This is a genomic window from Bradyrhizobium sp. USDA 223, assembly GCF_044909005.1.
Taxonomy (GTDB): domain Bacteria; phylum Pseudomonadota; class Alphaproteobacteria; order Rhizobiales; family Xanthobacteraceae; genus Bradyrhizobium; species Bradyrhizobium yuanmingense.
In genome coordinates, this window is record NZ_JBIYDR010000001.1 from 2,889,616 (window position 1) to 3,342,806 (window position 453,191).

At 64.5% G+C, this 453,191-nt stretch carries 427 protein-coding genes, 2 tRNA genes and 10 pseudogenes (1 of these 439 running past the window's edge); 193 read left to right on the forward strand and 246 right to left on the reverse strand.

The annotated features are described in order from the left end of the window. Positions 1-83 precede the first annotated feature (83 nt). From ABIA40_RS13325 to ABIA40_RS13335, 3 genes are all read left to right on the forward strand, one after another. Positions 84-671, forward strand: coding sequence for a TetR/AcrR family transcriptional regulator (locus tag ABIA40_RS13325; RefSeq protein ID WP_404541446.1), 588 nt, complete (start codon positions 84-86; stop codon positions 669-671). Between the two features lie 14 nt (positions 672-685). Beyond that, positions 686-1,471: a 2-keto-4-pentenoate hydratase gene (locus ABIA40_RS13330; protein ID WP_404541448.1), complete on the forward strand. Its 786-nt coding sequence runs from the start codon at positions 686-688 to the stop codon at positions 1,469-1,471. 85 nt (positions 1,472-1,556) lie between these two features. Continuing rightward, positions 1,557-3,638 (forward strand): methyl-accepting chemotaxis protein, encoded by a 2,082-nt coding sequence (locus ABIA40_RS13335; protein ID WP_404541450.1) that lies wholly within the window; start codon positions 1,557-1,559, stop codon positions 3,636-3,638. Here the strand turns inward: ABIA40_RS13335 and ABIA40_RS13340 are convergent. Together ABIA40_RS13340 and ABIA40_RS13345 are read right to left on the reverse strand one after the other, a co-directional pair. Then, on the reverse strand, positions 3,635-4,225 hold the full coding sequence (locus ABIA40_RS13340) for an NADPH-dependent FMN reductase (protein WP_271546851.1): 591 nt from the start codon (positions 4,223-4,225) through the stop codon (positions 3,635-3,637). The two genes, ABIA40_RS13335 and ABIA40_RS13340, sit on opposite strands and share 4 nt — an antisense overlap. Before the next feature lie 50 nt (positions 4,226-4,275). Further along, positions 4,276-5,223 carry a helix-turn-helix domain-containing protein gene (locus ABIA40_RS13345; protein WP_404541452.1) on the reverse strand — a complete coding sequence of 316 codons (948 nt, stop codon included), beginning with the start codon at positions 5,221-5,223 and terminating at the stop codon, positions 4,276-4,278. A gap of 279 nt (positions 5,224-5,502) precedes the next feature. Here ABIA40_RS13345 and ABIA40_RS13350 point away from each other — a divergent pair, with 279 nt between their 5' ends. From ABIA40_RS13350 to ABIA40_RS13360, 3 genes are read left to right on the forward strand one after another with little or no spacing between them, the layout of a single operon-like run. Continuing rightward, positions 5,503-6,612, forward strand: a complete 1,110-nt coding sequence (locus ABIA40_RS13350) for a DUF2336 domain-containing protein (RefSeq protein ID WP_404541454.1) — start codon at positions 5,503-5,505, stop codon at positions 6,610-6,612. Further along, complete coding sequence (locus ABIA40_RS13355) at positions 6,609-6,941, forward strand: PilZ domain-containing protein (protein WP_271546855.1); 333 nt, start codon at positions 6,609-6,611, stop codon at positions 6,939-6,941. The genes ABIA40_RS13350 and ABIA40_RS13355 overlap by 4 nt, the downstream gene beginning before the upstream one ends. Before the next feature lie 50 nt (positions 6,942-6,991). Then, positions 6,992-8,110 carry an HD-GYP domain-containing protein gene (locus ABIA40_RS13360; RefSeq protein WP_271547268.1) on the forward strand — a complete coding sequence of 373 codons (1,119 nt, stop codon included), beginning with the start codon at positions 6,992-6,994 and terminating at the stop codon, positions 8,108-8,110. A gap of 26 nt (positions 8,111-8,136) precedes the next feature. Here ABIA40_RS13360 and ABIA40_RS13365 read toward each other — a convergent pair whose 3' ends face one another. Both ABIA40_RS13365 and ABIA40_RS13370 read right to left on the reverse strand, forming a co-directional pair. Continuing rightward, the gene (locus ABIA40_RS13365; protein WP_036000317.1) at positions 8,137-8,340 is read right to left on the reverse strand and encodes a hypothetical protein; all 204 of its coding nucleotides are present in this window, start codon (positions 8,338-8,340) and stop codon (positions 8,137-8,139) included. 133 nt (positions 8,341-8,473) lie between these two features. Next, the gene (locus ABIA40_RS13370; protein WP_225114113.1) at positions 8,474-9,151 is read right to left on the reverse strand and encodes a nitroreductase; all 678 of its coding nucleotides are present in this window, start codon (positions 9,149-9,151) and stop codon (positions 8,474-8,476) included. A 116-nt stretch (positions 9,152-9,267) separates the two neighbouring features. On the opposite strand from ABIA40_RS13370, the gene ABIA40_RS13375 reads away from it, so the two are divergent. After that, a complete protein-coding gene (locus ABIA40_RS13375; protein WP_157284660.1) occupies positions 9,268-10,230 on the forward strand; it encodes an alpha/beta hydrolase in 963 nt (320 codons plus the stop codon). Positions 10,231-10,236: 6 nt separating this feature from the next. Here ABIA40_RS13375 and ABIA40_RS13380 read toward each other — a convergent pair whose 3' ends face one another. Further along, on the reverse strand, positions 10,237-10,698 hold the full coding sequence (locus ABIA40_RS13380; RefSeq protein WP_036000328.1) for a cupin domain-containing protein: 462 nt from the start codon (positions 10,696-10,698) through the stop codon (positions 10,237-10,239). Positions 10,699-10,901: 203 nt separating this feature from the next. Between ABIA40_RS13380 and ABIA40_RS13385 the strand changes: the two genes are divergently transcribed. Both ABIA40_RS13385 and ABIA40_RS13390 read left to right on the forward strand, forming a co-directional pair. Beyond that, positions 10,902-11,150, forward strand: a complete 249-nt coding sequence (locus tag ABIA40_RS13385; RefSeq protein WP_271546860.1) for a hypothetical protein — start codon at positions 10,902-10,904, stop codon at positions 11,148-11,150. Positions 11,151-11,445: 295 nt separating this feature from the next. Further along, a complete protein-coding gene (locus ABIA40_RS13390; RefSeq protein ID WP_404541457.1) occupies positions 11,446-12,498 on the forward strand; it encodes a type II asparaginase in 1,053 nt (350 codons plus the stop codon). A 3-nt stretch (positions 12,499-12,501) separates the two neighbouring features. On the opposite strand, the gene ABIA40_RS13395 is transcribed toward ABIA40_RS13390, so the two are convergent. Continuing rightward, complete coding sequence (locus ABIA40_RS13395; protein ID WP_404541459.1) at positions 12,502-13,377, reverse strand: MBL fold metallo-hydrolase; 876 nt, start codon at positions 13,375-13,377, stop codon at positions 12,502-12,504. Positions 13,378-13,518: 141 nt separating this feature from the next. Here ABIA40_RS13395 and ABIA40_RS13400 point away from each other — a divergent pair, with 141 nt between their 5' ends. Beyond that, positions 13,519-14,502 carry a glycerophosphodiester phosphodiesterase family protein gene (locus ABIA40_RS13400; RefSeq protein WP_404541461.1) on the forward strand — a complete coding sequence of 328 codons (984 nt, stop codon included), beginning with the start codon at positions 13,519-13,521 and terminating at the stop codon, positions 14,500-14,502. On the opposite strand, the gene ABIA40_RS13405 is transcribed toward ABIA40_RS13400, so the two are convergent. Both ABIA40_RS13405 and ABIA40_RS13410 read right to left on the reverse strand, forming a co-directional pair. Further along, positions 14,499-16,121 carry an ABC-F family ATP-binding cassette domain-containing protein gene (locus ABIA40_RS13405; RefSeq protein ID WP_404541462.1) on the reverse strand — a complete coding sequence of 541 codons (1,623 nt, stop codon included), beginning with the start codon at positions 16,119-16,121 and terminating at the stop codon, positions 14,499-14,501. The genes ABIA40_RS13400 and ABIA40_RS13405 overlap by 4 nt on opposite strands. A gap of 277 nt (positions 16,122-16,398) precedes the next feature. Next, positions 16,399-17,679 carry an amidohydrolase/deacetylase family metallohydrolase gene (locus tag ABIA40_RS13410; protein ID WP_271546870.1) on the reverse strand — a complete coding sequence of 427 codons (1,281 nt, stop codon included), beginning with the start codon at positions 17,677-17,679 and terminating at the stop codon, positions 16,399-16,401. Positions 17,680-18,009: 330 nt separating this feature from the next. On the opposite strand from ABIA40_RS13410, the gene ABIA40_RS13415 reads away from it, so the two are divergent. The 5 genes from ABIA40_RS13415 (at position 18,010) to ABIA40_RS13435 (ending at position 22,799) form a co-directional block, all read left to right on the forward strand. After that, the gene (locus ABIA40_RS13415; RefSeq protein ID WP_157284654.1) at positions 18,010-19,137 is read left to right on the forward strand and encodes a TRAP transporter substrate-binding protein; all 1,128 of its coding nucleotides are present in this window, start codon (positions 18,010-18,012) and stop codon (positions 19,135-19,137) included. A 114-nt stretch (positions 19,138-19,251) separates the two neighbouring features. Further along, positions 19,252-19,854 carry a TRAP transporter small permease subunit gene (locus ABIA40_RS13420; protein WP_025035930.1) on the forward strand — a complete coding sequence of 201 codons (603 nt, stop codon included), beginning with the start codon at positions 19,252-19,254 and terminating at the stop codon, positions 19,852-19,854. Continuing rightward, positions 19,851-21,200, forward strand: coding sequence for a TRAP transporter large permease subunit (locus tag ABIA40_RS13425; protein ID WP_271546874.1), 1,350 nt, complete (start codon positions 19,851-19,853; stop codon positions 21,198-21,200). Before ABIA40_RS13420 ends, ABIA40_RS13425 begins: the two co-directional genes overlap by 4 nt. Positions 21,201-21,231: 31 nt before the next feature. Continuing rightward, positions 21,232-22,632, forward strand: a complete 1,401-nt coding sequence (locus tag ABIA40_RS13430) for an amidase (protein WP_271546876.1) — start codon at positions 21,232-21,234, stop codon at positions 22,630-22,632. Beyond that, entirely contained in the window at positions 22,629-22,799 is a 171-nt protein-coding gene (locus tag ABIA40_RS13435) for a hypothetical protein (RefSeq protein ID WP_271546878.1), read from the forward strand. The genes ABIA40_RS13430 and ABIA40_RS13435 overlap by 4 nt, the downstream gene beginning before the upstream one ends. A 74-nt stretch (positions 22,800-22,873) precedes the next feature. Here the strand turns inward: ABIA40_RS13435 and ABIA40_RS13440 are convergent, their stop codons facing one another. Beyond that, a complete protein-coding gene (locus ABIA40_RS13440) occupies positions 22,874-23,332 on the reverse strand; it encodes an Rrf2 family transcriptional regulator (protein ID WP_157284650.1) in 459 nt (152 codons plus the stop codon). 183 nt (positions 23,333-23,515) lie between these two features. Here ABIA40_RS13440 and ABIA40_RS13445 point away from each other — a divergent pair, with 183 nt between their 5' ends. Continuing rightward, entirely contained in the window at positions 23,516-24,199 is a 684-nt protein-coding gene (locus ABIA40_RS13445) for a class I SAM-dependent methyltransferase (protein ID WP_404541466.1), read from the forward strand. A gap of 456 nt (positions 24,200-24,655) precedes the next feature. Here the strand turns inward: ABIA40_RS13445 and ABIA40_RS13450 are convergent, their stop codons facing one another. Beyond that, entirely contained in the window at positions 24,656-24,910 is a 255-nt protein-coding gene (locus ABIA40_RS13450) for a hypothetical protein (protein WP_157284648.1), read from the reverse strand. 170 nt (positions 24,911-25,080) lie between these two features. On the opposite strand from ABIA40_RS13450, the gene ABIA40_RS13455 reads away from it, so the two are divergent. The 8 genes from ABIA40_RS13455 (at position 25,081) to ABIA40_RS13490 (ending at position 33,916) form a co-directional block, all read left to right on the forward strand. Next, positions 25,081-25,812 (forward strand): DUF3750 domain-containing protein, encoded by a 732-nt coding sequence (locus ABIA40_RS13455; protein ID WP_404546230.1) that lies wholly within the window; start codon positions 25,081-25,083, stop codon positions 25,810-25,812. Positions 25,813-26,950: 1,138 nt separating this feature from the next. Continuing rightward, positions 26,951-27,823 carry a tetratricopeptide repeat protein gene (locus tag ABIA40_RS13460; protein WP_404541468.1) on the forward strand — a complete coding sequence of 291 codons (873 nt, stop codon included), beginning with the start codon at positions 26,951-26,953 and terminating at the stop codon, positions 27,821-27,823. Positions 27,824-28,387: 564 nt separating this feature from the next. Continuing rightward, the gene (locus ABIA40_RS13465; protein WP_404541470.1) at positions 28,388-29,221 is read left to right on the forward strand and encodes a hypothetical protein; all 834 of its coding nucleotides are present in this window, start codon (positions 28,388-28,390) and stop codon (positions 29,219-29,221) included. A 768-nt stretch (positions 29,222-29,989) separates the two neighbouring features. Further along, positions 29,990-30,775, forward strand: a complete 786-nt coding sequence (locus ABIA40_RS13470; protein ID WP_404541472.1) for a methyltransferase domain-containing protein — start codon at positions 29,990-29,992, stop codon at positions 30,773-30,775. Positions 30,776-31,701: 926 nt separating this feature from the next. Next, the gene (locus tag ABIA40_RS13475; protein WP_404541474.1) at positions 31,702-31,884 is read left to right on the forward strand and encodes a hypothetical protein; all 183 of its coding nucleotides are present in this window, start codon (positions 31,702-31,704) and stop codon (positions 31,882-31,884) included. Positions 31,885-32,119: 235 nt separating this feature from the next. After that, on the forward strand, positions 32,120-32,770 hold the full coding sequence (locus ABIA40_RS13480) for an arylesterase (RefSeq protein ID WP_404541476.1): 651 nt from the start codon (positions 32,120-32,122) through the stop codon (positions 32,768-32,770). 208 nt (positions 32,771-32,978) lie between these two features. Beyond that, on the forward strand, positions 32,979-33,158 hold the full coding sequence (locus tag ABIA40_RS13485; protein ID WP_404541478.1) for a hypothetical protein: 180 nt from the start codon (positions 32,979-32,981) through the stop codon (positions 33,156-33,158). A 260-nt stretch (positions 33,159-33,418) separates the two neighbouring features. Next, on the forward strand, positions 33,419-33,916 hold the full coding sequence (locus tag ABIA40_RS13490) for a hypothetical protein (RefSeq protein ID WP_404541480.1): 498 nt from the start codon (positions 33,419-33,421) through the stop codon (positions 33,914-33,916). A 261-nt stretch (positions 33,917-34,177) separates the two neighbouring features. Here ABIA40_RS13490 and ABIA40_RS13495 read toward each other — a convergent pair whose 3' ends face one another. After that, positions 34,178-34,768 carry a hypothetical protein gene (locus ABIA40_RS13495; protein WP_404541482.1) on the reverse strand — a complete coding sequence of 197 codons (591 nt, stop codon included), beginning with the start codon at positions 34,766-34,768 and terminating at the stop codon, positions 34,178-34,180. A gap of 66 nt (positions 34,769-34,834) precedes the next feature. Then, positions 34,835-35,152: a DUF1648 domain-containing protein gene (locus tag ABIA40_RS13500; protein WP_404541484.1), complete on the reverse strand. Its 318-nt coding sequence runs from the start codon at positions 35,150-35,152 to the stop codon at positions 34,835-34,837. Between the two features lie 369 nt (positions 35,153-35,521). Here ABIA40_RS13500 and ABIA40_RS13505 point away from each other — a divergent pair, with 369 nt between their 5' ends. Then, positions 35,522-36,454, forward strand: a complete 933-nt coding sequence (locus ABIA40_RS13505; RefSeq protein WP_157284644.1) for a dienelactone hydrolase family protein — start codon at positions 35,522-35,524, stop codon at positions 36,452-36,454. A 60-nt stretch (positions 36,455-36,514) separates the two neighbouring features. On the opposite strand, the pseudogene ABIA40_RS13510 reads toward ABIA40_RS13505, so the two are convergent. After that, positions 36,515-37,218, reverse strand: a pseudogene (locus tag ABIA40_RS13510) (GrlR family regulatory protein). 303 nt (positions 37,219-37,521) lie between these two features. Between ABIA40_RS13510 and ABIA40_RS13515 the strand changes: the two are divergent. Further along, positions 37,522-37,974 carry a hypothetical protein gene (locus ABIA40_RS13515; RefSeq protein WP_404541486.1) on the forward strand — a complete coding sequence of 151 codons (453 nt, stop codon included), beginning with the start codon at positions 37,522-37,524 and terminating at the stop codon, positions 37,972-37,974. 1 nt (position 37,975) lies between these two features. On the opposite strand, the gene ABIA40_RS13520 is transcribed toward ABIA40_RS13515, so the two are convergent. The 3 genes from ABIA40_RS13520 to ABIA40_RS13530 form a co-directional block, all read right to left on the reverse strand. Next, positions 37,976-38,797 carry a tetratricopeptide repeat protein gene (locus ABIA40_RS13520; RefSeq protein WP_404541488.1) on the reverse strand — a complete coding sequence of 274 codons (822 nt, stop codon included), beginning with the start codon at positions 38,795-38,797 and terminating at the stop codon, positions 37,976-37,978. A 69-nt stretch (positions 38,798-38,866) separates the two neighbouring features. Next, positions 38,867-39,568, reverse strand: a complete 702-nt coding sequence (locus tag ABIA40_RS13525) for a GrlR family regulatory protein (protein ID WP_271546897.1) — start codon at positions 39,566-39,568, stop codon at positions 38,867-38,869. A gap of 195 nt (positions 39,569-39,763) precedes the next feature. Next, the gene (locus ABIA40_RS13530) at positions 39,764-40,798 is read right to left on the reverse strand and encodes a glutamine synthetase beta-grasp domain-containing protein (RefSeq protein ID WP_157284640.1); all 1,035 of its coding nucleotides are present in this window, start codon (positions 40,796-40,798) and stop codon (positions 39,764-39,766) included. Positions 40,799-41,338: 540 nt separating this feature from the next. Between ABIA40_RS13530 and ABIA40_RS13535 the strand changes: the two genes are divergently transcribed. Continuing rightward, positions 41,339-41,542 carry a DUF2735 domain-containing protein gene (locus ABIA40_RS13535; protein WP_036022780.1) on the forward strand — a complete coding sequence of 68 codons (204 nt, stop codon included), beginning with the start codon at positions 41,339-41,341 and terminating at the stop codon, positions 41,540-41,542. Between the two features lie 112 nt (positions 41,543-41,654). Here the strand turns inward: ABIA40_RS13535 and ABIA40_RS13540 are convergent, their stop codons facing one another. Beyond that, positions 41,655-41,981, reverse strand: a complete 327-nt coding sequence (locus ABIA40_RS13540; RefSeq protein ID WP_275509634.1) for an MliC family protein — start codon at positions 41,979-41,981, stop codon at positions 41,655-41,657. A gap of 71 nt (positions 41,982-42,052) precedes the next feature. Here ABIA40_RS13540 and ABIA40_RS13545 point away from each other — a divergent pair, with 71 nt between their 5' ends. The 4 genes from ABIA40_RS13545 (at position 42,053) to ABIA40_RS13560 (ending at position 44,698) form a co-directional block, all read left to right on the forward strand. Beyond that, positions 42,053-42,811 carry a tyrosine-protein phosphatase gene (locus tag ABIA40_RS13545; RefSeq protein WP_404541492.1) on the forward strand — a complete coding sequence of 253 codons (759 nt, stop codon included), beginning with the start codon at positions 42,053-42,055 and terminating at the stop codon, positions 42,809-42,811. A gap of 24 nt (positions 42,812-42,835) precedes the next feature. After that, positions 42,836-43,516, forward strand: a complete 681-nt coding sequence (locus tag ABIA40_RS13550; RefSeq protein WP_275509632.1) for an SDR family oxidoreductase — start codon at positions 42,836-42,838, stop codon at positions 43,514-43,516. A gap of 100 nt (positions 43,517-43,616) precedes the next feature. Continuing rightward, positions 43,617-44,303, forward strand: a complete 687-nt coding sequence (locus ABIA40_RS13555) for a DUF2161 domain-containing phosphodiesterase (RefSeq protein WP_128261948.1) — start codon at positions 43,617-43,619, stop codon at positions 44,301-44,303. Positions 44,304-44,398: 95 nt separating this feature from the next. Further along, positions 44,399-44,698 (forward strand): hypothetical protein, encoded by a 300-nt coding sequence (locus ABIA40_RS13560; RefSeq protein ID WP_128261949.1) that lies wholly within the window; start codon positions 44,399-44,401, stop codon positions 44,696-44,698. A 79-nt stretch (positions 44,699-44,777) separates the two neighbouring features. On the opposite strand, the gene ABIA40_RS13565 is transcribed toward ABIA40_RS13560, so the two are convergent. The 7 genes from ABIA40_RS13565 to ABIA40_RS13595 all read right to left on the reverse strand — a co-directional run bounded on the left by ABIA40_RS13565 (position 44,778) and on the right by ABIA40_RS13595 (position 51,326). Further along, positions 44,778-45,383: a GNAT family N-acetyltransferase gene (locus ABIA40_RS13565; protein ID WP_404541495.1), complete on the reverse strand. Its 606-nt coding sequence runs from the start codon at positions 45,381-45,383 to the stop codon at positions 44,778-44,780. Positions 45,384-45,535: 152 nt separating this feature from the next. Beyond that, positions 45,536-45,934 (reverse strand): PaaI family thioesterase, encoded by a 399-nt coding sequence (locus ABIA40_RS13570; RefSeq protein WP_036000401.1) that lies wholly within the window; start codon positions 45,932-45,934, stop codon positions 45,536-45,538. 100 nt (positions 45,935-46,034) lie between these two features. Next, the gene (kynU, locus tag ABIA40_RS13575; protein WP_271546911.1) at positions 46,035-47,237 is read right to left on the reverse strand and encodes a kynureninase; all 1,203 of its coding nucleotides are present in this window, start codon (positions 47,235-47,237) and stop codon (positions 46,035-46,037) included. Between the two features lie 8 nt (positions 47,238-47,245). Continuing rightward, positions 47,246-48,085 (reverse strand): tryptophan 2,3-dioxygenase, encoded by an 840-nt coding sequence (kynA, locus tag ABIA40_RS13580; protein WP_036033884.1) that lies wholly within the window; start codon positions 48,083-48,085, stop codon positions 47,246-47,248. 31 nt (positions 48,086-48,116) lie between these two features. Next, positions 48,117-48,929: an alpha/beta hydrolase gene (locus ABIA40_RS13585; protein ID WP_271546915.1), complete on the reverse strand. Its 813-nt coding sequence runs from the start codon at positions 48,927-48,929 to the stop codon at positions 48,117-48,119. 339 nt (positions 48,930-49,268) lie between these two features. Beyond that, on the reverse strand, positions 49,269-50,546 hold the full coding sequence (locus ABIA40_RS13590; protein WP_271546917.1) for an ArgE/DapE family deacylase: 1,278 nt from the start codon (positions 50,544-50,546) through the stop codon (positions 49,269-49,271). A 54-nt stretch (positions 50,547-50,600) separates the two neighbouring features. Then, positions 50,601-51,326, reverse strand: a complete 726-nt coding sequence (locus tag ABIA40_RS13595; RefSeq protein WP_271546919.1) for a pyridoxamine 5'-phosphate oxidase family protein — start codon at positions 51,324-51,326, stop codon at positions 50,601-50,603. 74 nt (positions 51,327-51,400) lie between these two features. Here ABIA40_RS13595 and ABIA40_RS13600 point away from each other — a divergent pair, with 74 nt between their 5' ends. After that, positions 51,401-52,867 carry a PLP-dependent aminotransferase family protein gene (locus ABIA40_RS13600; RefSeq protein WP_271546921.1) on the forward strand — a complete coding sequence of 489 codons (1,467 nt, stop codon included), beginning with the start codon at positions 51,401-51,403 and terminating at the stop codon, positions 52,865-52,867. 66 nt (positions 52,868-52,933) lie between these two features. After that, positions 52,934-53,179, forward strand: coding sequence for a DUF6719 family protein (locus tag ABIA40_RS13605; RefSeq protein ID WP_157284631.1), 246 nt, complete (start codon positions 52,934-52,936; stop codon positions 53,177-53,179). A 12-nt stretch (positions 53,180-53,191) separates the two neighbouring features. Here the strand turns inward: ABIA40_RS13605 and ABIA40_RS13610 are convergent, their stop codons facing one another. Both ABIA40_RS13610 and ABIA40_RS13615 read right to left on the reverse strand, forming a co-directional pair. Beyond that, entirely contained in the window at positions 53,192-53,554 is a 363-nt protein-coding gene (locus ABIA40_RS13610; protein WP_157284630.1) for a hypothetical protein, read from the reverse strand. 33 nt (positions 53,555-53,587) lie between these two features. Then, a complete protein-coding gene (locus ABIA40_RS13615) occupies positions 53,588-53,752 on the reverse strand; it encodes a hypothetical protein (RefSeq protein ID WP_271546926.1) in 165 nt (54 codons plus the stop codon). Positions 53,753-54,163: 411 nt separating this feature from the next. Here ABIA40_RS13615 and ABIA40_RS13620 point away from each other — a divergent pair, with 411 nt between their 5' ends. Beyond that, complete coding sequence (locus ABIA40_RS13620; RefSeq protein WP_271546928.1) at positions 54,164-54,376, forward strand: hypothetical protein; 213 nt, start codon at positions 54,164-54,166, stop codon at positions 54,374-54,376. 12 nt (positions 54,377-54,388) lie between these two features. Here ABIA40_RS13620 and ABIA40_RS13625 read toward each other — a convergent pair whose 3' ends face one another. Beyond that, positions 54,389-54,859, reverse strand: coding sequence for a CreA family protein (locus ABIA40_RS13625; RefSeq protein ID WP_404541501.1), 471 nt, complete (start codon positions 54,857-54,859; stop codon positions 54,389-54,391). 287 nt (positions 54,860-55,146) lie between these two features. On the opposite strand from ABIA40_RS13625, the gene ABIA40_RS13630 reads away from it, so the two are divergent. From ABIA40_RS13630 to ABIA40_RS13650, 5 genes are all read left to right on the forward strand, one after another. Continuing rightward, the gene (locus ABIA40_RS13630) at positions 55,147-56,670 is read left to right on the forward strand and encodes a L,D-transpeptidase family protein (RefSeq protein ID WP_404541503.1); all 1,524 of its coding nucleotides are present in this window, start codon (positions 55,147-55,149) and stop codon (positions 56,668-56,670) included. An 89-nt stretch (positions 56,671-56,759) separates the two neighbouring features. Beyond that, a complete protein-coding gene (locus tag ABIA40_RS13635; protein ID WP_157284626.1) occupies positions 56,760-57,329 on the forward strand; it encodes a glutathione peroxidase in 570 nt (189 codons plus the stop codon). 166 nt (positions 57,330-57,495) lie between these two features. Next, a complete protein-coding gene (locus tag ABIA40_RS13640) occupies positions 57,496-58,518 on the forward strand; it encodes a polysaccharide deacetylase family protein (RefSeq protein WP_404541507.1) in 1,023 nt (340 codons plus the stop codon). 9 nt (positions 58,519-58,527) lie between these two features. Further along, positions 58,528-59,079, forward strand: a complete 552-nt coding sequence (locus ABIA40_RS13645; RefSeq protein WP_404541509.1) for a dihydrofolate reductase — start codon at positions 58,528-58,530, stop codon at positions 59,077-59,079. A gap of 294 nt (positions 59,080-59,373) precedes the next feature. Continuing rightward, positions 59,374-60,489 carry a helix-turn-helix domain-containing protein gene (locus ABIA40_RS13650; RefSeq protein WP_404541511.1) on the forward strand — a complete coding sequence of 372 codons (1,116 nt, stop codon included), beginning with the start codon at positions 59,374-59,376 and terminating at the stop codon, positions 60,487-60,489. 3 nt (positions 60,490-60,492) lie between these two features. Here the strand turns inward: ABIA40_RS13650 and ABIA40_RS13655 are convergent, their stop codons facing one another. Both ABIA40_RS13655 and ABIA40_RS13660 read right to left on the reverse strand, forming a co-directional pair. Beyond that, entirely contained in the window at positions 60,493-60,945 is a 453-nt protein-coding gene (locus tag ABIA40_RS13655) for a DoxX family membrane protein (RefSeq protein WP_275516762.1), read from the reverse strand. A gap of 270 nt (positions 60,946-61,215) precedes the next feature. After that, positions 61,216-63,525 carry an NADP-dependent malic enzyme gene (locus tag ABIA40_RS13660; RefSeq protein ID WP_404541514.1) on the reverse strand — a complete coding sequence of 770 codons (2,310 nt, stop codon included), beginning with the start codon at positions 63,523-63,525 and terminating at the stop codon, positions 61,216-61,218. A gap of 245 nt (positions 63,526-63,770) precedes the next feature. Between ABIA40_RS13660 and ABIA40_RS13665 the strand changes: the two genes are divergently transcribed. Both ABIA40_RS13665 and ABIA40_RS13670 read left to right on the forward strand, forming a co-directional pair. Next, positions 63,771-64,478 (forward strand): hypothetical protein, encoded by a 708-nt coding sequence (locus ABIA40_RS13665; protein ID WP_404541517.1) that lies wholly within the window; start codon positions 63,771-63,773, stop codon positions 64,476-64,478. Next, complete coding sequence (locus tag ABIA40_RS13670; protein WP_404541519.1) at positions 64,417-65,739, forward strand: hypothetical protein; 1,323 nt, start codon at positions 64,417-64,419, stop codon at positions 65,737-65,739. Before ABIA40_RS13665 ends, ABIA40_RS13670 begins: the two co-directional genes overlap by 62 nt. Before the next feature lie 44 nt (positions 65,740-65,783). Here ABIA40_RS13670 and ABIA40_RS13675 read toward each other — a convergent pair whose 3' ends face one another. Next, positions 65,784-65,939 (reverse strand): hypothetical protein, encoded by a 156-nt coding sequence (locus ABIA40_RS13675; protein ID WP_275499355.1) that lies wholly within the window; start codon positions 65,937-65,939, stop codon positions 65,784-65,786. A 166-nt stretch (positions 65,940-66,105) separates the two neighbouring features. Then, a complete protein-coding gene (gene aspS / locus ABIA40_RS13680) occupies positions 66,106-67,878 on the reverse strand; it encodes an aspartate--tRNA ligase (protein ID WP_404541522.1) in 1,773 nt (590 codons plus the stop codon). Positions 67,879-68,075: 197 nt separating this feature from the next. Here aspS and ABIA40_RS13685 point away from each other — a divergent pair, with 197 nt between their 5' ends. The 5 genes and pseudogenes from ABIA40_RS13685 to ABIA40_RS13705 all read left to right on the forward strand — a co-directional run bounded on the left by ABIA40_RS13685 (position 68,076) and on the right by ABIA40_RS13705 (position 73,766). Further along, on the forward strand, positions 68,076-69,548 hold the full coding sequence (locus ABIA40_RS13685; protein ID WP_404541524.1) for a YdiU family protein: 1,473 nt from the start codon (positions 68,076-68,078) through the stop codon (positions 69,546-69,548). Positions 69,549-69,754: 206 nt separating this feature from the next. Then, positions 69,755-70,606 carry a phosphodiesterase gene (locus ABIA40_RS13690; protein WP_271546948.1) on the forward strand — a complete coding sequence of 284 codons (852 nt, stop codon included), beginning with the start codon at positions 69,755-69,757 and terminating at the stop codon, positions 70,604-70,606. 1 nt (position 70,607) lies between these two features. Continuing rightward, positions 70,608-71,557, forward strand: a pseudogene (locus tag ABIA40_RS13695) (carbohydrate ABC transporter permease). Beyond that, positions 71,554-72,423: a carbohydrate ABC transporter permease gene (locus tag ABIA40_RS13700; protein ID WP_271546952.1), complete on the forward strand. Its 870-nt coding sequence runs from the start codon at positions 71,554-71,556 to the stop codon at positions 72,421-72,423. Before ABIA40_RS13695 ends, ABIA40_RS13700 begins: the two are co-directional and overlap by 4 nt. Before the next feature lie 11 nt (positions 72,424-72,434). After that, on the forward strand, positions 72,435-73,766 hold the full coding sequence (locus ABIA40_RS13705) for an ABC transporter substrate-binding protein (protein WP_271546954.1): 1,332 nt from the start codon (positions 72,435-72,437) through the stop codon (positions 73,764-73,766). Between the two features lie 155 nt (positions 73,767-73,921). Here ABIA40_RS13705 and ABIA40_RS13710 read toward each other — a convergent pair whose 3' ends face one another. After that, positions 73,922-74,911: a zinc-dependent alcohol dehydrogenase family protein gene (locus ABIA40_RS13710; protein WP_404541526.1), complete on the reverse strand. Its 990-nt coding sequence runs from the start codon at positions 74,909-74,911 to the stop codon at positions 73,922-73,924. Between the two features lie 103 nt (positions 74,912-75,014). On the opposite strand from ABIA40_RS13710, the gene ABIA40_RS13715 reads away from it, so the two are divergent. Then, positions 75,015-75,914, forward strand: coding sequence for a LysR family transcriptional regulator (locus tag ABIA40_RS13715; protein ID WP_271546958.1), 900 nt, complete (start codon positions 75,015-75,017; stop codon positions 75,912-75,914). 351 nt (positions 75,915-76,265) lie between these two features. Next, positions 76,266-77,414, forward strand: a complete 1,149-nt coding sequence (gene rnd / locus ABIA40_RS13720; RefSeq protein WP_036000537.1) for a ribonuclease D — start codon at positions 76,266-76,268, stop codon at positions 77,412-77,414. Between the two features lie 167 nt (positions 77,415-77,581). Here the strand turns inward: rnd and ABIA40_RS13725 are convergent, their stop codons facing one another. The 5 genes from ABIA40_RS13725 to ABIA40_RS13745 form a co-directional block, all read right to left on the reverse strand. Next, positions 77,582-78,964, reverse strand: a complete 1,383-nt coding sequence (locus ABIA40_RS13725) for an aspartate aminotransferase family protein (protein ID WP_225171261.1) — start codon at positions 78,962-78,964, stop codon at positions 77,582-77,584. A 194-nt stretch (positions 78,965-79,158) separates the two neighbouring features. After that, positions 79,159-79,329, reverse strand: a complete 171-nt coding sequence (locus ABIA40_RS13730; RefSeq protein ID WP_271546961.1) for a hypothetical protein — start codon at positions 79,327-79,329, stop codon at positions 79,159-79,161. A 30-nt stretch (positions 79,330-79,359) separates the two neighbouring features. Next, positions 79,360-79,923: an isochorismatase family protein gene (locus ABIA40_RS13735; protein WP_271546963.1), complete on the reverse strand. Its 564-nt coding sequence runs from the start codon at positions 79,921-79,923 to the stop codon at positions 79,360-79,362. Positions 79,924-79,948: 25 nt separating this feature from the next. Then, complete coding sequence (locus ABIA40_RS13740) at positions 79,949-80,569, reverse strand: GNAT family N-acetyltransferase (protein WP_036000546.1); 621 nt, start codon at positions 80,567-80,569, stop codon at positions 79,949-79,951. Beyond that, complete coding sequence (locus ABIA40_RS13745; protein ID WP_198399794.1) at positions 80,556-81,173, reverse strand: hypothetical protein; 618 nt, start codon at positions 81,171-81,173, stop codon at positions 80,556-80,558. The genes ABIA40_RS13740 and ABIA40_RS13745 overlap by 14 nt, the downstream gene beginning before the upstream one ends. A 68-nt stretch (positions 81,174-81,241) precedes the next feature. On the opposite strand from ABIA40_RS13745, the gene ABIA40_RS13750 reads away from it, so the two are divergent. Further along, positions 81,242-82,282 (forward strand): LysR family transcriptional regulator, encoded by a 1,041-nt coding sequence (locus ABIA40_RS13750; protein ID WP_036000552.1) that lies wholly within the window; start codon positions 81,242-81,244, stop codon positions 82,280-82,282. Between the two features lie 17 nt (positions 82,283-82,299). Here the strand turns inward: ABIA40_RS13750 and ABIA40_RS13755 are convergent, their stop codons facing one another. Beyond that, positions 82,300-83,466 (reverse strand): autotransporter outer membrane beta-barrel domain-containing protein, encoded by a 1,167-nt coding sequence (locus ABIA40_RS13755; protein ID WP_271546966.1) that lies wholly within the window; start codon positions 83,464-83,466, stop codon positions 82,300-82,302. On the opposite strand from ABIA40_RS13755, the gene ABIA40_RS13760 reads away from it, so the two are divergent. Further along, positions 83,465-83,722 (forward strand): hypothetical protein, encoded by a 258-nt coding sequence (locus ABIA40_RS13760; protein ID WP_271546968.1) that lies wholly within the window; start codon positions 83,465-83,467, stop codon positions 83,720-83,722. The genes ABIA40_RS13755 and ABIA40_RS13760 overlap by 2 nt on opposite strands. A gap of 123 nt (positions 83,723-83,845) precedes the next feature. Then, entirely contained in the window at positions 83,846-84,052 is a 207-nt protein-coding gene (locus tag ABIA40_RS13765; protein WP_027576280.1) for a cold-shock protein, read from the forward strand. A gap of 78 nt (positions 84,053-84,130) precedes the next feature. On the opposite strand, the gene ABIA40_RS13770 is transcribed toward ABIA40_RS13765, so the two are convergent. The 3 genes from ABIA40_RS13770 to purM are packed head-to-tail and all read right to left on the reverse strand — an operon-like array spanning position 84,131 to position 86,153. Beyond that, positions 84,131-84,409 carry a YrhB domain-containing protein gene (locus ABIA40_RS13770; protein WP_271546970.1) on the reverse strand — a complete coding sequence of 93 codons (279 nt, stop codon included), beginning with the start codon at positions 84,407-84,409 and terminating at the stop codon, positions 84,131-84,133. Continuing rightward, positions 84,409-85,065 carry a phosphoribosylglycinamide formyltransferase gene (purN, locus tag ABIA40_RS13775; protein ID WP_271546972.1) on the reverse strand — a complete coding sequence of 219 codons (657 nt, stop codon included), beginning with the start codon at positions 85,063-85,065 and terminating at the stop codon, positions 84,409-84,411. The genes ABIA40_RS13770 and purN overlap by 1 nt, the downstream gene beginning before the upstream one ends. A gap of 14 nt (positions 85,066-85,079) precedes the next feature. Continuing rightward, positions 85,080-86,153, reverse strand: coding sequence for a phosphoribosylformylglycinamidine cyclo-ligase (gene purM, locus ABIA40_RS13780; RefSeq protein ID WP_271546974.1), 1,074 nt, complete (start codon positions 86,151-86,153; stop codon positions 85,080-85,082). 155 nt (positions 86,154-86,308) lie between these two features. Between purM and ABIA40_RS13785 the strand changes: the two genes are divergently transcribed. The 4 genes from ABIA40_RS13785 to ppx all read left to right on the forward strand — a co-directional run bounded on the left by ABIA40_RS13785 (position 86,309) and on the right by ppx (position 91,475). Beyond that, positions 86,309-86,851 carry a CDP-alcohol phosphatidyltransferase family protein gene (locus ABIA40_RS13785; RefSeq protein WP_025035876.1) on the forward strand — a complete coding sequence of 181 codons (543 nt, stop codon included), beginning with the start codon at positions 86,309-86,311 and terminating at the stop codon, positions 86,849-86,851. A gap of 92 nt (positions 86,852-86,943) precedes the next feature. Next, entirely contained in the window at positions 86,944-87,621 is a 678-nt protein-coding gene (locus ABIA40_RS13790) for a DnaA ATPase domain-containing protein (protein WP_271547270.1), read from the forward strand. A 146-nt stretch (positions 87,622-87,767) separates the two neighbouring features. After that, a complete protein-coding gene (locus tag ABIA40_RS13795) occupies positions 87,768-89,957 on the forward strand; it encodes an RNA degradosome polyphosphate kinase (protein WP_198399804.1) in 2,190 nt (729 codons plus the stop codon). Between the two features lie 15 nt (positions 89,958-89,972). Then, positions 89,973-91,475, forward strand: coding sequence for an exopolyphosphatase (gene ppx / locus ABIA40_RS13800; protein WP_271546978.1), 1,503 nt, complete (start codon positions 89,973-89,975; stop codon positions 91,473-91,475). A 4-nt stretch (positions 91,476-91,479) separates the two neighbouring features. Here the strand turns inward: ppx and ABIA40_RS13805 are convergent, their stop codons facing one another. From ABIA40_RS13805 to ndk, 4 genes are all read right to left on the reverse strand, one after another. Beyond that, entirely contained in the window at positions 91,480-92,604 is a 1,125-nt protein-coding gene (locus tag ABIA40_RS13805; protein WP_271546980.1) for a PepSY domain-containing protein, read from the reverse strand. A 117-nt stretch (positions 92,605-92,721) separates the two neighbouring features. Next, positions 92,722-95,058, reverse strand: a complete 2,337-nt coding sequence (locus tag ABIA40_RS13810) for a TonB-dependent siderophore receptor (protein WP_271546982.1) — start codon at positions 95,056-95,058, stop codon at positions 92,722-92,724. A gap of 337 nt (positions 95,059-95,395) precedes the next feature. After that, a complete protein-coding gene (locus tag ABIA40_RS13815) occupies positions 95,396-96,256 on the reverse strand; it encodes a TerC family protein (RefSeq protein ID WP_271546984.1) in 861 nt (286 codons plus the stop codon). A gap of 42 nt (positions 96,257-96,298) precedes the next feature. Next, positions 96,299-96,721 (reverse strand): nucleoside-diphosphate kinase, encoded by a 423-nt coding sequence (ndk, locus tag ABIA40_RS13820; RefSeq protein WP_036000620.1) that lies wholly within the window; start codon positions 96,719-96,721, stop codon positions 96,299-96,301. Positions 96,722-97,026: 305 nt separating this feature from the next. Here ndk and ABIA40_RS13825 point away from each other — a divergent pair, with 305 nt between their 5' ends. The 3 genes from ABIA40_RS13825 to ABIA40_RS13835 all read left to right on the forward strand — a co-directional run bounded on the left by ABIA40_RS13825 (position 97,027) and on the right by ABIA40_RS13835 (position 99,601). Next, positions 97,027-97,308, forward strand: a complete 282-nt coding sequence (locus ABIA40_RS13825) for a sulfur globule protein precursor (protein WP_074447892.1) — start codon at positions 97,027-97,029, stop codon at positions 97,306-97,308. Between the two features lie 213 nt (positions 97,309-97,521). Next, entirely contained in the window at positions 97,522-97,695 is a 174-nt protein-coding gene (locus ABIA40_RS13830) for a hypothetical protein (RefSeq protein ID WP_167361656.1), read from the forward strand. 46 nt (positions 97,696-97,741) lie between these two features. Then, the gene (locus ABIA40_RS13835; protein WP_271546990.1) at positions 97,742-99,601 is read left to right on the forward strand and encodes an ABC-F family ATP-binding cassette domain-containing protein; all 1,860 of its coding nucleotides are present in this window, start codon (positions 97,742-97,744) and stop codon (positions 99,599-99,601) included. A 133-nt stretch (positions 99,602-99,734) separates the two neighbouring features. Here the strand turns inward: ABIA40_RS13835 and ABIA40_RS13840 are convergent, their stop codons facing one another. Further along, on the reverse strand, positions 99,735-100,700 hold the full coding sequence (locus ABIA40_RS13840; RefSeq protein WP_404541535.1) for a tripartite tricarboxylate transporter substrate-binding protein: 966 nt from the start codon (positions 100,698-100,700) through the stop codon (positions 99,735-99,737). Positions 100,701-100,935: 235 nt separating this feature from the next. Here ABIA40_RS13840 and ABIA40_RS13845 point away from each other — a divergent pair, with 235 nt between their 5' ends. Then, positions 100,936-101,904 (forward strand): hypothetical protein, encoded by a 969-nt coding sequence (locus ABIA40_RS13845; protein WP_157284603.1) that lies wholly within the window; start codon positions 100,936-100,938, stop codon positions 101,902-101,904. 265 nt (positions 101,905-102,169) lie between these two features. Here the strand turns inward: ABIA40_RS13845 and ABIA40_RS13850 are convergent, their stop codons facing one another. Next, entirely contained in the window at positions 102,170-102,640 is a 471-nt protein-coding gene (locus ABIA40_RS13850) for a MarR family winged helix-turn-helix transcriptional regulator (RefSeq protein WP_404541537.1), read from the reverse strand. Between the two features lie 97 nt (positions 102,641-102,737). Between ABIA40_RS13850 and ABIA40_RS13855 the strand changes: the two genes are divergently transcribed. Then, on the forward strand, positions 102,738-103,106 hold the full coding sequence (locus ABIA40_RS13855) for an antibiotic biosynthesis monooxygenase family protein (RefSeq protein ID WP_404541539.1): 369 nt from the start codon (positions 102,738-102,740) through the stop codon (positions 103,104-103,106). A 23-nt stretch (positions 103,107-103,129) separates the two neighbouring features. Continuing rightward, positions 103,130-103,603 carry a hypothetical protein gene (locus tag ABIA40_RS13860; RefSeq protein WP_404541541.1) on the forward strand — a complete coding sequence of 158 codons (474 nt, stop codon included), beginning with the start codon at positions 103,130-103,132 and terminating at the stop codon, positions 103,601-103,603. 93 nt (positions 103,604-103,696) lie between these two features. Here ABIA40_RS13860 and ABIA40_RS13865 read toward each other — a convergent pair whose 3' ends face one another. From ABIA40_RS13865 to ABIA40_RS13875, 3 genes are all read right to left on the reverse strand, one after another. Then, the gene (locus ABIA40_RS13865; RefSeq protein WP_157284675.1) at positions 103,697-104,176 is read right to left on the reverse strand and encodes a hypothetical protein; all 480 of its coding nucleotides are present in this window, start codon (positions 104,174-104,176) and stop codon (positions 103,697-103,699) included. Between the two features lie 158 nt (positions 104,177-104,334). After that, positions 104,335-104,787 (reverse strand): DNA polymerase III subunit chi, encoded by a 453-nt coding sequence (locus ABIA40_RS13870; protein ID WP_404541544.1) that lies wholly within the window; start codon positions 104,785-104,787, stop codon positions 104,335-104,337. Between the two features lie 6 nt (positions 104,788-104,793). After that, entirely contained in the window at positions 104,794-106,293 is a 1,500-nt protein-coding gene (locus ABIA40_RS13875) for a leucyl aminopeptidase (RefSeq protein WP_404541546.1), read from the reverse strand. 336 nt (positions 106,294-106,629) lie between these two features. Between ABIA40_RS13875 and lptF the strand changes: the two genes are divergently transcribed. The 9 genes from lptF (at position 106,630) to ABIA40_RS13920 (ending at position 116,571) form a co-directional block, all read left to right on the forward strand. Continuing rightward, positions 106,630-107,796 (forward strand): LPS export ABC transporter permease LptF, encoded by a 1,167-nt coding sequence (lptF, locus tag ABIA40_RS13880; RefSeq protein WP_157284597.1) that lies wholly within the window; start codon positions 106,630-106,632, stop codon positions 107,794-107,796. Then, entirely contained in the window at positions 107,793-108,890 is a 1,098-nt protein-coding gene (gene lptG / locus ABIA40_RS13885; RefSeq protein ID WP_036033998.1) for an LPS export ABC transporter permease LptG, read from the forward strand. Before lptF ends, lptG begins: the two co-directional genes overlap by 4 nt. Beyond that, positions 108,890-111,379, forward strand: a complete 2,490-nt coding sequence (locus ABIA40_RS13890) for an LPS-assembly protein LptD (protein ID WP_404541549.1) — start codon at positions 108,890-108,892, stop codon at positions 111,377-111,379. The genes lptG and ABIA40_RS13890 overlap by 1 nt, the downstream gene beginning before the upstream one ends. A gap of 62 nt (positions 111,380-111,441) precedes the next feature. Continuing rightward, positions 111,442-112,377: a SurA N-terminal domain-containing protein gene (locus ABIA40_RS13895; protein ID WP_157284596.1), complete on the forward strand. Its 936-nt coding sequence runs from the start codon at positions 111,442-111,444 to the stop codon at positions 112,375-112,377. Then, complete coding sequence (pdxA, locus tag ABIA40_RS13900; protein WP_404541551.1) at positions 112,377-113,444, forward strand: 4-hydroxythreonine-4-phosphate dehydrogenase PdxA; 1,068 nt, start codon at positions 112,377-112,379, stop codon at positions 113,442-113,444. Before ABIA40_RS13895 ends, pdxA begins: the two co-directional genes overlap by 1 nt. Then, complete coding sequence (gene rsmA / locus ABIA40_RS13905) at positions 113,444-114,301, forward strand: 16S rRNA (adenine(1518)-N(6)/adenine(1519)-N(6))-dimethyltransferase RsmA (protein WP_404541554.1); 858 nt, start codon at positions 113,444-113,446, stop codon at positions 114,299-114,301. Before pdxA ends, rsmA begins: the two co-directional genes overlap by 1 nt. A gap of 22 nt (positions 114,302-114,323) precedes the next feature. Further along, the gene (locus tag ABIA40_RS13910; protein WP_404541556.1) at positions 114,324-115,382 is read left to right on the forward strand and encodes an alcohol dehydrogenase; all 1,059 of its coding nucleotides are present in this window, start codon (positions 114,324-114,326) and stop codon (positions 115,380-115,382) included. Positions 115,383-115,456: 74 nt separating this feature from the next. Further along, a complete protein-coding gene (locus ABIA40_RS13915; RefSeq protein WP_404541558.1) occupies positions 115,457-115,693 on the forward strand; it encodes a hypothetical protein in 237 nt (78 codons plus the stop codon). A 158-nt stretch (positions 115,694-115,851) separates the two neighbouring features. Continuing rightward, positions 115,852-116,571: a Crp/Fnr family transcriptional regulator gene (locus ABIA40_RS13920; RefSeq protein ID WP_404541561.1), complete on the forward strand. Its 720-nt coding sequence runs from the start codon at positions 115,852-115,854 to the stop codon at positions 116,569-116,571. Positions 116,572-116,582: 11 nt separating this feature from the next. Here the strand turns inward: ABIA40_RS13920 and ABIA40_RS13925 are convergent, their stop codons facing one another. Next, positions 116,583-117,320, reverse strand: a complete 738-nt coding sequence (locus tag ABIA40_RS13925) for a Crp/Fnr family transcriptional regulator (RefSeq protein WP_157284591.1) — start codon at positions 117,318-117,320, stop codon at positions 116,583-116,585. Between the two features lie 154 nt (positions 117,321-117,474). Here ABIA40_RS13925 and ABIA40_RS13930 point away from each other — a divergent pair, with 154 nt between their 5' ends. Both ABIA40_RS13930 and ABIA40_RS13935 read left to right on the forward strand, forming a co-directional pair. Further along, the gene (locus ABIA40_RS13930; protein ID WP_036000675.1) at positions 117,475-117,714 is read left to right on the forward strand and encodes a hypothetical protein; all 240 of its coding nucleotides are present in this window, start codon (positions 117,475-117,477) and stop codon (positions 117,712-117,714) included. A gap of 17 nt (positions 117,715-117,731) precedes the next feature. After that, on the forward strand, positions 117,732-118,433 hold the full coding sequence (locus ABIA40_RS13935) for a Crp/Fnr family transcriptional regulator (protein WP_404541565.1): 702 nt from the start codon (positions 117,732-117,734) through the stop codon (positions 118,431-118,433). On the opposite strand, the gene ABIA40_RS13940 is transcribed toward ABIA40_RS13935, so the two are convergent. The 3 genes from ABIA40_RS13940 to ABIA40_RS13950 form a co-directional block, all read right to left on the reverse strand. Beyond that, positions 118,421-119,032 (reverse strand): cupin, encoded by a 612-nt coding sequence (locus ABIA40_RS13940; protein WP_404541567.1) that lies wholly within the window; start codon positions 119,030-119,032, stop codon positions 118,421-118,423. The two genes, ABIA40_RS13935 and ABIA40_RS13940, sit on opposite strands and share 13 nt — an antisense overlap. Positions 119,033-119,145: 113 nt before the next feature. Beyond that, positions 119,146-119,631, reverse strand: coding sequence for an SRPBCC family protein (locus ABIA40_RS13945; protein WP_157284589.1), 486 nt, complete (start codon positions 119,629-119,631; stop codon positions 119,146-119,148). Further along, positions 119,628-119,945 (reverse strand): helix-turn-helix transcriptional regulator, encoded by a 318-nt coding sequence (locus ABIA40_RS13950; protein WP_157284588.1) that lies wholly within the window; start codon positions 119,943-119,945, stop codon positions 119,628-119,630. The genes ABIA40_RS13945 and ABIA40_RS13950 overlap by 4 nt, the downstream gene beginning before the upstream one ends. A gap of 267 nt (positions 119,946-120,212) precedes the next feature. On the opposite strand from ABIA40_RS13950, the gene ABIA40_RS13955 reads away from it, so the two are divergent. Further along, positions 120,213-121,427: a hypothetical protein gene (locus ABIA40_RS13955; protein WP_404541569.1), complete on the forward strand. Its 1,215-nt coding sequence runs from the start codon at positions 120,213-120,215 to the stop codon at positions 121,425-121,427. Here ABIA40_RS13955 and gmk read toward each other — a convergent pair. The 9 genes from gmk to ABIA40_RS14000 form a co-directional block, all read right to left on the reverse strand. Continuing rightward, positions 121,360-122,019 carry a guanylate kinase gene (gmk, locus tag ABIA40_RS13960; protein ID WP_057028965.1) on the reverse strand — a complete coding sequence of 220 codons (660 nt, stop codon included), beginning with the start codon at positions 122,017-122,019 and terminating at the stop codon, positions 121,360-121,362. The two genes, ABIA40_RS13955 and gmk, sit on opposite strands and share 68 nt — an antisense overlap. Positions 122,020-122,022: 3 nt before the next feature. Continuing rightward, positions 122,023-122,910, reverse strand: coding sequence for a YicC/YloC family endoribonuclease (locus tag ABIA40_RS13965; RefSeq protein WP_157284586.1), 888 nt, complete (start codon positions 122,908-122,910; stop codon positions 122,023-122,025). 118 nt (positions 122,911-123,028) lie between these two features. Beyond that, on the reverse strand, positions 123,029-124,312 hold the full coding sequence (gene mltG / locus ABIA40_RS13970) for an endolytic transglycosylase MltG (protein ID WP_157284585.1): 1,284 nt from the start codon (positions 124,310-124,312) through the stop codon (positions 123,029-123,031). Between the two features lie 127 nt (positions 124,313-124,439). Continuing rightward, positions 124,440-125,705: a beta-ketoacyl-ACP synthase II gene (gene fabF / locus ABIA40_RS13975; protein WP_128261997.1), complete on the reverse strand. Its 1,266-nt coding sequence runs from the start codon at positions 125,703-125,705 to the stop codon at positions 124,440-124,442. Positions 125,706-125,813: 108 nt separating this feature from the next. Then, positions 125,814-126,053 (reverse strand): acyl carrier protein, encoded by a 240-nt coding sequence (locus ABIA40_RS13980; RefSeq protein ID WP_008551805.1) that lies wholly within the window; start codon positions 126,051-126,053, stop codon positions 125,814-125,816. Between the two features lie 312 nt (positions 126,054-126,365). Next, entirely contained in the window at positions 126,366-127,103 is a 738-nt protein-coding gene (fabG, locus tag ABIA40_RS13985) for a 3-oxoacyl-[acyl-carrier-protein] reductase (protein WP_025035827.1), read from the reverse strand. A gap of 12 nt (positions 127,104-127,115) precedes the next feature. Continuing rightward, positions 127,116-128,075: an ACP S-malonyltransferase gene (gene fabD / locus ABIA40_RS13990; RefSeq protein ID WP_404541572.1), complete on the reverse strand. Its 960-nt coding sequence runs from the start codon at positions 128,073-128,075 to the stop codon at positions 127,116-127,118. Between the two features lie 188 nt (positions 128,076-128,263). Then, positions 128,264-129,289 carry a fatty acid desaturase family protein gene (locus tag ABIA40_RS13995; RefSeq protein WP_404541574.1) on the reverse strand — a complete coding sequence of 342 codons (1,026 nt, stop codon included), beginning with the start codon at positions 129,287-129,289 and terminating at the stop codon, positions 128,264-128,266. 3 nt (positions 129,290-129,292) lie between these two features. Beyond that, positions 129,293-129,997, reverse strand: a complete 705-nt coding sequence (locus ABIA40_RS14000; protein WP_404541576.1) for a TetR/AcrR family transcriptional regulator C-terminal domain-containing protein — start codon at positions 129,995-129,997, stop codon at positions 129,293-129,295. Positions 129,998-130,348: 351 nt separating this feature from the next. Between ABIA40_RS14000 and rpsF the strand changes: the two genes are divergently transcribed. The 4 genes from rpsF to rplI all read left to right on the forward strand — a co-directional run bounded on the left by rpsF (position 130,349) and on the right by rplI (position 132,823). Beyond that, positions 130,349-130,816, forward strand: coding sequence for a 30S ribosomal protein S6 (gene rpsF, locus ABIA40_RS14005; protein ID WP_025035823.1), 468 nt, complete (start codon positions 130,349-130,351; stop codon positions 130,814-130,816). A 5-nt stretch (positions 130,817-130,821) separates the two neighbouring features. After that, entirely contained in the window at positions 130,822-131,061 is a 240-nt protein-coding gene (gene rpsR / locus ABIA40_RS14010; RefSeq protein WP_007592020.1) for a 30S ribosomal protein S18, read from the forward strand. 134 nt (positions 131,062-131,195) lie between these two features. Next, on the forward strand, positions 131,196-132,173 hold the full coding sequence (locus ABIA40_RS14015) for a hypothetical protein (RefSeq protein WP_404541580.1): 978 nt from the start codon (positions 131,196-131,198) through the stop codon (positions 132,171-132,173). Between the two features lie 50 nt (positions 132,174-132,223). Beyond that, positions 132,224-132,823 carry a 50S ribosomal protein L9 gene (rplI, locus tag ABIA40_RS14020; protein WP_036000730.1) on the forward strand — a complete coding sequence of 200 codons (600 nt, stop codon included), beginning with the start codon at positions 132,224-132,226 and terminating at the stop codon, positions 132,821-132,823. A 114-nt stretch (positions 132,824-132,937) separates the two neighbouring features. Here rplI and ABIA40_RS14025 read toward each other — a convergent pair whose 3' ends face one another. The 3 genes from ABIA40_RS14025 to ABIA40_RS14035 form a co-directional block, all read right to left on the reverse strand. Next, positions 132,938-133,405, reverse strand: coding sequence for a PaaI family thioesterase (locus ABIA40_RS14025; RefSeq protein ID WP_404541585.1), 468 nt, complete (start codon positions 133,403-133,405; stop codon positions 132,938-132,940). Between the two features lie 11 nt (positions 133,406-133,416). After that, the gene (locus tag ABIA40_RS14030; RefSeq protein WP_404541588.1) at positions 133,417-134,013 is read right to left on the reverse strand and encodes a TetR/AcrR family transcriptional regulator; all 597 of its coding nucleotides are present in this window, start codon (positions 134,011-134,013) and stop codon (positions 133,417-133,419) included. Positions 134,014-134,121: 108 nt separating this feature from the next. Next, the gene (locus tag ABIA40_RS14035) at positions 134,122-134,970 is read right to left on the reverse strand and encodes a hypothetical protein (RefSeq protein ID WP_271547043.1); all 849 of its coding nucleotides are present in this window, start codon (positions 134,968-134,970) and stop codon (positions 134,122-134,124) included. Positions 134,971-135,244: 274 nt separating this feature from the next. Between ABIA40_RS14035 and ABIA40_RS14040 the strand changes: the two genes are divergently transcribed. Then, positions 135,245-136,495, forward strand: coding sequence for a class I SAM-dependent methyltransferase (locus ABIA40_RS14040; RefSeq protein ID WP_404541592.1), 1,251 nt, complete (start codon positions 135,245-135,247; stop codon positions 136,493-136,495). Between the two features lie 9 nt (positions 136,496-136,504). On the opposite strand, the gene ABIA40_RS14045 is transcribed toward ABIA40_RS14040, so the two are convergent. Beyond that, positions 136,505-136,711: a transcriptional regulator gene (locus ABIA40_RS14045; RefSeq protein WP_404541594.1), complete on the reverse strand. Its 207-nt coding sequence runs from the start codon at positions 136,709-136,711 to the stop codon at positions 136,505-136,507. A gap of 551 nt (positions 136,712-137,262) precedes the next feature. Between ABIA40_RS14045 and ABIA40_RS14050 the strand changes: the two genes are divergently transcribed. Both ABIA40_RS14050 and alr read left to right on the forward strand, forming a co-directional pair. After that, positions 137,263-138,768: a replicative DNA helicase gene (locus ABIA40_RS14050; protein ID WP_036000744.1), complete on the forward strand. Its 1,506-nt coding sequence runs from the start codon at positions 137,263-137,265 to the stop codon at positions 138,766-138,768. A 54-nt stretch (positions 138,769-138,822) separates the two neighbouring features. Beyond that, positions 138,823-140,100, forward strand: a complete 1,278-nt coding sequence (gene alr, locus ABIA40_RS14055) for an alanine racemase (RefSeq protein ID WP_404546233.1) — start codon at positions 138,823-138,825, stop codon at positions 140,098-140,100. Positions 140,101-140,241: 141 nt separating this feature from the next. Here alr and ABIA40_RS14060 read toward each other — a convergent pair whose 3' ends face one another. Further along, positions 140,242-140,457 (reverse strand): hypothetical protein, encoded by a 216-nt coding sequence (locus ABIA40_RS14060; RefSeq protein ID WP_404541597.1) that lies wholly within the window; start codon positions 140,455-140,457, stop codon positions 140,242-140,244. 39 nt (positions 140,458-140,496) lie between these two features. On the opposite strand from ABIA40_RS14060, the gene ABIA40_RS14065 reads away from it, so the two are divergent. Continuing rightward, the gene (locus ABIA40_RS14065; protein ID WP_404541599.1) at positions 140,497-141,267 is read left to right on the forward strand and encodes an exodeoxyribonuclease III; all 771 of its coding nucleotides are present in this window, start codon (positions 140,497-140,499) and stop codon (positions 141,265-141,267) included. Between the two features lie 177 nt (positions 141,268-141,444). On the opposite strand, the gene ABIA40_RS14070 is transcribed toward ABIA40_RS14065, so the two are convergent. Next, on the reverse strand, positions 141,445-142,221 hold the full coding sequence (locus ABIA40_RS14070; protein ID WP_404541601.1) for a potassium channel family protein: 777 nt from the start codon (positions 142,219-142,221) through the stop codon (positions 141,445-141,447). Positions 142,222-142,727: 506 nt separating this feature from the next. On the opposite strand from ABIA40_RS14070, the gene ABIA40_RS14075 reads away from it, so the two are divergent. The 9 genes and pseudogenes from ABIA40_RS14075 to ABIA40_RS14115 all read left to right on the forward strand — a co-directional run bounded on the left by ABIA40_RS14075 (position 142,728) and on the right by ABIA40_RS14115 (position 149,598). Then, the gene (locus ABIA40_RS14075) at positions 142,728-143,468 is read left to right on the forward strand and encodes a FadR/GntR family transcriptional regulator (RefSeq protein ID WP_404541604.1); all 741 of its coding nucleotides are present in this window, start codon (positions 142,728-142,730) and stop codon (positions 143,466-143,468) included. Positions 143,469-143,519: 51 nt separating this feature from the next. Further along, positions 143,520-144,422: pseudogene (locus ABIA40_RS14080) on the forward strand (NAD(P)-dependent oxidoreductase); the annotation flags it as partial. 10 nt (positions 144,423-144,432) lie between these two features. Beyond that, entirely contained in the window at positions 144,433-145,116 is a 684-nt protein-coding gene (locus ABIA40_RS14085; protein ID WP_157284570.1) for an amino acid ABC transporter permease, read from the forward strand. Positions 145,117-145,123: 7 nt separating this feature from the next. Continuing rightward, a complete protein-coding gene (locus ABIA40_RS14090) occupies positions 145,124-145,792 on the forward strand; it encodes an amino acid ABC transporter permease (RefSeq protein ID WP_036034095.1) in 669 nt (222 codons plus the stop codon). A 1-nt stretch (position 145,793) separates the two neighbouring features. Beyond that, the gene (locus ABIA40_RS14095) at positions 145,794-146,552 is read left to right on the forward strand and encodes an amino acid ABC transporter ATP-binding protein (RefSeq protein WP_036000768.1); all 759 of its coding nucleotides are present in this window, start codon (positions 145,794-145,796) and stop codon (positions 146,550-146,552) included. Between the two features lie 20 nt (positions 146,553-146,572). Next, complete coding sequence (locus ABIA40_RS14100; protein ID WP_404541607.1) at positions 146,573-147,367, forward strand: transporter substrate-binding domain-containing protein; 795 nt, start codon at positions 146,573-146,575, stop codon at positions 147,365-147,367. Between the two features lie 71 nt (positions 147,368-147,438). Further along, positions 147,439-147,885 (forward strand): ribose 5-phosphate isomerase B, encoded by a 447-nt coding sequence (gene rpiB / locus ABIA40_RS14105; RefSeq protein ID WP_157284566.1) that lies wholly within the window; start codon positions 147,439-147,441, stop codon positions 147,883-147,885. Positions 147,886-147,897: 12 nt separating this feature from the next. Next, a complete protein-coding gene (locus ABIA40_RS14110) occupies positions 147,898-148,815 on the forward strand; it encodes a ribokinase (protein WP_404541609.1) in 918 nt (305 codons plus the stop codon). A 57-nt stretch (positions 148,816-148,872) separates the two neighbouring features. Then, complete coding sequence (locus tag ABIA40_RS14115; protein WP_271547062.1) at positions 148,873-149,598, forward strand: sulfite exporter TauE/SafE family protein; 726 nt, start codon at positions 148,873-148,875, stop codon at positions 149,596-149,598. A gap of 12 nt (positions 149,599-149,610) precedes the next feature. Here ABIA40_RS14115 and ABIA40_RS14120 read toward each other — a convergent pair whose 3' ends face one another. Further along, a complete protein-coding gene (locus ABIA40_RS14120; protein ID WP_404546235.1) occupies positions 149,611-151,662 on the reverse strand; it encodes a putative bifunctional diguanylate cyclase/phosphodiesterase in 2,052 nt (683 codons plus the stop codon). An 11-nt stretch (positions 151,663-151,673) separates the two neighbouring features. After that, positions 151,674-152,786, reverse strand: coding sequence for an ABC transporter substrate-binding protein (locus ABIA40_RS14125; protein WP_404546237.1), 1,113 nt, complete (start codon positions 152,784-152,786; stop codon positions 151,674-151,676). A 226-nt stretch (positions 152,787-153,012) separates the two neighbouring features. On the opposite strand from ABIA40_RS14125, the gene radA reads away from it, so the two are divergent. From radA to ABIA40_RS14150, 5 genes are all read left to right on the forward strand, one after another. After that, positions 153,013-154,458, forward strand: coding sequence for a DNA repair protein RadA (radA, locus tag ABIA40_RS14130; protein WP_271547065.1), 1,446 nt, complete (start codon positions 153,013-153,015; stop codon positions 154,456-154,458). 167 nt (positions 154,459-154,625) lie between these two features. Further along, on the forward strand, positions 154,626-155,255 hold the full coding sequence (locus ABIA40_RS14135; RefSeq protein WP_036000794.1) for a CvpA family protein: 630 nt from the start codon (positions 154,626-154,628) through the stop codon (positions 155,253-155,255). Positions 155,256-155,284: 29 nt separating this feature from the next. Further along, positions 155,285-156,808, forward strand: a complete 1,524-nt coding sequence (gene purF, locus ABIA40_RS14140) for an amidophosphoribosyltransferase (protein WP_157284560.1) — start codon at positions 155,285-155,287, stop codon at positions 156,806-156,808. A 139-nt stretch (positions 156,809-156,947) separates the two neighbouring features. After that, on the forward strand, positions 156,948-157,688 hold the full coding sequence (locus ABIA40_RS14145; RefSeq protein WP_271547071.1) for an SDR family NAD(P)-dependent oxidoreductase: 741 nt from the start codon (positions 156,948-156,950) through the stop codon (positions 157,686-157,688). 276 nt (positions 157,689-157,964) lie between these two features. Beyond that, positions 157,965-159,188: an ABC transporter substrate-binding protein gene (locus ABIA40_RS14150; RefSeq protein WP_157284558.1), complete on the forward strand. Its 1,224-nt coding sequence runs from the start codon at positions 157,965-157,967 to the stop codon at positions 159,186-159,188. A gap of 139 nt (positions 159,189-159,327) precedes the next feature. Here the strand turns inward: ABIA40_RS14150 and ABIA40_RS14155 are convergent, their stop codons facing one another. The 9 genes from ABIA40_RS14155 to ABIA40_RS14195 all read right to left on the reverse strand — a co-directional run bounded on the left by ABIA40_RS14155 (position 159,328) and on the right by ABIA40_RS14195 (position 169,104). Then, positions 159,328-160,584 (reverse strand): TCR/Tet family MFS transporter, encoded by a 1,257-nt coding sequence (locus ABIA40_RS14155; RefSeq protein ID WP_404541613.1) that lies wholly within the window; start codon positions 160,582-160,584, stop codon positions 159,328-159,330. After that, a complete protein-coding gene (gene der, locus ABIA40_RS14160; RefSeq protein ID WP_271547075.1) occupies positions 160,581-161,963 on the reverse strand; it encodes a ribosome biogenesis GTPase Der in 1,383 nt (460 codons plus the stop codon). Before der ends, ABIA40_RS14155 begins: the two co-directional genes overlap by 4 nt. 103 nt (positions 161,964-162,066) lie before the next feature. After that, positions 162,067-162,630 carry a hypothetical protein gene (locus ABIA40_RS14165; protein ID WP_271547077.1) on the reverse strand — a complete coding sequence of 188 codons (564 nt, stop codon included), beginning with the start codon at positions 162,628-162,630 and terminating at the stop codon, positions 162,067-162,069. 31 nt (positions 162,631-162,661) lie between these two features. After that, positions 162,662-163,315: a tetratricopeptide repeat protein gene (locus ABIA40_RS14170; protein WP_271547079.1), complete on the reverse strand. Its 654-nt coding sequence runs from the start codon at positions 163,313-163,315 to the stop codon at positions 162,662-162,664. 165 nt (positions 163,316-163,480) lie between these two features. After that, positions 163,481-165,073, reverse strand: a complete 1,593-nt coding sequence (locus ABIA40_RS14175) for a class I adenylate-forming enzyme family protein (RefSeq protein ID WP_271547081.1) — start codon at positions 165,071-165,073, stop codon at positions 163,481-163,483. A 73-nt stretch (positions 165,074-165,146) separates the two neighbouring features. After that, complete coding sequence (locus ABIA40_RS14180) at positions 165,147-165,731, reverse strand: NnrU family protein (protein WP_271547083.1); 585 nt, start codon at positions 165,729-165,731, stop codon at positions 165,147-165,149. Positions 165,732-165,801: 70 nt separating this feature from the next. Further along, positions 165,802-166,380: a hypothetical protein gene (locus tag ABIA40_RS14185; RefSeq protein ID WP_271547085.1), complete on the reverse strand. Its 579-nt coding sequence runs from the start codon at positions 166,378-166,380 to the stop codon at positions 165,802-165,804. A 76-nt stretch (positions 166,381-166,456) separates the two neighbouring features. Then, a complete protein-coding gene (locus tag ABIA40_RS14190) occupies positions 166,457-167,434 on the reverse strand; it encodes an ABC transporter substrate-binding protein (protein WP_271547087.1) in 978 nt (325 codons plus the stop codon). 47 nt (positions 167,435-167,481) lie between these two features. Then, positions 167,482-169,104: a peptide chain release factor 3 gene (locus tag ABIA40_RS14195; protein WP_036022662.1), complete on the reverse strand. Its 1,623-nt coding sequence runs from the start codon at positions 169,102-169,104 to the stop codon at positions 167,482-167,484. 158 nt (positions 169,105-169,262) lie between these two features. On the opposite strand from ABIA40_RS14195, the gene sugE reads away from it, so the two are divergent. Further along, on the forward strand, positions 169,263-169,577 hold the full coding sequence (gene sugE, locus ABIA40_RS14200) for a quaternary ammonium compound efflux SMR transporter SugE (protein ID WP_157284551.1): 315 nt from the start codon (positions 169,263-169,265) through the stop codon (positions 169,575-169,577). On the opposite strand, the gene ABIA40_RS14205 is transcribed toward sugE, so the two are convergent. From ABIA40_RS14205 to ABIA40_RS14235, 7 genes are all read right to left on the reverse strand, one after another. Then, positions 169,570-170,574, reverse strand: a complete 1,005-nt coding sequence (locus tag ABIA40_RS14205; RefSeq protein WP_271547091.1) for an inorganic phosphate transporter — start codon at positions 170,572-170,574, stop codon at positions 169,570-169,572. The genes sugE and ABIA40_RS14205 overlap by 8 nt on opposite strands. Positions 170,575-170,583: 9 nt before the next feature. Next, positions 170,584-171,228 (reverse strand): DUF47 domain-containing protein, encoded by a 645-nt coding sequence (locus ABIA40_RS14210; protein ID WP_157284549.1) that lies wholly within the window; start codon positions 171,226-171,228, stop codon positions 170,584-170,586. A gap of 157 nt (positions 171,229-171,385) precedes the next feature. Beyond that, positions 171,386-172,354: a branched-chain amino acid ABC transporter permease gene (locus ABIA40_RS14215; protein ID WP_157284548.1), complete on the reverse strand. Its 969-nt coding sequence runs from the start codon at positions 172,352-172,354 to the stop codon at positions 171,386-171,388. Between the two features lies 1 nt (position 172,355). Beyond that, positions 172,356-173,219, reverse strand: a complete 864-nt coding sequence (locus ABIA40_RS14220; RefSeq protein ID WP_036000843.1) for a branched-chain amino acid ABC transporter permease — start codon at positions 173,217-173,219, stop codon at positions 172,356-172,358. Positions 173,220-173,293: 74 nt separating this feature from the next. Next, positions 173,294-174,514 carry an ABC transporter substrate-binding protein gene (locus ABIA40_RS14225; protein WP_036000846.1) on the reverse strand — a complete coding sequence of 407 codons (1,221 nt, stop codon included), beginning with the start codon at positions 174,512-174,514 and terminating at the stop codon, positions 173,294-173,296. Between the two features lie 56 nt (positions 174,515-174,570). Then, a complete protein-coding gene (locus ABIA40_RS14230) occupies positions 174,571-175,317 on the reverse strand; it encodes an ABC transporter ATP-binding protein (RefSeq protein WP_036022650.1) in 747 nt (248 codons plus the stop codon). Beyond that, a complete protein-coding gene (locus tag ABIA40_RS14235; RefSeq protein WP_197958268.1) occupies positions 175,310-176,065 on the reverse strand; it encodes an ABC transporter ATP-binding protein in 756 nt (251 codons plus the stop codon). Before ABIA40_RS14235 ends, ABIA40_RS14230 begins: the two co-directional genes overlap by 8 nt. A gap of 335 nt (positions 176,066-176,400) precedes the next feature. Here ABIA40_RS14235 and ABIA40_RS14240 point away from each other — a divergent pair, with 335 nt between their 5' ends. Beyond that, complete coding sequence (locus tag ABIA40_RS14240; protein WP_404541621.1) at positions 176,401-177,048, forward strand: hypothetical protein; 648 nt, start codon at positions 176,401-176,403, stop codon at positions 177,046-177,048. Positions 177,049-177,051: 3 nt separating this feature from the next. On the opposite strand, the gene ABIA40_RS14245 is transcribed toward ABIA40_RS14240, so the two are convergent. Then, positions 177,052-177,411 (reverse strand): ArsC family reductase, encoded by a 360-nt coding sequence (locus ABIA40_RS14245; protein ID WP_036000881.1) that lies wholly within the window; start codon positions 177,409-177,411, stop codon positions 177,052-177,054. Between the two features lie 104 nt (positions 177,412-177,515). Between ABIA40_RS14245 and ABIA40_RS14250 the strand changes: the two genes are divergently transcribed. Then, entirely contained in the window at positions 177,516-177,887 is a 372-nt protein-coding gene (locus ABIA40_RS14250; protein ID WP_157284543.1) for a tRNA-binding protein, read from the forward strand. A 13-nt stretch (positions 177,888-177,900) separates the two neighbouring features. On the opposite strand, the gene ABIA40_RS14255 is transcribed toward ABIA40_RS14250, so the two are convergent. After that, positions 177,901-178,605, reverse strand: a complete 705-nt coding sequence (locus ABIA40_RS14255; RefSeq protein WP_157284542.1) for a glutathione S-transferase family protein — start codon at positions 178,603-178,605, stop codon at positions 177,901-177,903. A gap of 77 nt (positions 178,606-178,682) precedes the next feature. Continuing rightward, entirely contained in the window at positions 178,683-178,829 is a 147-nt protein-coding gene (locus ABIA40_RS14260; protein ID WP_275515944.1) for a hypothetical protein, read from the reverse strand. A 166-nt stretch (positions 178,830-178,995) separates the two neighbouring features. On the opposite strand from ABIA40_RS14260, the gene ABIA40_RS14265 reads away from it, so the two are divergent. Then, positions 178,996-179,208 (forward strand): hypothetical protein, encoded by a 213-nt coding sequence (locus ABIA40_RS14265; protein ID WP_404541624.1) that lies wholly within the window; start codon positions 178,996-178,998, stop codon positions 179,206-179,208. Between the two features lie 6 nt (positions 179,209-179,214). On the opposite strand, the gene ABIA40_RS14270 is transcribed toward ABIA40_RS14265, so the two are convergent. Continuing rightward, complete coding sequence (locus ABIA40_RS14270; protein ID WP_404541626.1) at positions 179,215-179,886, reverse strand: DUF429 domain-containing protein; 672 nt, start codon at positions 179,884-179,886, stop codon at positions 179,215-179,217. A gap of 900 nt (positions 179,887-180,786) precedes the next feature. On the opposite strand from ABIA40_RS14270, the gene ABIA40_RS14275 reads away from it, so the two are divergent. The 3 genes from ABIA40_RS14275 to ABIA40_RS14285 all read left to right on the forward strand — a co-directional run bounded on the left by ABIA40_RS14275 (position 180,787) and on the right by ABIA40_RS14285 (position 183,802). Then, a tRNA-OTHER gene (locus ABIA40_RS14275) sits at positions 180,787-180,935 on the forward strand. Positions 180,936-181,025: 90 nt separating this feature from the next. After that, positions 181,026-182,351: a TROVE domain-containing protein gene (locus ABIA40_RS14280; protein ID WP_404541628.1), complete on the forward strand. Its 1,326-nt coding sequence runs from the start codon at positions 181,026-181,028 to the stop codon at positions 182,349-182,351. A gap of 110 nt (positions 182,352-182,461) precedes the next feature. Next, positions 182,462-183,802, forward strand: a complete 1,341-nt coding sequence (locus ABIA40_RS14285; protein ID WP_404541631.1) for an RtcB family protein — start codon at positions 182,462-182,464, stop codon at positions 183,800-183,802. A gap of 74 nt (positions 183,803-183,876) precedes the next feature. Here ABIA40_RS14285 and ABIA40_RS14290 read toward each other — a convergent pair whose 3' ends face one another. From ABIA40_RS14290 to ABIA40_RS14315, 6 genes are all read right to left on the reverse strand, one after another. Beyond that, positions 183,877-184,398, reverse strand: a complete 522-nt coding sequence (locus ABIA40_RS14290) for an RNA polymerase sigma factor (protein ID WP_404541633.1) — start codon at positions 184,396-184,398, stop codon at positions 183,877-183,879. Beyond that, the gene (locus ABIA40_RS14295; protein ID WP_197958279.1) at positions 184,395-184,604 is read right to left on the reverse strand and encodes a DUF2892 domain-containing protein; all 210 of its coding nucleotides are present in this window, start codon (positions 184,602-184,604) and stop codon (positions 184,395-184,397) included. Before ABIA40_RS14295 ends, ABIA40_RS14290 begins: the two co-directional genes overlap by 4 nt. A 94-nt stretch (positions 184,605-184,698) precedes the next feature. Beyond that, positions 184,699-185,883: a serine hydrolase domain-containing protein gene (locus tag ABIA40_RS14300; protein ID WP_404541635.1), complete on the reverse strand. Its 1,185-nt coding sequence runs from the start codon at positions 185,881-185,883 to the stop codon at positions 184,699-184,701. Between the two features lie 69 nt (positions 185,884-185,952). Beyond that, on the reverse strand, positions 185,953-186,645 hold the full coding sequence (locus ABIA40_RS14305) for a GNAT family N-acetyltransferase (protein ID WP_275509553.1): 693 nt from the start codon (positions 186,643-186,645) through the stop codon (positions 185,953-185,955). 4 nt (positions 186,646-186,649) lie between these two features. Continuing rightward, entirely contained in the window at positions 186,650-186,997 is a 348-nt protein-coding gene (locus ABIA40_RS14310; protein ID WP_128262042.1) for a Lin0512 family protein, read from the reverse strand. A 209-nt stretch (positions 186,998-187,206) separates the two neighbouring features. Further along, positions 187,207-188,862, reverse strand: coding sequence for an acetolactate synthase large subunit (locus tag ABIA40_RS14315; RefSeq protein ID WP_404541638.1), 1,656 nt, complete (start codon positions 188,860-188,862; stop codon positions 187,207-187,209). A 162-nt stretch (positions 188,863-189,024) separates the two neighbouring features. On the opposite strand from ABIA40_RS14315, the gene ABIA40_RS14320 reads away from it, so the two are divergent. Together ABIA40_RS14320 and ABIA40_RS14325 are read left to right on the forward strand one after the other, a co-directional pair. Beyond that, a complete protein-coding gene (locus ABIA40_RS14320) occupies positions 189,025-189,897 on the forward strand; it encodes a GNAT family N-acetyltransferase (protein ID WP_404541640.1) in 873 nt (290 codons plus the stop codon). A gap of 54 nt (positions 189,898-189,951) precedes the next feature. Then, positions 189,952-190,338: an ester cyclase gene (locus ABIA40_RS14325; RefSeq protein WP_404541642.1), complete on the forward strand. Its 387-nt coding sequence runs from the start codon at positions 189,952-189,954 to the stop codon at positions 190,336-190,338. A 21-nt stretch (positions 190,339-190,359) separates the two neighbouring features. Here the strand turns inward: ABIA40_RS14325 and ABIA40_RS14330 are convergent, their stop codons facing one another. After that, positions 190,360-191,574 carry an MFS transporter gene (locus ABIA40_RS14330; RefSeq protein ID WP_404541644.1) on the reverse strand — a complete coding sequence of 405 codons (1,215 nt, stop codon included), beginning with the start codon at positions 191,572-191,574 and terminating at the stop codon, positions 190,360-190,362. Positions 191,575-191,944: 370 nt separating this feature from the next. Between ABIA40_RS14330 and ABIA40_RS14335 the strand changes: the two genes are divergently transcribed. After that, the gene (locus ABIA40_RS14335) at positions 191,945-192,400 is read left to right on the forward strand and encodes a cupin domain-containing protein (RefSeq protein ID WP_404541646.1); all 456 of its coding nucleotides are present in this window, start codon (positions 191,945-191,947) and stop codon (positions 192,398-192,400) included. Between the two features lie 13 nt (positions 192,401-192,413). On the opposite strand, the gene ABIA40_RS14340 is transcribed toward ABIA40_RS14335, so the two are convergent. Beyond that, the gene (locus ABIA40_RS14340) at positions 192,414-192,992 is read right to left on the reverse strand and encodes a DUF308 domain-containing protein (protein WP_275509549.1); all 579 of its coding nucleotides are present in this window, start codon (positions 192,990-192,992) and stop codon (positions 192,414-192,416) included. A gap of 77 nt (positions 192,993-193,069) precedes the next feature. Beyond that, positions 193,070-193,654, reverse strand: coding sequence for a TetR/AcrR family transcriptional regulator (locus ABIA40_RS14345; protein WP_275499469.1), 585 nt, complete (start codon positions 193,652-193,654; stop codon positions 193,070-193,072). Between the two features lie 80 nt (positions 193,655-193,734). Here ABIA40_RS14345 and ABIA40_RS14350 point away from each other — a divergent pair, with 80 nt between their 5' ends. Next, a complete protein-coding gene (locus ABIA40_RS14350; protein WP_404541650.1) occupies positions 193,735-194,241 on the forward strand; it encodes a peptide deformylase in 507 nt (168 codons plus the stop codon). Between the two features lie 98 nt (positions 194,242-194,339). Here ABIA40_RS14350 and ABIA40_RS14355 read toward each other — a convergent pair whose 3' ends face one another. Further along, positions 194,340-194,984 (reverse strand): hydrolase, encoded by a 645-nt coding sequence (locus ABIA40_RS14355; protein ID WP_157284526.1) that lies wholly within the window; start codon positions 194,982-194,984, stop codon positions 194,340-194,342. 147 nt (positions 194,985-195,131) lie between these two features. Here ABIA40_RS14355 and ABIA40_RS14360 point away from each other — a divergent pair, with 147 nt between their 5' ends. Beyond that, positions 195,132-196,013 carry a LysR family transcriptional regulator gene (locus tag ABIA40_RS14360; RefSeq protein WP_157284525.1) on the forward strand — a complete coding sequence of 294 codons (882 nt, stop codon included), beginning with the start codon at positions 195,132-195,134 and terminating at the stop codon, positions 196,011-196,013. Between the two features lie 33 nt (positions 196,014-196,046). On the opposite strand, the gene ABIA40_RS14365 is transcribed toward ABIA40_RS14360, so the two are convergent. Further along, a complete protein-coding gene (locus tag ABIA40_RS14365) occupies positions 196,047-196,409 on the reverse strand; it encodes a helix-turn-helix transcriptional regulator (RefSeq protein ID WP_271547114.1) in 363 nt (120 codons plus the stop codon). Then, complete coding sequence (locus tag ABIA40_RS14370; protein ID WP_404541653.1) at positions 196,409-197,071, reverse strand: SRPBCC family protein; 663 nt, start codon at positions 197,069-197,071, stop codon at positions 196,409-196,411. The genes ABIA40_RS14365 and ABIA40_RS14370 overlap by 1 nt, the downstream gene beginning before the upstream one ends. A 169-nt stretch (positions 197,072-197,240) precedes the next feature. On the opposite strand from ABIA40_RS14370, the gene ABIA40_RS14375 reads away from it, so the two are divergent. Next, positions 197,241-197,591 carry a cupin domain-containing protein gene (locus tag ABIA40_RS14375; protein WP_404541655.1) on the forward strand — a complete coding sequence of 117 codons (351 nt, stop codon included), beginning with the start codon at positions 197,241-197,243 and terminating at the stop codon, positions 197,589-197,591. Between the two features lie 215 nt (positions 197,592-197,806). Here ABIA40_RS14375 and ABIA40_RS14380 read toward each other — a convergent pair whose 3' ends face one another. From ABIA40_RS14380 to guaA, 3 genes are all read right to left on the reverse strand, one after another. Continuing rightward, complete coding sequence (locus ABIA40_RS14380) at positions 197,807-199,105, reverse strand: serine hydrolase domain-containing protein (RefSeq protein ID WP_404541658.1); 1,299 nt, start codon at positions 199,103-199,105, stop codon at positions 197,807-197,809. A 101-nt stretch (positions 199,106-199,206) separates the two neighbouring features. Continuing rightward, the gene (locus ABIA40_RS14385) at positions 199,207-200,109 is read right to left on the reverse strand and encodes an HNH endonuclease (protein WP_404541661.1); all 903 of its coding nucleotides are present in this window, start codon (positions 200,107-200,109) and stop codon (positions 199,207-199,209) included. A gap of 69 nt (positions 200,110-200,178) precedes the next feature. After that, positions 200,179-201,777, reverse strand: coding sequence for a glutamine-hydrolyzing GMP synthase (guaA, locus tag ABIA40_RS14390; protein ID WP_275509542.1), 1,599 nt, complete (start codon positions 201,775-201,777; stop codon positions 200,179-200,181). Positions 201,778-201,919: 142 nt separating this feature from the next. Here guaA and ABIA40_RS14395 point away from each other — a divergent pair, with 142 nt between their 5' ends. Beyond that, positions 201,920-202,291, forward strand: a complete 372-nt coding sequence (locus ABIA40_RS14395; protein ID WP_404541664.1) for a nuclear transport factor 2 family protein — start codon at positions 201,920-201,922, stop codon at positions 202,289-202,291. Positions 202,292-202,305: 14 nt separating this feature from the next. Here ABIA40_RS14395 and ABIA40_RS14400 read toward each other — a convergent pair whose 3' ends face one another. Then, complete coding sequence (locus ABIA40_RS14400) at positions 202,306-202,758, reverse strand: winged helix-turn-helix transcriptional regulator (RefSeq protein WP_404541666.1); 453 nt, start codon at positions 202,756-202,758, stop codon at positions 202,306-202,308. Between the two features lie 93 nt (positions 202,759-202,851). Between ABIA40_RS14400 and ABIA40_RS14405 the strand changes: the two genes are divergently transcribed. The 3 genes from ABIA40_RS14405 to ABIA40_RS14415 all read left to right on the forward strand — a co-directional run bounded on the left by ABIA40_RS14405 (position 202,852) and on the right by ABIA40_RS14415 (position 204,964). Next, positions 202,852-204,114, forward strand: coding sequence for an MFS transporter (locus ABIA40_RS14405; RefSeq protein WP_271547121.1), 1,263 nt, complete (start codon positions 202,852-202,854; stop codon positions 204,112-204,114). A 43-nt stretch (positions 204,115-204,157) separates the two neighbouring features. Continuing rightward, positions 204,158-204,490: a DHCW motif cupin fold protein gene (locus ABIA40_RS14410; protein WP_404541668.1), complete on the forward strand. Its 333-nt coding sequence runs from the start codon at positions 204,158-204,160 to the stop codon at positions 204,488-204,490. Positions 204,491-204,754: 264 nt separating this feature from the next. Further along, positions 204,755-204,964 carry a cold-shock protein gene (locus tag ABIA40_RS14415; RefSeq protein WP_008141931.1) on the forward strand — a complete coding sequence of 70 codons (210 nt, stop codon included), beginning with the start codon at positions 204,755-204,757 and terminating at the stop codon, positions 204,962-204,964. A gap of 205 nt (positions 204,965-205,169) precedes the next feature. Here ABIA40_RS14415 and ABIA40_RS14420 read toward each other — a convergent pair whose 3' ends face one another. Next, positions 205,170-206,471: an RsmB/NOP family class I SAM-dependent RNA methyltransferase gene (locus ABIA40_RS14420; RefSeq protein WP_404541670.1), complete on the reverse strand. Its 1,302-nt coding sequence runs from the start codon at positions 206,469-206,471 to the stop codon at positions 205,170-205,172. A gap of 28 nt (positions 206,472-206,499) precedes the next feature. Continuing rightward, complete coding sequence (locus ABIA40_RS14425; RefSeq protein ID WP_404541672.1) at positions 206,500-206,922, reverse strand: MAPEG family protein; 423 nt, start codon at positions 206,920-206,922, stop codon at positions 206,500-206,502. A 153-nt stretch (positions 206,923-207,075) separates the two neighbouring features. On the opposite strand from ABIA40_RS14425, the gene ABIA40_RS14430 reads away from it, so the two are divergent. From ABIA40_RS14430 to ABIA40_RS14440, 3 genes are all read left to right on the forward strand, one after another. Next, positions 207,076-207,690, forward strand: coding sequence for an acriflavin resistance protein (locus ABIA40_RS14430; RefSeq protein WP_404541673.1), 615 nt, complete (start codon positions 207,076-207,078; stop codon positions 207,688-207,690). Positions 207,691-207,759: 69 nt separating this feature from the next. Further along, positions 207,760-208,602, forward strand: a complete 843-nt coding sequence (locus ABIA40_RS14435; protein WP_404541675.1) for a metallophosphoesterase family protein — start codon at positions 207,760-207,762, stop codon at positions 208,600-208,602. Between the two features lie 280 nt (positions 208,603-208,882). Next, positions 208,883-209,335: a DUF992 domain-containing protein gene (locus tag ABIA40_RS14440; protein ID WP_404546239.1), complete on the forward strand. Its 453-nt coding sequence runs from the start codon at positions 208,883-208,885 to the stop codon at positions 209,333-209,335. A gap of 18 nt (positions 209,336-209,353) precedes the next feature. Here ABIA40_RS14440 and ABIA40_RS14445 read toward each other — a convergent pair whose 3' ends face one another. Beyond that, on the reverse strand, positions 209,354-210,295 hold the full coding sequence (locus ABIA40_RS14445; protein WP_036022562.1) for an alpha/beta fold hydrolase: 942 nt from the start codon (positions 210,293-210,295) through the stop codon (positions 209,354-209,356). A 230-nt stretch (positions 210,296-210,525) separates the two neighbouring features. On the opposite strand from ABIA40_RS14445, the gene ABIA40_RS14450 reads away from it, so the two are divergent. After that, complete coding sequence (locus tag ABIA40_RS14450; protein ID WP_036001015.1) at positions 210,526-211,122, forward strand: phasin family protein; 597 nt, start codon at positions 210,526-210,528, stop codon at positions 211,120-211,122. A gap of 172 nt (positions 211,123-211,294) precedes the next feature. On the opposite strand, the gene ABIA40_RS14455 is transcribed toward ABIA40_RS14450, so the two are convergent. From ABIA40_RS14455 to guaB, 3 genes are all read right to left on the reverse strand, one after another. After that, a complete protein-coding gene (locus ABIA40_RS14455) occupies positions 211,295-211,588 on the reverse strand; it encodes a hypothetical protein (protein WP_128262189.1) in 294 nt (97 codons plus the stop codon). Positions 211,589-211,845: 257 nt separating this feature from the next. Next, positions 211,846-212,880: an NADP-dependent oxidoreductase gene (locus tag ABIA40_RS14460; RefSeq protein WP_404541677.1), complete on the reverse strand. Its 1,035-nt coding sequence runs from the start codon at positions 212,878-212,880 to the stop codon at positions 211,846-211,848. A gap of 225 nt (positions 212,881-213,105) precedes the next feature. Then, positions 213,106-214,599, reverse strand: coding sequence for an IMP dehydrogenase (guaB, locus tag ABIA40_RS14465; protein WP_404541679.1), 1,494 nt, complete (start codon positions 214,597-214,599; stop codon positions 213,106-213,108). Between the two features lie 488 nt (positions 214,600-215,087). On the opposite strand from guaB, the gene ABIA40_RS14470 reads away from it, so the two are divergent. Further along, positions 215,088-216,578 (forward strand): MFS transporter, encoded by a 1,491-nt coding sequence (locus tag ABIA40_RS14470; RefSeq protein ID WP_109144054.1) that lies wholly within the window; start codon positions 215,088-215,090, stop codon positions 216,576-216,578. Positions 216,579-216,682: 104 nt separating this feature from the next. Here the strand turns inward: ABIA40_RS14470 and ABIA40_RS14475 are convergent, their stop codons facing one another. Together ABIA40_RS14475 and ABIA40_RS14480 are read right to left on the reverse strand one after the other, a co-directional pair. Beyond that, the gene (locus ABIA40_RS14475) at positions 216,683-217,369 is read right to left on the reverse strand and encodes an RlmE family RNA methyltransferase (protein ID WP_157287760.1); all 687 of its coding nucleotides are present in this window, start codon (positions 217,367-217,369) and stop codon (positions 216,683-216,685) included. A 2-nt stretch (positions 217,370-217,371) separates the two neighbouring features. After that, the gene (locus tag ABIA40_RS14480) at positions 217,372-218,445 is read right to left on the reverse strand and encodes a Ppx/GppA phosphatase family protein (RefSeq protein ID WP_404541682.1); all 1,074 of its coding nucleotides are present in this window, start codon (positions 218,443-218,445) and stop codon (positions 217,372-217,374) included. Between the two features lie 210 nt (positions 218,446-218,655). Here ABIA40_RS14480 and ABIA40_RS14485 point away from each other — a divergent pair, with 210 nt between their 5' ends. Beyond that, entirely contained in the window at positions 218,656-221,028 is a 2,373-nt protein-coding gene (locus ABIA40_RS14485; RefSeq protein ID WP_404541684.1) for a xanthine dehydrogenase family protein molybdopterin-binding subunit, read from the forward strand. A 174-nt stretch (positions 221,029-221,202) separates the two neighbouring features. Here ABIA40_RS14485 and ABIA40_RS14490 read toward each other — a convergent pair whose 3' ends face one another. Beyond that, the gene (locus ABIA40_RS14490) at positions 221,203-222,003 is read right to left on the reverse strand and encodes a hypothetical protein (protein WP_404541686.1); all 801 of its coding nucleotides are present in this window, start codon (positions 222,001-222,003) and stop codon (positions 221,203-221,205) included. Between the two features lie 106 nt (positions 222,004-222,109). Here ABIA40_RS14490 and ABIA40_RS14495 point away from each other — a divergent pair, with 106 nt between their 5' ends. The 3 genes from ABIA40_RS14495 to ABIA40_RS14505 are packed head-to-tail and all read left to right on the forward strand — an operon-like array spanning position 222,110 to position 225,498. After that, positions 222,110-222,601 carry a YaiI/YqxD family protein gene (locus tag ABIA40_RS14495; protein ID WP_404541689.1) on the forward strand — a complete coding sequence of 164 codons (492 nt, stop codon included), beginning with the start codon at positions 222,110-222,112 and terminating at the stop codon, positions 222,599-222,601. A gap of 2 nt (positions 222,602-222,603) precedes the next feature. Then, on the forward strand, positions 222,604-224,415 hold the full coding sequence (locus ABIA40_RS14500; protein ID WP_404541691.1) for an ABC-F family ATP-binding cassette domain-containing protein: 1,812 nt from the start codon (positions 222,604-222,606) through the stop codon (positions 224,413-224,415). A gap of 3 nt (positions 224,416-224,418) precedes the next feature. After that, positions 224,419-225,498: a D-TA family PLP-dependent enzyme gene (locus ABIA40_RS14505; protein WP_404541693.1), complete on the forward strand. Its 1,080-nt coding sequence runs from the start codon at positions 224,419-224,421 to the stop codon at positions 225,496-225,498. Between the two features lie 108 nt (positions 225,499-225,606). Here the strand turns inward: ABIA40_RS14505 and ABIA40_RS14510 are convergent, their stop codons facing one another. The 8 genes from ABIA40_RS14510 to ABIA40_RS14545 all read right to left on the reverse strand — a co-directional run bounded on the left by ABIA40_RS14510 (position 225,607) and on the right by ABIA40_RS14545 (position 234,997). After that, on the reverse strand, positions 225,607-226,836 hold the full coding sequence (locus tag ABIA40_RS14510) for an NAD(P)/FAD-dependent oxidoreductase (protein WP_404541695.1): 1,230 nt from the start codon (positions 226,834-226,836) through the stop codon (positions 225,607-225,609). A gap of 152 nt (positions 226,837-226,988) precedes the next feature. Further along, positions 226,989-227,906, reverse strand: coding sequence for an SDR family NAD(P)-dependent oxidoreductase (locus ABIA40_RS14515; protein WP_404541698.1), 918 nt, complete (start codon positions 227,904-227,906; stop codon positions 226,989-226,991). 121 nt (positions 227,907-228,027) lie between these two features. Continuing rightward, the gene (locus tag ABIA40_RS14520) at positions 228,028-228,507 is read right to left on the reverse strand and encodes a MaoC family dehydratase (RefSeq protein ID WP_404541700.1); all 480 of its coding nucleotides are present in this window, start codon (positions 228,505-228,507) and stop codon (positions 228,028-228,030) included. A gap of 127 nt (positions 228,508-228,634) precedes the next feature. After that, positions 228,635-230,353 (reverse strand): AMP-binding protein, encoded by a 1,719-nt coding sequence (locus ABIA40_RS14525; RefSeq protein WP_271547139.1) that lies wholly within the window; start codon positions 230,351-230,353, stop codon positions 228,635-228,637. Further along, positions 230,353-231,273 (reverse strand): 3-hydroxyisobutyrate dehydrogenase, encoded by a 921-nt coding sequence (gene mmsB / locus ABIA40_RS14530; protein ID WP_271547276.1) that lies wholly within the window; start codon positions 231,271-231,273, stop codon positions 230,353-230,355. Before mmsB ends, ABIA40_RS14525 begins: the two co-directional genes overlap by 1 nt. Continuing rightward, a complete protein-coding gene (locus ABIA40_RS14535; RefSeq protein WP_271547140.1) occupies positions 231,269-232,336 on the reverse strand; it encodes an enoyl-CoA hydratase/isomerase family protein in 1,068 nt (355 codons plus the stop codon). The genes mmsB and ABIA40_RS14535 overlap by 5 nt, the downstream gene beginning before the upstream one ends. Beyond that, positions 232,333-233,478, reverse strand: a complete 1,146-nt coding sequence (locus ABIA40_RS14540) for an isobutyryl-CoA dehydrogenase (RefSeq protein WP_404541702.1) — start codon at positions 233,476-233,478, stop codon at positions 232,333-232,335. The genes ABIA40_RS14535 and ABIA40_RS14540 overlap by 4 nt, the downstream gene beginning before the upstream one ends. Positions 233,479-233,500: 22 nt before the next feature. Next, the gene (locus ABIA40_RS14545) at positions 233,501-234,997 is read right to left on the reverse strand and encodes a CoA-acylating methylmalonate-semialdehyde dehydrogenase (protein ID WP_036001072.1); all 1,497 of its coding nucleotides are present in this window, start codon (positions 234,995-234,997) and stop codon (positions 233,501-233,503) included. A gap of 102 nt (positions 234,998-235,099) precedes the next feature. Here ABIA40_RS14545 and ABIA40_RS14550 point away from each other — a divergent pair, with 102 nt between their 5' ends. Continuing rightward, positions 235,100-236,008 carry a LysR family transcriptional regulator gene (locus tag ABIA40_RS14550; RefSeq protein ID WP_271547142.1) on the forward strand — a complete coding sequence of 303 codons (909 nt, stop codon included), beginning with the start codon at positions 235,100-235,102 and terminating at the stop codon, positions 236,006-236,008. Positions 236,009-236,144: 136 nt separating this feature from the next. Here the strand turns inward: ABIA40_RS14550 and ABIA40_RS14555 are convergent, their stop codons facing one another. Together ABIA40_RS14555 and ABIA40_RS14560 are read right to left on the reverse strand one after the other, a co-directional pair. After that, positions 236,145-236,765: a TetR/AcrR family transcriptional regulator gene (locus ABIA40_RS14555; RefSeq protein WP_157282218.1), complete on the reverse strand. Its 621-nt coding sequence runs from the start codon at positions 236,763-236,765 to the stop codon at positions 236,145-236,147. A gap of 64 nt (positions 236,766-236,829) precedes the next feature. Further along, a complete protein-coding gene (locus tag ABIA40_RS14560; protein WP_157282220.1) occupies positions 236,830-237,363 on the reverse strand; it encodes a PaaI family thioesterase in 534 nt (177 codons plus the stop codon). Between the two features lie 154 nt (positions 237,364-237,517). On the opposite strand from ABIA40_RS14560, the gene ABIA40_RS14565 reads away from it, so the two are divergent. The 4 genes and pseudogenes from ABIA40_RS14565 to ABIA40_RS14580 all read left to right on the forward strand — a co-directional run bounded on the left by ABIA40_RS14565 (position 237,518) and on the right by ABIA40_RS14580 (position 242,832). Next, a complete protein-coding gene (locus ABIA40_RS14565; RefSeq protein ID WP_271547143.1) occupies positions 237,518-238,288 on the forward strand; it encodes an enoyl-CoA hydratase in 771 nt (256 codons plus the stop codon). Between the two features lie 317 nt (positions 238,289-238,605). Continuing rightward, entirely contained in the window at positions 238,606-239,793 is a 1,188-nt protein-coding gene (locus tag ABIA40_RS14570; protein WP_271547144.1) for an acetyl-CoA C-acyltransferase, read from the forward strand. A 110-nt stretch (positions 239,794-239,903) separates the two neighbouring features. Then, positions 239,904-241,191 (forward strand): annotated as a pseudogene (locus tag ABIA40_RS14575) (MFS transporter). Between the two features lie 164 nt (positions 241,192-241,355). Continuing rightward, positions 241,356-242,832: pseudogene (locus ABIA40_RS14580) on the forward strand (FAD-binding oxidoreductase). Positions 242,833-242,910: 78 nt separating this feature from the next. Here the strand turns inward: ABIA40_RS14580 and ABIA40_RS14585 are convergent. From ABIA40_RS14585 to ABIA40_RS14600, 4 genes are all read right to left on the reverse strand, one after another. Further along, positions 242,911-243,495, reverse strand: coding sequence for a hypothetical protein (locus ABIA40_RS14585; RefSeq protein ID WP_271547147.1), 585 nt, complete (start codon positions 243,493-243,495; stop codon positions 242,911-242,913). Positions 243,496-243,775: 280 nt separating this feature from the next. Next, positions 243,776-245,473 (reverse strand): GMC family oxidoreductase, encoded by a 1,698-nt coding sequence (locus ABIA40_RS14590; protein ID WP_271547148.1) that lies wholly within the window; start codon positions 245,471-245,473, stop codon positions 243,776-243,778. 230 nt (positions 245,474-245,703) lie between these two features. Further along, entirely contained in the window at positions 245,704-247,263 is a 1,560-nt protein-coding gene (locus ABIA40_RS14595; protein WP_271547149.1) for an acyl-CoA carboxylase subunit beta, read from the reverse strand. Further along, positions 247,193-248,167, reverse strand: a complete 975-nt coding sequence (locus ABIA40_RS14600) for an IclR family transcriptional regulator (protein ID WP_157282238.1) — start codon at positions 248,165-248,167, stop codon at positions 247,193-247,195. Before ABIA40_RS14600 ends, ABIA40_RS14595 begins: the two co-directional genes overlap by 71 nt. Positions 248,168-248,262: 95 nt before the next feature. On the opposite strand from ABIA40_RS14600, the gene ABIA40_RS14605 reads away from it, so the two are divergent. The 4 genes from ABIA40_RS14605 (at position 248,263) to glsA (ending at position 253,999) form a co-directional block, all read left to right on the forward strand. Continuing rightward, on the forward strand, positions 248,263-248,484 hold the full coding sequence (locus ABIA40_RS14605) for an acetyl-CoA carboxylase biotin carboxyl carrier protein subunit (protein WP_225155874.1): 222 nt from the start codon (positions 248,263-248,265) through the stop codon (positions 248,482-248,484). 167 nt (positions 248,485-248,651) lie between these two features. Then, positions 248,652-249,818, forward strand: a complete 1,167-nt coding sequence (locus ABIA40_RS14610) for a TAXI family TRAP transporter solute-binding subunit (RefSeq protein WP_271547150.1) — start codon at positions 248,652-248,654, stop codon at positions 249,816-249,818. Between the two features lie 236 nt (positions 249,819-250,054). Continuing rightward, a complete protein-coding gene (locus ABIA40_RS14615; protein ID WP_404541708.1) occupies positions 250,055-252,130 on the forward strand; it encodes a TRAP transporter permease in 2,076 nt (691 codons plus the stop codon). 21 nt (positions 252,131-252,151) lie between these two features. After that, positions 252,152-253,999, forward strand: a complete 1,848-nt coding sequence (glsA, locus tag ABIA40_RS14620) for a glutaminase A (protein WP_404541710.1) — start codon at positions 252,152-252,154, stop codon at positions 253,997-253,999. 64 nt (positions 254,000-254,063) lie between these two features. Here glsA and ABIA40_RS14625 read toward each other — a convergent pair whose 3' ends face one another. The 14 genes from ABIA40_RS14625 to ABIA40_RS14690 all read right to left on the reverse strand — a co-directional run bounded on the left by ABIA40_RS14625 (position 254,064) and on the right by ABIA40_RS14690 (position 267,104). Next, positions 254,064-254,366: a nucleoside triphosphate pyrophosphohydrolase family protein gene (locus ABIA40_RS14625; protein WP_036022497.1), complete on the reverse strand. Its 303-nt coding sequence runs from the start codon at positions 254,364-254,366 to the stop codon at positions 254,064-254,066. A gap of 28 nt (positions 254,367-254,394) precedes the next feature. Continuing rightward, on the reverse strand, positions 254,395-254,922 hold the full coding sequence (locus ABIA40_RS14630; protein ID WP_157282243.1) for a carboxymuconolactone decarboxylase family protein: 528 nt from the start codon (positions 254,920-254,922) through the stop codon (positions 254,395-254,397). Positions 254,923-255,456: 534 nt separating this feature from the next. Then, complete coding sequence (locus ABIA40_RS14635) at positions 255,457-255,816, reverse strand: Zn-ribbon domain-containing OB-fold protein (protein WP_404541713.1); 360 nt, start codon at positions 255,814-255,816, stop codon at positions 255,457-255,459. After that, positions 255,813-256,949, reverse strand: coding sequence for a thiolase family protein (locus ABIA40_RS14640; protein WP_404541715.1), 1,137 nt, complete (start codon positions 256,947-256,949; stop codon positions 255,813-255,815). The genes ABIA40_RS14635 and ABIA40_RS14640 overlap by 4 nt, the downstream gene beginning before the upstream one ends. Before the next feature lie 148 nt (positions 256,950-257,097). After that, positions 257,098-258,297, reverse strand: a complete 1,200-nt coding sequence (locus ABIA40_RS14645) for a CaiB/BaiF CoA transferase family protein (protein WP_404541717.1) — start codon at positions 258,295-258,297, stop codon at positions 257,098-257,100. Positions 258,298-258,420: 123 nt separating this feature from the next. Next, positions 258,421-258,627 carry a hypothetical protein gene (locus tag ABIA40_RS14650; protein WP_404541720.1) on the reverse strand — a complete coding sequence of 69 codons (207 nt, stop codon included), beginning with the start codon at positions 258,625-258,627 and terminating at the stop codon, positions 258,421-258,423. A 125-nt stretch (positions 258,628-258,752) separates the two neighbouring features. Continuing rightward, positions 258,753-259,922: an acetyl-CoA acetyltransferase gene (locus ABIA40_RS14655; protein ID WP_157282247.1), complete on the reverse strand. Its 1,170-nt coding sequence runs from the start codon at positions 259,920-259,922 to the stop codon at positions 258,753-258,755. Positions 259,923-259,981: 59 nt separating this feature from the next. Then, positions 259,982-260,632 carry a bifunctional 4-hydroxy-2-oxoglutarate aldolase/2-dehydro-3-deoxy-phosphogluconate aldolase gene (gene eda, locus ABIA40_RS14660; RefSeq protein ID WP_404541722.1) on the reverse strand — a complete coding sequence of 217 codons (651 nt, stop codon included), beginning with the start codon at positions 260,630-260,632 and terminating at the stop codon, positions 259,982-259,984. Positions 260,633-260,657: 25 nt separating this feature from the next. After that, positions 260,658-261,632: a sugar kinase gene (locus ABIA40_RS14665; RefSeq protein ID WP_404546241.1), complete on the reverse strand. Its 975-nt coding sequence runs from the start codon at positions 261,630-261,632 to the stop codon at positions 260,658-260,660. Positions 261,633-261,656: 24 nt separating this feature from the next. Next, positions 261,657-262,643, reverse strand: coding sequence for a D-erythronate dehydrogenase (gene denD / locus ABIA40_RS14670; RefSeq protein WP_157282249.1), 987 nt, complete (start codon positions 262,641-262,643; stop codon positions 261,657-261,659). A 75-nt stretch (positions 262,644-262,718) separates the two neighbouring features. Further along, positions 262,719-263,654, reverse strand: a complete 936-nt coding sequence (locus ABIA40_RS14675) for a carbohydrate ABC transporter permease (RefSeq protein ID WP_036034295.1) — start codon at positions 263,652-263,654, stop codon at positions 262,719-262,721. After that, a complete protein-coding gene (locus ABIA40_RS14680) occupies positions 263,647-264,564 on the reverse strand; it encodes a carbohydrate ABC transporter permease (RefSeq protein ID WP_404546243.1) in 918 nt (305 codons plus the stop codon). Before ABIA40_RS14680 ends, ABIA40_RS14675 begins: the two co-directional genes overlap by 8 nt. Before the next feature lie 101 nt (positions 264,565-264,665). Continuing rightward, positions 264,666-265,985 carry an ABC transporter substrate-binding protein gene (locus ABIA40_RS14685; protein WP_404541726.1) on the reverse strand — a complete coding sequence of 440 codons (1,320 nt, stop codon included), beginning with the start codon at positions 265,983-265,985 and terminating at the stop codon, positions 264,666-264,668. 51 nt (positions 265,986-266,036) lie between these two features. Next, entirely contained in the window at positions 266,037-267,104 is a 1,068-nt protein-coding gene (locus tag ABIA40_RS14690) for an ABC transporter ATP-binding protein (protein ID WP_157282251.1), read from the reverse strand. A gap of 201 nt (positions 267,105-267,305) precedes the next feature. Here ABIA40_RS14690 and ABIA40_RS14695 point away from each other — a divergent pair, with 201 nt between their 5' ends. From ABIA40_RS14695 to ABIA40_RS14715, 5 genes are all read left to right on the forward strand, one after another. Then, the gene (locus tag ABIA40_RS14695; protein ID WP_157282252.1) at positions 267,306-268,406 is read left to right on the forward strand and encodes a LacI family DNA-binding transcriptional regulator; all 1,101 of its coding nucleotides are present in this window, start codon (positions 267,306-267,308) and stop codon (positions 268,404-268,406) included. Between the two features lie 116 nt (positions 268,407-268,522). After that, positions 268,523-270,352 carry an IlvD/Edd family dehydratase gene (locus ABIA40_RS14700; RefSeq protein WP_036001184.1) on the forward strand — a complete coding sequence of 610 codons (1,830 nt, stop codon included), beginning with the start codon at positions 268,523-268,525 and terminating at the stop codon, positions 270,350-270,352. A 158-nt stretch (positions 270,353-270,510) separates the two neighbouring features. Further along, entirely contained in the window at positions 270,511-271,242 is a 732-nt protein-coding gene (locus ABIA40_RS14705; RefSeq protein WP_271547159.1) for an SDR family oxidoreductase, read from the forward strand. 18 nt (positions 271,243-271,260) lie between these two features. Next, entirely contained in the window at positions 271,261-272,007 is a 747-nt protein-coding gene (locus ABIA40_RS14710; RefSeq protein WP_404541730.1) for an SDR family NAD(P)-dependent oxidoreductase, read from the forward strand. A gap of 7 nt (positions 272,008-272,014) precedes the next feature. Then, on the forward strand, positions 272,015-272,407 hold the full coding sequence (locus ABIA40_RS14715) for a GFA family protein (protein WP_271547161.1): 393 nt from the start codon (positions 272,015-272,017) through the stop codon (positions 272,405-272,407). Positions 272,408-272,415: 8 nt separating this feature from the next. On the opposite strand, the gene ABIA40_RS14720 is transcribed toward ABIA40_RS14715, so the two are convergent. After that, positions 272,416-273,312, reverse strand: coding sequence for a DMT family transporter (locus tag ABIA40_RS14720; protein ID WP_404541732.1), 897 nt, complete (start codon positions 273,310-273,312; stop codon positions 272,416-272,418). Between the two features lie 87 nt (positions 273,313-273,399). Here ABIA40_RS14720 and ABIA40_RS14725 point away from each other — a divergent pair, with 87 nt between their 5' ends. The 3 genes from ABIA40_RS14725 (at position 273,400) to ABIA40_RS14735 (ending at position 275,504) form a co-directional block, all read left to right on the forward strand. Further along, a complete protein-coding gene (locus ABIA40_RS14725) occupies positions 273,400-274,260 on the forward strand; it encodes a LysR family transcriptional regulator (RefSeq protein ID WP_275500100.1) in 861 nt (286 codons plus the stop codon). Between the two features lie 77 nt (positions 274,261-274,337). Further along, positions 274,338-275,018, forward strand: a complete 681-nt coding sequence (locus ABIA40_RS14730) for a site-2 protease family protein (RefSeq protein ID WP_275500102.1) — start codon at positions 274,338-274,340, stop codon at positions 275,016-275,018. 63 nt (positions 275,019-275,081) lie between these two features. Continuing rightward, a complete protein-coding gene (locus ABIA40_RS14735) occupies positions 275,082-275,504 on the forward strand; it encodes a hypothetical protein (RefSeq protein WP_157282410.1) in 423 nt (140 codons plus the stop codon). Here ABIA40_RS14735 and ABIA40_RS14740 read toward each other — a convergent pair. The 5 genes and pseudogenes from ABIA40_RS14740 to ABIA40_RS14760 all read right to left on the reverse strand — a co-directional run bounded on the left by ABIA40_RS14740 (position 275,492) and on the right by ABIA40_RS14760 (position 278,368). After that, positions 275,492-276,316, reverse strand: coding sequence for an energy transducer TonB (locus ABIA40_RS14740; protein ID WP_275509500.1), 825 nt, complete (start codon positions 276,314-276,316; stop codon positions 275,492-275,494). The two genes, ABIA40_RS14735 and ABIA40_RS14740, sit on opposite strands and share 13 nt — an antisense overlap. A gap of 12 nt (positions 276,317-276,328) precedes the next feature. Further along, on the reverse strand, positions 276,329-276,784 hold the full coding sequence (gene exbD / locus ABIA40_RS14745; protein ID WP_036001202.1) for a TonB system transport protein ExbD: 456 nt from the start codon (positions 276,782-276,784) through the stop codon (positions 276,329-276,331). A 3-nt stretch (positions 276,785-276,787) separates the two neighbouring features. Continuing rightward, positions 276,788-277,720 carry a tonB-system energizer ExbB gene (exbB, locus tag ABIA40_RS14750; RefSeq protein WP_157282259.1) on the reverse strand — a complete coding sequence of 311 codons (933 nt, stop codon included), beginning with the start codon at positions 277,718-277,720 and terminating at the stop codon, positions 276,788-276,790. 29 nt (positions 277,721-277,749) lie between these two features. Continuing rightward, a pseudogene (locus ABIA40_RS14755) lies at positions 277,750-277,944 on the reverse strand (PKHD-type hydroxylase); the annotation flags it as partial. Positions 277,945-278,070: 126 nt separating this feature from the next. Next, positions 278,071-278,368 (reverse strand): annotated as a pseudogene (locus ABIA40_RS14760) (hypothetical protein). 374 nt (positions 278,369-278,742) lie between these two features. On the opposite strand from ABIA40_RS14760, the gene ABIA40_RS14765 reads away from it, so the two are divergent. From ABIA40_RS14765 to ABIA40_RS14775, 3 genes are read left to right on the forward strand one after another with little or no spacing between them, the layout of a single operon-like run. Beyond that, entirely contained in the window at positions 278,743-279,915 is a 1,173-nt protein-coding gene (locus tag ABIA40_RS14765) for an efflux RND transporter periplasmic adaptor subunit (RefSeq protein ID WP_271547166.1), read from the forward strand. After that, positions 279,912-283,055 carry a multidrug efflux RND transporter permease subunit gene (locus ABIA40_RS14770; protein WP_157282260.1) on the forward strand — a complete coding sequence of 1,048 codons (3,144 nt, stop codon included), beginning with the start codon at positions 279,912-279,914 and terminating at the stop codon, positions 283,053-283,055. Before ABIA40_RS14765 ends, ABIA40_RS14770 begins: the two co-directional genes overlap by 4 nt. A 60-nt stretch (positions 283,056-283,115) precedes the next feature. Continuing rightward, positions 283,116-283,682, forward strand: a complete 567-nt coding sequence (locus ABIA40_RS14775) for an invasion associated locus B family protein (RefSeq protein ID WP_157282261.1) — start codon at positions 283,116-283,118, stop codon at positions 283,680-283,682. A 9-nt stretch (positions 283,683-283,691) separates the two neighbouring features. On the opposite strand, the gene ABIA40_RS14780 is transcribed toward ABIA40_RS14775, so the two are convergent. Together ABIA40_RS14780 and ABIA40_RS14785 are read right to left on the reverse strand one after the other, a co-directional pair. Next, positions 283,692-284,054 (reverse strand): DUF1428 domain-containing protein, encoded by a 363-nt coding sequence (locus ABIA40_RS14780; protein WP_271547167.1) that lies wholly within the window; start codon positions 284,052-284,054, stop codon positions 283,692-283,694. 171 nt (positions 284,055-284,225) lie between these two features. Then, a tRNA-Gln gene (locus ABIA40_RS14785) sits at positions 284,226-284,299 on the reverse strand. 397 nt (positions 284,300-284,696) lie between these two features. Between ABIA40_RS14785 and ABIA40_RS14790 the strand changes: the two genes are divergently transcribed. Then, complete coding sequence (locus ABIA40_RS14790) at positions 284,697-284,915, forward strand: recombinase family protein (protein ID WP_404541736.1); 219 nt, start codon at positions 284,697-284,699, stop codon at positions 284,913-284,915. A gap of 38 nt (positions 284,916-284,953) precedes the next feature. Next, positions 284,954-285,232 (forward strand): hypothetical protein, encoded by a 279-nt coding sequence (locus ABIA40_RS14795; protein ID WP_404541738.1) that lies wholly within the window; start codon positions 284,954-284,956, stop codon positions 285,230-285,232. A gap of 568 nt (positions 285,233-285,800) precedes the next feature. Here the strand turns inward: ABIA40_RS14795 and ABIA40_RS14800 are convergent. Next, the gene (locus ABIA40_RS14800) at positions 285,801-286,124 is read right to left on the reverse strand and encodes a hypothetical protein (protein ID WP_404541741.1); all 324 of its coding nucleotides are present in this window, start codon (positions 286,122-286,124) and stop codon (positions 285,801-285,803) included. A gap of 141 nt (positions 286,125-286,265) precedes the next feature. On the opposite strand from ABIA40_RS14800, the gene ABIA40_RS14805 reads away from it, so the two are divergent. Next, entirely contained in the window at positions 286,266-287,681 is a 1,416-nt protein-coding gene (locus tag ABIA40_RS14805; RefSeq protein WP_271547170.1) for a DUF6056 family protein, read from the forward strand. A 126-nt stretch (positions 287,682-287,807) separates the two neighbouring features. Here ABIA40_RS14805 and rnz read toward each other — a convergent pair whose 3' ends face one another. The 4 genes from rnz to ABIA40_RS14825 are packed head-to-tail and all read right to left on the reverse strand — an operon-like array spanning position 287,808 to position 292,383. Further along, positions 287,808-288,710: a ribonuclease Z gene (rnz, locus tag ABIA40_RS14810; protein ID WP_404541744.1), complete on the reverse strand. Its 903-nt coding sequence runs from the start codon at positions 288,708-288,710 to the stop codon at positions 287,808-287,810. Positions 288,711-288,758: 48 nt separating this feature from the next. Beyond that, positions 288,759-289,742 (reverse strand): antibiotic biosynthesis monooxygenase, encoded by a 984-nt coding sequence (locus tag ABIA40_RS14815; protein WP_404541746.1) that lies wholly within the window; start codon positions 289,740-289,742, stop codon positions 288,759-288,761. A 10-nt stretch (positions 289,743-289,752) separates the two neighbouring features. Next, a complete protein-coding gene (gene guaD / locus ABIA40_RS14820; RefSeq protein ID WP_157282265.1) occupies positions 289,753-291,150 on the reverse strand; it encodes a guanine deaminase in 1,398 nt (465 codons plus the stop codon). Between the two features lie 15 nt (positions 291,151-291,165). Beyond that, positions 291,166-292,383 (reverse strand): multidrug effflux MFS transporter, encoded by a 1,218-nt coding sequence (locus ABIA40_RS14825; RefSeq protein WP_157282266.1) that lies wholly within the window; start codon positions 292,381-292,383, stop codon positions 291,166-291,168. Positions 292,384-292,892: 509 nt separating this feature from the next. Here ABIA40_RS14825 and ABIA40_RS14830 point away from each other — a divergent pair. Next, positions 292,893-293,477 carry a DUF1349 domain-containing protein gene (locus ABIA40_RS14830; RefSeq protein ID WP_271547174.1) on the forward strand — a complete coding sequence of 195 codons (585 nt, stop codon included), beginning with the start codon at positions 292,893-292,895 and terminating at the stop codon, positions 293,475-293,477. A gap of 66 nt (positions 293,478-293,543) precedes the next feature. Here ABIA40_RS14830 and ABIA40_RS14835 read toward each other — a convergent pair whose 3' ends face one another. Further along, complete coding sequence (locus ABIA40_RS14835) at positions 293,544-294,146, reverse strand: TetR/AcrR family transcriptional regulator (RefSeq protein ID WP_271547175.1); 603 nt, start codon at positions 294,144-294,146, stop codon at positions 293,544-293,546. A 199-nt stretch (positions 294,147-294,345) separates the two neighbouring features. Here ABIA40_RS14835 and ABIA40_RS14840 point away from each other — a divergent pair, with 199 nt between their 5' ends. Both ABIA40_RS14840 and ABIA40_RS14845 read left to right on the forward strand, forming a co-directional pair. Then, on the forward strand, positions 294,346-295,590 hold the full coding sequence (locus ABIA40_RS14840) for an efflux RND transporter periplasmic adaptor subunit (RefSeq protein ID WP_271547176.1): 1,245 nt from the start codon (positions 294,346-294,348) through the stop codon (positions 295,588-295,590). Between the two features lie 160 nt (positions 295,591-295,750). After that, positions 295,751-298,940: pseudogene (locus ABIA40_RS14845) on the forward strand (efflux RND transporter permease subunit). Between the two features lie 36 nt (positions 298,941-298,976). Here ABIA40_RS14845 and ABIA40_RS14850 read toward each other — a convergent pair. From ABIA40_RS14850 to ABIA40_RS14875, 6 genes are all read right to left on the reverse strand, one after another. Next, positions 298,977-299,489: a hypothetical protein gene (locus ABIA40_RS14850; protein WP_404541749.1), complete on the reverse strand. Its 513-nt coding sequence runs from the start codon at positions 299,487-299,489 to the stop codon at positions 298,977-298,979. An 86-nt stretch (positions 299,490-299,575) separates the two neighbouring features. Next, positions 299,576-300,022: a MaoC family dehydratase gene (locus ABIA40_RS14855; protein WP_036001252.1), complete on the reverse strand. Its 447-nt coding sequence runs from the start codon at positions 300,020-300,022 to the stop codon at positions 299,576-299,578. Between the two features lie 473 nt (positions 300,023-300,495). Then, positions 300,496-300,918 carry a hypothetical protein gene (locus ABIA40_RS14860; protein WP_036001255.1) on the reverse strand — a complete coding sequence of 141 codons (423 nt, stop codon included), beginning with the start codon at positions 300,916-300,918 and terminating at the stop codon, positions 300,496-300,498. Positions 300,919-300,930: 12 nt separating this feature from the next. Further along, positions 300,931-301,152, reverse strand: a complete 222-nt coding sequence (locus ABIA40_RS14865; RefSeq protein ID WP_007592399.1) for a hypothetical protein — start codon at positions 301,150-301,152, stop codon at positions 300,931-300,933. Positions 301,153-301,265: 113 nt separating this feature from the next. Beyond that, positions 301,266-302,084, reverse strand: coding sequence for a lytic transglycosylase domain-containing protein (locus tag ABIA40_RS14870; RefSeq protein ID WP_036001257.1), 819 nt, complete (start codon positions 302,082-302,084; stop codon positions 301,266-301,268). 40 nt (positions 302,085-302,124) lie between these two features. Then, positions 302,125-303,978, reverse strand: coding sequence for a flavin-containing monooxygenase (locus ABIA40_RS14875; RefSeq protein ID WP_404541752.1), 1,854 nt, complete (start codon positions 303,976-303,978; stop codon positions 302,125-302,127). Between the two features lie 177 nt (positions 303,979-304,155). Here ABIA40_RS14875 and ABIA40_RS14880 point away from each other — a divergent pair, with 177 nt between their 5' ends. Further along, positions 304,156-305,781 (forward strand): long-chain fatty acid--CoA ligase, encoded by a 1,626-nt coding sequence (locus ABIA40_RS14880; protein WP_404541754.1) that lies wholly within the window; start codon positions 304,156-304,158, stop codon positions 305,779-305,781. A gap of 27 nt (positions 305,782-305,808) precedes the next feature. On the opposite strand, the gene ABIA40_RS14885 is transcribed toward ABIA40_RS14880, so the two are convergent. From ABIA40_RS14885 to ABIA40_RS14905, 5 genes are all read right to left on the reverse strand, one after another. Then, complete coding sequence (locus tag ABIA40_RS14885) at positions 305,809-306,717, reverse strand: amino acid ABC transporter substrate-binding protein (protein WP_404541756.1); 909 nt, start codon at positions 306,715-306,717, stop codon at positions 305,809-305,811. Positions 306,718-306,853: 136 nt separating this feature from the next. Further along, positions 306,854-308,287 carry an amidohydrolase family protein gene (locus ABIA40_RS14890; RefSeq protein ID WP_404541759.1) on the reverse strand — a complete coding sequence of 478 codons (1,434 nt, stop codon included), beginning with the start codon at positions 308,285-308,287 and terminating at the stop codon, positions 306,854-306,856. A gap of 16 nt (positions 308,288-308,303) precedes the next feature. Beyond that, positions 308,304-309,329: an ABC transporter substrate-binding protein gene (locus ABIA40_RS14895; protein ID WP_275500122.1), complete on the reverse strand. Its 1,026-nt coding sequence runs from the start codon at positions 309,327-309,329 to the stop codon at positions 308,304-308,306. 40 nt (positions 309,330-309,369) lie between these two features. Beyond that, positions 309,370-310,146: an ABC transporter permease gene (locus ABIA40_RS14900; RefSeq protein ID WP_157282278.1), complete on the reverse strand. Its 777-nt coding sequence runs from the start codon at positions 310,144-310,146 to the stop codon at positions 309,370-309,372. Beyond that, complete coding sequence (locus ABIA40_RS14905; RefSeq protein WP_271547185.1) at positions 310,146-311,003, reverse strand: ABC transporter ATP-binding protein; 858 nt, start codon at positions 311,001-311,003, stop codon at positions 310,146-310,148. The genes ABIA40_RS14900 and ABIA40_RS14905 overlap by 1 nt, the downstream gene beginning before the upstream one ends. Positions 311,004-311,196: 193 nt before the next feature. Here ABIA40_RS14905 and ABIA40_RS14910 point away from each other — a divergent pair, with 193 nt between their 5' ends. Continuing rightward, positions 311,197-311,955 (forward strand): GntR family transcriptional regulator, encoded by a 759-nt coding sequence (locus tag ABIA40_RS14910; protein WP_157282280.1) that lies wholly within the window; start codon positions 311,197-311,199, stop codon positions 311,953-311,955. On the opposite strand, the gene ABIA40_RS14915 is transcribed toward ABIA40_RS14910, so the two are convergent. After that, positions 311,952-312,368, reverse strand: coding sequence for a nuclear transport factor 2 family protein (locus tag ABIA40_RS14915; protein ID WP_157282281.1), 417 nt, complete (start codon positions 312,366-312,368; stop codon positions 311,952-311,954). The two genes, ABIA40_RS14910 and ABIA40_RS14915, sit on opposite strands and share 4 nt — an antisense overlap. Before the next feature lie 150 nt (positions 312,369-312,518). Between ABIA40_RS14915 and ABIA40_RS14920 the strand changes: the two genes are divergently transcribed. Both ABIA40_RS14920 and ABIA40_RS14925 read left to right on the forward strand, forming a co-directional pair. Beyond that, complete coding sequence (locus tag ABIA40_RS14920; RefSeq protein ID WP_271547186.1) at positions 312,519-313,754, forward strand: amidohydrolase family protein; 1,236 nt, start codon at positions 312,519-312,521, stop codon at positions 313,752-313,754. Between the two features lie 197 nt (positions 313,755-313,951). Next, positions 313,952-314,275 (forward strand): hypothetical protein, encoded by a 324-nt coding sequence (locus tag ABIA40_RS14925; protein ID WP_271547187.1) that lies wholly within the window; start codon positions 313,952-313,954, stop codon positions 314,273-314,275. On the opposite strand, the gene ABIA40_RS14930 is transcribed toward ABIA40_RS14925, so the two are convergent. The 6 genes from ABIA40_RS14930 to ABIA40_RS14955 form a co-directional block, all read right to left on the reverse strand. Further along, the gene (locus tag ABIA40_RS14930; protein WP_404541766.1) at positions 314,276-315,199 is read right to left on the reverse strand and encodes a DUF1932 domain-containing protein; all 924 of its coding nucleotides are present in this window, start codon (positions 315,197-315,199) and stop codon (positions 314,276-314,278) included. Beyond that, the gene (locus ABIA40_RS14935) at positions 315,199-316,077 is read right to left on the reverse strand and encodes a hypothetical protein (RefSeq protein WP_271547189.1); all 879 of its coding nucleotides are present in this window, start codon (positions 316,075-316,077) and stop codon (positions 315,199-315,201) included. The genes ABIA40_RS14930 and ABIA40_RS14935 overlap by 1 nt, the downstream gene beginning before the upstream one ends. Further along, positions 316,074-316,787, reverse strand: a complete 714-nt coding sequence (locus tag ABIA40_RS14940) for a PIG-L deacetylase family protein (protein WP_271547190.1) — start codon at positions 316,785-316,787, stop codon at positions 316,074-316,076. Before ABIA40_RS14940 ends, ABIA40_RS14935 begins: the two co-directional genes overlap by 4 nt. A 74-nt stretch (positions 316,788-316,861) precedes the next feature. Continuing rightward, positions 316,862-317,746, reverse strand: a complete 885-nt coding sequence (locus ABIA40_RS14945) for an amidohydrolase (RefSeq protein WP_271547191.1) — start codon at positions 317,744-317,746, stop codon at positions 316,862-316,864. Positions 317,747-317,777: 31 nt separating this feature from the next. After that, positions 317,778-318,488: a TetR/AcrR family transcriptional regulator gene (locus tag ABIA40_RS14950; protein ID WP_271547192.1), complete on the reverse strand. Its 711-nt coding sequence runs from the start codon at positions 318,486-318,488 to the stop codon at positions 317,778-317,780. 84 nt (positions 318,489-318,572) lie between these two features. After that, positions 318,573-319,715 carry a mechanosensitive ion channel family protein gene (locus ABIA40_RS14955; protein WP_128262252.1) on the reverse strand — a complete coding sequence of 381 codons (1,143 nt, stop codon included), beginning with the start codon at positions 319,713-319,715 and terminating at the stop codon, positions 318,573-318,575. Between the two features lie 126 nt (positions 319,716-319,841). On the opposite strand from ABIA40_RS14955, the gene ABIA40_RS14960 reads away from it, so the two are divergent. Next, positions 319,842-321,092, forward strand: a complete 1,251-nt coding sequence (locus ABIA40_RS14960) for a DUF763 domain-containing protein (protein ID WP_271547193.1) — start codon at positions 319,842-319,844, stop codon at positions 321,090-321,092. Positions 321,093-321,127: 35 nt separating this feature from the next. Here the strand turns inward: ABIA40_RS14960 and ABIA40_RS14965 are convergent, their stop codons facing one another. The 8 genes and pseudogenes from ABIA40_RS14965 to ABIA40_RS15000 all read right to left on the reverse strand — a co-directional run bounded on the left by ABIA40_RS14965 (position 321,128) and on the right by ABIA40_RS15000 (position 325,112). Further along, positions 321,128-321,370 carry a hypothetical protein gene (locus tag ABIA40_RS14965; RefSeq protein ID WP_036001316.1) on the reverse strand — a complete coding sequence of 81 codons (243 nt, stop codon included), beginning with the start codon at positions 321,368-321,370 and terminating at the stop codon, positions 321,128-321,130. A gap of 24 nt (positions 321,371-321,394) precedes the next feature. Further along, positions 321,395-321,658, reverse strand: a complete 264-nt coding sequence (locus tag ABIA40_RS14970) for a hypothetical protein (RefSeq protein ID WP_036022354.1) — start codon at positions 321,656-321,658, stop codon at positions 321,395-321,397. 16 nt (positions 321,659-321,674) lie between these two features. After that, entirely contained in the window at positions 321,675-321,902 is a 228-nt protein-coding gene (locus ABIA40_RS14975; RefSeq protein WP_271547194.1) for a hypothetical protein, read from the reverse strand. Position 321,903: 1 nt separating this feature from the next. Next, positions 321,904-322,104, reverse strand: coding sequence for a hypothetical protein (locus tag ABIA40_RS14980; RefSeq protein WP_036001325.1), 201 nt, complete (start codon positions 322,102-322,104; stop codon positions 321,904-321,906). Between the two features lie 14 nt (positions 322,105-322,118). Then, the gene (locus ABIA40_RS14985) at positions 322,119-322,304 is read right to left on the reverse strand and encodes a hypothetical protein (RefSeq protein ID WP_036001413.1); all 186 of its coding nucleotides are present in this window, start codon (positions 322,302-322,304) and stop codon (positions 322,119-322,121) included. A 148-nt stretch (positions 322,305-322,452) separates the two neighbouring features. Continuing rightward, positions 322,453-323,723: pseudogene (locus tag ABIA40_RS14990) on the reverse strand (cytochrome P450). Positions 323,724-323,824: 101 nt separating this feature from the next. Continuing rightward, positions 323,825-324,148, reverse strand: a complete 324-nt coding sequence (locus tag ABIA40_RS14995; protein WP_128262257.1) for a hypothetical protein — start codon at positions 324,146-324,148, stop codon at positions 323,825-323,827. Positions 324,149-324,338: 190 nt separating this feature from the next. Next, positions 324,339-325,112, reverse strand: a complete 774-nt coding sequence (locus tag ABIA40_RS15000) for a ferredoxin--NADP reductase (RefSeq protein ID WP_157282289.1) — start codon at positions 325,110-325,112, stop codon at positions 324,339-324,341. A 156-nt stretch (positions 325,113-325,268) separates the two neighbouring features. On the opposite strand from ABIA40_RS15000, the gene ABIA40_RS15005 reads away from it, so the two are divergent. After that, on the forward strand, positions 325,269-326,465 hold the full coding sequence (locus tag ABIA40_RS15005) for an amidohydrolase family protein (RefSeq protein WP_157282290.1): 1,197 nt from the start codon (positions 325,269-325,271) through the stop codon (positions 326,463-326,465). A 125-nt stretch (positions 326,466-326,590) separates the two neighbouring features. Continuing rightward, the gene (locus ABIA40_RS15010; RefSeq protein ID WP_404541773.1) at positions 326,591-327,292 is read left to right on the forward strand and encodes a hypothetical protein; all 702 of its coding nucleotides are present in this window, start codon (positions 326,591-326,593) and stop codon (positions 327,290-327,292) included. 4 nt (positions 327,293-327,296) lie between these two features. Here the strand turns inward: ABIA40_RS15010 and ABIA40_RS15015 are convergent, their stop codons facing one another. From ABIA40_RS15015 to ABIA40_RS15055, 9 genes are all read right to left on the reverse strand, one after another. Further along, on the reverse strand, positions 327,297-327,686 hold the full coding sequence (locus tag ABIA40_RS15015; protein ID WP_404546246.1) for a hypothetical protein: 390 nt from the start codon (positions 327,684-327,686) through the stop codon (positions 327,297-327,299). A 162-nt stretch (positions 327,687-327,848) separates the two neighbouring features. Beyond that, a complete protein-coding gene (locus ABIA40_RS15020) occupies positions 327,849-328,316 on the reverse strand; it encodes a MarR family winged helix-turn-helix transcriptional regulator (protein WP_157282292.1) in 468 nt (155 codons plus the stop codon). A 24-nt stretch (positions 328,317-328,340) separates the two neighbouring features. Beyond that, on the reverse strand, positions 328,341-329,045 hold the full coding sequence (locus ABIA40_RS15025; protein ID WP_036034395.1) for an ABC transporter ATP-binding protein: 705 nt from the start codon (positions 329,043-329,045) through the stop codon (positions 328,341-328,343). After that, complete coding sequence (locus tag ABIA40_RS15030; protein ID WP_275500159.1) at positions 329,042-329,833, reverse strand: ABC transporter ATP-binding protein; 792 nt, start codon at positions 329,831-329,833, stop codon at positions 329,042-329,044. The genes ABIA40_RS15025 and ABIA40_RS15030 overlap by 4 nt, the downstream gene beginning before the upstream one ends. Continuing rightward, positions 329,830-331,719 (reverse strand): ABC transporter permease, encoded by a 1,890-nt coding sequence (locus ABIA40_RS15035; protein ID WP_057028848.1) that lies wholly within the window; start codon positions 331,717-331,719, stop codon positions 329,830-329,832. The genes ABIA40_RS15030 and ABIA40_RS15035 overlap by 4 nt, the downstream gene beginning before the upstream one ends. Before the next feature lie 164 nt (positions 331,720-331,883). Further along, the gene (locus tag ABIA40_RS15040; RefSeq protein ID WP_157282295.1) at positions 331,884-333,086 is read right to left on the reverse strand and encodes an ABC transporter substrate-binding protein; all 1,203 of its coding nucleotides are present in this window, start codon (positions 333,084-333,086) and stop codon (positions 331,884-331,886) included. Positions 333,087-333,118: 32 nt separating this feature from the next. Further along, positions 333,119-333,703, reverse strand: a complete 585-nt coding sequence (locus ABIA40_RS15045) for an amino acid synthesis family protein (protein ID WP_025035619.1) — start codon at positions 333,701-333,703, stop codon at positions 333,119-333,121. 15 nt (positions 333,704-333,718) lie between these two features. Then, the gene (locus ABIA40_RS15050) at positions 333,719-334,615 is read right to left on the reverse strand and encodes a UPF0280 family protein (RefSeq protein ID WP_404541778.1); all 897 of its coding nucleotides are present in this window, start codon (positions 334,613-334,615) and stop codon (positions 333,719-333,721) included. Continuing rightward, the gene (locus tag ABIA40_RS15055; RefSeq protein ID WP_271547280.1) at positions 334,612-336,069 is read right to left on the reverse strand and encodes a 6-hydroxynicotinate reductase; all 1,458 of its coding nucleotides are present in this window, start codon (positions 336,067-336,069) and stop codon (positions 334,612-334,614) included. Before ABIA40_RS15055 ends, ABIA40_RS15050 begins: the two co-directional genes overlap by 4 nt. Positions 336,070-336,334: 265 nt before the next feature. Between ABIA40_RS15055 and ABIA40_RS15060 the strand changes: the two genes are divergently transcribed. Continuing rightward, a complete protein-coding gene (locus ABIA40_RS15060) occupies positions 336,335-336,817 on the forward strand; it encodes a (2Fe-2S)-binding protein (protein WP_157282298.1) in 483 nt (160 codons plus the stop codon). Further along, entirely contained in the window at positions 336,817-340,341 is a 3,525-nt protein-coding gene (locus ABIA40_RS15065) for a molybdopterin cofactor-binding domain-containing protein (protein ID WP_404541781.1), read from the forward strand. The genes ABIA40_RS15060 and ABIA40_RS15065 overlap by 1 nt, the downstream gene beginning before the upstream one ends. 137 nt (positions 340,342-340,478) lie before the next feature. Here ABIA40_RS15065 and ABIA40_RS15070 read toward each other — a convergent pair whose 3' ends face one another. Beyond that, positions 340,479-341,444, reverse strand: coding sequence for a catechol 2,3-dioxygenase (locus ABIA40_RS15070; protein WP_271547202.1), 966 nt, complete (start codon positions 341,442-341,444; stop codon positions 340,479-340,481). Between the two features lie 368 nt (positions 341,445-341,812). Here ABIA40_RS15070 and ABIA40_RS15075 point away from each other — a divergent pair, with 368 nt between their 5' ends. From ABIA40_RS15075 to ABIA40_RS15085, 3 genes are all read left to right on the forward strand, one after another. Further along, positions 341,813-343,552: an ATP-binding protein gene (locus ABIA40_RS15075; protein WP_271547203.1), complete on the forward strand. Its 1,740-nt coding sequence runs from the start codon at positions 341,813-341,815 to the stop codon at positions 343,550-343,552. A gap of 214 nt (positions 343,553-343,766) precedes the next feature. Further along, a complete protein-coding gene (locus ABIA40_RS15080; protein ID WP_271547204.1) occupies positions 343,767-344,348 on the forward strand; it encodes a peroxidase-related enzyme in 582 nt (193 codons plus the stop codon). 10 nt (positions 344,349-344,358) lie between these two features. Further along, positions 344,359-344,862 carry an MgtC/SapB family protein gene (locus tag ABIA40_RS15085; protein ID WP_271547205.1) on the forward strand — a complete coding sequence of 168 codons (504 nt, stop codon included), beginning with the start codon at positions 344,359-344,361 and terminating at the stop codon, positions 344,860-344,862. On the opposite strand, the gene ABIA40_RS15090 is transcribed toward ABIA40_RS15085, so the two are convergent. The 3 genes from ABIA40_RS15090 to ABIA40_RS15100 all read right to left on the reverse strand — a co-directional run bounded on the left by ABIA40_RS15090 (position 344,859) and on the right by ABIA40_RS15100 (position 347,954). Further along, on the reverse strand, positions 344,859-347,411 hold the full coding sequence (locus ABIA40_RS15090) for a cation-translocating P-type ATPase (protein ID WP_404541784.1): 2,553 nt from the start codon (positions 347,409-347,411) through the stop codon (positions 344,859-344,861). The two genes, ABIA40_RS15085 and ABIA40_RS15090, sit on opposite strands and share 4 nt — an antisense overlap. Continuing rightward, the gene (locus ABIA40_RS15095) at positions 347,408-347,575 is read right to left on the reverse strand and encodes a hypothetical protein (RefSeq protein WP_271503424.1); all 168 of its coding nucleotides are present in this window, start codon (positions 347,573-347,575) and stop codon (positions 347,408-347,410) included. The genes ABIA40_RS15090 and ABIA40_RS15095 overlap by 4 nt, the downstream gene beginning before the upstream one ends. Before the next feature lie 235 nt (positions 347,576-347,810). Then, entirely contained in the window at positions 347,811-347,954 is a 144-nt protein-coding gene (locus ABIA40_RS15100) for a hypothetical protein (protein WP_192859586.1), read from the reverse strand. 264 nt (positions 347,955-348,218) lie between these two features. Here ABIA40_RS15100 and ABIA40_RS15105 point away from each other — a divergent pair, with 264 nt between their 5' ends. Then, complete coding sequence (locus ABIA40_RS15105) at positions 348,219-348,374, forward strand: hypothetical protein (RefSeq protein WP_198399655.1); 156 nt, start codon at positions 348,219-348,221, stop codon at positions 348,372-348,374. A gap of 11 nt (positions 348,375-348,385) precedes the next feature. On the opposite strand, the gene ABIA40_RS15110 is transcribed toward ABIA40_RS15105, so the two are convergent. Then, positions 348,386-349,015, reverse strand: coding sequence for a ParB-like protein (locus ABIA40_RS15110; RefSeq protein ID WP_157282303.1), 630 nt, complete (start codon positions 349,013-349,015; stop codon positions 348,386-348,388). Positions 349,016-349,274: 259 nt separating this feature from the next. Between ABIA40_RS15110 and ABIA40_RS15115 the strand changes: the two genes are divergently transcribed. From ABIA40_RS15115 to ABIA40_RS15140, 6 genes are all read left to right on the forward strand, one after another. Beyond that, on the forward strand, positions 349,275-349,616 hold the full coding sequence (locus tag ABIA40_RS15115; protein ID WP_157282304.1) for a hypothetical protein: 342 nt from the start codon (positions 349,275-349,277) through the stop codon (positions 349,614-349,616). Positions 349,617-349,848: 232 nt separating this feature from the next. Continuing rightward, complete coding sequence (locus ABIA40_RS15120) at positions 349,849-350,136, forward strand: acyl carrier protein (protein ID WP_007592476.1); 288 nt, start codon at positions 349,849-349,851, stop codon at positions 350,134-350,136. A gap of 10 nt (positions 350,137-350,146) precedes the next feature. Further along, entirely contained in the window at positions 350,147-350,617 is a 471-nt protein-coding gene (locus ABIA40_RS15125) for a 3-hydroxyacyl-ACP dehydratase FabZ family protein (RefSeq protein ID WP_157282305.1), read from the forward strand. Next, positions 350,614-351,819 (forward strand): beta-ketoacyl-ACP synthase, encoded by a 1,206-nt coding sequence (locus ABIA40_RS15130; RefSeq protein WP_271547209.1) that lies wholly within the window; start codon positions 350,614-350,616, stop codon positions 351,817-351,819. The genes ABIA40_RS15125 and ABIA40_RS15130 overlap by 4 nt, the downstream gene beginning before the upstream one ends. Positions 351,820-351,840: 21 nt before the next feature. Beyond that, positions 351,841-353,118: a beta-ketoacyl-ACP synthase gene (locus ABIA40_RS15135; protein ID WP_157282307.1), complete on the forward strand. Its 1,278-nt coding sequence runs from the start codon at positions 351,841-351,843 to the stop codon at positions 353,116-353,118. A gap of 8 nt (positions 353,119-353,126) precedes the next feature. Further along, a complete protein-coding gene (locus tag ABIA40_RS15140) occupies positions 353,127-354,059 on the forward strand; it encodes a lipid A biosynthesis lauroyl acyltransferase (protein ID WP_404541788.1) in 933 nt (310 codons plus the stop codon). A gap of 99 nt (positions 354,060-354,158) precedes the next feature. Here ABIA40_RS15140 and ABIA40_RS15145 read toward each other — a convergent pair whose 3' ends face one another. The 7 genes from ABIA40_RS15145 to ABIA40_RS15175 form a co-directional block, all read right to left on the reverse strand. After that, positions 354,159-355,265 carry a polyamine ABC transporter substrate-binding protein gene (locus tag ABIA40_RS15145; RefSeq protein WP_404541791.1) on the reverse strand — a complete coding sequence of 369 codons (1,107 nt, stop codon included), beginning with the start codon at positions 355,263-355,265 and terminating at the stop codon, positions 354,159-354,161. 6 nt (positions 355,266-355,271) lie between these two features. Next, positions 355,272-356,453 carry an aminotransferase gene (locus tag ABIA40_RS15150; RefSeq protein ID WP_271547212.1) on the reverse strand — a complete coding sequence of 394 codons (1,182 nt, stop codon included), beginning with the start codon at positions 356,451-356,453 and terminating at the stop codon, positions 355,272-355,274. A gap of 7 nt (positions 356,454-356,460) precedes the next feature. Then, positions 356,461-356,787, reverse strand: coding sequence for a rhodanese-like domain-containing protein (locus ABIA40_RS15155; RefSeq protein WP_025035596.1), 327 nt, complete (start codon positions 356,785-356,787; stop codon positions 356,461-356,463). Between the two features lie 323 nt (positions 356,788-357,110). After that, positions 357,111-359,045: a potassium transporter Kup gene (locus ABIA40_RS15160; protein ID WP_271547213.1), complete on the reverse strand. Its 1,935-nt coding sequence runs from the start codon at positions 359,043-359,045 to the stop codon at positions 357,111-357,113. Positions 359,046-359,185: 140 nt separating this feature from the next. Next, entirely contained in the window at positions 359,186-361,084 is a 1,899-nt protein-coding gene (locus ABIA40_RS15165; RefSeq protein WP_271547214.1) for a potassium transporter Kup, read from the reverse strand. Positions 361,085-361,256: 172 nt separating this feature from the next. Then, positions 361,257-362,087, reverse strand: a complete 831-nt coding sequence (locus tag ABIA40_RS15170; RefSeq protein ID WP_271547215.1) for a flagellar motor protein MotB — start codon at positions 362,085-362,087, stop codon at positions 361,257-361,259. Positions 362,088-362,107: 20 nt separating this feature from the next. Next, a complete protein-coding gene (locus ABIA40_RS15175; protein WP_036001447.1) occupies positions 362,108-362,881 on the reverse strand; it encodes a motility protein A in 774 nt (257 codons plus the stop codon). A 301-nt stretch (positions 362,882-363,182) separates the two neighbouring features. Between ABIA40_RS15175 and ABIA40_RS15180 the strand changes: the two genes are divergently transcribed. Then, positions 363,183-363,476, forward strand: coding sequence for a hypothetical protein (locus ABIA40_RS15180; RefSeq protein WP_404541794.1), 294 nt, complete (start codon positions 363,183-363,185; stop codon positions 363,474-363,476). Between the two features lie 118 nt (positions 363,477-363,594). On the opposite strand, the gene ABIA40_RS15185 is transcribed toward ABIA40_RS15180, so the two are convergent. The 4 genes from ABIA40_RS15185 to ABIA40_RS15200 all read right to left on the reverse strand — a co-directional run bounded on the left by ABIA40_RS15185 (position 363,595) and on the right by ABIA40_RS15200 (position 368,192). Next, complete coding sequence (locus tag ABIA40_RS15185; protein WP_036001451.1) at positions 363,595-364,314, reverse strand: RraA family protein; 720 nt, start codon at positions 364,312-364,314, stop codon at positions 363,595-363,597. Between the two features lie 124 nt (positions 364,315-364,438). Next, complete coding sequence (locus ABIA40_RS15190; RefSeq protein WP_036001453.1) at positions 364,439-365,320, reverse strand: phosphatidylcholine/phosphatidylserine synthase; 882 nt, start codon at positions 365,318-365,320, stop codon at positions 364,439-364,441. 86 nt (positions 365,321-365,406) lie between these two features. Next, complete coding sequence (locus ABIA40_RS15195) at positions 365,407-366,129, reverse strand: phosphatidylserine decarboxylase (RefSeq protein WP_404546248.1); 723 nt, start codon at positions 366,127-366,129, stop codon at positions 365,407-365,409. A 104-nt stretch (positions 366,130-366,233) separates the two neighbouring features. Next, positions 366,234-368,192: an ABCB family ABC transporter ATP-binding protein/permease gene (locus ABIA40_RS15200; RefSeq protein ID WP_404541798.1), complete on the reverse strand. Its 1,959-nt coding sequence runs from the start codon at positions 368,190-368,192 to the stop codon at positions 366,234-366,236. A 201-nt stretch (positions 368,193-368,393) separates the two neighbouring features. Here ABIA40_RS15200 and ABIA40_RS15205 point away from each other — a divergent pair, with 201 nt between their 5' ends. Next, entirely contained in the window at positions 368,394-368,999 is a 606-nt protein-coding gene (locus ABIA40_RS15205) for a TIGR00730 family Rossman fold protein (protein ID WP_404541801.1), read from the forward strand. A gap of 4 nt (positions 369,000-369,003) precedes the next feature. Here the strand turns inward: ABIA40_RS15205 and ABIA40_RS15210 are convergent, their stop codons facing one another. From ABIA40_RS15210 to cysS, 4 genes are all read right to left on the reverse strand, one after another. After that, complete coding sequence (locus ABIA40_RS15210) at positions 369,004-369,381, reverse strand: VOC family protein (protein ID WP_404541802.1); 378 nt, start codon at positions 369,379-369,381, stop codon at positions 369,004-369,006. Between the two features lie 141 nt (positions 369,382-369,522). Next, on the reverse strand, positions 369,523-371,121 hold the full coding sequence (cimA, locus tag ABIA40_RS15215) for a citramalate synthase (protein WP_404541805.1): 1,599 nt from the start codon (positions 371,119-371,121) through the stop codon (positions 369,523-369,525). After that, entirely contained in the window at positions 371,118-371,609 is a 492-nt protein-coding gene (locus ABIA40_RS15220; protein WP_404541807.1) for a GNAT family N-acetyltransferase, read from the reverse strand. Before ABIA40_RS15220 ends, cimA begins: the two co-directional genes overlap by 4 nt. Before the next feature lie 115 nt (positions 371,610-371,724). Beyond that, positions 371,725-373,107: a cysteine--tRNA ligase gene (gene cysS, locus ABIA40_RS15225; RefSeq protein WP_404541809.1), complete on the reverse strand. Its 1,383-nt coding sequence runs from the start codon at positions 373,105-373,107 to the stop codon at positions 371,725-371,727. A gap of 290 nt (positions 373,108-373,397) precedes the next feature. Here cysS and ABIA40_RS15230 point away from each other — a divergent pair, with 290 nt between their 5' ends. Beyond that, the gene (locus ABIA40_RS15230) at positions 373,398-373,679 is read left to right on the forward strand and encodes a hypothetical protein (protein WP_271547222.1); all 282 of its coding nucleotides are present in this window, start codon (positions 373,398-373,400) and stop codon (positions 373,677-373,679) included. Between the two features lie 144 nt (positions 373,680-373,823). Beyond that, the gene (locus tag ABIA40_RS15235) at positions 373,824-374,993 is read left to right on the forward strand and encodes a DUF2865 domain-containing protein (protein WP_074447864.1); all 1,170 of its coding nucleotides are present in this window, start codon (positions 373,824-373,826) and stop codon (positions 374,991-374,993) included. A gap of 52 nt (positions 374,994-375,045) precedes the next feature. On the opposite strand, the gene ABIA40_RS15240 is transcribed toward ABIA40_RS15235, so the two are convergent. Continuing rightward, positions 375,046-375,951, reverse strand: coding sequence for a DUF2189 domain-containing protein (locus ABIA40_RS15240; protein ID WP_404541812.1), 906 nt, complete (start codon positions 375,949-375,951; stop codon positions 375,046-375,048). Positions 375,952-376,476: 525 nt separating this feature from the next. Here ABIA40_RS15240 and ABIA40_RS15245 point away from each other — a divergent pair. The 5 genes from ABIA40_RS15245 to ABIA40_RS15265 all read left to right on the forward strand — a co-directional run bounded on the left by ABIA40_RS15245 (position 376,477) and on the right by ABIA40_RS15265 (position 381,003). Then, positions 376,477-377,310, forward strand: a complete 834-nt coding sequence (locus tag ABIA40_RS15245; protein ID WP_036001495.1) for a cytochrome c oxidase subunit II — start codon at positions 376,477-376,479, stop codon at positions 377,308-377,310. A gap of 74 nt (positions 377,311-377,384) precedes the next feature. Continuing rightward, positions 377,385-379,163, forward strand: coding sequence for a cbb3-type cytochrome c oxidase subunit I (locus ABIA40_RS15250; RefSeq protein WP_404541815.1), 1,779 nt, complete (start codon positions 377,385-377,387; stop codon positions 379,161-379,163). Beyond that, the gene (locus ABIA40_RS15255; protein ID WP_271547225.1) at positions 379,160-379,864 is read left to right on the forward strand and encodes a cytochrome c oxidase subunit 3; all 705 of its coding nucleotides are present in this window, start codon (positions 379,160-379,162) and stop codon (positions 379,862-379,864) included. Before ABIA40_RS15250 ends, ABIA40_RS15255 begins: the two co-directional genes overlap by 4 nt. 14 nt (positions 379,865-379,878) lie before the next feature. Next, positions 379,879-380,601, forward strand: coding sequence for a heme-copper oxidase subunit III family protein (locus ABIA40_RS15260; protein ID WP_275500199.1), 723 nt, complete (start codon positions 379,879-379,881; stop codon positions 380,599-380,601). A gap of 9 nt (positions 380,602-380,610) precedes the next feature. Continuing rightward, on the forward strand, positions 380,611-381,003 hold the full coding sequence (locus ABIA40_RS15265) for a cytochrome C oxidase subunit IV family protein (RefSeq protein WP_271547227.1): 393 nt from the start codon (positions 380,611-380,613) through the stop codon (positions 381,001-381,003). A 25-nt stretch (positions 381,004-381,028) separates the two neighbouring features. Here ABIA40_RS15265 and ABIA40_RS15270 read toward each other — a convergent pair whose 3' ends face one another. From ABIA40_RS15270 to ABIA40_RS15280, 3 genes are all read right to left on the reverse strand, one after another. Further along, positions 381,029-382,786 carry an NAD+ synthase gene (locus ABIA40_RS15270; RefSeq protein ID WP_404541819.1) on the reverse strand — a complete coding sequence of 586 codons (1,758 nt, stop codon included), beginning with the start codon at positions 382,784-382,786 and terminating at the stop codon, positions 381,029-381,031. 214 nt (positions 382,787-383,000) lie between these two features. Next, positions 383,001-383,354, reverse strand: a complete 354-nt coding sequence (locus tag ABIA40_RS15275; protein ID WP_271547229.1) for a diacylglycerol kinase — start codon at positions 383,352-383,354, stop codon at positions 383,001-383,003. Between the two features lie 4 nt (positions 383,355-383,358). After that, positions 383,359-384,747, reverse strand: a complete 1,389-nt coding sequence (locus ABIA40_RS15280) for a class II 3-deoxy-7-phosphoheptulonate synthase (protein WP_036001515.1) — start codon at positions 384,745-384,747, stop codon at positions 383,359-383,361. Between the two features lie 181 nt (positions 384,748-384,928). Here ABIA40_RS15280 and ABIA40_RS15285 point away from each other — a divergent pair, with 181 nt between their 5' ends. Next, entirely contained in the window at positions 384,929-385,825 is an 897-nt protein-coding gene (locus tag ABIA40_RS15285; RefSeq protein WP_404541822.1) for an alpha/beta fold hydrolase, read from the forward strand. Between the two features lie 220 nt (positions 385,826-386,045). On the opposite strand, the gene ABIA40_RS15290 is transcribed toward ABIA40_RS15285, so the two are convergent. From ABIA40_RS15290 to ABIA40_RS15310, 5 genes are all read right to left on the reverse strand, one after another. Further along, positions 386,046-386,309, reverse strand: a complete 264-nt coding sequence (locus ABIA40_RS15290) for a hypothetical protein (protein ID WP_404541824.1) — start codon at positions 386,307-386,309, stop codon at positions 386,046-386,048. Between the two features lie 203 nt (positions 386,310-386,512). After that, positions 386,513-387,097, reverse strand: coding sequence for a TIGR00645 family protein (locus ABIA40_RS15295; protein ID WP_275500202.1), 585 nt, complete (start codon positions 387,095-387,097; stop codon positions 386,513-386,515). 31 nt (positions 387,098-387,128) lie between these two features. After that, entirely contained in the window at positions 387,129-387,776 is a 648-nt protein-coding gene (locus tag ABIA40_RS15300; protein ID WP_128262298.1) for a TerC family protein, read from the reverse strand. Beyond that, positions 387,773-388,135, reverse strand: a complete 363-nt coding sequence (locus ABIA40_RS15305; RefSeq protein ID WP_036034483.1) for a hypothetical protein — start codon at positions 388,133-388,135, stop codon at positions 387,773-387,775. Before ABIA40_RS15305 ends, ABIA40_RS15300 begins: the two co-directional genes overlap by 4 nt. Positions 388,136-388,137: 2 nt before the next feature. After that, positions 388,138-388,605 carry a TerB family tellurite resistance protein gene (locus tag ABIA40_RS15310; RefSeq protein ID WP_128262299.1) on the reverse strand — a complete coding sequence of 156 codons (468 nt, stop codon included), beginning with the start codon at positions 388,603-388,605 and terminating at the stop codon, positions 388,138-388,140. 357 nt (positions 388,606-388,962) lie between these two features. On the opposite strand from ABIA40_RS15310, the gene ABIA40_RS15315 reads away from it, so the two are divergent. From ABIA40_RS15315 to ABIA40_RS15330, 4 genes are all read left to right on the forward strand, one after another. After that, on the forward strand, positions 388,963-389,790 hold the full coding sequence (locus ABIA40_RS15315; RefSeq protein WP_157282332.1) for a class II glutamine amidotransferase: 828 nt from the start codon (positions 388,963-388,965) through the stop codon (positions 389,788-389,790). 18 nt (positions 389,791-389,808) lie between these two features. Continuing rightward, positions 389,809-391,038: a carboxylate-amine ligase gene (locus tag ABIA40_RS15320; RefSeq protein WP_157282333.1), complete on the forward strand. Its 1,230-nt coding sequence runs from the start codon at positions 389,809-389,811 to the stop codon at positions 391,036-391,038. Between the two features lie 64 nt (positions 391,039-391,102). After that, the gene (locus ABIA40_RS15325; protein WP_128262302.1) at positions 391,103-391,288 is read left to right on the forward strand and encodes a hypothetical protein; all 186 of its coding nucleotides are present in this window, start codon (positions 391,103-391,105) and stop codon (positions 391,286-391,288) included. 326 nt (positions 391,289-391,614) lie between these two features. Then, positions 391,615-392,754 carry a hypothetical protein gene (locus ABIA40_RS15330; RefSeq protein WP_404541828.1) on the forward strand — a complete coding sequence of 380 codons (1,140 nt, stop codon included), beginning with the start codon at positions 391,615-391,617 and terminating at the stop codon, positions 392,752-392,754. Between the two features lie 90 nt (positions 392,755-392,844). On the opposite strand, the gene ABIA40_RS15335 is transcribed toward ABIA40_RS15330, so the two are convergent. Beyond that, positions 392,845-393,066, reverse strand: coding sequence for a LuxR C-terminal-related transcriptional regulator (locus ABIA40_RS15335; RefSeq protein ID WP_157282336.1), 222 nt, complete (start codon positions 393,064-393,066; stop codon positions 392,845-392,847). Positions 393,067-393,571: 505 nt separating this feature from the next. Further along, positions 393,572-393,835: a hypothetical protein gene (locus ABIA40_RS15340; RefSeq protein WP_271547236.1), complete on the reverse strand. Its 264-nt coding sequence runs from the start codon at positions 393,833-393,835 to the stop codon at positions 393,572-393,574. 128 nt (positions 393,836-393,963) lie between these two features. On the opposite strand from ABIA40_RS15340, the pseudogene ABIA40_RS15345 reads away from it, so the two are divergent. Then, positions 393,964-394,239 (forward strand): annotated as a pseudogene (locus ABIA40_RS15345) (hypothetical protein); the annotation flags it as partial. A 145-nt stretch (positions 394,240-394,384) separates the two neighbouring features. On the opposite strand, the gene ABIA40_RS15350 reads toward ABIA40_RS15345, so the two are convergent. The 5 genes from ABIA40_RS15350 to rpiA form a co-directional block, all read right to left on the reverse strand. Beyond that, complete coding sequence (locus ABIA40_RS15350) at positions 394,385-394,885, reverse strand: hypothetical protein (protein WP_271547237.1); 501 nt, start codon at positions 394,883-394,885, stop codon at positions 394,385-394,387. A gap of 78 nt (positions 394,886-394,963) precedes the next feature. After that, positions 394,964-395,116, reverse strand: coding sequence for a hypothetical protein (locus ABIA40_RS15355; protein WP_246732165.1), 153 nt, complete (start codon positions 395,114-395,116; stop codon positions 394,964-394,966). Positions 395,117-395,168: 52 nt separating this feature from the next. Then, complete coding sequence (gene gor, locus ABIA40_RS15360; RefSeq protein WP_157282339.1) at positions 395,169-396,557, reverse strand: glutathione-disulfide reductase; 1,389 nt, start codon at positions 396,555-396,557, stop codon at positions 395,169-395,171. A gap of 47 nt (positions 396,558-396,604) precedes the next feature. Beyond that, positions 396,605-397,147: a DUF2059 domain-containing protein gene (locus tag ABIA40_RS15365; protein ID WP_404541832.1), complete on the reverse strand. Its 543-nt coding sequence runs from the start codon at positions 397,145-397,147 to the stop codon at positions 396,605-396,607. Continuing rightward, entirely contained in the window at positions 397,144-397,863 is a 720-nt protein-coding gene (gene rpiA, locus ABIA40_RS15370; protein ID WP_404541834.1) for a ribose-5-phosphate isomerase RpiA, read from the reverse strand. Before rpiA ends, ABIA40_RS15365 begins: the two co-directional genes overlap by 4 nt. 171 nt (positions 397,864-398,034) lie before the next feature. Between rpiA and ABIA40_RS15375 the strand changes: the two genes are divergently transcribed. The 5 genes from ABIA40_RS15375 to ABIA40_RS15395 all read left to right on the forward strand — a co-directional run bounded on the left by ABIA40_RS15375 (position 398,035) and on the right by ABIA40_RS15395 (position 403,923). Further along, positions 398,035-398,742 (forward strand): HAD family hydrolase, encoded by a 708-nt coding sequence (locus ABIA40_RS15375; RefSeq protein WP_271547240.1) that lies wholly within the window; start codon positions 398,035-398,037, stop codon positions 398,740-398,742. A gap of 305 nt (positions 398,743-399,047) precedes the next feature. Continuing rightward, the gene (moaA, locus tag ABIA40_RS15380; RefSeq protein WP_271547241.1) at positions 399,048-400,082 is read left to right on the forward strand and encodes a GTP 3',8-cyclase MoaA; all 1,035 of its coding nucleotides are present in this window, start codon (positions 399,048-399,050) and stop codon (positions 400,080-400,082) included. Between the two features lie 169 nt (positions 400,083-400,251). Then, positions 400,252-400,833 (forward strand): TRAP transporter small permease subunit, encoded by a 582-nt coding sequence (locus tag ABIA40_RS15385; RefSeq protein ID WP_271547242.1) that lies wholly within the window; start codon positions 400,252-400,254, stop codon positions 400,831-400,833. Positions 400,834-400,861: 28 nt separating this feature from the next. Next, on the forward strand, positions 400,862-402,517 hold the full coding sequence (locus ABIA40_RS15390; RefSeq protein ID WP_271547243.1) for a TRAP transporter large permease subunit: 1,656 nt from the start codon (positions 400,862-400,864) through the stop codon (positions 402,515-402,517). A 119-nt stretch (positions 402,518-402,636) separates the two neighbouring features. Then, a complete protein-coding gene (locus ABIA40_RS15395; protein ID WP_404541839.1) occupies positions 402,637-403,923 on the forward strand; it encodes a M20/M25/M40 family metallo-hydrolase in 1,287 nt (428 codons plus the stop codon). Between the two features lie 345 nt (positions 403,924-404,268). Here the strand turns inward: ABIA40_RS15395 and ABIA40_RS15400 are convergent, their stop codons facing one another. The 7 genes from ABIA40_RS15400 to ABIA40_RS15430 form a co-directional block, all read right to left on the reverse strand. Next, entirely contained in the window at positions 404,269-405,657 is a 1,389-nt protein-coding gene (locus ABIA40_RS15400) for an ATP-binding protein (RefSeq protein ID WP_404541842.1), read from the reverse strand. Position 405,658: 1 nt separating this feature from the next. Continuing rightward, positions 405,659-406,333: a response regulator transcription factor gene (locus ABIA40_RS15405; RefSeq protein ID WP_157282346.1), complete on the reverse strand. Its 675-nt coding sequence runs from the start codon at positions 406,331-406,333 to the stop codon at positions 405,659-405,661. A gap of 107 nt (positions 406,334-406,440) precedes the next feature. After that, positions 406,441-406,785, reverse strand: coding sequence for a hypothetical protein (locus tag ABIA40_RS15410; RefSeq protein WP_275500216.1), 345 nt, complete (start codon positions 406,783-406,785; stop codon positions 406,441-406,443). A gap of 257 nt (positions 406,786-407,042) precedes the next feature. Then, positions 407,043-408,131: a TRAP transporter substrate-binding protein gene (locus ABIA40_RS15415; RefSeq protein WP_271547247.1), complete on the reverse strand. Its 1,089-nt coding sequence runs from the start codon at positions 408,129-408,131 to the stop codon at positions 407,043-407,045. A gap of 166 nt (positions 408,132-408,297) precedes the next feature. Continuing rightward, positions 408,298-409,386: a TRAP transporter substrate-binding protein gene (locus ABIA40_RS15420; RefSeq protein ID WP_157282349.1), complete on the reverse strand. Its 1,089-nt coding sequence runs from the start codon at positions 409,384-409,386 to the stop codon at positions 408,298-408,300. A 206-nt stretch (positions 409,387-409,592) separates the two neighbouring features. Next, positions 409,593-410,729: an Mrp/NBP35 family ATP-binding protein gene (locus ABIA40_RS15425; protein WP_157282350.1), complete on the reverse strand. Its 1,137-nt coding sequence runs from the start codon at positions 410,727-410,729 to the stop codon at positions 409,593-409,595. A gap of 53 nt (positions 410,730-410,782) precedes the next feature. Further along, positions 410,783-411,220: a VOC family protein gene (locus ABIA40_RS15430; protein ID WP_271547248.1), complete on the reverse strand. Its 438-nt coding sequence runs from the start codon at positions 411,218-411,220 to the stop codon at positions 410,783-410,785. Between the two features lie 182 nt (positions 411,221-411,402). Here ABIA40_RS15430 and ABIA40_RS15435 point away from each other — a divergent pair, with 182 nt between their 5' ends. From ABIA40_RS15435 to ABIA40_RS15455, 5 genes are all read left to right on the forward strand, one after another. Next, positions 411,403-412,275 (forward strand): NAD(P)-dependent oxidoreductase, encoded by an 873-nt coding sequence (locus ABIA40_RS15435; RefSeq protein ID WP_271547249.1) that lies wholly within the window; start codon positions 411,403-411,405, stop codon positions 412,273-412,275. A gap of 153 nt (positions 412,276-412,428) precedes the next feature. After that, positions 412,429-413,820: a sodium:proton antiporter gene (locus ABIA40_RS15440; protein ID WP_271547283.1), complete on the forward strand. Its 1,392-nt coding sequence runs from the start codon at positions 412,429-412,431 to the stop codon at positions 413,818-413,820. Positions 413,821-413,982: 162 nt separating this feature from the next. After that, complete coding sequence (locus ABIA40_RS15445) at positions 413,983-415,578, forward strand: HAMP domain-containing sensor histidine kinase (protein ID WP_271547250.1); 1,596 nt, start codon at positions 413,983-413,985, stop codon at positions 415,576-415,578. Positions 415,579-415,622: 44 nt separating this feature from the next. Next, complete coding sequence (locus tag ABIA40_RS15450) at positions 415,623-415,826, forward strand: DUF1289 domain-containing protein (RefSeq protein WP_271547251.1); 204 nt, start codon at positions 415,623-415,625, stop codon at positions 415,824-415,826. A 28-nt stretch (positions 415,827-415,854) separates the two neighbouring features. Further along, entirely contained in the window at positions 415,855-416,409 is a 555-nt protein-coding gene (locus tag ABIA40_RS15455; protein WP_036001607.1) for a TIGR02281 family clan AA aspartic protease, read from the forward strand. 106 nt (positions 416,410-416,515) lie between these two features. Here ABIA40_RS15455 and dusA read toward each other — a convergent pair whose 3' ends face one another. From dusA to ABIA40_RS15475, 4 genes are all read right to left on the reverse strand, one after another. Beyond that, a complete protein-coding gene (dusA, locus tag ABIA40_RS15460) occupies positions 416,516-417,502 on the reverse strand; it encodes a tRNA dihydrouridine(20/20a) synthase DusA (RefSeq protein WP_271547284.1) in 987 nt (328 codons plus the stop codon). Between the two features lie 1,065 nt (positions 417,503-418,567). Further along, positions 418,568-419,866: a lysine N(6)-hydroxylase/L-ornithine N(5)-oxygenase family protein gene (locus ABIA40_RS15465; protein WP_271547252.1), complete on the reverse strand. Its 1,299-nt coding sequence runs from the start codon at positions 419,864-419,866 to the stop codon at positions 418,568-418,570. A gap of 22 nt (positions 419,867-419,888) precedes the next feature. After that, positions 419,889-420,950: a GNAT family N-acetyltransferase gene (locus ABIA40_RS15470; RefSeq protein ID WP_271547253.1), complete on the reverse strand. Its 1,062-nt coding sequence runs from the start codon at positions 420,948-420,950 to the stop codon at positions 419,889-419,891. A 176-nt stretch (positions 420,951-421,126) separates the two neighbouring features. Beyond that, the gene (locus ABIA40_RS15475; protein ID WP_271547254.1) at positions 421,127-422,824 is read right to left on the reverse strand and encodes a cyclic peptide export ABC transporter; all 1,698 of its coding nucleotides are present in this window, start codon (positions 422,822-422,824) and stop codon (positions 421,127-421,129) included. Positions 422,825-423,079: 255 nt separating this feature from the next. On the opposite strand from ABIA40_RS15475, the gene ABIA40_RS15480 reads away from it, so the two are divergent. Together ABIA40_RS15480 and ABIA40_RS15485 are read left to right on the forward strand one after the other, a co-directional pair. Beyond that, the gene (locus ABIA40_RS15480) at positions 423,080-424,180 is read left to right on the forward strand and encodes a DUF2218 domain-containing protein (RefSeq protein WP_404541847.1); all 1,101 of its coding nucleotides are present in this window, start codon (positions 423,080-423,082) and stop codon (positions 424,178-424,180) included. After that, complete coding sequence (locus ABIA40_RS15485; RefSeq protein WP_271547256.1) at positions 424,177-425,031, forward strand: ATP-binding cassette domain-containing protein; 855 nt, start codon at positions 424,177-424,179, stop codon at positions 425,029-425,031. The genes ABIA40_RS15480 and ABIA40_RS15485 overlap by 4 nt, the downstream gene beginning before the upstream one ends. Before the next feature lie 6 nt (positions 425,032-425,037). Here ABIA40_RS15485 and fhuB read toward each other — a convergent pair whose 3' ends face one another. The 6 genes from fhuB to ABIA40_RS15515 all read right to left on the reverse strand — a co-directional run. Next, a complete protein-coding gene (fhuB, locus tag ABIA40_RS15490; RefSeq protein ID WP_404541850.1) occupies positions 425,038-427,044 on the reverse strand; it encodes a Fe(3+)-hydroxamate ABC transporter permease FhuB in 2,007 nt (668 codons plus the stop codon). Beyond that, positions 427,031-427,963, reverse strand: coding sequence for an ABC transporter substrate-binding protein (locus tag ABIA40_RS15495; RefSeq protein WP_333920062.1), 933 nt, complete (start codon positions 427,961-427,963; stop codon positions 427,031-427,033). Before ABIA40_RS15495 ends, fhuB begins: the two co-directional genes overlap by 14 nt. Positions 427,964-428,044: 81 nt before the next feature. Further along, entirely contained in the window at positions 428,045-429,025 is a 981-nt protein-coding gene (locus tag ABIA40_RS15500) for an alpha/beta hydrolase (RefSeq protein WP_404541853.1), read from the reverse strand. Between the two features lie 4 nt (positions 429,026-429,029). Further along, positions 429,030-445,463, reverse strand: a complete 16,434-nt coding sequence (locus tag ABIA40_RS15505; RefSeq protein ID WP_404541855.1) for a non-ribosomal peptide synthase/polyketide synthase — start codon at positions 445,461-445,463, stop codon at positions 429,030-429,032. Then, complete coding sequence (locus ABIA40_RS15510) at positions 445,456-452,001, reverse strand: amino acid adenylation domain-containing protein (protein ID WP_404541857.1); 6,546 nt, start codon at positions 451,999-452,001, stop codon at positions 445,456-445,458. The genes ABIA40_RS15505 and ABIA40_RS15510 overlap by 8 nt, the downstream gene beginning before the upstream one ends. A gap of 2 nt (positions 452,002-452,003) precedes the next feature. Continuing rightward, positions 452,004-453,191 carry the end of an amino acid adenylation domain-containing protein gene (locus ABIA40_RS15515; protein ID WP_404541860.1) on the reverse strand. It continues 8,541 nt past the right edge of the window, so only the last 1,188 of its 9,729 coding nucleotides appear in the window; its start codon lies off the right edge, out of view; the stop codon is at positions 452,004-452,006.

Consider the following 453,191-nt stretch of genomic DNA (forward strand, 5'->3'; position numbering starts at 1 on the left):
CGGCTTGCTTATGTCAAGTGTCATAGTCTAGATGGAGATGGCCAATTGCAGGATTCCCGATGACTGCCACCACACGCGACAGGATGATCGCCGGCGCCGCCGACCTGATGAGCCGCCGCGGCGTCAACGCCACCAGCATGCGCGACGTGGTCCGCCACACAGCGACGCCGCGCGGCTCGATCAGCCACCACTTCCCCGACGGTAAGCCGCAATTGATCGCCGAAGCCGTGACCTTCGCCGGACGGCAGGTATCCATTCCTCTGGAGAAAGCCATGAACGAACGCGGCGTGATCGGCGGCCTCAAGGCTTTTGTCGCATCATGGCGCCGTCAGTTGGAGGCAACCGGCTTCGAGGCCGGCTGCCCCGTGCTCGCCGTGGCGGTCGATCGCTATGTCGGTGAGCCCAGTGACAAGGACGACGCGGCCGCGCAGCAGCACCTGCTCGACCTCGCCGACGGCGTGTTCGCCGATTGGCGGCGGATCATGCAAGCAGCCTTGTTGCGCGAAGGACTGGCTGCCGAGCGCGCCGAGCGGCTTGCAACCCTCGTCGTCGCCTCGATCGAAGGCACGGTCGCGATGTGCCGCGCCAGCCGCAGCGCCGACGCGCTCGATCAGGTTCAGGAGGAACTGGAGATCGTCCTCGCAACCACCCTCGCCTGTACAAAAAAATAGATTGGAGACGCGCAATGGACTTATCCCGGCAACGCGAACTCGCCCGTCAGCTCGCCGATTTGCGTCGCGAGGGCCGGCAACAGAGCGGCCTCGACGAACGGCTGGTCCCACCGGATGCGGACACGGCGTACCAAGTCGCGCAGATGGTGGAAGAAGAACTCGGCTGGGATGTCGTCGGCTGGAAGATCGCGGGCATGAAGTCCGGGCTCCAGCGTCAGCTTCGCATCTCCGCGCCGATCTATGGGCGGGTGTTCGCGCCCCTGATCAAGAGTTCGCCCGCCAGCGTCGAGCATGCCAGACAATGCAGCCCGATCCCCGAAGTCGAGTTCCAGGCGCGTCTCGGCGCCGATCTGCCGCCGCGCGCGAAGCCCTATAGGGTGGACGAGGTCGGCGACGCCGTCGCCTCATTGCATCCCGGCATCGAGCTCGCCGAGTGCCGCTTCATTCACGACGCGGCGTTTCCGCCGATGCCAGCGATTATGGCCGACGGCTCCGGATCAGGAACGATCGTGCTCGGAGAGCCCATCGCCGACTGGCGCAGCCGCGACGTCGCCACTCAGGATGTCGTCCTCAATTGCAACGGCATTGAGAGACGCCGCGGCTCCGCTGCAGAGGCGATTGACCATCCGCTGGTGCCGCTGGCCTGGCTTGCCAACGAGCTGTCGCGGACCGGCATCGGTCTCAAGGCCGGCCAGACGATCAGCACGGGAACGCTGACCGGTATGCTCCGGCCCAAGGCTGGCGAAACCTACGTTGCCGATTTTGGCCCGCTGGGATCGGTCAGCGCGACCTACAGCTGAGACGGCAAAAGAGCGTAAACCGCAGATTAACATGGCCGCCCTATCGTCCGGGCGAAATAATTCTCCGTTATTTGCCGGACAGATCATGAAAATCGGTACGCTCCTGACCAGCGCCATCGTCTCGCTCTCGACCGTCGGCGGCGGCCTCGCCGTCTACGTCGCCGTGACGAAATATCAGACCATGGAACTGATCAGCGAGGCGCAAGGCCGCCTCGCGATCGTCCGCGCGGTCAGCGACATCCCGCGCTATCTTAATCCGGAGCGCGGCTTTTCCACCAACATCCTCTATGGACCTGCGGCCATCGACCCTGCGCTGCTGGCCGAGCAGGACAAGCTGCGCAAGCAGACCGACCGCGCCCGCGACAAGATGAATGCACTGCGCAAGGAGCTGCCCGGCCCGTTCGACGACGGCACCACGATCGGCAGCAACATCGACGGCATCAACGCGAAGTTCACTGGCTTGCGCGAGGCCATCGACAAGGCGCTGGCGGGCCCCGCCGATGCGCGCAAGGACGCCGCCAAGAAGATCGTCGTCGACAATGCCGTGCTCAACGGCGGCGTGACTGCGCTGCTCAACGAGCAGGTCCGCCGCATGGCGATCCTGAACGGTGACGCCTACCGGCAGGCCAGCTACGCCAATGTCGCGATGACGCTGCGCGACGTCGGCGGCTTCAACTCCAGCCTGCACAAGAATCTCCTCGGCGGAAAGAAGCCGGCGACCGACGCCGAGAAGGCCGACATTGCCCGCTCGCAGGGTCGCAACGATCAGATCGTGATGTCGCTGCAGGAATTGCGCGGCAATCCAACAACCCCGGCGAACGTCGCGGAGGCCCTGGAGAAGTTCAACGCGATCTATGTCGAAGAGTTCGGCCGCGAGCTCAAGCTGGTGAAGGACGGCGCGATCACCGGCAAATACGAACACGACATGGATACCTATTACGCCGCCACGCAGCGCGGCCTCGGCACCATCATCGGCGTCCGCGACGCCTTCTACGACAACGCCGAGCAGATTCTCGCCGGCGCTTCGTCGGCCGCGCACACCAGCTTCACGATCGCGCTCGTCGGCCTTGTCGCCGTGCTGATCGCCAGCGCCGGCCTCATCGTGACGGTTCGCCGCCGCGTCTGCGCGCCGATCGTCGGCCTGACGACGCGCATGTCGCGGCTCGCCGACGGCGAGGTTGCGGAGACCATTCGGGGCGCCGAGCGCTCCGACGAGATCGGCGCGATGGCCGCGGCCGTTCAGGTGTTCAAGGACAACATGATCCGCGCCGATCGGCTCGCGGCCGAGAAGCAGGCCGAGAACGACGGCAAGATGCGCCGCGCCCAGGCGCTCGACGATCTCACCCGCGCCTTCGAGGCCAAGGTGACCGAGCTGGTCGGCGGCCTGTCGCGGGCCTCTGCTGCAATGGAAAGCACCGCGCAGTCGATGACCTCGACGGCGGCGCAGACCAACAGCCAGGCCGCCGTGGTCGCCGCCGCCTCCGAACAGACCTCGACCAACGTGCAGACGGTCGCGAGCGCCACTGAAGAGCTGACCTCCTCGATCGCGGAGATCGGGCGTCAGGTCGCCCAGAGCACCGAGATCGCGGCACGTGCCGTCGACTATGCCCGCCGCACCGGCGACACCGCGCGCACGCTCGCCGAGGGCGCGCAGAAGATCGGCGACGTCGTGACGCTGATCCAGAGCATCGCCGAGCAGACCAACCTGCTTGCGCTAAATGCGACCATCGAAGCCGCCCGTGCCGGCGAGGCCGGCCGCGGCTTTGCCGTGGTCGCCTCCGAAGTGAAGTCGCTGGCCGGCCAGACCGCCAAGGCCACGACGGAGATCTCCGAGCAGATCACCGCGATCCAGACCGCGAGCGACGAGACGGTGGCGGCGATCCGCAACGTCGCCGACGTCATCGCCGAGATCGACCAGATCGGCACCGCGATCGCGGCGGCGATCGAGGAGCAGGGCTCGGCGACCAAGGAGATCGCCCGCAGCGTTCAGGAGGCCGCCCGCGGCACCCAGGAGGTCAACAGCAACATCTCCGGCGTGCAGTGCGCCGCCGACGACACCGGCGCCGCGGCCAGAGAGGTGCTGGGCGCGGCCGAGCAGCTCTCGATCCAGTCGCGCGATCTCGCCGGCCAGTTCGAGCGCTTCCTCGGTGAGGTCCGGGCGGCCTAGTAAGGTGGCGCCTTGCGCGCGCGCTGCGCTTTCGCCGCCTCGATCCACCACGTCAGATCGTCGGCGAAGCGCGGAAACGAGCGCTCCAGGGCCTTGCCGCCATCGCCGATCGGCTCGCCGGCTTCCGACAGCGTCTGCGCGATCGGGCCGACACCGATGGTGCTCGATACCACCACCATGCCCATCTCCGAGAGCGTGCCGTGCCAGGCGGTCGCCGCGCGTGCTCCGGACAGCCGGCCGGCCGAATAGCTCACGATCGCGGCCGGGCGCCAGAACCATTCCTCCAGGAAATGGTCGGTGAGGTTCTTCAGCCCAGGCTGCATGCCCCAATTATACTCGCCGGTGACGAAGACGAATCCGTCGGCCCCGCGGATCTGCCCGGCCAGCTTCTCGAGCGCCTCCGGCGCCGAGCCCTTGGGATGTTCCTTGTACATGCGGTCCAGCATCGGCAGCCCGATCGCCTTGGCGTCGATGAATTCGACGTCCTCGCCGCGGCCGCGCAGCCGGTTGATGACGAAATTCGCAAGGCGGATGCCCATGCGGTCGGAACGGTAAGAACCGTAGAGAACGAGAATGCGATTGCTCATGGCTCGACGGTAGCACGAAACCGGCGCCCAGCCCTACTCGATTTGTCGCATTACCGTCCGCGACCATGCTCCAGCGTTTGCGACGGCGTCTCGCCGAACTGGTCGCGGTAGCTTCTGGAGAAATCGCTGAGGTGCCAGAAGCCGTACGCCAGGGCCACCGCCTTGACGCTATCGGCCCCGGCGAGAAGGCGCCGTCGCACCAGCCACAGCCGGTGCAGACGCAAATAGCGGTGCAGGCTCATGCCGCGATAGCGGCGGACGACGTCGTGCATGGTGCGAACCGACAGCCCGAGCTTGCGGGCGATCTCGTCGCTATAGATCGGCTGCGACAGGTCGTCGGACAGCAGCGCGCGGATATCCTGGAAGATCCTGAAATTCCGTCCGTCGTTGGGACCCAGGGTCCAGCGGACCGGAACGATCGATTCAAAGACCTCGTCGACGGCTGCGAGCAGGGACTCCTTCATCGCGGCGCTCTTCAACAAGAGCTCCGGTGGCGGGACCGGCCCGGACGCCTCGGCCAGCACCCCACGAACCACGCCGCGCAGCCGCTGCAAGCCAGTCGCGGAAACCTCAAAGATCTTGAAGCTCGAGAGCGTGGGCGGCCAGCCACGATCCCTCACCTCCGGCCTGAAAACGACCGAGGCGATTTGCCGCTGCACCTCCTCGACGGTGGTGTAGGCCGCCCCGCCGTTGCCAATGACCACAACGGGCCGCGCCCGTTGCGAGCCGTTGAAGCGAATTGGTACGTCGAGGTCGTCCATCGTGAAGCCGATCGCCGTGCAATTCTCGACGAGCTGTGCGTCAACCACCCGCGGAAACGCGCGCGTCAAGTTCACGTCGCAGCCGGGCAACGACAGGATTGTCTGCTCGGCCGAAATCTTCGGTACAAGGGACGTGAATTCGAAATTCAGCCCGCGAATGGCGCTTCGAAATTCGTCGGCATCTGAAAAGTGAAATGTTCTGAGCGCCACCCCGGGCACATCATCAATTTTGTTCATAGCAATAAAAAAACGCAGTGTCGTGTTTGAAGTCCGTCCGGCCGCGTGCCGCTCCCCCTTTCGGCTTTCGGTTACGCCGAAACAATCAAACTTGTCCTAGACCATTGAAGATTAAAGACAGGCCGTGGCGCCGTGTCCCACCAAATTTCGATAGTATTTCCTGGAATTTGGCGGTGCATTAATACCCCAACATTTAATTTTTAAAATCAAAAATTAACGAATGTAAGATGCAATAACGAACGTTGTATAGTCAAGTTTTTTCAACTCAGGCTCCCGCCAATGATGGCAAGTTCGCCTGCTGATACTCTGGTCGAGTTGGAAGACGCAGTCGCAACGTGTCCGCTGGACCGCTGCACCCGCATCCTCTCCGGCATCTTGCAGCTGCTCACCAGCAGCCGCGACCGGCCTCAGGAATTGCTCGCCAATGTGACCGACGGCGTTCTGCTGCGGTTGACGGAGCGGGTGGGGGCCGGTGCGCTGATCGATCTCAGCACGGCACTCGCGGAGCTCAAGGTGGCTCCGCCGAAGACCGTGCGACGCCTCGCCTCCCACCGCGATCCACAGGTGGCGTGCCCTGTCTTGCTCAGCTCGCAGTCACTGTCCGCGGCCGATCTCAACTCGATCGCGGCCGCGACCGGCGAACGGCAGCAATGTGCGATCGCCGCCCGCGCGCCTATCGATCCGCCGGTGATCGAGACGCTGATCAAGGGCGGCGCCCGCAGCGCGTGTATTGCGCTGATCGGCAATACAGAGGCACGTTTCTCTGATGCCGCTTACGCTGCGCTCGTTGAGAGATGCCTGACGGATGGTGAACTCACGAAGGCACTGACGCTCCGGCCGGATACGCCCGACACGGTCGTGCGGGAGTTGCTGTCGACCTCGGCAGCGCCGAAATCCGGCACAGGGCAGAAGGCCGCCGTGTCGCCTCGAGCCGCAGCGGCCGCGCCAAACATCGCCAAGCTGCCCTGCGCGGCCGCCTATGCAAGCGCGCGGCCGGAGATCGTCGCCCTCAATCGCATCGGCAAGCTCAACGATTCCGCCGTGAACCGCTTTGCGATCCGTGGAGAGACCGCCAATCTGTTCACGGCGCTGTCGGTGCTTTCGGGGGCGCCTCTCGACATCGTCGAGCACGTCATGGCCGACGAGGATTGCGAGGGTCTGGTCATGGCCTGCCGCGCGTCACGGCTCAACTGGCAGACCACGCTCGCCATCCTGAGCAATCGCAGCGGCGCGCGTCTTTCCTTTGCCCAGCGCGAACGAGCCCAACGGATCTTCGAGACGCAGTTGCTGTCCACGAGCCAATGGACGGTGCGCTGGGGGCAAATCGCCGCAAGCGCCAAGCCAAGCGATGGGACGCATCGCGCCGCACGAGTGGGAGACAAGCAATGAAGTTCGATGGCCGCAAGGCGGCGCGCGTGCGAATGGACCACCGGCAGCCCGTCAATCTGATGGGCTCCGACGGCACCTGGCGGCGCAGCTGCGTCCTGCTCGACGTCTCGCAGACGGGCGCGAAGGTCGAGGTCGAGGGCACGCTGGACGTGCTCCAGGCCAAGGAATTCTTCATGCTGCTGTCGTCGACGGGCCTGGCCTACCGACGCTGCGAGCTGGTCTGGATCGACGGCACCACGGCCGGCATCCACTTCGTCACCTCGCAAAGCAAGAAGAAGCAGGCGAGTACGCCGGCTGCCGCAACGCAGGCCGCCGCTCAGGCCAAGTAGACGAGAATTCGACCCCTCGATGGGAGCCCGCGATATTCCGGGTCATGTCCGTGCAGAACGCGCAAACCACACTCAAACCCACCAGCCTCGACGGCACCGCCGTCGCTGGAGCGCCGCGCCCGTTCGTGCATGTGCTGGCCGACACGTCCGACAAGCTGGCCGGTGTGTGCTCGATCCTCGAGCAACGCTTTGCCGTCGCGGGCGAGCGGCTGGACGCTGAGGCCAAGCTGTCAGAGGTGCCGTCCGCCATCGTCATTCGCGCCGAGCTTCGCGATGTCGACAACATCGCGGCGATCAAGAAACGGGCGGGCAAGCTCGCAAAAGCGAAGAAACGGATTTTCCTGCTGGAGCACACCTCGCATGTCTCCGTTTCGCAGGCCTATGCGCTTGGAGCGACCCTGGTCCTGCCGGGCGCGATCAACCGGGCGAAGCTGCTGGCGGCGCTGTCTGATCCGCCTGATCCGCTCTCGGCTGCGTCGCGCGCGAGCGCGCAGGCCGACACTGCCGTCGAGACCGCCGCGACCGCGATCGCATCCATGTTCACCTCCGTCACCCTGGGCCAGCCGCTCGACGTAAACGCCACCAAGGAAGCCGGTCGCCAGATCGCCGATCGCATCACCCGGCATGGCCTGACGGAGTGGCTCATGACGGTGCGGCGGCACCACGAAGGAACCTATCAGCATTGCCTGCTGGTGACCGGTGTCGCCATCGACTTCGGACTGAGCCTCGGCGTCGGCAGGGCCGACCTGGAACGTCTCTACTCGGCGGCCATGTTCCATGACATCGGCAAGGCGCAGATTCCGCTCGCCATCCTCGACAAGCCGGGCCGCCTCGATGCCGCCGAGCGCGCGCTGATCGAAACGCATCCCGCCGCCGGCCATACGTTTCTCAAGGACCATGACGGGATCTCGCCGGAGATTCTCGATGCCGTCCGCCATCATCACGAGTACCTCGACGGGAGCGGCTATCCCGATGCGCTCTGCGCCGAGAGCATTGGCGATATCGTCAGGATTCTAACGATCTCGGACATCTTCGCAGCCCTGATCGAGCACCGGCACTACAAGCCGACCATGCCGCGCGCAGAGGCCTACGACGTTCTGTGCGAGATGACAGGCAAGCTGGAGAAGGCGCTGGTCCGCGCGTTCAAGCAGGTCGCGCTCACGCGGTGAGCGCTGTGACCCGTCTCGAGCGCAGCCTAATGCGTCGCACGATGGCTGGCGCGGCGCGGGATGGAGCGGCAGGCCAGCCCGTCGGCCAGCAGCTTCATGTCCTCGTGCCGGCCGCTGCGAATCAGCCGGCCGAACTCTTCGGGTGTGAAAGGAAGACTTGGATCATCATCGATCTTAGGCCGCAGTCGCGGACCGAAGAACCGCCGAACCAGGCTAGCCAGCCGCCGCATATCAATTCCCTCGCGCCAGCAACAAACCTCTCAGTCCGCATATTGTTCCTCCCGCGACTTCGAGATTGCAAGAGGCCACTCGCGACACCGCACCAAATATTTTCCGCCAGAGAATAATCTCCTCTTGCTCGTGCTAATCGGCAAAACCCACGTAACGCACGAACTGGTGGTTGTGCTCGCGGTCCGAGCGTACGGCGTTCGCGGCAAAGCCGTCGTCGGGATAGCCCATCGCGACACAGGTCATGATGACCTCGTCTTCCGGAATCTCGGCGACCTCGCGCACGATGTCGGAGCGCATGATGCCCTGCCCGTTGATGACCGAGCCGAGCCCGCGGTCCCACGCCGCGAGCACGATGCCGTAGCAGAGCGCGCCGAGATCGAAGTGGCAGACCGCGCCGGGATCGAGCACGCGGTCATAGGTCAGCACCAGCGAGACCGGCGCGTCGAACTGGCGGAAGCCGCGCAGCACCCAGTCCTGCCGCATCGGCTTGTCGTCGCGCGCGATTCCCATCGCGCCGAACAGCTTCTTGGCGATGTCGACCTGCCGGGTGCGATGCACGCCCTGGTATTCGCCATGGCTGACGATGTCGCGCTTGACCTTGGCGCCGCCGGCCATCTCCGACATGTTGCGGCGACGCACCTCCTCCAGCGGATGACCCGTGAGCACATGGACATGCCAGGGCTGGGTGTTCATCGACGAGGGCGCGCGCTTGGCGCTCTCGATGATCGCCTCGATCACCGCGCGCGGCACCGGCTCGTTCTTGAAGCCACGCACGCTGCGGCGCGACTGGACCAGCGTCTCGAATTCCACCTCGTGAACCTCCCTGCCCGTTCGTCCGGCCCTGTGACGCACGCCGGTTGCCGATGCGGCCCGTAAAACCTATGCTAATGACCAAGCAAGACCAAGAACCCTGTGAGGATACGCCCATGGCCGCACCGCTCGATCCCGTCATCGCCCAGATCATTCCGCTCATGCCGATGCGCGATCCCACGGTCATGACGCCACAGAGCGCCCGCGATTCCTTGCGCGCACTGGCTGCCTCGCGTGCCGCCATTCCGCCGCCGCCGGTCGATAGCGTCGAGGATATCAGGGTGAAAGGCGGCGCCAGTCTGCTTCCCGCACGGGTCTATCGGGTCGGCGCCGCGCCGGCACCGACGGTGGTGTTCTTCCACGGCGGCGGCTGGGTTGCGGGCGATCTCGAAACCCACGACCGGCAGGCGCGCAACCTTGCGATCGAGACCGGCGCGGTCGTCGTCTCCGTCGACTACCGCCGCCCACCCGAGACGCGCTTTCCCGGCGCCTTCGAGGATGCTTTCGCCGCGGTCAGCGACGTGTTTGGCCGCGTCGCGGAATTTGGCGGTGACGCAAAGCGCTTCGGTGTTGCCGGCGACAGCGCCGGCGGCAATCTCGCAGCGACGAGCGCGATCGCCTGTCGAGAGGCCGGCATCAAGCTCGCCGCGCAACTGCTGGTCTATCCGGTCACCGACGTCGTCGGCGCTTATGCCGATGCGCGCGAGAACGCGCGCTATCCCTCGCGCAGCGAGAACGCCGAGGGCTACTTCCTCACGCGGGCGACGATGGAATGGTTCTGCGGCCATTATCTCGCCGATCCCGCACACGCCGGCGACTGGCGCGTCTCGCCGCTGCGGGCTGCCTCCTTGGCCGGCGTCGCGCCCGCGGTCGTAACCACCGCCTGGTTTGATCCCCTGCGCGACGAAGGCGCCGCCTATGCGCGGGCGCTGGAGGCCGCCGGCGTTCGCGTCAAGCACCATGAGGGTCCCGGCCTGATCCATGGCTATTTCGGCATGGGCGACGCCTCCGACGTCGCACGCGCCGAAGCGCAGCGCGCGCGGGCCGACTTCAAGGCGCTGCTGATGCGCGGCGCGTGAAGGCGATCAGGCGCTCTGCGCCCGCTGCGCCGCTGTGTGCCCCCAGGTCTCGTCCCAATCCTGGCCAGCGGCATCGACCACGCGGCCGTCGGCCTCGAAAAACTTGTTCGGCACCTGGAAGATCGCCAGGATCAACGCGCCGTCCGGGCACCAGGCGGCGTGCCGGCTGCCCGCCTCGCGCCAGATGAATTCGCCGGCCTTGCAGGCAATGCCCTTGGCCGGCCCCTCCTTGTCGACGAGCGCGCCTTCGATGACCCAGCTCTGCTCGATGCCGACATGCTCGTGATCGGGCAGCACCGATCCTGGCGCAAAACGCATCAAGGCGGTCATCAGCCCCGTCCGCCGATCGAACAGCAGCGTCTTGGCCTCGCAGCCCGGAAAGCGCGTCTTCTGCCAATCCATGTCTTGGGGGCGAACCAGGTGGGAATGCCGATCGGCTGCCTGGTCGTGCGGGATCGCGGCGTCCATCACGATGCTTCCTCTCCATCTCAAGGGACCAACGCTAGCAGGATCGCCCGATGCGGTCAGCGAGCACTGCAACAGAGGCGACATCTCCCGCGCTTGAAGCGCAAAAATCAGCGGGCGACCGGGCGGCCCAGTGCTCATCCTGCTTGATTGCGCCACGATTCCCGGCTCCAATCTGCCGGCCATTTCTGGTTCAGGAGACCCCCATGATGAAGCGGATTTTCGTCGCTGCGATCGTTGCCACCTTCGCAGCGGGTTCGGCCCTTGCGCAAGAAACCTGCGAGAGCAAGGCCGTCGGCAAGGACGGCAAGCCGCTGGCCGGCGCCGCCAAGACCTCGTTCCTGAAGAAATGCAAGGAAGACGCCTGCGCGCCCAAGGCCGTCAGCGCCGACGGCAAGCCGCTCGCCGGCGCCGCCAAGAACAGCTTCATGAAGAAGTGCGAGACCAGCGCGTAAACGCGCAGTCCGTTCCCGGCTTTTTCAGCAAAGCCATCACAGGCGAAATGCCGTCATGGCCGGGCAGAAGCGCGTCTTCGCGCGAGAATGTCCCGGCCATTTGCTTTTTGTGCCTCCCCGCCGCCAGTTTCCGACACGCGCCGAGCGCGTAAAGCAAACGCGCCGCGACCCTAGACAGAACGCAGCGGCTGACAGATGATGCGGCGCTGAGCGAACCGGGGCGCATCAACGAGGCTTCCAGCAAAGGATGGACGAGATGTTGCAGTTCCGCGTGCGTGATCACTTGGTGGCGATAATGAGCGTGCTCTTTACGCTGCTTATGATCGTTGACGTTGCCAACGCGAGAGGCCCCGGCCTGCCCAACGTCATGGTTCTCGCAACCGGCGGCACGATCGCCGGCAGCGGGGCGAGCAGCACCACCGTCATCGGGTATACCGCGGCCACGGTGGGCATCGAGACCCTCTTGAACGCCGTCCCCGAGTTGAAAACCGTGGCCAACGTCAAGGGCGAGCAGGTCTTCCAGATCGCCAGCGAGAATATGAACGATGATTATTGGCTGAAGCTCGCCAAGCGCGTCAATACGCTCCTCGCGCAGGACGACGTGGACGGGATCGTGATCACGCACGGGACCGATACGATCGAGGAAACCAGCTATTTCCTGAATCTGGTCGTCAAGAGCAAGAAGCCTGTGGTCGTCGTCGGTGCGATGCGTCCATCGACCGCGATCAGCGCGGACGGCCCGATCAATCTCTTCAATGCGGTGATCCTCGCAGGCAGTGAAGAAGCCGTCGGCAAGGGCGTGCTCGTCGCCCTCAACGATCAGATCAACGCCGCGCGCGACGTCACCAAGAACAACACGACCACGGCAGACACCTTTCGCACGCCCGAACTCGGCTTTCTCGGCTACATGCAGGGCAACAAGCCGTATTTCTATCGCCAAACGACCCGCCGGCACACGGCGGATTCCGAATTTGACGTGTCCAAGCTCGATGTCCTGCCGCAGGTCGACATCGTCTACGGCTACGCCAACATGAACCGGGTCGCGATCGACGCCTTTGTCGCTGCCGGCGCCAAGGGGGTCGTGCATGCCGGCGTGGGTGACGGCAGCCTGGCCCGCCCGGCGGTCGAGCCGGCGCTCGACGATGCCCGCAAGAAAGGCGTGCTGATCGTTCGCAGCAGCCGTGTCGGCAACGGCATCGTCGCGCGCAATGGCGAGGCCAAGGACGATGAGCACGACTTCGTCGTCTCGGATACGCTCAATCCCCAGAAGGCGCGCATCTTGCTGATGCTGGCGTTGACCAAGACGACCGACACCAAGGACATTCAGCGGATGTTCTACGCCTATTAGAGGCTACTTGCGCTTGAAACGGTAATCGAAAGCGGCGCCGAACGGCTTGATCAGCCCGGCCGTCGGCGCCGGAAAATGGATCGGCAGGATCAGCGTGTCCGTGTCGGCAACAGAGGCGAAGAACTTTAGTCGCGACATCGCCGACTGCTTCGCATCCCAATCCGGCTTCGCCGACCAGCCCGGCTCGCGGCACTGGATCTGGTGATGCATGAGGTCGCCCGCGACCACGGCGCGCTGGCCGTTCGAAGAAATGTTCACGCAGCAATGACAAGGCGAATGCCCCGGCGTCGGGGTCAGCGTCACGGTATCGTCGAGCGCGTAGTCGTCGTCGACCAGCAGCGCCTGCCCGGCCTCGACGATCGGCAGGCAATTGTCGCGAAAGACGGTGCCGGGCGGATTGTTGCCCTTGGCATGCTCGGCCTCCCAGGCCGCATACTCGCCCTTGTGGAAGACATATTTCGCGTTGGGAAACGTCGGCACCCAGCGTCCGTCGCGCAAGGTCGTGTTCCAGCCGGTATGGTCGATGTGCAGATGCGTGCAGAACACGTAATCGATCTGCTCGAAGCCGATGCCGAGCGCGAACAATTCGTTGCGCCAGCGCGCCTTGCCGGGAAAATCGAACGGCGGCGGATGGCCCTTGTCCTCGCCGGTGCAGGTGTCGACAAGGATGGTGTAACGCGGCGTGCGGACCACGAAGGTCTGATAGGTGATCACCATCATGCCGCGCGCGGCGTCGAACACCTCCGGCTCCATTGTCGGCAGATGGCGCTCGAACACGTCTTCGTCATAGGCCGGGAAGAAATCCTGCGGCCGGCGCCACGGCCCCTCCCGCTCGATCACCGCATCGATGGTGATGTCGCCGATCCGCAGCTGCTTCATGGTTGTTCGCTCCCATTTTGCGAAGCGTAACGAACAGACGGGGGGCATTCAAGACGCCGACCGTACCGGGACGTCATGCGCGGGGTGCCGCAAATCGACCTCAAACAATGAGGATGATGATCATGGAATGAGGAATGGCTGGTGGGCAGGAAACTGAAAGTGACCGCGGCGATCACGATCGCCGTCGCAGCTGCAATCTACGTCAACAACACAAGCCTTCTGGCGCCACATCGGGATGGCAAGCCGGTGCTGCTCGCCCATCGCGGCATGGCGCAGCGGTTCGATGAACGCGACCTGAAGAACGATACCTGCACCGCCGCGCGGATGCTGCCGCCGGTGCACGACTATCTCGAAAACACGCTGCGCTCGATGCGCGCGAGCTTCGAGGCCGGTGCCGACGTGGTCGAGCTCGACGTGCACCCAACCAGTGACGGCGAGTTCGCCGTCTTCCATGACTGGACACTCGACTGCCGGACCGACGGCCTCGGCGTCACCCGCGCGCAGAGCGTGGCAAAGCTGAAGACGCTCGATATCGGCTACGGCTACACCGCGGACGGCGGCAAGACCTTCCCGTTCCGCGGCAAGGGCGTCGGCATGATGCCGACCTTGTCGGAGGTGTTCGCCGCCTTCCCCGACAAGCAGTTGCTCATCAACGTGAAGAGCCGGGACCCGGACGAAGGCGAGAAACTTGCCGGCGTGCTGACCACGTTGTCGGCCGGGCGGCGTAGCACCATCATGGTCTATGGCGGCGACGAGCCCATCGACGTGATCCGTCGCCTCGCCCCGGATGTCCGCACGATCTCGCGGAAGTCTATCAAAAGCTGCCTGGCACGCTATATCGGATACGGCTGGACCGGTCTCGTCCCAGAGGCCTGCCGCAACGCGATGGTGCTGGTGCCAATCAACGTCGCCCCCTGGCTATGGGGCTGGCCCGATCGCTTTCTCGCGCGCATGAACGCCGTCAACAGCGCTGTGTTCGCGCTCGGCCCCTACAGCGGCGGCGAGTTCTCCACCGGCATCGATACGCCGGAATTGCTTGCGCGGCTGCCGCAAAGCTATTCCGGCGGCATCTGGACCAACGAGATCGAGGCGATCGCCAGGCTCACCGGCAACAGCAGAGATTAGCTCCGCAACCCCGGCGCCTCCTGGCCGGTGCGCGCGACATATTCGGTGTAGCCGCCGCCATATTGGTGGATGCCTTCGGGCGTCAGCTCCAGCACGCGGTTCGACAGCGTCGCCAAGAAATGCCGGTCGTGCGAGACGAACAGCATGGTGCCCTCGAAATCCGACAGCGCATTGATCAGCATTTCCTTGGTGGCGAGGTCGAGATGGTTGGTGGGCTCGTCCAGCACCAGGAAGTTCGGCGGGTCGAACAGCATCTTGGCCATCACGAGGCGCGCCTTCTCGCCGCCCGAGAGCACGCGGCAGCGCTTCTCGACGTCGTCGCCGGAGAAGCCGAAGCAGCCGGCGAGCGCGCGCAAGGAGCCCTGCCCCGCGGTCGGAAACGCGTCCTCCAGCGATTGGAACACGGTGCGCTCGCCGTCGAGCAGATCCATCGCGTGCTGGGCGAAATAGCCCATTTTGACGCTGCCGCCGAGTGCCACGGTGCCCTCGTCGGGCTCGCTCGCGCCGGCAACCAGCTTGAGCAGCGTCGATTTGCCGGCGCCGTTGACGCCCATCACGCACCAGCGCTCCTTGCGCCGGATCATGAAGTCCAGCCCGTCATAGATGCGCTTTGAGCCATAGCCCTTGTGCACGTTCTTGAGCGCCACGACGTCCTCGCCCGAGCGCGGCGCCGGCAGGAAGTCGAACGCGACGCTCTGGCGGCGCCGCGGCGGCTCGACCCGCTCGATCTTGTCGAGCTTCTTGACCCGGCTCTGCACCTGCGCCGCATGCGAGGCGCGCGCCTTGAAGCGCTCGATGAACTTGATCTCCTTGGCGAGCATGGCCTGCTGGCGCTCGAACTGCGCCTGCTGCTGCTTCTCGTTCTGCGCCCGCTGCTGCTCGTAGAATTCGTAATCGCCGGTGTAGGTGGTGAGCGAGCCGGAATCGATCTCGATCACCTTGGAGATCACGCGGTTGATGAACTCGCGGTCGTGCGAGGTCATCAGCAGCGTGCCCTCGTAATCGTGCAGGAATTTTTCCAGCCAGATCAGGCTTTCGAGATCGAGATGGTTGCTCGGCTCGTCGAGCAGCATCACGTCGGGACGCATCAGGAGAATACGCGCCAGCGCCACGCGCATCTTCCAGCCGCCGGAGAGTTTTCCGACGTCGCCGTCCATCATCTCCTGGCTGAAGCCGAGCCCCGCCAGCGCCTCGCGCGCGCGGCCGTCGAGCGCATAGCCGTCGAGCTCCTCGAACCGGTGCTGCACCTCGCCGTAGCGGGCGATGATCTCGTCCATCTGGTCGGCCTTGTCGGGGTCGGCCATGGCGGCCTCAAGCTCGCGCAATTCGGTCGCGACCTCGCTGACGGGACCGGCGCCATCCATCACCTCGGCCACCGCGCTGCGGCCACTCATCTCGCCGACGTCCTGGTTGAAATAGCCGATGGTGATGCCGCGATCGGTCGAGACCTGACCCTCGTCGGGCAGTTCCTCACCGGCGATCATCCGGAACAGCGTGCTCTTTCCGGCGCCGTTCGGCCCGACGAGACCGATCTTCTCCCCCTTGTTGAGGGCCGCGGAGGCTTCGATGAACAGGATCTGATGGCCGGCTTGCTTGCTGACGTTGTCGAGGCGGATCATGAGGACATTTTTCGGGGCATTTTTGCGTTGCAGCGTCATACGGCATGCGGGCTGCAAGGGGAAGCCCGGGACAGGCCGGGATCCGGCCCATTCGGCCCATTCGGCCCATGACCGTTCGGCTTTGGGGCCTACGGACAAATGGCTCGGGCCAATTGCGTCCGGCACAGGCGACATCCGACGCCCGGCGCTCAAGCTGCCCGGCCTCGGCCGCTTCGGGGTCACGCCCGGCCTGTAAGAACTTTTCGCCGAAATCTCAAAAAGGCTTGAGATCGGCTCTCTATCTCACTGAGAAAGGAGCCTGATAGGGCCGCCCGAACGGCACGCCGTTGATGACGGTCTGGACCGGCTTGAGGTGGGCTTTCCCTTCCCTTTTGTTGTTGCGCGTATCAACGAAGCTGACGGGTCCCTCGACCAGCTCCATGATCGCGACGTCGGCGGGCGCACCGACCTGAAGCGTGCCGATCTTCGGCGCACGGTTGATGATTTTGGCCGGCGCGGTCGTTGCCATTGCGACCACCTGCTCCAGCGTGAAACCGAGCGTCATGAACTTGCTCATCACGTTGGGCAGGAAGGGTATGCCCGGCGAATTGCCGGAGAAGACGTGGATGTCGGAAGAGATGGTATCAGGAGCGCATCCGCCGGGGATCGCCACGTCCGCCACGGTGAAATCGAAGCTGCCGCCGCCATGCCCGACGTCGAACATGACGCCGCGCTGCTTGGCCGCGAGAGCCGCAGGCAGCAGCTTGCCGTCCTGAACGATATTCGTGAAGACGCTCGACATGTTCGGGGCGCCCGAATAGGCATGCGTCAGCACGTCGCCGGGGCGCATCAGGTCGAGGATCTCAGACATCAGCTCCTTGGATTCGACCCCGCCGATATGCACCATCATCTTCGCCGGCCATCCGCACATCTCGCACGCCTGGATGCCGCGCTTGAGCGGCTCGAGCCCGTGCTTGAAGATGACGTTTTCCGACATGCGTACCTTGACCCCGAGCAGGAAGTCCGAATTCTCGGCCAGTGCCATGGCGCAGGCTTCGGTCTGCGCGGTGTCGATGTTGTGGAGCTCGGCGACCGGGAACGCCGACAGGCCGTTATTGGCGATGTGGACGAAGGCGTACATCCGCGCCCGCGTCTGGGCCACGATGAAGCGGCGCAACGCCGCCAGATTGTTAACGCCGGCATCGCCCGCCGACACGACGGTCGTCGTGCCCTGGAACTGCACCAGCTCGTCGGCGGGAATGCCGATGGCCGAGCCGTAGGGATAGACGTGACAATGCAGATCGATCAGGCCGGGCATCACCAGCTTGCCCGCGGCGTCGATGCTCTTTTGCGCGCGCTCGGCCGGGATCGTCTCCTGGACCGCCTCGATCGTGCCCCAGCGGATGCCGATATCGCGCCTGGCGCGCAGCGACTGGCTGGGATCGAGCACCTCGCCGCCCCGGATCACCAGATCGTACTTGTCGTTCGGCCCCATCGCCCCGCGCGCGGGCGCGGCGAGGCCGACGGCTGCCGCCGACGTCGAGAGTGCCAGGAAATCGCGGCGTGACAATGCAGGCATGATGATCCCCCCTCTGTGCTTTTGTTGATGGCGACGGCCGGGCTGGATGACCAGATCCGCTTCCGCCGCCACAGTCGAGTTCACAACGAACGGGATTGGAAATGAAGCCCGGATGATCCAATCCTATGCTGCGCCGCGACAGGCGCGTGAATGTCGGACTGCCTGGAGTCGAACGTCTAAGACCAATAATGCGACACCGGGGCTTGTCGGATGCCGGCAATGCGTCCAAACTGTGATCAAAGTCGCTGGAATGCGGCATACCTCCAGCGGTTAACAACGGCAAGCGCACTGAAGCGCGTTCGAATAACCAGGCCGCCAGGGAGGACGTCAATGACTGCAAAGTCTGAAAAGACCAGAACAACTCGTCGCAAATTCCTGCTGACCGCCGGCGCGGCCGGCGCTGCCACCATCGCCATGCCGCAAATCAGCCGGGCGCAGACAGCGACCCTGAAGATGCAGGGCTCGTGGGGCAAGGCCGACGTCTTCAACGAGATGGCCGAAGATTATGTGAAGCGCGTCAACGAGATGGCGGGAGGCCGGCTGCGCATCGACTATCTGGTCGGCGGCTCGGTCGTGCATCCGTTCCAGGTCTTCGACGGCGTTCATGGCGGCCAGATCGACGCGGCACACACGGTGACGGTCTACTGGTACGGCAAGCACAAGGCCGCCTCGCTGTTCGGCACCGGCCCGGTGTTCGGCTTCAACGCCAACGAAGGCCTCGGCTGGATCCACAACGGCGGCGGCAAGGAGCTATTCGAGGAGCTCCAGACCAAGATCATGAACGTCAACATCAAGAGCTTCTTCGCGATGCCGATGCCGACCCAGCCGCTCGGCTGGTTCAAGAAGCCGATCACTAGCGACGCCGATCTCAAGGGCTTGAAATATCGCACGGTGGGTCTGGCCGCCGATCTCTTCCAGGCGATGGGTGCATCCGTCGCGCAGCTGCCCGGCGGCGAGATCGTGCCCGCGATGGAGCGCGGCGTGATCGACGGGTTCGAGTTCAACAATCCGACCTCGGACCGCCGCTTCGGCGCGCAGGACGTCGCCAAGAACTACATGATGGGCAGCCATCATCAGGCGACGGAATATTTCGAGATCATGTTCAACCGGACGAAATTCAACGCGCTGCCGAAGGAACAGCAGGCGATCCTGCAATACGCCGCCGAAGCCGTGTCCTCCGCCAACGAATGGAAGGCCATGGATTATTATTCGAAGGACCTCCAGGAGCTGATCAACAAGGACAAGGTCAACGTCCAGCGGACACCGAAGTCGGTGTTCGACGCGCAGATCAAGGCCTGGGACGGTCTGATCGCCCAGCTCGGCTCGGACCCGTTCATGAAGAAGGTGATGGATTCGCAGAAGGAATGGGTGCGCCGCGTGGTTTACTACAACATGAACAACGCGACGGACTACCGCGGTGCCTTCGAGCATCACTTCCCGGGCGTGCTCAAGGTCTGACGGCTGTCGCAGCGCACCGCATGGGCGGTATCGTGAGGGGCGGCGCAATTGAAGCGCCGCCCACGATTTGGAGGGGGACATCCGGATGGACTGCTCGCAGCGAGTTCAGCTCGCATGACGAAATTCCTGTTCTTCATCGACGAGCTCAGCACGTGGGTGGGCAAGGCGTTCGCCTGGCTGATCCTCGTCCTCACCCTGGGTGTCAGCTACGAGGTATTCGTGCGCTACGTGCTGCGTGCGCCGACCACCTGGGCTTTCGACATCAGCTACATCACCTATGGGGCGATGTTCCTGATGGCCGGCGCGTACACGCTCTCGCGAAACGGCCATGTTCGCGCCGACGTGGTCTACCGCCTCTGGTCGCCGCGCACCCAGGCGACGATGGACCTCGTCCTCTATATCCTGTTCTTCCTGCCGGCGATCGCGGCCTTGATGTATTCGGGCTGGAACTACGCCCAGATGTCGGTGCGCTTCCGCGAAGTCAGCATCTTCAGTCCGGCCGGCGTGCCGGTGTTTCCACTGAAGGCGCTGATCCCGCTCACCGGTTTCCTTCTGTTCCTGCAAGGGGTCGCCGAAATCATCCGCTGCGTGCTGTGCATCCGCACCGGCCGATGGCCGCAACGCCTGCACGACGTGGAGGAGACCGAGAGCCTCGTCATCCGCGAACATCAGCAGCACGCGGCTGAGCCGCAGAGCGAAAAGGGACCAGGCGCATGACCGATCCTCAACTCGGCATGCTGATGCTGGGCCTCTTCATCTTCATCATCATGCTCGGCTTCCCGATCGCCTTCACGCTGATGGCGATGGGCGTCTCCTTCGGCTACTATGCCTACTACACCCCCGGTCAGGACTTCTTCCAGAACCGCATCTTCACGCTTCTGGTGCAGAAGACGTTCGAGGTCACATCCAGCGACGTGCTGGTGGCGGTTCCGCTATTCCTGTTCATGGGTTATTTGATCGAGCGCGCAAACATCCTCGACCGCCTGTTCTACTCGCTGCAGCTGTCGATGAAGAACGTGCCGGGCGCGCTTGCCGTGGCCACCCTCATCACATGCGCGATGTTCGCCACCGCCACCGGCATCGTCGGCGCCGTCGTCACGCTGATGGGGCTGCTGGCATTGCCGGCGATGCTGCGAGCCGGCTATGACGCCAAGCTGTCGGCGGGCGTCGTCTGCGCCGGTGGCTGCCTCGGCATCCTGATTCCGCCGAGCATTCTCCTGATCGTCTATGCCGCGACCGCCGGCGTCTCGGCGGTCAAGCTTTACGCGGCCGCGTTCTTTCCCGGGTTCATGCTGGCCGGCTTGTATGTCCTCTATGCCATGACGCGCGCGATCATCAATCCCGCGCTCGCGCCGAAGCTGCCGCGCGAGCAGACCGACGTGCCGACCTCGAAGGTCATCTGGGCGCTCGCCACGTCGTTCCTGCCGCTTGCGTTGCTGATCGTTTCGGTGCTCGGCGCGATCCTGTTCGGCCTGGCGACGCCATCCGAGGCGGCCGCGATTGGAGCCCTCATGAGCATCGTGCTGGCGGCCGCCTATCGTTCGCTGAATTACGAGATGATACGCGAATCCGTGTATCTGACCGTGCGCGCCACGGCGATGGTCTGCTACCTGTTCATCGGCTCCTGGACGTTTTCGGCGGTATTTGCCGTACTTGGCGGACAATCGGTGGTGGAGCAGTTCTTCACGTCGATGAACCTTTCGCCGATCCAGTTCCTGCTGCTGACCCAGCTCATCATCTTTCTGCTCGGCTGGCCGCTGGAATGGACCGAGATCATCATCATCTTCGTGCCGATCTTCCTGCCGCTGCTTCCCCAGTACGGCATCGATCCGATCTTCTTCGGCATTCTGGTGGCACTGAACACGCAGACGGCCTTCAACACGCCGCCGGTCGCGATGGCGGCCTTCTATCTGAAGGGCGTGGCGCCGCCTGAGGTGAAGCTGACCGACATCTTCTCCGGCGCGCTTCCGTTCGTCGGCCTGGTCTTCCTCACCATGGCACTGGTCTACATCTTCCCGGGGATCGCATTGTGGCTGCCGAGCTATCTCTATGGGGCGCGATGAGCGGACCCGGCAAACCGACGAGAGGCTGCGCATGAGTCTCAACGCGCTCGGTCTCGCGGAGGCTGCGGCCGGCATCCGCGACGGCCGGCTCAGCTCGGTGGAGCTCGTCGGCGACTGCCTCAGGCGCATCGATGAGGTCGATCGCGATATCCAGGCGTGGGCGTTTCTCGATCGCGACCACGCGATGCGGCAGGCCGAGGCGGCCGACGATCATCGCAAGCACGGCAAGGCCACAGGCCCGCTGCATGGCGTGCCCGTGGGCATCAAGGATATCTTCGACACCGGCGACATGCCGACGGAATTCGGATCGGAGCTGTGGGCCGGACGCACGCCGCGGCGCGATGCGGCGGCCGTGGCGCGTCTGCGGGCCGCAGGCGCGGTGATCCTCGGCAAGACGGTGACCACCGAGTACGCGTACTACAATCCAGGCAAGACCCGAAATCCGCACAACCCAAATCACACCCCCGGCGGATCGTCCTCGGGCTCCGCCGCGGCCGTCGCGGCGCTGATGGTGCCGGGTGCCATCGGCTCGCAGACCAACGGTTCGGTGATCCGTCCTGCCGCCTTCTGCGGCGTGGTCGGCTTCAAGCCCACGCATGGCCTCATTCCACGCAGCGGCGCGCTCCAGCTGTCGCGCACGCTCGACCATGTCGGCGTGTTCGGGCGCAGCGTCGAGGACGCGGCCCTGCTGGCGGAGGTCATGGTCGACTTCGACCCGGAGGATCCGGACACCCGGCCAGTTGCGCGCCCGCCATTCTCTGTGATCGCGGCGAGCGAGCCGCCGTTGCCGCCGCGATTTGCCTTCGTGCGCTCTCCGGTCTGGGATCAGGCCGAGCCGGAGATGCGTGAAGCCTTTGCCGAGCTCGTCGACGCTTTGGGCGAAGCGTGCAGCGAGGTCGAGCTTGGGCCGAGCTTCGACGGGGCCGTCGACATGCACCGCATCATCATGGAAGTTGATATGGCCCACAATCTGCGGCGCGATGACCAGCGCGGCGGCGACAGGCTGAGCACGCGCCTGCGTGAGGCGATCGCGCGCGGCCGCGCGCATCTTGCGATGGATTATTGCAACGCTCTGGCCGGAATTGCGCCGCTCAACCAGGCCCTGGACCACCTTTTCGATGAATACGACGCCATCCTGACGCCCGCAGCGCCGGGCGCGGCACCCGGAATCGAAACGACCGGCAACCCGGCTTTCTGCTCGCTCTGGACCTATCTCGGCGTACCCGCCATCAGCCTGCCATTGATGCGCTCGGAAACGGGCCTTCCGCTGGGCGTCCAGCTCGTCGGCCGCCGCGGCAACGACGCCCGCCTCTTGCGCACGGCGCACTGGCTGATCAAGACCATCGGGCGCACGCGTGGTAGCGGTCGGCGCAACGCCCCGAGCGCCGGATCGAACTCCGCTCCCGGCGCCGAGAAAAGGAAAGTGCGATGACCAATCTGATCACCGGACTCATCGGCCTCGCGCTCATGATCGCATTTCTTGGAATCCTGCTGGTCTGGATCAAGGCCATTCCGCTCATCGTCATCGTTGTCTGCGTCGTGGTGCTGGCAGTGATCGATTTCGTTCGATCCCTGCGGACGAACGGCGCGCCTCGTTGAATGCCCCATGGCAAGAAGATGCTTCACTTCTCGGCATTGGCCGGAGCAGCCGGAATTGCGACAAGAAGAGAGCTTTAGCGGCCAACCCGTTCGAGCTGCCACTTGGGATCGCCTGCGCAGCGCGCGTCGAGACCTTTGCTCAGGTCTGCGAGGCTCACCGCGCCCAGCCTCTCGACCAGCAATGCTTCGGCATCGCGAAGGACATCGTCCACCGCTGCGTTGACGAGTTGCTCGACTGCGCAGTCCGGGTTGGAATGCTCGTTCCCGATCGCAAATAGCCGGGGACCACCGACCGCACGATAGACATCGAGAAGTGACACGCGCTCGAGGTCGCACGCGATGACCCAGCCGCCGCCATGCCCTTTGTCCGACCGGACATAGCCCGCATCGCGCAGCCCCGCCAATGTGCGGCGAACGACGACCGGATTGGTCCCCAGCATCGTGCCGATCGCCTCCGACGTCATGGGGCCGTCATGTCGCGCCATGTGGAGCAGCACATGCAGCATTCGGGAAAGGCGGCTGTCGTTTCGCATCGGCTGATCTTTCGCATGCATCCCATCATTGGCAAGGGCACGCAGTCATGATACATATAAAGTTACATGACTCGTGAGGTATCGGACGTGCGACAGTTTGAGCATCCAGACCACTGGGACAGCGCAGCCAGGCATTATCGAGAGACCGCGCACCCTTTCACCGCCCTGTTTGCGGAGGCGGCGTTGGCGCGCGTAACCCTGCCCCCTCAGAGTCATGTTCTCGACGTGGCAGCCGGCACCGGCGCGCTCGCCCTCGCAGCCGCTCGCACCGGCGCACGAGTCCTGGCGACCGACTTCTCGCCCGGCATGGTCAAATGCATCGCCGCCGCTGGTCTACCCAATGTGGAGGCGCGGGTCATGGACGGACAGGCACTCGATCTGCCCGACGCGCATTTCGATGCCGTCTTTTCGATCTTCGGTGTCATCATGTTCCCCGATTGGCGCAAGGGTTTGGCCGAGATGCGACGGGTGACACGACCCGGGGGGCATGGCGTGGTCGCGACCTGGCGGAAACGGGGCGCGGCGACCTTCCTCCTGTTGGGCGAAGTGCGGCAAAAGCTGTTCCCTGATCGGCCGGGCATGGCAACGCCTGAAGCCGTTCAGGCCCTGAGCGATCCGGACGATTTCGCCCAGGCGCTCGTCACTGGCGGCTATCGCAATCCCCGGATCGACGTGGTGACCCACGATTTTCTGCTCGACGTCGCGGCGCTCGATGCGCCTGACACGCTCTTCGGCATGTCGCCCGACTGGACCAGCCTGGACGACATCGAAAAGGCGGCGGTGATTGCCGAGGTGCGGGCCAGAGCCGATGGTCGTCCGGTGCTGCCGATAAGCTCGACCGCACTCATTGGCGTCGCTGAACGATGAATACCAACCGCCTTTGTGCGGGGGATTCCGGACCGCCTTGATCACCGCTACTTCTTAAGGATACCCGTGTTGGTGTTTCCAAGCTGCTGGATGGCGGCGTCGGCGGCTGGCGTGTTGTAAGTCGGTCGAGATCCGCCGCCCTCCTGACCGGGCGGGGTCACGCCGAGTCTCTGGCCCGTCGTTCCCTGGCCCTTTGCATTAAGCGTGTTGGGCCCCGGCGAACCGCCGGTTCCGCTCAGCGTCGTTCCGTTCGAGAGCGTCGAGCCAGCCGTGCCGCCCGACCCGGTTGCGCCCCCCCCTCCAGCGGATGAAGCACCGCCTGAACCGCCTCCTGAGCTTTGCGCCATGGAAAACGAGATGGTGCCCAGAAGGACAGTCGCCGTCAAAACCAGAACCCTCATCTTCCACCCTTTCCTATGCCAGCGCCTGAAGCCGCTTGCTTCCTTGTCACAGTTCCTAGCGGCGGCGAGCGATCCATGCTCCGGCCAGGAAAGCGACGAGCAAGGACCGTAACGGCGCCCTCACCGTCACCTCGCGCAACTGATCAGCCCATCGCTTCGCCGGCTCTGGCGACGGCGTGCGGGCCTGCGGAGCAAAAGCTCCTCCTTGCTCTCCGGAACCCGGCCGCGGGCCTGAAGTCCGCTCTATGCCGCCCTGATCGTCCGTCAGCCCGGAGGCTTCGGTCATTGCCGCGGCTTCCTTCATGTCCATGCGCAAGCTCCATCCGATGACGGTTGCGGAACAACTCGATCGATCTCGTGCCCGTCCGACCGAGGTGACAGGCCCGTCCGACGACCGGGGCGGCGGCTATGGCGTCGACATCGATGCGAACTATATGCTTGTCGAAGATCCCCGCCGTCACCGCTCCCTTGAAAAAGCCGTTGCTCATCTTTCTGTTCCTCGTCTTCGCACCGCTTGCCGCATCGGCGGCGAGATATTTTTGGCTGGGCGATGGCCAGAACTGGCAAACGGCCGACCGCTCCAGCGCGGGTCTATTGACCGCCGCGGCCGATCACCGTGAGGCCGTCATACGGGTGTTCGGAGCAAGAACGGTGAGATGGCGCGGCATCTTCGCGATTCACACCTGGATCGTCGTCAAAGAGAAAGATGCGCCGACGTACACAAGGTACGACTACACGGCCTGGGGCGAGCCGATCCGCACCAACGGCTTCGCTCCGGACGGGCGATGGTTCGGCGCTGTGCCTGAAATCGTCGTGGCCGTCGATGGCGAGCGTGCGGAGGCGCTGATCCCGAAGATCAGGCATGTGGTCGAAAACTACAGGTTTCGATCCTATGGAGATTACAGCGTCTGGCCTGGGCCCAATTCGAACACCTTCGTGCAGGCCGCACTCGACTCCGTCCCCGAACTCCGCGCCGTGCTGCCGCCGACCGCGATCGGCAAGGACTTCCCGTACACCGGCAAATGGTTCGGCGTAACGGCGTCCGGCACAGGCATCTACGCCTCGCTTGCCGGATACATCGGCTTCTCGCTCGGCTGGGTCGAAGGTCTGGAGATCAATTTGTTCGGCGCCGTGCTCGGCATCGACATCCGACGCCCGGCGCTCAAGCTCCCCGGTCTCGGTCGGCTTGGGGTAACCCCCGGCCTGTCGTGATAGAGAGCGAATGCTGGGTTGGCCGGACATTCGTCATCAGGAGACGATGCTCGCCCAGGTGGGCAGATAGACTGGCGAGTTCAACCTCGTTCTGCCGCATCGCGGCCAGGCCCTCTTCCATTGTGACCTGCGGCTGCTCAGCATCGGCGACGAGAATTACCTGCTGACATCGGCAAGCACGTAGGATGGGTTGAAGCCCTTGCGAAACCCATCCTGCTTCGCCCGTATCTGGAGGCAGCGATGGGACGCTGGCGCTCTACCAACGAGCTGAATGCACGGAGGTCGTTAATCTCGGTGATCACGTCAGCGGCCCATTGGAGGCGGCCGGAACTGCGGACCTCCTGATTGAGCGAGGCTTTCCGTCCGTGCGGGGCGATCAGGATCGAATCCTCGTCGAGCTCTGGCAGACTGGCACATCGGCTCGCAGCGATTTTCCGACAGCTCGAACGTCGGCATTTCGATTGGTTGGCCAGCATGCCGCCGACGCTGACGTACAGAGAACATGTGTTCTTGTGCCATGCGTCGCCACGAAACGATGCTGCCTTTTGGTTGGACTACGTAAGTCGCGAAGGTGATATGCGCCCCAGTCCAATCGAGGCCATCGAGCCAGAAGCCGACGGGATCGACGCCCAGGTTATCCTGTGCTGACACACTCACATTCCTAGAATCGTTCCTTTGAGAGATGGACGACTTGTCGTGAATCCCGGCAGCGTTGGATTGCCCGGTTACGACGGAAGGACGCCCGTTCCTTACGTGGTTGAAGTCGGCACGCCGCATGCTTGCTACGCAATTTTGGAGTACCTCGGAAAAGGGTGGCTCTCGACCATCCGGTACGTGCCTTACGATAACGCGCCTATGGCTGAACTCGCCCTCAGCAAAGGAATGCGCACTTGGGCGGATGCGATTGCAACTGGTTGGATCCAACGGAGGACTGGCATTTGAGAGCTTTTCGCTGCGGCCATCCTTCGAGACGCCCGCTTGAGGCGGCCTCCTCCGGATGAGAACGGCAACGGCGAATGGCCTCTACTCGCTTGACGATTGTTTAACCGCAATCCGCGTTAACGTTGCAGCGTTCCATGGGCCTTGCTGCCGATTGAGTTACCATCGGCAAGAACGTTTTTTCAGGCCGGAGAAGCAAATGAAAGTGGGCTTGGAGCTGCGGCGGGTCCTGCGCGGGATTGCCTTCCTGTCCGTGCTCTGGCCCTTCTGTTCTGCGGCAATTGCGTCCGATGCCGAGACTTACCAGACGGCGGCTGCCGTTGCCGTAAGCAAACTGGACTATGACCGAGCCATTCAAATCTACTCCAAAGGACTCGAACGGCAAATCAGCCTCAAGGACCGGGCGGAGCTGCTGCGGATGAGGGGTGTAACCGCTCAGCTTGCAAAAAGATGGGATCAAGCCGAAGCCGACCTTACCGCGGCCGTCGAAATGGTCGGCTCTACCGACCCGCGCGCTTATCTGGACCGCGGCGTTTTTTATCACCACCGAGGTCACTTCGAACTTGCGCTAGCCGACTACACCGCCGCGGGGAGGCTGTTCCCGGATAACGGGGCTTTCCCCAACGGTCAGGGGCTGGCGCTCATGGAGCAGGGCAAATTCGACGAAGCGATCAAACGGTTTGACGAAGCGATAAAGCTTGCGCCGACATCAGGTCTATTCATGCTCGGAAGGGCCGAGGCCTACAATCGTTCCGACCGACCGCAAACCGCGCTGGAGGATTACGACAAGGCGTTGGCGCTCGGACATCTCACGCTAAGCGATACCTATCGACTTCGCGTGGGTGTCGGAGCCGCTCATCTCAAACTGAAGAATGAGAAGGCCGCGATCGAAAGCTTGGATAAGGCTGTCGAACTCGACCCCAATTCGACTACAGCCCTCAGATACCGAGGCCTGGCCTATGAACTGGCGAGTGAGCTTGATCGTGCGTATCGCGACTATGAGACCGTCTTAAGACTACATCCAGGCGACGAATTAGCCGTGAAGCGGCTGCAGAGGCTCCGCGCGAAGTAAGGATCAAGGGTCGCCTGATCCAGGTCATTCCGGGTTGCGAGGGCTGCCTTTGCCTCGAGGCGGAAATTAAAACGGCTGAATGAAGGCGTTTCAACAGAGTGACTTGTTGCACGCCGAGGGGAATTGACTCTGTCCCGCCCGCCCCTTGCGACGCCGCGCAAGGGGCAAGCTCTGTCTGTACTTCACGCGTCTGCGAGAGTTCCTGCAGGGCGACATCCAGGCGTCCCCCGGTGTTGCGCTTTCTTGAAACGAGCATGTCTGCTGATCGCTTGGTTGAGCAGGATTCCCGCAGCTCACGCGTTCGGTGCCATTCGTGTTCTTGACACATAGTTGTCGCCTTTGTTCGAAACGGTGCAATCAGGCGACTGCACGCGTCTAAGGAGGCTGTGAGCTGGTTCACATGCTGCCTTGGTTAAACGGAGTACGGTCGGAAGAAGCCCGATTAGAAGGCACCGCCTCGAAACGGTGGCGCAGCGTCCGGCTGCCTGCCATTTTGGAAATTGCAATACTTGGCCATGAGCCCCGCCTCCGGACGCATTCAAAAAGCGGGCAGTGAAATGTTTATTGGACCTCATTTCCCTCCGTTCTTCCGCTGACTCGGAAACGGGATTTTCCAGTCCAAAGGTTTTTGAAAAGTCATTTGCCATGTGTATTTTTTCAAGCCGAGCCCGGTGCGCGGCAGGTCATAACCAAGCAAGCCGACCTTTCCTCTACGTTTTGGCTTCCATACTCTCGGCCGCCTGCGTCATTTCCTTTGCGAGCGCCGCGTCCGCTCAATGCGCGGCGCGCGACGTGTTGCAAAACAAGCTGAAGCTCAAGACGCGCTCGGCCCCGGCGTCGCAACAGCCTATTAAGTCCGCGCGCGACGTTGCGACATGGAAGACGATCGCAATAGGGACCTTCGCCGACTCTCTTGCCTTGCGCAACGAACTCGATAGCAAGGGCTGCAATGTCGGCGGTCAGGCCGCTGAAATCCTTGCTAGGCCGACGTTCACCGTTAGCTCTCGGAAGACATATGTGGAGCTTCTCGATCTATCGCCTGCGCAGCTTGGATTCACGTCCGATACCGTGACTTTGGCTAACGTTTACGCACGCGCCCAGCAGTTCGGCCTCGAACTCGCTGCGGCCGAAGTCGGCCCACAATTGCGTCTTCAATATTTCGACCAGCCTATCGGCGAATTTCTCATCATCGGAATGGACCCGATCAAGACATGGAGCGGCGAGCCGATCATTCTGAATGTGGCAAATGGCGGCGCCGGATTGATACTCATCGGCCAGGATGGTCGCTCCGAAACGGATATATCCGTGGCCTCCCGTTTCATTTTCGTTCGATCCCATCGACCGGCGGCTAACCGCGACGTCGTCGGAGCAATAGCAAGAGCACTTCAGCCGCCGTGAGCGAAATGGCGCGCGTTTGCGTCGAATGTCAGCTCATTGGCCCTCAGCCGAACGGCCCATGAACCGCCGCGAAGCCTGCTCTCGCAGAGAAACCGGACCGGACGAGCAGAACGGTCGGACCGCGGATTTTGACCCGAAGCGGACCATAGCGGCGCCGCCGGGGTGCGGAGGACCGCACTCAACGATTATTGTCGCCGGTTCCTGTACATTGCACCTAGTGTACCCGCTACGGACCCAAGGCACAGAGGCGCACCAACACCGATCATTGCCCAGAATGCGAGTAGCAGGAGGTGAGCTGTCAAGCCTTCTCCTATGACGTCACCTCGTAGCCAAAGAGGTGCCGCTGCGGTCACGAGCAACAAAGACCCGGCAACGGCGATTTTCATCCAAGATGTCGAGCGTGCATCACGCCGGGCGAAGTGAAATGATCCCCACGCGGCCGTGGAGGCGAGGACCGCCCATAGGATGCCAAGTGAAAGCATAGAGAGACAACATCCTCCAATCGGCTTTCAATGATAGAGAAGATTGGTGCACAAATCTTCGTCCATCCGATTAGAAATTCGAGCGAAATCCGTCGATCACTCTCAAGTCGGAGGTCGGCTCCTGGCCCTTCGCAACCGCAAACACGTCCGGAGTTAGAGGTAGATCGGACCTAACCGGGGCTGGGCCAGAACGTCGCGAATGACCCAAAGCCGACCTCGCGGCCATCGACCGGGAGCCTCATTTCACGCTATACTTCGCCAGGCAAATTGAATTCTTGAGGCTACCATGAGTGGGCTCGAATTCACTGAAGACGCCGCACGACGGCTGGAACACCTGTACCTGACAAAGGATGTGGTCGAACAACGGGCAGAGACTGTTCGGCTTCTCGCTCCCTTGTCAGGTGAGCACGTGCTGGATGTAGGTTGTGGTCCTGGCTTTTTGTGCGAAAGCATTTCTAGTTTGGTTGGCAGCGATGGTGCAGTTGTCGGAATTGATATTTCGGGTGATTTGATCGAATTATGCAGGCGGCGAAGTCCGCCGAGATGGCTGTCGTATGCCGTAGGAGACGCCACTCAACTCGCTCAACCCGCCACTTCCTTTGATGCTGTCGTTTGCACGCAAGTCGTGGAGTACATCCAGGACGTCAGCCGCGCGCTTACCGAGGCGTTCCGAGTGCTAACGGAAGGTGGCCGAGCGGTGTTTGTCGCGACGGATTGGGATAGTGTTATATGGTTTTCGGATTTGCCAGATCGCATGGCTCTGGTCTTGAAGTCTTGGGAAACGCATTGTGCCCACCCGCGTCTGCCTAGGTCACTAGGCGCTCGTTTGGTCAGTGCAGGTTTTCGAGTCGACGAAGCGGTCGTATTCCCAATTCTCAATCTCCAATGGGTCGATACCGCCTACAGCACCGGCCTAGCGGGTTTCATCCGGGATTTCGTGGGGCGCAAGAACGAACTTCCGGCCGAAGAGCTGAGCCAATGGTACGACGAGTTGGCCCGGCTGAATGAAACCGGTCGGTATTTTTTCAGCAGCAATCGTTACATTTTCCTCGCGTCCAAACCCGCTCGCTAAGCGTGACAGCACCGGGGCTGGGCCCTTCGCGGACGAGTCGGCTTCTGGCCCTTAGGCGAAGATGGAGGCGACGTTCAGCACGACCGCAGTCGGGGCCAGATCGGACATCGCGCGCTCGCGGCCAAACCGACGCTCCTGACCCAAAGCTGACTTCGACAATGCGCCATCAGCGTTTGGGAATGAGCCTCAAAAGGACCGAGCCAATGAAGCAAGTTCCCGCAAGTGAGCCGATTAGCACGAAGCCGAACACCCCTGGTTCGGCCTGATAACTCACCCAATGTAGTGGGGTGAACTTATCTCCGTAAAACACTCTACTCGTAAAGACGGCGGACAAGACCTCAGCAAGAACAAGCAGCCACAACGCAGCAAGCAGACCCCACGCCGCAACCGATTTGGCCTTTCGCATCATTGCATTAGGTCTGCGAGAGATTCTGACTTTCTGACCTGTCATTGCGCCATCTCAGCTGACAGCGCCTCGTAGCGCCGTGAGAATAAGTGATTACAAATTGTGTAAACGACGTTTGCGGACGAACGACAGTTCCTTATATCGCTTTAAGGTTGAGGAAATCATTTGACACTAGTGATCGCGGCAACCTTAGAGGTGGCGGCGATTGCGCCAGGAAACTTGTCGAATGTATTTGCTCACCTACTGTCTGATAGTGTTGGCCTTGACTGCCTTGGTGGCGTCTCGCCGGGCCAGGCGTCTGCCACGGACCCGTCAAGGACGGTTCGCAGGGATCTGGCCTGCTCTTTGCTCGGGAATTTGTGCGCTGGTACTACTCGCAGTTTGGCGTTCTCAAGGTGTTCAGGACGTCGAGCCCTCTTTATTGACCTGCCTCCTCATGCTGGTTGTCGCCTTCAATGCCGGCTGGTTTATCGGCGTCATGGGTGAGTGGTCGTGGCAGTGACGATAAAGGTCGATCCATATGGACACCCTCTACGTGATCCTGCTGATCACGACCCTCGTTCTGGGGTTCGTCGCGACCGTCCTATGGGGGCCGGACTTCGAATGGATTGGGCACGACGTTGAGGCCGCTTACATCTTCAAGATGGTCGCCATCGGGCTGGTCGTGTTCTTCTTGATCGCGATCACTTTCGGCCTCATCTGAGACCTGACAAGACGCGCACCAAGCGTAGCGAGCGCGTGCAAACTTCTGCTTCTGGCCCGTGGCCGACCTCAGCCCAAAGCGCAAGGATGTCCGCTGCACGCAGCTGACCCGACCAAGACCCTGCGGGGTACAGAGGGCAGCCTTTGACCCGAATGCGACGTCCTTCTCCTTTCGGCACACCAGCTGTGTGATAAAATTTGTCGCTGAGCTTGTGGCCTGGACGGAGACGCTGGCGATGAGAAGACGCGAGTTCATCACGTTGGCTGTGGGAGCTGCGTCCTCGTGGTTGCCACTTCTAAGCGTGCATGCCGAGGATAGGGTAATCAAAATCGTCGTCCTCGGAGATTCTTTCACTGCCGGAAGCGGCATCTCCGCTGGCTATCGTTTCACGGACCAGCTTGAAATTGCATTGAGAGCCAAAGGTCAATCGGCCGCTGTTATCAATGCTGGAGTGGGTGGCGACACGGCTGCAAGGGGGCTTGCTCGATTGAGCCGATCAGTCCCCGATGACACCGATGCGGTGATTTTGGAACTCGGTGCGAATGACATGATCAGGGGTATCGATCCAAGTGTCACTCGCACCGCGCTCTCGGAGATTCTACGTAACCTCGAAGCCCGGCGAATTGTAGTGCTTCTTTGCGGGGTGCGGACCCGCACCACCTTTGGAGACGAATACAAGAGCGCTTTTGCCGCGATGTTTTCTGGCCTTGCCAGTGAATACAATGTGCTGTTCTACCCAGCTTTCGACGAAGCGTTTGTGGACGATGCTCAACTTAAGCTGTTAGACGGCCTGCACCCAAATGCAGCTGGAGTCAAAGCAATCGTCACTGGCATATTGCCGGAAGTGGAAGCCTTGATTGACCGCGCGCGACGTAAAGAACGCTGATCCTGGAGTCTGCCACCTGTCATTTACAGTCGCCGCCCTCTCCCGTTTCTGGCCCCAAGCTGACCGACTTCGTCGCGTGGGCTAGTCTGTTATTGGGGGCAGTGCGGCTTCGCATCGCCAACTTTTCGACCGCCGCTTGTGACCCATAAGAGACATTTCGCGCTATCGAGCTTAGGCTTAGATCGTCTTGCCCCTTCGGAGCAGAGTTATGAAATCCGACCACATGAACGATATGATCGATCGCGTCGCGGCAGCAATTGCGGAAAGTAATGGCGACCCAAATTGGGAGGGATGCCTGAAGGTGCCTCACTTGGCGAGCCGTTATCGTGCCATGGCTAAGGCAGCTATTGAGGCAATCAAGGCAGCTACCCAGGACGATAAGGCGTAGTGGAGATTTCAGCTTGTGGCCCATCGACGAAGTTGCGCCTCGGCGGTCGCAAGTCCGCTTGTTGAGCCAGAGCGGACCAGATTTACTCGATCTGAGTTCTTCGCATTTTGCCCCATTGCAGACATTCGATCTCGACCCGCTGAGGACCGCTCGTGACCCATTGCGGACTTCACTAGATTTCTTTCAACTGCAAGCAAAGCCGCTAACTTGACCGAAGGATAGCCAAGTGGATGATGCGCCGGTCGGATCGGAGTAGCAGGATGATAGATCGCGCAGCCCGCGACCAGCTTTCGAGGGGCCTTAGACGATTAGTCGCCGGTGGGATCACCAACGACCAGTTTGAACGCAGTACGCCGGCAAATGTCGGGGACGCCTCAATATTGGCGATCACAGACATGTCGTGGCTCCTCTACAGCGATATGAAGGAGCATCGATTGGTCGGACGTCACAGCCTCGCGCCAATCTGGAAAAAGGAAGTACTGCGCTGGGTTTTGTTTCTCGACGGCGATTTTGAATATCGCTGGCCGGAGATTTCCCTGCCTGGCCTCCCGCCTATGCAACGTGCTCGCCCGGTTGTGACGAGGTGGCTGAGCGGACCTAACGCGATTTCCTACGAAAGTGCCACCGAATTTCTCGCAGCTGGGGATTACAATGCTTGGCCGTTCATTTCCAGATCGGAATACAAACACGCGTTGAGGCATCCGAGGCGTTTGGTAGGAAAGCCAGGATCATCAAGAACTGAGCAGTTCGGGATCTAGGGTAGCCGACCTCTCGGGCGTCGCCCGCTAAGGACCGCTTATGACCCATAGCAGATGGATGCCAGCTACGTCATACTGTTTGCCTTGGCTTGCTTGCTTGGCAGAAGGATCAGAGGATGACGACCTCGGGCTTAGTTTGCTCCTTTTGTGGAAAGGAGCCGGAAGAAGTCGTTTCCTTGATCAACGCCGTATCCGTGAGCGCAAAAGGTCAGCAGACCGCCGGTGCTATTTGCAATGAATGTGTTGAACTGTGCGTGCAGGTCATTGGTTTGCAAAAGCCGGAGTGGCTAGAGCGGCCTCTCGGGGCTCAAAAGCGTCTGGATCTGAGAGGCTCTTGAATCCGTACAAAATGCGCATTACGGGCTCGGCGTCCGTCCAAACATATCCTTCGTCAGTTTTCTCGACATAACCAAGCGGGACCAGAGCCTCAAGAATCCCAGTCATCAGGCCGTTACGCCCGAACGGCACGTATATGGCGCTGGAAAAGTCGTAGTAGTCCTTTCCGTAACTATCAAAAAAGTCGATGAAGGCTTCCAGTAGTTCGGGCAAGCTTAGGCCACTATTTTTCCAATTGCGCTTGGCTACTTGATCAGCCTCCTGTGTGCCGCACTCAAACGCAAAGACACTCGACCATCCCGTCGGCCATGGATTAAGCGGTCTGAGTATGCCGAGCCGCCACAGAACGAGCGCAAGCGATGTGAACCTATCGTTATGAGCGAAGATTGGACGCGGGGCGTCGGGAAATTGGGACGCCAAATCATTGGCCCACGAATCGCTCTCAGCAAGCTGGTAGGCTCTCTCGGCGAGAGCCTGCGCGAGTGTGCCATAGGCATGCATTTCCATTTCGTTCATGAGACGCTCAAAGCCGCGACGGTCGCGGCCGTCAGCCTCTGATCCTCGGCCGACCTGCGCGAACGTTCAGAGGGGCGCTCTCGCCTTCATCAAAACGAACAGATGAGAACCGAGGGCGATCAGCGAGACAATGACTATTCCTAATTCGGCGCCGTGCACATGCTGTGGCGCATAGGTTGAAGCCAGCCAAATGAAGAGCCGGATGGCCACCATGAAAGCAATCATCCCCCACATTGCGAGCCATTTTGGGGCGTACCAAGTCGGCTCGCCGTTGGGACCCCACTGCATGGCAATACGCTCGCTTGCGATACGCGGGCCAAGATACAGGTTTGACCCGATGACCAACGCGATAGCGAAGCCAAAGACGTAGTCTGCTGGCACCATGCTTTCCGCCTTTCAAGATCCAGCTGCGACTACCCAGAGATGGAGAAGCAATCCATTCTTGTTTAGATGGAACCGCTCGCGTCTACTTCCTTATGGTTGCTGGTAGATTGATTGGACCCGACGACCGCTCCTGGCCCATCTGCGAAGTTGCGACACATCTGTCGGAGGTCCGCTTATGGCGGTAGAGTGGACAAGATTTGCTCAACCTGAGTTCTTCGCATTTCGACCCAAGGCCGACATGGCCGGGCCGTCATCTTGAATGCGCGTGCACTTTCAGCCCCTATCGAAGCGCTAGTCTGACCCGCTATGATGTCGGTTCGAGCAGGGGAAATGGGCATGAGGCGGCGGAGATTTTTGATCTCAGCGAATATGAATTATTTCATTCAATCTCACCCCAAGAGAGTACGTACGCTAGCCAAGTGGCTCGGCGTGGTTGCTGCCGTTGTTTGGCTGAATCAACATAATGCCAGCGCTCAGGGGTTGTTTGCTGCTGCTACAGGCGCCAAGGATCTGACGTTTCCCGATTCGCCGTCCGCTAGCCCAGCAGACGGTTCACGTATGATCTTGCTCAAACCGAAGGGAGCGGGACCGTTTCCTGCTATGGTCCTGCACCACCAATGTGCCGGTCTGCGCACCAAAGGCGGCCCGAACAGGTCGATGGGCGCCTGGGCGCAAGCTGCGGTTCAGCAAGGCTTCGTAGTCCTTTTGATAGATTCCTTGGGACCTCGCGATGTCGATATGGTGTGTTTGGAAGTGAAGAAGGGCGTTAACTTTCCGCGCGGCGTCCGCGATGCTCTTCAGGCTGCTGATCACCTACGAGCCTTTCCATTCGTCGACAAGCAACGAGTCGCCCATGTAGGGTTTTCCTGGGGTGCAATGGTCGCGCTGCTGGGCAGCAGCAGCAATTGGCGAGCAGCTGCGCCAGGGAGTGAAGCATTTACAGCAGCTGTGGCGGTGTATCCGGGGTGCTTCTCAATCCAACCTAAAGCAGGCCCTCCATATGAAATCGTTCAGACCAAGATTGACCGTCCTACTCTGGTCTTGATGGGCGATAAGGATACCGAAACGCCGCCTGAAGAATGTATTCCCAAACTTCAAGCGGCAAAGAACGCAGGTGCACCCGTTGAGTGGTACACCTTCCCGAATGCTACGCATTGTTGGGACTGTCAGCACCTGAACGGGTTCTCAAAAATCGATTTTCGTGGCACTAAAGTGAGCTACCGATACGACCTAAGCGCAACCCACGAGGCTCAGCGACGAATCTTCGCCTTTCTGGAAAAAACCTGGGGCACCGGCCGCTGACATCCAGATGCGCCACTTGAATGTCGCTTCGGAGCAGACGCGACGGAATTTATCGGCAACCTACGCCCTTCGCATCAGCTTGAGCGAAGCCTTCAGCCGCAGGCTTCGCTTCCCCGCGAGCGCGATGCCTTCGAGCTCGCCGCTGTCTTCCGTGCAGGTCCCGGAGAAGCCGATGCCGACCTCGAGGCCGCCGAACACCGGGTTCTCGCCTTTCGCCGGCGTGTGCTCCTGGTTCAGCATCTCGCCCTTCCAGCGGCCGTCCGCCGAGGAATAGGAGCCGAGATAGTAGAAGAACGCATCGCCTCCTAGGATGCGCCCGTCGATCAGCAGCATCACCCCGGACAGGCCGGCATCGACGCCGTCGAGCGCGCGCAAGCCCATCCCATAGAGCCCATTGGCGATACCGCCCGGTCCGACCGTCCCGTCGGCGGCAAGCCTTCGTCGTCGAGGCGCGTGAGATTGGCCCAGAACCTGGCGCCCGGCATGGTGTCCGCGCCGCCTTCGAGGCGAATCTGGTTGCCGTACAGCCGGCCGCGGGCCCCGATCGAAGCGACGTCGGCGCCCATCAGCGGCTTGTAGCTGGGGTCGAGGTTGTGCCGCTCGGTGATGACCTGGGCGATGATCTCGCCGTCGCGTTCGACATAACTGCCGAGATGCGCGAAGCCCGAATTGCCGCCAAGCATCCTGCCGTCGTGCAGGCACATGATGCTGCAGCCGAACCCATCGTTGACGCCGTATTCAACCTTGTAGAGCCCGTCCAGCAACGTCCTGAACCTGCAAATCGAAAATGAGTTGCGGGCTACCTAGCACCGACGCCACAGCGAAGCCACCGGCTTTTCCGCGCATCGCCACGCCGGGGACCTCCGCCCGCCATGATGCCATTATGCCCCTGTTTTGCCCGACGGGTCAAAACTTCACTTCGTAAAACCCGCAGTCAATGATTTCAGGGAATTGGCTACTGTGCATGGGGTTGTTTTGGAGGTTTGTTTGCCGGCCTCCGAAAAAAGCTCCTCGGGCGATCGGTGCCAGGCTCGAACCAGCCCCCACGGACGCACGACCAATCGCGCATGGACACGCAATCAGCCGAAGACGAGCTCAGCGCGATCATCGCCGGCGCCGCGAAGCAGCCGCTGCTCGATGCCGCCTACGCGCTCTGGCGCCAACGCTACCGGCTGGAGACGATTGCGGGACGTCCGACTGCCGAAGAGGTCCGCGTCAATCGTACCTTCTCGCCGGAGCAGTTCATCATCCAGTACCGCCATGAACGCGCCCATGCCCATGAAGGGCCGATGTTCGGCTATGTGAAGCGCGCTCATCCGCGCGCCGACGATGAGGCGATCAGGCAAGCCATCATCACGGCGGTCAAATTCGAAGACGAGTACAACAAGCACTTCGACTGGAACGCCGATTTCGAGGATTGCGTGGCGCGCGCGGTGAAACAGGCCGCGCGGAAATATCCGCATTATCTCGAGACCACCTATCGCGATGCCCGCAACGACCTCGCCTACTACATGAAGTGAGTTAGAAGCACAGCGTGGTGACCAGCCTGCCCTGCTTGTCCTTGATCGCATAGGGACAGCGAATGCGCTCCAGCGCCTTCTTGGCATCCTCGTCGCCGAGCGCGGCGGCGCGCTCGTAATAGGCTTTCGCCGCGTCCTTGTCCTTCGCACCGCCGCGGCCTTCCTGCGCAAAGGCGCCCATCCGCTCCAGCGCGCCGGGATGGTTTTGCGCCGCCGCCTTCTCGAACAGCGCGCGCGCCGCGACATCGTCCTTTGCGCCGCCATCGCCTTCAGACAACATCAGGCCGAGCTGGTACTGCGCTTCCGCGTTGGTCTCGGCGGCCTTGCCGAGCAGCGCGCGCGCCTGGGCGGGATCGGCCGGCGCGGCGCCACCTGCGCCACCGAGCGCTGCGAGATTGCTGACGCCACGGGGGTTGCCGGCCTGCGCCGCCTTCTCGAACAGCTTACGCGCCTGCGCCTCGTCCTTGGCGACGCCCGAGCCGGCGGCGTAGGTAACACCGAGCTCGACCATCGCCGCACTCGATCCCTTGTCGGCCGCCTTGCGCCAGGCCGCGATCGCCTCAGCCGTCTGCCGGTTCGCCGCGTAAGCGCGCCCGAGCGCGAACATCGCCCGGCGCGAGGCGTTTGCCGCCTGCCTGCAGAACTTGACCGCGGTCGCGATGTCGGCGGACGCGATCTCCGCGACGCCCTTCACGTCAGCCGGCTTGTCGGGATCGCTGGGATCGGCGGCGAGACGGTCGCACAACACGAGATCAGCCGATTGCGCCTGCGCCGTCAGGGGCGCGGCGAGCGCAAAGAGCATGGCAAGGAGGAAAGTCCGCATGATCGTCACGTTGCGTCTGTGGCCCGGCAAATTCAAGGCTCAAGTCGGTTCACGTCTGCCATGTGTGGCTCAGGCGCGATGCATCAGCTTGAGCGCTGCGGTCAGGCGCAAGCTCCGCTTGCCGGCCAGCGCGGTTGCCTCCAGCACCGCCTGCTCCGCGTCATAGCTGCCGGAGAAGCCGATGCCGACCTCGTGGCCGCCGAAGATCGGATCGTCCTTGGCCGGCGTGTGCTCCTGGTTGAGGATCTGGCCCTTCCACCGGCCCTTCGCGGCGGTGTAGCTGCCAAGGTAGTAGAAAGCCGCATCGCCGCCGAGGATGCGGCCCTGGTTGAGCAGCATCACCCCGGTGAGTCCGCCGTCGAGGCCGTCGAGCATGCGCAAATGGATGGAGTAAAGACCGTCGCTGATGCCGGCTTCGCCGACGCCGCCGGCGATCGGCACCTCCTCGTCCGTGATCGGCGTCATCAGCGACTGAAACGGCACGCCTGGCAGCTCCTTGAGCTCGCCCTTGAAGCGATAGAGATCACCGTCGGCCCAGCCCTTCGCGATCAGGGTCGCATCGTCGGTGCCCGCCATGGCGCGGTAGCTCGGATCGGGATTATGGCGGACGGTCTTGATGACGATGTCGACGCCGCTGTCGGTCTTCTCATAGGTGCCGATATGGGCAAAGGCCGAATTGCCGCCGAGCATCTTGCCGTCGCCGGCATGCATCACGCTGCGGCCGACGGTATCGCCGAGCTGAAATCTCACCTTGTAGAAGCCTTCAATCACCAGCCGTGTCCCCCGGCCCTGCGCGCATCCGGATGCACTCTATCCCGCTTTCGGCGGCGATGGACAAGTTTCGCGGCGCCCCGGTCGGCAGGCACAGGAACGGTTGTCATCAAAATGCAAAAATCCGCCGGAGCCTTCGCTCCGGCGGATTGAATGCCAACCCGGGCCAGCCCCCCAGCCCGGGCCGGGAGGATCTTAGGCCGCGGCCTTCTTGTCGGTCGGCACGGACGAGATCGTCTTCAGGATCTGCGAAGCGATCTGGTAGGGGTCGCCTTGCGAGTTCGGACGGCGGTCTTCCAGATAGCCCTTGTAGCCGTTGTTGACGAAGGAGTGCGGAACGCGGATCGAAGCGCCGCGGTCGGCAACGCCGTAGCTGAACTTGTTCCACGGCGCGGTCTCGTGCTTGCCGGTCAGACGCTTGTCGTTGTCCGGGCCGTAGACGGCGATGTGGTCCATCAGGTTCTTCTCGAAGGCGGCCATCAGCGCCTCGAAATACTCCTTGCCGCCGACTTCACGCATATAGGCCGTCGAGAAGTTGGCGTGCATGCCCGAGCCGTTCCAGTCGGTGTCGCCGAGCGGCTTGCAGTGGAATTCGATGTCGATGCCGTACTTCTCGGTCAGGCGCAGCATCAGGTAGCGGGCCATCCACATCTGGTCGGCAGCGGTCTTGGAGCCCTTGCCGAAGATCTGGAATTCCCACTGGCCCTTGGCGACTTCCGCGTTGATGCCTTCATGATTGATGCCGGCAGCCAAGCACAGGTCGAGATGCTCTTCGACGATTTTGCGGGCGACATCGCCGACGTTCGAGTAGCCGACGCCGGTGTAGTACGGGCCCTGCGGCGCCGGATAGCCGGACTCGGGGAAGCCGAGCGGACGGCCGTTCTTGTAAAAGAAGTATTCCTGCTCGAAGCCGAACCACGCACCGGAATCGTCCAGGATGGTGGCGCGCTTGTTGGACGGATGCGGGGTCTTGCCATCGGGCATCATGACTTCGCACATCACCAGCACGCCGTTGGTGCGCGCACCGTCCGGGAACACCGCGACCGGCTTCAGCACGCAATCGGAGCTGTGGCCTTCGGCCTGCTGGGTGGAGGAGCCGTCGAAGCCCCAGAGCGGAAGCTGCTCGAGCGTCGGGAACGACGCGAATTCCTTGATCTGAGTTTTGCCGCGCAAATTCGGAGTCGGCGTATATCCGTCGAGCCAGATGTACTCGAGCTTGTACTTGGTCATTGAGCCTCTCTGTAGATGATGCGAAAGGTTGGGGGCCCGGGAGGGCCCCCGCACGTTTGTACCCGGCCATCATCGGCCAGCGCTTCCCAAGCATTTCGCGTGCCAAAAGGCCGCAGTACGGGCGGTTCTCCACCGCTTCCGGCTCCTCCTCACCGCGGACGAGCCCTCCACGGCACCGTGCGTCATAGCCGCGCACCTTTGCCCGAAGCTGCGCTGCAAAAATCCGGCGGAAAACGCCCGCTTTAGAAGCAGCGGACGCCGCCCTGCGCGTTGCCGATCAAACACGCATCAACGTCCGGTAACTTTCGCAAACTCCCCCGCCCCTCCCCAGCAACGTTCGGAATGGCCCACGCGTTGTTCAGCGGTAGCGTGCCTTGGAGGATGCAGAAGGCCATCTGCCTACAAATTGAGCGGAAACTGATTTCCTTTTCAGCACTTTCCAATCAGGGATGAGCGGCCGATATGGGGATTCCAGTAACCACAATCGAACGAGTCGGGCGCACCATGGAGGCCAAGGCGCTTCGACCAAGGAGAATCGCAATGATGAACAATGGTCTGAGTCACGGATCTGCAAAGATCTACCAATTCCCCGTCGGCGGCCGTGCGGCCCTCGCCGGACGCCGCTATGGCGAGACCCGTCTTCCCGCCGATCAGGCGTCGCTGCCCGCGAACGTCTCGATCTGCAGCGACAGCTGGTATCACCAGGATGCGGTCGACGAAGCCAAGCCCAAATGGGAACGCTGATGCCAGCTGCTGGTCTGACAGTGCCGGGCTTTCCCAAGCGGCCGGCGGCAGTTTGAAAAAGGGGTCGAAACAACGGCGTTTCGGCTCTTTTTAATTCCAGGCGCGCCCGCGCCTAGATCCCGGGCTTTTCGACCACCGCGCAGGCCGTAACCGGCCGCTTCAGGTGCTTGACCGTAGCGGGCCCGGTCTTGGGAATCCTCAGCGTGACTCCCGCCCCCGAATAGCGCGTCCCCGAAACAGCCAGCCGCTTGGCGAGCGTAACCGGCTGGCCATCGATCTGGACGAAGGCCCGCTTGTCGTGGTCATAAATGCCCAGGATGAACTGCGTACCATCGGCGCAGCGGTAGGTTTGGAAGGTCTGCGCATCGGCCTGCCGCGCACCAAGCATTGCGCCCGCCAGCATACTGACCGTCAAAACAATGGCCTTGTGCCGGCTCATGATCGCCCCCTGTAATAGACCGCAAGGACGCCAAACGTGCATCCGGTGGAACCATAGCCCAAGCTGATACCATGCAAGACTCCTCCCCGAAGGACTCCCCTGCCCGCCATCTCGCGCTGCAGGGTGCGAGCAATTTCCGCGACCTCGGCGGCTACCCGACCATTGATGGCCGCACCACACGCTGGCGGCATATTTTCCGCTCCAACCATCTCGGCCAGCTCACGGCTGCCGACATCGAGGTCGTCCGCGCGCTTGGCGTGCGCAGCGCCTTCGATTTCCGTGGCCTGGAGGAGCGCGCGACCGGCATCTGCGTCGTGGACGAGATTGCGGTGCATTCGCTGCCGATCGAACCGACCGTCGTGGCCGGGCTGCGCGCCGAGCTCGCGAAAGGCACGCTGACCGCGGCCGTGGCGCTCGAGCTCATGCGCGAGTCCTACCGCAATTATGTGCGCCACAACACGCACAGCTTCCGCGCGCTGTTCGGTCATTTGCTGGAAGATCGCGCACCGCTCGTGATCCACTGCACCGCCGGCAAGGACCGCACCGGCTTCGCCAGCGCGCTGATCCTGCATGCGCTGGGCGTGGCGGACGAGGTCATCGCCGAGGATTATCTCTTGACCAACCGGCACTACAAGCGCGACCCGTCGAACGTCTCCGATCTGCCCGCCGATGTTCTCGACGCGATCGGCAGCGTCGAGGCCTCGTACCTTGCGGCCGCTTTCGAAGCGGTCGGCAGCGAATATGGCGATCTCGAAACCTATTTGCGCGACGGGCTCAAGCTCGGCACGGCAGAACGAGACGCACTGAAGGCGCGCTATCTGCAAGCATAGGGCGGCTGTGCCGGGAGAACGATCATGCAAGGCAAGATCTTGATCGTGACGGGCGCACGCGGCGCGCTCGGTCAAGTAGTCGCGGAAACGGCGCTGGTACGCGGCGCGCGCGTGGCTGGCATCGATCACGCGTCTTCGCAAACCGCCGCAAGCGCTGACCACATCGACATCGCGGGCGTTGACCTGTCCGACCCAGCGCAGGCGAAAACGGCCGTCGATGCGGCGGCAAAGCATTTCGGCGGGCTCGACGCATTGATCAACATCGCCGGCGGCTTTGCCTTCGAGACCGTCGGCGACGGCGATATCGCGACGTGGCAGCGCATGCATGCGCTGAACGTGCTGACCGCGCTCAACGCCTCGCGTGCGGCGTTGCCGCACCTTGCCAAGTCCACGGCCGGCCGCATCGTCAATATCGGCGCCATGGGCGCACTGCAGGCCGGCAACGGGATGGGCCCCTATGCCGCGTCGAAAGCCGGCGTGCATCGCCTGACCGAGGCCCTCGCAAACGAGTGGAAGGGCAAGGTTACCGTCAACGCGGTGCTGCCCTCGATCATCGACACCGCGGCCAACCGCGCCGACATGCCGAAAGCCGACTTTTCCAAATGGGTGACGCCCCAGGAGCTCGCCGAAGTCATCCTGTTCCTCGCCAGCGATGCCGCGAGCGGCGTCACGGGCGCCCTGATCCCCGTCGGTGGACGGATGTAATCGCGTTCCGATTGGAACGTTAGAGACATCGGCCCGGATTCAATCAGGGCCGAGAACGCTCTAGACTGTCCACAACTGATTCTCCGATCGGACGTCCCCCTTGGAAACCGCGCTTTACCTGCCCGTCAAACGCTTCCTCGAAGAGCTCGGCTTCACGGTCAAGGGCGAGATCGGCGGCTGCGATCTCGTTGGCCTCAGCGCCGGCGATCCGCCGGTCGTGGTGATCGGCGAGCTCAAGCTTGCCTTCAATCTCGAGCTGATCCTGCAGGCGGTCGATCGCGCGCCGGCCGGTGACGAGGTCTGGATCGCGGCGAAGATGTCCGCGCGCGGCAAGGGACGCGAGAGCGACGCGCGCTATCGCAATCTCTGCCGCCGCCTCGGCTTCGGCATGCTCGGCGTGACCGATCGCGGCCAGGTCGAAGTACTGGTGAAGCCGCCGACCGCGGCGCCGCGCCGCGAGCCGAAGGTCCGCTCGCGTCTCGTCGCCGAGCATCAGCGCCGCCAGGGCGACCCCGTGCTCGGCGGCAGCACCCGCGCACCGATCATGACGGCCTATCGCCAGCAGGCGCTGGCCTGCGCGTCGGCCCTTGCCGAAGGATCGAAGCCGGTGCGCGAGCTGCGCGAACGCTGCCCCGATGCCGGCAAGATCTTGCTTAACAATGTGTATGGCTGGTTCGAACGCACGGAGCGGGGAATCTACCGGCTCACCGAAGCTGGACACGCCGCCCTGAAACGTTGGCCTCAGCAACGGGTGGAGGTCGGCGCAGGTGCTGCGTCACCGCTGTGACACCAGACCGGTGCATAGCTGAGATGCCGCACCGATTCCATATTGCAATGCAACATTGGCGGCACTAGGTATCCCGGCATCAAGATGAGGCCGTTATGAGCGCAGACTGGAATACCAAATATGGCACGCGGCGCGTCCGCCACGATCCCCCGACCCTGGACGAGGCGATCTTCGCCGCTGTCGGCATCACCGACGACCAGGCGCAGCAGGCCGAGATCGCCGCAGCCTTGATGGGAATGCCGCTCGACGTCGTCCAGGCCGAGGTGAAGAAGCAGGCCCGCACCAACAGCCGCATCACCGCCACGCGCGTGATCGCCGGCGAACAGGGCGCGCAGCGCTCCGTCGTGGTCGAACGCCGCGTCGTCCGCCGCTTCGGCGCCGGCACGCGCAGCTGAGCATTCCTTTCATCGCACCGAACACGAAAGCGGACCGGCCTGGCCGGTCCGCTTTGTGATTCCTGTCCGCAATTCCCGGTTATGCGGCGCGATTGCCGTACATGCTCGAGATCAGCTTCCAGCACGTGCTGTTGAAGCTGAGGAGCGCGCGCCCAGCCGTGAACGGCGAGGCCGCGAGATCGGCAAGCTCGGCCTCGGGCGTCTTGGCGAGGTCGATCGTGCCGGTCGATTCACCGTGGCGGAAAGCCAGATGGGCCCCGAACTTCCTGGCGAGCGCCCGCATCGCATGATTGTCCGCGCCCGTGGTGATGCGCAGCTGTTTGTAGTCCTTCCAGCGGGCCTCTGCGATCAGGCGGCGGAACAGCACGGTGCCGACGCCCTGGCGGCGCGCTGAGGCTTCCACGCTAAAGGCGACCTCCGGCAAGGAACCGTCCTCCGGCGGGTGCAGCTCGGCCGCGCCGCGCACCACGCCATCGACGATATAGGCAACGATCACGGTGCCGTCCTCGGCACAGCGGGCGGCATAGCGCTCGATGAAGCTGTCGTCGAGAAAGCCGTTGAAACGGTCATGCCGGCTGCCGGCATCAAGCCTCAGCAGCTGATCGCGCAGGAGCGGCAATTCTTCCTGCTGGATCAGGGTCCGTACATAGCCGGGAACGGTACGGACGGCGTCTTCAAGTACCACGTCAGAACTCCTCTTGGTGTTCCCTCGAGGAGGCGTTCGAATCCCTAGGCCTCCTATATTGTGCATCGCACCATGATTTTCAAGACGGAGACCTGCCCAAGTTTCGGGCACCGAAGCGACCAATTCGTTAATAAAATCAAAGTCCCGCAGTTTCACAGGACCAGCTGGGTCTGGGTCACAACCGCAACCAATTTGCCGTCCTCGGTTTCCAATCTGGTGGTCCAGACCTGGGTCCGCCGACCCCTGTGCACCGGGGTGGCGGTGGCGATGACCGTGGCCCCCTCCTTGGCCCCGCCGATGAAATTGGTCTTGCTCTCCAGCGTGGTGGTCCCCTTGGCATCCTCGGGCAAATTGATCACGGTCGCCGCCGCGCCGACGGAATCGGCCAGCGCCATCACGGCCCCGCCGTGGATGGTGTGGTGAAGCGTGCAGAGTTCGGGCCGGACCGTCATCCGCGCCACCACGCGGTCCTTCTCCGCCTCGACAAACTCGACGCCCTTGAGTTCGGCGAACGGCATCTTCATCGCTTTAAGCTTCTCGAGCGGCGTCATCAAAAGTCCTCCCAATTCATTGTTGTCTCAACGTGAATTGCCCCGCTCGGCAAAGCAATGACGTCCGAGGTAATCATCCCGGACATCTGAGAAGCGTCCTTCACGTCACCGCATTCACGACCTGGTACTCCGGCCGGCGCCAAATCTCGTTGGCAATCACCTCTTCGATGATCTCCGCCGCGCGCATGATCTCGTCCGCTCCAACATAAAGCGGCGTGAGGCCGAAGCGCATGATGTCGGGCGCGCGGAAATCACCGATGACGCCGCGCGCGATCAGGGCCTGCATCGCGGCGTAGCCGCCGGCGAAGGCGAAGGAGACTTGCGAGCCACGCCGCTCATGGTCGCGCGGCGTCACGAGCTTGAGTTGCGGACAGCGGCGCTCGACTTCACCGATCAGGAGATCGCCCAGCGCCAGCGAACGCGCACGAACCTCTGCGATATCGACCTTGTCCCAGATATCGAGCGAGGCCTCCAACGCCGCCATGGCGAGCACCGGCGGGGTGCCGACGCGCATGCGCTCGACGCCGCCCGCGGACGCATAGGCAAGCTCGAACGCAAACGGTTTTGCGTGGCCCATCCACCCCGACAGCGCGGCGCGCGCGCCGTCGGCATGGCGCGGTGCGACATAGAGGAAGGCCGGCGCGCCGGGGCCGGCGTTGAGATATTTGTAGGTGCACCCCGCGGCGAAATCGGCGCCGCTCCCGGCGAGATCGACCGGCAGCGCGCCGGCGGAATGGGCGAGATCCCAAACCGTGACGATGCCGAGCGCATGCGCTTTCGCGGTCAACTTCGCCATGTCGTGGCGGCGGCCGGTGCGGTAGTCGACCTCGGTGATGTAGAGCACCGCGACCTCCTCCGACAATGCGGTCTCGATCTCCTCCGGTGCTACCAGGCGCAATTGATGGCCGCGTCCGAGCGTTTCGATCAGGCCCTCGGCCATGTAGAGGTCAGTCGGGAAGTTGCCGGTATCCGACAGGATCACCTTGCGCGAGACGTTCATGTCGAGCGCGGCAGCGAGCGCCTGATAGACCTTGAGCGACAGCGTGTCTCCGACCATCACGGAGCCTGCATCCGCGCCGATCAACCGCGCGATGCGGTCGCCGACATGGCGCGGCTGCACATACCAGCCTGCACTATTCCAGGCGCGGATCAGCTCGTTGCCCCATTCCTGGGTGATCACGCGGTTGACACGCTCGGCAACGCCCAGCGGCAACGCGCCAAGCGAGTTGCCGTCGAGATAGATCACGCCGTCAGGTAAATGGAACAAGGCTCTGGTATCGTCGTAAACGCGAAGCCGGGTCATGGACATCCCTACAAAATCGTACGCACGCGCCAGAGCTCGGGAAATAGTTCGACCTCGAGCATGCGCTTGAGATAACTGACGCCGCCAGTGCCGCCGGTACCACGCTTGAAGCCGATGACGCGCTCGACCGTGGTGACGTGGTTGAAGCGCCAGCGCCGGAAATAGTCCTCGAAATCGACCAGCTTCTCGGCCAGTTCGTAGAGCATCCAGTGGGTTTCTGGCGCCTCGTAGACGATCCGCCAGGCCTGCAGCACGCCTTCGTTGAAGCTGTGGGTTTCGCGAACGTCGCGCGCCAGCACCGCAGCAGGCATCTTGAGCCCGTTGCGGTCGGCAAGCCGCAGCACCTCGTCATAGAGGCTCGGCGTCGCGAGCTCGGCTTCGAGCAGCTTGATCGTCTCCGCATCGTGCGCGTGCGGCTTCAGCATGGCGTGGTTGCGGTTGCCGAGCAGAAATTCGATCAGCCGGTATTGCCGCGACTGGAAGCCCGAGGATTGTCCAAGCTGCGAGCGGAAGCGGGTATACTCGCTCGGCGTCATTGTGCGCAGCACGTCCCAGGCCCCGTTCAGCTGCTCGAAGATGCGCGACATCCGCGCGAGCATCTTCATCGCGGGTTGCACCTCATCCCGTGAGATCGCACGGCGCGCAGCCGCGAGCTCGTGGATGGCGAGCCGCATCCACAGTTCCGTGGTCTGATGCTGGATGATGAACAGCATCTCGTCATGCGCCTCCGACAGCGGATGCTGCGCACCGAGGATCGCGTCCAGCGCGAGATAATCACCGTAGGACATGCGCCGGGTGAAATCGGTCTCGGCGCCTTCGCTTGTGGGATCGTAATCGCTGGACGTCATGGCTGGCCCTCTCGATCGATCGTCCCTGGCCTCATCCGTCGAGGCCGATCAGGCGCGCGGTGATCTGTGACGACGGATCCTTGAGCCCATCGATCACCGTGAAATGGTTGAGGCCGGGCTCGACGACGAGGTGCGTCGGCACGTCGAAGCCGGTCCAGATATTGGCCATCAGATCGGACTGGCGGATGAATTCGGGCCGCTCGCTCCCGCCGACCCAGGCCGTCACGGGCGAATGCCCTCGTGGCAGATGCAGCGCCGCGCTTTCCAGCGTCGCCTCCTCCATCGTCATTCGCAGCGTCTCGTTCATCCCCGTCTTCAGGAGCGGACGCAAGTCGTGCAGGCCGCTGATCGAGAGCGTACCGGCGATGCGGTTGTAGACGGCGGACTCGAGCCGGCTGTCGTCGCACAGCATGCGCGTGACGAGATGGCCGCCGGCGGAATGGCCGGCGAGCCGGATCGGCCCCGAGACGAGCGATGCCGCTTTGGCGATCGCGGCAGTGATTTCCGCAGTGATATCGGAGATGCGGGCAGCCGGTGCCAGCGTGTAGCTCGGCAGCGCCACCGTCCAGCCATGATGCCGCGCACCTTCGGCGAGATCGGTCCAGGTCGATTTGTCGAAGCGCATCCAGTAGCCGCCATGGACGAAGACGACGAGACCCTTGCTGTCGCCGTCAGGCAGGATCAGATCGAGCTTCTGGCGCTCGCCGGCGCCGTAGGCGATGTCGGGGCGAAATTCCCTCATCCCGGCGCGGTAGGCCGCCGCCCGCTCCGCCCACAGCGCCGGCAGCTTGTCCGAGCCCGGGATGTGGGCCGAATTGGCATAAGCGTCATCCCAATCGCGCATCGTTGCTCCCGAGGACTCGTCCGACGAACGAACGCCAGTCTGCCACCGGTCAGGGCGGCATCCTAGTCTTTCTTTTAAGCTTAAAGGATTTGAGGGAGCCGGTGGATTGGGCACCGACCGCTACGAGCCGAGGTGTCGTAGGGTGGGCAAAGCGGAGCGTGCCCCACCATCCTGGTTCATCTGAGAGAAAGGTGGTGGGCACGGCGCAAGTGCGCCTTTGCCGATTCTACAGGACTATCATCCGTCATTGCGAGCGCAGCGAAGCAATCCAGTCTGTCTCCGCGGCAACAGCCTGGATTGCTTCGTCGCAAGGGCTCCTCGCAATGACGGCGAAGAGGCCTACGCCTTCTCCACGCCGCACCATTCCGCGATGAACAGCGCCATCGCCTTGGTCGCCTTCTTCAATGACTCCAGGTCGACGAACTCGTTGAAGCCGTGCATCTCGCCTCCGCTGGCACCAAAACACAGACTCGGGATGCCGTGGTTGAGGCCGTAGAAGCGCGTGTCGGTCAGTGCCGTGAAGACGAGGTCCTCTGGCGTGCCGCCATAGACGCTGTTGAAGGCCTTTCCGAACGCAGCCTCAGGCTCCGCGGCGTTGGTCAGCTCATAGCCTTCCGACAGGAAGCCGGACCATTCGACCTGCGGCGGATTGTTGGCGAGGAAGCGGTGGTTTCGCGAAGCGGCGGCGACGCAAGCCATGATCTCCTTCTGGTGATCGGCGATCGACCAGCCCGGCAACACCGCAATCCGGCAGTCGACATCGCACCAGGCCGGCACGCTCGAGGCCCAGTCACCGCCCTTGATGATGCCGGCGTTGAAGTTGACGGGATGGTCGAGCGTCTTGAAGTGACGGTCGGCCTTGGCCCGCTCGTTCCATTCGATCTCGAGCTTTTGCAGCGCCTGGATCAGGTGATATGCCGCCATGATCGCGTTCGCGCCGGAGCCTGCGAAGGCAACGTGGGTCGGATGCCCCTTCACGCGGAGGCGGAACCAGATCACGCCGACCTGGGAGCGCACCATCTTGCCGCCGGTCGGCTCCGGAATGAAGCAGGCGTCCGCGCGATAGCCGCGTTGCAGCGTCGAGAGTGCGCCGACACCGGTGCTCTCCTCCTCGATCACCGATTGGAAATGGATCCGCGCCGTCGGCCTGAAGCCCGCGGCCTTGATCGCGTCCAGCGCATAGAGCGCACCGATCGTCCCGGACTTCATGTCGCAGGCACCGCGGCCGAACATCTTGCCGTCCTTGATGACCGGCGCGAATGGCGGCGTTTCCCACAATTCTAGCGGACCGGCCGGCACCACATCGCAGTGCCCTTGCAGGATCAGCGACTTGCCGCCATTGGTTCTCGGACGGTAAGTTCCCACCACGGATCGCGCCTTCGAGAAGTCGTGCTCGATCGGACCGAAGCCGCGCAGATCCTTCAAATCCTCGACGTCGATATGCCAGTCGTCGACCTCGTAGCCGCGTTCGCGCAGGAGATCGCCGATCATGTCCTGGCATGGTCCCTCCGCCCCGCGGGTCGAAGGGATCGCGACGAAATCGCGGGTGGTTGCAAGCTGAGCCTCGAAGCCGCTGTCGACGGCGTCAAGAATCCGCTGCTGCGTTTCGGCATTCATTCGGGCGACTCCAGACATTCCAATGGTCCCAGGGAGCGCGCAAACTAGCCGATTTCAGCCGTTCGGGTACTCCAGAAAATATGCATCCCGCAATGCATCTTCGAGCAGCCGGCCTTCGGAATAGCCGTTCAGAGTCGCAGGCCGACTCACACCATCGAGCAGGCGTGGGCACGGTTCGGGGGCGCCGAGCACGGTGCGGACCGGAATGCGCTCCGCATAGATCGGCAGCGCATAGTCCTCGTCGTCGTCGGCGACGCCCTTGGCGCGGATCTTGGCCGAGGCTTCCTCGATTTCCATTGCGATGAAGGACGTCGCCTTGATTTCCTGCGTGGTGCTCTGTCGCAGGCCGGCGGTGCGATCCGGGAAGAAGCGATTGACCATCGCGATCACCGCCCGCTCCTTCTCATCAGGGTTGGTGACGAGATAGGCCGTGCCGAACGCCATCACGGCGCGGTAGTCGGCGGAATGGTTGAAGCCGCAGCGTGCCAGCACGAGGCTGTCGAGATGGGCGACCGTCAGGCAGACGCGCTCGCCCTTGCTCTGGTTGCGTAGCATGCGGCTGGCGCTCGATCCGTGCCAATACAGCCTGGTGCCCTCGCGCCAGAAGAAGGTCGGCGTGCAATAGGGCTGGCCGTCGATTGCGTAGGAGACGTGGCACAGCATCGAGGAATCCAGGATGCGGTGAACCGTGTCGTGATCATAGAAGCCGCGGTCGTGCCGGCGCTTCACCTGGTTGCGTGCCGATGTCGGATAGGAATTCGAGGTCTCGGTCTGGCTCACGGCCGCTCCTGCTCGGATGGAAGAAATCCGGAGCAGTTGTAGCGGCGCATTTGGTCTGCGATAGTTCCAATTCCATGCAAAAAATTCCGACCAATTCCTCCCGAACCAAGCCCGAGCTTCCGCTCGATCTCACCGGCCCTCACGTCACGGCCGGCGCTTCCGCCGCGCACCGGCTCTATCAGGCGCTCTGCGAGATGATCGTCTCCGGCCTGGTCAGGCCGGGCGAGCCGCTGCCGCCGTCGCGGACGCTGGCGAGGCAGACCGGCTTCCGCCGCAACGCCGTCGTCACCGCCTATGAGCGCCTGATCGCCGACGGCTTTGCCGACGCAACGGTCGGCTCCGGAACGTTCGTCGCGGCGCGTATCCCCCAGCGCGCGGCCGAGCCGAACAAGCCGAAGGTCGTTCTCGAAGCTCCAAAGCAAGGCGCGTTTGCGCTTGGCTGCACCCATATCGACGAACGCGCCGTGCAGCGCTTTCGCGCTTTCGTCGGCCGCCGCATGCGCGCATTCGGAACCGAGCACCTGCATTACGGCGACCCTCGCGGCAGCCGCGAGCTGCGCGTGGCGATCGCCGACCATCTGTTGTCGGCGCGGGGGCTGCGTTGCGATCCCGACCAGATCATGCTGACCTCGGGCACGCTGCACGCGCTGCGCATCGTGCTGAGCGCGATCCTGAAATCCAGCGACCAGGTCTGGTGCGAGGACCCGGGCTATCCCGCCGCGCGAAAAACCATCGCCCATTGCGGTTATCGCGCCGTGCCCGTCCCGGTGGACGAGCACGGGATGCGCGTCGCCAAAGGCCGCATCGCGGCGCCGTCCGCGCGCGCGGCCTACGTTACGCCGTCGCACCAGTTTCCGCTTGGCGTGCAGATGTCGATGCCGCGACGACTCGAGCTTCTGGACTGGGCCAAACAGGCCGGCGCATTCGTGCTCGAGGACGATTACGACAGCGAGTTCCGCTATGACGGCGCGCCGCTGATGTCACTCGCCGGCATCGATCGCCTCCAGCGCGTGATCTATCTCGGCACCTTTGCCAAGACGCTGTTTCCGGGCTTGCGCATCGGCTATTGCGCGCTGCCCGAACGCCTGATCGCGGACGTGACGACGGCGCGGGCGGCGCTCGACCGCTTTCCCGGCACGCTGATGGAGGGCGCGGTGGCGGACATGCTCAATTCCGGCGCCTTCGCGGCGAATCTGAAGCGCGTGCGGAAACTCTATCGCGAGGCGCGCGACGTGCTCGCCGAGAGGCTGGAAATCGCATCCGGTGGCGCGCTTTCGGTGCCGGTGCCCTCACAAGGCCTGCATCTTGTCGCCCGATTCGATCCTGCCGTCGATCCGGCGGTGGCGGCGCATGCCAAGCAAGCGGCCGACGCCGAAGGCTGGCTATTGGCCGACACCTATTCGCGCGGGCGTCCCCTGCCCGGCTTCGTGCTGGGATTTTCCGGACATCCCGTGCCGCAGCTCGTGGCCTCCGCCGAACGTCTCGCGAGGGAATCGCGCGCAGCCTTGGCCGCCAAGGGAAAACCGGCCCGCCGGGCCTGACGAAGCTTCACTATCAGAATCGCCCGCCGCTCCCTAAATTGCGGCATCGATCCGGGACCTCAAATCATGCTGCTGCGCCACACGACCTGCCTCTCGCTGCTGATCTCCATCGCACTTGTCTCGACGGCACGCGCTGCCACAGTCGGACGCGAGCAGGACATCGGCGATCTGAAGCTCGGCCAGCGCGTGCTCGTGGATGACGGAACCTGCCCCGCCGGTCAGCTCAGGGAAGTGCGCGGCGCGAAGATGACCGACAAAGGAGTCTCGCGCACGAGCTCCTGCGTGCCGCGGCACGGACCGAAAACGAAGTAAGGATCCGGGAAGCTACTTCGCCGGATCGAACATGCACTGCAGGGTCGGTTTGGCGATCTTCGTGAAGGTCGGGCCGATCTCGCTGTGCTTGGAGGCCGGTACCCAATCGGTCTCGATGGTGGGCACGCCGGTCTCGCTGATGCCGCGCAGCAGCGCTTCGCGCAGATCGCGATCCTCGACGGCCGCGGCGGCGTGATCGTGCAGGCAGCCGCAGACCGCTTCCGGATGCTGCCAGCGCCCGAGCATGCGCGGCGCACACTGGCGGACGAACTCGCCACGCGGATCGGGTAGCCTGGACGGTGAGCGGACCTGCGCATAAGCGGAGCTGATCGTCAGAAGGGACACGAACGCTGCGGCGCAGAGACGAAGCAACATGATTGGCTTTGCCTGCTGATTTGTTGTGTGCGGTCAGAAGCGCGCGGCAACCATGATCGGCTGAGCGGCCGGAACCGCAACGGGCGAGCCGCTGTACTGGAAAGTTCCGACTCCAGGAAGATTGCCGTCGGGCACGCCCGCCAATGAGGAGCCGGCGAGCACGAAACCGAAAGCCAGGATGAAGCTGAGCGCGCGCATGATCTGTGTCCCAATTCGGTGGCCGGCGGTGCGCCGTCGTCGTTATGAGCCTGATAACCATGGGCGGTTTCGCGCGTGATGCGCGAAACGCTGAAAATGGTTTCGTCTTCGTGAGAATTGTTTCGTTCTGGCCGCGGCGACGAAACAATTCTCGGAAAATGCCAATTATTTCAGACAGGTCTCGCGGCAGGCCATAATCGCCTGCCAAGTTCCGGCGCCGGCCCGGACATGCACCCGCCCAGGCGTCGTCACGCGGCCGCCGCGCGCGCTTCACATGCATTTTACGTTTTTCTGCTGAAAGGGCGGCAAAAGAAGGCTGGATCCTGTCGAACCGGAATTGGTTCAACAACGACCCAAGCCATCGAAACCGAGACGCCCGGATCATCGGGCGCATTCACGTGAGGGATGGCCATGATGGCGGGAAATCGCGCAACGCCGCGCGATGAAAATCCACCGACGGAGCGCGCAGATCAACCGATCATTCGCGGCAGCACCGGCGCAATGGCGCTGCAATCGAGCCGCGGCTTCGAGGCCGCGCCGCAGACATTCGTGCGGCTGACCGGGTCGCGCCTTGCGAGGCCGCGCGATCGCCACCGGGTGACCGCGAGCGCGTCGCAGGAGTGAACGCGGAGCGCCTCATTGCGTGAAGAACTCGCCGCACTTCTGGACGTTTGCGTCCGCCGGTCCCCACGGCATGATCGGCACGGTCGACGTCGAGTTCTTGGGCGAGCCTTCGATCAGCTTGTCTGAATAAACCATGTAGACCAGCACGTTGCGCTTGGCGTCGCAGCCGCGCACGATCTGCATCTTCTTGAAGAACAGCGACCGGCGCTGGCGGAACATGTCGTCGCCCTGCTCCATCTTGTGCTTGAACTTGACCGGACCGACCTGGCGGCAGGCCAGCGAGATATCCGAGACCTCCTCGGCAAGGCCGAGCCAGCCTTTGAAGCCGCCCTTCTCCGGCACCGTGAAATGACAGGCGACGCCTTCGACTTCGGGATCGTCGAGACCATAGGTCGCGAGCTTGTCGTTCGGGCTCATCCATTTGAACACGGTAGAGCGGCGGAAGATCAGATCAGGTTCGTCGGCCGCAGATGCCGACGCCATTGGCGCAGTCAGAGCCAGGAGGAATAAAAGCGAGACCTTTCAGATGGATGCTCGAAAGACCGGGGAAACGAGATGACATGAAGTTCTCCGCTAACAAGTCCCCGCAATGTAGGAACGCAAGCGGCGGTCAGGAAGGCGGCAGAGGAGCGGACCCGGCCGCCGTTTACCGCTCCGTGAGGCTTTTTTGCTACGCCTTGGACAAAAGTAGCTGATGGCAGAACCGCGCTGCTGGTGAACGCGTATCCCCTTTGCGAGACTAACGTCTGATTTGGATTATGGATTCGAAGATGAACAGCGTGAACGGGTGGGGTTCTTCTGCCAAGCCTGCACGGCTGTGGCAGGTCGTCATTTTGACGGCGGCGGGTGCGATCGGCGCGACCAGCGAGGCGAACGCAGCATTTTATTACTGGACGGACTATTCCGACCGGCCCTACTACGCCCGGCCGAACCGGCTTCCCGAAATACCGCGCCAGAAGCCGCAAAAGCGCGGCGCCGCAAGCAAGAAGGACGTCGTCGTCGAGAAGGAAGCCGGCACCAAGCCGCAAGGGCCGCTCGTCATTGTCGTCTCGATCGAGCGGCAGAAGGTGACGGTCTACGACAAAGCCGGTGTGTTCGCGGAATCACCGGTGTCGACGGGCATGAAGGGCCACTCGACGCCGATGGGCGTGTTCAGCATCATCCAGAAGCACAAATTCCACCGTTCCAACCTCTATAGCGGCGCGCCGATGCCGTACATGCAGCGGATCACCTGGTCCGGCGTCGCGATGCATGCTGGCGCGCTGCCGGGCTATCCGGCCTCGCATGGCTGCATCCGCATGCCCATGGCGTTCGCGATGAAGATGTGGAACTGGACCAGGATGGGCGCGCGCGTGATCGTGGCGCCGGGCCAGGTGTCGCCGCAAAGCTTCTCCCATCCCGCGCTTGCCTCGATGCGCGTGCCGCCGCAGCCCGTCGCCAGCCTCGCGCCGCAGACCAATGTCGCTGACAAGGCCGATAAAGGCACGACCGAAGCCAGCCCGGTCGAGACCAAGACGGCCAGCGCCGACAGCGTGGTCGAGCTGCGCACCTCGGTAGGCCACGCCGTGTTGTCGGACGTTACCACCGGCCAAGCGGCTGCGCGCGAGGAAGCCGCCGCGACGGCCGGCGAGGTCAAGACGGCCGAAGCGGCCAAGCCTGCGTCCGAAGACGCCGCCAAGCCGGCGAACGAGAACAAGCCCGCCGACAAAGTCGAGCCGGTCAAAACCGAAGCCGCGAAGGCACCCGATGCGCCGGCGCTCGCCACCGCACCCGATGCAAAGAAGGACGAGGGCCGCCTCACCGATCCTGCGCCGGCGGCAAAGCCGGACACACCCAAGCGGGCCGGCCAGATTGCCGTCTTCATCAGCCGCAAGGATTCCAAGCTCTATGTGCGGCAGAATTTTGCGCCGCTGTTCGAGGTGCCTGTCACGATCGCCGCGAGCGACCGGCCGCTCGGCACGCATGTCTTCACCGCCGAGCTCGACAAGGCCGATGCCAACACGCTGCGCTGGTCGGTGGTGTCGCTGCCCGTGTCCGCCCGTTCCGCGGCGCGCGAGGACGACAGCCGCGTGGCGCGCCGCCAGCGCGGTGCCGCCGTGATCCCCGTCGCCGCAAAACCGGTGGTGACGCCGGACAGCCCGGCCGAAGCCCTCAACCGCATCTCGGTCCCCACTGAGACCATGGCGAAGATCAACGAGATGCTGACGTCAGGCGGCTCGATCATCGTCTCCGACCAGGGCATCAACCAGGGCGAGACCGGCGAAGGCACCGACTTCATCGTCCGCCTGTACTAGCTCTCTCGCAGGACCGATAACGCGGTGTTGACGCGCGAGGCCGCAGTGGCGGAGTAATCTGCCCTCGGATCATCTCGGGGGACGCCGTCATGATGAATCGCAGAACCGTGCTGAGCGTCGCGCTTGTGGGCGCGTTCGCGCCTGTCACGCGCGCCCTCGCTGATGGCGCCATGAGCCGGATCTCGGCCTACGCCTTCTCCTTCCCCGCATTGTCAGGCGACGACATCCGCCTCGCCACGTTCACCGGCAAACCGCTGCTGGTGGTGAACACGGCCTCGCTCTGTGGCTACACGCCGCAATATGCCGGCCTGCAGGAGATCTGGAACGAATTTCGCGGGCGCGGGCTCACCGTGATCGGCGTGCCGTCCAACGATTTCGGTGGCCAGGAGCCCGGTGGCGGCAGCGAGATCACGCAGACCGCACACCACCAATATGGCGTTACCTTCCCGATCACAGCCAAGGCTGCGGTGGTCGGTGCGAGGGCGCATCCCTTCTACAAATGGGCCGCGGAAGCCCGACCGAAGGAAGTTCCGCGCTGGAACTTCCACAAATACCTGATCGGCCGCGACGGCTATATCGCCGAGGTATTTCCATCCGCCGTCGAGCCGGCCGACACGCGGATCAAGACCGCCATTGCAAGGGCCTTGTCCGACACTTGATCCAGGTGCACGCCATCCGGCTGGGCACAATTGCGGCGCGGCATCAAACAGCCGTTGCAATGGCGACGGCCCACCATCTAGGCTAGGATTGTTTTGGGCCGGACGGTTTTTGCCGCAGGCGAAAAGCCCCGGCGGAACAACGGGATCAATCTCGAGGGACATCACCATGCGCGTGGCGGCAGGACTGATTTTAGCAGGTGCGATGTCGGTGGCGCTGACCGGCGCCGCATGGTCGCAGACGCCGGCCGCGAAGCCCGCGGCCGCACCGCAAGCCGCGCCGGCGGCAACACCAGCGGCTGCAACGTCCCCTGCAGGTCCAGCGCCTGCAGCAGCGGCCGCGGCGCCGGCGGGCTTCGTCAATCCGCCCCCGCCGAAACAGCCGCCGCAGCCGGCCCGCGCGGCCTGCAACACACCGGGCGCGCTCGGCGTCGCCCGCACCGTCGAGATCGACACCACGGGCGGTCCCGGCTTCGGCTTCGAGCACTTCAAGGAGCTCGACTTCCTGCGTGACAAGGAGGTCGTGCTGACCTTCGACGACGGCCCCTGGCCGCGCAACACGCCCGCGGTGCTGAAGGCGCTCGCGGACGAATGCACCACCGGAATCTTCTTCATCATCGGCAAGCACGCGACGTACGAGCCGGAGGTCCTCAAGCAGGTCTACGCAGCCGGCCACACCGTTGGCGCCCACACCTGGTCGCACGCGAACCTCAACAACAAGAAGCTCAACGAAGCGCAACGCAAGGACGAGATCGAGAAAGGCTTTGCGGCGGTGAAGTGGGCGCTCGGCGGCATCTCGCCCGCGCCGTTCTTCCGCTTCCCGGCGCTGCAGCATCCGCCGGAGATGGTCACCTATCTCGGCAACCGCAATGTCGCGAGCTTCTCCTGCGACATCGACTCGTTCGACTTCAAGGCTTCCAAGCCCGAGAAGATCGTCGAGACCGTGATGAAGAAGCTCGACACCAAGGGCAAGGGCATCATCCTGATGCACGACTTTCAGAAGCACACCGCGGAGGCCCTGCCCGAGCTGCTTAAGCGGCTGAAGGCCGGCGGCTACAAGGTGGTAGCGATGCGCGCCAAGTTCCCGGCCTCGACGCTGCCGGAGTACGACCAGGAGCTGCTCAAGGATCTCAAGCTGCCGACGGTGAGCCAGCGCCCGGTCAATTCGGTGGTGACCACCGTTTCCGAATAGCCGTCGCAATTGTCTTTCCGTATCGAAGGCTACGTCATCGTCTCCGCGGACGGCATGCTCGCCGATCCGTCGCACATCATGCCTGAGACGTTGAAATTCGAAGGCGACAAGCGGTTCTTCGAGCAGGCGCTCGATCGCGCCGCGCTGATCGTGCACGGCCGCAACTCGCACGAGCAGCAGCCGAATTCGGCCAGGCGCAAGCGGCTGATCCTAACCCGCAAAATCAGGGACCTCACCGTCGATCCGGAGATGCCGAACGCGACGCTGTGGAATCCTGAGCATGCGAGCTTCGAGGAAGCCTGCGCCTTCGCCGACGTCGCATCCGGCATGGTCGCCGTCATCGGCGGACCGGTCGTGTTCGACCTGTTCATGGACCGCTACGACACGTTCTGGCTGTCGGAGGCTCCGCATGTGCGGCTGCCCGGCGGTGAAGGCTGCTTCGTCGGCGTACCCCAGCGGACGCCTCACGAGGTGCTGGCTGCCCACGGGATGAAGCCGGGTGCGCCCTACCTCCTCGACGCGGCGCATGAAGTGACCGTGACCCCGTGGCGGCGGGGGTAGCCTGCCGGCAGTGGCGCTTACGCCGGCTCCGACTCAAACTGGAAAACAACCCCATGCACAGTACCGGCAACATCATACCGTTAAGCATGTTGCTGGCGTGCCGTGCTAAAATTGGTCCCGCCGCCGGCCAGCGCAAAGCCGGCTAGCATATTTGCCGAGACCCGAAAATCGGCCCCGACGGCGGTCGTGGCGCTATAGCCAACGTCCGAGGCGCGGCGTCAATACGAGCGGGCGGCTGCGACACACCGCATCAATAGACTGAGACAAAAGAGCAAAAACTAACCCACGGCCAGAATGAGCGACGACTGCACGACGACTAGTCCGACGGACGCTTCCGGATTGAATGACGATGTCGCCCCTATATCGTCCCTGCTGCCGGCATTCGGCTTTAGCGCCGATCAGATGGAGACGGAGGCGAACATCGCAGCGTGGCGGGAAGCCGTCGCCACGCTGTTCGAGGTGGACGAGCTCGCCGCCGGCGAACCGGGCCCGTTTCGCGCCGACCTCAGCTCCTACGCCATGGGACCGGTGCTGATCGGGCTGAGCCGTGCCAGCGGCCAGCGCTTCCGCCGGACGGCCGAAACGATCGCGCGCAGCGGCGTCGACCACATCATCCTGCAGCTCTATCTGAAGGGCGGCTATGACGGCGTTGCCGGCACACGGCCGATGCGCGTGCGCGCCGGCGACATCTGCCTGTTCGATCTCGCCCAGACGCTGGAGACCAAGGCCACGGCGTTCGAGAATGTCACGCTGGTCGTGCCGCGGCCGATGTTCGCCGCCCATCTCTTGCGGGTCGATGATTTGCATGGCCTGGTCCTGCCGGGCAGCAGCGTGATCGCACGATTGCTGGCCGGGCATCTCACCGCCCTGTTCGAATTTGCGCCGCGCATGAGCCTCGACGAATGCCAATCGGTAGTCGAGGGCACGGTGTCGCTGCTGGCCGCGTGCCTTCGCAATGAAATCGAACGTGGCGAGGCCGATGCCGACCATAGCGTCGCGGCAAGCCCGTCCTTGATGCGGATCCGCCAATACATCGAGGCTGGCCTTGCCAGCGAGGATCTGTCGGCCAATTCGATCGCCGCCCATTTCGGCCTGTACCGGGCCTCGCTGTACCGGCTGTTCGCGCCGGTCGGCGGCATCGCCGACTACATCCGCAGCCGCCGGCTGCACCGCGCCTTCTTCGACCTCGCCAATTCGGGCGCGCGGGGCCCCCGGATCAGCGAGGTGGCACGGCGCTGGCAGCTCGGCACCGACGCGCACTTCACGCGCTCGTTCAAGGCCGCCTACGGCATCACGCCCCGCGCCGCACGGGAGGCCGCCCTGCTCGGCCGACAGCGCGGCAGCGATGGAGCGAGCAGCGCGACGATTTCCCGCTGGATGCGCGAGATCGCGCCGCCGAGAGCGGAGTGACCGCTAGACGTCGCCGTAGGCCGCCTCGGCCGGGCGCGTGGTGCGGCCATAGCCGATGATCATGCAGAGCGCGCCGATGATCGAGAGGTTCTTGAGCGCGTCGACCAGCATCTTGGCGTTGTCGGGCGCCGCCATGTTCCAGAAATCGTAGAACAGGACGGTCGCGACGGCGACGTAGACGATCAGCAGCATCGCGAAGAAACGCGCGCCGAAATTCAGCGCGATCATCAGCCCTGCAATGATCTCGAGCCCGCCGATCGCGATCGCCAAGAGCTGCGGCGTGGTCATGGCGGTCGCCGTCTCGACCTGCTGGGCATAAGGCGCGACGACATCGGGCACCACGAGCTTGGTTGCGATGACGTCGGCGGTGGCCTGCATGGCAAAGAGCTTGGTCGCGCCCGTGTAGATGAACAGCACGGCGAACAGGATTCGCCCGAAAGTCACGAACGCTGGCATGATCGGCCTCTTGGCAAGCTCAAAGCGCGGAACGCTTGAAGTGGATTATGGAGAGTCGTGCGCCGGTTTACAAACGGGGAAATGGCGAACTGATAGGAATTCAAAGTTGGCGCTCCCTAGCGGAATCGAACCAGCTGGGATGAGCTGAGTACTACTCTCTCGGCGTCATGGCCGGGCTTGACCCGGCCATCCACGAGCTGTCCCACCGCACAAAGAACGTGGATGCCCGGGACAAGCCCGGGCATGACGACTTCGTGGGACGTTGAGGCCTTACGTAAACAACGTCGGCTGCTGCCGCGAGGCGCGCTCCTGCGCTTCCACCACGGCGACTGCGGTCATGTTGAGGATGCCGCGTGCCGTCACCGAGGGGGTGAGGATGTGCGCCGGGCGCGCCGGGCCGACCAGGATCGGGCCGACGGGCAGCGCGTCCGCCAGCGACTTGATCATCTGATAGGCGACGTTGGCGGTATCCAGGGTCGGCATGATCAGGATGTTGGCCTCGCCCTCCAGCTTGGAATGCGGCAGCACCATCCGTCGCGCAGCTGCGGAGAGTGCGGTGTCGCCCTGCATTTCGCCGTCGGCCTCGATCTCCGGATGCTTGTCCTTCAGAAGCTGGGTCGCCAGCCGCATCTTGCGTGAGGAATCGGTGTCGTAGCTGCCGAAATCCGAATGCGAGACGAAGGCGATCTTCGGCTTGATGTTGAAGCGCTGGACGTGGACCGCGGCGAGCGATGCGATCTCGGCAAGCTCCTCCGCGCTCGGATTGGGGCGAACCTGCGTGTCGGCGATGAAGAAGGCGCCCTTGCTGGTGATCAATAGCGCCAGCGCCGCATAGTCGCTGATTCCAGGCGAGAAGCCGATGATCTCGCGGACATGACGCAGATGGCTCATGTAGCGGCCCTCGACGCCGCAGAGCATGGCGTCCGCTTCCCCGCGCGTGACCGCGAGCGCGGCGATCACCGTATTGTTGGTGCGCACCACGGTGCGGGCTGCATCCGGCGTCACGCCGCGGCGACCGGCGACCTCGACATAGGACTGCACGTAGGAGCGGTAGCGCGGATCGTCCTCGGGATTGACGAGGTCGAAATCCTTGCCGGCGCGGATCGAGAGGCCGAAGCGCTTGATGCGCGCCTCCACGACCGACGGACGGCCGACCAGGATCGGCCGAGCCAGCTTTTCCTCCAGCACGACTTGCGTGGCGCGCAGCACGCGCTCGTCCTCGCCTTCGGCATAGATCACGCGCACCGGCTGGGTCTTGGCCTTGGCGAACATCGGCTTCATGACGAGGCCGGAGCGGAAGGCGAAGCGCTCGAGCAGCGCGGTGTATTCGTCGAAATTGGTGATGGGGCGCGTTGCGACGCCCGATTCCATCGCCGCCTTCGCCACGGCCGGCGCGATGCGCAAGATCAACCTGGGATCAAAGGGGCTCGGGATCAGCGAGCCCGGACCGAAGCCCTGCGTCTCGCCGGTGTCGAAACCCTGCGCGACGGCATCCGACGGCGCCTCGCGCGCGAGCTGCGCGATGGCCTCGACGGCGGCCTGCTTCATCTCCTCGTTGATCGCGGTGGCGCCGACGTCGAGCGCCCCACGGAAGATGAAGGGAAAACAGAGGACGTTGTTGACCTGGTTCGGGTAGTCGGAACGGCCGGTGCAGATCATGGCGTCGGGGCGCGCCTTGCGCGCCTCTTCCGGCATGATTTCCGGCACCGGATTGGCGAGCGCCATGATCAGGGGCTTGTCGCCCATCGCCTTGGCCATCTCCGGCTTGAGCACGCCGGGTGCCGAGAGTCCGATGAAGATGTCGGCGCCGCCGATGACGTCGGCGAGCGTGCGCTTGTCGGTCTTCTGCGCATAGACCGCCTTCCAGCGGTCCATCGAGGTGTTGCGGCCCTCGTGCACGAGGCCGTCGATGTCGCAGACCCAGATGTTCTTGCGCTGCGCGCCCATCGAGACCAGGAGATTGAGTGTCGCAATCGCCGCGGCCCCTGCCCCCGACGCGACGATCTTGACCTCGGGCAGCTTCTTGCCGTTCAGCCTCAGACCATTGGTGATGGCGGCGGCGACGATGATCGCAGTGCCGTGCTGGTCGTCGTGGAAGACCGGAATCTTCATGCGCTCCTTCAAGCGCGCTTCGATCTCGAAGCATTCCGGTCCGCGGATGTCCTCCAGATTGATGCCGCCGAAGGTCGGCTCCAGCGCGGCCACGGTCTCGACCACGCGGTCGATGGTGTCGGCGGCGATCTCGATGTCGAACACGTCGATGCCGGCGAATTTCTTGAACAGGACCGCCTTGCCTTCCATCACCGGCTTGGAGGCCAGCGGACCGATATTGCCTAGGCCGAGCACCGCGGTGCCGTTGGAGACCACGGCAACCAGGTTGGCGCGCGTGGTCAGCGTAGCGGCCTCGGCCGGGTTCTTGGCGATCTCGGTACAGGCCGCGGCAACGCCCGGCGAATAGGCCAGCGCGAGATCGCGCTGGTTGGCAAGCGGCTTGCTTGCCTGGATCTCGAGCTTTCCGGGGCGCGGCAGACGATGGTAGGCGAGCGCCGCCTGGTGGAGATCATCAGAATAGGACGACATGCGGTGTCTCGCTTCGCGTTACCGGCCCCAAAATGCATGATCCGGAGCGACGGCCCGAGCGGACCGTATTTCCGGGTCATGGAAACCGGATGAAGCACGGCCGAAGCCCCGGTGGCAACATCGGATTGCGGCCCCGTCAACAGGGCGCGCCGTCAAATATCTGAAACCATAGCTTTCTCTGGACTGCGCCACGTTTCACGAATATGGCAGGTTGCGCGGTGCAAAACGAGCAACTGGAGCTGGGAATGAAGCGAATCCTGATCGGCCTGATCGTGGCTGCCGTGCTCGCTGCGGGGGGATGGTTCGGCTTCAATCTGTATGTCCAGCACCGGGCGACCAGCGAGGTCGAGGCGGTGTTCGCCCAGCTGCGCGCAGGCGGCGGCAAGGCGAGCCATGGCAAGATCGGGTTCGAGGTCGCGACTCGGACGCTGACGATCGAGGACATCGCAGTCGAGCCCCGCGACCAGCCGCAGGGGCACGTCAAGATCGGCGCCTTCAAGAGCACGGGCGTCCGCCAGATCGGCGATATGCGCTTTGCCGCCGACGGCATCGACATTTCGGGTGTCGAGATTGCGTTGGACGAAGTCGGCCCCGGCAAGCTCAAAGTGGCCTACAAGATCCCGCAGGTGACGCTGCGCGACTATGCGGGTCCCTTCCGCGTTCAAAACGCGCCGGCATCGAGCTCCCTCAGCGAAATGTACCGGTTCGGGCTCGACCAGTTCGCGAGCGTGACGGCAACGTCCGTGATGATGCCGTCCATCAACATCAGCTTCGACGCCGGCAGCAACATCGGGGGCGGTGAAGTGGTCTATTCCGGCCTCGCGCTACAAAACCTCGGCCGCGGCAAGGTCGATGCAATGAGAGACGGACCGCGCCACCTTCGCGATCAACGTGACGCAGCCGGGAAAGACGGACAAGCTGACGGGCGAGATCTCCGGCATCATTGTCAATGATTTCGACTCAACCCCGTTCCTCGCCGCGCTCGATCCACAGACGAGCCGTGACGACAGCTACCGCCGGGTCTACCGGCAAATCTCGAGCGGCCCTTATGTGCTCAAGTCCACGCTAGGTCTGCGGATGGATGTCGACGGCTTCGCGATGGAAAACATCGACGTGCAGCCGTCGAAGCTCCATTTGTTCGAGATGTTTAACATGCCGCAGGATAAATGGGCCGCGCCAACTTCGGCGCAAACACGCGAGCGGATGGAGAAGGTCGCTGGCTTCTACGACGGCATTCGCATCGGCAAAGCCGAAATCGGCAAGACCTCGATTGGCACACCGCAGGGAACAGGAAAGATCAATGCGATCCGCTACCGGCAGGGCGAATTCGCGATCGAGGGTGTCGATGCTCCCTCGCCGCAGGGTCAGTTCAAGATGGAGCGCTTCGCGCTCAAATCCTTCAGCATGCCGAACTTCATGCGCTGGGCCTCTGGTCTCAGCAATCCCGGACAGCCGCCCTCACCCGATCAGATGCTGGGCCTGTTCCGTGTGCTCGAAGGCGCCGAGATCAAGGGCGTGGTGGCGCCCCACAACACTGCGCGGCAGCCCATCACCGTCGACACGATCAGCCTGAACTGGGGCCAGCTGGTGGGATCGATCCCGAGCAAGGCAAATCTGGTCGTGAAGATGGTCACGCCGACCGATCCCACCAATCCGGCGCTGCAGCCGCTGATCGTGGCAGGCGTGGACAAGCTCGCGATCGATCTCGACCTCGGCGCGGCCTGGACCGAATCGTCGGGCGCATTCGCCCTCACACCCGCCACGCTCGATCTCGGCAACCTCGCCAGGGCGCAGCTGAGCGTGGCCCTTGCCAAGGTGCCGCGCGACCTCTTCACCACGATGGACCGGTTGGAGGCCATGGATCAATTGGCGCAGGTCGAGACCGGCGTAATCGAGCTGTCCTTGCGCGACCGCGGCGTGGTCGATCTGGTCGTGGCCCAGTTCGCGCGCATGCAGAATGTCAGCCGCGATGCGGCGCGCAGCGCCATCGTCGCGATGATCCGGGCCCAGGGCGAGAAGATCGCGGCCTCCAATCTCGATGCCAAGGTCGCGGTCGATGCACTCGCCGGCTTCGTCGAGACCTCAGGGCAAACGCTGAGCATCAGGCTGACACCGCTCGGCAAGCTGCCGGTGCTTCAGCTGATGGATGTCCTCGATCAGGAACCGATCATCGCGCTGGCGCAGTTCAGAATCGAGGCTTCGACGGGGCTGTAGTTCGATCTCCCGGATGCAGCTCGGGAGGGCTTCAACTCGTGTCGTCAGTGAAGTCCCGTCGGTCCGGGGCGACCGGGCATGCAGTCTTTCATCGTTCCTCCCTTCAGGAGGCGGCAATCCCAGTAAAATTCGACCATCATGCCGGCGATAAGCAGCGCAATCACTGCCAAGACTAGGGTGGCGACGCGACTGTTGCTCATTGAGCTCTCCGTCCGCGAGGCGACCTTAGATCGATGTCACGATTAACGTCAACTTGAACACGACGAAGACGAAAAGGGCAAGTTCACCGGAATTCTTGGGCCCCGGCTCAGCAGCGCGTCACTCGCGTGCTGCGCTGCGTCCGGGGCACGAGACCGACCGCCACACTTACTTCTGCGGCAGGTTCACCCGGATGTGCAGCTCGCGGAGCTGCTTCGTGGTGGCTTCCGACGGGGCGCCCATCAGCAGGTCCATGGCCTGCTGATTCATCGGGAACAGCGAGATCTCGCGCAAATTCGTGGTGCCACAGAGCAGCATCACGATGCGGTCGACGCCCGCGGCCATACCGCCATGCGGCGGGGCGCCGTACTGGAAGGCGCGGTACATGCCGCCGAAGCGCTCGACCACTTCCTGCTCGCCGTAACCTGCGATCTCGAACGCCTTCACCATCGCTTCCGGCACGTGGTTGCGGATGCCGCCCGAGGCGATCTCGTAGCCGTTGCAGGTGATGTCGTACTGAAACGCCTTGATGGTCAGCGGATCCTGCGACTTCAGCGCATCGAGCCCGCCTTGCGGCATCGAGAACGGGTTGTGCGAGAAGTCGACCTTCTTGTCGTCCTCATTGTACTCGTACATCGGGAAGTCGACGATCCAGGCGAGCTCGAACCGTTCCTTGTCGGTGAGATTCAATTCCTCGCCGACCTTGTTGCGGGCAAGACCTGAGAACTTCCAGAACTTGTCGGGATCACCGGCGACGAAGAAGGCGGCATCGCCTTCCTTGACGCCCAGCTGCGCGCGGATCGCGGCAGTGCGCTCAGGCCCGATGTTGTTCGCGAGGGGACCTGCGCCCTCGCCGCCCTCGCGCCACATGATGTAGCCGAGGCCGGGCTGGCCCTCGCCTTGCGCCCACGAGTTCATGCGGTCGCAGAAAGCGCGGCTGCCGCCGCCAGGCGCCGGGATCGCCCAGACCTGGTTCTTGGGATCTTCGAGCATGCGCGCGAACACCTTGAAGCCGCTCCCGCGGAAATGCTCGGAGACGTCCTGCATCTCGATGGGGTTGCGCAGGTCCGGCTTGTCGCTGCCGTACTTGCGCAACGCCTCGGCGAACGGAATCCGGCGCCAGCCTTTCGTCACGGGCTTGCCCTTGGCAAATTCCTCGAACACGCCGGTGATGACGGGCTCCATCGCCGCGAAGACGTCTTCCTGAGTCACAAAGCTCATCTCGACGTCGAGCTGGTAGAACTCGCCGGGCAGACGGTCGGCGCGCGGGTCCTCGTCGCGGAAGCAGGGCGCGATCTGGAAGTAGCGGTCGAAGCCGCTCATCATCAGCAGCTGCTTATACTGCTGCGGCGCCTGCGGCAGCGCGTAGAATTTTCCCGGATGGATGCGCGACGGGACGAGGAAGTCGCGCGCGCCTTCCGGCGAGGACGCGGTCAGGATCGGCGTGTTGAACTCGAAGAAGCCCTGCCCCTCCATGCGCCGGCGCATCGACTTGATGATCTCGACGCGCGTCATGATGTTCTGGTGCAGTTTTTCGCGACGCAGGTCCAAGAAGCGATATTTGAGCCTAATGTCCTCGGGATATTCCTGGTCGCCGAACACCGGCAGCGGCAGGTCGCCGGCAGGGCCCAGCACCTCGATCTCGCTGATGTAGACCTCGACCTTGCCGGTCGGCAGGTCGTCATTGTCGGTGCCATCGGGGCGGCGGCGGACCTTGCCGTCCATCTTGACCACGAATTCCGAGCGCAGCTTTTCGGCCAGCGAGAACGCCGCCGAGTCCGGATCGACCACGCACTGGGTCAGGCCGTAATGGTCGCGCAGGTCGATGAACAGCACGCCGCCATGGTCGCGGACGCGATGGACCCAGCCGGAGAGGCGGATGGTCTCGCCGATGTTGCTCTCGCGGAGCGCGCCGCATGTGTGTGACCGGTAGCGATGCATGGTCGTCCCAAAATCAATGTCTGAAGGAAGCGAATCGAACGGCCCGTGATGGCCGGTCCGAAGTTGCGGCAGGGTTTACCCGACGAGGACCAAGGCGGCAACCAAGGGAACGCCCTGTTTTGGACCCGAAGGGCCCATTTTTGGCTTATCACAGACCGAGCCTTTGCCATCAGGCGTTCCAGTCCTATCTTGAGCCCATGACGGTCCATTTCCCCTTCCAGAACTCCTATTCGGCGCTGCCGGACAACTTCTTCGCCCGCGTCGCGCCGACCCCGGTGGCCGCCCCTCGGCTGATCAAGCTGAACCGGCCGCTGGCGGTCCAGCTCGGGCTCGATCCTGATCTGCTGGAGACCCCCGAAGGCGCCGAGATCCTGGCCGGCAAGACGGTTCCCGACGGAGCGGATCCGATCGCCATGGCCTATGCCGGGCACCAGTTCGGGCATTTCGTGCCGCAGCTCGGCGATGGCCGCGCCATCCTGCTCGGCGAGGTCATCGACAAAGACGGCGTCCGCCGCGACATCCAGCTCAAGGGCTCGGGCCCCACCCCGTTCTCCCGCCGCGGCGACGGCCGCGCCGCGCTTGGGCCAATCCTGCGCGAATACATTGTCAGCGAGGCCATGCATGCGCTGGGCATTCCCACCACACGCTCGCTCGCCGCGGTCGTTACCGGCGAGCACGTCATCCGCGAGACCGCGCTGCCCGGCGCGGTGCTGACCCGCGTCGCCTCCAGCCACATCCGCGTCGGCACCTTCCAGTTCTTCGCCGTCCGCCGCGACACCGAGGCGATCCGCCGGCTCGCCGATCACGTCATCACGCGCCATTATCCGGACCTGCTCCACGCCGAGCGGCCGTATCACGACCTGCTCGCCGCCGTGGTCGCGCGCCAGGCCGAGCTGATCGCGCGCTGGCTGCTGGTCGGCTTCATTCACGGCGTGATGAACACCGACAACAGCTCGATCTCGGGCGAGACCATCGACTACGGCCCGTGCGCCTTCATGGATTCCTACAATCCTGCCCAGGTGTTCTCCTCGATCGACGAGATGGGCCGCTACGCCTATGCCAACCAGCCGCGCATCGGGTTGTGGAATCTGACGCGCCTTGCCGAATGCCTGCTGCCGCTGTTCTCGGACGAGCAGGAGAAGGCGGTGGCCGAGGCGCAGGATATTCTCGGCGCCTTCTCGGACCAGTTCAGCGCCGCCTATCAGACCGGCCTGCGGCGGAAGGTCGGCCTGTTCACGGAGCGAGACGGCGACGATGCGCTGATCCAGGACCTGCTCGATGCCATGGCCAAGAACCAGGCCGACTTCACCCTCACCTTCCGCAAGCTGGGCGACGCCGCGGCCGATGACGGCGGCGACGTGCGCGCGCAATTCATGGAGGCCGCAGCGTTCGACGAATGGGCCGGCCGCTGGCGCGCACGCCTCGCGCTGGAGCCGCAAGGCCCCGCCGAGCGACAGGCCGCCATGCACGCGGTCAACCCGCTCTTCATCCCGCGCAACCACCGCGTCGAGGCCGTGATCCAGGCCGCGGTGAACGACGACAATTACGCGCCGTTCGAGGAAATGGTGAAGGTGCTGGCGAGGCCGTTCGAGGACCAACCGGAATACGCCGCGTACGCCGACCCGCCGCTGCCGGATCAGCGCGTGCTGCAGACGTTCTGTGGGACGTGAGGCGGGCTCCACCGCGCACCACCATCTCTAATTGATCAACTGCATGGATTGCGCTTTGCGCGGTCCATTCCCGTCCCGCACGCCCTGTGGACACGTCCCGCCCGCGGGAACCGCTGTCATCAAACTGAAACACACGCGCTCTAACCGCCTGTCAGGGTCGTCTTGCCGGAGACGTCCATCCTCCAACGGTCCCGACAAAGCGCGCCATGCCCTTCAAATTCATCCACATCACCGACACGCATCTCGCGAACCCCGGCGCGATGCTCTACGGCCTCGATCCGCGCGCCCGGCTGGACGCGGCGATCGCCGACATCAACAAGCATCAGTTCGACGCTGCGTTCGCGGTCGTGACCGGCGACCTCACCCATTGGGGCGAGGCTGAATCCTACGCCAACTTCGCCGAGGCGATGGCGGCGCTGAAAATTCCGTACATCGCGATGGTCGGCAATCACGACAAGCGCGTCACCTGCCTCGACGCGCTGAAGGCGGCGCCGCGCGATGCCAACGGCTTCGTGCAGGGCACGCGCACCACCGAGCACGGCGTGTTCGTCTTCCTCGACACGCTGGACGAGACCAGCCATGCCGGCGAGATGTGCGCAAGGCGCCTCGGCTGGCTGGCGAGCACGCTCGCGGCCGCTCCCGACGACCAGGAATTCGTCGTGTTCATGCACCATCCGCCCTTTCCGGTCGGCGTCCACGCCATGGACGAGATCGCGCTCAAGCAGAGCGCCGAATTCGCGGAAGTCATCGCGCCCTATCGCGCACGCATCCGCCACCTCTTCTTCGGTCATGTGCACCGGCCGATCTTCGGCAGCTACGGCAAGATCCCGTTCTCGACGCTGCGCGGGACCAACCACCAGGTCTGGTTCGAACTCGACGTCGCGGCCAGCGAGCATCTCGCCAGCCACGAGCCGCCGGCCTATGGCGTCGTGCTGATCGACGACCAGAACGTCGTCGTGCACAGCCACGATTTCCTCGACCAAAGTCTGCGCTTCCCCTTCGAGCCGCCGGCAGGAGTGGACGGCCGCGACTACGCGCTCAATTTCCGGGCGCGATGAGATGAGCCTCGCTGAACCCGCGGCTCTCCCGGTCGCGACGTCGGCGGCACCGCGTCTACACGTCCTGAAACGGTTCACGAGCCGCTTCAAGGCCTCGCTGCCGGCCTATCTGCTGCTCCTGCCCTCGCTGGTCTTCCTCGCGCTGTTCACCTATGGCGCGATGGGGCGCGTGCTGATCGATGCGCTCTATCAGCGTGCGACGCCGAAGGCGCCGGTGCGTTTCGTCGGCTTTGAGAACATCAGCGCGGTGCTCGCCGACCCCGCCTTCGCAGGCGCCGTCTTCAACAATCTGATCTATGCCTTCGGCACGGCGGTGCCGAGCATTGCGCTTGCGCTGTTGTTCGCGCTGGCGCTGTCGCGCACCCATGCGGTGAACAGCGCGCTGCGTGCCGCGCTGTTCCTGCCGGTGCTGATTCCGATGGTCGCGGCATCCGCGCTGTTCCTGTTCATCTTCCTGCCGAATGTCGGCCTGCTCGACTATTACATCGGCCGGCTGCTGCCGGTGCTGCCGAACTGGCTCGGCGATCCCGACATCGCGCTCTATGCGATCATGGTCATCACGATCTGGAAGAATGCCGGCTATTACATGCTGTTCTTCCTCGCCGGCCTCCAGGCCGTGCCCGAGGACGTGATGGAGGCCGCGCATCTCGACGGCGCCGGCCCGTATCGGCGGCTGCGCCACATCATCCTGCCGGAGCTGAAGCCGACCTTCCTGTTCGTCACGTCATCGCCACGCTGAATGCGGTGACGCAGGTCGACCACGTCTTCGTCATGACCCAGGGCGGGCCGTCGAATGCGACCAACCTCGTGCTGTTCTACATCTACCAGCAGGCGGTCGAGCATTACGACATCGGCAAGGCCTCGGCCGCGACGCTGCTGACGCTGGCCGCACTGATGGCCCTCACCGCACTGTCCTTCCGCACTATGGCGAACCGCGAGGGCGGGCCATGAAGCTGTTTGATACGCTGTGGAAGGACGCCCCGCTCGCCACCCGCGGCGAGATCACGCCCAAGCTTGGTTTTGCGCTGACCGTGCTGCTCGCGGTCGTCTGGCTGATCCCCTTCCTGTGGATGGTCGTCGCGACGCTGCGCCCCGCGTCCGACGGCATCAACGCCATGGCCGAGCTGATGCCGAGCCTCAAGCCGACGCTCGACAACGTCAGGGATGCCTGGGAGATCGGTGACTTCCCGCGCTACACGCTCAATACCACCATCATCTGCACCGGCATCCTCTTGGTGCAGTTCGTCACGATCACGCTGGCCGGCTTTGCCTTCGCGCGTCTGGATTTCGCCGGCAAGACGCCGATCTTCTACCTGTTCCTGATGCAGCTGATGCTGGTGCCGGTGCTGCTGATCGTGCCGAACCTGTCGCTGGTGGCGCAGCTCGGTCTCTATGACACGCTCACCGGCGTGATGATGCCGTTCTTCGCCTCCGCCTTCGGCACCTTCCTGATGCGTCAGGCGTTCGAAGCCATTCCGACCGAGCTGGAGGACGCCGCCCTGATCGACGGCGCCGGTCTGTTCCAGCGCATCCGCCACATCTACGTGCCGCTGTCTATGCCGAGCTTCTCGGCCTTCGCCATCATCTCTGTGACCAGCCACTGGAACGACTTCCTGTGGCCGCTGATGGTGATCAATTCGCCGGACAAGCGCCCGCTCACGATCGGCCTCTCCGTTTTCACCAAGACCGCCGAAGGCACGCAGGCCTGGGGCACGATCGCCGCGGGTACGCTCATGGTGATCGCGCCTCTGCTCGTCGCTTTCCTGATCTTCCAGAAACGCTTCATCAGCTCTTTCGTCACCTCAGGCATCAAATAGGAGATTTTCCGATGCTGTTCTCCCGCAGGCTCATGCTCGGCCTTGCCATGGTAGGCACCATGGCAGGCGCCCTCGCCGTCCCGGCCAAGGCCGAAGGTCCGACCGAGGTCGACCTGTTCTTCCCCGTCCCCGTCGACGGCAAGCTCGCCCGCGACATGGGCACCCTGATCAAGGAGTTCAACGAGACTCATCCCAACGTCAAGGCGACTGCCGTCTACACCGGCTCCTATGACGACACGCTGATCAAGACGCGCGCAGCGATCAAGGCCGGCAAGCCGCCGGCCGCCGTGATCATGTCGGCGAACTTCCTGCTCGACATGCAGATCGAGAACGAGCTCACCAATCTCGATGCGCTGATCAAGGCCGACGGCACCACCAAGGAGCAGTTCCTCGGCCAGTTCTTCCCGGCGCTGCACGGCAATGCCGTGATCAACCGCTCGGTCTACGGCGTGCCGTTCCACAACTCGACGCCGCTGCTCTACATCAACGCCGACAAGGCCAAGGAAGCGGGCCTTGATCCGAGCAAGCCGCCGCAGACCTGGGCCGAGGTCACCGACTGGGCCAAGAAGCTGACCAAGCGCGAGGGCGACAAGGTGACCCAATGGGGCATCGCGATCCCCTGCGCCTACGACTATTGCGGCTGGATGATGGAAACGCTCACCATGAGCAATGGCGGCCGCTACTACAACGAGGAGTTCGGCGGCGAGGTCTATTACGACACGCCCTCGATGCTGGGTGCACTGACCTGGTGGAACGACCTCATCTACAAGCACAAGGTCCACACGCCCGGCGCTACGCCCGGCCCTGCCGTGAGCACCTCCTTCATCTCGGGCAATGCCGCGATGATGATGCTGTCGACGGGCTCGCTCACCTACGTGCGCGACAACGCCAAGTTCGCCTACAAGGTCGCCTTCATCCCGCGCAACGTCCGCAACGCGGTGCCGATCGGCGGCGCTTCGCTGATCATGCCGGCCGGGTTAGAGGCCGACAAGCAGAAGGCCGCCTGGACGCTGATCAAGTGGATGACTTCGCCGGAGAAGAGCGGCTGGTGGAGCCGCGCCACCGGCTATTTCGCGCCGAACATGGCCGCGTACAAGACGCCGGAGATGGTCGAATTCCTGGGCAAGAACCCGGACGCCAAGACCGCCGTCGAGCAGCTCGACGTCGCAAAGCCGTGGTTTGCGACCTACAAGACCGTGCCGGTGCGCAAGAACCTCGAGGACGAGGTGATGCTGGTCCTCAACGGCAAGAAGCAGCCGAAGGAAGCCCTCGCCGCCGCCCAGAAGGCCGCCGACGAGACGCTGAAGCCGTACAATGCGGAGACGTCGCTCAAGCTGCCGTAAGGAGCTGTACGATTTCGAACCGAATACGCATCTCGTAGGGTGGGCAAAGGCGCATAGCGCCGTGCCCACCGTCTACCTCTCAACTCTGTTGATCGATGGTGGGCACGCTTCGCTTTGCCCCACCCTACGAAGCACCGCTCACGAAAGACACTTCATCAGATCGTCACCACGATCTTACCGAACTGATCGTTCGATTCCAGGAAGCGATGCGCTTCGACGATGTCCTCGAAGCGGAACGTCCTGGCGATGACCGGCTGCAACGTGCGATCCGACAGCCCGTCGAGAATGAACGCCTTGGCCTGCGCAAGGCGCGCCGGATCGCGGATGATCTCGTGCACGAGGTAGCCGCGCAACACCAGGCTCTTCGTCAACACGTTGAAGAGCGGAAACGGCGTCGGCTCAGGACTCAATCCACCGTATTCGATCAGGATCCCGCCCGGCGACATGGCCGCGGTCAGCGGCTCGAACGCGGCACCACCGACGGCGTCGAAGACGACGCGGACCCCGTTAGATCCGGCGATCGCCTCCAGCCGCGCCCGAATGTCGTCTTCGTCCGAGGCGACGACATGGGCCGCGCCGGCATCGCGCAAGGCCCGAAGCTTGGCCGAGGTCCGCGTCAGCGCGACCGCCGTCGCGCCGACCCGGTTCGCAATCTGAATCGCCGCAATCCCGACGCTGCTGGATGCAGCGGTGATGGCGACGATGTCCCCTCGACCAAGTCGGGCGATGTCGACCAAAGCGCCGTAGGCCGTCAGATACTGCATCCAAACGGCCGCCGCCTTCTTGAAGCCGAGCTCCGGCGGATGTTTCACGACGAGTTCGGCCGGAAACGTCGCGAGCTCGGCATGGGCCGGCCATCGCACCATCGACAGCGGCGGCACGATGCTCACGATATCGCCCGGCACAAAGCTCGTCACATCGTGCCCGACCGCTTCGACGATGCCGGCCGCCTCGAGACCCAGCCCCGATGGAAATGTCGCGCGCTCGATATAGGTCCCCCTTCGCAACAAGGCCTCGGCGCGATTGAGGCCGAGTGCCTTGACCCGGATCTGCACCTCGCCCGTCGCCGGCGGCGGAACATCGATGGTTTCGATGCGCAGCACGTCGGGACCGCCATGGTGATGAAAGCGAACGGCGCGGGCCATGGATGCACTCCAAAACAGTTGAACTGAATAGAGCTATGCCGATCCGTGCGAAGAGGATAAATCGCCGAAACAAGCCAACAGTCGAAACCAGGAGTTATCAATCATGGACCGCCTGACCAGCATGGCCGTGTTCGTCAGGGCCGTCGATCTCGGCTCGTTCGCGGCTGCGGCCGATGCCCTGGAGATGTCGGGGCCGATGGTCGGCAAGCACGTCCGTTCCCTCGAAGAGCGCCTCGGGGCACGGCTCCTCAACCGCACCACGCGGCGCCAGAGCCTGACCGACGCCGGCCAAGCCTACTACGAACGCTGCCGCGCGGTGCTGAGCGAGGCCGAAGCCGCAGATAGCGTCGTTGCCGACCAGTTGTCGGAGCCGCGCGGCAGGCTGCGCGTCACCATGCCGGCCCTGCTGGGACGGCACTGCATTGCGCCGTTGCTGATCAAGCTCGCGCGGAAATATCCGCATCTCGAACTCGACCTCTCGTTCGGCGATCCGATTGCCGACATCGTCGAGGCCGGCTACGATCTGGCAATCCGAACCGGCGATCTCGACGACCAGTCCGGCCTGATCGCACGGCGCATCGCAAGCCAGCGCATGGTGGTATGTGGCGCGCGGTCGTATTTGCGCACGAGCGGCAGGCCGAAATCGCTCGACGACCTCGCCGCCCATCAAGCGATCATCTATCGCGGCTCAGGGCGTGTCCGGCCCTGGCTCTTTCCGCAGGACGGCGGGCCTCAGCGCGAGATCATGCCATCGGGCCGGCTCCGACTCGACGACCTGGAGGCGATTGCCGATGCCGCGGCACAAGGCATGGGTCTCGCCTGGCTACCCTATTGGCTGGTCCGCGAACGCCTCGACACGGGTGCGCTGGTCAATCTCTTCAGCAATCAGCCCCAATTCCTCTACGAGTGCCACGCTCTCTGGCCGCGCTCACCCCGGCTGCCGCCGAAGGTGCGCGCTGCCGTGGACATCCTCGCGACCGGCTTGCCGAAGCTGATGACGTGACCATGGCTGCGCCCAATTAACTCCTCGTCCACCATCCGCCCCGGCCCGCCGCCGGTAACCATCGCAATTAACAGACCCTCAACGCACCCCCGACAAATCTATCAATGTTTCTGGAGATTTCGCCGTGGATCTGTTGGTTTTCGAGTTCCTGGGATTGGCCTTGGTCGCCATGTGCGTGATCGTGGTGGCGCTGCCCTGCGCCCGCAAATCCTCGGACCGGATCCGTTACGAATAGGAATTTCGTCGGAAAGAGACGATTCCGGCCCGATGCAAGGCTCGAATTCGCTTAGAGCCCCTTGACATCACAGCACTTTCGGCGGAACGGCTGATACCAAGTGTCATGGGCCGTTCATGGATTTAATTACCACCACCGCTGACCTCGCGGCTGCCTGCAGCCGGCTGGCCAAGCACCCCGTCATAACAGTCGATACCGAATTCCTGCGCGAGACCACTTACTACCCGCTGCTGTGCGTGGTGCAGATGGCCAGCGCCGAGGAAGCCGTGGTCATCGACACCCTGGCCGAGGGGATCGATCTCAAGCCGTTCTTCGAGCTGATGGGCAACGAGGGCGTGCTCAAGGTGTTTCACGCCGCCCGCCAGGACATTGAGATCATCTGGCACCAGGCGGGCATCATCCCGCACCCGGTGTTCGACACCCAGGTGGCTGCGATGGTGCTCGGTTACGGCGACAGCATCGCCTATGACGCGCTGGTCGAGAAGGTCACCGGCCACCGCCCGGACAAGACCCACCGCTTCACCGACTGGTCGCGCCGGCCGCTAACCAAGGAGCAGATGCATTACGCGGTCTCCGACGTCACCCATCTGCGCGACGTGTTCGCCGCGCTCGACGCCGACCTGAAGAAGCGCCGCCGCAGCGAATGGGTCTCCATCGAGATGGAGGTCCTGACCTCGCCCCGCACCTATGACTTCCATCCCGAGCGCGCCTGGGAGCGGCTGAAGACGCGGGTCCGCAAGCCCAAGGACCTCGCGGTGCTGATGGAGGTCGCGGCCTGGCGCGAACAGGAGGCGCAGAGCCGCGACGTGCCGCGCGGCCGCGTGCTGCGCGACGAAGCCGTCACCGACATCGCGACCCACGCGCCGACCACGCTGGAGAAGCTCGCCCATCTGCGCTCGGTGCCGAAGGGGTTCGAGAAATCCAAATGGGGCGCGGACATCATCGCAGCGGTCGAGCGCGGGCTGGCGCGGGACTTCTCGAAGCTGCCCAAGCTGGAGAAACCGCGCAACAATTCCAACGGCGCCGCCATCGTCGAGCTGTTGAAGGTGCTGTTGCGGATGACCGCCGAGCGCCACGCAGTCGCAAGCAAGGTGATCGCGACCGTCGACGATCTCGAAGAGATCGCGGCGGACGATGAGGCCGACGTGCCCGCCTTGCGCGGTTGGCGCCGCGAGCTGTTCGGCGACGCCGCGCTGAAGCTCAAGCGCGGCGAGCTCGCGCTCGCGATCGAGAAAGGCCGCGTGATCGGGGTGCAGCGGGCGTAGGGGCACGCTGTCGCGCCGATTTCCCGTCATTGCGAGCCAACGGGTCCGCACGAAGCGCGGCCCGATGACAGGTTCAGGGAAGCAATCCAGAATCCCTCGTCGGAAACAGTCTGGATTGCTTCGTCGCAAGAGCTCCTCGCAATGACGATGGAGAGAGCGACGGAGCCCTACGCCGGCGTCAGCTTCGCCACTTCGCTCTTCATGTCGTTCAGCACGCCGGAGATCGCGTCCACCAGTTCGTCGATCTGGGTCTTGGTCGTGATCAGCGGCGGGCAGATGGCGATGGCATCGAGCATGTTGCGCGAGATCACGCCACGCTCCTGGAGCATGCGGCTGGCGATGCCGCCGACGGCGCCCGGCGTCGTGGCGGCGGTCTTGCGCGCCTTGTCGAGCACGAGCTCGAGCGCGGCAATCATGCCGACGCCGCGAACCTCGCCGACCAGCGGGTGGCTGGCGAGTTCACGCAAGCGGCCCTGCATGTAGCCACCGAGCTCGGCCGCGTGTGCGACGAGGCCGCGCTCCTCGATGATCTTGAGGTTCTCCAGCGCAATCGCCGAGCCGACCGGATGGCCGCCCGCGGTGAAGCCGTGGCCGAGCACGCCGATCTTGTTGCTCTCGTCCGCGATCGGCTCGAACATGCGGTCGTTCAGGATGATCGCCGAGAGCGGGAAATAGCTCGATGTGATCTGCTTGGAGACGACGATCGCATCGGGCTTGATGCCGTAGGTCTCGCAGCCGAACATCTTGCCAGTGCGGCCGAAACCGCAGATCACCTCGTCGGCGACCAGGAGGATGTCGTACTTCTTCAGGACCTTCTGGATCTTGTCCCAATAGGTCGCCGGCGGCACCACGACACCGCCCGCCCCCATCACCGGCTCGCCGAAGAACGCCGCGATCGTATCCGGCCCTTCCTTCTGGATCAGGGCGTCGAGCTCCTCGGCCCGGCGCGTGGCGAAGGCTTCCTCGCTCTCGCCCGGGGCGCCGTCCTTGTAGAAGTGCGGCGAGCCCGTATGCAGGATGTTCGGCAGCGGCAGGTCGAACGAGCGGTGGTTGTTCGGCAGGCCCGTGAGGCTGGCGGATGCGATGGTGACGCCGTGATAGGCACGCAGGCGGCTGATCACCTTCTTGCGCTGCGGTTGGCCGAGCGCATTGGAGCGATAGGCGATCAGCTTCAACACGGTGTCGTTCGCTTCCGAGCCGGAATTGGTGAAGAACACCTTGCTCATGGGCACCGGCGCGAGCGCGACCAGCTTCTCGGCGAGGTCGATCGAGGGACCGTGCGATTTGGCGGAGAACGTATGGTAGAACGGCAGCGCCTGCATCTGCTTGTGCGCCGCCTCGACCAGTCGCTTCTCGTTGAAGCCGAGCCCGACGCTCCACAGGCCCGCCATCGCTTCGAAATAGCGCTTGCCCGACGCGTCGAAGACGTAAGGCCCCTCGCCGCGCTCGATCACCAGCGGACCGGCCTGCTGATGCGTGCGCGCATTGGTGTAGGGATGGAGCTGATAGGCTACATCCCGGGCCTCTTGCGAATTGGGCAGCATGGACATTTGATGATCCCTAAAAACGTCACGCCGCCGGCGGGCCGGCGTCATCACTCGATGGCGAGTACTTGTCTCAAGTACTTGGCTATTGCCCCAACGCAAAACTTGCAATGCCAATTCGTCGGCGGCAAGCGCTCAGCAGCGATGCACAAAGCCGCATATGACAGGACCGTGGATCGCAGAACCCGGCTGGGCAGCTCTCACGCCGCGCCGTCGTCGTCCGCTTCGTCGGTGGCGGAAACGGCTTCCCTCACCTCCACCAGCGCCATCGAGAGCAAGTAGACCGTGGTAGGCAGCCCAAGCCTGCGCGCCTTCTCGGCGGCATGCGACAGATCGCTCGCCAGCTCCTTGAGCTCGTCTCCCCGCGACAATTCTCAACCCCATCGACCGACCGCGGCCGCCTACACCGCAACGGCGCCGCTGGTTCTGATCAGTTCGGCGCTGGACTGGACTGTAGCAAAATTCGCAATGACATCCACTACCGCATCCCGGTAGGCCGCGGCATCGTCCGTGCCCGGCTGCCGGCAAGCCACCGCGTCGGTGATCACATGGTAGCGATGACTGCGGTGAAACCCCTCGACGGCAGTGGCCAGGATGGTCTCGTCCAGGGAAAAGCCGATCAGGATGCAGCGTGTGGTGCGGATAGCGGACATGTGGCCGCCAAACCGCGACGAGCTGTAGGCGGACGGCAGCGGGTGCTCGAACGTCATCTCGCCCGGTTGTGGCCTGGTCTCCGCGATCCAATCGGTCAGCCTGGATGACGGATTGAACCAGGCCGCCTGCGCGATGCGCTTCAGATGCATCACCGGCCATAGATTGCTGCGCCACAGCGTCAGGAGTTCCAGGCAGCGCGCCGTCGTCACATCGCCGTCGCGGATGACGTGGCGGCGGCCGGGGGTCAGGTACTCGACCTGAAGATCCGCACAGACCAGGATCGGCGGATCATCGTGCATTGAAACCAGCATCGAGTTGCGCGCAGCTGCACCGGTTTCAGCGGTCGGCGAGCGCGAGGTCCCGCAGCGGCGAGGTCACCGCCCGCCCGGCCGAGGCATCGAGCACGCCAGGACGGTCCCAATCGCCCTCGGGACGAATGATCACATAGGGATCGCTGTCCAGCGTGATGGCGTCCGGGCCCGGCTCGATCTCCAGCAGCATCTCCGTGTAGGAGAAATCCGAGAACGTGATCTTGCGGTTGTGACCGAGCGGCTTAGCGCCGAAATGGGCCCAGAAATCGACCAGCCGGTCCTGCGCCTGGCCGTAGATCTTGCGAAAGCCCTTGCGCTTCACATAATCGACACTGGCCTGAACCAGCTTGAACGAGACGCGCGAGCGCCGATATTGGTGACGCACCGCAAGCCGCTCCACCTTGGCGAAATCGCCGAAGAAGCGCACCCGCAGGCAGCCCGCAGGCTCGTTGCCGACGAAGCCGATGAAATGCGCCGCGACCATGTCGTTGCCGTCGAACTCCTCCTCGAACGGACAATCCTGCTCGGCGAGGTAGACCGCCGAGCGGATGGCGGTCACCAGCATGAGATCGCTTGGGTCGCGCGCGAGGCGGATGGTGATGGCGCGGGAACAGGGCTTGGCGACTGGAATCCTAGTACCGTGCATCTGCAAAGCTCCTTGATTGGATGACCGCTCCCGGCATGCGCATCGGCTGTCGATGCCAGGGCCGCTCGTAGCACCAAAGGTCGGGCTGGAAGCTCGGGACGGGCGCAAAGCCTGTCGCCTTCATGATGTCGCGTCCGGCCACCGTTGACGGCTGCGCATAGCAATCCGCACCGCGAAACCTTATCTGCCGCAGATGAGCCGCGGCCTTGCCGAGACCGGCGATGCCGCGGCCCGTCGCCGCGATCGCCCAGATGTAGATGGCAGCGACGTCTTCGTCTGCCGATGCGAGATAACGCGTCTCGGGCGCGGTGAGGCAAATCTCGTCGAGCAGCAGCGCGTCATGTCCACGGTCATTGAGAAACAGGAAGGCCATGCCGCCGACGAGCTTGCCTTTGCGGCTGAATGTCAGGATGCTCTGGGGATCGAAGACGTAATATTTGGCAAGCTCCGCCGTCCCGATCTGCACACCCGGCACCAGCCGGTGCGCCATCTCCGAAAGCGCTCCAATTTCGGAAAATTGCGCACAGCGGACGTCGACGTCCGGGCTCAACGGCAAGGCATCGAAATCATGCCTTGCGGCAAACGTGCCCCTTTCCATACTCATGTCGCGCCTCTATCGTTCGAGGCTTTCATGCCCCGCTACGACGAGCTTAGCGGTTGGGGATCAGGAGTATGCAGCAGTTATTGCACCGGGGTGCTGCGATGATGCAGCACCGTGAAGAAGCCCTGGGCGCGTCCTGGGATGATTTGAAGCTGTTTTTAGCGTGCGCAAAATTTAAAAGTTTTCGGAATGCCGCCGAAGAGCTCGGCCTCACCTCCACCACGCTGATGCGCCGCATCGACCGGCTCGAGGAGAGCATTGGGTGCAAGCTGTTCCTGCGCGACCAGAGCGGGCTGACGCTCAGCGATGAAGGCGCCGCGATGATCGCCGACGTCACGCATATGGAGCGTCATGCCTTCAACGTCTTCCGCCGCGCCGCGCGGTCCTCGAACGACACCTCGGGCACCGTTCGCGTCGCGGTGACCGAGGGCCCCGGCAATTTCTGGATCCTGCCGCGGCTGATCGACTTCCAGAAGACCTACCGCAAGATCACGGTCGATCTGCGCTGCGCGATGGAGCAGGCCGACGTCGCGCGGCTCGAATCCGATATCGCCATCCAGCTCGAGCCGCCGACCAATCCCGATCTGATCGTCGCCAAGCTCGGCCGCCTCCACATCTATCCCTTCGTCTCCAAGGAGTATGAAAGCCTCTACGGCGTGCCGGCAACGCTCGCCGAATTGAACAATCACCGCATCATCAAGCAGAGCGCGCCGCAGGTCGACGACGGCGCCTATGCCCGCGTGCTCGGGCTGAAGTCGCTCGAAGGCATCGTCGGGATCAAGACCAATTCGTCGGTGGGCGTGCTCTACGCGGTGGAGCGCGGCGCCGGCATCGGCTTCCTGCCGACGGTGTCGATCGCGCTCGGTGCGCCGCTCGTTGCGGTCGATCTCGGCGTCAGCCATCACGCCGATCTCTGGCTCACCTATCACAAGGAGTTCCGCAGCTCCGAGCGGCACAAGATCGTGGTCGACTGGCTGAAGAAGATCTTCGACGCCAGGACCTATCCCTGCTTCCGCGACGAGTTCATCCATCCGAACGCGCTGGTGCCGATGATGACGGCGGCGCGCGAGGGCTTTGGCCTGGCGGGATACGTGGCGACGGCGCCGACTTAACGCAGGCGAGCGTCAACTCACCATTTGTATTCGAAGCCGAGCGTGCCCTGGTGCGAGGTGAGCTCTTTGCGGAATTTGCCGTCGTAATTGACGTAGAGCCTCGCCACGTTGGTCAGGCTGAGCGAAGCCGAGGCGCCGGCATCCGCGCCGTAACGGCTCTCGCCGATGCCGGGGACGATGATGTTCTGGGCGCCCAGGCTGACCTGGATGGTTCCGAGGTCTTGGTGGAAATTGTCGACGAACTTGCCGTAGGCCGAGAGGTCGAGGATTTTCTGGTCGATGATGAAGTAGCGGCCGACCTCGGCCCCGATCATGACGCGCGCGCGCGAGAGGGCCGACGAGCCGACGTTGAGCGGATCGAGCCCGCCGGTCTCCTGGAACGCAGCGCTGGTGGCGCGCACATATTCCAGCGCGCCCTTGGGCACGATGCGCATCTCGTCCTTGGTCCAGTAATAGCTGATCTCGGTCAGCGCGCCGTCCACGGCGGCGCGATAGCCCGCGGTCGCAAGGCCAAGGCCGGTATCGCGGCTGGAATGGACCTTGCCGAAGCCGTGCACCACCGCAAAGGCCCAGGTCCACGGGCCCTTGTCGACGGAGCCGCTGAAGCCGAGCTGGGTCAGATCGAGGGTTGCCGATTGCAGCGCCAGCGGCACGTCGATGTCGGTGTGGCTGTGGTCGACGGAGAATCCGATGTTGACGCCGGGTGCGAGCCGCGCGCCAAAGCCGGCAACGCCGCCGAAGGTCTTGCGCTTGTCGCCGACGAAGTCGCCTTGCGCATCGGTGCGGACCGAAAGGCCATAGCCCTCGAACCAGGTGCGGTAGCGCGGATCTTCCGCAGCCGCCGAGGCGCCGCCGCCGCCGGGATTGGTGCGGAACACACGGTTGACGCCGCCGGATGCCTGATTGCCGAGCCGCTCCAGGAAGCCCGAGCCGAAACTGAGCATGCTGTTGCCGGCTGACTGATTTTGATTGGTCGAGGTCGGCGACGGAATTGGGGTCGGTGACGGCGTGGGTGTCGGCGTGGGCGTCGGGGTCGGTGTGGGCGTGCTTTGCGCGAAGCCGGGCGTCACGGCCGCCATCGTCACGACCAGTGCAAACGCCATCGCGAGCGCAGCCACGATCCGGCGGATGCGGGTGAGCCCGATCGTCTGCCGTGTCCCGGAGAGCTGCGCGGCGCAGCGCATGACGATGAATCCCGAAAGCGAAGTGGCGGCGCGCAAAAATGCAACAATGTCTGCGGCGCTTGCGACGATTTGTGCCGAACTGCCACGAGGGGTCAACCGGTTGGCGCATAACGGCCGAGGCTATTGCACCGATTGTGGTTCTGCTGCCACAGGTGGCAAACTTGCGCTTGACGGCACCCGGCTTGGTCTTGAAATCCGCGCGCGGCTTGCTAGCCGGCGAATTTCATGTTGCAATATCGGTCACAATCGGAATTGACCGTTTGCTGTGCGTTTCGCGACATTGCGCCTCAAGACTCGAACAGACTTCCGGGAGCCGTTTGTGGCGTGGCACGCGAAAAAGCGGCCGCGTCGTTTTTATATCTAGTGGAGGAGACGAGCGATGCCGCAAAAGGGCACCGTCAAATGGTTCAACCCGACAAAGGGCTATGGGTTCATCAAGCCGAATGGCAGCGACAAGGACGTGTTCGTCCACATCTCCGCCGTCGAGCGTGCCGGACTTTCCACCCTCAACGAGAACCAGGTGGTTGAATTCGACCTCGTGGAGAACCGCGGCAAGTCGTCCGCGGAGAATCTCAAGGTCTCCTGATCTTTCTCGCCGCAGGCGAGAGATCATGACGTTGCCCCCGGCTCTGCCGGGGGGTTTTGTTTGGGGCGCGCGGATGATCTACGTCGACGACTTCCGAAGTCGCTCGAGGCTTTCTTCCCAAGGCATCGAGGTTGGAAGTTGGTGAATGCGGCCGTCTCGATCGACAAAAATGGGGCCGTTTCCTGCGAGCCGGGCACTTGGTTTACCGGTCTCGACGAATTCTCGGGTGTTGTAGAAAAAGACCCACCCTTCATCGATCTCGATGGCCTGCCCCGACAGCATCAGGTCTTCCGCGCATGCCTGACCGACCCGAACAACCTCGGTGTTAGCAAGCGCCAAGGCGTCTTCCGGCGACATCAGCCGTGCACCACCGGCGCGATCAGAAAATTCTCCGAGGGCCCGCTGCCGTCCGTCCTGCACACATCGCCCTCGATCCGGACCTTGCCGGTTGCGAGCAGCCGCAGCGCTTCGGGATAGATCCGGTGCTCAACCTCTAGGATTCGTTCCGAGAGCGTATCTCCCGTGTCGTGGTCGCTGACGGGAACCGCGCCCTGCATCACGATCGGGCCGGCGTCGGTCTCGGGGATGACGAAGTGCACCGTCGCGCCGGAGAGCTTGACGCCGGCGCGCAGGGCCTGGCCGTGCGGGTCGAGCCCGGGGAATGACGGCAACAGCGAGGGATGGATGTTGAGCATCCGCCCGTACCAGGCTTTTGTGAACTCGGCCGTGAACAGGCGCATGAAGCCGCCCAGACAAATCAGCTCGATGCCGTGCTTGTCGAGCGCGGCCTGCAGCACCGTCTCGAAGCCGGCGCGGTCCTTGCCGAACGGCTTGCTCTCGATCACCTCGGTCGTGACCCCGCTCGCCCTCGCGCGTTCGAGTCCGGGCGCATCGGCCTTGTTCGAAATGACGAGCGAGATCTCCGCCGGGAAATCCGCGGCAGCGGCTGCCCTGATCAGCGCGGCCATGTTGGAGCCGCGCCCGGAGATCAGAATGGCGACGCGGCGCTTCATCACAGCGCCAGTCATCACAGTGCCATGTCGAGGTGGCCGTTATAGACGACGCGGTGCTCGCCCTCGGCGGGAATGACGGTGCCGAGCTGCGCCACGGTCTCGCCGGCGTCGGTGAAGACTTCCACGACCTTGTCGACCTTGTCGGGCTCGACGATCGCGATCATGCCGATGCCGCAATTGAAGGTGCGCAGCATTTCAAGCTCGGCGATGCCGGCTTGCGCCGCCAGCCATTTGAACACCGGCAGCACCGGCAGGCGTGCCAGGTCGATGCCGACACCGAGATGCTTCGGCAGCACGCGCGGGATGTTGTCGGTGAAGCCGCCGCCGGTGATGTGGGCAAGCCCCTTCACCGCGCCGGTCTCGCGGATCGCGCGCAGGCAGGATTTGACGTAGAGCCTGGTCGGCGTCAGCAGCGCGCCGCCGAGCGTCATCACCGGCGCGAACGGCGCCTGCGCCGAGAAGCCGAGGCCGGACTGCTCGACGATCTTGCGGACCAGCGAGAAGCCGTTGGAATGCACGCCGGACGAAGCGAGACCGATCACGGCGTCGCCCGCGGCGATGTCCTTGCGCGGCAACAAGGTACCGCGCTCGGCGGCGCCGACCGCAAAGCCGCCGAGATCGTAATCGCCGTCCTTGTAGAGGCCGGGCATCTCGGCGGTCTCCCCGCCGATCAAAGCGCAGCCGGATTCGCGGCATCCCTCCGCAACGCCCGCGACGATGGCGGCCGTGGCCTCGGGGTCGAGCTTGCCGCAGGCGAAATAGTCCAGGAAAAACAGCGGCTCGGCGCCCTGCACCACGAGGTCGTTGACGCTCATGGCGACGAGGTCGATGCCGATGCCGCCATGCAGGCCGGTCTCGATCGCGATCTTGACCTTGGTGCCGACGCCGTCGGTCGCGGCCACCAGGACCGGGTCCTTGAAGCCGGCCGCCTTGAGGTCGAACAGGCCGCCGAAGCCGCCGATCTCGGCATCGGCGCCCGGCCGCGCCGTGGCGCGCACCATCGGCTTGATCAGGTCGACCAGGCGGTTGCCCGCGTCGATATCGACGCCTGAATCGGCGTAAGTGAGGCCGTTTTTGCGGTCGGTCATGCCCGATTTCCAGTGGGTTTGCGGCTGGTTACGTCGAATTCCGGGGACGCGCAATGGCTCGCATGGCGTTCCCCGCTATACTATGTAGACATATCAACCGGTTCAGCCTGCCACGGGCCGGATTTGAGGTCAGAACCGGTGCCGGGAAGCGCTGCGTGAGTATTCCGAATATCATTACCCTGGGCCGCATCATGCTGGTCCCGATCATCGTCTGGGCCATCGTGTCGAGCCAAATGGAGGTGGCGTTCGCCGTCTTCCTGATCGCCGGCATCAGCGATGCCGTGGACGGCTTTTTGGCCAAGCGCTTCAACATGACGAGCGAGCTCGGCGCGCTGCTCGATCCGCTCGCCGACAAAGCGCTGCTGGTCTCGATCTACATGGCGCTCGGCATCTGGGGCGCGATCCCGCGCTGGATCGTGATCCTGGTGGTCTCGCGCGACATCATGATTGTCGCCGCCGTGATCGTGTCCTGGCTGTTCGACCGGCCGGTCGAGATGAAGCCGTCGAAAGTCTCCAAGCTCAACACGGTGGCACAAGTAGCGTTCGCAGCTTTGGTGCTGGCGGCGCTTGCCTTCGGCTTCAAGCCCGCGCCTTATGATATCATCCTGATGGGTCTCGTCACGGTCTTCACGCTCTCCTCCGTGTCGCTCTATCTCGTCGAGTGGCTGCGGCACATGAGCACGATCGAGGCCAAATGAGCGGGGAAGCGGCCCAGCAAAAGGCCAAGTCCCGCACCATCAAGTCGAATCTCTACAAGCGGGCCGGCGCGCCGGCATGGAGCAGAGCAAGCGTGGCAGGCCGCGTTCATCCCCGACAATTGGCGTTTGCGCTTCCGCATGCGGAGAGCCTCAGCCGGGACAACTTCCTCGAGGGCCCCGCCAATGCGGCCGGTCTCGGCCTCATCGACGGTTGGCCGGAATGGCCGAACCGGATCATGTCGCTGGCGGGCCCGGAGGGAAGCGGCAAGAGCCATCTCGCCGCGATCTGGGCCGAGGAAGCTGGCGCCCGCTCGACCACCGGCAATGCGCTGACCGCGACGGACGTGCCCGGCGCGCTCGCCACCGGCGCGCTGGTGGTCGAGGATCTCAAGGCTGGGGACTTCGACGAGCGTGCCCTGTTTCATCTGATGAACCTCGCCCGCGAGGACGGCGCCTACGTCCTGTTCACCGGCCGCGAGGCGCCGGCCGCGCTTCCCATCGAGCTTCGCGACCTACGCTCGCGCCTGCGGGCCGTTCCGGCGGTTGCGCTGATGCCGCCCGACGACCAGCTGTTCCGCGGCCTCATCGTCAAGTTCTGCGCCGACCGCCAGCTCAATGTGGACGAGAGCGTGGTCGGCTATCTCGCGACGCGCCTGGAACGGTCCTCGGCCGCCGCCCGGCGGGCCGTCGAGCTGCTCGACAGTGAAGCCCTGCGGCTCGGCCGTCCCGTCACCCGGGCGCTGGCCGCCGAGCTGCTCCGGGACGCCTGACCGGCTCGCAGGCCTCCCCGAAGTCCGCTTGACGCGGCGCGGGGGCGGAACATCAATGTCATCGAAACGTCATCGCTCTAACACATGCTCCCGCCGATTTTTGCGCTTGAGTCGCAATTGGGGTGAACTGGATGGACCGACTTCTGATGGACTCTGCGCAAGCTGTTGAAACGAAAGAGAAAGCCCCGGAATCCGAGAGCCTTCCGGCCATCGCGTCCAGTCCCGAGCGGTTCATCAACCGCGAGCTGTCCTGGCTGCATTTCAATCGCCGCGTCCTGGAGGAATCGGTCAACCCGAGCCACCCCGTGCTGGAGCGGGTGCGATTCCTGTCGATTTCAGCGAATAACCTCGACGAGTTCTTCATGGTTCGCGTCGCCGGCATCAAGGCCCAGGTCCGCGAGGGCATCGCCGAGCGCAGCCCCGACGGCCTGACGCCGTCCGAGCAGCTCGCGCTAATCAACCGCACCGTCTCCCAGCTCGCCTCCGACCAGCAGGCGATCTGGCGCGACCTGCGCGCCACGTTGGCCGAGGTCGGCATCGTGCTGGTGGACGGCAAGGACGTCAGCAAGGCGGAACGGACCTGGATCGAGGACTACTTCCTCCACAACGTGTTCCCTCTCCTGACCCCGCTCGCGATCGATCCGGCCCACCCCTTCCCGTTCATTCCGAGCCTCGGCTTCACCATCGCGCTGCAGCTCACGCGCGCCGCCGACGGCAAGCAGATGAACGCGCTGATCCGCATGCCCGGCAAGATCGACCGCTTCATCCGCCTGCCAGCGGATGGCACGGTGCGCCTGATCTCGCTGGAGCAGGCCACCGCCCTGTTCATCAACCGCCTGTTCCCCGGCTACAATCTGCACGGCCAAGGCGCCTTCCGGATCATCCGCGACTCCGAGCTCGAAATCGAGGAGGAGGCCGAAGATCTCGTCCGCCTGTTCGAGACCGCGCTGAAGCGCCGCCGCCGCGGATCGGTGATCCGGCTCGAGATCGACGCCAAGATGCCGGAGCAGCTGCGCAGCTTCGTGCAGCACGCGCTCTCCGCCGCCGACGACGAGATCTTCCTGGTCGACGGCGTGCAGGCGATGAACGAGCTCTCGCAGCTCACCCGCCTCGACCGGCCCGACCTCGAATTCACCCCTTACGTGCCGCGCCACCCCGAACGCGTGCGCGAGCATGGCGGCGACATCTTCGCCGCGATCCGGCAAAAGGACCTCATCGTCCACCATCCCTACGAGTCGTTCGACGTCGTCGTGCAATTCCTGCAGCAGGCCACGCGCGACCCCGACGTCGTTGCGATCAAGCAGACGCTCTACCGCACCTCCAACAATTCACCGATCGTGCGCGCGCTGGCCGAAGCGGCCGAAGCCGGCAAATCAGTCACCGCGCTGATCGAGCTGAAAGCGCGGTTCGACGAAGAAGCCAACATCCGCTGGGCCCGCGATCTCGAACGCGCCGGCGTGCAGGTCGTCTACGGCTTCCTCGAATTGAAGACGCACGCGAAGCTCTCGATGGTGGTGCGCCGCGAGGGCGGCAGCCTGACGACTTACGTCCATACCGGCACCGGCAATTATCACCCGGTCACCGCGCGCATCTACACCGACCTCTCCTACTTCACCTCGGACCCGACGATCGGCCGCGATGCCGCCCGCGTGTTCAATTTCATCACCGGCTATGCAGCACCGAGCGATTTGGAAAAGATGGCGGTGTCGCCGCTGACCTTGCGCAAGCGCATCATCGAGCACATCCAGGGCGAGACCGCACATGCGCGGCATGGCCGTCCCGGCGCAGTCTGGATGAAGATGAACGCGCTGGTCGATCCCGACATCATCGACGCGCTCTACGAGGCCTCGCAGGCCGGTGTCCAGGTCGAGCTGGTGGTGCGCGGCATCTGCTGCCTCAGGCCCGGCATTCCCGGTCTGTCGGAGAACATCCGCGTCAAGTCGATCATCGGCCGCTTCCTGGAACATGGCCGAATCTACTGCTTCGGCATGGGCCAGGGACTGCCGAGCGCGAAAGCGGCTGTGTATATCTCGTCCGCCGACATGATGCCGCGCAACCTCGACCGCCGCGTCGAGGTGCTGTGTCCGCTGCAAAATCCGACGGTGCATCAGCAGGTTCTCGAACAGATCATGGTCGCGAACCTGAAGGACAATGAGCAGAGCTGGCAGTTGTTGCCGGATGGGTCTTCAACGCGTATGAAGACCGCGAAGGGCGAGGAGCCTTTCAACGTCCACAACTACTTCATGACGAATCCGAGTCTGTCTGGCCGTGGAAAGTCGCTCAAGGAATCCTCGCCGCGTCGTCTCACGCGCCGGAACGAACGTCATCAATCCTGATCGGGGATTTGCGACGTGAAGCGGCCGCGCAAGCGCGGCTCGAGCGTCGCGGTTATCGACATAGGCTCCAACTCGGTCCGCCTCGTCGTCTACGAGGCGCTGGCGCGCAGCCTGATCCCGATCTTCAACGAGAAGACGTTGTGCGGCCTCGGGCGCGAGGTGCAGAGCACAGGCCTGCTCGCGCCCGACGCCATCGACAAGGCGCTGACCTCGCTGAAACGGTTTCGTGCGCTGTGCCGGGTGATGAAGGTCGGACGCGTGTTCGCGATCGCGACCGCCGCATGCCGCGACGCCTCCAACGGCTCCGATTTCATCGCCAGGGCCGAGCGGATCTGCGCGGTGAAGATCGAGATCCTGTCGGGCTCGCGCGAAGCACGACTGTCCGCGCTCGGCGTGATCTCCGGCATCCACCATCCAGACGGCATCGTCGGCGACCTCGGCGGCGGCTCGCTCGAGCTGATCGACGTGCGCAGGAACGCCGTACGCAGCGGCGTGACGCTGCCGCTCGGCGGCCTCGCACTGCAGGACCTCGCCCACAAATCGCTCAAGCGCGCCGACCGCATCGTGCGCGAGGAGATCGACGGAGTCCAGTTACTCACTGCCGGCCGCGGTCGCACCTTCTATGCCGTCGGCGGCACCTGGCGCGCGCTCGCGCGCATCCACATCATCCAGAGCGGCTATCCGCTCCAGGTGATGCACGGCTATTCCATTCCGGCTGCCGAGGCGCTCGACTTCTCGCGCCGCCTGCGGCGCCTCGCCGCCGCCGACATGCTTGCCGACATCGAGATCGTCGCCGATGCGCGGCGCCCTCTCCTCACCTATGCGGCGCTGGTGCTCGAGCACATCATCCGCGTCGCGAAGCCAAAGAACATCGTGTTCTCCACCTTCGGCGTGCGCGAGGGCCTGCTGCACGAGAAGCTGCCCGAGACCGAACGCAACAAGGACGGGCTGATCTGCGCGGCGGAGGAGCTGAACCAGCTGCTGTCGCGTTCGGCCAGGCACGCGCGTGAGCTGATCGCCTGGACCGACCGCCTGGTGCGCGTCGTCAAGCTGCGCGAGACGGAAGTGGACCGCCGCCTCCGCCACACCGCGTGCCTGCTCTCCGACATCGGCTGGCGCGTGCATCCCGATCATCGCGGCGAGCAGACGCTCAGCCTCGTCGTCAACGGCAATTTCGGCGCGATCACCCACACCGAACGCGCCTTCGTCGGCCTGTCGGTGTTCTATCGCTATGCCGGCCTCAGCGAGGAAAACCAGCCGCCGGTCACCATGCAGGAGCTGCTGACGCCGGCCCAGCTCGAACGCGCGCGCCTCCTGGGCGCCGCGTTCCGCGTCGCGCATCTGATCTCGGCCGCACGTCCCGGCGTCCTGCCAGCCACGCATTTCCGCAGCCAGGGCCGCAAATTGATGCTGGTGTTCGAGCACCGGCTCGGCGACCTCGTCGCCGACCGCGTCGGCAGCCGCTTCCGTCAGCTCGCCCGCCTGGTTGGCCGCGCCGGTTCAATCGTCAGGCGCTGACCTCTCAGCCGGGCCTCATCTTCCCGGGCCGTCTGTTGAGCCACATCATCGCGCCGCTGACGAAGAGGACGAGCGGTGCGAAGCCGGCCGCGAACACCAGCAGGCGTCCTGCGAATCCGAACGTCGCGCCATTGTGGAGCCAGAGCTGCTCGGCCAGATAGCGGTCCGCCATCGACATGGTGCCCGGCGTGCGGTCGTGCACCACAGCGCCGCTCCACGGATCGAGCCAGATCGCTCCACGCGACCGCACGGCGGGATCAGCTCCATCAGGACGGAATTGCACCCGCCAGGTGTTGCGCGTTGCGGTCGGCGGATGGAGCATGGCGACCGTCGCACCGGGCTGGACCTCTTGTGCGCGTCGCATGATCGCGTCAGGTGAGAGCACCGGCGTCCCTGCCGGAGGCGGGATTTCGACTCGCGGCGAGCGATCAGGCGTCGGCTGCGACACGAGGCCGACGATGGGCCGCACCAGGTCGGGAAAAACGATGCCGACGCCGGTGATCGAGATCAACAAGAGCACGGACAGCGCCCAAAAGCCTGCCGCACCGTGAAGGTCCAGAACAAATCGGAACAGTGAGACGTTCTTGCGCACCGAGATCGATCGCCAAAACCGCCCCGGCTTCGGCCACCAAAGGAAGAGACCCGAGACCGCCAAGCCGAGCAGCACGAACCCGGCCACGCCGACCAGTTCCTTGCCCCAGAACTCATAGAGCAGCAGCGTAAAATGGAGACGGTAAACCTTGAGTGCGAATGCGTTGGCGTAGTCACGCCGTCCGAGCACCTTGCCGTTCGAAGGATCGACCATGGTGGTCCACCGGTTCGGGTAGCTGCCTGGCGCGGTCTCATGCGAATGGATCACGATCCAGACCGGCCAGATCCGATCCGGTGCCAGGATCGTCGCGATCGGCGCCGGATCCGCTGCAGCGGCGGCGTGCATCACCTCCGCTAACGTGACGCTCTGCTCCGGACCGGCGGGCGCATAGAGCGCCGGATTCAGGGCGACATCGATCTCCCGGTAGAAGACGATGAAGCTTCCAGTCAGGCCGATCAGCACCACGACGATGCCGCCGATCAATCCGAACCAACGGTGCGCCCACAGCAGCGCGTGCTGCACGCGTCCGGGCAACATACTGGATCGGGCGGGCGCCGAGCCGCCTCGACGTGGCGCCCTGATTGTTTGGTCCATTCAGAGCACCCGTCGTCCGCGCCTGATCCAGCTCCGCAGCCGGCCCGAGGAGGCCAAAGCTCAGAAGTCGGTCGACATCGACAAGAGCAGGGTTCGGGGCGAGCCTTGCGCTAGCGCAGAGAAGCTCGCCACGCCCGCCCAGTAATTGGTATCGAACACGTTCTGGACCAGAGCGCGAACCGTGACGGGCCGGTTGTTGATGCGCGTGTTGTAGCGCGCGCCAAGATCGAGCCGCGTCCAGGCCGGGACGACCTGCGTGTTGGCCCCATTCAGATATTGGTGCCCGGTATAGATGGTGTTGGCGACCAATGTCAGCCCTGGTGCGAACGGGGTATCCCATTCGGCAGACAGATTGGCCTGCACCTCGGGCACTCCAATCGGCGTCTTGCCGAAATTGGCCAGCGTGCTCGTCTTCGTCAGCTCCGCGTCGATCAATGTCACGCCGCCAAGAACGCGAATGCCGGGCTGCACTTCTCCAAACACGGTGAATTCCACGCCGCGATTGCGCTGCTCCTGATCAGCCCGGAAGACGTTGCCGGCACCCGTCTGCCCCGACGGCTTGGTGATCTCGAACAGGCTGATCGTGGTCGCGAGCGCGCCGAAATCGACCTTGACGCCTGCTTCCTTCTGCTTGCTCAAATACGGCGCAAGGACCTCGCCCTGATTTGCCGCCGTCGTCGGCGCGGTGTCGCCCTTGCTGAGCCCTTCGATATAGTTGGCGTAGAGCGAAACGTTGCTCCAGGGCTTGACGACCAGGCCGACCATCGGTGTGAACGCCGTCTGGTCATAGGCCGAACTCACGGCGCCCGTGGTGGTGTTGTAGTTGTTCGACCTGACGCCCTGTTGCCTGACGCCGACCGTCAGCTGAAGCCGCTCCTGGAGAACCGACATGGTGTCGGCCAGCGCAATGCCGGTCAGCTCGGTGTCCGACAGCCGCGGCACGGTCGCGGGAGCCGCAACGAACTGCTGGGGACGCGCGATCGGCGCATAGATGTTGGACGACACCGCCGTGCCGTTCACCGAGCCCCGCGAGATCTCATCCCCATAGTAGCTCCCCTGCAAGCTCACGGCATGACTGATCGCGCCAGTCTCGATTCGGGCCCGCACGCCGACGTCGGCCACGTTCCTGTCGATGTCGAACTTGAATCGTCCCGGTGTCGACGTGGTGTTGCCAGCCGCATTCAGGATCGTTGGCGTCCCGAACAGACGGTCGACCTGGGTCCTGCCGCCTCCGACATCTGCAAACACCGTCACGGCGTCAGTCACATCGTATTCGGCGCGCGCCAGAAGCGAATTGTCGTGAACCTTGGCGAATTCCCAGGCCTGGGTGACATTGCGCCGTCCGACCGGCGCGGTCGGAACGGCCACGCCGGTTGCGACCAGGAACGGTCTCGTCGGCGCGTCGAACTTTTCCTCCTGCTCGATGAAATCGAGCGAGGCCCTGAACTTCTCGCCGCGATAGTCGAAGGCTGCAGAGCCGACATGCGCCTCCCGCGTCTGGTTGTCCAACGGCGTATCGCCGTTGTGATAGCTGCCATTGACGCGAATACCGAATTCGCGATTTTCACCGAACCGCCGGCTCACGTCGAGATGTGTGCCGAGCTGGGTGTTTGACGCGTAGTCGGTCGTGACCCGCGTGAGATCGATATCCCCGGCACGCTTCGGAACGATGTTGATGGTGCCGCCGACACTGCTGTTCGGCGCCATCCCGTAGAGCAGCGCGGTCGGGCCTTTGATGATCTCGATGCGCTCGACGTAATCGGTGAACACGCGGTAGTTCGGTGCAACGCCATAGACGCCGTGGAAGGCGATTTCCCCGACATTGCCTTCCCCGATCGGAAAGCCGCGGATGAAGAAGGAATCGAGAATGCCGCCGGTCTGGCCGGTGAAACGGACCGAGGGATCGTTGCTGACGACATCGGCGACGGTGACCGCCTGTTGATCTTCGATCCTCTTCGCCGTGAAGCTCGTGATGTTGAACGGCGTATCCATGAAATCCTTGTTGCCGAGCAAGCCGACCTGGCCTCCACGTGCCACCTGCCCGCCTGCGTAGGTCCGCGGCAGTGAACCGGGCCTCGCAGCCGTCGGGGTCGCTTCCGCCTGCAATTTAGCCCGCTCGTTCGCGGGCGCGCCGCGGCCCGCCCTCCTGACCGGATTGGCTCGTGGACGCGCGCGCGGCTTCGGCGCGTCTGCGGTGACGGTCACCGCCGGCAACGTGCTTCCCCCCGCGGCCTGGGGCGCGGCGCTCTGCGCGCTGCTGCCGTGCAGGACGCCGTCGCTACACAAGGCAATGGAGACCACGGAAACCGCGAAGGCTCTCGGGCTGGCGCACGTCAGAAGCGTCTTGATGCGAGCGGCAAGAACGGCAACAGGACGACAAAACACTTTCGACGACATCGCACCTTCCGATTTCATGAGCATGAACGTCGGGGCGAGGTGCCGTGGGAACCCTCGTCGAGTCAACGAAAGCACCCTTGAATCTCAGTAGTTTATAATAAGACAAGGTCTAAATCGCGTGAGGGTTGCGAACGACGACTCTCAACGCAACGCCCGCGCGCACGACGCGAGCTCTCGCGAAGCGAGATGCGCGCCGGTCATACGAATGCAATGATGGGAGGATTCGGTCGAACCCGTGGCCGGTGATCGCTCGCGTCCTGCCGACGCGGGAAGCGCCCCAGTGACGTGGACGCCTCTCATCGCTGGAGGGGCGGCTGCACCGATCAGCGCTTCAACGTCACTCCGCGGAGGCCTTGGCGTGCCGTTCGGAGGATTCGAGGGCGGCCGCGGTGACACTGCGCCGGCGCCAGATGGTGCCGACCACCAGCACGACGACGACTCCGATCACAGCACAGAAATACTCGCCGCCGGCCCCGCCATGGCCGAATTGCGGGGGAATGCGAAGGGCGCCGAGCACGCCGTCCAGCGAGGCGCCGAACGGCCCCTCGAACAGCGCGTGCAGCCGCGGCGTGACCCCGGGATCGGTCGCCATCACCGCGCCCGCGATCCAGCCGAGCAGCGCCGCACCGGCCCAGACCAGCACCGGGAGCTTTGTGAGCAGTGCCATGATCAGCGCGGCGCCGGCGACGATCAGCGGCACGCTGATGGTAAGGCCGAGGATCAGCAGCGGCACGCTGCCATTGGCCGCGGCAGCGACCGCAATGACGTTATCGAGACTCATGACGATGTCGGCCACCACGACGATCTGGATGGCGTGCCACAGATGCGCGGCAGCGTCGACGTCGTTCTCGTCCTCGTTCTCCGGCACCAGGAGCTTTGCCGCGATCACGATCAGCGCAACGCCGCCGACCAGCTTGAGGTACGGCAGCTCCATCAGGGTGGCGACGACGCCAGTGAAGATGATCCGGAGCATCACCGCTGCGCCGGCGCCGAAGATCATGCCCCAGAGCCGATGCCGCGGCGACAGACCGCGGCACGCGAGTGCAATCACCAGCGCGTTGTCGCCGGAGAGCAGGACGTTGATCCAGATGATCTTGCCGACCGCGATCCAGAAAGTCGGTGCGGCCATCTCGTTGCGGAACTGGGTAAAGAAGGTCCCGATCGTAGCGGGATCGAAGATCTGCCAGAGCCAGTCCACAATGGGTCCCTTCGCCCGTCGCCTTCTAGTCTGCCGACTGGATCAGCCGACGATCTCGTTACCCGAGAAGAATTGCGCGATCTCGATCGCGGCGGTCTCCGGCGCATCCGAACCGTGCACCGAGTTCTCGCCGATCGACTTGGCGTAGAGCTTGCGCACGGTGCCCTCGGCGGCCTTGGACGGATCGGTCGCGCCCATCACCTCGCGGTACTTGGCGATCGCGCCCTCGCCTTCCAGAACCTGAACCACGACCGGGCCGGAGGTCATGAATTCGACGAGCTCGCCGAAGAAGGGGCGCGCCTTGTGAACGGCATAGAAGGTCTCGGCCTGCTCCTTGGTCATGCGGATGCGCTTCTGCGCCACGATGCGCAGACCCGCCTTCTCGATCACGGCGTTGACTGCGCCGGTCAGATTGCGCTCGGTCGCGTCGGGCTTGATGATCGAGAAAGTGCGTTCGATGGCCATGATCTTGTCCTTGGGGAGAAAGCGGGGGTTCGGGGTTGCGGGGCTTATATCGGCGCCTTTGTCGGACGGCAAGCGACCGCGGAACAGCCTCATAGGCGGTTTCCGCGAGGGGATGGCTCCCGATCCGCTGGATGACGACAATTTCACCCAGATGAACCCAATCTGAAACCGCCGTCAGGATCCGGTTCAGCTTCCCCGGCGTAAGGTTGGGCCCATCGAAACCGAAGCCTGACCTCAGGCAGACCGTTTCGGCGGCCTTTCCATCGGCGCGATAGCCCCGCGCTGGCAGTCTTCAGGAGATAACCATGTTGAGGAAACTTTCGCTTGCCGCTGTCGCCGCGGTCGCGCTGGGAGCTGCGCTGGCGCCGACCTCGGCCTCCGCTCATTGGCAAGGCGGCGGGCATGGCGGTGGCCGGCACCACGGGCACGCGCACCATCACCACGGCCATCACCACGGCCATGGCTGGGGCGGACCGCGCTTCTACGCTGGCGGTCCCGTCTCCTACGGTTATGGCGGCTGCTATGTGCGCCGGCTGGTCCCGACCCCCTGGGGACCCCGCTGGCGGCTGATCAACCGCTGCTACTGAGCCCGTCAGCACCTTCCGAAGGCTACCTAAGCCCCCAGGTACCTTCCAAGAGAAGCCCCGGCGCCCCCCTCGCCGGGGCTTTGCCTTGGCGTACAAGGCACCGCTCATACAATTTTTACGAGAATGCCCCGGCTTTCCCCACAGCCAGCGAAACCATTTCGCCGGCAATGACTTGGTACCGTGTCCTTACTTCGAGAAACACGGAACCTTGCGATGGCTGGCCTTTTTGCCAATGACAGCGAACAGATCGACCGGCGCACCAGCCGCTCGATTTGCGATGCCGTGGGCGAACGGCTGCAGCAGAGCCTCCGGCCCGAGCCGCGCCTGCCGACCCATCTCGAGCAGCTCCTGAACGAGCTGCAGCGGCGCGAGCGCGAGACGCACTAACGGAAAAACGAGTTGCGTTCGCCGCGCCTTGCGGTGACAAGGCCGCATGCTCGCCATCACCGACCTCTCCATCCGCCTCGCCGGACGCCTTTTGATCGACCAGAGTTCCGTGCAGATCACGCCCGGATCGCGCGTCGGCTTGGTCGGACGCAACGGCACCGGCAAGTCGACGCTGTTCAAGGTGATCCGCGGCGAGCTTGCGGCCGAGCACGGCTCGGTGACCCTGCCGCCGCGCTGGCGCATCGGCAGCCTGGCGCAGGAAGCGCCGAACGGTCCCGAAAGCCTGATCGCGGTCGTGCTCAAGGCCGACCTCGAACGCGACGCGCTGCTGACCGAGGCCGAGCACGCGACCGATCCGCACCGCATCGCCGAGATACAGACCCGCCTCGTCGACATCGACGCCCACTCGGCGCCAAGCCGCGCGGCCGCGATCCTCTCCGGCCTCGGCTTCTCCGCCGCCGATCAGCTCCGCCCCTGCGCCGAGTTCTCCGGCGGCTGGCGCATGCGCGTCGCGCTCGCCGCAACGCTGTTCGCGGCGCCCGACCTTCTGCTGCTCGACGAGCCCACCAACTATCTCGACCTCGAAGGCACGCTCTGGCTGGAGGATCACCTTGCGCATTATCCGCGCACGGTGATCGTGATCAGCCACGACCGCGACCTCCTGGAAAGCTCGGTCGACCAGATCCTGCACCTGGAGCGCGGCAAGCTCACGCTCTACAAGGGCAGCTACTCCTCCTTCGAGGAGCAGCGCGCCGCGCGCGAGCTGCTCGACGCCAAGGCGGTCAAGCGCCAGGAGGCCGAACGCGCCCGCCTGCAGTCCTTCGTCGATCGCTTCAAGGCCAAGGCATCGAAAGCCCGGCAGGCACAGTCGCGCGTCAAGATGCTGGAGCGGCTGAAGCCGATCACGGCGCTGGTCACCGAGGACGTGCGCGAGATCAGCTTTCCGGCGCCGGAGAAGATCTTGTCGCCGCCGATCATCGCCGTCGACAATGCCTCGGTCGGCTACGACCCGGCGAGCCCGGTGCTGGGCCGCGTCACCTTGCGCATCGACAATGACGACCGCATCGCGCTGCTCGGCGCCAACGGCAACGGCAAGTCGACGCTGGTGAAGCTGCTCGCCGGACGTCTCGCGCCGTTCTCCGGCAGGGTGACGCGCGCGGACAAGCTGTCGATCGCCTATTTCGCGCAGCACCAGCTCGACGAGCTCAACGAGGACGCCTCCGCCTACGACCACGTCCGCAAGCTGATGGGCGATGCGCCCGAAGCCAAGGTGCGCGCCCGCGCCGGCGCGATCGGCTTCTCCGGCAAGGCGGCCGACACCAAGGCGGGCAAATTGTCAGGCGGCGAGAAGGCGCGGCTGCTCCTGGGGCTTGCGACCTTCTTCGGCCCCAACATGATCATCCTGGACGAGCCGACCAACCATCTCGACATCGACAGCCGCGGTGCGCTCGCGGAAGCGATCAACGAGTTTCCCGGCGCGGTGATCATGGTCTCGCACGACCGTTACCTGATCGAGGCCTGCGCCGATCGGCTCTGGATCGTCGCCGACCGCACGGTGACCAATTACGACGGCGATCTCGACGAGTATCGCCGCCTGGTGCTGTCCACGCGCAACGCGGAAGCTCCGCGCGAGCGCAGCGCGCCGCCTGAGAAGCCGCAGCGCCCAAGAGCGGACAATCGCGGAGGCTTGAAGAAGCGCATCGCCGAAGCCGAGGCCGAGATCGCCCGCGTCAGCGAGATCATCGCCAAGATCGACACGGCGCTCGCTTTGCCCGACATTTTCACGCGCGATCCCAAGCAGGCGGCGCAGTTGTCGAAGGCGCGTGCCAATGCCGCCGACGCCCTGGCGCGCGCCGAGGAGCAATGGCTCGAGGCCAGCACGCAGTTCGACGAGGCGGCGGGCTAGCGCCTTCGCTGCACTCCAACCAACGTGCAAAACAACCCCATGCACAGTACCGGCATGATGGCACCGGCGAGCGAGCCTTTGAACAAGCTGCATTTTACCCGCTCGACCGGCAAGCCAGGCGGACCGCAAAAACTCAATCCGCGTATTGCCCGGCGGCCTTGATGATCGGCGCCCAGCGGTCGATCTCGCTGGTCAGCATCGCGCCCAACGCCTCCGGCGTCGCCTTGTCCTGCGGGACCGGCTCGGTGTTGATGTCGTTGAACCGGGCGATCAGCGCGGGATCCTTGAGCGCGGTCTGCAGCGCCGCGGTCAGCTTCTGAACGATTGCCGGCGGCGTGCCCTTGGGCGCATAGATGCCGTGCCAGACACCGAGCTCGAAACCCTTGAGGCCGGCCTCGTCGGCCGTCGGCAGATCGGGCAGGCTCTTCAGCCGCTCCTTGGTGGTGATCGCGTAGGCCTTGACCTGCTTGGCCGTGATCGGCCCGGTCGTGTTCGTCGCCTGGTCGCAGGTGAGATCGATCTGCTTGCCGAGCAGGTCGTTCATGATCGGGCCGTTGCCCTTGTAGGGCACCGTGGTGAGCTGCTTCTGGATCGCGGTCATGAACAGCATGCCGCACAGATGCGAGGCCGCACCCAGGCCGGCGTTGGCGTAGGTCAGCTTGTCGCCCTGCTGCTGGGCGTAGGCGACGAGCTCCTTGAGCGTGTTGGCCGGGAAATCGGGCCGCGCAATGATGGTCATCGGCGCGTTGGTCACGAGCCCGATCGGCGCAAAGGCCGTCTTGGTGTCGTAGCTGAGGTTGCGGTAGAGCGTCGCCGCTGTGGAGATGCCGACGTGATGGATCAGCAGCGTGTAGCCGTCCGGTTGGGCGCGCGCAGCGCGGGTCGTGCCGATGGTGCCGCCGGCGCCGGTCGCGTTCTCGACGATGACCTGCTGGCCCAGGGATTTCGCCATGCCTGCGGCCGTCAGGCGGGCGATGGTGTCCGTCGGCCCGCCCGCGGCGAATGGAACCAGGATGGTGATGGGCCTCGTCGGATAGTCCTGGGTGAACGCCGCACTGAGTGGCAGAAGCAGAGCCGATAAGAGAGCAATGAACCGCATAGTTTCCTCCGGGATTGTTGTTTGCGCCATCAAAGCGCATTCCGGGGCGCGCTGCCATCACGAAAGCGACGTCGGTAGGAAGGTTACGATCACGGCCATCATCGCGCCACCGGTGTGGGTGGATATCGGTTGCGCATGATCTCTCTGGAAAACCGCTTCGCACTCCTCCACATCATGCCTTAGGTTGGCCAGTTGTGGGATCGACCACGCGACAACCCAAGGGCAACGGCCAGACATGCGAGTTCAGCAGTATTTGCTCCTGTTGGGAGCAGCCCTGCTTGCAGCGTTTAGCGCGACCCTGGCATTGGTCATCCCGCTTTGCGTGCAGATCGAAGACCCGATCAACATCGTCGTCGTCACGCAAGTCCTGACCTTGACGATGACGACGTTCATCGTCGCAACGACCCATGCCATATTATTCGGTCTTCCATTCTATCTTTTCGTCCGCCGCAAGCGACCGCGCGTCGGGATTGCAGCCTGCGCGCTCGCAGGCTTCCTCGTCGCGGCAATGCCTTTCAGCGTCCTAGCATTGATCGGCGGCGGCGTGCCAACAATGGTCAATCGGTTCAATGGCGCGCCACCCCCGTTTAGTTGGATCGAGTACGTCAGCACCCTAGCAGTTCTGGGTTCGTCGGGCCTTGTTGGCGGCCTCACTTTTTGGGCTGCCATGCGATCGTCCATATCTAGCCGGCGATCGTGGAGTGTCGTTTCTGCGGCCGTGCTTCTGACGGGCGGCGTCTTCATCCTGCCGATCGTCGTAAGGGACAGAAGCTGCCACAATCTCTTCAGAGACAGTCGCACGTCCGTCCGACCGCAAGTCTATGCAAATTTGAAGGTGCCCGCCGAAGACTGGAAGAGACTCGAGCAAACGTTCACTGACTTTGGTCAAGCGCAAGCGCTGTCGATTCGGCGCGACGTCCACACCCGGGATGGACGTGTCGTGTGGCGTAGCGTGGACCTGTGCAGCGATGCCGGAGTGAGTATCAGCGTGGGCGACGAGCCATGGCTCGCTGGCGTGCATTCGGCTCGCGCGGATGAAGGCATGACCTTCAGCATCTATTCGCTCAAGCCGGACTCGGGCTGGAGACTGCTCGCCCGCCATCTCCTCGACGAGATCGAAAAGATGTGGCCCGAGAAAATTACGTTCCGGGGACCGAGCGGCCAGATCCTGTCGTTCGAGGATGCGATGAAAGGACGGCCATAGCCATCTTGCGCGCTCGCCTTACGCCGACTTCTTCTTCGCCTTCGGCTTCGCCGCCCTCGGCATCGGCTGCGGGTCCGGATTGCCTTCGATCGAAGACAGTCGTCCGGCGGTGAGCGTCTAGATGCGCGCCGACCGGTAGTCCAGGTAACGACGGCAACGCGGTGGCCGATGGCATTTGTTGGAGAGGTTGACGCTCGAAGACGCCCCGATCCCCGCACCACATCGCATTCGGTGTGACCTGCGCGCGACGTTGCCGCTCGCTCGCTTACGTCTGCTGCTCGGCTTCGCTCTCGAGCTTGTTACGGAGTGCCGCGACGATGCGATGAACCGTTTGCAGATCCTTGACCGCAAGCCCTTCGGAAAGGCTGTTGACCCACGGCATCTGCAAAGCCATGGCGGCGTCGAAAGCGCGCCGCCCCTTGTCGGTGAGGACGACGAGCTGTGCGCGGCGGTGATGCGGATTGGCCTCGAAGGCAACGAGGCCTTCCGCATGGAGGTCGTTGACGATCCGCTGCACGTTCTGGCGATTGCCGCCGAGATCGCGGGCGAGCCAGGCTACCGGCTGCGGTCGCTCCGCCTGCACGATGGCGCCGAGAATTTGCCAGCGGGCGCTGGTGAGCCCCAGCCGGGCCACCAAGCGGTCCCCTGCGGTCAGGAGCAGGCTGTTCAACCGGAACAAGTCAAGCATGAGGTTCGTCAGAGCATCGCCGGCCGGCGTTCGCAGGGATTTCCGCATCCGTCACCATAGACAGTTATTGACATCATGATGTCAAACTAATAGATTGCCCATAATACCATATTGACACCATAAAACCATCTCGACGGAGTTCGTCATGGCAAGCTTACGCCCACTGGACCCTGACTTTCCCATCGAGCGTCAGCTCGGCATCGACACCGGCCCTTTGGTGCTGGTGAATCTGTTCACGCTCGACAAGGCCGACGAACAAAGCTTTCTCCAGGTCTGGCAGGACGATGCCGCCTTCATGAAGCGGCAGCCCGGCTTCATCTCCACCCAGCTTCACCGCGCGATCGGCGAAAGCCCCACGTATCTGAACTACGCAGTTTGGCAGACGAGTGCCGACTTCCGGGCTGCGTTCACGCACCCCGAGTTCAGGTCGAAGATCTCGGCTTACCCTGCATCCGCGGTCGCCTCCCCGCACCTGTTCCAGAAAGTCGCGGTGCCCGGCATCTGCGTCGCGTAGCTCGCTTCTAAAACGGCAGACCCATGACCAAGATCATCCACCCAGTCGCGGGAGCGGTCGCACTGATCACCATTGCGACCTTCTGGTTTTCCACGGCTCTCACCGAGCTGTTTGCATCGCACGAGACCATAGCCATGGTGAAGACCGCCATACCGTGGGGCTTCCTGCTGCTCATTCCGATGCTTGCGGCGACGGGAGGCTCGGGATTCGTCCTGGCAAAGCAGCGGCGCGCCGGGCTGATCGGTGCGAAGATCAAACGCATGCCGTTCATCGCCGGCAACGGCATCCTGATTTTGATTCCCACCGCGTTGTTTCTTGCCTCCAAGGCGAAGGCCGCGGAGTTCGACACCACGTTCTACGCCGTGCAGGCTCTCGAACTGGCCGCCGGAGCAACGAACATCGTTCTGCTCGGTCTCAATATGCGCGACGGCTTTAAGATGAAGGGCCGTTTGCCCGTTCGCCAGCCTGACCGCTTCAGCACCAAGCCGATTCTCTGAGGGCGCCGCCAACAGGGCTTTGCATCGGGTCCGCCCCGCTGATGTCCCGGGTCGAAGATTCTTCCGTTTCACCGCGGCGGAGGCGATCCCCGCCTACGCCTGCTTCTTCTTCGGCTTGGCTGCCCTCGGCACCGGCTGCGGGTCCGGATTGCCTTCGATCGAGGACAGACGTCCAGCGGTGAACGTGTAGATGCCGGCGCGCGGACCAGTGGTCCAGGTGACGACGGCGACGCGGCGGCCGCCAGCGTCGTTGGACAGGTTGACGGTCGAGGGCGCGCCGATGCCGCGCACCACGTCGCACTCCGTGTGGCCGAGCGCGACCGTGCCGCCCATCGGTGCCGTCGTCGAGGCGTTGGCGTCGGCCGGCCCGGGCGGCGGCGCCATGCCGGGACAGGCGCCGTCGGCGCTGACGAGATCCTCAGCCCGCACCGGCTTGTCGGGGGTCAGCGGCGGCGATTCGATCGAGATGTTCTTGATGAAGAGGCGGCCGGGTTTCTGGAACCATTCGGCATCCTTCGACAGCAAATCGGCCCCGCCCGCGCAGCCCGCGACCAGCGGTGCTACGGCAGCCAACGCAATCAAGAGCGAGCCGGGAAGCTTTTGATGTCGCACGATAAACGAATTCCCCACGTGAAGGACCAGCCCTAAGCGATTGTCCCAACATCCCTTTGCGGCATGAAGGTGGCCGAAGCCAGCATCGCCCGAAAACTGCAAATTATCATTAATTGCGGCTAATTGCGCTTCTGCCACCGGCCGCGGTCGTCGGCCTGCCAATAGGTGACATCAAATCCCCGCGCCTTGCAATCCGTCCAGGCCGCGCGGGCGAGCGCAAGCGCGTCGGGATCGTCGCCGTTGAACAGCAGCACCATGCGCTCATAGCCCTGCGCGTCCTCGGGCAGCGCGGCGTTGTCGACCAGGAAGCGGACATTGGCCCCATTCGGGTTGCCGCCCTCGATCGCCAGCACGATCGGCTGGTCGGCCACATCGTTCACCCGCCATGTCGCGTGCGGCAGGAATGAATCGTCGCGATAGGTCCACAAATGCGAGTCGAGCGCATCGGCGCGCTCCTCCGAGGTCGACTGCACCATGACGCGCCAGCCGCGCTCGAGCGATTTCTCGAGAAGCGGCGGCAACACATTCTCCACCGTCATGTTTTGCAGATGGTAAAACAGCACTTCAGTCATGTCGGGTCATTTGCGCTCGTAATGGTCGGCGACCAGACGGTCCAGCAGGCGGACGCCGTAGCCGCTGCCCCAGCTCTGGTTGATGTCGGTCTTCGGCGCGCCCATGGCGGTGCCGGCGATGTCGAGATGGGCCCAGGGCACGCCGTCGACGAAGCGCTGCAGGAACTGCGCGGCGGTGATCGAGCCGCCATGGCGGCCGCCGGTGTTCTTCATGTCGGCGAACTGGGAATCGATCAGCTTGTCGTATTCCGGGCCGAGCGGCATGCGCCAGACCTTCTCTCCGCTCTCGATGCCGGCCGTGAGCAGCCGGTCGGCCAGTTCGTCGTTGTTGGAGAACATGCCGGCATGCTCGGTGCCGAGCGCCACCATGATGGCGCCGGTCAGCGTCGCAAGGTCCACCATGAATTTCGGCTTCACCTTCTTGGCGACGTACCAGAGCACGTCGGCGAGCACGAGGCGGCCCTCGGCGTCGGTGTTGATGATCTCGATGGTCTGGCCGGACATCGAGGTGACGATGTCGCCCGGCCGCTGCGCGTTGCCGTCGGGCATGTTCTCGACGAGGCCGATGGCGCCGACCGCGTTGACCTTCGCTTTGCGCGCGGCGAGCGCATGCATCAGGCCGACGACGCAGGCCGCGCCGCCCATGTCGCCCTTCATGTCCTCCATGCTGCCGGCCGGCTTGATCGAGATGCCGCCGGTGTCGAAGCAGACGCCCTTGCCGACGAAGGCGACGGGGGCCTCGCCCTTCTTGCCCCCGTCCCAGCGCATGATCACCGTGCGGCTCGGCCGCGCCGAACCCTGGCCGACACCGAGCAGCGCGCCCATGCCGAGCTTCTGCATCGCCTTGACGTCGAGCACCTCGACCTTGACGCCGAGCTTGCGGAGCTCACCCGCTCTGCGGGCGAACTCCTCCGGGAAAAGCACGTTCGGCGGCTCGTTGACGAAGTCGCGTGCGATGATCACACCGTCGACGACATGGCCGGCGGCGGCGAACGCTTTCTTCGCCGCACCGGCATCGCCGACCGCAAGCGAGACGTCGGCGCGCACGCCGCCCTCCTCGCCGTCCTTCTTCCTGGTCTTGTAGCGATCGAACTTGTAAGCGCGTAAGCGCAGGCCCGAGGCGATCGCAACCGCCTGCTCGCTCGTCATGGCGCCACCCGGCAGCTCCGCCAGGATGGTCATGGCGCTGGTGCCGGCGGGCAGCTTGCTGGCCGCCACCCCGCCGAACTTGAGGAAATCGTTGGCCTTGAGGCCGGTCGCCTTGCCGGCGCCGATCACGATCAGCCGGTTCGCCTTCACCCCCTCCGGCGCCAGAATGTCCAGCGCAGCACCACTCTTGCCCTTGAAGGCGGCCGCAGCCGCCGCGCGCTTCACGATCTCGGCAGCGCCGCCGAGGGCCTTGACCGTCGCCGGACCGAGCTTCAGGCCGTCGTCGCAGAACACGACCAGGATGCCACGAGGGGCGGCAGACAGCGGGACAAAGCCGACCTTGATGGCATCGGACATGGATAACTCCTCCAAAAGATGGGGCTTTTCGTCGTTCGGGCGTTCCAGCCACAACCGGACCTGAACGGCGATTCACTGAGGCGTCCCCACTATGGCCAGCCGCCCGGCAGATGCCAAGCTCCGCCGTGGCCCCCACGCCACAACAGCGAAATATTAACCATATGATGAGGGTGCCATGGGGCAGCCATTTTGTTGACGGATCAAAGGGATGGTAGTGAGAGAATGAACTGGCGGAAGAGCTGTTGGCCGACCTTGGGGATCCCCTGATCGGGGATTGGTTGGGCAGCCGGAATTCCGATCGGAATTGGGGCTTGGTGGGAATTCGTGCGGTAGCGCATGGGGTCGATCGATAGGTATATCTTCCGCACGACGCTGGCGTCGTTTGCGCTGGTCCTGGTCAGCCTCACCGGCGTGATCTGGATTACGCAGGCGTTGCGGGGCATCGACCTGATGACGAGCCAGGGTCAGACCATCCTCACCTTCCTCGGCATCACCAGCCTCGTGATCCCGGCCCTGGTCCTGATCATCTCGCCGATCGCGCTGATGATCGCGATCTCGCACACGCTGAACAAGCTCGCGACCGATTCCGAGATCATCGTGATGAATGCCGCCGGCTTCTCGCCGATCCGGCTGTTCGTTCCGTTCTTCTATGCCACCTGCGTGGTGGCGCTGCTGGTCGCCTTCATCGCGGCCTATCTCGCCCCGGACGGGATGCGGCGCATCAAGCAGTGGGATGCCGAGATCACCGCGGACGTGCTCACCAACATCCTGCAGCCCGGCCGCTTCGCCCGGCTCGACGAGAACCTCACGATCCGGATTCGCGAACGCCAGCCGGGCGGCATCCTCGCCGGCATCTTCATCGACGACCGCCGCGATCCGAACGAGCGCGTCTCGATCGTCGCCGAGCACGGCGAGGTCGTGAAGAACGAGACCGGCTCGTTCCTGGTGCTGGAAACCGGCAATCTCCAGCGCTTCGAGGCGGGCAAGCGCGATCCGGCGCTCGTGGCCTTCGGCCGCTACGGCTTCGACATGTCGAAATTCGCCAAGGGCCGCGACGTCACCCTCGGCATCCGCGAGCGATATCTCTGGGAGCTGTTCTCGCCATCCGACAACGATCCCGTCTACAAGCAGATTCCAGGGCAGTTCCGCGCGGCCTTGCATGACAGCCTGCTCGCGCCGATCTATCCGTTCGCCTTTGCGGTGCTGACCTTTGCCTTCCTCGGAGCGCCGCGCACCACTCGCCAGAGCCGCAACTTTTCCATCGCCTCCTCGATCGTGGCGGTGTTCGGCCTGCGCATGGCCGGTTTCGCCTGCTCGGTGATGGCGGTGAAGTCGCCGGGCCCGGTGCTGGCGCAATATGCGATGGTTTTCGGCGCGATCGGCGCCGGGCTGTGGATGATCATCCGCGGTGTCGTGGTCGAGCCGCCTCCCGGCCTGATGGAGGCCATCAACCGGTCGAACGCACGGATCGCGCGGCTGTTCGGACGTCCGGCCACCGCATGAGCATGCTCACCAACACACTCGGGCGCTATTTCGCCGGCCGCTTCGTGGTCGCGGCGCTCGGCGTCTTCGGCGGCATTTTCCTGCTGCTGGTGCTGGTCGACTACATCGAGATGGTGCGCAAGACCTCGGGCCTTGCATCAGCCTCCGCGATCATGGTGGCCGAGACCTCGCTGTTCCGCGTGCCGCAGCTCCTGGAGAAGCTGACGCCGTTCTGCATGCTGATCGGCGCCATGACCTGCTATCTCGCCCTCTCCCGCCGGCTCGAGCTCGTGGTGGCGCGCGCCGCGGGCATCTCCGCCTGGCAGTTCATCTCGCCCGCGCTCGGCAGCGCGCTTCTGATCGGGGTGATCGCCACCGTCGCCTACAACCCGATGTCGGCCAATTTGCGCGAGCTGTCCAAGCGCATGGAAGCCGAGCTGTTCGGCTCGGCACCCGGCGGCGGCATCCAGGACGCTTCGGGCTTCTGGCTCAACCAGATGACCAGCGACGGGCAGACCATCATCAATGCGGCGCGCAGCGAGCAGCAGGGCATCCGGCTCACCGGGCTGACGCTGTTCCGGTTCGACCAGGACCTGCACTTCAAGGAGCGGGTCGAGGCACGCGAGGCGACGCTGGATGCCGGCCGCTGGCTGTTCAAGGGCGTCCGCCGCTTCTCGCTGGACGGACCGCCGATCGACCAGGCCACCCTGGAGATTCCGACCACGCTGACCGAGGCGCAGGTCCGCAACAGCTTTTCCACCCCCGAGACTGTGTCCTTTTGGCAACTACCGAGCTACATCCGCTCCTCCGAAAGCTCGGGCTTCGCGACAGCGGGATACCGACTCCAGTATCAGAAGCTTCTGGCACAGCCGTTTTTGCTCGCAGCCATGGTGATGCTCGCGGCCTCCGTGTCGTTGCGCTTCTTCCGGATGGGCGGCGTGCAGAAGATGGTTTTGAGTGGCGTGGGGGCAGGCTTTCTGCTCTACGTTCTGTCGAAAGTAACTGAGGACTTGAGCAAGGCTGAGTTGATGCATCCGATCGCTGCGGCGTGGTTGCCCGTTGTGGTGGGCGGCCTCACCGGCTTTTTGGCCTTGCTCTATCAGGAGGACGGATAGTGACTGCCGTCCGCCGAGGGCTCGTGTCTCGTTTGACGCGGCGCACATGGGTGCGCGCGAACGGGCGCGGCTTGTCCGTCCGCAGGCTCCTGATTGCCGTCGTCGCGGCTGCCTCGCTCGGCGGCTTGATCGACGCTGCCGCGGTGGCGCCGGCGGAGGCCCAGAGCTTCACCTACAATCCTCTGCCGCCGCGTCCGAAGCCGCCAAGGGCCCCCAACGACAACCAGATGCTGGTTCAGGCCACCGAGGTGGACTACGACTACAACAATTCGCGCGTCTCCGCGGTCGGTAACGTGCAGCTGTTCTACAACGGCACCAGCGTCGAGGCCGACCGGGTCATCTACGACCAGAAGACCAAGCGGCTGCATGCCGAAGGCAACATCCGCATGACGGATGCCGACGGCAAGATCACCTATGCCGAGATCCTGGATCTCTCCGACGATTACCGCGACGGTTTCGTCGATTCGCTGCGCGTGGACACGGCGGACCAGACCCGCATGGCCGCGAGCCGCGCCGACCGCTCCAGCGGCAATTACACGGTGTTCGAGAATGGCGTCTACACGGCCTGCGCGCCGTGTAAGGACGATCCGAAGAAACCGCCGCTGTGGCAGGTCAAGGGTGCCCGCATCATCCACGACCAGCAGGAGAAGATGCTGTATTTCGAGACGGCACAGATCGAGTTCTTCGGCGTGCCGCTCGCCTACATGCCCTATTTCTCGACGCCCGACCCGACCGTGAAGCGTAAATCCGGCTTCCTGATGCCGGGCTATATTTCCGGCACGGACAGAACGGGCTATGGCGTCGAGGTTCCCTATTACTGGGCGATCGCGCCCGACATGGACGCAACCATCACCCCGCGCTTCTTGTCGCGGCAAGGCGCGCTGCTGCAGGGCGAATTCCGCCAGCGCCTGATCGACGGCGCCTACCAGATCCGTGCCTACGGCATCTACCAGCTCGATCCAGGAGCATTCGCCGGCCAGCCCGGCGACCGCGAGTTCCGCGGCGCCATCGACACCAAGGGTCAGTTCGCCCTCAACGACAAATGGGTCTGGGGCTGGGACGGCGTGCTGATGTCCGACTACTACTTCTTCTCGGACTACCGGCTCTATCAGTACCGCGATCCGCTCGGCTCGTTCCTGTTGCTGCCGACGGAAGCGCTGTCACAGCTCTATCTGACCGGCGTCGGCAATCGCAGCTTCTTCGATGCGCGCACGATGTACTGGCTGAGCTATTCGGGCAACCAGAGCCAGGTGCCGATCGTCTACCCGGTGATCGACTATTCCAACGTGCTCAACTATCCCGTCTTCGGCGGCGAGGTCAGCTACAAGACCAATTTCGTGAACCTGTCGCGCGACGATGCGGTGTTCGACCCGATCACGACGCTCGCCAACACCAACAGCCTGTGCACCACGGCGTCGGCCGATCCGCTGGCGCGGATGCCCTCGCAGTGCCTGCTGCGCGGCTTCCCCGGCACCTACACCCGCCTCACTGCGGAAGCGCAGTGGCGCAAGTCCTTCACCGACCCGTTCGGCCAGATCTGGACGCCGTTCGCGAGCCTGCGCGCCGACGCGATCAAGTCCTCGGTCTCCAACCAGCCCGGCGTGTCGAACTACCTGCCCGTCGGCGACACCGAGGCGTTCCGCCTGATGCCGACGGTGGGCCTGGAGTACCGCTATCCCTTCATCAACGTTCAGCCCTGGGGCTCGACCACCCTGGAGCCGATCGCGCAGATCATCATCCGGCCGAACGAGACTTACGCCGGCAGGCTGCCGAACGAGGACGCCCAGAGCCTGGTGTTCGACGCCTCGAACCTGTTCAGCGTCGACAAGTTCTCCGGCTACGACCGCGTCGAGGGCGGCGGCCGCGCCAATGTCGGCGTGCAGTCAACCACGCAGTTCGACAGGGGCGGCGCCGTCAAGGTGCTGTTCGGCCAGTCCTACCACCTATTCGGCCTGAACTCCTTCACGGTGCAGGATGCCATCAATACCGGCCGCGATTCCGGCCTCGACAAGCCGCGGTCGGATTACGTTGCGAGCGCCAATTACTCGCCGAACAGCACCTACACGTTCAGCGTCCGCTCCCGCATGGACGAGCAGACCTGGAACGTGCAGCGCTTCGAGGCGGAAGGCCGCGCCAACTTCAATCGCTGGTCGGTCAGCGTATTGTACGGCAATTACGCAGAGCAGCCGGAGCTGGGCTATCTGACCCGCCGCGAGGGCATCCTGACGACGGGCTCGCTGAAGGTCGCGACCAACTGGGTGGTGTCGGGCTCGGCGCGCTGGGACCTCGAGGCCAACAAGATCAACCAATATGTGCTCGGTGCCGGCTATGTCGACGATTGCTTCGTGCTGGCGGCGAATTACGTAACTTCGTATAGCTATTCCGCGGGCACCGCACCGCCCACGCTGAGCCACGCGTTCATGTTCCAAATCGGCCTGCGCACGCTGGCGAACTCGTCGACTTCCAGCGGTTCCGCCGGCCTCCAGTGAATGGTTTGAAAGTGCCGGCCGCGTTTGCCCTATCTCGACGCGGCCGACATGCGAGCGACATCATGACGACGCCATTGCCTGTCTTCCGCCTCCTTCTCGCCATCGGTGCCGGGCTGATGTTCGCCGCCCTGCCCTCGCCGTCGCGCGCGCAAAACATCGCCGTGATGGTCAACGGCGATCCCATCACCGATTTCGACATCGAGCAGCGCACCAAGCTCGACCAGCTGTCGACGCAGAAGACCCCCAGCCGGCAGGAGGTCATCAACGTGCTGATCGACGACAAGGTCAAGATCAAGGAAGGCAAGAAATACGGCGTCGATCCCAGCGTCTCCGACATCAACCAGTCCTATGACGGCATGGCGCAGCGCATGCGCATCACGCCGGATCAGCTCACCAAGTCGCTCGAATCCAAGGGAGTCCGCCCGGAGACGCTGAAGAGCCGCATGAGGGCCGAGATGGTCTGGGGCAGCCTCGTGCGCGGCCGCTTCAAGGAGAAGCTGCTGGTCGGCGAGCGCGACGTCGCGCAGGCCGTGCAGGCGCAGACCGGCGAAAAGCTCCAGGTCGAGGGCACCGAGTACAAGATGCAGCCCATCGTGCTGATTGTGCCGCGCGGCTCGACGGCGGCGTTCCTGGAAACCCGGAAGAAAGAAGCCGAGTCCTATCGCGCCCGCGTCGGGAGCTGCGAGGAGGCCAATTCGCTGTTCCGCTCGACCCCGAACGCGACCATCCGCGACACCGTCACCAAGACCACCGCGGAGCTGCCGGAGCCGCTGCGCAAGGTGCTCGACGACACCCCGATCGGCCGCCTGACCGCGCCCGAGATGACCAAGAACGGCATCGAGATGGTGGTGCTGTGTTCGCGCAAGCCGACCATGATCGACACGCCGAAGAAGCGTGAGGTCCGCGAGAAGATGTATCAGGAGAAGTACGAGAAGACGCAGAAGGCCTATCTCGACGAGCTGCGCAAGGCGGCGATGATCGAATATCGCAACCGCTGATGGCCAAGCCCTTCTCAGAGCCCTCAACCGAGTCCGCAGCCAAGCCTCTTGCAACCAAGCCTCTTGCAGCCAAGCCCCTTGCCCTCACCCTGGGAGAGCCCGCCGGCATCGGCCCCGACATCACGATCGCGGCCTGGCTCAGGCGGGGCGGGCTGAACCTGCCCGCCTTCTATCTGCTCGGCGACGAGGCCCTGATCGCGCGCCGCGCCAAGGCGCTCGGCGCCGATATCAGGATCGCCGCGGTGAGCCCCAGTGAAGCGGGTTCCGCGTTCACGGACGCCTTGCCCGTGGTCGCGACCGGCGAGCGCGCCACCGCCGAGCCCGGCAAGCCCGATTCATCCAGCGCGCCGGCCGCGCTCGCCTCGATCCGGCAGGCGGTCCTCGACGTGCGCGCGGGCCGTGCCGGCGCCGTCGTCACCAACCCGATCGCCAAGAGCGTGCTCTACCGCGCCGGCTTCCGTCATCCCGGCCATACCGAATTCCTCGCCGAGCTCGCCGCGGAGAACGGCCGCGTGCCGCAGCCGGTGATGATGCTGTGGTCGCCCCAGCTCGCCGTCGTGCCCGTGACCATCCACGTCTCGCTGCGCGATGCGCTGCGAGATCTCACCAGCGAGCTGATCGTCTCGACCGTCCGCATCGTCGCCGCCGAGCTGAAGTCCCGCTTCGGCATTGCAAGGCCGCGCATCGCGGTCTCCGGTCTCAATCCCCATGCCGGCGAGGACGGCTCGCTCGGCCACGAGGAGCAGACGGTCATTGCCCCGGCGCTGAAAGTGCTGCGCAACGACGGCATCGAGGCCAGAGGGCCGCTACCCGCCGACACCATGTTCCACGAGGCGGCCCGACGGACCTTTGATTGCGTGGTCTGCATGTATCACGACCAGGCGCTGATCCCGATCAAGACCGTCGCCTTCGACGACGCCGTCAACGTCACGCTCGGACTGCCCTTCATCCGCACCTCGCCCGATCACGGCACCGCCTTCGACATCGCCGGCACGGGCAAGGCCAATCCGGCGAGCCTGATCGCCGCGCTGCGGCTCGCCAGCCGCATGGCGGCTGCGACAAGCTGATGAGCGCGATCGACGACCTCCCGCCGCTGCGCGAGGTCATTCGCCAGCACGCGCTGTCGGCCAGGAAATCGCTCGGCCAGAACTTCCTGCTCGACCTCAATCTCACCGCGCGCATCGCGCGCGCGGCCGCGCCGCTCGAGGATTCCACCATCGTCGAGATCGGCCCCGGCCCGGGCGGGCTGACGCGGGCGCTGCTCGCGCTCGGCGCAAGGCGCGTCATCGCCATCGAGCACGACGAGCGCGCAATCCCGGCCTTGCAGGATATTTCTGCGCGCTACCCTGGTAGACTCGAGATCGTGCATGGCGATGCCATGACCTTCGATCCACGCCCGCTGCTCGCGGGCGAATGCGCCAAGATCGTCGCCAACCTGCCCTACAACATTGCGACCCAGCTTCTCATCAACTGGCTCACCACCGAGCCCTGGCCGCCCTGGTACGAGATGATGGTGCTGATGTTCCAGCGCGAGGTCGGCGAGCGCATCGTCGCGCGCGAGGACGAGGAGGCCTATGGCCGGCTCGGCGTGCTCGCCAATTGGCGCTGCGAGACCAAGATCCTGTTCGACATTGCGCCGTCCGCCTTCGTGCCGCCGCCGAAGGTCACGTCCTCCGTCGTGCGCCTCAAGCCGCGCGCAGAGCCGCTTGCCTGCGATCGCAGGCTGCTCGAGCAGGTCGCCGCCGCCGCCTTCGGCCAGCGCCGGAAAATGCTGCGGCAAAGCCTGAAATCGCTCGGCGTCGATCCCGCGCGGCTTGCAGAAGCGGCCGGCGTCGACGCGACGCGGCGCGCCGAGACCATTCCCATCTCCGGCTTTGTTGCCATGGCGCGTGAATTGGCGGATATACGCAGCGAAACCGAGTAACAAGAATTCCGGAGGAAAGAAAATGGCGTTGATGCGTCGGCAGTCCCTGGTCAAGTTCGATGCGCCGCTGTGCGAGACCATCGTCGAGACGCCCAAGCCGCAAGGCCGTGAGGTCCTGGTCCGCATCGAGCGCTGCGGTCTCTGCCATTCCGATCTCCACATCCAGGACGGCTATGCCGATCTCGGCGGCGGCAAGAAGCTCGACACCACGCGCGGCATGACGCTGCCCTTCACGCTCGGCCACGAGATCGCCGGCGTCGTCGACGAGGTCGGCCCCGACGTTCCGGCGAGCCTCGTCGGCGCCCAGAAGGCGGTGTTTCCGTGGATCGGCTGCGGCCAGTGCCGCGACTGCGCCAATGGCGACGAGAACCTTTGTGTGAAGCAACGCTTCCTCGGCGTCTCCATCGACGGCGGCTTCGCCACCCACGTTCTGGTCCCCGACGCCAAATATCTGCTCGACTACGATCCCCTCCCCGTCAACCAGGCCGCAACCTTGATGTGCTCCGGCGTCACCGCCTATGGCGCGCTCAAGCGCCTGGTCGACCGTCCGCGCCAGCGCAATTTGCTGCTGATCGGCCTCGGCGGCGTCGGCATGATGGGCCTGTCGTTCGCGCAGGCGATGTTCAAGCAGCCGATCACGGTCGCCGACCTTTCGCCGGCCGCGCGCGAGACCGCACTCAAGAACGGTGCAGCCGTCGCCTACGATCCGGCCGAGCCCGACGTGATCAAGCGCATCCTGAAAGAGACCGAGGGCGGCTTCGATGAGATCGTCGATTTCGCCGGCAACGAGAAGTCGATGGCCTTTGCCGTCGCCGTTGCCGCGCGCGGCGGCAAGATCGTGGTCTCCGGCCTGATGGGCGGCCAGTTCACGCTGCCGATGGTGCAATGGGTCTACAAGCGCATGACCATCGAAGGTTTCATGGTCGGCACGCTCTCGGAGGCTCACGAGCTGATGGCGCTCGCCCGCGCCGGCAAGATCAAGCCGACGCCGATGCGGGAGGAGCCGATGGGCGACGTGCAGAAGTGGATCGACGAATTGCGTGCCGGCAAGGTCGTCGGCCGCATCGTCCTGAAGAACTGACCGCGGCGCGGCGGGTCCGACGCAAGTCTCGCCCGCCGCACGGAACGCCTGCGGCCGCGCCGCGTTGGCTGCGCATGTCGATCCGTTGCACCGTCGAAAGCGCATTCTTCATCGCCTGGAGCTGCCTGGAGAAGAGCGGCGAGCTCGGGCCGCCGGACGCGAGCGCGAACTTCCTGCTCGACGCCATCGAGGCCCAGCTTCGAACCGGTGAACGCCGGCAATTGATGCTCGCCAACCGGGCGATCGACGCGTACCGCGCCGCTGCGGCACAAGGCCGACTGACGGGGGATCGCGAAGTCCGCTGCGGCTGACGATCCTCGCTGCCGTCAGCCCGCTGAAGCCCGCGACGTCGTGCTCTAGTTTTCGACGTTCGAACGTCCGTTGTGTGCACTTTGGAACCGTCGGTTCCGCCGCGGAAACGTAGGTTTGCCGCTGGCGCCGATTCCCGGCCCGCCCAAGAGAACACAATGTGACCGGTCGGCCCCAGAACGATCTGCTGCGGCAGCTCAATCATCAGGATTTCGAACTGCTCGCGCCTCACCTCCAGCCGATCGAACTCGAGGCGAGCCACGTCCTGCATCACGCCGGCGACGACGTCGCCGCGGTCCATTTTCCATGCGGTCCCGCGCTGGTGTCGTTCGCCGTGCCGGTCGAGGACGACCGCGAGGTCGAAAGCCTGCTGGTGGGGCGCGAGGGTGCGGTGGGCATCGCCGCCGGCCCCAGCCCTTCGCTCGCCTATTCGCGCATGATCGTGAAGTTTGGCGGCACCCTGGTGCGGCTGCCGTTGCGCGCGCTCGAGCAGGCGCAGCAGAGATCGGCGACGCTCCAGGAGGCCTTCGCGCGCTATGCCGACTGCCAGTTCGCGCAGCTCTTGCAGACTGCGGCTTGCAACGCTGCGCATTCGATCGAGCAGCGGGCCGCCAAGTGGATCATGTCCGCGCAGGAACATATCGGCGGAGCCGAGATTCCTCTCACCCACGAGCAGCTCGCCGGCATGCTGGGCGTCTCCCGCAGCTATGCCAGCCGCGTCATCCAGATGTTCAAGGCGCAGCGCATCCTCGCGACCCGCCGCGGCGCCATCCTGATCCTCGACGCAGCAGCGCTCGAAGCGAGAGCCTGCTGCTGCAACGATTGGGTGAAGAAGCATTTCGACGAGGTGCGCGGCGGACCGGCAACCGCGGAGGGCTGATGCCTCTTCTATCACGCCTGACGCGGCGACTGCCGCTTCAGATGAAGATAGGCCGGACTGAAATCGCCGAGCCGCTGCAGCTCGCGCCATTTCAGCACGACCAGCTCGCCGTCGCGAAGATCCATCGCGCCGCTGCGCCTGAGATCTGCGAGCGTCCGATTCACCGTCGCGATTGCCATGCCGAGCGTCTCGCCGAGCTGTGCGAGGCTAATCGGCATGCGGCAGCGATTGCCGCGCACCAGCTGCGCCGCGCGGGCACGGTAGAACAGCTCGCAAAACAGATGCGCCATGCGCGTCTGCATCGGCCGGGCGCTGTTGTTGGTGATGGCCTCGCGAAAGATCGCGGCGTCGCGCAGCGTCTCGCGCCAGACTGCGAGCCCGAAGGTCGGCCTCCGTCGGAACGCGATGAACAATTCGCGGTGCGGGATGAACGCAACCGACGCCGGCCCGAGCGCACTGAGCCCGTGATCCATCTGATCGATGAACAGCCCCTGCGCATCCGGAAGATCGCCGGTGAGGTGGAACGCCAGATATTGCCGCCGCCCGCTGCCGAGCAGGTGATAGCGGGCAACCATGCCGGAGACGACCAAAGCGGAATGCTCGGGCTCGTCGCCTTGACGGATGAAATCCTCATTGGGTGCGTAATCGCGCAGCATGAAGGTCAACGCGCGAATCTCGGCAATATCCTCCTCTACGAGCACCGTGTGCTCGCCGAGGTTCCGTATCAGCACGTCGTGAGCTCTTTCCATGGGCGGCCAAAAATCTCGCCGGTTCTATCAAATGATACGTCCGGCTTGCGTTCAGCGGACTAGAACGCAGATCGGAAGCACAGGTTGCTAACCGGCTTGCGACGCATCGATCGCAGCCACGCCATTCCCCCGATTTCGGACGGCCGGCCTTCATATGAAAAGCACCACTCTCCTGGAACGCATCCGGCGCCTGTTCGCATCCGATGCCGGCGAGCATCTGGACAGCATCAGCGATGCCTTGCTGAAGGGAACGCTGAGGGAGCCGGTTCGGCCGATGTCGGATCAGGAGCTCGCTCGCGCCATCCGCGAGTTCCGCTCCGTGCCGGTTTCCGACTGGACGCTTGCGAAACTGTCGCGTCGCCTGGCCGAGGCGTCCGTGCCGCGGGACGGCTGAAGCGGCACGCGAGGCTCATGCCACATTCGAAATTCATCGCCCGTCTCCAGGTGATCGAAGGCCTGTCCGAGGACGAGCGCCGGCAGATCGCGGACTTGCCGTCCACGCTGCGCCAGGTCGCGGATGGCGAGATCGTGCTACGCCAGGGTGAGGCCGCGACCCGCTGCGTGTTCGTCGTCAGCGGCTTCCTTTACCAGTCGCGCATCGTCGGCGACCGCAACCAGACCCTCTCCTTCCATGTTCCCGGCGACATGCCCTGCCTGCACACGCTGCTGGTCTCGCCGATGGACGCGGACCTCGTGGCGCTCGGCCCGACCATCGTCGGGACCGTCGCCCACAGCCAGCTCCGCCAGCTGCTCGACAGCTCGATCCACCTGACCCACGCCTTCTGGCGCGAGACGCTGATCGACGCGGCCATCTCGCGGCAATGGATCGCCCGCCTCGGCGCACAGGCAGCGCTGCCCAAGGTCGCGCACCTCATCTGCGAGCTCGCGGCCAGGCTGGAGATCGTCGGCCTCGTCAAGCGCAACTGCTTCCAGATGCCGATGACGCAACGCCACGTCGCGGACGCCTGTGGCCTGTCCATCGTCCACGTCAACCGCACCATTCAGGAGCTGAGGCATCGCGGGTTGATCGCCTGGGACGGCAGCGAGATCGAGCTGCTGCAGCCCGACGAGCTGCGCAGACTTGCGGATTTCACGCCTGATTATCTGAGCTGAGCGGACCGCCACGCGGCGAGCAGCGGTCCACCGCTCCCCAGCACGGGATCCGTCTTCGGCTTGCGGACCTTCGCGATGCGCTTAACCGCGTCGGGACGCTGGCGCGTGTCGGTGCACTCGTCATAGGTGCCGTCCTGCGGGTAGGCGCCGACGACCATAAAGTCCCGGCTGGATTCGATCAGCCGGTGGCCGGTGCCCGCGGGCAGGACCAGCACGTCCCCGGCCTTCAGTTTCAGGATGCGGCCCTTGATCCCGCCGCACTCGATCCTCGCCGTGCCGCGCGCCACGCCCATCACTTCATGGATCTGGGAATGATAGTGGACGAAGTCGTACACGGTGTCGCGCCACGACCGGCCCCAGCCGTTGGTGTCGAACAGCGTGTCGATGACGACCTCGGGCGGAAAGCGCCGACCGTTCAGCTTCACCGCGCCGCGATAGAGCAGCGCCGGGAAGCGCGGATGGTTCGGCACGATGCCGTCGTCGCGAAAGTGCATGGCCGTCGGCTTGCGGGCCCGCACCAGCCCCCGCAGCGTCGCTGCATCGGGTTGGTTCTCCACCAGCTTCTTGGCGAAGTTCTTGATCTGATCCTTGACCGGCATGTCGCCTCCTCAGCCGCGAAATAACGGCTGCGGAGGCGAGAAGTTTCCGGGCCCGATCGGAGCGCCCGACAGGGCCTCTCCTCATCATGAGCGCGGCATTGGAAGGAAGCGCCTCAACGCTCGCCGGCAATCCGCTCGGCAAACTGCCGAAGATAGAGCGGCCAACCCTGATCGCTGTCAACGCCGCTGCGGACGCCTTCCCAGCCCTCGCCATGCCGATCGAGGTGACGGTGCTCCAGCTCCAAGCGGGTCCGGCTCGGTGTCTCCGCAATGAACCGGACCTCCCATTCACTGGTCTTGGCGGGATCGGTTTCGATTTGCCAGCGCGGGCTGATGTCCCAGCTCAAGAGGACTCGATTGGGTGGTTCGAACGCCAATACGCGCGCCCAGCGGCATTCGCTGCCGTCGATCCCCCGATCATAGATGCTTCCGCCTACACGAGGTTCGAATACGGTCTCTGCGATGGGAACGGCGAGCAGATTGTGCTCGCGCGGCTTGAAGCTGCCGAAGTCCTCGGTGAAGACCTTGAACGCGCGCTCGATCGGCGCCTCGACGACGATGGCATGCTTTACGGGCGCAATCGATACACGTGTGTTCATCTGGATCCCTCCGGTGGTTTTTCGACGGCTAGTTTGTAAGCGGCCAACGTGTCGCTCCAGAACCGGTCGAGCCAGGCGCGCATCTGTCCGAGCCCCGCCGGGTCGACGTAATAAACGTTGCTGGCGCCCTTCGGCTCTGCACGAACCAAGCGGGATTCGCGCAGCACCTTGAGATGTTGCGAGACGGCCGACTGGGACACCGGCAGCTGTCGCGTGATCTCAGCGACGGTGCGTGGCCGTGCGCCGACAAGCTCGAAGATCCGCCTGCGGGTGGGATCGCCGAGTGCGGCCAGTTGTGCGCTGTCTTTAGCCATAGCCACTCACCGCCCGATGCCCCGCTTGCTCGACCTATAATAAGTTATGACTAATGATTAGTATGAACTTATTATCGTGTCAATCGGCTCAGGTCGTGGCATGGAACTCTGATCGTGGCGTTGGAAAGTCTTATCCGGCGGCGGAACGAACGCCGCGCGGGCCCGATTCAAGCCACATCCTCTCCGGATTTGCGGCTCATTGCCACCCAAGTCTTTGATGACAAAGGGGTCGTTAAGAGTTGCGTCATGCGTAACCGGGAGACCAGGATGGGCAACCGCACCGCAAAGTTCGTTTCGACCCTCGTCGCCAGCATTCTTGCGGGCGCGCCGTTGGCCGCGGTATCGCAGACCGCGCCGACACCATCGAGCACGGCCAATGCGGCGCCCGACTGCCTGGCTTCGCCGAAGGATGCCGCGCCGCAGGGCCAGCACTGGTACTACCGCCTCGATCGCACAACGAAGCGCAAGTGCTGGTATCTGCGCGCCGCAGGCGGCAAAGCCGCACAGACCGCGCAGGCGACGACCGATACGTCCGAGCCGGACGCAGCATCGCCGCAGGCCGTGCAGAACGCGCGCGCAGAATATATCGCGCCGCAGACGAGTGCCGCAGCGGGCACGCCGAACATGGCCGCGCCCGCGCCGGCCGCGGCGAATGCACCCGCGGTCGCGCCGCAGCCGAGCAGCGTCGCCGAAACCAACGCGCAGCAGCCGGCCGTGACCGCGCGCTGGCCCGAGGCCTCCACAGCGTCCACCGCCCCAGCGCCTCAGCCGGCGCCAACCACGCTTGCAGCAGCCGCGCAGCCAAACGCGAAGCCGTCAAAATCCCCTGCTCCGCTCCCGCCCGCGGCCGATGGCACGACTGACAAGTCCGGCGGTTCGCTGCAAATGCTGATGCTCGTGATCGGCGGTGCGCTGGCGCTTGCTGGCATCCTCGCCAGCGTCATCTACCGCTTCGCCGGCGGACGGGTCCGCGCCCAGGCCGCCGACCGCCGCGGGCATTGGGACGATTGGGCGCCGCAGGACTATGACGGAAGCCACGCGCCCTGGCGGGATTCACCGCCGGCCGCCGCCCAGCCGCCGCGCCCGATCGATTTCGATGCGGCACGTCCGCAACCGACAAAACAAGTGACGAAACTCGCTGCGATCGGCCGCGAGATCGAGCTGATCGACGCGCGCAAGCAACTTGCCGCCAATCCGGCCGCAGAACCCGTCGAGACCAGAAGCAACAAGGTCGAGAACGAGACGGTCGAGAAGATATTCCAGCCCGTCGCCGCAGCGCCCAAGCTCGCCGCTGTCGAGAGCGGCAAGGCTCACGATGACGCTCCGGCAGGTCGTGACGCCGATGCCGTCGATGTCGACGTCATCACGACGATGCTGGAACAGCTGGCCAAGCAAGGGCCGCGTCTGTCGCGGCCTAACCTTGAAGCTGACCTTGCAAACTTCGAACGAAGCCTACGAGGCCGATCCGCCGCTCGCGCTTGAGCCGTTCGGCCTTCAGGATCGACTGCACCTCGGCGAAGGCTTCGTCGACCGCGTGGTTGATCACGATGTAGTCGTACTCGGCCCAGTGGCTCATCTCGTCGCTGGCACGGCTCATCCGCTTGCGGATCACTTCGTCGGAATCCTGCGCGCGCGAGTGCAGGCGCTTCTCGAGGTCGGCCGCAGAGGGCGGCAGGATGAAGACGCTGACGACGTCAGCGCGCGCCTTCTGCTTCAATTGCTGGGTGCCCTGCCAGTCGATGTCGAACAGCACATCCTGGCCGGCCGACAACGCCGCATCCACGGGACCGCGCGGCGTACCATAGTTGTTGTCGAACACCGTCGCCCATTCCAGCAGTTCGTCGGCCTTCACCATGGCATCGAACGTCGCCTTGTCGACAAACGTATAGTCCTTGCCGTTGACCTCGCCCGGCCGCATCGCGCGCGTGGTCGCAGATACCGACATTTTCAAGCCCGGCATCCGGTCGATCAGCATGCGCGACAGCGTCGTCTTGCCCGCGCCTGATGGCGAGGACAGCACGAACATCAATCCGCGCCGCTCGACACCGTCAGTTCCGTGACCGCCCGTCGTCATGGATCACTCCAGATTCTGCACCTGCTCGCGGAACTGCTCGACCACGTTCTTCATGGCGAGGCCCGTGTTGGTCAACTCGATGTCGTTCGACTTCGAGCAGCAGGTGTTGACCTCGCGGTGAAACTCCTGCGCCAGGAAATCCAGCTTGCGCCCGATCGGGCCGCCCTTGCCGATCAGCTCGCGCGCCTGCGCGATGTGGGAGGCGATGCGGTCGAGCTCCTCGCGGATGTCGGCCTTGGTGGCGATCAGGATCGCCTCCTGCATCAGGCGATCGGAATCGAAACGGTCGGAGGTATCGAGCAGCGCTGCGATCTGCTCAGCGAGCTTCGCCTTGATCGCCTCCGGCTTGCGGCCGGGCGCGGCCTCCGCTCTCTTCGCCAGCTGCTCGATCTCGTCGACGCGCTGGGTCAGGATCTGCCCGAGCGAAGTGCCCTCGCGCTTGCGCATCGCGACGAGCTCGTCGAGCGCCTTGTCGAAGGCCTCGGCGGCCGCGGCGCGCGCCGCCTTGTCCTCCTCCTCGTCGCCCTCGGGCTCGGCGACCTCGACGACGCCCTTGATGGCGAGCAGGCCGTCGATGCTCGGCGCCACCGCGTCGACCTTCCCCGAGATCAGCGCGGCGGCCTTCAGCACCGCGTTGAGCACGTCCTCGTTGATGCGGACGGTGGCGGCGGCATTGGTGCGCTTGACGGTGAGATTGGCATAGACGGTGCCGCGCGAGAGCAGCTCGCCCGCGCGCTTCTTGGCATGGGCCTCGAGCTCGTCAAACCCCTGCGGCAGCCGCACGCGCAAGTCGAAGCCCTTGGCATTGACCGACTTCAACTCCCATTCGAACGTATACGGCCCGCTCGCGCCGTGGCATCTCGCAAAGCCGGTCATGGACGACAGCGCCATCAGTTCAAATTCTCCAGGAACACGGGATTCGCGAGGCTATCAAGCCACGCGAATCTTAAGACTATTTTGCCGGAAAGTGGAATGCGTAATGCCCGCCAGCTGGTCTGCGCGCGCGCTTTTAGCGCTGGACCACTGGCGGCGAGCCCTGCACCGCGCCCTGCCGGGCCGGTGCAGAATTGGCGGGACCAGCCGGGCGCGCCGCCGGCGGCTTCTTCTGCTGATTGGGCCGTGCCGGCGTGGTCGCAGTCGGCGCGTCAGCGGCGCCGGGCCCGGCAGCCGCCGGCGGCTGCGCGTCCTCGGGCGGCTCGACCGTGTCGTTCTGGATCTGCTTCTCCATCGCGCGGAGCTTGGCGACGTTCTTCTGGTGCGCGTCGTAGGTCTCGGTGAAGGCGTGCCCGCCGGTGCCGTCGGCGACGAAATAGAGGTCGCGGGTGCGGGCCGGGTTGGCGGCAGCTTCGAGCGAGGCGCGGCCCGGATTGGAGATCGGGCCCGGCGGCAGGCCGTCGATCACGTAGGTGTTGTAGGGCGAGGGCTGCGTGATCTCGCTGCGCTTGATCGGCCGGCCCAGCGTTCCCTTGCCGCCGACGATGCCGTAGATGATGGTCGGATCGGACTGCAGCTTGATCCGCTGCTTCAGCCGGTTGACGAACACCGCGGCGACGCGGCTGCGCTCGTCCGCCTTGCCGGTTTCCTTCTCGATGATGGACGCCAGCGTGACCAGCTGCTCCGGCGTCTTGACCGGAATGTCCTGATTGCGGCGCTCCCAGATCTCCGACAGCACACGCTTGTGCGCCTGCTGCATGCGCTGGACCACCTGCTCGCGCGGGGTGCCGCGCGGGAATTTGTAGGTCTCCGGGAGCAGCGTGCCTTCGCGCGGCAGCTCGCGCACGCTGCCGGTGAAGATGTCGTTGTCGGACAGCCGCGCCACGATCTGCTCGGAGGTCAGGCCTTCGGGAATCGTCACGGCGTGCTGCACCACCTTGCCCTCGACGATGGTGCCGATGACGTCGCGCAGCGAGGCGTTCTTCTGGAAGGAATACTCACCCGGCTTGAGGTCCGAGCTCGCCTTCAACGCGGCGACGCTGGCGATGAACACCCAGGGATTGACGTCGGTCACGCCTTCCCGGTTCAGCGTCTCGGCGATGTCGCGCTTGCCCGCACGCTGCGGGATGTTGACGATCTTGTCCTCCTTCAGCGGTCCGGGCGCCTCGAGCACCTGGCGGCCGTAATAATAGACGCCGCCGGCGCCGAGCATGGCGATCAGCAGAAGGGTGATGATGGCGTTGCCGACGACGACGAACGGATTGCGCGCGCGGTCCGACCGCTTGGGCGGCGGCGGAAGTTGCTCGGGCTCGAGCGCGGCCCGCGGACTCCGGGGTGAAATGGGCGGCCTTTCACTCATCGAAACAACCTGAATCCTGCCGGTTCAATAGCGGCCCGACAATCGCTTGCCCTGCCAAAAACGCACGCGCCCACGTCCATGACTATCGCCGAATACGGCAAAACGGTGGATTCGTCTCAAACACAAACTAACTGACTAGGCGCCGGACGATCACCGACGCATTGGTACCGCCAAAACCAAAAGAGTTCGACAACGCGACGTTGACCTCACGCTGCTTCGCCTTGTGCGGCACGAGATCGATCGCGGTCTCGACCGACGGATTGTCGAGATTGATCGTCGGCGGCACGACATTATCGCGAATCGCCAGAATCGCGAAAATCGCTTCGATCGCACCGGCCGCGCCGAGCAGATGGCCGGTCGACGACTTGGTCGAGGACATCGCGACCTTGGAGGCGGCGTTGCCGAGCAGACGCTCGACCGCGCCGAGCTCGATCTCGTCGCCGAGCGGCGTCGAGGTACCGTGCGCGTTGATGTAATCGAGATCGGACGGCGTCAGCCCGGCGCGCTTGAGCGCGGCCGACATGCTGCGGAAGCCACCATCGCCGTCGGGCGACGGCGAGGTGATGTGATAGGCATCGCCCGACAGACCATAGCCGATCACCTCGGCATAGATCCTCGCGCCGCGGCGCCTGGCGTGCTCCAGCTCCTCCAGGACGAGGACGCCGGCGCCCTCGCCCATCACGAAGCCGTCGCGGTCCTTATCGTAGGGACGCGAGGCCTTTTCGGGAGTCTCGTTGAAACCGGTCGACAGCGCGCGCGCGGCGTTGAAGCCCGCAATGCCGATGCGGCTGATCGGCGACTCGGCGCCGCCCGCGACCATCACGTCGGCATCGCCCAGCGCGATCAGGCGGGCGGCATCGCCGACCGCATGCGCGCCGGTCGAACAGGCCGTGACCACCGAATGGTTCGGTCCCTTCAGTCCGTGCGCGATCGAGACGTAGCCGGAGGCGAGGTTGATCAGGCGGCCCGGAATGAAGAACGGCGACACCCGGCGCGGCCCGCGCTCCTTCAGCAGGATCGCGGTGTCGGCGATGCCGTTGAGGCCGCCGATGCCGGAGCCGATCATGGTGCCGGTCGCGCACTTGTCCTCTTCGGTCTCGGGATGCCAGTTGGCGTCGTCGAGCGCCTGGCCGGCCGCGGCCATGCCGAAGATGATGAAGTCGTCGACCTTGCGCTGGTCCTTCGGCTCCATCCACTTGTCCGGATTGAAGCTGTCGTTCGAGCCGTCGCCGCGCACGACCGTGCAGGCGATCTTGGTCTGCAGATCGGAGACATCGAAGCTCTCGATCCTGCGCGCACCGCTTTCGCCGTTGAGGATGCGCTTCCAGGTCGGCTCGACGCCACAGCCGAGTGGCGAGACCATGCCGAGACCCGTGACGACAACCCGCCTCATATCCGAAAACTCCGCATCGAAAGAATCACGGCCAATAACAAGAAACCGGCTGACCGCTGCGAAGCGGCCCGTCCGGTTTCAATGTTGTCCCCGCGAAATTGAAGAGCCTTAGCTCTTCGCGTTCTTCTCGAGAAACTTCGTAGCGTCGCCGACGGTGAGAATCGTTTCCGCAGCGTCGTCCGGAATCTCGCAACCGAATTCCTCTTCGAACGCCATCACCAGCTCGACGGTATCCAGACTGTCGGCGCCGAGGTCGTCGATGAAGCTCGCGTTGTCGACAACCTTCTCGGGTTCAACACCAAGGTGTTCGACCACGATCTTCTTAACCCGCTCGCCAATGTCACTCATTGCTTAACCTCGTGTTGTTCCCTGTAGACCCGACCCCCCGGGACGATACGAGCCGTCGTGGTCGTTTGACTGCCTTCGCTTACGAACTTTGATTTGGCCCATCCTAACCGATGGAGGCCCCGGCGAACGACGGCCAAAGGCTCCGCATCGCCAATATACAGGGTTTCAAAAACCTGCAATGGCGTTCTTTGCCCATCCGTTGGAGGTCCGGTTATCATACTTCAATTGCCTTGACTACAAGCCTCATTTCGCTCCGGAAACGGCCGTTTGCCGCATGCCGCACCGCCGTGACAGGCGACGCGGCACGAGACGTCAGATCATGGCCATGCCGCCGTTGACGTGGATGGTCTGCCCGGTGACGTAGGCTGCTTCGTTCGAGCTCAGATAGACGGCGGCCGCTGCGATGTCCTCGGGCGTCCCGAGGCGGGCGGCCGGAACCTTGGTGAGAATCGTTTCGCGCTGCTTGTCGTTGAGCGCATCGGTCATCGGCGTCTTGATGAAGCCCGGCGCGATGCAGTTCGCGGTCACGCCACGCTTGGCGTATTCGGCCCCTAACGTCTTGATCATGCCGATCAGGCCGGCCTTCGACGCAGTATAATTGCCTTGCCCGGGATTGCCGGTGACGCCGACCACCGAGGTGATGGCGACGATGCGGCCGAAGCGCTTGCGCATCATCAGCTTGGTCGCGGCGCGCGCCAGGCGGAAGGTCGCGGTCAGATTGACGTTGATGACCTCGTCCCAGTCCTCGTCGCGAAGCTGCACGAAGAGATTGTCGCGCGTGATGCCGGCATTGGCGATGAGAATGTCGACCTGGCCCATCGCCGCCTCCGCAGCGGGCACCAGCGCCTCGACCTCATCGGCCTTGGAGAGATTGCAGGGCAGCACGTGGGCGCGCTCGCCGAGCTTGCCGGCGAGCTCGTCCAGCACCTCCTTGCGCGTCCCTGAAATGGCGACGGTGGCGCCCTGCGCGTGCAGCGCCTGCGCGATCGCGCCGCCAATGCCGCCGGTCGCGCCGGTGACGAGCGCCTTTCGGCCAGTCAGATCGAACATTGATGGGCTCCTTTAAGCCTGCTTCGCTGCGGCCAATGCATCCTTGGCGGCGGCAATATCGTTCGGGCCGCCGACCGCAATGCCGACGGCGCCGTCCGCGATACGCTTGACGAGACCGGTCAGCACCTTGCCGGCGCCGATCTCGAAGAAGCGGGTGACGCCCTGCCCGGCCATGTAAGCCACCGACTCGCGCCAGCGCACCGTGCCGGTGACCTGCTCGACCAGGCGGCGGCGGATCTCGTCGGGATCGGTGATGGCGCTCGCCAGCACGTTCGACACCAGCGGGGCGGCCGGCGCCTTGATCGTGACCTTCGACAGCGCCTCCGCCATGGCATCCGCAGCCGGCTGCATCAGCTTGCAATGGAACGGGGCGGACACCGGCAGCAGCATCGCGCGCTTGGCGCCCTTGGCCTTGGCGATCTCGACGGCGCGATCGACCGCAGCCTTGTCGCCGGAGACGACGACCTGGCCGCCGCCATTGTCGTTGGCGGCCTGGCAGACCTGCCCCTGCGCCGCCTCGCCCGCAACTTCCATGGCGGCCTCGTAGTCGAGACCGAGCAGCGCGGCCATCGCGCCGGCGCCGACCGGGACCGCCTTTTGCATTGCGAGACCGCGGGTGCGAAGCAGACGCGCGGTATCCGAAACCGTCAGGCTGCCGGCCGCCGCCAGCGCCGAATATTCACCGAGCGAGTGGCCGGCGACGAAGGCAGCATCTCGTCCCATGGAAAAACCAGCCTCCGCCTCGAGCACGCGCAAGGTCGCGACAGACACGGCCATCAGCGCCGGCTGGGCGTTCTCGGTGAGCTGGAGAGTTTCGGCCGGACCTTCCCAGATGATGGCCGTCAGCTTCTCCCCGAGCGCGGCATCGACCTCGTCGAATACGGCGCGCGCCACCGGGAAGGCGTCGGCCAGGGCCTTGCCCATGCCGACAGCCTGGGAACCCTGCCCAGGAAATGTGAATGCAGCCGTCATCGGCGCTCCCTGCTGTCAGGCATGATCCCTGTTCTGAACCGGCAGCCGATTTACGCCCGGCCTTAGGCCGGGGTTCCTTGGGCCATGGTTCCGGATCATGCTCCAAAGGGGGCCGTAGACACCGTCCGGGGCCGCACTGTCAAGCCGAGACGGGAACCTGGAGCAGCATTCAACGGGGAATGAGCCCCTCAAAACCCGCCGGCGGTCTGGTTGGCATCGACGTCCGCTCCTGCCCGCGCGCGCCGCGCACTGTTCACCAGTTGCCCCGGCCGATCCTCGCGGTTCGGCTTTGCCGTGGCCAGCCGCAGCACCGCAGCGTAGTTCGGCTGCACTTCCATGCGATCGGCGTACCGGCTCGCACTCAGCAGCCGGTGCACCTTCGGCAGATTGTAGCAGGGCACGTAGAACAACAGATGATGCTCGAGGTGATAGTTCACGTAATACGGCGCGATGAACAGGCGCTCGAGAAAATTGGCATGCGTCGTGCGCGTGTTGCGCAAGGGGTCGCTGCTATCGGGGACGACGGCGTGCTCGGCGATATTGCGGATGCGGGTGATGACCATCATCCACGTCAAGAGCGGCACCAGCCAGAGCAGCGGATAGGCCCACCACACGCCGGCCGCGGCGAGCGCGGCAAACATGATCCCGTTGACCACACATTGCGGGCCAAGCATCTCCCAGAAATGCGCCGCGCGTCGCCGCCATGACCAGGCCCTTGGCCCGAGCGCGTTGAGCAACTGCGCCTTGCGCTGCTGATAGCCGGTCTGCCCGGTGATGTCGCGGATGAACTTGCGACGATAGCTCAGCTTCGTGATCGGAAACGGCGCCGACAGCACCAGGTCGGGGTCGTCCTCCTGCTGGGTGCGCGCATGGTGCTGAAGGTGATAGCGCCGGTAGCTGCGCGTCTCCGCAAACAGCGGATAGGCGCAGAACCACTGACTCAGCGTCAGATTGGTTTTCTCGTCGGCGGACAGGCAGCCATGTGCGCCGTCATGCATCAGGATCGCAAGGCCGAGCTGGCGCGAGCCGATGATGGCGACGGCGAAGATATAGGTGAGCGGATTGGGCCACCACGCGACCAGCGCGATGGCTGCAATGATCAGCGCCCAGGCGTGCGCGATCAGCGCAGCGCCTTTCCACGTCGCGCGCTGGCGCACCTCGGCCAATTGATCGTCGGTCAGGAAATCGCGGGCACGCATGCGAAGCGCGGTCATGGCCTAACCCTTTCCATTCGAATTGTCGGATGCCTCGCGCGCCTCGACGAGACGCAGGCGCCCGGTGTCTTCAGTGGATTTCGCCTGCTCGCCCAGCACGCGCAGCATCTCGGCGCAGAGCGCCTCGGGCGAGCGGCCCATCGCATAGCCCTCGAGAATGACGCCGATGGCGACCGCCCAGAAGCGCCGCGAGCTTTCGTCGGGCGCGCGCAGCGAGCGCCAACCGTGCCGCTCGACCTGCCCCGCATAAGCGCGCGCACCCTCGCTGTGCAGGCGCTCGATGGTGCGCTCCACCAGTGGCGCGAGATCCTGGCGACGCCGCGTCAGCGTCAGCGCCTCGGCGAAGAAGGCGACCGAATCGCTCGCCGTCACGGTCTCGGCCAGCGCGTGGGTGTATTCCCCGGGAGTCCGCGCCTTGAGCGCCGCCTGCTCGGTGGCCCGTGCCAGATACAACAGATCCCGGCAGGCGCATTCGACGAACAGCGCCTCCTTGGTGCGGAAGTAATAGGTGATCTGGCTCGGGAACGCGTCCGCGGCGGCCGCGATGTCGGTAATCGACGTGCCTGACAGCCCCCGCTCCCGAAACAGCGGGCTCGCAGCATCCAGGAGCAGTGACCGCATCTTGCGGCCGGCCGAGCGCGTCGCGCGCGCGGCGTGCTTGGGGTCGCCTGCCGCTTCGAGCGGCGCATCGGCCGACGCTTCCACCATGGAATCCTCTCCGCTGATTTATTTGTATGTTATACAAACAAATAGATCAAGCCGAATCTTGGTATTGGAGGATGGGGCTCTTGTTCCCGGTTGGAGGGGCGGACCGGCTCGGCTCGAAGATGCCCCTCCACCTTGCAAAGCCGGCCAAAATCCGTATAAGGCGCCCATCCGCAGACCCCGGCCGGGAGCTGAACGGACGGTCTCAGCAAATCATTCGTGATTTTGATGTGGCAGGGCCAGTCGGCCCGTCGTCCCGTGTTTCCGCCTTCTGAGCTTGATCCCAGAGTCCTTTCCGAAGGCCTCTTAAGGGTTTGACGCCGGGCGATGCGCCAACATGAGGAAAGGACGACCATGCCTCTTTACGAGCATGTTTTTCTCGCGCGTCAGGACGCGAGCCCGCAGCAGGTCGAAGAGCTGACTGCGCAGATGACCGGTATCGTCGAAGGTCTCGGCGGCAAGATCACCAAGACCGAGAATTGGGGCGTGCGCTCCCTCACCTACCGGATGAACAAGAACCGCAAGGCGCACTTCGTGCTGCTCAACATCGACGCGCCGTCCGCGGCGATCGCCGAGATCGAGCGCCAGGAGCGCATCAGCGAAGACGTGATCCGCTATCTCAGCGTCCGCGTCGAGGAGCTCGAGGAAGGCCCGTCCGCGATGATGCGCAAGGCCGACCGTGATCGCGAGCGTGACGACCGCGGCGGTGGCTTCCGCGGCGAGCGTGAAGGCGGCTTCCGTGGCGACCGCGAGGGCGGTTTCCGCGGTGATCGCGGTCCGCGCCGTCCGCGCGACGAAGCTGAAACCACGGATGGGGAGTAAGACCAATGGCTGAAGCTGGTGCACGCCGCCCGTTTTTCCGTCGTCGCAAGAGCTGCCCGTTCACGGGCGCCAATGCTCCGAAGATCGACTACAAGGACTCCAAGCTCTTGATGCGTTACGTCTCCGAGCGCGGCAAGATCGTGCCGAGCCGCATCACCGCGGTGTCCGCGAAGAAGCAGCGTGAGCTCGCCCGCGCCATCAAGCGCGCGCGCTTCCTGGGCCTCCTGCCCTACGTCATTCGCTGATACGACCAATTCGACCGGCGGCGCTAGCGCCGCCGGTCGCAACTTTTTCGAACTCATAAGGCTTCCGGGTCGTCCGGTCGCCGATGGTTGGGGCAAGCGACGCCTCTAACCGCTCGAAGGGAGCGGGACAGCTGATGATGGCCTTTGGACTGATAGCCCTGATCGCCGGCGCTGCGTCGGCCCTGATGTTCGCCTCGATCATCTCGGGCGCGCTGATCGCGCTTGTCCTGTTCTATCTCGCTCCGCTCCCCCTGATGGTCGCCGCGATCGGCTGGGGCCCGCTTTGCGCGAGCCTCGGCGGCATCGCTGCCGCGATCGGCCTTGGCGCCCTGTTCGGCCTGCCCTACTGCATCGCCTTCGCCGTCACCGTCGCGTTGCCGGCGTGGTGGCTCGGCCATCTCGTCCTGCTCGGACGTCAGGTGGGAAGCGCCGCGTCTGCGACCGGCACCGCGCCCTCCGCGGAGCCGGACGTCGAGTGGTACCCGGTCGGCCGCATCCTGCTCTGGATTGCAGGCTTCGCGACGCTGACCACGATGGCCGCTTTGCTCACGCTCGGGACCGACGCCGAGACCATCATCGGCACGTTGCGCCGTGGCCTGACGCGCCTCCTGCGCGCCACCGACACGCAAACTTCGGGCGAAGCCAGCCAGTTCGTCGACGCGCTGGTGCGCATCGCACCCGCCGCCGCCACGATTGCCGCGACGATGACGCTGACCCTCAACCTCTGGCTCAGCGCCAAGGTGACCGCGACGTCGGGCCGGCTGCGCCGTCCCTGGCCGGACCTCAAGACCACCGAGCTGCCGCAGATGACGCTGGTGGTGCTGTGCATCTCCCTCGCCTTCTGCTTCACCGGGGGGCTGCTTGGCATCGTGGCGCAGATCGCCACTGCCGCGCTGTTGATGAGCTATGCGCTGGCCGGTTTCGCCGTATTGCATACGCTGACGCTCGCGCTGAACGGCCGCACGTTCTGGCTCGGCTCGACCTACGCCGCCGTCGTCGTGTTCGGATGGCCCGTGGTCGCGATGGTGATCCTTGGGCTTGCGGATGCCTTGTTTGGTTTGCGCGAACGCTTCCTGCGCAGCCGGCAGCCGCCGCCACTGCCTACCCCCTGAGTTCAACCCGAAACTGAAACCTTCGAGAGCACTTCAAAAGGAGAACGAATATGGAAGTCATTTTGCTGGAACGCGTCAACAAGCTCGGCCAGATGGGCGAAGTCGTGAAGGTTCGCGACGGCTACGCTCGCAATTTCCTGCTCAAGCGCGGCAAGGCGCTGCGCGCCACCGCCGACAACCGGGCCAAGTATGACGGCATGAAAGCCGAGCTCGAAGCGCGCAACCTCGCCTCGAAGGCCGAGGCGTCCAAGGTCGCAGAGAAGATCGAGGGCAAGAACATCATCGTGATCCGCCAGGCCTCGGAAGCCGGCCAGCTGTTCGGCTCGGTCAACGTGCGTGACATCGTGCTCGCGTTCGAAGCCGACGGCGTTTCGCTCGCCCGTCCGCAGATCCAGCTCGACGCGCCGATCAAGACCATCGGCAAGCACTCGATCACCGTTGCCGTTCATCCCGAAGTCGAGGTCGAGATCACCGTCACGGTTGCCCGCAGCCAGGACGAGGCCGAGCGCATCAACCGCGGCGAGGACATATCGACCCGCAACGAGGATCGCGACGCGGCCGCCGAGGCGATCGCCGCCGCCGGCGAGTTCTTCGATCCGGAAGCCCAGCACGACGAGGTCGCGCCGGCGCCGGCTGCGGAAGAGAAGTAAGCCACAACTCGTCATGCGCGGGCTTGACCCGCGCATCCATCGTCAAAGAAGCTTTCTTGATGGATTGCCGGGTCAAGCCCGGCAATGACGAAGAAACAACGGAGCCCGGCTGCCTCACGCGGCCGGGCTTTTCGTTTTCGCAACGACGTCCTCGCTCAGCATCGCGATCGAGGCCAGCGCGGTGGCCGTATGCTTCTCGACGCCGTCGCTGACGCAGAACACGTCGGCGGCGACCACCGCGACCTGGCGGCCCGGCTTGATCACCCGGGCGCGGCAGATCAGCTTTTCGCCGACCGCAGGCGACAGCAGATTGAGCTTGTATTCCGCTGTCAACGCCGGCTGGCCGCGCGACGTGGCGGCTGCGATCGTGGTGGCGTTGTCGACCAGGAAGGCGGTGACGCCGCCATGGAAGAAGCCGTGCTGCTGTAACAGCTCCGGCCGGCGCTCCACGGCGATGGTGCAGGTGCCGCGCGCCAATTCGGAGAGCTCGGCGCCGACCAGGTTCATGAAACCCTGCCGGCCGATATTGGCGTGGATGCGCTCGGCAATCGGCGCAAATTCCGGATCAGCTTCGGCCCGCATGCGATCTCCCCTTATTGCTTGTTGATGCGATCGAACGGCCTCAGCGCACGATTGGCGCAGGCGATCAGCGTGTCCGCCTCGATGCGCGGATCGGTGCGCTCGCGACCCGACAGATAGGCGCGGCAGAAAATCTGCGCCGGACCGATCAGCTGGCTAACGAACATCACCGGCGTCATCGGGAGAAGTTCGCCGCTTGCGACAAGCGGCGCGCGCCAGCGCTCAATGCCTTCGGCAAGCCGCGCATTCTGCGCCCGCTGGGCGTCGCGCACGTCTTCGCCCCACTCGCTGCGCGAGATCTCGAAGAGGTAGCGCGCCTCGCGCCGGCTGGTGACGATCCAGTCGAGATGCGCCCGGATCAGGCGATCGATGCCCTGCTCGGCGTCGGGGCCGGGATCGAGCGCAGCCAGTATCGCGGCGTGATAGTGCCGCAGGACCTCCAGAAACAACGCACCGGCAAGTTCTTTCTTCGAACCGAAGACGTGGAAGAAGCTGCCGTTGGAAGCCCGCGCGCGGGTGCGGATCGCAGCCACCGTCGCGGCTTCGAAGCCGACGCGGTCGAACACGGCAAGGCCGGCCGCCAACAGATCGTCTCGTACGCTCGCCGTCATGGGCGCCTCCTAGAGCAATACTCTAGAGCACTACTCTAATGACGGTCAAGACGATGCGAAGGCCGCGGATGGGCGCCTTCGCATCGTCGATCGAAAGATCCGGGTGACTTAGCGCGAGATCGGCGGCGCCGGCGGACCGGAGGACGCAGGCGGCGCCGGCGGCGGCGGGGCTGCAGCGGTCGCGGGCGGCGCCTGTTCCTGCGGTTTGGCCGCGGGGGCCGGCTCGGCAGGTTTCGGAGCAGCCTCTTCCACCGGCTTGGGCGCGGCCGGCTCAGCGGGCTTGGCGGCGGCTGGAGCGGCCGGCGTCACCTGCGGGACCGGATCTGGCCGCAGCGCCGGCGTCTCGCTGCGCGGCTCGACCTTGGCGCTGTCAGGCTTGACGGGCTCCGGCTTCGGCTCGCTCTTCTTGTCGTCGCTCGCCGGCGCCGCGGCATCGACCTTCGGGGCTTCCTCCGTGTCGGGCTTGGCGCGCCGCTTGCCTTTGCGTGCCTCGGGCGCAGCCTCTCCCTCCGGCTTGGCACCCTCCTCGGCCGGCCGCGCCGCACGCTTCTGGCGCGTACCCTCGGCGGCAGAAGCAGCGCCCTCGCCGTCCGGCCTCGCGGCATCCTGCGCGCGCTGGCGCCGACCCTGTTGTTCAGGCGCGGCGCCGTCCTTCTTGGCGTCCTTGGCCTGATAGCGGGTGTCGGTGGCACCGTTCGAGATCAGATAGGCGGAGAGGACGCCCGCCATGTCCGAACTCGTCGTGTAGTGCTGGCGCAGGAATCCCGGCAGCGAGCCGGGCGACACGGACTTCAGCAGCCCGCGCGGGCTCTTGTGGCAGACATTGCAGGTCTGCGAGAACAGCTGCGACGGGGTCTTGCCAGCCTCGAGATTCGTCGCCTGCGCAAGAACGGAATTAGCCGCACCGAAGCCAATCAGAAGCAACACCGTCGCGAGGCTGAGCGCTCGGCTCGACATTCCCATCATCTCCGTTGAATTTCCGCAAATGCAGCCGGCATCCGGCGCGGCGGCGGTCACCTTTTAACCGATTGAGCCGCGAATGGAAGCAGGTCCGCGCGCAAGGATGTGATTAAGCGGTTTTCGAATATCTACTTTGAACACAGTGCAATAGCGCAGCCGGAACCGGCTCGCTAGATTTGAATGCAAACGCATAGGAACCGCTGCGGCGCCTGGGCGTCAGTTATAAAGGCCGGGTAGTCGCATCTTTCGGGTTCGCTCGAGAGGATTGCCGATGGACCGTTTGTTGCGTCGATTTCTGTCCCAATTCATCCGCCGCGGGTCGTTGACGGTGACCAGCGCGAGCGGGTCGAAGTTCACCGTCGGCGACGGCTCCGGCGAGCCGGTCGCAGTCCGCTTCGTCACTGCGGACTCCGAGCGGAGGGTCCTCGTCAATCCCGAGCTGGGGCTGGGCGAGGCCTACATGAACGGCGAGTTCGTGGTCGAGCGCGGCACCATAGCTGATGCCCTCGCGATCCTGCTCGATCAACCCGACCCATTGCCGCAGTGGGCAAAGCCGTGGTGGCACCTGCGCTACCTGACGCGGCACCTCAAGCAGTTCAATCCCCGCCCGCGCTCCCGTCAAAACGTGGCTCATCATTACGATCTCGACGGCCGGCTCTATTCGCTATTTCTCGATGCCGACAAGCAATATAGCTGCGCCTATTTCGAGACGCCCCAGATGTCGCTGGACGACGCGCAGCTTGCCAAGAAGCGGCACATCGCGGCGAAGCTTCTCGTCGGCAATGGCCAGCGCGTGCTCGACATCGGCTCCGGCTGGGGTGGCCTCGGGCTCTATCTCGCCGAGATCGCGGGCGCCGACGTCACCGGCATCACGCTCTCGACCGAGCAGCTGCAGGTCGCCAATGCGCGCGCCGCCGAAAAGGGCCTGACGGGCTCGGCCAGATTCCAGCTCCAGGATTATCGCGACGTCGAAGGTACGTTCGACCGCATCGTCTCCGTCGGCATGTTCGAACATGTCGGGGCGAGGTTCTACGACGCCTACTTCCAGCGCTGCGCCGAGCTGCTGAAGGAAGACGGCGTCATGCTGCTGCATTCGATCGGCCGTTCGCAGGGACCGGATTCGACCAATCCGTGGATCGCCAAATACATCTTCCCCGGCGGCTACATCCCCGCCCTCTCGGAGGTGCTGCCGGCGATCGAGCGCGCGGGCCTGCTGGTCTGCGACATCGAGATTCTGCGCCTGCACTACGCCGAGACGCTGAAGGCTTGGCGCGAGCGGTTCATGGCGCGGCGCGAGGAAGCCGTGCAGCTCTACGACGAGCGCTTCGCCTTGATGTGGGAATTTTACCTCGCGGCCTGCGAGATGACGTTCCGCAAGCAAGCCATGATGAACTTCCAGATCCAGATCACCCGTCGCCAGGGCGTGGTGCCGATGACCCGCGACTATATTCCGCAGGAAGAAGCCCGGCTGCGGGCCCGGGAGGGCGCGGCCATGCCGAAGCTCAAGCTGGCTGGTGAATAGGTCCGGATCCTAGTGACGAAGTGTCGAAATCCCGGACGTCCGGAAAGACGCCGTTAACGCCAATTGCGCCCGCAATTCCAGCAGGATTTCGGGGGCGACCGGCTGGCGACGCACCTCGGGCCGCTCCGCGTGCTTCATAGCCGCGATCAGCCCCGACAGCCAAAGCCGGCTGCCTGTCTCGCTTTGCCAGTTCTGGTGCTGCCGTTCTGGCTGCATCGCTCGCCTCGTATCCCTGTTGGCGGGGGAATGAGATAATCCCCTGCCCATCCGCCTGTTCCGGCATGACACCCGAAAGAATCCGGGGAGATGTGATCTGCTTCACAGAAGTCTGGTCGGGCCTGGCCTAGACCGTCGCCATGAGCAAAGAGACCCAAACCTCGTTTGACGTGCAGGACGACCTTCGCACCGATTACGCCCTGATCGTCACCGGCGTTGGGGCGGCCCTGGTTGCGCTGGTCTACCTCCTGCTGGTCTGAAGCCGAGCCGAATCGGTCAGCGAGCGTCATTTCGCGCGCTTCTCGATAGGTCTGCACGTCAGCCCCCCGGGTTCACGGATTTCAGGATTTTTCCGCGGCGCGATCACAGCTCTCTGCGCCGAGCGAGTTCCGCCAAAATCCAGTCAAGCGCGGCGCGTGCTGCGACTGCTAATCATCCACCATTTTAACTGAGCGGTTGATAGCGGTCAGCTTTTGCTTCCGCTTTGACCTGCGGCGGCGCTTTATCCCGGCCCCGCATCCGCCCAAGAAAATTGCTAAGCACGCCCGACCATGGCACTGACTGATTCGAACGTTCTCAAACTCGCGCCCGATGCCGGAACTCCCGCCTATCGGAGCGCACCGCACAATATCGAGGCGGAACAGAGCCTTCTGGGCGCAATCCTGGTCAACAACGACGCCTTCTACCGCGTCTCCGACTTCCTGGAGGCCAAGCACTTCTTCGAGCCGCTGCACCAGACCATCTTCGAGACCGCCGGCAGCCTGATCCGGATGGGCAAGATTGCCACCCCGGTCACGCTGAAGACGTTCCTGCCGGCCGATACCGATGTCGGCGGCATGACTATCGGACAATACCTGGCGCGGCTTGCGGCCGAAGCCACCACCATCATCAACGCCCAGGACTATGGCCGCACCATCTACGATCTGTCGTTGCGCCGCGACCTGATCGGCATCGGCGAGGACATGGTCAACGTCGCCTATGACGCGCCGGTCGACTTCCAACCGCGGGCGCAGATCGAGGACGCCGAGCGCAAGCTGTACGAGCTCGCCGAGTCCGGCCGCTATGACGGCGGCTTCCAGAAATTCTCGCAGGCGCTCACGGTCGCCGTCGATCTCGCAGCCAAGGCGTTCCAGCGCGACGGCAAGCTGTCGGGCATTTCGACGGGCCTGCGTGACCTCGACACCAAGATGGGCGGTCTGCAGCATTCCGACCTCATCATCGTTGCGGGACGCCCCGGCATGGGCAAGACGTCGCTGGCGACCAACATCGCCTACAACGTCGCGCAGGCCTACGTGCCGGAGCTTCAGGCCGACGGCACCATGAAGGCCGCCAATGGCGGCGTGATCGGCTTCTTCTCCTGCGAAATGTCGGCCGACCAGCTCGCCACGCGTATCGTGGCCGAGCGCACCGGCATTCCCTCCTCCCACATCCGCCGCGGCGGCATCACGGAAGCCGATTTCGAGAAGATCCGGCAGGTCTCGATCGAGCTGCAGTCGCTGCCGTTCTACGTCGACGCCACCGGCGGCCTGTCGATCGCGCAGCTGATGGCGCGCGCGCGCCGGCTCAAGCGCCAGAAGGGTCTCGATCTCCTGGTGATCGACTACATCCAGCTGCTCTCGGGCTCGGGCAAGCGCGCCAGCGACAGTCGCGTGCAGGAAATCACGGAGATCACGACCAGCCTGAAGGCGCTGGCCAAGGAGCTCAACGTTCCCGTGATCGCGCTGTCGCAGCTCTCGCGCCAGGTGGAATCGCGCGACGACAAGCGGCCGCAGCTCTCGGACCTGCGCGAATCCGGCTCGATCGAGCAGGACGCCGACGTCGTGCTGTTCGTGTTCCGCGAGGAATATTACCTCGCCATGAAGGAGCCGCGCCCCGGCACCGAAGAGCATGCCAAATGGCAGGCCGACATGGAACGCACGGTCGGCCGCGCCGAAGTCATCATCGGCAAGCAGCGCCACGGTCCGACCGGCACCGTCGAGCTGCACTTCGATGCCTCGGTCACGCGCTTCGGCGACCTCGCGCATGACGGCCAACTGCCGGACCGCAGCGACTACTAGATTGTTCCCCGGGTTGAACGGGGCCGGTCTCTTGCGTAAAACGACGCCATGACAATGGCGTCCGCCCCGAAATCAATCCCGCAATCCGGCCCCCTCTCCCCGGAGGCCAACCAGGCTGCCGCGCTCGCCGCCTTCGGCGGCGTGCTGACCGTCGATCTCGATGCGATCATCGCCAATTGGCGCAAGCTCGAGAAGACCGCGGTGCCGGCTGAATGTTCGGCGGTCATCAAGGCCGACGCCTATGGCTGCGGCGCCGAGCAGGTGTCGCGCGCCCTGAGCAGAGCCGGTTGCAAGACCTTCTTCGTCGCCACCATCGAGGAAGCGCGCAAGGTGCGCGCCGCCGTTCCGGAGCCCACGATCTACGTGCTCGGCGGCTATTTCCAGAACACCGGCGAGCACTACGCCAAGATCAATTGCCGTCCGGTGATCGGCGATCTCAACGAGCTCGCCGAATGGGACGTGTTCTGCCGCCGCACCGGCTGGAACGGGGGCGCCGCTGTTCACATCGACACCGGCATGAACCGGCTCGGGCTGACGCTGTCGGAAGCGCAGGCCATCATCCCCCGCATCAACGCCGGCGATCACGGCATCACGCTGGTGATGAGCCATCTGGTCTCGGCCGAGCAGCTCAACAGCCCGATCAATGCCAGACAGCTCGCGGCCTTCCGCAGCATCGCCAGCGAGTTCACAGGCGTGCCGGCGGCGCTCGCCAACTCCTCCGGCATCTTCCTCGGCGCGCCCTTCCAGTTCGACCTGGTGCGGCCGGGAGCTGCGCTCTACGGCGTCAACCCGACGCCGGAGGCCGACAATCCCATGCAGCAGGTGGTCGACCTCAAGGCGCGCATCGTGCAGATCCGCAGCATCGAGCGCGGCGATACCGTCGGCTATGGCGGCACCTGGACCGCGCGGCGGCCGACGAAACTGGCGATCATCGCAGTCGGCTATGCCGACGGCTATTTCCGCGCCGCCAGCTCCAATGACGGCACCCGCGGCGCCGATGTCATCGTGGCGGGCAAGCGCTGCCCTGTCGCGGGCCGCATCTCCATGGACCTGATCGCGATCGACATCACCGATCTGCCGCCGAACGCGGTGCGGCGCGGCCACATGGTGACGCTGCTCGGCGAAGGCATCACCGTCGACGAGCTCGCGCACCATTTCGGCACGATCGGCTATGAGGTGCTGACCAGCCTCGGCCACCGCTATGCCCGCGTCTACAAGGGCGGCAATGTCGAGGAGCCGCTGACGAAGCCGGAGCCCGCGTCGAACGCCGGGCAGCCGCCTTCCCCACCGCCGATCGAACAGCCGTCGGCGTTGCCGCCGCTGCCGAGTTAACACGCGCGCGTGCCCCGGACGCAGCGCAGTGCGCCGCACTTCGCGGCGTAGTGCGCTGCAGAGCCGGGGCCCATATCTCAACAGTTCACCGTGTCGCCTTCTGGATCCCGGCTCGCGCTCCGCGCGTCCGGGACACAAGGATTATTTCTTCTTTCTGCTGTCCAGCGCCGTCTTGCAGGTGGCGCTGAGCTGGTCGCGCTTGGCGTTGAGACATGCGACGATGCCGCCACCCGGCGCGATGCCGGCGCAGAATTTGTCGTAGTCCGCCTTGCACGCGCCGCGCGTTTCGGCTGACTGTGCCGTGGCCCCGGAGAACGCGACGACGAAGGCGGTAGCGGCAAAGCTTAACTTGGGCATTGTATCTCCGGAGACGAAAGGCAGAGCCGGTAGCTCTAGATGAAGATCGCGACATTCAACATCAACAACATCAACCGCCGCCTGCCCAATCTGGTGGCATGGCTGCGAATGGCGAAGCCCGATGTCGTCGCGCTTCAGGAGTTGAAGGCAAGTGATGGCGAATTTCCGGCGGCCGCCATCGAAAGGGCCGGCTATGGCGCGGTGTGGCGTGGACAAAGGACATGGAACGGCGTCGCCATCCTCGCCCGCAATGCCGAGCCCGTGCTGACGCGCGACCGCTTGCCGGGAAAGCCTGCCGATCTCGAAGCGCGCTACATCGAGGCCGCGGTGCGCGGCGTCATCGTCACCAGCATCTACCTGCCCAACGGCAATCCGCAGCCGGGACCGAAATTCGACTACAAGCTTGACTGGTTCGCGCGGCTGCGGCGCCACGCCGGGACCTTCATCAAGCAGGACCTGCCGGTGGTGCTCGCCGGCGACTACAATGTCGCGCCCACCGAGATCGATATCTATCCGACGCGCTCATGGGACAAGGATGCGCTGATCCAGCCGAAGAGCCGCGCGGCCTTTGCCGCGCTGGTCGAGCAAGGCTGGTGCGACGCGATCCGCGAGTTGCATCCGGACAAGCGCGTCTACACGTTCTGGGACTACAAGCGGAACCGCTGGCCGCGCGACGCGGGCCTGCGGCTCGACCATCTCCTGCTCAGCCCTGCCCTCGCCCCGCGCCTCGCCAAAGCCGGCGTCGACAAGAAGATCCGCGGCGAGGACGGCGCCAGCGATCACGCGCCGGCGTGGGTGGTGTTGCGGTGACCCAAATGCAGTCAGCAGCGGGCCGCCCGATAAAAGTATGAAAAACAACCCCATGCACAGTAGCCGACCTCTGTCCGCTCAATGACTTACGGGTAAACCGAAATCAAAGTTGATCCGTCGGGCAAAACACTGGCATGATGTCACCATCGAAGGCGTCCACGTCGCGCCGAGGGCTCTTCAGATCGCCCCTTCATCGGGAATATTGATAACGGTACCGCAGGCCTTGCAATGCACGGCGTCGGCATCGTGTCTCTGGAGCCCGCACGTCGGGCATTGAAACCGCACCTTGTGAGGACTGAGGAGCGCGCGGGCGAGATTGAAGAACAGCGTTACGCCGAAAATCATGATCACGACGGTGATCAGGCGACCGAACGTGCCTGACAAGGTGATGTCGCCAAAGCCGGTCGTCGTCAGCGCCGTGACGGTGAAATACAGGGCATCGGCATAGTTTCGGATCTCGTCGTTGCGAAACTTCTGGGTCTCGTAGACGATCCCGGTCATGACGAAGATGAAAACGGCGAGGTTCGTGACGGCGAAGATGACCTCTTCGTTGCGACGAAAGAACGGGGAATCGATGCGCAGCCTCACCAGCATCTGGTAGTCGCGAAGCAGGCCCAACGTCCGCAGAATCCGGAGAAAGCCGCCCGCCTCGCCGGCAAGCGGCGCCAGGAAGGATACGATCGCGACCATGTCAGCCCACGTCGCGAGCTGGGTGAATTTTTGAAACGGATGCCGATCGACCAGGAGTCGGGCGGAGAAGTCGGCAAGCAGAATGACGCCGAATAGCACGTCGAGCGTCTCGACGATGTCACTGGGCGGCAGGAAAGAGGTTGCAATGATGAACAGCACCGTCACGATATCGAAGATGAGCAGCGCATAACGGAAGCGCACGCCGTCCGGCGTTGCGCCCTCGTAGAGGAGGCGGACACTGCTTCGGAGAGACGTGAGGGTCACTGGAAGAATCTCGGTTTGCGAGGATGATGGCAACTCGGAGCGCGAGCCGCAACCGACGATGCTTGTACAGCTGCGTGGACTCGCGATTAGGAACCAGGAGTGCAGCGCGGGTGTTCAGCTCTTTTTGGGGGCTGAATGCTCAAACCCGAGGATTGTCGCAAGCTTGCGGAGCAATACCGAGCGCGCGCGAATGATGCCATGTCGGCGAAGCGGCTCGCCAATGTGCTTGTGAGCGTTTCAAACGCCTATCTCGCTTTGGCGAGCCAACTGGACCTCCTTGCGTCTATCGAACACCAGGAGAGCGCAAGGACAGCCGGTCGGGACGCCCAAGGCTGAGCCATCCCCGGGCGAAAGACGACAATCGGACGGCGGCGCAGCATGAAGCCGGATGGGGGTCGCGCTCCGCCAGACCTCTCTCGGCCTGCTGATCTCTCAGAGCGAAGCCTCTTGACCTCGACGCTCTGGTCAGCATACTGGTCTGACCAAGATCAGACCAAGAGACAGGGATGGAGCTCAAGCGAGCGAGCGACGGCGAAAAAGGGTTCGAGAAGGTGTTTGCCTTCCTGCGCGAACGCCTGCTTGCCGGCTCGCTCAAGCCGGGCGACCGCCTGATCTCCGAGCGCGAGCTTGCTACACTGCTGGGCGTCAGCCGACCGATCGTGCGCGAGGCGCTGCGCGCCCTCACCGTGCTGGGGATCGTTGAGATCCGCGACCGCATCGGCACCGTGGTGACGCGACCGGACGTCTCGGTGCTCAACGATTTTTTCACCTTCGCGCTCGCCCAGCAGGCGGACATGCTCGACGACGTCATGCAGGCGCGCGTCGCGATCGAATGCCAGGCGATCCGCCTCGCCTGCGAACGTGCCAACATCGCCGATTTCGAACGGCTGCAGCGCGCGCTGACGAAGATCGGCGAGACCATCGACGAAGCCGATGCCGGCGGCATGGCCGATTTCGACTTCCACCGCGCGATCGTCGTCGCCTCGCATTCGGAGACGCTGAGCGTGCTGCACGCCTCCATGGCGGGCCTGTTGACGCATTCGCATCGCAGCCGCCGCGAGCTGGTGCAGGCCTTCCCGTCGATGAAGACCTACCTTGTCGACGATCACCGCCGCATCTTCGAAGCCCTCATTGCGCGCGATCCCGAGCGCGCGGATGCGACGCTGCGCAAGCATTTCGCCATCGGCGACGAATACCGCAGACGCGCCGTCGTCGGTGACATCGACAAGACCAGTGCCTCGGGCTGATCGCGCACAGCCCTTCAATCAAGACGCCGATTAAACAAGAAACGGACTGACGACATGGGACGGAACGACAAGGGCAAGGTCGGCTTCATCGGCATCGGCACGATGGGCCGGGAGATGGTGCGCAACCTGCAGGCGGCGGGCCACGCGGTCCGCGTCTTCGATCTGAACGAAGCCGCGCTGGCCGACAGCGTCAAGGAAGGCGCGACGCGTGCCAAAAGCCCTGCCGATGCCGCGCAAGGCACCGATATCGTCATCACCATGCTGCCCGACACGCCCCACGTCGAGGCGACGATCTACGGCGAGCAGGGCCTGCTGAATTCCCCGCCGCCGGGCAAGCTGATCGTCGACATGAGCACCATCTCGCCGGTCGCCGTCCGCCGCATCCATTCGGACCTGCAGAAGACAGGCGTCGGCTTCATCGACGCGCCGGTCTCCGGCGGGCCGGTGGGCGCCAGGAACGCCGCGCTCTCGATCATGGCCGGCGGCGATGCGGACACGTTCGCCAAGGCCGAGCCGTTCTTCCGCGCGATGGGCACGACCATCACCCATGTCGGCGCATCCGGCGCCGGCCAGACCGTCAAGCTCTGCAATCAGCTGATCTGCGGCATCAACATCCAGGCGATCTGCGAGGCGCTCGCGCTCGGCCGCGCTTCGGGCCTCGATCTCAACCTGCTGCGCCGGGTGCTGCTCGGCGGCTCCGCCGCTTCCTGGATGCTGGACAAGCTCGGCCCCGCGATGATCGCCGGCGACGTCTCCGCGGGCTTCCGGATCGATCTGCAGCTCAAAGACCTTCGCCTGGTGCAGGAGCACGCACAGGCCCTGAACGTGCCCCTGCCCGGCACCGCGCTCGTCACCAGCCAATATGTCGATGCGCGCGCCCATGGCGAAGGCAGCAACGGCAACCAGGCTCTGTTCCGCGTCTATGACCGCATGACCAACCAGACCACCGGCTGACCCTGGAACGATGAGCCTCCAACTCGACTTTCCCGCAGTGCTGGAGCGTTGGCCGAGCTTTCTGGCCGGCGCCGTCCTCACGCTTGAGTTGGCATTCTTCGCGACCGTGCTAGGCGCTCTGCTCGGCACGCTCGCGGCGGTCGGACGCGGCACGCACAATTCGCTGATTGCCGGTGCCTGCAAAGTCTATGTCGAGACCATCCGCAACACCCCGCTGCTGGTGCAGATCTTCCTGGTCTATTTCGGCCTCGCCAGCCTCGGCCTGAAATACTCCGCGTTCACGGTGGCGGTGGCGGCGCTGACCATCAATGTCGGCGCCTATACCGCTGAGATCATGCGGGCCGGCTTCGAGGCGATCCCGCGCGGGCAGATCGAGGCCGCCGAAGGGCTGGCGCTGTCGCGCTTGCAGATCTACTGGCACATCATCCTGCTGCCGGCGGTCGAGAAGGTCTATCCGGCGCTCACCAGCCAGTTCGTGCTCCTGATGCTGGCCTCCTCGGTCTGCTCGCAAATCTCGGCCGAGGAGCTCACCGCGGTCGCCAACTACATCCAGTCGGACACCTATCGCGCGTTCGAGACCTACATCATCGTCGCCGTGCTCTACGTCATCCTGTCGCTGGTGATGCGTGCCGGCTTCTGGGGCCTCGGCCTCCTCCTGTTTCCGCGCCGGCGCCGGCTCGGCACGCCGTTGTGAGATGACCATGGGCGGACATCTCAACATCAACCACCTGATGTTCCTCGGCCAGGGCGCGCTGTGGACCATCGGTCTGTCGCTGATCGCGCTGATCGGCGGCGGCATCGTCGGCTTCGTGATCGCACTGGCGCGCATCTCGCCGCTGAAATCGGTGCGGCTCGCCAGTGCGATCTATGTCCAGTTGATCCAGGGCACGCCGCTGCTCGTCATCCTGTTCCTCGGCTATTTCGGTCTTGCCGCGATCGGCCTGAAGGTCTCGCCGCTGGTCGCGGCCGGTGCCTCGCTGACGCTCTACGTCGCGGCCTATCTCGGCGAGATCTGGCGCGGCTGCATCCAGTCTGTGCCGAAGCCGCAATGGGAAGCCGCCGAAGGCTTGGCGCTGAGCCGCACCCAGCGCATGGTCAAGGTGATCCTGCCGCAGGCGATCCGCATTGCGACGCCGCCGACCGTCGGCTTCATGGTGCAGATTATCAAGAACACCTCGCTCGCCTCCGTGGTTGGCTTCGTCGAGCTGATGCGCTCGGGCCAGATCGTCAACAACTCGCTGTTCGAACCGTTCGCCATCTACGCCATCATCGCCGTCACCTACTTCGCCATGTGCTATCCCCTGTCGCTGTTCAGCCAGAGGCTGGAACGGCGGATGGGGCGTGGCAGGTCCAACCTCGCGCCAGCCTGACATGCAGCAAAACGCCCCCTCCTCCGAACCGATCGTATCGCTCCACAACGTGCAGAAGAGCTTTGGCGCGCTCCGCGTGCTCGACGGCGTCTCCTTTGCCGTTGCACGTGGCGAGGTGCTCGCCCTGATCGGCCGCTCCGGCTCCGGCAAGAGCACCGCGCTGCGCTGCATCGACCGCTTCGAGAAGGTCGACGGTGGCCAGATCGTGGTCTGCGGGCATCGCGTCGACCGTCCCGACGTGAACTTGCGTGCGCTACGCCAGGACGTCGGCATCGTGTTCCAGAGCTACAATCTGTTTCCGCACCTCACCATCGAACAGAACATCACGCTCGCGCCCTGCGCGGTGAAGGGCATGGCGACGTCGCAGGCCAAGGATCTCGCACGAAAAGTTCTGGCGCAGGTCGGGCTGGATGAGAAGCTGCACGCCTATCCCGAGCAGCTCTCGGGCGGCCAGCAGCAGCGCGCCGCAATCGCCCGCTCGCTCGCCATGCAGCCGAAGGTGATGCTGTTCGACGAGGTCACCTCCGCGCTCGATCCCGAACTCACCGGCGAAGTGCTGAAGGTGATCGAACAGCTCGCGGCTGACGGCATGACCATGGTGATGGTCACCCACGAAATGGGCTTCGCCAAGGGCATCGCCGACCGGATCGTGTTCATGCATCGAGGCAAGGTCCACGAGACCGGACCTGCCTCGATCCTGACGTCGCCGACCACGCCCGAACTCACGCAATTCGTGGGAACGGGAAACCTAAAATCATAACAGGGAGAGGAGAACCAGGGATGACCAAGAAGATAGTGCTGGGAACGGCCGCCGCGTTGTGCGGCCTCATCATGATCGCGGCAACGCCCGCATCGGCCGATCTGCTCGACGACATCATGAAGGCAAAGAAGATCCGCATATCGACCGACCTCGCCATCCCGCCCTCGGGCATGATGGATTCCACGATGAAGCCGACCGGCTCCGATGTCGAAGTGGCGCAGCTCCTCGCCAAGGATTGGGGCCTCGAGCTGGAATTCATCCAGACCACCGGTGCGACCCGCATCCCGAACGTCCTGACCGGCAAGGCCGACATCATCATCTCGACCCTGTCGGTGACGGCCGAGCGTGCCAAGGTGATCGACTTCACCAAGCGCTATGCGACGCTGCAATCCGACGTCGGCTGCCTGAAATCGTCGACCGTGAAGGACTGGCCGGACCTGAAGGACAAGTCGATCGGCGTCTCGCGCGGCACCACGCAGGACACAACCTTGTCCAGCATGAAGGACAAGGACCTCAAGATCGCGCGCTATGACGACGACGCCACCATGGTGACGGCGGCGGTCTCGGGTCAGGTCGACTGCGTCGGCTCGTCCGCGACAATCATCAACCAGATCGGCGTGAAGAATCCCTCGCGCGTGTTCGAGTCCCGGATTCCGCTGGCGACCTTCGACCTCGCCATCGGCCTGAAGAAGGGTGAGCAGCCGCTGATGGACAAGCTCAACGCCTGGATCACCGAGAACGTCAAGAACGGCAAGCTCAACGCCATCTACAAGAAATTCCACGGCGTCGATCTGCCGGCGGACATGCGCAGCTGAACCACGGGGAAAGACATCGTGACAGCCGCGCCCGGCTGTCGCGGTCATGCAAAGATCAAGAAGGACAAAGAATGCGTCTCGTCATCGGATCCGACCACGCCGGCTGGCCGCTCAAGCAGACCGTCATCGACCACATCCGCAAGCTCGGCCACGACGTCATCGATGTCGGCTCCTATGACGACAAGCCGGTGGATTTCCCCGACATCGCCCGCGCCGTGGCGGCGAAGGTGACGTCGGGCGAAGCCGCGCGCGGCATCATGGTGTGCGGCACCGGCGTTGGCGCCTCGATCGCCGCCAACAAGATGAAGGGCATCCGCGCCGCGGTCTGCCACGACGTCCACTCCGCGCATCAGAGCGTCGAGCATGACGACGTCAACGTCATGTGCATCGGCGCGCAGATCGTCGGCGCGTGGCTCGCTGTCGATCTCGTGTCGTCGTACCTGTCCGCCGAATTCTCCACCGACGAGGATTTCCGCCGCCGCGTCGAGAAGCTGCGCGTCATGGACGAGGAAGGCTGAGGGCTCTCCGCCATGATCCTGGTGTTCGGATCGCTCAACATCGATCTGGTCGCGCAGGTCCCGGTGATTCCAGGTCCTGGCCGAACGGTGCTGGCGCCGTCCTACCGGACGCATTTCGGCGGCAAGGGTGCCAATCAGGCCGTTGCCGCCGCGCGGATCGCCGGGCCTGGACGCGTGAGCATGGCTGGCCGCGTCGGCCGGGACGGATTTGGCGACAGCACGATCGAGAACCTCAGAGCCAACGGCGTCAACGCCGACCGCGTCATCAGAGCCGACGAGCCGACCGGCTGCGCTTTCATCACCGTCGATCAGGCCGGCGAGAATGCAATCACGGTGGCGAGCGGCGCCAACATGACGGCGCGTGCCGGCGATCTTGCGAGCGAGCTGTTCAATTTGGACACCGTGCTAGTGCTTCAGATGGAGGTGCCCTTTGCGCACGCGCTGGAAGCTGCCCGAAGAACCGCCGCCGCCTCCGGCACCGTCATCTGGAACCTTGCACCCGTTCCGGAGCAGATGACGCGTGAGATGGTCACGGAGCTTCTCGCCGTCACCGACTATCTCCTCGTCAACGAGCACGAGGCCCGCGACGCCGCCACCGCCATCGGCCTGACGTCCGCCGACTACGAAGCCGCAAGCGCCGGACTCGCGAAGTCCGGCAACCTCACCTGCATTGTCACCGCCGGCGCACAAGGCGCGCTCGCGGTGACGGCGGAAGGCACCCGCCTGCGGGCGCCCGCCCAGCGCATCACGCCGGTGGACACGACCGGCGCCGGCGACACCTTCGTCGGCGCCTTTGCGGCGATGATCAGCGAAGGCGTGTCGCTGCAACGCGCGCTCGAAGTGAGTTGCGAAGCGGCGGCTTTGAAATGCCTCAAGGCCGGCGCCCAGACCGGCATGCCTATGCGCAGAGCGATGGGCTCCCTCGCGTAGGACTGATCGCCCGCATCGCTGCCCGCGGCTAAACTCTCCCGATTCCTGGAGGCTGTTTTGGCCTTTCTCTTCGTCCTCGCCGTCGGCCTCGTCGCCGGCACCATCTCCGGCATCGTCGGCACCGGCTCGTCGATCATGCTGATGCCGGTGCTGGTCTATGCCTATGGCCCGAAGGAAGCGGTGCCGATCATGGCGGTCGCTTCCGTCATGGCGAATTTTTCGCGGATCCTGGCGTGGTGGCGCGAGGTCGATTGGCGGGCCTGCGCGGCCTATTCGGCGACGGGCATCCCGGCGGCGGCGCTCGGCGCGCGGACGCTGCTGGCACTGCCCTCGCATGCCGTCGATCTCACCATCGGCCTCTTCCTGATCGCGATGGTGCCGGTGCGGCACTTTCTGGCGCGGCACGAGCTCAAGGCCAATCTATGGCATCTCGCCATCGGCGGCGCGCTGATCGGCTATCTCACCGGCATCGTGGTCTCGACCGGGCCGCTCAGCGTGCCGTTGTTCCTGTTCTACGGCCTGTCCAAGGGCGCGTTCCTCGCCACCGAAGCGGCCTCCTCGCTCGGGCTCTATTTCGCGAAGTCGGTGACTTTCGAGCGTTTCGGCGCGCTCACCGGCGAGGTCTTCATCAAGGGTCTGATCGCGGGCGCCTCATTGATGTCGGGCGCCTTCATCGCCAAACGCTTCGTGCTGCATCTGAGGCCGGAAACCTTCCGCCTGCTGATGGACGCGATCATGATCGCGGCGGGGCTCTCGATGCTCTGGACCGCGGCGCAGCCGTGACCCAGCCGCAACTCAGACGGCGAATTCGGAGGTGATCGATGGGCTGTCAGAGACGACGCGGCTCGCCACGGCCGGCTGCCCGTCGAGCCATTGCAGCACGGCCTCGAGCGGCTGCGGCCGCTGATAGAGGAAACCCTGCCCGAGCCGCACGCCCATCTCACGCATGGCCTCCGCCTGCTCGGCGCGCTCGATGCCTTCGGCGACCAATGTCAGTCCCAGCGTGACGGCGAGCGAGGCGATGACGCCGACAATGGCCTTGTCCTCGGCGCTGTCGGGGATCTCGCTGATGAACGCCTTGTCGATCTTCACCTTGTCGAGCGGAAACCGGCGCAGATGCGCGAGCGAAGAATAGCCGGTGCCGAAATCGTCGAGCGCGATCGTGGCTCCCAGGCGCCGCAGGCGATGCAGCGTTTCGGAGGCGCTGGCGATGTTGTTGATCAGCGATCCTTCGGTGATCTCGAGCTCGAGCATCGATGCCGCGACACCGAAGCGCGCGCAGGTCGCATGCAGCTCGGCGGCGAGCGAGTGGTCGGCAAGCTCGGACGGCGGCAGATTGATCGCGATCCGCAGCTGCGGCCTGCCCGCAGCGGCCAATTGCTGCAAGGCCCGGCAGGCATCGGTCAGCACGTAGCGGGTCAGCCGCGCATTGTTGCCGCTGCGCTCGATCAGCGGCAGGAATTCGCCGGGGCCGATCACGCCGTGCTCGGGATGGCGCCAGCGGATCAGCGCTTCCAGCCCGACGACCTCATGGCTGTCGAGATCGACCTGGCTTTGATACCAGACCTCGAACTGGCCTTCGGCGAATCCGGTGGGAATGGCGAGCTCGAGATCCCTGCGGCGGCGATAGTCGCGCTGGAGCGCTTCGTCCAGCACGGCGACCGTGCCGGGCGCCTTGCTCTTGGCGTGATAGAGCGCGATGTCGGCGAGCGTCGGCAGATGCGACAGCTCCGGATCGTCGGCGTGGCGCACGGCAAGGCCGATGCTGGCGCGCGGCACCACCTGCTTGTCGTGGAGGCGGATCGGCTCGGAAATGGCATCGAGCACGCGTTGAGCGAATGCGTGCGCGGCCTGCTCGTCGCTCACCTCGGGGCGGATGACGACGAACTCGTCGCCGCCGAGCCGGGCGACCCAGTCCTCGGCTTCGACCGCGCGACGAAGGCGCTGCGAAATCTGGACCAGGAACGCATCGCCGGCCTCGTGACCGAAGGTGTCGTTGATGCCCTTGAAGTCGTCGAGATCGATGAAGCAGAACGCGACCAGCGTATCCGGCGCGCCTCCATTCTGGCTCGTCACGGCGAGGCGCTCGGTCAGGGAGCGCCGGTTCGGCAGCCCGGTGAGCGGATCGTGCGTCGCCATGTGCCCGAGCCGGTCCAGCGCGCCCGACGTCGTGTGCTGCATGGCGTTGAAAGCGCGCGCGAGCTGGCCGAATTCGTTCGAGGACGTGACATCGGCCGGATAGGCCCGGCCGTCCTGCTTGCTGCGCTGGATCGCCGACATCATGGCCGCGAGCGGCCGGCCGATGAAGATGTTGGCGGAGATGCGCATGGCGATCAGGGTCGCGAACGTTGCGAGGAGCCCGACGACGAGCAGCAGCAGCAGGCGGCTGCCCGCATCCGCGTACAGCGTCGCACGCGAATAGGCGATGGCGATGCGGCCGGCCTGAACGGCCATGTTACCGTTGCTGTAGTGGATCGGGTGCGAGACCTCGGCGACCGACTGGCCCTGGGGGCGCGCGACCACGCGGGCGATCGCAGCGCCGGTATCGTCATAGACGGCCGCCGCCGCAATGGTCTCGTCGTGCATGATCTCGTTGAGCACGCCCGTGACCTGGTCGTAGCGCATCTTCCAGAGCGGCTCGGCGATCAGCTCGGCCCGGCTCTCGGCGACGCGGGCCATGCGGGCGTCGAGTTGCCTGAGCTGCGACCAGAAGCTCGATGCCTCGACGCCGGCGGAGGCGAGCAATTGCACCAGCAGCAGAACGGGCACGGTGGCCCAGATCATCGCGTGGACGACCGAGCGCAAGCGCGGCGGCGCTGCCTGCTCGTTGCGATCCGGCTCGGTCATCGCCTTGCGCATCAGTCGGCAACGCCTTCGGCGACCGGCAGCGACGAGATGAGCGCATCGAGGGAAAAGTCATATCGGCCGCAGCGCCCGGCCTTCGCCCGGAACCGCGCGAAGTCGATCCGGTCGAACGCACGGGTCTTGATGAGGTCGGCGACCGAAGCGATATTGTCGCGCGTGATCGCCGACGTCTTGACCTCGACGCGGGGCGAGACGGCAGCAAAATCGCAGCCATCGGCATAATCGCGCAGGAGAACGACGGACCAGCCGCCGAGCAGGAAATGCCCGCCATCGGTCAGGAGCATGCGGCCCGCCTTGATCTCGCGCAGAGCATCCTCCGACCAGTTGAGGCCGACCACCTGGATGTTCTCGCCGGGCACAAGGCCGGCGGCGATCGTCGCGCGCAGCGCGCCGAGCGCCATCGGATCGTTTCCGGCCCAGATCCCGGCGGGCCGGATCTGCTTGCGCGCGGCCCAGCTCAGGTAGTTTGCCGTGACCCGCTCGGCCTCGGACTTCGTCCAGTTGGCGAACAGCATGCGGTCCACCACGACGTCGGACGCAGCATCCACCGCGAGCGTGAGGCCGGCGTTGCGGGCGATCGAGGCGGGCGTGGTCTCGTCGCCACCGATGCCGAGAATGTGGATCTTGCCGTCCGCGCTCTGCCATTTCTCGGCACGCGCCGCGGTGATCAGCGCATTGGCCATCCGCGCGCCCGCGGTCTGAAGATCGGTCGTGATGTCGCCCAGCCAGGTCTTGAGCTTTTGCCTCGGCGGTCCAAGGCGCACGGCGTCCTCGCCGATCAGCGTGTTCGAAAGCAGCAGCGTCTTGACGCCCGCGGCTTCGGCCGCCTCCAGGATGGGAACGGCGGCGGATTCCTCGTTCGACAGGATGAGGAAGTCGGGCTTGTCGGGACGGGCCACCACGCCGAAGCCGAGCTCCTGCATGGTGCGGTAGTTCCGCTCGCTGGTCAGCACCTCGACATGCGCATCGAGCTTGCGGCCGGCGGCCTGCATGGTCTGCGCGACCATGTCCCAATAGACCTCGCCAGACTTGCCGGGATTGACGAAGACGATGTTGAGGGGCTTGGCGATGCTACCGCCAACCGACCCAAAAACGCCGCAGACCATGCCCGCCGCGAGCAATATTCGCAGGAATCTCGTCAATTTTGCCGCCCCCATTGGTTCCGAGATTGGACCCACGTCCGCTAAGAATTGGCAAAATCGCACCGGGCACAGCGGCGCAGGGCTAACGAAAGGTATATCTCCCGTGCCGAATTGAGATATTCGAAGCGCCGGCGATCGCCGGCCAATCCGTGCTATCAGCACATCTGAAACCCGCGACTCGCGCTCCCCCATGGCCAAATCCACACTTTCCTTCGTCTGCCAGAACTGCGGCGCGGCCTATAACCGCTGGCAGGGCAAGTGCGAGTCCTGCGGCGAGTGGAATACGCTGGCGGAAGAAGACACCAGCGGCAGCGTGCCGGTGTCGATCCGCTCCAAGCGCAAGGGAAGAACCTTCGCGCTGGAGAGTCTCGCCGGCAAGAGCCCGGACGCGCCGCGCCTGTCCTCGGGGATGACCGAGCTCGACCGCGTTACCGGCGGCGGCTTCGTGCGCGGCTCGGTGCTGCTGGTCGGCGGCGATCCCGGCATCGGCAAGTCGACGCTGCTGACGCAGGCGACCAGCCTGCTCGCGCGCGCCGGCCACCGCGTCGTCTACATCTCCGGCGAAGAGGCGGTCGCCCAGGTGCGCCTGCGCGCCGAGCGGCTCGGGCTGTCGGACGCGCCGGTCCAGCTCGCGGCCGAAACCTCGGTCGAGGACATCGTCTCGACGCTGTCGGAGGGCGCGGTGCCTCGGCTGATCGTGATCGACTCGATCCAGACCATGTGGACCGACACGGTGGAATCGGCGCCCGGCACGGTAACGCAGGTGCGCGCCTCGGCGCAGGCGCTGATCCGCTTCGCCAAGAAGACCGGGGCCGCCATCATCCTGGTCGGCCACGTCACCAAGGACGGCCAGATCGCCGGCCCCCGCGTGGTCGAGCATATGGTCGACGCGGTGATGTCGTTCGAGGGCGAAGGCTCGCAGCAATTCCGCATCCTGCGCGCCGTGAAGAACCGCTTCGGGCCGACCGACGAGATCGGCGTGTTCGAGATGACGGGCCTCGGCCTGCGCGAGGTCACCAACCCCTCCGAGCTGTTCCTGTCGGAGCGCGATCTCGGCACGCCCGGCACTGCGGTCTTTGCCGGCATCGAGGGCACGAGGCCCGTGCTGGTCGAATTGCAGGCACTGGTAGCCCCGACCTCGCTCGGCACCCCGCGCCGGGCCGTGGTCGGCTGGGATCCGAGCCGGCTCTCGATGGTGCTGGCGGTGCTGGAGGCCCATTGCGGGGTCAAGCTGTCCGGCCACGACGTCTATCTGAACGTTGCCGGCGGCCTGCGCATCCACGAGCCGGCGGCGGACCTCGCCGCCGCCGCAGCCTTGGTGTCATCGCTGGTTAATGCGCAGTTACCCACCGATGCCGTCTATTTCGGCGAAATCTCGTTGTCGGGCGTGGTGCGGCCGGTGGCGCAGACCCCGGCCCGGCTCAAGGAGGCGGCAAAACTCGGCTTCCAGCGCGCCGTGCTGCCCGAATCGGCGCGCGGCGATGCCGGCGGCGACGCCGGGCTCTCCCTGAACGCGGTGAACAGCCTGACGACATTGGTGGCCGAGATCGCAGCGCGGGGCTCCCGTCGGGGCGAATCCAGTGCACAGCCAGAGAAAAATGCCACACCGGCCAGATTCCGCCGTGGAGAGGGTTAGGTGGAGGTGACGCCGGAGGCCTCCGCCGCTATACAGCCGTCACAAAAGCAGCATGGGATTGCGTGGTTGCGGCCTTGCCGGGAACGCCGTCTGCCCTTCTTTTAGGGCAGCGGCCAAGCACCGATTCGCTAGAGCACCTTTGAAGTACGAGCGGACCAGACCAGCCGATGCCAGTAACCATCCTCGACCTGATCCTGCTCGGTGTGATGCTGATCTCGGGCCTGCTCGCGATGGTTCGCGGCTTCATGCGCGAAATCCTGTCGATCGCGGCCTGGGGCGCCGCGGCGATCGTGACGCTGTATTCGTTCTCGAAGCTGCTGCCGACCGCCAAGACCTATTTCAACAACGACACGGTCGCGAGCGTCGTCGTGGTGGCCGGCGTGTTCATCGGCACCCTGGTCGTGGTCTCCGTCATCACGGTCCGGATTTCCGACATGATCCTGGATTCGCGGATCGGCGCGCTGGATCGGACCCTCGGCTTCCTGTTTGGGCTGGCTCGCGGGCTTTTGATCGTCGTGGTCGCGTTCCTGTTCTTCACCTGGCTGGTGCCGGACAAGCAGCGTCCTGATTGGGTCAGCGGGGCCAAGTCCCGCGTGGTGCTGCAGGGAACCGGCGATTGGCTGATGGCCCTCTTGCCTGACGACCCCGAGAACACCATCTTGAAGAGATTCAAGAAAAACAAACCAGATGATGATCAAGCTGAATCCGAGCAGCAGCCTTCGGGCAGTGGCGACGGGTACAGTAAGTCGGCTCGTGACGGCATGAAAAAGCTGATCGAGAAACCTGCGGCGCGTTGATAGAGCCCCAAAAGAGAGGCGAGAACGAGATGCGACACCCTGACCAGGACGCCCTGCTTGATCTCGATCCAAACGCCGGTCCAGGCCCGGCGGCGCTTGAGCTTCAGGACGATCTGGAAGGCGATACGCTTCGCGAGGAATGCGGCGTCTTCGGCATCTACGGCCACCCTGATGCGGCCGCCATCACTGCGCTCGGTCTTCACGCGCTCCAGCACCGCGGCCAGGAGGCCGCCGGCATCGTCTCCTACGACGGCAGCCGCTTCCACTCCGAACGCCGCCTCGGCCTCGTCGGCGACACCTTCTCCCGCCGCGAGGTGATCGACCGCCTGCCCGGCAGTGTGGCGGTTGGCCATGTCCGCTACGCCACGACCGGCGCCACCATCCTGCGCAACGTGCAGCCGCTGTTCGCCGAGCTCAATGCCGGCGGTCTCGCGGTCGCTCACAACGGCAACCTCTCCAACGGCCTGACGTTGCGCCGCGAGCTCGTCAAGAACGGCGCCATGATGCAATCGACCTCCGACACCGAGGTGATCCTGCACCTGGTGGCTCGCTCCAAGCGCGTCCGCTTCATCGAGCGCTACATCGACGCGCTGCGCGAGATCGAGGGCGCCTATGCGCTGGTTTCGCTGACCAACAAGAAGCTGGTCGGCGCGCGCGATCCGCGCGGCATCCGCCCGCTGGTGCTCGGCGAGCTCGACGGCTGTCCGATCCTGACTTCCGAGACCTGCGCGCTTGACATCATCGGCGCCCGCTTCGTGCGCGACATCGAGCCCGGCGAAGTCATCGTGTTCGACGAGAACGGCCAGGACATCCACAAGCCGTTCCCGCCGATGGCGCCGCGCCCCTGCATCTTCGAATACATCTACTTCTCGCGGCCGGATTCCATCGTGCACGGCCGCTCGGTCTACGAGGTGCGCAAGAATTTCGGCGCGCAGCTAGCGCGCGAGAGCCACGTGCCGGTCGACGTCGTGGTGCCGGTGCCGGATTCCGGCGTGCCCGCCGCGGTCGGCTACAGCCAGTATTCCGGAGTGCCGTTCGAGCTCGGCATCATCCGTAACCATTATGTCGGCCGCACCTTCATCCAGCCGACGCAGGCGATCCGCGAATCCGGCGTGCGCATGAAGCACTCGGCCAACCGCGCCGCGATCGAAGGCAAGCGCATCATCCTGATCGACGACTCCCTGGTGCGAGGCACCACCTCCAAGAAGATCGTGCGCATGATGCGCGATGCCGGTGCCAAGGAAGTGCACTTCCGCCTCGCTTCGCCCCCGATCCTCTATCCCGATTATTACGGCATCGACCTGCCCGACCGTGGCGGCCTGCTGGCGGCGACGCATTCGCTGGAGGAGATGCGCGAGCTCATCGGCGCCGACTCGCTCGCCTTCCTGTCGATCGACGGCATGTACCGCGCCATGGGCGAGCCAGGCCGAGACCCCGCCAATCCGAAGTTTGCGGATCACTGCTTCACCGGCGTCTATCCGACCCACCTCACCGACCAGACCCAGACCGAGCCGCAGCCGCGGCAATTGTCGCTGCTGGCCGAGGCGAGCTGACCAAGGATCGTCCCCGGGGGCTCATCCGAGACTTCTTTTCGTCATGGCCGGGCTTGTCCCGGCCATCTTCGTCTGTAATACCCGCCGCAAAGAACGTGGATGCTTGGGACGAGCCCGGGCATGACGGAAGTATTCGACGATGACCAAACCTCTCGCCAACCGTATCGCTCTCGTCACCGGCGCCTCGCGCGGCATCGGCTATGCCACCGCAATCGCGCTGGCCAAGGCCGGCGCGCATATCGTGGCGACGGCGCGTACGCAAGGAGGGCTGGAAGAGCTCGACGACGAGATCCGCAAAGACGGCGGCAGCGCCACCCTGGTGCCGCTCAACCTCACCGATTCCGACGGCATCGCGCGTCTCGGCGCCGGCCTGTACGAGCGCTACGGCAAGCTCGACATCCTGGTCGGCAATGCCGGCGTGCTCGGCCCCTCCTCGCCGATCGGCCATATTGAGCTGAAGACCTTCAACGAGGTGATGGCGGTGAACGTCTCCGCGAACTTCCAGCTGATCCGCTGCATGGAACCGCTGCTCAGGCAATCCGATGCCGGCCGCGCCGTGTTCATCACCTCGGGTGCCGCCAACAAGGCCACCGCTTACGTCAGCCCCTACGCCGCGTCCAAGGCCGCACTGGAGACGCTGGCGCGTGCCTGGGCGCAGGAAACCGCGAACACCAAGCTGCGCGTCAATCTGTTCAATCCGGGCCCGGTGCGCACCCGCATGCGCGCCACCCTGATGCCCGGCGAGGATCCGGCGACGCTCGACACGCCCGAGCAGGTCGCAGAATTCATCGTGCCGCTGTGCACGCCCGACTGGACCGAGACCGGCAAATTCTACGATTACAAGACCCGCGCCCTGATGAGCTTCCGCGCGCCGGCCTGATTGCCCTCCGACGCCTTGGACGTCATGCCGGCGGTAATGACCGTACCGCCGAGCTCGATACCGGAAAGCGCATTTAGAAATTCAAGCCGACATCGAACACACTGAAAATAGCGTCTCAACGCATTTTGCCCAAAAGTTAACCGATGGATGACGCTACGACGCAGCGTCATCCGGCTTTAGGTGCATTGCCGTCGGCCATGGGACACGGTAGAGCGTCAATTGGAACAAGGCTCCCGAAGAGAGCCGTCCGCATATTTGACAATGGAGGAAGCCTTTATGACGATGCCCGCACGCCGCGCCGCGGCTCTTCTGGCCTGTGCCGCTTTCGGCTTTGCCACATCCGCATTCGCGCAAGACAAGACCATCAAGATCGGCGTGCTCAACGACATGTCGAGCCTCTATGCCGACATCGGCGGCCCGAACTCGGTGGCGGCCGTGAAGATGGCGGTCGAGGATTCCGGCCTGAAGGCCAAGGGCTGGACCATCGAGGTGCTCTCCGGCGATCACCAGAACAAGCCCGATATCGGCGTCAACATCGCCCGGCAATGGATCGATTCCGACAAGGTCGACGCCATCGCCGACACGCCGAGCTCCGGCGTCGCGCTCGCGGTCAGCAACCTCGTCAAGGAAAAGAACGCGGTGCTGCTCAATTCGGGCGCCGCGACCGCCGACCTCACCGGCAAGGCCTGCACGCCCAACACCGTGTCCTTCACCTACGACACCTACATGCTCGCCAACGGCACCGGCAAGGCGCTGACCAAGGCGGGCGGCGACAGCTGGTTCTTCCTCACCGCGGATTATGCCTTCGGCCATGCGCTGGAGCGTGACACCGGCGCGGTCGTCACCGCGACCGGCGGCAAGGTGCTCGGCGGCGTCAAGCACCCGCTCAACACGGCGGACTTCTCCTCGTTCCTGCTGCAGGCGCAGTCCTCCAAGGCCAAGATCATCGGCCTTGCCAATGCGGGCGGCGACACCACCAACGCGATCAAGCAGGCCGCCGAGTTCGGCATCGTCCAGGGCGGCCAGAAGCTCGCCGCGCTGCTGCTGTTCATCAACGACGTGCACTCGCTCGGCCTGAAGACCGCGCAGGGCCTGACCTTCACCGAGTCGTTCTACTGGGACCTCAACGACCAGACCCGCGAATGGTCGAAGCGTTTCCAGAAGGTCTCGCCCAAGGGCTCGATGCCCTCGATGACGGTTGCGGGCCTCTATGCCGAGATCCTGCATTACCTGAAGGCGATGGAAGCGCTCGGCAGCAATCCGCGTGACGGCGCCAAGGTCGTCGCCAAGATGAAGGAGCTGCCGACCGACGATCCGCTGTTCGGCAAGGGCCCGCTGCGCCAGGACGGACGCCGCCTCATCCCCGCCTATCTGTTCGAGGTGAAGAAGCCCGAGGAGTCGAAGGGACCGTGGGATTATTACAAGCTGGTCGCCACCATCGCGCCGGAAGATGCGGCCAAGCCGCTCAAGGACAGCGACTGCCCGCTGGTGAAGAAGTAGGATCGTAGGGTGGGTTAGCATGCGGCTGCGCAAAGCGCAGTCCGCTGGCGTAACCCACCTCTTCCGCCTCCGCGGAAATGAAAGAGGTGGGTTACGCCTCGCGGTTTGCGCTTCGCGCGAACCGCGAGGCTAACCCACCCTACGAGACTGTCCTGGTCGCACCCAGCGACCGCACCGCGATCGCCACGCACACCACCATCAGCACCGCGGCGAGCAGGAACGGTGCGCCGGGCAGATGCAGCGGCGCGCTGGCGCCGATGAAATAGGAAAATGTCAGCGTGAACAGGAACGGGCCGACGAGCTGCGACACGCTCTGCACGCTCGCGGTCGCGCCCTGCAGCTGGCCCTGCTGATCCGGCGCGACGAGCCGCGTCATCAGCGCCTGCGAGGCGGCACCGGAGATGCCCCACAGAGCCAGAATGGGAATCCCGAGCCAGGATAGCGGTCCGGTCGGCGCGGCGCCGAGGACCACGAAGCCGACCGCGCCACAGCAGAGGCCGAGCAGGAGCGCGTTGCGCTCGCCAAGCGCGCGCACGATGGGGCCGATCGCAAAGCCCTGCACCACCATGGCGCAGATGCCGACCATGGCGAGCGTCAGGCCCACCGTCTTGGCATCCCAGCCGTAGCGATAGGTCGCGTAGAGCACAAAGGTCGAGGGGAGCACGACGTGCGCGACCTGCGCGATGAAATTGACGATCGACAACGCGGCCAGCACCGCGTTGGAGCGCAGCAGATGCAGCGCGCCGAGCGGATTGGCGCTGCGCCAGCGCAGCGCCGCGCGCTTGTCGGGCGCAAGCGACTCCGGCAGCACGAACAGGCCATAGAGCGCGTTGGCGAAGCTCAGGGCCGCCGCGGCCCAGAACGGCAGGCGCGGATCGATATCGCCGAGCAGGCCGCCGAGCGCCGGCCCCAAGATGAAGCCGGCGCCGAAGGCCGCACCGATCCGGCCGAAGACCGCCGCACGCCGTTCCGGCGGCGTGATGTCGGCGATATAGGCGAAGGCGGTCGAGATGCTCGCCGAGGTGATGCCGGAGATCACGCGGCCGATGAACAGCCACGCAAGCGACGGCGCCAGCGCCATCAAGAAGTAATCGGCCGCGAGCCCGAAATTCGACAGCAGCACCACTGGCCGCCGTCCGAAACGGTCGGACAGCGCGCCAAGCACCGGCGAGAACACGAACTGCATCAAGGCCCAGGCGGTGCCGAACAGGCCGAAGATGCGCGCGGCATGAGCGGTGTCGTTGTCGACGAAGCTCTCGATCAGCTTCGGCAGGACCGGCATGATCACGCCGAGCGCGACCATGTCGAGCAGGATGGTGACGAAGATGAAGGCGACCGCGCCGCGCGGGGCCGGCGCTGCGTGCTGCACCACCGCCCCGCCGGCGCCGTCGCTCACGACGGCCGCTTGCGCTTGTGCGCGAACGGATTGGCCTTCTCGCGCAGCGTGATGCGCACGGGCGTGCCCGGCAGCTCGAAGGTCTCGCGCATGGAATTGGTGAGATAGCGCAAGTAGGATTGCGGCACGGCGTCCGCGCGCGAGCAGAACAGCACGAAGCTCGGCGGGCGCGCCTTGGTCTGGGTGATGTAGTTCAGCTTCAGCCTGCGGCCGGAGACCGCCGGCGGCGGGTTGGCCTGAATCGCCTGCTCGAACCAGCGATTGAGCGCTGCCGTCGGCACGCGCCTGTTCCAGATCGCATAGGCGTCCTGGATCGCCTGCATCAGGCGATCGATGCCCTCGCCCATCAGGCCCGAGACAGCGACGATGGGCACACCCTTGAGCTGCGGCAGCCAATGATCGGCATCGCGGCGCAGGCCCGAGATCGCGCCGCCGCCCTTGGTCTCCATCAGATCCCATTTGTTGACGGCGAGCACGACCGCCCGTCCCTCGCGCTCGATCAGGTCGGCAATGCGCAGGTCCTGCTCCTCGAAGCGGTTCTGCGAATCCATCATCAGCACGACCACTTCGGCAAAGCGCACCGCGCGCAGTGCGTCCGCAACCGAGAGCTTTTCCAGCTTCTCCTCGATGCGCGAGCGCCGGCGGAGGCCCGCGGTGTCGAACACACGGAAATCGCGGCCCTTCCAGTTGATCTCGACCGCGATGGCATCGCGCGTGGTGCCGGCCTCCGGGCTCGTCAGCAGGCGCTCCTCGCCGAGCAGATGGTTGATCAGCGTCGACTTGCCGGCATTGGGCCGGCCGACGATCGCGACCCGGATCGGGCGCGTCGCGGCCTCTTCCTCCGAGATCGGCGCGTCGTCCTCATCGTCGTCTTCCTCGACGGGTTCGGGCATTAGCCTCGCGAGCGAGTCGTAAAGCTCGCCCATGCCCTCGCCATGCTCGGCCGAGATCTGGATGGGATCGCCGAGGCCGAGCGCAAACGCCTCCATCGCGCCGGCATCGCCGTGCTTGCCCTCGCTCTTGTTGGCGATGAGCAGTACCGGCTTGTCGGCCTTGCGGGCGAAATCGGCGAAGGCGCGGTCGGTCGGCGTGAGGCCGATGCGGGCGTCGATGACGAAGAACAGCGCATCGGCCTGCGCGATCGCGGTCTCGGTCTGCTCCTGCATGCGCGCGGTCAGCGAGCCCTTGGCGCCCTCGTCGAGGCCGGCGGTATCGATGATGGTGAAGTGGAGATCGCCGAGCCTGGCCTCGCCTTCGCGGCGGTCGCGGGTGACGCCCGGCAGATCATCGACCAGCGCGAGCTTCTGCCCAACCAGGCGGTTGAACAGCGTCGACTTGCCGACATTGGGCCGGCCGATGATGGCGATCGTGAAGGACATCGGTCATTCGTGCGCTGCCGGGGCTGCGCCTGTCAATGCAACGGGAAATATTGTTTGAGCATGATCTTTTCGGAAACCGCTTCACACGCTTCCGGATCATGCTCTAGCGGGAGAAGCTGCCGCTCGGCAGCGGTGCCGGGAAGGCGCTCTGCGATTGCTGCTGGGGGGGCTTGGTCGGCTGCGCCTGCTGGGTTGGCTGCGCCTGCTGGGCCGGCTGATCCGGCGGCGGCGCGGTGGTGCGCCTGCGGACGATCTTGTGCTTGGGCGGCGGAGCGGACGTCGCGGGCGCTGCCTCCGGCTGCGCCTCGCCATCGACCTCACCGGCGGGTGCTTCGGCCGGCGCGGCGGCCGTGGCGGGCTGCCTGGTCTGCTTTGCCTTGGCCCCCTTCGCCGGCTTGGCCGGCTCGGGCTCGGCAGGCAATGCCGCGACGGCAGGTGCGTTTGGATCGGGCTGCTGCTGCTGTGCGCCTTTGTACAGGTCCCTCGGCACGCCCTGCTCGAGCCCCGGCACGCCCTCGGGGAAGACCGGCTTGCGGTCGCCCGGCAGCTTCTTCTTGGTGTCGAGGAAGTCGAGCAGATCGCTCGGATCGAAGCTGGAGCAGCCGCCCAGGACGCCGGTGAAGGCGATCAGGACGGCGGCTGCGATCAAGCGTGGCGTGCGGCGCATCTTGGTGTCTCGTTACGTCAGAGAACCGTCGTCAGCTTTTGGCGACGGGTGGCAACAAAGCCTGAAGCGCCTCGGCGCGAGAACGCAGGCCGGGCGGTGTTTCGCCGTCTCCGTCAATCGCCTCGAGCCATTTGCGGGCTCCAGTCATGTCGTTGTTACGCCAGGCCGACAGCGCCAGCATCTCGCGGGCGGTGTGGCGGAAGGTCGATTTCGGCGCGGCGGAAGCTTCCAGCCGCTGCTGGATGTCGGCATAGCCGGCGCTGTCGAGCAGGAGCCCCGCGGCGCGGATCTTGGCCAGATCCTGCCACTCGCCGCCAATGCTGCGGTCGGCGGCGATGTCGTCATACATCTTCGCGGCCGCCTTGGGATCGCGGCTCGCGGCCTCGGCCGCAGCACGCAGCCGCGCCAGGGTGCGATAGCCGGACGGCGCCTTGGCGGCGAGCTCGGTGAAGGCCTTCTCGGCGTCCTCATGCTTGCCCTGCTCGGACAGCTCGGCGGCCTTCTCGAAAGCGGCGCCCGCCTCGGCGGCCTTCTGGGCCTCCAGGTACCTATAACCCTGCCAGCCACCTGCGCCGGCGACGATCAGCACCATCAACGCGATGAAGTAGATCGAATACTTGTCCCACAGCTTCTTGAACTGTTCGCGACGTACTTCCTCGTTTACTTCGTCAAATAATTCAGACACTTATGCCAATCCCATGCCCGTCCGGGTGCGCGCGCCAAAGCGTTCGCGTCAGGAATCCCGTCCCCGTGTGGCGGCGAGGTAGCCTAACGATATGGCGGTGGCAAGGCAAAGCGAGCCCGATCAAGGCGTTAACCACCCGGGACATCCCGGATGCCCCTGCCCGGCTCAAGCTCCCAGCAGCTCCCGCAGCTGGCGCTTCAGCACCTTGCCGTTGGCGTTGCGCGGCAACGGGTCTGCCGTGATCGCCATGGTTTCGGGAACCTTGTAGTCGGACAGGCGCTCGGCGCACCAGGCGCGCAGGTCCGTATCGGTCACCGGCTGTCGCGTCACCACCACGGCGTGGACGCGCTCGCCCAGCACCGGGCAGGCCCTGGCGATGATCGCGCTCTCGACCACGGCGGGATGGCCGGCCAGCACGGATTCGACCTCGGCCGAATAGATCTTCAGGCCGCCGCGATTGATCATGTCCTTCTGCCGGTCGAACACGCGAACGAATCCTTCCGCATCAATCGAGCCGAGGTCGCCGGAGTGCCAGAACCCACCCGTGAAGCTTTCGGCGGTGGCCTTCGGATTATTCCAGTAGCCCTTGATGACGGAGGCGCTCTGGATCCAGAGCTCGCCGATCTCCCAGGGAGGCAGCTCGCGCCCGTCCGGGCCCATCACGGCGATGCGCGCGCCGGGGCACGGCAGGCCGACGCTGTCGATATGGCGCTCCGTCAGCTCGCCCGGCATGATGGTCGAGGGCGAGGTCGTTTCGGTCGCGCCGTAGCAGTTCATCAGCTTCAGGCCGGGAATCTTCGCCTTGAGCTTCTCGATGGTGGCGACCGGCATCGGCGCGCCGCCGAAGCCGCCGATGCGCCAGCTCGAGAGATCATAGCCGTCGAAATCGGGCTGGAGCAGGCAGAGATTGTACATCGCCGGCACCATCACCGTGTAGGTGACGCGCTCGCGCGCGGCGAGCTTAAGGTAATCGGCGGCCTTGAACTCCGGCATGATGATCAGCGCGCCGCCGCAGCGGATCATGGTGGTGATGTTGGCGACGACGCCCGTGACATGGCCGAGCGGCACCGCTGCGATCGAGCGATCGGTTTGCGTCAATTGCAGGCAGGACACGAACACCATCGAGGAATGGACGATGTTGCAATGGGCCAGCATCGCGCCCTTCGGCTTGCCCGTGGTGCCGGAGGTGTAGAGGATCATCGCGGTGTCCTCTTCGCTCACCTCGATCGGCGCCGATGCCGGCGGGTTGTCGGCGAGCACTGCGAAACGCGACAGAGCCGGATCATCGGCGACTGCGATGCGGTGGATCACGTCGGGCACATCATGCGCATCGGGCAGCCGCTCGGCGAGCGCGGCTTCGTGGATCAGGATCTTGGCACCGCAATCCGCGAGCACATAGGCGATCTCCGGCTTCTGCTGGCGCGTGCTGAGCAGCACGGTGACGAGCCCTTCATGCGCGGCGGCAAACAGCAGCAGCGGAAATTCGATGCGATTGCCGAGCAGGATGGCAACGCGATCGCCGCGCTGCAATCCCAGCTTGCGAAATCCGGCAGCGATCCGCGCGGCTTGCTCCATTGTTTGCCGCCAGCTCAGGCGGACATTGCCGCAAATCAACGCTTCGCCATCGGCATTGCGGCCGCATGCCTCCGCGATCATCGCCCAGAGGCTCGAAGGCCGATCAAGAAATGCCGGCACAACCCGATCGCCAAACCGCGCCTCGAGCCGCATCGGCGGGATCTGAGCTCGCGACCAGTCCATGGGGATGCCCTCGGCTTGTTGCTCTTGTTATCTTCCCCGCATGGACATGCGGGTTTCGTCTTGTGCTGACCGGCTAGACCCCGATCACGGGCACGCCGATCACCACCGGATGGAACGCGAAGGCCAGGGCCAGATAGGCGACCACGCCGACCGCGACGGCGATCAGATCGTTGGTCGGGCCGCCGACCGGAATCGGCGGGGCACCGGCGTCGGTGCGAGCTTTCAGCGAGATGCGGTCATAGACCGCCCAGGCAAGGAACGAGCCGAACAGGATGATGGAGCCGAGATCGCCATTGGCAAGCAGATGCGCCGCCGCCCACAGCTTGATGCCGGCCAACATCGGATGCTTCAACGTCGCATAGATGCGGCCACGCATGTAGGACGCCACCACGAGGATGACTGCAGGCAGCATCAGGGCGAGCGTGATGTGCTTCATCGCCTTCGGCGGATACCAGACGTCGATCCAGCCGGAGCTGCGGTAGTGGGCATAGCCCCAGATGATCAGCGCCAGCCCCGCGAGCGAAACCGCCGAATAGAGGAGCTTGTAGGTCCCCTCGCCCAGCCTCGCGATCGCCTGCGCGCGCGCCTTTCGTTTGGTTGTGAAAATATGGGATGCAAAAAACAGCACCAGCCCCAGGATCATGACCAGCAGACCCACGACATCCTCCCCACAAAGCAGCCCCCATCACTGAGGTATCATCGATTGGCCGATGGTCGCAACTCGCGCGCTATTTGCCGGGCTCCCGATTGTCGACATAACGGATTGCGATGGGTCGACCGGCCAACGCCCCGCCGAGACCGCTGGTAAACTTCAACGGCAGACAGGCCTTCAGCGATGCATTGATGGCGTTCAGATAGGTCGTCCGGGTGTCCGCCGGCACACCCGCAGTCGCGTATGTGAGGCGCGGCGGACCGATCAGACTGCCGTTCTTGTTGAAGCTGAAACGCACCGACATCTGCATGCCCGCGCGCGCTTGGTCCGATGGCGGCGACCAGCAGCTGCGCAGCGCGGCGAAGAGGTCGCCGATCGTGTCGAGATCGTGATCGGGCTTCTGGTATTTGGCGCGGTCGGCCTCGGCAGGCACGCTCTCGATCGTGAGCTGGAGGTTTTGGCCGTAAGGGTAGTCGATCTCGGGAATGCAGGGGCCGGGCTCGAGCGGGCTGCAATAGGACGGCGTGCAGGGCTCGCCGTCGAGCACGCTGCAAGGTTCGTGCGCGAACGGAATCGGATTGATCTGGCGTCGCTGCGCGTCGACGGCGATCGAGGTCATTGCCAGCAAGGCAAGAACAAGAATGCAGCGCCACATGTACCGGGACCGCAATGGCATTTGCAACAGGTGGCGACGGCTATAAAAGCTTCAAGGCTGGCCGCGATGGTTCGCTTCACTCGACAATCTGATCCGCTTGCGCCACCAGCGTGGGCGGTAAATTCAGTCCCAACGCATTGGCTGTCTTGAGATTGAGCAGGAACTGGAATTCATTCGGTTGTTGGACTGGCAAGTCTGCGGGACGGGTTCCTCTCAAGACGCGGTCGACATAATCCGCCGAGCGACCGACGAGCTGCGTAATCGAGACTCCGTAAGACATCAGCCCGCCGTCCGTGACGAAGGACGGGAACGGATACATCGCCGGCAGACGATGCGCGGCCGCCAAGTTCAGAATCAATTGCCGATGAACGAGTGGAAATGCGTCGGGAAAGATCAGCAGCCCGCCGTCTGGCTGCTCTGCAAAGCGGGAGATCGCCTGTTCGAGCTCGGCGGCGTTGTGCGCCGGCGCCGGAACGAGCTGGAGCTGGACTGCCGGAATGGCCGCTTCCACGGACGGCATCAAGATCATGGGCGCCGTGCGCGGATTGAAGACTGCGGCAACCCGTCGTATCGCCGGGGCCGCCTGCTTGAGCAATTGCAGCCACTTGCCGGCCATTTCAGGCTCGAAAGTCGTGAAGCCCGTAATATTTCCGCCCGGCTTGCCCAGGCTTTGAACGAAACCGGCACCCACCGGATCGGCAACGACGGTGAAGATGATCGGCAAGATCGGCGCGCGTCGCCTCAGGGCTTCCACGGACGGAGTGCCGATTGCCAGAAGCACATCCGGCCCCCACTTCACGAGCTCCGCCGCCTGGGCATCGGCGACATTCGGATCGCCGGCCCACCAGCGATACTCGATATGGATGTTGCGCTCCTGTTCCCAACCGAGCTCGCCCAGACGCTGTCTCAGTTTCTGGTAGCCGGCCTGGCTCTCCGGATCGCTCGCTCTGCCTCCCGCCAACACACCGATCCGCCGCACATTCCCCTGCGCGGATGTGCTCAGCGGATAGGCCGCCGCGCCTGCAGCGAGCATGATGAATTCGCGCCGCCTCATGACCGTCGACCTCGCTGTCCTGCTTCACGGAAAAGGTCTGGGAAAGATTACCCCTTCTTCTTGACATCCTTGACGTTGCTGAACTCGATGCCCTCGGCGCGCTCCCTGGTGTAGCCGAGGTAGAACTCGTTCCGGGCGAGATAGACGGGATCGCCATCGACATCGTCGGCAATGCTCGAATTATTGGCGGCGATGAAGCTGTCGAGTTTTTTGCGGTCCTCCGAGGAGACCCAGCGCGCCAGCTGGAACTCGCTGACCTCGAACTCGACCGGCAGCGAATATTCCGCCTCGAGCCGCGCCTTGAGCACGTCGAGCTGCAGCGCGCCGACCACGCCGACCAGCGCCGGGGCGCCGTCGCGGGGGCGGAACACCTGCACCACGCCCTCTTCCGACATCTGCTGCAGGGCTTCCTTCAGCTTCTTCGCCTTCATCGCGTCGGTGAGACGGACACGGCGGACGATTTCCGGCGCGAAGCTCGGCACGCCGACGAAGTTGAAATCCTCGCCCTCCGTCAGCGTATCGCCGATGCGCAGCGTGCCGTGGTTGGGAATGCCGACGACGTCGCCGGCGAAGGCTTCGTCCGCGACCGAGCGGTCCTGCGCGAAGAAGAATTGCGGGCTCGACAGCGGCATGCTCTTGCCGGTGCGCACGAGCTTCGCCTTCATGCCGCGGCTGAGCTTGCCCGAGCACAGGCGCGCAAACGCGATGCGGTCGCGGTGGTTGGGATCCATGTTGGCCTGGATCTTGAACACGAAGGCGCTCATCCTGGGATCGGTGGCCTCGACCTTGCGCTGGTCGCTGTCCTGCGCGCGCGGCTCGGGCGCGAACTTGCCGAGGCCCTCCAGGAGGTCTCCGACGCCGAAATTACGCAGCGCGCTGCCGAAATAGACCGGCGTCAGGTGGCCTTCGCGGAATGCGTCGAGCTCGAACGGCTTCGACGCCTCGGTGACGAGCTCGAGCTCGTCCTTCACGGCGGAGACGTCGAGATTGGCGTTGAGCTTGGCGAGCTCTTCGATCTCGATCTCGAGCGCCGCGCCGGTCTTGGCGCCGCCGCCTTCGAGCAGGCGCACGCCGCCATTGACGACGTCATAGGTGCCGAGGAAGTCGCGGCCGCGGCCGACCGGCCAGGTCATCGGCGTGGTGTCGAGCGCAAGCGTCTTCTCGATTTCGTCGAGCAGCTCGAACACGTCGCGGCTCTCGCGGTCCATCTTGTTGATGAAGGTGATGATCGGAATGTCGCGCAGACGGCACACCTCGAACAGCTTTCGGGTGCGCGCCTCGATGCCCTTGGCCGCGTCGATCACCATCACGGCGGAATCGACCGCCGTCAGCGTACGATAGGTATCTTCCGAAAAGTCCTCGTGGCCCGGCGTGTCCAAGAGGTTGAAGACGAGGCCCTCGAACTCGAAGGTCATCACCGAGGTCACCACCGAGATGCCGCGCTCACGCTCGATCTTCATCCAGTCAGAACGGGTGTTGCGCCGCTCGCCCTTGGCCTTGACCTGGCCGGCGAGGTTGATGGCGCCGCCGAACAGCAGCAGCTTTTCGGTCAGCGTGGTCTTGCCGGCGTCGGGGTGAGAGATGATCGCAAAGGTCCGCCGCCTCGCCACCTCGGCGGCAAGCGGGGAACGGGCCGGCGATTCGGCTGTGGTGGCGGCGATGTCGGACATGGCGGGAGCGTGTGGCAGGGAAAACGGGCCTGATCAAGCCTCATTTGGTGATTGCGAAGGTTTCCGGCCAGCCCCATATCCCCCTTTTGGGAGGACGACCTCCCTGCCCATCAGCACACCAGCCGCGGGGACGACCCTGCCTTGAATGGAGGGTCGCCATGGCCTGGAGCATCCTGTTCGTCGCCGGTCTCCTCGAGATCACCTGGGCCATTGGCCTGAAATACACCGAGGGCTTTAGCAAGCTTGTCCCGTCCGTGGTCACGCTGGTCGCCATGGCCGGCAGTGTCATCCTGCTCGGGCTCGCGCTCAAATCACTGCCGGTCGGAACCGCCTATGCGGTCTGGACCGGCATCGGCGCGGTCGGTACGGCGACGCTCGGCATGGTTCTGTTCGGCGAGCCGGCGACGGCCTTCCGCCTCGCCAGCATCGGCCTGATCGTCGCCGGCATCATCGGACTGAAGCTCGTCACCTGACGAGCTGGACCACCCACCAGGTCAGGGCGGCCACAATGGCCGAGGCCGGGATCGTGATCACCCAGGCATAGACGATGGAGCTTGCGACGTTCCAGCGCACGGCCGAGACGCGGCGGGCGGCACCGACGCCGACGATAGCGCCGGTGATGGTGTGGGTGGTCGAGACGGGAACCCCGAGATAGGTCGCCATGAACAGGGTCACCGCGCCTCCCGTCTCGGCGCAAAAGCCTTGCATGGGGGTCAATTTCGTGATGCGCAGGCCCATGGTGCGGACGATGCGCCAGCCGCCCATCAGCGTGCCCAACGCCATCGCCGCCTGGCAGGACAGCACCACCCAGAACGGCACCGAGAAGTCGCTGCCGAGATAGCCCTGCGAATAGAGCAGCACGGCGATGATGCCCATGGTCTTCTGCGCGTCGTTGCCGCCATGGCCGAGCGAATAGAGCGACGCGGAGACGAATTGCAGGATGCGGAAGGCGCGGTCGACCGCGAACGGCGTCGAGCGTACCGAGGCCCAGGACACGATCGCAACCAGCGCCATTGCGAGCAGGAAGCCAACCAGCGGCGACAGCACGATCGCCAGCGCGGTCTTGGACAGGCCGCTCCATACCGCGGCCGAAATACCGGCCTTGGCCAAGCCGCCGCCCACGAGCCCGCCGATCAGCGCGTGCGACGACGACGATGGAATGCCGAGCGCCCAGGTCACGAGGTTCCAGACGATGGCGCCGACGAGGGCTGCGAAGATCACCTGGGCGTCGACGACCGCGGGATCGATGATGCCGGTGCCGATGGTCTGGGCGACGTGCAGCCCGAACACCAGGAAGGCGATGAAATTGAAGAACGCGGCCCAGAACACCGCGAATTGCGGCCGCAGCACGCGGGTCGAGACGATGGTCGCGATCGAATTGGCGGCGTCGTGCAGGCCGTTCAGGAAATCGAACAGCAGCGCGACGGCGATCAAGCCGACCAGGACGGGAAGACCCAACGCGGCATCCACGGCGAGGCCCTACACCTGCTCGATGACGATGCTGTTGATCTCGTTCGCAACGTCATCGAAACGGTCGGCCACCTTCTCGAGATGGTCGTAGATCTCGGCCCCGACGATGAAATCCATCGCATTGCCGTCGCGGTGCTTGAGGAACAGCTCCTTCAGGCCGATGTCGTGGAGATCGTCGACCCGGCCCTCGAGATTGCCGAGCTCCTCGGTGATCGCGGTCAGCATGGCGACGTTCTTGCCGATCTCCTGCATCAGCGGCAGCGCACGGCCGACCAGATTGGCGCATTCGATCAAGAGTCCGCCGATCTCGCGCATCGGCGGCTCGAAGCTGCGCACCTCGAACAGCATCACGGCCTTGGCCGTCTGCTGCATCTGGTCGATGGCATCGTCCAGCGACGTGATCAGGTTCTTGATGTCGCCGCGGTCGAACGGGGTGATGAAGGTGCGGCGTACCGCCGTCAGCACCTCGCGGGTGATGTTGTCGGCGTCGTTCTCGAACTGGTTGACGCGCTGGCAATAGACCGGCGTCTCCTCGCCCCCCTTAAGCATGCCCTGCAACGCGACTGCGCCCTGAATCACGGTCTGGGCATGCCGATCGAACAGGTCGAAGAACCGCTCTTCCCTGGGCAGGAACGCACGAAACCATCGCATCATGGGAATAGGCTACCGGTTGGAAAATGGTCAGGCCCGCGAGGGCTGTCATAAAACTGTCATAGACCATTTTCGATCCGCGCGCGTGTCGCCTCACGCCCGCGGAGCCGGGTCATCCACCGCTTTCATGCATCAATGAAATTGATGCAATATCAACTACTTAAAGCGAACGCCGGAGGTAATGCGCGATTTCGCCGACGACGCCGCGGCGGAAGGTGAGCACGCAGACCACGAAGATCACGCCCTGGATCACCGTCACCCACTGGCCGAAGCCCGCCAGATATTGCTGCATGGCGATGATGACGAAGGCGCCGACCACGGGACCGAAAACGGTGCCGAGCCCCCCGACCAGCGTCATCAGCACGACCTCGCCCGACATCGTCCAGTGCACGTCGGTGAGCGAAGCGTTCTGGGCCACGAACACCTTCAGCGCACCGGCAAAGCCGGCGAGCGTCCCCGACAGCACGAAGGCCAGGAACTTGTATTGGTCGGTACGGTAGCCGAGCGAGATCGCGCGCTGCTCGTTCTCGCGGATCGACTTCAGCACCTCGCCGAACGGCGAGTTGATGATGCGGAAGATCAGGAGGAAGCCGGCGAGGAAGCCGACCAGCACGACATAATACAGCACCGTCGGCTTGGACAGATCGAGCAGGCCGAACATGCGTCCCTGCGGGATGCCCTGGATGCCGTCCTCACCATGGGTGAACGGGGCCTGGAGATAGATGAAGTACAGGAGCTGCGACAGGGCCAGCGTGATCATCGAGAAATAGATGCCCTGGCGACGGATCGAGATGTAGCCGGTGACGATCGACAGCACGAACGCCGCGGCGACGCCGACGAGAATGCCGAGCTCGGGCGGCAGTGCCCAGACCTTCAGCGCATGCGCGCTGCAATAGCCGGCCGTGCCCAAGAACATCGCGTGGCCAAACGACAGCAAGCCGCCATAGCCGACCAGCAGATTGAAGGCGCAGGCGAGCAGCGCAAAGCACAGCGCCTGCATTACGAAGAAGGGGTAGACGCCCGTGAACGGCACCGCTGCGAGCAGCAGCGCCATCACAGCGAATACAATCATCTCGTCGCGCATCGCACGCGGGGTCACAGGAAGCGTGTCGTCCGTCAGGGTTGTCATCTCAGGCCGCCCTTCCCGTCAATCCCGTCGGCTTCACCAGCAGCACCAGCACCATCAGCACGAACACGACGGTGTTGGACGCCTCGGGATAGAAATACTTGGTCAGGCCCTCGATCACGCCGAGCGCGAAGCCGGTGATGATGGAGCCCATGATCGAGCCCATGCCGCCGATCACCACCACCGCGAACACGACGATGATGAGGTCGGCGCCCATCAGCGGCCGCACCTGGTTGATCGGCGCCGAGAGCACGCCGGCGAGCGCGGCAAGGCCGACGCCGAGACCGTAAGTGAGCGTGATCATGCGCGGCACGTTGATACCGAAGGCACGCACCAGCGTCGGATTTTCGGTGGCGGCGCGCAGGTAGGCGCCGAGCTGCGTCTTCTCGATCAAAAACCAGGTCGCAAGGCACACCGCCAGCGAGAACACGACGACCCAGCCGCGGTAGATCGGCAGGAACATGAAGCCGAGATTCATGCCGCCCCTGAGCTGGTCGGGAATGGCGTAAGGCAGGCCCGAGGAGCCGAAATAGTTCTGGAACACGCCCTGCACGATCAGCGCGATGCCGAAGGTCAGGAGCAGGCCGTAGAGATGATCGAGCCCGGTCAGCCATTGCAGCATGGTCCGCTCCAGGATCATGCCGAAGATGCCGACGATGATCGGCGCCAGCAGCAGCGCCCACCAATAGTTGATGCCGCCGAGGTTCAGCAGGAAATAGGCGACGAAAGCGCCCATCATGTAGAGCGCGCCATGGGCGAAATTGATGATGTTGAGCATGCCGAAGATGACGGCAAGCCCGAGACTGAGCAGCGCGTAGAACGAGCCGTTGATCAGTCCCACCAGTAGCTGAGCGTAGAGAGCCTGCATCGATCCCGCACCCGGTCCCTTCTATTCCTCAACAACAGGCCGGCACCGCTGCGCGCCGGCCTGTAGCGTTCACGTTACTTCTTCACCAGCGGACAGGCGCTTTCCGACAGCGGCCGGAAGGCCAGGTCGCCGGGGGTCGTGCCGATCAGCTTGTAATAGTCCCAGGGGCCCTTGGATTCCTCGGGCTTCTTGACCTCGAACAGATAGGCCGGATGCAGCTTGCGACCGTCCGCACGGATCGTTCCCTTGCCGAACAACGCATCGTCGGTCGGCATCTCCTTCATCTTGGCGACCACCTTGGCCCCGTCATGCGGATTGCCGCCCATCGCCTCCAGCGCCTTGAAATAGTGCAGCAGGCCCGAATAGACGCCGGCCTGCACCATCGAAGGCATCGCCTTGTTCTTCATGCGCTCGGAAAAGCGTTTGGAGAAGGCGCGCGTGCCGTCGTTCATGTCCCAATAGAAGGTCTCGGTGAAGTTCAAGCCCTGCGCCACCTTCAGACCAAGCGAGTGCACGTCGGTGATGAAGAGCAGCAGGCCCGCAAGCTTCTGGCCGCCCGAGACGATGCCGAACTCGGACGCCTGCTTGATGGTGTTGGTGGTGTCGCCGCCGGCATTCGCCATGCCGATGATCTTGGCTTTGGAGGCCTGCGCCTGAAGCAGGAACGACGAGAAGTCAGCGGTATTCAGGGGATGCTTGACGTTGCCGATCACCTTGCCGCCCGACTTCACCACGACCGCGGCGGTGTCGCGCTCGAGGGCATGGCCAAAGGCGTAGTCTGCGGTGAGAAAATACCAAGTGTCGCCGCCCGCCTTCACCAGCGCCTGCCCGGTACTGTTGGCCAGCATATAGGTATCATAGACCCAGTGGACCGTATTCGGCGAGCATTGCGCGTTGGTGAGATCCGACGTCGCCGCACCTGTGTTGATCAGGATGGAATTCTTCTCTTTGACGATATTGTTCACCGCCAGCGCAACGCCGGAGTTCAGGACATCCATGAAGATGTCGACCTTCTCGACGTCGATCCATTGCCGAGCAATCGTGGAGCCGATGTCGGGCTTGTTCTGATGGTCGGCGGAGATCAGGTCGAGCTTCCAGCCCTTGGCAGCGAGCCCGGAATCCTCGATCGCCATCTGTGCGGCGACGGTCGAGCCGGCGCCACCGAGATCGGCATAAAGTCCTGAATTGTCGGTCAGCACGCCGATCTTGATGTTCTTGTCCTGCGCGACCGCGCCGCCTGCCGCGCCGAGCGCCAGGGCCGTCCCGAGCAACATTGCCGAAATGCTGTGCTTCATAATCCGACCTCCCAATATTCCTTTGATAGTTACTCTCGATCGTTCGGCCTGCTCGGCTACACGCCGAGATAGGTGTGGAGCTTGTCCATGTTGGCGGCAAGCTCCGAATTGGAAAACCCGTCAATGATCTTGCCGTGCTCGACCACGTAGTAGCGGTCGGCGACGGTGGAGGCGAAGCGGAAGTTCTGCTCGACCAGGAGGATGGTGAAGCCCTCCTTCTTGAGCCGCGCAATGGTATGGCCGATCTGCTGGATGATGACGGGTGCAAGACCCTCGGTCGGCTCGTCCAGCATCAGGAAGCTCGCGCCAGTGCGCAGGATGCGCGCGATCGCCAGCATCTGCTGCTCGCCGCCCGACAGCTTGGTGCCCTGGCTGTTCAGCCGCTCCTTCAGGTTCGGGAACAGCTCGAAGATCTGGTCGAGCGGCAAACCGCCTTCGCGGACCACCGGCGGCAGCATCAAATTCTCGCGCACGTCGAGGCTGGAGAATATGCCCCGCTCTTCCGGACAGAAGGCGACGCCCATGCGCGCGATCTTGTCGGAGGTCGCGCGGATGATCTCCTGGTTGTTGAACTTCACCGAGCCGGTGCGCTTGCCGATGATGCCCATGATCGACTTCAGCGTCGTCGTCTTGCCGGCGCCGTTGCGCCCGAGCAGGGTGACGACCTCGCCCGCGTTCACGTCGAAGTTGATCCCGTGCAGGATGTGAGACTCGCCGTACCAGGCTTCCAGGTTGCGGACTTGCAGGATGTTCCCGCCCGTCGCAGCCCTGGCCGGAGCCTCGGCGATCGCAGTGTCAGGCATGACCGGCTCCCAGGTAAGCTTCCTTGACGCGCTCGTCCTTGGTGAGCTCGGAGTAATGGCCCTGCGCGAGCACCTGCCCGCGCGTCAGCACGGTGATGATGTCAGAGAGGTTGGCCACGACGCTCAAGTTATGCTCGACCATCAGGATGGTGTATTTCGCGGAGATACGCTTGATCAGCGCCGCGATCTTGTCGATGTCTTCGTGGCCCATGCCGGCCATCGGCTCGTCGAGCAGCATCATCTCGGGGTCGAGCGCCAGCGTGGTTGCGATCTCGAGCGCGCGCTTGCGTCCATAGGGCATCTCGACCGCGGGCGTGTTGGCGAACTCGCTGAGGCCGACATCGTTGAGCAGCTCGCGGGCGCGATCGTTGAAGCGGTTGAGCACGGTCTTGGAGCGCCAGAAATCGAACGAGGAGCCATGCTGGCGCTGCAGCGCGACACGGACGTTCTCGAGCGCGGTGAGATGGGGAAACACCGCCGAAATCTGGAACGAACGGACCAGCCCCATGCGGGCCACATCCGCCGGCGCCATCGCGGTGATGTCCTGCCCCTTGTACAGGATTTTCCCGGCCGACGGCTTGAGGAACTTGGTCAGGAGATTGAAGCAGGTCGTCTTGCCGGCCCCGTTCGGGCCGATCAACGCATGAATGCTCCCACGGCGAACCTTGAGCGCAACGTCGCGGACGGCGAAGAAGCCCGCGAACTCCTTGGTCAAGCCTTCCGTTTCGAGAATGAACTCATCGGCCAAACAGTTTTCCCCCTGCCCGCGCGCGGCGCTGTCCTTGTTGCTTCGGCTGTCCGGAGGACTTGCAGCCCACCGGGGCGCCGCCTCCGGGCGCGGAATATGCCGGAGGTGACGGGGGTTAGGCAAGGCGGAAAGCTGAGCAGGTCAGGCCTCCGGCCGGGGTACAAATGCTCCCTTAGTCGCAGAGGTCGATGTCGTGCCTGCCCGGCCTTTCCGGTTCGCAAGGCACCGGCCATCAAGCTGTCGTTAACGGTCTTTCGTCTCCCGCGCCAGCCTTCATCGAAAATTTTCCCGCAGGCCCGATCATCCCGGGGTTTTCACGCGCGGAGAATATTGTCTTGGATTTTGCAAGCGCGGCTCCCTCCGTCGTCAAGTCGATCCGGCAGCGTGACCTCCTCAACACGTGGCTGCGACTTTATGCGCTCCAGAAGATCGCTCCGTCGATCTGGGAGTATCAGCCCGCGCGGCTCGAGGAGGAGCTGTTGGAGCTCATCTACTATACGGTGGAGCTTTCGACGCCGACGCCGCGCCTCGTCATCCAGAGCGAGGGCACCCGCATCTCGCGCGCCTATGGGCATACCGGAAAAGGCGTTTCGCTCGATGATTACGTCGGACCGCGGCTCGCGCCGCACGTGGTGCCGATCTATCATGAATGCGTCGCGCGCGGCCTTCCGGTCTACAGCGTTGCCGACGTCGACGACACCTATGGCCGCATCGTCGCGTATGAGCGGCTGCTGCTGCCGTTCCTGACAGACGGCAAGGTCAGCCACGTCATCGCGTCAGTGAAGACCTTCTGCGAGGACGGCGGCTTCGAGATCAAGAATCTGATGCGCGGAAATGACGCGCTGCCGCGCCCGAAGCTGCGGGCCGTGATCGATCGCGAGCTGTTTCATCGCGCCCCCGGCCGCATCGCACCCGCCGATCCGGTCGAGTTCTCGGATCGGCCGGGCCCCGTCATCTCCAACGAGATCATTGAGCTGAACTAGCCGTCAGCGCGCCTTGCCACCGACCTCCTTGGCATAGATATCCGGCTTGAAGCCGACCAACAGCTTGCCGCCGATTTCGAGCACCGGCCGCTTGATCATCGATGGTTGCGCTAGCATCAAGGCCAGCGCCTTCTTCTCGGTGAGGCCTTCCTTGTCGGAGTCGGGCAGCTTCTTGAAGGTCGTCCCGGCGCGATTGAGCAGGGTCTCCCAACCGACCTTGTCGCTCCACTGCTTCAGCCTGTCCTTCTCGACACCCGCCGCCTTGTAGTCGTGAAACGCGTAAGCCACGCCATGGCCATCGAGCCAGGCGCGGGCCTTCTTCATGGTGTCGCAGTTCTTGATGCCGTAGATGATGGTGGGCAAGACGGTCCTCGCGCATGACGTAGCGGTGATGTGCGTGGCGTTGTACGAAACTCCGCGTCGCGCGACAATGTCGCGAGACGCGTCACCCACCGAACGGACATCCCATGCACGTCACCCACGATCCCGCAGCGGCGGCCGCACCGACCATCGACTTCGACACTTTCCTCGCGGTCGACGTCCGTGTCGGCACCATCGTCGACGCCAAGCCGTTTCCGGAAGCGCGCAAGCCGGCCTGGCGGCTGTGGATCGATTTCGGCCCCGCCATCGGCGTGCGCAAGAGCTCGGCCCAGATCACCGAAAACCACCCGCTCGAAACCCTCGTGGGCCAACAGGTCGCGGCCGTCGTCAATTTCCCGCCGCGCCAGATCGGCCCGGTCGTCTCCGAGGTGCTGACGCTCGGCTTCCCCGATGCCGACGGCAAGGTCGTGCTGGTGCAGCCGAGCAAGCCGGTGCCGAACGGCGGACGGCTGTTCTAGCCTCAGGGTCTTGTCAGGACCTTGCCGGAATGTTGAGCCCGCGCTGCACCGCGGGGCGCGCAAGCCCGCGCTCGAGCCAGGCGCCGACCGCCCTGAACTGACTGAACTCGACGAGATCGCCGGCGCCATAAAAGCCGATGAGATTGCGCACCCAGCCGAGCATGGAGATGTCGGCGATGGTGTAGTCGTCATCCATGAACCATTGCCGGCCGGCGAGATGCGCCTCCATCACGCCGAGCAGGCGCTTGGCTTCGGCGACGTAGCGGTCGCGAGGCCGCTTGTCCTCGTAATCCTTGCCGGCAAATTTGTGGAAGAAGCCGACCTGGCCGAACATCGGCCCGACGCCGCCCATCTGGAAGTGCAGCCATTGCAGCGTCTGATAACGGCGCGCGGCATCCTGCGGCAGCAGCTTGCCCGTCTTCTCCGCGAGATATTGCAGGATCGCCCCGGACTCGAATAGCGGCAGCGGCCTGCCGCCGGGCCCGTTCGGATCGAGGATCGCCGGGATCTTGCCGTTCGGATTGAGCGAGAGGAATTCGGCGGTCTTCTGATCGTCCTTGCCAAAATCAACCAGGTGGACCTCGTAAGGTAGCCCGATCTCCTCCAGCATGATCGAGACCTTGACGCCGTTCGGCGTCGGCAACGAATAGAGCTGGAGCAGTTCGGGGTGCTTGGCGGACCAACGCCTGGTGATGGGGAAGACGGACAGATCGGACATCGGGACTCTGGGTGCATGGACTGAGGCGTGCTCAATCTAGGCAAGATACCGCACCGCGCAAGTCACTTCCGGCTGTGCTAAGGCGGCAGTGTCGCCATCGCCACGAACGGGGGCATTGCTTCATACTGCAGCCGAGACTCGATGAACCGTTGACCCGTGATCAGCAGCAGGGCCGTAAAGGCGATCGCGAGCATCGCGGTCGCCAATTGGCACACGTCGTACATGGTATTTTATATCCCTCGACAGCCTCGGGCATAGAACGTCGGCTCAGGCGCCACGTTCCAGGCGGCAACAAAATATTGCTATTTTTTCCCGATCTCGCTGCGACGGCATCGCTCTGTTCCGGCGGCTCCCAAAGGGACCAATGGCCGCCTCGCGCGTTGTCGCTCGATGAACATCGAGAAACGCGCCCTGCTCGACCACGCTGAACGCTGTCGCCGCGTCGCGAACGATCTCACGCACAGCAAAGCCGCGCAGCGGTTGCAGGCGATGGCCGACGAGTACGAAGCGAGAGCAACAAGATTGGACGACGAAGACGTCCGCTCGACGCCAAGCCGCAATAGTCGCTGCCAGCTGGAAGGTAAAGGCGAGCGGCAGGGCTGATCGCCTTCAGAAGTTGATCTCCATCCGTAGTCCGCGCGAATCGGCCGTGCCGTCACCAACGGATTGCGTGCTGTCGCGCGCTGCGACGGCGCAGGCACAGGCGTCGATGAGATCGTCGCGACCGATCCCGGTGCCGTGGCGAAGCGTGAGCCATCTCTCGACCTCAGTGAAGCCGCGGCCTCTCAAAAGCGCGATACGCTGTTCTCGCCCGCGCGGCGAGGTCTTCGGTTCGAGCCGCACGCGCCCTGCCAGATTCCAGAAGATCAATTCCGGATGCGCCTCGCCGATCGTCGCCTGCCGCGCCGGCGTCATGGCCTCGTCGACCTCCCTCATCTTGTCCCTGATATTCCACAGCTGCGCCGACACGCCCCTGCCCTCGCCTTCGTGCGTCCAGTAATGGCGATTGGCCGCCGCCATGTCCTGGAACGTCCAGAGGTCGCGGCGCGCGCCGAGAAACACGGCTGGGCCGATCAGTTCGCGTGCGCGCAAATCGCAGGCGCGGTAGCCGCTCGTGTTCAGTCCGATCGGCATGTCGACCATCGCGCGGGCGTGCGGGATTGCGAGCAGACGCATCAGGCTTGGCGAATAATCGAAGCCTTGATCGCCGCGCTCATCGATCCACGCTGCGACCCAGCCAAAGCGAAATCCGTCGAGCCCCAGATAGTTTTTGCAAGTCATGCGTCCGTCAATTTCAGTTTCCGCGCGCGTCTCGCTTGACATCCGCAAGTTGCGGGCGTATGTCCCGCGCCCTCGCAAGCACTTCCGCTTGCGACAGACACCATGAACCGAGCGATGTCGTACCGCTACGAAAGAATTGTCCGCATGCCGAATAGCCCCAAGCTATTCGATTGCGCATGCCCGGCTCATGGGAGCGATCTTGCCTGACCGCAAGATCGACAGTCCGCTTCTCACGGACCCTCCCGAGCCTGCCGCTCCGGAGGGTTTTTTGTTGCCCGCCGCGCGGCTCCACCGAACATCCCGGCCATGGCCGGAACGAGAGACCCGGATCTCGGGGCTCGCGCTGGAGAGGCGCGTGCCCAAGTGCGCGGGGCCTGCCGGAGGGAACGAGGCGATGAGCCGGACACCGATGGCAGAGCGAGCCCAAAGGGTTCGCAATGTGCGGCGCGTCGACAGCGCCGCGATAGAACTTTTGTAACTTAGTTTGCCGTGAGAGATTGCGGCTCAACCGACGCTGGTGGTGAAGATCTCGGATACTTCTCCGCAAGGCAAAGCGGGTGATGCCTCCCGCCCTTGACACACGCACCGGGATGCGGCCTCGGAAAAGGTACGCACGCGGCCCGGCGCAGGATCCGTCCGTTGGGGACAGAGACTGTGTTGTCGTCACTGAAAGCCGATATCGCCCGTTCCCCAGCGTACCCATCAATGGCCGATGCGAAAGCACCGGCCTGGCGGTGGTGAAGATGTCTGTTACTTCGTCAGTAAAACGACCGCCCGCAAGGGCAGCAACAGCATCGCCCGTTCCCCGCCAACCCCATCACGATCCGTGGTGAAGATTTCTGTTACTTCGCCTGCAACGCGAGAGGTCGCGGGTTCGAATCCCGCCCGGTGTCCCATGCACCGGTAGCTCAGAGGATAGAGCGCTTTCCGGCGAGCTTCGGCTCGTCGGGTACAGCAATCGCCCGTTCCCGGATCGTGTCCCCTAGCCACCGCCGGTGGTGAAGAGTGCTGTTACTTCGGTGTCGGAGGTTCAAATCCTCCCGGACGAAAGTCCGTAGCTCAGTGGGTAGAGCACGAACAGCCTCGCCTGTTCCCCGGCACCCCTTTTCATTCGCCCATCAACCCAAGAGGAGGCCATCATGGTCAGGCTCAACAAGATCGTTCGCGCCCTCACGCGGGAGGGTGCGCGCGCTGTGCGCTTCACCCCGGAGATGGAGCTGAAGCGCGCGCTGATGAACTGCCTCCTGTGGGAGGACCAGTTCTACGAGGACGGCGTTGCGATTGCCGACCGCATCAAGGCCCTCGTGCCCGAGGTCGCGCCGGAGCGCGTCGCGCAGCTCGCAATCGAGGCCCGCGAGGTGATGAAGCTGCGGCACGCACCGCTGCTCGTCATCCGCGAGATGGCGCGCAGCGAGAAGCACCGCACCCTCGTTGCCGACACGCTCGCCCAGGTGATCCAGCGTCCCGACGAGATGACGGAGCTGCTCGCGATCTACTGGGCGGATGCGCTGGGGCCGATGCAGCAGCGCAAGCGCCAGCCGGTCTCGGCGCAGGTGAAGAAGGGTCTTGCCCGCGCGCTGACCAAGTTCGACGCCTATCAGCTCGCCAAGTGGGACCGCGACGGCGCGGTGCGGATCAGGGACGTTCTGTTCCTGGTGCACGCCAAGCCGAAAGACGCCGATCAGGCGAAGGTGTGGAAGCAGCTCGTCGATGGCGAGCTCGCCTCCCCCGACACCTGGGAGGTTTCGCTCTCGGCCGGCAACAACAAGCGCGAGACCTTCGAGCGGCTGATCGCCGAGCGAAAGCTCGGCGGCCTGGCGCTACTGCGCAATCTGCGCCTGATGCAGAACGCGCAGGTCCCGCGCGAGACCATCGCAGGCGCGATCGAGGCGATGCGGACGGATCGTATCCTGCCCTATCGCTTCATCACGGCGGCGCGCTATGCGCCGGACTTCGAGCCCGAGCTCGAGGCTGCGATGCTCAAGTCGATCAAGGACCATGTGCGGCTTCCGGGCCGCACCCGGCTCCTGATCGACGTGTCCGGCTCGATGTTCGCAACGCTCTCCGCGCAGTCGGAAATGACGCGCGCGGAGGCGGCGTGTGGCCTTGCCATTCTCGCCCGCGAGATCTGCGACGAGGTCGAGATCTTCACCTTCTCCAACGAGGTCGTGAAGGTCCCTCCCCGCCGCGGCTTCGCGCTGCGGGATGCGATCATCAACTCGCAGCCGCATGGCGGAACCTATCTCGGCAAGGCGGTGACGGAGATCGACCGCAAGGGCGATCGCCTCATCGTCTTCACCGACGAGCAGAGCCACGACCAGGTGCCCGAGCCCAAGGCGCGCGGCACGATCGTCAACGTGGCCTCGTATCAGCACGGTGTCGGTCATGGCGCCTGGACCCGCGTCAACGGCTTCTCCGAGGCCGTGGTCGCGTGGATCGCGGCGTCGGAGACGGCGTTGAACTGATGCGCAACGACAACGGCCCCGGACGCGAGATGCGCCCGGGGTCAGCGAAATTTCTGAAATGATCCGCCCGCCCCGTTATGGTGCGCGCGGAATGACAAGGATCTCGGACCATGCGACGACCCGATCCCTACATGGAACGCGCCCGCGAGCTCTGCCTCGCCGCCGGTGTCGATCCCGACTCGCGCGTCGGCGAAGGACGCGGCCAGCCGGCCTGGTGCCTGTACAAGGACGCCGCGCGCAAGGAGCATCTTGCCCGCGAGGCCAACGCGACCGCGAGCTCGATCGCCGCGTTCCGGACGCAAGACGCCCGTTTCCAGAATGCGCCGCTGAAGGTGTTCGGACCCCACGAGGAGGCGACGATTGCGCAGATGCGCAATTGCATGGCCATCGGCAACGTCGTCTCCGGCGTGATCTGCGCCGACGGCCATCTCGGCTATGCGCAGCCGGTCGGCGGGGTCATCGCCTATGAGAAGCAGATCAGCATCTCCGGCGTCGGCTTCGACATCGGCTGCGGCAACATGGCGGCTCGGCTCGACACGCGCTTCGACGACATCGCGGGGATCGCTCCCACGATCATCCGCGACGTCGCCAAGGTGATCTCGTTCGGCGTCGGCCGTGCCAACGCGAAACGGGCCGAGCACGACCTGTTCGACGACGGCGACGCCTGGCGCGAAAGCGACATGGAGGACTACCGTCAGAAGGCGGTGAAGCAGCTCGGCACGGTCGGATCGGGCAACCACTATGTCGACCTCATGCGCGACGAGGAAGGCTTCGTCTGGATCGGCGTCCACTTCGGAAGCCGCGGCCTCGGGCACACCTCCGCGACGCGCTACCTCAAGGCCGCCGGCGGCAAGGACGGCATGAACGTCCCGCCCGCCGTGGTCGACGAGGACAGCGAACTCGGCCGCCGCTACATCGCGGCGATGCAGCTCGCCGGGCGTTATGCCTATGCGGGCCGCGAGTGGGTGGTCGAGCGCGTCCGCCGGATCATCGGCGGCAGCGTCACCGAGAGCGTGCACAACCACCACAACTATGCCTGGCGTGAGACCCACGACGGCAAGGATTTGTGGGTGGTGCGCAAGGGCGCGACGCCGGCGTTTCCCGGCCAGAAGGGGTTCGTCGGCGGCTCTATGGGCGACGACGCCGTCATCCTCGAAGGCGTCGACAGCCCGGAAGCCAAGGCCTCGCTCTACTCGACCGTACACGGCGCCGGCCGCCTGTTCGGACGACGCGAGGCGAAGCGGCGCTTCTCGCGCGAGGAGATGGACCGCTGGCTGAACGAGCGCGGCGTCACCTTGATCGGTGCCGACCTCGACGAGAGCCCGATGGCCTATCGCCGCCTGCCGGACGTGCTGGCGCAGCATGCCGGCACCGTGCGCGTGCTGCACACGCTACGGCCGTTCGCCGTCGCCATGGCCGGCGAAGGCGAGTTCGATCCTTGGAAGGACTAAAGCGAAACCGTGGGCGGGAGGCGACGTCTCCCGTCCACGTCACTCCATTTTTTTCCTTTGAATCCGGTCGTCTCTCATCTCGTCAGATATTCGCGCATCAAGGCGCGGGCGCGATGCAGCCGCGCCTTCACGGTCTGCCTGCTCGCGCCGAGCGTGGCGGCAATCTCGTCGATCGTCATTTCCTTGACGTCGCGCATCAGCGCGACATCGCGATAGTGCGGCGGCAGGGCCCCGAAGGCCGCGGCGACGTCGAGCCGCAGATCGGCCTCGGGGCGCAACAGCAGTGCGGCCTCCGCCTCGGCGCCATCGACCGCCGGCACAAGGCCGGTCCGGCGCGCGAGCCGCAGGCATTCGCGCCGGACCACGCTGAACAGCCAGGCCGACAATGCCAGCAGCGAACGAATGGTGCCGACGTGGCGGAACAGGATCCACAGCGCCTCCTGCGTCGCATCCTCGGCGTCCGCCGAGCTGCGGCAGGTCGCGCGCGCATAGCGACGGATGTCCGGCTGCGTCGTCTCGAGCAGACGCGCAATCGCCTCGGCATCGCCGAGCCGCGCGGCCTCGAAAAGATTTGGCGAGATCGCCGCCGCGCTCACGACATCCCTCCCTTGCCGATGCCTGCCATCGCGCACATCGGGCAATAACCGACAAGACCGGTCAGTGCGAAACCGGCGCCACCGAGCGCGACCAGCCATGCCGTCGCGCCGGCAAGATAAACGAACGCCGCAGCCGCCACCGCAATCCCCAGGACGACCCGCACCGCCTGATGCAGTCCGCCGATGTTCTTTCGATAGAATCCCATCACATCCTCCGATATGGGCCGAGACCGATTGCCTCGACCAACAAGAGGACGCGACGGCCAAGAAGGATTCGCGCTGACGGAAGATTTTTTGCGATCAGGCTCCGACCGCCTGATAGGCCAGGCGCTTGAACTCGAAGAAGAACGGATTCCAGAAGCCCATATAGCGCTGGGCCATCAGCACGCCCGCCGTATTGGCCTCGGGGCAAATCCACCAATGGGTGCCGGCCAGGCCGCCCCATTGGAATTCGCCGGTTGAGTTCGGCGGATCGAGCGGTGTCGGCGCGAAGGTGACGGCGCCGCCGAGACCAAAGCCCTTGCCGGGAATCGGCCCGAGATTGGCGAATCGGATAGTCTGGCCTGCGGGCAGCTGGTTCGTCATCATCTGCCGCAGCGTCTCCGGCTTCAGTAGCGCATCCGACCCGGGCAGCAGCGCACGCAGGAGTGCGAGCATGTCCGGCAAGGTCGAAACCAGACCGCCGCCGCCCGAGAGCCGCGGCAGCGGCCGCCGGTAGGCTTGCGGGTAAGGCAGATGGTCGGCCCGCGTGAGGCCGGGCTTCATGGGGTCGAGCACGTCGGCGCCGTTGTAGAGCGCGACCAGCCTGCCCTGCTGTGTCTCGGGGACATAAAAGCCGGTATCGGTCATGCCGAGGGAATCGAAGATGCGCGCCTTCAGGAAGGCGTCGAGCGGCTGGCCCGAGACGAGCTCGACCACACGGCCGAGCACGTCGGTCGCCACGGAATATTCCCAGGCCGTGCCGGGGTGATAGGACAGCGGCAGGTCGGCGAGCTTGTCGATCATATCGCTGAGCGGCGTCAGCGGATTGAGCACGCGCGCCTCGTTGTAACCCTTGAACAGCACCGTGCCGGGATCGAAGATGCCGTAGCTGAGGCCGGAGGTGTGGGTCAGGAGCTGACGGATCGTGATCGGACTCTTCGCCGGCTCGACATCGGCAAGGCTCGAAGCGCCCTGCTTCAGCACCTTGCGATTGCCGAGCTGCGGCAGGAATTTTTCGACTGCGTCATCGAGGCCGATGCGGCCTTGCTCGACCAGCAGCATGATCGCGCAGGTGACGAAGATCTTGGTGTTGGAGAACGCGCGGAAGATGTGGTCTGGCCGCAACGCAGTGTTGGCCTCGCGGTCGGCAAAGCCGACGCATTGCTGATCGACCACCTCGCGGCCGCGCAGCACCGCCCAGGATACGCCGGGAATGATCTCCTGATCGACGTAGCGCTGCATCGCCGTCCGTACGGCGGAAAAATCAGGCGTTCTGACGTCCATGTGCTCCCCCCAATTGTGGTTGGAATCGATATAGCGCGATTTCTCAGGATATGAAGCCCACCGCGCGGCTCATCCCTGCTTCATCAGCACAGTGACCTGCAGCCGGCGCCGAATCCGCATGCCCTGCCGCTGGTACAGCGCGATGGCAGACGTATTGCTCGCGAACACGTGCAGGAACGGAATTTCGCCGCGCGCCTCGATCTGCCGCGCGATGGCGGCGAGCAACGCCTGTGCGTAACCGCGGCCGCGATGATCGGGATGCACGCAGACCGCCGTCATCTCGGTGAAATTGCCGGGCTTCATCCGCTCGCCGGCCATGGCGACCAGCTCGCCGCGGGCACGGATGCCGAGGAAGGTGCCGAGCTCGTGCGTCCGCGCCGCGAACGGCCCGGGCTTGGTCAGCTCGGTCAGCGCCATCATGGCGGGAACGTCCGCCGCGCCGAGGCGGACGATCTCGGCATCGCGCAGCGAGGTGTCGGCGGGCGAGCCGATCAACTGCTCGCCGGGCTCGGCGAGCAGCACCTTGAAGCCGGCGGGAATTTCGACCGGCTCGGGCGTGAACAGCACCGCAACTTGCGAGCCCGACATGAGATCGCCGAGCGCCGCAAAACTCGTTGCGGACATGTCCGCCAGATCGGCAAATGGCGCCATGTCCACGGGATAGCGCAGAGCCCGCGGGCCGCCCTCGGCGAGATGCTTCTGGCTCGTCGTCAACGCGCTCCAGATCGGGCGATCCAGCAGCGCTTCATCACTCGCGGACATCGGCCTAATCCTTGTCGAAGCTGACGATCACGGCCGCATTGGCGATCAGGATGGGATCGTTGGCCACTTCCGTGGCCGAGGGGATCTCCAGCCCGCCCTTGACCGCAGTGACGGTCACGGTGCCGTAAGGCAGTTCCTTGGCGACGGCTTCCTTGTCGACGGCTTCTGGATTCGGCACGCCGATCGTGACGTCCACGAACATGTCGTTCGCGGTCTTGCCGATCATCCGGAAGAAGCCGAGGCTGGAATGCCTGATGGCGTCCGACACCGCGCGCTTGGCCGCCTTGGTGGCGTCCCTGCCGTGGACGTCGACGCCCATGCCCATCTCGGTGACGCAACGAATGCGGGTCATTTCATATTCCTGTGGTTGGTGAGTGTTTGAGAGTGTCGGCGATCGGGCGATGCGAGACAAGTGTGGTTGTCGGATCGACGGAGGGTCTCCGCCACAGTCTCCGTCATTGCGAGCGCAGCGAAGCAATCCAGACTGCCACCGCGGAAAGATTCTGGATTGCTTCGCTGCCGCTCGCAATGACGAATGTGGAAATAGCTCGCATCGTCAAATCACGCTTTCGCCTTCTCATGCGACCGCAACTCGTCGACGAGTACGCGCACGTTCTCCGAATAATCGATCGGGATCGAGACCAGATGCACGCCGCCCTCCCTGAAGGCGGCATCGAGCGTCGGGCCGAAGCTGTCGATGCTTTCGATGCGGTGACCTTTGGCGCCATAAGCCCTGGCGTACAGCGCAAAATCCGGATTGCCAAAAGTCATGCCGTAATCGGCAAAGCGGTCGACGGCCTGCTTCCAGCGGATCATGCCGTAGGCGTTGTCCTCCAGCACCAGCACGACCAGGTTGAGCTTGAGGCGGACCGCCGTCTCCATCTCCTGGCTGTTCATCATGAAGCCGCCGTCGCCGGCAACCGCAAGCACACGGCGGTCAGGATAGAGCATCGCGGCCATCATTGCCGACGGCAGGCCGGCGCCCATGGTCGCCAGCGCATTGTCGAGCAGCAGCGTGTTGGCGACGCGGGTACGGTAGTTGCGCGCAAACCAGATCTTATACATGCCGTTGTCGAGCGCGACGATGCCGTTCTCCGGCATGACCTGGCGGATGTCGTGCACAATGCGTTGCGGGGTCGGCGGCCAGCGTGCCTCGGTCGCGCGGTCCGCGATGTGATTCAGGATCTCTTCGCGCAGGGGCAGCAGCGCTGCGGCCTGCGGCAGCTTGCCTTCGAGCCGATCCGCCAGCAGCTCCAGGCTCGGGCCAACATCCCCGACGACCTCGGCATCGGGGAAATAGACCTGCTCGACGCTCGCCGGCGTGTAGCTGACGTGAATGACCTTCGGCCCCGACGGCCCCATCATGAAAGGCGGTTTCTCGATCGGGTCGTGACCGATTGCGACGATCAGGTCGGCCGCCTCAATGGCGTCGTGCACATAGTCGCGCTCGGACAAGGCGGCAGTGCCCATATAGAGGTTGGTGCCGCCGGGCACGGAGCCCTTGCCCATCTGCGTCGTGAAGAACGGCATGCCGGTCCGCCGCACGAAGCTTGCGATGCCGTGTGTCGACCGCGGCCGGCTGGTGGCCGCGCCCATCATCACCAGCGGACGCTTTGCAGCCATGATCATCTCGGCGGCGCGGTCGAGCGCGGCGCGATGAGCGACCGGGATCTCGATCGGATGGACCGGGATCACGGGGACCGCGGGCACCTCGTCGCCGGCGATGTCCTCGGGCAGCTCTAGGTGCACCGGCCCGGGCCGCTCCTCCATGGCGACGCGAAAGGCATCGCGCACCACGGTCGGAATGCTGGAGGCGCTGACGATCTGCCGAGACAGCTTGGTCAGCGGCTTCATGGTCGCGACCACGTCCACGATCTGGAAGCGGGCCTGCCGGCTGCTCATGATCGGCTTCTGGCCGGTGATCAGGATCATCGGCATGGCACCGAGATGCGCATAGGCGGCGCCGGTCGACAGGTTGAGAGCACCGGGTCCGAGCGTCGACAGACAAACGCCGGGCTTGCCGGTCAGCCGCCCATGGGTTGCGGCCATGAAGGCCGCGGCCTGCTCGTGGCGGGTCAGGATCAGCTCGATCCTCGAAGCGCGCAGCGATTCGACAAGATCGAGATTCTCTTCGCCGGGAATGCCGAAGATGCGGTCGACACCCTCATTCTCCAACGCCGCGACAAACAGGTCCGATCCCTTCGCTTTGCGTTCCATCCCGCCCAATGTCGCCTCCGCTCGTTGTGAATTCAGACTCCCCGAGCGGCCGCATGGTAACCGCTCGCGACACGAGAACAACTCACAAAGAGGCGCGCAACTGCAACTCGATCAGCTCTCGCTCGATTGACAAGCCGCGATACCTGACTAAAGTCAGATATCATGCTCGATCCCGCCGCCCGCGTCCGCCGCTTCAACCGCGCCGTCACCTCGGCCGTCGGAGCACTCGATACGTCGTTTCTCGGGCGCGGCCGGCCGCTGGGTGCCGCGCGCGTGCTCAATGCGATCGGGCACGGGCGATCGGACGTGGCGGAGATCCGGGACTATCTCGGTCTCGATTCCGGGCTGATGAGCCGGCTGCTCCGCAGCCTCGAGGACGAAGGGCTGATCGAGACCACCGCACGCGACGACGATGCGCGACGGCGCATGGCGAAGCTCACGCGGGCGGGCCGGCGCGAGTTCGCAGCCTACGAGGCGTTGTCCAACGCGCAGGCAGAAGGCTTCCTGGCGCAACATTCGCAACGTGATGCGTTGCTGGCGGCGATGGACCTGATCGCCTCCGCGCTGACGCGCGAGCGCGTCGCGCTGGAGGAGATGGATCCGCGCTGCGAGCAAGCGCGCTACTGCCTCGGCGAGTACTATGCCGAGCTCGGCCGCCGCTTCAGCCAGGGCTTTGACGTCTCGCTGTCACGCGACCCCGACGCCAAGGACATGCGCCGGCCGCGCGGCACATTCCTCGTTGCGATGTCGGATACGCTGCCGATCGGCTGCGTCGGCTTGAAGGGCACCGATCACGGCTACGCCGAGATCAAGCGGCTGTGGGTCGCGCCCGCCGCGCGCGGGTTGCGGTTCGGCCGCCGCCTGATGGATGCGGCCGAGAGCGTCGCGCGCGAGTTCGGAATCGCGCTGCTGCGGCTCGACACCAACAGCGCACTGCCCGAAGCCGGCCGGCTCTATCGCAGCACGGGCTGGCGCGAGATCCCGCGCTTCAACGACGATCCCTATCCGGACCTCTTCTTCGAAAAGCGCCTCTGACGCTGGACCGGTTCGCGGTCCTCGCGCGTTGGTCGAGGCCGTGGGAGCTTCGATATGATGAGAGACGACCTCGCCGACATCTACCGCGCCTACATCGCTTGCCTGAATCGGCGGGATTGGCCGGCGCTCGGACAATTCGTGCATGATGATGCCGCCCACAACGCGCGGCCGCTCGGGCTCGACGGCTATCGCGCGATGCTGGAACGGGATGTTCGGGAGATCCCCGATCTGCAGTTCCAGATCGAGATGCTGATCTGCGATCCTCCCCGCATCGCCGCCCGATTGAAGTTTGACTGCACGCCGGTCGGGGCATTCCTCGGTCTTGCCGTCAACGGGCGGCGCGTGTCCTTCTGCGAAAACGTCTTCTACGAATTTCACGACGGCAAGATCCGACAGGTCTGGTCGGTGATCGACAAGGCCGCGATCGAGGCGCAGCTGTGACGCCGCGCCTCGATCTCGAATTCACGCCGCCGCCGGCGCCACCTCGCCTTGCGGCTTTGGGAAGGGGCGGAACGTCATCGCCATCAGGAAGGCCCCTAAGCCCATCGCCCAGGAGGCAATGTAGAGCCAGGCATAGCTGGAGAAGGCGTCGTAGATCAGGCCGCCGGCGAGCGGGCCGGTCGCCATGCCGAGGCTGCCGGCCATCGCCGTGCCGCCGATCACCGTGCCCATCATCTTGAGCGGGAAGTTCTCGCGGATCAGAACGGCGTAGAGCGGCATGGTGCCGGCATAGATGAAGCCGAAGATGGCGCCGACCGCATAGAACGTCGTGAGCTGTTGCGCGAAGACATAGGCGAGCGCGCCGAAGGCCTGCAGCAGCAGGCCCGAGACCAGCACGCGCTTGGCGCCGAAGCGGTCGCCCATCAGGCCGAAGGCGATGCGCCCGCCGAGGCCGGCAAATCCCTCGATGCTGTAGATCGTCACCGCCGCGACAAGCGGGATGCCGCAGCTCACGGCATAGCTGACGGTGTGGATGATCGGGCCGGAATGCGTCGCGCAGCAAAAGAAGTTGGTGGCGAGCAGGATCAGGAATTGCGGCGAGCGCAGCGCTTCGCCCATCGACATCTCGCTCTCGGCAGCGCCTGCCGGTGCGGCCGGACCTTGCGCGAGCGCCGGCGGACGGCGCACCAGGAACGAGACCGGGATCATGATGGCGCCGACCACGAGCGCGATGATCTGCATCGAGGTGCGCCAGTCGTGGCCGGAGACGAGCCAGGCCGCCAGCGGCGACATCGTCATCGGCGCCATGCCCATGCCGGCCGACACCAGCGACACCGCAAGTCCGCGATTGGTGTCGAACCAGCCGGTGACGGTCGCCATCATCGGGGCGAAGATCGCAGCGCAAGCCGCGCCGACCAGGAGGCCGAACACGATCTGGAACACGAGAAGCGAGGTGGCGTGGCTCGCCGCGAACAGGCTGAGTGTCAGCGCGATTGATCCAGTCAGCACTACCGGCAGCGGCCCGAACCGGTCCGTCAGCGTGCCCCAGGCCATGCTGGTGAAGGCCATCGCCAGAAAGCCGATCGTCATCGCGCTGGAGATGCCGGTCACCGACCAGCCGGTGTCCTTGGCGATCGGCTGCAGGAACACTGGCAGTGAAAACATGCCGCCGATCGCAACGCAGCCGAGCAGGCCGCCGGCGGCGACGATCACCCAGCGATAGTTGGAAGAAATCATTTCAGTCTCCCGTCAGGTCTGTCTCGCGTGGAAGACGAATGGGAACTGCGCCGGCCGACAGACCGACGTCGTTTTTGCCGCACGCTTTCGTGACCTGCCAGCAAAACTCGAAAAACAACCCCATGCACAGTAGCCGGCGCCAGCGGGATCAATGACTTACCTACCAGGAACGACCAGCTCAGCGGCTCCCCTGTCCTCGTGCGACATCATCACAGATCGGTTTGACACGTCGGGCAAAACAGCCGCAGAATGACAGCATCCCACAGATATTGATCTGGTCCGATGTTCATCGTGACGATGCCTCGCGCCGCCGCGATCAGGCCGCGCGGCTGTGCTTCACGGTCTGTTGGTTGATTGCAGGGAGTCCCACATGCCAAAGATCGACGTCGCCACCGTGCCGGCCCGTAAGGGCTCCGGCTATCCGGCGCCCTTCAGCGCGCCTTGCGCCGAGCGCGTTCGCAAGCGGCTTGGCGACGCCGGAGGCCTGTCGGATTTCGGCGTCAACCTGATGCGCCTGCCGCCGGGCGGCTGGTCGAGCCAGCGGCACTGGCATTCGCACGAGGACGAGTTCGTCTACATTCTCGAAGGCGAGGTGACGCTGATCGAGGATGGCGGCGAAACCGTGCTGCGCGCCGGCGATTGCGCCGCCTTCCCCAAGGCCAGGGGCAACGGCCATCACATGATCAACAGGTCGAGCGCAACGGCGGTCTATCTCGAGATCGGCTCACGCTCGCCAGCCGACCTCATCACCTGCTCCGACATCGACATGATGAGCCCGGCAGCGGACGGCCGCTTCCTGCACAAGGACGGCACACCTTATCCGTAAGTGACATAGCGTCTCAGAGCGCCGCACTACGGCGCCAGCTGCCAACCGTGAGCCAGACCGCCGAGACCAGGAAGTAGATCGCGCCGACCGCGGCATAGCCCGCGACATTCGCAATCGACGGCACCGCGGGCATTGTGGCTTGGAAGACGAAGAAGCCGCCCGCCAGGGCCGACTGGCCACCGCTGAGCACCATGGCCCATTGCGCGCCGAAACGCTTCCAGCGCCGCACGGCCGTGCCGAGCTGAAGCAATCCGGACAGGATCGCCCAGGCTCCGAAGATTCCGAGCACCCAGTTCATGCTGACCTGCAAGGCCACGATGACCGCGATGGTGGTCGCGAGGCTGACAAGCACGTTCAGGCCTTGCGTGGGGTTCTGGTTCAAGCCGCCACTCCTGAGCGCGTCGAGATAGTTGGCGGCGGCGTCCCAGGCCGGATAGGCGACGAGCAACGTCGCTGCGATCGCCGCCGACGACGGCGCAATCGCGAAGGCCGCAATGACCCACGCGGTGGAAAATGCGGCACGCACGAAGTAGTACTGTTTGAGCCATTGCGCCTGGTCGGCCGAGTTCAAAACCATCTCGTTGCTTCTCATTGTCTGCTCCTTACCTACTAGTTGGTAGTTTACGTGCTACGCCGAAGCGCCGCCCTGCCGGGCTTGGACAGGCCTCGTCAGTGCCTGGTGGAAAGCCGCTCCAGCAGCGGCCGGGTGATGGTGCCGAAGATTTTTGGATCGCCATAAGCGCGCGCCGACAGCATCGCGCCGTGAACGGTCGCCATGAATCCCTCCGCCTCGGCCCGCGCCGTGCCGGAGAGATGGAGCCGGCCTTGCCGCTTGCCGCGCTCCATCACCGAAGCCAGCCACGACGACACGGAGCGGAAGTGGGCGCGGACTTCGAGCGCGACTTCCTCGGGCAGGATGGGAAGCTCGCTGGCAAGGAGCGCGCAGACGCAGAACGGAGCCGTCGCATCCTTGATGCACGTCTCCCAATAGGCGACATAGCTTTTGAGCTGCTCGGCGGGATCGGCGACATTGCGCTCGAGCGCCGCCAGTCCCGCCTGGGCCTCCTCGCGATAGCGCGCCACGAGGGTGCGCACCAGGTCGACCTTACTGGCAAAGTGGTGGTGGATGCTCGGCTTGCGGATGCCGACGACATCGGCGATGTCGGCGTAACTGAAGCCGTTGTAGCCGCCGGCGATGATCAGCGAGCGGGCACAGGCAAGAATGTCGTCGGCGGTCGAGGAAGCGTTGCTCATGACCGCTAAGCTACCTTCCAGTAGGTAGGTGGTCAAGCGGGAATGCTTCAATGATCCGTGAGTGAGTGGTAGGAGCCTGCATGACCATTCGGCCGATCGTCCGCTACCCCGACCGCCGGCTCGCGAGCCCTGCCCGCCCCGTCACCGCGTTCGACGATGGCTTACGCCAGCTCGCGCAGGATCTGCTCGACACGATGCGCGCCGCGCCCGGCATCGGCATCACGGCGCCGCATATCGGTGTGCCCTTGCGCGTCGTGGTGCTGGAGCTCGACGCCAAGGACGGCGCACGGACCTATGTCAATCCGGAGATCACATGGGCTTCCCCCGAGATGATCATGCATCGCGAAGGCAGCGTCTCGATGCCTGATGTCAATGACGAGGTGCAGCGACACGCGCGCGTGCACATCAGCTATCAGGACCTCGATGGCAACGTGCACACCGAGGAGTCGGAAGGCTTGCGCGCCGTCTGTCACCAGCATGAGATCGACCAGCTCGACGGCCTATTCTGGATCCAGCGGCTGTCGCGGCTGAAACGGGAACGGCTGGTCAAGAAGTTCGAGAAGATGCAGAGACGACCGGCTAAGTGAATTCGCTATGCGCCAGCGCGGAGGCCGGGCGGGCGAACTGCGCCAGCGGTCCACGCTTCGCGCAGCCGCTGTCTCCTCACCCGCTCAGATCATCCCGCTCACCGGGGCACAGGCGTGTTGAGCAATTGCTGCTCCCATAGATACGCGATGCCGCTCCCGCCGGCATGTTCCGTGATCACCTTCGTGAGCGCGACAGCTTGATCGATCCGAGCCCAGTCGCGCTGCCATTCGGCAGCGACCGCCAGCCAAGTCATCATATTCACGCCCGCCGCGATCATGCGCTGGATTGCCACCTGATGGGCCTCCACCGAAACGGCGCCAGACGCGTCGGTGACCACCGTTACATCCCAGCCTTCGCCGCGCGCCTGGATCGCCGGCATGGCGACGCAGATCTCGGTCCACAGGCCAGCGATGATGAGCTGCTTGCGGCCCGTGGCCTTGACCGCGTCCACCACCTTTCGATCTTCCCAGGTGTTGATGAAGGTCCGGTCGATCACCTCCTGGCCGGGGAAAACCTCCGTGATCTGAGGGAAAAGCAGACCACCCCGTTCAGCGATCACCGTGGTCAGGATCGTGGGGACGCGGAAGGCTTTTGCGGCCTTGGCCAGACCTGCCGTATTGTTGATCACCATCTGTGGTTCATGGCTGTTCACGTTCGCAAGCTGGTAAGGCTGGTGGTCAATTAAGACGAGCACTGAATCTTCGGGGCGGAGAAGCGAAGCAAGGCCGTTACGAAAAGTCATCTTTGCATCCTTTACTGCCGTCGTGAGCGGCATTGGTTCGGAGGCGCACGTCAGCAGCGACGTAGCCCTACACTGACATTGGCGTTCCCGGATGCGATACGATAGTGTGCCGCCGCGGAACGCTGTGTCGCCGAATGGGGAACGCTGTTGGATCTCGAAGAAATACGGACATTCGTCGAAGTTGCCGACGCCGGAGGAATTTCATCCGCTGCGGCCCGGCTGGGGGTCGCGAAATCGATCGTCAGTCGTCGGCTTCTCCGGCTCGAAGCGGAACTTGGCGTCCAACTTCTTGCAAGAACGACCCGCGGGGCCGCTCTCACGGAAGCCGGCCTCACTTTCCGAGACTATGCAGCCAGGGTCCGCGCCGAGATCGATGCAGCGAGGGAAGCGATCCTACCCGCCGGAGAGCTGCGCGGCCGCTTGCGCGTTGCAGTGCCGCTTTCTTTCGGCCCGACCCACTTCGCTCCCATCCTTGCAGAAATGGCCCGCCGCCATCCGCATCTCCAGATCCACACCTGCTACAGCGATCGCTTCGCCGATCTCATCGCGGAGGGCTATGATTGTGCGATACGGATTGGCTATCTTCAGGACTCCAATTTGATTGCGAGACGCATCGGACCAATCCACGGGAAGCTTCTCGCGAGCCCTGACTACATCAAGGCCAACGGATCGCCGGAGTCGCCGGAGGAGCTCGTCGCCCATGAGGCGCTGATGCAAGGCACCGAAGCGTGGCACCTCATGGATGGCGACAAGATCATCACGGTTCGTCCGCAGGGACGCTTCAAGGCCGACAACGGCACAGCTCTCCTCGCCGCCGCAACGGCAGGACTCGGGATCGCCTACCTTCCCGACCGCCTCACCCATGAACATGTCGCGTCCGGAGCGCTTGTGCCGGTGATGACGCGCTATCCCCCGCCTCCGGCGGGTGCCTATGTGATCCGCCCTCCGGGCCAGCATCCCGCACGGAAGATACGGGTTCTCACCGAATTGCTGATCGAGTACTGCGAGCCGGGCCCGCATCCTGCGTGAACTCGCTCCTTCACCACCAGATTCGCAACTCCCTCAAGCCCTCTTGCCGCTCCGCCTGGTGATCGGCGCTTTGCGACGCTCGCGTTTGCCGCGGGCGATCTCCGTTGCCAGCGCGTCCAGCTTCGGCTCCCAGAACGTCCTGAACTGGCCGACCCAGGCATCGACCGCTTGCAGCCCGGCCGCGTCGACCGAATAGAGACGCCTTTGCGCCTCGGCCCGGACGCTCGCAAAGCCGCTCTCGCGCAGCACCTTGAGGTGCTGCGAGACCGCCGCCTGGGTGATGCCGAACTCGGCACCGATGACTTCGACGACCTCGCCGGATGCCAACTCACCGGGCGCCAGCAGCTCGAGGATGCGGCGGCGCACGGGATCGGCGAGGACTTCGAAGGCGTGCATCAGCTTCCGGTGCCGGGATGAACGATGTCGGGCGGCGTCTCGCCGCGGTAGAACGCGATGGTGCGGTCCGAGCGCTGCCTCGCCTCGTCAGGATCGACCCCGCTTGCGACATGCGCCGCACGCCAATATTCGCCGCTCGTCGTCATGAATTCCTTGCCCTCGGGCGAGACCATCCAGGCCTCCGCCGTTTCATGATCGACCGATGCCCCGGTCGCAAGATATCGCTCCAGTCCCGCAAACGCGAGGTCCCAGCCGATACCGACCGCACCCGGACCGAACTGATTCCAATGATCCTCGATGATCGCGGTGTGCTCAAGCGTCAGGCGCGCCTGGCTTCGCTCGGCTGTCAGGCTGACGTCGATCCAGCTCGTGGCGCCGCCGAATTCCCAGGTCGCGGCGAAATGGGTCGGCGGCGTGCAGGATGTGATGGTGCCGCCGGCATTGCCCTTGACCTGGTAGCGTCCGCCGAGCCGGAGGTCGCCCTCGACCGGCGCAAACCAGCGCGGGATCCGCTCCCTGCTGGTCACGGCGTCCCAGAGGTCATCGACGCTGGTGTCGTAGAGCCGCGTCAGCGTCACCGCGCTCGCCGGCTTGCCGTCCCTCTCGAAGCTCCTCACCGAGCGCGTCACAAGCCCCAAGACCCTGGCGACGTCGATCTGCATTTCGGTTCTCCCTGTGGTTCATCTGCCGACAAATATCGATCGCTACTAATATAAGTCAATACTTATATTTCGTGCGTTCCCGCTGCGTCAACCTCCCCGCGACCGGAACCAAACAACGGCCACGGCGTCTATCGGTGCCCTCCCCAGCCCCACAAGACGGAAAGACCTCATGAAAGTTCGCAAATTCGCCATCGCCGACGCCTCGCTCGAGCGTTCACCGGGACAGGACGGCGATATCTTCGTTGCCAACATGGTCGACCAGCGCCACGGCGGACCTATCACGATCGGCTTCGGCCGCTACGCGCCGAACCAGAATCTCAAGGAGACGATGAAGGTCGACGATGTCATGATCGTCCTCGAAGGGAAGCTGTCGGTCACGAGCGACGGCAGCACCGTCACCGCGGGGCCCGGCGAGATCGTCCATATGCCGAAGGGCGAGACGGTCACGATCCGCTCGCACGAGCAAGGCGCCGTAACCGCCTACGTCACCTATCCGCATTGGCAGGAGGCGCGCGACTGAGGCACGAGCTCACCCGCGGCCCATCCTTCGAGACGCCCGCCTCTGGCGGGCCCTCAGGATGAGGTCTCGTCTTGCGGCCAGCATGGTGAGGAGCCCGCACAAGCGGCGTCTCGAACGATGAAGGCCGAGGTCGCTACTCAGCGGCAGCTCGTAGGGCGGATTAGCCGAAGGCGTAATCCGCCATCTGCCAACACGGCGCGACGAGAGATGGTGGATTACGCCGGCGGGCTGCGCTTCGCGCAACCGCAGGCTAATCCACCCTGCCCGCCCGTCATTAGCGCCTTCGCCAGCGCCATATAGACCGGCAGCGTCACGGGATCGTTGGCGGCGTTACCCGCCATCGGATGCGAGGCGTAGCGCGCGATCACCATCTCGGCCTTGGGATCGATGTAGATGCCCTGGCCGTAGACGCCGCGCGCCATGTAGGCGCCGTGGTCGTTGTGCGTGACCCACCATTGATTGCGGTAGGACGCGCCCGGCAGCGTGGTGTAGCCGGCCGGCTTGAATTTGTCGGGATCGCCGCCGCGCGCGATGTCCTCAACGACCGGAGACGGCACGATCTGGCGGCCGTTGAAGCGGCCGTGATTGCGCATCGTCTCGCCGAAGCGGGCGAGATCGCGCAAGGTCGTGGAGAGACCGCCGCCGCCGCTCTCGGTGCCGATGCGGTCGACGTGATAATGCGCATCCTCCTCCGCGCCCATCGGCTGCCAGATGCGCTCGGAGAGCAGATCGGACAGCGTCATGTTGCTGGCGCGCCTGACGATCCACGCCAGCACGTCGGTGTTGACGGTCTTGTAGGCAAAGGCCTTGCCGTGCTCGCCCTGCTTCTTCTGCGCGATGAGGAAATCGAAGATAGTGGTCGGGCCATCATAATCCGTCGGGATCGGCGCCATGCCGTTGGCGCGCCTGAGACCCCACACGTCCGAGTTCTTGTCGGTGTAGACCTCGGTGTAGAGCAGCCCCGTGGTCATATCCATGACCTCGTGCACGCGCGCATCGCCGAACGCGCTTGGCTTTAGCTCCGGCACATAGTCCGTGACGGGCGCCTGCGGATCGATCTTGCCCTCCGCGACCAGAATCCCCGCAAGCACACCGGTGAACGACTTCGTCACCGACATCGCAATATGGGGCTTGTGCGGCTTCAACGCGCCGAAATAGCGCTCATAGATCAGCCTGCCCCGATGCAGCACGGCGATGCCGTCGGTGTAGGTCTCCTCCAGCATCTTGTCGAACGTCATGGGTCGGCCGTCCATCGTGGTCGAGGCGACTGCGCCGATGTCCCGGTCCGCACGCGGCAGAGGCGACGCAGGTCCAGCTCCGCGCCAGACGTTCACGGTGGGCACGAGCTGGCGGATGTTGCTCCAGGCCCAGCGCAACTCGGGGAAGCTGCGGAAGGAGCCGTCCTGGAAGGTGATGAGGCGGTCGGGAGACGGAGGGAAGCCGCGCATATAGGCGAGGGTCTCGGGGTCGGTGGTGGTGGCGGTTGGGTGGGCGGCTGCAGGCGCGGCGGACATCAGGGCTAGCTCCAGAGGACGAAATAGATTCCTATCATGTCGGAGTACGGTCCACATCAAGCGCTAGCGCTAGGCTGAAGCGCGTAACTCTAGGATCTCGTCTACTGTTTGAAGCAATGCTCCCGGTGCCATTGTAGAAAATGCGGATGAGGCCGATCAGATGCCCGTCTTGGCTCGATCGCGCGACCGGACTTGTTGATGACCGATCGAACTCCCTCTGGGTCGTTTGTCTGGCGCGAGATCAGTATTTCCAAATCATCGGACAGGCTGATCAAACCACGATCGAACATCCAATGAGCTGTACCCGACAGAGCGATCCCATTGCTCACGATGTCCGGCCCGTTTACCTCCACGGGCCGAATGTGCGCCGCCGCGACCTCTGCGCGTCCCATTCCATTGATAAGCTTCAGGCCGGTGATGGCGCAGCGTTCGTCGTAGGCACGCAATACGATCCGACGAAAAACTCGGTCACGCAAAACTCTCGATACCGTTAAACTGACGCGATCACGCTGCTGCTCAAGTATAAAGGGCGCCTGCTCTCTTTCGTCGAGTTGAGACAATCGAACATCGGCATCGAGTCGGGGCAGTAGCGGTGCGCCTTCCGCAAAACCGAGTTCAACTATTCTATTGAAATCGTCCGTCGAGATTGGGCGGACTGCCGCCTGAGCACGCCCCGAAATTCGTCCGTGATCATTCAATACACCCCGCTCCACAGGACCGGTCGGTGTGTTGAAAGGGACCGGATTCGCAAAATCGAGGTAGCTTCCAGGCTCTATCAGAGCGAGGTACATTCCTGAAGTACCGGGATCGGGAAGGACCTGCTGAACGCGAGCAATCGCAAAGTAGCCCCGCGTCTCGGCGACCTTGCTTGGCTCATAATAGATGATCCAATCGCCGACGCAGCCCTGGACACGACGCAGATATTGACTGGGAAACTGATATTGCTCAGCGGGGCTGTCATCATAGATCGAGTCCGATCGATGGATGAATACCCCAAATCCCATGACTGCGCCGCATCGCCTCTACGAGAACTAACGACTTGACTCGGTTCTATTGAACCCGGGAGGAGCCCCCTACTCCCATTCAATCGTCCCGGGCGGCTTGCTCGTCACGTCGTACACCACCCTATTCACGCCCTTCACCTCGTTGATGATGCGCGTCGCCGTCTCGCCCAGAAACTTCATGTCGAACTGGTAGAAGTCCGCGGTCATGCCGTCGGTGGAGGTGACGGCGCGCAGGCCGACGACGTAGTCGTAGGTGCGGCCATCGCCCATGACGCCGACGGTCTTGACCGGGAGCAGCACGGCGAACGCCTGCCAGATCTCGTCGTAGAGACCGTGCTTCCTGATCTGGTCGATGTAGACCGCGTCCGCCTTGCGCAGGATGTCGAGCTTGTCCCTGGTGATCTCGCCGGGGCAGCGGATGGCGAGGCCCGGGCCCGGGAACGGGTGGCGGCCGACGAAGATTTCGGGGAGGCCGAGCTCGCGCCCTAGCTTGCGCACCTCGTCCTTGAACAATTCGCGCAGGGGCTCGACGAGCTTCATGTTCATGCGCTCGGGGAGGCCGCCGACATTGTGGTGCGACTTGATGGTGACGGAAGGTCCGCCGGTGAAGGAGACGCTCTCGATCACGTCGGGGTAGAGCGTGCCTTGCGCCAGGAAATCGGCGCCGCCGATCTTCTTGGCCTCAGCCTCGAACACCTCGATGAAGAGGCGGCCGATGGTCTTGCGCTTGGCTTCAGGGTCGGTGACGCCCTCGAGTTCGCCGAGGAATTGCCTGGAGGCATCCACGTGCACGAGCGGGATGTTGTAGTGGTGGCGGAAGAGGTCGACGACCTGCTCGGCCTCGTTGAGGCGCATCAGGCCGTGGTCGACGAAGACGCAGGTGAGCTGGTCGCCGATGGCCTCGTGGATCAGCACGGCCGCCACGGCCGAATCGACGCCGCCGGAGAGGCCGCAGATCACCCTGCCCTTGCCGACCTGCGCGCGGATCTTTGCGATCTCCTCCTCGCGGAAGGCGCGCATGGTCCAGTCGCCGGTGAGGCCGGCGATCTTGCGCACGAAGTTGCGGATCAGCTTTGCGCCGTCGGGCGTGTGCACCACTTCGGGATGGAACATCAGGCCGTAATATTTGCGCTTCTCGTCCTGGATGATCGCGAACGGCGCGTTCGGCGAGGTGCCGGCGACCGAGAAGCCCGGCGGCATTTTTGTGATGCGGTCGCCATGGCTCATCCAGACCTGGTTCTTGCTGCCTGACGACCAGACGTCCGCAAACAGCTGGCTCTCGGCCTTCACCTCGACATCGGCGCGGCCGAATTCGCGGTGATGGCCGCCCTCGACCTCGCCCCCGAGCTGGGCCGCCATGGTCATCTGGCCGTAGCAGATGCCCATCACCGGCACGCCGGAGTCGAAGATCAATTGCGGAGCGCGGGGCGAGCCGGCCTCGTGGACCGATTCCGGGCCGCCGGACAGGATCACCGCTTTCGGCTTCATCTCCTCGAAGGCGGCTTCCGCCTTGTTGAACGGGACGATCTCGCAATAGACGCCGTCCTCGCGCACGCGACGCGCGATCAGCTGCGTCACCTGGCTGCCGAAGTCGACGATGAGAATCTTGTCGTGCGCCGAGGCCACCGAGGGCGTCGACGCGGAGCGGTCGTTCTGTGCTGCTGTCATGGCCAGCCAATACGCTGGTGCGGCCCGGGCCGCAACCGCGGTCGCGGCGGGCCCACATGCTTCTTTGGGCATGGACAAGACGACATATATAGGTAAGTATTATTGACCTATCATACAAAGGGGCCGATCAGGGAGAAATGCCATGTCACAGCACCATCAGCCGTCAACGCTTGCCGCGCTCGGCCGGGCTTGGGTCGAGGCCTGGAATGCGCGCGACCTCGAGCGCGTGCTCACGCTCTACGACGAGGCGGCCGTGATGACGTCTGACCGCATTCCGATGCTGGGATTCGACCCCAGCGGCACCGTGCGCGGCAAGGATGCGCTTCGCGCCTATTGGGGCAAGGCGCTTCCCCTGGTGCCGAACCTGCATTTCTCGCTGATCGACCTGTTCGTCAGCCCGGACAGCCTCGTGGTGTTCTACCAGAACGAACGGGGCAAGAAGATCTGCGAATATCTGCGGGTGAACGAGGCCGGGCTGATCGTGCAGGGCTCGGCGAACCATCTAGCGCATTGATCCGCGCAGAGACATCAGCGCTTGCGCGTGCTCACCTTCCTCACCTTCGTATCGGACCATGTCAGCGGCCGGCCGGTTCGCGACGGCAGCACCAGCTGCCCCACCCGTTGGCCGGCCTGGTCCACCAGCTCGGAATGTGCCTCGCTGCGCCCGTAGAGATGTGCCTCGCCCCATTGGCGCAGACCGACAATGACGGGAAACAAGTCGCGTCCACGCCTCGTCAGTGCGTATTCCTGATACGCGCTGCCATCGGACGCCGGAACCATCTCGAGCACGTCGAGCTCTACCAGCTTGCGCAGGCGCGCGCTGAGCATGCCCTTGGCAATGCCGAGATTCTTCTGGAAATCGCCGAACCGGCGCAGCCCGTCGAAGGCATCGCGCACGATGAGGAGCGACCACCAGTCACCGATTGCATCGAGCGCACGCGCCACCGGGCAGTCGGCCCCGGAAAAACCTGTCCGCTTCATGCTCCCACTCCGATCTGGTTCTAAAATAAGACTAGACGGCGCCGCCCGCAACTGGTCTTATAATGAGACCAGAAAGCGTGCCGGAGATGACGGATGACGAGCAATGATCTCGCCCCAGGCAACCCCAAGGATAGTGCCGGGACGGCCGGGTACGGGCTTTCCTCCGCGCTGGCGCTGCTGCTTGCGCTGGCTTGCGGCCTCAGCGTCGCCAACATCTACTTCGCCCAGCCCCTGCTCGACTCGATGGCCGCGGACCTCGGAATCGCTCCCGCAGCGATCGGCATGGTCGTGACCTTCACGCAGATCGGTTATGCGTGCGGCTTGATCTTGATCGTGCCGCTCGGCGACCTCTGGGATCGCCGTCGTCTGATCGCCGGCCAGATTGCACTGTCGGCGACCGGACTCCTGGTCGTCGGCACCGCATCCCACGCCGCTGTGCTGCTCGCGGGACTGACGCTGGTCGGCGTGCTTGCCGTGGTCGTGCAGATCCTGGTCGCCTTTGCCGCAACGCTCGCAACGCCGGACGGGCGGGGCCGCGCCATCGGGACCGTCACCAGCGGCGTCGTCGGCGGAATCCTGCTCGCGCGCTTCGCCTCGGGCGCTCTGGCCGATGTCGGCGGCTGGCGCATGGTCTACCTGGTTTCGGCCGGCCTCATGCTCGCGATGGCCGTCTTGCTGTTGCAAGTCCTGCCGCGCGGCGCGCCCACGGCAATGGCAGGCTCCTCGTATCTATCGCTGTTGCGCTCGACGGCGGCGCTGTTCGCGGAGGAGCCGATCCTGCGGGAGCGCGCCTTGTTCGCGTTCCTGATCTTCGCCGATCTTAACGTGTTCTGGACGTCGATCGTGCTTCCGCTGTCGGCGCCGCCTTTCGCGCTGTCGCACACAACGATTGGGCTGCTCGGGGTCGCCGGCTTCGCCGGAGCACTCGGCGCGCGCAACGCCGGTCGTCTCGCCGACCTTGGATGGGCCCAACGCACGACCGGACTATCGTTGGTGCTGATGCTCGGCGCCTGGGCCGCGATCGCCTGCCTGCAAGTCTCGCTCTGGTTCGTCGTCCTGGGCGTGATCATGCTGGATCTCGGGCTGCAGGCCGTACATGTGACCAGCCAGAGCCTGATCGTCGCCGCGCGTCCCGACGCAGCAAGCAGGCTGGTCGGGACCTATATGGTGTTCTATTCTATCGGCAGCGCAGCCGGCGGAATCGCGGCGACCATGGTCTACGCTGTGGCAGGTTGGAGCGGCGTTTGCATGCTGGGTTCCGGCATCAGCGCCGCGGCCCTGCTGGTCTGGGTCATCAATGCGAGCAGGATGCAAGAGGCGGCCGGCTGCACGCTGACGCCCTCGCCGCCCACGTAACGTGCACGACCACCCGACGGTCCATCCAAATCAGGATTCCCCCATGAAGCTCCCCACCTCCCCCTTTACCGTCACCGACTGGAGCAAGGTTGAGCCGACCGCGCATCCCGGCGAGAGCGGCGAGGCCACATGGCGCACGCTCAACATCGGCGAACTCCGCGTGCGGATGGTGGAATACTCGCCGGGCTATCTGGCCGATCATTGGTGCGATCGCGGCCACGTGCTCTACGTGCTGAAGGGCGAGCTCGACTCCGAGTTGCGCGACGGGCGCAAATTCACGCTCACGGCGGGGATGAGCTACCAGGTATCGGACTTCGGCGACGCCGCGCACCGGTCCTCGACGACGAAGGGGGCGACGCTCTTCATCGTCGACTGAGGCGCGCTCGACGGTTGATTTGCACCGCAAAATAGCAAAGTGGCGCGACGTTTCGGGCCACGGGTGGTGCCTTGAAGTGGCCCCAAATTCTCGCTATATTGTGATCATCGATACTTGGCCGAACGACTGGGCCGCTTCGCTTCGTTGCTGACGGGCGCGCACGCTTCAGATGAATTCTCCAAACATCGACTCATCAGGGACTATGGGCGCAATGCTGCGTACCGGTCCGCGTGCGTACCTCTCTAACTAAACAAGGAAATTCCCATGGCTATGGGCACCGTGAAGTGGTTCAACACCCAAAAGGGTTATGGTTTCATCCAGCCGGATGACGGCCAGAAGGACGTGTTCGTTCACATCAGCGCCGTCGAGCGCGCTGGCCTCTCCTCCCTCAACGAGGGTCAGAAGGTCTCGTTCGACATCGTCGCCGACCGCCGCAGCGGCAAGTCGTCGGCTGACAATCTCCGCGTCGGCTAACGCCCTCGCACCGTTCTGACCGCGGACGTACCGGCAGAACGTTGGAACTCGAAAGCCCCGCGACCGGGATCGGTCTGCGGGGCTTTTGTTTTTGATGTCCTTCCGGGGCGCCCGCAGGGCGAACCCGGAATCCATTGACCCGCGGAGACCGCCGCACGATGGATTCCGGGCTCGCGCTACGCGCGCCCCGGAATGACAACGTCGATCAGCCCTTCTTCTTCAGCACCGACACGAAAAACCCATCCGTCCCGGTCCGGCGCGGTGTCATCAGCCAGCCCTCGGCGGATTGCAGCGCGGCCTCGCCAAAGGCTTCCGCCTTGTCCCAGAGCACGCTTGCGGTCTGCTCGGGCGGGACGACCGAGAACTCGCCATGTCGGCCGACAAACGCCCTCACCTGCTCGCCGTTCTCCTCCGCCAGCACCGAGCAGGTGATGTAGGCGATGCGGCCGCCCGGCTTGACCAGCGGAACCGCGCGCTCCAGCACATCGGCCTGGTCGCGCAGGCGGATCTCCAGCGCACCGGGGCGCATCCGCCATTTGGCATCGGGGTTGCGGCGCCAGGTGCCGGTTCCGGTGCAGGGCGCGTCGATCACGACGAGGTCGGCCGTGGTGCGGATGTCGGCAAGCGATTCGGCCTCGCCCTTGGGCGTGCGGATTTCGGCGTTGTGGACGCCGGCGCGCGATAGCCGCTCGTGGATCGGCGCGAGCTGGCGCTTGTCGCGGTCGGTCGCGATCAGCCGGCCCTTGCCCTGCATCAGGGCGGCCAGCGCCAGCGTCTTGCCGCCGGCGCCAGCGCAGAGATCGATCACCTGCTCGCCGGGTTTTGCCGCGGTGAATTGGGCTGCAAGCTGCGATCCCTCATCCTGCACTTCAATTGCGCCCTTGATGAAATCCTCTTCCGCCTGGATGCCGGGGTTGCGCGCATCGGCCGAAAGCTCGATGCGCAGGCCGGTTGCGGACCAGGGCGTCGGTTTTGCATGAAGATGAGAAAGCGCCTTCAGCGCCTTGTCGCGGTTGGATTTTAGCGTATTGACACGCAGGTCCAGCGGCGCCCGGCTCGCCATCGCGGCGGCCTCCGCCGCACGGTCCTCGCCGAACACTTTTGCAAGGTGCGGGTCGAGCCACTCCGGGTAGTCGCCGGCGACGGCGGCCGGGGCGTCCTGGAGGGAGCGCGAGGCGAGCGCAGCCTGCTCGGCCTCGGTCAGCGGCGCCGGCGCAAAGCGGCTGCCGTCGAACAAGGCGCCCATGGTCGCCGTGTCCATCTTGCGCTCGAGGCGGAGCATGCCGATCAGCCGGGCCCGCGCGGTATCGGAATCCATCAGCCAGGCGCTCGAGGCGTAGCGGCGCAGCACATCCCAGACGAGGCCAGCGATGGCCGCGCGGTCGCCGGAACCGGCGAAGCGGTGCGCGGTGCCCCACTCCTTCAGCGCCTTCGCCGCGGGCACGCGGTCCCTCTCGATGGTGTCGATCAGTTCGATGGCTGCGGACAGCCGGGCAGCGGGGGTCATTCGGGTTCTTTCAAGTGGTGCGCAGCGCCTAGATCAGCAGCAAAAGCTTCAGCGCGAAGTAGATCCACATCGCGAGCAGCACCAGCACGCCAGCGAGCCAGACCGTGGAGCGGCGGCCGAGATCGTTGGAGGAAACGAACACGCCGGCATGAGCAAAGCGCGTCACCACGAACACCCAGGACATCAGCACGATGAAGAAATCGGCGCGGCGCAGGGGTAATGCCAGTGCGATCAGTACGTAAAATAGCACCGGCAGCTCGAACTGGTTGCGGTAGCAATTGGCGATTTGTGTGGCGCCCTTCGGCCAGTTCGGCTCGCCGAGCGCAATGTCGCGGATCTTGGTCTCGCCGGAGACCAGGGTCTTGCGGCGCGCCAGGACCATGCCGATCAGCAGCGCGAAGGTGAGAGCGACCTGCACGAAGACCGGCAGCAGGACCATTTGAACGGACATCGGAACTTTCCCGTAAAGGCGAAATGCCGCCGCCGTCATTAGCCGCGACTTTTGGCGCTGACAATGAATGACTTGAACCGGCGTTCCCGCTTCCGCGACCAACCCCAGATTGTTAAAGCGATTCGGCCCTTTGGGCCCCGAGGCGAGCCAGCCATGAATTCCTTGTCCAGCTTGTTCAGCGAAGCCGCCGCGGGCCAGCTCGGCCTCCTGATGTCGGCGCTGTCGGGGATTGCGGCAGCGCTCGCGGTCGCGTTGGCCATGACGGTCTACTTCCGCCTGAGCTATCGGACCTGGCGGGACGTCGCCCGGCATGGCCTGGCGACCTTGGCCGCGCTCGCGCTGTTCGCCTTTGCCGCCTACGACATGCGTCACGCGGCGCTCGCCTATCTCGGTCTCAACCCCTCCAAGCCCGCCGTCGAGTTCGAGATCCGCATGCCCCGGGAGATGCTGACGGCGGTGAGTGACAGCCAGATCGAGCTGCACACCGACCGCAACCAGACATTGGCGCTGGTGGACGGCGTGCGCGACCTCTCGGACGGCCGGGCCGTGCTGCGCGGCGCAGTGGTGCTCAACCACCGCACGGCCGATCGCGTTCTCGTCGTGAACCTCTCAGGCAAGGGCGTCTTCGAGTTCCGCCTCCGCCTGCCGGCCGAGCCGCATCGCTCCGGCCAGTTCGGCCCCTGGCACCTCGCCGACCGCATTGCCGCCCCGCTCGCCGGTACCATCGCCCCGCAGGACGGCTACACCATCCGCTACCGCGTGCTTTAAACTTTGTTCGCTGCGATCCATGCCCGCGCCGTCATCGTTCCGACGCGCGGCGACGGGTAGGATGATCGCATGTCCGAATTTCGTCTCACGCAGATTTCCGATACCCATCTCGGCCGGCGCTTTCCCGGCCTGATCGCCAACTTCGCGGCGATCAGCGAGCACATCGACGCCGGTAGGCCCGATCTCGTCGTCAACACCGGCGACGTCTCGTTCGACGGGCCGACCAACCGCGACGACGTCGAGTTTGCCAAAGGTCTGCACGACGCGCTGCCCGTCACCTGCCGCTATCTCCCCGGCAATCACGATATCGGGGACAATCCGACCGCGATCGGGCCGGCGCCGAAGCCGCCGGTCAGCGAGACGCACCGCCAGCAGTTCTGCGACATCATCGGCGAAGATCATTGGGCGTTTGACGCCGCGGGCTGGCGCTTCATCGGCTTCAATTCACTGGTGATGAACTCAGGGCTCGCCTTCGAGGCCGAGCAGTTCGACTGGCTTTGTTGCGAGATCGCGCAAGCGAACGGCAGGCCGGTCGCGCTGTTCCTGCACAAGCCCCTCTTCCTCAACCTGCCCGACGATCCCGAGACGCCGGAGACGTCGATCCGCTACGTGCCGCAGCCAGCGCGGGCGCGGCTGATCGAGATGTTCGGCAAGGTCGACCTGCGTCTCATTGCCAGCGGCCACGTGCACCAGCGCCGCGACTTCACCTTCCGCAACATCCGCCACGTCTGGGCGCCGTCGGCGGGCTTCGTCATCAACGATCAGCGCCAGGACCGGATCGCGATCAAGGAGGTCGGCCTGGTCGAATACCGCTTCCAGCCCGACAGTCTCGAGGTCCGCCACGTCAGGGCCGCCGGCCAAGTCGATGTCGACATCGAGGAACTGCTGATCCAGATGGGCGACGGGCACTGATAAAATCGGCTGCGTGCAGTAGGCGCGCTTGATGTCCACCTGTCACTCAACACCTAGCGCAGAGCCGGACACGCGTGCTCCACATCCCGAACCCGTAAGCGAGGCCCGTCTCGTGGTTCTGGAGCTTCGGCTTGCGACCAACAGGAACATCGCTGGCTCCGCGCGCATTGAAGGACGATCAGACTACGTCGATGGAGGCCCCATGACCAGGACAACGCTGAATGAAGCGAGACTGACCAATTTGGCAACGGCTTGCGCGGCCTTGGCACTCGCCCTCACGATGGTTCCGGCAACGGCGCAGGAGGCTGGGCGCTCGAGAGTCGGCACACTCACGTGCAACATATCGCCCGGAGTCGGCATGATTGTTGCGGGACAACGGCAGCTGAGTTGCATCTATGCATCGGCACGAGGCAGGGCGCGCGAGGCTTACGAAGGCACCGTCAGCACGCTTGGTCTCGACATAGGAGCCACGTCCGGCGGTCAGCTCGTTTGGACCGTGTTTGCGCCAACGACAGTTCGCCGGGCAGCCTTGGCCGGAACTTATGCGGGCGCGACCGCCGGCGGCACTGTCGAAACCGGAGTTGGTGCCAACCTCCTGGTGGGCGGCTCGGATCGTACGATCGCCTTGCAGCCGGTGTCCGTCCAGGCGCAGACAGGTGTGAACGTCGCAGCAGGCATATCAAGAATGGAGTTGCGGCCGGCTGCTGCGCCTGCACGCGGCAAGGCCCAGTGACGGCCGTCGCTGCCGATCTCAGGAGTTCGTCATTGAATTGACGACCTCCACGATGGCGGCGGGGTCTGCGTACGTGACCATATGCCCGGCATTTGGAACAAGGTGAAGATCGGACCGAGGCAGTGCTTGATGTAAATCCTGCGCTTGTCTGAATTCGATCACTTGGTCCTCTGTTCCGTGGAATATCTGCACTCGCTCGCCGATGGCTGGATAATAAGCTTGGAATTGTGTTGCAGTTGGAATGAGGAGTGCACTTTCCTCCGCAGCCGCCCTCAACTGTGTGGGCCTGAGCACCAAAGACGCTGGAAATTCATTCCTGAACGTCTGCGGGACAGAACGGGGCGCAAAGATCTTGCGGAGAGCTCCTGGCAGGACGGCCCACGAAACGATCGGCGCGACAGTGTAACTGACCAAGTCGCCCAGGACCGGTATGGCTGGACCTGACATCAGCCACACGTCCAATCGGCCGGTCGGGAAATAGTACCCTGACGCAAGCACAAGACCTTGGGTCGGATAATCCTTTCGCACGGCGAGAGCGATAGCGACCAAGGCGCCCCAAGAATGGCCGAGCACAACGGGATTGCGGATTCCAAGTTGATTGAGCGCCTTCGCCAACAGAGCGGCTTGAGCTGCCGCGGTCCATATTCGGAGCCGCGGCCGCTGACTATAGCCAAAGCCTGGGCGATCGAAGCACACCACGCGATTGGTGCGGGCAAGAAGATCGACCAGACCGCTGATCGTGAAGTCCTGGATCATGGATCCGTTGCCATGGAGCAGCACGACGCAAGGAGCGGCCGGATCACCGCGATCGACATAGTGGAGCACTACGCCGTCGCATTCGAGGAACTTGCCGATTGGTGGATTCCTCCACTCGGCCAGTTTGGAGAAGCCGATGTTACCGACGACGAGAAGCGCTAATAACAAGGCAGCGATGAGCAACACGGTTTCAGCGGTGGTCATTAGTGACCCTTGATGATCGAGGGTAAGAACATGAGACCCGCGGTGCCAAGCAAGTGAACCAATCCATGGAGTAATTGGAAGTTGAAGCGCTCGTTCCTGCGCGCGATCGCGGAGGATTGATTAAAAATCACGTGCCCCGGAACGGTCGAGAAATGCCCACGTTGGCCGCTAAGGATCGCACCTGTGACGGAGAGGATCCGACGTCACCAACAATAACCAAGGAGCAACAGATGGCTAATCCACGCCAGGAGGAAAAGTCTACGCAAAGCCCTGAGGACACAATGCGCCGCGCCGCCGAAAGGACCGCTGAGCAAACCAGACGGATCGGCTTAGCTACCGCTGAGGCCAGCGAGGAGGTAGCCCAAGCCAGCAGTCACCTGCTGCAACAGAATGCCGAGATGTTGCAAAACAGTTGGCGCTTCGGCGTCGACATGGCCACTGTGATGTTGGGCCGGTCTGCTGATCAGCTTGGTCGCACGTTCGGTGTGACGGGCAATGAAACGGAGCAGGCAACAGAACGATCGGTCCGCAACGCTGAAGCAATCATGTACTCTACAACCGCGGTCGTCAAAGGAATGAACGGCGTCTCACGCGAGTACTTCGATTTCGTTCGACAGCAGATCGAGAGGACCATGGACCGTATGAATGAACTCTGGCGCTGCCGAACTCCGCAGGATTTGGCGGCTGTGCAGACCGATCTGATGCGCGATTCGATCAGAAGCGCCCTCGATACCAGCCGCCGGATGGCGGACATGTCTTTGAAGGTGGCTGACGACGCAGGAAACCATATTACCCAGAGTATCGAACGCATGCGGCACGCCGCCTAAAGCGCGATGCGATTAAGATGAATCGTGATCGCGCTATAGGTTACTGTTTGAGCATGATCTTTTCGGAAAACCGCTACTCGGAAAACCGCTATGCTGTAGCGCACCGTCACAGCCATGGCGCACATGTGCGGCTGAACCTCAGCCGCTCGTGTGTTGCGGCCTCGCGGAAGACTCAAGCCACGCTTTTGAGATCCTGCTGGATCGCGGCGAGCAGCGATTGCAGCGCGGCGCTGTTCACCGGCTTAGCCTCGGTGCCGGCTGGCTGAGCAGCGGGGCGCTGCGCAGCTTTCACGGGACGCTTCGGGAATGGCGGAGGCGCAGGCATTGCGGCCGGGGCGAATTCGCCCTCGTCCTCGGCGTGAACGAACTTGCCATGGATGACGTCGTCGCGACGGCCCATGATGAACATGGTCGCCCAATAGCCGGCGGCCAGGAGGATGACGCAGAAAATACCAATCTCTAACATGGCAGCACCTAAAATATGCGCGATGATTCAATGCCTTCGTCCGGCCGTCAATGAACAGGGGGTCACACCCGCGGCTTTTGCGGGCAGGTGTGACCATTTGGTGACTCTTTCTTAACTATCCCCACGCGGTGTGTGGCCGCGGAGCCACGTGAGTCCCATTCCCTGTCGCCTAAAGCGCGATGAATGCGCCCGCGCTTTAGGTTGTTGTTTGGGCATGATCTTTCCGGAAAACCGCTTCGCACTTTTCCGGATCATGCCTAGGCCTTGTCCGGCCCGACCCGGACCAGCTGCTTGCCGAAATTGGCCCCCTTCAGCAGGCCTATGAAGGCGCCGGGGGCGCTTTCCAGGCCCTCGGTGACGAACTCCTTGTACTTGACCCTGCCGTCGCGAACCCAGCCGGACATGTCGCGCAGGAAGTCTCCGTGGCGGGCGGCGAAGTCGGAGACGATGAAGCCGCGGAAGGTCAGCCGCTTGGTCAGCGTCGCGCGCATCAGGCTGGCCGCCCATTTCGGCGGCTTGGCCTCGGTGTCGTTGTAATGGGCGATCAGGCCGCACACCGGCACGCGCGCAAACGGGTTGAGCAGCGGAAACACCGCTTCGAACACGGCACCGCCCACATTCTCGAAATAGACGTCGATACCCCCAGGGCAGGCGTCCTTCAGCTTGGCGGCGAGATCGGGATCGCGGTGATCGATGCAGGCATCGAAGCCGAGCTCCTTCACCACGTAGTCGCACTTGTCCTTGCCGCCGGCGATGCCGACCGCACGGGCGCCCTTGATCTTGGCGATCTGCCCCACTGCCGAGCCGACCGCGCCGGACGCACCGGCAACGACGACGGTCTCGCCCGGTTGCGGCTTGCCGATGTCGAGCAGGCCCGTATAGGCGGTCATGCCGGGCATGCCGAGCACACCTATCGAGGTCGAGATCGGCCCGAGCTTGGGATCGACCTTGATCAGGCCCTTGCCGTTCGAGATCGCATGGGTCTGCCAGCCGGAGCGGATGCGCACGATGTCGCCGACCGCGAAATCGGGATTGTTGGAGGCCGCGACCTCGCTGACCGCCTCGCCTTCCATCACGCCGCCGACCGGCACCGGAGCTGCGTAGGACGGCCCTTCGCTCATGCGCCCGCGCATATAGGGATCGAGCGACAGCCAGATCGTGCGCAGCAGGACTTCGCCCTGCCCTGGCATCGGAACTGCGAATTCCTCCAGGCGAAAATCAGACGGCTTGGGTTCGCCGACGGGACGCGCGGCGAGAACGATGCGTTTGGCGCTATGTTGACCTTGGGCCATGGCTTCCTCCACTTTTCTGTCATTGCGAGCGAAGCGAAGCAATCCAGCCGCGTCAACACAAAAGGACTGGATTGCTTCGCGCAGGCTCGATGCGCGCACGCCACATAGGCGCCGTCATGCCCCGCGAACGCGGGGCATCCAGTACTCCTAGACAATCGTTGTTGAACCGAGAAGCCGCGGCGTACTGGATCGCCCGCCTTCGCGGGCGATGACACCGAGAAGCGCCTAACCCCCGCCCGGATAGTTCGGGCTCTCGCGCGTGATGGTGACGTCGTGGACGTGGCTTTCGCGCAGGCCCGCGCCGGTGATGCGGACGAACTGGGACTTGTCGTGCAGCTCCTTCATGTCGCGTGCGCCGACATAGCCCATCGCGGCGCGCAAGCCGCCGGCGAGCTGGTGCATGACGTTGCCGACCGGGCCCTTGTAGGGCACCTGGCCCTCGATGCCTTCGGGCACGAGCTTGAGCGTGTCCTTGATGTCCTGCTGGAAGTAGCGGTCGGCCGATCCACGCGCCATCGCGCCGACCGAGCCCATGCCGCGATAGGCCTTGTAGGAACGGCCCTGCCACAAAAACACTTCGCCGGGCGTCTCGTCGGTGCCGGCGAGCAGCGAACCGACCATGGCAATGTCGGCGCCGGCCGCGAGCGCTTTCGCAAGGTCGCCGGAATATTTGATGCCGCCGTCAGCGATGACGGGGACATCGGCCTTCTTCGCCGCTTCGACCGCATCCATGATCGCGGTGAGCTGGGGCACACCGACGCCGGCGACGATGCGCGTGGTGCAGATCGAGCCCGGGCCGATGCCGACCTTGATACAATCCGCGCCTGCGTCGATCAGCGCCTGCGCGCCTTCCGTGGTGGCGACGTTGCCGGCGACGACCTGCACCGAATTGGACAGGCGCTTGATGCGGTTCACCGCCTGCAGCACGTGACGGGAATGGCCGTGCGCGGTGTCGACGACGACGAGGTCGACGCCGGCATCGATCAGCCGCTCGGTGCGCTCGAAGCCGGTATCGCCGACCGTGGTGGCGGCAGCGACGCGAAGACGCCCCTGCCCGTCCTTGCAGGCGAGCGGATGGGCAACCGCCTTCTCCATGTCCTTCACGGTGATGAGCCCGACGCAGCGATATTGATCGTCGACGACCAGCAGCTTCTCGATGCGGTGCTGGTGCAGCATCCGCCGCGCCTCGTCCTGATTGACATTCTCACGGACCGTGACGAGCCCCTCATGCGTCATCAGCTCGGAGACTTTTTGCCGGCGGTCGGTGGCAAAGCGCACGTCGCGGTTGGTGAGGATGCCGACCAGCTTGCCGGGCGTGTTCTTGCCGGCGCCGGTGACGACGGGAATGCCGGAGATGCCGTGGTCGCTCATCAGCTTGAGCGCGTCGTCGAGCGTGGCGTCGGGGCTGATGGTGAGCGGGTTCACCACCATGCCTGACTCGTAGCGCTTGACCTGCCGCACCTGGGCGGCCTGCCCTTCGGGATCGAAGTTGCGGTGGATGACGCCGAGGCCGCCGGCCTGCGCCATGGCGATCGCCATGCGGGCCTCGGTGACGGTGTCCATGGCCGAGGCCATGATCGGGATGTTGAGCGGGATGGCGCGGGTGACGCGGGAGCGGATGTCGACCTCGCCCGGCATGACGTCGGACAGGCCAGGCTTCAACAGCACGTCGTCGAACGTAAAGGCTTCGCGGATGCCCTGAAGTTGCACCGTGGCCATCTGCCAACTCCTTCCTGCGGCCCTGCCGCAAATGCTAATGGATGAGCGCCGCCCTCGGCGTCCCTTGCGGCAACGCCTTGAGAATCGGAGCCCATCGGTGGGGTTGACGCGGGTCGATAGCACGGCCGCGTGACGAATCAAAGCAATTCGGGCCGCTGGCCAGCCATGCACAGGGGTTTTTAGGCCGAAATCGGCGGGCACAGCCCATGCGCCAGCCCAACCCTGACCGTCATTCCGGAGCGCGACGAAGTCGCGAACCCGGAATCCATCTGGCAGCAACGCTGCGGCCCAATAGATTCCGGGCTCGCGCCAAGGGGCGCGCCCCCGGAATGACGGCGGAGCGAGAAGCGACGCCCCGGCATGACGGAGGCTGTGGGTCACACCGTTGTTACGCGGGATTTAGGTGCCATGCGTGGATCCGCAATGGTCGGCGGCGGACGGCGGTGATAAGCCGCAACTCCACCCCTCCTTCCAATTTCATTACCCTCATGGTCGACAAGCAACGCGTCATTCCGCTGATCGTGGCCACCGCTCTGTTCATGGAGAACATGGATTCGACCGTGATCGCCACCTCGCTGCCGGCGATCGCGGCCGACATCGGCACCAGCCCGCTGACGCTGAAGCTCGCGATCACCTCCTATCTGCTGTCGCTCGCGGTGTTCATTCCGGCGAGCGGCTGGACCGCCGACCGGTTCGGCGCGCGGATGGTGTTCGCGATCGCGGTCGGCGTGTTCATGGTCGGCTCGGTCGGCTGCGCGCTCTCGACCTCGGTCACGGATTTCGTGTTCGCACGCATCCTGCAAGGCATGGGCGGCGCCATGATGACGCCGGTCGGACGCCTCGTGCTGCTGCGCTCGGTCGACAAGAGCGCGCTGGTCAACGCCATGGCCTGGGTGACGGTCCCCGCCTTGATCGGCCCGGTGATCGGCCCGCCGCTCGGCGGGTTCATCACGACTTACGCATCCTGGCACTGGATATTCCTGATCAACATCCCGATCGGGCTGCTCGGCATCTTCATGGCGCTGCGCTTCATCGATCCCATCAAGAGCGAGACGCAGGAGCCGTTCGATCTCTACGGCATGGTGCTCTCTGGGCTGGGGCTCGCAGGCATCGCCTTCGGCCTTTCCGTTGCCGGCCTCAACCTTCTGCCATGGAGCACCGTCGCCGCGTTGATCGTGGGCGGTGCGATCTCGATGACGCTCTACGTCATCCATGCGCGGCGGACCGGATCGCCGGTGCTGGACTTCTCGCTCCTGAAGCTGCCGACGCTGCGCGCCGCCGTGTTCGGCGGCTTCCTGTTCCGGCTCGGCATCGGCGCACTACCGTTCCTGCTGCCGCTCCTGATGCAGATCGGCTTCGGCCTGTCGCCGTTCCATTCCGGCCTCGTCACCTTCGCCTCCTCGCTCGGGGCCATGGGCATGAAGACGCTGGCTGCGCGGATCATCCGCACGTTCGGCTTCCGCAATTTGATGACGGTGAACGCGATCATCAGCGCGTTCTTCCTCGGCGTCTGCGCGCTGTTCACGGTGACGACGCCGCTGCTCATCATCATGGTGATCCTGGTGGTCGGCGGCTTCTTTCGCTCGCTTGAGTTCACCGCGATCAACACCGTCGCCTATGCCGACGTCGAGACCGCGCAAATGAGCCGCGCCACGACCCTCGTCAGCGTCAACCAGCAGCTCGCGATCTCGGCCGGCGTCGCCGTCGGCGCGGCCTGTGTCGAGACCACGATGTGGTTCAGCCATGTCAGCGAGCTCAACGCCACGGTGTTCGCGCCGGCCTTCGTCGTGGTCGCGCTGACCTCGGCGGCCTCGAGCTGGTTCTTCTGGCAGATGCCCGCGGACGCCGGCCACGAAATTTCGGGACGCAAGGCGGTGGAGATCGCGAGCCGCAAGGGCGCCGGCAAGGGTGCGGAGAAGGCCGCGGTCAAGGCGGCATCCGAGGATACGCAGGACGTGCGGGATCAGAGATTGGGGTAGTCTTTCGTCATTGCGAGCGAAGCGAAGCAATCCAGACTGCATCCGCGAAGCAAGTCTGGATTGCTTCGTCGCAAGAGCTCCTCGCAATGACGGAGTACCACAGGCTACGCCGCTCCCCCACCCCGAAATCCCGTCGCCAGCACGTAGCGCTCCGAGGAATCCTGCCGGCTCGCCGCCGGCTTGACGTGACGCACGGTGGCAAAGTCGCGCTTGAGCTGGGCGAGCAGCTCGGCATCGGCGCCGCTCTGGAACGTTTTCGCCAGGAACGTGCCGCCGGGCTTGAGCACGTCGCAGGCAAAGGCCGCCGCCGTCTCGACCAGGCCGACGATGCGGAGCTGGTCGGTCTTGCGGTGGCCGGTGGTGTTGGCGGCCATATCGGACATCACGACGTCGGCCTTGCCGCCCAGCATCGCGGTGAGCTTCTCAGGCGCGTCGTTGTCCATGAAGTCGAGCTGCGCGAAATCGACGCCCGGAATCTCCGGCATCTCCAACAGATCGATGGCGACGACCTTGCCCTTGCCTTCCGTGGAGCCGACGCGCTTGGCGGCGATCTGGCTCCAGCCGCCGGGCGCCGCGCCGAGATCGACCACGGCCATGCCGGGCTTCAGAAGCCGGAACTTGTCGTCGATCTCCAGCAGCTTGAACGCGGCGCGCGAGCGATAGCCCGCCGCCTTGGCCTTGGCGACGTAGGGATCGTTGAGCTGCCGCTCCAGCCACAGCTTCGACGACAATTTGCGCTTGCCGCCGGTCTTGACCTGGACGTGCAAGCGGCCGGTGGTGTCCTTGGCCATACTCACCAGCTCCTGAGCGCGCCGTCCTCGCGCATCATCTCGACCAGCATGCCCTCGCGCAACCCGCGGTCGGCGACACGCAGGCGCGGCAGCGGAAAGGCGCGGCGGATAGCGTCGAGGATGGCGCAGCCCGCCAGCACGAGATCGGCACGCTCGACGCTGATGCAGCTGTTGGCGGCACGCTCCTCGTAGCTCATGCCGAGCAGCTTGTTGATGGTCGTGGTGATGTCCGCATCGTTCATCCAGATGCTGTCGATGCGGCGGCGGTCGTAGCGCGCGAGGTTAAGATGGATGCCGGCGAGCGTCGTCACCGTGCCCGACGTGCCGAGCAGGTGCATGTCGGCGAGATCGCGGCCGTGCTCCTCGGCGAATGGCGCGACGTGGCTTGCGACCTCCTGCTCCATCGCCGCATAGATCTCCGGCGTGACGTCGCGTCCGCCGAACTGCTCGGCGAGCGTGACCACGCCATAGGGAATCGACATCCAGGCTTTGATGCGCGGTTCCGGCTTTTCGGGGTCGCGCTCGATCCGCACCAGCTCGGTGGAGCCGCCGCCGATGTCGAACAGGATCGCGCCCCGCCCCCTGGGATCGACCAGCGGCGAGCAGCCCAGCACGGCGAGCGCGGCCTCGGTCTCGCGGTCGATCACCTCGAGCTCGATGCCGGTCTCGGCCGCAACGCGGCTGCGGAAACCTTCCGCGTTCGAAGCCGCGCGGCAGGCTTCGGTCGCGATCAGCCGCAGCCGACGCGCCTTCCGCAGATTGATCTTGTCGCGGCAGATGCTGAGCGCGGCGATGGCGCGCTCGATCGCGGCGTCGCTGATGCACCCCGTCGCCGAGACGCCCTCCCCGAGCCGGATGATGCGCGAGAAGGAATCGACCACGCGAAAGCCGTCCTGAGTCGGACAGGCGATCAGCAGCCTGCAATTGTTGGTGCCGAGGTCCAGCGCCGCATAGACGCCGGTTCCCGGCGCCTGCGCGCCGACGGCCGGATTGGTGGCCAACGCCACCGCCGCCATCGACCCCTCCAGCTCGCTATGCGGCGCATGGCCGTCGCGGAGCCGCGTGTGGTCATTCATACAAACTGTCTTTCCGCGGCCGGTCGGGCCGGTCTGGAATTGATTATTCGCCTGAAACATTAGCAGCGCGGCAGGCCTGCGCAACAACGCATCACATGGGACCATGTCCAATCGTGCGTTGTCGTGAACGGGGGTGGTGGGTTATCTGAGGGAGTCCGGTGCTCCGCTGCCGCGAAAATGCGCAAATACCGGCTTTTCAGGTCAATTCCCATGCAAGAATACACCAAATCGTCGACGCTCGAGAACGCTATTGCACTGCAAAAGTATGGCGTCGGGCAACCGGTCCGCCGCAAGGAGGACGACACGCTGGTGCGCGGCAAGGGCCGCTACACCGACGATTTCAACCTGCCCAACCAGGCCTATGCCGTGGTCGTCCGCTCGACCCATGCCCATGGCATCATCCGCAGCATCGGCCTCGATGCCGCCAAGGCGATGCCGGGCGTGGTGGGGGCGTGGACCGGGAAGGATCTCGATGCCGCCGGCTACGGTCCCTTCACCTGCGGCCTGCCGCTGAAGAGCCGCGATGGTACGCCCCTCCTCCAGACCAACCGCCAACCGCTGGCGACCGACAAGGTCCGCTTCGTCGGTGATCCCGTCGCCTTCGTGGTGGCGGAGACGCTGGCCCAGGCGCGCGACGCGGCCGAGGCGGTCGAGCTCGACATTGAGCCGCTGCCGGCGGTGACCGACCCCGAGGAAGCCGCCCAGCCCGGCGCGCCGCAGCTCTATGACCACATCCCCAACAACGTCGCGCTCGACTACCACTATGGCGACATGGACAAGGTGAACGCCGCCTTCGCCAGCGCCGCTCATGTGACCAAGCTCGACATCGAGAACACCCGCGTTGCCGTCGTCTCGATGGAGCCGCGCGTGGGGCTTGCCTCCTACGACAAGAAGACCGAGCGCTACACGCTTCAGGTGCCGACGCAGGGCGTTGCCGGCAACCGCGCCAACCTCGCCAAGAACCTGAAGGTGCCGAACGAGAAGGTGCGCATCCTCACCGCCAATGTCGGCGGCTCCTTCGGCATGAAGAACATCAACTATCCCGAGTACATGTGCATTCTCTATGCGGCGAAGGCACTGGGACGCCCGGTGAAGTGGCTGGACGAGCGCTCGACCAGCTTCCTCTCCGACAGCCACGGCCGCGCGCAGAAGATCCATGCCGAGCTCGCGCTCGATGCCGAGGGGCACTTCCTCGCGGCGAAGCTTTCCGGCTACGGCAATCTCGGCGCCTACATCACCGGCGTCGCGCCGGGGCCGCTTTCGCTCAACACCGGCAAGAACTTCTCCAGCGTCTATCGCACGCCGCTGATGGCGGTCGACATCAAGGTGGTACTGACAAACACCACGCTGATGGGGGCCTATCGCGGCGCCGGCCGGCCCGAGGCGAACTATTACATGGAGCGGCTGATCGACCGCGCCGCCGACGAGATGGGCATCAATCGGCTGACCTTGCGTAAGCGCAACTTCATCAAGCCGAACCAGATCCCGTTCGCGGCGTCCTCCGGCGTCACCTACGACAGCGGCGACTTCCAGGCCGTGTTCAACAAGGCGCTCGAAATCTCCGACCACGAGAACTTCGCCAAGCGCAAGAAGGAGAGCAAGAAGGCCGGTAAGCTGCGCGGCATTGCGGTCGGCTCCTATCTCGAAGTCACGGCGCCGCCGAGCCCCGAGCTCGGCAAGATCGTGTTCGATCCCGATGGCACCGTGCAGCTCATCACCGGCACGCTCGATTACGGCCAGGGCCATGCCACGCCGTTTGCGCAGGTGCTGTGCGAGCAGCTCGGCGTCCCCTTCGAGAACGTGAAGCTCGTGCAGGGCGACAGCGACATCGTCCACGCCGGCAACGGCACCGGCGGCTCACGCTCGATCACTGCGACCGGCCAGGCCATCGTGGGTGCCGCAAAGCTCGTCATCGAGAAAGGCAAGCGCGCCGCCGCACATATGCTGGAGGCGTCCGAAGCCGATATCGAGTTTGCCGACGGCAGCTTTACGATCGCCGGCACCGATCGCAGCATCGACATCATGGAGCTTGCCAAGCGTCTGCATGACGGCAAAGTGCCGGAGGGCGTGCCTGACAGCCTCGATGTCGACCACACCAGCGATCCAGTCGCCTCGGCGTTCCCGAACGGCTGCCACGTCGCCGAGGTCGAGATCGACCCGGACACCGGCATAGTGCAGATCGTGCGCTACAGCGCGGTCAACGATTTCGGCACGGTGATCAACCCGATGCTGGTCGCGGGCCAGCTCCATGGCGGCGTGGTCCAGGGCATCGGCCAGGCGCTGATGGAGCACATCCGCTACGACGAGAGCGGCCAGCCGATCACGGGCTCGCTGATGGACTACGCCCTGCCCCGCGCGGAGGACGTCCCCAACATGACGGTCGGCGATCACCCGGTGCCCGCCACCACCAATCCGCTCGGCAGCAAGGGCTGCGGCGAAGCGGGCTGCGCCGGCAGCCTGTCGACGGTGGTGAACGCGGTGCTCGATGCACTGTCGGAGTACGGCATCAAGCACATCGACATGCCGCTGACCCCAGAGCGGGTGTGGCGCGCGATCCAGGAGGCGAAGGCGAAAGCGGCTTAAGGCTGCCCTTCCAACTCTACAACAATGCTGTCATCGCCCGCGAAGGCGGGCGATCCAGTATTCCAGAGGCGCGCGTTGGAGACCTCGCTTTCACCACATCCGCCGCGGCGTACTGGATTCCCCGCCTCCGCGGGGAATGACACCGTCTTTGGAGCGGCGGCTTTGCCTTCCAGCCTACGCCGCCGCCTGCTCGCGCGGCTGGTAGATTGCGGTGTGCTGGCAAAGCGCGAGCGGCGTCGTGCCGTTAGCGACGACCAGCGCGTCGAACTCGACGAAGCGGTGGCCCTTCTTCTCGTAGTTCGCGGTGACTTTTGCCCGCGCGGTGATCTCGTCGCCGGCGCGCGCGGCGGACAGCAACTGCATGCGGCTGCCGACGTGGATCCAGGGACCCAGGATGGTGTTGTCCACCAGCACGCGGTTCATAACGCGCTGGATCAGGCCGGGGTGGCCGAGCCCCTCGCGCGCGAAGATCGGATCCTTCTCCCTGACATCGGCGAGATAGTCGGCCGCATCCTGCCCTGCCCAGCGGCGCGGCGTGGTGCCCAGCCATTTGCCCAGCTCGAACGTCGCAGGACTGACAGGCTTGCGCTCGGCGATGGCGGGGACTTCGAGATAGTCACTGAGCGACAACGTTGGCACGGCGGTCGGCAGTGAGGCCGTGCCGGTCGCGCAGAGCTCGGTGCGGCTGAACACCTCGATGGTCAGCAGGCCGTTGTGCTCGGTGGCATCGACATCGGCGGTCTCGCCGTCATAGACCGGCTTGATGAAGCGGGCCTCGACCAGCCCGCGAGACAGGAAATCGCAGCCCCAGCGCGCGATCGGCACGTGCATCATGTAGGCAAAGACGTCGACGCCGGGGACCAGTCCGCCGGAAAAGCCGAAGCGGCGGGCCACATTGTCGTCGTGCATCTTGTTTTCGGACTGCTTGGCGGTGTTGTAGGCCTCGACGCGATAGGTTTCGAGCCGGTTCGGCATGACTGGCCTTTCCCTGTTATTGTTGTTTCAGGAGCGATCGTAGGGCCTGAGGAACTGGGGTCAATCCCCTCGCCTTTGCGGCCCGAATGCGGTACCACGCGGCGGAATGACCGAGACCCCGACCCGCATCTATGTCGACGCCGACGCCTGTCCGGTGAAGGACGAAATCTATCGCGTCGCGATCCGGCACGGCGTGCCCGTGAGCGTGGTCGCCGGCAATTTCATTCGCGTGCCGCAAGACCCACTCATCGAGCGCATTGCCGCGGGCAGCGCCATGGATGCCGCCGACGACTGGATCGCCGAGCGCGCGAAACCTGGCGACGTCGTGGTGACCTCGGACATTCCGCTGGCCAGCCGCTGCGTCAAGGCGGGCGCCGACGTGATCGCGCCGAACGGCAAGCCGTTCACCGAAGAGTCGATCGGGATGACGCTGGCGGTGCGCAATCTGATGACGGACCTGCGATCGGCCGGCGAAGTCACCGGCGGCCCGCGCTCGTTCTCGCCGCGAGACCGCTCCGCGTTCCTCTCGGCGCTCGACCAGACGCTGCGCCGGATCCAGCGCCGCCGCGCAGATCAGGCCGCAACGAGCCAAGGTTAGCCATGGCCCCGCCGCTGATCCAACTCAAAGATATCAGGCTGACCTTCGGCGGCACGCCGCTGCTGTCGGGAGTCGAGCTCAACGTCGCGCCATCCGAACGGGTCTGCCTGATCGGCCGCAACGGCTCCGGCAAGTCGACCCTGCTGAAGATCGCGGCCGGCCTGGTCGAGCCTGACGCCGGCACACGCTTCGTGCAGCCCGGCGCCACCGTGCGGTATCTGCCGCAGGAGCCCGACTTCGGCGACCACAAGACCACGCTCGCTTATGTCGAGTCCGGGCTCGCGCCGGGGGACGACCAGCACCAGGCGCGCTATCTCCTGGAGCAGCTCGGCCTCACCGGCGAGGAGAACCCGCACAACCTCTCCGGCGGCGAGGCACGCCGCGCGGCGCTAGCCTTCGTGCTGGCGCCCTCGCCCGACATTCTTCTGCTGGACGAGCCGACCAACCATCTCGATCTCGCCACCATCGAATGGCTGGAGCAGGAGCTCGACTCCAGGCGCAGCGCGCTCGTCATCATCAGCCACGACCGCCGCTTCCTGACCAATCTCTCGCGCTCCACCGCCTGGCTCGACCGCGGCAGGATCAAGCAGATCGACCGCGGCTTTGCCTCGTTCGAGAGCTGGCGCGACGAGGTGCTGGCCGAGGAGGAGCGCGACCAGCACAAGCTCGACCGCAAGATCGTCGACGAGGAGCACTGGCTGCGCCACGGCGTCTCCGGCCGCCGCAAGCGCAACGTCAAGCGGCTCGCCAATCTGCATGCGCTGCGCGCCCAGCGCCGCAACTATCGCGGCACCGCCGGCAGCGCCAACCTCGCAGCCAGCGAAGCCGAGCAGTCCGGCAAGCTGGTGATCGACGCCAAGGGCATCACGAAATCCTACGGCGAGCGCAAGATCGTCGAGAGCTTCTCGACCCGGATCCAGCGCGGCGACCGGCTCGGTATCATCGGGCCGAACGGCGCCGGCAAGACCACGCTGGTCAACCTGCTCACCGGCGGCATGCAGCCGGATTCCGGGACGATACGTCTCGGCGCCAATCTGGAGATGGCGACGCTCGACCAGCACCGCGAAAGCCTCGATCCGAAATCGACGCTGGCGGAAGCGCTCACCGGCGGTCGCGGCGATCAAATCATGGTCGGCGGCAAGCCGAAGCACGTCGTCGGCTACATGAAGGACTTCCTGTTCGCGCAGGAGCAGCGCGGCACACCGCTGGAGGTACTCTCGGGCGGGGAGCGCGGCCGGCTGATGCTGGCGCGCGCGCTGGCAAAGCCGTCGAATCTCCTGGTGCTGGACGAGCCGACCAACGATCTCGATCTCGAAACGCTCGACGTGCTCGAGGAGATGCTTGGCGACTACGAAGGCACCGTGATCCTCATCAGCCACGACCGCGACTTCCTCGACCGCGTCGTCACCTCGGTGATTGCGCCGGAGGGTAACGGCAAGTGGATCGAATATGCCGGTGGCTACAGCGACATGCTGAGCCAACGTGGCGCCGACTTGAAGCGCGAGGCGCCGAAGGCGCAAGCTCCCGTGGAGAAAAAAGAGGAGCGCGCTGCCGCTCCCTCGTCGGCGCCCAAGCGGAAGCTCAGCTTCAACGAGAAGCACGCGCTGGAGACGCTGCCGAAGAAGATGGAAGCGCTGCACGCCGATATTGCAAGATTGCAGCGCGTGCTCGACGATCCCAGTCTCTATGCGAAAGATCGCAAAAAATTCGACGACACCTCGGCTGCCATCGCGAAGGCCCACGAAGAGCTGTCGGCCGCCGAAGAGCGCTGGCTCGAACTCGAAATGCTCCGTGAAGAGATTGAACAGGCATAACTCATGACAACAACTCTTGCCGCCAAGATCGCCCGCGAATACGGCACGCCCTGTGCCGTCATCGACATGGACAGGGTCGAGCGCAACATCGCGCGGATCCAGAAGGCCTGCGATGACGCCGGCATCGCCAACCGTCCGCACATCAAGACCCACAAGAACCCGACCATCGCCAAGATGCAGGTTGCGGCCGGCGCCAAGGGCATCACCTGCCAGAAGCTGGGCGAAGCCGAGATCATGGCCAATGCCGGCATCGACGACATCCTAATCAGCTACAATCTGCTGGGCGAGGAGAAGATGGCCCGCCTCGGCGCATTGCAGGCGAAGGCCAACATGACGGTGGCTGCCGACAATTGGACGGTCGTCGCCGGCCTGCTCAAGGCGGCTGCGGCGTCAGGCCGCCCGCTCTCGGTCGTGGTCGAATGCGACACCGGGCGCAAGCGTGCCGGCGTCGAAACGCCGGCAGAGGCGATTGCCCTGGCACGCGAGATCGCGGCATCCAAGGGACTGGAGTTTGCCGGCTTCATGCTCTATCCGACCGAAACAGGCTGGGGCGATGCGCAGAAATTCTACGACGAGGCGCTGGCCGGCGTACGCGCTCACGGGCTTGACGCCAAGATCGTCTCCACGGGTGGCACGCCGAACCTCGTCAACATCGGCAAGCTCAAGGGCGGCACCGAGCACCGCTTCGGCACCTACATCTACAACGATCGCATGCAGGTCGCCGCAGGTTCGGCGACCTGGGATGATTGCGCACTGCACATCTATTCGACGGTGGTGAGCCGCGCCGCGCCCGAGCGCGGCATTCTCGACGCCGGCTCGAAGACGCTGACCACGGACACCGGCGGACTCGACGGCCACGGGCTGATCCTGGAGCATCCCGAGGCGAAGATCGCCAAATTCGCCGAGGAGCACGGCTTTCTCGATCTCTCCCGCAGCAACACGCGGCCTAATGTCGGCGACGTCGTCCGCATCGTGCCGAACCACGTCTGCGTCGTCGTCAACATGATGGACGAGGTGGTGATGGTGCGCGGCGAGGACATCATCGGCACGCTGCCGGTCGCGGCGCGCGGGAAGCTGCGGTAGGCGCGCGTCCCCACGGCCGTCATTGCGAGGAGCTCTTGCGACGAAGCAATCCAGAATCTTTCCATGGAGAGACACTGGATTGCTTCGCTGCGCTCGCAATGACGGTGGTTAGCGTTTCAGCCACGCCAGCACGCCCCTGCCCGCAGCGGCTCCCGTCGCGAACGAGGCCTGCAGGAGATACCCGCCCGTCGGCGCCTCCCAATCCAGCATCTCGCCGGCCGCAAACGTGCCCGGCAGCTTGCGCAGCATGAAGTGCTCGTCGAGCTCGTCGAACAGAATTCCGCCTGCCGTCGAGATCGCGCGGTCGATCGCCGCTACTCCGGTGAGCTGAACCGGAACAGCGTTGACCAGATCTGCGAGCTCCGCCGGCGAGAACGCGGCCAGCGGGCGGCCGGAGGCGATGGCGGCCTCCTGCATCAATCCGATACCAACCGGCGACAGCTGGGCGGCCTTGCGCAAAAAGTTCCCCAGCGATTGCTTGCCGCGCGTGCCTGACAGCCGCGTCGTCAGCGCAGCGGCGTCGAGATCGGGCCGCAACCCGATCATCAGCGTCGCCTGGCCGAGATTCAGCACGACCTCGCGCAGTTCCGCCGATAGCGCGTAAATCGCGCCGCCTTCGATACCGCTGCGGGTGATCATCGCCTCTCCGCGAACCGTGTGCGCGCGAAGCGTCAGCGCCACGCCCTTGAGCGGCTGGCCTTCGAAACGGTCGCGGAAGACTTTGGACCACGCGACCGTGAAGCCGGAATTGGCCGGCCGCAGTTTTGAGACGGCAATGCCCTTTGCGGCGAGGATGTCGACCCAATGTCCGTCCGAGCCCAGGCGTGGCCAGCTTGCGCCGCCGAGCGCGAGCAGCGTGGCGCTCACTTCAATAGCGGAGACGCCTTTCGGCGTCTGAAAGATAAGCCGGCCCTCGCCGTCCCAGCCGATCCAGCGATGGCGAAACGCAAAGCGGACGCCGGCGGCATCGAGCCGCCGCAGCCAGGCGCGCAGCAAGGGCGAGGCCTTGAACGCCTTGGGAAACACGCGTCCGCTGCTGCCGACGAAGGTCGGCTCGCCCAGCGCCTCGCTCCAGGCGCGCAGTGCATCCGGCGAAAATGCCCCGACCGCCGCCTGCAGTTTCGGTGCGGCCTCGCGATAGCGCGCCATGAACTGCGGCAGCGGTTCGCTGTGGGTGAGATTGAGCCCGCCGCGGCCGGCCATCAGGAATTTGCGCCCGGCGGACGGCATCGCATCGTAGACGGTGACCAAGGCGCCGCCTTGCGCCAGCACTTCCGCCGCCATCAGTCCGGCGGGACCTGCGCCGATCACGGCGATATGGGGGGCGGTGATGGTCATGGCGTGAGTTTAGGCCGAGCCGCGTGCCAAACCAAAGGTCGTCATGCCCGGGCCTGTCCCGGGCATCCACAAGAGCGATGTTCGCGGGTACGAAGACGTGGATGGCCGGGTCAAGCCCTGCCATGACGACTGAGACTGAGATTATGCCGCGCTTAAAGCTTGATCCCCGCTCGCGCTGCGGCCTGCGCGACGTATTTCTGCGTCTGCTCGAACGCGCCCTGCAGGGCCCTGGCCTTCGACATGTCGCTGATTTCGGCGAAATGCGCGGCGATCGCATCCGGCGTCCACTCGCTCTCCGGCAGGTTGATGCCTTCGCTCTCCAAAATCTTGATCACCGCAAACGAGCCGGCGCCCGCGCCCATGATGGTGCGGGTCGGTGCATCCTCGCTCAGCAGGTACTCGACCGCGGGCGTGATCGCGTTCGGCTTCATCAGTTGCAGCGCCTGCGGCGGCAGCAGCTCTTCGGTCATGCGCGTCGCCGCCGTCGGCGAGATGATGTTGACGCGGATGTCGTTCTTGCGGCCCTCCTCGGCGAGCACGTTCATCAGGCCGACCATGCCGGTTTTCGCGGCGCCGTAATTGGCCTGGCCGAAATTGCCGTAGAGGCCGGAGGACGAGGTCGTCAGCACGATGCGGCCGTAATTGCGCTCGCGCATGCCGGCCCACGCCGCCTTGCAGCAATAGAAGGTGCCGACCAGATGCACGTCCAGCACCTTCTGGAAATCGGCCACCTCCATCTTGCCGAACGACTTGTCGCGCAGGATGCCGGCATTGGCGCACAAGAGATCGACGCTGCCCCATTCCTTGGTGGCGCGCTCGACCATCGCGGTGACCTGCTCGAAATTGGAGACGTCGGCGCCGTCGGCCATCGCGGTGCCGCCGGCTTTGCGGATCTCCTCGACCACCGCTTCGGCCGGCGACAGCGAGCCGCCGGTGCCGTCACGCGCGCCGCCGAAATCGTTCACCACGACCTTCGCGCCGCGGCTCGCCAGCCCCAGCGCATGCGCGCGTCCGAGACCATTGCCCGCGCCAGTGACGATGGCGACGCGTCCGTCGAACCTGATTGCCATGAGTGCGTTTCCCAGATGTTAGCCGTCATGGCCGGGCTTGACCCGGCCATCCATCAAAATCGACAGGCTTTTGAGCAGCGATGGGTTGCCGGGTCAAGCCCGGCAACGACGGGCCAGGGACTTACGCGAAATAGATCAACCCAAGCCAGTCGGCGACGAGCGCCGGCTTGTCCTCGCCCTCGATCTCCACCGTGACGTTGGTGCGGGACTGCAATTCGTTCGGCTTGCGGAGCTTGGCTTCCGCCAGCACAAAGCGGCCGCGCACGCGCTTGCCCGAGCGCACCGGCGAGATGAAGCGCAACCTGTCGAAGCCGTAATTCACGCCCATCGTGGTGCCCGCGATCACGGGCATCACCTCGTAGGACATGATCGACAGCAGCGACATCGTGAGAAAACCGTGCGCGATGGTGGTGCCGAACGCGGTTTCCTTCTTCGCGCGTTCCGGATCGACGTGGATGAACTGGTGATCCTCGATCACGTCGGCATAGCTGTCGATGCGGGGCTGGTCGATCAGATGCCATGACGACACGCCGATCTCCTTGCCGACCATGGCCTGATAGGCCTCGAGCGTAACAGGCGGCTTCTTCCAGACTTCGTTCATGGCAACTCCGATTGCCGTCATTCCGGGGCGCGCGAAGCGCGAGCCCGGAATCCATTTGACAGCAAGCTCTGCCGCAAAATGGATTCCGGGTTCGATGCTGCGCATCGCCCCGGAATGACAAGCTCCACTACGTTTCGCCCCGTGTCTTCGCCAGCTCCGGAAAATCCTCCTCGCGGAATTCCCGGCCGCGCAAGGGATCGCCCCGATCGTCGTCGCGTTCGAGCCGTCGTAGCTGGACGCGGCGGATCTTTCCAGAGATGGTCTTCGGCAGCTCGGTGACGATTTCGAGGCGGCGGATGCGCTTGAACGGCGCCAGACGCGCGTGCAGGTGCCTGAAGATCGATAGCGCGGTTTCCGGCGAGCGTTCTGCGCCCGCAGTCAGCAGCACGAAGGCCTTGGGAATCGCAAGCCGGATCGGATCCGGGCTCGGCACCACCGCAGCTTCGGCGACGAGCTCGTGCTCGAGCAGCACGCTCTCCAGCTCAAACGGGCTGATGCGATAGTCGGACGACTTGAACACGTCGTCGGAGCGGCCGACGAAGGTCAAGTAGCCGTCCTCATCTGCGAACACGACGTCGCCACTGCGATAGAGCGCGCCTTCGGCGCCGGACAATTTGCCGTCGTCACTCTGATAGCCCTGCATCAGGCCCGCGGGGCGGTCGGCGCCTAGCACCAGCGTCACCTCGCCTTCCTTGGCCGGGTTACCATCGGCATCGCTGATCTGCACGCGATAGCCTGGCAGCGGCCGGCCCATCGAGCCGATCTTGATGGGCTGGCCCGGCGAATTGCCGGCGAGCGCCGTGGTCTCGGTCTGGCCGTAGCCGTCGCGGATGGTGAGGCCCCAGGCGGCCTGCACCTGGTCGATCACTTCGGGATTGAGCGGCTCGCCGGCGCCGCAGACCTCGCGAAGCGCCACCTTGAACGAGGCAAGGTTCTCCTGGATGAACAGCCGCCACACCGTCGGCGGCGCGCACAGCGTGGTGACGCCGCAGCGGCCGATGGTGGCAAGCAGCGCCTTCGCATCAAAGCGCGGCTGGTTCACCACGAATACAGTCGCGCCCGCATTCCACGGCGCGAAGAAGCAGCTCCAGGCGTGCTTGGCCCAGCCGGGCGAAGATATGTTGAGATGGACGTCACCGGGCTTCAGGCCGATCCAGTACATCGTGGAGAGATGGCCGACGGGATAGCTGCGCTGGCTGTGGCGTACTAGTTTCGGTTTCGCCGTCGTGCCCGAGGTGAAATACAGCAGCATCGGATCGTCGGCGTTGGTCGGACCATCAGGCGCAAAACTCTCGGAGGCCTTTGTCGCCTCGTCATATGCAATCCAGCCGTCGGAGGCCGCGCCGACGACGATGCGCACGACGTTCTCGGCGCCCAAGCTGGCGAATTTCGTCACCTGATCCTGCGCGGCGACCACCGCCCTGGCCTTGCCGCGATCGAGCCGGTCGCGCAGCTCGTCGGCAGTCAGCAGCGTGGTCGCCGGAATGACGACGACGCCAAGCTTCATCGCCGCCAGCATGGTCTCCCACAGCGGAACCACATTGCCGAGCAGGAGCAGCAGATGATCGCCGCGCTTCAACCCCTGTGCGCGGAGGAAATTCGCGACTTGGTTCGAGCGCTTCGAAAGCGCCGCAAAGGACAGCTTCGTCTGCTTGTCCTGAGCGGCATCGACGATCCAGAGCGCGGGCCGATCCTTGCTGTCCTCATTGGCCGCGAGCTCGACGTCGAACCAGTCGAGCGCCCAGTTGAAAGGAACCGGATCGGGCCAGCGGAAGCCTTTGACCGCTGCCTCGTAATCCGTGCGGTGTTGCAGAAGGAACGCGCGTGCTTCCTGGAATGTGGTCATCAAGCTTTCCCGGCTAAACTCCTAACGTGCTTGATAATTCCGGAAAAATCCACCCCGCCCTGGCCGGCTGCGTCGAAAGACTGATAGATCTCCTGGGCATGCTTGCCGAGCGGCGTCGCTGCGCCCGCAGCCTTGGCCGCCTCCTGCGCCAGGGTGAGGTCTTTCACCATCAGAGTCGAGGCAAAGCCCGGCTTGTAATCGTTGTTGGCCGGCGAGGTCGGCACCGGGCCCGGTACCGGGCAATAGGTGGTCAGCGACCAGCATTGGCCGGACGAGGTCGAAGCGACGTCGAACAGCGCTTGATGCGAGAGCCCAAGCTTCTCACCGAGCGCAAAGGCTTCGCTCACCGCGATCATGGAAATGCCGAGGATCATGTTGTTGCAGATCTTTGCGGCCTGGCCCGCTCCGGCGCCGCCGCAATGCACGATCTTCTTGCCCATGTTCTCGAGCACGGGCTTTGCCGCGGCAAATGCCTTGTCCTCACCGCCGCACATGAAGGTAAGCGTTGCTCCCTTGGCACCGCCGGTGCCGCCGGACACGGGCGCATCGACCGAGAGCACGCCGTGCTTGGCGGCGAGCGCATGCGCGGACCGCGCGCTTTCAACGTCGATGGTGGAGCTGTCGATGATCAGCGCCCCCTTGGTCATGGCGGGCACGACGTCGTTCCAGACGCCGAGCACGTGCTTGCCTGCGGGCAGCATGGTGACGACGACATCGGCGCCCTTCACCGCGGCGGGGGCGCTGTCGGCGATGCTGGCGCCATCGGCCTTGGCCTGATTGCGCGAGGCCTCGACGAGATCGAACGCCACCACTTTGTGGCTGGCCTTGACGAGGTTGGCCGCCATCGGGCCGCCCATGTTGCCGAGACCGATGAATGCGATCGTGGCCATTGTCGTTTCCTCCGCTGTCGCGTTGTTAATTGAACTTCAGCTCGTCCGGGCCGATGTCGGCGAGATAGGGTGCAAGCATCTCCGGCGTCACATCCTCGATCCGCGGCGGCGACCAGGTCGGGTTGCGGTCCTTGTCGATCACGGCGGCGCGCACGCCCTCGCGGAAATCGTCGCTCCGAAACACTTCCAGCGCGGCGCGGTATTCGCGCACCAGGCACTCTTCCAGACTCGACGATGTGCGCGCCAGCCGCAGCAGCTTGAGCGTCACCACCATGCCGCGCGGTGACTTTTCGTTCAGCGTTTTCAGCGTGGCCAGCGCGAACTCGGAACCATCGCGCTTTAACGCAGCGAAAATGTCCTCCATGCGGTCGAAGCCGAACAATGCATCGATGACCGGCTCCCTGGCGGCGACCGGCCCCGCAGTCTCGCCGGTGGCGAAGCCGTCGATGAGCTTGCTGAAATCGGCTGCGGTCGCACCGGACCGCAGCTCGGTCAGCGCCTCGCGCAGCTCCGGCAATCTTGCCGCCGGCACCACCCAATCGGCAAACTTCGCATGGATCGCGTCCGGCCCGTTCATGGTCTGGCCGGTCAGCCCGAAATAGGTGCCGATCTCGCCCGGCGAATGCGACAGCAGATAGGTACCACCAACGTCGGGGAAGAAGCCGAGGCCGACTTCGGGCATCGCGAGCTTCGTCCGATCGGTGACGATCCGGTGGCTGGCATGGGCGGACAAGCCAACGCCGCCGCCCATCACGATGCCGTCCATGAAGGCGACATAGGGTTTTGGAAATTTCTTGATCCGGGCATTGAGGATGTACTCCTCGCGCCACAGGATCTTGCCGAGATCGCCATTGACTTTCGAGCTTTCCCAGAGCGCGCGGATGTCGCCGCCGGCGCAGAGCCCGCGCTCGCCGGCGCCTTCCAGCAGGATCACGGCAACTGCAGGATCAGCTTCGAAGCGATCGAGCGCCTTGTCGATGTCGCGAAACATCTCAAGCGTGACGGCGTTGATCGCCTTGGGACGATTGAGCCTGATGATGCCGGCCGCGCCCTCGACGCGGGCGACTAGATCGCCCTCTTCCACTGAACTCATCGCGCGCCCTCGATCAGTTTGCGCGCCACGATGAGCCGCATGATTTCATTGGTGCCTTCGAGGATCTGGTGCACGCGTAAGTCGCGCACGATCTTCTCGATGCCGTATTCGCTGAGGTAGCCGTAGCCGCCGTGGAGTTGCAGCGCATGGTTGGCAACCTCGAACCCGACATCGGTGCCGAAGCGTTTCGCCATGGCGCAGAGCATGGTGGCGTCGGGGTCTTTGCGATCGAGCGCCGCGGCGGCGCGCCACAGGAAGGTGCGCGCGGCCTCCAACTCGATCGCCATGTCGGCGAGACGGAATTGCAGCGCCTGGAATTCGTCGAGCCGTTTGCCGAACGCCTTGCGCTCCTTCATGTAGGCGCGCGCCTTGTCGAGCGCAGCTTGCGCGCCGCCGAGCGAGCACGCCGTAATGTTGAGACGGCCGCCGTCGAGGCCGGCCATCGCGATCTTGAAGCCTGTGCCCTCCTCGCTCAGGCGATTGGCCACAGGCACGCGGGCGTTCTCGAATATCACCGCGCGGGTCGGCTGTGCGTTCCAGCCCATCTTGCGCTCGTTGGCGCCAAAGGAGACGCCGGGTGTCTTGCCGTCGATGACAACGGTCGAGATGCCGCCGGGGCCATCACCGCCGGTCCTGACCATCGCGACCAGCAGGTCGGTGCCGCCGGCGCCAGAGATGAACTGCTTCTGGCCGTTGAGCACATAATGGTCGCCGTCGCGCACCGCGCGGGTGCGGAGCGCTGCCGCATCGGAGCCGGCACCCGGCTCGGTCAGGCAGTAGCTGGCGATCAGCTCCATGGTGCAGAGCTTCGGCAGCCATTGGTGGCGCTGGGTATCGCTGCCGAAGGCATCGATCATCCAGCTCGCCATATTGTGGATGGAGATGAAGGCCGAGGTGGTCGGGCAACCCGTCGCCAGCGCCTCGAAGATCAGCGCCGCGTCGAACCGCGCCATGGCGGAGCCGCCGACATCGTCGCGGATGTAGATGCCGCCCATGCCGAGCGTGGCAGCCTCGCGCATGACCTCGACGGGGAAATGCTTCTCCTCGTCCCAGCGCAGCGCGTGCGGCGCGATCTTCTCGGCCGCAAACGCCAATGCCATGTCGCGAACCGCGATCTGATCCTCATTCAGAGCGAACTGCATCCGGCCTCGCTCCTTAAGAGGATTACTTCATCAGCGGAATCGAGAACTCCGCGCCTTCCTTGACGCCCGACGGCCAGCGCGAGGTCACCGTCTTGGTCTTGGTGTAGAAGCGGATCGAGTCCGGGCCGTGCTGGTTGAGATCGCCGAAGCCGGACTTCTTCCAGCCGCCGAAAGTGTAATAGGCGATCGGCACCGGGATCGGCACGTTGATGCCGACCATGCCGACGTTGACCCTGGCCGCGAAGTCGCGCGCGGCGTCGCCGTCGCGGGTGAAGATGGCAACGCCATTGCCGTAGTCGTGGTCCGACGGCAGCGCCAGCGCTTCCTTATAGTCGTGCGCGCGCACCACCGAGAGCACCGGGCCAAAGATCTCTTCCTTGTAGATCCGCATGTCCTTGGTGACGTTGTCGAACAGCGAGCCGCCGAGATAGAAGCCGTTCTCGTAGCCCTGCATCTTGAAGCCGCGCCCGTCGACGGCGAGCGTCGCGCCTTCCTTGACGCCGATGTCGATGTAGCTCTTGACCTTCTCGACCGCCTCGCGGGTCACGAGCGGACCGTAGTCGGCCGACGGATCGATCGAGGTGCCGATCTTGAGCGACTCGACGCGCGGGATCAGCTTTTCCATCAGGCGGTCGGCGGTGGACTTGCCGACGGGGACCGCGACGGAAACGGCCATGCAGCGCTCGCCGGCCGAGCCGTAGCCGGCGCCGATCAGCGCGTCCACGGCCTGGTCCATGTCGGCGTCGGGCATGACGATGGCGTGGTTCTTGGCGCCGCCGAAGCACTGGCAGCGCTTGCCGGTCTGCGCGGCGCGCTCGTAGATGTACTGCGCGATCGGCGTCGAGCCGACGAAGCCGATGGCCTTGATGTCGGGATCGTCGAGGATGGCGTCGACCGCCTCCTTGTCGCCGTTGACGACGTTGAGGATGCCGGCCGGCAGGCCCGCTTCCATCATGAGTTCAGCGAGCAGCATCGGCACGCCGGGGTCGCGCTCCGACGGCTTGAGGATGAAGGCGTTGCCGCAGGCGATCGCGGGCGCGAACTTCCACATCGGGATCATCGCCGGGAAATTGAACGGCGTGATGCCTGCGACGACGCCGAGCGGCTGGCGCATCGAATAGATGTCGATGCCGGGGCCGGCGCCTTCGGTGTACTCGCCCTTCATCAGATGCGGAATGCCGCAAGCGAATTCCGCGACTTCTAGGCCGCGCTGTATGTCGCCCTTGGCGTCGGGGACGGTCTTGCCGTGCTCGCGCGCGAGCAGCTCGGCGAGCTTGTCGTAATCGCGCTGGACCAGCTCGACAAATTTCATCATGACGCGGGCGCGGCGCTGCGGGTTGGTCGCGGCCCATTCGGGCTGTGCGGCACGCGCGTTCTCGACGGCGGCGCGGACTTCGGCCTTGGACGCCAGCGCCACCTTGGCCTGAACGTCACCGGTCATCGGCTCGAAAACGTCGGCGGTGCGGCCAGAGGTGCCCTTGACCTCCTTGCCACCGATGAAATGTCCGATTGAACGCATGGAATGATCTCCTTCAGGCCGAGCGTGGTCGCTTTGACAAATCCTATTGACCTGCATTTTATAGGATTCAAGTCTGAGATAATGCACCATAGATGTGCGAAAATGCTGGATCAAGGCGCTATCGATTGGGACGACTTTCGCTTCGTGCTGGCCATCGTGCGGGGCGGCTCGGTGTCGGCTGCGGCAAAACAGCTGGGGGTCGACCATGCCACCGTGATCCGCCGCGTCGACCGGCTGGAGAAGCACCTCTCGGCCAAGCTGTTCGACCGGCGCAAGACCGGCTACCTCCTCACCGAGGCCGGCCAGCGCGTCGCCGACAGCGCCGAAGCCATGGAATCGACCATTGTTGCCAATCAGGAGCAGGTCGGCGGCTCTGTGGCGCGGCTGACCGGGACGGTGCGGATCGGCGCGCCTGATGGGTTCGGCACCGCCTTCCTGGCGCCGCGGCTGACGCCGTTCGCGGACCGCTATCCCGATCTCGATTTGCAACTTGTGGCAACCGCGCGGCTGTTCAGCCTCTCCAAGCGCGAGGCCGATATCGCCATCAGCCTGACCATGCCCAAGGAAGGCCGCATCGTCGGCCGCAAGCTGCTCGACTACCGCCTCGGGCTCTACGCGGCCCCCACCTATCTCGACCGCTTCCCCAAAATCGCCTCGCGGCAGGATCTGACGCAGCACCGCTTCGTCGGCTACATCGAGGAACTCTTGTTCACGCCGGAACTCGACTATCTGCCGCAGGTGTCGCCGCGAATCTCGGCGCGCTTCCGCAGCGCCAATCTGATCGCCCAGCTCAACGCCACGCTTTCAGGCTTCGGCATCGCGGTGCTGCCGCATTTCATGGCGAGCGACTATCCGCAGCTCGTGGCTGTGCTGCCGGACGAGATCTCGATCACGCGAACGTTCTGGATGCTGATGCACGCCGACAGCAAGGACCTGGCGCGGATCAGGGCCGTGGCCGATTACATCAGCGAGATCGTGGAGCGCGAGCGGGCGTTGTTTGCGGGGCGGTAGACTGCCACTCCCGCAGGGTGGGCAAAGCAGCGAGACGCGCGGATGCGCGGTTCGTGGCGTGCCCACCACAACTGGTTCAATCGTGGAGGGAAGATCGTGGGCACGGCGCTAACGCGCCCACCCTACGGCACCTCGCCTAGTTCTTCGTCTTCTTCAGCATCGTCGCTTTCGCGGGCTCACGCTTCGCTCCCTCGAGCGCGTGGTCTCGGCCCGCCTTCAGCATCTCGTCGGACAATTCGCTCGAGCCGGCGATGCGCGCGAGCAGCATGGTGCCCGCCATCGTCGCCAGCGTCGCGATCGCCTGCTTGCGTGCCGCCTTGCGCGGCATGTTCGGGATGGTGTCGGTCAGGGCCTCGATCATCTCGTCCAGCTTGCCGGCAAAGGCCTTGCGTGTCTTCGGGCTCTCGCGGGCGATCTCGGCTCCCAGCGCGGGAATCGAGCAGCCGTGACCGGGATTGTCGCGATGCAGCGTGGACAAATAGCTTTCCGCGATCAGCGCCAGCCGCTTTTCCGGAGCGACCTCGCCGGTGAGCTTGCGCCAGTGTTCCATCGAACGGTCCATCGCGTAGGCAAAAGCCTCGATCACCAGCGCCTCGCGGGAATCGAAATGCGCGTAAAAGCCGCCGTGGGTCAGGCCCGCCTCCTTCATGAGGTCGGCGACGCCGATACCGTGGGCACCCTTCTCCCGCAGCCGCACCGAGGCCTTCTTCACGATGCGGTCGTGGGTTTCCTGCTTGTGTTCCCGGGAATAGCGCATGCGGAGCTCATTGGATGTCGGAGATCATCTCATAACACGCAAATGACGAAATGGGTGCATTAATTCATGTCAAGTTGCCGCCGATCATGGAAAACGTCGCGGTTGCGTGCACCGCAAGTGCGCCCTTGCCGTCACGGACGAAGCCCTCGGTATAGCTGGTCTGGCGTCCAAGCTTGATCACCTTGCCTTCGGCCGAGATCAGCCCGGAACGCACTGAGAGCGGACGCAGGAACGCCAGCTTCAGCTCGAGGGTCACCGAGCCCAGGCCGGCTTCGAGCCGGGTCGAAATGGCACAGCCCATGGCGGTATCGAGCAACGCGGCCGCGGTCGCTCCGTGGAGCAGACCGATGGTATTTTCGAGATCCTCGCGCGGCTCCAGTTCCATGACAATCCGGCCCGGCTCGACCACGGCCATGGTGAACCCGATCAGCTTGGCAAAGGGCGGCGGCGGCAGCCGGCCGTCGCGGATGCCCAGCATGGTGTCCATGCCCGACAGGCCCATGGCCGCCCGCGCCACCGGCGCAGGCACCTGCCAGTCCACCACGCGCTCGCGCCGCTGCGCAGGCGAAAACAGGTCGGGTTGATCGTCACCGGTCATGGCAGCCTCTTTACATGATAGATATCATACTATGCCACGGACTTCACGCTGGCAACCCGCCTTCCCTGCCGCTTGACAAGAAGCGTGTTTCGGCCCGGAAGTGATCCCGACCGGCGCGCCCCGCGCATGTCCACGAAAGCTTCGAGACTTGACGATGGAAATGCTCAACAATCATTGCGGCGTGACGCGCGATGCGCGCGGCGTCGTTCATGTCGCGATCTGCAACGCCGGCCCGCTCAACATTCTCGGCTCGCCGGTCACCGACGCCGTGCGCGAAGGCCTGCAGCAGCTCGCATCCGACCACAGCATCCGCGTCGTGGTGCTGCGCGGACAGAGCGAGAAGAGCCTGATCGGCGGAGCCGACATCAAGGAGATGGCCGGGCTCGACCAGACATCCGCCGAGGCCTTCATCAGCCGCCTGCGCGATCTTTGCGAGGCAGTTCGCCAGTTTCCTGCTCCGGTGATCGCACGCATGCCCGGCTGGTGCCTCGGCGGCGGGCTCGAAGTGGCCGCGGCCTGCGACTTCCGCATCGCCGCGCACGACGCTCATTTCGGCATGCCGGAGGTGCGTGTCGGCATCCCCTCGGTGATCCATGCCGCGCTGTTGCCGCGCCTGATCGGTTGGGCCCGCGCGCGCTGGCTGGTGATGACGGCGGAGAATATCGATGCGCCGACGGCGCTGGCATGGGGCCTGGTCGACAAGATCGCCGCGCCCGGCGAACTGGATGCCGAGGTCGAGCATCTAGTGAAGGCGCTGCTCGATTGCGGCCCTGAGGCGCTGCGATCGCAGAAGGCACTGCTGCGGCAATGGGAGGAACTTCCGCTGACGGAGTCGGTGAACCTCAGCGTGAAAGTGTTCGGCGAGTCGTTCCTGACGGACGAGCCGACGCGGCTGATGGGCGCGTTTGTGAACCGGAAGCGATAGGCGCGCTGTGATGGGTTAGACTCTTTCCATTTCAAAGGTGTCATGCCCCGGCTTGACCGGGGCATCCAGTACGCCGCAGCCTCTCGGCTCAATCATAGCCGCCTCTGGAATACTGGATCGCCCGGTCAAGCCGGGCGATGACAACGGTGTGTGTGGAACGACCAGCGCTTGATCCCCATCCCGCACAACCTCCCCCCAAACGCACGACCAAATCTCATCCGGCCCACGACATTTTCTCATCCCTGCCGCGGTTGCATTTTTTGCGTCGCATCATATGATGATCATAATCTTACACGTCATCGCCAGGGAGTCTCGTCATGGCCGAACCCGTCGTCATCGTCTCTGCTGCACGCACCCCGCTCGGCCGCTTCATGGGCGAATTGTCGCCGCTCCCCGCGCACAAGCTCGGATCACACGTGATCGGGGCGGCGCTGGAGCGTGCCAAGCTCGCTCCGGAGAAGGTCGACGAGGTCTTCATGGGCTGCGTGCTGCCGGCAGGCCAAGGCCAGGCGCCGGCGCGGCAGGCGGCGCGAAGCGCCGGTCTGCCCGACGCCACTGGCGCGACCACGGTCAACAAGGTCTGCGGTTCCGGCATGAAAGCGACCATGCTGGCGCACGACATCATCCGCGCCGGCTCGGCCGACATCGTCGTCTCCGGCGGCATGGAGAGCATGAGCAACGCGCCCTACCTGCTCGCCAAGGCGCGCGGCGGCTATCGCGTCGGCCATGACCGCATCATCGACCACATGATGATGGACGGCCTGGAGGATGCCTACGAGACCGGCCGTTCGATGGGTGATTTCGGCGAGGCCACGGCAGAAGCCTATCAATTCACTCGCAAGGACCAGGACGCTTATGCGATGGAGACGCTGAGCCGCGCCCGCAAGGCCGTCGAGGGCGGCGTGTTCAAGGCCGAGATCGCGCCGATCACGCTGACCGAAAAGGCCGGCCCGCGCGTGATCGCCAATGACGAGCATCCGCTCAAGGTCGACCCCGCCAAGATCCCCGGATTGAAGCCGGCATTCCGCGCCAACGGCACCATCACGCCGGCCGCCTCCTCCGCCAATGCCGACGGCGCCGCCGCGCTGGTGCTGACGAAGCGCGCGCTTGCCGACCGGGGCGGCCTGCCTGTTCTCGCCGAGATCAAGGGCCACGCCACCCACAGCCAGGAGCCGCAATGGTTCACCACGGCGCCGATCCCGGCGATCCGCAAGCTGCTGGACAAGGTCGGCTGGAGTGCGGGCGACGTCGACCTGTTCGAGATCAACGAGGCCTTTGCCGTGGTGGCAATGGCGGCACAGCGCGACCTCGGCATTCCCCGCGAGAAGCTCAATATCAACGGCGGTGCCTGCGCGCTGGGCCACCCGATCGGCGCCACCGGCGCGCGGCTGATCGTGACGCTGCTGCATGCGCTGGAGGCCAATAACCTCAAGCGCGGCATCGCCGCACTCTGCATCGGCGGCGGCGAAGCCACTGCGATTGCGGTGGAGCGCCGCGCCCGCTGACGCAGACGTCCGAAAACGAGGGAACTCTGTCATTTGCGACAGACACATCCCGTGTCATTCTCTACACTGACGCAGGTCTGTTGCGGCCTGCCCATCCACGTTGAGGCCCGATGATCTCGAACTGGCTCGCGGCAGCACTGTCCCGCCGCAACGTCCACTACGGCTGGGTGATGGTCGGCGTGACCTTCCTCACCGCGCTGATCAGCGCCGGCACGGTCGGCGCGCCCGGCGTGTTCATCGTTCCCCTGCAGAAGGAGTTCGGCTGGAGCACGGCGGAGATCTCGTCCGCGCTGTCGATCCGCTTCATCCTGTTCGGGCTGATGGCGCCGTTCGCGGCCGCCCTGCTCAACCGCTATGGCCTGCGCAACGTCACGCTGGCCGCCCAGCTGATCGTGGTCTCGGCGCTCGTGCTCTCGCTCGGCATGACGGAGGTCTGGCAGCTCATCGCCCTCTGGGGCGTGGTGATCGGGATCGGAACCGGCATGACTGCCTTGGTGCTCGGCGCGACCATCGCCACGCGCTGGTTCGCGGCAAGACGCGGCCTCGTCATCGGCATCATGACCGCAAGCGTTGCCACCGGGCAGCTCGTGTTCCTGCCGCTGCTGGCGAGCCTCACCGAACGCTATGGCTGGCGTCTCGCGCTGCCTCGTCTGCATCATGCTCGTTATTTCGTCGCTGGCGGTGCTGCTCGCGATGCGTGACCGGCCGAGCGACGTCGGCCTGCGGCCGTTCGGCGACGAAGGCACCGAACCTTTGCCGGCGCCGCCGGTCAGCCACGGCTCGATCACGGGCGTTGCGCTCGGCACGCTGCGCGACGCCTCGACATCGATGGCGTTCTGGATTCTGTTCGCGACCTTCTTCGTCTGCGGCGCCTCCACCAACGGCCTCGTGCAGGTGCACCTGATCCCGATGTGCCTCGATTTCGGTATCCCGCAGGTGCAGGCAGCGAGCCTGCTGGCGGCAATGGGCATCTTCGACTTCTTCGGCACGATCATGTCGGGCTGGTTGTCCGACCGTTACGACAACCGCTGGCTCCTGTTCTGGTACTACGGTTTGCGCGGGCTCTCGCTGATCTTCCTCCCCTTCAGCGACTTCTCCTTCTACGGCCTCTCGGTGTTCGCGATGTTCTATGGTCTCGACTGGATCGCGACGGTACCGCCGACGGTGCGGCTCACCGCGCAGAAGTTCGGGCCCGAGCGCGCCAATCTGGTATTCGGCTGGATCTTCGCCGGCCATCAGCTCGGCGCCGGTGCCGCGGCGTTTGGCGCAGGCTTCTCGCGGACCGTCTATCAGAGCTATCTGCCCGCCTTCTTCATCGCCGGCGCGCTCTGCGTGTTCGCGGCCCTGATCGTGCTGGCGCTGTCGCGGCAGCCGAAACTGCAACCCGCGACGGCCTGAAGCCGGCCTACGACCCGATCGTGATGGTGACGCCTGACCCGGCGGCGTCACCATCCACAAGACGCGCTCGGCCACATTCCCATTAGACTCCTCGCGCCAAACGTGGACAATGCCCTTCGCACGTCACCGTGCGCAGTGCACACCAAGATGCGCCAGAGGAAACAATGCCGGCTGCCTTCCCATCGTCCCCACCCGTCATCCCAACCGCCCCCTTGACCGCCGAGATGCGCGATGCGTTGCGCGCGATCGTCGGCGAGAAAGGCCTGATCGAGGACGAGCATGGCAAGCAGCCGTTTGTGACGGATTGGCGGGGATTGCTGGTTGGCGGCGCCGGGGCCGTTGTTCGCCCTGGCAGCACCGAGGAGGTCTCGAAAGTGGTCCGGCTCTGCCATGCGCATGGCGTCGCGATCGTGCCGCAGGGCGGCAACACCGGCCTGATGGGTGGGGCGACGCCCTGGCCTGTGCACACCGGCATCGTGCTGTCGCTCGGCCGCATGAACCGCGTGCTGGATGTCGATCCCGTCGGCTATTCGATGACGGTCGAGGCCGGCTGCGTGTTGCAGACGCTTCAGGAGACAGCAAGCGAGCACGACCGCTTCCTGCCGCTCAGTCTCGGTGCCCAGGGCTCCTGCATGATCGGCGGCAATCTCTCCACCAACGCCGGCGGCGTGCAGGTGCTGCGCTACGGCAATGCCCGCAATCTCGTGCTGGGGCTCGAGGTCGTCTTGCCGAACGGCGAGATCTGGGACGGATTGCGCGCGCTCAAGAAGGACAACACCGGCTACGACCTCAAGCACCTGTTCATGGGCGCCGAGGGGACGCTGGGCGTCATCACCAAGGCCGTGCTCAAGCTGTGGCCGGCGCCGAAGGACGTCTGCACGGCGTGGCTGGCGGTCCGCGATCCCCGCGCGGCGCTGGAAATCCTGTCGGAGGCGCACGCGGCATCCGAGGACAATGTCGGCTCCTGCGAGCTGCTCAGCCGGGCGGCCATTGACCTTTCCCTGCGCCACATTCCCGGCACGCAGGATCCGCTGAAGGCGGACACGCCCTGGTACCTGCTGCTGGAATGGTCGTCGGCGCGCCCGCGGCAGGACGGAACCGAGGGCATGTCCGGCAAGATGGAGCAGTTTCTCGCCGATCAGCTCGAAGCCGGCCGCGTGCTGGATGCGACGATCGCGCACACATTCGGTCAATCCGCGCAACATGTGGCGCATCCGCGAAGCCATGGCGGAGGCCTCCCGCGCCGAGGGACCGGGGATCAGTTTCGACGTGTCGGTGGCGATCTCCAGAATCCCGGAGTTCATCGACAAGGGCCTCAAGGCCGTGCTCGACATTCTCCCGACCATTCGGCCCTATCCGCTCGGGCATATCGGCGACGGCAATCTGCACTTTTCGTTCATGGGTCCGAAGGGCATGGACCAGCAGACGCTGAACCAATACACGGCTGCCATCACGCGCGCCGTGAACGATCTCGTCACTTCCCTGGGCGGCTCGATCTCGGCGGAGCACGGCATCGGCATCGACAAGCTCGACGAGCTCAGCCACTACCGCTCGAAGACCGAGCTCGACATCATGCGCACCATCAAACGCGCGCTCGATCCGCACAACATCATGAATCCCGGCAAGGTGCTCCGGCTGTGATCGGCTCGGCGCCCGGCGTTGGCGGGTCGCAAAGTTGTTGCGACCCGTCCGCCGTTTTTGGAGTGCTATCCTCTGTCCTCAAGCCACCGAGCCGCCGCGCGGGTTGACAACCGTATACCCTCGCAGCGAGCGCGCGTGGATTCGCGTCGCGCGCCCACCCGAGTTGGCGTCATAGGCCATCCAGACGTCGCCTCCGAGGTGCTGCTCAAGGACGAACACGTGTCCTCGTCGCGCAGCAACCATTCCCGGTGCGGGTGATGTCCGCGGAAAGCGGAGCCAATTGGACGCAAGATTTAATTCCGGCACGATACGGCCGAACACGCGCAGAGCCGCGCCGCAGCCGCAGAACGAGGAGGGACAACCGGCCGGACGGCCACCGACGACGCGAGCGCCGTGGACAGTCGCCGGCGTGGTCGTGCTCCCAGCATCAGTCACCGTCAGTTGTGTCGAGCGGTACGCTTGCAGTGTGGGCCTGGAAATCAGCGAAGATCTGGAAGCCAGTGAGGGCCTGGAAGCCCGCTCGCGTCGCGCCTGCGAATAGGAGAAGTCGCAGGGCATGGTGACGTTGCATTCAGGAGCTTGATGAATGCGATAAGGGCGCGCTTCCGAAGCGATAGAACCCAGGATAACGAGGACGCACGCAGAAAATACTCGCTTGAACATTGCAGGACTCCAATGAGAGACCCTGCCCCGGGCAACGAGAAACCAATAACAGTTTGGCTGAAATGGGCCTAAAGCGCGGCTGAAAATGGCTGCGATCGTGCGCCACGACTGCACGATCTCATAGCCTACACGTAGCGCCTGAGATGATTAACTCGCAGCGCTCGAATGCTCGATCAGCGCGTCAAGCTCGCGGCATGCAACCAAGTCGGTCCGCGCAAGGCAAGTATCCATCAGCGCTCCTCCTCCCTGCACTGCCCGGATCGCCAGAACTCGCTGCCGCTCATTGCATCATTGCGGCCGCGATCTTCTCCGCCGACATCAACACCGGAAAGTTGGTGTTGGCGCACGGCACCACCGGGAATATCGAGGCATCAACGACGCGCAGGCCCTGCACGCCCTTGACGCGGCCCTGATTGTCGACCACCGCCATTGGATCCTCAGTGCGGCCCATGCGGCACGAGCACGAGGCGTGCCAGACGCCGATCGTCGCCTTGCGCACGAAGGCTTCCAGGGCCTCGTCATCGTTCATCACCTGATCGAAGGTGAAGCCTTCGACGACGAAATTGTCGATCATGTAGTGACGCAGCGCCGCCGGCCCGTCCATCAGGGCCGCGGCGATCGTGGTGAGAATCTTGTTCCTGGTGTTGACCACGCCGATCTTGCGGACGCGATCGGTATAGGCGGCCGGAAACGGCTTGTCCGTCACCTTCCTGACCACCTCGCTCATCTGGATCGCCGCCATCTTACGGAAACCGCTCATCAGGCGATCGAGATCGCGGCGGTCGGACAGCAGATTGAACTCGACGATCGGCTCTGCGGAGGGATCGCGCGAGGCGAGCTTGACCTGTCCGGTCTCGGAATAGGTCTTGTTGACGAAGGTCAGGAGCGAGCCGATCTGCGCGCCGACGGCGTGCCAGGCCGATTTGCTGATGACGACGACGAACATGTCGCCCTTGGGCACATCAGGCAGCCCGGAGGAGTAGCGCAGGCCGAGCTGCATGTGACGCCTGGTGTGCTCGTTCATGCGCGCGCCGCGGCGGACAAAGGACGACAGCGAGATCGAGGGATGATCCATCAGCCGTTGGCCGACCCCCGGCAAGGCCGCCAGCACGGGAATGCCCAGGTCCTTGAGGTGACCGATGGGGCCGATGCCGGCGCGGAGCAGATGCGCCGGCGAATGAATGGCGCCGCTCGAGAGGATGATCTCGCGCCCGCGGAATTCCTGCTCGCGTCCGTCGACCATCGCCTTCACGCCGACGCAGCGCGTGCCTTCGAACAGCAGCTCTCGTACCTGCGTGTTGGTGGAGATCGCAAGGTTCACGCGCGCGCGGGTGCCGCGATCGAGATACCCCATCGCGGCCGAGACGCGCTGCTCGGCCTGATTGGAATGCGTCACCGGGAAAAAGCCGTCGACGAATTCGCCGTTCTGGTCGGCCACGAATTGATGGCCGGCCTGCTGGAAGGCTTGCGCGAACGCCTCCGAATGCCGCGTCCAGTGCTCGCGCGGGATGCGGCGGACCGGGATCCTGCCGTCCTTGCCGTGATACGGTCCGTCGAAATCGAGGTCGCGCTCCACCTTCTTGAAGAACGGCAGCACGTCGGCCCACGACCAGCCCTCGGCGCCGCGCGCCTCCCATTCATCGTAGTCGGTCGGCGCGCCGCGGTTGGCCATCTGCCCGTTGATCGACGAGCCCCCGCCCAGCACGCGCGCCTGCTCGTATTTGCGCAAGGGAGGCCGCGACTCCTCGGCATTGTTGTGGCTGACGACTTGCGTCGTCACCTTGAGCTCGGTCCAGTGAAAGCGCGGATCGAAATAGGCGGTGCCGGGATAGCTGTCCCTGATCTCGGCCGGCTCGTTGCCGGGTGGCGTGTCCTGACCGGCTTCGCAGAGCAGGACCTTGTTGGCGCTCCTGGCGGAGAGCCGGTGGGCCAGCACGGACCCCGCCGAGCCGCCGCCCACGATGATGAAGTCGTACACGATTGGCGCTTCCTCTTGTTCTTGTTGGCGGAGCTTAGCGCGTTATTGTTTTCTACTGGAAGGGCTTTGGGTGTCCCGGACGCGCAGCAACGCCTTAGGCGTTGCTGCGCTGAGCCGGGACCCAGGAGGCTGCGAGCACGCTGTTGCATGGCCCCGGCTCTGCAGCGCACCGCTGAAGAAGCGCTGCGCTGCGTCCGGGGCACGAGCGTCACGGCTTGGCACGGGGATGCCTACGGCCTGATCGAAAAGTTCTCCGGCGGCCCTGGCTTTCGCAGCGGCTCCGCCAGCCTCGCGAACTCGCACAGGAGCGATCGCGTCTTCCTGGGATCGATGATCTCCTCGACCCAGAATTTTTCGGCCGAGCGGAACGGCGAGCGGAGCTTGTTGAGCCGCTCCTCGATCTCCTTCAGCTTCGCCGCCTTGTCTTCCGCCGCGTCGATGTCGGCGCGGTAGGCGGCTTCGATGCCGCCTTCGAGCGGCAGCGAGCCCCAATAGGCCGAGGGCCAGGCATAGCGGATCGAGAAGCGGTCGGCCGGCTGGTGCACGACACCGGCGACGCCGAACGCGTTGCGCAGGATCACGGTGCACCAGGGCACGGTGGTCTGGTTCACCGCCGCCATGGCGCGCACGCCGTGGCGGATGGTGGCGGCCTTCTCCGCATCGAGGCCGATCATGAAGCCGGGGCAATCCATGAGATAGACGACCGGCAGGTGGAAGGTCTCGGCGAAGTCGACCCAGCGCACCACCTTCTGGCAGGCATCCGCGGTCCAGGATCCGCCATAGTGGAAGCTGTCGCTGGCGAGCAGCAGCACCGCCCTGCCCTCGAGCCGCGCGAGACCGACAATGATCGGCTTGCCGAAGTTCTTCCCGACCTCGAAGAACGAGCCCTTGTCGACGACGGACTCGATGATGGGCCGCATCTTGTAGACCTGCTTGCGGTTGCGCGGCACCGCGTTCATCAGCGCTTCGTCGCCGCGCTCGGGGTTGTCGGTGCAGGGCAAGGTCGGCGGCAGCTCGTAGACCGACGACGGCAGGTAGGAGAGAAAGCGCCGCGCGCAGGCGAACGCCTCTTCCTCAGTGTCGACGGCGTGATCGACCGCGCCGGCGCGGGTCTGGATGTCAGCGCCGCCGAGCTCCTCCTTGGTAAGGTCCTGCCCCAGCGCCTTCACCACCGGCGGACCGGCGACGAACATCGCGGACTTCCGTGTCATGATGGAATAGTGGCTGGCGGCAAGACGCGCGGCGCCCAGGCCCGCCACCGAGCCGAGGCCGAGTGCGACCACCGGCACGCGCGACAGATTCTCCGTCGTGAAGCGATACCAGCGCGTGCCACCGATGCCGCCGGGCAGATTGGCCGCGCCCTTGGTCTCGATGGTCTTGACCGAGCCGCCGCCGCCGGAGCCTTCGATGATGCGGACGATGGGCAGCCGGAAATCGTGCGCCATCTCCTCCGCCATCAGCGGCTTGGCCGAGATCGACGCATCCGCCGAGCCGCCGCGCACGGTGAAATCATCACCGACCACGACCAATGTGCGGCCGTCGACGCGCGCGCGGCCGAACACGCAATTGGCCGGCGTGAGCTTCTTCAGATCGCCGCTGGAATCGTACTCACCGATGCCGGAGACGGCACCGATCTCGTGAAAGCTGCCTTTGTCGATCAGCTTGTCGATACGCTCCCGAACAGTCAGCCGGCCCTGGTCATGCTGTCGCTTGACCTTGTCAACGCCGCCCATCTCCCGCGCGAAGGCTTCGCGCCGGGCGAGCTCGTCGAGTTCCGGCTTCCAGTTCATTCACTCCCTCCGAATGGATCGGCTTGTTATTATTGTGCACGGCCATGGCGACCGGCTTACGCGAGATACGGTTGTTGAAGGCGTCGCCTTCCGCGCCTTCCATCAGGCTGCCGAGCGAGCGGCCAAGCTGGAGCATCAGCGGTGCGACTTCGTCGTGCAGACGCTGCTCGTCATACATCGCCGACAGAAGACCGATCGTGATGACCACGAAGGTCTGGTACTGCGGCGACCAGATCGGCACCGCGAGGCCGTTGATGTGCGGACTCCAGAGGCCGCAGGCGACAACATAGCCGCGCTCGCGCAGCATCTGCCGGTTGGCCTCGATGCGGGGCTTGAGAATCTTCGCAGCTTCGGGGGCTTCGCGCTCCATGTCTGCGACGAAGGCATCTCCAACTTCCGGCGCCAAGGCCGCGGTATAGGCTGCGCCTGCGGCGGTCGAGGCCATCGAGATGCGGCTGCCGGTGCCCTCGTGCAAACCGAGCGCATTCGGCGAGCGCGCGAACTGGAGATAGACGAGATGGAAGCGGTCGGGGACGACGAACCCGACCGTGCCCGGCAGCTGCTCGGCGACTTCCTGCAGCCGCTGGCGAATCATGCTGCGCAGCTGCGCGCCCTTCATCATCGAAGCACTCATCGCCACCGCGCTGGGGCCGATGCGATACTTCTGGTCGCGTGGGAGATACACGAGCTGGCCCATGCGGGTCAGCGTATGCGTGAGCCGCGACACCGTCGAACGCGGCAGACCGCAGCGATTTGAAATCTCGAGATTGCCGAGTCGCGCCTCGTGGCCCTCGAAGCATCGCAATACGTCGAACGCGCGCGACACCACCTGGATCACATCACCCTCACCGGCTTCGCCAGCGAGCGCACCTTGCCTACTCAACCGCTCCGAACGTCGTCCCATGATCCCTACCGTTGTGTTCCGCTGTGCGGAATTAAATTCCACTTGCAGACGACGCTACCTCAGGCATTTTGCGACGACAACAAAAAGGCGATGGCATGCCAGAAATTAAGATCGTCACGGAGGTCGCGGGACGCATCTGCGCGACTCTCGTGCAAGTTGGAGGAACCGTCGCGGATGGCGATGACGTTGTGGTGGTCGAAGCGATGAAGATGGAGATCCCAGTGCCCTCGCCCGCAAACGGCACCATCACATCGCTTCTGGTAAAGGTCGATGACGTCGTTGCGGAGGGACAGGCGATCGCGATCGTCGCGAGTTGAGCGTCTTATCCGGTCTTTTCCGCGACAATGTGTCAGTCGCATTCCCGCGCGCGCTGTACGACGTTGCCATCGCTTGATGGCGGTGACATGATCGGTTTCAAACAAAACGTTGTTTCAAACAAAGAATGAAAATCTTCGCGGCAAAGCGAGGATCATTGGAGGGAAACATGCTTCGTGGGCTGCTCGTGCTCGCGCCTGCTCTGGTGGCGGGCGTTTCTTTTGCGTCTACACGCTATTCGTTCGCCGAAGACATCAAGCTGCCGGCGACATTGACCTTCACCGCCTATGACACCGGCACCGCCGGCTTCAACATCGCCGTCGGCGTCGGCAAGATGATGAAGGACAAGTACGGCACCGACGTGCGCGTGCTCCCCGCAGGCAACGACGTCGCGCGCCTCGCGCCGCTGCGCGCCAAGCGCGCGGTGTCCGCGGCGATGGGATCGGGCACCTACTTCGCGCAGGAAGGCGTGTTCGAGTTCGGCTCGAAGGAATGGGGGCCGCAACCGCTGCAGACCCTGCTCTCGACCGTCGACTGCAATTGCGCCTCGCTTGCGGTGGCCGCCGACACCGGCGTGAAGGAGCTGAAGGACCTCAAGGGCAAGCGCGTCGGCTTCGTGGTCGGCTCGCCCGCGCTAAACCAGAACTCGCTCGCGGTGCTCGCCTTCGCCGGGCTGACGCAAAAGGACGTCAAGGCTGTCGAATTCGCCAGCTACGGCGCGATGTGGAAAGGGCTGATCAACAACGACGTCGATGCCGCCTTCGGCACCACCATCACCGGTCCCGCCAAGGAGGCCGAGGCTTCGCCGCGCGGGTTGATCTGGCCGCCGCTGCCCGCCAAGGACAAGGAGGGTTGGACGCGGATGCAGAAGGTCGGCTCATTCTTCTTCCCGCAGCTTGCGACTTGCGGTGCCGGCATCTCGCCGGAGAAGCCGATCGAGCTCGGCAATTATCCCTATCCGATCTTCGTCGCCTACGCCTCGCAACCGGCCGACCAGGTCTATGCGATCACCAAGGCGATGATCGTCAACTACGACGCTTATAAGGACTCCGCGCCTGGCGCCGGCGGACTCGCGGCCAACCGCCAGACCAAGAACTGGGTGGTGCCGGTGCATCCCGGCGCGGTGAAGGCGTTGAAAGAGGCCGGCCAATGGAGCGACGCTCAGGAGGCACACAACAACCAGCTGATCAAGCGGCAGGAGGTGCTGGCGGCCGCCTGGGCCGATTACGGCAAGTCCAATCCGCCGTCGGACGACAAGGCGTTCCTCGACGGCTGGACGAAGGCGCGTGCCGCGGCGCTAGCGAAAGCCGGCATGCCGAACGGGTTCGAGGAATAGAGTGAGGTGTTGTTAGGCGTGATCGTTGCCTCGCGAGAAGTGCGCCCCCTCTCCCGCTTGCGGGAGAGGGTTGGGGAGAGGGTGCCTCCGCGGTGGGATTCCCCCAGAGGAGAAAGCCCTCACCCGGCGCTTCGCGCCGACCTCTCCCGCACGCGGGAGAGGTTGAGCGCGGGACCAGAGCGGTTCAAACAACTGCCGTTTGCCTAATTGCGTTCACCAGCCCACGCGCGGGATCGATGATGTCCTCTTCCACTTCCACCGTCCCGCAAGACGCGCCCAAGCGCGTCGTATTCGATGATCCCCATGGCGCCGCCGGCAACATGCAGGAAGCGGAAGTCACGCGCGTCCGCACGTTGCGCGGCGCGTGGCGCTGGACGCTGATTGTTGCGACCGCCGCGACGATCCTGCTCTGCATCAACCAGCAATTCTCGCTGCGCTTCTTCGTCGGATACACCCAGCTCAACACGGAATATTTCTATCTCCTGATCGCGTTGATGCTGCCATTCACGTTCCTGATCTTTCCGGGCACCGGACGCGCGCCGCTCGACCGCGTTCCCTGGTATGACCTCGTCTTATTCGTCGTGACCTTCGCGGCGGCGCTCATACTGATGGTTAACGTGCGCAAGGCGGCGGAGGCCGGCTGGGAATTCGGCGGCGCGCCCAACACGGTGATCGCCGCAGGCCTCGTGATGTGGGTGATGCTGATGGAGGCGTTGCGCCGCACCGGCGGCTGGAGCCTGCTCCTCAGCGTGCTGCCCTTCACCGTCTATCCGCTGTTCGCGGAGGCTGGCTGGCTCGGGCCGTTCCGTGGCACGCAATCGACGCTCGAGCAGGCGACCGCCTATCACGTGCTCTCGGGCGAGAGCCTGCTCGGCATTCCCATCCAGGCCTTTGCCGACACCGTGATCGGCTTTTTGGTGTTCGGCACCGCGCTGATGATGACGGGCGCCGGAAAATTCTTCATCAATCTTTCCTTCGCCATGTGCGGCACCTTTCGCGGCGGCGCGGCAAAAGTCTGCATCTTTGCCAGCGGCCTGCTCGGCATGATGTCGGGCTCGATCATCTCCAACGTGCTCACGGCGGGAACCATGACCATCCCCGTGATGAAAAAGAGCGGCTTCCGCGCGTCCTATGCCGCGGCGATCGAGGCCTGCGCCTCGACCGGCGCGGTGCTGGCTCCACCGGTGATGGGCGCGACCGCTTTCGTCATCGCGCAATTCCTCAACGTCAGCTACGCCGACGTCGCGGTCGCCGCGATCATTCCCGCAGTGCTCTACTATGTCGGCCTGTTCATGCAGGTCGATGCCTATGCCGCGCGCCACAAGCTGAAGGGCATTCCGCGCGCCGAGCTGCCGCGGATCATGGACACGATCAAGGACGGCTGGTACTACGTCTTCGTCATCGCGCTTCTGATCGTGATGCTGCTCTATTTCAAGCGCGAGAGCCACGCGCCGTTCTACGCCACCGCGCTGCTGCTGGTCCTCAACCAGTTCTTCTCCAAGGAGACGCGCTGGACATTTGCGACGATCGGCAAGTTCCTGGAGGTCAACGGCCGCACCTTCGTCGAGCTGGTCGGCATCCTCGCCGGCTGCGGCCTCTTGATCGGCGCGTTCTCGATGACGGGCGTGGTGTCGAGCCTCGCCAACGACCTCCTGCACATCGCCGGCGACAATGCCTTCCTGCTGCTCGGCATGTGCGCGCTCACCAGCCTCATTCTCGGCCTCGGCCTGACGACGACGGCCTGCTACATTTTCCTCGCCATCCTGGTCGCGCCGGCGCTGGAGAAGCTCGGCCTCAACCGCATGGCCGTGCACATGTTCATCTTCTACTGGGGTATGCTGTCATCGATCACTCCGCCGGTCGCGATCGCCTCCTTCGCGGCCGCCGGCATCGCCGGCTCGCCGGCCATGAAGACGGGCTGGGAATCGATGTGGGTCGGCAGCATCATCTATTTCCTGCCGTTCTTCTTCGTGCTCAATCCGGCGCTGGTGCTGCAGGGCTCGAGCCCCTATCTCGCCGGCCTCGGCCTGATGGGCCTCGCTGCCCTCGGCACGCTGTTCATCTGCGGCGGCATCCAGGGCTACCAGCCGTTCGTCGGCGACTTGCGCGGTACAGGCAGTCTGGAATGGCCCATCCGTGTGCTGCTGGTGATCGGCGGCTTCGTGGTAGCGACCCCCGGCGGCGGCATCATGCCGCTGTCGCAGATGCAGGTGACGCTGCTCGGCCTTGGCATCCTGCTGCCGACGATCCTGATCGCGCTTCTCCTGGTCCGGCGCCAGCCTGTGATGCCGGACGGGTTGCGCGTACCCTGATTGCGTTGCACAAGGGTGGCGATGAAACCGCTCTCGCCTCTCGCCAGCGCTTGGACCCGTTCGAAGCCGCCCCTGCTGCGGTTCCTGGACAATTGCCTCAGCGAGTTCTCCGCCGAGACGTCGGGCCATGTCGCCAATTACATTCCCGAGCTCGGCAAGGCCGACCCCGCCTATTTCGGCATCAGCCTCGCGACGCTGGACGGCCATGTCTATGAAGTCGGCGACTCCAGGGTGCCCTTCACCATCCAGTCGATGTCGAAACCCTTCGTGTTCGCGCTGGCGCTGGACCTGCTCGGCGCCGGCAAGGTCGAAGGTGCGATCGGCGTCGAGCCCTCCGGCGATCCCTTCAACTCGATCCGGCTCAATTCGGAGAACCATCCGTTCAACCCGATGGTCAATGCCGGCGCGATCGCCTGCACCGGGTTGATCTACGACAGCAAGGGCGCGGAGGCTTTCGAGCAGATCCGCCTTGCGCTCAGCCGTTTTGCAGGCCGCGACCTCTCCGTCGACGAGGCGGTCTATGCTTCCGAAAGCCAGACCGGCGACCGCAACCGCGCCATCGGCTATCTGCTCAAGACCAACGCGGTGATCTCGGACAACGTCGCCGGCGTGCTCGACGTCTATTTCCGGCAATGCGCCGTGCTGGTGACCGCGCGCGACATCGCGGTCATGGCGGCGACGCTCGCCAATCGCGGCATCAATCCGGTCACCGGCGAGCAGGTGCTGAGCGCCTACGCGATCTCGCGCACTCTTTCGGTGATGACCTCGTCGGGCATGTACGACTATGCCGGCGAGTGGATCTACCGCATCGGCATCCCCGCCAAGAGCGGCGTCGGCGGCGGCATCCTGGCCGCGCTCCCGGCCCGCCTCGGGCTCGGCAGCTATTCGCCAAAGCTCGACAAGCACGGCAACAGCGTGCGCGGCATCAAGGTCTGCGAGGCGCTGTCCTCGCACTACGACCTGCACATGCTCAACCGCAGCGACGATGCGCGCAACGCCGTCATCGCCGACTACGACATCGGCAAGAGCCCGTCGCGCCGCGTGCGCCGTCCGCAGGAGCGCGAGATTCTCGCCGCGCACGAGCAGGAGGTGCGCATCATCGAGCTGGTCGGCACGCTGTCGCTGTCGGCGGTCGATTACGTCTCGCGCCGGCTCGCGGGACGACCGCGGCCGCAATTCGTGATCTTCGATCTGCACCGCGTGACCTCGACTACGCGGGCCGGCGCGCGGCTGGTGGCCGAAGCGTTCGAGGAATTGGCTGCGCTGAATGTCACGGTGGTCTTGTCCGGCGTCCGGCGCGCCTCCAAGGAATGGAATACCTTACGCGAATGGACCGCCGAGCTGAAGAACGTGCGCGACTTCTATCTGCTCGACACTGCGATCGAATGGGCCGAAGACCAGATCGTCTATCGCTACGGCGGCTCGATCGATTTTCACGAGACCACCGAGCTTGCCGAACAGCCCCTGCTGACAGGGCTGAGCGAGGAAGAGCTGACGGATCTCGCCTCGCTCTGCACCATCAGGACCTATCAATCCGGCGCGAAGATCCTCACGGCCGGCGACCCCGCCGATGCCCTGTACTTCCTGCGCAGCGGCGCCGTGCACGTCACCTTGCCCGACGGCGTCAGGCTGGCGACGCTCACCGCCGGCATGGCGTTCGGCGAGATGGCGCTGCTGGAGCAAACCCGCTCCGCCGACGTGTTCGTCGACATGGCAGCGACGGCATGCGAGGTGCCGCTGAAGGATTTCGAGCGCTTCCGCAAGCAGCACCCCCGCGCCAGCGAATGCATCATGCGCAACCTGGCCCAGCTCCTGGCCGACCGCCTGATCGTCGCCAACGCCAAGGTGGATATTCTGACCTCGACGTGAGCGCAGAGGTTTTCACCTCTCCCCGACGGGGAGAGGTGTAGCGGCTTCCCTGTCCGCACCTGACCTACCGGCTCGCCGCTTCGCTGATACGTCGCCTGATCTTGGCGGCACTGGCGTTGAGCAATGCGGACGGCTGCTGGCCGGTGGCGGCGCACAGGCAGGCCCAGTAGTAGACGACATCGCCAAGCTCTTCGACGAGACCGGCCTTGTCGAGCCAGTCGTCGCGCAGGAGCTTCTTGATGTGCTCGGCGACCTCGCCCGCCTCAGCGGCAAGGCCCAGCCCGAGATAAGACAACCGCTCGTTGGACGGATGCTCGTCGACTTTGGCAATAGTTGCGGCCCAGGCCGCATATTCATCGATTGTCATGAGCATCCCTCGCAAGCCGAGCTGTGGATCAGCCCACCACCTCGGTGACGGGCTGGAGGTCGATCTCGAATGTCTCCAGGAACTTCGACGTCATGATGTAGAAGCCAACCGAGAGCTGGAGCTCGACCAGCGCGGCCGGTGTCAGCTTCGATGCGATCGCCTTGAAGGTCGCATCCGTCGGCTTCGTCAGCTTCACGATCTCATCGGTGAAGGCGAGCGCGGCGCGCTGCAACTCGTTGAAGCAGGATGCGGCCTGCCAATTCTCGAGCGCCTCGTTCTGCTCGTCGGTGACGCCGACATTCTTGCCGATGCGCTTGTGCGCGACGATCTCATAGGGTGCCTCGCACAGGATGCCGGTACGGGTGATCGCAAGCTCGCGCACGATGGGGTCGAGCTCGCCCTTGTGCCTGATTGCGCCCCCGAGGCGGCAATATTGCTCAAAGTAACTCGGCGAATGCGCCATCATCCGGAAGATGTTGGCATGACGGTTCTTGTCGAGGATTTCGCGGGTGCGGTCGGTTGCCTTGGACGGGTCGCTGTACTGAATGCGGGCCATGATTTTCCTGAAGTTTTCCCTGATCTTTTGATGCTTTTTGTCGCCATCGGCGAAGGTTCCCGAAGACTCTATTCGCGCGGGGACGCAGGAGCAACATCATCGAGTCAAATTGCCGCCGCATTGCTGATCGACCCTGACACAGTCGATATTCGCCGCGGGGGGACAAATCGCGGCGGATACTCGCAAGGGGTGTTCCGAGTAAAAACAATTGGCCGTCGTATGCGCTCACCGCGCAACGATGAGTCATGCCCAAGTCTAGGGAGAAAACGGCATGAAGGAAGCCACCAAGGGGGCAGCCTCGGGAGCGCTCGCGCATATGCTGGCGGTGACGGCGATGCTCGTCATCGCCAGCATCTTGTTCTACGGGCGTTAGAGTATTTCGATTGCGCATGATCTTTTCGGAGAACCGCTTCACACTTTTCCGGATCAGGCGCTCAGCGTTTTCGTCATTCCGGGGTGGCTCTCGCACAAGCCAAGCCCAGAATTCCCGTTCCAGGCTCGGTCACATGACCGCCCCCGAATGACGGATCCACACTATTTCAGCCTGACAAAGAACGGCACGAGCTTTCCGGCGAACGGCTTGAAGCTCGCGATGACCGAATCGCCGATGGCGAGGTCATTCTCGCCGTGGGCCATCATGCGAAAACCTTCGGCGCAATCGACCAGCAGGATGTTGTAGGGCACGTGCGCGCGCGTCTCGAGCGTTGCCGCGCGGCAGACCAACGAGGTCGCATACACCCTGCCCTTGCCACTGGCGCGCTGCTCGCGCGGGTTTGATTCGCCACAAGCTGCGCAGAAGGCCCGATGAAAATACTGTACATGCCCGCATACGGTGCAGGTCTGGTAGGCGATGGCCTCTTCACCCTTGGTCCAGTCCGCCAGACGTTCGCTCATCTGACCCGCTCCAGGAACATGCTGACGTGAGACGACAGCACGCCGCCGTCGCCGTGCAGCAGTACAATCGAGGCGTCGCGGACCTGGCGGGTGGCCGCCCGCCCCGTCATCTGCAAATGCGCCTCGACGAGATGCGCCATGGCGCCGCCGACGCCGCAATGGCCGTAGCTGAGCAGGCCGCCATGGGTATTCAGCGGCATCGCGCCGTCACGGCTGAAATGGCCGGCGCGCACCCGCGCGGCCGCCTCGCCGCGGCCGGCAAGACCGAAGTCTTCCAGCAGCATCGCAAGCGTGATCGTAAAGCTGTCGTAGATCGCGGCATAGCGCACGTCGGAAATCGCGAGACCCGTGGCCGCCTTTGCACGTGCGATGGAGATCTCGGCGCCAAGCTCGCTGAGGGCGGGCGCTGCCGTGACATGCTGATGCGTGTGGGCCTGGGCGCAGCCGCGGATACGCACGCCCGCTTCCCCGGTTCGCTCGCGGCTGACGACGAACGCCGCGCCGCCGTCGGAGACCGGGCAGCAATCGAGCAGCTTGAGCGGCATCGCCACTGGCTTGGAGGCCATGACGTCGGCGACATTGATGGGATCGTGGAATTGCGCGCCGGGATGGATGCAGGCGTGGGCACGCATCAGCACCGCGAACTCGGCGAGGTCCTCTTCGGTCACGCCGTATTCGTGCATGTATCGGTTCGCAACGAGGCCGTAATAAGCGGGAATGGTCGGTCCTAACGGCACCTCGTAGTCGGGATGGCCGACCTGCGCCAGCGCCTGGATCGAGGCATCGCGGCTCTGCCCGGTGAGCCGGTTCTCACCGGCGACGACGAGCACTTTGCGGCAGACGCCTGCTTCGACGAGGTGATGCGCGAGCATCGTCATCGCAAGACCCGTGGCCCCGCCGACCTGCACGGCATGCGCGTAAGACGGGCGAATGCCAAAGTGCTCGGCGAAGACGGTGGCGAGCATGATGTGCGGGGAGACGGTGGAATAGCCGCAGAGAATGCCGTCGATGTCGGTGCGCTCGAGGCCGGCATCGTCGAGCGCGGCTTGCGCGGCCTCGCTCATCAGGTCGAGCGAGGAGGAGCCCTCGTGCTTGCCGAACGACGTGAGGCCGACGCCGGTGATGAAGCTCATGGCGGGCTTTCTCCACCGTCATTCCGGGGCGCGCCGTTAGGCGCGAGCCCGGAATCCATACTCCCGATGGTGGTTATGGATTCCGGGCTCGCGACTTCGTCGCGCCCCGGAATGACGGATGAGAGAGTTGTGGTCATCTCCACTCTCCCTACTCCGGCGCCACGCGCGTGACGCCGTCGCGCACCATGGCCGCGATTTCGTCGGCGGAATAGCCGATCTCGCGCAAAATCTCGGCGCCGTGCTCATTGAGCCGCGGCGCCATGCGTACCGGCTCGGCTTCTGTCTCGGACCAGGTCGCCGTCACTTTCATGCTGCGGATCGGACCTTCGGTCGGATGTGTCACCACCGGGAAGAAGCCGGTCGCCTCCAGATGCGGATCGTGCAGGATCGAGGCGAGGTCGTGCATTGGCATGACAGGCACGTCCGCTTCAGTCAGCAGGTCGATCCATTCGGCCGTGGTCCGCGTCTCGAAGATGCGGGCGAGTTCGGCATAGACGACGTCAATATTGGCCGCGCGGCCGGCGAAAGTTGCGAACTTGGGATCGGCGCGAAGGTCATCGCGCCCCGTCGCCTTGAAGAAGTTCTCCCACTGCTTGTCGTTGTAGACGATGACGCTGAGATAGCCGTCCGAGGTCTTGTAGGGCCTGCGGTCGCGCGAGAGATGGCGGGCATAGCCGCCCTTGTCGAGCGGCGGCTCGAACGTGAGCCCGCCCATGTGATCACCCATGACGAAGCCGGCCATGGTCTCGAACATCGGGATGTCCAGACGCTGGCCGCGGCCGGTGCGGTCGCGGTGCACCAGGGTGGCACAGATCGCGCCGACCGCGGTAAGGCCGACAATGCGGTCCACGAGCGCGTTCGGCACGTAACGCGGCACGCCATCGCCGGTCTGCGCCATCAGCGCCGGCAACGCGGTGGCGCCCTGGATCAGATCGTCGTAAGCGGGTTTTGCGGCATAGGGCCCGTCCTGGCCGAAACCGAACACGCCGGCATAGACCAAGCGCGGGTTGATGGCGGAGACGACGTCGTAGCCGAGCTGCAGCCGCGCCATCGCCTGCGGGCGGACGTTGTAGACCAGGACGTCGGCGTCCTTCAAAAGCCGCAGCACGGCTTCGCGGCCCGCCGGTTTCTTCAGGTCGAGGCAGATCGATCGCTTGCTGCGGTTGGTGTTGAGAAACACGGGCCCCATGCCGGCGTGACGCATCGGGCCGATCAGGCGGGTGACGTCGCCGTCCAGCGATTCTACCTTGATAACGTCGGCACCGTAATCGCCGAGCATCTGGGTCGCATAAGGGCCCATCAGCACGGTGGTCATGTCGACGACCTTGATGCCTTTCAGCGGCCCCATCGTTCGCTCCCGATCGCGCGGGGCTCAATTGCCTCGCGATTTCGGTCCAGCTAACGGCAGTGCCGCCGCTCGCGCAAGGGCGAGCGGCGTATGGCAGCATGCGCCGCGGGGCGACGTTGGCCGCTATTTCTTCTGGCGGGATTCGCGGATCTTGAGCAGCCGGTCGAGCTCATCGTTCTGCTGGCTGATCCGGTCGGCGATGCGCGACTCGTTCTGCTCGCCCGAGGCGGCCGCGGCCTGCTCGATGAGCTGGCGGATATTGTCCTCGAGGATCGCGATGCGGCCGTTGAGTGCGTCCATCGACAGTGAGTCTTCGTAGTCATTGCCCATGATGCATTCCCTGCAAATCAATCAGGAGCCGTAGGGTGGGCGAAGCGAAGCGTGCCCACCATGATCTGGCGCAAAGAAAGACGGTGGGCACTGCGCCTTGGCGCCTTTGCCCACCCTACGAGAGCTTACTTGAGCGGCTCGAGCACCGAAACGTAGTTGGCGACGGCCGCCCCGCCCATGTTGAAGATGCCGCCGAGCTTGGCGTTCTTGAGCTGCATGCCCTCGGGCGCCTGGCCTGCGAGCTGCATCGCGGTCATCACATGCATGGAGACGCCGGTAGCACCGATCGGATGGCCTTTGGCCTTCAGGCCGCCGGACGGATTGACCGGCAGCTTGCCGTCCTTCAGCGTCCAGCCTTCTTTGATGGCGCGGGCGCCCTGCCCCTTCGGCGTCAGACCCATCGCTTCGTACTCGATCAGCTCGGCGACGGTGAAGCAGTCATGGGTCTCGACAAAGGAGAGATCGGACAGCGTGACACCGGCCTTCTCCAGCGCCCGCTGCCAGGCGACCGTGCAGCCCTCGAACTGCAGGATGTCGCGCTTACTCATCGGCAGGAAGTCCTGGGCGTGCGCAGTGGCGCGGAAGCCGATCGACTTGGTCATGCCCTTGGCCGTCTCGGCATCGGCCAGCACCAGGGCGGCGGCACCGTCCGAGACCAGCGAGCAGTCGGTGCGCTTCAGGGGACCGGCGACATAGGGGTTCTTCTCGCTCTCGGCGCGGCAGAAGTCGAAGCCGAAGTCCTTGCGCATCTGGGCGAAGGGATTGGCGACGCCGTTCTTGTGGTTCTTGGCCGCGATCAGCGCCAGCGCATCGGACTGGTCGCCGTATTTCTGGAAATAGGAGCTGGCGATCTTGCCGAACACGCCGGCGAAACCGCCGACCGTGTCGCCGTCCTCGGGGAGGTAGGAGGCCTTGAGCAGGTTCTTGCCGATCTCCGGACCGGGGGTGCGCGTCATCTGCTCGACGCCGACGACCAGGACAATCTTGGCCGCCCCTGCGGCAATCGCGCGCAGGCCCTGATGCACGGCAGCAGATCCCGTGGCGCAGGCGTTCTCGACACGGGTCGCCGGCTTGAAGCGCAGCTTGGGATCGGCCTGCAGTACCAGCGACGCCGTGAAATCCTGCGGCGAGAAGCCGGCGTTGAAATGGCCGAGCACGATCTCGTCGACATCACCGGCCGAAATGCCGGCGTCCGCCAGCGCCTCATTGGCGACGCGGGTGACGAGGCTTTCGACGGTTTCGGTGTCGAACTTGCCGAACGGCGTATGCGCCCATCCGACGATGCTGGCGGTCATGGTCGTCTCTCCCTGAGGTCTTGTCCTGAGCTAAGTCTTAGCCCAGGGATGGCAAGACTTCACGCGGCTTTCAGCGCCTTGAGGGTCCGCTCGCAGATGGCAGTTATGCCGGCCCAGTTCCCGGCCCGGATCTCCGCCGTTGGGCACAGCCAGGACCCGCCAACCGCAACGACATTGGGTTCGGCCAGCCAGGTCGCGGCATTGGCCTCGCCCACCCCGCCGGTCGGGCAGAACCGCACGTTCGGGAACGGCCCGCCGAGGGCCTGGAGGCCCTTGATGCCGCCGGCCTGCTCCGCCGGGAAAAACTTTGCGACGTCGAAACCGCAAGACAGCGCCATCATCAGCTCCGAGGCCGTAGCAATGCCCGGCGCGAACGGCAGGGAGCTGTCGGTCGCGGCCTTGAGCAGATCGGGGGTCAGGCCCGGGCTGATGCCGAACGCGACGCCGAGCTTCTCGACCCGGCTGAAATCGGACGGGTTGAGAATGGTGCCGATGCCGACGACCGCTTCGGGGACCTCGGTCATCATCGCGCGCGCCGCCTCGATCGCAACGGGGGTGCGCAAGGTCACCTCCAGCGTGCGGACACCGCCGGCAACCAGCGCGCGCGCCAGCGGCACCGCATCCTGGATGCGCTCGATGGTGAGGACGGGAATGACGGTCGCAGCCTTGAACAGCGCGACGAGGTGGTTCTGTTGGGCAGCCGTGGTCATAGGTCTCGATTCATTTGGTCGCTGTTCACTTGGTGGCCTGGCGGGAGGCCGCCGGCCGGTGCCGCTTCTTCGGCGGCATGGCATAGCCTGGAATGATGGCGCCGGGATAGCAGATCACGAGGCTGGCGAGCCGATGTCCTGATAGGGCCGCCTCGACCGGCTCGGCGCCGGCGAGCCGGGCCGCGATATAGGCGGCGGCGAAGCTATCGCCGGCGGCGGTGGTATCGACCACGGGCTTGGTCATGGGCTCGGCGCGGACCTCGCTGGCGCCGCCGGGGTAGCGCAACAGGCTCACCGGCTCGGGCAGACGGAACACCAGTTCCGGGGTTGGGATGCGCGCCATCAGCTGGTCGTGACTTTCGCCGGGCCAGAGCGCGAGCAGATCCTCGGTCGAGGTCAGCACGATGTCGGCGGCCGCGAACGCCGCAGCAAATACCTCGCGTGCGACGTCGCGGTCCGGCCAGCCGCGCGCGCGAAAATTGGTGTCGAACACGAAGCGGGTGCCGAGCAGGCGCGCGCGCTTGATCGCGCCGAACAGGCGCTCGCGCCCGGCCGCGTCGTAGATCGAGAGCGTGATCGCAGAGAGATAGACGACGTCGTAGCTCATCAGCGAGTTGAGCAGCTCGTCGGTCTCGGACAGGCTCATCAGCTGGCGCGCCGCCGCGCTGTCGCGCCAGTGGAAGAACTGGCGCTCGCCCTCGCCGTCCGTCTGGATCATGTAGAGGCCGGGCAGCTTGCCTGCGAGCCGCACGACACGGCGCGTGCCGACGCCTTCGGCATTCCAGGCCGCGACCATCTCATCGCTCAGGGCATCGTCGCCGAGCGCGGTGAGATAATCGACCTTGACGTCCAGCCGCGCCAGATACACGGCCGTGTTGAGGGTGTCGCCGCCGAAGCCGCGTGAGTACAGGCCACCGCCCTGCCCCTGCCCGGCGGACGCGCCGCCCTGGGCCTGCCGCAGCTCGACCATGCATTCGCCGATGCAAGCAACGCTTGCCATCATCAGGGCCCGCTCAGTCCGAGGTCAGGCGACGAAATTGCCGCCGAGCTCGTCTTCGATGTGAATGCGGATGATATCGTCGAACGTCTTCTCGGCGGTGGTGAAGCCGAGCTCGCGCGACCGTCTGGCGTCGAAATTGCGCGGCCAGCCGCCGACGATGCCGACGATGAAGGGATCGGGCTCGCGCTTGATGCGCGCGGCGACCTTCTCGCCCGCAACCCGCTTCAAGGCGGCGATCTGCTCGCCGACCGTGGCCGACAGGCCAGGCATGGTCAGGTTGCGGCGCGGACCGACGGTGGCGAGATCCATGGTGCCGGCGTGAAGCAGGAAACCGACGGCGGAGCGCGGCGTTGCGTGCCAGTGGCGGACGTCCTCGGAGACCGGGAGGATCGCTTCCTTGCCGGCGAGCGGCTCGCGCAGGATGTTGGAGAAGAAGCCCGAGGCCGCCTTGTTGGGCAGGCCGGGCCGGATGCAGATGGTCGGCAGGCGGATTCCGATGCCGTCGAGGAAGCCGCGACGGGAATAGTCGGCGAGCAGGAGTTCGCCGATCGCCTTCTGCGTGCCGTAGCTGAGCAGCGGGGTATGGAAGAACTCGTCGCCGATCGCATCGGGAAACGGCGCGCCGAACACTGCGATCGAGGACGTGAACACCACGCGCGGCTTGTAGCCGCCGCCCGCAAGGCGGATCGCATCGAGCAGCATCCGCGTGCCATCAAGATTGATGCGATAGCCCTTGTCGAAATCGAGCTCGGCTTCGCCGGACACGATCGCGGCGAGATGGAAGATCACGTCAGGGCGGCCTGCGATCAGCTTCTCGGCCGCGCCCGGGACGGCGAAATCGCCCGACACGGTGTCGACCGGGAAGCCGGCCTTCTCCGGCTTCTTGGGCTCGACCACGTCGTGCATGGTCAATTTCGTGATGTCGCTCTTGCCGAGCCGGCCGTCGCGCAGCAGCCGTTCACAGAGTTTGCGGCCGACCATGCCGGCGGCGCCGAGAACCAGAATGTGCAAGAGCTCAACTCCTTCTTATTGGCCGAAGCGCGCCGCTCTTGAAACGCATTGGCGCGCCCTCGGCAAGCCCCGCGATCATTCCTTCACGGCGCCGGTCATCGCCGACACATAATGCTCCACGAAGAAGGCGTAAAGGATCACGAGCGGCAGCGAGCCGGCCAGCGCGCCCGCCATCAGCGAGCCCCAGCGATAGATATCGCCGTCCACGAACTCGTTGACGATCGCGACTGGCACCGTCTTGTTGCTGGTCGATTGCAGGAACGTCAGGGCGTAGATGAACTCGTTCCAGCACAGCGTGAAGCAGAAGATGAAGGCCGAGATCAGGCCGGGAATGGCCAGCGGCACGACGATCTTGACCAGGATCTGCCAGCGGCTCGCGCCGTCGATCAGCGCGCATTCCTCGAGCTCGAAGGGGATGGTCTTAAAATAGCCCATCAACAGCCAGGTCGAGAACGGGATCAGGATGGTCGGATAGGTCAGGATCAGCGCCAGCGGCGAATCGAACAGGCCGTACTGATACACGACGGTGGCGAGCGGAATGAACAGGATCGACGGCGGCACCAGATAGGCGAGGAAGATCAGGCCGCCGACGAGATTGGCGCCCTTGTAACGCAAGCGCACGATGGCGTAGGCGGCGAACACCGAGGCGATGATCGAGAGCACCGTCGCGCAGATCGCCACATACATCGTGTTCCAGAGCCAGTACGGATAGTAGCTCTCGAACAACAGCTTGTGGAAGTGCTTGAAGGTCGGATTCCAAGTCCAGAACGGATTGTACTTGTCGAGGTCGAGCAGCTGCTCGTCGGGCTTCACCGAGGTCAGCGCCATCCAGTAGAACGGGAACAGCAGGACGACGACGATGATGGCGAGCGGCAGGTAAAGCGTCACCAGCCTGCGCGGCACCGACTGCAGATAGCTCATGCCCTCGCTGTGATCATCCTTCGCGACTGTCGGAGCCGAGCTATGCAGGACGGCCTTGAGATCGATCCGCGAGGTGGGGAGATCAGTCATTGTTTTCTCCCTGTTGCCACTTGCGACGCTGCAGGCCGAACCAGGACACCATGATGGCGGCGAGCAGGAACGGGATCATCGCACTGGAGATCGCGGCGCCCTCGCCGAGCTGGCCGGCGATGATCGCACGCTGATAGGACAGGGTCGCCATCAGATGAGTGGCGTTGACCGGGCCGCCACGCGTCATCGCCCAAATCAGCTGGAAGTCGGTGAAGGTGAACAGCACCGAGAAGGTCATCACGACGGCGATGATCGGCGTCAGCAGCGGATAGGTGATGTAGCGGAAATTCTGCCAGCGCGTAGCGCCGTCGAGCGTCGCCGCTTCATAGAGCGAGGGCGAGACGGTCTGCAGGCCTGCGAGCAGCGTGATCGCCACGAACGGCACGCCGCGCCAGATATTGGCGAAGATCACGCAAATGCGTGCCCAGGTCGTGTCGCCGAGGAAGTTGATGTTCTGGTTGATCAGGCCGAGCTGCTTCAGCGACCAGGAGATGATCGAGAATTGCGAGTCGAAGATCCACCAGAAGGCGAGCGCGGAGAGCACCGTCGGAACGATGAAGGGGATGAGCACCATCGCGCGCAGCATCGCCTTGAACGGCATGTGCTCGTTGAGCAGCAGCGCGAGGTAAAGGCCGATGCCGAATTTGAAGGCGCTGGCGACGAAGGTGTAGAGCAGCGTGTTGAACACCGACAGCCAGAAGATGGAATCGTCCCACAACCATTCGTAGTTCTCGAAGGCGATGAACTGTCCGACCCTGCCGATGCGCGTGTCCGTGAAGGACAGCCAGATGCCCAGCCCAAGCGGATAGGCCAGGAAGAAGATCAGGAACACCATGGCCGGCACCATGAACCAGAAGCCGAGCCAGTTGCGATTGTATTTGAGCTGGGTCCAGGCGCTAGCCTCGGTCATCTGAGGCTTGGCCCGGGGAATTGCGACATCAGCCATGCCCGATATCCCTGATCGAAATGTTGACGGGCGGGCGGCCGAAGAGCCGCCCGCCCCGTGACTGTTCAGCGATAGATGCGCTTCAGCTGGCGCTCGGCTTCCGCCATCGCGCCCTTCACATCCTTGGCGCCGGTGCAGTAATTGGCGAACATGTCGACGACGATGAAGTCGGCGATCGCGGTTGCCGCCTTCTCGCCGACGGTGCCGATGCCCGACGCCGGCAGCGTGCGCTTGGAAGCCTGCGAGAACACGGCGTTCTTGGGATCGGCCGTCCAGATCGGCGCCGATTCATAGGCGTTCAGGGTCTGCGTCAGATAACCCTGCGCGCCGGCCAGCCACTTCTCGTAGTTCTCCTTCTCCAGCATGAAGGCGACGAAGGCCTTCGCCGCATTCGGATATTTGGTGAAGTTGAAGGCGAGGATCGGCAGCGCCAGCTGCAGCTCGGTCGGCTTGCCGACAGGACCGACCGGCCAGAGCGCGTGATAGGTGTCCTCGGTGAGCTCCTTCTTGCTGGGATCGGTCTTGGCGGCGACGTAGATCGAGATGCCGTTCGCCGTGCAATAGAGCTCGCCGGCGAGGTACGCCTTGTTGTTGGAGGAATCATTCCAGGACGCCGTGCCCGGAATGAAGTTGTCGTACAGCGCCTTGCAATATTCCAGCGCCTTCGCCGTCTCCGGCGAATTGATGACGATCTTGTCGTTCTGGTCGACCGTGTAGGCACCGTGGCCCCACAGCACCCAGTGCAGCCAGGAATTGCCGTCGCCCGAGGCGTGACCGAGCGCGAAGCCGGCCGGCGTATTGTTGGCCTTGAGCGCCTTGCACATCTCGAGGAAGCCGGGGAAGTCCTTCGGAAATTCCTTGAAGCCAGCCTTGTCGAGCGCCGACTTGCGGTAGGTCATGTAACCGCCGTTGGTCGCGACGGGAATGCCGAGCCAGTCGTTGCCGAGCTTGCAGGTTTTGGCCGCCGCATCGGTCCAGCCGCCGTATTTGTTGCCGAGATAATCGGCGACATCGTTCATCTTCAGCACTTTGGTCGGGAAAAGCTGCGGCAGGGTGTGCAGACCCCAGGCGAGATCGAGGCCGGAGCCGGTATTGGCCGCAACCGAGGCCTTCGGCTGCACGTCCTCGAAGGACTCGCTGAAGGTGTTCATCTCGGTGCCGGTCGCGGCCTTGAACGCCGTCACCATCGCGTTGAACGCATCGTCCTCGGCCGGCACGAAGCGCTTCCAGCGCATCACCGTCAGCTTGGCGCCCGGCTCGGCCTTCCAGGGCGCGCTCTGCGCCCAGGCCTTGGCGAAGTCGAACAGTGCCGGCCCCGTCAGCATGCCGGTCGCAGCCAAAGCGGTGCCGCCTTGAAGCAGAGACCGGCGGGTAAAGTCTTGCATGTTGTCCTCCCTGTGATGCTTTTTGTTGTCTATGCCTTGTCGTCTAATGCGTTAGGCGTTCATGCGTTTGCCCGTCGCATCGTCGAACAGATGGACCAGCGATGGCTCGGGCTTCAGCCGCACCTTGTCGCCCGGATTGAACTGGTGACGCTCGCGGAAGACCGCGACGACCTGCTCGCCGCCGAGCTTGGCAAACACCTGCGTCTCCGAGCCGGTCGGCTCGACGACGATGATCTCGGCCTCGGCGCCGTCATCGGCGATGGTGAAGTGCTCCGGCCGCACGCCATAGACCGCAGGACGGCCGTCGGAATTGGCCGGCGCGGTCTTGAGCGGCAGCTTGACACCGTTCGGCCCCTCGAAGGTGGCGACGCCATTGACGCGCACATGGCCTTTGAGGAAGTTCATCGCGGGCGAGCCGATGAAGCCGGCGACGAACTGGTTGTCGGGCTTGTCGTAGAGCTCGAGCGGCGTGCCCATCTGCTCGACGATGCCGTCGTGCATGACGACGATCTTGTCGGCCATGGTCATGGCCTCGATCTGGTCGTGGGTGACGTAGACGGTCGTCGTCTTCAGCCGCTGGTGCAGCTCCTTGATCTCAGTGCGCATGGCGACACGCAGCTTGGCGTCCAGGTTGGACAACGGCTCGTCGAACAGGAACACCTGCGGATCGCGCACGATGGCGCGGCCCATGGCGACGCGCTGGCGCTGGCCGCCGGAGAGCTGTCGCGGATAGCGGTCGAGCAGCGGCGAAAGCGCGAGGATCTCGGCGGCGCGCTTGACACGCTTGTTGATCTCGTCCGAGCTCGCATTCCGCAGCTTGAGCGAGAAGCCCATGTTGTCTGCAACCGTCATGTGCGGATAGAGCGCGTAGTTCTGGAAGACCATCGCAATGTCCCGCTCCTTGGGCTGGACATTGTTGACGACGCGGTCGCCGATCGAGATCGTCCCGGAAGTGATGTTCTCGAGGCCGGCGAGCATGCGCAGAAGCGTCGACTTGCCGCAGCCGGAGGGGCCGACCAGGACGACGAACTGGCCGTCTTCGATCGGAATCGTCACGCCGTGCAGGACTTCAAAATTGCCGAACGATTTCCGCACGTCGCGGATTTGCACAGACGACATCTAGCTCCCTCCTCGATAGTCCACGACGCCTCTCGCGCCGCGACCGTCTTGTTTTTCGGACTTTACCGAACCAGGCCCGATATTAGCGGGCAACATTGTCGGTAGTTTGTGCGGTTTTGGCAATTTGTCTTTGGTTAGTCGTTGCTGGTAGCGCTGTCAACGTTCCTTTGTTTGCGGGACTGACTGTGTTAAGAGCAGCAAATGGGTCGAAAACGCACCAAGTCAGGCAAAATCCGGCTGGCCGAAGTGGCCGAGCTCGCCGGCGTCAGCCCGATTACCGCGTCGCGCTTTTTCCGCAATCCGGAGGCCCTGTCGGTCGCCAAGCGGACGCGGGTCGAGAGCGCGGCCAAGGAGCTCGGCTATGTGCCCAACCTTGCCGCGCGCGCCCTCGCCTCGCAACGCACCGAGGTCATCGGTGTCTTGATCCCCTCGCTCACCAACAACGTGTTCTCGGACGTGCTGCGCGGCATCTATGACGCCTCCGAAGGCAGCCGCTACTCGATCCAGTTGTCAAACACGCGCTACAGCATTCTCCAGGAAGAGAAGTTGCTGCGTCTGTTTCTGGCGCAGAAGCCGGCCGGCCTGATCGTCACGGGGATCGACCAGACCGCGGAGTCGCGCGCGATGCTTCAGGCCGCGGACTGTCCGATCGTGCAGATCATGGAGATTGGCCCGGACCCGGTCGACATGATGATCGGCTTTTCGCACTATGATGCGGCCCGCGCGGCGATCGCGCACTTGTTCGAGCAAGGTCACCGCAAGGTCGGCTTCGTCGGCGCGCGGATGGATCCCAGGGTGCAGCGGCGGCTGGACGGATATGTCTCGGCCATGAAGGACGCCGGATCGTTCGACCAGCGCCTGGTGGTCACGACGGCGACGCCGACCTCGGTGACGCTCGGCGGCGCCCTGTTCACCGATCTGCTGGCGAGCGAGCCCGGCATCGACGCGGTGTTCTGCGCCAATGACGATCTCGCGCTCGGCGTGTTGTTCGAATGCCGGCGCCGGGAGATCGCAGTGCCCGGGCAGATCGCGATCGTCGGCTTCAACGATCTCGAATTCATGGCCTCCGCCGTCCCCACCCTCACCAGCGTCCGCACCAACCGCTACGAGATGGGCAAGACGGCCGCCACCATGCTGATCGACGCGATCGAGGGCCGCCGCCCGGAGCAGCCGGTGCTCGATCTCGGCTTCAAGGTGATCGAGCGGCAAAGCTCGTCGGCGCGACGTTCGGACAGCAGGCCAGCCGTATCAGGCGCGGGCGCGGCGAACAAAATGATAGCGTTACCAAGCAGCCACGACTAGTATCGGAATCGTGAGGAAACGACCCGCCAGCGGGAAGGCAGATCATCGCGCGCGCCGTTTGGGCACCGCATATGCCGACACCATGCGTCAGTGCGTTTGCATTGCAGGAGAAACCAATGACAAAGAAACCAACCAATGGGCATGCCGCCGGCAGCAACGGTACCCGCCGCCATCTTCGCTCGCAGGAATGGTTCAACAACCCGCACAATCCGGGCATGACCGCGCTCTATATGGAGCGTTACCTGAATTACGGCCTCACCCGCGCCGAGCTGCAATCCGGCAAGCCGATCATCGGCATCGCCCAGACCGGCAACGATCTGTCCCCCTGCAACCGCCATCATCTCGAGCTCGCGCATCGCGTCCGCGAAGGCATTCGCGAGGCCGGCGGCATCGCGATGGAATTCCCGACCCATCCCATCCAGGAGACCGGCAAGCGCCCGACCGCGGCGCTCGATCGTAACCTCGCTTATCTCGGCCTCGTCGAGATTCTCTACGGCTATCCGCTCGACGGCGTAGTGCTGACCACCGGCTGCGACAAGACCACGCCGGCCTGCATGATGGCGGCGGCGACGGTGAACCTGCCCGCGATCGTGCTGTCGGGCGGCCCGATGCTGAACGGCTGGCACAATGGCGAGCGCACCGGCTCCGGCACCATCGTCTGGAAATCGCGCGAGCGGCTCGCGGCCGGCGAGATCGACTATGAAGAGTTCATGGAGATCGTGGCCTCCTCGGCGCCCTCGGTCGGCCATTGCAACACCATGGGCACCGCCTCGACCATGAACGGCCTCGCCGAAGCGCTCGGCTTCTCGCTGCCGGGCTGCGCGGCGATCCCGGCGCCCTATCGTGAGCGCGGCCAGATCGCCTACGAGACCGGAAAACGTATCGTCGAGATGGTCTGGGAGGATCTGAAGCCTTCCGACATCCTGACCCGCAAGGCGTTCGAGAACTGCATCGTGATCAATTCGGCGATCGGCGGCTCGACCAACGCGCCGATCCACATCAACGCGCTCGCCCGCCATATCGGCGTCGAGCTGTCGATCGAGGACTGGCAGAAGTTCGGCCACGACGTGCCGCTCCTGGTCAACATGCAGCCGGCCGGCTTCTATCTCGGCGAGGAATTTCACCGCGCCGGCGGCGTACCCGCCGTGGTGCGCGAATTGATGAAGCACAAGCGCATCCATGAGGACGCCGTCACGGTCAACGGCCGCGGCATCGGCGAGAACTGCAAGAACGCGCCCGCACCTGACAACGACGTGATCTGGGCTTACGACAAGCCGCTGGTGAAGGACGCCGGCTTCCTGGTGCTGAAGGGCAATCTGTTCGATTCCGCGATCATGAAGACAAGCGTGATCTCGAAGGAATTCCGCGACCGCTATCTCAGCAATCCGAAGGACCTCAATGCCTTCGAGGGCCGCGCCATCGTGTTCGAAGGGCCGGAGGATTATCACGAACGGATCGACGACCCCTCGCTCGACATCGACGAGCGCTGCGTGCTGTTCATCCGCGGCACCGGCCCGATCGGCTACCCAGGTGGCGCCGAGGTCGTGAACATGCAGCCGCCGGCGGCGCTGATCAAACGCGGCATCCTGTCCCTGCCCTGCATCGGCGACGGCCGCCAGTCCGGCACTTCTGGCTCGCCCTCCATCCTCAACGCTTCGCCTGAAGCGGCTGCCAATGGCGGGCTTGCCGTCCTCAAGACCGGCGACAAGGTCCGCATCGACCTCAACAAGGGCAGCGCCAACATCCTGATCTCGGACGAGGAGCTGAAGAAGCGCCACGCCGAGCTCAAGGCCAGCGGCGGCTTCAAGCATCCGCCGAACCAGACGCCGTGGCAGGAGATCTATCGCAACACCGTCGGCCAGCAATCGACCGGCGCCTGCATGGAGCTCGCCACAAGGTACCAGAACGTCGCCGGCACGTTCGGTGTGGCGCGGGACAATCACTGACACGGTCATTCCGGGGCGCGACGCAGTCGCGAGCCCGGAATCCATTCATCCACCGACGCTGTGGCCCGATGAATTCTCAGGTGCGCAATTGCGCACCGTAGTTCGCGCCAAGAGGCGCGCCCCGGAATGACGAAGAAAAATTCGCAAGGAGAAACAACATGGCAGACCGCCTCAAGGGAAAGCGCGCCGTCGTCACGGCTGCGGCGGCAGGCATTGGGCGCGCTTGCGCGATCGCATTCGCGCGTGAAGGCGCAACCGTCATCGCCACCGACATCAACGAAGCCGGCATCGCGAGCCTGACGAAGGAAGGCATCGCCGAGGTCGCAAAGCTCGACGTCCGCAACACGGCCGAGGTCAACGCCTTCGCCAAGCGCGTCGGCAGGATCGACATCCTGCTCAACGCCGCCGGCTTCGTGCACCACGGCACCATCCTGGAGTGCTCGGAAGAGGATTTCGATTTCTCGTTCGACCTCAACGTCAAGTCGATGCACCGGACCATCAAGGCGTTCCTGCCCGACATGATCGCCGGCGGCGGCGGCAGCATCGTCAACATCTCGTCCTGCGCGGCCTTGAGGCCGCCGGCGAACCGCTACGTCTACAGCTCGTCGAAGGCGGCGGTGTCGCTGCTGTCGCGAGCCGTCGCACTCGACTTCATCACCAAGGGCATCCGCTGCAACTCGATCTGCCCCGGCACGGTCGAGACGCCCTCGATGCTTGACCGCGCCGCCGCGCAAGGCCCGCAGGGCAAGGAGATGTTCATCTCCCGCCAGAAGATGGGCCGGCTCGGCACCGCCGAGGAGATCGCGGCGATGGCGGTCTATCTGGGCAGCGACGAGAGCGCCTTCACCACCGGCGTCGATCTCGTCGTCGACGGCGGCTACATGCTCTGACGCAAGAAGGCCTCCGGCATGAACAAGATCGATCTCAATGGCCGCGTCGCGATCGTCACCGGCGGCGCGCAGGGCTTTGGCCGCGCCATCACCGAGCGCTTCGTCGCCTCCGGCGCCAAGGTCGCGATCTGGGACTTTGACGCCGCGCTGGCCGAGAAGACGGCAAAGGAGATCGGCGGCGAAACGAAAGTCTTCAAGGTCGACGTCACCGACACGGCGGCCGTGGAGCAGGCCCGCGATGCGACGCTGGCCGCCTTCGGCAAGATCGATATCCTCGTCAACAATGCCGGCATCGCCGGCGTCAACAAGCCGGTCTGGGAGACCGAGCTCGAGGAATGGCGCAAGGTGCTGCGCATCAACCTCGACGGCCCCTTCATCGTCTCAAAGGCGATCGTGCCCGAAATGCTCAAGCAGAAATACGGGCGCATCGTGAACATCGCCTCGATCGCCGGCAAGGAAGGCAACCCGAACGCCGCGCACTATTCGGCCTCCAAGGCCGGCCTGATCGCGCTGACGAAGTCGCTCGGCAAGGAGCTCGCCGCCCATGACATCCTCGTCAACGCGGTGACGCCGGCCGCCGCCAAGACCGCGATCTTCGACCAGATGACGCAGCAGCATATCGACTTCATGCTCTCGAAAATCCCGAAGGCACGCTTCGTGCTGGTGGAAGAGCTCGCCGCGATGGTGGCCTGGCTTGCATCCGAGGATTGCGCCTTCTCGACCGGTGCGGTGTTCGACATCTCGGGCGGACGCGCGACCTATTGAGGACATCATGATCCGCGAAGGTGGTTGCCTGTGCGGCGCGGTGCGGTTCAAGGCGGAGGGCGAGCCGCTCAACGTCCGCATCTGCCATTGCCGCATCTGCCAGAAGGCGATGGGATCGCCCTACTTCGCACGCGCGCAGTTCGACCAGCGCGCGCTCAGCGTCGAGGGCGAGACCGCCCGCTACGCATCGTCCGAGAACATCGACCGCGTGTTCTGCAAGCAGTGCGGCACGCGCCTGTTCGCCTGGCGGCGCAACGGCACGCTGGCAGGCGTGGCGCTCGCCACGTTCGACGATCGCAATGCCTTCGCCCCGACCGAGCACATATGGGTGAGCGAGAAGCTCGCCTGGGTGAAGCTCAACGACGGTCTGGTGCAATATCAGACGACCATCCCAGCGTGAGGTCGCGATCAGCCTGAGGCGCCAGCCGCTTCGATGCGCCGTTCCGTCGTTGCGATCCAGATCCCGGCAAACACCGCAACGATGCCGGCCGCCAGATTCCAGCGCAGCGGCTCGTTCAGCAGCCAGGCGCCGACCAGCGATGCCGTGATCGGGTTGACCGTCACCGAGATTGCGACGCGCGTCGGCGTCGTCCGCTCCAGCGCGAAGGCCCAGAGATAGAAGGTCAGCGCCGCGCCGAAGGCACCCAGATAGAAGGCTCCCAGCCATTGCGGCATGCCGAAGCCGGCGACGGGAGCAAAGCTGTCGCGGACATACGAAAGCAGGATGAGGCAGGATGCACCCGCCGCCATGCTCATGGTCGTAAAGGCGATCGGGCTGGAGCGATGGATCAGCGGCTTCGACCAGATGCCGTAGAGCGCCATGCACAGCGCAGCCGCCATCATCAGCAGATCGCCACGCCAGGCGCCTGACGGCGCCGAGGCGAGGTCGGAGAGCAGCGCGACCGCAACGCCAAACGTCGCAGTCACGACGCCGATGGATTTGCGCGAGGTCAAGGCTTCGGCGCCGAGCGCGGCCCCGATCACGAGCGACAGCAGCGGCAGCGTCGATAGCGCGAGCGCGCCGCGCGCCGCCGTCGTGAAGATCAGCGAGGCGTTGAACAGGATCGGGAACAGCGCGAAGAAGAGAATGCCAAGTCCGACGGCGGCGGCCCAATCCCCCCGCTCCGGCCAGCGATCGCCGCGCAGCAGCGCCAGAGGCAGAAGCAGGACAAAACCGATGCCGAACCGGAACGAGCCGATCGCGAGCGGATCGAGGCTGTCGACGAGATAGCGCGTCGCGCCGACGGAGGTCCCGCCGAGCCCGCTCGACAAAACGGCAGCAAGAACGCCAAGGATCTCGCCCACGAATCCTCCCATCGACTTTGCGGGCAGCATAGGAGGCGCGCCAAAACGGGGAATGGAATTTGCGTCATAGCAGGATAAGCTTTCGTCATGACCTCGCCTGATCTCGACCTCGACCTTCTGAAGGCCTTCCTCGCCGTTGCCGAGCATCGGTCGTTCACGCGCGCGGCCGCGATGTTGAACCGCACCCAATCGGCGGTGAGCGTCCAGATCAGGCGTCTCGAAGAACGGCTGGATCTCAGGCTGTTTCACCGCACGAGGTCGGGCGTGGCACTGAGCGCGGCCGGCCGGGAGCTGCTTGCCTATGCCAAGCGGCTTCTCGAGCTCAATGCAGAAGCGGTCGATGCGCTCCGCAAGCGCGAGGCCATAATCCGCCTCGGGGTGATGGACGATTACGGCACCATCGTCGTTCCATCGTTGCTGGCGCAATTCGCCAAGATCCATCCGGAGATCCGGGTCGAGATCGAGACCGGGCTGACCGCCACGATGCCGGCCCGGCTCGGCGAGGCCTATGATCTCGTCATCGCCATGCATCCGGAAGGACACGGCGAGGGCGAGCTGCTGCGGCGCGAGCAGGCGGTTTGGGCCGCAGCCGCGTCATACTCGGCTGGGGCGCCGCATGACACGCTGTCCGTCGCGCTCTATCCGCCGGGCTGCCTGTTCCGGCAATGGGCCACTGAGGCGCTTGATGCCGCCGCCCGCCCCTGGCGGCTCGCCTTCGTCAGCCGGACCCTTGCGGCGGTCGAAGCGATTGCGGCACAGGGCCTGGCCATCACGGTCGTGAAGGCCGGCACCCTGCCGCCGCGCCTCCGAGTCCTCTCGGAACGCGACGGCCTGCCGCCGCTGCCGGCCGCGGACATCCGCCTCCACCGCGCGAGCAATCTGTCGCGGCCGGCCGCATTGCTGGCAAATCATCTGCAACGGGCAATTTCGGAATCGAACGCCATATAACGATGGATCGCAGAGGTGTGTGGCCCTATACGGCCAGCTTTGCAAATCGCGCGGGCCGAAACGAAACGGATGAGCTGGTGAACATTTCCTTCTATGACCTGTCGGTGTGGGTGCTTCCCCTCGTGCTCGCCATCACCTTCCATGAGGCCGCGCATGCCTTCGTCGCGGACCGGCTCGGGGACAACACGGCCGCGCAGCTCGGCCGCGTCAGCTTCAATCCTATCAGGCATATCGACCCGTTCGGCACCGTCATCCTGCCGGCGATGCTGCTGTTCGCGCATTCGCCGTTCCTGTTCGGCTACGCCAAGCCGGTGCCGGTAAACTTCCGCAAGCTGAACAATCCCAGGCTCGACATGGTCTGGGTAGCGCTGGCCGGACCCGCGACCAACATCCTGCTGGCGCTCGCCACCGCCCTCGCCTTCCATGCCCTGCCGCTGGTGCCCGCGAGCGCGGCGAAATGGGTTGCCGACAACCTCAAGAATGCCCTCATCATCAACGCCATCCTGGCCGTCTTCAACATGATGCCGATCCCGCCGCTGGACGGCGGCCGCGTCGCGGTTGGGCTGCTGCCGCGGGCCCTCGCCTTTCCGCTGGCCCGGCTCGAGCCGTTCGGTATGTTGATCCTGATCGGGCTCTTGATCCTGCTGCCGCTGGCGGGCTCGCAGTTAGGTCTAAATCTTGATGTTATTTCAGCAATACTGCGGACGTTGACCGGTTATGTGATTCAGGCTGTTCTCTTCCTAACCGGCAATGCGTAGTTGAACCGGAACACCCGAACACGAGCCGAAAGGCCAGAGGCCGACTTGGTCAAAGCTGCCGATATGCTGATCGCGCGACGCGCCGACACCCGCGCCCGCGCCGATTTCGCCACCTGGAAGATGATGGCTAAGCTCAACGGGGCGTCCGCGCTGCCTCCGGAGGCCCAAGAGTTCCTGAGCAGCTACAGGAACCTGTTGGCGCAGATGAGCGAGGGCGAAGCCACCGAGGCCACCATCGGTGCGATCTACAAGGCCTATTACGTCGAGATGGGTGGCGCTGGAACACCGCCCGATGTCCGTCCCCGCCAGGCCGAGCCGGCAGCGGATAATGTTACCGCTTTCCGGCGTCCGGCGCCGAAGCCGAAGAACGCTGGCTTCTTCGCGACAGGCGCGGCCAGCGGAGCCCAGAAACGCCCCCTCCCGGTCGCGCTGATCTTCGCCTGCTTGGTGGTGGTCTATGTCGGGATCCGGCTCTACTGGCGCTGAGCCGACTTCTTGTTGGCGGTCTTCTTCGATTTCTCAGGCGCGAAGTTGATCTCGAGGGTGCGCTCGAAACGCTCCTCGGTCAGTTGAACCGGAGGCGGCTCGAAAGGATCCGCCTTGCGAACCATCGAGATCGCAGCTGCATCGTAGGCGGCGTCGCCGGACGAGGCGATCACGTCGACCGAGACCACATTTCCCTTTCGGTTGAGCGCGAAACTCACCGTGACCTTCTGATTGGCGTTCTCTCTGCCTTCCGGATTGATCTGGTGCTGCTTGATACGCGCACTGATTTTCTTGTTCCAGTCCACCGTGATCTTCAGGATGTCCTTGCCGAGCCCAACCACCGGCGCCAGGGCCTTTTCGGCCTCGCGCGTTGCGTCCTCGAACGTTTGCCGGGCCATATCAACCTGCTTTGGGGCAGCCTCCATGGCGGGCGTTTCAACGGCAGCCGCCTTTGGATCGTCGTCCTGCTCCTTCTTCGCAACCTTTTCGCTGACAATGCGATCGGGATCCTCGGCCTCTTGCGGTCGATCTTGAGGAAGTTCTGTCTCCTTCAGTTCGGCCTTCTGCTCCGGAAGCTCCGGGCGCTCCTCTTGTGCCGCGGAGTCGTTTGGTCCGGTCGGCAAATCGGATTCCTGAGCCTCCGGCGAAGCCATCTCGACCGCGAACTCGGCTCCGGCCGCGCCGAGACCATCGCCGTCGTCGTCGCCGTGCAAATGCGCCAGCGCGAGCGCAGCACCGCCGAGATGCAGGGCGAGCGCGGCGGCCGCCGCCAGGATCCAGAGCTTCCGGGATGGTCTCGGTTCGTCCGCCATCGTTCCGTCTTCTTAAGGCTGGGCGGCGCCTGCCACAGGCGCCCCCGGTGCGCCTTCCAGCGCGACCAGCTTCACCCGCGTATAGCCGCCCGAGCGCAAGAGCTCCATCACGCCCATTAACTCGCCATAGGGCACCGAGCGATCGGCGCGCAGGAAAACGTACTTGTCCTTGCTCATCTCGGAAAGGCCGTCGAGGGTTCCGATCAACTCGGCCCGGTGAACGGCGTTCTCCCCGATCGCGAGCGTCAGATCGGGCTTGATGCTGAGATAGGTCGGCTTGTCCGGCTTCTTCTGCGGCGTCGCACTCGACGTCGGCAGATCGATCGGCAGGTCGACCGTGGACAGCGGCGCGGCGACCATGAAGATGATCAGCAGCACCAGGATGACGTCGATGAACGGCGTGACGTTGATGTCATGCGTTTCCGAGAAATCGTCGTCGTCATCATTGTCTGCGAGGGAAACGGCCATGGTCTACTCCGCCGCGCGCGAATGCACGCTGCCGTGGCTGCGGTCGAGATCGCGCGACAGCAGCCGCCCCGCCGCGCCCGAGGCGCGGCTGACGAGTTCGAGATAGCCTTTCGTCACGCGCGAGAAGTGGTTGTAGATGATGACGGCGGGAATGGCGGCGACGAGGCCGATTGCGGTGGCGAGCAGCGCCTCGGCGATGCCGGGCGCGACCACTGCGAGGTTCGTGGTCTGCGACTTCGAGATGCCGATGAAGCTGTTCATGATGCCCCAGACCGTGCCGAACAGGCCGACGAAGGGCGAGGTCGAGCCGATGGTCGCGAGCACGCCCATGCCGATCCGGATGCGCCGCTGCTCCGCACGCACGATCTCTGAGAAGCTCGAGGCCGCGCGCTCCTTGATGCCGGCATCGCTGGACAGGCCGGCCGACATCCGCGCTTCGCGCAACGCCGCCGCAAGGAACGACGGCAGGATGCCCTCCTTGGTGCCGAGCGCCATCTGCGCTTCGGCAAGCGAGCGCGCCTCCGCAATCTTCTTCAACGCCGAACGCAGCTTGCCGGAGGCGACCGACAGCTCGATCGACTTGGCGATGAAGACGGTCCAGGTCATCAGCGAAGCGAAGGCGAGCCCGATCATCACCGCCTTCACGATGACGTCCGCCGACATGAACATCACCCAGGGCGACAATTCCTTCATGGCCGCCGCCTCGGGCTTCGCACTCGCGGGATTGGCGGCCACCGGGGCGGCGCCCACGACGGCGGGAGCCGTCGAGGCCGCAGGCGCAGCTGCCGGGGGGACGGTTCCGGCAGCGGACGGCTGAGCCGTCGATGGGGCCGGTGCCGGCGGGCTCTGCGTCTGGGCGGAAACGGGGGATGCGAGCCAGGCAGACGCCAGCATCAAGGCTGCGGCAAGGCTTGCTTGGAAGGACATGGTCTTCATACTTCGGCCCAGTAGCGAATGAGATTGTGCTAGATACCCGTCAATTTGACCGTTTCGGGATCGTCAAGCCCGAGCCGTTCCACCAGCGCCTGAATCGCGGTGTCGAGGTCAAAGATCATGCTCCGGGCTTGATTGTCCCGTATCATGCTCTGAAGCCAGAAGAAAGACGCAACCCGCGTCGCCCTGGTCACGGGAGCGATGAGAGGTGCTGGAGGATAGAGCACAAGGCCCTCCAATTCCTGTCGTTCACACGCGTCGAACGAATGTCGGCTGTTGGTATCGGCCACACAATTGCAGGTCAATGCGTGCCGTTCGCGAGAACCCTTGAATAGATCAAGATCAAAACGATTCTAAACTGCCCCGCTCTCTGAGCGAAGGGTGCGTCCTAGACGCAAATCGATTGCTGGCCACTCGATCGCCGCTCTGGGTTTCATCAGCCACAGCAACTCGTCGACGGTCTTCTGCGCAACGGCGCGCACGCGATCGGTGCTGTCCATGCCGGCGATGTTGGCGCCGTTGACGACGGCTTTGATCTCGTCGCGAAAGTCGGTGAGAAAGCACAAGGGATCGCGCTGCTCGTTGGCGACACGCGCGATCAATCCCTTTCAGAATCTGGCACGCGATCAGCTTGCCGTTCAGCTCGTCCAGGCTTTGCTCCGTCGATGCGGCGCCGAAATGGGCGATGCCGAAATCCATGGTAACCGAAACGGCCCACGACGCGACTTAGCACCGTTCTTGCGGCAGATCCGAAAGGCGGCGCGGCGCGGGGCCGGTCGTCCCGAGCACACTGCTCCGCGCACTGCGGAAGACTTGCACGCCGGCCGGTCGCGGCGGGAAAACGCGGCATTGCACGTCGCCGCGCCAGCGAGCTGCCTACACGGTGCAAAGCTTTCCAATTGTTTAGGATTCTCACCCGATAGTGCTGTTTACTCTGGAAGTTGGCGTGTATTATACATCATGCTGGAACCGTACGATTGCCCCGATAGTCGTAGCCGAGGGCATACGAGCCGACACGAGACGACATGAACAAGTCCCGGCCGATCCTTTGGCTTCTGATCATCGCGGCCGTGGCTTCTGCGGGCTATTATGGTTGGCAGAAATTCGGCACGTCCGAGGCTGGAAAAACCCAGACCGCACAAAAAGGCCCGCCTCGCCCCTCCGCCGTCCCGGTCAGCGTTGCGCCGGTTCAGAAGACCGACTTTCCGGTCTATCTCACTGGTCTCGGCACGGTTCAGGGCTTTAACACGGTCCAGGTCCGAAGCCGTGTGGATGGCCAGATCGACAAGCTCGAATTCAGGGAAGGCCAGATCGTCAAGCAGGGCGATCTCCTGGTTTCGATCGATCCCCGTCCCTATCAGGCCGCGCTTGACCAAGCCAAGGCCAAGAAGGCGCAGGACGAGGCCAGTCTCGCCAATGCCAATCTCGAACTCCAGCGCGCCACGAAGCTCGGCGAATTCGCCACCGCCCAGCGCGTCGACACACAGCGCTCCACCGTCGCTCAGCTCACCGCCCAGATCGCCGCCGACGATGCCGCGATCTCCAACGCCCAGACCCAGCTCGATTACACCCAGATCAAGGCGCCGATCACCGGCGTGGCAGGCCTGCGTCAGGTCGACATCGGCAACATCGTCAACGCTTCGTCGCAGACCGCCATCGTCACGATCTCGCAGGTCGAGCCGATCGCCGTGATCTTCACCGCGCCGGAAGACCAGCTCCCCTATATCAGCGAGGGCCAGAAGGCCGGCGCGCTCAAGGTGATCGCCTTCACCACCGACGGCAAGAGGACGCTGGCCGAGGGCAAGCTCGCTGTGATCAACAACCAGGTCGACGCGAGCAGCGGCACGATCCGGCTCAAGGCGGTGTTCGACAACAAGGAAAGAACGCTGTGGCCGGGCCAATCGGTCTCGACGCGGCTCCTGGTGCGAACGCTGAATGATGCGACGGTCGTTCCGGATGACGCGGTCCAGCGCTCCACCAACGGGCTCTATGCCTATACGGTCAACCAGGACAACAAGGCCGAACTGCACAAGATCAAGGTCAGCTATGGCATCGACGGTCATTCGGTCATCGAGGAAGGATTGAGCCCCGGTCAGCAGGTGATCGTCGGTGGACAGTTCAAGGTGCAGCCCGGAAGCCTGGTGTCGACGGCGGTAGCAAGCTCGGATCCGACCCAGAACAAGGTTCGACAGCAATGATCGGGGGCGGGATTTCGGCGCCTTTCATCCGATATCCCATCGGCACCTCGCTGCTGATGGCCGGCATTCTCTTCGTCGGCCTGGTCGCCTATCCCCTGCTCCCGGTCGCGCCCCTGCCGCAGGTGGACTTTCCGACCATTCAGGTCACCGCCAATTTGCCCGGCGGCAGCCCCGAGACCATGGCTTCGTCGGTGGCGCAGCCGCTCGAGCGGCAATTCGCCCAGATTCCTGGCATCGCGCAGATGACCTCGACGAGCTATCTGGGCACGGCGTCGATCACCATCCAATTCGACCTCAACCGCAACATCGACGGCGCCGCCAACGACGTACAGGGTGCCATCAACGCGGCCAGCGGCCAGTTGCCGAGGAACCTGCCGTCGCCCCCGACCTACCGCAAGGTCAACCCCGCCGACGCGCCGATCCTGCTACTGTCGGCGACATCGGAGACGCTGCCGCTGACCAGCGTCAGCGATGCCGTCGACACCCAGCTCGCCCAGCAGATCAGCCAGCTCTCGGGCGTCGCCCAGGTCTTCATCGGCGGCCAGCAGAAACCCTCGATCCGCATTCAGGTCGATCCCGCAAAGCTGGTCGCCAAGGGCTTGTCGATGGAGGACATCCGCAGCCAGATCGCGATCACCACGGTCGACAGCCCCAAGGGCAATATCGACGGCGAGAAGCGGGCCTATACGATCTACGCCAACGACCAGCTCACCCACGCGAAGGACTGGAACGACGTCATCATCGCCTATCGCAACGGCGCTCCGTTGCGAATCCGCGATATCGGCCAAGCGGTCACCGCTGCCGAAGACGCCAAGCAGGCGGCGTGGGCCAACGGCAAGCGCGGCGTGTTCCTGGTGATCTTCAAGCAGCCCGGCGCCAACGTCATCGAAACCGTCGACAGGATCAAGGCGACACTCCCTCGTCTCGTGGCGGCGATCCCGCCCGCGATCAAGATCGAGCTCATCAGCGACCGCACCGCGACCATCCGTGCCGCGGTCGAGGACGTCCAGTTCACGCTGCTCTTGACCATTGTGCTCGTGGTCATGGTCATCTTCATCTTCCTGCGCAGCTTCTGGGCGACGGTCATTCCTACCGTCACGGTTCCGCTGGCGCTGCTGGGCGCGTGCGCCCTGATGTGGCCGGTGGGTTATTCGCTCGACAATCTGTCGCTGATGGCGCTCACCATCGCGGTCGGTTTCGTGGTCGACGACGCCATCGTGATGCTCGAGAACATCACGCGCTACATCGAGGAAGGCGACTCGCCGATGGAGGCCGCCTTCAAGGGCTCCAAGGAAATCGGCTTCACGATCGTCTCCATCAGCATCTCGCTGGTCGCGGTGCTGATCCCGCTGCTCCTGATGGGCGGCATTATCGGGCGCCTGTTCCGCGAATTCGCCGTGGTGCTGGCGATGACGATCTTCGTTTCGATGTTCGTATCGCTGACGCTGACGCCGATGATGGCCTCACGCTTCCTGCGCGCCCATGGCGAGGTGCAGCACGGCCGCTTCTATCAATGGAGCGAGCGCGCCTTCGACGCGATGCTGCGCGGCTACGAATATGTGCTCGATCACGCCCTCGCCTGGCGGCGCACCACGCTCGCGATCTTCTTCGTCACGCTCGGCCTGTCGATCTACCTGTTCGTGCTGATCCCCAAGGGCTTCTTCCCGCAGCAGGACGTCGGCCTGATCACGGCCACGTCTGAAGCCTCGCAGGACATCTCGTTCAAGGAGATGGTGAGACGCCAGGAGCAACTCGGCAAGATCATCCTGGCCGATCCCGACGTTGCCAGCGTTGCCATGTCGATCGGCGGCAGCGGCCGTGCCGGCAACAACGGCAACCTGTTCATCACGCTGAAGCCGCGCAATGAGCGTGACGCATCGGCCCAGCAGATCATCGCGCGTCTGCGTCCGCAGTTCGACAAGGTCCAAGGCGCCCGCCTCTACATGCAGGCGGCCCAGGACGTGCGGCTCGGCGGCCGACCCACGCGCACTCAGTTCGAATTCACGCTGCAAGACGCCAATCTGGACGAGCTGAACGAATGGGCGCCGAAGATCCTCGCCAAGATGCAGACACTGCCGGAGCTGCGCGACGTCGCGACCGACCAGCAGACGCAGGGCACGACGGTCCAGCTCAAGATCAACCGCGACACCGCCGCCCGCTACGGCATCCAGCCCCAGCTGATCGACGACACGCTGTATGATTCCTTCGGACAGCGGCAGGTCACGCAATATTTCACGCAGCTCAACACCTACAAGGTGATCCTGGAAGTCCTGCCGGAGATGCAGGGCGATCTCGAGACGCTGAACAAGCTCTACGTGAAATCGCCGCTGACCGGCGACCAGGTGCCGCTGTCGACCTTCGCGAGCTGGACCACCGATCCGGTCCGCCCGCTCTCGATCAGCCATCAGGGCCAGTTCCCGTCGATCACGATCAGCTTCAATCTCGCGCAAGGCGTCGCGCTCGGCCAGGCCACCGAGGCCGTGCAGAAGGCGATGGCGGAGCTCGGGACGCCGCCCACGCTGAACTCGAGCTTCCAGGGCACCGCGCAGGCATTCCAGCAATCGCTCGGCACCGTGCCGCTCCTGATCCTCGCCGCGCTGGTCGTGGTCTATCTGATCCTCGGCATTCTCTACGAGAGCTACATCCATCCGATCACGATTCTGTCGACGCTACCCTCGGCCGGCGTCGGCGCGCTCGCGATCCTGATGGCGGCCGGATTCGACTTCAGCCTGATCGCGCTGATCGGCATCATCCTCCTGATCGGCATCGTGAAGAAGAACGGCATCATGATGGTGGACTTCGCGATTGCCGCCGAGCGCGACGAGCACAAGACGCCGGAGGAATCGATCCGCCAGGCCGCACTGCTGCGCTTCCGTCCGATCATGATGACGACGATGGCGGCCCTGCTCGGCGGCGTGCCCCTCATGCTCGGCCACGGCACCGGCGCCGAAATCCGCCAGCCGCTCGGCTACGCCATGGTCGGCGGCCTGATCGTCAGCCAGGCGCTGACGCTGTTCACCACGCCGGTCGTCTATCTCTATCTCGACCAGCTCAACAACTGGTTCTCGACCTGGGGCCGTTCGGACGACGAAGGCGAGGAGACGCCCGAGCACCGCAGCGTCAAGGAAGCCGCCGAGTAAGCTTGCGCCGCGCCTGCCGCGACGCTACAGCGAGACCCCGGTTCGCAAATGCGGTTTCCCATGCCTGTGCAATCCAGACTTGTCGCCCTTGTCGCTGCTGTCCTGTTGTCAGCGGGCGCAGCACACGCCCAGCAGGGCGCCAAGAAGAACGCCGCGCCCGCCCCGGCCGCGCAGCCCGCGCCTGCCCCGACGCAGGCGCAGGCTGACGGGGCTTCCGGACAGCCCGGCTGGATCGTCCGCTGCACCAGCGCAAGCCGCGACGCGGCGCTCGAATGCGCCATGGAGCAGAACGCGGTGCTGACCAAGACCGGCCAGACCGTCGTCCTGATCAACATCCGCATCGCGCCCGACACCCGCACGCCGATCGCGCTTCTGCAATTGCCGCTCGGCCTCAACCTTCCCGTCGGGGCCAAGCTCCAGGTCGACGAAGGCAAGGCGTTCGATCTCCAGATCCAGACCTGCGAGAACCGCGGCTGCTACGCCTCGACCCCGGTTGCGCCGGACCTGCTCACCGCCTTGCGGTCGGGCAAGCAGCTGAAGGTCTCGTTCCAGAACATGGCCAAGGAGACGATCGCGATCCCGATGCCGCTCGGCGATTTCGCTTCCGCCTACGACAAGATCAAGTAGCGGGCCCCCTCACGTCACGATGTCGCTCGCCCGAAGCAGCGTGGTGAAGCCTCCATAGATCATGCGCTTGCCGTCGAACGGCATGCCTTCCATTTTCAGCCGCGGATCCGCCATCACCTTCTTGTTGATGGCATCGCGGCTCTCGCGGTCCCGATAGACGATCCAGGCGAACACCACGATCTCGTCCTCCTTCGCGATCACCGCGCGCGGAAACGAGGTGAGCTCTCCATAGGGAACGTCATCGCCGATGCATTCGACATAATCGAGCGCGCCGTGTTCCATCCAGATGGCGCAGGCGGTCGTCGCCATCGCCTTGTAGGCCTCGATGTTGTCCTTCGGCACGGCGAGAACGAAACCATCGACATAGGGCATTTGCGGATCTCCTTGGGTTGTGCAGCCCAAGGACGATAGAGCGGGCCGCGATCCGACTTGGAAACGCGAATGTCAGGTGAGGCAAACCGCCGCGTGTGGTGATGTGGCGATGAACCTGGCGTCTACGCCCGAACGGTTTGGAACCGCACCGTGGGGAAAACCGCCCGGAATTGGCTGGGGAACCTGGATTCGAACCAAGACAAACAGAGTCAGAGTCTGTTGTGCTACCGTTACACCATTCCCCACCGAAGCGCTTGAAATTGCTCAGCTTTCTTCGGAGGTTTTGCAAGGCCGGCTGAAAGGTTTGCAAATCAGCAGCTTGCAGGCCGGTCATATAGCCGCCTCGGCGTTCTGGGTCTAGTCCGAAAGCTACCAAAACAGACCGAATGCCGGCTCCGGCTGACGGCCTGTTTTCGGCTACAGATCGTTAGCCGCGCCAGACGCCTTTTTCTGGCTTGAGTGGCTTCCCTTTTCGTGCGGCTCGTCCGGGATCGTTCATGCCGTTCGCTCCCATGCGCGCGCTCAGGATTGCCCCGCAGTCCCTTCGAAATACCCATCGCGCCTCAGGTCCAGCCAGTGCGGGAAACCTCCCTTGCACCTCTGGCCCAATCTCCGCTGCGGCAGTCAAGCAGGGCCCGGTTCATGCGGATAACCGTACCTCCCGACGACGACACGTTGCGGGGACTGAAAGCCGCGCAACATGTCCGCATGTCGTCAGACGCCCAGAGATATTCGATCGAGAACCAGATGGCGGCGATCGCCGCACACGCAGCCCGGCGGCACATCACCATCGTGCGCACCTATGCTGACGCCGGCCGGAGCGGCTTCGCATTCGGGGACTGGACGGGCTGCAGGATCTGATCCGCGATGTTCAGCTCGGCCGAGCCGATTTCGACTGCGTGCTGGGGTACGACATCACCCGGTGGGAGCGATTTCAGGATGTCGATGCGATCTCCAAGGGCGCGATCACTCATAGCGCTGCCAAGGACCAACGAATTCGACAACTGCGGCGGTTGGTTTCGATCGGCACCTCCACCGGCACCATCACAGCGCCCCATCCGGATCAACTTTTACCGGTACTGCGCAGGGCGGCATCAGTGCCGCCTTCGGCCTTCTTCAGCCTACCATCGTCGCGAAAAGCTGTTGCGGATCATCTAATCTATCGCCCGCTGACGTAGAAATACAGATAGCTGGGGCATCCAGAGGGATATGTCGGTTCGGGCTGGCCACGGGCGCGGTCCTCCCAATAGGCAACTCGGCATTCTGACTCTTTCAGGTTTTCGCGCGTATCGATGTATAGACTGCCAACTTTCAAGAGCGCGGCGACCAATGACAAAAGCCCAAAATACCTAAGAAAAAGACGCCAACCGTCGTCCTCGACCTTGTCCATAGACACATACTCGGATATCGGGCGCAAGTTATCACCGCAACCGTTAACAAGGCAACAGAGGACGCCCAAGCTGACCGGAAAAGCCTGAGCAATAGGTCGCTCAATCGCTCGTAGCCACCAAGAAGCGGTATCAGGCTGCTAAGAAGGCCAAGACTGGCGTCCCCTCGGGCGGTAATCGCCGTCATCCACGAGCGTGAATCGTCACAGAATTGGAGGCGGTCCCTGGTTCAACGATTGGTCAGCTTGAGAGGTGATGTGGGACGCAAGGTCAAGACAATCGCTGATCAATCGTTCCCCATGGTGCTAGGCCGAATACGGGAAGCTTGCCCTTTTGCGCGATACGAGCGATTCGATCGCTAGTCCTTCAACGCATCTATGTAGGGTCGATATTTCTGAGAGAGCCTACGAAGAGTATCGACGATCTTCTGCTTTTTCTCCGGCGGCAAATCTGGCTGAGACGCGAGCTTCTCCAGTTTAGATTCCACGGACACCCAAAAAGCCGAACCGCCCATCGCGGCGAATTTGTCCTCAGCCGTCGAAACGAGAATTGCCAAGGAGAAATAGACGAAAACGATCGCTGCAACAGTGACCGCGCAAACCTTTATCAAGAAAATTCCCAGTGGTGAAAACTGGCTGGATGTCACTCTCCCCACAGCGCCCTCAACGTCCGTCACTTGCATCCCCATGCCTCGCTCTGCCTTGTTACCTCAATAGCACAGGCGCAACCACGGATGGAAGGCCACTCCAAAACAGGTTGCAACGAGGAATTGCGAGGCAATATGCTTTGCCCAGCCTTATCATCCGTTTGAAGCCCTTTGAGAATGTCTTCCGCTATCGTAAAATCCAGACCCAGCAACCAGGCCATTCAATCAGGAATCCTGTTTGCTGTCGCGGCGGCGGTCCCAATATACGTTGTTTCGAGCTTCTTGATTGCAGCCACTTATGCTTATCCTGAATCTGATGATTACTGCCTTTTCTACAATTACCGGGACAACGGCCTAGTCGGATCAATCGGCGACTTCTATCGAACGCTCGTCGGTCGGGTCGTACCGTTGATCTTGATCACAATACCAGGAATAATAACCCGCGGTTCAGTTCAGCACCTCGTCGAAGTCTACCCTTCAGTACTCATTGCTTTTGCCCTGCTTTTTGCAGGGTCAATGGTATGGGTTGCGGTACGTTTGTATCGGCATGTCCCAGCCGATCGGCTCGGTTATCTGTCTCTCAGCCTCGTCGCGACGGTTTTTGCAAGCTGCGAGGATCCTCGCGAATTGCTGTACTGGCTGCCTGGTGTCGCTTGCTATGCGGTCCCGGCGGCGCTGGTCGCTATCGTTTTGGCAGAGCTCTATGTCAGCGCCGCGGAGGGCGACGAACTCTCCCCCCTGAAGACCAGCACGCTTGCTGCATTTTCGTTTGTTTCAGCACTGTGCAACGAATTTACGCCAATCTGGTTGATCGGAATTGTCCTCGGCTCTTTTCTCTTCAGGCGACTATCAGGCCATCCGCGCCCCCAATCTGCAGCACATCTCGTATTGCTGGCAGCCACGTTGGCGGGATTCGCTATCCTTCTTGGTGCGCCAGCAAACTCCGTGAGAATGGGGCAGTTCCCAGCCGCCGGGAATGTGTTAGGAGCTCTACTTGAGGCCGCCAAACGGGCGCCCTTGGATTGGACGAGAGCGCTCGTCATCGCAATGCCGTGGGCGCTGGCGGCCCACCTTTGCGCGGCTTCTTTCCATCGCAAGCCGCGTAATGTCGCGGCGCAAGCGTTTTTGTTCGCTGGTCTGGCAGTTTTTCTCTTCGGCAGCTCATACGTCGCGCACTTCGTTGGGTATTTCGCGACGGGCACCCATCTAGCTCCTAGAGCAAACAATCAAGTGCTGATTTTACTAATCGTTGGTTTTGCCTGCGGCTTCGCCGGGATTGGGTCTCTTCTTTCGTTTGGCAAACTCAATACGATCAGCATCGCCGTGGCATGTATGTTTCTCACCGTGCCGATCTTAAGCGGAACTGGTTTCAAGCTGATGCAGGCCGAATGGCCTCTCTTTAATGCTTTCCGGACAGAGACTCTGCACCGCGAGAAGCTAATGCTAACAGCGACAGAGCCTGATCTTGCTGTTCCTAGCTTCACTGTCCGCCCAACGTTACTTGTCGGTCAGGATCTGTCGACGAGCCCAGATCGTCTCCCGAACGACTGTGTCGCGGCGGCTTACAAGTTGAAGACCGTCGTGTTGCAATGACAGAGGAAATCCGGCCGACCGCGATCTCGACAAAAAGCGGACGATCGATGCCTTGCTAGCGGCTCGATGATCAACAGGTCGTCCGCGCGGCCCCTTGTGGGGGACACGTCGCACATCTGCCGTTGATCAGACGACGATGTGGTCGAAGTCTGCGGCGATCCGGGTGTTCGGGAAGATTTTTGCCGCCTCGGCGAGAATTTCTGCGTCTTCGTAGCGCCCCGACATATGCGTCAGCACGAGCTGTCCGACCTTGTTCGCGGCGGCAAAGGAGGCCGCTTCTGCCGCGGTGAGATGGCCGTAATTCCGCGCGGTCGGCGCGTCGCGATCAAGGAATGTCGCCTCGATCACCAGCATGTCGGCGCCGGCGACGTATTGCGACAACCCCTCCGTGGTCTCGGTGTCGCCGATCACGACGAGCTTGCTGCCGCCGCTCGCAGGACCCAGGACCTCTTCCGGATCGATGGTTCGGTCGGCAAGCACGATCGGTCGGCCCGCGGCCAACTCGCCGCGCAAGGGACCGTCGGGGACACCGAGCGCGATGAGGCGATCAGGCCGAAGATGACGACGCGCGGGGCTTTGGAAGATGAAGCCGAAGCTGTCGGTGTCGCGGTGGCGGACCGGAAAACAGTCAACGGCGAATTCACCGGTATCGATAGCTCGTCCCTCGGTCAGCGCTTCGAACTGGACGGCAATCGGCGCCCTGCCCGCGCCCCACAGGCCGGCGAGCATGCGGGTGACGAGGTCGAGCGTGCCCGCGCCGCCGTGAACGGTCATTATCTCGGACGTCTGCCGCAAGCCGAGCGTCGAGAACAATCCGGGGATGCCGAGCACGTGGTCGAGATGGGCGTGGGTGAGCAGGATGCGGTCGAGCCGCCGGAAGCCGGCGCCGCTGCGCAGCAGCTGGCGCTGCGTGCCCTCGCCGCAATCGACCAGGACGCGCTTGCCTGCGGCTTCCACGAGGAGCGCCGGATGGTTGCGCTCCGCCGAGGGAACGCTCGCCGATGTCCCGAGAAACGTCAGGGCGAACATGGTCGTCGATATCCCGCGACCGTCCTCCGCGTCAATGGGTTGACGGTCTCACCGTCCCCAATGCCACGCGAGCAGCAGCGCGTACAGGCCCATCGACGCGGCATAGAGCACGGCGAGCAGTACGTACCCCGCGATCTGGCGACTGATCGCAGCCTTCGGCGTCACCCACCAGTCGAGCGCCTTGAAGGCGGCGGGCACCAGCCACCAGCCGAGCAGCTGGGTGCTGACGAGATTGCCGAGGAACAGCGACAGCCAGACCGGCACGCCGTTTCTGTCGATCAGGGGCGCGCTGATGAAATAGCCCCAGAGGTAGACCACGGGATAAAGCACCAGGAGAACGATCAGGTTGCTCTTCCAGATGAAACCGGGCCCTTGCTCGGGGGCCGACGTCTTGCCGGCCGGGAACCAGAAATTGAAGCCATAGCTCGCCCGCTTCACGTTCATGCCGGCGTTGAAGCGCGCCCCCTCCTTCAGCAGCGTCTGCCGCAACGGCGAGTCGAGCCAGGCATTGAGGTTGGCATCAGAATCGAACGACAGGATGATGATCCATTCGTCATGCAGACCCGGAAGCGGCCGCTCGATCTTGTGCCGCAGAAATCCCTTGAACTCGGCCTCCGCCGCCTGGATGCGCTGCTGCCATTTCAGGAACGCGTCCTCGAGCCCATCAGGGACTTTGAATGAGATGACGGCCGAGACCGCGCTGTCGCGCGGGACGCCGGTGTCGGGCAGGATATGGACGTCCTCCGAACCGACGAAGAAGCGCTGCACCTCCGCGATCAGCTTCGCCCGCACCTCGCTCTGCAGCCAGGCACGTGCCGCAGCCGGGCTCGCGAAACGCAGGATCGTCACCCAGTCCACATGCGCCGGCGGTTGCGGCGGCACCACCTCAAGGCTGAGAAAGCCGGGCCAGGTCTTGAGCACTTCGCCGACCTCACCGTTCCACCGGGCGAACGCAGCAAAGCCGTCGTCGGCGATGCGGCGCTGGATGACGAGAGCGACCGGCTGGCCGGCTGTGTCAGGAGATGCGCTCATCGCGGCGACTTCAGCCCTTCTTGTAGAGACGCTTGCCCATCACCCAGGTCTCGTCGACGCAGCGATCGTCGCCGACCATCATGACGGCAAACAGCATGCTCGCGGCCTCGTCCATCGTGCGCGGGCCGGCGCCGTCGGCGATCAGCGATTGATGCCACGCTTGCGCGACCTGCCCGCCGTTCGGATCGAGCGCGACAAAATCGGCCTCCTTGCCGGGCTCGAAATTGCCGAGCTTGTCGTCGATGTAGAGGCCTTCGGCACCGCCGAGCGTGATCGACCAGAAGCCGCGATAGGGCGAGAGCTTGTTGCGCTCGGCTTCCGCGAGATCCTTGCGTGCCGGATCGATGCTGCCGTCGAGCAGCGTGTTGTTGCACATGCCGACCTTGTAGGCGTCGTCGAGCACGGAAATCATCGAGAAGCGGTTGCCGCCGCCGACATCGGTGCCGAACGACATCTTGACGCGATGCTCGGGATCAGTGGCGCGGCCGAGGCGGAACAGGCCACTGCCGAGGAACAGATTCGAGCACGGGCAGAACACCACCGCCGCGCCCTTTTTCGACATGCGGCGGAATTCGTTGTTGGAGAGGTAGACGCCGTGGCCGCCGGAGAATTTCGGACCGACCAGGTCGAACTTCTCGTAGACACCGAGATAATCCTGGCAGTCCGGATGCTCGACCAGCACGCCGCTGCATTCGGCCGGATTCTCGGAGATGTGGGTGTTGACCCAGCAGTCCGGATGCTCGTGCTTGAGGCGCTGACATGCTCTCAGCAATTCCGGCGAGGCACCAAAGGCGAAGCGCGGCGTGATGGCGTAGAGATTGCGGCCCTTGTTGTGGTACTGCGCGATCAGCCGCTTGCTGTCGCGATAGAAATTCTCCGGCGTATCGATGAAATCGGCCGGCGCGTTGCGATCGATCCCGGTGAGGCCCGCGATGACGCGCATGTTGCGCCTGCTCGCTTCCTCGAACAATTCCTCGGTCGAAACAGGCGAGGAGCTCGTGAAGGCCTGGCAGGTGGTGGTGCCTGAGGCGAGCAGCGCATCGAGGAAACGCTTCACGCCCTCGCGCGCGTAGTCGCGATCCCGGTATTTGAGCTCTTCCGGGTAGACCCATTTCTGGAGCCACGGCAGGAGCTGCTCACCATAGGCCCCTAACACGCGCGTCTGCGGCAGATGGATGTGGCCGTCAATGAAGCCGGGAACGATGATGCGGTCCTTGATGTGGGTGACCTCGACGCCCGGATGGGCGGCGGCAATCTTGTCATAAGGACCGAACGCCTTGATCACGCCGTCAGTGACGACCATGAGGCCGTCCTGGTGAAAGCGCGCGGAGGCCGGCTCGTTGCCGACGTGCTTCCAGGGATCGTCGACGAAATCGAAGAACGTGCCGCGAATTCCGACCGTGGTCATGATTTGGTTCCTTATTTAACTGTGTGTCGCTTGCCGCGCCGACGGCAGCGAGATCGCGAGCAGCGTCCCCGCAATGGCGCAGAGGCCGAGATAGAGCCATCCGATCGGCGCCTGCGTCGCTTCGGGCAACACCGCCGTGATCGCCATGGCACCGCTCACGGCGAGATAGCAGAGCGCGCTGATGAGGCCGCCGATCAGGCCGTGGTCGCGCTCGAACAGGCCGAGCGCCATCCCGTACATCATCGGGCACAGCACGCCGCAGCCGCCGAGCACCAGCGCGCCGCCGATGGTGATCGACGTAAAATCCAGACCTAGGGTCATGCCCGTTACGCTCAGGACCGCAGAGCCGGCGAGGAACAGCGCGAAGGCGCCGAAGGCCAGCAAGCGCGCCGGCATGACGCGCGCGAAATGCGCGCAGCCGAGCTCGCCGGCGAGATTGACCCCGCCAAGCCCGAGTGCGACGAGGCCGTAGATGGCCGCCGAATAGCCGAGACCGGTCTGGTAGAAGAACGGCGCGACGACGCCGAACGCCAGCTGCGCGCTGGCCGCCGCGGCAAAGACCAGCACGAAGGCGAGGAAGCCCGGGCGGACCAGCGCATCGCGCAAGATACCGGCAGTGCGGCGCGGATCGAACGGCGCACGCCGCTCTGCCGGCAATGTTTCGGGCAGAAGAAATGCGACGATCGTGGCGACGATCGCCGCAGCGATGGCAATGACGACGAAGACGCCGCGCCACGAGGTCAGCTCGACGATGAAGCCACCGGCCGCCGGCGCCAGCACCGGCGCAAGGCCCCAGGCGGCACCCAACAGGCCGGAGATCGCGGTGAGCTCGCGGCCGCGGAAACAATCAGCTGCGACTGCATAGGCGACGACGAGACAAGTGCAGCCGCCGATGCCTTGCAGGAAGCGCAAGCCAAGCAGCAGCGTCGCGCTGGTGGCGAGCGCACAGGCGATGCTCATCGCGATCAGCACCGACAGGCCTGCGAGCAGCACGTTTCGGCGGCCGAGGGTGTCCGAGGCGATACCGACCGGCACCAGCGCCAGAGACATGCCGAGCATGTAGGCGGTGACGGTGTTCTGCATCGAGGCCGCGTCAGCTGTGAGATCCACCACCATCTGCGGCAGGCCGGGCGTATAGGCATCGAGCGGAATCTGGCTGAACGGCACGACGCACAACAGGATCGGCACGATCCCACTCCTGGCGCGACCGGCGTCCGAAGCAAGTGCAGTCATGGCTTACGCCCCCTCGATGCCCGCAGGCCCCGTCTTTTCGTGCGCGCAATGAGACACGCTGCAGGCTGCGGATATTGACGCGCGGAACGTGCCAGAACTGTATGTAAAAACTCTTAGGGGTTCCCGTATCGACACGGTTCGCGGCGCTGGATGATCAGGCTCCGGGCACGCTCAAACAAAAATGCGAAAACAACCCCATGCACAGTACGAATCATTGAAGAATTTCGTGCCGCATGGTGCGGGTCCTGCCGGCGAGGGCCGTTTGACACGTCGGGCAGAACAGGCGCAAAGTTGCATGATCGCCGATCGTGAATCCGCAACTCGCGCCGACGCCGTTAACCGGTCGGAAGCCATGGCTGCTATGAAACGCGAGCCGGCCTCGACATCGGCACCACTGTCGATGGCCCGAGGCCGAACTCTATGCACGCGCGCGATCGCAGTTTGCACGAGGCCATGCTTGTCCGGCAGATGGATCGAGACCCGGCAGGCATCGGCAATCGAGGTTGGAAATGACTCTCCTCAGAAGTGACGGCGTGTGGTTGAACGAACCGAAACGATGGACGGCAGAGGACGATCGCCTCCAGGTCGTGACTGACAAAGGCACCGATTTCTGGCGCGAAACCCACTACGGCTTTAATCGTGACAGCGGGCATTTCCTGGGCTTTCCAACCGGCGAGGCATTCACCGCCAGCTTGCGTGTACAGGGCGACTTCCAGGCGCTCTACGATCAGGCGGGCATCATGGTGCGCATCGATGCGCGACATTGGGTCAAGGCCGGCATCGAACTGTCGGACGGCCGCGCCATGCTTGCAAGCGTGTTAACCGACGAGCGATCGGACTGGGCAACGGCACCCTATGAGCATGATGCCGGAGACTTCTGGGTCCGCGCAACCGTCGCCGACGGCGTCCTTCGTCTACAAGTCTCTGCCGACGGCAAGACCTGGCCTCTCATGCGGCTAGCGCCGTTTCCGGCAGCAAGCTCCTATCTTGTGGGGCCGATGGCCTGCACACCCGAGCGGGCGGGGCTGCAAGTCGTGTTCTCGAACTTTCGTCTGACACCGCCGCTTGGAAAGGACCTGCACGACTTGAGCTAAGCGGCTTGCGATCTCTCGCGCTCCCGAGCGGGCAGATCATCGTTCAGCGCGGCGCGCTGCCACTCTCTACCCCCTCGCCGACTGCGCCTCCACCGCCTGCACAGCGACTTCAGCGACCTGCCGCAGCGCTTCGCGATCGGCGCCTGAGGACGCCATCACGCCCATGCCGACCGACACCGCCGAGACATAGCGCGCCAGCGCGGCCGGATCGGCGCTCTCCTTGAGGTCGCCCTCCGCCTTGGCCCGGACGAAACGGTCGCGGAGCTGGTCCTCGTTCTGGGCGCGGCGGGCGGCGAGTTCGAAGGGGACGTTTTCTGAGCCGGTGCCGCAGGCGATGCCACCCTGCACGAGCAGGCAGCCGGGCGGATTGGCGGGATCGGTCTGCTTGTCGGCGATGCCCATCAGCATCCGCTCCGCCACCTCGCGAGCGGTGGGCGCTGCGACCACCTCGTCCATCCAGGTGTTGCGCAGCTTGGTGTAGCGGTCGAGCGCCGCCTTCAGCAGGCCTTCCTTATTGCCGAAGCAGGCGTAGAGACTGGGCGGATTAATGCCCATGGCCTCCGTGAGCTGGGCAATTGTCGCGCCCTCATAGCCATGGCGCCAAAACACTTCCATCGCCTGGTCCAACGCCGTTTCGGCGTCGAATTCGCGGGGGCGTCCCATGCCCATGTGCCTGTCTCCTCGGATTCGGCGTGCTGTCTCAGCCTAACGCTGGATCCTATCTATTTGTTCTAGCTTTCTTTTTCTTGTGTCTTCCAATCGTCGCGGTATCGGCGTACAATTTTCTTAGTGATTGGTACATAAGTATCTTGCACTGCGGTATCCAGCTCCACATCTGTAGTGAACACTACATATCTGGAGCGCGCGAATGCATCCCTCCCAAAATACCTCCCGCACCGGCCGTTTCCGCCGCCTTCTGGGCGGCGTCGCCATCGTGGGCGCCCTCGCCGCGGCCGGCTCGATCGTGACCGGCCGCTATTTTCATGCGGCACAAGCGACCGCACCAGCGGCCGCAGCTGAACAAGCCGTTTCCGTCACCGTCGCGATGATCGAGCCGCGGCAGACCGTGCTGTGGGACGATTTCTCCGGCAGGCTCGAGGCGATCAACCGTGTCGAGCTCCGCCCCCGCGTTGCGGGTGCGATCATGTCGGCGAACTTCACCGAGGGCGCGCTGGTGAAAGCCGGCGACGTGCTGTTCAAGATTGATCCCGCCCCCTATGCGGCCGAGGTCGACAAGGCTGCCGCCCAGCTCGAGGCCGCAAAAGCCCGCGTCGTCTTCACCCAGAGCGAGCTCGAGCGCGGCGCGCAGCTCGTCGGCAACGCCGTCGTCACCCGCCGCGACTACGACCAGCGCGACAACGCCAATCGCGAAGCGATCGCCAACGTCAAGGCGGCCGAGGCAACGCTCCAGACCGCAAAGCTCAATCTCGACTACACCGAAGTGCGCGCCCCCGTGGATGGCCGCGTCGGCAAGATCGAGGTCACCGTCGGCAATCTCGTCGCCGCCGGCACCGCCTCGCCGGTGCTGACCTCGCTGGTCTCGGTCAATCCGATCTACGCCTCGTTCGATGCGGACGAAGAGGTGGTGCTGCGCGCGCTGAACTCGATCGCCGATGCTTCCGGCCAACGCGGCAAGCTCGACCAGATCCCGGTCGAGATGACGACCTCGGGCGGCTTGTCCGCGAAGGGCAACATCCAGCTGATCGACAACCAGGTCAACGGCCAGAGCGGCACCATCCGTGTCCGCGCAGTGTTCCGCAACGACGACGGGCGTCTCATCCCCGGCCAGTTCGCGCGCGTGCGCATGGGCCAGCCGAAGCAACAGGCGCTTGTGATGATCGACGAGCGCGCGATCGGCACCGACCAGGACAAGAAGTTCGTGATGGCAGTCGGCGACGATAGCCGCGCCGTCTACCGGCCGGTCACGCTCGGCGGCGCCGTCGATGGGCTTCGCATCGTCACCTCGGGCCTGAAGTCCGGCGACCGCATCGTCGTCAACGGTCTGCAACGCGTGCGTCCGGGCGCCCTTCTCAAGACGGAGGTGGCGGCGATGGGCGCACGGGGGCCGCAGCAGGCGTCGAACCACAGCAACCAGGACGTGGTGCAGCGTTAATGCACCCCGTCATCCCGGGGCGCGCATCGCGCGAACCCGGGATCTCGAGCGTACGAAACTCCGATCACATCACCTCTGGATTCCGGGTTCGCGCTTCGCGCGCCGGGGAATGACGAGTGGAGGTCTCGGAGAACATCAGGATATTGCCCAGGGCAAGGCCATGAATCTGTCAAAGTTCTTCATCGATCGTCCGATTTTCGCCGGCGTGCTGTCGGTCCTGATCTTCCTTGCCGGGCTGATCTCGCTGTTCGCGATGCCGATCTCGGAATATCCGGACGTCGTGCCGCCCTCCGTCGGTGGTGCGCGCGACCTATCCCGGCGCCAACCCCAAGGTGATCGCGGAGACGGTGGCAACGCCGATCGAGGAGCAGATCAACGGCGTCGAGAACATGCTCTACATGTCGAGCCAGGCGACCACCGACGGCGCGATGACGCTGACGGTGACGTTCCGGCTCGGCACCGATCCCGACAAGGCGACGCAGCTGGTGCAGAACCGCGTGCAGCAGGCCGAGCCGCGCCTGCCGGCCGTGGTGCGCCAGCTCGGCATCATCACCAAGAAGTCCTCGCCCGACCTCACCATGGTGGTGCATCTGTTGTCGCCGAACGGCCGCTACGACATGACGTATTTGCGCAACTACGCCGTGCTCAACGTCAAGGACCGGCTGGCGCGGATCGACGGCGTCGGCGACGTCCAGCTCTATGGCGCCGGCGACTATTCGATGCGGGTCTGGGTCGATCCGCAGAAGGCGGCCGAGCACGGTCTGACCGCCAGCGACATCGTGCGCGCGATCCAGGCGCAGAACGTCGAGGCCGCCGCCGGCGTGGTCGGCTCCTCCCCGAACATCAAGGGCATCGATCTTCAGCTCTCCGTCAACGCGGAGGGCCGGCTCGCAAATGAAGAGCAGTTCGGCGACATCGTGGTCAAGACCGGCACGCGCGGCGAAGTGGTGCGCTTGCGCGATGTCGCGCGCATCGAGTTAGGGGCGTCCGAATACGGCCTGCGCTCGCTGCTCGACAACAAGCATGCGGTGGCAATCCCGATCTCCCAGGCGCCGGGCTCCAACGCGCTGCAGATCTCCGACAACGTCCGCGCCACCATGGCGGAGATCAAGAAGAACATGCCGGAAGGCGTGTCCTATCAGATCGTCTACGACCCCACCCAGTTCGTCCGCTCCTCGATCGAGGCTGTGATCCACACGCTCTTGGAGGCGATCGCGCTGGTCGTGCTGGTGGTGATCCTGTTCCTCCAGACCTGGCGGGCCTCGATCATCCCCCTGCTGGCAGTGCCGGTGTCGATCGTCGGCACCTTCGCCGTGATGCACGTGTTCGGCTTCTCGATCAACGCGCTCACCCTGTTCGGCCTGGTGCTCGCCATCGGCATCGTCGTCGACGACGCCATCGTCGTGGTCGAGAACGTCGAGCGCAACATCGAGTCCGGGCTGTCGCCGCGCGATGCCACCTATCAGGCGATGCGCGAGGTCTCGGGTCCGATCATCGCGATCGCGCTGGTGCTGATCGCGGTGTTCGTGCCGCTCGCCTTCATCTCCGGCCTCACCGGGCAGTTCTACAAGCAGTTCGCGCTGACGATCGCGATTTCGACGGTGATCTCCGCCATCAATTCGCTGACGCTGTCTCCGGCGTTGTCGGCGCTGCTGCTCAAGGGCCACAACGAGCCGAAGGACTGGCTGACGCTGATCATGGAGAAGAGCCTCGGCTGGTTCTTCCGCGGGTTCAACAAGGCGTTCGCGCGGTCCTCGGAGAACTACAGCGGCAGCGTCGGCAAGGTGATCTCGCGTAAGTCCGCGATGATGGGCCTTTATGTGGTCCTCGTCGGACTCACCACATTTCTGTTCCAGCAGGTGCCGAGCGGATTCGTGCCGGGCCAGGACAAGCAATATCTGGTCGGCTTCGCCCGCCTGCCCGATGGCGCCACGCTCGACCGCAGCGAAGAGGTGATCCGCAGGATGAGCGACATCGCGCTGACCCAGCCCGGTGTCGAGAGCTCGGTAGCCTTCCCGGGCCTGTCGATCTCCGGCTTCACCAACTCATCCAATGCCGGCATCGTGTTCTCGACGCTGAAGCCGTTCGACGAGCGCAAGGATCCCTCGCTCAGCGGCCCTGCGATCGCGGCCGAGCTGAACAAGAAATATGCCGGCATTCAGGAAGCCTTCATCGCCATGTTCCCGCCGCCGCCGGTCAACGGCCTCGGCACCATCGGCGGCTTCAAGCTGCAGATCGAGGACCGCGCCGGTCTCGGCTATGACGCCCTGAATGAGGCCACCAACGCCTTCATCGCGGCGATGCAGAAGGCGCCGGAGATCGCCGGCGTGTTCTCCAGCTTCCAGGTCAACGTGCCGCAGCTGTTCGCCGACATCGACCGCACCAAGGCGCTGCAGCTGGGCGTGCCCGTGACCGAGGTGTTCAACACGCTGCAAATCTACCTCGGCTCCTACTACGTCAACGACTTCAACAAGTTCGGCCGCACCTATTCGGTCCGCGTCCAGGCCGACGCACCGTTCCGCGCCCGCGCCGACGACATCAGGCAGTTGAAGGTGCGCTCGTCGTCCGGCGACATGGTGCCATTGTCGGCGCTGCTCAACATCCGCCAGAGCGCGGGGCCGGAGCGCGCGATCCGCTACAACGGCTTCCTGTCGTCCGATATCAACGCGGCGGCTGCGCCGGGCTTTTCATCGGGCCAGGCGCAGGAAGCAGCCACGCGGATCGCGGCGGAGGTGCTGCCGCCGGGCTTTGCCTTCGAATGGACCGACCTGACCTATCAGGAGTTCATAGCCGGCAATTCCGGCATCTGGGTGTTCCCGCTGGCGATCCTGCTGGTGTTCCTGGTGCTGGCCGCGCTCTATGAGAGTCTGACCCTGCCGCTGTCGATCATCATGATCGTGCCGATGGGCTTGCTCGCCGCGATGTTCGGCGTCTGGATCTCCAAGGGCGACAACAACGTCTTCACCCAGATCGGCCTCATCGTGCTGGTCGGCCTCTCCGCCAAGAACGCGATCCTTATCGTCGAATTCGCGCGCGAGCTCGAATTCGCCGGGCGCACGCCGATCCGGGCTGCGATCGAAGCCAGCCGCTTGCGGCTACGCCCGATCCTGATGACGTCGATGGCGTTCATCATGGGCGTGCTGCCGCTGGTGCTCTCGACCGGCGCGGGCTCGGAGATGCGGCGCGCGATGGGCGTTGCCGTGTTCTCGGGCATGATCGGCGTCACCGTGTTCGGCCTGTTCCTGACGCCGGTGTTCTATGTGCTGCTCAGAACCGTCACCGGCATGAAGCCGCTGATCCATCACGGCAGCGACATCAGCGCGGCGCCGGTCCAGGGGCCTGCCGAGTGAACAGCGTCCCGCCGCGGCACGCCCCCGGCGGGACCATCATTTCCGGTTCTCCTCGCAGAATTTCAACGCCGCCAGCGCCTCGCCGGCCCGCGGGATCTGCATCTCGACGCTGTCATCCTCGTCGTCCTCGAAGTCGAGCGTGAGGCGCTTGGCCTTTGCTAGGCGGTCCATGATCGACTGGTCGTATGCGAAGATGCCGCGCACCGTGGTCTTGTCCATGACCTCCCACTTGGCCTTCTTCATGATATCGGCGTCGTCGGTGCCGACATCGGCCCGGAGGATCTCGCCGACCTTGTCCCATTCCCAACCGTCGTAGATCATCACGATCACGATCGCCTGCTCGGAATAGGTGATCACGATGACGTAGTCGCGGTTCTCGTCATCCTTGTCCTTGTAGCCGCGGCTGGCATTGCAATGGGTGTCCTGCGCGCGCTTCTCGATGGTCCAGTCGCCGACCTTGGATTGTTGCGCAAGCGCGGGCCTCGAGCTCGAGGCGGTTGCGCTCAAGACGCAAGCGAGAATTTCGGCGGCAAGAAGAGATCGTTTCATGTCGGCCTCCAGCGCGTTCCCCGCGCCGAGATGACCACCTCTCCCGGCGGCTCGCAAGAGGGCAAGGCGAACGGCCGGCGGCCGTCCTATCCCCGCCGCGGCACGATCGCGATCGGAGTGAAGGTGTAAACCTCCTCGCCGTTCTGGTTGAACATGGTCCATTTCACCAGCGCGATGCCTTGCGGCTTCGATTTCGACGGCGTCAGGCTCATGACCTCGCCGACCAGATGCAGGCGGTCGTTGGGCCGCACCGGCATGGTCCAGCGCAGGCCGTCCACACCGGCGCCGATCAGCGGATGCGGGCCGAACGGACGGGTCTGGATCGCAAGGTTCATGGCGATCGCGGCGGTGTGCCATCCCGAGGCAGCAAGCCCCTTGAACAGGGTCTGCTTTGCCGCCTCGTGGTCGAGATGCATTGGCTGCGGATCGAACTCGGCGGCAAAGCGCTTGATGTCGGCCTCGGTGACCACGACTTCGGGGGATTTGAACTGCATTCCGATGGTGAGATCGTCGAACCACTCGACCTGCGCCATGATTTTGCCTCGCAAAATGACGTGCCGCTCCCGAAGAGACGGCTCAATCGCCTGAGCCATGAGGGATATAGCGGGCCCGCAGCGCACAAACCAGCGCAAGGTTCCTGACGAAACCCCTTTCGCGATGCGACGAAACACGCCTGAAACAGATTGCCGATTAAGTGGTTGTCAAAATAAATACAGGGACGGCCAATATGCAGTTCATCCTCGACCTGATCTACGAATATTCGTGCTGCCAGAACCTCGTTGCCCAGCCGCTGCGGGAGGACGAGCTATGATCGAGCTGATCTCAGCCCTGCTCGCTCTGTGCAGCGTCGGCGTCTTCGCGGCGCATGCGGTCGACGCCTATCGCACCACGCATTCCTGAGCGTTCCTCCATCCCGAGGCTAAAGCGCGATGCGATTAGTATGAATCGTCATCGCGCTTTGGGTAATCGTTGAGCATGATCTAAGACGTCCGCACTTTTCATGCTCTTAGAATGGCCTCCGGTAGAAGTGCTCGGAATGCGTTGCCGGCGGAAACCGGTTGGCGAGCGCAAGCGCCCCCCTCTCGTCCGTTTCGAGCGCGATCTTCTGCGCCAACATCACATCGCCCGGTACCAGAAAGCCTGACGGGACGAAACACCACCCCATCGTGGCGCGTCCCTCACTATCGACCTCGTGGACGTTGGCGGCTGTGCCGTAGTGGATGCGATAGGTCCGGCCGGTGTCGCAACCGACGACGTCGAAATATCGAAATTGCTCGAATTGCGCGCGCTGCGCCGGTGACAGCCATTCGGCCAGAAGCCGGCGGCCGCGCGCATCCGGCGTGTTCTCGCCGAAGAAGCGGCGATAGAGTTCACGCAGCGCATGCAGGCGCGCACGCGCCGGCGCGCGGAGCCAAACTGCCGCGATCATGAGCAGCTCAGATCAACCGCCGACCAGGCGGGGATAGAACAGCGTTTCCTGCGCGGTCGGATCGAACGATCGGATCCGGGTCACTTCGCCAGGTCCGGTTCGAAGCGCGGCGGTGAAGCCCGCTCCGGTCAGCTCACGAAAGCGCCGTTCGGCTCGCGCCAGCGCCTCGGCGTTGCCAGGATCAAACTCGTGGCGCGTATCGCCAGTTTGGTCCATCACGATCTGGGTAGCCATGTTGAGTCTCCTCATGCCCAGCCCTGAACTTGATCAAAGCAAACCTCGTGCCGTCGGTTCCAGAAGGCAACAACTTTCTCGCGCCGTCGCATCACACGTCGCTGAGCAAGAGCTCAGCGTGAGGCCGCGGCACTCCCGCCCTCGTCGATCTGCCGGCCCATCAGCGCGATCGCCTTTTGATAGACACCAGCGGCATTCCAAGCCTCGATGGCAGCGAAATTGGGCTCGCCCGGCTGGTATCCGGCTCCCGCACGCCAACCATGGGCTTTGAGGAAATTCGCCGTCGAGTTCAGCGCATTGGCCGCAACTTCGAGATTGCCGGTGCCGTAGGCCAGAATGCTCTTGGGCATGAACTGGGTCTGGCCGACCTCGCCATGCATGGACCCGCGGGTCGATCCCGACAGCGTACCGCGGTCGATCAGCTTCAGGGCGGCATAGAGCTGGTCGGTGAAGAATTCGGGACGGCGGCAGTCATAGGCGAGGGTCGCAATCGACGACAGCATGTTCTGGTTGCCGCGCTGGCTGCCGAAGCCGGTCTCCATGCCCCAGATCGCGATCAGCGGCCCAGGCGGGACGCCATAGCGCTGCTCGATCGAGGCGAACAAGGCGGCCTGCGACTGCTTGAGCTGCCGGCCCTTGGCGACGATGGTGGTGGCGCCGCGCTTGGCCAGGAACTGGTCCAGCGTCAGCGAGAAGCTGCGCTGGCCGCGGTCGGCCGCGATTGTGGCGCTGGCATAGTTCGTCTGCATCAGCGCCGACAGCGCGGTGGGGCCGATGCCCTTGCCCTGCGCCTCCGCGCTGAACTCGCGCTTCCAGGCCTCGAAGCCGGCCGGCGAGCTGCCGCATTGCGCGGCCTCGGCGGAGGATGCCAGGCAACCGAGCAGCGTCATTGCGCCAAGAACCGCTCCCGCAACAGCCCTGCCCCTGATCATGCCCGACCTCTCCTGTCCTGTACCGCTCGGCGGCGCAATCTTACCCGCTGGAATGCGCCGACTCCATGGCCTGATCATAGGACAATTCGAGGCCTTCCAGGTTGCCCTCTTTGCGCCATTTGTCGAGCAACCGCAGGAATGCCACCGGCCCGCGCCAATATTGACTGTTTCTTGCCGCGATCGGATCGAACACGCCTTCGTTGTTGTAGTAGCCCGGCGTGCATTCGGCGAGATAGGTCTGCCGGCCGAGCGCGGCCTTGACGACCTCTTCGACCCAGGCATTCTCGGCGGCAAGCGTCGGCTCCAGGGTGCGTGCGTTGCGCTCGCGCGCCTGCTTGATGACATAGGCGATGTGCTGCGACTGCTCGTCGATGATGTGCGGAAAATTGGCGCTCTGGCCGGCCTGCACGGTGACGATCAGGAAGCAGTTCGGAAAACCGCGGCTGTAGAAGCCGTGCAGCGTCTTGACGCCGTCCTGCCAGCGCTCGGACAGGCTCATGCCGTCGCGGCCATAGACCTCGAAGCCCATGCGGCGCGCGTAATCGGTGCCGACCTCGAAGCCGCTGGCATAGATCAGGCAGTCGAGCTCGTAGGCCTTGCCGCCGGCGACGACGGCATTCTCGGTGATGCGTTCGACGCCCTTTCCCCCGGTATCGACGAGATACACGTTGGGACGGTTGAAGGTGTCCAGATATTCGTCGTGGAAGCACGGCCGCTTGCAGAACGCCTTGTACCAGGGCTTGAGCGCAGCCGCGGTCGCCTCATCCTTGACCACGGTGTCGACGCGCGCGCGGATCTCCTCCATCTTACGGTAGTCGGCCTGCTCGATGACCTTCAGCGCTTCCTCAATCGAGGTCACCGGCTGCTTTTGCCGGCGCGGTGCCAGCAGGATCTCGCCGAGCAGGCCGGTCCAGCCGTCCTGCACCAGGTCCTGCTCGAACGGCTCGCCTGAAATCACGGCGGTAAAATTGTCCATGCGCTCGCGCTGCCAGCCTGGCTTGAGGCTCTGCGCCCAGGCCGGGTCGGTCGGACGATCGTCGCGAACCCCGATCGCGGACGGCGTGCGCTGGAACACATAGAGCTCCTTGGCGTAGCGGCCGAGATGCGGCACGCATTGCACGGCGGTGGCGCCGGTGCCGATGATGCCGACGCGCTTGCCGGCAAGACCGGTCAGGCCACCATCCGCGTTGCCGCCGGTGTAGCCGTAATCCCAGCGGCTGGTGTGAAAGCTGTGACCTCTGAACGTCTCGATGCCGGCAATGCCCGGCAGCTTCGGACGGCTCAGCGGTCCGCCGGCGAGGATGACGAAGCGCGCGCGGATCTGGTCGCCCCTGTTGGTCTCGACCAGCCAACGCGCCTCATGCTCCTGCCACGTCATCCGCGAGATAACGGTCTGAAACAGCGCGCGCTCGTACAACCCGAAATGACGGCCGATGCGGCGCGAGTGCTCGTAGATCTCCGGCGCCCGGGCATATTTGCGGATCGGCATGTAACCGGTCTCTTCCAGCAGCGGCAGGTAGATATAGCTCTCGGTATCGCAGGCGGCGCCGGGATAACGATTCCAGTACCAGGTGCCGCCGAAGTCGGCGGCCTTTTCCACGATACGAAAATCCGCGATGCCGGCCTCGCGCAATCGCGCGCCACACAGCAGGCCGCCGAAGCCACCGCCGACGATGAGCACTTCGGTCGTTTCGCTGATGGCCGCGCGCGCAAATCCGGGATCGGCCCAGGGGTCGTCGAGATAACGGCCGAACTCGCCCGCAACCTCGACATACTGCGCCTTGCCCTCGGCGCGCAGACGGCGGTCGCGCTCGTCGCGATAACGGGCACGGAGGGCGGAAATATCGACCGTAGAAGCGCCGCTTGCATCGGTCTTGTGTCTTTCCGCTGACATTCGATTCCTCCCGCGCATGCTGCTTCGGCGGCAGCTCACCGCACGTTAGCGCCGAAAAAGCGCGGCATGCAATCACGCTGATTGTTTTTTGCGTGAACGCTGCGTGACGTTCCGCTAACCTCGAGCGCAAATCACGAGCCTACGCCATGCAACGACATGGCTATCCGGAGGGAGACCATGCAGGGATTGATGATGGACATGCCGCTGCTGATCAGCGGCCTGATCCAGTATGCGGCCGATTATCATGGCGAAGCCGAGATCGTCGCACGCGAGATCGAGGGCGACATCCATCGCTACACCTACTCAGACGCGCATCCGCGCATCAAGCGCATGGCGCTGGCGCTGAAGCGGCTCGGCATGAAGCAAGGCGATCGCGTCGGAACGCTGGCCTGGAATACACACCGGCATTTCGAGATGTTCTACGCCGCGCCGGGCATGGGCTACGTGCTGCACACGGTCAATCCCAGGCTGTTTCCCGAGCAGCTCGTCTACATCATCAATCATGCCGAGGACCGCCTGCTCTTCATCGACCGCGCCACGCTGACGATCGTGGAGGCGATTGCGCCGCAGCTGAAGACGATCGAGGCCTATGTCGTGATGTCCTCGCGCGAGCGGATGCCGGAGACGAAGCTCGCGAACGTGCATTGTTACGAAGAGCTTCTGGGACGCGAGAACGATGCCGGCTTCGCCTGGCCGGAGTTCGACGAGAAGGCCGCCTCGACGATCTGCTACACCTCGGGCACGACGGGCAATCCCAAGGGCGTGATCTACTCGCACCGCGCCGCGATCCTGCAGACCATGACCTGCTGCAATTTCGACTTCCTGCCGGGACATGTCGAAGGTGTGCGCGAGGTGATGATGCCGATGGCGCCGCTCTTCCACGGCAATGGCTGGAACATGCCGTTCACAGCGCCCTATACGGGATCGAAGCTCGTGCTGCCCGGCCGCAACTACGAGCCGGACAAGCTTTATGAATTGCTGGAAGGCGAGAAGGTGACACTGTCGGCGGGCGTGCCGAGCTTCTGGCTGATCCTGCTCGATTGGCTTGGGCGGACTGGCAACAGATTCTCGACCCTGCGCGCGACGTTGTCGTCGGGCTCGGCCCCGCCGCGCGCAATGGTCGAGAAGCTCAAACGCGAGTACAATGTCGATTACATCCAGGCCTGGGGCATGACCGAGGCGCTGGGCTGCTCGATGCCGGGCCTGCGGCCGGGCTCGGAGCATCTCAGCGAGAAGGAGAAATTCGACCGCCGCCAGGTCTCCGGCCGCGCCTGCTTCGGCACGCATTTGCGCATCGTCGACGACGCCGGCATTGAGCTGCCGCGCGACGGCAAGACGGTCGGCCATTTGCGCGCCCGCGGGCCCTGGGTTGCCTCCGGCTACATGAAGCTGGACGAAGGCCTCGACCGCGACGGCTGGCTGATCACCGGCGACATGGCCGTGATCGACCCACAAGGCCACGTCACGTTGACCGATCGTTCCAAGGACGTGATCAAGTCCGGGGGCGAGTGGATCTCCTCGATCCAGCTCGAGGACATCGCCCTGTCCCACCCCGACGTGCTGCAAGCGGCCGTCGTCGCGATCAGCCACGAGAAATGGCAGGAGCGCCCCCTGCTCCTCGTCGTCCGCAAGAAGGGAGCGACCGTCGACGGCAAGACGCTGCTCGAGCACATGCGTCCGAAGATCGCGAGCTGGTGGCTGCCGGACGCCGTCGAATTCCTCGACGAATTCCCGATGACCGGCACCGGCAAGGTGCTGAAATCGGCGCTGCGCGAACGATTCAGGGAGTACAGGGTCGCATAACGCCCGTCAGCGCCCGGCCGCCTCGCCTCAGTTCACCGCGTACACGTCAGGATCGGCGCTCGAGCTCGGTTTCTTGAAGGCGTTGCGCAAGGCGGATGACATCGGGACGTTGTAGTTGAGGCCGTTCGGCGGCGTCGGCGATTGCAGCCACTTCTTGTAGAGCACCTCGATCTCGGGGCTGGCATAAAGCTCCGCGGTGGCGCGATCGGCGAGCGCCTTGAACGGCGCATCCTCCCGCCGCAGCATGATGCCGTAGGGCTCAGGCTTGGAGAACGCTTCTTCGCTGATCATGTAAGCCTGCGGCTCCTTCGACCGCGCGATCGCCACCGCGAGCTGGACGTCGTCGAGCGCATAGGCCTGGGCGCGGTCGGTCTCCAGCAGCAGGAACGCCTCGGCCTGGTCCTTGGCCGGCATGATGTTGATGCCGAGATTGCGCTCGGTATTGACCTTGGCGAGCTGCGTCAGGTTCACAGATCCCGCGACCGCCGTGACCGCCTTGCCCTTGAGATCGTCGATGGTCTTGATGCTCGCCGCCTTCCTGGCCGCGAACCGCGTCGCGCTGAGGAAGTGCGTGTTGGTGAAGGCGACCTGCTTCTGGCGGTCGGCATTGTTGGTGGTCGCCGAGCAATGCAGGTCGAGCGTGCCGTTGACCATCAAGGGAATCCGGTTCGAGGACGTCACCGCGACAGTCTCGACCGAAATGTCTGATATGCCGAGTTGCTTCTTCACGGCTTCGACGATACGGAGGCAGATGTCCATGGCAAAGCCGACCGGCTTCTGGTTGCCGTCGAGATAGCTGAACGGGACGGAGGCCTCCTGATAGCCCAGCGTGATCTTCTTGGTCTCCTTGACCTTCTGGAGCGTGCCCGTGAGGTCTTCGGCCGAAGCTGCGCCGGCAAGACATGTCAGGGCCAGGAGAATGGTCGGTAGGCGCATCAGAGGCTCCTCGAAGGGGATTGGTGTCGAACTATCGAGGAGCTGATAGCCTAGAGGTTGGTCATGCGCCAGACCAGGCTGCGTCTACCAGCCATCGCTGTTTGATATACATTCCGTCGCGGCGCCCATCGGCGCGTCACTCGCAGGTCAGCTGCTGCTCGAACCAGCCGCTCAGCCGATCCGACAGGGACGGCCACATCCGCCGGAAGCTGTCGAGCTTGCCGACATTGGCGCGATACATCGCCCGCAATTCCCGCTCGACGGCCGGCAGGTCGACGCTCGCGCAGACCCCGTCCCGCGCGATCGTCCTGCCGGCGACGACCACCTCCTTCACCAGGGAGGCGTTGCCACGCGCAAACAGCAGCGCCATGGGATCGACCGGCATGATCTGGTCCCGATCCAGCCGATCGAGATCGATCACGACGTAGTCGGCCGGATTGCCCGCCGCGAGCTCACCATTCCCGGGCGCCCCGGTCGCATGGCGTCCGTTGCGGATGGCGAGCGCAAACATCTCGGCGGGCGTCCATGTCGCCTTGAAGCCGAGGCCGCCATGGACCATCTGCACCAGCCGCATCTCGCGCAAAATGTCGTCATCCTCGTCCAGCGCCAGGCCGTCGACGCCCACAGTGATGGCGCAGCCGCATCTGTGCGCGGCGGCGATCGGGGCGAGGCCCGAGCGCAAATGCATGTTCGAGCTGAAATTGGTAACGATGCGCGCGCCGGAGGCGGCGATCATCTCGAGCTCATCCGGACGGGCGTGAATGCAATGCGCCAGCGTCAGCCGCTCGGAGAGGAAGCCGACATCGCGAAGCCAGCGCACCATGTCCGGAAAGTGCTGGTCGGCCCAGGCGCGCTGGTACACTGTTTCCAGCAGATGCATGTGAATGCGGCGACCGGTCCGCGCGGAGTTCTCCGCGACGGCCTTCAGCAGCGGCTTCGAGCACCATTGCACACCGGCCGGCCCGAGCTGCACGTCGACCATCGGTCCGGCGGTGGCTGCGGCAATTGCGTCGGTGAGCTCGATATAAGCCTTCGGCGACAGCGGCGCGCGAACGAAGAGATCCTCGATGGTCTTGCGATCGTCCCCGGCAAGCCCAGAAAGCAATGGCTCGGCATCACCGTAGACGATGGGATTCTGATCGCGCACCGCCATTGCAAACGCCATGCGAATCCCGACGTCGGATGCGGCTTTCGCGATGGCCTTGGCCTCATCGAGCAGCGGCATCGTCCCGCTCGGACGCGTGTAATGGACCATCATCGCCGCGCAGCCTGCCTTGGCGGAACGGGCCAATGCCGAGACGGCTGTCAGATAGGGATCGATCGGCGAGCCCAGTGCGGTTCGCAAAATCCAGCTTTCCAGGGGCATGCCGACCGCACCGAAGGACGACGCCGTGGCACGGGCATGATCATGGGCGTTGACGAAGGCGGGGATGACGAAGGAGCGAGGCGCCGGCCCCGCTCCTTCCGAGATTTCGGTGATGACGCCCTCGTCGTGCCGCAGCACGACGTTCTCGCTGACGCCACGGTCAGGGCCACGGAACAGGCTGGTTGCCGAGATCTCCGTGGCCATGGCTGTTCCTCCAAGTTCAGTTGGCAGTGTACACCAGCTCCCGCTCCCCGCGCGGCGGCAGGAATTCGCGCGAGAACACCTCCGCCGGCGTCGGCGCACGGGCGAGCTGATAGCCCTCGACCACGATGCCGATCGCGCGCGTCATCCGGTCGTCCTTGATGTCGCCGATGCCGATCTCCTTCATCTCCGGCGAGACGATCAGCTTCTCGAAGGAATATTGCAGCCGGCGCTTCTCCACCTCGGCGTTAATGAGGTTGTCGTAGTTCAGTGCCGCCTTCATGCCGGCATTCTGGTCCTTGGCGATCGCGATCGCACCCTTGTTGATGGCGCGCACCAGGCCCGCGACGGCCTTCGGATTCGAGGCGATCAGCTTGCGGGAGACCATCACGCCGTTGGAGTAGAGATCGAGGCCATATTCACCGAACGAAAACCATTTGAAGTCCTTGTCCGGATCCTGGCGGTTGAGCACCAGATTGAAATAGCTGGTGATGTTGAAGACGAGGGCCGCATCGATGTCGCCCTTGATCAGCATCGGCTCCTGCAGGTTCGGCGCCATGTTGGAGATCTTGATCTTCTCGCCGTCGAGCCCGTTCTTGCGGGTGAACACCGGCAACAAGCGCGTCGTCGGCGTGCCCTGCGCACCGCCGAGCGTGCGGCCCTCGAAATCCTTGATGGTGTTGATGCCGCTGCTCTTCTTGGCGACGATGGCGAACGGCGGCTGGTTCCACATCATGTAGACCATGACGGGCGCCTCCTGCGGCTTGGTCGAGGCGTTCTGGATGATGGCGTTGACGTCGCCGAAGCCGGCGTCATAGGCGCCGGACATCACACGCGTGACGGTGGCGCCGGAGCCCTCGCCCTGATCGATGACGACGTTGAGGCCTTCCTCCTTGAAGAAGCCGTTGTCCTTGGCATAGAAGAAGGCAGCGTCGCTGCCCTGGGTTTTCCAGCCCAGTGTGAACTTGATCGTGGTCTCCTGGGCGATTGCGGCCCCCGTGGACAGGGCCAATGCCAACAGCGCGGCAGTTACGTTTCTCAACATCGAGACCTCCTCAAGCTTCGTTGCGTGACGGTTGGAAAAATCAGGTGGCGATCACGTCGTTCTTGCGCGTGGCCCAGCCGGTGACCTGCCCTTCGATCAGCGAGAACACGACGTAGAGCGCGACACCGAGCCCGGCGAGCACGAACAAGCCGGCGAACACCAGCGGCACGTTAAAATTGGAGGACGCGGTCATCATGACGTTGCCGATGCCGCGGTTGGAGGCGACCGTCTCAGACAGCACCGCGCCGACGAAGGCGTAGGAGATCGCAACCTTCAGCGAAGCAAAGAAGAACGGCATGGTGCGCGGCAGACCAACATTCCAGAGGATGTCGAGCTTGCTGGCGCCGAGCGCCTTCAAGACGTCCTCAAGCTCGGGCTCGGTGGTAGCAAGGCCGGTCGCGATGTTGACCACGATCGGGAAGAAGCAGATCGACAGCGCAGTCAGCACCGCCGGCACCGTGCCGGAGCCGAACCACAGCACGAAGATCGGCACCACCGCGACCTTGGGGATCGAGGAGAAGCCGATCAGCAGCGGATAGCAGGTGTCGTAGGCCGTCTTCGACACGCCGATGATCGCGCCGAGGGCGACGCCGAGCGCGACGCCAAGCACGAAGCCGAGCATGGTGGTGGCCAGCGTCTGCACGATATGCGGCCACAGTACCGGGAAGCGCTGGACCAGCGTCACGAACACCTGCGAGGGTCGCGGCAGCACCAGGTCGGACATGCCGGACATTAGGCAGAACAGCTCCCAGGCGACGAAGAACAGCACGATCAGCCCCGCCGACCATGCTTTCTGCCTGACATCGATCCCGAACATCAGCCTGCCCCCTGATCAGCGGCGCTGCGCGCATCCTCGATGAAGGCGCGCAGCTTCTGGTTCAGCGCGACGAAATCCGGCTCGAACGTCATCGCGACCGTGCGCGGCCGCGCGAATTCGACGCGGCTGTCGTCGAGGATGCGGCCGGGGCGCGCGCTCATCACGCAGATGCGGCTGGCAAGGAAGCCCGCCTCGCGCAGATCGTGCGTCACCAGCAGCACGGTCGGCTTGTGCGTCATCCAGAGATTCTGGAGGATCGCCCATAGCTCCTCGCGGGTGAACTGGTCGAGGGCGCCAAAGGGCTCGTCGAGCAGCAGCATGCGCGGCTCGTGGATCAGCGCGCGGCAGAGATTGGCGCGCTGGAGCATGCCGCCGGAGAGCTGCCAGGGATAGCGATTGCCGAAGCCCTTGAGGCCGACCTGCTCCAGCAGGGCATTAGCCTTGTCGCGGAATTCGGTCTTGCGCAGCTTGCGGAACTTCGAGCGGAACGGCTCGACGATCTTCAGCGGCAGCATGATGTTCCGCTCGATCGTCATCCACGGCAGCATGGTCGGGTTCTGAAAGGCCATGCCGACCCGCATCGCCCGCGCCGCCACTTCGCGGCCGCCGACGATGACGACGCCGCTGGTCGGCTGCACCAGGCCGCTGACCAGCCGCAAAATGGTCGATTTGCCGCATCCGGATGGGCCGACCAATGCGACAAACTCGCCGTCGGCGATCTTGAGCGTGGTCTTCGACAAAGCAGGCACGGCGCGGTCGCCGCGCCCGAAGGTGACCGAGGCCTCGGACAGCTCGATGGCGGGCGTGGCCGAGCCTTCGGGAACGGGCTGGCCGTCGAATTGGGCGTTGGGTTGCATGCGCATCACAGGAAAAGTGCATGCAAGCTGGATGCCAGCGATCGAGCCCCGCGAAATCAATGGCCTAGCCGAAATCCGCGCCAAATCGCCGGATTCGATTTAGGCAGTCCGGAGGCCAAACTGCATGCAATTGGAGCGCTGAATCGACGCGAGCCTGTGCTAAAGAGAGATGTCACTCCCATGGGATTCGCCGATGGCGGCGCGCGCCAGTAGCAAGACTTCTGAATCGTCGGACAAGGTCAGCGTGATCTGCCGCGCGCTCCGGCGCGCCATCATCGAACAGGCGCTGGAGCCAGGCGCCAAGCTGCCGGAGGATGCGCTCGGCGAACGTTTCGGCGTCAGCCGCACCATCGCCCGCCATGCACTGGGCCAACTCGCCGCCGAAGGCCTAGTCGAGCTCCGCCGCAACCGGATCGCCGTAGTGGCGACGCCGAGCTGGCAGGAGGCGCGCGATGCCTTCGACATTCGCATCGAGCTCGAACGCCTCGTCGTGCGCCAGCTCGCGGGCAAGCTGACCAAGGCGCAGATCGCCGAGCTGAACGCCCATGTCGATGCCGAAGATCGCGCCCGCGACGGCACGGATGCGGTGTCGATCCGCCTCGCGACCGAATTCCACATCCTGCTCGCGCACATGACGAACAGCCCAATCCTGGTGCGCTATGTCAGCGAGGTCGCCTATCGCTGCTGCCTGACGCTGTCGCTTTACAGCCGGCCGCATTCCACCGAATGCGCCATCAACGAGCACCGCGCCATCATCGCAGCGCTGGCCAAGGGCGATGCGGCCAAGGTGATGGAATTGATGCATCATCACCTGGATTCGGTGGCCAATCGTGCGCTGGTCGCTCCCACTCCGCAGCGCGGCCGCGATCTGCTCGACATCCTCGCACCCTATGCGGACGAGGTGACGAGCAATCGGGTGATCAAGCTGCCGAAGCTGGCTCGACGGAGTTAGGCCTCGATGCCGCGCTGAACGAGAATGCGCTCGGCGCTATCGTTCCAGACGTCCATCTTCACGATCTGCCCGTCCCTCACGACAAAGCGATCGACATAGCGGTTGCCCTCGAACGGCGTGCCGTCCATCCACTCGCCATAGAGCGTGCCGACGCTGTAGACGACGGTCTCGTCCGCGCCCGGGCAGACGTCGAACCGGTCCATCTTCTTCTTGACCCAGCGATAGCGCTTCGCGTTGAAGCCGGTCGGCCCGCGCGGATGGTCGAACGCGCGCCCACCGGTGAACGTGATCACCGTGCCAGGCTTCATATAGGCCGCAGCGGCATCGGGATCCGGTATCATCGAAGCGGTGAGATAGGCTTCGACAATCTCGGCGTCGGTCATCGGGCTTTCGGCTTTTGCGGGAATAGACATCGCGGGATTCTCTTGGGACGTCGCTATTTTACAATCTGGGCCTCAAAGTGCATGCACATTTTTTAGACAATACGGCCTCAGCACTGCACACAATCTGGAGCTGCCCCCTCCCGCGGCTTCGGCTAGGCTGCTGCAGCTGAATCCAACGCCATGACCACCCAAGCCGCCTTCGACCTGGTCTTCCGCAACGCGCTGTTGCGCTCTTCCGCCGCACCCGTCGATATCGGCGTGAAGGACGGCCGCATAGCCGCGATCGCGCCGAAGTTGGCGTGCGAGGCCGCCGAGATCGAGGTCGGCGGCCTCCTCGCCCTCCCCGGCTTCGTCGACACCCACATCCATCTCGACAAGGCCTGCCTGCTCGGCCGCTGCGGCCACGATCACGGCAGCGTCTCGGAGGCGATCCGCGCCGTCGCCGCGATGAAGAAGGATTTCACGATCGAGGACGTCTACGCGCGCGGCGCCAGAGTGCTCGAACGCGCCATCGTCAACGGCACGACGCGCATGCGCACGCATGTCGAGATCGACCCTCGCATCGGCCTTCGCGGCTTCGAGGCGGTCAAGGCGCTGAAGCGCGATTACGCCTGGGCGATCGATCTCGAGCTCTGCGTCTTCCCGCAGGAAGGCCTCACCAATGATCCCGGAGCCGAGGAGCTGCTGGCCCAGGCGCTGCGCGAAGGCGGCGAGGTCATTGGCGGTTGTCCCTACATGGACACCGACCCGAACGCCCATCTCGCGCGCATCTTCGATCTCGCTGAGGAATTCGACATCGACGTCGATCTCCATCTCGATTTCGACCTCGATCCCTCCTGGTGGCATATCGACGAGGTCTGTCGCCAGACCGAGCAGCGCAGCTACAGCGGACGCGTCGCGATCGGCCATGCCACGAAACTGTCGGCCTTGCCCCCCGAACGGATGAAGGCGGCCACTGCGCAACTGGCAAGGTCAGGCGTTGCGGTCACCGTCCTGCCCGCGACCGATCTCTATCTGATGGGGCGCGAGGCCACGCACAACGCGCCGCGCGGGCTGACCCTCGCCCACAAGCTTGCCGGCGACGGCGTGCTCTGCTCGGTCGCGACCAACAACGTGCTCAATCCCTTCACGCCGTTCGGCGATGCCTCGCTGCTGCGGATGGCGAACTTCTATGCGAACGTCGCGCACGCCTCGGTCAGCGACTTCGACACCTGCCTGGACCTCGTGACCGGGCTGCCGGCCCGGCTGATGAACCTCGCCGACTACGGCATCGAGGTCGGCAATCCCGCCGATCTGATCGTGGTCGATACCAAGGACAGCCGATTCGCCATCGCCGAGCTGCCTGACGTCCTGATGGGCTTCAAGCGCGGCCAGCAGACATTTGCACGGCCGCGGCCGACCCTGTTCAAGAGCTGAGCGCGTTTCGCGGCCGATATTTCGGGCATCGCGCGCACGACCTGATCGGGCCGCGGGGCCACGGCAGTTCGATTTTACCGCCGGTCCGCGCCGACCCGAGTTCGGTAGAATCCCGGACCGTAGCTCAACGCATTGCGAGGCAGGCCGCGCCGTCGTAACTAGAACGTGCACTGACAATCTGCGTTCAGTGGGGAAGTATGAGTCTGTTCAGCGCATTCAGCAGCATCGATGATTCCGTCCACGCCCGAACGCCGACCGATACGGCGGTGAATCGGCTGGACGGCATCGGCCACGTTCTCTCGGGCCTCGACATCTCGGCCATCCAGACGCAGGCCGACGTGAACCGTACGCTCTGGACGCTCGATGCCGCTAGCAAGTGCGTTCGCGCCGTGCTGGCGGAGTTCCGCACCCAGCCGGCCACCGAGCAGCTCGTCCGTAAAGCCCGCAATCTGATCGACCTCATCGAACGCGCGCGTGACCAGGTCGGGAGCTTCGAATCCCGCGACCCGGTCCTGAGCTGACTATTTCGTCCGATTGATCTTCGCCAGGATCCGGTCCGCCTCGGTGCGCCAGTCCGCACTGCGGGCGAACTCCCCGCTGCCTCTCAACCCGAACTGCCCCTCATCGGCGAGATCGGCCATCCAGGCCTGCCGCTCGGCCGTGCCTTGCGCCGACCACGGCGTCAGGCCCGCCTCGCGCACGGTCTCGGCGACCTCCCGCACCTCTTCCGCCCGGCGGCGGCCGTGCTCGATCACGCGCTGGAAGCAATAGGCGCCCAGCTCCTCCCAATCGATGCCGGGGAACGTTTCCGCAAGCGACGCCAGCACCGCATCCTCGACGCCATAGGCACGCGCCGTCGTGAAGCTCTCGATGACCATGGCCTCAAGGCCCTTGATCATGATGCTGCGGCACATTTTGACGGCCGAGGACACGCCAAGCTTGTCACTGGCAACCTTGGCCGCGAAACCGATCGTATTCAGAAGCGGCTCGAGCTCCCTCGCGCCGGGTCCGCCGAGCAGCAAAGGCACCTTGATGCGATAAGGCGGCACCGAGGTCATCACCGCGCCCTCGACATAGCGCCCGGCGGCACCATCGATCAGCGCCGCCGCGCGCTGCTTGGCACCAGGAGAGGCCGAGTTGAAATCGAGAAACCAGGTGCCCTGATTGATCGCTGCCGCACAGGCCTTTGCGACCGGCACGGCCTGGCTCGCCGTGACGGCGGAGATGATGAAGTCGGACTTCGCGGCCAGCTCGGCGTGAGAAGTTGCAAGAGCGACACCGAATTTCGCCGCATGCCCTTGCAGCAACGCGCCCTGCTCGCCTCCGAGCTTGATGTCGTAGGCTGAGACCTTGATGTCCTGCTGGCGCAAATCCTCGGCCAAAATCCTGCCGACCTCGCCATAGCCGACCAACCCGATCTGCCAGCGCCTGGGATCACCTGCCATCAGTTCAGTCCTCGTGTCGTCTCGTCAAAGAGCTCATCGACCGAATAGCGGCGAGGGATCAGCGCCTGCTGGAATGCGTAGTCGATGATCAGCTCGAGCGGTTTTCTGTTGGCCTCGATCCCGTACGGAACGAGGTCCGGCGTTGCCGTCGGTCCCGTCTGCGCCTTGTTCCGCTTGAGCAGATCATAGACGCCGGCGACCACGTCGGGGCGCGATTTCGCCAGGCTCTCGGTCACGACCACGAGATGGTTGACCGGCACGACGCCGCGCCGCGAATACCATCGGGCGGCCTCCGCGGCCGGATCGGGAAACAGCGGCTTCAGCTTGGGATCATCGGAGGTTTCGCCGAGGACAGCATCGAGCTCGCCGTCGAGCAGCATCTGCAGGATCTTCTTGTCCTTCGGCGCGCGCTCGGTGGTGTCGACATATTCGGCCACATGCGGATTCTCGAAGGTGATCCAGCGAATCCTGTCGAGATCGACGCCGTAATCGTTGGCGAGGATACCCCTGATCCAAGCGCCCGTCGTGGTCGTGAAGGAGCGGATACCGACCCGCTTGCCTTCGAGATCGGTGGGCCCGAGCGTCCCATGCGCGGGATTATAGAGAGCGTAGGAATGCTGGAAGCGGCCGAGCATGGTCGCCGGCATCAGCACCAGCGGCTTGCCGTGCGCTTTCGCCATCAAATAGGTGACGATCGCCATCTCGCAGACGTCAAAGGCCTGCTCGCGCACCATCGGCTTGAACGCCGTGTTGGTCGGCGTGTATTCGATGAAATCGAGATCGAACAGGTCGGAACGGAGCGCCCCGCTCTTCACCGCCTGCACATGGTGGTGACTGCCGAGTACGACCTTCAGCTTGATGTTGCGGACCGGCTTCATGCCAGCTCGTCCGCAACCGTCGGAAACAGGCGCTGATAGGCCTCGCCATAGGTCATGGCAACGCCGGTGTTGCGGCTGCCCTGGATGCCGCGGTTGAGCGCGACGCGCTCGTAATAGCCCCAGAGATGCTTTTGCGCAGCGAGGATCTGGAACGCCTCGTATTTCTCCTTCCAGACCTCGTCGATCTTGAGGATCGTGTCCGGCTTGTAATTGCACTGCTCGGGCTGGTGCGGCTCGAACAGGAACACCGGCGGCGCCGAATATTTGTACTGCGCGCCGGGCTTGTGGCCCATGGCCTGCGCGACCACACGCGTCTCCTGCGCGAAATGCGCCGCGTTCGGATGGTCGAAATTATAGGGGTCTTCCAGCGCATGCGTCAGCACGAAGCTCGGATTTAGCTCGCGGTAGATGTCGACCATGCGGTCGAAATGCGCGTCGGTGAGCTTCAGCGGATAGTCACCGCAATCGAAGAACTCGATCTCGGCACCGAGCAGCTTGGCCGCCCGTTCCGCCTCGTCCTTGCGGCCGGCCTTGACCGATTCCAGCGTCGCGCCCTGCTCCTTCCAGGCGAACTGGCTCTCGCCGCGCTCGCCGAAGGACAGGCACACGATCTTCATCCGATAGCCCTTCTTCGCATGCAGTGCGATGGCGCCGCCGGCGCGCCAGACGAAATCGCCGGGATGGGCGGTGACGACGAGACCTGTTTTCATGGGCTACTCCTTTTCGTTCGTATGCATGCGTCCACAGCGCATGTCCGCGCAGCGTGCCGGGCGCGATGACGTCGTCACGCCTCGAACCCCAACAGGCGCGCGGGATTGTCGACCAAAATCTTCGTCTGCACCTCCGGCTCCGGCGCGAACAGCGGAATCAGATCGACGAGATCGCCGTCGTTCGGCATCACCTTGACGTTGGGATGCGGCCAGTCTGTGCCCCAGATGACACGATCCGGCGCGGTCTCGACGATCTTTCGCGCGAACGGCACCGCATCGGTGAACGGCGGACCGATAGAGGACACCCGCTCCGGGCCGCAGATTTTCACCCAGCACTTCTCGTCGCGCTGCATCAGCTCGATCAGTATCTTGAACGGCAGCTGGTCTAGCCCATCGGCCGCCTTCACCCGACCCATATGGTCGATGGTGTAAGTCAGCGGCAGCCTTGTGAGCATGTCGGCATATTCGGGCAGATCGATCGCATCGAAATGCAGGTCGACGTGCCAGCCGAGCGGTGCGACCATCGCGACGATGCGGTCGAACACGCGCTTGTCGGGTACGCCGCCGAGATGGCGGACGAAATTGAAGCGGCAGCCGCGAAAGCCGCCCTCGTGCAGGACGCGCAGGTCGCGCTCGGTGATGGCGCCATCGATATTGGCGACGGCCCGGTAGGCGCCATTGCTCTCAGCGATCGCATCGAGCGCCACCCTGTTGTCGGTGCCGTGCACGCTGGCATTGACAATGACGGCGCGCTCCACGCCGAGCTTGGCATGCAGGAAGCGAAAATCCTCCAGCGGTGCATCCGGCGGCGTGTAGGAGCGATCCGGCGCGTAAGGGTATTTCGCGCCGGGCCCGAAGATGTGGCAATGCGCGTCACACGACAGCTGCGGCAGCCTGAACTTCGGCGTGCGCGTGTTCGGGTCGGGCGGTGGGATGGTCGGCGTGTACATCATCGTCATGAGGTGAACCGCCGAAGCGAGATTTCTTGCTTCACGCCTTGCCGGCGACGACCGGCCGCCGCCGCGCCGGCGCGGCCTCATCCAGCGCCGGCGCCTGGAAGGCCGCGACGGTGGCCTGCACCAACTGCTCGATGGCGCAAGCGGCATCGCTGCCGTCGGCCTCGCCGCGCGACAGGCGCGACACGCGCTCCGGCGTCACCAGCGAATAATAGAGCGCGCCGAGCAGGAAATGGCTGCGCCAGACGATGTCCGTGCGCGGAATGTGCGGCAGGCTCTCGTGCACCGCGTCGATGAAGGCATGGCTGGTGTCGTCGAAGGTCTGCGCGATGATCTTTCGCGCGACCTCGTTGCCTTCCGCTGACATCACCGCGCGCAGCCGCGTGAAACGCGCCCCGCCACCGGCGAGATCGCTGCCCGAGGTGAAGGCCGGCACCACATAGGCGCGAACGATCGCCTCCAGCCGGTCCTGGAGATCGCGCACGCGCTTTGCGGCCGCGAGCAGCTCGGAACGGCGCAGATTCATCGGCCCGCAATGACGCCGGTAGATCTCCAGCAGCAAACCGTCCTTGGTCTTGAAATGATAGGTCACGCTGCCCGGATTTGCCCCGGCAGCTTGCGCAATGTCGCGCACCGATACGGCATTGAAGCCGTTGGTGGAGAACAGCTCCTCCGCGGCGGCGAGGATCGCCTCGCGCATGTTCGGCTTGCGGGCCGCTTCCTTGCTGGTGGGCTTGCGTACCATGAGATTTGTACTATCGTACAAAAGATCAGGTCTCGTCAACAAGAACGTGGTCATAGCGGGACGGCGCAGGCGCGTAAGCGCCGTTCAGTGACTGGCGCTCGCCCGCATCTTCTCCGGCGGTGCGGGACGCAGTCCGAGATCGCCCTCTCCGTCTCCCGACGGGATCAGGATGGCGCGGTCGCGCGGCAGCGCCTCCGGCATCTCGTCGCGGATGAAGGCGATGAGCTTCTCCCTGATCTCGCAGCGCAGGTCCCACGACTGCGGTGCGTTCCTGGCACTGACCAGCGCCCGAAGCTCGATGGTGCGCGAATCGGCATCGATCACCTGGAGATTCACCACCTCCCCGTCCCACAGCTTCGACTGCTTCACCGCCTCCTCCAGCCAGCGTCGGATGCGCGGGACGTCGGCGCGGTAGTCGACATGCAGCGCGACGACGCCGATGAGGGATGCGGTGTCGCGCGTCCAGTTCTGGAACGGCTTTTCGATGAAGTAGGACAGCGGCACCACCATGCGGCGCCAATCCCACAGCCGGATCACGACATAGGTCGAGGCGATGTCCTCGATCCAGCCCCATTCGTTTTCGATGATCACCGCATCCTCGATGCGGATCGGCTGGGTGATCGCGATCTGCAGGCCGGCGATCAGATTGCTCAGCAGCGGGCGCGCGGCAAGGCCGACGATGATGCCGGCAGCACCTGCGGAGGCGAATAGGCTGACTCCGTATTGCTTCACGGAGTCGAACGTCATCAGCGCGGCGGAGACCGTGATGATGACGATGATGGTGTCGGTGACGCGCTTGAACACGCGCACCTGCGTGACGTGCTTGCGCGCGACGAAATTTTCGGTGACATCGCGAAAATTCTGCAAGTAGCGCGCCGCGCTCATGTCGACGATCCGGATCGAGATCCAGCCGATCAGCGCGATAAAGGCCACGACGAACAGCCGCGTCAGGGGGGTGCGGATCGTATCGTCGAGCGGCGCCAGCGGCAGCACCATTGCGACGGCGGCAAGGCAAAGCGCCATTTGCGCGGGGCCCGAGGTGCGCTCGATGAACACGCTCAAGAGCGGAAGCCGCGTTCCGAAAGCGCGGTTGAGCAGCCATGTGGCGACCCGGTAGGCGAGCAGGGCAAGAAGGATCGCGCCGGCAACCAGGGTGAGGCCGATGAACCATGACGGTATCCAGCCGAACATCCTGTCGATATCGGCCGTCAGAGCCTGCCAATCCATGGATCATCCCCATCATTGCATTCACGCAACCCGCACAACGCATCCCGGCCGGCTTCGCTCCCCCGCCCCGTGCAATGCAGCATCCCGCAGGTGCAACCGTCGCTGAGCTGCGCTAGGCTTGTCGCCATGACTCGACGAACCGGCAGCGCCGATCTTCCTCTTCATACCGGGCGGGTTCCGCCCTGGCTGGCAAGTCGCATGTCCTCGCTCGGGGCGATCGTCACCCAGGCGATCGTGCATCATTACGGCCGCGACGCGTTTCTGCAGCGCTTGTCGCATCCATTCTGGTTCCAGTCGTTTGGCGCCGTGATGGGAATGGACTGGCACTCCTCCGGCATCACCACCTCGGTGATCGGCGCGCTGAAGCGCGGGCTCGGACCGCTCCAGGACGAGCTCGGGATCTACGTCTGTGGCGGTCGCGGTCAGCATTCGCGCAAGACGCCGGACGAGCTGTTGCAGCTCGGCGACCGCGTCGGATTCGACGGCGTCAAGCTGACCAGGGCCAGCCGTCTGGTCGCCAAGGTCGACAGCGCCGCGGTCCAGGACGGCTTTGACCTTTACCTGCACGGCTTCTTCGTCACCACTGACGGCAAATGGACGGTGGTGCAGCAGGGCATGAACGGCGACAAGCGGCAGGCGCGGCGCTATCACTGGCACTCCGAGGCGCTGAAAAGCTTTGTCGATACGCCGCACAGCGCAATCGACGGGCCGCAGCAGGGGGAGATCGTCAATCTCACCGATCATCGCGCCGATCTGTCTCGGACGGCACAGCTCGAGCTGCTCTCCGACCTCGGCCCGGATCGCATCGTCTCCGAATTCGAGCGGCTCACGGGGACCTCGTCCACGCCGGCGCAAGGCATGCTGCCGCATCTGATCATGCCTGCGCATCATGATGTGCGGCCCAAGGACGTGTTCGCGCGCCGCTTGCACGGTACGCTCGCCGCTGCAGCCGAACGCGGCCCGGTGGATTTTCCGGAGCTGCTGCTGACGCCGGGCGTCGGCGCGCGCACGGTGCGCTCGCTGGCGATGGTCGCCGAGGTCGTGCACGGCGCGCCCTATCGCTTCACCGACCCCGCCCGTTTCTCGCTCGCCCATGGCGGCAAGGACCGGCATCCCTACCCCGTTCCGATCAAGGTCTATGACGAGACCATCCGGGTGCTGAAGGGCGCGATCCGAAGCGCGAAGCTCGGACGCGACGAGGAGATGCAGGCGATCAAGCGCCTCGACGACCAGGCACGGCGGTTGGAGCGGACCGCGCGCGGCCCCTCAGTCGATGCTTTCATCGCCGGCGAACGTGCAGCCTCGCCGGAGCTCGACGGCCGTTCGGTGTTCGGCTGGGAGCGTGACCTTGCGCCCACAAAAAAGCGGACCGGCTGAACACCGGTCCGCAAGTTGGCGGAACGAACGCCCTCTCAGGTCTCGTCGGCCTCCGGCTTCTCATCGAGCCGGTTTGCTGCGTGGTCCTGATATTGTTCGGTCTGGATGGACTTGCCGTCCATGCCGCGAATGTCCGAATGCTGTTTCTTATCTCGGTTGGACAGGACCATGTTGTCGCCGATCATCTCCTTCGGCACGTCGGTCAATGCGCCGGTGCCGTCGCCCTTGCCATGCATGCCCGATCTGAAGTGCGTCTTGCTGCCATGCCCACCAGGCATCAGTCTCTCCTCTCTTCCGATGATTTAGTGCTTCTGTTGTGCCGCCGTCGGTTTGGGCGGCTTGTGGCCGCTCTGACCGGGATCGTTGTGCTTGTTGTGATCACTCTCCTGGTTGAGACCGCCGCGGCTCACTGGAAACTCGCTGTGACGAGCTTCGGGGTTGGCACGATGGACGCGCGTGTCTTGCGGGTTATGACCAGCGGCCTGTTCAAGTTCTCGCGCATCCGGAACATCGGGCTTCCGCTCGAGGATGCGCACTTGCTGTTCGTGAGTCTTCTTGCCCTGCATTGTGGGCCTCCAAATCTTACCGGCCTCTTCGGGGCGAACCGCTCCGCGCGACATCCTTGTCGATACCGCCACCGACGTTCACGTCGTTCTCGACGTCGCCCTCGATCGTGTTCTCGCCCAGGACGTCTTCGAGGTCGTCAGGCGAAACGCCTGCCCTGTTCGCGCCCTTGGACCCGCCGATCAGGGGGTTGTCATGCAGATCCTTTTCGGTCGGCGCGTACAACTTGGGTTGCTTGTTGGTCATGTCACCTGCCTCCGCCCTTTCCGGCCTCGTCGTGCGTGTGATGGGAATCGCGCTCGCCACCGCCGCCGGAAACCCGGCTGTGGCTGCGCTGCGGATCGTCCGCCGGCGGCTTCTTCACCTGAAGCGGTGCCTTCGCGTTCTCATGCGAGGCGCCGGGTCCGCCCTGTCGAATGCTGTTCGGTGTCTTCGTGGATGTCGACATGAATGTCGTCCTCCTCAGCGATCTTGCTGATAGCCTTGGTTGGTCGTGTTCTGCTTGATGTTGCCCTGCTGTCCCTGCTGATCCGGATTCTGTACGCGCTCCTGACCGTGTGGCATCTGATCGGCGGACATTTGCTTGCGATCGCCGGTTCCCTTGCGGCTCTGATTGTCCGGTGGAACAGGTGGCATCTTGCTGGCCATGATCTGGTCTCCCGTTAAGACGTCGATCTGCGACATGCGCCTCAAGGAACTCCCCTCCGCGTCATGTCGGGATGACAACAGCACGAACGGCACACCGTTCCTGGCCGATCACAACAGGCAAAGATTTTCCGAAAGGGCGCCGTCGACGTCAGTTCGTCGCGATGAGGGAACGATCGCCCCTCGTTCCGCTGCGTGCAGTCGTCTCTGTTCCGCGGCCCTCTGCCGTGACGGGAAGCTTCGCGATCGCGCGCAAGCCCGGCCGCCTGCGCCAGCGGATTTCAGCGGCATCAACGGCAAGACTCAATTTCGGCCAACGCACGAACAGCGCCTCCAGCGCACAGGCCGCCTCGATGCGCGCGAGCTGATGGCCGAGACAGAAGTGGATTCCCGTGCCGAACGAAATATGGCGGTTCGGCTTGCGTTCGAGATCGAGGGTCTCGGGACGATCATGTACCGCGGGATCCATGTTCGCAGCGGCGAGCATCACCATGACGCGATCGCCCTTCTTCAGGCGCACGCCCTCGACCTCGACATCGCGCCGCACGTAGCGCGGCTTGGAGAATTGCACCGGTGAGACGAAGCGCAGGAACTCCTCGACGGCGAGCCCGACACGGCTCCAATCCTGTTCCAGCCAATCGCGCAGCTCGGGATTCCTGAGCAGCTCGTAGACGGAACCGCTGATGAGATGGGTGGTGGTTTCCGATCCCGCCCCGAGCAACAGAAACACCATGGAAACCATTTCATCCGGCGTGATCTGGCCGCCTTCACGCTCGACCTGAACCAGTTCGGCGATCAGGCCCTCGCCGCCCTGGACACGCGCGATCTGCAACTGCTGCTCGAGGTAGGCGCGCATCTTGCGCACCGCGAACAGCAGGGACAAGAAGCTGACGGCATTCGTCAGCGAGGTCATCGCGTTCGCCCAGGCGATGAACTTTGGACGGTCTGCCAGCGGCAGGCCGAGCAGCTCCGAGATCACCGCGAGCGGCAGGATGCGCGCGTAGCGCTCGACCAGATCCGCCGGACATTCCTCCGCAAACAGCTCGTCGGCGAGACCGTCAGCGATGGCCCGATGCGCGGCTCCATTGCGACGATCGCGCGGCGGCGAAACGCTTCGTCCACGATGCTGCGCAGCCGCGTGTGATCCGGCTCGTCCATCGTCAGCATGTTGTTGGCGATGGTCCTGACGAACCTCGGCATCCACCAGCGCAAGCCCGCGATATCGCCATCCTCCTTGCGCAACGTGAAGGTCGCGCCGTCCTTCAGGACCTGCGCGGTGGCGTCATGGGTCGTGGTGATCCAGACATTGCCGATGATGGGAAACCGCGTCGCAACCACGGGTGCGGACATGCGCAATTTCGCGATCGCCTTGGGCGGATCGCGAAAGAAGGCCTCGCTGGTGAAATCGAGGCGCACTGTCATGGGATCACCGGAACGATTGGTGGCGTATCACCGAGATGGTGCGCGACGCAGCCGGCGCAAGAGTGCGTCTGCTCGTCGGCCGCAGGCGTGGCGAGCCGCGGCTATCCGCGCCCGGAGGAGCGCTGGCCGGTCTTGCGCTGCTGTTGGGTGTAGGCGTCCCAATGGCTCCAGCTGCCATTGCTGAGGCTATGCAGGTCCGTTGCAAGTGGACGGCGCGTACGTTTGTCGTGATCGGCGATCGCGCGCTCCGACTGCGCGATCTTGCGTTTGAGTTCCGCGATCGTCTTCTGCGTCTGGCCGTTACGCTTCGAGGTGGCGATCTCGCCCATCGTGAAGCGCGCGGTCTCCAGCGCCTTCAGCTCGGCGCGGTTTTTCTTCAATTGAACCCGGTGCCAGGCGATGTTGCTGTCGCTGTCCGCAACCATGTGGGAACTCCGCTGATTCGGTCCCACATAGTATCGTGCGCCGAATCGGCGCCGCAACGCCCCGGCGGTGGCGAAAATGCGATCTTCTCGCGCAGAAATTCCGGATCTGGAGCCCCGCAACGGGGTTCTAGATTCTTATTTGGGCGCGTTTTCTTGGCGCGAACCGGTATCCACTTCGCTCAGAAACGCTTCAGCGCTCGGCGAACGCCTTCTCGACCACGAACTGGGCCGGCTCGCCGTGATTGCCCTCGACGAAGCCGCGCTCGCCCAAGAGGACGCGGGTGTCCGCCACCAGCGCCGGGCTGCCGCAGATCATGACGCGGTCGTGGGCGGCTTCCAGCACCGGCAGGCCGATATCGGCGAAGAGCTTGCCTGAGGTGATGAGGTCGGTGATGCGGCCGCGGTTGCGGAAGGGATCGCGCGTCACGGTCGGGTAGTAGATCAGCTGGTTCTGGATGTACTCGCCGAGCAATTCGTCCTTCGGCAGATGCTCGGTGATCATCTCGCCATAGGCGAGTTCCTTGACTTGCCGGCAGCCGTGCAGCAGCACCACCTTCTCGAACCGCTCATAGGTCTCGGGATCCTTGATCACGCTCAGGAACGGCGCAAGGCCCGTGCCCGTGCCGATGAGGTAGAGGTTGCGCCCCTCTTCGAGATTGTCGATCACCAGCGTGCCAGTGGCCTTGCGACTGACGATGATTTCGTCGCCTTCCTTCAAGTGCTGGAGGCGCGAAGTCAGCGGTCCATCAGGCACCTTGATCGAGAAGAACTCCAGCGTGTCCTCGTAATTAGCGCTGGCGACGCTGTAGGCCCGCAGCAGCGGCTTCTCGCCCACCTTGAGCCCGATCATGGTGAATTCGCCGTTACGGAAGCGGAAGGTCGGGCTGCGGGTGGTCTTGAAGGAGAACAGCGTGTCCGTCCAGTGGTGGACGCTCAAAACGCTTTCCTGATTGAAATTGCTCATCTCACCTTCCCTGTCGCGTCGATTGCGGTTCCGAGGCCGGCAGCTATGCGTCGTTTGTACACGATCATTCGTATACTAATGAATAATCCGGCTTGATCCCGCGGTCAAGGCTGCCCAAGATCGGAAGCGTTGCAGTTAGGAATAAGGAGCCCTTCCATGGCGCATGACGCACCCCAGGCCACCGGACCCTCGAAGCTGGTGATCCGCAATATCGGCCTGATCCTGTCCGGCGCTTTGGAAAAGCCGATTCTGGACGGCGACACCATCGTCGCCGAGAACGGCAAGATCAGCGCGATCGGCCGCTTCAAGGACGTCAACACCGAAGGCGCCACCACCATCGTCGACGCCAACGGCACCACAGTGGCGCCGGGCCTGATCGACAGCCACGTCCACCCTGTCGCCGGCGACTGGACGCCGCGGCAGAACCAGATCAACTGGATCGACAGCTATCTGCACGGCGGCGTCACCACCATGATCTCCGCCGGCGAGGTGCACATGCCCGGCCGTCCCCGCGACGTCGTCGGCCTCAAGGCCATGGCCGTGTTCGCCCAGCGCGCATTCTGGACCTTGCGCCCCGGCGGCGTGAAGGTTCACGCCGGCGCGCCGGTGATCGAATGCGAGATGGTGGAAGAAGACTTCAAGGAGATGGCCGCCAACGGCGTCAAGCTGCTCGGCGAGGTCGGCCTCGGCGGCGTCAAGGACGGCCCGACCGCGCGGAAAATGGTCGGCTGGGCGCGCAAATACGGCATCCAGAGCACCATCCACACCGGCGGCCCGTCGATCCCCGGCTCCGGCCTGATCGACAAGGACGTGGTGCTGGAGGCCGACACCGACGTGGTCGGCCACATCAACGGCGGCCACACCGCCCTGCCCGACGACCAGATCCGCTGCATCTGCGAGGGCTGCAAGCGCGGCCTCGAGCTCGTGCACAACGGCAATGAGCGCTCGGCCCTGTTCACGCTGCGCACCGCGCGCGAGATGGGCGACCTGCACCGCGTCATCCTCGGCACCGACGCGCCCGCCGGCTCCGGCGTGCAGCCGCTCGGCATTCTGCGCATGGTCTCGATGCTGTCTTCGCTCGGCGAGTTGCCGGCCGAGATCGCGTTCTGCCTTGCCACCGGCAACACCGCCCGGATGCGCCAGCTCGACTGCGGCCTGATCGAGGTCGGCCGCTCCGCCGACTTCGTCATCATGGACAAGGCCCAGCACTCGCCTGGCAAGAACATCCTGGAGAGCGTCCAACTCGGTGACCTGCCCGGCATCGGCATGACCATCATCGATGGCATCGTCCGCACCCAGCGCAGCCGCAACACGCCGCCGGCCGGCAAGGTGCCGGAGGTGGTGGCGAAGTGATGCAGCCGGAGCGGCCCGCCGCTCCGCATTGTCCCTCGAAGGCATTGAACAAGTCGCAAGCCTGTTGCGTCTAACGCGGGCAGCCCTCGGCGGCGGCAGTTCATTGTTCGACCATCGAGGCAGACATGAAGGACCAATCACGGATAGCCGTGGGCGTCGCTGGCGCGGTGGCGGGCTATATCGCGATCTTTGTGCTGTTTTCTCTGCTCGATTTCGGCAACCGTGCGGACCCGATCACATCGGGTCTGCTGGGACTGTTCGTCTACTCGCCCATGGGCGCGATCGCCGGCGCGGTTCTCGCCAATTGTCTCGTGACGCGTCCAGGCAAAGATACAGGGCAGGACGCAGGCATCGGCGGTGTCACGCGGAACAGCTTGAAGTCGCTCGGCATCGTCGCCCTGCTCTGCACCGCCGGCCTCGGCGCCTACATTGCGTACGCATACGCGACCGCAACGCCCTGGCTCAACCGCAACGGCGCCAATCCCCTGCTCGTGTTCGAGGTGCGCTTTCCGGCAGGGGTTACAGTGCCGACATCGGCGCAGGGCATCACCATCGAATTGCAAACCGACATCAACACCATGCCGGGCGAAGTCAGTCCGGCCGCATTCTATCGCGACGGCGACCAAGCCGTTATCGCCGGCGAAGTCGAGCTGGCGTTTCGAACCTCGCACCGGCAGCTCGCCATCAACATCCAGGGCCAGCCGAGCCGGATCTATCCGATCGATTTGACGGCCCGGGCGCCGCATACGCCGGAATTTGGAACGTGGCGGCGGCTTGGTGACGGCAGCGAAATCCGCTACCGCGCCAAATGGCCGGGAAAGACGTAAGAGATCAGCGCTTCTTCGCAATCTCACAGCGCACATAGGTCTGGCGCTTGGCCCGCCCAACCGGCCCGTTGTCCATCACCAGCCTGCCATCCGTAGCGATGGAGACGCGAGGATTGGAGCGAAATTTTTCGCCCTCGCCTTCGCAGGCCAGCTTCATTTTCCAGCCGAGCCTTCCGTCGGCCGTGATCTCGCTGGCGCGGCACCGCGTCTCGTACCAGTAGAGGCGATTGCCGCCCTCGATGCTCATGCGGTTGGGACTGTCCTCATCGCGACAGTCCTTTTTGGTCGAGGCCCAGAAGCCTTCGTAAGGCTGCGCCGCCAAGGCGGGAACGCATTGGCCGGCGAGCACGACACCAAGACTCAAGACAACCGCAAAGCGCGTCGCAACTCTCATGACCAAAACCTCGATAAACCCTTCATCAAGGTTAGTCGCCAGTTCCTGCACCTTGTTCAACTGCCGTAGGGTGGGCAAAAGGCGCGAAGTGCCGTGCCCACCAATCTTGCCGTTAAACGAAGGATGGTGGGCACGCTTCGCTTTGCCCACCCTACGGCACCTTCATCGAAGCTTGTTGAGCAGCATCATCAGCGTCTCGCGCTCTTTCGCCTCGAGCGGCGCCAGCGTCTCGCGGGTGATCGCCAGCGCGTTCGGCGCGAGTTTTTCGGCAAGCTGCTGTCCGGCGCGGGTCAGGCTCACCAGCAGGCGGCGGCCGTCCTCGGGATCCTGGCTCGTCTCGGTGAGGCCGCGCGCGGTGAGACGATCGATCACGCCCTTGATGGTCGCGACGTCCATCGCCGTCAGGCGCCCGAGCTGGTTCTGCGAGCACGGGCCGGTCTCGGCCAGTTTCGACAGCGCCGCCCATTGCGTCGGCGTCAGGTTGGTGCCGATGTCGCGGGCGAAGATCGAGCTGTGGCGCTGCCAGACCTGGCGCAGGATGAAGCCGACCTGTTCGTCGAGCACGTAAGGCGGCTTGTTAAGCGCTTTGGCCGGTTTGACGCTCTTCTTTGCCGCGACGCTTCTCGCCATCCGTCTCCCGCCCTTCCCCTTGCCTCACAACGACAGATGCGCGTCACGGATATCCGGGCGCGCGTCGAGCTCGGCCATGGTGCCGCCGAAGCAGATGCGGCCGCGCTCGATGATGTAGGCGCGATCCGAAATCAGCCGCGCGAAATGCAGATTTTGCTCGGAGACGACGATGCTGACGCCTTCCTTCTTCATGGTCAGGATGGCATCAACCATCTGCTCCACGATCTTCGGCGACAGGCCCTCCGACGGCTCGTCCAGCAGCACCAGCGAGGGATTGCCCATCAGCGTGCGCGCGATGGTGAGCATCTGTTGCTCGCCGCCGCTCATTCGTCCGCCCGGGCGGTTCTTCATTTCGCCCAGGTTTGGAAACAGCGCGAACAGCTTTTCGCGCGTCCAGTGCGGCGCGTTCGGACGCTTCGGCTGGCGGCCGACTTCGAGGTTTTCCTCGACGGTCAGGTCCGTGAAGATGCGCCGCTCCTCCGGCACGTAGCCGAGACCACCGCGCACGATCTCGTGTGTCGGCTTCGACGAGACGTCCTTGCCCTCGAACGTGATGCGGCCGGAGCGCTGCGCGACGAGGCCGACGATCGAGCGGAACGTCGTCGACTTGCCGGCGCCGTTGCGTCCCAGCAGTGCCACGACCTCGCCCTCGCCGACCTCGAAGCCGATGTCGAACAGGATATGCGCCGGACCATAATGGCTGTTGAGGTCCTGCACCGTGAGCTTCATGTGGAGGCTCCCTCGCGGTGGCGGGAATCGTAGACCAGGCCCTCGCCGAGATAGACCGCCTGCACCTGGGGATTGCCGCGCACTTCCGCCGGCGAGCCCTCCGCGATCAACGTCCCGCGGTTGAGTACGAGGATGCGGTCGGCATGCTCGAACACCACGTCCATGTCGTGCTCGGTGAAGAGCACGCCGATGGATTTTTCCCGGGCAATGCGCGCGGTCAGCCGCATCAATTCGACGCGCTCCCGCGGTGCCATTCCGGCCGTCGGCTCGTCCATCAGCAGCAGCTTGGGCTGGTTGGCGAGCGCAACCGCAAGCTCGAGCCGCTTGAGATCGCCATAGGCAAGCTCGCCGCAGGGCCGGTCCGCATAGCCGCCCATGCCGACCAGCTCGAGCAGGCGGCCGGCCTCGGCGCGGTCGAACTTCGGCGCCGAGCCGAATAGGTTGAACAGCTGCTTGCCGTGCGAGATCAGCGCAACCTGCACGTTCTCGCGCACGGTCATGGTGGCGAAGGTCGCGGTGATCTGGAATGTGCGTCCGACCCCGAGCCGCCAGACCTCACGCGGCTTCCGGCCCGTAATTTCCTCGCCGAGGAGGCGAACGTGCCCGCTGTCAGGCATGTTCTGGCCGTTGAGCATGTCGAAGCAGGTGCTCTTTCCCGCGCCGTTCGGCCCGATCAGCGCCAGGATCTCGCCGGCCCGCAGCGAGAACGAGACGCCGCGCACGGCATGGATGCCGCCATAGGATTTGGTCAGGCCTTCGACCGCGAGAAGTGGAGGTGCGACGCTCATTCGGCAGACTCGATCGGCTTGGCAAGCAAAGGTGATCCCGGCGGCGATGCTTTCTTGCGGCGCTGCGCCAGCATCTCCAGCGTGCCGACGATGCCCTTGGGGAAGACGACGACGATCAGCATGATGAAGCCGCCGAGCACGAGCTTCGACAGATCGGTCTGGCTCACCAGCCAGATGTTCAAAGCCTTGTAGACGATGGCGCCGATCACCGCGCCCGAGACCGTCTCGACGCCGCCGAGCAGCACCATGACCAGCGCGTCGACCGAGAGCGAAATGCCGAGATTGTCGGGGAAGACGCTGCCCTTCAGGTAGGCGAACAAGGCGCCGCCGATGCCGGCGGTCGTGCCGGCGATCACGAACGCGGTCCACTGGATGCGCTTGGCATCGATGCCGATGGCTTCACTGCGCAGAACCGAGTCGCGCGTCGCACGAAGCGCGTAGCCGAACGGCGAGAACACCATGGCCCGCAGCGCGACGGTCACCAGCGCCGCGACGCCGAGCGAAAGCCAATAGAAGCGCGACGGACTTGCCGCCCAGCTCGATGGCCAGAGGCCGAGAATGCCGTTGTCGCCGCCGGTCACGTCCACCCACTGGAACGCGATCGACCAGACGATCTGCGCGAAGGCGAGCGTCAGCATCGCGAAATAGACGCCGGAGAGCTGCACCGCGAAGAAGCCGAACACGGCCGCGCCCATGCAGCCGAGCAGCGGCCCGAGCAGCAGGCAGACGATCATCGGCAGTCCCGCCATCTTGGCGAGGAAGGCGATGCCATAGGCGCCGAGCCCGAAATAGGCGGCGTGCCCGAACGATGCGAGGCCGCCGACCGACATCAGGAAGTGCAGGCTGACGGCGAAGATCACGAAGATCGCGATCTCCGAGCCCACGGTCAGCAGATAATTGCCGGCGAACAGCGGCAGCATCGCTGCGACGATCAGCGCCGCAAGCGCCATCAGCCGCTCGTTCGACGTCAGCGGACGCCAGGGATTGACGGTGAGGCCCGGCGTCTTGCGCGCGGCCGCCTCCGGCTTGCCGAACAGGCCCCAGGGACGCACGATCAGCACCACCGCCATCACCAGGAAGACCAGGATGATGGAGATCTTCGGGAAGATCAGAATGCCGAAGGCATTCAGCTCGGAGACCAGCACCGCCGCGACGAAAGCGCCGACGATGCTGCCGAGGCCGCCGATCACGACCACGACGAAGACCTCGACGATGATCCGCAGATCCATCGCGTGGTGCACGGCATCGCGCGGGATCTGGAGCGCGCCGCCGAGCGCTGCGAGGAAGACGCCGACGGCGAACACGCTCGTGAACAGCCACTTTTGGTTGACGCCGAGCGCAGCCACCATGTCGCGGTCCTGCGTCGCCGCGCGCACCAAGACGCCCCAGCGCGTGCGCTGGAACAGCAGCCAGAGAATGCCGAGCACGACGGGACCAAGGACGATCAGGAACAGATCGTAGCTCGGAATGTTCTGGCCGAAAAAGTCGATCGCGCCCCTGAAGCCCGGTGCGCGGCGGCCGACGAGATCGTCGGGCCCCCAGATCAGCACGACGAGATCCTCGACCATCAAGGTCAGGCCGAACGTCGCGAGCAGCTGAAACAGCTCGGGCGCATGATAGATGCGCCGGAGCAGCACCATCTCGACGATGACGCCGATCAGCGCCACCGCGAAAGCTGCCAGCACGATGCCGCCCCAGAAGCCGAACGCGCCGGACAGGCGCTCGGTCAACGTGAAGGCGATGTAGGCGCCGATCATGTAGAAGGCGCCATGCGCGAAATTCACGATCCGGGTCACGCCGAAGATGATCGACAGGCCCGAGGCCACCAGGAACAGCGACGCTGCGCTGGCGAGACCGGTCAGAAACTGTACGACGTAAAAGGCCATCTTCGGTCCGGGTTAGGTTTGAAGTCACCTCTCCCCGCTCTTGCGGGGAGAGGTCGAATTGCGGAGCAATTCGGGTGAGGGGCTCTCTCCACCAGCGCGGGGCGTGGAGAGAGCCCCTCACCCCAGCCCTCTCCCCGCGAAGAGCGGGGCGAGGGAGAAAGAACTCAATCCTTCGGCCGCAGCTTCGCGACTTCGGCATCGCTCGGCAGATAGTCCGCGCCCTTCTTGTAGGACGAATCCACCATCACGCCCTTGCCGTCCTTCAGGGCGGTCTTGCCGACGAAGGCACCGAGCGTCGACTGGTGGTCGATCTTGCGGAAGGTGATCTCGCCGAACGGCGAGGGCATCGACAGCCCCTCCGCCGCCGCGATCATCTTCTCCGGATCGGTCGAGCCTGCCTTGGCAAGGATCGCCGCTGCCGCCTTGATCGTCTGATAGCCGACGATCGAGCCGAGACGCGGATAATCGTTGTACTTGGCCTGGTAAGCCTTCAGGAACGCATCATGCTCGGGCGTCTTGATCGAGTACCAGGGATAGCCGGTGACGATCCAGCCCTCGGGCGTCTCGTCCTTGAGCGGGTCGAGATATTCCGGCTCGCCGGTCAGGAAGGAAACAACCTCGCGTCCTTTGAACAGGCCGCGGGTATTGCCTTCGCGCACGAGCTTGACAAGGTCGGCCCCGAACGTGACGTTGAGGATCGCTTCCGGATTTGCCGCGGCAACCGCCTGCACCACCGGGCCGGCGTCGATCTTGCCCTGCGGCGGCCATTGCTCGTCGACCCATTGGATGTCGGGGCGCTTCTCCGACATCAGCTTCTTGAACACCGCGACCGCCGACTGGCCATATTCGTAGTTCGGCGCAATCGTCGCCCAGCGTTTCGCCGGCAGCTTGCTGGCAGCTTCCACCAGCATCGCCGCCTGCATGTAGTTGGAGGGACGCAGGCGGAACGTGTACTTGTTGCCCTTGGACCAGGTGATGGCGTCCGTGAGCGGCTCGGCCGCGAGGAAGAACACCTTCTTCTGGTTGGCGAAGTCAGAGACCGCGAGACCGATGTTCGACAGGAAAGTGCCGGCGAGCATCGCGACGCCCTCGCTCGAGACGAGCTCGTTGGCCGCGGTCTGCGCGTCCGCAGGCTTGCCGCCGTCGTCTTTGGAGATGACGACGAGCTTCTTGCCGTTGATGCCGCCGGCCGCGTTGACTTCCTCGACCGCAAGCTGCCAGCCCTTGCGATAGGGCTCGGTGAAGGCCGGCAGCAGCGAATAGCTGTTGATCTCGCCGATCTTGATGTCCTGCGCCAGGGCCGAATGAGCCATGCCGCCTGCCAGAAGCGCGAAGGCCGCGCCGACGATAGTATTTCTTGCTCGCATCCCAACCTCCAGTTTGAACTCGCCTACGACTTCTATCTCAGACCGTCTTCGCCCTTGATCTCCGCGACCGTCAGCCCGCCGACGCGCGGCAGCGGACGGCCGCTGTCGGTGACGGCGACCGCGACCATGATCTCGTTGGCACGCGGCGCGTCGTTGATCTGCACTTCCATGCCGTCGAAATGACTGCGCACGAAGGCCGCGTCCTTGTGCCCGAGCGGAATGTCCAGCGTCGTGCCCGGACCGCTGCGCTTCTTCGAGGAGGGAATCAGCGCCGCGCCTTTGCCCAGAACTTTACGCACCGGCGCGCCCATCTTGGGGTGGAGGATTGCGGCGGCGTGCTCCAGCTCGCCGTTCTCGCCGACGGCCGCGGCCTTGCCGTAGCTGTGTGCCTTGGCACCATCGATACCGAGCGCCGCCACCGCGCGCTTCGACAGGAGCTCGCCCAGCTCCTCGCCGATCGCGATCAGCGGCGAAAGATCCTCGACATATTTTCCGGCGAAAGGATTCTCGATCACGGCGATCGCGGCGGCACGCCGGGTCGGCGGCGACACCTGGCGTCCCATCTCCATCTGCGTCTCTTCGACGACGGTGACGATCTTGCGGATGATCGCGCTCATGTTTCGCTTCCCTGTTCAGGCATGGACCGCGTTCTCCAGCACACGCGGGCGCGATCGTTGCTCTTCTATATCCTTTGTTCCGATGACAAGCATATCACCACAAAGCCGCAGCACGGCACCTTCGATCAGTCTGCGATCGAACAATTGCCGTGCACATTCCGCGCCAGATTCAAGCGCGGCGGCGATCTCATCGTGAGACAGCTCGCCGACACCGCGCGTCACGAGGCGCGCGCCCAGATCGCTGTCGGGCTGAAGCTCGTTCGCAGGCTGTCGGATGATTGCGGGATGCCTGGGCAGATCGACGGCATTGGCGATCACGGTCGCGGCCGCATCGGCCTGCGAAGCGGTTGCGGCCAGCACGGTCACGGCATCGGCGATCCCGAGCGAAAAGCTGCGGCCGTGCCGACCGCTGGTCGCGACGCCCCGCACCGGATCGTCCGCATCGATCCGCATCCTCCGCATCACGCCGTCGTGGTCGGGACGATCCATCAGGCCGACCGAAAAATGCTCACCCTTGCCGAGATGCAGCGCGATGTCGCCGCCATTGTTGACGTAAACCCGATCGAGCGGTGCAGCGCGCAGCATCGCGGCCAGAATCTCCTCCGCGACGCTGCCGGCAACGGCCGCCATCGGTGTGATGAAGCAATCGGCGGCATAAGGCGCGACAGCAGCGTGCATGCGGCGGGCGACAACGCCCTTCAGCGAGGTCTTCTCCCCGACCGCCGTACGCAGCCCTGGCAATTCCGCGCAAAGCTCGTCGAGCAATCCGGTGAACCGCAGCGCCGCAGCCTCATAGGCGACCCGCACCGCATCCGTACGTCCCCTCGCCTCCACGATCAGATCGATCGGTCCATCCTGCAAATGCAGCCGCCGGCCATCAGACAGCAATGCGATTTGCGGGCGCCTGATCATGTGCGAGGCCCCGGAATCGGGTTCTGCCAGGGCAATTGGCGGACATCGTCGCCGCTCTGCACCTCGGAGAGCGGCTTCACATAATCCATGTGTCCGCCAAGCGCGGCATAATCGGACAGCTTCATCGTGAACTCGATCGGCGCGACCAGGGCCGGTGTCGGCACATAGCCGAACGCGCCTGACGGCATCTGCGTCACATCGACCATATAAGTGATGCCGCCGCCGGGCCAGACATAGACCGGCGCGCCGCCGCTGGTGACGCGCGTCAGCGCGTCCTTCACCGAGCGAGTCAAACGCACGGGATTGTCGGTGACGCCAGCCCGCAGTGAACCGCCCGCGCCCGCCATGAACAACACCGTGCACAAGGCGGGCTCGCAATTTTCCTGGATGCGCTCGACCGAAAACTTCAAATCGTCCGGCATCTCGGTCTCGACCGGCTTCAAGGCCTCATCGAGCACGTAATAGGACGAATGCTCGCCGGTGGTGGAGACCATCAGCATGGTCAGGCCGGGCTTGGCTTCCTTGGGATCGAACGGGCCGAGGATCGCCAGCGGATCGGAGATGTTGGTGCCGCCCCAGCCGGTGCCGGGATCGGCGACCTGGAAATAGCGGCCCGGCGTCGAGCGCCGCCCCTTCATCTTGATGCCGGTGTCGGCGATGTCGAGCAGCTTGCCGGCCTGATGCTCCGAGAGCACGCCGGTGATGTGGTCGTCGACCACGACGACTTCGTCCACCTTGCCGTGCCATTGCTTGGCGAACATGCCGATCGTCGCCGAGCCGCAGCCGACGCGCATGCGCTCTTCCTTCACGCCGTTGACGATCGGCGGCTGCCCGGCCTGCACCACCACGGTGGCGCCGCCGTCGATGGTGAACTCGACCGCCTTGCAATTGGCGAGGTCCATGAGCGTGTCGCAGGTGACGCGGCCCTCCTTCTTGGAGCCGCCGGTGAGATGATGCACGCCGCCGAGCGAGAGCATCTGCGAGCCGTATTCGCTGGTCGTGACGTGGCCGACCGCCTCGCCCTGCGCGCGCACGGTCGCGGTCTCCGGGCCGAGATAGCGGTCGGTATCGATCTTCACCTTGATGCCGCAATAGGAGAAGATGCCCTCGGTGACGACAGTGACCATGTCGACGCCGTCGACCTCCGCAGAGACGATGAACGGCGCCGGCTTGTAGTCGGGATAGGTCGTGCCTGCGCCGATCGCCGTCACGAAAGTCGAGGGCTCATGGACGATCTTGCCGTCCCAGTCCTCGGTGCGGCTGAACGGGACGAGCTTGCCGCCATGAGAGACGGTGCGCTCCAGGATGACGTGCGGATCGACGCGGACCAGCTTGCCGTCGTGATTGGCATAGCGATCGCAGGCCCCCGCCGCGCCCGGCTTGATGTAGCACATCACCGGACAAGCATCGCAGCGGATCTTGTCGATGACGGCGCTCGTCGTTTCTGTCACCATGTCGGAGCCGGCGGACATCGCAGTTATCATTCGTATACGAACGATGTTGCGCGCGCTGCCCCGGGGCTGTCAAGCGGCGGTGCAGCGCAAAAGATGCCACTGCCGCATAAAACCTCATTTGCCTATCCGCACTGTCCACAAAGAAGGCAGCCGCGCTGCAGTGCGGCATGCACGGCTTGCACGTTTGTGTACAAACGGTATCGTCGCGGCGTCCGATTTTCGCGATTGCATGATCTTGGATATCGTCTTGGGCTTGGGAACGAGGATGACGCAGACACCGATCCGCCTCACCGTGAACGGCAGGATCCACGAGGTCACGGCAGCGCGCGACACGCCGCTGCTCTACGTGCTGCGCAATGATCTCGCGCTGAACGGCCCGAAATACGGCTGCGGCTTGGGAGAATGCGGCACCTGTACTGTCCTGATCGACGGACTGGCGGCACGCTCCTGCGTGATTCCGGTGAGCGGCTGCGCCGGGCGCGACATCGTGACGCTCGAAGGCCTCGGCACAAGCGACAAGCCCGACGTCGTGCAACAGGCCTTCATCGACGAGCAGGCCGCACAATGCGGCTATTGTCTCAACGGCATGATCATGACCACCAAGGCGTTGCTCGCGATCAACCCGCGGCCGACCGAGCAGGAGGCGCTGGCGGCGCTGCGCTACAATCTCTGCCGCTGCGGGACGCATGTCGAGATCCTCCGCGCGGTGATGCGCGCATCGGGCCAGCTCACCGAGGCCGCAGACTGATGGCCTCCTTTGTTTCGAACGGAGCTGAGCGCGGGGGTTCGCTCGTCGTCGCGCGCAGCGTGGACGAGGTCACGTCGGAGACCTTCGTCCGCATCACCGCGGACGGTTCGGTCACGGCCTATAACGGCCATGTCGATCTCGGCACCGGCATCCGCACTGCGCTGGGCCAGATCGTCGCCGAAGAGCTCGACGTCTCCTTTGCGCGCGTCGTCGTCGTGCTCGGCGACACGGCATTGGTGCCGAACCAGGGCGCGACGATTGCGAGCGAAACCATCCAGATCACGGCCGTGCCGCTGCGGAAGGCCGCGGCGCAAGCGCGGCACTTTCTGATCGCGCGCGCCGCGGAACGCCTGGACTTGCCCGAAGCCGAGCTCAAGATCGAGGACGGACTCGTTCGCGGCCACGACAACCGCAGCATCAGCTATGGCGAGCTCATCGGCGACGAGGCGATCCGCCTCGAGCTGGCCGATGACGTGCAGGTCAAGCCGGTCGGCGATTACGCCATCGTCGGCCAGTCGGTGCCGCGCGTCGATCTACCTGCTAAAGCCACGGGCGAGCTGACTTTCGTGCACGACATCCGCGTGCCCGGGATGGTGCATGGCCGCGTGGTGCGGCCTCCCTATGCCGGCGTCGATGCCGGACCGTTCGTCGGCACCAGCCTCATTGCGGTCGACGAATCCTCCCTGCGCGACATTCCCGGCCTTGTCGCCGTCGTGCGGATCGGCGATTTCGTCGGCGTCGTCGCCGAGCGCGAGGAGAATGCGATCCGTGCGGCAGAGCAGCTCAAGGTGAGCTGGAAGCCGACGCCGACGCTTGCCGATCTTGGCGATGTCGAGACCGCCCTGCGCGCCAATCCCTCGACGCCGCGCACGCTGATCGACAAGGGCGAGGTCGACAAGGCGATATCGAGCGCGGCCAAGCCGATGCAGCGCACTTACGTCTGGCCGTATCAGATGCACGCCTCGATCGGCCCCTCCTGCGCCGTCGCCGACGTCCAGGACGGCAACATCCGCGTCTGGTCGGGCACGCAGAACCCGCACGTGCTGCGCAGCGACCTCGCGCTGCTGATCGAGCGCCCCGAGAGCGAGATCGAGGTTATCCGGCTTGAGGCCGCCGGCTGCTACGGTCGCAACTGCGCCGACGACGTCTCCGCCGATGCGCTCCTGCTGTCGCGCGCCGTCGGCCGTCCCGTCCGCGTGCAATTAACGCGCGAGCAGGAGCACGCCTGGGAGCCCAAAGGCACCGCGCAGCTCATCGACGTCAATGGCGGCCTCGACGCTGACGGCAGCATCGCCGCTTACGATCTCACCACGCGCTACCCCTCGAACGCCGCTCCGACGCTGGCGCTGCTGCTGACCGGTCGCATCTCCCCCGAGCCCACCGTGCTCCAGATGGGCGACCGCACCGCGATCCCGCCCTACGATTACGAGCACATGCGCGTCGTCGCCCACGACACGCCGCCGATCGTGCGGGCCTCCTGGTTCCGCGGCGTCTCGGCATTGCCGAACACTTTTGCGCATGAATCCTATATCGACGAGGCCGCGAGCGAAGCCGGCGTCGATCCGATCGAGTATCGTCTTCGCTATCTGAAAGACCAGCGCGCGGTCGATCTGGTCAATGCGGTGGCCGAGCGCGCGGGCTGGACGCCCCGCCCCGTTCGCGAGGAGAAGGACGGCGAGGTCGTGCACGGCCGCGGCTTTGCCTATGCGCTCTATGTCCACAGCAAGTTTCCCGGCTATGGCGCGGCGTGGTCGGCCTGGGTTGCCGACGTCGCGGTGAACAAGACGACCGGCGATGTCAGTGTGACGCGCGTCGTCGCGGGGCAGGATTCCGGGTTGATGATCAACCCGGACGGCGTGCGCCACCAGATCCAGGGCAACGTCATCCAATCCACCAGCCGCGCGCTGATGGAAGAGGTGTCGTTCGAGCGCGGCACTGTGGCCGCGCGCGAATGGGGTGCCTACCCCATCATCCCGTTCCCCGACGTGCCAAAGATCGACGTCTTGATGCTGCCGCGGCAGGACCAGCCGCCGCTCGGCGTCGGCGAGTCTGCTTCGGTGCCGAGTGCGGCGGCGATTGCGAATGCCATCTTCGATGCCACTGGCGTGCGCTTTCGCGAGCCGCCGTTCACGCCTGAGCGCATCCTCAAGGGGCTGCGCGGCGAGACATCGGCGACACCGCAGTGCCTGCCTGCGCCGGCAGCCGCGCCTCAATCGCGTATCTGGGAAAATCCGTTCGCCAGGCGCGCTGGCATCTTCGCAACGATCGCAGCCGTCTGTACCGCCGCGATCGGCATCGGCGCGGCGCTCCTTCCCGGCCGGGCCATCGCGCCGATCACCCGTCCGGATGCATCGGTCTATTCCGCAGCGACCATCGCCCGCGGCGAGCAGCTTGCAGCGCTTGGCAATTGCGCGGAGTGCCATACCAGCATTGGCGGCGCGCTCAACGCCGGCGGCCGCGCATTGGAGACGCCATTCGGCACGATCTATTCGACCAACATCACGCCCGATGTCGAGACCGGGATCGGCGCCTGGTCCTACCCTGCCTTCGAGCGCGCGATGCGCGACGGCTTGCATCGCGACGGACGCCAGCTCTATCCCGCCTTCCCCTACACGCATTTTGCAAAGACCAGCGACGCCGATCTGCAGGCGCTCTACGCTTATCTGATGGCGCAGCCTGCGGTGCGCGCGACGACGCCAGCGAATGCGCTCGCCTTCCCGTTCAATCTGCGCCCGCTGCTGGCGGGCTGGAACGCGCTGTTCCACCGGACCCACGAATTCAAGTCGGACCCCTCAAGGTCCGAGGCCTGGAATCGCGGCGCCTATCTGGTCGAGAGCCTCGGCCATTGCAGCGGCTGTCATTCGCCCCGCAACGCGCTCGGCGCCGAGCAACGCAACGCCTATCTTGCCGGCGGCTTCGCCGAAGGCTGGGAAGCGCCGGCGCTGACCTCGCTCTCGCACGCGCCGATCCCGTGGAGCGAGGATGAGCTCTACGCCTATTTGCGCACCGGCCAGTCGCGTTACCACGGCGTCGCCGCCGGACCTATGGCGCCTGTTATCCGCGACCTCAAGGCTCTGCCCGACCAGGACATCCGTGCGATGGCGGTCTATCTGAACTCCTTCAACGACACGGCCGATACACCAGCGCCGGATGCGCTCGCCGCCAAGCTCGAGAGCGCAACGCAAGTGACCGTCGCCTCCTCCGCGGGCGCCCGCCTCTATCAGGGCGCCTGCGCCGTCTGCCACGAGGTCGGCGGCCTGCCGCTGTTCGGCAGCCGGCCGTCGCTCGCGCTCAACAGCAACATTCACAGCACGAAGGCGGATAATCTCGTGCAGGTGATCCTGCACGGCATTACCGACCCGGTCTCCAGCGATCTCGGCTACATGCCCGCGTTCAGAAACAGCATGAGCGATGCACAGGTCGAGGAGCTCGTGACGTTTTTGCGCAAGCAGTTCGCGCCGGACCAGCCGGCCTGGACCGGCGTGCGCGAGACGATCTCGCGTGTGCGACGTTCGACTCACTAACGTCATTCCGGGGCCCGAGCATGGCGAGGGAGCCTGGAATCCATAACCACCAGCCGGGGTTATGGATTCTCAGATGCGCAATTGCGCATCATAGCTCGCCGCTTCGCGTCGCCCCGGAATGACACTGCGTGAATACTCTATCCGTGCTTCATCTCCACCGGCGGCGTGCCGTGGGTGTGGAACGACTCGATCGTCTTCAATCCCCAGGCCTGGCCTTTCTTGCGCTCCTCCTCGGTCCACACGATCGGCTTCCAGTCGGGCGCGAGGATGAGGCGTGCGCCGGCATTGGCGACTTCGACGCGGTTGCCGCCGGGCTCGTAGACATAGAGGAAGAAGGTCTGCTGGATCGCGTGCTTGTGCGGGCCGGTCTCGATGTGCACGCCGTTCTCTAGAAAAATGTCCGCGGCACGCAGGATCTCCTCGCGGCTGTCGAGCGCGTAGGTGACGTGGTGGAAGCGGCCCGGCACGCCCGAATGATCGAGCGAATAGGCAAAGTCGTAGCTCTTGTTCGACATCGTCAGCCACATCGCAGCTTCACGGCCGTCGTTGAGCACGATCTGCTCGGTGAGGCGGCAGCCCAGATAGGTCTCGAAGAACTCGCGGTTGGCCTTGATGTCGACGGCAAGACAATTGAGATGGTCGAGGCGGCGCACATTGACGCCGCGGGCGGGAAAGCGCTGCGCCTGGTTCTTCAGCGCAGGCTTGAGTTCGGGCGGCGCCTGATACCATTCGGTCTCGTAATAGAGCTCGACGATGTGGCCATCGGGGTCACTGCAACGGAAGGTCGGCCCCTGCCCCATGTCGCCGTCGATCCAGCCGATATCGAAGCCGGATCCTTTTAGCGCCGCAACACGGCGCTCCAGCGCCTGCTGGCTGCGCGCACGGAGTGCCATGTGGCCCATGCCCGAGGTCTTCGACGCCGTGAGCTTGAGCGAATAGCGCTCGTAATCGTCCCAGCCGCGCAAGTAGACCGACTCGCCCTTCTGGCCGCTGACGGTCATGCCCATCACATCGACGAAGAACCTCAGGCTCTCGTCGGGCTTCGGCGTCAGCAGCTCCATGTGGCCGAGATGGGCAAGATCGAGGATCGGTTCGGGCTGCATGTTATCCTCCTGGAGCAGCGCCGGGCTTTCTGCGCAGCGCCTCATTTGTACTAATGTACAAATCATTAGGTCCAGTCAACAAAGCAACCGACGTCCCTTGCGGCGATCGGCGCCTGACCGCCGTCCTCCGGACGAAGCGGGCAGCCTGCCCGAATGGTAAACTCTTCCTTAAGGACCATCTCACCTGAAGGGCCCGGAATGCAGCATTTTCCGGGTGATTCTGTCCTTAAGCCGGCGTTGGCGACAAGGCTCCGGACCGAATTACCGCGGATTTAACGGAGCCGGCGCGTCCGGCGTTTAACCGTTTGTGCAGCGACGGCCGCGCATAGTCCGGGCAACTCCCCTTGCTCTTGCCAGGTTCATTCATCGTGACATCCTTTGGACGCGTGATTTCGGTTCGCGGATCGCTCGCCCGGGTTGGGCTTCTGGCGGAAAGCCGGATGCCGATCTCGGAGGTGCGGGCCACCGTCGGCCGTTTCGTCAGCATTCGCTGCGCCAGCTCGGTCATCGTTGCGATGATCACGGAGGTCTCCTGCGAAAATCTGTCGAGCTCGGACAATTACATCGCCATCGCCTCGGTCGACCTGCTCGGCGAGATTCTCAATGCCGCGGACAAGGCCAAATTTCAGCGCGGTGTCACCAACTATCCGACCATCGGCGATGCCGTCGACCTGATCACGAGCCAGGAGCTGCGCACGATCTACGCGCCGACCGGCTCGGACCAGATCAATGTCGGCTTCCTGCAGCAGGACCGCTCGGTCGTCGCCTATGTCGACGTCGAGGAAATGCTGTCCAAGCATTTTGCCGTGCTGGGATCGACCGGCGTCGGTAAATCGACCGGCGTCTCGCTGCTGCTCAACGAGATCCTGAAGGCGCGGCCAAACCTGCGCATCTTCCTGCTCGACGTGCACAACGAGTATGGCCGCTGCTTCGGCGACCGCGCGCTGGTGCTCAACCCGCGGAACCTGAAGCTGCCGTTCTGGCTGTTCAACTTCGAGGAAATCGTCGACGTGCTGTTCGGCGGCCGCGCCGGCGTGCCGGAAGAGCTCGACATCCTCGCCGAAGTGATCCCGCTCGCCAAAGGCGTCTACACCCAGTACCAGAACGCCGACCGCATCGGCCTCAAGCGCATCGATCCCAAGCAGATCGGCTACACCGTCGATACGCCGGTGCCCTATCGCCTGGTCGACCTGCTGTCGCTGATCGATGAGCGCATGGGCAAGCTCGAGAACCGCTCCTCGCGCATCATCTATCACAAGCTGATCTCGCGCATCGAGGCGGTGCGCAACGACCCTCGCTACGCCTTCATGTTCGACAACGCCAATGTCGGCGGCGACACCATGGCCGAAGTCATCAGCCATCTGTTCCGCCTGCCCGCCAACGGCAAGCCGATGACGGTGATGCAGCTCGCCGGCTTCCCGGCCGAGGTGATCGATTCCGTCGTGTCCGTGCTCTGCCGCATGGCCTTCGACTTCGGCCTGTGGAGCGACGGCGTCTCGCCGCTGCTGTTCGTCTGCGAAGAGGCGCACCGCTACGCCTCCGCCGACCGCAACATCGGCTTCGGCCCGACCCGCAAGGCGGTATCGCGCATCGCCAAGGAAGGCCGCAAATACGGCGTCTATCTCGGCCTCATCACCCAGCGCCCCGCCGAGCTCGACGCCACCATCATCTCCCAGTGCAACACGCTGTTCACGATGCGCCTCGCCAACGACCGGGACCAGGCACTGCTGCGCGCCGCCGTGTCGGATGCCGCCGCGAACCTGCTCTCCTTCGTGCCGTCGCTCGGCACCCGCGAGGTGCTGGCGTTCGGCGAAGGCGTGGCGCTGCCGACCCGCTTGCGCTTCAAGGAGGTGCCGCCGCACCAATTGCCGCGCGGCGAGGCCACCATCTCGAGCGTGCCCTCCGTCACCTCCGGCCACGACATGCATTTCGTCAGCGCCGTGCTCGAACGCTGGCGCGGCGCCACCTCGCAGCGCGACGTGCCGAACGACCCCGTGTTCTCGGCACCGCCCGCGAAGACGATGTCCAGCGTCGAAGCCCCGATGCTGCAGCCCTCGATGGGCCTCGACCCGGACCGCTTCTCGCTGCTGAAGAAGCCGCTGCGGTAAGGCCTCGCTCCAACCACATCGTCATTGCGGGCGCAGCGAAGCAATCCGGAGTCTTTCCGCCGGGGGATTCTGGATTGCTTCGCTGCGCTCGCAATGACGGAGGATGGAACGTCGTTCCCACCTGACACCTTCGTCGCGGCCACTTCGGACCGGCAGATTGAGCCCGCCTTCCGCATCGACTATGGTTCCCGCCTAAAAGCCGGAATCCATGCCCATGACAAAGACCGCCGCGCAACGCTTTCCCGCCCCCGCCCTCGAAACCCTGCCCGACGACATCCGCACGCGCCTCCTTGCCGTGCAGGAGAAGAGCGGCTTCGTGCCGAACGTGTTCCTGACGCTGGCCTACCGCCCTGACGAGTTCCGCGCCTTCTTCGCCTATCACGACGCGCTGATGGAGAAGGACGGCGGCCTCACCAAGGCCGAGCGCGAGATGATCGTGGTGGCGACGTCGGCGGCCAACCAATGCCAGTACTGCGTGATCGCCCATGGCGCGATCCTGCGCATCCGCGCCAAGAACCCGCTGATTGCCGACCAGGTCGCGATCAACTACCGCAAGGCCGATATCACGCCGCGGCAGAAGGCGATGCTCGATTTCGCCATGAAGGTTTCAGCCGACGCGCAGCGGGTTTCCGAGGACGATTTCGCCGCGCTTAGCCCCCACGGCTTCAGCGACGACGACATCTGGGACATCGCCGCGATCTCCGCCTTCTTCGCTCTGTCGAACCGGCTGGCGAATTTCACGGGCATGCGGCCGAACGAGGAGTTCTATCTGATGGGCCGCCTGCCGAAGACGTAATCGAGGCGCCATGACCGAGCTCGATTGGCCCGAAATCCTGCTGCGCCTCGGCACGGCCACGCTTGCCGGCGGCGCGATCGGCCTCAACCGCGACCTGCACGGCAAGCCGATCGGGCTGAAGACGCTCGGCATCGTCGGGCTCTCCACCGCGAGCGTGGTTCTGCTCGCATTGCAGCTCGCCGAACCGGCCAGGGTCGTCGACGCCGCCAGCCGTGTCATCCAGGGCATCCTCACCGGCATCGGCTTTCTCGGCGCCGGCGTCATCGTGCACCAAAGCACCGGGTTTCGCGTTCGAGGCCTCACCAGCGCCGCCTGCACTTTCCTTGCCGCCTGCCTCGGCATCGTCTGCGGCGCCGGACAGTGGAGAGTCGTCGTCGTCGCCCTGGCGCTGGCCTTCGTCCTGCTCACGATTGGCCGTCGCCTCGAGCGCCGGCTGCATCGCATGCTTGGCGGCAAGGAAGATCCGCAGCGGACGGAGACCTCGCCGAGCTCGGGTCAGCGGGAGAGCGATTAAAATCGCAACCGCCGCGCCCAAATCGGCTTCAGCAGTTCGAGCTCCGTGAGCACCAATAGTCCGGCGCCGAGCGTGATCATCAAATCGTCAACATGCAGCGGACCGAAGCGAAACAGGCCGGACGCCGGCGGCCAGAACAAGGCTGTGGCGAGAACTAGCGCAATCAAGAGGAATATCCAGAGCAAGGCCGCGTTCGGACGGAAGAAGGCAGACAGGAACGATGCGCTGAAGGATCGATTGACCAGCACCAGCGCGAGGACGCAGGCGACGAGCGCAATGAATGCGAGGGTGCGAGCCTCATCGGGCGGCAGGCCGGAACGAAGCGCTGCGACGAAGATCACGGCGATCAAGGCGAAGGCCATCGCGCCCTGCAGAACGCTCCAGGCGATCAGGGGCCACGAGAACAGCTCCGCATCGGCATGCCGCGGCGGACGCTTCATGACGTCGCGCTCCTCCCGCTCGGCCTCGAACACCAGCGAGCAGACCGGATCGATGATCAGCTCGAGAAAGGCAATGTGCACCGGGCCGAGCACCAGCGGCAGCCCGAACACCAGGGGAAGCAGCGCAAGACCCGCGATCGGCACGTGGACGGCAAAGATGAAGGCCATGGCCTTGCGCAGATTGTCGTAGATCCGGCGACCGAGGCGGATGGATGCGACGATGGAGCTGAAGTCGTCGTCGAGCAGGACGATCGAGGATGCCTCGCGAGCGACGTCGGTGCCGCGGCCACCCATCGCGATTCCGATATGGGCGGCCTTCAGCGACGGCGCGTCGTTGACGCCGTCGCCCGTCATCGCAACGATCTCGCCGCTGCGCTTCAGCGCCTGGACGATCCGCAGCTTCTGCTCCGGCAGAACCCGCGCGAAGACGTTCACCTTCCTGACGAGTGCCTCGATCTCGCGGTCGTCAGCGAGCTTGACCTGCTCCCCGGTCGCGACCTCATCGACGTCGAGCCCGGCTTGCGCGGCGATCGCCATGGCGGTTGCCGGATAGTCGCCCGTGATCATGACGACGCGGATGCCGGCCGAACGGCACTCGCGAACCGCCTCCGGAACATGAGGCCGCAACGGATCGGCAAGCCCGACCAGCCCAACGAAGCGAAATACGAAAGCCTCCTGGGATGCCGGCAGGGAAGCCTCATCGCAAACGGCAACCGCCATCCCCAGCACCCGAAGCCCGTCCTTCGCCATGGCCCCGACGGCAGCTTGCACGGCCTCGCGATCGGCTTCGTTCAGCCTGCACAGGCGCGCAATCGCCTCCGGCGCGCCCTTGGCGCATGCAATGAGCTCCGCTGCCGCGGATGTCCGCCAAGCCTGGGTCATGGCGAGCAGCTCGGGGCGCAGACCATAGGTGCGCACCAGCGTCCGCCCGCTATCCGTCGCGTCGCCGTCCCGCAGCACACCACGCGCGAACGCATGCAGCGCCTTCTCCATCGGATCGAACGGCTCCGGAGAGCTTGCCAGCGCCCCGCAGCGCGCCAGCTCTGCGAACTCGGGCCCGACCTGATCCGATCCGGACGCCTCCGCACGCAGGCGCGCGCCGTCCAGCAGGCGCAGTTCGGCGACCGACATCTGGTTCTGCGTCAGCGTTCCGGTCTTGTCGGTACACAGGACTGTTGCTGAGCCGAGAACCTCGATGGCCGCGGCTCGCCGCGTCAGGACGCGGGCCTGGGAAATCCGCCACGCACCCATTGCCATGAACACCGTGAGCACGACGCTGAATTCTTCTGGAAGCATCGACATGCCGATGGCGACGCCTGCCAGCAGCGCCTGCAGCCAGTCGCCGCGCGAGACGCCGTAGAGCACAATCGCGGCCAGGCTGATGATGGCGCCGCCGAGAAAGCAAAGCCGCACCAGCCTTGCGGTCTGTTGCTGAAGCCGCGGCGGCTCGGCCTGCAGGCCGCGAAGCGACAGCCCGATCTTCCCGATCTCGCTGCGCGGCCCGGTGGCCTCGACCAGCGCCAGCCCCTCGCCGCGCACGACGAGCGAACCGGAATACACGAATGGCTGATCCTCGCCGCCGGGCCGGTGAGCGGCTACTTTGCTCTTGTCGGCGGTCTTCTTGCGGACGGGCACCGACTCGCCGGTCAGCAGGGACTCGTCGATCTGCAAGTCCCGCGCTTCGACGAGCGCAGCGTCGGCGGGGACGCGATCGCCTTCACCGAGGACGAGAAGATCGCCCTGCACGACCTCGCGGCCGGCAATTCGCCGGCGCGCACCGTCACGCACCACCAGCGCCCGCGGGCTGGTCAGGTCGCGCAAGGCTTCCAGCACGCGCTCGGTCCGGGTTTCCTGCACCACCGTGATCACGATGGACATCGCCCCGAAAGCCAGCAGGATCACCGCCTCCTTGAGATCGCCGAGCACGAGGTAGATCAGCCCGCCGCAGAGCAGCAGCAGGAGCATCGGCTCGCGCAGCACTTCCACCACGATGCGCAGCGGACTGCGTCGTTCCGGCCGAGGCAGTTCGTTGGGGCCGTCTGCCGCGAGCCTCGCCCGGGCGTCGGTCTCGCTCAGGCCGACCGCACCTTCGCGTTGCACCTCGCTCACGATTTCCGCCGCAGGCTCCAGAAGCTGCCGGCTCCGACGATTGCAGTGGCGAGCAGGACGGCAACGAAGGTCTGGATGATGGTGAAGTTCAGCGCGTCACGCGCGACGAATAGCGCCGTGATCGCGCCGGCGAGGACGAAAAGAATGCGAAAGATGACGCTCATGGCCGTGCCTCCAAGGTCTGCATGACAAGATCTGCATTGACTTGGAGCCCGGGCCCTCCGCATCGGGGCACAACGCTGTCGCTGCAACCATGCAGGCAGAGCTTAGCCGGTCGGGGCGAGGCAGGTTTGCGACAGGTCAAGCCGACCCATCCATCATCGCTCGCCAGATGCGACGTGATGTCCGCCTCGGAGCGCGCAGCCGCCGCATCGCTCACGGCTGCGAGGCCGTATGCGGCTAGCGCTTCGCCATCAACTCGAGCGCCGGAGCAAAGCGTTCCGCGAACGTCAACGACTTGGCGTGGTGGACTGCGGCAAAGGATGCAGAGATTCCCGCCGAAGCGACCGCGAGCAAGGCAACTACGAAAGCCAGACGGCGCATGTTCGCCTCCTGTGTGAGCTCGACTACTCCATAGAGATGGGACTGCTCTGTTTCAGGACGGTTTCGTGGGCGGGGAAATTGATTTCGCTCAAGCGGCTGTGATGAGATCCGACTTATCTGGGCGCAATCCATACCCAACTAACAAGAGTAGACGTGTTTTGCAGCGCCGGCCGTATTGGGAATTTTGATACCCGCGAGCGCGATCCCAGGCACTGCGACGACGAGCAACATTCGCTGCAATGGGAGTCATCGAGGACTACGCAAATGAAGATCGTGATCCAGAAGCTCAATGGCCTGTGGCACCTCATCGTCGGATCGAGCCGGATCCGAACGCCGTTCCTGGACACCCAGGACCGCGCGCTGGTGGTCACTTACGCCCGCCGCGCCTATCCCGGCGCCAGGATCTTCCAGCGCGACTGATGTGATTACTCTTAGTCGTCGTCCGCCGGGCCGCACCAGCCGGGCAGATAGATCGCATTCTTGCTTCTGGCCGCGACCATCGCCTTCTCGAGCGCATTGTCGAAATCGGCCTCCACCGCCTTGCGCGAGACCTGCCGGCGCAGGAAGTCGGCCCACAGGAATTCAGAAAACGGTGTGGTGTCCTTGGCGAAGCCGCCCATGCGGCGCAATTCGCCGGCAAGACTGCGGAATGGATCGTCCTTGAGGTCGGCAACCGATTTCGGCAGGTCGCGGAACGAGCGCCGCTCGCCCTTGGCGTCGTAAGGATAGACCCAGCGCTTGTTGTCCATGACGCCCCAGAACGCCTCGCGCTCCACCATCCTGAGATCGCCGACGACGGTCACCAGCACCTCCTTGACACCTTCATCGTGCAGCGCGCGGCCGAGGTGATGATGATCGATCACGTAGTAGCGCGCGTCGGGACCGTAAACGACGGGGATCATGTGCTTGCCGAGCAGATCCGCCTGCTTCTTCTTGCCATGCTCGCGCCAGCGCTTCCGCTTCTCCTTGACCTCGCGCATGCCGACCGTCATCTGCGTCGGCCGGAGCGACAGGATCGGAACCGGATGCACTCTCGGCTCGCGCGCGTTGGTCGTGGTCATGATCGAAGGCCCCTGGCATGCAACTACGGTTCGGGTTCCCGCGACTATGCCACGGGTCCCGCGGTGGCAAAATCCGTTCGGAAGACGCGCAGATCACAAGTCGATACCGGCCGGTAAAAAGACGTCCTCAATGGCTGTCGCTATGCCCTCGTTGCAAATAGTACGAACGCACAAATGCAGCCTAGCATTGCGAAGATTTACTGCAACGCGTGCCTCACCTATGCTATCTAGATCGCTGCTTCGGAGTGATCCCCGCCCCATGAACAACCAGCGGCCCATAAGCTCTGATGAGGAGCACCGGGTGCTCCAGTTCAGGCCGCGCACCCCGCCTTCCCCAAGGGTCCAGCGCGGCAATGGCTCCGTGCAACCGCTCCGCCTCACGCCCGAACGGCTGGACCTGTCGCGCTACGAGCAGCCGCATGCCGAGCCCGACAATTACCGGCAGCGCATGCTTGCCAATATCGCAGCGCTCGCCTTCACCATCGCGCTGACGGCGATCGGGATCTGGCTCGCGGTCAGCATCGCCGACCTGCGCCGGACCCAGGATTGCGTGCTGATGGGCCGCCGCGACTGCGTCAAGATCACGACACCGCATATTTAGGACCGGCCCGGCACGGACCTCATGGCGGACGGACCCAGCCGGCATCCCCAGCCGCGTCCGGTGCAGTCCCCGGGGGCCTGCCCGGCTCCATTGAACTCAAGGCGGCGCTCCGATATACGGGCTTTCGACCCGGCCAGAGGGGGGTTTGAGGGCGTCATCAGGGCGCGATGCCCAGCCACCGTGCCACTCTGGACAATCTGACAAATACCTACAATATATCAAAGGCTTAGTGATGTCCTCCACATTCGATCAGGTCGCCACGATCATCGCTGAAACCTGCGACATCCCGCGCGACACGATCACGCCGGATAGCCATGCCATCGATGACCTCGGGATCGACAGCCTCGATTTCCTCGATATCGCCTTCGCGATCGACAAGCAGTTCGGCATCAAGCTGCCGCTGGAGAAGTGGACTCAGGAGGTCAACGACGGCAAGGCGACCACCGAGCAATATTTCGTGCTGAAGAACCTGTGCGCCCGCATCGACGAACTGGTTGCGGCCAAGGGCGCGAGCGCCTAAGGGCGCAGTCATGCAACTCGAATACTTCCACATGATCGATCGCATCGTCGACCTCAAGGTCGACGAGAAGACGATCGTCGTCGAAGCGCAGGTCCCGCAGGAAAGCACCATCTTCGAGGGGCACTTCCCCGGTTATCCCTTGATGCCCGGCGTGCTCCTGATCGAATCGATGGCGCAGGCCTCGGGCTGGCTTCAACTCGGCGTGTTCAGGTTCGAACGCATGCCGATCCTGGCCGCCGTGAAGGAGGCCAAGGTCCGCGGCTCGGTCTTCCCCGGCGATCTCATGAGCATCGAGGCGAGCCTCACCCATGAAGGCTCCGGCTATGCCATGACCGAGGCCAAGATCCGGGTCGGCGGCAAGCTGCGCGCGAATTCGGCCCTCACCTTCACGCTGATTCCCTTCCCCAATGCGGATATGCGCTCCCACATGGACGCCATCGCCAAGCGCGTCGGATTTCCGCAACAGGCCGTATCGTCATGACTGACACTCCCGCTTTGAAGCCGGGCCAGACCGAGGTCTGGATCACCGGCATTGGGCTCGCCACCTCGCTCGGCGAGGGCCTCGACGCCAACTGGGCCGCGCTTTCCGAGAAGCGCATCAATGTCGACGAGAAGGGCTTTGCGCCCTACATCGTGCATCCCTTGATGCCCGTATCCTTCGACAGCCAGATCCCGAAGAAGGGCGACCAGCGCCAGATGGAAGCCTGGCAGCGCATCGGCACCTATGCCGCTGGCCTTGCGCTCGATTCCGCCGGCATCAAAGGCAACAAGGACATCCTGTCGAAAATCGACATGGTCGTCGCCGCCGGCGGCGGAGAGCGCGACATCAACGTCGACAGCGGCATTCTCACCGCCGAGGCCAAGGGCGCCAACGCGCCGGGTTTCCTCAACGAACGGCTGATGAGCGATCTGAGGCCGACACTGTTCCTGGCCCAGCTCTCTAACCTGCTCGCCGGCAACATCGCCATCGTGCACGGTCTGGGTGGCACCTCGCGCACCTTCATGGGCGAAGAGGTCGCCGGCGCCGATGCCGCCCGCATCGCGCTCGCGCGCATCGCCTCGGGCGAGAGCGACATCGCGCTGGTCGGCGGCTCGTACAACGGCGAGCGCAAGGACCTGCTCGTCCTCTACGAGTTCGGCGATTTCAACCTGAAGGACAAGTTCACGCCCGTCTGGGCCCGCAAGGATAATCCCGGCTTCGCGCTCGGCTCGGCCGGCGCTTTCCTGGTGCTGGAATCGAAGGCGCATGCGGAAGCGCGCGGCGCCAAGCCGTTCGCAAAGCTGTCGAGCGTCGTCGCCGACCTCGCCAAACGCAAGCAGCCCGGCGACATGGCCGCGACGCTCGAGAAGCTGTGGGCCAAGCTGCCCAGGCGCGAGGGCAAGGGCGCGATCATCACCGGAGCGACCGGGGCGGAGCCCGCGACCTCGGACGAGCGCGACTTCCTGAAGAACCATGCCGACTTTCCGGTGCGCTCGACCGGCACGGTGTTCGGCCACGCCATGGAAACGCAATTTCCGCTCGGCATTGCCCTCGCCGCATTGTCGATCTCGCGCGGCGCGCTGTTCCCGCCGAATGATTCCACGGGGACCGAGATTGAAATGCAGGGTGCGCCCACCCAGATCGTGGTGGTGGGAGCCGGACACTGGCGCGGCGAAGGCATGGCGCTGGTCGAGGCGGTTTAATCAGCTCAAGCGGGGATCGACATGACTGCACCACGCGACAAACTCGGGCGTCCCGTCGTCGTCGTCACCGGCATGGGCATCATGACCTCGCTCGGCGCCGGCAAATCCGACAATTGGGCAAAGCTCGTCGCCGGCGAATCCGGCATCCGCACCATCACGCGTTTTCCGATCGACGGCCTCAAGACCACGATGGCCGGCACGGTCGATTTCGTCAGCGCCGATCCGTTCTCTTCCACCGCCCTGTCCGAGCGGATGGCCGAGCTGGTGACGCAGGAAGCGCTGGAGCAGGCCGGCATCGGCGCCAAGGCCGATTTCCCGGGTCCGCTTTTCCTCGCGGTGGCGCCGGTCGAGGTCGAATGGCCGCAGCGTCGCGAGCTCGGTCGCGCCGTCGGCCAGCAAGACATCACCTATGACGATCTGCTCCGCATCTCCGGCGGCGGCAAGTTCAGCGCGTATCATCATCGCTTCATGTTCGGCTCGGTTGCTGCCCATCTTGCCGAGACCTTCGGTACCAAGGGCTCGCCGATCTCGCTGTCGACGGCCTGCGCGTCCGGAGCCACCTCGATCCAGCTCGGCGTCGAGGCGATCCGCCGCGGCGAGACGGACGCAGCGCTGTGCGTCGCGACCGACGGCACCGTGAACCCGGAAGCGCTGGTGCGCTTCTCGCTGCTGTCGGCGCTTTCGACCCAGAACGACCCGCCGCAGGCGGCCTCCCGTCCCTTCTCCAAGAACCGCGACGGCTTCGTGATGGCCGAAGGCGCCGGCGCGCTGGTGCTGGAGAGCTATGAAGCCGCCACCGCGCGCGGCGCAAAAATTCTCGGCGTGATCGCCGGCTGCGGCGAGCTCACCGATTCCTTCCACCGCACCCGCTCCTCGCCCGACGGCAAGCCGATCATCGGCTGCATGAACAAGACGCTGGCCGATGCCGGCATGACGCCGGACCAGATCGACCACATCAACGCGCACGGCACCGCGACGCCCGAGAACGACAAGATGGAATTCAACACGACGTCGGCCGTTTTCGGCGAGCTCGCGCAGAAGATTCCGGTCACCTCCAACAAGTCGATGGTCGGCCACACCATCTCGGCCGCCGGCGCAGTCGAGGCGATCTTCTCGCTGCTCACGCTCGAGCATCAGCGCATTCCGCCGACGATCAACTACGACAATCCGGATCCCACGATCCTGTTCGACGTCGTCGGCAACAAGGCGCGCGATGCGCGCGTGACCGCGGTGATGTCGAACTCGTTCGGCTTCGGCGGCCAGAACGCTTCGCTGATCCTGACCCGCGAACCGGCCTGACCGGACGCATGGCGCTGCTTCCTGCGAGCACGAAGGCCCGCGCGCGGGAGGCTGCCAAATCGCTCGGCGGCAGCCTGATCGGCGCCGCGACCGTCGCGATGCTGCGCACCACGCGCTATTTCGATCCGGCCAAGACCTCGGACTTCTTCGCGCGTGCCGTCAAGCTGATCGGGCCGCGCCTGCGCGAGCACCGCATCGGCCGCGCCAACCTCGCCGCCGCCTTCCCCGAGAAGTCACCGGAGGAGATCGAACGGATCCTGATGGGCGTCTGGGACAATCTCGGCCGCGTCGGCGCCGAGTTCGCCCATATCGATCAGGTCTGGGACTACGCCCGCGATGTCCCGGAGAAGAGTCGCATGGAGATTTCCCCGCGCAGCATCGAGCTGTTCGACCAGATCCGCGACGACGGCAAGCCGGCGCTGATCTTCGCGGCGCACCTTGCGAACTGGGAATTGCCGGCGCTCGCGGCGGTCGCGCATGGCCTGGACACCGCGATTCTCTATCGCCGCCCGAACATCGCCTCGGCCGATCGCATCATCCAGGAGATGCGCCAGGTCAACATGGGCACGCTGATCCCGGCCGGCCGCGACGCACCGCTGCGGCTCGCACAGGCGCTGAAGGACGGCAAGCACGTCGCCATGCTGATCGACCAATATCTGACAGCCGGCGTCGAGGTCACGTTCTTCGGCCGCAAGACCCGCGCCAATCCGATGCTGGCGCGCCTCTTGCGCCAGGTCGAATGCCCGATCCACGGCGTGCGCATCATCCGCCTGCCCGGCGGCCGCTTCCGCGGCGAGCTCACTGAAGAGATCCAGCCGGTGCGCGATGCCGACGGCGGGATCGACATCCAGGGCACGACGCAGGCGATCACGAGCGTCGTTGAAAGTTGGGTTCGCGAGCATCCCGAGCAGTGGCTGTGGCTGCACAGAAGGTGGCGGTAAATACTCCGTCATTGCGAGCGCAGCGAAGCAATCCAGAATCGTTCCACGGAAGCAGTCTGGATTGCTTCGTCGCTTCGCTCCTCGCAATGACAGGCGCTACTACCGCCCCGTCTTCACCTTCGTCCACAGCCGGTTGATGATCCGCTGCGTGGCCGGCTCGCGCGCCGTGATGACGAACAGTTTTGCGAGCGTCGCCTCGTCCGGATAGATGTTCTTGTCGTTCAGGATCTTCGGGTCGACCAGCTTCTGGCTGGCGAGGTTGCCGTTGGCATAGGACAGGAAGTCCGAGTTCTTGGCGGCCACATCAGGCCGATAGAGATAGTTGATCAGCTCGTAGGCTTCCCTAACGTTCTTGGCATCCGCGGGGATCGCGAGATTGTCGAAGAACATCTGCGCGCCCTCCTTCGGGATGGTGTAGCCGATCTCGACGCCGCTTTTGGCTTCGGCGGCGCGGGCGCGGGCCTGCATGATGTCGCCGGACCAGCCGACCACGAAGCAGATCTCGCCGGTCGCCAGCGCGCTCAGATATTCGGAGGAGTGAAACTTGCGCACGGACGGGCGGACCTTGGCGACGGCATCGGCGGCCTTCTCGAGGTCGGCCTGCTTGGTCGAGTTCGGATCGAGCCCGAGCCAGCTCAGCGCCGCCGGGAAGATGTCGTCGGCGGAATCGAGCATGTGCACGCCGCAATCTTTGAGCTTCGCCAGATTCTCCGGCTTGAAGACGATGTCCCAGCTGTCGATCTTGGCATCGGGGCCGAGGATCTGCTTCACCTTGGCGATGTTGTAACCAATGCCTGTCGTGCCCCACATGTAGTTGGCGGCGTAGACATTGCCGGGGTCGTAGGTGGCGAGGCGCTGCGTCACCACCGGCCAGGCATTGGCGAGGTTCGGGAGCTTCGACTTGTCGAGCTTCTGGAAGATGTTGGCCTTGATTTGGCGCTGCAGGAAGTACGCCGTGGGCACCACGACGTCATAGCCGGACTTGCCGGCCATCAGGCGCGTCTCCAGCGTCTCGTTGGCGTCGAAGGTGTCGTACACGACCTTGATGCCGGTCTCCTTGGTGAAGGCTTCAAGGACCTCAGGCGCCATGTAGTTGGACCAGTTGTAGAAGTTGACGACCCGCTCCTCGGCCCTAACAGGGGCGGAGAGCAACGTCAGTGCCGCAGCGATCGCGAAACCAAGCCTGGGGCGGCCGACGTTCGTCATCTCGATCTACCTCTTGCGTCCACGCACCGCGTCCGACAGCCGCTCCAGCGCGGTGTCGAGCGTCTGGTCCTTCTTGGCAAAACAGAAGCGCACCACCGAGGTCACGGGGTCCTGCTCGTAGAACGCCGAGACCGGGATCGCGGCGACCTTGTAGTCTTTCACAATCCGCCAGCAGAACTCGGTGTCACTCTCGTTGAGCCCGAGCGGCGACAGGTCGACGGTGAGGAAGTAGGTGCCTTGCGACTTCAGCACGGGAAAGCCGAGGCTCTCCAGGCCCTTGGTCAGGCGGTCCCTGCTTCGCGTCAGATCCTTGCGCATCGACAGGAAGTAGTCGTCGGACTTGCCGAGGCCATAGGCGACGGCGGCCTGCAGGTTCGGCGCGGTGGTGAAGGTCAGGAACTGGTGCACCTTGGCGGCGACGCGCAACAGCTGTGGCGCCGCGCAGACGAAGCCGATCTTCCAGCCCGTCAGCGAGAAGATCTTGCCCGCCGAGCCGACCTTGATGGTGCGTTCGCGCATGCCGGGGATGGTGATCAGCGGGACATGCTTGTGCTCGTCGAAGGTGACGTGCTCCCAGACCTCGTCGCAGATCGCGATGACGTCGAACTCCTGGCAGTAGCGCGCCAAGAGCTCGAGGTCCTCGCGCGGATAGACCACCGCGCTGGGATTCAGGGGGTTGTTGAACAGCACCGCCTTGGTTTTTGAATTGAACACGCTTTTCAGCATGTCCTCATTCAGCCGCCAGTGCGGCGGCTCCAGGCGAACCAGGCGCGGAATGCCGCCGGCCTGGCGGATGATCGGCAGATAGGAATCATAGACCGGCTGGAAGCAGACCACTTCGTCGCCGGGCTGGACCACCGCGAGGATCGCCGAGGTCAGCGCCTCGGTCCCGCCGGAGGTCACCATCACCTCGCTCATCGGATCGAGCTTGAGGCCGTGCCAGTGGCTGTAATGGGTCGCGATCGCCTGGCGCAGCTCCGGCAGGCCCATCATCGAGGGGTACTGGTTGTAGCCGTTCAGCGAGGCCTCGGCCGCGGCGCGGCGGATGTCCTCGGGGCCGGGATCATCCGGAAAACCCTGGCCGAGATTGATCGCATTGTTGTCGCGCGCGGCCTGCGACATCGCCTCGAAGATGGTGACGGGAAGGTCGGCGAAGACCTTGTTCAGCGAAGAGCTCTTGGTCGTCATTGCGCGGTTAGCCACCGACCTTGCTGGGAAGCCCGGCCGCCTTCCAACCCAGCATGCCGCCGGCCAGATGCTTATCGTAAGGCAGGCCCGCCGCCTGCGCCGCCAGCGAGGCCGTCACCGAGCGCTTGCCCGAACGGCAGGCGAACACGACCTCCTTGCCGGCCGGATCGGGGATCGCCTTGGGATCGAAGGTCGAGAGCGGAACCACGACGCCGTAAGGGTACGCCTCGGCCTCGACCTCGTTCGGCTCACGGACGTCGACGAGCAGATAGCGCCCTTCCGCGACACCCTTGGCGACCTCGTCCGGGGTCAGATCCTGCACTTGATTTGCCACATCATCCTCCAACGTCGCGGGCCGCGTACCGGGGCGATCCCGGCCGGCGGCAACCTCGCCTCTCGGGAGACGAAAATCAAGCGCTACAAAGGCTTGAGCCGCGCGGCGCAAGTTAAAGCTAAATCGCAGCGACTTGAAGTGCGGCTTACGGGGCACTTCACCTCTCCCGTAGGGAGAGGTCGGATCGCATTGACAGATGCGATCCGGGTGAGGGGTTGCGGTCTCATTGAACGCTGCGGCCTCTCACCCGGATTTGCTGCGCAATCCGACCTCTCCCCCGATGGGGAGAGGTGGACACTTGAGCCACTTGCTCGAACGTAATCCTAGATCGTCACCTGCGTGCCGACCTCGACCACACGGCCGGACGGGATCTGGAAATAGTCGGTGGCGTCGTTGGCGGAGCGGCTGAGCGAGATGAACAGCCGGTCCTGCCAGCGCGGCATGCCGGAATGGGCGGCGGGCTTGAGCGCCCTCCGCGACAGGAAGAACGAGGTCGACATGATGTCGAACTGCCAGCCCAGCTTGCGGGCGATCGCGAGCGCCTTCGGCACGTTGGGCGATTCCATGAAGCCGAACTTCAGCGTCACCTTGGAGAAGGTCGGTGAAATCTGCTCCAGCTTCACCCGTTCGGCCGGATCGATCCGCGGGGTTTGCGCGGTCTCGATGGTGAGAATGACGTTCTTCTCGTGCAGCACCTTGTAGTGTTTCAGACTATGCATCAGCGCGGTCGGCGCGCTGAGCGGGTCCGAGGTCAGGAACACCGCAGTGCCAGGCACTCGCTGCGGCGGCCGCTTCTCCAGCATTGCCACGAGATCGGCGAGCGGGAACTCGAGCTTGCGCGACTTTTCAAATAGCAGCCGGCTGCCGCGCCGCCACGTGTACATGAGGATGATCATGAGCGCGCCGAGCGCCAGTGGCACCCAGCCGCCCTCAAACACCTTCAACAGGTTCGCGCTCAGGAAGGTCAGATCGAGGAACAGGAACGGCGCAATCAGCGCGCCGGCGGCAAGCGCTGACCAGCGCCAGCCCTTCCAGACCACGACGAAGCCCATCATCGCCGTGACCACCATGGTACCGGTGACGGAGATGCCGTAGGCGGATGCGAGCGCGCTCGACGAGCGGAACAGCAGCACTAGCAGCACCACCGCGACCAGCAGCAGCTGGTTGATGCGCGGAATGAAGATCTGGCCGGAATGGGCTTCCGACGTATGGCGAATTTCAAAGCGCGGCAGCAGCCCGAGCTGGATCGCCTGGCGCGTCAGCGAATAGGCGCCGGTGATGACGGCCTGGCTCGCGATGACGGTCGCCATGGTGGCGAGCACGACCATGCAGCCTCGGAGGAAGCCTTGCGGGAATAGCTGAAAGAACGGGCTCACGATGGCACCGGGATCGCCGAGCACCAGCGCGCCCTGCCCCAGATAGTTCAGCGCCAGCGAGGGCAGCACTACGATGAGCCAGGCGGTCTGGATCGGCCGCTTGCCGAAATGGCCGAGGTCGGCATAGAGCGCTTCGGCGCCGGTCACCGCCAGGAACACAGCGCCCAGCGTCACGAAGCCGATGACGCCATGGTGCAGCATGAAGTTCACGGCATAGAGCGGGTTGAGCGCGAGCAGCACCTGCGGGTGCTGGGCGATCTGAGGGATCGCCGCCACCGCCAGGACCGTGAACCAGACGCACATGATCGGGCCGAAGAAGGCGGCAACGCGCGCCGTGCCGCGGGACTGCACGGCGAAGAGGCCGACCAGGATCACCACCGTCAGCGGAACGATGTAGGGCTCGAACCTGAGCGTGACGTCCTTCATGCCCTCGATCGCCGACAGCACGGAGAGCGCCGGCGTGAGCACGGCATCGCCGTAGAACAAAGCTCCGGAAATGATGCCGAGCAGCACAATGGTCGCGCCGCCGCGGCCGGTGCCAACCGCCCGCTGGGCCAGCGCCATCAGTGCCAGCGTGCCGCCCTCGCCGTTGTTGTCGGCGCGGAGCAGGATCACGACGTATTTGAGCGTCACCACCACGATGAGCGCCCATAGAATCAGCGAGAGCACGCCGAGAACGGCGGCCGGCGTCGGCAATCCCTCCGCGCCCGAGGCGGCCATCACCGCCTCGCGGAACGCGTAGAGCGGGCTGGTGCCGATGTCGCCGTAAACGACGCCGATGCTGCCGAGCGTCAGCGCGCCGAAGCCGGCGGTGGTATGGGCCTCGCCATGCCCATTGGCCGCCACCGTTTCCGGGGCGGGAACTGCTACGTCGCTTGTCATGGGAGAGCCCGATGGCCTCTAAAATGCTTCACTGCACAATGGCGGAAGAGCGCGCGGCTTATAGTCCTGCGCCACCGGCATGGCCTAGCCCGATTCTGGGTCGTAGCCATGCAAATATGCATGGCTACGCCAGTTGCATTCTAGATAGTGACCTGGGTTCCGACTTCGACCACGCGGCCGGTGGGGATCTGGAAGTAGTCGGTGGCATCATTGGCCGACCGGCTCAGCGCGATGAACACATGATCCTGCCAGAGCGGCATGCCCGACTGTGCCGAGGCCTTCAGTGACCTGCGCGAGACGAAAAACGAGGTCGACATGATGTCGAACTGCCAACCCTGCTTGCGTGCGATGGCGAGGGCCTTGGGCACGTTCGGCTGCTCCATGAAGCCGAAGCGCAAGCGGACCTTGGAGAACTTGTCGCTGATCTTCTCCATCCTGAACCGCTCCGACAGATCGACCCGGGGCGTCTGCGCGGTCTCGATGGTCAGTATCACGTTGTGCTCGTGCAGCACCTTGTTGTGCTTGAGATTGTGCAGGAGCGCGGTTGGCACGAAGGCGGGATCGCTGGTCAGGAATACCGCGGTGCCCTTGACGATGTGCGGCGGCCGCTTCTCCAGGCTGCGGATCAGGTCGTCCAGCGGCACCTCGATCCGGCGCGTCTTCTGGATCAGGATCGCCGAGCCCTTGCGCCAGGTCCAGATCGTCCCGGCCATGACGACGCCGAACAGGAGCGGCACCCAGGCGCCATCGAGCAGCTTGAGCAGGTTGGCGCTGAAGAAGCTCAAATCGACGATGACCAAAGGCACGATCAGGGCTGCGGCGGTAGCCGCGCGCCAATTCCACAGCTTCCAGATCACGACGAATCCCATGATGCCATCGGCGACCATGGTGGTTGAGACCGCAATGCCGTAGGCCGAGGCCAGATTGCTGGGGGTGTGGAATAGAAGCACCAGCAGCATCACGCCGATCAGCAGCAGCCGGTTCACCCGCGGCAGGTAGATCTGGCCGGCATGCGATTCGGAGGTGTACCTCACCTCGAAACGGGGCAGCAGGCCGAGCTGCACGGCCTGATGGACCAGCGAATAGGCGCCCGTGATCACCGCCTGGCTCGCGATCACGGTTGCAGCCGTCGCAAGCCCGACCAGCGGCAGCACCAGTGTCTCGGGGACCATGCGATAGAACGAATGCTCGATCGCGCTGGGATCGGACAGCACGAGCGCACCCTGCCCGAAATAGTTGATCAGGAGCGCGGGCAGCACGAAGAACATCCAGGCTGACTGGATCGGCTTGCGGCCGAAATGGCCGAGATCGGCGTAAAGTGCCTCTCCGCCCGTCACCGCGAGGAACACCGCGCCGAGCGTCACGAGGCCGATCACGCCGTGCGACAACACGAACTGCACCGCATAATACGGATTGATCGCCGCCAGCACGGTCGGGTCGTCGGCGATGTGGACAGCCCCCATGATGGCAATGACGGTGAACCAGGTGACCATCACCGGCCCAAAGGCCGAGGCGACCAGCGCGGTCCCCTTGCTCTGGACCGCAAACAGCAGCACCAGGATGAGGACGGTGACCGGCACGACATAGGGCTTGAGCGCGGGGGTTGCGAGCTTCAGACCTTCGACCGCCGAGAGCACCGAGATCGCCGGCGTGATCATGGAATCGCCGATGAACATGGAAGCGCCGATCACGCCGAGCGCGAGCAGAACCCAGCTTCGCCGCCCGAGCGCGCGCTGGCCGAGCGCCATCAGCGAGAGCGTGCCGCCCTCCCCGTTGTTGTCGGCGCGCAGCAGCAAGAGGACATATTTGGCGGTGACGACGATCAGCAGCGCCCACAGGATCAGCGAGAGCACGCCGAGCACGATGGCGCGCGAGACCGGCTCGCCATGGGCCGCGGCCTTGACCGCCTCGTGGAATGCGTAGAGCGGCGAAGTGCCGATATCGCCGAAGACGACGCCGATGCTCCCTAGCGTAAGGGCCCAAAAACCTTGGGTGGGCCGCCCGTCCTGAGTCTCGGCCTGTGTGATGCTCGCGGTCATGACGGTGAAGAACGCTTCGTCCCAGAAATTGATCCGGCGCCTTTTGACGCTTCCGGTGCACCTGTCAATCGGCTCACCACCATAGCAGGCGCGGAGCCTGATGCTGTGACGCTAGAGCCACGCTCATCGCCTGCGCGACGACATGCCTCAGGTAAGATGGTAGCGCAAGGGGTTACGGCTTGAGATTCGGCGGCAACGGTGGGTCTTCGCGCATCAAGGTGATGGTCACCCGCCGGTTGGCGGCGAGCGAGGGATCGTCCGGAAATAGCGGCTGGGTATCGGCTTTGCCGGAGACGGCGAAGATGTGCGACGGCGGTAGGCCCTGGCGCTCGAGGATCTGGCGCACGGCGTTGGCGCGATCGGCCGACAGATCGAAGGCGCCATAGTCGCTGCGGGTCGGCACGAACCCCGCCGCGGTGTGGCCGGCGATGGAGACGCGGAGCGGCGTCGCCTTGAGCGGGATCGCGAGCTTCTCGACCAGGCGTCGAGTGCGGTCGTAGGGCACCTTGGAGCCGTCGGCGAACATCGAGCGGCCGTCCTGGTCGACGATCTCGAGGTTGAGACCCTGCTTGGTCTCCTCGAACATGATGTGCTTGGACATCTCGGTCAGCTCGGGCATGTCCTGCAACGCCTGGCGCAGCGAGGCCGCGGCCAGCGCGAAATTACGGTCGACCTTGATCTTCGCGCCGGAGGTTTTTTCGCGGTCTTCCTGATCGGGCGTCGGGGTGTTGGAGGCATCTTCCGGCTGGATGTGGTCGACGTTCTTGAGTCGCGGGCGCGTCGGCAGGCCGTCGGATTCGACGATGCCGGAATAACGCGCTTCGGTCTGCACGCCGAACGCCTCGCGCATCGAGCCCGCGACGATCTTCAGCTTGTTGGCATCTTGCGTCGAGAACGCGACCAGCATCACGAAGAACGCCAGCAGCAGCGCCATCAGGTCGGCGAAGGTCACGAACCAGCCGTGGCCGCCGCCGTGAGCATTGCCGCGCTTCTTCTTGGCCATCTCTCAAAATCCGGGCGGCCTCAAGCCGGCACCGGCTCGCCTTCGGTGTGACGATGCTTCTCCGGCAGATAGGCCAGCAGCATCTCGCGCACCAGGGTCGGGCTCTTGGAGTCGCGAATCATCAGGATGCCGTCGATGATCAGGGTACGGTTGGTCTCTTCGTCCAGCAGCTTGCCGTGCAGCTTGTCGGCAATCGGCAAGCAGATCAGGTTGGCGACAACGGCGCCGTACAGGGTCGCCAGCAGCGCGGTGGCCATGAACGGACCGAGCTTGGAGGGATCGGACATGTTGGAGAACATCTGCACCATGCCAAGCAGCGTGCCGATCATGCCGAACGCCGGGGCGCAGTCGCCGACGGCGCGGTAGATCTTGCTGCCCTCGTCGAGGTGCATCAGGAAGTTGTCGCGGTCGCGCTCCAGGTTGTCACGAATGAAATCGAGATCGTAACCGTCGGCGACGTAGCGGATGCCCTTGGCGAGGAACGGCTCGTCGGTCTCGACCTTTTCCAGTCCGACCGGGCCCTGCTTGCGGGCGATTTCCGCGATGCGGGCGAGCTCGTCGACAAGGTCGTGAGCCGAAAGGCGGCTCAGGGTGAAGGCAAACTTCGCGCCCAGCGGCACGCCGTGGATCATCGCAGACAAAGGAAAGCGGATCATCGTCGCTGCGAACGAGCCGCCGAAGATGACGATGACGGCGTGGATGTCGTAGAACATCCCGAACGTACCGCCCATCAGGATCAGCGACGACACAACAATGGCGCCTGCGACGAGGCCGACAAGTGTTGCGATATCCATGATCGACTCCAACGCCTACGCAACAACGGCCGTCCTGGCCGCTGGCGCGGCTCAACCCCGAACCGCATCGCAGACCCTAGAGCGCCGCCCTTAAAGGCGCGTAAAGGTTAAGTCTCGACGATGTGCCGCCTGCCGCCGCAATTTGTCCCGGTTGCCGTCCAGCGATAGGAATTTCAACCCTTCGCTAACCATAATCAGGCGCCCACGACGTCAGGTCGGCTGCGGCCCTCCGCCACATCGTGGACCGGCATCGGTTAGTGTCTGCTAGCGTTGCGACAGGGCCAATCGCGGAGCCAGCGCGATGTTGATGCTATTCGGTCTACTCACGGCGCTGCCCGCGGCGCTGGCGTTCCACCTGCTCGAGCCGGAACTCGTGCTTCCGGCGTTCAGCGTGCTGCTCTTTATCGAGGCCGCCTTCGCCGTGCTCGCAGCGCGGTTGATGCGCAGCGCCAACAGCGCAGACGATATCACCCTCTGGGACCTTGCCGGCGGCTTCACCCTGATCGGATGCGCCGCCGCCGTGCTCGGAGAACCGAATCAAGTCGCCCTGCTTCTGACAGAACAAGGCGGCATTCGGCCGTCGTCCGGGCCGTAGATTGCCCTAAAACGCGATGCGATTAGGATGAATCGTCTATCGCGCTTTAGGTTATTGTTTGAGCATGATCTTTTCGGAAAACCGCTACACGCTTTTCCGGATCATGCTCCAGCAGCCGTCAATGGATCTCCGCAGAGCGCTTCAACGCGGCCTTGAGCTTCTCGAGCGAGAAGTCGGGACTGCGGGCGATCTCCAGGATCGGCGTCTCGCGGCGGCCGCACAGTTCGGCGGCCTCCGGCAGCTTTGCGGCAAGGTCAAGCGGGATCACGATGGCGCCATGCCGGTCGGCGTGGATGAGGTCGTCCGACTTCACGGTCATGCCGGCGACGCGCACCTCGCCGCCAAAGCTTTCCGCGTGCACCCAGGCGTGCGACGGGCCGATCGAGCCGGCTAGCGCCTGGAACCCGGGCGCCCATTGCGGGATGTCGCGGATCGAGCCGTCGGTGATGACGCCGAGGCAGCCGAGCGCCTTGTGCACGTTGCTCTGTACCTCGCCCCAGAACGCGCCATAGCCGACGTCGGGTCCGTCGATGTCCTGGATCACCGAGATGCGCGGGCCATGGCCGGTGCCGACATATTCGTAATATGCGATTCGGCGCTTGGACTGCTCCTCGGCCGGAAGCGATGACTTCAGAACCGAGCGGATCGTCACCGTGCGGGCATAGCCGACGATCGGCGGCAGGTCGGGAAACGGACAGACCAGCTGCTTGGTGGTGTAGCCGATCAGCCGCCGCTCGGGCGCCACGATCTCCATGGCGTTGCAGATCGTCGGCGTATCGTAACGGCCCAGCGCTTCGAGGACGGAAGCGGGCAGCGGCCCGGTCGCGGAATTGGTCACGGCGTTCTCTCCCAGGTTGGCGGCGATTGATTGCGCGATGCCGCCGGCACAAGGGCGATATAGCCGAGATCGGATCTCGACCCAACTCGGGCAGACTTCATGGCAGATATCCGCGAGGAGCGTTTTAGTGCAGTCGTCCGGGCCGATCGTCGTCTTGCGGCGGCTCCGACAAATTCGCCAGCGTCGGCGCCGAGGGCGGTGACGGGACCTCGCCTCCCGCCGGCGCGGTGGCTTCCATCGCGCGCGCCTGGTCGCGATAGGATTTGTAGCCGAGCGGCAGCGCGAGAAGGTACAGCACCGTGCCGATCGACAGCACGTGCCAGGGATAGGCGATCAGGAGCGCGATGAAGACGATCACGGCGACGAAGGCCGGCAGCACCAGCTCGGGCGGCACGCGCATCCGCTTGGTCTTGCCGGAGAACACCGGCAGGCGCGACACCATCAGAAACGCGATCAGAAGCGTGTAGGCCGCGGTCACCGCCGCAGGTGTGCGCCCGACGTCGAGGAACGCGACATAGATCGGCAGCAGCACGGTGATCGCGCCGGCGGGCGCCGGCACGCCGGTGAAGAAATTGGCGGCGAAAGCCGGCTTGTTCGGATCGTCCATGGTGGCATTGAAGCGCGCAAGCCGCAGGCCGCCGGAGATCGCGAACACCATGGCGGCGATCCAGCCGGCATTGCCGAGCTCGTGCAGCTGCCAGAAATACAGCATCAGGCCGGGCGCCACGCCGAAATTGACGAAGTCGGCGAGACTGTCGAGCTCGGCGCCGAACTTCGACTGCCCCTTGATCATGCGCGCGATGCGGCCGTCGATGCCGTCGAGCGCGGCGGCGAACACGATGGCATAGACCGCGAGCGTCATCCGTCCTTCGATCGACAGGCGGATCGAGGTCAGGCCGGCGCAGATCGCCAGCAGCGTGATGACGTTGGGCACCAGCATCCGCACCGGGATCGGTCGGAACCGCCGGCGGCGGACGTCGGGATCCTTGAAATCGTAAGGCGTCATGGCTCGTCCTTATCTCAAGGCGAGATATAGCAAGCCGCGCCGCCCTCCGCCATTGCGGCGGAACGCCTGCGAGCACCGACTATTGGTTAATTGGCGCGGAACGCGCGGGCCTGGTCGTCGCCGGCCAGGTCGGCCAGGATCGTCTCTCCGGCAATCGCGGTCTGCCCTTCCGAGACCAGCGCCTTGGTGCCCACCGGCAGGTAGACATCGAGGCGCGAGCCGAAGCGGATCAGTCCGAAGCGCTCGCCGACGCCGATCGCTTGCCCCTCCTTGACGAAGCAGACGATGCGCTTGGCGACGAGACCGGCGATCTGGACCACGCCGATCCGCGCCGTCGGGGTGGTGATCACCAGCGAGTTGCGCTCGTTGTCCTCGCTCGCCTTGTCGAGCTCGGCGTTGATGAAGAGGCCGGGCCGGTAGGCGATGCGATCCACCCTGCCCGCCACGGGCGCGCGGTTCACGTGGCAATTGAACACGCTCATGAAGATCGAGACGCGCGGCAGCGGCCGGTCGCCCAGCCCAAGCTCGGCCGGCGGCAGCGCCATGGTGATCATGGAGACGCGCCCGTCGGCCGGCGACACCACGAGACCCTCGCCCACCGGCGTCACACGGACGGGATCGCGGAAGAACAGCGCACACCACACGGTCAGGATCGTGCCGATCCACCCCAGCGGCGACCACAGCCAGAACAGGAGCAGGCTCGCCAGCGCAAAGGCGCCGATGAAGGGATAGCCCTCCTTGTGGATCGGCGGGATCTGACGCTGGATCGAATCGAGAATGGACATTGCTTTTTGCCGGTCGGGGTTGATGCCACGGGGTCGTCGCGCGGGCTTGTTTAGGCCAGACTTTTGTTTAGGCCAGACTTTGTTTAGGCCAGACTTTGTTTAGGCCAGACTTGGGACCGGAGACAAGGTCACTCCGCCGCCGCGGGCGTCGTCAGGTTATCATCGACCGGCGGCGGCTCCCGGTTGGGCGCGGCATTGGTGTCGGCCATCTTGGCCAGCTTCTCGCGGGCCTCCTCGGCCTCGCGCTGCCTGTTCCACATGCTGGCATAGAGCCCGCCCTGCGCGAGCAGGCTCGCGTGAGTGCCGCGCTCGGCGATGCGGCCCTGGTCCAGCACGATGATTTCGTCGGCACCGACGATGGTGGACAGGCGATGCGCGATCACCAGGGAGGTGCGGTTCTTCGCCACGCGGTCGAGCGCCCCCTGGATCTCGTGCTCCGTATGGGTGTCGAGCGCCGAGGTCGCCTCGTCGAGCACCAGGATCGGCGGCGCCTTGAGCACCGTGCGCGCGATCGCCACACGTTGCTTCTCGCCGCCCGACAGCTTCAGGCCGCGCTCGCCGACCTGGGTCTCATAGCCCTTCGGCGCCATGCGGATGAAGTGGTCGATCTGCGCCAGCCGCGCGGCCTCCTCCACCTCGGCCTCGGTCGCGTCCCAGCGGCCGTAGCGGATGTTGTAGCGGATGGTGTCGTTGAACAGCACGGTATCCTGCGGCACCATGCCGATCGATGCGCGCAGGCTGGCCTGCGTGACCTCGCGGATGTCCTGGCCGTCGATCAGGATCCTGCCGCCGGAGACATCATAGAGGCGAAACAGGAGCCGCGAGATGGTCGATTTGCCGGCGCCGGAGGGGCCGACGATGGCAACCGTCTTGCCGGCCGGCACTTCGAAGCTGATGCCCTTGAGGATGGGGCGCGCCGGCTCATAGGCAAAGCGCACGTCCTCGAAGCGCACCGTGCCGGCGGAGATGACCAGCGGCTTCGCGCCAGGCGCGTCCTTGATCTCGGCCTCGCGGCTGAGCACGCCGAACATCTTCTCGATGTCGATGATCGCCTGCTTGATCTCGCGATAGACCATGCCCATGAAGTTCAGCGGCTGGTAGAGCTGGATCATCATGGCGTTGACCAGCACGAAATCGCCGACGGTGTTGGTGCCGTTGCGCACGCCGATCGCGCACATCAGCATGGTCGCGGTCAGGCCCAGCGTGAAGATCACCGCCTGGCCTGTATTGAGCACCGCGAGCGAGGTGTAGGTGCGGACGCTCGCCTCCTCGTAGCGCTCGACCGACCTGTCGTAGCGCTGCGCCTCGCGTGCCTCGGCACTGAAATACTTCACCGTCTCGTAGTTGAGCAGCGAGTCGATCGCCTTGGTGTTCGCCTCGGTGTCGGAATCGTTCATCTTGCGGCGGATGCCGATCCGCCACTCGGTCGCGACGTAGGTGTAGTACATGTAGAGCGTGACCGTGATCAGGGTCGCGACCACGTAACGCCAGTCGAATTGCCAGAGCAGCACCGCCAGCAGCAGCGAGACCTCGACGATGGTCGGGATCAGCTGCAGGATCACCATGCGCACGATGACCTCGATGCCCTCGCGGCCGCGCTCGAGCACGCGCGTGAGGCCACCGGTCTTGCGCTCGAGGTGAAAGCGCAGCGACAGCTCGTGCATGTGGATGAAGGTGAGGGTCGCGAGCTTGCGCACCGCATGCATGGCGACGCGGGCGAAGATGCCGTCGCGCCATTGCGTCAGCACCGCCATCAGGATGCGCATCACGCCGTAGCTCGCGGTCAGCAGCAAGGGCGAGGCGATCACCCAGAGATGCCAATTGTCGGCCGCTACCGGCGCGGTGTTGGCGCCGGTCAGCGCATCCGTCGCCCATTTGAAGCTGAACGGCACGGTGAGCGTGATCAGCTTGGCGGCGAGCAGCAGCACCAGCGACCAGACCACCCTCATCTTCAGGTCGAAACGGTCGCCCGGCCAGATGTAGGGCCACAGATGTGCTAGCGTGCCCATCAGCGTGGCCCCGGCCTGCGATCCTGCCACGGAAGGATCAGGAACGTCGGCGCCGTCGAACGATTGAGGTTGGTCCATCAACAAACCCGAAAGCCCGCCGGATGCGGGCGCAACTGCGATTAACGATTTTCGCCCGTCATATAGAGCCTTCCCGATGCCCGCGCACCCCGCCAGATGGCGAATCTTCGATTGTTTGTCGCGATTTACCGGTAAATTCCCGGAAGTATCGAATCACCGTTTGGGCTTGACGCCACTTCGCTGCAATGCATCATGGCACCAATGAGCACGATCAAAACCGTCTGTGTCTATTGCGGCTCCGGCCCTGGAACAAATCCCAACTTCATTGAAGCGGCGAAGGCGCTCGGCAGAGCGCTGGCGGAAAGCAAGATCCGCCTCGTTTATGGCGGCGGCTCGCTCGGCCTGATGGGGGCGGTCGCAACCTCCGTGCTCGATCACGGCGGCCTGGTCACCGGCATCATCCCTGACTTCCTCCGCATGCGCGAGAATGCACTGACGCGCGTGCAGGAGATGGTCGTCACGCCCGACATGCACGAGCGCAAGCGGCTGATGTTCGAGCGCTCCGACGCCTTCGTGGCCCTGCCCGGCGGGCTCGGCACGCTCGAGGAGCTGGTGGAGCAGCTGACCTGGCAGCAACTCGGCCGTCACGCCAAGCCGGTGCTGCTCGCCAATATCGACAATTTCTGGGAGCCGCTGCTCTCGCTGGTGTACCACATGCGCCAGACCGAGTTCATCCGCGCCGGCCTCACCGTCGATATCCTGAAGGCGGACAAGGTCGAGGAGATCATCCCGCGGCTGCGCGCCGCGGCTGCGCAGATTCCTGACAGCGAGCGCGATCTCGCGCCGGAAGTGGCGCGGAAGCTGTAACGCCCTACGCTGCCGGAAACGTCACGGCCTCGATGCGATTGCCGTCGGGATCGGTGACGAAGGCCGCGTAGTAGCGCACGCGATCGTGCGGACGGATGCCCGGCGCGCCGTCGGAGGCGCCGCCAGCGGACAGCGCGGCTGCGTGAAACGCATCGACCTGATCGGTCGTCTTCGCCCGCAGGCAGATGTGCACGCCGCTCTCCGGCGCGACAGGCGGCATGCCCTCCCGCAAGTTGATCCAAAACTCCGGATAGGCCTTGCCGAACCCGACCGTCCGCGGCCGCGTGACGAGGCGCGCGAGGCCGAGGGCGGCGAGCGCGGCTTCGTAGAATTTTGCGGCGCGGTCGAGATCACTGACGCCGACGGAGATGTGGTCGATCATGGCCGTGCCCTTTCCCCATCCTCGGTGTCATCGCCCGGCTTGACCGGGCGATCCAGTACTCCGTGACAGCCGTAGATAAATCGATGGGCCGCAGCGTACTGGATTCCCCGCCTTCGCGGGGAATGACAGTCGTCGTGGGGGTTACGCCGGCGCCCCCGACTTCACGAGCTTGTAGATCACCGAATCCATCAGCGCCTGGAACGAGGCGTCGATGATGTTCGGGGACACGCCGACCGTGGTCCAACGATCGCCGTTCTCGTCCTCGCTCTCGATCAGCACGCGCGTGACCGCGCCGGTGCCGCCATTGAGGATACGGACGCGATAGTCGATCAGCGTCAAGCCCTCGATGAATTTCTGGTACTTGCCGAGATCCTTGCGCAAGGCGACGTCGAGCGCGTTGACGGGACCGTTGCCTTCGGCCGCCGAGATCAGATGCTCGCCGGCGACGTCGACCTTGACCACCGCGAGCGCCACCGTGACGCGTTCGCCGAGCGCGTTGTAGCGCTGCTCGACGTTGACGTCGAACTGCTCGACCTCGAAATAATGCGGCACCTTGCCGAGCGTGCGGCGCGCCAGCAGCTCGAACGAGGCGTTGGCGGATTCGTAGGCATAGCCGGCCGCCTCGCGCTCTTTCAATTCCTCGACGAGACGCGTCAGCTTCGGGTCGCTCTTCTCGTAAGAGATACCGGCGCGGTCGAGCTCGGCGATGACGTTGGAGCGCCCGGCCTGGTCCGACACCAGCACCTTGCGATGATTGCCGACCAGTTCCGGCAACACATGCTCGTAGGTCTGCGGATCCTTCAGCACGGCGGAGGCATGGATGCCGGTCTTGGTGACGAAGGCGCTCTCGCCGACGTAAGGAGCATGCCGGTTCGGCACGCGATTGAGCATGTCGTCGAGCGTGCGCGACACCTTGACCAGCGTCGCCAGTTTCTCCATGGTGACGCCGATCTCGAAAGCGTCGGCAAAACCCGTCTTCAGCTTCAGGGTCGGGATCAGCGAGCAGAGATTGGCATTGCCGCAGCGCTCGCCGAGCCCGTTCAGCGTACCCTGGATCTGCCGCGCGCCGGCACGCACGGCGGCGAGCGAATTTGCCACCGCCTGCTCGGTGTCGTTATGGGCGTGGATGCCGACGTGATCGCCGGGGATGTGCCTGGTCACGTCTCTGACGATGGCCTCGACCTCATCGGGCATGGTGCCGCCGTTGGTGTCGCACAGCACCACCCAGCGCGCACCGGCATCGAAGGCGGTCCCGGCGCAGGCGAGCGCAAAGGCGGCGTCCTCCTTGTAGCCGTCGAAGAAATGCTCGCAATCGAGCATCACCTCGCGGCCAGCCGCCTTCGCCGCTGCGACGCTGTCGCGGATCGAGGCGAGATTTTCTTCCTTCGTGGTCTCCAGCGCGACGCGGACCTGATAGGCCGATGCCTTCGCCACGAAGCAGATCGCATCCGCCTTGGCTTCCAGAAGGCCCGCGACGCCCGGATCGTTGGACACCGAGCGGCCCGCCCGGCGCGTCATGCCGAAGGCGGTGAAGCGCGCATGTTTGAGCTTGGGCTTGGAGCCAAAGAACTCCGTGTCGAGCGGATTGGCGCCGGGATAGCCGCCCTCGACATAGTCGATGCCGAGATCGTCGAGCATCGCCGCGATGACCTGCTTGTCCGCCAGCGTGAAGTCCACGCCGTTGGTCTGCGCCCCATCGCGCAGCGTGGTGTCGAACAGATAGAGACGCTGCTTGCTCATTGCCCCGCTCCGAGCGTCTTCTTCATGGTGGTGTTGGCGAGCCACTCGTCGTTGATGGTGATGCTGTTGCGCTGCTGGGCGGTGTAGCCGCGCTTGGCGAAGAAACCCTCCGCGGTATCGCTGGCATCGACCGAGAGGCTCGTGGCGCCGCGGCCGCCTGCGAGCTTCTCCAGCGCGTCGACCAGCATGGTCGCGATGCCCTGCCCGGCCACGGCCGGATGCACATAGAGCATGCGGATGTGATCATTACCGCGCAGCGAGGCGAAGCCGACAGGCGAGCCTTCCAGCGTCGCGATCAGCGTCAGGTCGGACGCGAGCCGCTTGCCGAACTCCTCGTCCTCGGCCGCCGCCATCCAGGCTTCCTGCTGCGCCTCGCTATAATCGTCGCCGGTCAACTCCTCGATGCTGGCGGCGAAGATCGCGGCGAGCATCGGCACATCCGCCGGCAGGAAGGGCCTCAGTGCGGGCTTTGGCAAAGTCTGTCCCATCGTCCTCACCAAATCCCATAAAGCTTGAGCACGATCGCCACCGCGCCGGCGAGCAGCGCGAGCTTCAGCGCAATGTAATAGAGCCAGTGCCGCGGGAAAGGCGTGTCGGGCCGTTTCATCGGGCGATCTCCCAGGTTGTGCCTTCCTTGGAGTCCTTGATCGCAACGCCCATCGCAGCGAGCAGATCGCGGATGCGATCGGACTCCCCAAAGTCCTTCCGGCTGCGCGCAGCTGTTCGCTCCGCGAGCAGGCGCTCGACCTCCTTGGCGTCGACCCCGCTCGCCTGCTGCTTGCGCCCTTCCCACTGCGCCGCGCTCTCGGAGAGGAATCCGAGCAGCCGCAACGAGCCCGCAAGACCTGCGATATCGTTGCCGCGCAGGCCGTGCAGCGCCGCGATCGCCTGCGGCGTGTTGAGGTCGTCGAGCAGCGGTTCGACCACCGACGGAGCCGGCTCGCCGGGCGCGACATCGGCCGCAACGCGGTACCAGTCGTCGAGCGTCTTGGCGCTCTCCTCCAGCGACTTCATGGTCCAGTCGATCGGCGAGCGGTAATGCGTCTTGAGCATGTTGAGGCGCAGCACCTCACCCGGCCAATCCCTGAGCAGCTCGTGGATCGTGATGAAGTTGCCGAGGCTCTTCGACATCTTCTCGCTCTCGACCTGCAAGAAGCCGTTGTGCATCCAATAGTTCGCCATGCGCTCGCGGTGGAACGCGCAGCAGGTCTGCGCGACCTCGTTCTCGTGATGCGGAAACACGAGATCGATGCCGCCGCCATGGATGTCGAAATGCTCGCCGAGATGCTTCCAGGCCATCGCCGAGCACTCGATGTGCCAGCCCGGACGTCCCTCCGCCTTGATGCCGGATGGCGACGGCCAGGACGGCTCTCCCGGCTTCGACGGCTTCCACAGCACGAAGTCGGTCGCATCGCGCTTGTAGGGCGCAACATCGACCCGCGCGCCCGCGATCATCTCGTCGAGCGAGCGCTTCGACAGCGCGCCATAGCGCGGCAGCGCGGAATTGGCCGCGTTCATCGCCTGCGGCGAGAACAGCACGTGGTCCTCGGCGACATAGGCAAAGCCGCCGGCGACCAGCTTCTCGATGATCTCGCGCATCTCGCCGATATGCTCGGTGGCGCGCGGCTCGACGCTCGGCCGAAGCGCGCCGAGCGCATCGACGTCGGCATGAAACTGCTTGCCGGTCTGCTCGGTGACCTTGCGAATGGCCTCGTTCAGCGGCAGGCCGGGAAAATGGCGCGCGGCGCGATCGTTGATCTTGTCGTCGACGTCGGTGATGTTGCGGACATATTTGACGTGTGCCTCGCCGTAGATGTGGCGCAGCAGCCGAAACAGCACGTCGAACACGATCACCGGCCGCGCATTGCCGATATGGGCGAAGTCATAGACCGTCGGTCCGCAGACATACATGCGGACGTTGTTCGGATCGAGCGGCACGAAGGTGCGCTTTTCCCGGCTCAGCGTATCGTAAAGACGCAATTCCATGACAACCCATCCCTCTCGGCCGGGCGTCCAAGGCTCTCAATGTGTTTTGAGAAAAGACGGCTCCAGCCAGCGAATCGCTAGCTCGTAATCTCGCGGCAAATGGCGCAAATGGCGAGGAGACCGTTCATGCGGGCACATATGGGCCACCACAGGCCCCGGCGTCAAGGGCCGCGAAAATGCCGTTTTTGCCCCCGCACGGGGCGCGGCCTGCCCGGAGGGTTCATGATCCCCTAACCATTTGAGGCCATTCTGGAACCTGCGGTTCCCAATTTTTTGCCCCCGGTAATTTCATGCGATCCCTGCTCGCGCTCATTTTCGGCGCCTCGCTCCTTGCAGCACCTCAGGCGTGCGCCGAGACCCGCGTATTCATCATCGCCGACCAGTGCCTCGCCAAGGGCGACACGTGCGGCGCCTCCGCCGCGCGCACCTATTGCCAGTCACGAGATTTTGCAAAGGCATCGAGTTATCGCCGGGTCGATCCCGACGAAATTACCGGCTCCGTCCCCAAAACCGGCACAAACTGCTCCCATGGCCATTGCGACGAGTATGTCGCAATCACCTGCCAGCGCTGAATTCCCTCGGAGCTGGTGGACCTTAGGACCAGTCTTGGGCCCCTGAAACGACGTGACGATGCCGCAGGAAGCGGCTATTGGGAGGGCGCGCTTCGGCCCCCCCACCTCACTTGGATGATCACGCTGGGCCGTGACCTCGCTAGAATGGCGGATATGCCTGAATTCTTCTCTCTCCTCCGTGCCCGCTCCCTCCTTGCCTGCACCGTGCTCCTCGGCACACTCGTGCTCGCCGATGGCGCTTTGGCGCAGGCCGGCCCGCCGCCCCAGCCCGGCCAGAACGGGCTCGGACCGAACCCGATGTGCGTGCGGCTGGAAGCTCAACTCGCCGCGCTCGATCGCGGCGGAGGTGATGCCGCGCGCGAAGAGCAGATCCGCCGCTACCAGGATTCCCAGGCCAAGCAGCAGGCCGAGCTCGACCGTGTCACCATGCAGGCCAAGCGCATGGGCTGCGATTCCTCCGGCTTCTTCTCGCTGTTCAACGGCCAGTCGGCGCAGTGCGGCCCGGTCAACACCCAGATCCAGCAGATGCGCGCCAATCTGGACCAGATTACCGGCAGCCTCGAGCGGCTGCGCGGCGGCCCCGGCGCCAACCCGGAGCGCGACAACCAGCGCCGCTCGGTGCTGATGGCGTTGGCGCAGAATAATTGCGGCCCGCAATATGCCAACGCCGTGCAGCAGCAAGGCGGCGGCAACTTCCTCAGCAATCTGTTCGGCGGCAACAACCCGAACAATCCGCAAGCCATGCCGCCCTCCGATCTCGGCCCGCAATCCGGCACCTTCCGCACCGTCTGCGTGCGCACCTGCGACGGCGCTTATTTCCCGATCTCCTTTGCCACCGTGCCGGCGCGCTTCCCTGACGATGAGAAGACCTGCAAGGCGCTGTGCCCGGCCGCAGAAGCCGTGCTCTACAGCCATCGCAATCCCGGCGAGGACATGAACGCGGCGGTCTCGATCGGCGGCCAGCCCTACACGGCGCTGCCGACCGCATTCAAATTCCGCAGCGAGTTCAATCCGTCCTGCTCCTGCAAGGCGGCGGGACAGACCTGGGCGGATGCGCTGAAATCGGCCGATGACAAGGCCGCGGCCGAGCAGCAGGGCGACATCATCGTCACCGAGGAAAGCGCCAGGAAGATGCAGCAGCAACGGCTCAACAAGGGCGCGCCGCAGCCTGCCAATGCCAAGAAAGGCGCGGCTCCCGCACCAGCAACTGCTGCCGCACCGGTCGCCACGCCGCCCGCGGACGCGAGCCCCGCGTCAGAGAACAAGCCGATCCGCTCGGTCGGCCCGACCTTCCTGCCGCAGCAGCAGAAGTAGGCCGTCGCTCTGTCATGCTCCGCGCAGGCGTCCCAGCGCGGCCGTTCCGCTGTTACGGCTCGCCCTCGCGGCTCCACGGGAAGAGATTGGCCGGAAAGTCTGCTGCGTAGCGCCTGCCCTTCCGGGGCGGAAGAGGTGCATCCGGTGGGTTCGGATTGGGTTCGACCACCCGTCGATAGAGGTGCCAGGTGGCATGACCGAGCACCGGCAGAACGACGGCGAGACCGACGAAGAGCGGCAGCGAGCCGATCACGAGCAGCGCCGCCACGATGAGGCCCCATCCGGCCATCGCAACCGGATTCGCCGCCACCGCTCGGAGCGACGTGCGGATCGCGTCGATCGCCGTCGCATGACGGTCCAGCATCAACGGAAATGACACGACGCTAACGCACAATGCCACAACCGCAAACACGAAGCCGACACCGCAACCGATGATGATGAGCGACCAGCCTTCGGGTGTCGTCAGCACGCGCGTTGCGAAGTCGGGTATGCTTGCGGCCGCAGCGTGACCGAAGATCGCGACATAGATTGCGTTCGCGGCACCGATCCAGGCCCCGAACAGGACCAGCAGGAGCACGCCGAGTTCGACCATGGCGCCGAACGACGGTGCGCGCAGCACCTTGATCGCATCCCATGCTTCGACCTCTTCGCCGCGCTCGCGGCGACGGCTGAGTTCGTAGAGACCGATCGCGGCAAAAGGACCGATCAAGGCAAAGCCGGCGGCCAGCGGAAACAGTAGCGGCAGCACCGAATAGCCGAGCACCATCCTGAACAGGACGAGACCGAGAACGGGATAAATCAGGCACACGACGATCGCGTGACTCGGCATCGCCTGGAAATCACCCCAACCCAGGCGCAGGACCTCGGTCAGGTCGGACAAGCTGATCTTGCGAATGGGATAGGAGGTCGCTTCGCCGAATGCGCGCCGCCTGACGTCGTGGGAGTACAGAGTGGCCATGTACGGACGCTCCCGTGCTGAAAATCGCGGTTTTCGACAACACGCGCTCTTCAGCCACGCGTGTCCGCCTGACGAGCAGGAAACGCGAGGGGTCGGGTACGGCAACCCAGGTTCAGCAACCGAGCCTGGCCGGACGGAACCCGTCGCGACCTGCCCGGCAAGCTTAGCGCGCGCGGAGCACGGCTGCATTCACGGTTGGGTGAATTGCGCACCAGCACGGATTTGTGCGTTGCATCACCCAAACCGAACATGTGCACCGGATGCTTGTCGGTTTGCCAGCACCGGCAATCACACCAATTCGGGCACCTCTATTGCTCTATTGACGCCGGATTAGGCTGGGATCATTTTAGACGCAGACGCCCTTAGAGTTGAAGGTCGCGAGCGCTCTCTTGATTTCGCGATCGGTGGACTGGGCGAAGCAAGAGGCCGGCGATGGCATATGCCAAGAAGGGCCAGCCATCGCGACCGACATGAGCTCCGCCCTGGATTCGTATCCGTAGCCTTCGATGGCAAGGATGGATCAGGATGGCTGTCGCACTGATACTGCTTCTGGTCGCGATCGGCTCGGTGCTGTTTCACATCTACAGCCCGTGGTGGTGGACGCCGATCGCCACGAACTGGGCCTATATCGACCACACGATCAACATCACGTTCTGGATCACGGGCTTCGTTTTCGTCGCCGTGATCGCCTTCATGGCTTACTGCGTCTTCCGCTTTCGCCACAGAGAGGGAAGAAGGGCTGACTACAATCCGGAAAACAAAAGGCTCGAATGGTGGCTGAGCGTCGGGACCGGCGTCGGCGTCGCGGCCATGCTGGCGCCTGGCCTCGTGGTCTGGCACCAGTTCGTGACGGTGCCTGCGGATGCCACCGAGATCGAGGTCATGGGCCAGCAATGGCAGTGGAGCTTCCGCCTTCCGGGCAAGGATGGGCAGTTGGGCACATCGGATGTCCGCAACATCGCGTCCGACAATCCGATGGGGCTCAATCGTGACGACCGGCACGCGCAGGACGATGTCGTGATCGAGAGCGGCGACCTGCACCTTCAAGTCGGAAAGCCGGTCAAGGTTCTCCTCCGCTCGGTTGATGTCCTGCACGATTTCTACGTGCCCGAATTCCGGGCCAAGATGGACATGGTTCCAGGCATGGTGACCTATTTCTGGATCACGCCGATCCGAACCGGAACCTTCGATGTCCTCTGTGCGGAGCTTTGTGGCACTGCTCACTATCAAATGCGGGCCAAGGTCATCGTCGACGAAGAGCGTGAATATCACGCTTGGTTGGAGCAACAAAAAACGTTCGCAGAATTATCGCCGGCAAAAGCCGTCGTGAAGACGACGTACCAATCCGGCAGCAAGTAGCAAGCTGCCGCCGAAGATAGATCGGGCGCAAGAGGCCAGCGCCTCCCCCCGATGGAAACGACCGAGGAGGTTCTATGGTCGATGTTCCATATGAAGGAATCCCCGGCATCCCGCCTGCCGAAGTACCTGACGTCGAGCTCTATCATCCGCGGAGCTGGTGGACACGATATGTGTTCTCGCAGGACGCCAAGGTGATCGCCATTCAGTATTCGCTGACGGCCACGGCCATCGGGCTGGTGGCCCTGGTGCTGTCGTGGCTGATGCGGCTGCAACTGGGATTCCCCGGCACGTTCTCTTTCATCGATGCCAACCAGTACCTCCAGTTCATCACCATGCACGGCATGATCATGGTGATTTACCTGCTCACCGCATTGTTCCTGGGCGGCTTCGGCAACTACCTGATCCCGCTGATGGTCGGCGCCAGGGACATGGTCTTCCCCTATGTGAACATGCTGAGCTACTGGATCTACCTGCTCGCAGTCCTGGTGCTTGCCTCGACATTCTTCGTGCCCGGTGGCCCCACCGGCGCCGGTTGGACGCTGTACCCGCCGCAAGCAATCCTTTCAGGAACGCCCGGGCAGGATTGGGGCATCCTTCTCATGCTCGCGTCCCTGATCCTGTTCATCATCGGCTTTACCATGGGCGGGCTGAATTATGTGGTCACAGTGTTGCAGGCGCGCACGCGCGGCATGACCTTGATGCGCCTGCCCCTGACGGTGTGGGGCATTTTCACGGCGACCGTCATGGCGCTCCTCGCGTTCCCTGCATTGTTCGTTGCCTCGGTCATGCTGCTGCTCGACCGTCTCTTGGGAACCAGCTTCTTCATGCCCGCCCTCCTCGAGATGGGCACGCTTTCGAAACATGGCGGCGGCAGCCCGTTGCTCTTCCAGCACCTGTTCTGGTTCTTCGGTCATCCCGAAGTCTACATCGTCGCCCTGCCCGCCTTCGGCATCGTCTCCGATCTGATCAGCACGCATGCGCGCAAGAACATCTTTGGTTATCGCATGATGGTCTGGGCGATCGTAGCCATCGGCGCGCTCAGCTTCATCGTATGGGCGCACCACATGTATGTGAGCGGCATGTTCCCGCAATTCGGGTACTTCTTCGCCACCACGACGCTCATCATCGCCATCCCCACCGCGATCAAGGTCTACAACTGGGTGCTGACCCTGTGGCGCGGCGACATTCATCTCACGGTGCCGATGCTGTTCGCCCTCGGCTTCATCGTCACCTTCGTGAACGGCGGGCTCACCGGCCTCTTCCTCGGCAACGTCGTCGTGGACGTGCCCCTCTCGGATACCATGTTCGTGGTCGCCCATTTCCACATGGTGATGGGCGTGGCGCCGATCATGGTCGTGCTCGGCGCGATCTATCATTGGTACCCAAAGGTCACGGGGCGGATGCTGAACGAGGCCATGGGCAAGTTTCACTTCTGGGTCACCTTCCTCGGCGCCTACCTGATCTTCTTCCCCATGCACTATCTTGGACTGCTCGGAGTCCCGCGCCGGTATTTCGAACTCCTAGATACGACGTTCATCCCGTCCTCGGCCCATTCACTCAACGCCTTCATCTCCGTGGTGGCCTTGATCGTCGGCTTTAGCCAGATGGTGTTCCTGTTCAACCTTGTCTGGAGCCTGTTCAAAGGTGAGGCCTCAGGCGGCAATCCGTGGCGGGCGACGACGCTGGAGTGGCAGACGCCGGAGACGCCCCCAGCGCACGGCAACTGGGGCAAGGAGCTCCCTGTCGTGTACCGCTGGGCCTATGATTACAGTGTGCCCGGCGCCGCGGAGGACTTCATTCCGCAGAACCAGCCGCCGCGTGCGACTCAGCTCGTTCAGGGAGCTGCTTCGTGAGCGCCATCATCCTGTTCCTGGCTGTGCTTGCGGTGATCGCCGGATGGTGGCTGTCGCAGCAGCGCCTGACGGCCAAGCCCTGGCTGGAGGAAGGCCCGGCCGGTGACTTCCCCGGCGGCGATGCCATAACCTGGCCGGCAGCGAAGATCGGACTTGGCGTGTTTCTCGCGGTCGCGAGCGCCTTGTTCGTCCTCTTCATCAGCGCCTACTCGATGCGCATGAGCGTGGTGGACTGGCGGCCGCTGCCGGTGCCGCGGCTGCTGTGGGTCAACACGGGCGTCCTGGTCCTGAGCAGTGTCGCGCTGCAATGGTCGAACGTGGCCGCGCGCCGACACGATACCGAAGGCGTCATGATCGGTCTGCTCGCGGGCGGAGCATCTGCCGTGATCTTCCTCGCCGGGCAGCTCCTGGCTTGGCAACAGCTCGGGGCTGCGGGATATTTCGTGGCGTCCAATCCATCGAATTCCTTCTTCTACCTGTTGACCGCAGTGCACGGGCTGCACCTGACGGGCGGTCTTGTGGCCTTGGGCCGAACCTCGGCCAAGATGTGGCGCGGCGCCGAGATCGCCGACATGCGCTTGAGCGTGGAGCTGTGCGCCATCTACTGGCACTTCCTGCTGTTGGTCTGGCTTGTCCTGCTCGGTCTTCTCACCGGCTGGACCGACGATTTCATCGACATCTGCCGCCAATTGCTGAGCTAGGGAGGCGAGACCAGATGGCTGAGACCGTGCTGACAAATCCGGGCCAATCGCCTGCGCGGCTTGAAGGCTGGCGCGGCATCGCCGCCGACTGGGCGTCCGATCAGCGCGCCTTCAAGAACGTGTCCTGGGGCAAGGCCATGATGTGGATCTTCCTCCTCAGCGACACCTTCATCTTCAGTTGCTTCCTGCTCTCCTACATGACGGCGCGCATGTCGACGACCGTGCCGTGGCCCAATCCCAGCGAAGTCTTCGCCCTCAATATCGGGGGCAACCACATGCCCCTGATCCTGATCGCCATCATGACCTTCGTGCTGATCAGCAGCAGCGGTACGATGGCGATGGCCGTCAATTTCGGCTACCGCCGCGATCGCGTGAGAACCGCAATCCTGATGCTGGTCACTGCAGCCTTCGGCGCGACCTTCGTCGGAATGCAGGCCTTCGAATGGACAAAGCTGATCATGGAGGGCGTCCGGCCCTGGGGCAATCCATGGGGTGCCCCGCAGTTTGGTGCGAGCTTCTTCATGATCACCGGCTTCCACGGCACCCATGTGACTTTCGGTGTGATCTTCCTGATCGCCATCGCGCGAAAGGTCCTTCGTGGCGACTTCGACGTCGAGAGGCGCGGCTTCTTCACGAGCCGAAGGGGGAATTACGAGATCGTCGAGATCACGGGCCTGTACTGGCACTTCGTCGATCTCGTGTGGGTGTTCATCTTCGCATTCTTCTATCTTTGGTGAGGTCGGCGCATGACAAACGCGGCGGTACACATGGAAGAACGGCCCCACGCTCCGGCGCACGGCGCAGTTGCAACGGAAGCCGTTCACGCCGAGGGGCAACAGCACCCGATCAAGCTCTACCTCGTGGTCTGGGGTTGGTTGTTCGTCCTCAGCACGTTCTCCTACCTCGTCGACTACTTTGGCCTGCATGGCTATCTGAGGTGGTCGCTGATCCTGCTGTTCATGATGTTGAAGGCCGGCCTGATCGTCGCCGTCTTCATGCACATGGCCTGGGAGCGGCTGGCCTTGACCTATGCCATCCTGCTGCCGCCGGTCGCGGTATTGGTATTTGTGGCGATCATGGTGCTCGAATCCGAATACACGCGCTTCCTAAGGGTGCTGTTTTTCGCAACCCCGTCATAGCGCCTGCCGTCGCTCAGGGTAGGCTTCACCCCTCGAATGCGTCGATTGACGCCGTGCTTCCACGTGACACCAGCGCCTCATCCGTCGCCGGCAACGGCTGGCCCTTGTCGCGAAAACGGTTGGTGATGGGATAACGGCGGTCGCGGCCGAAATTCTTCGGTGTCACCTTCACCCCAGGCGCGGCCTGGCGGCGCTTGTATTCGGCGACGTTGAGCAGATGGTCGATCCGGGTCACCGTCTCGCGGTCGAAGCCGGCGGCGATGATCTGGTCGAGCGGCTCCTCGCGCTCGACCAGGCGCTCCAGGATGGCATCGAGCACGTCGTAAGGCGGCAACGAGTCCTGGTCGGTCTGGTTCTCGCGCAGCTCCGCGGTCGGCGGGCGCGTGATGATGTCCGGCGGGATCACCTCGCCGGCAGGGCCGAGCGCGCCCTCCGGCTTCCAGGAATTGCGCAAGCTTGCCAGGCGGAACACCTGCGTCTTGTAGATGTCCTTGATCGGGTTGAAGCCGCCGTTCATGTCGCCATAAAGCGTGGCGTAGCCGACCGACATCTCCGACTTGTTGCCGGTCGTCACCACCATCAGCCCGGTCTTGTTGGAGATCGCCATCAGCAGCGTGCCGCGGGTGCGGGCCTGGAGGTTCTCCTCGGTGATATCGGGCGGCAGGTTCTTGAAGATGCCGGACAGGATCGTCTCGAACCCGGTCACGGCTTCGGCGATCGGCAGCACCTCGTAGCGGATGCCGAGATGGCCGGCGAGCTCGCCGGCATCCGCGATCGAATGCGGCGCGGTGTAGCGGTAAGGCAGCATCACGCCATGCACCTGGTCGACGCCGAGCGCGTCGACAGCGATCGCCGCGCAGAGCGCCGAATCGATGCCGCCGGAGATGCCGAGCAGCACGCCTGGAAAGCCGTTCTTGGCGACGTAATCGCGTAAGCCCAGCACGCAGGCGGCGTAGTCGGCCTTGTCGCCCTCGGGCAGCTCGGCGATCGGCCCGCTGCAGCGCCAGTCGTCGCCGTTTCTGCTGAAACGCAGCGTGACGATGCCTTCTTCGAAGGCCGGCAGCTGCGCCGCGAGCGAGAGATCGCCATTGAGCGCGAAGGATGCGCCGTCGAACACGAGCTCGTCCTGGCCGCCGACCTGGTTGAGATAGACCAGCGGCAGCCCGCTCTCCGTGACGCGCGCTACCGCGACCGACAGGCGCACGTCGTTCTTGTCGCGGGCGTAAGGCGAGCCGTTCGGCACCAGGATGATCTCGGCGCCGGTCTCGGCCAGCGTCTCGACCACGTTCTCGTAATCCTCGGACTCTTCCAGCCAGATGTCCTCGCAGATCGGCACGCCTATGCGCACGCCGCGCACGGTGACGGGACCGGCGGCAGGGCCGCGCGAAAACAGCCGCTTCTCGTCGAACACGCCGTAATTCGGCAGGTTGCACTTGAAACGCAGGCTCGCGATACGCCCGCCGTCGAGCAGCGCACAGGCATTGTAGAGCATGCCCTCCTCGACCCAGGGCGTGCCGACCAGCATCGCAGGCCCGCCATCGGCGGTCTCGCGCGCGAGGCTTTCGATCGCGGCGCGGCAGGCGGCCTGGAAGGCGGGCTTCTGCACCAGGTCTTCCGGCGGATAGCCGGCGATGAACAGTTCCGGAAACAACACGAGATCGGCGCCGTCGGACTTGGCCTGCGCCCGCGCCGCGCGCGCCTTGGCCGCATTGTCCTCCACGTCGCCCATGGTCGGATTGAGCTGGGCGAGCGTGACCGCGAATGTGTCGAGACGTTCGGTCATCGCGCGCTCGCTTTCACCTCTCCCGAAGGGAGAGGTCGAATTGCATCAGAGATGCAATTCGGGTGAGGGGTTACGGTGTCTCGTGGGAGCTGAGCCCCCTCACCCGATTTGAGCTCGACGATGCTCCGCATCGCGAGACACAAATCGACCTCTCCCCGTTGGGGAGAGGTGAAGGGACCTCGGACACCCACGCGCAATGGATTGTCTCCGCGCTCTAGAGGAGCCCCAGTCGCTCGATGATGGCAATGATCCAGAACGCGCCGGTCATCAAGAGCGCAACGCCAACAGCGGCCGAGCCCATGTCCTTGACGCGGCCGATCTGCTTGTCGTGATCCAAGGTCAGCCGGTCGGCGAGCTTCTCGATCGCGGTATTGAGCAGCTCGACCGTCAGCACGAAAGCGACAGAGCACACCAATTCGACCGCGCGCATCGCCGTGGCGCCGATGAACCAGGCGAGCGGCACCGACAGCAGCAGCGCGAAGATCTCCTCGCGGACGGCCTGCTCCGACCGGAACGCAAAGGCCAGCCCGTTGCGGGAATTGATCGTGGCCTTCCAGATCCGCAGCAAGGTCTTACAGCCCCGCTGCGGCCGGAATCGGCTGAGCCTTGCCGGCGCGCTCCTGCTTGAGCAGCTCCGCGACCAGGAACGCCATATCGATGGATTGCTCGGCGTTGAGGCGGGGATCGCAGACCGTGTGGTAGCGGTCGTTGAGATCCTCGTCCGTGATCGCGCGGGCGCCGCCGAGACATTCGGTGACGTCCTGGCCGGTCATCTCCAGATGCACGCCGCCGGCATGGGTGCCCTCGGCGGCGTGGACCGCGAAGAACGACTTGACCTCGGACAGGATGCGGTCGAACGGGCGAGTCTTGTAGCCGGACGTCGAGGTGATGGTGTTGCCGTGCATGGGATCGCACGACCAGACCACCACCCGGCCCTCGCGCTTCACGGCGCGGACCATGTTCGGCAGATGCTCGCCGATCTTGTCGGAGCCGAAGCGGCCGATCAACGTCAGCCGGCCCGGCTCGTTGTCGGGATTGAGCACGTCGATCAGCTTCAGCAGTTCGTCTACCTTGAGCGAGGGGCCGCACTTCAGCCCGATCGGATTCTTGATGCCGCGGAAATATTCGACATGGCCGTGATCGAGCTGGCGGGTGCGGTCGCCGATCCAGATCATGTGGCCCGAGGTCGCGTACCAGTCGCCGGTGGTGGAATCGACGCGGGTCATGGCCTGCTCGTAGCCAAGCAGCAGCGCCTCATGGCTGGTGTAGAAATCGGTGGCACGCAGCTCCGGATGGCTCTCGAGGTCGAGGCCGCAGGCGCGCATGAAGTTGAGCGCGTCCGAGATGCGGTCGGCCAGCTCCTTGTAGCGGCGTGACTGCGGGCTATCCTTGAGGAAGCCCAGCATCCATTGATGCACGCTGCCGAGATTGGCGAAGCCGCCGGTGGCGAACGCGCGGAGCAGGTTCAGCGTCGCGGCGGACTGGCGATAGGCCATCAGCTGGCGCTGCGGATCGGGAATGCGCGCTTCGCTGGTGAAGGCGATGTCGTTGACGATGTCGCCGCGATAGCTCGGCAGCTCGACGCCATTCACCTTCTCGGTCGCCGACGAACGCGGTTTTGCGAACTGGCCGGCGATGCGGCCGACCTTCACCACCGGCACCGCGCCGGCATAGGTCAGCACCACCGCCATCTGCAGCAGCACGCGGAAGAAGTCGCGGATGTTGTTGGCGCCGTGCTCGGCGAAGCTCTCGGCGCAGTCGCCGCCCTGTAGCAGGAAGGCTTCGCCCGCCGCAACGCGGCCCAAGGCCTTCTTCAGATTGCGCGCCTCGCCTGCGAACACCAGCGGCGGAAAGGTCGCAAGCTGCGCCTCGACATCGGCTAGAGCCTTGGCGTCGGGATATTCGGGCACCTGTAGCACCGGCTTGCTGCGCCAGGACTCGGGCGTCCACCGCTCGGACATCGCAATCTCTCCGTGAAGCAAAAACCACAACCTGATCTAGGGGTTGCGAGGGCCGCCTTATACACAGGCCGGCCACGCCCCGCCAGTTGTAAATCCATTTCGCAGCGCAAACCCTTGCGGCCAAAGCCGAATTCGCATTTGCTTGGGCAGGCTTGAGGAATCCGACAGGACACCGACCGCCATGGGCGCGGCACTGGATGACGTTTTCATCGACGAGATCAGCTTCCCGGCAGCCGACGGCTATGCCCTGACCGGCACCCTGTTCCTGCCGCGCGGCGCCAAGCGCCATGCCGTCCTGATCAATTCGGCGACCGCCGTGCCGCGAAAGATCTATCGGGGCTTTGCCTCCTACCTGGCCCATCGCGGCTGCGCGGTGCTGACCTACGATTATCGCGGCATCGGCGATTCCCGCCTGCCGGCGATGGTCGGCTACAACCAGCCGAAATCGCTGGTCGGCTTCAGGGCCTCGATGTCGGACTGGGCTGCGCTCGACGTCACCGCCGCGGTCAGCTGGATGCGCGAGCGCTATCATGCCCTGCCGCTCGCCTATATCGGCCATTCCTTCGGCGGCCAGGCGCTCGGGCTGATCGCGAACAACAGCGAGATCTCGCGCGCCGCCTTGGTGGCCTCGCAGGCCGCGACATGGCGATTGATGACCTCGCCGGAAAAATACCGGGTCTACGCGTTCATGAATTTTGTCGGTGTGCCGCTGGTCCATGCACTCGGTTACGCACCGGGCTGGGCCGGCGTCGGCGAGGATTTGCCCAAGGGCGTCTTCCTGCAATGGACCGAATGGGTCTCGAGCCCGCGCTATCTGTTCGATTCAAAGCTGCCGGCACTCGAGAACTTCGCCAGGTTCAAGGGCGAGCTGCGCTCGCTATGCTTCTCCGACGATCCCTGGGCGACGCGGCCCGCGGTCGAGCTGCTCGCGAGCGGATTCACTGCGATCAAGCCGGAGGTGCTGATGGTCAAACCGTCCGACGTCGGCGCCAAGAAAATAGGCCATTTCGGCTTCTTCCGCCCCGAGCACCGCGACACGCTGTGGCGCGGGGTCGCGGAATGGATTCAGGGGGAATGAGGTTGTTCACCTCTCCCGGATCAGGGCTATTGCAAATGACTTTTAGCGGCGGTCTGCGGCCCGCCTCGTCCTTCGAGACGGCGCTTACGCGCCTCCTCAGGATGAGGCTAATCAGGGTCGGTGCCCGTTGAAACTGCCGCCACATACTCCGCCCTCATCCTGAGGAGCCCGCCTAAAGCGGGCGTCTCGAAGGATGGCCGCAGGGAAAAGGTGTCATCCACTAACGGATGATCGTCGTCAGCGACGAGTAGCGCCGGTTCGGCTTGGCGTCGCTAGGTGCGAACTGCGCGAAGGCGTCGCTGACGCGGATCGCCGGCGGCGTGTCGCTCGCGAACCGAAATTCCTTCGGCCGCGGTGCGTAGAAGCTGGCGCGGTAATAAGCGTCGTCGAAGCGCGCCTCGCCGACGCCGAACAATGCGTCACAGACCAGCAGGAGCGCGTAGACTCCCGCGACCGCTGCGACGATCTCCCTGAGAATTGTCATGCCGATGCCCTGCCCTTTTGCGGGCAGGATGCCGATTGGTTCCAAAGGCCCGGTTTAACGCGCCCTGCTTCTTGTCGGCAGCGTTTGCCGGCGCTGAACCGATTGCAGACAATTTTATCGATCTCGAAAGAAGAGCCCGCCCAACCGGACGATCAGGCGGGCTCCAGGATTGGCCGCTCGGGAGGTATTGGGCGGCCAGCTTATCAGCCGTGCTCGGCCACCTTGCGATGGCCGCTCTCGCTGAGGCGGTCGACCCAGGCGATGCCGACCGCCGAGACGATGAAGGTCATGTGAATCAGCACCTGCCACATCACCCCGCTCTCGGTGAAATTGCTGCGGGTCGTGCCGAGATTGCCGGCCTCGATGAAGGTCCTGAGCAGCGAGATCGAGGAGATGCCGATGATCGCCATTGCGAGCTTGATCTTGAGCACGCTGGCATTGACGTGACCGAGCCATTCCGGCTCGTCCGGATGGCCGCTGAGGTTCAGCCGGGAAACGAAGGTCTCGTATCCACCCACGATTACCATGATCAGAAGGTTCGAGATCATGACGACGTCGATCAGCCCGAGCACGACCAGCATGATCTGCTGCTCGCTGGCGTCGAACGAATGCAAGACGAGGTGCCAGAGCTCCTTCAGGAACAACAGCACATAGACGGCCTGGGCGACGATGAGGCCGACATAGAGCGGCAGCTGCAGCCAGCGCGAGCCGAAGATCAGCTTCGGAAGCAGGCCGACCGGCGGCAACGGCGCGGCCCGCGCCGAAGGTGCTTTGGGTTCGGACGTCATTGATCACTCCGGATTGCGGTAGATTGTCGCCTCAGAGACTCGCAATCACCGGTGCAAGTTCCAGCGTCCCGCGATAGATCATCTCAAACGCGACGTAAAGGATGATGGCGAGGCCGACATAGGCCACCCAGCGCTGCTTCTGGAGCAAGCGGCCAAGCAGATCCGCGGCAACGCCCATCATCCCAACCGACAAGAGCAGGCCGAAGGCCAGAATGTAGGGATGCTCCCGCGCGGCGCCCGCGACCGCGAGCACGTTGTCGAGCGACATCGACACGTCGGCGGCGACGATCTGCACCGCTGCTTGGCCGAAAGTCTTCCGCTGTACCGGCTGCTGTACCGGCGCAGCACCTGCGCTGCCGCTATCGAATGCGAGTTCTTTCGCATGCGCGGCCTGCTCGCGCAGCTCGCGCCACATCTTCCAGCAGACCCAGAGCAGCAAAACGCCGCCGGCGAGCAGAAGGCCGATCACTTGCAGAAGCTGGGTCGCAACGCCGGCGAAGGCGATACGCAGTGCGGTGGCAGCGGCGATACCGACGATGATGGCGCGGCGGCGCTGCTCGGCCGGCAGGCCGGCAGCCGCAAGGCCGATGACGACGGCATTGTCGCCGGCGAGCACGAGATCGATCAGGATGACTTGAAACAGCGCGGACAGCGCTTCGGCGGTGATGAGTTCAGTCATGATTGATCATTCCTAGAGGCAGACGGATCGAGCCAATGCGGCTTGCGCCGCTCGATCCAGTCGAAGACTTTTGAACGGGAGGAGCGCAGCGCAGGCACGTCCTCGGCGAGCAGAGCAAGGCCGAGCGGCAGCATCCAGACGCCGAGCACCGGGAGGATGGAGAGCACACCGCCGACGACCAGCAGCGTGCCCGAGGGGATCCTGACCCAGCGGCTGGACGGCTTGAGCAGATAGGTCAGGGTGTCGCTCATGCGCGGCGGCAGGCGGTCGACGAGCTTGGCCAGGCGCGGGTCGCCACCGGCGATCTGGTCGGTGTTCCCCTCGGTTTGCCTGGCGCGCTCGTTCGAAATCGTGCTCATGCTTACCCCTTCGAGGCGGCCTGCAGCTTGGGGCCCGGCGCACTCGCCCCGACCGGCTTCGCACGCGGCAGCACCAGCGTCAGCAAGCGCAACAATTTAATCGCCTGGACTTCGTGGGGATGTACGTCCTCGTCTGCGGCAGCAACGCGCTCCGACAGCTCCACCAGATGCGACGACAGCGGCAGGTTCGAAACCGGTCGCAGCGTATCGATCACGACGTTGGCAAAATCCGGCTCTTCGAGCCGTTCGGCGAGTTCGTCGAACATCGCACGGAGCCGTTCGTCGCCGATGTGCGGCGCCAGCTTGCGGTCTCTGATGAAACGGATCACCTCGTCGCGTTCGACGGCTGAGACCCGCCGGTCGGCAACCGCGACCAGCGCGCCCACGATCACCACAGCGGCCGCGGCCTGCTCATTCAGGCTGGACGGTTCCGTGATCTCGATCGAATTTGAGGACTTGGTTCCGGACATCGTAGCTCCCTTAACTTGCGAAATAGCCGCACGGAGCTGCGATGGGGACGAATGGTCGGAGAAAACGAAACAGGGGCCCGACAATCGGCCGATCCATCGCATTCGCGCGGGACTGGTCATCCGACATCGCGAGGTTTGCCGACAAACGTCGACGTCCTCGCCAGAGGGGCCCGGATTCTTGTTCGTTTCAGAAATATAGGTACGCTTGTCGGAATCAAGGCGGACTGGCTGCGACCAGCCGCCGCATCCATTCGGCGTCGCGGGATCGGTCATGCGACCCTTTCGCAGCTGGAACCATGCGTCCGCGACAAGTGTTGATGCACCTCGCGACGCATCAACCGCCTGGCAGGAACCCGCATGTGCCGCTGGATCGCATACCGGGGCGAAACCACCTCGTTCGAGCCTTACGTCACCGAACCCGAGCATTCGCTGATTGCGCAGAGCATCCGCTCGCTTCAGTCCACGGCGGGCTCGAACGGAGACGGCTTTGGTCTCGGCTGGTATGGCGAGCACCCCGAGCCGGGCCTTTATCGCGAGACGCGCCCGGCGTGGTCGGACGAAAACCTGCGCTACCTCTGCCGGCATCTGCACTCGCATCTGTTCTTCGCTCATGTGCGTGCCGCAACCGGCACGGCCGTGACGCGGCAGAATTGTCACCCCTTTGCCTGCGGGCACTGGATGTTCATGCACAACGGGTTCGTCGGCAGCTGGAATCGGCTGCGGCGCAAAGTCGAGGCGCTGATTCCCGATGCCTACTATCCGTCGCGGCTGGGCACAACGGATTCGGAAGCCGTGTTCCTGGCCATGATGGGGGCGGGTCTCGAGCACGATCCGCTCGGCGCGACACAGTCCGTGCTGCAATCGCTCCTCGGATTCGTCAATGAAGGCGGGCTTCGCGAACGGCTGCGCTTTACCAGCGCGATTGCCAACGGCCGCGACCTCTACGCATTTCGGGTCTCGGTGAACGATGCCGCGAACACGCTCTACTTCCGCGAGGACGGCGGGCAAGTCATCGTCGTCTCCGAGCCGTTCGATAAGGAATCGGACTGGGCGGAAGTCCCGCCGAACCACGCCCTGATCGCGCGAGCGTCCGAAGCCGTCAAAATTGTTCCGTTCGACCCTGCAATTTCCAGTACATCGGGTGCGGAACCGGCCACAATCAGACGGATTATCGCCCGCAGGTAGTGACCGCGCCGGTGGCCAATGACATTTGCTTCAGACGTTTCAAAGCTGCTCCGTCTTGCCCCTTCCGAGGACAAGCAGCATGTCGTCATCCGTTCTGCCGGCGGCGGCGGCAATCCGGCGGAATATTCCTTCGGCATCGAGGAGGAATACTTCCTCGCTGACCGCCGCAGCTTCGAGGTCGCGATCCGCACGCCCAACGAGCTGTTCGAATCGGCAAACTGGTCGACCGGCGGCCAGGCCATGCGCGAGATGCTGCAATCGCAGCTCGAGGTCGCAACCAACGTTCATGTCGACGTGAACGACGCGCGCGAGGAGCTGCGCTTCCTGCGACGCGAGGTCGCGAACGTCGCTGCGCAATACGGCTTCGTGATCATGGCCTGCGGCACGCACCCGAGCGCAGTCTGGCGCATGTCGCAGCCGAGCCCGAAACCGCGCTACGAGGAGATGATCGAGGATCTGCGCAGCATCGGGCACCGCAACATGATGTGCGGCATGCATGTGCACGTGCAGTTGCCGGATCCCGAGAAGCGCATGGCGGTGATGCGGGCTATGCTGCCGCACCTGCCGTTGTTCATCGCGCTGTCGGCGTCCTCGCCGTTCTGGAATTCGCACAAGACCGGATTGAAGGGCTACCGCCTCGCGGCTTATTCCGAGCTGCCGCGCACCGGCCTGCCCGAATTGTTCGAAGGCAAGCAGGATTTCGACGCTTATGTCGGCGCGCTGCAGCGCTCCGGCGTGATCCCCGACGAAAGCCACATCTGGTGGGCGATGCGCCCCTCCATGAAGCATCCGACGCTGGAGCTTCGCGCACCCGACACCTGCACCTTCGTCGACGACGCGGTTGCCATCGCCTCGCTCTACCGCTGCCTGACGCGGCATCTCTATCAGCGCCCTCAGCTGTCCCGGGAGGTCACTGCGGTCGAGCGCGCGATCGCGGTCGAGAACAAATGGCGCGCCCAGCGCTACGGCACCGACTGCATCTTCGCCTCCAAGGACGGGCCGGTGACGATCTCGGAGCTGCTCACCGGGGTGATCGACGACATTGCGGAAGACGCAGCCGCACTGAACTGCTCCGCCGAGATCGAACACTGCCGCACCATCGTCGCGCGCGGCAGCTCGGCGGAATTCCAGCTTCGCGCCTATCGCGACAGCGGCGACGACATCGCAGCCGTGTCACAATGGATCGCTACCTCTACGCTGTCGGGAACGAGCGCGCCTGTGCGTCGCAGCGCTCCTGCACCGTCATAGCGCCCGCGCAAGCTTGCGCGACGAAAATGCCATTCCTGAATTACGGCGATCGTTGGAGAAGCGCATGAATCGCACCACACCCTGCAACGGCTGCGGCCATGCGCTTGTCCCGATGCTGACGGCCCACGGTCACACGGAGCCGAGCTGCCTCTGGTGCGAAGGCTTCGACGCGCGCGCCATGGACATGGCGAAATGGGCAGGCAGCCCGTCCGGCAAACCCGAGCCGGCGCTTCCGCGATCATTCGACTGAACCGTGCCGGGCGCCCGTCGCGGGGGCCGGCTGCATGCGCTTTTGCAGGGCATGCCGACAAATTAGACAAGACAAGCCGCTGCGCCCACTGACGGCTTGCCCGGACAGGTCGGGCGAGATCGGCGCCACCTATTGTCTAACCTCAGGTACAATCTCGATTATTTGCGCGTCGCGTGCAGCCGGCGGACCAGCGCGCCGCATTGCGCTCCGGCTGGCCTGAAATTCGCAAGACAGCATCAGGCCAAGTCCCTGCCCGGCCACGATGAGGAGCGGCCAGTCACGTGCGCTCGGCTTCCGGGATGAATGGCCTCAGATCGGAGAATGCCATGAACGTGCATGCTGCCGGAGACATCAAATTCACCGGTCTCACCCATCCGAACGGCGCCCGGCTGCGTCTCAACGATCAGGACTTCGTGGCGATCGATCGCGACAAGAATGCGAATTTCGAGGCGACCTACCGGCCGCAGGCGCTCTACAACCGCGCCAACGAAGGCTTCCACGCCAACAACGAAACTTTCCTGCTGCACGAGGTCGCCACCAATCTGCCGATCTATCGGCCCGACACCGGCCCTACCGACTTCCATTTGCATCTGCCGCCGGGCGGCTTTCAGCTTGTGCTGGTCACCTCGGGCGCGTTCACCTTCGACTATGACGGCCGCTGGTACAATGTCGGCCCGGGCGCGGTGATGCTGCAAAGCGCGATCGTGCATCGCCAGCTGTTCTACACCTGGTCGGGCCTGTCGACCGAAGAGAATTTGAAGACGCCGCAGACGGTGGTGCCCGATCCGATCTCGATGGGCTATTCCGGCAAATTCCTCGAAGCCTTCATCACCGATCCCACCACCTTTCCGAACCCGACCATTGTCGGTCCGGATCAGATCAATGAGGACGAAACGCCGCGCGTGGCCTGGAGCCATCCGCTGCATGACCGCCCGGCCGATGCCGGCTTCTGGCTTCAGGATCCCCTGGCGCTCGACGCGCTGTTTAAGCCGCTCACCGATGGTCCTGTCAGATCGGCGATGCCGGTTTACGTGCGCGATATCGGCATCGAGATTCCGAGCGGGCGTCTCGTCACCGGCCACATCATCGCGACCGACCCGCGTGGCCACGCGCTCTTGCCGAAGAGCACGTCTGCCGCGGCGGACGCGACCTGCTTTGCCAAGGGCGAGGTCGTGATCTATCGCGTCATTCGCGGCACGGCCGAGTTCAAGAAAAAGTCCGGCGAGAGCTTTGAACTCTCTGCCGGCGACGTGGTGACGGCGGGCAAGGATTCCATCAGCCTGATCGGCGCCGGCGAAAACACCCAGGTCCTCCGCCTCGGCCTGCTCAAGGGAATGAACGAGCTGCGCAGCTGGACGGCGACGCAGCGCGACGAGATCGACGGCCTTGCCGGTCAGATCATTACGCAAAAGGACGTGCGTCCCCTGCGCACGGAAGGCAAGCCGGTCGGGTATTTGTACGGCTAGGCGGCTCGCAGTTAGGCGCCCGAGGCCTTCTGACGCAGAACTGGTACTTGGAGCAGCAGGCCGCGCGACAAGGATGCCTGATGCCCCGAGTTACGTAACGCCTCTGTAAGTGCTCCAGCTCGCAAGTCGCTTTGCTGTGTCGACGATCTCCTCTGGAGCCGTGATTCCGAGCTTCGCCAACAATCGCGCTCGCTGTTCTGCGATTTGCTTGCAGCTGCCTCCAAGCCGGACAGCGATCTCCGCGTCTGTTTTCCCGGCAGCCAGGCGCCTAAGAAAGCGCTTCTCGTGAGGGCTGAGCAAAATGTCGGTCATTTGCCTCTTGTCGTGTCTCGTGACTCCTCCGCTGCGACGGCGGTCAGAAGTTCGAACGGCCCTTCTTCGATAGTCGCGAGCGTCGGGCACGCTAGTTGGCAATCAAAAGCTTAGGGCGAGGACAGAAACGGCTGCGATTGTGAATATGCTGGCTGACACGGCGAGCACAAGATAAACACGGTATCGCATGGATTACATTTCCACCTGCCCGACAAACTTACATCGAACTCCTGCGGGCAAAGGTCCAAAAGTGAACGTTCGGCCTCACCGCGCAGAGTTGGCTTGCGCTCGCTGGGCCTCGATCCGCTCGCATTCGCGAACAGGTTCGGGATGCCATCTGCCGATGCGGGTGCTGCATGCGCAAGGTTGCCTCTGCCATCCCTACCAGGCAGTCATCATCGATCGTGGCCTGGCCGCGCTCCGCTGCATCAACGAACATTGGCAGGTTCTTTTCCGAATGCTTTCGCGCCTCCCGCTGTTGCGCTGGCGGGTCCATGGCCGAAGTTTACTTCGGAAGGCATTCGACGTTGTATGCGATGATGATCTGCGTTGGATCGGCTTTCCCTAGGCTCTTCAAATCTTCCAAACCGCTTCTAAGCTTGGCTCCGGCCTCGCTCAAGCTGCCTTCAAGTGTAGTCTTGGCCCTCCGGCATCGCTCCTCACTCGTGAACTCCTGGAACACGACGGTTGGGAGGAGCCTCCATTCCGCCTTGTCACTGGTGGCGGCGGGGCTGACTGAGTAGGAGAAGACGTACATCAGGACCCACATCCCCTTCCTCCTTACGTGATGCGCGCTGCTAGTTGGCCCCTCGACTGAGCCGCTCATGTCCTGTCGCCAATTGATGTAGATCAATTCCCTGCGGTTCTGATTGTCAAAATGGAGCTCAGGGAACAGTCGACGGCTTCTGCGCATCTGCCTGCACGATTGTCTTGGCGACCTTGCCCTCGAACAGGATTTGCGTCACTTCACGTGCAGAACTCGCGTTTCACGCCGCTTGGGACATTGGGCATCGCGGACAGCCCGTGACAAACCCCGGCGCGACGCGCATGATTTATTCGATGTATCCGGGGCCGGTGCGTCGCTGGATAGCCCAACGCGGCGGGTTAACGCGGCGAACGATATTTCTTAGTGGAGGCCCGCTGCAGGCCATGTATCGCTCGTGCCCCGTCTGAGCCAGCAAGCGAGAGAAGCTTCTTGGACGCTTGGCTCAGGGCAAGACTGACGGGCAAATGCGAAGGCACCGCGAAGAAGATTGCCCCTATTCGCAGCGGTCGCTGAGAGAGCGAGGGGCACGGCCGCCCCGCTCCCTCGCTTCTCTCAATACTGATACGGATATTGACCAGGGCAGACGTAGCTGCCGTAGGCATCGTAGTAGCAACCGCTGTTGTAATTGTTGTAGTACCCGTAGGCTCCCGCGGCCGCGGCGGCGCCTACAGCGGCAGCACCGTAACCCCAACCCGGCCGATAATAGCCGCCACCGTATCCCGGGTAACCCGCGATCGGTCGTCCCGGCCGGCCGGCGATTGGACGACCTGGATAGCCTGGACGTCCTGCTATTGGGTGCGAAGGCCGTGGACCTCCGGCCACTCGATAGCCCCGACCACCGTGGATGCGTCCTGCATGAACGGCGCCGCCTCGAACGTGGGCTGCCCTCATGCCGCCACCATGAAAGCCCCGCGCGCTCATGCCGCCGCCGTGAAAACCTCCCCCACCGCGAAAGCCGCCACCTCCACCGCGGCGTGCAAATGCATCATCAGGAACAAGGCTGGCCGCAACGAGGATCGCGGCCGCAAAGCCGATCAGACTGTATCGAACCATAGCATCCTCCCGGGTAGTGAGGTGCCGGCGACTGCTGTGTTCAGAATTGAATGCTCGCGCCAGCGGCACCGGAGGCAATCAATTCTCTTCCAGCACCTTGCGCACTTGATTTAAGTCAATTGAGCAAGGCCGCACCCGATCGATGGCGTGTTCCCGACAGGAACTTCCAAGCTCGCATTGCTCAGGAAAATGGACGGAGGTGCGGAACCGCATCATGCGGATCACGGGCATGCTTGCCCGCCTCCTCGCGGAGCGACGGGAGACTAAGCAGAGCCGCTCGCCTCTACTCCGCCGCCTGCCGCACGTGCCGTGCGGTCGGGGTGCGCATGGTGACGAGCTCTTCGGCCGCGGTCGGATGCAGCGCGATGGTCGCGTCGAAATCGGCCTTGGTCGCCTTCATCTTCACCGCGATCGCGACCGCCTGCGTGATCTCGGCGGCGGCATCGCCGACGATGTGGCAGCCGAGCACGCGATCGGTCGCGCCGTCGACTACGAGCTTCATCAGCACGCGGGTGTCGCGCCCGGACATCGTCGCCTTGATGGGCCGGAACGTCGTCTTGTAGATGTCGACGTGGCTGAATTGCGCGCGCGCCTCGGTTTCCGTCAGGCCGACCGTGCCGACCTCCGGCTGCGAGAACACCGCCGTCGGGATATTGGCGTGATCGACCTGCACCTCGCGCTTGCCGAACACCGTGTCGGCGAAGGCATGGCCCTCGCGGATCGCGACCGGCGTCAGGTTGAAGCGGTGGGTGACGTCGCCGATGGCATAGATGCTGTCGACCGAGCTCTTGGAGAAATGGTCGACGGCGATGCCGCCGTTCGCGGGATTGATGGCGACGCCGGCATTCTCCAGGCCGAGATTGGCGACGTTCGGATGGCGACCGATCGCGAACATCACCTGGTCGGAGGCGAGGCTCGAGCCGTTCGACAAATGCGTGGTGAAGTCCTCGCCGTGGCGGTCGACCTTGGTCACGGTGCAGCCGGTGAGGATGGTGATGCCATGCTTCTCCATCTCGGCGCGGACATGGGTCCGGACATCCTCGTCGAAGCCGCGAAGAATGTTGTCGCCGCGATAGATCACCGTCACATCGGAGCCGAAGCCGGCGAAGATGCCGGCGAACTCCAGCGCGATATAGCCGCCGCCCTGGATCACGATCCGCTTCGGCAGCCTCGCAAGATGAAACGCCTCGTTGGAGGAGATCACGTGCTCGATGCCGGGGATCGCCGCGCCATGATTGGGCGCGCCGCCGGTGGCGATCAGGATGTACTTCGCCGTGACCTTCTTGTCGTTCTCGAGCAGGCGGACGGTGTGCTTGTTCTCGATCACCGCGCGGCACTTGACGATCTGCGCGCCTGATTTCTCGACATTGGCGGTGTAGGCCGCCTCCAGCCGCGCGATCTCCTTGTCCTTGTTGGCGATCAGCGTCGGCCAGTCGAAGCTCGCGGGCGGAACGGTCCAGCCGAAGCCGGCGGCGTCCTCGAGCTCCTGACGGACATGCGAGCCGATCACGAACAGCTTCTTCGGCACGCAGCCGCGGATCACGCAGGTGCCGCCCATGCGGTACTCTTCCGCGATCATGACGCGGGCGCCGTAGCCGGCCGCGATGCGGGCGGCACGTACGCCGCCCGAGCCGCCACCGATGACGAAGAGGTCGACGTCGAAATCAGCCATTGTCCACTCCGACCCCTTTTCAGGAACGACCTTCCAGATAGGTGCGCTCAGATCTCCTTGCCACGCTTGCGCATCTCGGCACGGAAGGCGCCCATCACGGTTTCCGAGAAGCCCTGGGCCCAGGTGTTCATGAACGCCATGCTCTGCCCGATCGCGCGCGGCTCGGCCTCGATCAGCTTTTTACCCAGGGGCGACTTGTAGAAAACGACGAGGTCCTTCAGCTCCTGCTCGGTGAACTCGCTGGCATAAATCTGCGCCATGCCTTCGCCGATCTCGTTCTGGCGGCCGTTGAGCTGCTGGGCCACGATCGGCGCCACCTCGTTGAGGTCCTTCTGGTAATTGAGGTTCTGCTGGATCAGCGCGCCCTTGGTCTTCTCGACCATGCCCGGCACCGCGCCCGCATACATCGCGGCGGCGTTCTTGATCTGCAGAATTTCCTTGGCCGCCGCGATCGCCGCGGGCGAAGCCTTCGGCTGGGCCGGCGCCGCGGGGGCCTTCTGGCCCGCCTGCTGCGCCACGGCCGGGACGGCCGAAACGGCCAGTCCCGCAGCGAGAGCCGCAGCCGGCAAGAATTTCATGACGTTCTTCATTCCTGGTCTCCTTTCGGCTTGCGCCGTTCAATCACTTGGATTCCGCCGCCGCTCGCCAGAACGGCCGAGCTGGCCAAGCCGATGAACAGCCCGTGCTCGACCACACCGGGAATGGCGCTCAACGCCTTGGCGAGACCGGGAGGATCCGTAATACGTCCGAGCTGGGCATCGACGATCCAGTGGCCGCCATCGGTGACGAAAACGTGGCCGTCCTTGGCCTTGCGGACCGCCATTTGCCCGGAAACGCCGCATTCGGCAAATGCCTTTTCGATGGCGCGGCGCGTCGCACCGAGCCCGAACGGGATGACCTCGACCGGCAGCGGAAATTTGCCGAGCGTCGGCACCCATTTGCTGTCGTCGGCAATCACGATCATGCGGTCCGAGGCGGCCGCCACAATCTTCTCGCGCAACAGCGCGCCGCCGCCGCCCTTGATCAGATTGAGCTCGGGATCGATCTCGTCGGCGCCGTCGATCGTGAGGTCGAGATGGTCGATCTCGTCCAGCGTCGTCAGCTTGACGCCGCAGCGTTCCGCATCGGCCCGAGTCGCCTCGGAGGTCGGCACGCCGATCACCTTGAGCCCGGCGGCAACGCGCTCGCCGAGCAGCTCGACGAAGTGCTTGGCGGTCGAGCCGGTGCCGAGCCCGAGCTGCATGCCGTCGCGCACCTCCTCCAGCGCACGCGCCGCAGCCTGCCGCTTCAACTGGTCCATGGTCACGTGCGCGCCCGCCTTGTGTAGTCTCGAACATGCGGCCGATTCCGGCCGGTTTCGGGCGCCTATGTAGCCTCGTTTTTCCCCGGAGAACAGGGTCTGGGAACAGGCCTATAAGGTGATCTTATGGGCCCGCCCCTTGCGCGGATAGGACCGGGCCGGTAGCGCTGGGGAATCATGACCTCCTTCAAGACGACGTCCCCTCACACCATCGTCTTCGATCTCGACGGCACGCTGGTGGATACGGCGCCCGACCTGATCACGGCCCTCAATTACGTGCTCGACCGCGAAGGCCTGCCGCCGGTGCCGATGGCCTCGGCCCGCAACATGATCGGCGCCGGTGCCCGCAAGCTGATCGAGCGGGGGCTGGAAGCGGAGGGCCGCACCGTCACGCCCGCGGACATGGACCGGATGACCGCGAATTTCATCGCTTATTACGCCGACCATATCGCGGTGGAATCCCGCCCCTTCGAGGGTCTCGAGGCCGCGCTCGACCAGTTTTCGGCGCAAGGTCACCGCCTCGCGGTCTGCACCAACAAGCTGGAATGGCTGTCGAAGCGCCTGCTGGACCAGCTCGACCTCAGCCGCCGCTTCGCGGCGATCTGCGGGGCGGACACTTTTGGCGTCCAGAAGCCCGATCCGACCATTTTTCGCGAGACCGTGGCCCGGGCCGGCGGCGACGTGAAGGCCAGCATCATGGTCGGCGATGCCGGAACCGATGTCGGTGTCGCCCGGCGGGCCGGCGTGCCCGTGATCGGGGTCAGCTTCGGCTACACCGACGTGCCGATCGCCGAGCTCAAGCCGGACCGCCTGATCCACCACATGCGCGACCTGCCGGCGGCCGTTAGCAGCCTAATGACGGCAAAGATTACGACAACACATTGATAGAACTAAAGTTTTTAGCAGAAAAGTCCGGCATCCCGAGGATTATCCACAGGGCCTTCCCCGCGCCGCCATGGGCGCGAGCATATCTCGGCTTGCCAACGGGCCGAGGCCGACGCCGGCTTTGCGCGGAACCGGTTGCAAACCACACCCGACGAGCCGACGCAGCATTCCACGCGCGGCCACGCCAGGGCCGCACCCACGTATACCACCCGATTGTCCTAACCGCGTCCGATGCTTAGATTGCTTCGAGCGCACCGCTGAAGCAGAGGTGCGCCCCGTCGCCGTAAAGTGACAAGGCATTTGCTATGAACGGACTTCCTGCGAGCCCCCGCGCCGCGCTGTCGAGCGCGATGACCGATCCGTTCGGGCGGACCATCACCTACTTGCGCGTCTCCGTTACCGACCGCTGCGACCTGCGCTGCTTCTACTGTATGTCGGAAGACATGACGTTCCTGCCCAAGGCGGACCTGCTGACGCTGGAGGAGCTCGATCGGCTCTGTACCGCCTTCATCGCCAAGGGCGTGAAGAAGCTGCGCCTCACCGGCGGCGAGCCCTTGGTCCGCCGCAACGTGATGTCGCTGGTGCGCTCGTTGTCGCGGCATCTGTCGAGCGGCGCGTTGAGCGAGCTGACGCTGACCACCAACGGCACCCAGCTTGCGAAGCACGCGCGGGAGCTCGCCGATTGCGGCGTCCGCCGCATCAACGTCTCGCTCGACACCCTCGATCCCAAGAAGTTTCGCGAGATCACCCGCTGGGGCGAGATCGACAAGGTGCTGGAGGGCATCGAGGCCGCGCGCGCCGCAGGGCTTGCTGTGAAGATCAACGCCGTCGCCCTGAAGAACCTCAACGAGGACGAGCTGCCTTCGCTGATGCGCTGGGCCCACGGCAAGGGGATGGGCCTGACGCTGATCGAGGTGATGCCGATGGGCGAGATCGGATCGGGCCGCATCGACCAATATCTGCCGCTGTCGCTGGTGCGCGCCCGCCTCGCACAGCAATTCACGCTGACGGATCTGGCCGAGACCACCGGCGGGCCGGCACGCTATGTCAGCGTCGCCGAGACCGGCGGCAAGCTCGGCTTCATCACGCCGATGACCCATAATTTCTGCGAATCCTGCAACCGTGTGCGCATCACCTGCACCGGAACGCTGCACACCTGCCTCGGCCACGAGGATGCCTCCGATTTGCGCAAACCTCTGCGTGCATCCGGCGACGATCTATTGCTTGCGGATGCGATCGACCGCGCCATCGGCCTGAAACCCAAGGGCCACGACTTCATCATCGACCGCCGCCACGACCGTCCGAGCGTTTCCCGGCACATGAGCGTCACGGGCGGCTAACTCCGTACAGTTCCGGCCTTATTCCCCTTAACTATCAACAAACTTCCGATTGACTGACGGCACGCCCGCTGGTTTGGTGCGGCGGCCTCATGCCTGCGCGGCGAGACAAGCCACGCGCCATCTCGGCGCAGTCAAGACGGCCGGGGCACAATCGGGGGAGGACCTATCGTTGCAAGCGCTCCTTAAGTTGAGCAGCAGAATCGACGCGTTCACGCGCTGGACCGGCAAGCGTATTGCGTGGCTGATCGTGCTCGCCGTTATCATCTCGGCAGTCAACGCGATCATCCGCAAGACGTTCGACACGTCGTCCAATTCGTGGCTCGAGCTGCAATGGGTGCTGTTCAGCATCGTCTTCCTGCTCTGTTCGCCCTGGACGCTGCTCGACAATGAGCACATTCGCATCGACATCGTGAACAACACGCTGCCGAAGAAGGCGCGCAACGTCATCGACGTCGTCGGTCACGTGTTCTTCCTCACTCCGATCTGTATCGTCATGATCATTACCGGAGTGCCGTTCTTCCTTCGCTCCTTCCAGATCAACGAACAATCCGGCAATGCCGGCGGCCTGCCGCAATGGCCCGCCAAAGCCCTGATCATGATCGGGTTCGCGTTCCTGCTGGTGCAAGCCATCTCCGAGCTGATCAAGCGGATTGCAGTGATGCGCGGCTTGATGCCGGACCCGCACGAATCACAGGTGTCGGCGCTCGAAGCGGAAGTCGAGCATCTCGTCGAAGCGATCGAGAAGAAGTAGCCGTTGGCGACGGTGTAGGGGGGAATCCATGACCGCATTCATCATCGCCAATATGGCGCCCATCATGTTCGTGTCGCTGGTCGTCATGCTGCTGCTCGGCTATCCGGCGGCATTCTCGCTCGGCGCCGTCGGCCTGTTCTTCGCCATCATCGGCGTCGAGCTCGGCCAGTTTCACCCCGACTTCCTCCAGGCCTTGCCGGAGCGCGTCTATGGCGTGATGAACAACGACACGCTGCTCGCGATCCCCTTCTTCACCTTCATGGGATTGGTGCTGGAGCGGTCGGGCATGGCCGAGGACCTGCTCGACACCATCGGCCAGCTGTTCGGCACGATCCGCGGCGGCCTCGCCTATGCCGTGATCTTCGTCGGCGCGCTGCTCGCTGCGACCACCGGCGTGGTCGCGGCATCCGTGATCTCGATGGGCCTGATCTCGCTGCCGATCATGCTGCGCTACGGCTATGATCGCCGCGTGGCCGCCGGCGTCATCGCCGCCTCCGGCACGCTCGCGCAAATCATTCCACCCTCCCTCGTCCTGATCGTGATGGCCGACCAGCTCGGCAAGTCCGTGGGCGACATGTACGAGGGCGCCTTCATCCCCGGCCTCGTGCTCGCTGGCCTCTACGCGCTCTACGCTTTCCTCGTCAGCATGATCTGGCCGAAGGCGACGCCCGGCCTGCCGAAGGACGCCATCGGCTTCCGCGAAGACAACGGCGATCGCGGCCTCGTTTCGCTCGGTGTGCTGTTCCTCGCGAGCTGCGCGTTCGGATGGTTCATGATGCGCAGTTCAACCACTCGCGGCGCCGATTACGTCGTGCTCAGCATGTTCTACGGCATCATCTTCGCATTCGCCGTCGCCGTGCTGAACTGGGTGGTGGACAAGCTGACTGGATTCCGTTTCCTCTCGAAGATGGCGCAGCAAACCACCTTCGTCATGGTGCCGCCGCTGTTCCTGATCTTCCTGGTGCTGGGCACCATCTTCATCGGCATCGCCACGCCGACCGAAGGCGGTGCGATGGGTGCCGCCGGCGCCCTCATTCTAGGTGCCGTGAAGCGGCGGCTGAGCTGGGACCTGATCCGGCAGGCCACGGAATCGACCGCCAAGCTGTCGGCCTTCGTCGTGTTCATCCTGGTCGGCGCCCGCATCTTTTCGCTCACCTTCTACGGGGTCAACGGTCACGTCTGGGTCGAGCATCTGCTCACCTCGCTGCCGGGCGGCCAGATCGGCTTCCTGATCTTCGTCAACGCGCTCGTATTCGTACTGGCCTTCTTCCTCGACTTCTTCGAGCTGGCCTTCATCGTGATTCCGCTGCTGGGACCGGCGGCCGAGAAGCTCGGCATCGACCTGATCTGGTTCGGCGTCATTCTCGGCGTCAACATGCAGACCTCGTTCATGCACCCGCCGTTCGGATTCGCGCTGTTCTATCTCCGGTCCGTCGCGCCGAAGGAGCGATACACCGATCGGGTCACCGGCAAGCGGATGGACCCCGTCACCACCGGCCAGATCTATTGGGGTGCGGTGCCCTTCGTCGTCATCCAGATCATCATGGTCGGCCTCGTGATCGCGTTCCCATCGATGGTGATGCACTACAAGGGCGTGCAGACGAACATCGATCCCTCTACGATCAAGATCGAGGTGCCGCAGATCGAGCTGCCGCCGCTGGATCTCGGCCCACCGCAGAAGTAGCGGGAACAAGGCTCGCCGTCATGCTCCGCTATCGCGGCGCATGACGCGCCTCGGCGCGTGACAAGCAGCGAAATCGGAGGCATACCGGCCGTCCCCCCACCCCGCATGGATGGCCGCTCATGCCCCGATCGCACCCCTCTTCCACGTTCTTTGGAACGTTGATCGCCTCACTCTGGCTGTCTGCCGCAACGCTGGTGCAGGCCGAGCCGGTCGCCGACGTCCATGCGCTGGCGCAGAAGGAACAGCAGCCGCTGCTCGACACGCTGCGCGATCTCGTCAACATCGAATCCGGCAGCAAGGACATCGAAGGCCTGAACCAGATCGCTGAGCGCATTGCCGGTCAGCTCAAGCAACTCGGCGGCACGGTGGAGATCCTGCAGCCGACTGACATCTATCGCCTCGACGACACCCCCGAAAAGATCGGGCCGGCCGTGCACGCCGTGTTCAAGGGCACGGGGTCCAAGAAGATCATGCTGATTGCCCACATGGACACGGTGTACTTGAAGGGCATGCTGAAGGACCAGCCGTTCCGCATCGACGGCGACAAGGCCTACGGGCTCGGCATCGCCGACGACAAGCAGGGCATCGCGCTCATTCTCCATACCGTGGCATTGCTGCAGAAGCTGAACTTCAGGGATTACGGCACGCTCACAGTGCTCACGAACGGCGACGAGGAGATCTCCTCGCCCGGCTGGCGCAGCACCATCACCAGGCTCGCATCGGATCAGGACGTGGTGTTCTCGTTCGAAGGCGGCGGCACCGACGGCACGCTGCGCCTCGCCACCAGCGGCATCGGCTCGGCCTATCTCACCGTGCATGGCAAGTCGTCACATGCCGGCGCACGGCCCGAAGGCGGCGTGAATGCGCTGTACGAGCTCTCGCACCAGGTGCTGCAGATGAAGGACTTGTCCAAGCCCGAGCAGGGCCTGAAGCTGAACTGGACGGTGTCCAAGTCCGGGACCAACCGTAATGTGATCCCTGCCGAGGCGACGGCCCAGGCCGACGCGCGCGCCCTCAAGGTGTCCGACTTCGACGAGTTGCAGAAGGCGCTGCAGGACAAGATCAAGAATCGCCTGCTGCCCGATTCCAGGGTCGAGCTGAAGTTCGAGGTGCGGCGCCCGCCGCTCGAACCCAGCGAGGCCTCGCGCCGGGTGGCGGCCTATGGCAAGACGATCTATGGGGAGATCGGACTGACCCTCAAGGTCGACGAGAAGGCCATCGGCGGCGGCACCGACGCGGCTTTCGCCGCGCTGCAATCCAAGGGAGCGGTGGTGGAAGGCATGGGATTGTCGAGCTTCGGCGCGCACTCCAACGACGCCGAATATGTGCAGATCGACAGCATCGTGCCGCGGCTTTATCTGACGACGCGCATGATCATGGACCTGTCCACCGGCAAGCTGAAATAGCGGCTCCGCGTCTTTCCTTCTCCCTTGTGGGAGAAGGTGGCGCGAAGCGCCGGATGAGGGCTCTCTCTCGGCGAATTCAATTGAGAGTGAGACTCGCGGAGAGAACCCCCCACCCGTCTCGCCGCTACGCGGCGCGCCACCCTCTCCCACTAGGCAGCACTAAGGCATTTGAAGTTCTTCGCTGCGGCCATCCTTCGAGACGCCCGCTTTAGGCGGGCTCCTCAGGATGAGGACGGAGTGCGCGGCAGCCGTTCAACGGGCACCGACCCTGATTAGCCTCATCCTGAGGAGGCGCATCAGCGCCGTCTCGAAGGACGAGGCGTGCGCGCAGATCGCCGCCACAAGTCATATGCGATTGCCCTGCACAACAAGGGGAGAGGGTAAAGAGGTAGTTTTGTTCGCCAGCCGAAACCGCAGCGTGAACTCCGCACCGCCGCCGGGGAGGTTCTGCACCGCGACCGTGGCGGCGTGATCGTCCGCCACGGCGCGCACGATCGAGAGTCCTAGCCCCGCGCCGTCACTGCGCCGGCGGTCGGCGCGCCAGAAGCGCTGGAAGATCAGCTCGCGCTCAGCCTCCGCAATCCCCGGGCCGGAATCGCGCACGCGCACCGAACCGTCCTCCCCCACCTCGGCCTCGACGGTGGTGCCCTCCGCCGTGAACTTGATGGCGTTTTCGGCAAGATTGAACACCGCGCGCTGCAGCATCTCCGAATTGCCGTGGATCAGGACCGGCGCGTCGGTGCCCTTCAGCGCGATGTCCTTGCGTTGGGCAATCGCGAACGGGGCGATCGAGCCGACCACCTCGGCACAGACGGCGCGCAAATCCGCGGTCTCGCCGGGATCGAGCACCAGGGTGTCGAGCTCGGCGATCTCCAGCAGCTGGGCGACGATCCGGCTCATGGCCTCGATGTCGGCATGCAGCGCCTGCCGTTCGGCGCCGTCGCCGAGCGTCTCGATCCGCGTGCGCAGGATTGCGAGCGGCGTGCGCAATTGATGCGCGGCATCCGCCGTGAACTGCCGCTGCACGCGAAAGCCGGCCTCGAGGCGGTCGAGCGCCTGGTTCACGGCGGTGACCAGCGGCACGATCTCGCGCGGAATCCGCGCCGTCGGCAGCCGGATGTCGGTGCGCGCGGGGCCGATATTGCTGGCATCCTGCGATGCCTTCCACAGCGGCGCGATCGCGCGGCGGAAGATGATGATGTCGGTGGCAAGCAGGACCAGGAGGATGGGGATGGTGATCCAGCCGACCCGCCGGAAGAAGTTCGAGATGATGTCGTCGATGATGACGTCGCGGTGCGCGAGGTCCTCGGCGACTTGAATGCGCACCGTCCTGCCGGCAATGTCCCGGGTGACGCCGGCGCCGGAGATGGTCTCGGAGAAGCGTGATGGCGCCGCAGCGGCGGAACGCCGGTGCGAGGAGAACAGCGATCTTCCGTCGGAATCGCGAATGTCGAACTGGTAGCGGCCGTAAGCGTCCGAATAAAGACCCTTGAGGCTGTCGGGCAGGTTGAAGGTCAACGTGCCGTCCGGCTGCGCGACGATGCGCTCCGCCAGCACCTCGGCCTGCGCGCGCATGGCATCGCGATGCAGCTGGTCGATCTCGGAGTTGAGTAGCCAGAACAACACCAGCGGCAGGAAGATCGCGACCACCGCGACCGCGACGATGTGCAGGAACACGATGCGCGAGATCAGCGATTTGAAGGTCAGCGATCCGGCACGGCCCGCGGCGGGCACGTTATTTCTCCTCGGTCATGAGATAGCCGACGCCACGGATAGTATGGATCACAACCTTGGCGCCGTGCTCGGTCAGCTGCTTGCGCAACCGTGACACGTAGACCTCGACCGCGTTGGAGGCGACCTCGCCGTCGAGCCCGAAGATGTGGTCCTCGACGTTCTTCTTCGGTACCACCCGCCCCTGTCGGCGCAGCAGGATTTCGAGCACCGAGGTCTCGCGCGCGGAGATAATCCGCGGCTGGTCGTCGACGAAGATCTGCCGGCTCTCGGTGTCATAGACGAGGTTGGCGAGAGTGAGCGAGCGGCCGAGCAACTGGCCGGGGCGGCGCAAGATGGCCTCCAGCCGCGCTACCAGCTCCTCCATCGCAAACGGTTTTGCCAGATAATCATCGGCGCCGCTGCGTAGGCCGGTGACACGGTCCTGCAAGCCGCCGCGCGCAGTCAGCACCAGAACCGGCAGCGGCTCCATCTGGTGACGCAACTCGCGCAGCACCGACAGGCCGTCGCCGTCGGGCAGGCCGAGGTCGAGGATCATCGCGGCATAGCTGACGCTGTTCACCGCCTCGCGCGCCTCGGCCGCGCTGCCCACGATGTCGCTCTCATAGCCGGCTGCGGCCAGCCCACCAGCCACGAGCCGCGACAGCTCCGCATTGTCCTCGACGATCAGAAGCCGCATCGCATATCCGCTGATAGCCCGGTGTCATCGCACGGCTCGCGCCGCATCGGTGCTCTCTTCCACCATTCCGAGCGCATCGGCCAGCGAAAAAGCGTACGACTGACCAGTCAAGGGGTACGCTGCCCCTCGAAGGCCGCTCTGAGCGCAGCCAGCTGGTCGTCCGTTGCTCCCAGCTCTGCCTCGGCCCGACTGGCCGTCAAATCCACATAGGGGATTGGCTGATCAAACTGGCACGCCGTGAAGTCGTACCGCTCGCCTCCGATCCGGTTGTAGAAATGATCGCCGGCGGGAAGAGGCGTCTTCAGCAAGTCGCCGCCGAAGAGCTCGTGAACGAGCAGCGAGGTGACGTTGCATTGTCCTGCCGCCGGATTGCTCGCCGTCCATTGGCTGGCCGTCGACAGCGACCACGCCCGGCGCAATGCGCTTTGAACTTGATCGGGATCGAAGCTCATCGGATCCCCTGGGCCTGGCAGCCGAGCCGCAATGCGGATTCTGCGATCATCGGCTTCTACCACTGTTTTGCCCGACGCATCAAGCGGGAGTTCGGTAATTCAGCAGAAAGCTTGCGCTGCGCCGCCAAGTCATTGATAAACCTGTCCCCGTCTACTGTGCATGGGGTTGTTTTGCAGCTTTTGTTTGGACGCCCTTCGAACGCCGAAACGACAGCGTCCCGGAGCCATGGCTCCGGGACGCTGCATGCAAAGGGCGATCAACTTTGCGAGCGCCGCGCCATGAAGATGTCGTAGCCGACCTCGGCGACCTGGAACCAGGAATAGCCGTCGCTCGTGAACTTGGCGAGCGAGTCGTTCACTTTCTTGAAGTTCGGGTTGGTCGCAGCGACTTCGGCGTGCAGCTCCTTGGCGGCCTTGTAGCAGGCATCCATGATCGCGGGCGAGAAGGCGTGCAGCTTGGTGCCGCCCGCCAGCAGCTTCCTCAGCGCCAGCGGATTGGCGTTGTCGTAGCGCGCCATCATGTAATTGTTGGCGTAGTGGCCGGCCTGCTCCAGCACGCTCTGGTAATATTTCGGCAGCGCGTTCCACTTATCGAGGTTGACGAAAGCCATCAGCATCGGACCGCCTTCCCACCAGCCGGGATAGTAGTAGTGCGGCGCGATCTTGTAGAAGCCGAGCTTCTCGTCGTCATAAGGCCCGACCCATTCGGCGGCGTCGATCGTGCCCTTCTCCAGCGCCGGATAGATATCGCCGCCGGCGAGCTGCTGCGGCACCACGCCGAGCTTCTGGAGCACGCGGCCGGTGAAGCCGCCGATGCGGAACTTCATGCCCTTGAGATCGTCGGGCGTGTTGACCTCTTTCCTGAACCAGCCGCCCATCTGGCAGCCGGTGTTGCCCGCGAGCAGCGAGATGACGTTGTAGCCCTTGTAGAACTCGTTGAGCACGTCGCGGCCGCCGCCCAGCATGTACCAGGCCTGGTTGATGCGCATGTTGGGACCGAACGGCACGGCCGAGCCGAAGGTGAAGGTCGGGTCCTTGCCGAAATAATAATAGGACGCGGTGTGGCCGATCTCGCAGGTGCCGTTCTGCACGGCGTCGAGCACCTGCAGGCCCGGCACGATTTCGCCGGCCGCGAAGATCTGGATCTGGAATTTGTTGTCGGTCGCCTCGGCGACCATCTTGCACATCATCTCGGCGCCGCCAAACAGCGTGTCGAGCGATTTCGGCCAGCTCGTCGGCATGCGCCATTTGATTTCCGGCAACGACTGCGCGATCGCGGGAGCCGCGAGCGTGGCGGCGCCGGCCGCACCAAGTCCTGTGACCTTGATGAAGTCTCTTCTCTTCATGATTTCCTACCCTGATGGATCTAATTGTGGAGCCTTCTTTGCGAGGCTTGCCGACAGCATGGAACATCACGGGACCGAATGCCATCCCGATTTCACTGCGGCAAAGAAAAAGCCCGGCCTCGCGAGCGAGGCCGGGCCTTTCCGGTCTTACGACCTAAGCCGTAGATCAGCCGCGGGTGCGCGAGCGGATCATGAAGCTGTCGTAGGTATATTCGGCAACCTGCCACCACAGATATTCGTCGGAGCGGTAGGCCTGCATGGCTTCGATCGACTTCTTGAAGTCGGCGTTCTTGCCGGAGACCTCGGCCCACAGCTCGTTGGTCGCCTTGAGGCAGGCTTCCAGCACCTCGTTGGTGAACGGACGCAGCTGGGTGCCGCCAGCGACCAGGCGCTTCAGCGCCGCCGGGTTCTGCATGTCGTACCGCGCAGCCATCCAGCTGTTGGCGGTCGCCGTCGCGTTGGTGAGGATCGCCTGGTAGTTCTTCGGCAGCGCATTGAACTTTTCCAGGTTGGCGAAGGCGTGGACGGTCGGACCGCCCTCCCAGAAACCCGGATAATAGTAGTACTTGGCGACCTTGGCGAAGCCGAGCTTCTCGTCATCATAGGGGCCGACCCACTCGGCGGCGTCGATCGTGCCCTTTTCCAGCGCGGGATAAATGTCGCCGCCAGCGAGCTGCTGCGGCACCACGCCGACCTTCTGCAGCACCTGGCCGGCGATGCCGCCGATGCGCATCTTGAGGCCGGAGAGGTCGGCAACAGTCTTGATCTCCTTGCGGAACCAGCCGCCCATCTGGGTGCCGGTGTTGCCGCACGGGAAGCCGATCACGTTCGACTTTTTGAAGAACTCGTTGGCGAGCTCGTTGCCGCCGCCCTGATAGAGCCACGAATTCTGCTGGCGCGCATTGAGGCCGAACGGCACCGAGGCGAAGATCGCGAAGGTGGGGTCCTTGCCGACGTAGTAGTACGACACGGTGTGGCACATATCGACCGTGCCGTTCGAGGTCGCATCGAGCGCCTGGAGGCCGGGGACGATTTCGCCGGCGGCGAACACCTGAATCTGGAACTTGTTGTCAGTCATCTCGGCGACGTACTTCGCCACCTGCTCGGCGCCGCCATAGATGGTGTCGAGCGACTTCGGGAAGCTCGAAGTCAGGCGCCACTTCACCTCGGGCGAGGATTGCGCGATCGCCGGCGAGGCCACCGCGGTCGCCGCCGCGCCTGCTGCCGACACTTTGAGAAAATCACGACGCTTCATCTTCAGGTCTCTCCTTGCTGGGGCGTTTCCCCTTGACTTCTCTTCTTGCCGCCGCTCGTTCCGGCGACGCGTTGAGGGCGCGTCGAACCGAAGGGGCTTGACTGCGGGGGGCCTTTAACACGGCCAGCCCGGTTTCGGAACGCGACAATGGCATGACGGGGCTCTACGAAAGTCGCATGTCCCGGAGCCTGCCGCGGCGACCCCATTCAGGCGGCGGCGATGACACCCTTGAGCTGGTCCCGGACCTGGCCGGCAATGGCGCGGTAGATCGCCGCATGAGGGCCGTCCGGCTCGCTGTCGACCACGGGATTGCCGGCGTCCGAGGTGGCGCGAATCGCCATGTGCAGGGGGATCTCGCCCAGGAATGGGACGCCGAGCTTCTCGGCCTCGTGCCGCGCCCCGCCATGGCCGAAAATATCCGACTTGGTGCCGCAATGCGGGCATTGGAAGTAGCTCATATTCTCGACGATGCCGAGCACGGGCACGTTGACCTTCTTGAACATGGCAAGTCCCCGCCGCGCGTCGATCAGGGACAGGTCCTGCGGGGTCGAGACGATCACGGCGCCCTTGAGCGGCACGTTCTGCGCCAGCGTGAGCTGGGCATCGCCGGTGCCCGGCGGCATGTCGACGACCAGCACGTCGAGCTTGCCCCATTCGACGTCGCGCAGCATCTGCGTCACCGCCGACATCACCATCGGGCCGCGCCAGATCATCGCGGTCTCCTCCTCGACCAGGAAGCCGATCGACATGATCGCGAGCCCGAAGCGCCGAAGCGGAATCATCTTGCGCTCGTCGTTCAGCTCCGGCTTGTCGCGCAGGCCCGTCAGGCGCGGCACCGAGGGGCCGTAGATATCGGCATCGAGCAGCCCGACCTTGAGGCCGAGGTCGCGCAGGCCGAGCGCCAGATTGAGCGCCGTGGTCGACTTTCCGACGCCGCCCTTGCCGGAGGCGACCGCGATTACGGCGGCAACGCCGGGAATTTCCGATTGCCGCGCCATCGGCGACCCACCGCCCTGCGGCGGCTTGTGGGCATGGGCCGGCTGCACGCCGGGCGCGCCGCGGCTCGGCTGCGGGGGTGGCGGCGGCGCGGAGCCCGGCTTGCGCTCGGCGGTCAGCGCCACCATGACGGTGGTGACGCCGGGAATGCTGCGCACGGCGGCTTCCGCTTCGGCCCGGACGGATTCCCAGGCCCTTGCCTCGGCGGCGTCGACATTGATCGAGAAGAACACCTTGCCGTCGGAGGCGCTGATCGCGCTCAGCACATTGGCATGGGGGAGCGCGACCCCGCGGGGCGACTGGACCCTGGCGAGGCTATCGAGAACCTGTTGCTGCGTCACGCTCAAAGCGCATCTCCTGCAGTTGAGGATGCCCCATTAGAGCGGAAACGCCCAAAAGGCTACTGTCTGCCGATATCGTCCGTCTTTTCGGCCGGCGCCTCCCCCTGCTCCAGGGCAGCCTCGTAGTTCAGCTCGATCATGACCCCGTTGGGGTCGTGGACGAAGATCTGCCAGAGATCGCCACCGGGCACCTGGCGGGCCTCGAACTTGATCTTCTTTGACGCCAGCCGCTGTTTCATACCGTCAAAGCCGCGACTGGCGAAGGCGACATGGTGGACAACGCCGGAATCCGGCTTTTGTGGCTCGTCGGTCGGGGAAATGTCGACGAGGTGAACCACCGGCCTGCCCTCGCTGTACATCCAGGCGCCCGGGAAGGCGAAGTTCGGCCGCGCGCCTTTTTCCAGGCCCAGCACGTCTTCATAGAAGCGGACGGTCTCGGCCAGATTCCGGGTCCGGATGTTGAAATGATCGAGGACGCCCACGCTCACGCCGCCCATGCTCTCGCTCCCTTGTTTTGAAGTCCTTGGGTCGCCACCCTAGCACGGTAGGCTGCCAAACGAAGCCGTTGCCCTCTGGCCTCAAGGGTTTATGGTGCGCCTCCGGTCCGCCCTCACCGCGGAACCCAGGCATCCCTCGCTTGGCAAGAACCGTAAACCCGAACTACGGACAAGGTACCACTATGGCTAAAGTCGCTTTCCTCGGTCTTGGCGTGATGGGCTTCCCCATGGCCGGACACCTCGTGAAAAAAGGGGGCCATGAGGTCACCGTCTACAACCGCACCGCGGCCAAGGCGAAGGAATGGGCGGACAAGTTCGGCGGCAAGACCGCGCCGACGCCGAAGGCCGCCGCCGAGGGGCAGGATTTCGTGATGTGCTGCGTCGGCAACGACAGCGATCTGCGCGCGGTCACGATCGGCCCCGACGGCGCCTTCGCCGGCATGAAGAAGGGTGCGACCTTCGTCGACCACACCACTGCCTCCGCCGAGGTCGCTCGTGAGCTCGACGCAGCCGCCGTCAAAGCCGGCTTCAAATTCGTCGACGCCCCCGTCTCCGGCGGCCAGGCCGGCGCCGAGAACGGCGTGCTGACGGTGATGTGCGGCGGCGCGCAGGACGCCTATTCCGGCGCCGAGCCGATCATCACGGGCGCCTATGCGCGGATGTGCAAGCTGCTCGGGCCCGCCGGAAGCGGCCAGCTGACCAAGATGGTCAACCAGATCTGCATCGCCGGTCTGGTGCAGGGCCTCTCCGAGGGCATCCATTTCGCCAAGAAGAGCGGCCTGGACGTCGCCGCAGTGATCGAGACCATCTCGAAAGGGGCCGCCCAGTCCTGGCAGATGGAGAACCGCTACAAGACGATGAACGAGGGCAAGTACGATTTCGGCTTCGCCGTCGAATGGATGCGCAAGGACCTCTCGATCGCCCTGGCCGAAGCCCGCCGCAACGGCGCCAATCTGCCGGCGACTGCGCTGGTCGATCAGTTCTATTCCGAGGTCGAGAAGATGGGCGGCAAGCGGTGGGATACGTCGAGCCTGCTCGCACGCCTGCAACGCTGACGCTCTGTTGCGACCTGGTTCGGAGAAGCCGGCTTCGAACTTCGCCGCGGCTTCGGCCGCGACGAACTTCCGTCAAGCGCGCCGACCGAAATCATAAACTTCCGGGGGGAAGCCTTGCCTAGCGTGATTGCCGCCATCCTTGTTGTTGCGCGCCTGCTTCCGGTCGCGCTCCTGATTCTGGTTGGATCTCCCGCGCAGGCGCTTGCCGCATCGCTCGATGGTGCCAGCATTGGCCCGCAATGGGCGCTTCCATTCGCGGGGATGCTGCTCTCGATCGCCATATTTCCGCTCGCAGCGCCTCACTTCTGGGAGCATCACCAAGGCAAGATTGCCGCGATGTGGGCCGCCCTGATCGCGCTGCCGCTTGCAATCTGGTACGGCCCGCTTCCAACCGTCCAAGCGCTCGTTCATACGGCGCTGCTCGAATACGTCCCGTTCATTCTGCTGCTCCTCGCTCTGTTTACCGTCGCCGGCGGAATCGTGGTGCGCGGCAATCTTCACGGCTCCCCCGTCCTGAATACGCTGCTGCTCGCTCTCGGCACTCTGATCGCGAGCGTCATCGGCACGACCGGCGCCTCAATGGTCATGATCCGACCGGTGATCCGCGCCAATGACGATCGGCGGCACAACGCGCACGTCGTGATCTTCTTCATCTTTCTGGTATCCAACATCGGCGGCTCGCTCACGCCGCTGGGAGATCCGCCGCTTTTTTTGGGTTTTCTGCGCGGCGTGGACTTCTTCTGGACGACGACTCACCTGTTCCCCCAGACCACGTTCGCAGCCTGGATTCTGCTCGCCCTGTTCTTTTGCATCGACACTTATTTCTATCGCAAGGAAGGCCGCGTCAAACCGGACCCAACTCCGGACAATCCCTTGCGGATCAGCGGCGGCCTCAACTTCGCTTTGATGGGAGTCATCGTCGCTGCGATCCTCTTGAGTGCCAAGCTGGACCTCGGCGGATTTGAAGTTCTCGGCACGCACCTCCAGCTGCAGAATGTCCTGCGCGATGCCGTGATGATCGGAGTCGTGTTCGCATCTCTCGCCGTCACCTCGAAGGAGGACCACGACGCGAACGGCTTCTCTTGGGGCCCCATGATCGAAGTGGCAAAGCTGTTTGCCGCGATCTTCATCACCATCATTCCCGTGCTCGCGATTCTCAACGCCGGCAAATCCGGCGCGTTTGCCCCCGTCGTAAACATGGTCACCAACGCCGACGGCACGCCGAACAATGCCGCATATTTCTGGTTGACCGGCCTGCTCTCATCCTTTCTCGACAATGCGCCGACCTATCTGGTCTTCTTTGAGCTCGCCGGAGGCGATGCCAAGCATCTGATGACGAACGGCGCCCTCACCCTTGCCGCGATTTCCGCAGGGGCGGTATTCATGGGCGCAAACTCCTACATCGGCAACGCGCCCAATTTCATGGTGTACGCAATTGCCCGAGCGGGTGGTGTCGCAATGCCCGGCTTCTTCGGATACATGGCCTGGACCTCCGTCCTGCTGCTGCCGGTCTTCGGGTTGGTCACGCTCGTTTTCTTCAGATGATCGAAGCGCGGGTTGATGAAGGCGGCCGCCCGGACTGCGTATGAATTAACGCTCGGTTAACGTAATTCTTTAGCTCCTTAAGTCAGCTCTTAAGGATTTCTTGCCAGAGATAGACAATGCAGAAAGCCCGCGTCCGGCGTGGGCAGGAATCCGTGTTGCTTGATGAGTAACCCCGCTGAAATGCCTGAGGTCGTGCAGCTTCCGGCCGAGCCGGTGAGCGCGCCATCGGCGAGCAGCCGAAGGGCCGCGGCGCAGCGGGTGCGCGAGGCGCGCGACAAGTTAACGTCGACCAGTGGAACCCGGCCGGCTTTCGACGCCGAGATGCTGCGGCAATACGCCCAGACCCGGCTGTCGGCCTCCTATGTCGTGATGCTCCTGGTGGTGGCGACCGGCGTGCTGTTCGGGCTATGGATGCAGCCGATCCCGGCCGCGGCCTGGACCGCCGGCATGCTCTGCATCCACAGCGCCATGATCCGCAGTTGCCGGCGCTTCCTGACCGAGCCCGCCTCTCCGGCCGCGACACGCGCATGGCGGACGCGCTTCGTCGTGCTCGACCTGCTCTATGGCCTGTGCTGGATGGCGATCCTGATCCATCCCGTGCTCGACATGGTCACGGAAACGCTGATGATGTTCTTGATGCTGCTGGTGATCGCAGTATCGAGCATGCTCGCGGCCAATCTGCCGATCGCAGCCCTTGCCGCCACGGCGCCGGTCGCGGTTGCGATGGCGCTGAGCTTCGTGACGACCGGATCGCTGGACAATTACATCCTGGCAGCGCTGTCGCTCGCCGCCGAAGGCTATTTCGTGCTTCTGGCGCACCGCCTGCACTCCTCCACCTTCGCCACGCTGGAAGCGCGAGCGGAAAAGGACGCGCTGATCGGCGAGCTGGAGCAGGCCAAGGCAATCTCGGACGAAGCGCGCCACCGCGCCGAAGCCGCCAACGTCGCCAAGTCGCGCTTCCTCGCGCAGATGAGCCACGAGCTGCGGACGCCGCTGAACGCCATCCTCGGCTTCTCAGAGGTGATGAAGAGCGAGATTTTCGGCGCGCATGCGGTACCGGTCTACAAGGAATATTCCGCCGACATTCATAATTCCGGCGTGCACCTGCTCAACCTCATAAACGAGATCCTCGATCTGTCGCGGATCGAAGCCGGCCGTTACGAGCTCAATGAGGAAGCGGTGTCCCTGGTCGGTATCGTCGCCGATTGCCATCATCTGATGAAGCTGCGTGCCTCGAGCCGCGGCATCACCATCCACGAAGTGTTCGAGCAGGCGATGCCGCGGCTCTGGGCCGACGAGCGCGCGATCCGCCAGGTCGTGCTCAACCTGCTTTCCAATTCGATCAAGTTCACCCCGCAGGGCGGCGAGATCTGGCTCAAGGCCGGCTGGACCGCCTCCGGCGGACAATATCTCTCGGTGAGGGATTCCGGCTCCGGCATACCCGAGGACGAGATCCCGGTCGTGCTCGCCTCGTTCGGCCAGGGCTCCAACTCGATCAAGTCGGCTGAACAGGGCGCCGGCCTCGGCCTGCCGATCGCCAAGAACCTGATTGACCTGCACGGCGGCACGTTCACGTTGAAATCGAAGCTGCGCATCGGCACCGAGGTGATCGTCACGTTCCCGCCGGAGCGCGTGATGAGCGCGCTTGCCCCACTCTCGGACGATTCTCCACCGCTCCAGCCGGAGAGCTCCGTCGTGCCGGACGAGAAACGCCGGCCGCGGCACAAGCCGATCATGAGTGCCGGCACAGGCTCTTAACGAGATGCTTGCAGACATGCCCGATCATCCCTCACTATGTCCGTATGAGCAAAGAAACGCCGTGCGTCGCCGTGTGCATGATCGATCCCAAGACCAAGCTGTGCTTCGGCTGCGGCCGCACCTTGCCGGAGATCGCACGCTGGCACGCCATGGAGAGCGCGGACCGGCGCGCGATCATGGCCCTGTTGCCGGAGCGCATGACGAAAGCCGGACTGGTGCCGATCGCTGGATCCCCAAAGCACGTCTGATCCGCCTGCGTGCCCTTGGAGGCGCGCGATGATCCGCTTCCTGCTCGTCCTGATCATGCTCGCCGGCACGGCAGGTGCCGTCGTCGCCTATGGCGATCCCGACCAGATCGCGCGCGCCAGCCACAAGGTCTCGCATATTTTTCGCGCACAAGCCGCCTCCCCGGCGCCGGCCGTGCAGATCCCGCGCGGCCAGGGCGGCGAATTCACGCTGCGCGCGAAGATCAACGGCGTCACTGCGCCGATGGTGATCGATACCGGCGCGACGTCGGTGGTACTGACCTGGGAAACCGCAAGGGCGATCGGGCTGCCGCTCGAGATGCTTGAATACGACGTCGATCTCGAGACCGCGGGCGGCCACACCAAGGCGGCGCGGCTCACGCTCGACCGTCTCGCCGTCGGCAAGCTGGTCGAGAAGTCGGTGCCGGCCCTTGTCGTGCAGCGCGGCCAGATGAAGACCAATCTGCTCGGCATGAGCTTCCTCGACCGGCTGGAAAGCTGGGGCGTGCGCGCCGACACGCTGATGCTGACAGGGTATCCGGAGCAGCAGCGCAGTCCCCGCCGCGCGCGTACGGCGGTCGACTAAAGCGCGATGCGATCAGGATGAATCGTCATCGCGCTTTAGGTAGTTGTTTGAACATGATCTTTTCGGAATACCGCTGCGCACTTTTCCGGATCATGCTCCCGCTCATTTAGGCCGCCTCAGCCGGCGCGCGGGCCCCGACACACGTGATCGCCTCGCGTAGCACGTCGAGACCGGCGCCGGGCTTCACACCCTGCTCGGCCAGATGCCGGCGGAACGCACGCGCGCCGGGCACAGCATGAAATGCGCCGACGAAATGCCGCGTGATCGCGTGCAGCCGCGTGCCGTGCGCGAGCTGCTCTTCGATGTAGGGCATCATCGCCTCGAGCGCGTCCTGCATGGTGGCGTGCGGCGCCGGCCCGCCGAAGATTTCGTGGTCGACCGCGAGCAGCCGCCACGGCTCCTGATAGGCGGCGCGGCCGAGCATCACGCCGTCGACATGGGCAAGATGCGCCTTTGCCTCGTCGATGCTCCGAACGCCGCCATTGATGATGACGGGCACATCGGGCATCGCGCGCTTCAGCCGGTAGACGCGATCATAGTGGAGCGGCGGGATATCGCGGTTCTCCTTCGGCGACAGGCCGTTGAGCCAGGCCTTGCGGGCGTGCACGATCAACGCATCGCAGCCTGCGGCGACCACCGCACGCGCGAGCGCATCGAGCGCGACCTCCGGATCCTGATCATCGATGCCGATGCGGCACTTCACCGTGACGGGAACGGCGACCACGCGCTTCATCGCGTCGACGCACCTCGCCACCAGCTCCGGCTCGGCCATTAGACAGGCGCCGAAACGGCCATCCTTCACACGATCGGACGGGCAGCCGACATTGAGATTGATCTCGTCATAACCAAAGTCCTCGCCGATCCGTGCCGCCGCCGCGAGTTCGCGCGGATCCGATCCGCCGAGCTGAAGCGCCACGGGGTGCTCGACCGCGTCGAACCCAAGCAGCCGCACCCGGTCGCCATGAATGATCGCGCCGGTCGTTAGCATCTCGGTATAGAGCAATCCCCACCGCGTCAGGTGACGGTGGAACACCCGGCAATGCCGGTCGGTCCAATCCATCATGGGGGCCACGGAAAAGCGATGAGACAACATATGGATCATATAGACTTTCGAGGCCCCGACGGGAATAGCGGATTTCATGACTGAGCCGGGCCCGACGGCACGCTCTGCGAGCCAATCGGCGCGGGGAAGGCCGGCGCCAGACCAGACGGCAGGCGGTTCGCGGCAGCACGGCGCGGCGCCGCGCTCGAACGCGAAACGTCGAGCGCGACTAGTCCGCTGCCAGCGAGTAGCGCGCGAAGTGCATGCTCACGTGGCCCGCCGGAAGATTTGCCTTGATCTCCCGGTGCACATGTCGTGGACACGCTGCGGCGCTACACCAAGCTCAAGCAGCAGCTCGCGCGCGAGCACTCGGGCGAGCTCGCTGGCTTCGACAGGGAGCGCCGGTCCAATGCTCAAGCTCGTGAGACAGCGTCTGAAAACAATCGACCTGCTTTGTGCCCACGCATGTACCGCCTTAGCCACCAGCTGCCCGCGTGAAACGCGAGGGCGACGCCGATAAGGGGAGAGAACGAACGTTTCCTTTCCGAACGGAAGAACGTCGGAACGCAAAGCGGCAGATGACGCTATCGAGACTCTCATTCACGTCGCGCATGCGGTGTCCGTGAGAGGCCATCCAGTTCTCGATGCGACGCACGCCTGAACGTCCCAAGCCCGGCTGCGCCAGGAGCTCGGTCTTGGTGTGAAGCGACGCAATCTCGAGGAGGTAGTGCATGCGCGTCACGGGCTCTTTGCCAACCAACGCTGCAAGCGGACTGTGAACCAGAATGCCTGCAATTCGCTCAGGGAGAAGGCTTTGCCCCTGCTTGGGAACGAGAGCTTTCCTCACGGTCAATTCCAGCTAACTTTCAGACGTTCCAAGATCGTTCTAAGAACTCCTCTAGCAAAGCCAATCGGCGTTGTCTCACACATACACGCTGCGGTTGATCTCGATTAGACAGGTTCTAGATTGGGAACCCCAAAGCGACAGCGGAACACGCCTGCAGGGTGACCGCGAGAACGCCAGCTATTGTGTAATGAGAACGGGACGATTCGTGCTGCGCTTCGATCTCCATCCGCGCAAGGCTTTTGGAGCTGCGATCTCTCCCGGATCGTGTTCTAGGCAATGAGTTCCCGGCGCGAGATTGTCGCGAGCAGAGACTCCGCAATCTCCTGCGACCGCATGGCAATCACCGAAAGCAGCGTGTCGCTCAGGCCGTGGGAGGATTCCGAATAGCCCTGGAGGTGGATCTGCGGCCGGAACGCCGGATTGGTCACGAGCCGGTAGTTGCGATCCAGCGCCGCATCGCGAATGTAGCGGCGGATCGGTTCGAGAAACCCGTGCGGCGTATCCCTGTCGTATCCCGTCGCCAGAACGACCACGTCATAGGTCGAACGACGGTTTTCGCCGCGAAACTTGTCGATCACGCCGATCTCGATGCCGTCCGGTCCCGTATCCACATTGGTAATCTCGCTGCGGGGACGCAACACGACCCTTGCGTCGCCGCCGACGCGCTGCTGGTAGAGCAGCCGATACAGCTGGTCCAGCAGGTCGGAATCGACGACCGCATAGTTGGTGTTCCGGAAGTTGCGGACGATCGCATCCCGCCGGTCGGCAGGCTGCGCGTAGACGAAGTCCGTATAGTCGGGGTTGAAGATCTCGTTGACGAAGGGACTGCTGTCGGACGGCTTGAGAGCATGGCCGCGGAAGATCAGATCGATATGCGCTTCGGGACATCGGCCCTGAAGATCAACCGTTACCTCGGTCGCGCTCTGTCCGCCACCGACGACGGCCACGCGCACGGTCCGACCGCGCGGGACAACGCGCTCGATCAGGTCGAGATAGCGGCTGGAATGCAGCAGCCTGCGATCGTCGGCAGCCTTGGCAAACACCTGCGGAACATAGGGCTGGCCTCCCACCGCGACCACGAGATTTCGCGCCAGCCGCACAGTCTCCCCGCCGGCGAGCGAGCGCGAATGCACCCGCAACGACGTCACCGTCTGCCCGGCCGTCACCGGCTCGACGGCGACGATGGTCTCGCCGTAAGCGGCCTGCGACTTGAAATGGCTCGCCACCCACTGCAGGTAATCGTTGAACTCGACCCTGCTCGGATAGAACGTCCGGCAGTTGATGAAATCCAGCAGGCGGCCGCGCTTATGCAGGTAGTTCACGAAGGTGAAGGAACTGGTCGGATCGCGCAAGGAGACCAGATCTTTGAGAAACGATATCTGCATGTCGCTGCCCGGAAGCAGCATGCCGCCATGCCAGGTGAAGTGCGGCTGCTTCTCCACGAACAGCGGCGTGCATTTCAGCCGTGATCGCTTCGCGCATTCGTCCAATGCGATGGCGAGTGCGAGGTTGGAAGGCCCGAATCCGACGCCAACGACATCGTGCTCGATCGCAAGTTGATGGGACATGAATCCGCGCTCCGCTTGCGCTTTAAGACGAGACCGTTGGGCCGGCGGCTGCCGGAAGCCAAAGCCGATCGCCGAAGAAGCGTTCGCGCAACAGCATGACCAGGGTCGCGCGCTTATGGGGAAAGTCGAAATTCTTGATCTTCGCGAACCCCGAGCGATCGAGATTGCGAAGCTGCTGCGTATGCGCCGCGGCCGGCTCCCCGACGATCCGCTGCGTACGGCAATCGTCGAGGAACATGTAGTGCATCAGTGACGGCAGCCACGCGCTGATGTAACGACCGCCGCGAAAAGCGTTCTCCCCTACGACCACGTGCCATCCCCGGTCGTAGTCGTCGGCATCATAGAACGGCGCGATGCGATTTTCCTTGGCCCAATAGAGCTCGAAATAGCCGAACGGCTGCTCGCCGAAGCAGCCGATCAACGGCAGCATATGGGGATCGGCCAGGATGCCGGCCAGATATCGCCGATGCTTGTCGAGATCGCCAGCCTCGTTCCAGAATGCATCGACGCGAGGGTCGTTCATCCAGCGGTGCAACAAATCGAGATCATTCTCGAGATCGGCCACACGAAACGAGATGACCTCCGACAGCCAGGGAATGAAACGGCCGTACACCTTTCCCGTCGGCTTTGCGGCGCGGCGCGGATGGCGCTTGCCGTCCGTCATGACGTGGAGTTGCGGCAATGGCGGTCGCCCGGGGTTGACCAGCCAGTTGTCCCGCCGCTGCATGACCAGTTCGGGCAGCAGCACCAGTCGCCCCTCGGACATGATGGCAAGACCACTCTCGGTCAGCTCTCGTGCAAGCGGCGCTCTTCCAGCGAAGTCCAGAACGAGCCGATCGGCGCCAGGTCGCCAGGCAAACAGCGCCTCGGCGGACGCCGACACCGCCCGTGCCGCAACCTCGCGGTCGTCCGAGGCATTCAGGATCTCGATGTGATCGACGCGCTCGCGCAGACGCAGTTCCAACGCGGTCACATCGGCGGCCACGACGCGAAGGCGATCGCCCTCCTGGAAAACGGTCTGGCCAGAATATGGGCCGACCGGGAACGCACGAGGTCCGGTCCCGGAATCCGAAGCCTTGTTCATCCGGCCCTCGCATTTCAATCATCGCTGATGCGTGGTGTAGATCACTCGCCTACAGGCTGACAACAAATGCGCGCACACGCAGATTAGATTCTCTACAAATCTGACGGCCTGTCGCAGAACGGGATCGCATGCTGTTGTTGCATGTGACAAAGAGCACTCGCTCCGTCACAATAGCTCTAAAGCGGCGCGTCAATTGGAACCGCGGAAACGCCTGCGACGTTATCTGCTTTCGTCTCGCTTCCGACGATCTTGCCGTCGCGCAGCCGCACTAGATGATCCGCAATCCCGAAATAGCGATCATCGTGTGAAATCACGATGATGGTCTTTCCGAGACGCTTCAGATCGGGCAGCAGCTCCGTATAGAAGATGTGCCGGAACGCCGGATCCTGATCTGCGGCCCATTCGTCGAACACGAGCACGGGTCTTTCCTCGAGCCATGCATTCATCAGCGCCAATCGCTTGCGCTGTCCGGTCGACAGGTCCGTCGTCGTGAACACGCCGTTCTCGATCGAGACCTTGTGCGCGACCTCCAGCCGCTGGAGATAGCGTTCCGCGACATCAGGAACCACGCCCTCTCCACGAATGAGATCCTCAAACAGATAATAGTCGGAGAAGATGGTCGTGAAGAGCTGGCGGTAATCGTCGCGTGTCTCCGTCAGGACCGGCGAACCGTCCCGCAGCACGGCGCCGCCATGCGGAGCATAAAGGCCTAGCAACAACTTGATCAGGGTCGTCTTTCCGCTGCCGTTCTGCCCCACGATGAAGACGATGTCGCCTTGCCGAACGAGCAGATCAACCGGCCCGAGAACAAAGGGATCGCTGCCCGGCACGGCGCGAAAGGCATAGGTGACGCCGCGAAGCTCGATGGATTCGATGGCGGACTTGCCGGGTGCAGCGGGAGCACTGGCCAGCAGATCGTGCTCGGGGGTCGAGAACTGCTCCGAGAGCCCCGCAATGCGGCGCATCGCGACCTGGGCGCGGCCGAGCGCCGGCAGGATGCCGATGACCTGGTCGATGGGCCCGCGCATAAAGAGCAGCACCAGCACGAAGCCGCTGGACACCGCAGCGGGACTGTCGGGCCACAGGAACGGTCGCAAGGTCAGCGCCACGCCGATCACGACAAAGAACAGCATCGTCCCGAACGCCCGCGCCGTCACGAACAGATTGATCGACCTGATCTGCACCGAGCTAATCCGGTCGACGGTCTGCTGGAGCTGCTCGACATAGACGCGCCGACGGCGCACGCGATTAAGGCGCAGCTCCTTGGCACCTTCGGCGATCGCACGATACTGCTTGTGCAGCTGATCTTCGGCCTCTCGCGCGGTGCTGAAGCCGCGAACGCCGCGCGTCCTCGCATATCCATGCGCCAGCGATCCCAGCACGATGACTGCTCCCGTGATCAGGAAAAGCTGCCAAGACAGCACCGCCAGGTAAACCATGCAGCCGAGCGCGATCACGAGCGACACGAAAAAGGACGAAAAGAAGAACGCGAAATCGCTGATCGTGTCGACGTCCTGCGTGAGAACCGGGATCAGGCGATGAGTCCGGTAGATTTCGAGCTGATCGATGGGCGCAGCCAGAATTTTGGCGGCGAGCGACTTGCGAAGCTCGGCGATGATCCGCTGTCCGACATAATTGGCGCTGATGTCGGCGCCGATGGAACCGACCAGGATCAGAAGGCACAGGCCAGCGAAGGCGAAAAACAGCGTTACCACGTCGGCCTGCGTGGCATAAAGCCCGTGATTCACGACCGCGAGCAATGCCGCGACGGAGGCACCGCCGACCACTCCCAGAACGCTGCCGCCGAGCACGAGTGGCCAATAAGGCCGCAGGAGCTGCAGGATCTGCGTCGTCAGGCCGCTTCGTGAGTTCATGATGAGAGCCGCGCTGAAGGAGACCTGAAGCGAACCTATATGGCCGGACAAGTCGTGCCGAAGTGATGCGAATACATGATGGCGGCCCCGCAACTCCAGCGCTTATTTTCGCTGCTCTTTCGATGGATTCTAATTTGGGATCGGCAATGCCTTTAATATGATGCGGGTAGTATCGCTTTTGCATCGCAGCCGGCGAGCGAGCAGGATTTATGATCCAGAGCCGTGCCAGGCCGCGACATCCGGACATCGAAGTGCTTGCAGGCTGGCATCGGACAGGGCCGGTGGAGAATGAGTTTGGACTTGCTGATCTCCGAAACCCGCATCGCGCTTCCCGACGCCGCCGGCCTCGCCGCGCGGATGATCGATCATCTGGCCGAGCATGACATCGCCTTCGAGGACCGGGACGGTCTCATGGTGGCGAAACTGCCGTTCGGCACCAGTTCCCTCGCCGTCGAGGCCGAAGCGCTCAAGATCCGCGTCGAGGCCAACGACAAGGGCAATCTGGAAATGCTGCGCTCGGTCGTCGCCTCGCATGTGATCGAGTTCGCGGGCGACATTGCTCCGACCATCATTTGGTCCGGTCACGAATCCAGCGGCGGCACGCTGGCCAATTTCCGTGAAGTGCGGCTGAAGTCCGCGATCACCCTGACGCCGCACATGCGGCGGCTGACCTTCACGGGCGACGATATCGCCCGTTTCGTGAATGACGACGACCTGCACGTGCGGCTGTACTTCCCGCCGGAGGGCCTCGCCAAGCCCGAATGGCCGTGGCCCGCGCCCGACGGACGTATCCTGTGGCCGGAGCCCGACCGCAGGCCCGTCACCCGCTATTACACGATCCGCCGCATCGACTTGCAGAGCCGCGAGATCGACATCGACTTCGTAGTCCATGATCATGCCGGGCCGGGCTCGGCGTTCGCCGTGAACGCGACGGCCGGCGCCATCTGCGGCATGGCCGGCCCGCTCGGCCGGGGCATTTGTCCGGCGCGCTGGATGCTGCTGGCGGGCGACGAAACCGCCCTGCCCGCCATCGCGCGAATCTTGGAGACGCTGCCGGCGACGGCGACGGGTGAGGCCTTTATCGAGGTCGCGGATCGGCGCGAGGAAGTTCCGCTGGTCGCCCCGGCCGGGGTAGCGATCCGCTGGTTGCATCGCGAGGGCCGCCCGGCCGGGACGACGCAGCTCCTGGTCGACGCCGTCAAGGCGGTGCGATGGCCGGACCATCAGGACGTCTTCGCCTGGGTCGCGTGTGAGGCGCAGGCGTTGAAGGCCCTGCGCAACCATCTGCGCGATGAGCGAAAGCTTTCCCGCGACCAACTGCTGGCCGTCGCCTATTGGAGCCTGCGCCAACCATGACGATCCAACATGCGCAGACGAGCGAACGGACGCTCGCCTCGCCGACCGACGTCACGCAGGCCTCGCTGGAAGCGCCTGCGCCCTTGTTCCAGCTCGACCAGGTCGGCTTCGCAGTGGCCGGGCGCGCGCTGCTCGAACCGCTGACGCTATCCCTTCCCGCACGCAGCGTCGTCGGGCTGATCGGCCATAATGGCTCCGGCAAGTCGACCCTGCTGAAATTGTTGGCGCGCCAGCAGCCGAGCTCGTCAGGAACGATTCGTTTCGAAGGCCGCGCACTGCGCGCCTGGAGCGATCGGGACTATGCCCGCAAGGTCGCCTACCTGCCGCAGCAGACGCCGCCCGCCGCCGGCATGCTGGTCAAAGAGCTGGTCGCACTCGGCCGCTATCCCTGGCACGGCGCGCTCGGACGGTTCGGTGACATCGACCGCGAGAAGGTCGCAAACGCCATGGCGTTAACCCATATCGAACCCTTTGCGGATCGCCTGCTCGATACGTTGTCCGGCGGCGAGCGCCAGCGGGTGTGGATCGCCATGCTGGTTGCGCAGGACGCCGAGTGCCTGCTGCTCGACGAGCCGACCTCGGCGCTCGACATCGCTCATCAGATCGAAGTGCTGTCGCTGGTCAGGCAGCTCGCCCGCGAGCGCAATCTCGGCGTGGTCGTGGTGCTCCACGACGTCAACATGGCCGCCCGGTTCTGCGACGAGATCATCGCGCTGCATTCCGGGAAGCTGATCGCGCGCGGCACGCCGGACAAGATCATGACGCCGGCCGAGCTCGAAACCATCTACGGCATCCCCATGGGCGTGATGCCGTCGCCGGACCATGGCCATCTCATCAGCTTCGCGCGGTGAGCGCAGTCAACCTCGCTGCGGCCGCAGCAGCCAGATGAGATAAGGTCCGGCAAGCATCATGGCGAAGATGCCGGCGGGCATCTGGAACGGAAAGATCACCATGCGTCCGGCCCAATCCGCCGTGACCATCAGGATCGCCCCGATCAACGCGGCCAGCGCCGCCTGATGCAGCGCACGCTGCGCCCCCATCATCCGCGCCATATGCGGTGCGATGAAGCCGACCAGGCTCAGAAGACCAACCATCAGCGTGGCCGTTGCCGTCAGCAACGCCGTCAGCAGCATGATGATGACACGGCTCCGCGTCAGCGAGATGCCGATCGAACGCGAGGTCGCAGGTCCGAGCGGCAGGATATCGAGCCAACGGGACAGCATTGGCACCATGATCAGCAGAACAAGCGCCGCGGCGGCAAGGATTGCGGCCTCGGCCGGGCCGATCTGGTAGAGCGAGCCTGTCAGCAGCGACAGCAGCGTGCCAATGCGGGGATCACCCGTCGCCAGTGCCATGGCAATGATCGCGCCGAATGCCGCGCTCATGGCGACGCCTGCCAGCAGCACGCGCTCCGGACTGAACTCGGACCGCCGGCTGAACAGCAGCACCAGCGCCAGCACGATGAAGGCGCCGATCCCGGCCGCCGCAATCTGCTCCAGCCGGGTGTGGGCGGGAAAGAGATAGAGCAGAACGATTACGCCCATCGCGGCGCCATAGCTGATGCCCATGACCTCCGGCGCGGCCATTGGGTTTCCGGTCATCCGCTGCAGCAGCGTACCGGCGACCGCCAGCGTCGCGCCTGCTGCCAGCGCCGACACCACGCGCGGCCAGCGCCACGGCCAGAACTCCTGCAAGCCCGACAGGCCGCTCCAGCGCCAGCCGTCGGAGCCGATCCCGAGGGCGAGTGCGATCCAGACGGCAAGCAGCAGCACGACTAAGGCCGAAAGGATCACGCGCCAGGGATGATCGAGCCGCGCCGGAGCGGATGGCGTGAGGTTTCCCATCGGCATGGCGGCCCGCAGCCGCGGCAGCAGCACGAGCAGCATTGGCGCGCCGATCAGGGCAGTCACTGCACCGGCCGGCATTTCGCGATAGCCGGGCGGGATCAGAAGCACGAGTTGATCCGTCAGCCACAGCAGCAGGGCGCCGCAAAGTGGCGCCCAGATCAGCCGGTCGCGAAAGCGGCGCGCGCCCGACAGCATGACGATTGCCGGCGCGGACAAACCGACAAATCCCATGACGCCGACCACGCTGACGACTGACGCACTGAGCGCGATCGCGATGACGAGCGCGAAGACCCGGGCCCTCGTCAATCCGAGGCCCAGATTGCGCGCGGTCTCGTCGTCGAAGCCGAGCAGGGTCAGCGGACGAACCATCGCCGCGATCAGCACGATCGAAATCAGCAGCCGCGGCGCCAGGAACGTGACGTTGCTCCAATCCTGCTGATTGAGGAAGCCGACGCCCCAGATGAACAGACCGATCAGATATTCGTGGTTGAGCAGCACCAGCGCCTGGGTGGTCACCGCGCAGTAATAGCTGACGATCAATCCGGCGAGCACCAGGACGACGGGCGACAGCGCCCGCTTCCAGGTCAGCCCGAACACGCACAGGAACGCAGCGAACCCGCCGCACAGCGCAATCCACTCCCGGCCGAAGGCCAGCAGCGACGGCGCCCACAGCGTCGTCACGGCCAGCGCAAGATAGGCGCCGTTCAGGACGCCGATGGTGCTCGGCTCTGCAAGCGGATTGCGCAACACCTGCTGAGAGACCGTGCCGGCAAGACCGAGGGCTGCGCCGGCCAGCAGCGCCACTGCGATGCGCGGAAAAACGGTGTAGTGCACGAGCATCTGCTGGGGATCGGTGACCTCCGGCCGCCACAACACCGGCAGCCAGGCGCCGGCGGGCAGATATCCGGACAGGTTGCGCCAGGTCAGCGCGGCCGCGGCTGCCAGCAGCAAGCCGATCAGCACCGCCGGATGCATCTCCAAGCCGGACCGGGCCGGCAGTGCCTCAGCCTTGCTCATGGCTTTCCCGCGGCAGACGTTCGGCGAGAAGGCGGGCGAAACGTTCGGCCGCCGGCACGCCCCCATAGAAAAACTGATTACCCAGGACCGTCAGCCGATGCGACCGAAGAGACGGCAGGGTTTGAAGCACAGGGCTTGCCTTCAGTAGCGCTTCGACATCGGCGACCCGCGAGGTCATCAACACCAGCCGCGCGTCCGGAACCGCGGCGAGCACTTCGAGCCCAACACTGGTATGGCCCCATGGGCCGCTCTGTCCGGTCCAGGCATTCCTCAATCCGCACTGATCGAGCACCTCCTGATAGAGGCTGTTCGGACCGAACACGAGCGCGCGGTTGCGCGCGATCTCGCTGACGAGATAGAGCGGCTTGCCGCCGCGACTCTGGAGCCGCTCACGATAGCCGGCCATGGCGACGTCGAAACGGGCGAAATAGGCTTCGCACGCGGACTGCACCCCGAGGCGCTTGGCAAGCTCCAGCGTCGAACGGCGCGCCGTGTCGAGGGGATGCCCGCCGGGTCTGAAGATTGTGAACGTTTCGACCGGTGCGATCAGCTTGAGCCGCGGTATGGCGGCCGCAATGCTGGGATCGATAACGATGATGTCGGGGGCGAAACTCTGCAGCAGTTCGAGGTTTGGCTCCGAACGCAGACCGACCTCCTGAACGCTGGGCGGAGCAGGCGGCTCGACGACGAGCCGGCCATAGCGCTCGATCTCCGGAATCACAAGCGGCACGACGCCGAGCGCCAGGATCGTCTGGGCACAGGCCCAGCCGAGCGCAGCGACCCGGAGCCCGGATTGCGATCCAGCAGTTTGGGCAAACGCCATGGGCCATGTACCCGCAAGGGCCGTGCCTCCGATCGCTGCGCCCGCGCCGAGGAGCGCACGGCGGGACAGCCTATGGTCTGGAATAGACGTGCTCATGGGATCCGTTCAGGCGCCTCTCGCACAGAAGCGCGAGAGATGATGATCATGACATACTCTCGTTCACACTGCATTGCCATATCAGGCCGCCTTTTCGCCAGCGGCGAGAAAGGCCTTGGCCAGCGCCCGCCCGATCGTCGCCCTCGCCCGCAAGGCATCGGCCACGACATTCCCCATGCGCAGGAATTCATGGATCATGCCGGGATAAACGTGCAGATCGACGGGAACGCCGGCCGCCGCCAAGCGGGCTGCATAATCGCGCCCCTCGTCCACCAGGGGATCGAACTCGGCGAGGACGATGCATGCGGGAGCGAGGCCCGACAAATCATCCGCTGCGAGCGGCGCAAAACGCCAATCGTCGCGATCCGACTCGTCGCGGAGATATTGCCGGAAGAACCAATCGACAGTGCTGCGCTCCAGGAGATGGCCGGTACCGTAGCGCTCGTAGGATGCGGAGGTTTGTCGGGAGCTGAGGCCGGGATAAGCGAGAACCTGAAGCACCGGCCGCGGGAGGCCCGCATTCGTCCTCGCTTCGATTGCGAGCGCGGCGGCAAGCGTTCCGCCGGCGCTGTCGCCGCCGACGGCGGCCCGGCGCGGATCGAGCCCGATCGCGCGGCCCTCGAGGCCGATCCAGGCCAGCGCATCGACGGCATCCTCGAAGGCGGTCGGAAACTTGTGCTCCGGTGCGAGCCTGTAGCCGACCGAGAGCACGGCCGCACCGCTGTCCTTGGCGAGGCCGCGGCACAATGGCTGATGCGAATCGAGGCTGCCGACGACGAAGCCGCCGCCGTGCAGGTAAAGAAGAACGGGAATGGGAGTGCGTTCGCTCGGCTGCGCGCTCGCATAGAGCCGCGCCTCGATCGTCGCGCCATCCCGCACCGGCAGCGACAAACGCCGCTCGTAGGCAAGCGCCGGCGGATCGACATCGAGCAGCGGCGAGGACGCATCGAAATCGGCCCGCGCCTGCGCAGCAGTCAATTGCGGAAACGGAACGCGCGCGCCGCTTTCGGTGCCGGCCTGCACCATCTCGAGCAATGCCGCGATATCTGGATCAAGACTCAAAGGCTTACTCCGCCGGCTCCGGGACCGTATCCTGCGCGATCGTCGACGCCGCCGCCGGCACGAGCAGACCGCAGATCTCATCGAGCAGGCCGGCATCCCTCAGGATCGTGAAATGGTTGTCGCCGACGAAGCCGCGATCGACCGCCTTCGGCAACTGCAATTCCAGCCGATCACGCTGCGCCAGACGGGTCGAGGTCCACCAGCAGAGCGGCGTGGCTTCGAGGCCCCGCGGCAGCGCGGCGTTCTGCGCCAGCCTGTTGAGGTGCCGTCCGACTGCGAATGCAGCGGACAAATCATCCGCGCCGAGCGAGGCATCCTCCGCTCTCACGCTCCTACCCTGCTCCACAACAGAAGCAACGAGGTCGCGAATGTGCTCCGGCGTCTCCGGCAAACCAGCACGTTTTGCTGCCTCGACCTGCGCCTTGATGCGAGAGGCAGCAGCGCTCGGGAGGACCGCCGACAGCAATCCGGCGAGATCGTCGGCCCAGTGGGCAATCGCCTCCCGCGGGCTCGATCCGTCCGGCTGCCGCGGCACGAAGCTGTCGACCAGCGCGAGACGATCGACGCGCTCACCGCCGCGTTCGAGCTCGGCCGCGACGAGACTGACCAGCAGTCCTCCCAAGGACCAGCCGACCAGGCTATAGGGACCGCGCGGCTGCATCCGCCGGATCTCGGCCGCGTAGTCCACGGCCATGGCCTCGAGGGAGGCGTCGGTCCACGAGGGATCGACCAGCATTCTCGATTGCAGCCCGATCACCTGCCGGTGCCCTTCGAGGCGGCGCGCCAGCGGCCCATAGTCGAAAACGGTGCCGAAGCCGCCATGCACAGAGAAGACCGGGTTCACGCCGCGAACCGCGGCATTCAGCGGCAGCAGCGCCGATGGTGCGACGGCGACGGCCGGCGCCGCGGTCGCGCTGCCGGCGAGCAGCGCGCGGATCGTCGGCTTCTGGAGCAGATCGCGCAGCTTGATCTCGATCCCGAACGTCTTGTCCTGACGGACCCGCGCCACGACCTTGAGACACAGGATCGAATTACCGCCGAGCTCGAAGAAATTGTCGGTGACCCCGACCTGCGGCACGTCCAGAATCTCGGACCACAGGCGTGCCATTGCGGTCTCCGCCGGGCCTTGCGGGGGGACGAAGCTCCGCATCGACGCATCGGGAGCCGGCAATGCACGCCGGTCGATCTTGCCGCTCGACAAGGTCGGCAACCGCTCGAGCACCATGATCCGTGCCGGTACCATATAGGCCGGCAGGATCAGCTTCAGGAAACCGGTCAAGCGCTCGACCAGCCTCTCGGCCGCCTCGGGCGCGGCGTCATCTGCCGCCTTCGGTGCGACATAGGCAATGAGCTGATTTCCGGCTGCACTCGGCACTGCCACCACCGCCGCCTGCGCAATCGCCTCATGACGGAGCAGCGAGGTCTGAATCTCTCCGAGCTCGATCCGGAAACCGTTGACCTTGACCTGGTCGTCGCTGCGGCCGAGATATTCGACGGTGCCGTCCTCGCGCCACCGCGCCAGATCGCCAGTGCGATACAGCCGCGCTCCCGGGGTCGACGAGAATGGGTCAGGGACGAAGCGCTCGGCGGTCATGGCGGCCTTGCCGTGATAGCAGCGCGCCAGGCCGAAGCCGCCGAGATAGAGCTCGCCGGCAACACCGGCGGGAATGATGTCGAGTGCGGCATCCAGAATGTAGGCGCGGCGGTCTCCGACCGGCAGGCCGATCGGCGCGTAGGGCGTGTCGCATTGGGACGCGCCATCGACTTTCCAGACCAGCGGCGTGACGACGGTTTCCGTCGGGCCATAACCGTTGATCAGAATGCGTGGCTTGAGAACGCGCCTGACCTTGTCGAAGCCCGCCTTCGGCATCGCCTCGCCGCCGAACGAGTAGAGCTTGACCGGCGGTGGATTGCCGCTCTGCTCGACGCAATCGGCGACCTGCTGGAGGTAGGCCGGCGGCAATCCGATATGGCTGACGCGATGGACGTGCAGGTTCTCGACCGTCTGTTCCGGCATCCACAGTTCGGCATCACGCATCAACAGCCGTGCGCCATGCGATAGAACTGTGAGCCAGCGCTCATGGGCGCCGTCGAAGGCGAGCGATAGGAAATGCAGCTCGCAGGAGCTTTCGTCGATCTCGTAGAGGCTGCCCGTGACGCGACAGTGCATCGCCAGCGGACCGTGGGCGACGGCCACGCCCTTTGGCGTCCCGGTCGAGCCCGAAGTGTAGATCAAATAGGCAAGGTTCTCGGGGTGCAGTTCGGGTTGCGGCGGATGGTCGGGTCCCACGTCGAAATCGAACGAAGACAAGGAAATTCGCTCCATGCCCTCCGGGCTGCCCTCGATTTCGAGCGGACCCGTCAACAGGAACGCGATTGCTGCATCGCGCATGACGAACGCGCGCCGCTCCGAGGGTAGCTCGGGATCGAGTGGAACGTAGGCCCCACCCGCCTTGAGCACGGCCAGCAGCGCAATCATCGTGGCAGCACTTCGCTCGACCACCACGCCGACGCGCTGCTCGGGCTTAAGCCCCCGGGCGATCAGGTGATGAGCCAGGCGGTTGGCCCTGCGCTCGAGGTCTCCGAACGAGAGCACCGAGCCGCCAATGGTCAGCGCCGTCCGCTCCGGATGACGCCGCGCATGGCTGCTGATCGCCTCATGCACCAGCGGCAGCGGAGCGCTCGACGTCGCATGCCGATTGCAACGATCCGCAAGGACGGCATCGAGCTCTGTGACGGGATGGATGCTACCAAGCAAGGCCGTGGCATCGCGCGTCAGCTCCGCCAGCAAGAGCTCGAACTGCGCCCTGATCTGCGCCGCCTGCGCTGCGGTGAAATGACTCGGCATATAGGTGTATTCGACCTGGAGCGTGTCTTCGACCAGCACCGACAGGTCCATCGGATAGTTCGTCACGTCGACATTCTTCAGGCCGCTGAACTGCAACGCGCCTGCGCCGCGGTGCATGCTGCGTTCGATCGGATAGTTTTCGAACACGATGATGCTGTCGAACATGGTCTGACCGGCACGGCCGGCCCAGCCCTGGATGTCATAGAGCGGCGTGTGCTCGTAGTCCCGGATCGCCGAATTGCGGTCCTGCAGCGCGCGCAGCCATCCTCCGATCGGGCTTTCGGGCGGAAGCGTTTCGATCACGGGCAGCGTATTGATGAAGAGCCCAAGCATCTGCTGCGATCCGTCGAGACCGGCCGGACGACCGGCCACGGTTACGCCGAACGTCACGGTGTTCTGGCCCGAATAGCGTTGCAGCAGCAGCGCCCACACGCCTTGGACGATCGTATTCAGCGTGATCCGTTCGCGCCGCGCGAACGCCTTCAGCTCGGCAGTCGCGGCCTCTCCGAGACGCGTGTAACAGCGTTCGTGGCCGGATGCCTGATGGCGGTGCGCGCCGAAGGCATCGGCGAGCTGCGTCGGCTGATCGAAGCTCCTGAGCTGTTCCCGCCAGAAAGCTTCGGCAGCCTTGGCGTCCTGCGCCTGCAGCCAGGCGATATAGTCGCGGTAGCGCGTGGCGTTCGCGGCAGCAGCGCCGCCGTAATAGCACTCCAGGACTTCTCCGACGAACCTTGCCGAGCTCCAGCCGTCCATCAGGATGTGATGATAGGTCCAGATCAGCCGATACAGGTCGTCCTGGAGCCGCAACAACCGCACCCGCTGGAGCGGTGGCCTCTGGAGGTCGAATTCGGCGGCGCGCTCATCGGCAAGGGCCGCCGCAATTCTTTCATCCCTGATCGCCTGCCCGCGCCAGTCCTCCTGTGCGAACGGCACGATGGCGTCGCGATAGACGGCTTGCAGCGGAGAGCCGGAGAGCTCACGCCAGAGGAAGCCGGTCCGCAGCATCTGATGACGCGCGCTCACCTCGCGCCACGCTGTGCCGAGCCGTTCCGGGTCGAGGCCCCGGATCTCGACACTGACCTGATTGACATAAACGCCGCTGCCGGCATCGCGCAGGCTGTGAAACAGCATGCCCTGCTGCATCGGCGACAGCGGATAGACGTCCTCGACGTGGCTCCAGTCCAGACCGAGCCGTTGGAGCTGCTCCTTGGAGAGTCCCGCCAGCGAGCCGCGCTCCGATGCGGGGTCTTCCTTATCTGGCTCGACATCTCGGGACGCCGCAATCAGCGCCTCGATGGTTTGATACCGGAACACATCGCGCGGCTCGATGAGCACGCCTTCGCGCCGCGCGCGGCTCACCATCTGCAGCGAGATGATGGAATCGCCGCCGAGCTCGAAGAAGTTGTCGGTGACGCCGATGTTGGGCTGGCGCAGCAGATCGGCCCAGATCGCGGCCAATGCGGCCTCCGCCGGCGTGCGCGGCGCCACATGCTGGGCGGACGCTACAAGCTGATCCGGCGCCGGCAAGGCCTTGCGATCGATCTTGCCGTTCGGCGTCAGCGGCAGATGTTCCAGCACCACGATCCGCGCCGGGACCATGTAGTCGGGCAGCACCGAGGAGAGCGCCGTTTTGAGCGCCGCGCCATCCAGCGCTTCGCCGCTGACATAGCCGACCAGCTGGCGGCCGGCGCCGGCCTCGCGCGCCACCACCACGGCCGTGCGGACACCATCCTGCGCCTGCAGCCGCGCTTCGATCTCGCCGAGCTCGATGCGGAAGCCGCGGATCTTCACCTGGTGGTCGGCACGGCCGACATAGTCGAGCACGCCGTCGGACCGCCACCGCGCCACATCGCCGGTACGGTACAGCCGCGCCCCCGGCGGACCGAACGGATCAGGGATGAAACGCTCCGCCGTCAGGCCGCCGCGCTGCCAATAGCCCCGCGCGAGCCCGCTCCCACCGATATAGAGCTCGCCGGCAACGCCAACCGGCGCGAGGTTGAGGTCACCGTCGAGAACGTAAAGCGTGGTGTTGCCGATCGGGCGGCCGAGCAGCGGACGATCGTCCATTGCATCGAGCCGATGGCGGGCCGACCACACCGTGGTCTCGGTCGGGCCGTACAGGTTCCAGACCTCGCCGGCCTGGGCCACCAGCCGCCGCGCCAGATCCGGCGGCAGCGCCTCGCCGCCGCACAGCACCCGGCAGCTCGCCGGCAGCGCAGGACCGTCATGATCGAGCAGCATCCGCCAGGTCGACGGCGTTGCCTGGATCACGGACACGCCATGCCGCTGCACGATCGCCTTGAGCTTGGCGGGATCATGCGCGGCCGTGCGATCCGCCAGCACGACGCAGGCGCCGATCGTCAGCGGCAGCCACAGCTCCAGCACCGCGATGTCGAAGGACAACGAGGTCAGCCCGAGCACGCGGTCGGCGGCCGTCATGCCGGGCTGCTCCGCCATGGTCGCCAGGAAATTGGTCACGGCATCATGGCGAACCATCACGCCCTTGGGCAGACCGGTCGAGCCCGAAGTGTAGATCACGTAGGCAAGGCTCTCGCCGTGAACGGCGACATCGAGATTGCCGGCATCGCCGCCCTCGCCGTCCTGTCCATCAACGAACCAGGCCTCCGCGCCGGTCTCCGCCAGGATGGCTGCGAACTGATCGTGCAATCTTTCTTGCGTCAGCACCAGCGCCGCGCCGCTGTCGCGCAGCATGTGCGCCAGCCGCTCCGGCGGGTAATCCGGATCGAGCGGCAAATAGGCCCCGCCGGCCTTCAGCACCGCCAACAGTGCGACCAGCATCTCGACGCCGCGGTCGAGCGCCAACCCGACCACGATTTCGGTCCCGACGCCATGATCCCGCAATCGCTGCGCCAGCCGGTTGGCGCGCGCATTCAGCGCGGCATAGCTCAGCTCCGCCTCGCCGAACACCAGCGCGATCGCCTGCGGCGACTTCCGGACCTGCGCCTCGAACTGCGCAATGATCCCCTCGCGCGGTTCATCCCGGCGCCTATCGTTCGCCCGTGCAAGCAGGACGTCATCCGCGGGATCGCGGGCCGCGATCATCCCGACCGGTCGACCGGCATCCATGCTCAGCGCCTCGATCAGCCGCACAAAGGTTCGCTGCAGCCGTGCGATCTGGGCCTCATCGAAATATTTGCGCTGATAGTTGAAGACGAGGCGCAGGCGCTCATCGACGCCGATGCTGGCGAACAAAGGATAATTGCTGGTCTCGACAATCCAGGTCTCGCCGACCTGGATCTGCCGGTTCTGTCCGATCAGCGCGCGGTCGACCGGGTAATTCTCGAACACCAGGATGCTGTCGAACAGCGGCCGTCCGGGGCGCCCTGCCAGCCGCTGGATCTCATAGAGCGGCGTCGCGCCGAATTCGCGCAAGGCCAGATTGCGATCCTGCAACTCGCGCAGCCATGATCCAACGGTCTGCTGTGGGCCGACACCGTCGATGACCGGCAACGTGTTGATGAACAGGCCGACCATCTCTTCGGCGCCGGCGAGTTCCGGCGGCCTGCCCGACACGGTGACACCGAAGCAGACGGTGCCCTGCCCGGTATGCTGTCGCAGCAACTGCGCCCATGCCGCCTGCACCAGCGTGTTCATCGTGATCCGCTCGCGCGCCGCGAATTCCTGCAAGCGTCCGGTCAGTACAGAATCCAGCTCCAGCGTGCCGTGGCCAAACAATTGGGAGCCCGTCGGTTCGGCGAGGCTGCCTGCCAGGAAGCTCGGCTGGTCCAGCTCTGCCGTCGCATTGCGCCAGAAGGCCGCCGACGCCTCGCTGTCACGGGCCTTCAGCCACGCGATGTAGTCGCGATAGCGGTGGTGCAATGCCGGCAGGCGTCCCTCGCCGTTATGCTGCATCACCTCGGCGATCAGCCGCGCCGAGCTCCACCCATCGAGCAGGATGTGGTGATGCGTCCAGATCAGCCAATGCCTGTCGGCGCCGAGCCGGATCAGCCGAACCCGCTGCAAGGGTGGTCGCGACAAGTCGAACCCGGCGGCCTGCTCCTGCCGCGAAACGTCGGCCAGCGCCGCATCCAGTTGCGCCTGGTCCCACGTCGCGCTCCGTGCTCGCCAGTCGTCCTCGACAAAGGGCACTTCGGCCCGTCGATAGACGACCTGTTGCGGCGCGCCGGACAGGTCACGCCAAATAAATCCCGTCCGCAGCACCGCGTGACGATCGCTGGCCGCCTGCCAGGCGCGGCGCAGCTTTTCGGCATCGAGTCCTCGGATTTCCGCCGCGACCTGATTGACGTAGAGTCCGCTCTCGCCGTCATGCATCGCATGAAACAACATGCCCTGCTGCATCGGCGACAATGGATAGATGTCCTCGATCTCGCGCCAATCGAGCGCAAGCCTGTCGAGCTCGATCTGACCCAGCCCCGACAATGCCACATCCGATGGTGTCAGGCCGCACGCGCCGCTGGTGCAGTGATCGACCAGCTCACGCAACGCAGCCTCGTACAACGCGGCCAGCCGCTCGACCGTCTCGCGCCGATAGCGCTTGCGACCGAAGCCGAACAATAGAAGCAACCGACCATCGCGCACCGTGCCGTTCACGATCAGCCAGCGTCGCAGCGGGCTCGACGCATCCCGCGACGGACCGGCGCTTTCCGCTGCCATCCTGAACAGCGCCGCCTCATCGCCTCCGTCGATTTGGCCGAGATAATTGAACGCAATCCTCGGCTCGCCGGCGTGCGATAGCGCCAAGCGCTGCTCTTCGGAGCCAAGATAACGCAGTACGCCGTAGCCCACTCCGCGGCCGGGAATGCCGCGAAGCTCCTCCTTCACGGTCTTGATCAATGACGAAGGATCTTGCGAGCCACCGGCCAATCGCACCGGAAAGGCCGTCGTAAACCAGCCGACCGTGCGCGAGAGGTCGAGATCGCCAGCGAGAGGCTCGCGGCCATGCCCCTCCAGTTCGACGAGAACGTCGTCCCGTCCGCTCCACTGCCAGACGGCGCGTGCAAGGCCGGCAAGAAGCAGATCGTTGATCTGCGTCCGATAAGCCGACGGCGCATCCGTCAGCAGGCACCGCGTCCATTCACTTTCGAATGACAGCAGGACCTCATCGGCATCGGCGATGCGATCGTTGCCCGCGTGGTCGTCGTCGCACAGAACGTCCGCATTTGCACAGCGGCTGGTCCAGTAGGATAACTCCGTCGCCAGTTCTGGCGACGTCGCGTAAGCCCGCAAGCGCTGCCCCCACAACGCGTAACCATGGGTCTTGGGCGGAAGCGCGATCGCTGCGTCCCCCTTCGCAAGCTGCGTGTAAGCGGACGCGATGTCCTCCAGCAGGATCCTCCATGACACCCCGTCGACCACGAGATGGTGGATCACGATCAGAAAACGCTGGCTGCCATCAGCGACATCGATGCCGACGGCCCGTAACAGCTCCCCGCCGGAGATCGACAGGCTTGCTTGCGCCGACGATGCCAGCGCCGTCACGGCGGCCCGGTCGATCGCCCGCCGCACCCAGAGCAGCGCATCCGCTGCCGGAGCAGCGCCGTGCTCGGCACACCAGTTCCCCTGCCTCTGCGCGAAGCGGAGGCGCAGTGCGTCATGATGATCGACCACAGCGGTGAGTGCGCGCCGCATCACGTTCCAGTCGAGACGCTCTCTCGGCTGCAACAGCACCGCCTGGTTCCAATGATCCCGGTTCTCCATGTCCTCCGCAAAGAAGCGGGACTGAATCGGCAAGAGCGGATGCGGGCCGGTGACCTGCCCCTGATCGGCGAGCGTCCCCGTGCGCTGCTCGGTCCGCGCCGCGCGCGCCAGAGCTTCGAGCGTCTGATGCTGGAATACGTCGCGGGGCTCGATCAGGTATCCGGCGCGCCGGGCGCGGCTGACCATCTGGAGCGAGATGATGGAATCGCCGCCGAGTTCGAAGAAATTGTCGGTGAGGCCGACGGACGGACGACCGAGCAGCTCCGCCCAGATCGCCGCAAAAGCGACCTCGGCCGGCGTGCGCGGCGCCTGATGCTCCGGATGGCCATGGGCCATGTCGGGCGCCGGCAGCGCGTGGCGATCGACCTTGCCACTCGGCATCAAGGGTAACCGCTCCAGGACCGCAATTCTCGACGGCACCATATAGTCGGGCAACACGGCCGACAGCGCGGTCCGCAAGCCTGCCTCCGTCAATTGGCCGCTGCCGCTGACATAGCCGACGAGCTGACGGCCCATGCCGACATCGCGCGCCACCACGACGGCGGAGCGAACGCCGGGCTGATCGAGCAGCCGCGCCTCGATCTCGCCGGGTTCGATGCGGAAGCCGCGGATCTTGACCTGGTGATCCGCGCGTCCGACATAGTCGATCGCGCCATCGGCGCGCCAGCGCGCCAGATCTCCTGACCGATAAAGCCGCTCGCCTTCCTCGCCGAATCGATCGGGAATGAAGCGCTCCGCCGTCAGCTTCTCGCGCCGCCAATAGCCTCGCGCCAAACCGGCCCCGCCGATGAACAACTCGCCGGTCACGCCTGCCGGAACCATGTTCAGATCGGCGTCGAGGATGCGGATCGTCACGCCGGGAATGGGTCGTCCGATCGGCACGCGCGTCGCCCCTTCGTCGCGACAGGTCCAGTAGGTGGCGTTGATGAGAGCCTCGGTCGGACCGTAGCGATTGTCGAACCGTACATTGGGGAACGCCGCACGCACACGCGTCATGAGATCAAGCGACAGCGCCTCGCCGCCGGCAAACAGGCGCTTGAGCGAGGTGCAGCGCGGCGCGCCGGGCTCGGTCACGAAATGCTCGAGCATCTGCGGCACGAAGTGCAGCGTCGTCACGTCGTGGGCGATGACGGCGTTTACCAGGAGTCGCGGCTCGCGATGCGCGCCTGGAGGCGCGATCGCCAGCCGCGCGCCGGTTGCGAGCGGCCACAACATCTCCCAAACCGAGACGTCGAAGCTGAACGGGGTCTTGTGCAGCAAGGTCTCGGCAGAATCGAGACGATACTCCCCCTGCATCCAGCCAAGCCGCGCCGCCAGCGCGCGATGCGAACAGGCCACGCCCTTGGGCACGCCGGTCGAACCTGATGTGTACATCACATAAGCCAGGTTGTCCGGCTGAAGCGCCGCATCGGGATTGCCGGCAGGCGCTTCGATGTTAGCTTCGCCCTCCTTGTCGATCGTCCAGGCTTCGGCGCCAGCATCCATGATCACCGGCGCGAGATGCGAGAGCAGCAGCTCCTGAGTCAGCACCAGTGCCGTTCCGCTGTCGCGCAGCATATGAAGCAGGCGTTCGGAGGGATAGTCGGGATCGAGCGGCAGATAGGCGCCGCCGGCTTTCAACACAGCCAGGACGCCAACGATCAGTTCGACGCTGCGTTCGAGCGCTACGCCGACCAGCCGGTCGCGACCGATCCCGTGCTCCCGCAGCCGCCAGGCCAGGCGATTGGCACGCGCGTTCAGCTCGCCATAGCTGATCTGCCGTTCACCGAAGATCAACGCGATCGACGATGGCGAAGCCGCGGCCCGGGCTTCGATCTGCGCGACGATAGTGTCGCCAGACTTCGGTGCCCGCTCGGCGCTGCCGCCCCAGCCGAGCAATCTCTGCTCCTCATCGGCATCGAGGCTGTCCAGCGCGCCCAGCGGCCGCGAGGCGTCCGCCACGATCCTGGCCAGCAGTTGCGACAGCGAGGCCTGCAGATATCTGATATGATCGTCGTCGAGGCGGCTGCGATCGTAGCGAAAGCCCAGATTGATGCCGTCGGGCTTGGCGAAGACCGCCACCGTCAGCGCATAGTTGGTGATCGAGACCTGCTCGACCCGGCCGAACCGGCGTCCGCTTTCGCTCTCGCCCCGCAGCGCCTGATCGATCGGATAGTTCTCGAACACGAGGATGTTGTCGAACAGCGCGCGTCCGGAACGGCCGGCAAGACGCTGGATTTCGTACAGCGGCATCCAGCCGTGATCGCGCAGATCCGTGTTGCGCGCCTGGAGATCGCGCAGCCACGCTCCGATCTCGGTTTGCGGGCTTGCCTGATCGACGACGGGCAGCGTGTTGATGAACAGGCCGACCATCTCCTCGGCCCCGCTGATCTCCGCCGGCCGGCCCGAGACCGTCGCACCGAAACAGACCGCGCGCTCGCCGGTGTGGCGACGCAACAGCTGCGCCCAAGCGCCTTGCACCAGCGTATTCAGCGTGACGCGCTCGCGCCGCGCAAAGGCTTGCAGGCTTGCCGTCAGGTCGGCCGTGAGCAGCAGGTCAGACGAGCCATGGCCTGAAGCACCGTTGGCCGCAGGTTCTCCCAGCGTGTCCGCTAGGAAGCTGGGCTCGTCCAATTCGGCCAAGGCCGATCGCCAGAACGAGGTCGACGCCTCGCGGTCCTGCCCTTGCAGCCACGCGATGTAGTCGCGATAGCGGCCCTTCACTGCTGGCAAGCGTGCGCCGCGCTCGTGCTGCAGGATCTCGGCCATCAGACGCGCGGCGCTCCAGCCGTCCAGCAGGATATGGTGGTGGGTCCAGATCAGCCAGTGGCGCGCGTCGTCGAGCCGGATCAGCCGGACCCGCTGCAATGGCGCCTGAGACAGATCGAATGCCCTGGTACGTTCGGCTTGCGCAATACCTGCGAGCGCAGCCCGCACCTCCTCCTCTTCCATGGCGGCCGCCCGCGAGCGCCAGTCTTCTTCCTCGAATGGCAAAGGCGCAGAGCGATAGACCACCTGCTGCGCGGCCCCCGACAGCTCGCGCCACGCAAATCCGGTTCGCAACACGGCGTGGCGCGAACTGATCTCGTGCCAGGCTGCGCGCAGCCTGCCGGCCTCGAGACCACGGATCTCGAGGCCGATCTGGTTGACGTAATTGCCGCTCTCGCCATCACGCAGGGCATGGAACAGCATGCCCTGCTGCATGGGCGACAGCGGATAGATGTCCTCGATCTCGCGGCAGTCGATCGCTGCGACCAGCGCGTCGAGATCAGCCTGCTTGAGGTTCGACAAGGCGAAGTCCGACGGCGTGATGCCGCGGGCGCCGCCCGTGCAATGCGCGACGAGTTCGCGCAAGGAAGCCGCGTAATGCTCGACGAGACGTTCGATGGTTGCGCGCCGGTAACGCCTACGGCCATAGCTGAACGACAGGCGCAACTGTCCTTCCCCGATCTGACCGTTGATGCTGACCCAGCGGCCAAGCGGCGCGCTTTCGCTGCGCATCGGCCCCGAGCTCTCGGGCGCGAGGCGAAACGGGGCACTCTCTCCCATGCTGGAATCGAACTGGCCGAGATAGTTGAAGACGATGCGCGGCTCGGGACGTGCCGCCAGGGCGCTCCGCTGCGCCTCGGTGCCGAGATGACGCAGGACGCCGTACCCCAGGCCGCGGTTGGGAACCGCCCGAAGCTCCTCCTTGATCGATTTGATCAGAGAGGCGTCGTCGCTCGAGCCGCCCGGCAGGCGCATCGGAAATGCCGTGGTGAACCAGCCGATGGTGCGGGACACGTCCGCACCGTCGAAGACGTCCTCGCGGCCATGGCCTTCGAGCTCGACGACGACATCCTCGATCCCGCCCCAGCGCGACACGGCTCGCGCAAGTGCCGCCAGCAGGAGATCATTGACCTGGGTGCGGTAAGCGGTCGGGGCTTCCTTCAGCAGCCGCGTGGTCAATCCGGCGTCGAACGCCAGCAGGACTTCCTCGCCGTCTGCAACCCGGTCGACCCCGCCATGATCGTCATCGCAGGGAAACGCGGCATGCGATCCCCGCTCCAGCCAATAGTCGAGCTCGGCTGCCAGCTCGTCGGTCGCAGCATAGGCCTGTAATCGCGCGCCCCAGGATGCATAAGAGTCGCTCCTCGCCAGCGCGACTGAAGCCGCGCCCTGGCGGAGCTGATCGTACGCCGCCGCAAAGTCTTCGAGCAGCACCCGCCATGACACGCCGTCGATGACCAGATGATGCACCACCACCAGAAGCCGCTGGCTGCCATCCGCGAGATCCATGCCGACCACACGCAGCAGCGGCCCGGCCAGCGACAGGCTGGCCTGAGCCGACGCGGCAACTCCCGTGACCTCGGCGGCATCGCGAACGTCGCTGCGAATCCAGAGCAGCTCCGAGATCGCCGGCGGCGAGCCATAAATTGCGCGCCAACCGCCATCAATCTCCTCGAAGCGCAAGCGCAGGGCCTCATGATGCGCGACGAGAGCGGCAAGCGTGAGCTCGACGAGCTTCCAGTCGAGCCGCGACTTCGGCATCAGCAGGACGGCCTGATTCCAGTGATGACGGTCCCCTGCATCCTCACCGAGAAACCGCAACTGGATCGGCAGCAGCAGGTGCTCGCGGCCGTCGAGATCGAGCTCAGCGGCGACGATCTCCGCCTTGTCTTCACTCCGCGCCACGCGCGCCAGATCCTGCAAGGTCTGATGTCGGAAGACGTCACGCGGCTCGATCAGCAGGCCCGCCTGGCGCGCCCGACCGACCAGTTGCAGCGAGATGATGGAATCGCCGCCGAGCTCGAAGAAATTGTCGGTGACGCCGATGACGGGCTGGCCGAGCAGCTCGGCCCAGATCGCAGCGAGCACCGTCTCGGCTGCGGAGCGCGGCGCGACATGCGCGGTGATTGCGGCCGGCATCTCCGGTGCCGGCAGGGCGTCGCGATCGACCTTGCCGTGCGCGGTGAGCGGCAGCCGGTCCAATCGCACGATGCGGGCCGGCACCATGTAGTCGGGCAGCTCCTCCGAGAGCGCCGCGCGCATCGCCGCTTCGTCGAACGGTCCATCGCCGGCGACATAGCCGACCAGCTGACGGCTGACGCCGGCTTCACGGGCAACGACCACGGCCGACCGCACGCCGGCCTGCCGCATCAGCCATGCCTCGATCTCGCCGAGCTCGATCCGGAAGCCGCGGATCTTCACCTGATGATCGGACCGGCCCACATACTCGATGACGCCATCGGCACGCCAGCGTGCCAGATCGCCGGTGCGATACAGACGCGCGCCCGGTGCGCCAAACGGATCAGGGACGAAGCGCTCCGCCGTCAGCTCGGCTCGCTGCCGGTAACCGCGCGCCAGCCCCTCACCGCCGATGAACAGCTCGCCAGTTACGCCAATCGGAACGACGTTGAGATCATTGTCCAGGATGTACGCCGAGCGGCGGCCCACCGGGCGACCGATCGGGGCATAGTTGCCGTCGATCTCCTCGCTCGCATCGACCTTCCATACCAGCGGCGTGACCACGGTTTCGGTCGGCCCGTAGCCGTTGATCAATGCCCGCGGCTTGAGCGCGCGCTTGACCTTGTCGAAGCCAGCCTTGGGCATCGCCTCGCCGCCGAACGAGTACAGCTCGACTGGCGGCGGATTGCCACGCCACATCGCGAAATCGGCGAGCTGTTGCAGGTAGGCCGGCGGGAACCCGGCATTGGTGACGCGCTGCCGGCGCAGAACTTCGATGGTCTGTTCGGCCGACCACAGGTCCGCATCCCGCATCACGAGCGCCGCGCCGCAGGTCAGTGCGGTCCAGAGCCGCTCATGGGCGCCATCGAAGGTGAAGGACAGGAAGTGCAGCTCGCGCGAGTGCCGATCCATGTCGTAGAGCCCGGCCGTCACCTCGCAGTGCATGGCGAACGGACCGTGTTCGACCGCGACGCCCTTGGGGATGCCGGTGGAGCCGGAGGTATAGATCACATAGGCAAGGCTGGTTGGCACCACCGCGATCTCGGGATCGCTTTCGCTCTCCGTGGCGAGATTGATCGCACCGAGCGGAACGACCACGACGCCAGCTGGCGGCGGCGTCAACGCCGAACTATCTGCGTCGACCAGCACGACACGCGCGCCGGCATCGCGCAGGGTGCCGACCTGTCGTCTGACCGGATGCTCGGGATCGAGCGGCAGATAGGCTGCACCCGTCTTCAAGATGGCGAGCAGCGCCGTAATGAGGCCTGGCGAACGCCGTGCCGAGACGCCGACAAGGTCGTCGCGCCCGACACCGAGGCGGATCAGGTGGTGCGCGAGCCGATTGGCGCGGCGGTTGAGCTCGGCATAGCTGATTTCATCGTCACCGAAGACCAGCGCCGGCGCGTCGGGCGTTTCGGCGGCCAGCCGTGCAACCGTCCGATGCACCGGTGTGAACGATGAGCTTGCCGTTTCGTCGTCGGCGCAATTCCATTGCCGCAACAGCCCCAATTCCTGTTCGGACAGCAACGCCACATCGGCGATCCCTTGCGCGTCGTCGGCAACCATGGCCTTCAGGAGGGTGGTCCAATGCGCGGCGAGGCGCTCGATCGTCGCCGTCTCGAACAGCGCCGTTGCATAGGTGAAGATGGCACGGATCTCGCCTGACAGCCCCTCCTCGGTATCGAGCGCGAGTTCGAACTTGACGGCATCGACCTCCGTATCGATCGTCTCGATCTGGAGACCGGTCCGATCCGATGAACTAGCCGACGCCCGACGGCGCTGGTGATTGTAGAGGACCTGGAACAGTGGATTCTGACTCAGGCTGCGCGTGGGCTGAAGGATTTCGAGCAGACGTTCGAACGGAAGGTCCTGGTTTTCCTGTGCCTCGACAGTGGCCGCATGAACCGCCGCAATGAAGTCCGCGATCGCCGCGCGGCCGTCGATCTGCGTGCGAAGCACCTGGGTATTGACGAACAGACCGATCACGCCGCGCGCTTCGCCGCGATGCCTGTTGGCGACGGGCACGCCGATGTTGATGTCGGACTGCCCGGTGTAGCGATAGAGCAGCAGCTTGAAGCTCGCCAGCAGGACGGCGAACAGGGTCGTGCGATGCCGCCGCGCGAGCGCGCGCAAGCCATTGGCTAGCGCCGGTTCGAGCGGGATGCGATGTGCCGATCCCGCCAGGTCCGGAACCGCCGGGCGCGGCCGGTCGATCGGCAGCTGGAGCACGGCCGGATTGGCGAGACGCCTGGTCCAGTAGCCGACCTGCCGTTCGCCATCGACCGCACTCATCCAGAGCCGCTGCCATTCGGCGTAGTCGGCATAGTCAATCTCCGGCTCCGGCAGGGCCGGTTCTTCACCGCAAGCGAATGCCGCGTACAGTTTCCAGAACTCGTCAACCAGCACGCCCATCGACCAGCCGTCGGCCACGATATGGTGCAGGCTGACGACGAGGATATGGTCGCTCTCGTCCAGCGTCAGCAGCGCCGCACGCATGAGCGGGCCCGCCTCGAGATCGAACGGCAGCGAGGCCTCCTGCCGTGCCAACGAACGCGCCTGCCGTTCGCGGTCGTCGCCAGCGAGGATCACGTGCCGCAATACGGCCGGCTGCGGATCGTGGACGATTTGTTCGGCCTGCTCCCCTTCCTGCCGAAACACAGTGCGAAGCGTGCTGTGGCGGGCGACGAGCATATCGAACGCCTGTTGCAATGCGCGTGGTTGCAGCTGGCCGCGCACGCGCACCGTCGCCGATATGTTGTAGGCCGCGCTGGACGGATCCATCCGCCACAGGAACCAGAGGCGCGCTTGCGCAAAGGACAGCGGCGCCCGCTTTCGCTCCTGGCGCACGATCGGCAGCATGGCGAGGTTGACGCCCTTCGCCGCGAGCTGCGACAGGAACGCGTGCTGCTTGCCGGAATCGAGACGCATCAAGCGCCGTGAAATGTCGCGCAGCTGCTGCTTTTGCGTGGTTGCCGTGTCACTCATGGGACAGTTCGACTTCCTTCAACAGGTCGAGCATCGCTACGATGTCGTCGCTTCGCTTGTCGGTCTCGCTCTCCAGGCCCAGCGCAGCAGCCATGGTTTCAACGGTCGTCAATTCAAACAGACGATTGAGCGGCAGGTCGTGGCCGAGATCGCGCTTGATGCGGCTAACGAGCTGGACCGCAATCAAGGAATCACCACCGAGCTCGAAGAAGTTGTCGGTGACGCCGATGTTGGGCTGGCGCAGCAGATCGGCCCAGATCGCGGCCAATGCGACCTCCGCCGGTGTGCGCGGCGCCACATGCTGGGCGGACGCCACAAGCTGATCCGGCGCCGGCAAGGCCTTGCGGTCGATCTTGCCGTTCGGCGTCAGCGGCAGACGCTCCAGCACCACGATCCGTGCCGGAACCATGTAGTCCGGCAGCACCGAGGACAGCACCGTTTTGAGCACCGCGCCATCCAGCGCTTCGCCACTGACATAGCCGACCAGCTGGCGGCCGGCGCCGGCCTCGCGCGCCACGACGACAGCCGCGCGGACACCATCCTGCGCCTGTAGCCGCGCCTCGATCTCGCCGAGCTCAATGCGGAAGCCGCGGATCTTCACCTGGTAATCGGCACGGCCGACGTAATCGAGCACGCCTTCGGATCGCCACCGCGCCACGTCGCCGGTGCGGTACAGTCGCGCCCCCGGCGGACCGAAGGGATCGGGGATGAAGCGCTCCGCCGTCAGGCCGCCGCGCTGCCAATAGCCCCGCGCGAGCCCGCTCCCGCCGATATAGAGCTCGCCAGCGACGCCGACCGGCGCGAGGTTGAGGTCACCGTCGAGAACGTAAAGCGTGGTGTTGCCGATCGGGCGGCCCAGCAGCGGACGATGGTCCATCGCATCGAGCCGATGGCGCGCCGACCACACCGTGGTCTCGGTCGGGCCGTACAGGTTCCAGACCTCGCCGGCCTGGGCCACCAGCCGCCGCGCCAGATCCGGCGGCAGCGCCTCGCCGCCGCACAGCACCCGGCAGCTCGCCGGCAGCGCAGGACCGTCATGATCGAGCAGCATCCGCCAGGTCGACGGCGTGGCCTGGATCAGGGACACGCCATGCCGCTCCACGATCGCCTTGAGCTTGGCAGGATCATGCGCGGCCGCGCGATCCGCCAGCACGACGCAGGCGCCGATCCTCAGCGGCAGCCACAGCTCCAACACCGCGATGTCGAAGGACAGCGAGGTCAGCCCCAGCACGCGGTCGCCGGCCGTCATGCCGGGCTGCTCCGCCATGGTCGCCAGGAAATTGGTCACGGCGTCGTGGCGAACCATCACGCCCTTGGGCAGACCGGTCGAGCCCGAAGTGCAGATCATATAGGCGAGGCTCTCGCCGTGAACGGCGACATCGAGATTGCCTGCATCGCCGCCCTCGCCGTCCTCTCCATCGACTAGCCAGGCCTCCGCGCCGGTCTCCGCCAGAATGCCTGCGAACGGATCGTGCAATCTCTCTTGCGTCAGCACCAGCGCCGCGCCGCTGTCGCGCAGCATGTGCGCCAGCCGCTCCGGCGGGTAATCCGGATCGAGCGGCAAATAGGCCCCGCCGGCCTTCAGCACCGCCAGCAGCGCGACCAGCATCTCGACGCCGCGGTCGAGCGCCAGCCCGACCACGACGTCGGTCCCGACGCCGTGATCTCGCAATCGCCGCGCCAGCCGGTTGGCACGTGCATTCAGCGTTGCATAGCTCAGCTCCGCCTCGCCGAACGCCAGCGCGATCGCCTGCGGCGACTTCCGGACCTGTGCCTCGAACTGCGTGACGAATGATCGGACTTGCGGATCATGCGCCTGCGCCCGATTCCACACCTCCAGCAAAAGCTGACGCTCCTCGCGAGGCACAATGTCGAGCTGGCGGACCGGCGCACGCGGCGCATGCTCCAGCGCATCGGCCAGCTGGTCCAGCGCTTGCTGCATCAGGGCGCAGATGCGATCAGCCGAGAACGGATCGACGATCTGAGCGGTCAGACCAAGCGCTTGACCATAATCCTCGACGGCCAGCATCAGGGGATAATTGGTGCGCTCCTCGCCACCGAGCCATTCGATCCCGGAGTGCTCCCTGTTGGCAGCCAGATCCGCCGGCGTTGCATTGTGCCGATAGTTCAGGATCGCGCTGAACAGAGGCGCGGGTGCCGCGACGCCGCTGCATCGCTGCGCGAGCGCCAGCGAGGCGTGCTCGTGTGCCATCAGCTCGGTCAGCCGACGATGCGCATCACGAACGCTGTCCTCGACCGCGGTGTCGTCGAAATCGAGCCGCAGCGGCAAGGTGTTGATGAACAGGCCCATGGTGCGATCGCCGCCCGCGCCGGCCTGCATGCGACCGAACAAAACAGTCCCGAACACCACATGCTCGCACCCACTGGTTCGCGCCACCACCTGTCCCCAAGCGAGGTGGCAAAGGCTGGCGAGGCTGACGCCCAGCCGCCGCGCCTGCAAACGAAGCCTTGCATTCAAGCTCTCGGGCAGCATCAGCCGAGCTTCGGCCACGCCGGCACCGTCGCCGTGCACCCGGTCCAGCCCAAACGGCGTGGTCGACTCGTCGATGTCGGCGAGCATGCCGCGGAAGAAGCGCTCATGCTCCGCGGTCGCCGCCGATTCGCGCGCCTGTGCCACCAGATTCCGGAACGGATAGGGCGGCGGCAATTCGTGACTTCGCCCGGACAGGATCTTCACGACCTCGTCGTGCATCACCTCAAGCGTGGAATGGTCGCCGATGAGGTGATGCAACAGAACCAGGAGCAGCCAGCGCCCGCCTTCTGGATCGGCGGCGAGTGCAAAGCGCAGCAGCGGCGGCTGTCCGAGATCGATCCGATGGAATCGCGGATCGAAACGGCGGGCCAGCTGCTCATCCGCCGGACCTTCGCCGTCCAGCACGACCTCGCTGACGGCCAAGGGCGCCTGCCGCCAAACCACCTGAGCCGGCGTGGACAGTCCGTTCCACACGAGGGACGTTCGCAGAATGTCGTGACGGGCGATCACCTGCCGGACCGCATCGAGATAGCGATCGAGCAGGTCGCGGTCGGCAAAGGCCATCCGGCCAATCAGCAGATAGGGATCGCCCTCCTTCGCCAGCAGGTGATGGAAGAGGATGCCATCCTGAAGCGGCGACAGGCCGTAGACGTCCTGGATGTTGGCGACGCCGCCGGGAACGCCGGCCACAATGCTGTCGATATCGGATTGCGTTAGCGCGATCAGCGGCAACAAATCCGGTGTGATCGCCGTCGTCTGCCGGGTGATCCGATTAACCGGAACGTCGGCTTCTACGCCGCCATCGAGGCTGGCGGCAAAGTCCGCCAGCACCGGCTTCGCGAACAGCATGCGCGCATCCGCCCTCAGCGCATGCCGCTGCAATCGCTCCAGCATGCGCACTGCGAGCAGCGAGTGGCCGCCGAGCTCGAAGAAGTGGTCACTGCGTCCGATCCGATCGATGCCCAAGAGCTCGGCCCAGATATTTGCGACGACCTGTTCGACCTCGCCTCGCGGCGGCTCGAAACGGCGTCGCGCATATGCATCGTTCTCCGGCGCCGGCAGCGCCTTGCGGTCGACCTTGCCATTCGGCGTGAGCGGGAGTGCATCGAGACTCACGAACGCCGACGGCACCATGTAGTCCGGCAGACAGGCACGCAGATGATCGCGCAACGCGCTGACCAATTCATTGGCATCGAGCCCCGCGCCATTGCGGCGACGTACGGCGACATAGGCGACAAGCCGCGTGTCACCACCGTGATCCCGCTGCACCAGTACGATTGAATCGGCAACGTCGGCATGCTCGTTGAGCCGAAACTCGATCTCGCCGAGCTCGATGCGAAAGCCACGGATCTTGACCTGGTGGTCGTTGCGGCCGAGAAACGCAATATTGCCGTCCGGGAGATAGCGGCCGAGATCGCCGGTGCGATACATGCGCGCATCCGCACCGCCGCAGAAGGGATCGCGCACGAAGCGCTCTGCCGTCAGATCGGCGCGATCGAGATAACCGCGCGCGACTCCGACTCCGCCGATGTAGATTTCGCCGACGGCACCGAGCGGAACGGGCGCACCGAACCGGTCCAGGAGATAGATTCGCGCATTCGGCAGCGGTCGACCGATCGGGGTGGCGCCGCCGTCAAAACCCTGATGCCGCAACCAGCTCGTGGCGCAAACCGTTGCCTCCGTCGGCCCATAACCGTTGAAGACGGCAATACCAGGAGGCAATCCCTTGGCCAGCTCGGCGTTGGGCAATTCACCGGCAAGAACGAGAACCCGCAACGAGGCGAGCCGTTCGAGATCGGTCCGCCCGTGCAGCATCGCCGGCGGCAACGTCGCATGCGTGATCGCGTTGTCCGCGAGATAGCCGAACAATGCCGCGGTGTCCTGATGCTCGCGCGTGCCGGTCAGAAACAGCGCGGCGCCCGAGCACAGCGCCATGACGATTTCCCAGATGCTGGCATCGAAGCTGAGCGAGGCAAACTGCACGACGCGACTGCTCGAATTGACGTTGAACAACGCCCGCTGCGCCAACGCCAGATTCACCAGGCCGCGGTGCTCGACCATCACCCCCTTCGGCCGGCCAGTCGAGCCGGACGTGTAGATGATGTAGGCAAGGCTTCGCGCAGTCAGTCCTTTGAGGAGAGCACCCGGATCCGACGCCGCCTGCCCCGCGCCTGCATCGGGATCGACGATCTCGCAAGTCCCATCCGGAATGATCGCGCGTCCTGTGCCGTCTGCGATCAACAGGCGCGGCCTCGCATCATCGACAATCTGACGTAGCCGCTCCGCAGGATAAGCGGGATCGAGCGGCAGATAGGCGCCGCCCGCCTTCAGCACGGCCAGCAGGCTCACCACCATTGCGATGCCCCGCGGCAGGCAGATCGCAACGGGCTGATCCGGCACCACTCCCAAGGTGATCAAGTGCCGCGCAAGCCTGTTCGCTCGCGCATCGAGCTCGCTATAGCTCAGACGAACGTCCTCGTATGCCAGCGCAATGGCGTCCGGCGCCCTTCTCACCTGCTCCGCAAATAGATCGTGAATGCAGCTTTCGGAGGGAAACGGCGTGGCCGTCTCGTTCCACGCGTCGAGAACGCGCCTGCGCTCATCGACACCAATGATATCGATCCGGTCGACCACCTGATTCGCATCGGAGATCATGGCCCGCAGCACGGTCAACAGATAGCCCCGATAGCGCGTGATCGTCGCTTCGTCGAACAGCGACGTCGCATAATTCAGGGAGCCGACAATGCGCCCGTCCATCTCGCCGAGGTTGAGCTCGAGATCGAACTTGACCTGTTGCAGCGGAATATCAGCGACCTCGGCCTTCAGGCCAGGCAACTCGAGGGGTCCCATGTCGCTGCCTTGCCAGGCGAACACGACCTGAAAGACCGGCGTCTGCTCCAACCGTCGCAGCGGTTGAACGATCTCGACGACCTGCTCGAACGGCAGATCCTGATGATCCTGCGCCGCGAGCGCCGCCGCGCGCACACGGCGGAGTAGCTCGGCGACGCTCGGCTCGGCCGCGAGATCGACGCGGAGAGCCAGCATGTTGACGAAGAATCCGATCAGGCCCTCGATCTCCGGCCTGTTTCGGTTCGCCGTCGGCGTCCCGATCACGACCTCCGTCTGCCCGGAGAGTCTCGACAGCACCGCTGCCCAGGCCGCCAGCAGCGTCATGAAAACGCTGGCACCATTCGACTGGCTCAGTCGCTTGATGCCGGATGCGAGCTCCGTATCGATTTCGATCGGCAGGGACGCACCGGCGAGCGACCTGATTGGCGGACGCGGCCGGTCTGTCGGCAATTCGAGCATTGCAGGAGCATCCGCGAGCGCTTCTCGCCAATAGTCGAACTGCCGCTGCAAGCGTTCGCCCGACAGCCATTGTCGCTGCCAGGCGGCATAGTCTGGATACTGAATTGCCAATGGCGGCAGAGGATCGTCCTTGCCGGCGGCGAATGCCCGGTAGAGAGCGCCGAGCTCGCGCATGAGCACGCCGATCGACCAGCCATCGGAGACGATGTGATGCTGGGTAAGCAAGAAGAGATGCTCTCCCTCCGCCATCCGGATCAGGCGACCGCGGACCAACGGTCCTGCGGCGAGATCAAACGGCGTCGCGGCCTCCTCGCGGCAGAGGCGCGCCAGCTCCTGCTCGCGATCGTCCCGGCTACTCAGATCATGTTCGAGCAGCGGCACACGCGCATCCCTGGGCAGCAGCACCACGCGCGGCCGTTCGTCCACTACGCGAAAGACGCTGCGCAGGGCTTCGTGGCGCGCGAACACACGGTCGATGCTGCAACGCAAGGCTTCGAGATCGAGCTCGCCCGTAAGCCGCAATGCTCCGCGAATGTGATAGCTGGAATTCGTACCATCGAGCTGCGCCAGCAGCCAGAGCCGCTGCTGCGCAAAGGACATTTCCAACGATCCGCTCCGCGCCACCACCGGAATAGCGCCAGCGTCACTCCGGCCGCGATTCCTGGCCAGCGCGACGAGCTTTCTCATCTGCTGGGGATCCAGATCGCGTAGGCTCGGCTTTGCCGTGTCAGCCATGCTCACTGCTCCGTTCCCACCAGTTCCTGGAGCTCTTCGGCATCGAATTCTTGCTCGATCAGCCTGATCGACACGACCCGGGCAAATGACGCAAGATCGGGATGAGCGAACAGATCCGAGACCGCGATCGAGACGCCGATCTCCTGCGACACCCGGCTCAGCACCCGCACGGCGAGCAAGGAATGTCCGCCGAGCTCGAAGAAGTGATCGTTGCGTCCGACCTGATCGACGTCGAGCAGCTCCGCCCAGATCCCAGCCAGCGCCAGCTCGATCTCGTCCTCGGGTGCCTCGTAGGTGCGACCCGCCAACGCATCCTCGCCCGGCGCCGGCAGTGCACGCCGATCGATCTTCCCGTTGGGGGTGAGCGGCAACTGCTCCAGCACCGTCACCGACGACGGCACCATGTAGTCAGGCAGAACGGCGGATAGTGCATCGCGCAAGGCGCGGCCGTCGAGCGACGGCCCGCCACTCGCATAGGCGAACAACTGGCGCCCGGTCCGGCCTTCGCCTGCCACAACGGCCGCCGCACGCACGCCACGCTGCTCGAGCAGACGCGCCTCGATCTCTCCGAGCTCGATACGGAAGCCGCGGATCTTCACCTGCTGGTCGGCGCGGCCGACATACTCAATCACGCCGTCGTCGCGCCAGCGCGCGAGATCGCCGGTGCGATAGAGGCGCGTGCCATCGTCGCTGAACGGATCGGGGACGAACCGCTCCGCGGTCAGTGCAGCCCGGTTCAGATAGCCGCGGGCCTGGCCGACACCACCGATGAAGAGCTCGCCGGTGACCCCGACGGGAACAATATTGAGGTCGGAATCGAGAATGTGCGCCGACCTCGCACCGACGGGCCGTCCGATCGGTGCGGGCTGGTGAGGTGTCAACGCGGCGGCGTCGACGATCCACGCCGTCGGCGCGATCACCGTCTCGGTCGGGCCGTAGGCGTTAACCAGAAGATCGATATTGACAGCTTGTCGAAATGCCCTGACCCCGGTATCGGACCAGGCTTCGCCGCCGACGATACAGGCCCTGATCGCCAGCCTGCGCCCGCCCTGCCGCAATGCCGCGCTCAATTGATCCGCATAGGCCGGCGGCAGGAAGATCGAGGTCACCGCATTGCGGGTCATCTCGCTGACGAGATCGTCAATCAGAAGACCGGGCTTCGAAGGCAGGACGAGCGAACCGCCCGTCAT

Coding starts and splice junctions, on each gene's coding strand:
- ABIA40_RS13325 (WP_404541446.1), top strand. CDS start 84: ATGATCGCCGGCGCCGCCGACCTGATGAGCCGCCGCGGCGTCAACGCC.
- ABIA40_RS13330 (WP_404541448.1), top strand. CDS start 686: ATGGACTTATCCCGGCAACGCGAACTCGCCCGTCAGCTCGCCGATTTG.
- ABIA40_RS13335 (WP_404541450.1), top strand. CDS start 1,557: ATGAAAATCGGTACGCTCCTGACCAGCGCCATCGTCTCGCTCTCGACC.
- ABIA40_RS13340 (WP_271546851.1), bottom strand. CDS start 4,225: ATGAGCAATCGCATTCTCGTTCTCTACGGTTCTTACCGTTCCGACCGC.
- ABIA40_RS13345 (WP_404541452.1), bottom strand. CDS start 5,223: ATGAACAAAATTGATGATGTGCCCGGGGTGGCGCTCAGAACATTTCAC.
- ABIA40_RS13350 (WP_404541454.1), top strand. CDS start 5,503: ATGATGGCAAGTTCGCCTGCTGATACTCTGGTCGAGTTGGAAGACGCA.
- ABIA40_RS13355 (WP_271546855.1), top strand. CDS start 6,609: ATGAAGTTCGATGGCCGCAAGGCGGCGCGCGTGCGAATGGACCACCGG.
- ABIA40_RS13365 (WP_036000317.1), bottom strand. CDS start 8,340: ATGCGGCGGCTGGCTAGCCTGGTTCGGCGGTTCTTCGGTCCGCGACTG.
- ABIA40_RS13375 (WP_157284660.1), top strand. CDS start 9,268: ATGGCCGCACCGCTCGATCCCGTCATCGCCCAGATCATTCCGCTCATG.
- ABIA40_RS13380 (WP_036000328.1), bottom strand. CDS start 10,698: ATGGACGCCGCGATCCCGCACGACCAGGCAGCCGATCGGCATTCCCAC.
- ABIA40_RS13385 (WP_271546860.1), top strand. CDS start 10,902: ATGATGAAGCGGATTTTCGTCGCTGCGATCGTTGCCACCTTCGCAGCG.
- ABIA40_RS13390 (WP_404541457.1), top strand. CDS start 11,446: ATGAGCGTGCTCTTTACGCTGCTTATGATCGTTGACGTTGCCAACGCG.
- ABIA40_RS13395 (WP_404541459.1), bottom strand. CDS start 13,377: ATGAAGCAGCTGCGGATCGGCGACATCACCATCGATGCGGTGATCGAG.
- ABIA40_RS13405 (WP_404541462.1), bottom strand. CDS start 16,121: ATGATCCGCCTCGACAACGTCAGCAAGCAAGCCGGCCATCAGATCCTG.
- ABIA40_RS13410 (WP_271546870.1), bottom strand. CDS start 17,679: ATGCCTGCATTGTCACGCCGCGATTTCCTGGCACTCTCGACGTCGGCG.
- ABIA40_RS13415 (WP_157284654.1), top strand. CDS start 18,010: ATGACTGCAAAGTCTGAAAAGACCAGAACAACTCGTCGCAAATTCCTG.
- ABIA40_RS13420 (WP_025035930.1), top strand. CDS start 19,252: ATGACGAAATTCCTGTTCTTCATCGACGAGCTCAGCACGTGGGTGGGC.
- ABIA40_RS13425 (WP_271546874.1), top strand. CDS start 19,851: ATGACCGATCCTCAACTCGGCATGCTGATGCTGGGCCTCTTCATCTTC.
- ABIA40_RS13430 (WP_271546876.1), top strand. CDS start 21,232: ATGAGTCTCAACGCGCTCGGTCTCGCGGAGGCTGCGGCCGGCATCCGC.
- ABIA40_RS13435 (WP_271546878.1), top strand. CDS start 22,629: ATGACCAATCTGATCACCGGACTCATCGGCCTCGCGCTCATGATCGCA.
- ABIA40_RS13440 (WP_157284650.1), bottom strand. CDS start 23,332: ATGCGAAACGACAGCCGCCTTTCCCGAATGCTGCATGTGCTGCTCCAC.
- ABIA40_RS13450 (WP_157284648.1), bottom strand. CDS start 24,910: ATGGACATGAAGGAAGCCGCGGCAATGACCGAAGCCTCCGGGCTGACG.
- ABIA40_RS13460 (WP_404541468.1), top strand. CDS start 26,951: ATGAAAGTGGGCTTGGAGCTGCGGCGGGTCCTGCGCGGGATTGCCTTC.
- ABIA40_RS13470 (WP_404541472.1), top strand. CDS start 29,990: ATGAGTGGGCTCGAATTCACTGAAGACGCCGCACGACGGCTGGAACAC.
- ABIA40_RS13475 (WP_404541474.1), top strand. CDS start 31,702: ATGGACACCCTCTACGTGATCCTGCTGATCACGACCCTCGTTCTGGGG.
- ABIA40_RS13480 (WP_404541476.1), top strand. CDS start 32,120: ATGAGAAGACGCGAGTTCATCACGTTGGCTGTGGGAGCTGCGTCCTCG.
- ABIA40_RS13485 (WP_404541478.1), top strand. CDS start 32,979: ATGAAATCCGACCACATGAACGATATGATCGATCGCGTCGCGGCAGCA.
- ABIA40_RS13490 (WP_404541480.1), top strand. CDS start 33,419: ATGATAGATCGCGCAGCCCGCGACCAGCTTTCGAGGGGCCTTAGACGA.
- ABIA40_RS13495 (WP_404541482.1), bottom strand. CDS start 34,768: ATGAACGAAATGGAAATGCATGCCTATGGCACACTCGCGCAGGCTCTC.
- ABIA40_RS13500 (WP_404541484.1), bottom strand. CDS start 35,152: ATGGTGCCAGCAGACTACGTCTTTGGCTTCGCTATCGCGTTGGTCATC.
- ABIA40_RS13505 (WP_157284644.1), top strand. CDS start 35,522: ATGAATTATTTCATTCAATCTCACCCCAAGAGAGTACGTACGCTAGCC.
- ABIA40_RS13515 (WP_404541486.1), top strand. CDS start 37,522: ATGGACACGCAATCAGCCGAAGACGAGCTCAGCGCGATCATCGCCGGC.
- ABIA40_RS13520 (WP_404541488.1), bottom strand. CDS start 38,797: ATGCGGACTTTCCTCCTTGCCATGCTCTTTGCGCTCGCCGCGCCCCTG.
- ABIA40_RS13530 (WP_157284640.1), bottom strand. CDS start 40,798: ATGACCAAGTACAAGCTCGAGTACATCTGGCTCGACGGATATACGCCG.
- ABIA40_RS13535 (WP_036022780.1), top strand. CDS start 41,339: ATGATGAACAATGGTCTGAGTCACGGATCTGCAAAGATCTACCAATTC.
- ABIA40_RS13540 (WP_275509634.1), bottom strand. CDS start 41,981: ATGAGCCGGCACAAGGCCATTGTTTTGACGGTCAGTATGCTGGCGGGC.
- ABIA40_RS13545 (WP_404541492.1), top strand. CDS start 42,053: ATGCAAGACTCCTCCCCGAAGGACTCCCCTGCCCGCCATCTCGCGCTG.
- ABIA40_RS13550 (WP_275509632.1), top strand. CDS start 42,836: ATGCAAGGCAAGATCTTGATCGTGACGGGCGCACGCGGCGCGCTCGGT.
- ABIA40_RS13560 (WP_128261949.1), top strand. CDS start 44,399: ATGAGCGCAGACTGGAATACCAAATATGGCACGCGGCGCGTCCGCCAC.
- ABIA40_RS13570 (WP_036000401.1), bottom strand. CDS start 45,934: ATGACGCCGCTCGAGAAGCTTAAAGCGATGAAGATGCCGTTCGCCGAA.
- kynU (WP_271546911.1), bottom strand. CDS start 47,237: ATGACCCGGCTTCGCGTTTACGACGATACCAGAGCCTTGTTCCATTTA.
- kynA (WP_036033884.1), bottom strand. CDS start 48,085: ATGACGTCCAGCGATTACGATCCCACAAGCGAAGGCGCCGAGACCGAT.
- ABIA40_RS13585 (WP_271546915.1), bottom strand. CDS start 48,929: ATGCGCGATTGGGATGACGCTTATGCCAATTCGGCCCACATCCCGGGC.
- ABIA40_RS13590 (WP_271546917.1), bottom strand. CDS start 50,546: ATGAATGCCGAAACGCAGCAGCGGATTCTTGACGCCGTCGACAGCGGC.
- ABIA40_RS13600 (WP_271546921.1), top strand. CDS start 51,401: ATGCAAAAAATTCCGACCAATTCCTCCCGAACCAAGCCCGAGCTTCCG.
- ABIA40_RS13605 (WP_157284631.1), top strand. CDS start 52,934: ATGCTGCTGCGCCACACGACCTGCCTCTCGCTGCTGATCTCCATCGCA.
- ABIA40_RS13610 (WP_157284630.1), bottom strand. CDS start 53,554: ATGTTGCTTCGTCTCTGCGCCGCAGCGTTCGTGTCCCTTCTGACGATC.
- ABIA40_RS13615 (WP_271546926.1), bottom strand. CDS start 53,752: ATGCGCGCGCTCAGCTTCATCCTGGCTTTCGGTTTCGTGCTCGCCGGC.
- ABIA40_RS13620 (WP_271546928.1), top strand. CDS start 54,164: ATGATGGCGGGAAATCGCGCAACGCCGCGCGATGAAAATCCACCGACG.
- ABIA40_RS13625 (WP_404541501.1), bottom strand. CDS start 54,859: ATGGCGTCGGCATCTGCGGCCGACGAACCTGATCTGATCTTCCGCCGC.
- ABIA40_RS13630 (WP_404541503.1), top strand. CDS start 55,147: ATGAACAGCGTGAACGGGTGGGGTTCTTCTGCCAAGCCTGCACGGCTG.
- ABIA40_RS13635 (WP_157284626.1), top strand. CDS start 56,760: ATGATGAATCGCAGAACCGTGCTGAGCGTCGCGCTTGTGGGCGCGTTC.
- ABIA40_RS13640 (WP_404541507.1), top strand. CDS start 57,496: ATGCGCGTGGCGGCAGGACTGATTTTAGCAGGTGCGATGTCGGTGGCG.
- ABIA40_RS13650 (WP_404541511.1), top strand. CDS start 59,374: ATGAGCGACGACTGCACGACGACTAGTCCGACGGACGCTTCCGGATTG.
- ABIA40_RS13655 (WP_275516762.1), bottom strand. CDS start 60,945: ATGCCAGCGTTCGTGACTTTCGGGCGAATCCTGTTCGCCGTGCTGTTC.
- ABIA40_RS13660 (WP_404541514.1), bottom strand. CDS start 63,525: ATGTCGTCCTATTCTGATGATCTCCACCAGGCGGCGCTCGCCTACCAT.
- ABIA40_RS13665 (WP_404541517.1), top strand. CDS start 63,771: ATGAAGCGAATCCTGATCGGCCTGATCGTGGCTGCCGTGCTCGCTGCG.
- ABIA40_RS13675 (WP_275499355.1), bottom strand. CDS start 65,939: ATGAGCAACAGTCGCGTCGCCACCCTAGTCTTGGCAGTGATTGCGCTG.
- aspS (WP_404541522.1), bottom strand. CDS start 67,878: ATGCATCGCTACCGGTCACACACATGCGGCGCGCTCCGCGAGAGCAAC.
- ABIA40_RS13685 (WP_404541524.1), top strand. CDS start 68,076: ATGACGGTCCATTTCCCCTTCCAGAACTCCTATTCGGCGCTGCCGGAC.
- ABIA40_RS13690 (WP_271546948.1), top strand. CDS start 69,755: ATGCCCTTCAAATTCATCCACATCACCGACACGCATCTCGCGAACCCC.
- ABIA40_RS13700 (WP_271546952.1), top strand. CDS start 71,554: ATGAAGCTGTTTGATACGCTGTGGAAGGACGCCCCGCTCGCCACCCGC.
- ABIA40_RS13705 (WP_271546954.1), top strand. CDS start 72,435: ATGCTGTTCTCCCGCAGGCTCATGCTCGGCCTTGCCATGGTAGGCACC.
- ABIA40_RS13710 (WP_404541526.1), bottom strand. CDS start 74,911: ATGGCCCGCGCCGTTCGCTTTCATCACCATGGCGGTCCCGACGTGCTG.
- ABIA40_RS13715 (WP_271546958.1), top strand. CDS start 75,015: ATGGACCGCCTGACCAGCATGGCCGTGTTCGTCAGGGCCGTCGATCTC.
- rnd (WP_036000537.1), top strand. CDS start 76,266: ATGGATTTAATTACCACCACCGCTGACCTCGCGGCTGCCTGCAGCCGG.
- ABIA40_RS13725 (WP_225171261.1), bottom strand. CDS start 78,964: ATGTCCATGCTGCCCAATTCGCAAGAGGCCCGGGATGTAGCCTATCAG.
- ABIA40_RS13735 (WP_271546963.1), bottom strand. CDS start 79,923: ATGCTGGTTTCAATGCACGATGATCCGCCGATCCTGGTCTGTGCGGAT.
- ABIA40_RS13740 (WP_036000546.1), bottom strand. CDS start 80,569: ATGCACGGTACTAGGATTCCAGTCGCCAAGCCCTGTTCCCGCGCCATC.
- ABIA40_RS13745 (WP_198399794.1), bottom strand. CDS start 81,173: ATGAGTATGGAAAGGGGCACGTTTGCCGCAAGGCATGATTTCGATGCC.
- ABIA40_RS13750 (WP_036000552.1), top strand. CDS start 81,242: ATGCAGCAGTTATTGCACCGGGGTGCTGCGATGATGCAGCACCGTGAA.
- ABIA40_RS13760 (WP_271546968.1), top strand. CDS start 83,465: ATGACGATGAATCCCGAAAGCGAAGTGGCGGCGCGCAAAAATGCAACA.
- ABIA40_RS13755 (WP_271546966.1), bottom strand. CDS start 83,466: ATGCGCTGCGCCGCGCAGCTCTCCGGGACACGGCAGACGATCGGGCTC.
- ABIA40_RS13765 (WP_027576280.1), top strand. CDS start 83,846: ATGCCGCAAAAGGGCACCGTCAAATGGTTCAACCCGACAAAGGGCTAT.
- ABIA40_RS13770 (WP_271546970.1), bottom strand. CDS start 84,409: ATGTCGCCGGAAGACGCCTTGGCGCTTGCTAACACCGAGGTTGTTCGG.
- purN (WP_271546972.1), bottom strand. CDS start 85,065: ATGAAGCGCCGCGTCGCCATTCTGATCTCCGGGCGCGGCTCCAACATG.
- purM (WP_271546974.1), bottom strand. CDS start 86,153: ATGACCGACCGCAAAAACGGCCTCACTTACGCCGATTCAGGCGTCGAT.
- ABIA40_RS13795 (WP_198399804.1), top strand. CDS start 87,768: ATGGACTCTGCGCAAGCTGTTGAAACGAAAGAGAAAGCCCCGGAATCC.
- ABIA40_RS13805 (WP_271546980.1), bottom strand. CDS start 92,604: ATGTTGCCCGGACGCGTGCAGCACGCGCTGCTGTGGGCGCACCGTTGG.
- ABIA40_RS13810 (WP_271546982.1), bottom strand. CDS start 95,058: ATGTCGTCGAAAGTGTTTTGTCGTCCTGTTGCCGTTCTTGCCGCTCGC.
- ndk (WP_036000620.1), bottom strand. CDS start 96,721: ATGGCCATCGAACGCACTTTCTCGATCATCAAGCCCGACGCGACCGAG.
- ABIA40_RS13825 (WP_074447892.1), top strand. CDS start 97,027: ATGTTGAGGAAACTTTCGCTTGCCGCTGTCGCCGCGGTCGCGCTGGGA.
- ABIA40_RS13830 (WP_167361656.1), top strand. CDS start 97,522: ATGGCTGGCCTTTTTGCCAATGACAGCGAACAGATCGACCGGCGCACC.
- ABIA40_RS13835 (WP_271546990.1), top strand. CDS start 97,742: ATGCTCGCCATCACCGACCTCTCCATCCGCCTCGCCGGACGCCTTTTG.
- ABIA40_RS13840 (WP_404541535.1), bottom strand. CDS start 100,700: ATGCGGTTCATTGCTCTCTTATCGGCTCTGCTTCTGCCACTCAGTGCG.
- ABIA40_RS13845 (WP_157284603.1), top strand. CDS start 100,936: ATGCGAGTTCAGCAGTATTTGCTCCTGTTGGGAGCAGCCCTGCTTGCA.
- ABIA40_RS13850 (WP_404541537.1), bottom strand. CDS start 102,640: ATGCGGAAATCCCTGCGAACGCCGGCCGGCGATGCTCTGACGAACCTC.
- ABIA40_RS13855 (WP_404541539.1), top strand. CDS start 102,738: ATGGCAAGCTTACGCCCACTGGACCCTGACTTTCCCATCGAGCGTCAG.
- ABIA40_RS13860 (WP_404541541.1), top strand. CDS start 103,130: ATGACCAAGATCATCCACCCAGTCGCGGGAGCGGTCGCACTGATCACC.
- ABIA40_RS13870 (WP_404541544.1), bottom strand. CDS start 104,787: ATGACTGAAGTGCTGTTTTACCATCTGCAAAACATGACGGTGGAGAAT.
- ABIA40_RS13875 (WP_404541546.1), bottom strand. CDS start 106,293: ATGTCCGATGCCATCAAGGTCGGCTTTGTCCCGCTGTCTGCCGCCCCT.
- lptF (WP_157284597.1), top strand. CDS start 106,630: ATGGGGTCGATCGATAGGTATATCTTCCGCACGACGCTGGCGTCGTTT.
- lptG (WP_036033998.1), top strand. CDS start 107,793: ATGAGCATGCTCACCAACACACTCGGGCGCTATTTCGCCGGCCGCTTC.
- ABIA40_RS13895 (WP_157284596.1), top strand. CDS start 111,442: ATGACGACGCCATTGCCTGTCTTCCGCCTCCTTCTCGCCATCGGTGCC.
- pdxA (WP_404541551.1), top strand. CDS start 112,377: ATGGCCAAGCCCTTCTCAGAGCCCTCAACCGAGTCCGCAGCCAAGCCT.
- rsmA (WP_404541554.1), top strand. CDS start 113,444: ATGAGCGCGATCGACGACCTCCCGCCGCTGCGCGAGGTCATTCGCCAG.
- ABIA40_RS13910 (WP_404541556.1), top strand. CDS start 114,324: ATGGCGTTGATGCGTCGGCAGTCCCTGGTCAAGTTCGATGCGCCGCTG.
- ABIA40_RS13915 (WP_404541558.1), top strand. CDS start 115,457: ATGTCGATCCGTTGCACCGTCGAAAGCGCATTCTTCATCGCCTGGAGC.
- ABIA40_RS13925 (WP_157284591.1), bottom strand. CDS start 117,320: ATGGAAAGAGCTCACGACGTGCTGATACGGAACCTCGGCGAGCACACG.
- ABIA40_RS13930 (WP_036000675.1), top strand. CDS start 117,475: ATGAAAAGCACCACTCTCCTGGAACGCATCCGGCGCCTGTTCGCATCC.
- ABIA40_RS13935 (WP_404541565.1), top strand. CDS start 117,732: ATGCCACATTCGAAATTCATCGCCCGTCTCCAGGTGATCGAAGGCCTG.
- ABIA40_RS13940 (WP_404541567.1), bottom strand. CDS start 119,032: ATGCCGGTCAAGGATCAGATCAAGAACTTCGCCAAGAAGCTGGTGGAG.
- ABIA40_RS13945 (WP_157284589.1), bottom strand. CDS start 119,631: ATGAACACACGTGTATCGATTGCGCCCGTAAAGCATGCCATCGTCGTC.
- ABIA40_RS13950 (WP_157284588.1), bottom strand. CDS start 119,945: ATGGCTAAAGACAGCGCACAACTGGCCGCACTCGGCGATCCCACCCGC.
- ABIA40_RS13955 (WP_404541569.1), top strand. CDS start 120,213: ATGGGCAACCGCACCGCAAAGTTCGTTTCGACCCTCGTCGCCAGCATT.
- gmk (WP_057028965.1), bottom strand. CDS start 122,019: ATGACGACGGGCGGTCACGGAACTGACGGTGTCGAGCGGCGCGGATTG.
- ABIA40_RS13965 (WP_157284586.1), bottom strand. CDS start 122,910: ATGGCGCTGTCGTCCATGACCGGCTTTGCGAGATGCCACGGCGCGAGC.
- mltG (WP_157284585.1), bottom strand. CDS start 124,312: ATGAGTGAAAGGCCGCCCATTTCACCCCGGAGTCCGCGGGCCGCGCTC.
- fabF (WP_128261997.1), bottom strand. CDS start 125,705: ATGAGGCGGGTTGTCGTCACGGGTCTCGGCATGGTCTCGCCACTCGGC.
- ABIA40_RS13980 (WP_008551805.1), bottom strand. CDS start 126,053: ATGAGTGACATTGGCGAGCGGGTTAAGAAGATCGTGGTCGAACACCTT.
- fabG (WP_025035827.1), bottom strand. CDS start 127,103: ATGTTCGATCTGACTGGCCGAAAGGCGCTCGTCACCGGCGCGACCGGC.
- fabD (WP_404541572.1), bottom strand. CDS start 128,075: ATGACGGCTGCATTCACATTTCCTGGGCAGGGTTCCCAGGCTGTCGGC.
- ABIA40_RS13995 (WP_404541574.1), bottom strand. CDS start 129,289: ATGACCGCGCTTCGCATGCGTGCCCGCGATTTCCTGACCGACGATCAA.
- ABIA40_RS14000 (WP_404541576.1), bottom strand. CDS start 129,997: ATGGTGGAAGCGTCGGCCGATGCGCCGCTCGAAGCGGCAGGCGACCCC.
- rpsF (WP_025035823.1), top strand. CDS start 130,349: ATGCCTCTTTACGAGCATGTTTTTCTCGCGCGTCAGGACGCGAGCCCG.
- rpsR (WP_007592020.1), top strand. CDS start 130,822: ATGGCTGAAGCTGGTGCACGCCGCCCGTTTTTCCGTCGTCGCAAGAGC.
- ABIA40_RS14015 (WP_404541580.1), top strand. CDS start 131,196: ATGATGGCCTTTGGACTGATAGCCCTGATCGCCGGCGCTGCGTCGGCC.
- rplI (WP_036000730.1), top strand. CDS start 132,224: ATGGAAGTCATTTTGCTGGAACGCGTCAACAAGCTCGGCCAGATGGGC.
- ABIA40_RS14025 (WP_404541585.1), bottom strand. CDS start 133,405: ATGCGGGCCGAAGCTGATCCGGAATTTGCGCCGATTGCCGAGCGCATC.
- ABIA40_RS14030 (WP_404541588.1), bottom strand. CDS start 134,013: ATGACGGCGAGCGTACGAGACGATCTGTTGGCGGCCGGCCTTGCCGTG.
- ABIA40_RS14035 (WP_271547043.1), bottom strand. CDS start 134,970: ATGTCGAGCCGAGCGCTCAGCCTCGCGACGGTGTTGCTTCTGATTGGC.
- ABIA40_RS14040 (WP_404541592.1), top strand. CDS start 135,245: ATGGACCGTTTGTTGCGTCGATTTCTGTCCCAATTCATCCGCCGCGGG.
- ABIA40_RS14045 (WP_404541594.1), bottom strand. CDS start 136,711: ATGCAGCCAGAACGGCAGCACCAGAACTGGCAAAGCGAGACAGGCAGC.
- ABIA40_RS14050 (WP_036000744.1), top strand. CDS start 137,263: ATGGCACTGACTGATTCGAACGTTCTCAAACTCGCGCCCGATGCCGGA.
- alr (WP_404546233.1), top strand. CDS start 138,823: ATGGCGTCCGCCCCGAAATCAATCCCGCAATCCGGCCCCCTCTCCCCG.
- ABIA40_RS14060 (WP_404541597.1), bottom strand. CDS start 140,457: ATGCCCAAGTTAAGCTTTGCCGCTACCGCCTTCGTCGTCGCGTTCTCC.
- ABIA40_RS14065 (WP_404541599.1), top strand. CDS start 140,497: ATGAAGATCGCGACATTCAACATCAACAACATCAACCGCCGCCTGCCC.
- ABIA40_RS14075 (WP_404541604.1), top strand. CDS start 142,728: ATGGAGCTCAAGCGAGCGAGCGACGGCGAAAAAGGGTTCGAGAAGGTG.
- ABIA40_RS14085 (WP_157284570.1), top strand. CDS start 144,433: ATGAGCCTCCAACTCGACTTTCCCGCAGTGCTGGAGCGTTGGCCGAGC.
- ABIA40_RS14090 (WP_036034095.1), top strand. CDS start 145,124: ATGGGCGGACATCTCAACATCAACCACCTGATGTTCCTCGGCCAGGGC.
- ABIA40_RS14095 (WP_036000768.1), top strand. CDS start 145,794: ATGCAGCAAAACGCCCCCTCCTCCGAACCGATCGTATCGCTCCACAAC.
- ABIA40_RS14100 (WP_404541607.1), top strand. CDS start 146,573: ATGACCAAGAAGATAGTGCTGGGAACGGCCGCCGCGTTGTGCGGCCTC.
- rpiB (WP_157284566.1), top strand. CDS start 147,439: ATGCGTCTCGTCATCGGATCCGACCACGCCGGCTGGCCGCTCAAGCAG.
- ABIA40_RS14110 (WP_404541609.1), top strand. CDS start 147,898: ATGATCCTGGTGTTCGGATCGCTCAACATCGATCTGGTCGCGCAGGTC.
- ABIA40_RS14120 (WP_404546235.1), bottom strand. CDS start 151,662: ATGACCGAGCCGGATCGCAACGAGCAGGCAGCGCCGCCGCGCTTGCGC.
- ABIA40_RS14125 (WP_404546237.1), bottom strand. CDS start 152,786: ATGGTCTGCGGCGTTTTTGGGTCGGTTGGCGGTAGCATCGCCAAGCCC.
- radA (WP_271547065.1), top strand. CDS start 153,013: ATGGCCAAATCCACACTTTCCTTCGTCTGCCAGAACTGCGGCGCGGCC.
- ABIA40_RS14135 (WP_036000794.1), top strand. CDS start 154,626: ATGCCAGTAACCATCCTCGACCTGATCCTGCTCGGTGTGATGCTGATC.
- purF (WP_157284560.1), top strand. CDS start 155,285: ATGCGACACCCTGACCAGGACGCCCTGCTTGATCTCGATCCAAACGCC.
- ABIA40_RS14145 (WP_271547071.1), top strand. CDS start 156,948: ATGACCAAACCTCTCGCCAACCGTATCGCTCTCGTCACCGGCGCCTCG.
- ABIA40_RS14150 (WP_157284558.1), top strand. CDS start 157,965: ATGACGATGCCCGCACGCCGCGCCGCGGCTCTTCTGGCCTGTGCCGCT.
- der (WP_271547075.1), bottom strand. CDS start 161,963: ATGTCCTTCACGATCGCCATCATCGGCCGGCCCAATGTCGGCAAGTCG.
- ABIA40_RS14165 (WP_271547077.1), bottom strand. CDS start 162,630: ATGCGCCGCACGCCACGCTTGATCGCAGCCGCCGTCCTGATCGCCTTC.
- ABIA40_RS14175 (WP_271547081.1), bottom strand. CDS start 165,073: ATGGACTGGTCGCGAGCTCAGATCCCGCCGATGCGGCTCGAGGCGCGG.
- ABIA40_RS14185 (WP_271547085.1), bottom strand. CDS start 166,380: ATGTGGCGCTGCATTCTTGTTCTTGCCTTGCTGGCAATGACCTCGATC.
- ABIA40_RS14190 (WP_271547087.1), bottom strand. CDS start 167,434: ATGAGGCGGCGCGAATTCATCATGCTCGCTGCAGGCGCGGCGGCCTAT.
- ABIA40_RS14195 (WP_036022662.1), bottom strand. CDS start 169,104: ATGTCCGACATCGCCGCCACCACAGCCGAATCGCCGGCCCGTTCCCCG.
- sugE (WP_157284551.1), top strand. CDS start 169,263: ATGGCCTGGAGCATCCTGTTCGTCGCCGGTCTCCTCGAGATCACCTGG.
- ABIA40_RS14210 (WP_157284549.1), bottom strand. CDS start 171,228: ATGATGCGATGGTTTCGTGCGTTCCTGCCCAGGGAAGAGCGGTTCTTC.
- ABIA40_RS14215 (WP_157284548.1), bottom strand. CDS start 172,354: ATGACAACCCTGACGGACGACACGCTTCCTGTGACCCCGCGTGCGATG.
- ABIA40_RS14220 (WP_036000843.1), bottom strand. CDS start 173,219: ATGCAGGCTCTCTACGCTCAGCTACTGGTGGGACTGATCAACGGCTCG.
- ABIA40_RS14225 (WP_036000846.1), bottom strand. CDS start 174,514: ATGAAGCACAGCATTTCGGCAATGTTGCTCGGGACGGCCCTGGCGCTC.
- ABIA40_RS14230 (WP_036022650.1), bottom strand. CDS start 175,317: ATGCCTGACACTGCGATCGCCGAGGCTCCGGCCAGGGCTGCGACGGGC.
- ABIA40_RS14250 (WP_157284543.1), top strand. CDS start 177,516: ATGCACGTCACCCACGATCCCGCAGCGGCGGCCGCACCGACCATCGAC.
- ABIA40_RS14255 (WP_157284542.1), bottom strand. CDS start 178,605: ATGTCCGATCTGTCCGTCTTCCCCATCACCAGGCGTTGGTCCGCCAAG.
- ABIA40_RS14260 (WP_275515944.1), bottom strand. CDS start 178,829: ATGTACGACGTGTGCCAATTGGCGACCGCGATGCTCGCGATCGCCTTT.
- ABIA40_RS14265 (WP_404541624.1), top strand. CDS start 178,996: ATGAACATCGAGAAACGCGCCCTGCTCGACCACGCTGAACGCTGTCGC.
- ABIA40_RS14270 (WP_404541626.1), bottom strand. CDS start 179,886: ATGACTTGCAAAAACTATCTGGGGCTCGACGGATTTCGCTTTGGCTGG.
- ABIA40_RS14280 (WP_404541628.1), top strand. CDS start 181,026: ATGGTCAGGCTCAACAAGATCGTTCGCGCCCTCACGCGGGAGGGTGCG.
- ABIA40_RS14285 (WP_404541631.1), top strand. CDS start 182,462: ATGCGACGACCCGATCCCTACATGGAACGCGCCCGCGAGCTCTGCCTC.
- ABIA40_RS14295 (WP_197958279.1), bottom strand. CDS start 184,604: ATGGGATTCTATCGAAAGAACATCGGCGGACTGCATCAGGCGGTGCGG.
- ABIA40_RS14300 (WP_404541635.1), bottom strand. CDS start 185,883: ATGGACGTCAGAACGCCTGATTTTTCCGCCGTACGGACGGCGATGCAG.
- ABIA40_RS14305 (WP_275509553.1), bottom strand. CDS start 186,645: ATGTCCGCGAGTGATGAAGCGCTGCTGGATCGCCCGATCTGGAGCGCG.
- ABIA40_RS14310 (WP_128262042.1), bottom strand. CDS start 186,997: ATGACCCGCATTCGTTGCGTCACCGAGATGGGCATGGGCGTCGACGTC.
- ABIA40_RS14315 (WP_404541638.1), bottom strand. CDS start 188,862: ATGGAACGCAAAGCGAAGGGATCGGACCTGTTTGTCGCGGCGTTGGAG.
- ABIA40_RS14320 (WP_404541640.1), top strand. CDS start 189,025: ATGCTCGATCCCGCCGCCCGCGTCCGCCGCTTCAACCGCGCCGTCACC.
- ABIA40_RS14325 (WP_404541642.1), top strand. CDS start 189,952: ATGATGAGAGACGACCTCGCCGACATCTACCGCGCCTACATCGCTTGC.
- ABIA40_RS14330 (WP_404541644.1), bottom strand. CDS start 191,574: ATGATTTCTTCCAACTATCGCTGGGTGATCGTCGCCGCCGGCGGCCTG.
- ABIA40_RS14335 (WP_404541646.1), top strand. CDS start 191,945: ATGCCAAAGATCGACGTCGCCACCGTGCCGGCCCGTAAGGGCTCCGGC.
- ABIA40_RS14340 (WP_275509549.1), bottom strand. CDS start 192,992: ATGAGAAGCAACGAGATGGTTTTGAACTCGGCCGACCAGGCGCAATGG.
- ABIA40_RS14345 (WP_275499469.1), bottom strand. CDS start 193,654: ATGAGCAACGCTTCCTCGACCGCCGACGACATTCTTGCCTGTGCCCGC.
- ABIA40_RS14350 (WP_404541650.1), top strand. CDS start 193,735: ATGACCATTCGGCCGATCGTCCGCTACCCCGACCGCCGGCTCGCGAGC.
- ABIA40_RS14355 (WP_157284526.1), bottom strand. CDS start 194,984: ATGACTTTTCGTAACGGCCTTGCTTCGCTTCTCCGCCCCGAAGATTCA.
- ABIA40_RS14365 (WP_271547114.1), bottom strand. CDS start 196,409: ATGCACGCCTTCGAAGTCCTCGCCGATCCCGTGCGCCGCCGCATCCTC.
- ABIA40_RS14370 (WP_404541653.1), bottom strand. CDS start 197,071: ATGCAGATCGACGTCGCCAGGGTCTTGGGGCTTGTGACGCGCTCGGTG.
- ABIA40_RS14375 (WP_404541655.1), top strand. CDS start 197,241: ATGAAAGTTCGCAAATTCGCCATCGCCGACGCCTCGCTCGAGCGTTCA.
- ABIA40_RS14380 (WP_404541658.1), bottom strand. CDS start 199,105: ATGTCCGCCGCGCCTGCAGCCGCCCACCCAACCGCCACCACCACCGAC.
- ABIA40_RS14385 (WP_404541661.1), bottom strand. CDS start 200,109: ATGGGATTTGGGGTATTCATCCATCGATCGGACTCGATCTATGATGAC.
- guaA (WP_275509542.1), bottom strand. CDS start 201,777: ATGACAGCAGCACAGAACGACCGCTCCGCGTCGACGCCCTCGGTGGCC.
- ABIA40_RS14395 (WP_404541664.1), top strand. CDS start 201,920: ATGTCACAGCACCATCAGCCGTCAACGCTTGCCGCGCTCGGCCGGGCT.
- ABIA40_RS14400 (WP_404541666.1), bottom strand. CDS start 202,758: ATGAAGCGGACAGGTTTTTCCGGGGCCGACTGCCCGGTGGCGCGTGCG.
- ABIA40_RS14405 (WP_271547121.1), top strand. CDS start 202,852: ATGACGAGCAATGATCTCGCCCCAGGCAACCCCAAGGATAGTGCCGGG.
- ABIA40_RS14410 (WP_404541668.1), top strand. CDS start 204,158: ATGAAGCTCCCCACCTCCCCCTTTACCGTCACCGACTGGAGCAAGGTT.
- ABIA40_RS14415 (WP_008141931.1), top strand. CDS start 204,755: ATGGCTATGGGCACCGTGAAGTGGTTCAACACCCAAAAGGGTTATGGT.
- ABIA40_RS14420 (WP_404541670.1), bottom strand. CDS start 206,471: ATGACCCCCGCTGCCCGGCTGTCCGCAGCCATCGAACTGATCGACACC.
- ABIA40_RS14425 (WP_404541672.1), bottom strand. CDS start 206,922: ATGTCCGTTCAAATGGTCCTGCTGCCGGTCTTCGTGCAGGTCGCTCTC.
- ABIA40_RS14430 (WP_404541673.1), top strand. CDS start 207,076: ATGAATTCCTTGTCCAGCTTGTTCAGCGAAGCCGCCGCGGGCCAGCTC.
- ABIA40_RS14435 (WP_404541675.1), top strand. CDS start 207,760: ATGTCCGAATTTCGTCTCACGCAGATTTCCGATACCCATCTCGGCCGG.
- ABIA40_RS14440 (WP_404546239.1), top strand. CDS start 208,883: ATGGTTCCGGCAACGGCGCAGGAGGCTGGGCGCTCGAGAGTCGGCACA.
- ABIA40_RS14445 (WP_036022562.1), bottom strand. CDS start 210,295: ATGACCACCGCTGAAACCGTGTTGCTCATCGCTGCCTTGTTATTAGCG.
- ABIA40_RS14450 (WP_036001015.1), top strand. CDS start 210,526: ATGGCTAATCCACGCCAGGAGGAAAAGTCTACGCAAAGCCCTGAGGAC.
- ABIA40_RS14455 (WP_128262189.1), bottom strand. CDS start 211,588: ATGTTAGAGATTGGTATTTTCTGCGTCATCCTCCTGGCCGCCGGCTAT.
- ABIA40_RS14460 (WP_404541677.1), bottom strand. CDS start 212,880: ATGGCCCAAGGTCAACATAGCGCCAAACGCATCGTTCTCGCCGCGCGT.
- guaB (WP_404541679.1), bottom strand. CDS start 214,599: ATGGCCACGGTGCAACTTCAGGGCATCCGCGAAGCCTTTACGTTCGAC.
- ABIA40_RS14470 (WP_109144054.1), top strand. CDS start 215,088: ATGGTCGACAAGCAACGCGTCATTCCGCTGATCGTGGCCACCGCTCTG.
- ABIA40_RS14475 (WP_157287760.1), bottom strand. CDS start 217,369: ATGGCCAAGGACACCACCGGCCGCTTGCACGTCCAGGTCAAGACCGGC.
- ABIA40_RS14480 (WP_404541682.1), bottom strand. CDS start 218,445: ATGAATGACCACACGCGGCTCCGCGACGGCCATGCGCCGCATAGCGAG.
- ABIA40_RS14485 (WP_404541684.1), top strand. CDS start 218,656: ATGCAAGAATACACCAAATCGTCGACGCTCGAGAACGCTATTGCACTG.
- ABIA40_RS14490 (WP_404541686.1), bottom strand. CDS start 222,003: ATGCCGAACCGGCTCGAAACCTATCGCGTCGAGGCCTACAACACCGCC.
- ABIA40_RS14495 (WP_404541689.1), top strand. CDS start 222,110: ATGACCGAGACCCCGACCCGCATCTATGTCGACGCCGACGCCTGTCCG.
- ABIA40_RS14500 (WP_404541691.1), top strand. CDS start 222,604: ATGGCCCCGCCGCTGATCCAACTCAAAGATATCAGGCTGACCTTCGGC.
- ABIA40_RS14505 (WP_404541693.1), top strand. CDS start 224,419: ATGACAACAACTCTTGCCGCCAAGATCGCCCGCGAATACGGCACGCCC.
- ABIA40_RS14510 (WP_404541695.1), bottom strand. CDS start 226,836: ATGACCATCACCGCCCCCCATATCGCCGTGATCGGCGCAGGTCCCGCC.
- ABIA40_RS14515 (WP_404541698.1), bottom strand. CDS start 227,906: ATGGCAATCAGGTTCGACGGACGCGTCGCCATCGTCACTGGCGCGGGC.
- ABIA40_RS14520 (WP_404541700.1), bottom strand. CDS start 228,507: ATGAACGAAGTCTGGAAGAAGCCGCCTGTTACGCTCGAGGCCTATCAG.
- ABIA40_RS14525 (WP_271547139.1), bottom strand. CDS start 230,353: ATGACCACATTCCAGGAAGCACGCGCGTTCCTTCTGCAACACCGCACG.
- ABIA40_RS14535 (WP_271547140.1), bottom strand. CDS start 232,336: ATGAGTTCAGTGGAAGAGGGCGATCTAGTCGCCCGCGTCGAGGGCGCG.
- ABIA40_RS14540 (WP_404541702.1), bottom strand. CDS start 233,478: ATGCAGTTCGCTCTGAATGAGGATCAGATCGCGGTTCGCGACATGGCA.
- ABIA40_RS14545 (WP_036001072.1), bottom strand. CDS start 234,997: ATGCGTTCAATCGGACATTTCATCGGTGGCAAGGAGGTCAAGGGCACC.
- ABIA40_RS14550 (WP_271547142.1), top strand. CDS start 235,100: ATGCTGGATCAAGGCGCTATCGATTGGGACGACTTTCGCTTCGTGCTG.
- ABIA40_RS14555 (WP_157282218.1), bottom strand. CDS start 236,765: ATGCGCTATTCCCGGGAACACAAGCAGGAAACCCACGACCGCATCGTG.
- ABIA40_RS14560 (WP_157282220.1), bottom strand. CDS start 237,363: ATGACCGGTGACGATCAACCCGACCTGTTTTCGCCTGCGCAGCGGCGC.
- ABIA40_RS14565 (WP_271547143.1), top strand. CDS start 237,518: ATGGAAATGCTCAACAATCATTGCGGCGTGACGCGCGATGCGCGCGGC.
- ABIA40_RS14570 (WP_271547144.1), top strand. CDS start 238,606: ATGGCCGAACCCGTCGTCATCGTCTCTGCTGCACGCACCCCGCTCGGC.
- ABIA40_RS14585 (WP_271547147.1), bottom strand. CDS start 243,495: ATGTTCAAGCGAGTATTTTCTGCGTGCGTCCTCGTTATCCTGGGTTCT.
- ABIA40_RS14595 (WP_271547149.1), bottom strand. CDS start 247,263: ATGAACTGGAAGCCGGAACTCGACGAGCTCGCCCGGCGCGAAGCCTTC.
- ABIA40_RS14600 (WP_157282238.1), bottom strand. CDS start 248,167: ATGGGACGACGTTCGGAGCGGTTGAGTAGGCAAGGTGCGCTCGCTGGC.
- ABIA40_RS14605 (WP_225155874.1), top strand. CDS start 248,263: ATGCCAGAAATTAAGATCGTCACGGAGGTCGCGGGACGCATCTGCGCG.
- ABIA40_RS14610 (WP_271547150.1), top strand. CDS start 248,652: ATGCTTCGTGGGCTGCTCGTGCTCGCGCCTGCTCTGGTGGCGGGCGTT.
- ABIA40_RS14615 (WP_404541708.1), top strand. CDS start 250,055: ATGATGTCCTCTTCCACTTCCACCGTCCCGCAAGACGCGCCCAAGCGC.
- glsA (WP_404541710.1), top strand. CDS start 252,152: ATGAAACCGCTCTCGCCTCTCGCCAGCGCTTGGACCCGTTCGAAGCCG.
- ABIA40_RS14625 (WP_036022497.1), bottom strand. CDS start 254,366: ATGACAATCGATGAATATGCGGCCTGGGCCGCAACTATTGCCAAAGTC.
- ABIA40_RS14630 (WP_157282243.1), bottom strand. CDS start 254,922: ATGGCCCGCATTCAGTACAGCGACCCGTCCAAGGCAACCGACCGCACC.
- ABIA40_RS14635 (WP_404541713.1), bottom strand. CDS start 255,816: ATGAGCGAACGTCTGGCGGACTGGACCAAGGGTGAAGAGGCCATCGCC.
- ABIA40_RS14640 (WP_404541715.1), bottom strand. CDS start 256,949: ATGAGCTTCATCACCGGCGTCGGCCTCACGTCGTTCGGCAAGCACGAG.
- ABIA40_RS14645 (WP_404541717.1), bottom strand. CDS start 258,297: ATGGGGCCGCTGAAAGGCATCAAGGTCGTCGACATGACCACCGTGCTG.
- ABIA40_RS14650 (WP_404541720.1), bottom strand. CDS start 258,627: ATGGGCAATGACTACGAAGACTCACTGTCGATGGACGCACTCAACGGC.
- ABIA40_RS14655 (WP_157282247.1), bottom strand. CDS start 259,922: ATGACCGCCAGCATCGTCGGATGGGCGCATACGCCGTTCGGCAAGTTC.
- eda (WP_404541722.1), bottom strand. CDS start 260,632: ATGACCACGGCTGCCCAACAGAACCACCTCGTCGCGCTGTTCAAGGCT.
- ABIA40_RS14665 (WP_404546241.1), bottom strand. CDS start 261,632: ATGGCAAGCGTTGCTTGCATCGGCGAATGCATGGTCGAGCTGCGGCAG.
- ABIA40_RS14675 (WP_036034295.1), bottom strand. CDS start 263,654: ATGACTGATCTCCCCACCTCGCGGATCGATCTCAAGGCCGTCCTGCAT.
- ABIA40_RS14680 (WP_404546243.1), bottom strand. CDS start 264,564: ATGACCGAGGCTAGCGCCTGGACCCAGCTCAAATACAATCGCAACTGG.
- ABIA40_RS14685 (WP_404541726.1), bottom strand. CDS start 265,985: ATGCAAGACTTTACCCGCCGGTCTCTGCTTCAAGGCGGCACCGCTTTG.
- ABIA40_RS14690 (WP_157282251.1), bottom strand. CDS start 267,104: ATGTCGTCTGTGCAAATCCGCGACGTGCGGAAATCGTTCGGCAATTTT.
- ABIA40_RS14695 (WP_157282252.1), top strand. CDS start 267,306: ATGGGTCGAAAACGCACCAAGTCAGGCAAAATCCGGCTGGCCGAAGTG.
- ABIA40_RS14700 (WP_036001184.1), top strand. CDS start 268,523: ATGACAAAGAAACCAACCAATGGGCATGCCGCCGGCAGCAACGGTACC.
- ABIA40_RS14705 (WP_271547159.1), top strand. CDS start 270,511: ATGGCAGACCGCCTCAAGGGAAAGCGCGCCGTCGTCACGGCTGCGGCG.
- ABIA40_RS14710 (WP_404541730.1), top strand. CDS start 271,261: ATGAACAAGATCGATCTCAATGGCCGCGTCGCGATCGTCACCGGCGGC.
- ABIA40_RS14715 (WP_271547161.1), top strand. CDS start 272,015: ATGATCCGCGAAGGTGGTTGCCTGTGCGGCGCGGTGCGGTTCAAGGCG.
- ABIA40_RS14725 (WP_275500100.1), top strand. CDS start 273,400: ATGACCTCGCCTGATCTCGACCTCGACCTTCTGAAGGCCTTCCTCGCC.
- ABIA40_RS14735 (WP_157282410.1), top strand. CDS start 275,082: ATGCTGATCGCGCGACGCGCCGACACCCGCGCCCGCGCCGATTTCGCC.
- ABIA40_RS14740 (WP_275509500.1), bottom strand. CDS start 276,316: ATGGCGGACGAACCGAGACCATCCCGGAAGCTCTGGATCCTGGCGGCG.
- exbD (WP_036001202.1), bottom strand. CDS start 276,784: ATGGCCGTTTCCCTCGCAGACAATGATGACGACGACGATTTCTCGGAA.
- exbB (WP_157282259.1), bottom strand. CDS start 277,720: ATGAAGACCATGTCCTTCCAAGCAAGCCTTGCCGCAGCCTTGATGCTG.
- ABIA40_RS14765 (WP_271547166.1), top strand. CDS start 278,743: ATGAACAAGTCCCGGCCGATCCTTTGGCTTCTGATCATCGCGGCCGTG.
- ABIA40_RS14770 (WP_157282260.1), top strand. CDS start 279,912: ATGATCGGGGGCGGGATTTCGGCGCCTTTCATCCGATATCCCATCGGC.
- ABIA40_RS14775 (WP_157282261.1), top strand. CDS start 283,116: ATGCCTGTGCAATCCAGACTTGTCGCCCTTGTCGCTGCTGTCCTGTTG.
- ABIA40_RS14780 (WP_271547167.1), bottom strand. CDS start 284,054: ATGCCCTATGTCGATGGTTTCGTTCTCGCCGTGCCGAAGGACAACATC.
- ABIA40_RS14790 (WP_404541736.1), top strand. CDS start 284,697: ATGCGGATAACCGTACCTCCCGACGACGACACGTTGCGGGGACTGAAA.
- ABIA40_RS14800 (WP_404541741.1), bottom strand. CDS start 286,124: ATGCAAGTGACGGACGTTGAGGGCGCTGTGGGGAGAGTGACATCCAGC.
- ABIA40_RS14805 (WP_271547170.1), top strand. CDS start 286,266: ATGTCTTCCGCTATCGTAAAATCCAGACCCAGCAACCAGGCCATTCAA.
- rnz (WP_404541744.1), bottom strand. CDS start 288,710: ATGTTCGCCCTGACGTTTCTCGGGACATCGGCGAGCGTTCCCTCGGCG.
- ABIA40_RS14815 (WP_404541746.1), bottom strand. CDS start 289,742: ATGAGCGCATCTCCTGACACAGCCGGCCAGCCGGTCGCTCTCGTCATC.
- guaD (WP_157282265.1), bottom strand. CDS start 291,150: ATGACCACGGTCGGAATTCGCGGCACGTTCTTCGATTTCGTCGACGAT.
- ABIA40_RS14825 (WP_157282266.1), bottom strand. CDS start 292,383: ATGACTGCACTTGCTTCGGACGCCGGTCGCGCCAGGAGTGGGATCGTG.
- ABIA40_RS14830 (WP_271547174.1), top strand. CDS start 292,893: ATGACTCTCCTCAGAAGTGACGGCGTGTGGTTGAACGAACCGAAACGA.
- ABIA40_RS14835 (WP_271547175.1), bottom strand. CDS start 294,146: ATGGGCATGGGACGCCCCCGCGAATTCGACGCCGAAACGGCGTTGGAC.
- ABIA40_RS14840 (WP_271547176.1), top strand. CDS start 294,346: ATGCATCCCTCCCAAAATACCTCCCGCACCGGCCGTTTCCGCCGCCTT.
- ABIA40_RS14850 (WP_404541749.1), bottom strand. CDS start 299,489: ATGAAACGATCTCTTCTTGCCGCCGAAATTCTCGCTTGCGTCTTGAGC.
- ABIA40_RS14855 (WP_036001252.1), bottom strand. CDS start 300,022: ATGGCGCAGGTCGAGTGGTTCGACGATCTCACCATCGGAATGCAGTTC.
- ABIA40_RS14860 (WP_036001255.1), bottom strand. CDS start 300,918: ATGATCGCGGCAGTTTGGCTCCGCGCGCCGGCGCGTGCGCGCCTGCAT.
- ABIA40_RS14865 (WP_007592399.1), bottom strand. CDS start 301,152: ATGGCTACCCAGATCGTGATGGACCAAACTGGCGATACGCGCCACGAG.
- ABIA40_RS14870 (WP_036001257.1), bottom strand. CDS start 302,084: ATGATCAGGGGCAGGGCTGTTGCGGGAGCGGTTCTTGGCGCAATGACG.
- ABIA40_RS14875 (WP_404541752.1), bottom strand. CDS start 303,978: ATGTCAGCGGAAAGACACAAGACCGATGCAAGCGGCGCTTCTACGGTC.
- ABIA40_RS14880 (WP_404541754.1), top strand. CDS start 304,156: ATGCAGGGATTGATGATGGACATGCCGCTGCTGATCAGCGGCCTGATC.
- ABIA40_RS14885 (WP_404541756.1), bottom strand. CDS start 306,717: ATGCGCCTACCGACCATTCTCCTGGCCCTGACATGTCTTGCCGGCGCA.
- ABIA40_RS14890 (WP_404541759.1), bottom strand. CDS start 308,287: ATGGCCACGGAGATCTCGGCAACCAGCCTGTTCCGTGGCCCTGACCGT.
- ABIA40_RS14895 (WP_275500122.1), bottom strand. CDS start 309,329: ATGTTGAGAAACGTAACTGCCGCGCTGTTGGCATTGGCCCTGTCCACG.
- ABIA40_RS14900 (WP_157282278.1), bottom strand. CDS start 310,146: ATGTTCGGGATCGATGTCAGGCAGAAAGCATGGTCGGCGGGGCTGATC.
- ABIA40_RS14905 (WP_271547185.1), bottom strand. CDS start 311,003: ATGCAACCCAACGCCCAATTCGACGGCCAGCCCGTTCCCGAAGGCTCG.
- ABIA40_RS14910 (WP_157282280.1), top strand. CDS start 311,197: ATGGCGGCGCGCGCCAGTAGCAAGACTTCTGAATCGTCGGACAAGGTC.
- ABIA40_RS14915 (WP_157282281.1), bottom strand. CDS start 312,368: ATGTCTATTCCCGCAAAAGCCGAAAGCCCGATGACCGACGCCGAGATT.
- ABIA40_RS14920 (WP_271547186.1), top strand. CDS start 312,519: ATGACCACCCAAGCCGCCTTCGACCTGGTCTTCCGCAACGCGCTGTTG.
- ABIA40_RS14925 (WP_271547187.1), top strand. CDS start 313,952: ATGAGTCTGTTCAGCGCATTCAGCAGCATCGATGATTCCGTCCACGCC.
- ABIA40_RS14930 (WP_404541766.1), bottom strand. CDS start 315,199: ATGGCAGGTGATCCCAGGCGCTGGCAGATCGGGTTGGTCGGCTATGGC.
- ABIA40_RS14935 (WP_271547189.1), bottom strand. CDS start 316,077: ATGAAGCCGGTCCGCAACATCAAGCTGAAGGTCGTACTCGGCAGTCAC.
- ABIA40_RS14940 (WP_271547190.1), bottom strand. CDS start 316,787: ATGAAAACAGGTCTCGTCGTCACCGCCCATCCCGGCGATTTCGTCTGG.
- ABIA40_RS14945 (WP_271547191.1), bottom strand. CDS start 317,746: ATGACGATGATGTACACGCCGACCATCCCACCGCCCGACCCGAACACG.
- ABIA40_RS14950 (WP_271547192.1), bottom strand. CDS start 318,488: ATGGTACGCAAGCCCACCAGCAAGGAAGCGGCCCGCAAGCCGAACATG.
- ABIA40_RS14955 (WP_128262252.1), bottom strand. CDS start 319,715: ATGGATTGGCAGGCTCTGACGGCCGATATCGACAGGATGTTCGGCTGG.
- ABIA40_RS14960 (WP_271547193.1), top strand. CDS start 319,842: ATGACTCGACGAACCGGCAGCGCCGATCTTCCTCTTCATACCGGGCGG.
- ABIA40_RS14965 (WP_036001316.1), bottom strand. CDS start 321,370: ATGCCTGGTGGGCATGGCAGCAAGACGCACTTCAGATCGGGCATGCAT.
- ABIA40_RS14970 (WP_036022354.1), bottom strand. CDS start 321,658: ATGCAGGGCAAGAAGACTCACGAACAGCAAGTGCGCATCCTCGAGCGG.
- ABIA40_RS14975 (WP_271547194.1), bottom strand. CDS start 321,902: ATGACCAACAAGCAACCCAAGTTGTACGCGCCGACCGAAAAGGATCTG.
- ABIA40_RS14980 (WP_036001325.1), bottom strand. CDS start 322,104: ATGTCGACATCCACGAAGACACCGAACAGCATTCGACAGGGCGGACCC.
- ABIA40_RS14985 (WP_036001413.1), bottom strand. CDS start 322,304: ATGGCCAGCAAGATGCCACCTGTTCCACCGGACAATCAGAGCCGCAAG.
- ABIA40_RS14995 (WP_128262257.1), bottom strand. CDS start 324,148: ATGGTTGCGGACAGCGACAGCAACATCGCCTGGCACCGGGTTCAATTG.
- ABIA40_RS15000 (WP_157282289.1), bottom strand. CDS start 325,112: ATGAGCAATTTCAATCAGGAAAGCGTTTTGAGCGTCCACCACTGGACG.
- ABIA40_RS15005 (WP_157282290.1), top strand. CDS start 325,269: ATGGCGCATGACGCACCCCAGGCCACCGGACCCTCGAAGCTGGTGATC.
- ABIA40_RS15010 (WP_404541773.1), top strand. CDS start 326,591: ATGAAGGACCAATCACGGATAGCCGTGGGCGTCGCTGGCGCGGTGGCG.
- ABIA40_RS15015 (WP_404546246.1), bottom strand. CDS start 327,686: ATGAGAGTTGCGACGCGCTTTGCGGTTGTCTTGAGTCTTGGTGTCGTG.
- ABIA40_RS15020 (WP_157282292.1), bottom strand. CDS start 328,316: ATGGCGAGAAGCGTCGCGGCAAAGAAGAGCGTCAAACCGGCCAAAGCG.
- ABIA40_RS15025 (WP_036034395.1), bottom strand. CDS start 329,045: ATGAAGCTCACGGTGCAGGACCTCAACAGCCATTATGGTCCGGCGCAT.
- ABIA40_RS15030 (WP_275500159.1), bottom strand. CDS start 329,833: ATGAGCGTCGCACCTCCACTTCTCGCGGTCGAAGGCCTGACCAAATCC.
- ABIA40_RS15035 (WP_057028848.1), bottom strand. CDS start 331,719: ATGGCCTTTTACGTCGTACAGTTTCTGACCGGTCTCGCCAGCGCAGCG.
- ABIA40_RS15040 (WP_157282295.1), bottom strand. CDS start 333,086: ATGCGAGCAAGAAATACTATCGTCGGCGCGGCCTTCGCGCTTCTGGCA.
- ABIA40_RS15045 (WP_025035619.1), bottom strand. CDS start 333,703: ATGAGCGCGATCATCCGCAAGATCGTCACCGTCGTCGAAGAGACGCAG.
- ABIA40_RS15050 (WP_404541778.1), bottom strand. CDS start 334,615: ATGATCAGGCGCCCGCAAATCGCATTGCTGTCTGATGGCCGGCGGCTG.
- ABIA40_RS15055 (WP_271547280.1), bottom strand. CDS start 336,069: ATGGTGACAGAAACGACGAGCGCCGTCATCGACAAGATCCGCTGCGAT.
- ABIA40_RS15060 (WP_157282298.1), top strand. CDS start 336,335: ATGACGCAGACACCGATCCGCCTCACCGTGAACGGCAGGATCCACGAG.
- ABIA40_RS15065 (WP_404541781.1), top strand. CDS start 336,817: ATGGCCTCCTTTGTTTCGAACGGAGCTGAGCGCGGGGGTTCGCTCGTC.
- ABIA40_RS15070 (WP_271547202.1), bottom strand. CDS start 341,444: ATGCAGCCCGAACCGATCCTCGATCTTGCCCATCTCGGCCACATGGAG.
- ABIA40_RS15080 (WP_271547204.1), top strand. CDS start 343,767: ATGACAAAGACCGCCGCGCAACGCTTTCCCGCCCCCGCCCTCGAAACC.
- ABIA40_RS15085 (WP_271547205.1), top strand. CDS start 344,359: ATGACCGAGCTCGATTGGCCCGAAATCCTGCTGCGCCTCGGCACGGCC.
- ABIA40_RS15095 (WP_271503424.1), bottom strand. CDS start 347,575: ATGAGCGTCATCTTTCGCATTCTTTTCGTCCTCGCCGGCGCGATCACG.
- ABIA40_RS15100 (WP_192859586.1), bottom strand. CDS start 347,954: ATGCGCCGTCTGGCTTTCGTAGTTGCCTTGCTCGCGGTCGCTTCGGCG.
- ABIA40_RS15105 (WP_198399655.1), top strand. CDS start 348,219: ATGAAGATCGTGATCCAGAAGCTCAATGGCCTGTGGCACCTCATCGTC.
- ABIA40_RS15110 (WP_157282303.1), bottom strand. CDS start 349,015: ATGACCACGACCAACGCGCGCGAGCCGAGAGTGCATCCGGTTCCGATC.
- ABIA40_RS15115 (WP_157282304.1), top strand. CDS start 349,275: ATGAACAACCAGCGGCCCATAAGCTCTGATGAGGAGCACCGGGTGCTC.
- ABIA40_RS15120 (WP_007592476.1), top strand. CDS start 349,849: ATGTCCTCCACATTCGATCAGGTCGCCACGATCATCGCTGAAACCTGC.
- ABIA40_RS15125 (WP_157282305.1), top strand. CDS start 350,147: ATGCAACTCGAATACTTCCACATGATCGATCGCATCGTCGACCTCAAG.
- ABIA40_RS15130 (WP_271547209.1), top strand. CDS start 350,614: ATGACTGACACTCCCGCTTTGAAGCCGGGCCAGACCGAGGTCTGGATC.
- ABIA40_RS15135 (WP_157282307.1), top strand. CDS start 351,841: ATGACTGCACCACGCGACAAACTCGGGCGTCCCGTCGTCGTCGTCACC.
- ABIA40_RS15140 (WP_404541788.1), top strand. CDS start 353,127: ATGGCGCTGCTTCCTGCGAGCACGAAGGCCCGCGCGCGGGAGGCTGCC.
- ABIA40_RS15145 (WP_404541791.1), bottom strand. CDS start 355,265: ATGACGAACGTCGGCCGCCCCAGGCTTGGTTTCGCGATCGCTGCGGCA.
- ABIA40_RS15150 (WP_271547212.1), bottom strand. CDS start 356,453: ATGACGACCAAGAGCTCTTCGCTGAACAAGGTCTTCGCCGACCTTCCC.
- ABIA40_RS15160 (WP_271547213.1), bottom strand. CDS start 359,045: ATGACAAGCGACGTAGCAGTTCCCGCCCCGGAAACGGTGGCGGCCAAT.
- ABIA40_RS15165 (WP_271547214.1), bottom strand. CDS start 361,084: ATGACCGCGAGCATCACACAGGCCGAGACTCAGGACGGGCGGCCCACC.
- ABIA40_RS15170 (WP_271547215.1), bottom strand. CDS start 362,087: ATGGCCAAGAAGAAGCGCGGCAATGCTCACGGCGGCGGCCACGGCTGG.
- ABIA40_RS15175 (WP_036001447.1), bottom strand. CDS start 362,881: ATGGATATCGCAACACTTGTCGGCCTCGTCGCAGGCGCCATTGTTGTG.
- ABIA40_RS15180 (WP_404541794.1), top strand. CDS start 363,183: ATGTTGATGCTATTCGGTCTACTCACGGCGCTGCCCGCGGCGCTGGCG.
- ABIA40_RS15190 (WP_036001453.1), bottom strand. CDS start 365,320: ATGACGCCTTACGATTTCAAGGATCCCGACGTCCGCCGCCGGCGGTTC.
- ABIA40_RS15200 (WP_404541798.1), bottom strand. CDS start 368,192: ATGGACCAACCTCAATCGTTCGACGGCGCCGACGTTCCTGATCCTTCC.
- ABIA40_RS15205 (WP_404541801.1), top strand. CDS start 368,394: ATGAGCACGATCAAAACCGTCTGTGTCTATTGCGGCTCCGGCCCTGGA.
- ABIA40_RS15210 (WP_404541802.1), bottom strand. CDS start 369,381: ATGATCGACCACATCTCCGTCGGCGTCAGTGATCTCGACCGCGCCGCA.
- cimA (WP_404541805.1), bottom strand. CDS start 371,121: ATGAGCAAGCAGCGTCTCTATCTGTTCGACACCACGCTGCGCGATGGG.
- ABIA40_RS15220 (WP_404541807.1), bottom strand. CDS start 371,609: ATGGGACAGACTTTGCCAAAGCCCGCACTGAGGCCCTTCCTGCCGGCG.
- cysS (WP_404541809.1), bottom strand. CDS start 373,107: ATGGAATTGCGTCTTTACGATACGCTGAGCCGGGAAAAGCGCACCTTC.
- ABIA40_RS15230 (WP_271547222.1), top strand. CDS start 373,398: ATGCGATCCCTGCTCGCGCTCATTTTCGGCGCCTCGCTCCTTGCAGCA.
- ABIA40_RS15235 (WP_074447864.1), top strand. CDS start 373,824: ATGGCGGATATGCCTGAATTCTTCTCTCTCCTCCGTGCCCGCTCCCTC.
- ABIA40_RS15240 (WP_404541812.1), bottom strand. CDS start 375,951: ATGGCCACTCTGTACTCCCACGACGTCAGGCGGCGCGCATTCGGCGAA.
- ABIA40_RS15245 (WP_036001495.1), top strand. CDS start 376,477: ATGGCTGTCGCACTGATACTGCTTCTGGTCGCGATCGGCTCGGTGCTG.
- ABIA40_RS15250 (WP_404541815.1), top strand. CDS start 377,385: ATGGTCGATGTTCCATATGAAGGAATCCCCGGCATCCCGCCTGCCGAA.
- ABIA40_RS15260 (WP_275500199.1), top strand. CDS start 379,879: ATGGCTGAGACCGTGCTGACAAATCCGGGCCAATCGCCTGCGCGGCTT.
- ABIA40_RS15265 (WP_271547227.1), top strand. CDS start 380,611: ATGACAAACGCGGCGGTACACATGGAAGAACGGCCCCACGCTCCGGCG.
- ABIA40_RS15270 (WP_404541819.1), bottom strand. CDS start 382,786: ATGACCGAACGTCTCGACACATTCGCGGTCACGCTCGCCCAGCTCAAT.
- ABIA40_RS15280 (WP_036001515.1), bottom strand. CDS start 384,747: ATGTCCGAGCGGTGGACGCCCGAGTCCTGGCGCAGCAAGCCGGTGCTA.
- ABIA40_RS15285 (WP_404541822.1), top strand. CDS start 384,929: ATGGGCGCGGCACTGGATGACGTTTTCATCGACGAGATCAGCTTCCCG.
- ABIA40_RS15290 (WP_404541824.1), bottom strand. CDS start 386,309: ATGACAATTCTCAGGGAGATCGTCGCAGCGGTCGCGGGAGTCTACGCG.
- ABIA40_RS15295 (WP_275500202.1), bottom strand. CDS start 387,097: ATGACGTCCGAACCCAAAGCACCTTCGGCGCGGGCCGCGCCGTTGCCG.
- ABIA40_RS15300 (WP_128262298.1), bottom strand. CDS start 387,776: ATGACTGAACTCATCACCGCCGAAGCGCTGTCCGCGCTGTTTCAAGTC.
- ABIA40_RS15305 (WP_036034483.1), bottom strand. CDS start 388,135: ATGAGCACGATTTCGAACGAGCGCGCCAGGCAAACCGAGGGGAACACC.
- ABIA40_RS15310 (WP_128262299.1), bottom strand. CDS start 388,605: ATGTCCGGAACCAAGTCCTCAAATTCGATCGAGATCACGGAACCGTCC.
- ABIA40_RS15315 (WP_157282332.1), top strand. CDS start 388,963: ATGTGCCGCTGGATCGCATACCGGGGCGAAACCACCTCGTTCGAGCCT.
- ABIA40_RS15320 (WP_157282333.1), top strand. CDS start 389,809: ATGACATTTGCTTCAGACGTTTCAAAGCTGCTCCGTCTTGCCCCTTCC.
- ABIA40_RS15325 (WP_128262302.1), top strand. CDS start 391,103: ATGAATCGCACCACACCCTGCAACGGCTGCGGCCATGCGCTTGTCCCG.
- ABIA40_RS15330 (WP_404541828.1), top strand. CDS start 391,615: ATGAACGTGCATGCTGCCGGAGACATCAAATTCACCGGTCTCACCCAT.
- ABIA40_RS15335 (WP_157282336.1), bottom strand. CDS start 393,066: ATGACCGACATTTTGCTCAGCCCTCACGAGAAGCGCTTTCTTAGGCGC.
- ABIA40_RS15340 (WP_271547236.1), bottom strand. CDS start 393,835: ATGTGGGTCCTGATGTACGTCTTCTCCTACTCAGTCAGCCCCGCCGCC.
- ABIA40_RS15350 (WP_271547237.1), bottom strand. CDS start 394,885: ATGGTTCGATACAGTCTGATCGGCTTTGCGGCCGCGATCCTCGTTGCG.
- ABIA40_RS15355 (WP_246732165.1), bottom strand. CDS start 395,116: ATGCCCGTGATCCGCATGATGCGGTTCCGCACCTCCGTCCATTTTCCT.
- gor (WP_157282339.1), bottom strand. CDS start 396,557: ATGGCTGATTTCGACGTCGACCTCTTCGTCATCGGTGGCGGCTCGGGC.
- ABIA40_RS15365 (WP_404541832.1), bottom strand. CDS start 397,147: ATGAAGAACGTCATGAAATTCTTGCCGGCTGCGGCTCTCGCTGCGGGA.
- ABIA40_RS15375 (WP_271547240.1), top strand. CDS start 398,035: ATGACCTCCTTCAAGACGACGTCCCCTCACACCATCGTCTTCGATCTC.
- moaA (WP_271547241.1), top strand. CDS start 399,048: ATGAACGGACTTCCTGCGAGCCCCCGCGCCGCGCTGTCGAGCGCGATG.
- ABIA40_RS15390 (WP_271547243.1), top strand. CDS start 400,862: ATGACCGCATTCATCATCGCCAATATGGCGCCCATCATGTTCGTGTCG.
- ABIA40_RS15395 (WP_404541839.1), top strand. CDS start 402,637: ATGCCCCGATCGCACCCCTCTTCCACGTTCTTTGGAACGTTGATCGCC.
- ABIA40_RS15405 (WP_157282346.1), bottom strand. CDS start 406,333: ATGCGGCTTCTGATCGTCGAGGACAATGCGGAGCTGTCGCGGCTCGTG.
- ABIA40_RS15410 (WP_275500216.1), bottom strand. CDS start 406,785: ATGAGCTTCGATCCCGATCAAGTTCAAAGCGCATTGCGCCGGGCGTGG.
- ABIA40_RS15415 (WP_271547247.1), bottom strand. CDS start 408,131: ATGAAGAGAAGAGACTTCATCAAGGTCACAGGACTTGGTGCGGCCGGC.
- ABIA40_RS15420 (WP_157282349.1), bottom strand. CDS start 409,386: ATGAAGCGTCGTGATTTTCTCAAAGTGTCGGCAGCAGGCGCGGCGGCG.
- ABIA40_RS15430 (WP_271547248.1), bottom strand. CDS start 411,220: ATGGGCGGCGTGAGCGTGGGCGTCCTCGATCATTTCAACATCCGGACC.
- ABIA40_RS15435 (WP_271547249.1), top strand. CDS start 411,403: ATGGCTAAAGTCGCTTTCCTCGGTCTTGGCGTGATGGGCTTCCCCATG.
- ABIA40_RS15445 (WP_271547250.1), top strand. CDS start 413,983: ATGAGTAACCCCGCTGAAATGCCTGAGGTCGTGCAGCTTCCGGCCGAG.
- ABIA40_RS15450 (WP_271547251.1), top strand. CDS start 415,623: ATGAGCAAAGAAACGCCGTGCGTCGCCGTGTGCATGATCGATCCCAAG.
- ABIA40_RS15455 (WP_036001607.1), top strand. CDS start 415,855: ATGATCCGCTTCCTGCTCGTCCTGATCATGCTCGCCGGCACGGCAGGT.
- dusA (WP_271547284.1), bottom strand. CDS start 417,502: ATGTTGTCTCATCGCTTTTCCGTGGCCCCCATGATGGATTGGACCGAC.
- ABIA40_RS15465 (WP_271547252.1), bottom strand. CDS start 419,866: ATGTCCCATCAACTTGCGATCGAGCACGATGTCGTTGGCGTCGGATTC.
- ABIA40_RS15470 (WP_271547253.1), bottom strand. CDS start 420,950: ATGAACAAGGCTTCGGATTCCGGGACCGGACCTCGTGCGTTCCCGGTC.
- ABIA40_RS15475 (WP_271547254.1), bottom strand. CDS start 422,824: ATGAACTCACGAAGCGGCCTGACGACGCAGATCCTGCAGCTCCTGCGG.
- ABIA40_RS15485 (WP_271547256.1), top strand. CDS start 424,177: ATGACGATCCAACATGCGCAGACGAGCGAACGGACGCTCGCCTCGCCG.
- fhuB (WP_404541850.1), bottom strand. CDS start 427,044: ATGAGCAAGGCTGAGGCACTGCCGGCCCGGTCCGGCTTGGAGATGCAT.
- ABIA40_RS15495 (WP_333920062.1), bottom strand. CDS start 427,963: ATGAGCACGTCTATTCCAGACCATAGGCTGTCCCGCCGTGCGCTCCTC.
- ABIA40_RS15505 (WP_404541855.1), bottom strand. CDS start 445,463: ATGAGTGACACGGCAACCACGCAAAAGCAGCAGCTGCGCGACATTTCA.
- ABIA40_RS15510 (WP_404541857.1), bottom strand. CDS start 452,001: ATGGCTGACACGGCAAAGCCGAGCCTACGCGATCTGGATCCCCAGCAG.